This window comes from Leifsonia soli (assembly GCF_013408745.1).
In the GTDB taxonomy this organism is placed as follows: domain Bacteria; phylum Actinomycetota; class Actinomycetes; order Actinomycetales; family Microbacteriaceae; genus Leifsonia; species Leifsonia soli.
The window spans coordinates 2,143,360-2,599,304 of sequence record NZ_JACCBJ010000001.1; the positions used below are offsets into that span (position 1 = coordinate 2,143,360).

Genomic DNA, 455,945 nt, shown 5'->3' on the forward strand with positions numbered 1-455,945 from the left:
AGCCGACGAACCCGGGAGGGGCGCCGAAGAGACGGGAGACGGTGTGCTTCTCGCCGTACTCCGACATGTCGAGGGAGATCATGGCCGACTCGTCGTCGAACAGGAACTCGGCGAGCGCCTTCGCCAGCTCGGTCTTACCGACACCGGTGGGGCCGGCGAAGATGAACGAGCCGGACGGACGCTTCGGGTCCTTCAGGCCGGCGCGGGTGCGGCGGATCGTCTTCGAGAGAGCCGCGATGGCCTCCTCCTGGCCGATGACGCGCTCGTGCAGCGCCTTCTCCATGTAGACGAGCCGGGCCGACTCCTCCTCGGTGAGCTTGAACACCGGGATGCCGGTCGCCTGGGCCAGCACCTCGGCGATGAGACCCTCGTCGACCTCGGCCGTGGTCTTGACCTCACCCGAACGCCACTGCTTCTCGAGGCGCAGCCGCTCGCCGAGGAGGTTCTTCTCCTCGTCGCGGAGGCTGGCCGCCTTCTCGAAGTCCTGGTCCTCGATCGCGCCCTCCTTCTGGGAGCGGACGGCGGCGATCTTGTCGTCGAACTCGCGCAGCTCCGGCGGCGCCGACAGGATCGACAGGCGCAGGCGGGCGCCGGCCTCGTCGATCAGGTCGATGGCCTTGTCCGGCAGGAAGCGGTCCTGGATGTAGCGGTCGGCGAGGTTCGCCGCGGCCACGATCGCGCCGTCGGTGATGGACACCTTGTGGTGCGCCTCGTAGCGGTCGCGCAGCCCCTTGAGGATGTTGATCGCGTGGGGCAGCGACGGCTCGGCCACCTGGATGGGCTGGAAGCGGCGCTCGAGGGCCGCATCCTTCTCGAAGTGCTTGCGGTACTCGTCGAGGGTGGTCGCACCGATGGTCTGCAGCTCGCCACGGGCCAGCAGCGGCTTGAGGATGCTGGCCGCGTCGATCGCGCCCTCCGCGGCACCCGCGCCGACGAGCGTGTGGATCTCGTCGATGAAGGTGATGATGTCGCCGCGGGTGCGGATCTCCTTGGTGACCTTCTTCAGGCGCTCCTCGAAGTCGCCGCGGTAGCGGGAACCGGCGATGAGCGAGCCGAGGTCGAGCGTGTAGAGCTGCTTGTCCTTCAGCGTCTCCGGCACGTCACCGCGGACGATGGCCTGCGCGAGGCCCTCGACGACGGCCGTCTTGCCGACGCCGGGCTCGCCGATCAGCACGGGGTTGTTCTTCGAGCGGCGCGACAGGATCTGCATCACGCGCTCGATCTCCTTCTCGCGCCCGATCACCGGGTCGAGCTTGTTGTCGCGCGCCGCCTGCGTGAGGTTGCGGCCGAACTGGTCGAGGATCTGGCTACCGGCCTGCGCGGTGGTCTGATCGTTGCCCCCGACCTGGACCTGCTCCTTGCCCTGGTAGCCGGAGAGGAGCTGGATGACCTGCTGGCGCACGCGGTTGAGGTCCGCGCCGAGCTTCACGAGCACCTGGGCGGCGACGCCCTCGCCCTCGCGGATCAGGCCGAGCAGGATGTGCTCCGTGCCGATGTAGTTGTGGCCGAGCTGCAGCGCCTCGCGGAGGCTGAGCTCCAGCACCTTCTTGGCGCGCGGCGTGAACGGGATGTGCCCGGTCGGCTGCTGCTGGCCCTGGCCGATGATGTCCTGGACCTGCTCGCGGACCGCGTCCAGCGAGATGCCGAGCGACTCGAGCGCCTTGGCGGCGACGCCCTCACCCTCGTGGATCAGGCCGAGCAGGATGTGCTCCGTCCCGATGTAGTTGTGGTTGAGCATCTTGGCCTCTTCCTGGGCCAGGACGACGACACGGCGGGCGCGGTCGGTGAATCTCTCGAACATGTCTACTCCTCGGCGACACCGTTGCAGGTTCGGCGTCGATACAAAGAGAGTAACCACCGCTCCCCCTGTCCCGTTGCCCTGTTCGCCGTGGGCGTGACGTGCCGTCGGGGACCGAGCGGATTGCGGCCGATCAGCCCCGATCGGCGGGCAGCGTGAGCGTCGAGTCGGGCAGGACGATGCTCACACCGGAGTCCTTCGCGATGCGGTCGGGCGTTGCGAAGACGGTGGTGTGCGGCACGTAGTCGCGCGTGCAGATGCCTCCGGGTGCCGGAGCCAGCGTGGCCGTGATGGTGTCGCCCGCGGTCGCGGTCACGCTGGCGACCTTCGGGGGGCACGTGGAGCTGCCGTAGAGGACGATCGCGAACCGGTCGCCCCCGTCGAGCCAGGCGGCCCAGGACGCGCCGCCCGCGCTGCTCGCCGGAGCATCCACCCCCTTGGGCTCCCCCGAGTAGTCCTCGACCGGCTTGCCCGCCGCCGTGCTGCAGCCGGCGAGCGCCGCGACCACCAGGATCGCCGCGGCGGCGGGGAGGAGTCTGGTCGCGATCCGGGGCACTCCACCATTCTAGGAAGGCCGCCTCCGACCTTCCTGCCCGACGCCTAGGATGCCGCTATGAGCAATCTGGAGCGCGATCCGGCCGAGCTCGTCGCCACATCGGCCGTGCTCACGGACGCGGGCGTCGAGATCCTCGAACCGCGGGATGTCCCGCTCGGCGGCCCGCGCGCGATGACCGTCCGGCGCACCCTCCCCCAGCGTCGCCGTTCGCTGATCGGCGGCTGGTGCTTCATCGACCACTACGGCCCCGACGACGTGTCGGCGACCGGCGGGATGCAGGTCCCGCCGCATCCGCACACCGGCCTGCAGACGGTGAGCTGGCTGTTCGAGGGCGAGATCGACCATCGGGACAGCGTCGGCAGCCATGCGCTCGTCCGGCCGGGCGAGCTGAACCTGATGACGGCCGGTCGCGGGATCAGCCATTCCGAGGTGTCCACACCGGGCACGGAGCGGCTGCACGGCGTCCAGCTCTGGGTGGCGCTACCCGGCGCCTCGCGCGATGTCGCGCCGTTCTTCGAACATCACACGCCCGCCGTGGGCAGCATCGGCCCGGCTACGGTGCGGACGTTCGTCGGCTCGCTGGCCGGGAGCGGGACGACCGCGACCGTGTTCTCCCCGCTGGTCGGGGCGGAGATCGTCGTCCCGGCCGGAAGCCGCATCGAGGTCCCGCTCGACGTGGACTTCGAGCACGGCGTGCTCATCGATGCCGGCGATGTCACGATCGACGGCACCCCGGTTCCGGTCTCGCATCTGGCCTATCTGTCCCCTGGGCGCACGAGCCTCTCGGTGGGCGCCGAGACGGATGCGCGCATCGTGCTCCTCGGCGGGGAACCGCTGGGCGAGCAGATCGTGATGTGGTGGAACTTCATCGGCCGCAGTCACGAGGACATCGTCGCCTCGCGGACCCAGTGGCAGGCCGAGGTGATCGCCGGCGCCGATCCGCACGGCCGTTTCGGCACGGTCGACGGCTATGACGGTATGCCGCTTCCGGCGCCCGAGCTGCCGACGGTCCGCCTACGGCCGCGCGGCTGACGCGGTTCCGTCCCCAGGCTGACGCCGACCCGACTTCTCCACAGTTCGGAGGGCGGCCGGGCGCTCCGACGCACGCCCGGGTCAGAATAGACGTACAGTGCATGCAGATCTCTTGTTTCTGCATGCATCAACGTCTAAACTGAACCCATGGGAGTCACCGTGCAAGTGAGAGATCTGGATCCGGCCGTCAACGATCGCCTGAAGGCGGCGGCAGCGGCGAAAGGGCTGTCGTATTCCGAGTATCTGCGCAGGCAGCTCACCCGCATCGCGGAGAGGCTGCGCATCGAGGAGCGCTGGGCGGAGGTGACGGTCGAGCACCACGCGCTGAGCGAGCGCCAGGGTTCGAACGCGGCTCCGCGTCGTCGACCGCTCGACATCACCACCGAGGAGATCGTCCACGGCATCCGCGACGACCGGCAGAGCCGATGATCGCGGCGGTAATGGACTGCAGCGCACTCGTCGAACTGCTGTCGCGCGACGGTCTCGCCGCGTTCGAGGAGAACGACGAACTGGCGGAGTGCATCCTGGTGGCCCCTCACCTGATCGACCCGGAGTTCGTCAGTGCGATGCGCCGGCACGCGCTCCGGCGACCGGGCGACGCTCAGCTCGCCGAGCAGGTGATCCTCGAGTTCTCGCGGCTCGAGATCATGCGCGTGGAGCACGAGCCGCTGTGGCCGGACGCCTGGCGGTGGCGCGACAATCTGACCGTCTACGACGCGATGTACGTGGCTCTCGCCCGCCTCCTCGAGTTGCCGCTCGTCACGGCCGACGACCGCCTCGCCGCGGCAGCGGAACGCTGGTGCGAGGTCAGGCCGCTGCGCGAGCTCCGGCCGGCGTGACATTCCGGGGTGTGGCTCCGCACGCGCGGCGTCGCCTCACTGCAGCGCGGAGGTCAGCCTGGCCAGGTTGTCCAGAACGGTGGAACGGAGCGGCTGCTTCATCCACTCGTCCAGGGTGAGTTCGCGGCTGTCTTGGCGATAGCCGTCCTCGACCTTGCGCATCTCGTCCACGAACGAACGCCCTCGCACCATCAGGGAGACCTCCATGTTCAGCTGGAAGGAGCGCATGTCCATGTTGCTCGAACCGATGACGGCGACGTCGTCGTCGATGGTGAAGTGCTTCGCATGCAGGATGTAGGGGGCTTTGTACATCCAGATCCGGACTCCGGCCCGCAGCAGCGCCTCGTAGTACGACCGCTGGGCGTGATAGACGAGCGCCTGGTCGCCGATCTCGGAGACGAACAGGTCGACACGGATGCCACGCTGCACCGCCGAGGTGATCGCCATCAGCATCGACTCGTCCGGCACGAAGTACGGAGAGGTGATCACGATGCGCTCCTGCGCGTAGTACAGCAGGGCGAGGAAGAGTCGGAGGTTGTTCTCGCCGGCGAACCCGGGCCCGGAGGGCACGACCTGGGCGTCGAGCTCGTTGGCGTCGATCTCGTCGGTGATGGGCTCGGTCTCACGGCGGAGGAGCTCATCGGTCTCGCTGTACCAGTCGGTGATGAAGATGGCGTTCAGACCGGCGACGATGGGCCCCTCGAGACGGACGATGAGCTCCTTCCACTTCAGCCCGCGCCTGATGTTCGACTTCTTGTTGTAGCTGCGGTCGATGACGTTCTGCGACCCCATGAACGCCACGCGGCCGTCGACCACGAGCAGCTTGCGGTGGTTGCGGAGATCGGGCCGCTGGTACTTCCGTTTGAGCGGCTGGACGGGCAGCATCAGCTGCCATCGCGCTCCCATGGCGGTGAGCCGCTTGAGGGTGCGCTTGTAGTCCGGCGTCCGGAGCGACGCGATGTGGTCGAGGAGCACGCGAACGGTCACCCCGCGCTGGACGGCGGCCTCCAGAGCATCGAAGAACGGGGCCGTCGTCTTGTCGAGCGTCAGGATGTAGAACTCGACGTGGACGTATCGCTTCGCCTTGCCGATCTCCTCGGCCATCGCGTCGAGCGAGCCCTGGTAGTCGCCGTTGAGGGTCGCCCGGTTACCGCCGACGAGCGGCATCGCCCCGAGGTTGCGATTCAGCTCGACCACGCCCTCGAGCCACGGGGGCCACGGATGATCGCGGCGGACGCGCTCGATGCCCTCCGTGCTGTCGATGATGAAGCGGTTGATCTCGTCCTGCTTCTGCCGTCGGCTCTTCGGGAGCTTGTAGCTGCCGATCAGGAGGAAGAACAGGATGCCGATGTACGGGATCAGGAAGATCGCGAGCAGCCAGGCGGTGGCCGAGGTGGGCTTGCGGTTCCGCGGCACGAAGATGATCGCGAGAACGCGGATGACGAAGTCGATGAGAAGTGCCAGGACGATGGAGAACGAGACCCAGAACCCCGTCTCCATGCACGCATCCCTCGGTCGACCGCGGAAAGACGCGAACGCGTCCCCAGGGATACCGTAGCGGGAACGGCATACCGTCGCGGCAACGGCACGGCCACGACACGAGAGGTCCGCCTGGGCGTGCCCGGGATCACCCGCGAGACTGGGGTGCCCCTCTCGGGGTCAGGCTTTGGGGGCGAGGCCCCGGCGGGCGCGCTCCTCGGCTTCCAGCCGCGAGTAGGCCTTGCGCTCGTTGCGGTCGGCGCGCACGATCGCGCGCATGATCGCCCAGAACAGCAGGCCGACCAGCACGGTCGGTGCGAGGGCCCAGACGATACCGCTGATGACGTCGTTCATAGCGCCTTCATCGTACCGCCGGCTCCTGGGAGGCTACTTCACCAGTGGGAAGAGGATCGTCTCGCGGATGCCGAGGCCGGTCAGCGCCATGAGCAGGCGGTCGATTCCCATGCCCATGCCTCCCGTCGGCGGCATACCGAACTCGAGGGCGCGCAGGAACTCCTCATCGAGACGCATCGCCTCGTTGTCGCCCGCGGCCGCCAGCTTCGCCTGCTCGACGAAACGCTCCCGCTGCACGACCGGGTCGACGAGCTCCGAGTAGCCGGTCGCCAGTTCGAAGCCCCGCGTGTACAGGTCCCACTTCTCGACGACGCCATCGCGCGAACGATGCGCGCGCACCAGCGGGCTGGTGTCGACGGGGAAGTCCATGACGAAGGTCGGGCGCACCAGGTCGGTCTTGACGTAGTGCTCCCACAGCTCCTCGACGTACTTGCCGGGCAACGGGTGCTCGATCTCGATGCCGGCGAGGGCCGCGAGCTCGCGCAGGCGCTCGATCGGGGTCTCCGGGGTGATCTCCTCACCGATGGCGTCCGAGAGGCTGTCGTACATGCGGATGCGGTCCCACTGGCCGCCGAGGTCGTACTCCGTGCCGTCTGCCCACGTCACCACGTGCGATCCGGAGACCGCGACGGCGGCATCCTGGATGAGCGTCTGGGTGAGGTCGGCGATGGAGTTGTAGTCGCCGTACGCCTGGTAGGCCTCCAGCATGGCGAACTCCGGCGAGTGCGTGGAGTCGGCGCCCTCGTTGCGGAAGTTGCGGTTGATCTCGAACACGTGGTCGATGCCGCCGACGACGGCGCGCTTCAGATAGAGCTCCGGCGCGATGCGCAGGTACAGCTCCGTGTCGAAGGCGTTGGAGTGGGTCACGAACGGCCGAGCGGAGGCACCACCGTGCATCACCTGCAGCATCGGCGTCTCGACCTCGACGAATCCGCGCTCGCCGAACGTGCGACGGAGGCTCGCCACCGCGGCCGCACGGTCGAGGACGGTCTTGCGGGCCTGATCGCGCGCGATCAGATCGAGGTAGCGGGCGCGGACGCGGGTCTCCTCGCTCAGCTCGCTGTGCAGGTTCGGCAGCGGCAGGAGGGCCTTGGCGGCGATCCGCCACTCCCGCGCCATGACGGAGAGCTCGCCGCGGCGGCTGGAGACGACCTCGCCCGATACGAACACGTGGTCGCCCAGATCGACGAGCTCCTTCCACGCGCTCAGCGACTCCTCGCCCACCTCGGCGAGGGACACCATGACCTGGATGCGCGAGCCGTCGCCGGCCTGCAGCACCGCGAAGCACAGCTTTCCGGTGTTGCGCAGGTGCACCACACGCCCGGCGATGCCGACGATCTCGCCAGAGCCCTCGTCCGGCTGCAGATGATCCCACTTCGCGCGCACGGCCGGGATGGTCGTGGTGACCGGAACGTGCACCGGGTAGGCGCCACCGCCGGGGCCCTCCGCCTCGGCGAGCAGACGGTCGCGCTTGCCGAGCCGGACCGCCTTCTGCTCGCTGATCTCGGCCTCGCTGAGCTGGTCGTCGCCGAGGTCGGCCGCGGTGGTCTGCGCGTCGGTCATCGCTGTCTTTCCGTTCGAGGGGGCGGGCGGTGGTGCGGGGGTCACGTCGTGAGGCGCTGGTTGTCGATCAGCCGGGTCGTTCCGACGCGAGCGGCGATCAGCATCAGGGCGGGACCGTGGTGGTCAGGCGACGCTTCGCGGAAGGTATCCGGGTCGACGATCGCGAGATAGTCAAGCTTAACGGCTGGGTCCGCCTCCACGTGCGCGCGGGCGGCGCGGAGGGACGCCTCCACTCCGTCCCCCGCTCGTTCCGCCCCGGCGCCGAGAGCGCGGGACAGGGTCACGGCGGCGAGCCGCTGGTCGTCATCCAGGTACCGGTTGCGGCTGGAGAGCGCGAGACCGTCCGACTCGCGCACGGTGTCGACGACCGCGATCGAGACCGGGAGGTTGAGGTCGTCGACCATGCGGCCGATGACGTGCACCTGCTGCGCATCCTTCTGACCGAACACGGCGACGTCGGGCTGGACGATGTTGAAGAGCTTGCTGACGACCGTCAGCACCCCATCGAAGTGCCCGGGGCGGGATGCACCCTCGAACAGGAGTCCCGACTCCCCCGCGATCACCCGCGTCTCCGAGGGACCGCTCGGATACATCTCGGACGCGGACGGCGCGAACACGACATCGGCGAGGCCCTCCAGGGCGGTGACGTCCGCATCGAGCGTGCGCGGGTAGCGTTCCAAGTCCTCGCCCGGGCCGAACTGCAACGGGTTCACGAAGATCGACACCACGACGAAGCCCCCGAGGTCACGGGCCTGCGACACCAGCCGCAAGTGCCCCTCGTGCAGCGCACCCATGGTCGGCACGAGCACGACGCGACCGGTGGGCGCGTCGGACGGGCCGTCCTGGTGCGCGACACGGCGCGCATCCGCGACCCGGGCCCGCAGCTCGGCGATGGTGGTGATGATCTCTGGCATGCGCATCCCTCCGGCCGGGTCGGAACCGGCCGGAACCAGGCTACTCGCCGCGCAGGAACCACCCGCGCCCGTCGTCGTCGGGATCGCCCTCGGCGGTGCGGTCGCGAGCACCGCCCGAGCCGCCCGACGAGCCGGGAAGCGGTCCGACCGAGGCATCGTCGTTCAGCGCACCGATCACATCGAGGTCCAGCCGGGTCGGCGCTCCCGCGCGGGTCAGCGCGTTGTCCACCGCCGAGCGGATGAGCGAACTGAGGAAGGAGCCGGGCTTGTCGACGCCGATGCTCTTCAGCAGCCCCGTCGACTGCTCGACGATGGACCGCGAAAAGGCCGTCGCCGTCGCGATCGCCTCGGCGTAGGCGGGCCGATCGCCCTCGTCCACCACCACCGGCTCGCCGCCCATCTCGACCACCAGGGCCTGCGCGATCGGCAGCACCGGCGCGGGGGCGGTCACCGCGAAGTAGCTCTCGCCGAGGCGGGCGAGGTCGAGGCTCGTCCCGGTGAACTCGAGGGCCGGGTGGATGGCGAGCGGGATGGCGCCGGCGGCCGCCGCGGGCTGCAGCACCTCGATCCCGAAGCCCGGCGCGGTATGCATCACGATCTGCCCGGGCTGCCACGTGCCGGTCGCGGCGAGACCGGCGACCAGGCTCGGGAGCTCCGCAGCGGGGACCGCGAGGATCACCAGCTCACTGCGTTCCACCACGGTCGGGATGTCGAGCACCGGAACGCCGGGGAGCATCGCCTCTGCGCGTTCCCGGCTCTGCTCGGAGACCGCGGACACCCCGACGATCGCGTGGCCGGCGCCCGCGAGCGCGAGGCCGAGCACGGGGCCGACGCGTCCGGCGCCGACGATCCCCACGCCGAGCCGGCCGGAACGCTGCGAAGGCGGACGGGCGGATGGCAGCATCAGTGCTCCTTCTCGATCGGAGGTGCAACGTCGACACGCGGCGCAGCATCGACACGCGGCACGGCATCGACACGCGGCGCGGCATCGACACGCGGCGCGGCATCGACACGCGGTGCTGCATCGACACGCCGCGCGGCATCGACACGCGGCCCTGCGTCGGCACGGGAGCCGCCGTCGGGCGCAGCCTGCCCCCAGCGGTGGCTCCGGTCGGCGGCGGCCGCGGCGACGGCGCGGGCCGACACCTCCTCGAACAGCCGGACGCCGGTCGGTGCGTCGATCGCCGCCAGGCGCGGCCGGACCGGGCCGGACACGGTGTGGAAACGGGCCTCGGCGAGCGCGAGCGCCGCATCCAGCGGTCCCTGCTGCAGCTCCAGGCTCTGCAGGCGCGCGAGCGGCACGATCGCGAGACTCCGCCAGACGAAACCGCGGCGCAACAGGATCGCATCGTCCACCACGCGGAAGCCGGTGCGCTGCCACGAGAGCGGACGGATCCACGCCGCCCGGCGGGGACTCCCGACGTAGGCGTCGCGGCCGGCCGACGACATCCCCGACTCGATCAGCTCCCGGTGCTCGTCGGTGGCGAAGCCGGGCAGCGCCAGCGCCAGGACGCGGAAGACGTCGACCGCGTCGCCCACCGGCAGCATCGTCGTGTTCGGCTGCCCGGCCGCCCCCTTCTCGCGGGAATGGCCCGCCGTGTCGATCCGGATCTGCCACCAGCCGAACGGGCGCCACAGCAGCGGCTGCAGCACTTCGACGGCGTGGATGCGGCCGGGCGGCAGGGTCTCGTTGCTCGTGCTCAGCAGGCCGAAGCCGACGCGCACGCCGTCCGGCGTCCCGGCGATCGAGTACCGCAGCGACTTGGTGAACCGGTTGATGTAGAAACTGGCCGAACCGATCAGCCCGGGCAGCACGACGATGAGGAGCCACAGCTCGCCGCTCGACGCTCCCCAGATCAGGAACGCGACGACGACGAGCACGAAGACCGTGAATCCGCTCAAGAGCAGGGACCCCAGCAGCCGGAGCGGCGGGATCTTCACGACCGACTCCGGTGGCGCCGCGTTCGGGTCGAGCTCGGGCGCCAGGAACTCGTTCACGCGGCGCCCGACGAGATCCCCCACCGCGGCGACGCGCGACGGCCCCGCACCGGGTACGTTCTCGCCACCGACGGCCTCCGCAGTCGCCCCCGCACCGTCCGCTGCCGCCGCACCAGCAGCCGCCGCGGCGGCCTCCGCGGCCTCCGCGGCACGCACTCCCGACGCCAGCCGCAGGACGTCCGCACGCAGGCCGTCCGCCAGCGACGACCCCAGGTACGCCAGCTGCACGTTCGCGTCATGGCCGGCGACCGACACATCCAGCTTGGCCGCCCCGAAGATCCGGGCGAGCACCGGGCGCACGACGTTGATGCCCTGGATGCGGTCCAGCCGCGCCTTGCGCTGGGTGCGGAACAGGATGCCGCTGCGCACCTCGACCGCGTCGCCGGTGATCCGGAAGCTGTGCATCCTCCACGACAGATAGAAGGCGCCGAAGCAGAGCAGCAGCACGACCGCCACCCCGAGCAGCGCCCAGCCCTCCCAGCCGTGGTTGTAGATCGCGTCCAGCGGGTCGCCGCCGTAGTCGGGGGCGCCGACGAAGAAGCCGATCAGGCGTTCGCGCAGGTTCGAGAGTACGAACCCGAACAGGGCGATGAACACGATGCCGCCGCGGAGCAGCGGGGTCGCAGGATGCAGCCGATGCCACTCGCCGTCGGTGTACCGCTCGGCGGCCCGCTCCGCACGCGTGAGGGGCGGGCCGAGGGGCGGACCCGTCGGCGCGCCGCCATCCGGGGCGCTCACAGCCCCGCCCGTCTGCTCTCTGCCAGCTCGACGAGCCGGTCGCGAAGCTCGGCGGCTTCCGGCTCCGGGAGGCCGGGGACCATCACCCCGGTGGAGGCTGCGGCCGTCACGAACTTGAGGTCGGCCAGTCCGAGCATCCGGCTGACCGGTCCGCGGTTGATGTCGATCAGCTGCATGCGCCCGTACGGCACCGACACGAAACGCTGGAACATGATGCCTCGGCGGAACAGCAGGTCGTCGTCACGCAGCCGGTAGCCGATCGAGCGGGCGCGCCGCGGGGCGATGATGAGGGCGATCACCGAGATGACGACAACGACGACGAGCGCCAGCCAGCCGAACGGCCAGCCGCCGACCAGCCACAGGAACAGCGAGGCCGCCGCCAGCACTAGGCCGGTGATCACGGTGCTCGCGATGACGACGAGGACGTACTTGGGTGAGACGCGGCGCCAGTCGCCGACGCTCAGGTCAATCCGATCGGGCATTCACGGTCTCCGTGCGGTCGTCGTCGTCGCCCGGGGGCAGGGTGCAGAACAGCTCGGCCACGAGCCCGGCGACGAGCAGGATCACCGCTCCGGCGGTCGCGAGGGCGGTCAGCAGGATGGCGTTCCCGCCGGGCAGGACGTCCCGGCTGAGCAGGTACGCGCCGAGCCCGACGCCGATGCCCGTGAGCAGGGCGCCGCTCAGGCCGCACGCCTTGGCGAGCACCACGATCCTGGTCGCCTGGAACGGGTCGATGCGGCGCACGCTCCTGCCGCGGACGGCACGGCGGATCGGCAGCGCGAACGCGATGACGATGATCGCCACCGCGACCAGCGTGATCGGCAGCGTCAGCGGCGGGATGAAGATCGGCTGTCCCATCCCCGCGGCGGTCAGCTCGGCCAGGAAGCCGATGACGAGCCCGGCGACGCCGAGGCCGATGAGCGAGCTCGGACGGGTGCGCTTCACGAGCGGGCCTCCCAGACACGGACCGGGTCGGTGGCGCGGGCGGCGAGGTCCGCGACCGGCCCGAAGCCGGCGAGCCGGGCGTCCGGGTCGACGTCGAGCCAGGGCACGAGGACGAAGGCCCGCTCGTGGGCACGCGGATGCGGCAGCACGATGCGCGGGTCGTCGTCGGACACGATCCCGTCGTAGTCGACGATGTCGATGTCGATGGTGCGGTCGCCCCAGTGCTCCTCGCGGACGCGGCCCAGCCGGTCCTCGACGCGGTTGACGGCGTCCAGCAGCGCGAGCGGTTCGAGCAGGGTGCGGACGAGCGCGACGGCGTTGAGGTACGCGGGCGCCTCGACATCGATGCCGTCCGGCTTCAGCGCGGGCGTCTCGTACAGGCGCGAGACGGCACGCACGTCGACGCCGGCCTCCTCCCGGAGCGCGTCGACAGCGGCCTGGATGGTGCCGGCACGGTCGCCGAGGTTGCTCCCGAACGCGAGCACGGCGGGAACGCCGACCCGCATGCGGACCGGCTTCCCCAGCGGCGCGGCGTTCACGCGCGCCCCCGGGTGATGCGGACGGCGACATCCCCGAACGGGACGCTGATCGGCGCCTGCGGCTTGTGGACGGTCACCTCGACGGCATCCACCGGCTCATGGGCGAGCACCGTCTCGGCAACGCGCTCGGCGACTGTCTCGATCAGGTCGACCGGGTCGCGCTCCACGGCCGCGACGACCTCCTCGGCCAGCTCGCCGTAGTGCACGGTCGCGGCGAGATCGTCACCGGCGGACGCGACCGAGAGGTCGAGCCACGCCGTGACATCGACGACGAACTCCTGCCCCTCGGCGCGTTCGAAGTCGAACACACCGTGGTTGGCGTGGACGCGCAGACCGGTCAGGATGATCGAGTCGGCGGGCCGAGCCTGGAGGCTACTCATCGCGTCCAGCTTGCCATGCCCGCACGACGTCGAGGGCGATCCGGGTCGACGGAATGTCGTGGACCCGGACGGCCCACGCTCCCGCCTGCGCGGCCAGCGCCGAGATCACGGCCGTCGGGGCATCCCGCGCCTCGGCGGGCGCACCCTCGGGCAGCAGCGCCCCCAGGAACCGCTTGCGGGAGGCGCCGATCAGCACCGGGTACCCGAGCGTCTCGATCTCGTGCAGCCCGGCGAGCACCTGCCAGTTGTGACGCGCGTTCTTCGAGAAGCCGAGCCCGGGGTCGAGGATGAGTTTGGCAGGGTCGACGCCGCGCCGCACGAGGTCGGTGACGCGTGCCGACAGCTCGGCGCGGACCTCGGCCACCGTGTGCTGATAGACCGCCCGCGAGTCGGCCGCGTCGAGGCGTCCGCGCCAGTGCATCGCGACGTACTGCGCGCCGGTCTCGAGGAGCACCTCCGGCATCCGCTCGTCGGCGAGCCCTCCGGAGACGTCGTTGATGATCGCCGCGCCCGCCTCGACGGCGGCCCGCGCGGTGGACGCGTTGAGCGTGTCGACGCTGACGGTCACCCCGCGGGAGGCCAGCTCGCGGATCACCGGGACGACCCGCGCCTGCTCGTCGACCGGGTCGACGCTCGCGGCTCCCGGCCGGGTGGACTCGCCGCCGACGTCGACCAGGTCGGCGCCCTGCGCGACGAGGTCGAGGCCGTGCGCGATGGCGGCGTCCGGCTCCAGCCAGAGCCCGCCGTCGCTGAACGAGTCCGGCGTCACGTTGAGGACGCCCATGATGAGGGTCACTTGACGCCGCGCCCGATCAACGCGATGAGCTCGGCCCGGACCACGGGGTCGGTGTACGCCCCGCGAGCGGCGACGGTCACCGTCGTGCTGCCGGTCTGCCGGGGGCCGCGGGTGGTGACGCAGGAGTGCGCGGCGTCGAGGACGACGAGCACGCCGCGCGCGGCGGCACCCTGCTCGATGGTGTCCGCAATCTGCTCGGTCAGTCGCTCCTGGATCTGCGGGCGCGACGCCAGGGTGTCGATGGCACGCGGGATGCGGCCGAGCCCGATCACGGTGTCCCCCGGCAGGTACGCGACGTGCGCGACGCCGACGAACGGAAGCAGATGGTGCTCGCACACGGAACGGAACTCGATGTCGCGCAGCAATACCGTCTCGGCCTGGCGGCCCTCCTCGAGCGGAACCGGCTGCCCGAGGTCGGCTGCGGCATCCCGCCCGATCCCGGCGAAGAATTCGGCGTAGGAGTCGGCCACGCGCGAGGGCGTGCTCTCCAGGCCCGGACGCGCCGGATCCTCGCCGATGGCGGCGAGGATCTCGGCGACGGCCGCTTCGATGCGCGGACGATCGATTCCGCTCATGCGCGCGACGGCCCTAGGCGGTCGCCGGGCGCGGCTTGATCGCGGGCGAACGCTTCGGCTTCGCCGCCGGCGGCTCGGAGTCGACGCCGCCGTCCACCGCGCCCGCGTCGATCGGGGCCTTGGGGAACGGGATGGGCGGGACATCCGAGATCGGACGCTTGTCGCTGGACAGCCACTGCGGGCGCTCCGGCAGCTTCTTCACGTCGGCGAAGATCTCGGCGATCTGGTTGTGGTCGAGGGTCTCGTGCTCGAGGAGCGACGCGGCCAGACGATCGAGGACTGCGCGGTTCTCGTTGAGCACCTCCCACGCCTCGTCGTGCGCCTTCTCGATGAGGGCGCGCACTTCGGCGTCGACCCGCTCGGCGATCCGCTCGGAGTAGTCGCGCTGGTGGCCCATGTCGCGGCCGAGGAACATCTCGCCGTTCGCCTGGCCGAGCTTGACCGAGCCGATGTCGGCGCTCATGCCGTACTCGGTGACCATCTTGCGGGCGATGGAGGTCGCCTTCTCGATGTCGTTCGAGGCGCCGGTGGTCGGGTCGTGGAACACGATCTCCTCGGCCACGCGACCGCCCATGGCGTAGGCGAGCTGGTCGAGCAGCTCGTTGCGGGTGATGGAGTACTTGTCCTCCAGCGGGAGCACCATCGTGTAGCCGAGGGCACGGCCGCGCGGCAGGATGGTGATCTTCGTCACGGGGTCGGTGTGGCGCATCGCCGCGGCGGCGAGCGCGTGTCCGCCCTCGTGGTACGCCGTGATGAGCTTCTCCTGGTCCTTCATGACCCTGGTGCGCTTCTGCGGACCGGCGATGACGCGGTCGACGGCCTCGTCCAGCGCGCGGTTGTCGATCAGCTGCGCGTTCGACCGGGCGGTGAGCAGGGCGGCCTCGTTGAGGACGTTGGCCAGGTCGGCGCCGGTGAAGCCCGGCGTCTTGCGGGCGAGCACCTCGAGGTCGACCGATGCCGCCAGCGGCTTGCCGCGGCCGTGCACCTCGAGGATCTTCTTCCGACCGAGCAGGTCGGGCGCATCCACGCCGATCTGGCGGTCGAAGCGGCCGGGGCGCAGCAGCGCGGGGTCGAGGATGTCGGGACGGTTGGTCGCCGCGATGAGGATGACGTTGGTCTTGGGGTCGAAGCCGTCCATCTCCACCAGGAGCTGGTTCAGCGTCTGCTCGCGCTCGTCGTGCCCGCCGCCGAGTCCGGCGCCGCGGTGACGGCCGACCGCGTCGATCTCGTCGATGAAGATGATCGCGGGCGAGTTCTCCTTCGCCTGCTGGAACAGGTCGCGGACGCGGCTCGCGCCGACGCCGACGAACATCTCGACGAAGTCGGAACCCGAGATCGAGTAGAAGGGCACACCGGCCTCACCCGCGACGGCGCGGGCGAGCAGGGTCTTGCCCGTTCCGGGAGGGCCGTACAGCAGCACGCCCTTCGGGATACGGGCGCCGACCGCCTGGAACTTGGCCGGCTCCTTCAGGAAGTCCTTGATCTCCTGCAGCTCTTCGATCGCCTCGTCCGACCCGGCGACGTCGTCGAAGGTGACCTTCGGCGTCTCCTTGGTCACGAGCTTCGCCCGCGACTTGCCGAACTGCATGACCTTGTTCCCGCCGCCCTGCATGCCGGAGATCATGATCCAGAAGAACACGCCGATGAGGAGTGCCGGGATGAGGAAGCCGAGGATGTTGACGAACCAGTTCGGCTGCGGGACCTCGTCGTCGTAGCCCTTGGGGAGGTTCGCGTCGTCGACCGCCTTCACGACGTCCTGGCCGCGCGGGGTGACGTAGTAGAACTGCACCTGGTTGCCCAGGTTGCCGTCCGGCTCCTTGAGCGTCAGGTCGACGCGGTTCTCGCCGTCGACGATCTTCGCGCTCGACACCTTGTCCTGGGAGAGGTACTCCAGGCCCTTCTGCGTCGAAACGCTCTTGAAGCCCGACATCGTGATGAGGCTGGAGCCGATCCACACGATGATGATCGCCAGCACGACGTACAGAATCGGGCCGCGGAAGATCTTCTTGACGTTCATGGTGCGACCACAGTACCGCCTGGGCGCTGTGGGTCGCCTGCGTGTTCGCTCTGGGCGGTCTGCGTGCGGCCCGCTGCCTCAGCTGTAGACGGCGGGGGCCAGGATTCCGACCCCGCGCAGGGTGCGGTAGCGCTCGTCGTAGTCGAGGCCGTAGCCCACCACGAACTGGTTGGGGATGTCGAAGCCGACGTACTTCACGTCGATCTCGACGCGCGCGGCATCCGGCTTGCGGAGCAGGGTGAAGATCTCGATGGACTCCGGGCCGCGGCTGCGCAGGTTCGACAGCAGCCAGGAGAGCGTGAGACCCGAGTCGATGATGTCCTCGACGATCAGGACGGTCTTGCCGCTGAGGTCGGTGTCGAGGTCTTTCAGGATGCGGACGACGCCGCTGGACTGCGTCCCGCTGCCGTACGAGCTGACGGCCATCCAGTCCATCGTGACGGGGATGCGCAGCTCACGGGAGAGGTCGGCCATCACCATGACCGCGCCCTTCAGGACGCCGATCAGCAGGACGTCCTTGCCGGCGTAGTCCCGCTCCACCTCCCGGGCCAGCTCGGCGATGCGGGAGCGGATCTGCTCCTCGGTGATCAGAATCTCGGTCAGGTCGTTCTGAACGTCCGTGAGTTCCATGGGGGAGGCGCTGTCCTTACGTGGTGGGGTGAAACGTGAGCAGCCCGTTCTGCCTGACCACTCTAACGCCTGGCAGGTCGACCGGCCCCTGTCCGTGCCAGTCGGTGATGAGCGCCGCGACCGCGAGCGTGTGGGCACGCGTGAGGGACACGCCGAACTCCGCGGAGACCACCAGCCGGATGATGCGCTGGCGGAGCGCCGCGGGGTCGGCCGCCAGACCGCGGACGTCGAGCGCGACCGCGCCGTCGTCGGTCTGGCTGACCAGTTCCAGCGCCCATTCCAGCGCGAGGCCGTCGAGCGCCTCGTCGTCCTCGCGCAGCTGCTCGGCCGTCCGCGCGAGGGCCTCGGCGACCCCGGGCCCGAGCTCACGCTCCAGCACCGGGAGCACCGTCGTGCGCACGCGCACGCGCGTGTAAGAGGGGTCGTCGTTGTGCGGGTCGTCCCAGGGCTCCAGCAGGCTGTCGGCGCAGAAGGCCCGCGTCTGAGTGCGGCGGAGGCCGAGGAAGGGGCGCAGCAGGCGGCCCGTGTCGGGCAGCATCCCCTGCAGGCTCGACGGGCCGGAGCCGCGGGCGAGGCCGAGGAGGACCGTCTCCGCCTGGTCGTCGAGCGTGTGGGCCAGCAGGATGCGCTCGGCGCCGGTGGCTACGCGAGCGCGGTCGAACGCGGCGTGACGGGCCGCACGCGCCGCGCCCTCGGGGCCACCGTCGCCCTCGACGGCGACGCGGTCGACGATCACCGGGTCGAGACCCAGGGTGCTCGCCTGCTCCGCGGCACGGGCGGCCACGGCATCCGAGCCGGGCTGCAGGCCGTGGTCGACGATCACCGCACCGGCACGGAATCCGTTCCTGGGCGCCTCGAAGGCGGTCGCCGCGGCGAGGGCGAGCGAGTCCGCTCCCCCGCTCAGGCCGACCAGGACGAGCGCTCCCGGGTGGAGGGGCGATGGCCGCTCCGGACCGTGGTCGTCGTGCGGGTCGACCTCCGGCAGGGCCGCCGCCGCAGCGAGCGCCGTGCGGACGGCGCGGCGGGCGTCGGCGATCGGCGGGGTCAGGCGCGGGCGGCGCTGCGGGTCGGGCGAGGCCTGCCCGGCCTCCGATCCGTCGAGGTGCATCCAGTAACGTTAGTGCAGGTTTCGCACAGAGCTAAGGAGTACGGAATGGCCGAATACGACGTCGTCATCGAGATCCCGAAGGGGAGCCGCAACAAGTACGAGGTGGACCACGAGACGGGTCGCGTGTACCTCGACCGCGTGCTGTTCACCAGCTTCGTCTACCCGACCGACTACGGCTTCTTCGAGAACACGCTGGGCGACGACGGCGACCCGCTGGACGCCCTGGTGCTGCTCGAGTACCCGGTGTTCCCGGGCGTCGGCGTGAAGGTCCGCCCGGTCGCCGTGCTCAACATGAGCGATGAGGCCGGCGGCGACGCGAAGGTCATCGCGGTGCCCTACAAGGACCCGCGCTGGCAGCACATCCAGGATGTGGACGACATCCCGGAGCAGACCCGCAAGGAGATCGAGCACTTCTTCGCCCGCTACAAGGACCTCGAGCCGGGCAAGTTCGTCAACATCGAGGGCTGGGGCGACGCGGCCGAGGCCGACGGCCTCATCCAGAAGGCGATCGCGAAGCTCGCCGCCGGGGGCCACTGACCCATCCCCCGTCGAGTACGCAAAAACTGCACGTCATCCGGCTGGATGGCGTGCAGTTTTTGCGTACTCGACGGTGGGGTCAGGCGCTGGGACGGGCGACCAGGCGCCAGGGGGAGCCCCAGACGGACTGCACCTTGACGACGTCGCCCTCGGTCGGAGCCGCGATCATCATGCCGCCGCCGATGTAGATGCCGACGTGGTAGAAGTCCCCGGGACCGCTGCCCCAGAAGATCAGGTCGCCGGCCTGCTTGGCGCTGTACGAGACGAGCTGGCCCCGGTTGGCGGCGGTGTAGTACTGGTTGTTCACCGAGTGGGAGCCGATGTAGAGGCCGGCGTAGGCGTACGCCTTCATGGTCAGGCCGGAGCAGTCGTAGCCGACAGGACCCTCGCCGCCGAAGATGTACGGCTTGCCGAGCTGCGCGCGCGCGTACGAGATCGCCGTCTGCACGACGTTGCCGTTCGGGGCGGCCGGCGCCGACCCTCCGCCGCCCCCACCGCCGGACGAGGCCGGCGGCTTGGGCGCCGCGGCCTGCTGCTGTTGCTGCTGCCGGAGCGCCTCCTCCTGCGCCTTGCGCGCGGCCTCCTGCTGCGCCTTCACCTGCTCCCCCTGCAGATACGCGGCCTCGGTCTGGGTCGAGGTGTTCTTCAGCGTGGCGAGCTGGGCGACGAGCTCCGTCGACTTCTGCTGCTGCGTCGCGAGGGCGGACTGCGCGGCCGCCTGCGCGGACTGCGCCGCGGCCAGCGCCTTGTCCGCCTCGGCGGCCAGGGCTTCGCGCTCGGTCTTGGCGGACTTGGCCTGCGCGGTCAGCGCGTCGGCGGTGTTCTTGTCCTTCGTCGCCTGCTCGTAGACCGCCTTCGACTGCTCCGTCAGCTTGCTCATCGTGCCGAGCTGGAACAGCAGTTTGTCCGCCGCGTCGCCGGATCCCCCACCCTTCAACATCAGGTCGGTGGTGACGTCCCCGCCGCCCGACTTCGCCAGGTGGGAGGCGAGGAGCCCGGCGCGCATCTTCGAGGTCTTGGCCTTCTCGGCCGCGGCCCCCGCCTGCTTCTCGAGGTCGGCGGCCTTCGCCGTGGCCGCGTCGAGCGCGTCCTTGGCCTGGAAGTAGGCTTCCGCCGCCTTCTCCGAAGCGATGCGGGCGGCATCCACGCTGGACTGGAGGTTGCCGATCAGCGTGGTGATGTTGTCGATCATCGCCTGCTGGTTGGCCACGTTGTTCTTGGCCTGCTGGACGTCGTTCCACGACGGGTAGTCGACCGCCTGAGCAGGGGTGACGATGCCGATGGATGCCGTGACCGCGCCCATGACACCCGCACCGATGGCGAGGCCCGGACGGACCCGGCTGCTCTTCTCGTTCTGGTTAGCCAAGGGGGGCCTGCCTGTCTCTCATGAAGGGGATGCCGTCGATCTTCTCGCCGCCGACCCGCACCTCGTAGTGGAGGTGGCATCCGGTGGAGGCGCCGGTCGTCCCGACGCGGGCGATGGGCTGGCCGGCTCCGACCTGCTGGCCGATGCCGACCATGATGCCGCCGTTGCGGATGTGCGCGTACCCGGTCTGGATGCCGCCGCCGTTGTCGATCAGGACGAAGTTTCCGTACGACCCGTTGGGTCCTGCGTAGACGACCGTGCCGTCGTGGGCCGCGTAGATCGGCGCGTTGCAGGAAGCGCCGATGTCGATACCCAGGTGGTAGGTGCTGCCGACGCCGCCGGGAGACGGACGGGCGCCGAAGCCGTCGGTGATCGGACCGGCTGCGGGCACCGCCCACCCCTGCGGTCCGACGTAGCCGCCGGGGAGTCCGCCGGAACCGCGGGCTGCTGCCGCTGCGGCAGCAGCCGCGACGCCGGCCTGATAACCGGCGACGGTCTGCGCCGTCGCGTCCTTGAGCGCGGCGAGCTGCGCCTGCATGATGACGATCTGCTTCTGCTGCTCGGCGAGTTTGTCCTGCGCCGCTTTCGCCGCCTCGATCGCCGCCTGCATCGCCGCCTCTGCGACGACGCGCAGACGCTCGCGCTCGGCCTTGGCGACGGTCGCCTGATCGGACAGCGATTTCGCGGTGTTCTGCGCGGCCTTGGCGTCGGAGTACACCTTGTTGGACTGCTCCACCAGCTTCGACATGCTGCCGAGGTCGGAGAGCAGCTGCTCCGGACTCGTGGAGGTCGCGTTGTTGCCGCTGAGGAAGAGGTTGGCCGTGAGGTTCCGGCCGCCGGTGCGGTAGAGCTGGGCGGCGAGCTTGCCCGCCTGCGCGCTCGCGTCGTCCGCCTTCTTCTGGCTCGCGGCTGCCTGGGACTCGAGATTGGACGCCTGGATCGCGGCCTTGTCGAAGTCCGCTTGAGCGGCCTCGAGCTCTTCGCCGCGCTTGACCGCGGCGGCCTGCGTGTCGGCCACCTCCTGCTGGAGCTGGGCGATGAGGCCGTTGATGCGGTTGACCTGAGCGGAGGCGGCCGCTTCATTGGCCTTCGCGGCCTGAACATCCTGCCAGCTCGGATAGTTGTCGGCGTAGGCGGGGGCGGCGACGGCGCCGATCGAGGCGACGACACCCACGACGAGGGCGGCGAGGGCTCGCGTCGCGCGGGCGCCGAGGACCGCCCGGCGGCGTTCGCCGCGGGTGGTCGGGGGAACCGTTCGGCTGGTCGTTTCGCGTCTCATGCTGTTTCTCGGCCCGCTCACTTCTGCGTCGACGTTCGTCACGCGAGTCACACGCGCCTCACCGTCAACATGCGCAACTCTAGCAACATACGCTTTTCCGTCCTGGTCGGAGGCCGGAATGGGGGTGGGATCGGCGTGCGTCCGCACGAGCGGTCGGGGGACCGCCTGGCTCGCAGACTATGGCGCTGCTTCGCCCGACCCGAGGATTTCCGAGTGGCGTTGCGCGAACCGGTGCCGGGCTCCCCACACGCCGACCCGCCCGGGATCCGAACCCGATTCGCATTCTCCTTCGCACTTCCGTATGCTTATGCGTCGGTGGTCATCGGAAAGCGCAAGCAATTCGGGACAATCCGGCCCCATCGTTTAGCGGCCTAGGACGCCGCCCTTTCACGGCGGTAGCACGGGTTCGAATCCCGTTGGGGTCACGCCGAACGGTGTCCACTAGTATGGATGAGCAGTAAAAACTCAGAAGCACCGCACAATTGAAAAAGCACCACAGTAAGGCCCTGTAGCGCAGTTGGTTAGCGTGCCGCCCTGTCACGGCGGAGGTCGCGGGTTCAAGTCCCGTCAGGGTCGCCACGGCGACAAGCCCTTCCCACCGGAAGGGCTTCCGTCTAAGTGGATGCTCACGCATCCCCTGGCTCTGTAGCTCAGTTGGTAGAGCGTTCGACTGAAAATCGAAAGGTCACCGGATCGACGCCGGTCGGAGCCACCGAGAAAACCCCCGGATTCCCAGCGGAATCCGGGGGTTCTCGCGTCTGACGCGGCTGTGCCCGGGGCTGCGGTCGAGCTCGGAGGAGACGCCGCGAGAGATCAGTCGGATCCGCCGAACGACTCGCCACCGTACTTGGCGACCGCTGCGGACATCATCGTGCGCATGACCTTCACCCGGGACGCGGCGGGCGTCATGCCGTGCGACGGCCTGATCACCCGCATGTTCGCATGCCCGCTGACATTGCCGATCCAGTAGGCACCGGCGATCCGCGTGGTGGCCGCCACCAGCCAGATCTGCTCATTGGAATCCGTCGTGCCGGTCTTGGCGAGCATCGGCGACGACGTCCGATTCAGATCGGCAGCGGTCCCCCACCGGGTGACGGCTTGCAGGGCGACGGCCATCTTCTCCGCGACGCGCGCGGACACCGACCGCCGGCAATCTGATTTCGGCGCAGCGACGACGTCCCCTGCGCTGTCGAGGATGCGGTCGATCGCGACCGGCGTGCAGGTGACGCCGCCGTTCGCGATCCCCGCGAAAGCCGTGGCCATCGTCAGCGGCGCGATCGTGTTGGTCCCCAGCACGGAGGAGGGGTTGGTGTTGAGTGGCCCCCCAGTCGCGGTATGGACGTCGAAGCCCTGAGCACGGTGGGCGATGGCACACAGATCGAGCTGATGGGCCATCGCGATGAACGCCGTGTTGATCGAGAGGGCGGTCGCCCGGAGCGCACTCTGCCGCCCGGTTTCTCCCGAAGAGTCGTTCACCGGCCGGTACGTGCCCGTCCACGGGCCTCCGCAGGTGTCCGTGAAGCTCGACTGCCGGTAGGTCCGATAGTCGGCGTTCACGGTCTCGGAGAGCGAGTGCCCCTCGGAGAGCCACTGCGCCAGCGTGAAGACTTTGTAGGTGGAGCCCACCTGGAAGCCGCGCGAGCCTCCGTATCGCTGGTCCGTCGCGAAGTTGACGGCGCTGAATTCGGCTCCCGTATCGGTCGGGCTTTGCGTGTACTCCTTGTTCTGTGCCATGTAGAGCACGCGGCCGGTCCCCGGTTGCACGCCGACGAGGACGGCGCCCAGGTCTGCTCGGTCGTAGGCCTGGGGAACCCAATCGGCCAGGACCGCTTCGGCCGCGTGTTGCAGGTCCAGGTCGAGACTCGTATAGATCGCGTATCCACCGCGGTTGAACCGCGCGATGCGGGTGTCTTCGTCGGCACCGAACGCCGGGTCGTTCAGGAAGATGCGCTGCACGTAGTCGCAGAAGTAGGCGGCACCGCCGGCCACTTGGCATCCGCGGACGGACGGGGTGATGTGCGGCTGGACGGGCGTCGCGACGGCGGCGGCGTACTCGATCCGGGTCAGACGGTGATATTCGAGCATCTTGCCGAGGATGTAGTCCCGGCGCTGCTTGTTGAGCGCATAGCCGTTCGTCGCACCGTTCGTCGTGGACGCAGGCTCGTCGATCCGGAGTGCGCTCGGCTCGTTCACGATGGCGATCAGGCTCGCGGCCTGGGCCGGGGTCAGCGCTGCCGCCGTCGTGCCGAAGTAGTATCTCGCCGCTGCCTCGATCCCGTACACGGTGCCGCCGAAACCCGCGATGTTGAGGTAGCCCTGGAGGATCTGCTTCTTGGTGTACCGCTTCTCCAGTCCGATCGCCAGCCGGATCTCCCGCACCTTCCGGCGCGCACTGACGCCGGTCGCCTCGGCGACGCAGGCGCTCGCCTTCGCCTGCTCATCGGCGGTCTTCGACGGCAACGCCTCGCATTTCTGCAGGAGGACGTTCTTGACATACTGCTGAGTGATCGACGAACCGCCCTGCACGGACCCTCCCATCGCCGTGGCGATGGCACCGCGGACGGTCCCCTGGATGTCCAGACCGCCGTGCCGGAAGAATCGCGGATCCTCGGCGGCGATGGCCGCGTCGCTCACGGCCGCGGACATCTGGTCGAGGCGGACGGGGAGGCGGTTCTGAGCGTAGAACGTCGCGAGAGCGTGATCGACGCCGTCGGAATCCGTGGCGAAGATGGTCGTGGGTTGCGCGAGAGGTCCGATCTCGAGATAGCCGGGAAGGCTCTCGAACGCCGCAACGCCTCCTGCTCCCGTCGTACCCACCATCCATGCTCCCGGCACGACGGCGGCTGTGGCGCAGAGACCGGCCACGGCACTCATGGCGATGAACGCGCAGAACGCGCCGAGTCTCCGAACGATGCCCATAGTGCATCGATGCTATCTGCAAATGTTGCAGATATGCACGAATCACACCCGGCAGGAGCGCCTGGATTCGCCGCCCGTGGCCGCCTGCGATCAGGTCGGGTATCGTGCGCACCGTGGAGGCACTGTCGCTCGAGAACCTGGTGCGGATCGAGTCCGCGGGCTGGGACGCCCTCTGCTCCTCGCAGGGAGGCGCGTTCTACACGGAGCTGATGACACGCGACGCCGTGATGATCCTGGTGGACGGGAGCGTGCTCGATCGGACGACGATCGCAGCGAGCCTGGACGGCGCGCCGCCCTGGAGCTCCTACGAGTTGACGGATGTGCGGCGCCTCCCGCTCGGCGCGGACTCGGCTGCCCTCCTCTACCGGGCGCGAGCGACGCGCGATGGGCAGGCGGCCCCCTTCGTCGCCCACATGACGAGCGTCTACACGGCGATGGACGGCCGTCCCCGCCTGGCCCTCTATCAGCAGACGTTGCTCACGTCGTGAGCTCTGTCACGGCGCCAGCGAGGGCGTCGACGTGATCCCGAACGTGTGCCGGAGAGCACTGAGCGCCGCGTGCCACCCGCCGAGCCCATGGACGCCGGGCCCAGGCGAGGCGGAGGCGGAACACAGGTAGATCCCCGCGGACGGCGTGCGCCACGGATCGAGTGAGACGACAGGCCGACGGACCAGCTGGAGGAGGCCCGCCTTCCCCGTCGCAATGTCGCCGCCGACATAGTTCGGGTTGTACCGTTCGATATCGTCAGCCGTGCGCGAGGCCGTCGCGAGGATGGTGTCCTTGAATCCCGGGGCGAAGCGCTCGATCTGCGCGACGACCGCCTCCGTTCGATCGGCGGGGGAACGCGCCGGGACATGGGTGTACGCCCAGAGCACGTGGCGACCGGCCGGCGCACGCGATGGATCGAAGGCGCTCGGCTGAGAGACGAGCACGTACGGACGATCGTCGAGCCGGCCCCGCGCGACCGCGTTCTCCGATCGAGCCACCGCCGATCGCCGCCCCCCGAGGTGGACCGTCCCCGCCCGGCGGACCTCCGGGTCGGCCCAGGGCACCGGATCGGAGAGCGCGAAGTCGACCTTCGCGATTCCATTGCCGTGGCGGAAGCGCTCGAGCCGGGCACGGTAGCGCCCGGGGAGGGCGTCGCCTGCGATGCGCGCGAGCCCACGGGCGGACACGTCGAACATGTACGCTCGCGCGGACGGGAGGTCACCGAGGCTGCGGATCTCCGCACCGAGCACGATGCGACCGCCATTGGCCTCGAAATCGGCCGCCAGAGCGTCTGCGATGGCCTGGCTTCCCCCCGCAGGGATGGGCCAGCCGCGGGCATGGGCATCGGTGGCGAGGACGAGTCCGGTCGCGGCAGCGGCAAGCCGGGGCAACGAGAGCGTCGAATGTGCGAAGACACCGGTCAGCATCGCGGGGGCCATCTCGTCGCGAAAACCCGCATTCCACGCCGGGCCGCCTTGCCACAGCAGGCGTTCCGCGAGCCGGAACGCCGTCACGGGATGGCGAGGCATCCGCAACGGCGAGGAGCCGCTGATCCTCGCCAGCGCGTCGACCTCCTCGACGAGTGGAGCGAAGAGCGACCTCCACCGACCGCCGTCCACCCCCAAGAGGTCGACCGTCCGGTCCAGGTCGCGGAAGGCCAGTCCGGCGCGCCCACCGTCGAGCGGGTGCGCGTAGGACAGCTCGGGGACATGGAAGCGGACTCGGCGCTCGAGCTGGAACCGGCGGAAGAAGGGCGAGGTGAGTGCCAGCGGGTGCACAGCGGAGCACACGTCGTGGTGGAAGCCGGGGAGGGTCAGCTCGGACGTGCGCATTCCGCCGCCGATCGTTGCGTTGCGTTCGAAGAGCTCGACCGAGAGCCCCGCCCTCGCCAGGGTCACGGCAGCCGCCAGTCCGTTCGGGCCGCTTCCCACGACCACCGCATCGAGCTGAGTCATGGTGGCATGGTCGTCCGATCGGGGCCCGAAGTCCAGGAATCCTGTGCAGTTTTGCAATATTTGCATAAAATCACGCTTCCTGCTTCCGGTGCCCCGAGCGTCGGCGTACCTTCTGCCGCATGAAGCCAGGACTCATCGACCTCAACGACAAGACCGTCGTGGTGACGGGCGCAAGCGGCGGAATAGGACGGGCCGCGGCGATCGCGTTCGCCCAGCACGGAGCTCGCGTTGCGCTGCTCGCCCGGGGCGAGGCTGGTCTCGCCGGAGCGAAGCGAGACGTCGAGCTCGCCGGCGGTTCCTCCATCACGATCCCGGTGGACGTCTCGGACGCTGACGCGGTGGAACGCGCCGCCGATACGGTGGAGAGGGAGCTCGGCCCCATCGACATCTGGGTCAATGTGGCCTTCTCCTCCGTGTTCGCTCGATTCCACGAGATCAGTCCGGAGGAGTACCGCCGGGCCACGGAGGTGAGCTACCTCGGCTACGTGTACGGGACGATGGCAGCGCTCGAACGCATGCGGCGCCGGAACAGAGGCACCATCGTCCAGGTGGGATCCGCTCTCGCCTACCGGGGGATTCCCCTGCAGACCGCCTACTGCGGCGCCAAGCACGCCATCCAGGGCTTCAACGAGTCCCTCCGATGCGAGCTGCTCCACGAGAAGAGCGCGATCAGAACGACGATGGTGCAGATGCCCGCACTCAACACGACGCAGTTCACCTGGGTCTTGTCCCGCCTCCCGGAGCAGGCCCAGCCGGTCCCGCCGATCTACCAGCCGGAGGTCGCCGGCCGCGCGATCGCCTGGGCCGCCGCCCACCCGCGGCGGCGCGAATACTGGGTGGGAGCCAGCACCGTCGCCACCCTGCTGGGCAATGCCGTCGCCCCCGGGCTGCTCGACCGCTACCTGGCGCGCACCGGCTTCGCCTCGCAGCAGACCGGCGAACCGCGGCCGGACGATCAGCCGGTCAACCTGTGGGAGCCGGCCGACCAGCAGATCGATCGCGGCTACCACGGCGAATTCGACGACCGCTCCACGCCCCGGAGCCCCCAGCTCGTGGCGTCGAAACACCACTGGACCATCGCCGCGGCCGGAGCGGCAGTGCTCGTCGCCGCGACAAGCCTCGCGGTCCGTCTCGTCGGAAAGGCCGCACACTGATGTTCCTCGAGATCCTGCGTGCGCTCTACGGGCTGCTCGAGCTGGCCGCTCCGAACGCCGTCTCGGGAGCCATCCTGGGCAGCCGCCCCGACAAGCGGCTGCGTGTGGTGCTGCGTATCCTGGGCGCCCGGCACCTGGTGCAGGCAGCGCTCGCGATGAGGCGTCCCCGAGCAGCGCACCCGATCGGCGGCGTTGTCGACCTGCTGCATTCCGCCACCATGCTGACGCTCGCCCTCCTCGACCACCGCCGGCGGCGAGCGGCGACGCTCAACGCGGCAGTCGCCGCCCTCTTCGCAGCGGGAGAACTGCGCGGGACGTCATCGCGGACCTGAGGCGGACTCCACCGGGATGCGCTCCTCCGTCGTCGAGGCGTCACCGGCGAGGAGCAGGAAGGCGCTGCGCACGAGCGCCAGATGGCTGAAGGCCTGCGGCATGTTGCCCAGCTGCCGGCCGGCGTGCGGGTCCCACTCCTCGCTCAGCAGCCCGACATCGTTGCGGAGGCGGAGCAGGCGCGTGAACAGGTCCTCCGCCTCGTCGCGGCGGCCGGCGCCCAGAAGAGCGTCGACCATCCAGAAGGAGCAAGCGACGAAGACCCCTTCCTCTCCGGGCAGGCCGTCATCGCTGCGTCCCGGTCGGTAGCGCAGGACGAAGCCGTCCTCGGTGAGCTCCCTCTGGATCGCGTCGATCGTGCCGACGACCCGGGGGTCGTCGCCCGGCAGGAAGCCCACCCGCGGGATCAGGAGCAGGGATGCGTCCAGCGCACTCGACCCGTAGGACTGGACGAAGGTGTTGCGGGAGGCGTCGTACCCGTTCGCGAGGATGTCCCGTCGGATCGCCGCCCGCATCCTCTCCCAGCGGCGAACGGGCCCGTCGAGTCGGAAGCGGCGCGCCCCCTTCACCATGCGGTCGGCCGCGACCCAGGCCATCAGCTTGGAGTGGGTGAAGTGGCGGCGTTCGCCGCGCATCTCCCAGAGGCCGTTGTCGGGCTCGCGCCATACCGTCTCCAGGTGCTCCAGCAGCGCCCGCTGCAGATCCCAGGCTTCCTCCCCCGCCCCGATCGTCGCCCGGGTGAGGGCGAGCCCGTCGAGGACTTCGCCCCAGACGTCGAGCTGAAGCTGATCCGCCGCGGCATTGCCGACCCGGACAGGCTGCGATCCTCCGTAGCCGTCCAGCCACTCGAGAGTGTCCTCCGGCAGACGGCGACGGCCATCCAGTCCGTACATGATCCGCAGCTCCGCGGGATTGCCCGCGACGGCGCGCAGGAGCCAGTCCCGCCACTCCCCCGCCTCGTCGGTGTACCCGGCGGTCAGCAGCGATTGGAGGGCCAGCGTCGCGTCGCGCAGCCAGCAGAAGCGGTAGTCCCAGTTGCGCGGCCCTCCGAGCTGCTCCGGGAGCGACGTCGTCGGAGCAGCGACGATGCCTCCGGTCGGCTGATAGGTCAGCGCCTTCAAGGTGATCAGCGAACGCTGGATGGCGTCGCGGTGCGGACCGTACGCCGTGCTGCGGCCGCTCCACTCCTTCCAGAAGCGTTCCGTGTCCACGATGGCACGATCCGGATCAGCCGGGATCGGTTCGCTCTCGTGCGCGGGGAACCAGGTCAGGACGAATCGCACGCGGTCTCCCTCGGACACGGTGAACTCGGCCTCGGTGCGCATGTCCTTTCCGGTAAGCGGGACGTCGGCGTTCGCGAGCACCGCGTCCGGGCCGGCGATCGCGCGGATCCCCCTCTCGCTGTGCGTCACCCAGGGGACGACATGGCCGTAGTCGAAGCGCAGCACCAGCTCCGACCGCATCGCGACCTGACCGGCGAGCCCTTCGACGATCCGCACGACGTCGGCCGCGCGATCGCGGACGGGCATGAAGTCCGTCACCCGGACGGAGCCGTCGGGAGTATCCCATTCGGTCTCCAGGATCAGCGTGTCCTCCCGATACCGTCGACGCGTCGACCTGCTCGCGTCCGCGGGGGCGAGCAGCCAGCGTCCGGCGCTGTCGTCGCCTACGATCGCGGCGAAGCAGGCCGGCGAGTCGAAGCGCGGCAGGCACAGCCAGTCGATCGATCCGTCGATGGAGACCATCGCTGCCGTGTGAAGATCGCCGATGAGCGCATAGTCCTCGATGCGGTTGCCGTCGTCCATGTCACCTCATGTGTCGATGCGGATTGCTGTAGAACGGGATCGGCCGTCTCATCGCGGCGGCCCCTCCTATCCGTACACGCATGACGCTTTGCAACAGTTGTATTCATGCACATTTAACCGTAGACTGAGAGAATTCTCATGGAAGCTCACGCCCTGGACGACGGATTCCCGCTCGACGCGACGCGGCAAGTGCTCCGCGCGTCCCGCGCCCTCCTCGGAATCGTCGCTCGATCGATGACGGACGCGCTCGACGAGGTGACACTGCCGCAGTTCCGCGTGCTCGTCGTCCTCGCCGGTTCCGGCCCCCTGCGCATCGGAGCCCTCGCTGCCCGCGTCGGCGCGCTGCCCTCGACTTTCAGCCGGACCATCGACCGCATGGTGGACGGCGGATGGGTCGAGCGGCAGCAGAGCCCGACCAGTCGCCGCGAGGTCCTCATCGGCCTCTCCACGCAAGGGCGGACCCTGGTGGACCGTGTCAGCGAGCGCAGACGCAAGCAGATCGCCTCCATCCTCTCCACGCTGAACCCCGCAGACCAGACGAGCGTCGTGGAGGCGTTCGAGCTGTTCTCCGAAGCCGCCGGCGAGCCTGCACCCGACGATCTGCTGACACTCGCCATCGACGACCGCACCTGACCGACCCTTTCCCGGAAGCGAGCCATGACCAGCGACGAAGAAGCCCTCCTCACCGACACGCAGCTGAAGGTCCAGCAGCACTTCCACAGCGTCGCCTCCGATCTGCTCGCCCGCGGGGCCGATGAGATCGAGTGGGACGAATGGGTCGCCTCGATCCGCTATTCCTCCGAAGAGACCTGGCTGCGCTGCAACGCCTTCCTCCTTGGCCACACGCTGGCGCGACTCCTGGCGGGAAGAGCCCCCTCCTCTACGACGGAGCGCGACGCCTGGGTCGAGGCGTTCGTCGCCGTCGTCGCCGCGCACGACACCGAGTCCGAGCTCGTCCTCTGGGTCTCGGCGCCCACGCAGAACCCGCGCGCCGATGCGCTGACGCGATCGACCGCCGCGCTCTGGTTGCTCACCGAAGCGCTCCGAGACTCCCGGCCGCTCAACGACGCGCGGCCGGGGCCTTTCCCCCGCGCTGTCTGGCTGGCGGCAGACGACGCCGAACCACGTGACGGCGCGTTCTTCCTGGGCTGAACGCCGCGATCTCGCCCCACGGCCTGCCATCCTCGGGCGGGGTGGCATCCTCCCCGCGCCCGAGATCGGGTTGACGGAATGATTCTCGCTTTCGGTATCACCCTCGTGGCCGCTGTCCTCATCTCCGGCCTGGCGCACCGGACGGTGCTCTCGACCGCCGTGCTGTTCCTGGCGGTCGGGTTCGCACTCGGACCGGAGCTCGGCGGCATCCTGGACATCCACGCCGACGATCCGTGGATCGCCACCACGATGCAACTCGCCCTGTTCGTCGTCCTGTTCACCGATGGTCAGCGGATCGGGGTGCGCGATCTCGTCCACGCCTGGCGACTGCCCGGACGCGCTCTCCTCCTGGGGATGCCGTTGACGTTCGCCATCTCGACCGGCCTCGGGATGGCGCTGCTGGGTCTGCCTCCTGCGCAGGCGATGCTCGTCGCGGCGGTGCTCGCACCCACGGATCCGGTATTCGCGTCCGCCATCGTCGGCCGGGAGGAGATCCCCCGTCGCGTGCGCGGGCTCCTCAGCGTGGAATCCGGGCTGAACGACGGACTCGCACTGCCGATCGTGCTCATACTGACCGCCGTGGTCGGTGGTCCGGACGTCGACTACGGCGTTCTGGGCATCGAGCTGGTCGGCGGCGTCGGGATCGGCATCGTCATCCCGATCGCGGTCGCATTGCTCCTGCGCATCCGGTTCCTCACGACGACCCCGCTCTACGCGGCGCTGAGTCCGGTCGCGGTCGCACTGATCGTGTACGGGTCGTGCACGCTCACCGGCGCCAATCTCTACCTCGCCGCCTTCAGCGCAGGGATCACCATCGCGTCGGTGGCGCCCGAGATCCGGCGTGCGTTCGCGGAGTTCGGGGAATACGTCTCGGAGATCGTCAAGCTCTTCGCCATCTTCGTATTCGGCGCGCTCATCGCGCCGAGCGCCCTCGCCGACGTGCCGCTGCTCGGGTACATCTTCGCCGGGCTGACGCTGCTCGTCGCGCGGCCGGTGGCCGTGGAACTCGCGCTCCTGGGGAGCGGACTGCCGTGGGAGGAGCGCCTCACGGCAGCCTGGTTCGGGCCGAAGGGATTCGCGTCCGTGCTCTACGGATTCCTCGTCCTGGGCAGCGGCAGCCCGGACGCCGTCCATCTCTTCCATCTCGTCGTGGTCGCCATCGCGATCTCGATCATCGCCCACTCGTCCACCGACGTCCCGATCGCGCGGTACTTCGCCCGGCGGGAGAGGGCGGATGCCGTCCCGGACGCCCCGCCCCCTGCTCGTCCGGAGCCCGACTGACGTCGGTGGTCACGACCGATGCCGCACGCGCGGAGACGCGAGCGCCCGCGAACTCGAGGAAGAAAGGAGAGAACGATGACGTATCGCACGGTGCGGTTCCCGAGCGGACGTGAGGTGGGCATGGCCGGTCTCGGCGATCCCGCAGGCGGACGACTGGCGGTGCTGCTGCACCCCACCCCTGGCGCGTCCGGGTTCGACCCGGCCCCGGAGGCGACGGCGCGCTCCGGCATCCACCTGCTCACTTTCGAACGGCCTGGATACGGTGCATCGGAGCCGTCGGATGTCTCGGTCGCCGGCTGGGCGGACGACCTTGCCGGACACCTGCGCGAGGTGGAGGCGACGGCGCGCACGGCCGGGCGAACACGTTTTGGCCGCGTCGGTATCGTGGGTTGGCGCGAAGGCGGCGTCTACGCCGCTGTGCTCGCTGCCCGTCATCCCGACCTGGTCGATGCGCTGGTGCTGGTGGCAGCTCCGTCGCCGTCTCACGCCGCGGGCGCGTCGGAGCAGGCTCGCGGATCGCTGGCCGCCGAATCGCCCTGGCCGGAACCGGCCGGCTTCTCCGATCGCCTCCAGAGGATGCTCGACGCGGCGAAGGAGAATGGCGACGACGGGATCACGCGAGACCGCCGCGCCTTCGAGGAGTCCATCGCACCCCCTCCGCAGAGCGACACCAGGAGCCTGATCCTGTACGGAACCGACGACGACTACGCGACCGTCCGGGATGCCCACTGGTACGCAGCGGGGTTTCCGGATGCCATCGTCGAACGGGTCGAGGGCGGTGCCGACATCATCGGACGAGAATGGGAGCGCGTCCTCAGCTTCCTAAGGCAGCCCGGCTGAGGAACGGCCGGCGCACAGTCGGCGCACCTCGCGGACCAAAGCATCGTGTTGGTTTCGTTCCGCGGCGCCGGCATCCTGTGCGCGCGCGACCTCGGTGATCCGTTCGAGGGAGCCGATGATCGCGTGCATGCGCTCCGGCGGGCTGGTCTGGGCGAGGTCGCGCAGGAGTTCCAGCAGGCGCGAGACGACCATCGGGTCCCCTGCGCCGTAGTGCAGAGGCTGCGCGACGGCAAGCTCCAGATAGTCGCTGAAGTCCGGGTGGAGGAACTCGGCGCGAACGATGCCATCGGCGTCGGACGCGGTGACCGTCCCGAGCCGATAGGCGCCCAGCTCGCAGAGGAGGGCCGACACGTGACCGAGCGCATGGACTGCAGTGGTCGGATCGTTGATGCCGGGCGAAAGCGCCTTGACGGCCACATCCACCAGCTGCCGGAGTCCGAACGCGACATCTTGGGTGCCCGTGCGCTCCGGCCCGATGGAGAGCGCGTGCACGAGCCCCCGACGGAGCGTCGCGAGTTCGTCGTCGGCGAGGGGGCCCGATTCGTCTTTCCAGACGGTTGCGACCGGAGTCCCCGCGACCACGAAGTCGCCCGTCGAGCGCGCCATCGCGATGAAACCGCCCGCCTCGGCGGCGAGGGCGGCGACAGCGGCGGTGTCGACGCTGAGCAGGAAGCCGGACCGGTCCGCGTCCAGCTGCACCGCGTTCGGGCCCGGCTGGAGCGGGACAGCGGGAGGGGATGCGTCCAGCGGAGCGAGGACGGACGAGGCCGTCGCGCTCGTGTCCGCCCGGACCTCCGCGAGCATCGTCTCCACCCGTATCTGCTTCGCCAAGTGGCCGAGGAAGAGGACCAGCGCCACGACGCTGGCGATCGCCAGGACGAACGAGACGGTGATCGCGATGCGCGGGACGAACGGCTCGGCGCTCTCCTGGCTCGACCGGACCGAGCGAAGCACGGTCAGCGAGAACGTGAACGTTCCCAAGAACAGGGCGAGTGTCGTCTGGACGAACAAGTCCTTGGTGAACGTGCGCAACAGCCGGGGCGAGAACTGGCTGCTGGCGAGCTGCAGGGTGACCACCGTGAGCGAGAACGTGAGAGCGGTCACCGTCATCAGCGACGTGGCGATGGCGTCGAGCACCGTCCGGGCGGCGCTCGCGTCGCCGCCGAAGACCAGGGCGTCCAGCCAGCCGGGCAGTCGCCCGTCGACGCGCGCGTCCATCCCCGGGATCAGGAACCCGAGGACGAGTGCGACGGCGACTCCGAGCACCGGGACCGGCCACAAACGGCTGCGGACACCCTCGGCCGCCGCCCGTCCCAGCGTGCGCAGCGGGTTGTGCATCGGCGAGCCCCCCTTTCCCGCCCCAGCCTAGGCCGCCCCCGCAGCGGCCGGACGATCTCCCGCCATCTCAACCGGGCAGGCCGAGGTCGGCGACCGGATCGACCGGGAGGGAGACCACCATCGTCAGGCCGCCGGCCGGGGTGTCCTCCGTCGCCAGCGTCCCGCCCATGCCCTCGACGAAGCCCTTGGTCAGCGCCAGGCCGAGGCCGATGCCCGCGGTGTTGTCGGTATCCCCCATCCGCTGGAACGGATGGAAGATCTCCTCCTTGCGGTCGTCCGGCACCCCGGGGCCGTGGTCGGAGACGCGCAGCTCGATCCAGCCGGCGAAGGTGCTGGCGCTCAGGCGGGGCGGACGTCCCTCCGGCGAGTAGCGCAGCGCGTTGCTGAGGAGGTTGACGATCGCCCTGCGCAGGAGCACGGGGTCGGCGGTGACGGGCGGGAGCGAATCGGGGACGTCGATGGTGACCTCGCCCGGCTTCACCGCGAGCTCGTCGAGGACCAGTGGCAGCAGGTCCTCCAGGTCCACGGCCTGCAACGAGACCCCGAGCACACCCGCCTGGACGCGGCTGACGTCGAGGAGGTTGGTGAGGAGGTCGCCGAGGTCGCGGAGGCTGTCCTCCGCCGTGTCGAGCAGTTCCGTCTCGTCGCGGGCCGAGAGCCGGCTCCCGGCGGACCGGAGACCCGTCACCGCGGCGGTCGCTGCGGCCAGCGGGCGGCGCAGGTCATGGCCGACGGCGGCGAGCAGGGCGGTGCGGACGCGGTCGGTGGCCTCCAGCGGTCCCACCTCGCGGGCGGCCGTGCTGAGGTCCGCGTGCTCGAGAGCTGCCTCCAGCTGCGTGACGATGACCGAGAGCAGCCGCCGGTCCGCCGCCTGGAGGTCGTCGCCGAACAGCTCCAGCGTTCCGCGCTCCCCCACCGGGACGGACGTCGGGAGGGTATCCGCCGGGATGTCGCCATCGGCGGACTGCACGGCGCCGTCGTCGGCCGTGAACCGCACGGCACGGAGTCCGAACGCCTCCCGCGTGCGCGACACCAGCGACTGAACGGCGTCCCCTCCGCGGATGACGCTTCCCGCGATGGTTACGAGAAGCTCGGATTCCGCGGCCGCCCGGGCGGCGCTGCGCGTCCGTCTGGCGGACTGGTCGACGACCACGCTCACCAGGACGGCGATGACGATGTAGAGGGCGAGCGCGATCAGGTGGGTGGGCCGGCCGATGGTGAGGGTGTTGTAGGGGGTGACGAACACGAAGTCGAGGGTCAGCCCGGACAGCACCGCGGCGAACAGCGCCGGCCAGATGCCGCCCACCAGGGCGACGACCACCACGAGGAGCTGATAGCTGAGGGCTTCGGTCGTGAGCAAGTCGTCGCTGCGGATGCGGCTGAGCGCCAGCGTCAGGGCCGGCCCGGCGATCAGGGCGAGAGCGAGTCCGGAGAGCCGCCGCCGAACGCTCAGGGCGCCGGTGCGGCGGAACCGGGGGAGGTTGCGACCGCCCGCGGCGTCGTGCGAGACGATGTGCACATCGATATCGCCGGACTCGCGGATCACGGTGGCGCCGACGCCGGAGCCGGTCAGGAACGCGGTGAGCCGGTTACGGCGCGACACCCCGATGACCAGCTGCGTCGCATTGCTCGCCTTGGCGAAGGCGACCAGAGCCTCCGGGATGTCCGTGCCGACGACCTGGTGGTAGCTTCCGCCGAGCTGTTCGACCAGCTTCCGCTGCGCGGCGAGTGCGGCTGGGTCGGTCTCGCGGAGTCCGTCCTGGCTGGCCACGTGCACGGCGAGGAGCTCGCCGCTCCCCGACCGTGCGGCCACCCGGGCGCCGCGGCGGAGCAAGGTCTCGCCCTCCGGACCGCCCGTGAGGGCGACGACGACGCGTTCCCGCGCCTCCCACTTCTCCTGGATGCCGTGCTCGGCACGGTACCGCTGGAGCGACTGGTCGACCTCATCGGCCAGCCAGACCAGCGTCAGTTCGCGCAGCGCCGTGAGGTTGCCGAGCCGGAAGTAGTTGGACAGGGCGGCGTCGATGCGGGCGGCGGGATACACCTGGCCGTCGGCGAGGCGGTCGCGCAGCGACTGCGGGGTGAGGTCGACGACCTCGATCTGATCCGCGCTGCGGACGATGGCGTCCGGGATGGTCTCGCGCTGCGGCACCCCGGTGATCTGTTCGACCACATCGTTGAGCGACTCGATGTGCTGGACGTTCACGGTGGAGATCACGTCGATCCCGGCCGCCAGGATCGCCTCGACGTCCTGCCAGCGCTTCGCGTTCGCCGAGCCCGGCGCGTTGGTGTGCGCGAGCTCGTCGACCAGGGCGATCGCCGGCCTGCGGTCGATCACGGCGGCGAGGTCCATCTCCGTGAGGGTGATGCCGCGATGCTCGACCGCTCTGCGCGGTATCAGTTCGAGGCCGTCGACGAGTGCTGCGGTGGCCTCGCGCTCGTGCGTCTCGACGACGGCGATGACGACGTCCTTGCCGAGATCGTGGAGTCGATGCCCCTCTTCGAGCATCAGGTAGGTCTTGCCGACCCCGGGTGCTGCACCGAGCAGCACCCGGAGCCGGCCTCGAACCGCCATCCGACCGTGTTCCTACTTGTTCCCGGCGGGGTCCATCGCGGCGAGCGCGATGTTCAGCTGCAGGACGTTGACCGTCGGCTCGCCGAGGTAGCCGAGATCGCGCTGCTGGACGTGGGCGTCCACCAGCGAGCGGACCGTGTCGGCACTGATCCCCCTGGCCGTGGCCACGGCATCCACCTGCAGGTAGGCGTAGGCGGGCGAGATGTGCGGGTCGAGTCCCGATCCGGAGGCCGTGAGCGCGTCTGCGGGGATGCGGCCCGCGTCCACGCCGTCGGTCTTCTCGATGGCCTGCTTGCGCTCCTCCACCGCCTTCAGCAGGTCGGGGTTGTCCGGCCCCAGATTGCTGCCGCTGGAGGCGCCGCCGTCGTAGCCGTCGCCGGCCGCGGACGGCCGGGACTGGAACCACTGCGGCAGGGCTTTGCCCTTCTTGTCGGTGAAGGACTGGCCGATGAGGGCCGACCCGACGACCTTGCCCTGCGACGTGACCGCGGAGCCATTGGACTGGTTCGGGAAGGCGAGCTGGCCGATCCCGGTGACGACAAGCGGGTAGGCGATCCCCAGCACGACAGTGAGGATGAGGAGGGCCCGCAGGCCCACCCAGTACTGGCGACCGGTTCCCCGTGCCGAAGCGTTCATGATGAGTTCCGTTCCTGGTTTCTCAGAGTCCGGGGATCAGGCTGACCAGGAGGTCGATCAGCTTGATTCCGATGAAGGGCGCGATGATGCCGCCGAGTCCGTAGATCAGCAGGTTGCTGCGCAGCAGCATCGACGCCGAGGTCGCCCGGTAGCGGACACCGCGCAGCGCGAGCGGGATCAGGATGACGATGATGATCGCGTTGAAGATCACCGCGGACAGGATCGCCGAGGACGGCGAGTGCAGCTGCATGATGTTGATCGCCTGCAACCCGGGGAAGACGCCGACGAACATCGCGGGGATGATCGCGAAGTACTTCGCCACATCGTTGGCGATCGAGAAGGTGGTCAGAGCGCCGCGGGTGATCAGCAGCTGCTTGCCGATGCGGACGATGTCGATCAGCTTCGTCGGGTCGGAGTCGAGGTCGACCATGTTGCCGGCCTCCTTCGCCGCCGACGTCCCCGTGTTCATGGCCACGCCGACGTCGGCCTGGGCGAGCGCCGGCGCGTCATTGGTTCCATCGCCGGTCATCGCGACGAGGTTGCCGCCCTCCTGCTCCGTGCGGATCAGCGCGAGCTTGTCCTCCGGCGTCGCCTCGGCGAGGAAGTCGTCGACCCCGGCCTCCGCGGCGATCGCCTTCGCGGTGACGGGGTTGTCGCCGGTGATCATGACCGTCCGGATGCCCATCCGACGCATGTCGGCGAACCGCTCGGTCAGGCCGGTCTTGACGATGTCCTTCAGGTAGATGACGCCGAGGATCGTCGCATCGCCCGAGGCCGACTTCCTTGCGACGGCCAGCGGGGTGCCGCCGACCTCGGAGATGCGCAGGACCTTCTCGTCGAGGTCGCTGAGGACGGACGACGGCACGCGGGCCGACTCCTCCGCCCAGGCCACCACCATGGAGGCGGCGCCCTTGCGGATCTGCGATCCGTCGGCGAAGTCGACGCCGCTCATCCGGGTCTGGGCCGTGAACGGCACGACCTCCCCGGCGAGCTCGCCGTCGTGCGTGTAGCCGAGCTGCGCGGCGAGCGCGACCACCGAGGAGCCCTCGGGGGTCGGGTCGCTCAGCGAGGCGAGAGCGGCGGCCTCGACCAGCGCGGCGGAGTCGACGCCCTCCAGCGCGGTGAACTCCGCGGCCTGGCGGTTGCCGTAGGTGATTGTCCCGGTCTTGTCGAGAAGCAGTGTCGTCACGTCTCCTGCGGCCTCGACCGCACGTCCCGACATGGCGAGCACATTGTGCTGCACCAGCCGGTCCATGCCCGCGATGCCGATCGCAGAGAGCAGCGCGCCGATCGTGGTCGGGATCAGGCACACCAGCAGCGCGACGAGCACGGTGACGCTCGGAGCCGCGTTCGCGAAGCCGGCCGTCGGGCCGAGGACGAGCACGACCACCACGAAGATGATCGTCAGGGCCGCGAGCAGGATGTTCAGGGCGATCTCGTTGGGGGTCTTCTGCCGGGCGGCGCCCTCCACCAGTTTGATCATCCGGTCGACGAAGGTCTCACCGGGCTTGCTGGTGATCGCGACCACGATGCGGTCGGAGAGCACCCGGGTGCCGCCGGTGACGGCGCTGCGGTCGCCGCCGGATTCGCGGACCACCGGGGCGGACTCGCCCGTGATGGCCGATTCGTCCACCGAGGCGATGCCCCAGATGATGTCGCCGTCCCCCGGGATGAGCTCCCCGGCGGAGACGATGACGACATCGCCCAGTGTGAGGTCGGCCGAGGCGACCTGGGTGACCGTCGCGTGGGTCGCGGCCGCATCGTTCCTGCCGTCGTAGCCGGTCACCCGGTTGGCGACCGTCGTCGTGCGCGTCTTGCGCAGGCTCGCCGCCTGCGCCTTCCCGCGGCCTTCGGCCACCGACTCGGCGAGGGTGGCGAAGAGCACGGTCAGCCACAGCCAGATGGCGATCGCCCAGGTGAAGGCCACGGTCGTGACCGTTCCGCCGGACTTCTGCGGACCGAGGAACGGCTCGGCGATCGCCAGAACGGTCGTGAGCGCCGCGCCGACCTCGACGATGAACATGACCGGGTTGTGCCACATGTCCCGCGGGTCGAGCTTGCGGAACGCGCCGGGGAGGCCGGCGATGAGCTGGCGGGCGTTGAAGGCGCCCTTCGGGGCCTTGTCGCCCTGATCGTGGTGCTGCTGTCCGCGGGGTTCCGCGGTGTCGGTGAGAGTGGACATGGTCAGTGAAGCCCTTCCGCCAGGGGACCCAGCGCGAGAACGGGGAAGTAGGTGAGCGCGGCGACGATGATCACGACGCCGACGACGAGGGAGACGAACAGCGGGCGGTGCGTCGGCAGGGTTCCCGACGTCGCCGGGACCCTGTCCTGCGACGCGAGCGAGCCGGCCAGCGCGAGCACGAACACGATCGGAAGGAACCGGCCGAGGAACATCGCGGTCCCCAGGGCCGCGTTGAGCCACGGCGTGTTCGCGGTGAGACCGGCGAACGCTGAACCGTTGTTGTTCCCTGCAGACGTGAACGCGTACAGGACCTCGGAGAAGCCGTGCTGCCCGGGATTCAAGATCGAGACCTTCTCGATGTCGTCCCTGATCGCCGGGATCGCGAAGCTGAGCCCCGTCCCGACGAGCACCAGGGTCGGCGTCGTCAGGATGTAGAGGCCGGCGAGCTTGATCTCCCGTGCGCCGATCTTCTTGCCCAGGTACTCGGGGGTCCGGCCGACCATCAGCCCGGCCAGGAACACCGAGACGATCGCGACGACGAGGATCCCGTAGAGACCGGCTCCGATACCGCCCGGCGCGACCTCACCGGTCATCATGTTGAGCATCGGCATCATCCCGCCCAGCGGCGTGTAGCTGTCGTGCATCGAGTCGACGGCGCCGGTCGAGGTGAGGGTGCTGGTCGTCCCGAACAGCGTGGAGCCGAGGATCCCGAACCGCTGCTCCTTTCCTTCGAGCGCACCGCCGGCGGCCTGTGTGGCCGTGCCGCCGCCCTGCAGCTCGAAGAGGGTCAGCGCCACCAGCGACACGACGAAGATCGTCGCCATCGCACCGAGGATCGCGTACCCCTGGCGGTTGTCGCCGACCATCCGGCCGAACGTACGCGGCAGCGAGAACGGGATCAGCAGCATCAGGTAGATCTCGATGAGGTTCGTCCACGCCGTCGGGTTCTCGAACGGATGGGCGGAGTTCACGTTGAAGAACCCGCCGCCGTTGTTGCCGAGGAGCTTGATGGCCTCCTGCGAGGCGACGGGGCCGCCGGGGATGGTCGCCGTGCCGCCCGTGATGGTGCTCACGCTGGTGAAGCCGTTGAAGTTCTGGATCGCTCCGCCGACGATCAGGATGATCGCGAACACGAGCGACAGCGGCAGCAGGATGCGGAACGTGGCGCGGGTCAGGTCGACCCAGAAGTTGCCGATCGTGCCGGAGCGGTGCGCGGCGAACCCGCGCACCAGCGCGACGGCGACGGCGATGCCGACGGCCGCCGACAGAAAGTTCTGCACCGCGAGACCGGCGATCTGCACCGTGTAGCCGAGGGTCGCCTCTGGCGTGTACGACTGCCAGTTCGTGTTGGTCACGAACGAGATCGCCGTGTTGAAGGACAGTCCCTCGGGAACGGGCGGAAGGCCGAGAGAGTACGGCAGCACCGCCTGCGCGCGCTGGAGGACGTAGAGCAGCAGGACGCCGAGGACGGAGAACGCCAGGACGCTGCGCAGGTACACCGGCCAGTTCTGCTCCACCCGGGAGTCGACTCCGATGATCCGGTAGAAGCCGCGCTCGACGCGCAGATCCTTCCGCGACGTGAAGGTCGCGGCCATGTAGTCGCCCAGGGGACGGTAGGACAGCCCGAGCAGGAGGACGAGCGTGGCGAGCATCGCCACGAAGAGCCAGAACGTCATCTCTAGAACTTCTCCGGCTTCAGGAGGGCGTACACCAGGTACGCGATCGAAGCGACGGCCAACGCCGCCGCCAGCAGGTTGAAGAAGATCACAGCTTCTCCACCCCTCTGCCGACCAGGGCGACGATCGCGCCGAGCGCGATGATCCCCACGACGCAAATCAGGTCCAACACGGGAATGTCTCCATCCGGGTATCGGCACCTCGTCCTGACGACGAGGCGTCGGGTTCCGGCGCTCTGCCGGAACCAATCACCCATACAACGTCAGGGGAAGCGCGCGAATCCGGGTCCTAACGCGATCCATACGGGCTCGGCCGAAGTCCTAACGGCTTTCCCCCGGGCGAGCCGCGACGCGCATTCGCGAAGCGTTAGTTTCCCGGGCCGGGGCGTTGAGGTTCCGTTAGGAGCGCCCCGCGACGCGCTCGGGCGGCGTAGAACCGTCGCTTGTGATCATCTTCCGCAGTGCAGGTGCCTCATGACCCTGACCCACATCCTCCCCACCCTCCGCGCCTCCGTGCCCGACCCCTTCGGCCGCGACCTCTGGCCCGAGTTCACCACCGCATCCGTCGACGACGTCACCGTCGCCGGCGTCTCCCTCACCTGCCTGGCCGGATGGTGCGGCACGCCCTGCGTCCACACCGCGGCGGCCGTGATCCCTGGGACCGGAGGGATGCCGTCCCCCACCGACATCGCCTCGGTCGTCGTGACCCGGGTCATCCAGGTCAACACGGCGTCCGACGGAGTGCTCGACGTCTGGATCGATGCGCGCCTCGCCGGCGCCGACATCGAGATCGGCGAACTCCGGGTGATCGGGCGCGTCTCGACCGCGGGCGACGCGCGCGCACGCATCCACCCGGCGGGGGAGGCCGCCGGACCCCGCCCGGTCGAGGCGGTGGTCTGCGATCTCCGTGCCGGAGACCTGCTCGTCCTCCCCTGCCGCGGCGCCGCCCTGCTGCGGGAGGTCGACCCCCGTCGCCGGCATCGCCCGGAGTACCAGGACACCGCCCCCTGGACGTCGGCGGTGTGCGGACGGTGATCGCGACGCAGAACGGAGGACCGATGAAGGAGACGGTTCGGCGCCTGCTCGAAGGCCGTGCCCTGTGGGGGACCCTCGACGTCTCCCCCGCGACGCGGCGCATCTGGCAGCAGGTGCGGCTCACGGTGTACCCGCCCGGGACCACGCCCGGTCAACGTCGCCTGCTCCATCTCGGCCGCAGCTGGCCGTCCGGCGGAGCGGCCCTGTGCCTCGTCGTCCTCGTCTTCCTCGGCGACCAGGGGCCCGTGGTGAGCGTGGCGGCGGCAGCGACGATGTACCTCGCCGGCCTCGTCGTCACCGCGCGGCTCACCCGCGACCTGCGCGCACGCTGCCGCCGGATCGCGGTGGCCTCCGAGCTCGTCGCCGGCGAGGTCCGCGAGTTCGGCGATGTCCCCCTCCTCCGCGCCGCGGCCACGCGTCTCCTGGAGCTCGAAGCGCGACGCCGGTCCGGTCTGGTCGACCCCGTCCGCTACGAGGCGGAGTGGAGCGAGGTGTACGACGCGCTGCCGGCCGCGGACGTATCGTCGCTCGAACGTCGCTGAGGGGCGACGCCAGGGGATGACCGCGGGGACGCGGCCCGCACGCCGTTGCTAGCATCGACGCCATGACTCCCGCGTCGCTGGCGCTCATCGTCGCGGTCGGGCTGCTCGGCCCGCTGCTCTCCGCGCGGAACGTGTGGCACGTCCCCGTGGTGGTCGGCGAACTGGCGGGCGGAATCCTCATCGGCGACACCGGGCTGCGGCTGATCGACCCGCGCGCCCCGGACCTGCAGTTGCTGGCCAACATCGGATTCGGCCTCACGATGGTCGTCGTCGGCTCGCAGATCCCCGTGCGGGACCCGCGGCTCCGGTCGCGCACCGGAGCGCTCGGCGTTGCGGGCGCCGCGGTCGCTGGAGCAGCCTCCGCCGTGCTCGCGGTCGCCCTCGCCGGCGCGTTCGGCACCGGGCACGCCGCGGTCTACGGGATCGTCCTGGCGTCGTCCTCTGCGGCCGTCGTGCTGCCGATGCTCACCTCGCTCGGCCTCGCCATGGGGAATCTGGGCCAGCTGGTCACGCAGATCGCGGTCGCCGACGTCGTCTGCGTGATCGCCCTCCCCTTCGCCGTCGCCCCCGCGCACGCGGGCAGCGCCGCGATCGGCGCGCTCGTCATCGCCGTCGCCTCCGTCGCGCTGGTCGCCGTGCTCACCTGGCTGGGGCGGTCCGGCCTGCGGCGGCGGGCGCACGCCTACTCGGAGCGCCGCAGGTTCGCGCTGGAGCTGCGCCTGAGCCTGCTCGTGCTGTTCGTGTTCGCGGCCATCGCCCAGCTGGCGCAGCTGTCGATCATGCTGGCCGGCTTCGCGCTGGGGCTCGTCCTCGCCGCCGTCGGCGAGCCGCACCGCCTGGCCCGGCAGCTGTTCGGGATGACGGAGGGCTTCTTCGGACCGCTGTTCTTCGTCTGGCTGGGCGCATCCCTCGACATCCGCGGGCTGGGCGGGCACCCCGCCATGGTGCTGCTCGGGCTGGCGCTCGGCGCGGGCGCGGTGATCGCGCACAGCGCCTCCCGAGCGGTCGGCCTGCCGTTGACGCAGGCGGTGGCCTCCGCCGGGCAGCTCGGCGTGCCGGTCGCCGCGGTGGCCCTCGGCGTGCAGACGGCGACCCTCCTCCCCGGCGAGGGGCCGGCGATCCTGGTCGGCGCGCTCCTGACCGTCGCGGCGGCGGCGCTCGCGCTCGGCAGACTCGCCGGGCGCGCGTCCGCCGGAACGGTACGGGCGCCGCGCTGACCCCGGAGGCACGCCTGCAGGACTGGGTGCCGGACTACCAGGAGAACGGCGACCATGCGCCGCCGCGCGCTCCCCCCGTAGCGTCACGCCCATGGACCTGCATCTGACCGACAGACTCGCCGTCGTCACGGGCGCGAGCTCGGGTATCGGCCTGGCGATCACGCGGGCGTTCCTCGACGAGGGGGCGAGGGTGGTCACCGGGTCGCGCACGGTCTCCCCCGAGCTGGCGGCGCTCGTCGACACCGGCCGCGTCGACGCGGTCGTCGTCGACCTGTCCACCCCCGACGGGCCCGCCGAGCTGGTGAGGCGCGCAGAAGCCCAGGGCGGCGCGGACATCCTGGTCAACAACGTCGGTGCGCTGACGCCGCGGACGGAGGGCTTCCTGGCGGTCGGCGACGACGAGTGGATGCGGACCTTCCAGCTCAGCTTCTTCGCCGCCGTGCGCGCGATCCGCGCGGTGATCCCGGGGATGCAGGCGCGCGGCGGCGGCAATGTCGTGACCATCGGATCGGTCAACGCCTTCCTGCCGGATCCCTTCATCGTCGACTACTCCGCAGCGAAGGCCGCCGTCTGGAACCTCTCGAAGGCGCTGTCGAAGGAGTACGGGCCGGACGGCATCCGCTTCAACACCATCAGCCCCGGGCCGGTGTCCACGCCCCTGTGGCTGGGCGAGCACGGGGTCGCCGCGACGGTCGCCGCAGCGCAGGGCACGGACTTCGAGACCGCGAAACGCGACGTGGTCGCCGCGCAGGGCGGCTTCAGCACCGGACGCTTCACCGAGCCGTCCGAGGTGGCGGACCTCGTCCTGCTGCTCTCGAGCGACCGCGCCGGCAACACCACCGGCGCCGACTTCCTGATCGACGGCGGGCTCGTGAAGACGCTCTGACCCCGCCGACCCCGAACGACGAATCGAAGGAGCCGCCATGCCCGCTCAGCCCGTGATGTTCATCCACGGCCTCTGGATCCACTCGTCCGCCTGGCAGCCCTGGCAGGACCTGTTCACCGAGGCCGGATACGAGACGGTCGCCCCCGGCTGGCCGGGCGATCTCGCGACCGTCGAGGAGACCAGGGCCGACCCGTCCGGCCTCGACGACATCGGGATCGAGGCGATCTGCCGACACTATGCCGGCCTCATCGATGCGATGCCGGTGAAGCCCGTCCTGGTCGGGCACTCCTTCGGCGGACTCATCGCGCAGGAGCTGCTGGCCAACGGATACGGCGTCGCCGCGGTCGCGATCGATCCTGCGCCGATCAAGGGCGTCAACATCCTGCCGTTCTCGCAGTTGCGCTCGGCCCTTCCGGTGCTGGGCAACCCGGCGAACAGGAAGCGCACGGTCGCCCTCACCGCCAAGCAGTTCCGCTACGCGTTCGGGAACGCGATCCCCGAAGCCGAATCGGACGCCCTCCATGACGCGTGGACGATCCCCGGGCCGGGTCGCCCGCTGTTCGAGGATGCGACGGCGAACTTCGTGAAGGGGTCGCCCGCCACCGTCGACACCCATGTCGCCGACCGGGGACCGCTGCTCCTGATCACCGGGACGGAGGACCACACCGTTCCGCGGTCGGTGACCGCAGCGGTGGCGAAGCTCTACGCGGGCGGTCCCGCGGTCACGGACTTCCAGGAGTTCGAGGGACGCGGCCATTCCCTCACCATGGACTCCGGGTGGCGCGATGTCGCCGACGCGGCGCTCGCGTGGATGAAGGAGAAAGGCTTCTAGCCCGCGACGCCGGACGCGACGACCTCCAGCCGGGCGAGCGCCTCCTCGGAGGCGCTGCCGCGCTCGGCGTGGTAGACGACGATGACGGGGTGGTCGCTCCCCGCGAAGCACAGACGTTCGAAGGCGAGTTCGATGGGGCCGACCACTGGATGCGACAGCAGGTTCACCCCGCTCGCCGCAGCCCCCACGTCGTGTCTCCCCCAGAGCTCGGCGAACCGGCTGCTCCCCTCCATCAGGCCGGCGACGAGGTCGGGCAGGCGCGGATCCAGCGGGGGCGTCGCCGCCTGCGCCCGCAGGTAGGAGACGAGCCGCACGGTCATCTCCTCCCAGTTGACGTAGAGGGCGCGCACGCGCGGGTCGAGGAACGCCGCCTCGACGAGGTTCACGCCGGGACGGAACGACGGCGACAGCGCTCCCGCCAGGGGATTGGCGCCGATCACGTCGAGGATCCGGTCGTGCACGATGGCGGGAGTCGACAGTGCGGCGATGAATGCGGCCAGGCGGTCTGCGCCCTCCGGCGTCTGCTCCGCTTCGTATCCGCGATCGGGCAGCGGCCGCACCAGCCGGTGGAGGAACTCCTCGGAGGCGGGGGCGAGCAGCAGCGCACGGGCGATGGCGGTGACCACCTGGGTCGACGGGTGACGTTCGCGACCCTGCTCCAGGCGCAGGTAGTACTCCGAGCTGATCCCGGCGAGCGCCGCGACCTCCTCCCGGCGGAGCCCGGAGACAAGGCGCCGGCGGCCGTCCTCGGGCAGGCCGACGTCCTCCGGCCGCACCGATTCGCGCCGAGCACGCAGGTAGTCGCCGAGGGCGTTGTCCGCCATGAGTGGATGCTAGCCGTTCGCCTCCCGGATCACACCTGCGCCGGAGCACCGCCGCCGACGACGGGAGCCCTGGCCGCCCGGGGCGCCCGCGCGGCGCGCAGGGCGGCGAGGATCGTCGCGAGGTCGACGGCCTCCTGGAGGAGCGCTCCGACGATGGCCGGGATGACGCCGAAGGCGGCGATCAGCATCAGGACGACGGAGGCGGCGATGCCGAGCCAGATGCTCTGCAGTGCGATGCGGACGGTGCGGCGGGAGATCGCGACCGCGTCGACCACGCCGGCGATGTCGTCCACGAGGAGCACGACATCCGCCGATTCGCTCGCCGCCGTCGCGCCCTTCGCACCCATCGCGACGCCGACATCGGCGCGGGCGAGCACGGGGGCGTCGTTGACGCCGTCCCCCACCATGACCACGGGACGGTCGGCGATCTCGGCCACCCTGCGCACTTTGTCGGCGGGGAGGCATTCGGAGAGGTACCGGGTGATGCCGAGCGCGGCAGCGGTGTGCGCGGCCGTCTCCTCCGCATCGCCGGTGAGGAGCTCGACGTCCGTCACGCCGAGGTCGCGCAGACCGCGGAGAGTCGCCTCGGCGTCGGGGCGGGGCGGATCGGCTTCGATGATGACCCCGGCGTAGGCGTCGTCGACGGTGACGTACACGGCCAGCTCCCCCGGGCCGATCTCGGCGCGCGGGGTGTCCGGTGCGAACTCCCGCGCGAAGGCGAGCTTCCCGACCGCCACGCGGCGTCCGTCCACCTGGGCGAGCACGCCGTTGGTGGCGTGCTCCTCGGCGGAGGCCACCTCGCGGAGCGCGACGGACCGCTTCTCGGCCGCCTGCACCACCGAGGCGGCGAGGACATGCGAGGAGTACTGCTCGGCGCTCGCCGTCAGCGAGAGCAGCTCGGTCGCGTCGACTCCGGGTGCCGGCCGCACCTCGCGGAGCACGGGGCGGCCGGTCGTCAGCGTCCCGGTCTTGTCGAAGACGACGGTGCGGGCACGCGCGAGCACCTCGAACACCGACCCGGTGCGCACCAGGATGCCGGTGTGCGCCGCCCGGCTCATGCCGCCGATGAACGCCACCGGCGCCGCGATCAGCAGCGGGCACGGCGTCGCCAGGACGAGGACCTCCGCGAACCGCACGGGATCGCCGCTCACCGCCCAGGCGACGGCGCCCAGCAGGAGCGAGAAGACGGTGAACGGCACGGCGAACCGGTCGGCCAGCCGGACCACCCGCGGCCTGCTGCTCGCCGCCTGCGCGACGAGGGCGACGATCTGCTGGTACTGACTGTCGGCGGCGACGGCCGTCGCGCGCAGCCGCACGGCCTCCGAGCCGTTGACGCTGCCGCTGAGGACCTCGTCGCCGGGCGACCGGTCGACGGGAAGGCTCTCGCCGGTGAGCGACGACAGGTCGAACGCGGCGGCATCCAGCAGGGCCCCGTCCACCGGCACCACTTCGGCCGGCCGCACCAGCAGGATGTCGCCGATGCGGACATCGCCGATCGGCACGTCCTCCAGCCGGTCCCCCGCGAAGCGGTGCGCCGACCGCGGCTCGCGCCGCAGCAGCGCATCCAGCTCGTGCCTGGCCCGGCGGTTGGCGTAGTCCTCGAGCGCCTCCCCGCCGCTCAGCATGAGGACGACGACGAGCGACGCCGCCACCTCCCCCACCGCCACGGTCGCCACGATCGCGACGACCGCGAGCAGGTCGACGCCGAGCCCGCCGGTGGCGAGCGTCCGCAGCATCCGGACGGTGTAGCCGACGGCCACCGCGATCGCGTACAGACCGGCGGTCCACTGCGCGGCGGTCACCGCCCCGGCGAAGAACAGCACGAGCGCGACGACGCCCACCAGCAGCGTCAGCGTGATCACGCGGTAGCGGAGGGCCGCCCTCACCAGCCGTCCCCCGACGCGCGGGCGCTCGGGAGCGGTCACTCCCGTGCTGCTGCGCCCGCGTCGGCGGGCGATTCGACCGGGAGCCCGGAGTCGTAGACGAAGACGAGCCGCGCGGGCACCTGCCCGGCGAGCACCTCCGCGACCGCCTCGTTCACGTCGGCGATGTCACGACGGGCGGCGACGACGCGGGTGCGTCCCGCCGCGTGCAGCGCGAACACCTCGACGAGGTCCTGCCGCGTCCCGACGATGGAGCCGATCACCGAGATGCCCTTGAGCACGGTGTCGAACACCGGGATGGTGAGGGTGCCGTCGGCCGGGAGCGAGACGAGCACGAGCCGGCCGCCGCGGTTGAGCGACTGGAAGGCCTGGTCGAACACGGTGGGCGCGACGGCGAGCACGATGGCGACATCCACGCCGCCCAGGTGCCGGATCGCCTGCACCGGGTCGACCTCGGCCGCGTTGACCGCGTGGTCCGCGCCCAGCTCGACCGCCAGCTCGAGCTTCTCCTCGGTGACGTCCACGGCAACCACCTGCGCTCCGACCAGCCGCGCGTACTGCACCGCGAGGTGGCCGAGACCGCCGATGCCGAAGACGGCGACGCGCTCGCCCGGCACCACGCGTGCGGCCTTCACCGCGGCATACGTGGTGACGCCGGCGCAGGTCAGCGGGGCGGCATCCAGCGGGGACACCCCATCGGGGACCGGGACGGCGAACCGCGCCTCGGCGATGGCGTACTCGGCGTACCCGCCGTCGACGGAGTACCCGGTGTTGTGCTGCGACTCGCACAGGTTCTCGCGTCCGTCGATGCAGTAGCGGCACTCGCCGCACGCGTATCCCAGCCACGGGAGCGCGACGCGCTGCCCGACCTCGCGCGTCGTGACGCCGTCGCCGAGGCGCTCCACGATCCCGACGCCCTCGTGCCCGGGGACGAACGGGAGGCCGGGCTGGACCGGCCAGTCGCCGTCGATGGCATGGATGTCGGTGTGACACAGTCCGCACGCCTCCAGGCGGACCAGCACCTGACCCGGGCCGGGGGTCGGAATCGGACGGTCTTCGAGGGTGAGCGGTTCGCGGTACTGGCTCACGACGGCTGCGCGCATGGGCGGCTCCTTTCGGTATGCCGACAGTGTGCTGCGCGCCCGGCGGCGGCCGCCGGGCCGAAGGTCCCGCGGCCCGGTCGTGGGCCTTTGGACCCTGAACGACCGGCAGCGTCCTCGCCATCCTGGGAGCGAGAGTTCGGAGGAGACATGAAACGCTGGACCCGCATCGTCCTGACCGTCCTGACGGCCGCCGTCGGCCTGAGCGCGGTCGCCGGAGGCCTCGCGCTCATCATCGGAGGAGCGACGACGACGACCGGAGCGGGCGTCGTGCCCGACCGCGCCTACCTCGGCGGCAGCCCGTTCACCTCCTATGTCGCGCCCGGGGTCATCCTCGCGGTCATCGTCGGAGGGACGCACCTGCTCGCCTCCGTCATGGTGGGCCGGCAGTCCGACGCCGGTGCGTTCGCCGCAGCGGTCGCCGCCTTCGGTCTGCTGATCTGGATCTTCGTGCAGATGATGTTCATCCCGTTCAGCCCGCTGCAGGCGGTCTACTTCGCCGCGGGTCTCGCCGAGCTCGGGCTCGTCCTCCTCGGCCTCGGCCTGTTCGGGCAGCGCCGGCCGGTCACCCCGTGACCGCATCTCTGCGGTTCCTCGGCGCGACCGACACGGTCACCGGCTCCCGGTACCTGATCGAGGACGACGGCGCGCGCATCCTCGTCGACTGCGGGCTGTTCCAGGGCTACAAGCAGCTGCGGGAGCGCAACTGGCGGCCGTTCCCCGTGGAGCCGGCGAGCGTGGACGCCGTCGTGGTCACGCACGCGCACCTCGATCACACGGGCTACCTTCCGGCCCTCGTGCGGGACGGTTTCCGCGGCCGCATCCACGCGACGATGGGGACCGCGGAGCTGAGCCGCCTCGTCCTGCTCGACAGCGGGAGGCTGCTGCAGGAGCAGGCCGCCTTCGCCGACCGCCACCACACCTCCCGGCACGCGCCGCCCCGCCCGCTCTACACCGAGCAGGACGCCCTCGCCGCGCTGGAGCACGTCGAACCGCACGCGTTCGCGCAGCCGTTCGGCCTCGGAGGGATGACGTTCCGGTTCGTCCCGGCCGGGCACATCCTCGGCGCCGCCCAGGTGCTGGTGACGACCGGCGCGGGACGGCTGCACTTCACCGGCGACCTCGGCCGTGTGGACGACCCGCTGATGCGGCCGCCGTCGCCGCTGGAGGAGACGGACGTGCTCATCTCCGAATCCACCTACGGTGACCGCATCCACTCGCGGGTGGACGCGGAGGACGCCCTCGGCCGCATCGTCACGGACGTGTGCCGCGGCGGCGGCGTCGTGCTGCTGCCCGCGTTCGCCGTCGGCCGCGCAGAGACCCTGCTGCTGCACCTGAGCCGCCTGCGCGCCACCGGCCGCATCCCCGATGTGCCGATCTTCCTCAACAGCCCGATGGCGGTCGACGCCTCCGAGATCTACGCGCGCCACCCGGAGGAGCACCGGATCCCGCGCGACGAGTTCGCCGCGATGTACCGGCTGGCCACCCTCGTGCGCACGGTGGACGACTCCAAGCTGCTCAACCTCCGCGGCGGCCCCGCGATCATCATCTCCGCCAGCGGAATGCTCGAAGGCGGCAGGATCCTGCACCACATCGACGCGTACGGCGGCGACCCGCGTAACGCGATCGTGCTCACCGGCTTCCAGGCCGGCGGAACGCGCGGTGCTGCGCTGCAGCGCGGGGAGCGGGTGCTGCGCATCCACGGCCGCGACATCCCGATCCGGGCGCGCGTGCACACCCTCGACATGCTCTCCGCGCACGCGGACGCGCAGCAGATCGTCGAGTGGATGTCGACGGCGCCGACCGCGCCGGCCGCGGTGTACCTGACCCACGGCGAGCCGGATGCCGCCGACCAGCTGCGGCTGCGCATCCGCCGCTCCCTCGGCTGGTCGGCCCGCGTGCCCGAGTTCGGCGAGACGGTCAGCGTGAGCGCGGCGACCGGGCCGTGAACCGCGACGCCCGCCGCGCGACCCGGTGCGGGTAGGCGCGGACGCGCTGCGGCAGCTCCGGCGGGCGCGACAGCCGTGCGTAGTACCAGATCTTCGCCACCTCGACGAGCACCAGGTAGGCGACCACCATCGCGGCGAGCGCCAGCACGAACACCGCGGGAAGCGGGGTGAAGCCCAGCACGCCGGCGAGCGGCGAGTAGGGCAGCCACGCGCCGATCGCCACGACGGCCAGCACCGAGAGCACGAGCGGACGCGACGGACGGCTGCGCAGGAACGGCACGCGCCGCGTCCGCACGGCGAACACGATCAGCGTCTGCGTCGCGATCGACTCGATGAACCAGCCGGAGCGGAACTCGGGCGGAGCCGCGTTCAGCGCGAACAGCATCAGCGCGAAGGTGGCGAAGTCGAACAGCGAGCTGATCGGGCCGAACAGCAGCATGAAGCGACGGATCGCCGGGATGTCCCAGTGCGCGGGCGCGCGCAGCTGCTCCGCATCCACGTGGTCGGTCGGGATGGCGAGCTGGCTCGAATCGTAGAGCAGGTTGTTCAGCAGGATCTGGCCGGGCAGCATCGGCAGGAACGGCAGGACCACCGACGCGACCGACGCGCTGAACATGTTGCCGAAGTTGCTGGAGGTGCCCATCAGCACGTACTTGATCGTGTTCGCAAAGATGCGGCGGCCCTCGGTCACCCCGTCGGCGAGCACGTCGAGGTCCTTCTCCAGCAGGAGGACGTCCGCGGCGTCCTTCGCGACGTCGACCGCCGAATCGACCGAGATGCCCACGTCCGCGCGGTGCAGGGCGAGCGCGTCGTTGACCCCGTCGCCGAGGAACCCGACGGCGCGGCCCTTCCTGCGCAGGGCCCGCACGATCCTCGCCTTCTGCTCGGGCGAGACGCGCGCGAAGATGGAGGCCGCGCGCGCCGCATCGATCAGGGCGCGGTCGTCGAGCGCATCCACCTCGTCGCCGGTGAGGGTGCCGCGCCGAGCCATGCCGAGCTGGTCGCAGACGCGCTCGGCCACGGTCGCGCTGTCGCCCGTCGCGATCTTCACCTCGACACCCAGCGCGGTGAGGCGCGCCAGGGAGGCGGCGGCGTCGGGACGCACGGCATCGGCGAACACGAGGAAGCCGCGGATCGCGAGGCCCTCCTCTGCGGTGTCATCGAGCTGGGTGAGCCCCGGGGCGGGGCGGGAGGCGACCGCCACCACGCGCGCGCCGGTCGCGTACAGCTCCGCCAGTTCCGCGGCGACGGCGTCCCCGGGGGCGGTGCACAGCGGCAGCACCGACTCCGGCGCGCCCTTGACGACCACGATCGGCTCGGACCCGGCTGCGGCGGCGAGCGCCGTGCACCGGCGCCGCTCGTGGTCGAAGGGACGGACCGCGAGCCGCCGGTAGGCGCCCACCGGCGCCTCCGCAGCCCCGGGCGCCCCGAGCAGGGCGGCGTCGAGCGGGGTCAGCCCGGCGGCGTCCCGACCGGATGCCCGGACGGCGACGGGATCGGCGTCGGTGGCCAGCAGGGCGAGCAGGAGGAGCTCGTCGGACGGGACGCCGCCCACCGGGACGGCACGGTCGAAGGCGATCCTCCCGGTCGTCAGCGTCCCGGTCTTGTCGGTGACGAGGAGGTCGAGGTCGCCGAGGTCCTCGATGCACACCATCCGCTTCACCAGCACCCGCCGGCGGGCGAGAGCGCGCGACCCCGCCGCGAGGCTGGTGCTCACCACCGCGGGAAGCAGCTGCGGGGTGATCCCGACGGCGATGGCGAGCGAGAACAGCAGGGACTCGATGACCGGCCGGCCGAGCAGCAGCGCAGCAACGAAGATCACCGACGAGAGGATGAGCGCGACGACGAGCAGGAACACCGAGAACCTGCCGAGCCCGCGCTGGAACTCGGTCTGCGGGTTCTGGACGCCGAGGCCGACCGCGATCCGGCCGAACTCGGTCTCCCCCGCCGTCGCCACGACGACGCCGGTGCCGCTGCCCGCGTGGACGACGGTCCCCATCAACGCGCACGACGCGAGATCCCCGATGCCCGCACCGTGCTCGACGGGCTCGACGGACTTCGCGACGGAGGCGGCCTCGCCCGTGACGATGCTCTCGTCGCACTCCAGCCCGGACGTCTCGATCAACCGCAGGTCGGCCGGGACGACGGTGCCCACCGCCAGCGCGACGAGGTCGCCGCGGACGAGCTCCGTGACGTCCACGCTGCGGCGCACGCCGTCGCGCACGGCGACGACCGTGTGCCGCAGCCGGTCGTGCAGCGCATCGGCTGCCCGCTCCGCGCGGAACTCGTTGACGAAGCCGAGGCCGATGCTGACCAGCAGGATGACGCCGATGATGAGCGCTTCGGCCCGCTCGCCGACAACGGCGGAGACCGCAGCGGTCGCGAAGAGGAGCACCAGGATGGGGCTGCGCACCTGCCGCCCGAGCACCCGCCACGGGCGGGCACGGTGGCCGCGCACCGCGTTCGGGCCGAAGCGCTCCAGCCGCGACGCGGCCTCGGCGCCGCTCAGCCCGGCGGTGAACGATCCGACCGCGGCGAGCACCGCCTCGACGGACTCTGCTGCGGCTTCGCGCACCGGGCTCACGCCTGGCGGCGGAGTGACCGCCGTGGCGGGGCGGCTCACCGGCGTCCGGCGCCTTCGGCTCCGGAGCCCGACCGGCGCACGACGACGACGGGAGTCCGCACGTTGAGCAGGATGTCGTGGCCGACCGAGCCCAGCATGAGCCGCTGCATCCCGTGGCGGTCGTGCGTGCCGATCACCAGCAGGCGTGCGCCGTCGGCCTCGGCGACGAGGCCGCGGGACGGCGCCGTGTCGAGCACGTCGGTGAAGACGGTCACCCCGGGGTGCCGTTCCTTCGCCCGGTCGGCGGCCTCGGCCGCGATGCGCTCGCGGCGGTCGCCGAGCGAGATCTCCGGCACGAGGCCGGCGAGGAGCGGGTTCGCGACGTAGCCGGCGCAGGCGACCGTCAGCGGCTCGCCGAGGATCTCGGCCTCTGCCGCCGCGAACTCCACCGCGGACTCCGTCTGGAGTTCCCCGTCCACGCCGACCACCACGCCGCGTCCGCCGTCCACCCAGCCGTGCGGGACGGCCGCGACCGGGGACTCCGCCACGGCAGCGACGCGCACGGCGAGCGAGCCGGCGAAAGCACGGCGCCGGTCGGCTTCCGCCGGGGTGCCGATCACGAGCAGGTCGGCGTCGCGCGAGACCGCCGCGAGCTCCGGGCCGATGTGGCCGTAGCAGTAGCGCGTGCCCACGTCGATGTCGTCGCCGGTGTCGGCCGGTGCCGCCGCAGTCCCCGTGGAGCCCGCCGGGACCGGCCCGCGTGCCCGCACCTCGCGCGCATGGTGCAGCGCGATCGTCTTCTCGGCGTCCAGCAGCGATCTCACCGCGAGGACGAGCAGGTGGCTCGGCTCGTCGGCGCTGTCGCCCCAGGAGCGCTCGATCACGTGGACCAGCTCGAGGCGGGCTCCGTCGCGTGCGGCCCGCGCCGCCGCCCAGTCGAGGGCGGCGCGGTGATCCGGCTCCCCGTCGACAGCGACCATGATCGTGTAGGACATCGCGACCTCTCCTCTGCGCCCGGCCGAACCCGGGATGATGACGACACCTCCGACGATGCCCTCACTCCGCCGGACGCCGTAGAGCCGAAGGTCCCGACCGGTCACGTGACTTTCGGCCCTGCGCAGCTGTGCGCGCCATCGTCACACTGACGGGATGAACCAGACACCTCCGGTCGCTCGCGCGACCATCATCTACGAGTCCATGTTCGGCAGCACCCGCGCGGTGGCCGAGGCGATCGCCGACGGGCTGCGCTCCGCGGCGACGGTCACCGTCCTCCCCGTGAAGGATGCGCCGGAGGCCTTCCCCGACGTCGATCTGGTCGTCGTCGGCGCACCGACGCACGCCCACGGCCTGAGCCGGCCGGCCAGCCGCACGGAGGCCGGCGCCTGGGCCGACGATCCCGATCGTCACCTCACGCTCGAACCGGACGCCGAGGGGATCGGCGTCCGCGAGTGGCTGGACAGCTGCGGGAACGCCCCCGCCCGGTTCGCCGCCTTCGACACGCGGGCGGACATGACGGAGCTGTTCACCGGGTCGGCCGCGCACAGCATCGAGAAGAGGCTCCAGAAACTGGGGTCGCGGCGATTCGTGCAGAAGCAGAGCTTCCTGGTCGACAAGAACAGCGTGCTCGAACCGGGCCAGCTGGAGCTCGCACGCGACTGGGGCCGGACGCTCGCGACCGAGCTGCAGACCCCGGCGCTCCGCTGAGCGGAGCGGCACGGACACGGAACCCCTCCGGCCGTTCGGGTCGGCCGGAGGGGGTGCGTGTCCGTGCCGATCGTTCAGCGCCCTCAGTGGCGGGCGGCGCCCTCTGCTCCGTGGATCACCAGGACCGGGCAGTCGGCGTGCTCCACGCACGAGCGGGAGACCGACCCGAGGAGCAGCCCGGTGAAACCGCCCAGGCCGCGGCTGCCCACGATCAGCATCTCGGCATCCTCCGACTCGGCGATCAGCTGGCGTGCGGGCGACCCGTTGCGGATCACCTTCGAATACCACTCCGGAGTCGTCGGCCCGAAGACCTCCGCCGCCGCCTCGTCCGCGATCGTGTGCGCATCCGCCTCCGGCGACCATCCGTCCATCACGTAGCCGGGCCACGACTGCGGGAACTCCCACACCGTCACTCCGGCCAGCGTGCACCCGAGCCGCTCGGCCATCCGCGCCCCGCGCCGGAGCGCGGAGAGCGAGGAGGCCGAGCCGTCGACGCCGACGACGATGCGGCCACCGGGGTGGATGCGGTCCTCCGACTCTGCGGCGGATTCGTTCCGATCGGACATGTGCGTTCCTTTCCGGGGAGGGGTCACCAGCGCTCGGGCTCCGCCGTGCGGCGGAAGCGCCGGCCGCTGAGAGCGGTGACGTCGATGTGGATGTAGCGGTACTTGAGCGTCGGCACCCACGGCTGCAGGGGCGCGCGATCCGCCTCGTCGATCTCGGCCTGCTGCTCGAGCTGGCGCGCGCGGCCGTGGGCGACGACGCTCCAGGCGTCGGTGTCCGTATAGCCGTCGGTCTCGAACGCGACGGCGCTGTGCACGGTCAGCTCGAGCAGCTTGGTGCCCGGTGCGGTGCGGATCAGGATGCTGTCGCCGTCGGAGTAGTAGTTGACGGGAAAGATGTCGACCTCTCCCCCGACGGTGGTGGCGAGCCGGCCGAGCACGCCCTGCTTGAGCAGTTCGCGGCATTCGGCCCTGTCCAGCTCCTGGACGGGATCATCGGACGACATGGGCCTCCCCTTCCGGTTGCGGCTCCGCCGGAACCGCGGGCGGAGCGTGGACGACGATGGTCGGCGACGACACGTTGAGCAGGACGTCGTAGGCGACGGAGCCCAGACCTCCCGGCTGGGCCTCCTCGCGGCGGGAGTCGCCGACGACGAGCACCTCGGCGCTGCGGGCGATGTCGTTGAGCGCGGTCCCGGGAGGCCGCCGCACCACCCGGCTGCGGATCGTGATCCCCGGCTGGCGGTTGCGGACGCGCTCGACGGCCGTCGCGAGCAGGCGCCGCGCATCGTCGTCGTACTGCGCCAGCTGCTCCGGTTCCGTCTCCCGGCGGGCGGCGCCGGTGGCGGACGCTCCTGCCGACCGCACCGCGATGAGCTCGCAGTGGTGGTCGCAGGCCAGGTCGGCCGCCAGGTCGAGGGCCGCGTTGCCCGCCGGGCTGTCGTCCACACCGACGACGACGCCGCGACGCAGGCGCGACTCCGTGTCCGGCACGATCGTGACCGGGCCGACAGCGAGATTCGCGAGCTGCAGGCTGCGGGAGCCGAATGCGCGGCCGTAGTGGAATCCCGTCTTGTGCGTGCCGACGACCAGCATGGTCTCCGCATCCCCGAGGGAGGCGAGGACGGTCATCGGGCTGCCGCTCAGCAGCTCAGCGCGCAGCCCGGCCGTGCCCTCCAGCGAACGCGCGTACGCGACCTCGCCGTCGAGCAGCCGGCGGGCGCCGGCGTCGACCTCGTCGATGAGCTCGGCGCCGACGGCGCCCCACTCGTCGTCGGCGATGTGTGCGAGCGTGACCTCGGCGCCGTGCTCCCTGGCGTGGCCGATGGCCCAGCGGATCGCGGCGCGGGAAGGCAGCGAGCCGTCGACGCCGACGATGTATCTGCGGATCTGCATTCGGGTACCTCCGTTCCCACTGTCGCGCGCGGGAGAACGCGGCGAAGGGTCCTTGGTCCCGCGGGACCTTCGGCCCGGAGCACTCCGCAGCGGACCGCTTGACTCGACCTCGAGGAGGCGGGCTATGACGTCCATGCGAGCGTGGCGGACCACGGGTGAGCCGGGAGGCCTGGAGGCCGTCCGCATCCCGGTGCCGGAGCCCGCGGCGGACGAGGTGCTCGTCCGGGTCGAGGTGTGCGGCATCTGCCGCACCGACCTCCACGTCGTCGACCACGAGATCCCGGTGCACCGCCCGCGTGTCGTGCCCGGGCATCAGGTCGTCGGGCGCGTCGAAACGGTCGGGGACGACGTGCGCGGTCTGGCGCGCGGGGATCGCGTCGGGGTCGCCTGGCTGCGGCGCACCTGCGGCGAGTGCGCCTTCTGCCGCGCGGGCGCAGAGAACCTCTGCCCGCGGTCGGAGTACACCGGCTGGGATGCGGACGGCGGCTTCGCCGAGTACCTCACGGCGCCCGCGGCCTACGTCTACGCGCTTCCGCCGGACGCGGACGCGGAGACGACAGCGCCCCTCCTCTGCGCGGGCATCATCGGCTACCGCGCCCTCGAACGGGCGAACCTCGTCCCGGGCGGCACGCTCGGCATCTACGGTTTCGGGTCGAGCGGTCACGTCACCGCCCAGCTCGCGCTCGCCTCCGGAGCCCGCGTGTTCGCCCTGACCCGCGGCGAGCAGAACCGGGAGCTCGCGCGGGAGGTCGGCGCCGCCTTCGTCGGCGCGGAGGACGACGCGCCGCCGGAGCCGCTCGACGCCGCGATCGTGTTCGCCCCGGCCGGCGAGCTCGTGCCGGTCGCGCTGCGGGCGACGCGCAGCGGCGGCACGGTCGTCCTCGCCGGGATCGAGATGTCCGACATCCCGGCGCTGTCCTACGCCGATGCGCTCTTCCGGGAGCGCGACCTGCGGACGGTCACCGCCAACACCCGGGCCGACGGGATGCGGTTCCTCGCCCTCGCGGCCAACCTCCGGCTCCGCCCGCGGGTCACCGGCATCCCGTTCGAGCAGCTGCACGATGCCATCGACCGGCTCCGCGACGGCCGCGCCCGGGGGTCGATGGTGCTGCACGTCGCAGCGGGCCAGAGCGGGTCCTGACATACGGAGCTCCCGGCACGCGGAGCTCCTGGCGCACACAGAAAGAAGGACAACGGATGCTGAAACGGATCGTCGTCTGCTGGAACGGCTCGGTGGCCTCGGAGGCCGCGCTCGCCTGGGCGCTCCGGCTGTCCCGCGACACCGGGCTCCACATCGAGGTCTTCGATGTCGTCGAGCGCGCGCTCTTCGTCGGCGACGACGGCGCGCTCGAACGCGCCACCGCGCAGGAGGAACAGCGTCTCGCCCTGCGGCTGGAAGAGCTGGCGGCCGATCATCCCGGCGCGGTGACGGCGAGCGCGCTGCTCGTCGGCGATGCGCTCGAGGTGCTGTCCGAGCAGACCACACCCGCGGCGCTGGTCGTCGTCGGCACCGCGCACCGGGTCGGACCGCGCGTCCGCTACGGCTGGTCGCTCGGCGCGCGGCTCGCGACGCAGGCCGCTGGACCGGTCGCGATCGTCCCGGTCGAGGATCCCGCGGTGGCACGGCAGCGGTCCGGCATCGTGGTGGGCGTCGACGGCTCCGCCGTTGCGTCGCGCGCGCTGGAGTTCGCGGCCGAGCAGGCCGTGACCCTCCATCAGCCGCTGCGTGTCGTGCACTGCTGGCAGGAGCCGCTGGCGCAGGAGCCGCTGATCGTGCCGGAGGACGATTTCGTCGACTCGCTGGAGGAGGCGCACCGCCAGCTTCTCGACGCGCTCGTCCGCCAGGCCAGGGAGGCGCATCCCGCTCTCACGGCGGAGCCGGTGCTCCTCCGCCGCACGCCCGTCGCCGGCCTCCGGCTCGAGTCGGAGCACGCGTTCCTGCTCGTCGTCGGCAGCCGCCGCCTCAGCGGGTGGTCGCGCACCTGGCTGGGATCCGTGTCGCACGGGCTCGTGCTCGACCTGGTCGCTCCGACCATCCTGGTCGGTCCGGAGAGCGGAGACGACTGACCCCGAGGCTGCTCACGCCGGGGATGTGACCGGCACCGTCCGCTGGCTAGACTCGCGAGGGAGGCGTCGCCGCGCGTCTCCCGGGATGCCTCCGAAAGCGGGTGAGAGTCATGGCGGGCGACGACCCCATTACGTTCCCCGACGCGCCGCGCGCCGAGCTCGACAGCGCGCTCGCCCAGCTCGTGGACCAGGCGTCGAAGGTGCTGCAGACCCAGGGGCGGCTGCGCGCGCTCGTGCGCGCGAATCGCGCGGTGGTCTCGCATCTGGAGCTGCCGACCGTGCTGCGGACCATCGTCGAGGCCGCCGTCGACCTCGTCGGCGCCCGCTACGGGGCGCTCGGCGTGATCGCGGAGGGCGGCGGCCTGGAGCAGTTCATCCACGTCGGGATGACGCCGGAGGACGTCGACCGCATCGGCCACCTCCCCGAAGGGCACGGGCTGCTCGGGGCGCTCATCGACGACCCGCGGCCCATCCGGCTCGCTGCCATCGCGGACGACTCCCGCTCGGCCGGCTTCCCGAACGGGCACCCGCCGATGACGGCGTTCCTCGGCGTCCCCATCACGGTGCGCGACACGGTCTACGGCAACCTCTACCTGACCGAGCCGGAGTCCGGCGAATTCACCGAGGACGACGAGCAGCTCGTCAAGGCGCTCGCGGCGAACGCCGGGTTCGCCATCGACAACGCGCGCCTGTACGCGGAGTCGCGCTCCCGCCAGGCGTGGGCGGCCGCGACGGCGGAGCTGACGGCGTCGATCCTGGGCGGCGAGTCGGCCGAGACGTTCACCGAGCTGGTCGACCGGGCGAGCCCCCTCCTCGGCGCACGGGCCACTGTCGTCCTCCAGCAGGAGACGGACTCCCTCCCGCACATCGTGGCGGCAGGCGAGGACGACCGGTCGCTCGCCGAAGCCGTGGCGGAGGCGGAGCAGGTGCGCAGCGCGCTCGAGGGGATGCAGCCGACGCGACTCGTCGGTCTTCCGGCCGGTGCGCCCGACGGGGCTCCGGACGCCGGCCCCATCCTCGTCGCACCGTTCGCCCTCCTGGACGGCCGCACGGCCGCACTGGTGGCGATCCGCGACGCCGGCGCCCCCGGCTTCAGCCCCTTCGAGCTGGAGCGCGCCACCGCCTTCGCCCGCCAGGCCGAGCTCGCGCTGGAGCTGGCCGCCGGCCGTGCGGACCGCCAGCGCGCCCTGCTGCTGGAGGAGCGCGCACGCATCGCCCGCGACCTCCACGACCACGTCATCCAGCAGCTGTTCGGCGCGGGCATCGAGCTGCAGAGCGTCGAATCCATCCTGGGGCCAGGGGCCGTCTCCGACCGGATCGACGGAGCGGTCACCTCCATCGATCAGGCCATCGCCGAGATCCGGACGGCGATCTTCGCCCTCTCGCACCACAACGGCTCCAGCGGCAGCCTCCGGCACCGCCTGCTCGACATCGTCCACGAGGTCGGCGGCGGGCTCCCCGTCCCGGCGACCGTCTCCTTCGGCGGACCGGTGGATGTCGTGTCCGAGCCGCAGCTGGCGGACGACATCGCGGCGTTCGTGCGCGAGGGCCTGACGAACGTGGTGCGTCATGCGGGCGCCGAGACGGCATCCGTCACCGTTACGGCATCGGCCGACGCGATCACGATCGCCGTCGCCGACGACGGGAGGGGCCTGGGCGACACGACCCGGCGGAGCGGCCTGCACAACCTGGCGGAGCGGGCGCGCCTGCGCGGCGGCGAGCTCCACATCGAATCCAGCGAACGCGGGACGCTGCTCCGGCTGCGCCTGCCCGTCCCGGAAGGAGCCCGATGACCGCGACGCCGATCCGCGTCTTCCTCGCCGACGACCACGAGATCGTGCGTCGCGGCCTCGCGGCGCTCATCGACGCGCAGGAGGACCTGGAGGTGGTCGGGGAGGCGGCGACGGCCGCGCAGGCGCGCTCCCGCATCCTCGCCGTCCGGCCCGACGTCGCGGTGCTCGACGTCCGCCTCCCGGACGGGAGCGGCATCGACGTCTGCCGGCGGGTCAAGCAGGACGACCCGGCCATCCGCTGCCTCATGCTCACCGCGTACGACGACGAGGACGCCCTGCGCGCCGCATTGATCGCGGGAGCCGACGGGTACGTCATCAAGGACATCCGCGGCAGCTCCCTGCTCGACGACATCCGCGCCGCCGCCCGCGGCAAGAAGCTCATCGACCCGCGCATCGCCTCCCGGGTGGCGTCCCAGTTGCGCGAGCCCGCCGACGACCCGCGGTTCGCCTCCCTCGGCCTCCGCGAGCGACAGGTGCTCGCGCTCATCGCCGACGGCTTCACGAACCGGCAGATCGGCGAGCGGCTGGGCCTCGCCGAGAAGACGGTGAAGAACTACGTGAGCTCGCTGCTGGCGAAGCTGGGCCTCGAACGGCGGACCCAGGCCGCCGTCCTCCAGCTGGAGCACCGCCGGTCAGATCACTGACCAGCCGTTGTCGCTCGGCAGGACGGCGCCGTTGACGTTCGCGGAGTCGTCGCTCAGCAGCCAGGCGATGGCCGCGGCGAGCTCGTCCGCGGTCGCCGGCTGCGGCACGTTGGTCTGCATGTAGGGCGCCATCCGCTCGCCCGCGAAGGCGGAGCGGAACTCTGCCTGGATGTTGGTGATCGTGGCTCCCGGCGCGACGGCGTTGCAGCGGACCCCCTTCCCCGCGTAGAAGAAGGCCGTGCTGCGGGTCAGGCCGATGACCGCGTGCTTCGAGGCGGTGTACGCGGCTCCCGCCGCCGACCCGCGGAGGCCGGCCTCCGAGGAGACGTTGACGATCGTCCCGGCGCCGCGCTCGACCATCGCGGGGAGGACCGCTCGCGTCAACCGCATGACGGCCGTGAGGTTGACCCGGAGGACCCGGTCCCAGACCTCGTCCTCGACCTCGGCCGGCGGGAGGAAGTCGTCCATGATCCCGGCGATGTTCGCCAGCGAGGTGACCGCTCCGTCCGCGGCCTGGACGACCCGGCCGACGACGCTCTCGTCGGACACGTCGCCGGCCACGGCGATCAGCCGCTCCGTGGCCGCCTCCTCCGCGAGGGCGCTCAGCCGCGACTCGCTGATGTCCGTCCCGATCACCGTTGCGCCCTCGGCCAGCAGCCGAAGGGCCGTCGCCCGTCCGATCCCGGAGCCTGCGCCCGTGACGATCACCCTGGCCCCGTCGAAACGTCCGTCATCGATGCGCATGGCGCCTTCCTCTCGTTGCGGCGAGCCCTGGACGGCTCGGCCTCCGGCGACAGGCTAGGGGCCGGCCGCGATCGTCGCCCGGGTCGAAGGTCCCGAGCGTGCGGCCGTGCCGGCGGGACCTTCGACTCAGCCGCGGCCGCCCGCGCGGGGTCACGCTGGAGGGCATGGACACTGCATCGGAATCCCCGGCCCGGCCGGCGAAGGACCACGCCCGGCGTTTCGACGACCTCACGGTCCGCCAAGCGGTGGAGGCCGAGCTCGCCTGGGCTCCGGATGTGGACAGCGCGGCCATCGGCGTGGCCGTCGACGGCGGGGTCGTCACCCTCACCGGGGACGTGGGCTCGCTGCACGAGCGGATCGCCGCCGTGGAGGCCGCCGAGCGCGTCGCCGGCGTGCGCACCGTCGCCGACGAGCTGCGGCTGGTCTCCGGCGACGGCGAACCGCACGGGCACCGGCTCGCCCAGGCCGTCGACGCGATCCTCGCCTGGACCGCCGGGGTCCCGCACCAGGGCATCCGGGCGGAGGTGAACGGCCATCGCGTCGTCCTGCTCGGCACCGTCGACTGGGACCACGAGCGCGTCGCCGCCAAGAAGGCCGTGCAGCGCATCCACGGCGTGCACGAGGTCGAGAGCAGGATCGAGCTGACCCGCCGACCTGATGGCGAGGCGGTCGAGGAGCAGATCCGCAACGCCATCACCCGCAACGCCGTGGTCGACGCCCGGCGCATCCACGTCACCGTGGACGGCTCGGAGGTCACGCTCACCGGGCATGTCGGATCGTGGGCAGAACGGACGCAGGCCGTCCGCACCGCGTGGTCGTCGCCGCACGTGTCGGCGGTGCGCGACCGGCTGGTCGTCGACACCTCGTCGACCGAGATCGGCTGAGGCCGGTCCACGCGGACCGGCCGGCCGACTCCGATCAGGCATTCCCCAGATCAGGCACGCCTCAGATCAGGCATTCCGGGGCGACCACGATCGTGGGCGTCTCGATGTGGAGGATCATCGTGTGGCTCACGGACCCCAGCAGGAAGCGGTCGACACCGCGGGCCTGCTGGGTGCCCAGCACGAGCAGCGAGGCCGACCGTGCGGGCTCTGCCAGCGCGTAGTAGACCTGATCGCGCACGAGCGACGACGAGATCGTGAGATCGGGGTTCGCGCTGCGGAGGCTGTCGACGACCGAGTCCAGCATCCGCCTGTGCTCCTCCTCCAGCTCGCCGAGGAAGGGCCCCTCCATCCGCATGTCCGAGACGGCGATCAGCGGGTCGAGCCAGCCGTGCGCCACGACGAGCTCGTGCCCGAGCCTCCGCGCCTCGCGTGCGGCGTAGCGGGCCGCCTTCAACGACACCTCCGAGCCGTCGATTCCGACGACGACCCTCGAGCGGGCCTCGTCCGGCAGAGCCGGGATGATCGCGACGGCCCCGCGCGCGGTCGCCGCCAGACGCGCCCCGAGCGACCAGTGGTAGCGCGACCGCGGACCGCGGCGCACACCGGTGCCCACGACGACGAGGTTGTCGGGCCGCGAGAAGCTGCGCAGCTCATCCACGCGGTCGCCCGCCATGATGTGGGTGTTCACCCGCAGCCCGGGGTGCTCGTCGGAGAGACGCTGCGCCTGCCGATCCGCGGCCTCGTGCCGCGCCGCCACCATCTGCGGGGTGATCACCTGGCCGGGAACCGGCAGGCCGGCGTCCTCGACATCGACGAGGATGATCCCGTCGTCCAGCTGCTCGGCCCGGCGGACCGCCCACTCCAGGGCGACGTCGGCCTCGAGCGAACCATCCCAGCCGACGATCGTATTGGTGCTCATCGTGACTCCTCTGTTCCGCGCGTCCGCCTCACCGGCGGTGCGCATCCCCACTGTCCGGACGGACGACGAGCACCGGGCACGGCGCCTGCGTCGCGCAGTACAGGCTCACCGAGCCGAGGAACGGCGAGGCGAGACCGCTCAGGCCGCGGCTGCCGATCACCAGCATCGCGGCGTCCCTGGCGGCTTCGACGAGCACGGTGCCCGCGTGGCCCGCCTGGGCGCGGAGGTGGACCCAGTCCGGGACCGTCTGCCCGAACTCCGCCGTGACCAGCTCCTGGAGCGTCGTGTACGCCACCACTTTCGGCGACTGCTCCGGCGCAGGGAAGTAGGCGTCGTACATGGAGGTCGAATGCTGCCAGGCCATGACGACCTCGAGCCGGGTCTCGAGCGCCCGCGCCAGGGTCGCCGCCTCGTGCAGTGCGCGCTTCGACTCGTCCGATCCGTCCACACCGCAGACGATCGGCGGCGACACGCTCGAGTGCGTCTCCATGGTTCTCCCCTCCGTCGTCGTCGGTTCAGATCATGTCGTCGTCCGTGCCGGGGACCACGTACCGGTACTCGGCCGGTGTGACGATGACCGGGCAGGGCAGGTTCAGCAGAACGTCATGGCTGATCGACCCGAGTATCGAAGCGGCCACCGCGCCACGACCGCGGGTGCCGACGACGAGCAGCGCGGCATCCCGCGCCTGGTCGACGAGCGCGGAGGCGGGGTTCCGGCGCACCACGACCGGGCGGATGCGCGCCTCGCGGGCGATCGGGACGTCGGCGACGGCGTCGGGAATGACGCGGGCCTCCGCCGCCTCGAACTCCGGGTCCGCCTTCCTGCCCTCGTCGATGGCCCGCTGGAACGACTCGGGGACGTCCCAGGCATGCACCGCCACCACGTCCGCGTCCAGCCAGCTCGCCTCCTCGACCGCGAGGGCGAGCGCGGAGCGTGCGAACGAGGATCGATCGACGCCGACCACCACGACGTTGCGCTCGACGGGTCGCGTGTCCAGAGGGCCCGGGTCCGGGACGACCGCGACGGCACCGTGCGCCTTGGCCGCCAGCCGGAGCGGCAGCGAGCCGATCCGCGGTCCGGTTCCGTCGGTGCGCCGGTCGGTGCCGACGACGAGCAATGCGGCATCCCGTGCGGCGCGGATCAGTGCGCCGGACGGCGGTCCGTCCACCCAGCGGGCGCTGACCGGGACACCCGGGGCGCGGCTGCCGGCGTGGTTCTCCGCCTCGCGGAGCCCCGACTCGACGGTCTCCGACAGGTCGGTGTGCGGCCCGAACACGGCCGCTCCCAGCCGGGTGTCGAGCGCCGTCACGATCTCCAGCGTCCCGCCGCGCTGCTCCACGCGGTCGAGCGCCCAGTCCAGCGCACGCCAGGCGGCCGTCGTCCCGTCGAACCCGACGACGGTCCTCCCGTCGCTCATCGCCGGCCCTCCGCACGGCCGGTGACCGTGTGCAGGCGCAGCCGGAAGACCGCTGCGGCGGCGTTCGGGCGTCCGAGTTCCGCTTCCGCTTCGGCCAGGCGCGGGATGTCGAGCGTCCGCACCATGCCCATCTCGGCTCCGGGATGCTCGCTGCCCGACGCCTGCGCCGGCGGACGCAGCCGAGCGAGGAGCACATCCAGCCCCTCCCTGGCCTCGGCTCCGAGCAGCTGCTCGAACGTGCCCCAGGCGATCACGCTCCGCCATTCGTCGAGAGAGACCACGTCGTCGACCTCGAAGCACACCTCGGGGTGGCTCCGCAGCGCGTCGAGCTTGCGGCCCTGCGCGCTGTGCGCGTAGATGTCGCCGTCGCGATAGGCGTACGCGATCGGCACCACGTAGGGGACCTCACCGTCCGTCAGGCCCAGACGGCCGACCGGCTGACTCGCCAGCACGTCGTCGATCTCATCGCGGCTCAGTTCCACAGGCATCGGGGGCTCCTCACATCCGTCGGTCCCCCGAGCGTCCCGCGCCGAGGCGGCCCCGCGCCAGGACCTTCGACCCTTCACGGCCGGAGGCGGGGCGGCTTGAGTGGCCGCATGAAGACCAAGCAGCAGAAGACGACGTGGATCAGCGGCCGCGATGTCCCGCCGGGACGCGCCGCGGCATTCGGCGCGATCGTGGCGTGGAGCCTCGCCTGGAAGGGCGTGTCGCTCTGGCGCGCCGCACGGAACCAGAGCAAGCCCTGGTTCGTCACCCTGCTCCTCACGAACACTCTGGGCGTCCTCGACGCGGTGTACCTGTTCGGCATCGACCGCCGGCACCGCACCGACGACCGGGTGGAGCAGGCGATCCTCGCCGCGACGGGCGAACCGCCGCAGCGCGGCCACACCCCCGAGACCTGAGGGACGGCGACGTGATCGACAGCACGGCGCCAGGGACACGACACATGACGGACAGGGGAGGTCCTGAGATGAACGCACGGTCGCACCGCCGCCGGCTCGCCGTGGTGACGGCGATCGCCGGGATCCTGATGCTCGGCATCGGGGGCGCAGCCGCCTATCCGGCCGCGACGGCCGCAGCGGGCGGGGACACCGGCCCGCACTTCTACACCGGCACGGCCATCGACGTCTCCGGTTCCGTCGACGGCGATGTGTACGCCGCAGGCCAGAGCGTGAACATCAGCGGCGACGTCACCGGGGATGTCATCGCCGCCGCCCAGACGATCACCGTCAGCGGAACCGTGGACGGCAACATCCGGCTGGCCGGGCAAGACGTCACCATCTCCGGCGACGTCATGCGCAGCGGCACCATCTTCGCCTCCAGCATCGTGGTCTCGGACGGCGGGTCGGTCCGCAACGACATCGTCGCGGCCGCCGCCACCATCACCGTCGCGGGAGATGTCGGACGGGACATGGAGGTCAGCGTCTCGCGGCTCACCATCGACGGATCGGTCGGCGGTGATGTGACCTACTCCAGCGACACCACCGCACAGATCGCGAGCGGAGCGGTCGCCGGAACGGTGCACCACATCCGGCCGCAGCGGGCGTCGACGGTCGAGATCTCGCCGTGGGCGGTGGCCTTCGGCTGGCTCCTCGGCCTGCTGTACGCCCTCGTCGCCCTCAGCCTCATCACCGTCGCCGCGGGACTGCTCATCCCGCGCTGGCTGGAGCGGGTGACCGATCAGCTCATCCCGTCGCCCTGGCGCGCCCTGCTCGTCGGCTTCATCGCGGCGATCGTCGTTCCCTTCGCCCTGCTCTTCCTGCTGGTGACGATCGTGGGGGCGCCCCTCGCCCTCGCGGGCATCCTGGTCTGGACGGTGCTGACGCTCGCGACGTTCCTGTTCAGCGCCCACTATCTCGGGCGGCTCGTCCTCCGAGGCCGGCACCACCCGGTCCTGACCTCGTTCGTCGGCGGGCTGATCCTGATCGTCGGGCTCCAGATCCCGTGGCTCAACATCCTGGTCTGGCTGGCGATGGTGTTCTTCGGCCTGGGTGCCCAGCTGCTCGAGTTCCGCCGGCAGCGACCGTGGAACACGACGAACCGGCCGGTGGCAGCAGCGCCGTCCCCGGCACCGTATCCGGCGGCCCCGGCCGCACCAGCAGCGGCGCCGGCCGCACCTGCAGCAGCGCCGGCCGCACCCGCAGCAGCGCCCCCGGCCGGGGCGCCGGTGGAGCCGCCCGTCGTCCCGACGACCGGCGAGCCCCCGCAGGGCGGCAGCACCCCGACGACATGAGCGGAACGCCGAGGCGGGCGTTCATCGTCCGCTGGATCGCTGCGGTCACCGTCGGCGAGACGGCCGGGTTCGCCGTCGCCGCGACGGTCGCCGTCGGGGTGACCGTCGCGGGAATGGCCCTCCCCACCTGGGTCGCCTACGCGATCGTCGTCGCCGGAGGAGCGGCCGAGGGCGCGATCCTCGGGGTCGCCCAGCAGTGGGCGGCGGGCAGAGCGCAGGTCGGCCCGGCCTGGGTCGCGGCCACGAGCGGCGGGGCCGCCCTCGCCTGGGCCATCGGGATGCTGCCGAGCACCCTCGGCGTCGACCTCCGCACTCCCGTGGGGATCGGCGCGGCGGTCGTCGGCGGCGCGGTGCTCCTCGGATCCATCCCGACGGCCCAGTGGATGGCGCTCCGCCGGCGCGGCACGGTGCGGTGGATCCCGATCACGATGGGCGCGTGGGCGGTGGCGATCCTGTGGACCGCCGCGCCATCGCCGATCATCGACGAGCACACGCCCGTGCCGCTCATCGTGGTGGCGTACCTGGTCGCCGGGCTGCTGATGGCCGTGACGATCGCGGGGCTGACCGCGCCGACGGCCGCGTCGCTGTTCGTGGCGGACCCGGCACCGCGGGAGGACTTTGGGCCCGCCCGGGCGACGCGCGGAACCCTACGCTCGCATCCAGAGAGAACATGAGCACGAGAGGGCATGAGAAGGGATGGGCACCATGTCGTTCTTCGAGGCGATCGCGACCGCGTTCAAGAAGTATGCGACGTTCACCGGCACGGCGGGACGACCCGAGTTCTGGTGGTTCGCGCTGTTCGTCTACCTCGGCGCCGCCGCGCTCAACGCACTGAATCTCATCACGCCGCAGGGCACCATCTACCTCGGCAGCAGCCTCTCCGCCGTCTTCGGCCTGGCCGTGCTCCTGCCGTACCTGGCGGTGACCGTCCGCCGGCTGCGCGACACCGGGCGCTCGTGGGCCAACCTGTTCTGGCTGCTGCTCCCCATCGCCGGGCTGATCGTGCTGATCGTGCTCCTGGCCCAGCCGGGGACCTCGGCGCAGGCGCAGGGGCGGCTGCCCGACAACACCGTCCGCGCCTGAGCGGCGCCGCAGCACGCAGGAGTCCGACATGACCGGATCCGGGCCGTGGACGCCGCCGGCCGTCCCCCTCTGGGCGCCTTACTACGGCGCGCCGTTCACGGAGGCCGTCGCGCGCTATTGGAGGAAGTACGCGCGGTTCGACGGCCGGGCGAGCCGGAGCGAGTACTGGTGGTGGGCGCTGGCCGACGCGATCATTGTCGTCGTCCTCGTCGCGACCGTTCTGCTCGGCAGCCTGGTCGGATCGACCATCGACGAGGACGGCAGCTTCACCCCGGGACCGGGGATCGCGATCGGCATCCTCCTGCTCGTCGGCTGGCGGTTCGCGACGCTGATCCCGGGCCTCGCCCTCGGAGCCCGCCGGCTCCACGACGCCGACCTCAGCGGACTGCTCCTGCTTCTGCTCCTCATCCCGAGCCTCGGCGGCATCGCCGTCTTCGTGATGACGCTTCTTCCGCCCAACCCGCGCGGCGCCCGCTTCGACCGCCCGGACGGCGGAGCACCGCCTCGCCGTGGGTCGCCGCCGAGGCCGGCCGCCCGAGCGCGTGACTCACGCGCCGAGCAGGACCAGGACGTGATAGACGACGTAGACCGGCCAGACGATCGCCTGGAGCAGCCCGAGCACGACGCCCCAGAAGGAGCCGTCCGACACGGAGATGAAGTAGATGGCCGCGCCGATGTAGGCCAGCAGGAAGAAGAACCCCCAGGGTCCGTCCCGCACGATGGTCCTCGCGTTCGTCCCGTCACCCATGGCGCTCTCCCGTCTCACTGTTCGTCTCGTCGTGGCCACATCCTCGCGGCGGGCGGCGGCCCCGGTGAAGGGACTTTCGCCCCTCGGCCGTCACCCGGTCCGCTCGACCGCGGCGGAACCGTGGGGTGTCGCAGCGACGGGCGCGCGGGCTAGCATGCGGCCACCGGGAGGGGCGCGGGAGGTGCGGCGATGGCGGAACGCTGGGGTGCGGTGACGGTGCTGGGGGCGGCGCAGTTCGTCATGGTGCTCGACAGCACGGTCATGAACGTGTCGATCTCGACCGTCGTCGCCGACCTCCACACGACCATCGCGGCCATGCAGTCGGCGATCACGTTCTACACGCTGACGATGGCCGCGTTCATGCTGCTCGGCGCGAAGCTCGGGGATGTCTGGGGTCGCAAACGCGCACTCGTCATCGGGTCGATCGTCTACGCCATCGGGTCGCTGACGACCGCGCTCAGCCCGAACATCGTCGTGCTCTTCCTCGGCTGGTCCGTCGTCGAAGGGCTCGGCGCCGTGCTGGTCATCCCGGCCATCGCCGCGCTGATCGCCGACAACTACCAGGGCCACGCGCGCGTGACCGCGTTCGCCGTCATCGGGGCGTCGTCGGGAGCGGCGGTCGCCGCGGGCCCGCTCATCGGCGGGTTCCTGACCACGTATGCGAGCTGGCGCTACGTCTTCGCCGGCGAGGTCCTCATCATGGCGGTCGTGTTGCTGTTCAGCTTCCTGGTCGGCGACCACGGCACGCGCTCGCGCACCCGGATCGACGCGCTCTCGGTCCTGCTCTCCGCCGCCGGCCTCGTTCTCATCGTGTACGCGCTGCTGCAGACCAAGAGCTGGGGATGGATCCTCGCCGGGGCGGGGGCGCCCTTCACCGTGCTCGGGCTGTCGCCCGTCCCCTACCTCGTGGCGGCCGGCTGCGTCCTGCTCTGGCTCTTCTTCGTCCGGCAGCGACGGCTCGTGGCGCAGGGCCGGCCACCGCTGCTCGACGTGTCGCTCCTGCGCATCTCGCAGCTGCGCGCGGGCGTCGGGAGCCTGGCGATCCAGTACACGGTGACGGCCGGGCTGTTCTTCATCGTCCCGATCTATCTGCAGCTGACCCTGGGACTGGATGCGCTCGAGACCGGCATCCGTGTGTTCCCGCTCTCCATCTCACTCGTGCTCTTCTCGGTCCTCGGCACCATGCTGTCGAAGCGGTTCTCGCCCCGCCTGATCGCGCGCATCGGCCAGCTGACCCTGGTGGTGGCCAGCCTCGTCCTGCTCGGCTCGGTGGACATCCAGCTCAACAACTGGCTGTTCGCCACCGGGATGTTCGTGGCCGGGGCGGCGCTCGGCCTCCTGGCCTCGCAGCTCGGCAACGTCACGATGTCGGCGGTCGGGCCGACGCAGCTGAGCGAGGCGGGCGGCGTCCAGGGCGTCTTCCAGAACCTCGGCTCGTCGCTCGGAACGGCGCTGATCGGCTCGGTGATGATCGCGTCGCTCTCGAGCGTCTTCGCCGGAGCCGTGGCAGAGAGCACGCTGCCCGCCGAGGTGAAGAGCGCGGTGCAGGTGCGCACCGAGCACGGCATCACCCCGGTGGCCGTCGCCGACGTCCCGAAGATCGCGACCGACGCGGGCGTGAGCGGCGACGACGCGACCACGCTCGCGGGGCTGTACGAGACGTCGCAGCTGCGGTCGCTCGAACTGTCGTTCGGGGCGCTCGCCCTGGTGTCGTGCGGCGCGCTATTCTTCTCGCGCAACCTGCCGAGGGACGTGGTGGGCGGCTCCGCCGAGCCCGTGCCGTCTCGGCCGCAGCGGCGGCGGTCGGCCCGCCGGGCCTGAGCGAGCCGACGCGCCCGACGCGCCCGACGACGTCTACGGCAGCACGATGGAGAAGTCCGGATCGCCGCGCTGCAGCACGGCCGTCAGCTGCTGCAGCACACCGGCGTCACCCTCCAGCACCAGGCTCGGCGGCGCCGGATCGCCGCCGAGCAGCGCGAGGAAGTCCGGCTTGGTGATCGTCACGCGGAGCGGTGCGTCACCCGCGCTCCGCCGTTCGACATGGATGAGCACGCCGTTCGTCAGGGTCAGGTGGAAGGTGCGGCCCAGGTCGCTGAACACGACATCCAGCGCCAGGTCCAGATCCCACGCGCGCGGGCCGTCGACGGTGATGGCGATCGAGTCGAAGATCTGCTCCGGCGTCAGCTCGGCGAGCACGGCCGGAGCGTTGGCGGCGGTCGGGGTGCCGAAGTTCCCGTCGCGGAGCTCGGTGGCGCCCGAGAGGAAGAAGTTGCGCCAGGTGGCGTTCTCCGAACCGTAGGCGAGCTGCTCCAGGGTGTCGGCGTAGAGGGCCTTCGCCGGCGCGCTGCCCGGATCCGCGAACACCGCGTGGTCGAGCAGGGTGGCCGCCCAGCGGAAGTCCCCGTCGTCGTACGCCGTCTGCGCCAGCGCGACCACCCGGTCCACGCCGCCGAGCGCCGAGACGTATCGCGCGGCGAGGGCCTCCGGGGGATGCGGCCAGAGCCGTGCGGGATTCCCGTCGAACCAGCCGAGGTAGCGCTGGGCGATCGCCTTGACGTTGTGCGAGACCGAGCCGTAGTAGCCGCGCGTGCTCCACTCGCGCTCCAGCGCGGGCGGCAGGGTCAGATCCTCCGCGATCTCCGCGCCGGTGAATCCCCGGTTCAGCAGTCGAAGGGTCTGGTCGTGGAGGTAGCCGTACAGGTCGCGCTGGACGCGGAGGAAGGCGACCAGCTCGTCCCGCCCCCACGTCGGCCAGTGGTGCGAGGTGAACAGGATGTCGGCGCGGTCGCCGTACCGTTCGATCGCCTCGGTGAGGTACTGCGACCAGACGTGCGGGTCGCGCACGAGCGCACCGCGCAGCGTCAGCAGGTTGTGGAGGTTGTGGGTCGCGTTCTCCGCCATGCACAGCGCGTTGTAGCGCGGGACGAAGAAGTGCATCTCCGCCGGCGCCTCGGTGTTCGGCGCCAGCTGGAACTCGAACTCCACCCCGTCGAAGGTGAGCGTCTCGCCGGTCGCTGCCACGTCGACCGTGGGGACGAGCAGGGTCGTCTCGCCGGTCGAGAGCGTCAGACCGAGCCCGGCGCCGACCTGGCCGGACGGGCCGCGGTCGAGCGCGGCTCCGTACATGTAGCCGGCCCTCCGCGCCATCGCCGTGCCCGCGAACACGTTCTCCGAGATGGCGTGCTCCATGAACCCGGCCGGAGCGACGATCTCGACCCGGCCCTCGCTCACGTCCTCCGCACCGACGATGCCGAGCACCCCGCCGAAGTGGTCGAGGTGGCTGTGGGTGAAGATCACTGCGACGATCGGCCGGTCGCCGCGGTGCCGGCGGTACAGCCCCAGAGCGGCGGCTCCGGTCTCCTTCGTGAGCAGCGGGTCGACGACGATGACGCCGGAGTCTCCCTCGATGAACGACATCACCGACAGGTCGAGACCCCGCACCTGGTACAGGCCCTCCGTCACCTCGAACAGCCCGTTCTTCAGGACGAGCCGGCCCTGCCGCCACAGGCTGGGATGCACCGTGAGCGGCGCATCCCCGTCGAGGAAGCCGAACGTGGAGGTGTCCCAGACCACCCGGCCGGACTCGTCGCGGATGGCCGGGTGGTCCAGGGTGCCGAGGAAGCCGCGATCGGCTGCCGCGAAATCCGCATCGTCGGAGAACGGCAGCGTCGCGCTCGCGGCGCGGTGGGCCTCCCGGATGCTCGGTGCCGGTTCGTTCTGCTGCATGGTGCTCCCCTCGTGGCGATGATGACGTGCAGATCATCCAGCGCGGCGGGAGTGCGCGGCTAGCCCCCTCGTCCGGCCTCCGCGGGCAGCTGCGCGGGCGTTGCGCCCGGCGGGACGATCGCCCGTTCGAGGCGGCGGACGACCTCGAGGTAGTCGGCGGTCCAGATGATGCGGACGGCCGTCGCGGCTCCGGTCGGCGAGTGGTCGAGCTCGCCCAGCACTGCGGAGGCGAGCGACCGGTCGGAGTGGGGATCCCACGGTGCCGGCGCCGGCAGGTCGTCGCGGGCGGTCAATGCGGTGGCGAGGGCGCGATACCAGTCCTCCAGGCGGTCCACCTGCCCGTCGAGGGTCGCGTGCGCTGCGGCGGCGCCGGGAACGGGATCGAGCGTGCGCGGGGTGCCGTCGGCATCCGGCTGTGCGCTGGCGTCAGCCGGGGCACTCGCGTCGGCCGGTGCACTCGGGTCGGCCGGTCCCTCGCCCTCCGCCGGGTCGGCCGCCTGGCCGCGCCACAGCTCCAGGATCGCGTCGGCCGCGAGACGGATGCCCGCGACGCCCGAGACCGTCGCCGTCACCTCCGCGAGCGGGCGCGACTTCGCTCCCCGTTCCGTCAGATAGGTGCGGAAGGCGTCGTCCAGCCGACGGGATGCCGCCGCCGCGCGCAGCGACGCCTGCCGGGGCTCGGCACTCCGCGGGGTCGCGGGGTCGCAGCGCGCCAGCCCGAACTCGACCGCGGCCCGCAGGTAGGCGATGCCGGTCAGGTAGGCGTCTCCGACGGCCGAGCGGAGCGACGCCGAGGCGCCGCGGGGCCAGAACAGGGCGCCGACGACGAGGCTGACGGCACAGCCGAGGGCGACATCCTCGATCCGGATGAGGCCGACGGTCCACCCGGTCGGCGCCATGACGTTGAACAGCAGGACGAGGACGACGGTGAACGCCGCCTGTCCTGCCGCGAAGGAGATGGTGGCCGGCGCGATGCCCGCGATCAGGATCGCGACGGGGAGCACCAGCCAGAGCGCCACCGGGTTGCCGCCGATGACGAACAGGGCCGCCGCGCCGACGATCACGCCGACGACCGTGCCGAGCACGCCGCGCAGGGCGGTCTGCCCGGTGTTCAGCGCGCTGGAGCGGAGAACGGACAGGGTGCCGAGCACCACCCAGAACGAGTGCTGCACGCCGGTCGCCTTGGCGAGCAGGACGGCGAGGCCGAGACCGATCGCACCGCGGATGCTGTTCCGCAGCCACACCGAGTTCCAGCCGACGAACCCGGTCGCCCGTTCGGTCGCTGCCGCGAGCGGGCCGCTCAGATCGCCGGGCTGGCGGCCCATCATCCGCTGCCACCAGGTTCGTCGCTCCGCCCGCGCCGTCAGGACGATGTTGCCCGCCACGGTCTCGACGGCGTAGGCGAGCTCCTGGGCGCGGAACCCCGGGTCCAGGGCCGCCACGAACCGCTCGGCCTGCGCGTCGGAGACCGCTCCCCCCGGCACAGGCGAGACGGCAAGCGTCGCCTGCTCGACGGCGACGCGTTCGGCGGCGAGGCGATCGAGCGCCGCCTCCAGGGCTGCGGGATCGGCGGCGTGCTGGGCGAGCACGATGGCGCCCTCCTCGAGCACATCCGCGGCCGCCGCTCCGAGCCGCGACGCCGCCGCCCGTGCCGGGCCGATCGCCTCCCCGTCGAGCGCTGCGGTGCGATGGCGGACCATCTGGCCGATCACCGCATTCAGCCAGTTCAGCTCGTCGACCAGGCGGACGACCGTGCGCGCCGGCGCGCTCAGCCCGGTCGGACGGTAGGGCGTTGCGAGGAAGACCTGCTGCAGCGCGCCGACCGCGGCGTCCCCTGCCGCCGCCGTGCGCTCGCGCAGAGCGGCGATGTCCGCGGCGTCCCCCATCGCCGGGAGCTCGGCGCGGATGCGGGCGGCGAGGGCGCGGGACGCCTCGACCGCCGGACGGCGGAGCGGCTCGCGGGCCGGCGCCGGCCAGAGCAGGGTGATCGCGACGAGGGCGACGACCGCGGCGATGCCCCAGCCGAGCAGCCGCGGGCCGATGTCGGCCACCGTGCCGGGCACGGAGACGGGGAGGACGAAGGCGAGGAGCAGGGAGGTTCCGGCCGAGGCGATGACCGAGCTCACCGATCCCGCGAACAGCACCACCAGCGCGAGGACCGCCATGGCGACAGCGGACAGCCACACCGGCGACGACGCGAGCGTGCCCAGGCTCACCAGGATCGCGCCGGTCACGGCGAGCGCGGCGTGCGCCTGGACGCGTTCGCGCAACGGGCCGCCGAAGTCGACGAAGAGCAGCATGGCGAAGGCGCCGAACGCACCGAACAGGGCGACCTCGGGGTTGCCGATCACACGGCTCCCGAGCAGGAACAGCAGCGGCACGACGATGGCCGCGCGCGCCGCTCGACGCAGCGCGCTCAACCCCGGATCGTGTCGTCGGAGCCAGGACGTCACCCGCACGCGGCCTCCTCCCTCGGCCACACCCTACCCGCGCCGCCCACCGTCGAGTCCGCGAACTTTGCACGCCCGCGCGGCGCGTCGCGTGCAAAATTCGCGGACTCGACGGTGGGGGGATGGGGGGATGGGGGCGGGTCAGGTGTCGCCGTCGGAGCGCGCGCTCGCGGCCTTCGACAGCCACGGATCGATGTCGGGGCAGGACTTCTGCGTCGCAGCGAGGGGGCCGAAGGTGATCGACCCCTTCGACTCGCTCCACGTGCCCGTTAGCGTGTTGCAGCCGTCGTCGCCGCTCAACTGGCCGCCGTCCCTCAGCTCGAGGCGGGTGCCGGACGGATGGTCGGACGTCCAGGTGCCGGTGTAGTCGGACGGGCTCGACGGGGCGCACCCGGCGAGCACGGCGGCGGTCAGCAGGAGCGCCGAGACGCCCGCGATGGCGCGTCCGGCGGCGGGTCGAGGAGGATGCACTGCGTTCACGGCCGCAGTATGGGCTCGGCCGGCGTCACCCGGCTAGGCAGTACCGCCGAGGCGTCAGGAGGCGAGGGCGACCTGGCGGAACCGGATGACCGACGAGTCGGCTCCGCGGTCCGCCCGGTCGTACGCGGCGCGGATCGGGTTCACCGTGCGCCCGTTCGGGAGCACCACGGCGAGCCCGGCGTCCTCGCGGACTCCCCGGCGCGGCGCGGCGGTACTCCACCGGCCGCCGTCGGTGCGGACCAGGATCTCGCCGATCAGGCAGCCCAGGCTCTGCAGCGTGAACTCGTCGCCCACGAACCCGTCGTCGGTGCGGAGATCGGTGAACAGCCGCTCGACGTAGACCAGGTCTTCCGGGACGTACGTGACGGTGTGGCCGTAGATGTCACGGATGCCGCCCGCCATCGCCCCCGCGAGCAACGAGCCGACGGCGGGGTCGGGCCGCCGCCGGCGCGTCGCTTCACGAGGGAACCGGAACATGCCGCCAACGGTAGACCTCCGCTCCACGGCGTTGCGCGCCCCAATACGAGTGGCCCGTGTTCGTGGGGCGCGGTCTGATGCGCCGACTCATGCCACAGGCCGGCTCCCGCCGCAAGGCCCGCGGCTCGTCATTGACGGGACGGCCGGACGGGAGTCAGATGTGGGCATGATAGCTCTCATCATCATCCTGCTCGTGGTCTGGGCGATCCTCGCCATCCTCGGGTTCGCCATCAAGGGCCTCATCTGGCTGGCGATCCTCGGACTCGTCCTCTTCGTGATCACCGCCATCATCGGATGGATCCGGCGAGGTGCGAGCCGAACCTGATCCCGGCCCCCGACCGCGAAGCGGCGGCCGTGTCCCTCCGGGCACGGCCGCCGCTTCCGTCTCACCCGAGGGCGCCGGGGGCGCAGGGCCGATCGAGCAGCGCCACCGATGGATCCGATCCGTCCGGGATGTTGGACAGCACCGGCCCGCGTCGGCGACCCTGGACGCATGGCCTACGTTGCGAACCCCTCCCGCTATGACGACATGATCTACCGCCGCACCGGACGCAGCGGGCTCGACCTGCCCGCCCTCTCGCTCGGGCTCTGGCACAACTTCGGAGACGACCGGCCCTTCGAGACCCAGCGCGCCATCGTCCGCCGCGCCTTCGACCTCGGCATCACGCACTTCGACCTGGCGAACAACTACGGACCGCCCTACGGCGCGGCCGAGATCAACTTCGGCCGCATCCTCGCCGAAGACCTCCGGCCGTACCGCGACGAGATCGTCGTGTCGAGCAAGGCCGGCTGGGACATGTGGCCCGGCCCGTACGGCCAGGGCGGCGGCAGCCGGAAGTACGTCCTGGCGAGCCTCGACCAGTCGCTGCAGCGCCTCGGCCTCGACTACGTCGACATCTTCTACTCGCACCGGCCCGACCCCTCCACCCCTCTGGAGGAGACCATGCAGGCGCTCGACACGGCCGTCCGCTCGGGCAAGGCGCTCTACGTCGGCATCTCGTCCTACGGACCGGACGAGACCCGCCGCGCTGCCGAGATCCTGCGCGACCTCGGGACGCCGCTGCTCATCCACCAGCCGTCGTACTCGATGCTGAACCGCTGGATCGAGACCGAGGGCCTGCTCGACACGGTCGAAGACCTCGGCGTCGGCGTCATCGGATTCACCGCACTGGCGCAGGGGATGCTGACCGGCAAATACCTCGACGGCGTCCCGGAGGGGTCGCGCGCGAGCGCAGGGACCTCGTTCGACGCCGACTGGCTCACCGACGAGGCGGTCGCGCGCTTGCGGGCGCTCAACGCCATCGCGGAGCGACGCGGGCAGACCCTCGCGCAGCTCGCGCTGGCCTGGGCGCTGCGCGACGAGCGCGTGACGTCGCTGGTCATCGGCGCCAGCCGCGTCGAGCAGCTGGAGCAGAACGTCGCGGCCCTCGACAACCTCGAGTTCACGCCGGAGGAGCTCGCGGAGATCGACGAGCACGCCACCGACACCGGCGTCGATCTGTGGGCGGGCGCGCGCCGCGGCGAGGTCTGAGCGGCGACGCGACTACCACCGCTTCGCGCGGTCGTCATCCCCTGCCCGTCGGCGTCAGGGCGGCCTAGCGTCGGCCGCGAGCACGCTGGATGTGACGACGGCGCCCCCGTGGCGCCCGAGTGTTCCCGGCGTGTGTGGGGCGGACCCCGGGCGCCCGGCGTGAGCTGCTGGAACGCCCGGGGTCCGGTGACCCCGCTCGGCCGGGCGGTGCCGCTTTGAGTTTCCGAAGTGCTCGCCCGGGGTTCGCCCAGCGTTGTCTGATTGGCTGGGCGTGTACTCACCCGGCGATCAGAAGCTGTGTCCATGACTGTCCTCGTCGAACCGGATCTCCGTGCCGGCCGGCCGCTGCGCGCGGTGCGGCCGTGGACGATCGCGGTCGCCGCCGGGCTCGTCGCGACCATCCTCTGCGCCGCGTTCAGCTGGGTGCCGTCCCTCTGGGGCGACGAGGCGGCGACCCTGCTCTCGGCGAAGCGGCCGCTCGGCAGCCTGTTCGGGATGCTCCTGCACGTCGACGCGGTGCACGGCGTCTACTACCTGTTCATGCACGGCTGGATCCGGCTGGCGGGCGAGAGCGCCTTCGCGCTCCGGCTGCCGAGCGCGCTCGCGGTCGGCGCCGCGGTCGCGGCGGTCACGCTGCTCGCCGGCCGTCGCGGCGGAGCACGGGCTGCGCTGGTCGCCGGCGTCGTCGCCTGCGTTCTCCCCCGGCTGACGTACGCCGGGGAGGAAGCGCGCTCGTATGCGTTCACGGCGGCCGCCGCCGCGTGGCTCACGCTCCTGCTGGTGTGGCTGATCGACGGGGGCGGCCGCCGGCTCGCGCCGGGGGCGCGGCGCGTCGCCTGGCTGCTGTACGGGGCCGGAACGGCGCTCGCGGCCTACCTCTTCCTGTACTCGCTGACGCTGCTCGTCGCCCACGCCGCCATCCTGCTGTTCTCCCGGGCGCCCCGGGCGACACTGCGCCGGTGGGCCGTCTCCGCCGGCGCTGCGGTGCTCTCCGTCGCGCCGCTTGCGGTCCTCGCCTACCTCGAGCGCGGTCAGATCGCCTACCTCAGCAGCGCCCCGGAGGAGGCATCCACCTGGTACTTCTTCCTCTGGTTCGGGATGCCGTGGGTAGCCGTCCTCGCGTGGCCGCTGATCGGTGTGGCCCTCTGGCCCGCCTGGCGCACCTGGCGGCTCCGCGCATCCGGCGCTGCTCCGCCGATGCCGCCGGGCCCCCGCGCGGTCTCGACCCGGCTCGTCGGCGCCGCCTGGCTGTTCCTGCCGACCGGCGCGATGCTGCTGGTGAACCTGGTGCAGCCGATGTACACCGGCCGCTACTCGACCTTCGCCGCGCCCGCGGCGGCTCTGCTGGTGGCCGAGGGCATCCTGGTGCTCGGCCGGACGCTCGGGGGCGACGTGCGGCGAACGGTCGCGGTGACGGCCGCTGCCACGATCGCGTTCGCCGCCGCGTGTGCGCCGGTGTACGCGCTGCAGCGCGGTCCGTACGCCAAGAACGACAGCGACTGGGCGGAGGTCAGCGCGGCGATGGCCGCCAACGCCGGGCGCGGCGACGCCGTGGTGTTCGACGAGTCGGCCAAGCCGTCGCAGCGCCCCCGGCTGGCGATGCGCACCTACCCGGACGGCTTCCGCGGGCTGAAGGATGTGACCATCCACGTGCCGTACAGCCGCAACACCTGGTGGGCGGACCGCGCATACTCGGTCGACCAGGCGGCGCAACGCGGCCGGTTCGACGGCGTCGAGCGGGTGTGGCTGATCGAGCTGGACGTCGATGGCGCGGAGGACACCTGGGGCCTGGGCGAGCTCCAGTCGCTCGGCTTCGCCGAGACCGGGCGCCGGATCGAGACGCACCGGAGCGCGATCATCGAGCTGACCCGCTGAGTCGCTTCGCGGCTCGACCGGGGGCAGCTTGCGCCGGAGGGCCAGTTCGCGCCGGATGGTCGATCGCCGTCAGGCCGCGTCCACCGGCCGGATGAGCTGGGGGCCGTCGTCGGAGGTCTTGAAGGGAGCAACCTGGTCGAAGCGCAGAGTCTCGGCCTCGGCGACGCCCGCGCGGACCGCCTCGTCGACGAGCGCCTGGTCTCCGACGATCGACGGGTCGATCCAGTGCTGCCACATCTCCTCGGGCAGGATGACGGGGTTGCGGTCGTGGATGTCGGCGAGCGTCTGCACGGCGTCCGACGTCAGGATGGTCGCCGTCAGCACCCAGCGGTCGGGGTCGTCGTCGGCTTTGCTGTGGTCGCGCCACCACGAGTACAGCCCGGCGAACCCCATCAGCCGGCCCTCGGGGTAGCGGATGAAGAACGGCGTCTTACTGCCCTTCGGTCCCTGCCACTCGTAGTAGCCCCGCGCCAGGACGATCGCGCGGTGCGATTGCACGGGCTTCTTCCAGGTCGACTTCTCGGCGATCTCCTCCGCCCGGGCGTTGAAGGTCGGGAACTTCAGCTTGAGCGTGTCCGACCATGAGGGCACCAGCGACCAGTGCGCGCGCTCGAACCGCAGCTCCCGGGTCTTCGGGGAATCGATGAGCACCGGGATGTCGTCGGTCGGCGCGATGTTGTAGTCCGCCTCCCAGTTCGCCGTCCACTCCTCTGGCCGGCGCCCCGTCGCCTCGACGAACTCGGTGATCTCGGCGTTGACTCTGTCGTCCATCGCGAACCTGCCGCACATGCCGCCAGCATAGGCGCGACGACCGACAGACGCCCCCCGGGAGGATGTTCGCGGACTGAAGTTGAGGAATTTTCACCCCCAAAAGCGGGTGACGCGAAGCTGGGAAAACGATGTATTCTCACTTTTGTGGATAGGTGAGGAACAGTCACTTAACGGTAGCCGAACTCCGATCGTCCACACCACCCGAAGATGCACCAACCCGACCCGCAGGTGACAAACGTGTACCCGATTTCGCCACGCCGAGCGCTTCCCGCACTCAACCCCATCCGAACGGGGAGCGCTCGGCGCGCGCGATTCCACGACCGTCACCCCCTGAGCGGAGTCGGCGGCGGTGAAGCCGTTCGAGACCACGGTTTCCCCCCAGCCGCCGTCGGCTCCCCGGTGGGCCGCCTCGTGGGGGCGCAGGCATGACTGTCATCCGCCCGCGCCTCCACGCCCCGGTCGCCCCGACCGCGCTGCATGGACTGAGCACCGAGCGCACCTGGGCCCGCCTCTACCGGTACCGCCTGCTCGCGACCGACACGGCCATCATCCTCGCCGCGACGATCGGCGCGGTCTTCGTGCGCTTCGGCTTCGACGACGCGGCGGCCCCGGCGGCGGTGTTCCACATCGACTACCTGTACCTGTCGCTGATCATCGCGACGACCTGGCTGTTCACGCTGTCCGTCTACCACACGCGGGATGCGCGCGTCGTCGGCCTCGGCGTCTCGGAGTACCGCCGCGTCGTCTCGGCGACCGCGACGACCTTCGGCCTGCTGGCCATCCTCTTCCTCGTCGCCAAGGTCGACATCGCGCGCGGCTACTTCGTCGTCGCGCTGCCCGCCGGGCTCGCCGGCGTCCTCTTCTCGCGCTGGCTGTGGCGCCACTGGCTCATCCGGCAGCGCATCTTCGACCACTACCTCTCGCGCGCCCTGGTCGTCGGGCGCTTCGACGACGTCGACTACGTCGTCCGTCAGATCCACCAGAAGTCGGGAGCGGCCTACAACGTCGTGGGTGCCGCTCTCGACACAGGAAAGCGCAAGGGGGCGAAGAAGGACGCAGAGATGCGGCGCCGGATCGCCGGCCCCGAGCGCGAGGTACCGATCGTCTCCGACCTGTCGGGGGTCGCAGACGCTGCGGCGCGGCTGGGCGCGGACACGGTGATCGTGGCCGGCCGCGCCCTCAGCAGCGGGGACTTCGTCCGCAAGCTGGCGTGGAAGCTGGAGGGCACGGCGACCGAGCTGGTGCTCGCCTCGCCGCTCACCGATGTCGCGGGTCCGCGCATCCACTTCCGCCCCGTCGAGGGGCTACCGCTCATCCACGTGGAGATCCCGCAGTTCGAGGGCGGCAAGCACGTGCTCAAGCGCGCCTTCGACTTCTTCGTCTCCGGGATCGCGCTGCTGCTGCTCTCCCCCCTCTTCCTGGCGATCGCCGTGCTGGTGAAGCTCGACGACAACGGTCCGGTCGTGTTCGCGCAGGAGCGCGTCGGCCGCAACGGCGAGCGCTTCACGATGTACAAGTTCCGGTCCATGGTCGTCGATGCGGAGGCGCGCCTCGCCGCCCTGCAGGAGAAGAACGACGGCAACGGCCTGCTGTTCAAGCTGAAGCACGACCCCCGGGTGACCCGCGTCGGCCACTACCTGCGCAAGTTCTCGCTCGACGAGCTCCCGCAGCTGGTCAACGTCTTCCTCGGCGACATGAGCCTGGTGGGCCCACGTCCGCCGCTGCCCTCCGAAGTCGAGGGCTACGAGAACCACGTCCACCGCCGCCTCTACATCAAGCCGGGACTCACCGGGATGTGGCAGGTGAACGGTCGATCCGATCTCTCCTGGGAGGAGAGCGTCCGTCTGGACCTCTACTACGTGGAGAACTGGTCGCTGACCGGCGACCTCGTCATCATGTGGCGCACCGTGAAGGTGCTCACACATCCCGTCGGAGCGTACTGATGCGCCCCGATGCCCAACCTCCTCGCTCCCTCCCCCGACCGAAAGACACCGAGGTTGTCATGAGCACAACACACCGCCCACGCTCTCGCTCACTGGGCATCCTGACCGCCGTCCTCACGGCGATCGGCCTGGTCTTCGGCGGCCTCGCCATCGCGCAGCCCGCCGCAGCGGACACGGCGCCGCCCGACCCGACGAACCCGGCGACGCCGGTCACGGTCAGCGATGACGTGCTCCCGGCGCCGCAGATCAACGGCGTCGTGTGGGCGCAGACGGTCGTGGGCAACACGGTGTACGTCGCGGGCAAGTTCACCACCGCCCGTCCGGCAGGGTCGCCGGCCGGGACGAACGAGGTGGCACGCAACAACATCCTCGCCTACGACATCACCACCGGCGCGCTGCTCCCGTTCGCGCCGAACCTGAACGCGCAGGCGCTGGGCATCACCGCATCGCCCGACGGCAGCCGCATCTACGTGGTGGGCGACTTCACGTCCATCGACGGCAAGGGCTACTACCGCCTGGCCGCGTTCTCGACCGCGACGAACACGATCATCAGCTCGTTCCGCCCGATCATGGAGTCGCAGACGCGCGCCGTCGCGGCATCCAACACGGTCGTCTACACCGGCGGCGACGCCTCCACGATCAACGGCGTCGCCCGCGCGTACGTCGGAGCGGTCAGCGCCGCCGACGGCTCGACCCTCAACTGGCAGGCCAACGCCGACGCCCCGGTGGATGCGCTGACGCTGACCAAGGACGGCTCCAAGCTCATCGTCGGCGGCCGCTTCCAGAACATCGGTGGCGTCGCGAACTACGGCCTCGCCGCGGTGGACGCCAGCACGGCCGCCATCCTCCCCTTCGCCGCGAACCAGACGGTCCGCAACGCGGGCACGCAGGCCAGCATCACAGCCCTCTACGCCACCAGCGACCGCATCTACGGCTCCGGCTACGTCTTCGGCCAGGGCGGCAACCTCGAGGGCAGCTTCTCTGCCGACCCGGACACCGGGTCGATCAACTGGGTCGAGGACTGCCACGGCGACACGTACTCCATCTACCCGCAGGGCGACAACGGACCGCTGTACGTCGCCGGCCACCCGCACTACTGCGGCAACATCGGCGGCTTCCCGCAGACCAGCCCGCAGTGGACGTTCTACAACTCGATCGCGTTCAGCAAGGCCGCGACCGGCACGATCACGGCCGACCCGTACGGCTACTACAACTGGGCAGGCACGCCGTCCCCGTCGCTGCTCGACTGGTTCCCGAAGTGGACCGTCGGCACCTTCACCGGGCAGAGCCAGGCCACCTGGAGCGTCTCGGGCAACAGCAAGTACGTCGTCTACGGCGGCGAGTTCCCGACCGTGAACGGCATCGCGCAGCAGGGTCTCGCCCGTTTCGCCGTCCCGTCGGCCGCACCGAACAAGGTCGGCCCGCAGGGCATCCCGCTCACGCCGACGGCCGCCTCGTTCAACGCCGGCCAGGTGCGCGTCAGCTTCGCCGCCACCTACGACATGGACAACGGCTACCTGACGTACAAGGTCTACCGCGACGCGGGGACGACGCCCGTCTACCAGACGACCGTGCGCTCGAACTTCTACACGCGACCGCTGATCGGCTTCACGGACACCGGCCTCACCCCCGGCAGCCATCCGATCTACCACGTCAGGGTCTACGACCCGTTCGGCAACACCACATCGCGTGACACGAACGCCGTGACCGTCGCGGCCACCAGCTCCGGCGGACCCTACGCCGACGCGGTGACCCAGGCCGGGGCGTCCGCCTACTGGCCGATGGACGAGGCGGGCGGCACGACCGCCCTCGACCACATCGGGTACACCGACCTCACGGAGACCGGCGTGACCCAGGGAGCGGCCGGGCCGATCTCGGGCGTCACCGCGGCGACCTTCGACGGCAGCACCGGGTTCGCCGTCACGCCGACCGCGATCGCCGGACCGGACACGTTCACCGTCTCGGCCTGGTTCCGCACCACCAGCACCAGGGGCGGCAAGATCATCGGCTTCGGCAACGCGAACACCGGCACATCCGGGAGCTACGACCGGCACGTCTACATGGACAACTCCGGCCGCATCATCTACGGCGTGTACACCGGCGCGACGCAGACGCTGAGCTCGGGCACCGGCTACAACGACGGTCAGTGGCACCAGGTCACCGCGTCGCTCGGCGCGAACGGCATGCGCCTGTACCTGGACGGCCGTCCCGCCGGCGCTCGCACCGACGTCACCGCCGGCCAGGCCTACACGGGCTACTGGCGGATCGGCGGAGACAGCCTGAGCGGCTGGCCGAACCAGCCGGCGAGCAACTTCTTCGGCGGTGACATCGGACAGGTGTCGCTCTTCCCGACCGTGCTCGACAAGACCACCGTCACCAACCAGTACATCGCCTCCGGCCGGCCGTCGCCGCTGACGCCCGCCCCCGCGGACGCCTACGGCCAGGCCGTCTACAACGCATCGCCGGACATCTTCTGGCGGCTCGAGGAGACCAGCGGCAGCACCGCCGCCGGCTCCGACCCGTACGGCACCACCGGCGCATACTCCGGAACCGCGACGACGAAGAACCAGACCGGCGTGCTGCCCGGCACCACCGACAAGGCGGTGAAGTTCAACACGAACAACTCCGGCTCGACCGGCGGTCTCGTCACCAGCAACACGCAGATCAGCAACCCCACCACCTACACCGAGGAGATCTGGTTCAAGACCAGCACCACCAAGGGCGGGAAGCTGATCGGGTTCGGAGACGCCAAGACCGGACTGTCGAGCAACTACGACCGACACGTCTACATGCAGAACGACGGACGGATCGTGTTCGGCACCTGGACCGGGCAGGCGAACACCATCACCTCCCCCACTCCGCTGAACAACAACCAGTGGCACCAGGCGGTCGCCTCGCAGGGCGCCGACGGCATGAAGCTGTACGTCGACGGCCAGCTCGTCGGCACCAACCCGCAGACGGGCGCGCAGGCCTACAACGGCTACTGGCGCATCGGCGGCGACAACACCTGGGGTTCCGCCGGCCCGTACTTCAACGGGACGCTGGACGAGGCCGCGGTCTACGGCTCGGTCCTCTCGGATCAGGATGTGGCCAACCACTACAGCCTGGCCACGACGGGCACCCTCCCGAACCAGACGCCGGTCGCCTCGTTCACCCAGAGCACCTCGGTGCTGACGGTGAACGTGGATGCGTCGGCGTCGTCCGACCCGGACGGCACCATCGCCTCCTACGCCTGGGACTTCGGAGACGGCTCGACCGGCACGGGAGCGACCGCGTCGCACACCTACAACGGCACCGGCGTCTACGCCGTGACGCTCACGGTGACGGACAACCAGGGCGCGACGAACGCGACGACGCAGAACGTGGGCGTCACCGCACCGCCGCCGAACCAGCCCCCGGTGGCCGCGTTCACCTCGAACGCGACCTTCCTGGACGCCTCGTTCGACGCATCCGGATCGTCCGACCCGGACGGCACCATCGCCTCCTACGCGTGGGACTTCGGAGACGGAGCGACGGGGACCGGCGCGACCGCGACCCACAGCTACGCCGCCGCGGGCACCTTCACGGTGAAGCTGACGGTGACGGACGACAAGGGAACGCCGACGAGCGTCCTGCACGACATCACCGTGCAGGCTCCGCCGCCGAACCAGCCGCCCGCGGCCGCGTTCACCTCGTCGGTGACCAACCTGTCGGCAGCGTTCGACGGTTCGGGCTCGACCGACGCGGACGGCACCATCGCCTCCTACGCCTGGGACTTCGGAGACGGAGCGACCGGCACCGGCGCGACCACAACCCACGCCTACGCCGCGGCCGGCACGTTCACCGTGACGCTGACCGTGACGGACGACAAGGGCGCGACCGACCAGGTCCAGCACCAGGTCACCACGACCGTCCCGCCGAACCAGCTGCCGACCGCCTCCTTCACGGCGACGGTCAGCAACCTGCAGGTCGCGGTCAACGGCAGCGCATCGGCCGACCCGGACGGCACCATCGCCTCGTACGCCTGGGCGTACGGTGACGGCGCCACCGGGAGCGGAGCCAGCGACGGCCACACCTACGCGGCCGCCGGGACCTACACGATCACGCTCACGGTGACGGACAACCGGGGAGGGACCGCCACGGCCACCAAGACCGTGACGGCCACCGCACCGGCACCCAACGCGATCGCTCAGGACGGCTTCGAGCGGACGACGGCCAACGGCTGGGGCACCGCCGACATCGGCGGCGCGTGGACCCTCTCGGGCGGCGCGACCAGCTTCAACACCGCCAACGGTGTCGGCCAGCAGGTCGCAGGGGCCGGGCTCACCAAGACGGCGACCCTGAACTCGGTCACCTCGACCCGGTCGGATGTCACGGTCACCATCTCCGCCGACAAGGCGGCGACCGGCGGCGGCATCTACTACTCCGCGATCGGCCGCATGGTCGGATCGGCGGACTACGAGGGCCGCGTCTGGGTGAAGTCGGGAGGCGCGGTGCAGCTCCAGCTGCTGCAGGGCTCCACCACCCTCCAGGCCGCCAACATCTCCGGGCTGACCGCTCTCGCGGGCGACCAGCTCAAGGTGCGGGTCCAGGTGTTCGGCACATCGCCGACCACCATCCGCGCCAAGGTGTGGTCCGCGACCGGCACGGAACCCGCGAACTGGATGCTCAGCGCCACCGACACGACCGCCGCCCTCCAGGTGGCCGGCACGACCGGGCTGCGCACCTACATCTCGGGCACCGCGAGCGACATCCCCGTCACCACCCGGTTCGACAACTTCGCGGTGGTTCCGGTCCCGTGAGCGGAGCGGGCAGAGCTCGCCGCACCATCCTCGTGGCGCACCCCGGTTCGGAGCTGTACGGCTCCGACCGGGTGCTCCTCGAGTCCGTGAGCGGGCTGGTCGACGACGGCTGGGACGTCATCGTGGCGATCCCTGGGGACGGCCCCCTCGTCACCGAGCTGCGACGGCGGGGCGCGCGGGTGGAGCTGTGCGCCTCGCCCGTCCTCCGCAAGAGTGTCCTCCGGCCCCGCGGCTTCCTTCGGTTCGCCGCCACCACGGCCCGCGGCATCCGGGCCGGCTCGGCTCTGCTGCGCCGTGAGCGGCCGGCGGCCGTCTATGTGAACACGGTGACCATCCCGCTGTGGATCGGGCTCGCCCGGCTGGCCCGCGTGCCGGTCGTCGCGCACGTCCACGAGGGCGAGGCCACCGCGTCCCGTCTCGTGAAGCGCGTGCTCTCGGCTCCCCTGCTGCTGGCGGAGAGCGTCATCGCGAACAGCCGTTTCAGTGTCGGCGTGCTCGAGAGCGCATTTCCGGCCCTCGGCCGCCGCACCCACATCGTGTACAACGCCGTTCCGGGCCCGGAGACCCGCAGCCCGGCGCGTCCGGAGCTCGACGGCGACCTTCGGGTGACCTACATCGGCCGGCTCTCGCCGCGCAAGGGCGTCGACGTCGCCATCGACGCGATCGCCGAACTCGACGCCCGCGGGATCCCCGCCCGGCTCGATCTCGTCGGCGCCGTCTTCCCCGGCTACGAGTGGTACGAACGCGACCTGCGCGACAAGGTCGAGGCGAAGCGCCTGCAGTCGCGCGTCTCCTTCCGGGGCTTCCAGCCCTCCGTCTGGGACTTCCTGAGCACCGGCGACGTCGTCCTGGTGCCGTCGGTCGCCGACGAGCCGTTCGGCAACACGGCCGTCGAGGGCATCCTCAGCGGCCGGCCGGTCATCGCCAGCGCCACCAGCGGGCTGCTGGAGGCCACGGACGGCTACCGCACCACGGTCACCGTCGAGCCGGGCGACGCGACCTCCCTGGCCGATGCGCTCGAGCGCACCATCGCGGAGTGGGACGCTGCGGCGCCGCTCCTCGACGACGACGCCGAGACCGCGCGGCGCAAGCACAGCCCGGAGTCGTACCGCCGGCGCATCGCGGAGCTCGTCCGGGCCGTCGCGCGGCGCTGACGGTTCAGCCGCCGCGCCGGTCCCGGCTCAGCGGCGTCCTGCGGCGAGCTCATCCCGCGACGCATCCCGCTGCGGCACGCGCGCGGGAAGCCCGAGGACGAGCGGACGGCTGGCGTCCGGCGCGAGCTGCGTCGTCGCCGCGAGGCCCGCGACGAACCAGACGAAGATCGAGTACTGAGTGATCAGGGCGACCGTCGCGAAGGCCGGGATCTGCGCGACGAGCGCGATCGTCGCTGGCGACGCCTTCCCGCGGAGGACCAGCAGGATGCCGAAGGCGAGCGCGACCGCGATCGCGATGAGCACGATGATCCCGTTCGTCAGCCCCGTCAGGATGAGCTGGCTGTCGATCGACCGGAAGTTGCCGAAGTAGAGGGAGCCGGCCGAGTTCTTCTGCGCGGAGCCCGCCACGCCCACCAGGTTCATCGTCCCGAACAGGGAGACGAGATCGCCGCGGTAGTCGGCGCTATTGGACGCCTCCGACCCCGCGTCGTCGAACACGGCGGAGACCAGGGGGAAGACAACGGCGGAGGCCAGGACGACGGCCGTCGTGATGGCGATGCGCGCGCGGCGCGAGATCGCATCCCGCATGAAGAGGACGGAGAGGGCGACGCCGAGCAGGGCGCAGATCATCCCGATCCGGCTGAACGTGAAGACGGTGGCGACGAGCATGGTGAGCACCATCAGACCGCGCAGCCACAGGCGGAACGGTGCTGCCAGCGTGATCGGGACGGCCATGGCGAGGCTCGCGCCCAGAGCGATGCTGTGCCCGAACGCGCCCTCCGCCCGCGGCACGCCCCCGCGCTCCTGGATGGTTCCCCAGATCGAGTAGAGCGAGTTGCCCGACTTGATCAGCACGAAGGGGTTCCAGTGCGTCACCCCTTCGACGATCGCGAGGACGGCGACGATGGTGAAGCACACCGCGATGGCGCCGTGGACCCACGCCGGGTCGACGCGGAGCGGTGCGATGCGGCCGACCACGTAGCCCGCGACGAAGTACGTGACGACGATGATCGCGGCGCCGAGGGCGATGCCCGCGTTCCCCGCCAGGATGGACGTGAGCGCCGCCACCACGACGAGGGTCATCAGCGCGTCCATCCAGCTGAGCCGGAACCGGCGTACCGGGAGCAGCGCCGCGACGACCAGGAGCGCCGCCGCCGTGGCGGGCGGCAGGTAGTAGTTGCCGTTGAAGCCGATGCCGAAGCCCAGCCAGATCGGCACGAAGCACAGCACGACGATCCAGGAGGCGACCGCCAGGCGCGGTGCACGGCGCAGCACCAGGAAGCCCAGCACGGCGACACCGAGCGCGACCGCCAGCAGGAGCAGCCGGTCGACGAGCGCGCCGCTGAGGAAGCCCATGGGTCAGGAGGCGCTGTGACTGCGCGCCGCGTCGGATGCGGACTCGGCGTCCGCTGCGTTCTGAGCCGCTGCGTTCTGAGCCGCTCCGCCCTTCGACGGCCGCTTCGTCGAGCCTGCCCCCGCGTCCGTGTCCGTGCCCGCCTCAGCCGCGGCCCCGGCTCCGCGGCGGCCGGGGAGAGCCAGGCGGCGCGCCGGCTGCTCCGCCATGTAGTACGCGTTGCGCTCCTTGCCCGACGCGACGCGGTTGAGCACGATGCCGAGCACGGCTGCTCCCGACTTCTGCAGCGAGTCGACCGTCTGCGCGAGCTGCTGCTTGCGCACCCGGGTGCGGTCGACGACGACCAGCGCGCCGTCCACCTGGCGCGCGAGGATGGAGGCGTCGGCGACCGAGCCGAGCGGCGCGGTGTCGATGACGATCACGTCGTACCGGACGCGCAGGCGCTCCAGCAGATCGCTCATCGCCCGCGACGAGAGCAGCTCGCTCGGGTTCGGCGGGATGGGGCCGGCGGCCAGCACATCCAGATCGCCTGCGCCCCAGCGCTGCACGACGTCCTCGAAGTCGGCGCGTCCGGCGAGGACGGACGTCAGTCCGGCGTTCCCCGACAGCGAGGTGTACGCGGCGATGGCGGGACGACGCAGGTCGGCGTCGATCAGCAGCACGCGCTGGCCGGTCTCGGAGAGCGCGAGCGCCAGGTTGGAGGAGATCAGGGACTTGCCCTCGGCCGGGATCGACGAGGTGATCACGAACGACCGCGTCGGCGAGCCGAGCGTGACGAACTCGAGGTTCGACCGCAGCTGGCGATAGGCCTCCGCCGCGTTGGAGAGCGGCGCCGACACGAGCACGGGGACGCCGTCCTTGTTCCGCTCGCGCTGGATCGATCCGACGAGGGGGGCCTTCGCGACCTCGGTCGCGGTCTCCGCGTTGTGGACGCCGGTGTCGAAAGTGGCGCGCAGCACGACGATCAGCGCTCCGGCGATGAGCCCGAGCAGCAGACCGGAGAGCACGTTGAGCCGGGTGTTCGGCGAAGAGGCGAACTTCGGGACGGCGGCGTGCTCGATCACGCGGACGGACACCGTCGCCGCGCCCTGCGCGGTCTTCGGTGCTATCTGCTCGACCGTGCTCGACAGGCTGGACGCCACCGCGTTCGCGATGTCCGCCGCCTGACGCGGGCTGGTGTCCGTCACGGCGAGCTCGAGGATGACCGTGTTCTGCGGCGTGCTCACCGAGATGGAATCGGCCAGCTGGCTCGGCGTGATGGCCAGGTCGAGCTGGTCGATCACGGGCGTGAGCACGACGGGCGACTCGGCGAGCTGCGCGAACGACAGCATCTGGTTCTGCGTGTACGTGGACCCCTGGCTGAGGTCGTTGGCGGACCCGCCGAAGTTCAGCGAGAAGTACAGCCCCGAGGTCGCGGTGTAGCTCTTGACCGCCAGCTGCGACAGGCCGAAGCCCAGCAGCGCTCCCGCGATCGTCGCGATGACGACGACGTACCAGAAGCGCCGGAACGCCTGCGCGTACTGCTTGGAGCTCATCGATTCTCCCCCTCGGTCGCCCGGTGCTCGATCCCCCGGCCCTCCGCCGGCCTCACTGGAACACCACGAGCTGGGCGCCCGCCTGGTCGCTGAGGGTCACGGTGACCGCTCCCTCCTCGTCCGCCGGAACCGTGAAGACGTACACCGCCGTCGCGGATGCTCCGGGCTGGAGCGATCCGGTGAACGGCTTGGCGGCGGTGTCGCCCGCGACCGGCGCCGCGGGCGTCGCACCCGAACCGTAGTAGGCATTGACGGTCGCCGTCGAGAGGGGGAATGCCCCGCCGGTCCCGTTGGTCAGCCGCAGCGTCACCTTGACGGCCGGTCCGCTGACCTCGCCGGGGCGGGTGGCGGTCGCCGTGTAGGACTCGACGGAGACCACGTTCGCGGTCAGACCCGACGGCGTCTTCACATCCTGCTTGACCTCGGCCGTCTGGGCGACGACCCCGCCGAAGCGCGCATCCATCTCGCCGGGCTTGGCAGGGGAGGCGGTCGCCGGCGCCCCCGTCGGTGCGTCAGAGGGCGCTGGAGTGGACGTCGCAGCATCGGTGGGCCGCGGCAGCTGCGTCGCCGCCGGCTTGAGGGCGTTCGCCACCGGGCCGCCCGGGGGACGGGCGAAGGAGTACACCGAGGCGATCACGATCGCGGCCACGATGGCGAGGCCGCCGACCGCGGCGAGAGCGACCAGCGCGATGCGCTTGCGCGTCCACCGGCCCCTCTTCTCCTGCGACGGCTCGTCCGGGGTGGGCAGCGGGGTGGTGGTGTCGTCCGACGTCATGGCCGGCCTCCTTCGGAACGGAGCTCGCGGAACCAGGTGACGGCTGCGGCGAACAGGAAGAGCGTCGTCGCGAGGACGATGAGTGTGTAGAGCACGAGGAAGCCCGGGAGCCAGCCCAGCAGGACGAACGAGAGGCAGAGCACCCCGTAGTCCATCGGGAGGACCAGCACCGCGCGCAGCCAGGACGGGCGGCCGGGCGCGTCGGCGGCCAGGGAGACCCGTCCGTGCTGGCGGCGCAGCTGCTCGGTGAGGATCATGCCGAAGAACAGGACGGAGGAGATCACCGCCGAGACGAGGGGGACGACGAGCCAGGCGACCGGTACCGCGTCGTGCAGGTAGAGCCCGAGACCGAGTGCCAGCGGCATGCTGACGACCTTCGTGGCGTCCACCATGTGGTCGAGCCACTCGCCGGCCGGGCTGCTGCGCCCGGTCAGCCGGGACAGCTGGCCGTCCGCGCTGTCGAAGGCGTAGCCGATGAGGAGCATGAGCGCGACACCGATGCCCAGCAGCCAGGACGGCGGGAACACGACCAGCAGGATGAGGGCCGCGAACGTCCACGCGGCGCTGATCGCCGTGACACCGTTCGGGGTGAGCCCGGCCCGGTAGGCCCACGCCGTCAGGTACCGGCCGAGCCGGCGGTTGACGAAGCGGGAGTAAGCGGGCGCGCTGCGGGCGGCCGGCTTCTGCGCGGCGGCGAGCCGGCGGAGGACCGACCCGTACGTCTCGCGTGCGGCCGTGCCGTCCAGCGTTCCGCCGGTCACGACTCGACCGCCTTGCCGGTGAGGCGCGGGGCGGAGCCGACGCGCTGCGCGGTGAGAGGCCGCCTCGCGCGCACCTGCACGCCGTCGGCGAGGTCGCGGCAGAGCAGTTCGTACTTGTCGGCGACGTCGTCCCAGTCGTAGCCGGCCGCGCGGGCGCGGGTGGCCGCGCGGCGGGCGGGATGCCCGGCCGGGTCGGCCTCCGCCGCCTCGACGACGCCGGCGACATCCGCCTCTGTGGTGAAGTAGGCGCCGCTGTCGCCGAGCACCTCGCGGTTGAAGACGACGTCGTAGGCGAGGGTGGGCGCTCCGGCGCCGATCGCTCGGAGGAGCGAGGGGTTCGTCCCGCCGACGGAGTGCCCGTGCAGGTAGCTGAAGGCGTTGGCGTAGAGCTGGTCGAGGAGGCGCTGGTCCCAGACCCCGCCGAGGAAGCGCACCCGGTCGTCCGCGAGGTCGTGGACGCGGGCGGTGTAAGCGTCGGCGTACGGCGCGGAGCCGACGACGATGAGCGGGAGGCGGGCGCCGCTCCGGCGGTATCCGTCGACGATCGTATGGACGTGGTTCTCCGGCTCGAAGCGGGCGACCAGGAGGTGATACCCCTGCGGCTGCAGACCGAGCCCCGCCAGCAGATCGGATTCCTCGGCGACCCGCGGTGCGCCGTAGGCGATCAGCCGGGTCGGCGCGTGGAACTCCTCGCGGTAGTAGTCCGCGATCCCCTGCGCGTCGGCGATGAGCCCGTCGGACCAGCGGACGGCCGCCGATTCGGCGAGCCGGTAGTAGCGGCGGCCGGTCCCCTTCCACTTGTCGCGCTTCCACTCCAGGCCGTCGACGTGGGTGGCGACCGGGATGCGCGCCGCGCGGATCAGCGGCAGGTACGGCGAATTGGCCGCGTTGAAGACCAGGGCGACGTCCGTTCGGTGGCGGAGCAGGTGGGCGACGGACAGGCCCGTGTGGCTCAGTGTCTCGAGCGAGCGGCGGTGCATCGCGCCCTTGTGGACGAGCTCCATCCTGCGGTACTCGGCGGGGCGCTCGCCATCGCCCGGGCGGCAGTAGACGACGACACGGTGGCCGCGCTCGGCCAGGCGCGATCCGACCTCTTCGACGGCGGTCTCGAAGCCGCCGTACCGGGCGGGAACGCCGCGCGTTCCGACCATGGCGATGCTGAGCGGATCCCCTGATCGCCTCGCCTTGCTGTGCATCGGCTTCTCTCGTTCTCGTCGGTCGGTACGGACGAACCCGACGACGGAAGCGATGGCCGTGACGGGCGGGCGAGAATCCGCGTATCTCGGTCTTCGGAGTGCACCAGGGTCGGGTCTCTGTTGCCCTCACAGTCTATGACGAGAAATCCTCAATTGTTGCTCCCCTGTTCGGGGGACTTTCACCGGGAGCGTGTACCCCGAGAGGCCCGCAGACCGTCGCGCACCCCGCGGAACGCCGCCGCGAGCGGGGCCGGAGACCGCAGGAACTGACGCCGTCCGCCCTGCAGCAGCACCTCGTAGGCGATCGGGATGCTGGCCCGCCGCCAGCGCTTCACCGACGCCGCGTCGAGGTTGCGCGCCGCGAACACGAGACGGTTCCGGATGTTGAAGTAGTAGTAGGTCGCCGACTTCGCCTCGCCGCTCGCCGCATGCCCGTCGCCCTGCGTCCCGCCTTCGGCGTGCACCGCGGTCGCCGCATCCACGACCTCGACCCGGCCGCCGGCGCGACGCGCCCGGAAGGACAGCTCCACATCCTCCCAGTACAGGAAGTACCCGTCGCCGAACCCGCCGATCCGCCGCCACAGCTCGGCGGTGACGAGCAGACAGGCCCCACTGAGCCACTGCTCCGCGTCGCGGACGCCGAGACGCTCGCGGTTGCGGGTCGCCGTGATCCTGCCGTCGCCGAGGTGCAGGTCGGAGCCGTCGAACCACACCGATCCGTCGGGCCGGAGCACGCGCGGCGCCAGCAGCACCAGCGGGTCGTCGCCGGCCGCGGCGAGCAGCGCGGACACGTCCGCCGGCTCCATCGTGGCGTCCGGGTTGAGCAGCAGCAGCCGCGTCGCCCCCGCGGCGATGGCGCGCTCCGCAGCGAGGTTCATGCCGAGCCCGAAGCCCAGGTTCTCCGCCGGTTCGAGCAGCTCCCAGCCCTCGGCGGCGGAGAGCCGGCGCATCGCCGCGCGCTCCGCGTCGGTCGTGCGGTTGTCGACGACGAACGTCCGTGCGCCGTCCAGCCTCCTGGTCAGCGGAGCGAGGTTGTCGGCGAGCAGTCCGGAGGAACCGTAGCCGACGACGATCACCGCGAGCCCGTCGAACGACATCCCGCTCCCCTCCTGCCGGCCGCCCCCTCCGGGCGCTGGCGTGAAGCCTATACCTGTGTGAGCATGGTGACTCCGCCACCCGATCCGAGGACCAGAACGCGATGACCGACCAGCGCCTCCCCGTGACCATCGCCGTTCCGACGTTCCACCGGCCCGAGGAGCTGCGCGTCCTGCTGCCGCTGCTGAAGGCGCAGGCCGAGGATCTGGATGCCGCGGGTGCGACGAGAACCGACGTCCTGGTGGTCGACAACGACGCCGGGGCGAGCGGTCGCGCGGCGGCCGAGGAGGCCGGCGTCCGCTACGTCGTCGAGCCGCAGCCCGGCATCGCGGCCGCGCGCAACCGGGCGCTCGACGAGAGCGCCGGTTCGCGGCTACTCGCCTTCATCGACGACGACGAGCATCCCCACGCCGGCTGGCTGCGCGAGCTCGTGCGGGTGTGGCGGATCTCGGAGCCCGCCCTCGTCTCCGGCCGGGTGGTCGCGGAGTTCGAGCGGCCGCCGGGGCGGTGGATCGAGGAGGGCCGGTTCTTCGTGCGGCGGTCCCTGCCGACCGGCACGCCGCTCCAGGTCGCCGCAGCGGGCAACCTCCTGCTCGACCTCGACCAGGTGCGCGAGAGCGGCGTGCGGTTCGCGCTCGACCTCGGCCTGAGCGGCGGGGAGGACACGCTGTTCAGCCGCCGCCTCGCCCGTGCCGGTTACCGGATGGTGTGGTGCAACGAGTCCGTGATCACCGATCTCGTGCCCGCCGCGCGGATCAGCCGCCGGTGGGTGCTCCGACGCGCGTGGAGTCACGGGAACTCGACAGCGGTCGTCAGCGTCCGCCTGGCCGGGGGCCGGGCAGGTCGCGCGGTCGCGCGCATCCGCGCCGTCGTCGGCGGCGCCGCGCGCGTCGTCCTCGGGGTGGCGAGGACGGCACTGGGACTTCTCCTCCGGTCGCCCGGCCACCAGGCGCGCGGCTCACGGGCCGCCTACCGGGGTGCCGGAATGGTGTGGGCGGCGTTCGGCGGCGTCTACCAGGAGTACGCGCGGACCGCCGACGGGGCCGAGAAGTGAGCGTCCGCGACGCGCTGGTCGCCGCCGTCCGCCGCGCCGGGGCTCCGGTCGGATCCGTCATGCGCGTCCGCACCGAGGAGCCGGTGGTCATCGCGACGTTCGACGACGGTCCGTCGTTCCGCACGGCGACCGTACTGAGCGCGCTCGCGGACGCGGGGGCGACGGCGACGTTCTTCGTGCTGCTCAGCCGCACGCGCCGCGATCCCGGCCTGCTCGACGACATCCTGGCCGCCGGCCACGAGCTCGCCCTGCACGGTCCCGATCACCGGCGGCTGACGACGCTCCCGCCGGACTCGCTCGCGGGGCGGATGCGCGACGCGCGCTCCGAGCTGGAGGACCTCGCCGGCCGCCGCATCCGCTGGTTCCGGCCGCCGTACGGCGCGCAGAGCCTGCGCTCCTGGCGCGCGGTGAGGGCGGCGGGCATGGAGCCGGTGCTGTGGGGGCCGACCCTCGCGGACTGGCGCGACGCCCCGCACGACGAACGGCTGCGCCTGGCGCTCTCCGCCGAGCGCGGCGCCATCGTCCTCGGCCACGACGGGCATGCGGACGCCGTCGACGGCGTCGACGACGGACCGGCCCCCACGGTCGACCACCGCACGCTCCTCTCCGAGGTGGCGGCGGGCTATGCGGCGCGCGGCCTGCGCCTCACCTCGCTCGGATCGGCTGCGGCGAACGGCCGGCTGGTGCGGGAGGCGCGGTTCAGGAGCTGACCGCGCGGCCGCGCCGGAGCAGGCCGATCGCCCGACGGTACGCGGTGGCGTGCTGCGGCCCCGCATCCGCCCAGGAGCGCGCGCTCAGGTCGGGCCGCCCCTCGACCTCGCGGGCGTGCTCGGCGGCCTCCCGGATCACCTCGGGCGTCAGGTCCGCGTACCGGCTCACCCACGCCGGGCCCACCTCCTCGGCGAGCGCCGCGGTCGTCGCGTTGTCGGGCACCAGCACCGGGCGATCCAGCGAGAGCGCGGTGAGCACCCCTCCCGAGTTGTGCATGTCGCGGTAGGGCAGCACGATCAGCTCGCTGCGTCCGACCAGGTCGGCCAGCTCGGAGTCCTGCAGGAAGCTGAGCTGCACCCGCACCCGCTCGTCACGGTCGGCCAGCGCGCGGATCGTCTCGGCGAGCTCCTCGGTGGACGGCTTGCCCGCGACGGTCAGCCGCAGGTCGTCGCCCGGCACGCGGGAGAACACCTCCAGCAGCTGCTCGACCCCCTTGTAGCGGCGGATCAGCCCGAAGTACCCCAGCCGTCCGGGCTCGCGCTCCGGCCGCGGGTAGCGGCCGAACCACTCCCGGTAGTCGCCGTGCAGGATCGTCTCGTACGCCGTGCCGTCCGGGAACCGCGTCGTGGGGTTGAGGCGGATGCGCAGCGTCGTCCGCCGGTCGAACCAGCGCAGGATGGCGCGCTCGCGCCGCGAGATGCCCTCCGGGAGGTGGAGGTTGTGGACGGTCCGCACGATCGGGGTGCGGGTGACCCGGAGCTTCAGGAGGAGCACGACCGTGAGGCCCTGCCGGACGAGCGCCTTCGCCGGACTCTGGCCCGCGACGAGGATCTCGGGCCAGTGGGCGTGGAACACGTCGTACCGGCCGAGCAGCGCGCGCCGCCACGAGAACGTGCGCACCTCGAGGCCCGGGGTCGCCGTGAGCGCATCGCGCAGCATCACGATGTACGGGTTGGTGGTGGGCCGGGGGTCCGGGAAGGACTGCTGGACGACGATTCGCTCGGGCTCGGTCATGGTGCGATCCACCCTAGGGGCCGTTCCACGGTCGGAGCCAGCGCCGACCCCCAAGACTGGGTGCATTTTTGAGAATATCTCGTTATTTGGCCTGCGCCTGTCTAGACTCGCTCAGCAGAGGCCCGACACCCGACACGAGGGCCCGACCAGACCCGGAGCTGCCCGTGGCCAGCGAAGCGCCAACTCTTCACCACCAGCACGTCCGCCTGTACGACCAGGTGCGCAGCGTGCACCTGGAGCGCGCCCACGAACTCGACCCCGCCGCGATCGTCTACCGGGTCAAGCGCTACGACTTCGACCCGCAGCTCGCCTCGGGCATCGAGCTCGCGCAGGCCGGCAGCCTCGCTGCGGCGCGGATGGCGCTCCGCAGCAGGATCACGCGGGTGGAGGTCGACGAGCCGCTGTACCTCGACTCCCTCCCCCGGACCGCCGCCGTGCTCGCCGCCCTCGGCCTCAAGCGTCTGTTCGGAGCGCCCCGCGCCGAGGTCGCGACCTACGCGATCGAGAACCTCGACCCCTTCGCCAGCCGGCCGCCCCGGATGCGCAGCCGCCTCCGCCGCGCCCTCGAACGCGTGCTCAGCGGCTACGTCTGGCACCGGCTCGACACCGTCGTGTACGGGACGCCCGGCGCCCGCGACCTCTACGGCGAGACCTTCGCGCGGCGCCCGCGCCGCCAGCTGACGGTCGAGGCCCTCCCGAGCCCGTGCCGCTGCGATGCCGGGCGCACGATCCAGCGCGATCCCGATGGTGTCGTCTTCCTCGGCGCGTTCTCCCCCCGCAAGGGCTTCGGCGACGTGCTCGCCGCCTGGCCGGCCATCTGCTCCCGACGCCCGCAGGCGACGCTCACGCTGATCGGGTCGGGCGGGATGCTCGACCAGGCGCGCGCCGCGGCCGAGGCCGACCCGTCCATCCGGCTCCTCGTCGATCCCCCCAGGGACGTCATCCACACCGAGCTGCTGCGCGCGCACGTGCTCGTGCTGCCGTCGCGGCGGGTCGGGGGCTGGCGCGAGCAGATCGGCCTTCCCCTGCTGGAGGCGCTCGCCCACGGCTGCGAGGTCGTCACCACCTCGGAGACCGGAATCGCCGAGTTCCTCATCGACGCCGGCCACCTCGTGCTCCCCGGCGACGCCGACGCGGCACGGATCGCCGACGGCGTGGATGCCGCACTCGCCCGCCGCCGCACGGCCGCCGACATCCGCTCCGCCCTCCCGGCCGTCGACGGCCGCATCGCCGCCGGCCGAGCTCTCTTCGAGGAGCGGACCCCGGCATGACGGCCCTGAGACCGCAGAGGACCGGGATGGTGCGGGCCGTCGGGTCGACGGCCGTCATCAAGGTCGTCGTGATGGGGATCTCCGGGCTCATCGGCATCGTCAACAGCCGGCTCATCATCCAGAACTTCGGCACGGACGCCTATGCCCAGTACGGCTTGCTCGCTGCGTTGCCCGCTCTGCTCCCGTTCGCCGACCTCGGTATCGCCGCCGTCGTGATCAACGCGGTCGCCGGGTCCGACAAGCCCGCCTCGGACCGCCTGGTCCGCAGCACGATCGTGACGGCGTTCCGCATCCTGCTCTGCTCGGCCGCCGCGATCGTCGGCGTCGGACTCGTGATCTCGCTGCTCGGCTGGTGGCCGGCCATCCTCGGCGGAGCGCTGCTGCCCGACGGTGGGAGCCTCGCCGCCTTCCTGTGCCTCGGCACCTTCGCGCTCGTGCTGCCGCTCACGGTCGGTTCGCGCGTGCTGGTCGGACTCGGCCGCACCAGCACCCAGACCGCCAGTCAGGCCGTCGTGGCGCCCGCGATGTTCCTCGGCCTCGCGACGCTGGTCGCCCTGTCGGCGCCGGCCGGCAGCTTCCTCGCCGTGCTCTCCTACATCGCCAACGGCCTCGCCTCGCTGATCTGCCTGATCGTCGCGGCGCGTCTGATCCGCCCGCAGATCGGGAAGGCACTGCGCGAGGTCCCGTTCCCGCGGCGCTACCCGGGCGTGCCCGCGATGGGCGTCGCCTGGCCGATGCTCGTGCAGATGGTCGCCCTCCCCATCGCCATGCAGACCGACCGCCTGCTGCTCAGCCACCTGACGACAGGCACCGAGCTGGCGCAGTACAACCTCGCCTCCCAGCTGTTCGGGCTGGTGGTGCAGACCATCGCGGCCGCCGGCGTCGCCCTCTGGCCGATCTACGCGAAGGCCCGCTCCGAGTCGCGCATCGAGTCGCCGATGAAGCCGACCCTGTGGTTCCTCGCCGGCGGCCTCGGCCTCGGCCTCGTGCTCGCCGCGCTCTCGCCGCTGCTCACCCACTTCATCGCGGGCGACCGGTTCACCCTCGACCCCTGGCTGGTCGGCGGGTTCGTGGTCTTCGTCGCCCTGCAGGCGGCCAAGTACCCCGCCGGGATGTACATGACCGACAAGCGCGGCCTCACGTTCCAGGTGTGGCCGATCCTCGCCAGCGTCCCCCTCAACCTCGTGCTCTCCTGGTGGCTGATCGGCGTGATCGGAGCGGGCGGCCCGATCGTCGGCTCGGCGATCAGCGTCGCCGTCTGCCAGGTGCTGCCCAACCTCTGGTACGTCACCCACGACCTCGGCCGCCGCCGGGCTGAGGTGCCCGGCGACGGCCGAGAGGACGTGCTCTAGAGATCCCGCGCTGCGGGCGCGCCTGCTACCAGGCGCCGACGTGGACGGTGCCCGCCGGCTTCCCGATCAGCGACGCGATGTCGCCGGGGAGGGCCGTCGCCGTTCCGACCACGGACGCGATCAGCTGGGACGGCGCCAGCGACGGAGCGTTCTCCGCCGTGGTGCTGTGCGCCTCCTGCCCGGTCGCCGACGTGAACGCCGAGAAGGTCGGGTACACGGCGGGGTCACCGGCGCCGCGGGACCAGATCACGGCCCACGACGGGGACGACGCCGAGGCACGGCGGTACACGTTGTAGTCGCTGCTGATCTGCATGCGCTCCGCGGAGAGCTGGTGCGAGTAGTCCTCGACGCACAGCAGGCAGTTGCCCGTGCCGCCCGAGATCACGTTGTTCCGGATGGTGACCGGCCCGGTGACCCAGGTCATGGTCGGGTCCGGGAACGCCTGGCGCGGGTCGTGACCGGCGTCCGACGCGTTGTTCCCGCGACGCGCATCCTGCGTGATGTCGAGGTTGCGCGCGTTGTCGCTCAGCGTGTTGTTCCACACCTTGGCGGAGCTGATGTTGTTCAGCTTGATCCCGGCCGAGCTGTTCCGCGACGCCACGTTGTCCACGAGGGTCGCGGTCGACGAGATCTCCAGCGAGATGCCGTTGCCCGCGTTGCCGATGGCGTCGTTGTGCGCGATCGTCATCCCGTACACCGACTCGTCGAGCCAGAGCCCGGCCGCCTGGTTGCGGAGGAACGCGCTGTTGCGGATGTCGATGATCCGCGATCGCGTGATCTTCACGCCTCCCGACACCGGCGAGGTGTTGAAGTGCTCGGAGTTGTTGTCCGCCGCGAGCACTCCGTCCAGAGTCAGGTGGTCGGAGGAGTTCGCGTGGACGCCGAGCAGGCCGTTGCGCGCCACGGTGACGGAGCGCAGCGTGTTGCCGTCGCCCCCCAGCGAGACGCCGGTGGTGGCGTTGTCGGTGAAGGAGACGTTCTCGAAGAGCGCGCCGCCCTTCCACGCGGTCACCGCACCCATGTCGGGGACGGACGGTGCGTAGCGGCGGACGCCGACGCCCTTCAGGACGAACCCGGCGGACTGCACGCTGATGGCCTTCTGCAGGTCGCTCGCGCGGACCTCCTGGCTGCCCGGGTCGGTGCCGAGCACGAGGGTCCTGCCCGCGGTGTCGTAGTAGAACGTGCCGGGGCGGACCTGCGACCGGCTCGCGACCTGCTGCTGGGCGGCGTTGCCGATCCAGACCTGGTCGGGGTGCGCGGCCATCGGGTACGACGGGTTCAGCCACTGCCAGCCCGGGGTGGAGCCGTCGCCGGCGCCGCGGGTGTAGGTCGGGCTGGAGTCGAAGACGTGGTTCCAGCCGCCGGCGACCCAGGTCGAGCCGCTCTGCGTCCAGCCCTTCACGACGGAGCTGCCGTCGAGGTAGGCGGCCTCCTTCGGATACGACTGGATGGTCAGCTTCTTCGTCGCGGGCACGGTCAGCGACTCGTGGTAGCTGCCGGCGCGCAGGACGATCGTCGCGCCGTTCCCGGCGACGTCGATGGCGTGCTGGACGGTCCGGAACGGAGCGGACGCCGTGCCCGAGCCGGTGTCGGAGCCGTTGGGAGCCACGAGCAGGGCACCGGCGGGAACCGCGTACGCGGTGCTGCCGATGGCGGCCGCTCCCGTCGGGAAGCGCGTGCCGGAGGTGTCGACCGACGGGTCACCGGTCGGAGCGGGCTGCGGCGGGGTCGGCTCGGTGACCGGCGGGGCCGGGTCGACCGGCGGGGCCGGGTCGCTCGGCTTCGGGGTCGGCGTCTGCGTCGGGGTCGGCGTCTGCGTCGGCGTCGGGGCGGGGGTGTCCTGCACCGGCTTCAGGCTCGAGGCCGTCAGCGTGTCGAAGGCGACGGGCTGCGCGGCGGTCGATCCGGAGACGTACGACCAGGCGGCGAGGCTGCCCGCGGAGGTCAGCCGCTTCGCACTGGAGTCGTCGGCGACGGACTGCCAGTCCGGCTTGGCCTGACCGTCGGGCCACGCCCGGGCCTGCAGATGCACGGGGTTCGTCCCCGTGGCCTGGAACTCGAGGTGCACAGAGGCTCCGGCCTTGAGGCCGGTAGCGACGCGGATCTCCTTGCCGACCGTGGTCTGAGCGGCGGTCGAGCCGTTGACGCGGAGGATCGTGAGGGTGAGGGCGCCTGCGGCGTTCACGCGGACGTTGGCCTGGTAGTACGAGCCTGCGGCGACGCGTGTCTGCACACCGGCGAAGATGCCGTTGCCCCCGGAGGGGATGCGCGGGACGTCGATCGTCGCCGAGGTCGTGACGTCGCCGGCGGTGACCGACGGCAGGGAGGCGGTGAGCGAGGAGCCCGGACGCGGCAACGTCATGCTGCCGGCGTCGCCGGTCGCCGAGAAGGGCGTCGTGCCGGTGGTGCGGTAGGCGCCGCCGATCGGCGCGCTGCCCCATCCGCCCGCGGTGACACGGGAGAAGTCGTCGGAGACCAGCTGGCTGCCGACGACGTAGTTGGAGGGCGCAGCCGACGCCGTGATCGCCGGAAGGCCGAAGACGGCGATACCGGCGGTGGCGACCGTCGCCACAGCTGTGACGACGATGTTGCGGGTGAAGATGCGGGGAGCGGGGGACTTTTGGGTGTTGGTGAGGCGGTGTCTGGCCTTGCGGACCATGGACTGTCTTCCAATACTGATAGTTCGCGAACAGAAAAACACAGAGGTGAGACCAGGCCTTCTGCGCGGAGCTGAGAAGAAAGCTAGCACGCACTCCTGCGAGATCGCGAACCAAAACCGTTAAATCTATCGCGCGTCGCTGTCATCACGCCATGCCGGCGCACCCCCCCTTTCGGGTGGCCCAGCCCGGTGCGGCGGAGCGGAGGGACGGCCCGGCCGGCTTTCCGGAAGAATGGCTGCATGCCCGGCTCCGACTCGTTCCGCATCCTCACCGTCTGCACGGGGAACATCTGCCGCTCCCCCGCGATGGAGTTCCTGCTGGCGCAGGAGCTGGCGGCCGACCCTCGATTCCACGTCCACTCCGCCGGGACGCACGCCGAGCGCGGGTGGCCCGTGAACCCTCCCATGGACCGCCTGCTCGAGGACCGCGGGATCGACGTCTCGGGCTTCACGGCCCGCCAGGCGGACACGCGGCTGCTGTCCGGATCGGACCTGGTGCTCACCGCGACGCAGCAGCACCTCGCCTGGGTCACCGAGCACGAGCCGCGGGTCGTGCGGCGTGCGTTCACGCTGACGGAGTTCGCCGACGCGATCGCCGACGTGCCGGACGAGACGGACCTCCCCGGCCTGGTCGCGTGGGCGGCGGCGCATCGCCCGGCACTCCGCGTCCGCTCGCTCGGCTCTCCCACCCGACGGGGATACGACGAGGGCGACATCCTCGATCCCTACGGTCGCGGCGAGGCCGCCTACCGGGCAGCGCTCGGCCAGATCGAGCCCCTCGTGCAGCGCATCGCCCGCGCGCTCCTGGGGGCAGCACAGTCCGCCTGACGCGCGCCACGGGCACACCCGGCGTCTCCCGAGATCACTTGGTGACAAATCCTCACTAATCCGCCAGAATAGGTGAGGAAATCTCAAACCAAGGGGGGAAGCCCGTGACCCGACGCGTCGGCTACGCCGCAGGGGCGTTCGATCTGTTCCACATCGGACACCTGAACATCCTGAAACACGCCAAGAGCCAGTGCGACTACCTCATCGCCGGCGTCGTCTCCGACGAGATGCTCGCGCTCACCAAGGGCATCAGCCCCGTCATCCCCCTCGCGGAACGGCTCGAGATCGTCCAGAGCATCGACTACGTCGACGAAGCCGTCGCCGAGACCGTCCCCGACAAGCTCGACACCTGGCGTGAGCTGCGGTTCGACGTGTTCTTCAAGGGCGACGACTGGCGCGGCACCGAGAAGGGGATGCGGCTGGAGCGCGAGTTCGCCGCGGTCGGCGTCGAGGTCGTGTACTTCCCGTACACGATGACGACGTCCTCCACGCAGCTGCGGAAGGCGCTCGCGGCGCTGGCCGGTTAGCCGGCGAACCGGTCGGTCGCCTCGATCAGCGCATCCAGGATGCCCGGCTCGTCGAAGGCGTGCCCGGCATCCGGAATCAGGTGCAGCTCCGCCTCCGGCAGTGCGCGATGCAGGTCCCACGCGGTCATCGGCGGCGTGCACACGTCGTAGCGGCCCTGCACGATCACGGTGGGGATGCCCTCCAGCTTCGACGCGTCCCGGATCAGCTGGCCCTCCTCGAACCAGCCGCCGTTGACGAAGAAGTGGTTCTCGATGCGCGCGAAAGCGACGGCGTGCCTCGGCTCGGTGAACGCCTCCACGAGCTCCGGGCGCGGCAGCAGGGTGATGGTGGACGACTCCCAGCGCGACCAGGCGACGGCGGCGGGCAGGTGCACGTCCGGGTCGGTGTCGAACAGCAGCCGGTTGTACGCGCGCATCAGGCGCGAGCGCTCGCCCGCCGGGACGGGCTCCAGGAAGCCCTCCCACAGATCCGGGAAGAGCGCGGCGGCGCCGCCCTCGTAGAACCAGTCCAGCTCCTGCGCCCGCAGGGTGAAGATGCCGCGCAGCACGAGCTCGGTGACCCGCTCGGGATGCGTCTCGGCGTACGCGAGCGCGAGCGTGCTGCCCCACGAACCGCCGAACACCTGCCAGCGCTCCACACCGAGGTGCTCGCGGAGCCGCTCGATGTCCTCCACCAGGTGCCAGGTGGTGTTGACGGTGAGGTCGGGCTCCGGCTCGCTGGCGTGCGGGAGGCTGCGGCCGCACATTCGCTGATCGAACAGCAGGATGCGATAGCGCTCCGGATCGAACAGCCGGCGGTGCGCCGGGGTCGTCCCGCCGCCCGGTCCGCCGTGCAGGAAGACGACCGGCTTCCCCTCCGGATTGCCGCTGACCTCCCAGTACAGCTGCTGGCCGTCGCCGACGTCCAGCATTCCGCTGTCGTACGGCTCGATCTCGGGGTACAGGCTCCGCATGGGTCGAGGCTAGCGGCTCAGAGCCGCGACGCGGGGACCGCGAAGGTGTCGCAGGCCGCGGCGCCCTGCCGGAACCCGGTGGTGAACCAGCGCTGCCGCTGCTCGGCCGACCCGTGGGTCCAGCCCTCTGGGTCGACCCGGCCGGTGGAGGCCTGCTGGATGCGGTCGTCCCCCACCGCGGCCGCCGCACTCAGGGCGTCGGCGATCTGCTCGTCCGTGATCGGCTCCAGGAAGGGCCGCCCGCTCGGGTCGTCCGTGGAGGATGCGGCGCCCGCCCAGCTGCCCGCGAAGCAGTCCGCCTGCAGCTCGGTGCGCACGCTGTCCGACGCCGGGCCGGTCTCCCGGCCGCTGTGCTGCTCCATGATGCCGCCGATGTTCTGGATGTGGTGCCCCCACTCGTGCGCCACGACGTACATCTCGGCCAGCGGGCCGCCGCTCGCCCCGAAGCGCGAGCGCAGCTCGTCGAAGAAGCCGGTGTCGACGTACAGCGTCCGGTCGGGCGGGCAGTAGAACGGGCCGACGGCGCTCGTCGCCGAACCGCATCCCGTGCCGGTCTGGCCGTCGAACAGAATGAACTCGGGCGACGAGTACGTGGCGCCGAGCTGCGGCGCCGCGCTCGACCAGTACGCCTCGAGGGACGCGGCGGCGCCCTTCATCCGGCAGTCGACGCTCGCGTTCGCCTCGGCGCCCGTCGTGCAGTCGACCGCCTGGTCGCCCGTGCCGATCTGCTGGGTGCCGCCGCTCGCATCCCCGCCGACCAGCCCGGTGAGGTCGACCCCCAGCAGCTGCGAGACGAGCAGGATGACGACGGCGCCGAGGCCGACACCTCCCGCCGCGATCCCGGCGGTGCGGCCACGGCGCCGCACCCGGCCCCCACTGATGTCGGCATTCGGATCGAACGTCATGCCGCACACCGTACGCCGCGATCCGGGAGTCCCGGGCGCGTCGGGGGCGGTCTAGGCTCGGCAGCGTGAGCGCATCCACACCCCCCGTGAACGTGACCGTCACCGGGGCGGGCGGGCAGATCGGCTACGCGCTGCTGTTCCGCATCGCCTCCGGCCAGCTCCTCGGGCGCGAGACCCCCGTCCGCCTGCGGCTGCTCGAGATCCCGCCCGGTCTGCGGGCCGCCGAGGGCACCGCGCTCGAACTGGAGGACGGCGCGTACCCGCTGCTGCACGGCATCGACGTGACCGACGACGCCCGCGCCGCCTTCGACGGCGTCAACATCGCCCTGCTCGTCGGCGCGCGCCCGCGCGGACCGGGGATGGAGCGCAGCGACCTGCTCGAGGCCAACGGCGCGATCTTCGGGCCGCAGGGCGAGGCGATCAACGCCGGCGCGGCGGACGACGTGCGCGTGCTGGTGGTGGGCAACCCCGCCAACACCAACGCGCTCATCGCCAGTGCGCACGCGCCCGACATTTCGGCGGAGCGCTTCACCGCGATGACGCGGCTCGACCACAACCGCGCCGTGGCGCAGCTGGCCCGCCACCTGCATGTCCCGGTGCGCGCCATCGACGGCGTCGTCATCTGGGGCAACCACTCGGCGAGTCAGTACCCCGACATCACCCACGCGACAGTGGACGGCCGTCCCGTCACCGATCTCGTCGACGAGCGCTGGCTGACCGACGAGTTCATCCCGCGGGTCGCCAAGCGCGGCGCCGAGATCATCGACGTGCGCGGGTCGTCGTCGGCGGCGTCGGCGGCGAGCGCGGCGATCGACCACATCCACGACTGGGTGAACGGCACGGGAGAGCGCTGGACCAGCGCCGCCATCGTCTCCGACGGCTCGTACGGGGTGCCGGAGGGACTGGTGTCGTCGTTCCCGGTCCGCTCGGTCGACGGAGCCTGGCGGATCGTGCCGGGCCTCGCGATCGACGCGTTCTCACGCGAGCGCATCGACGCGTCCGTCGCGGAGCTCGTCGCCGAGCGCGACGCCGTCCGCGCCCTCGGCCTCCTCTGACCCCTCCCTCGCGTCCCAAACCAACAGCTCCTGAGTTTTTCCGCCTTTTCGCGTCGATTCGGCGGAGAAACTCAGGAGCTGATGGCGTGGGAGTGGGAGAGGGGTCAGCGCTTCTTCTGCGACTTCTCGGGGGTGGGGAGCGTGCCCGCGGCGCGGCGCTCGGCGTAGTAGGCGCGGGCCTCCGCCTGGCGCTCCGCCTCGGCGCCCGACGCGATCTTCGCGCGCACCAGCTGGTCGTCGTAGCCGAACGCATCCACCAGGTCGACGGCGTGCGGGCGGATGCGCGTGAGCAGGCGGTCGATGTACGCCGACACCGCCTGCGCCCGCTGGGGCGAGAGGCGTCCGTTCATCAGGTACCAGGCGAGGTGCTTCTCGATCAGCCCGAAGCCGAAGAGGTCGCGCAGCCAGGTGAGCACCTGCTTCGTGCCTGCGTCGGGAGCCTGCTCCAGCGCATCCGTGAACGCCTCCCACTGCAGCAGCTCGCCGTGGGCGCGAGCGGCCTCGATGAGCTCGTTCTGCTGCGAGTTGAACAGCTCCGCCGCGGCCTTCTTGCCGAGCTTGGATGCAGGGCGGAGACGGCCGGCGATCTGGGCGATCATGGTCTCGACGCGGCCCGTCAGCAGCTCCCGCTGGGTGGCCGGCTCCTGGAGCCAGTTCACCGAGCGCGCGGTGGACCCGAAGTCGCGGACGGTCTGGGCGACCGTGCGCAGCCCGGAGCCGTGGTACGCCTTGCCCGCGGCCTGGGTGACCACATACCGCGCGAGCGCGCCCGCATCCGCCTTGGCGAACTTGCGGCTGTAGTCGGTCAGCAGGCGCTTCGCGACGAGCTGGAGCAGGACGTTGTTGTCGCCCTCGAAGGTGACCCAGATGTCGAGGTCCTGCCGAAGCGATGTGAGCCGGTTCTCGGTCAGGAAGCCCGAGCCGCCGCACGCCTCGCGCGCCTCCTGCAGCGTGTCGAGCGCGTGCCAGGTGCTCAGCGGCTTGAGCGCCGCCGCCATCGTCTCGAGGTCCTGCCGGTCGGTGTCCGTGTCGGCCGTGCCGCTGAAGACGTCGTCGAACTTGTGCAGGAAGACCTCGTGGGCGAAGCTCGCCGCGTACGTCGTGGCGAGCAGCGGGAGGAGCCGGCGCTGGTGCCGCTGGTAGTCGAGCAGCACCTCCTCGTCCGTGTCGCTCCCCGCCGTGAACTGGCGGCGCTGGTCGGCGTACGTGAGCGCGATCTTCAGGCCGATCTTGGCGCCGATCGTGGCGGACCCGTCGAGCGAGACGCGGCCCTGCACGAGGGTGCCGAGCATGGTGAAGAAGCGGCGACCGGGGCTCTGGATGGGCGAGGTGTATGTGCCGTCCTCGGCCACATCTCCGTACTTGTTGAGCAGATCGGTGCGCGGGACGCGGACGCCGTCGAAGTGCAGACGGCCGTTGTCGATGCCGTTGAGGCCGCCCTTCTGGCCGTCGTCCTCGCCGCCGATGCCCGGGAGGAAGTCACCGTTCGCGTCGCGGATCGGCACGTAGAAGGCGTGGACGCCGTGGTTCACGTTCTTGGTGATCAGCTGCGCGAACACGACGGCCGCCGTCGCATCCACCGCCGCGTTGCCCAGGTAGTCCTTCCACGCCCCGCGGAACGGGGTGTCGATGACGAACTCCTGCGTCTCCGGGTCGTAGGTCGCCGTCGTGGCGATGCTGGCGACGTCGGAGCCGTGTCCGGTCTCGGTCATCGCGAACGCGCCGGGGACCTCCAGCGACATGATCGCCGGCAGGTACTTCTCGTGGTGCGGCTCGGTGCCGAGGTGCAGGACCGCCGCACCGAACAGGCCCCACTGCACGCCCGACTTGATCTGGAGGGACGGGTCGGCTGCGACGAGCTCCTCGAACGCGGCGATGTTGCCACCGTTGTCCTCGCTGCCGCCGAGCGACTTCGGGAAGGCACGGTGCACCTGCCCGTTCTCGACCAGCAGCTTCAGCTGCCCGAACACACGCCTGCGGTGATCGGCGACGGAGAGCCCCTCCTCCTTCTGCATCTCGGGGCGCCTCGACAGCTCCCGGGACGCCAGCCGGGCCTCGGCCCAGTCGCCCAGCAGCTGACGGCCGAGTGCTTCGACGTCGACGCGCGGGGTGACGGCGGGCGCGGTCGCCGGGGCCGGGGTCGTGGCGGGCGCCTTTCCTGTGGCGGAGGTGGATGCGGGGGTCGCGCTCGGGACGCGTTCGGCAGTGTCGACCATGACCTCTCCTAACGAAAATCGTGGATTCCGTCACGCTACGACCGGTCGTCCGTCAATGGAAAACGTCGGTGCGCCGCCTACAAATGACGAGTCCGACGCCCCTCGGCCCGATTGTGGAAACCTCCAAATCCGACCACGCGCGACGTGACACCCCGCACAACACGTGCCGGACGCGAGAACGCCGCCCCGAGCGATCGGGGCGGCGTCTTCTGTGAGCTCGCGGGTCAGGCCGCGCGACGCGGGGCGCGGGGCGTACGGGCGGCGCGCAGGTCGCGCTGCTGCGGACGCGGCGACCGGAGCGGCGTGGTCAGCGCCGCGCGCGCGGCGGCCGACCCCTTCAGCTCGATGACGGCGCCGGCCGTCACCTGGGTGTCGCGCTCGATGCGCGCGCCGTTGCCGACCATCGCGTTCTCGCCGAGCTTCGCGCCGCTGCCGATCTTCACTCCGCTGCCGACGATGCAGCCAGCGCCGATGTGGACGTTCGCGCCCACGAAGGTGCGGTCGCCCACCGTGGCGCCCTTGTCGATCCAGCTGCCCGCTCCGACGTACGCCTCCATGCCGACGCGCGCGTCGGCCTCCACGTAGGCGGTCGGCTCGATGTAGGCCGACTCGGCCACACGCGCGGACGGCGAGACCAGGCCCCGGCCGTTCACGTGACGCTTGTACTTGATGACGGCGCCGGTCTCGTCCTCGAGCTCTTCGATCATTCGTGCCATCTACTACTTCCTCCTCCGAGATCGCCGCAGTAATCGTTCAATGTCATAACACAGGCGGCCAGGAAAAGATTCCCTGATGACCGCCCGGAACGAAGGACAGTACCCCTCCTTCCGCCGGCGGCACAGGGGCGGCCGCGAATCGGCGCGCGGCCTCCGCGCGCGCCGGCCGCGCGCCGAGTTGCGACATGATGTCGCAACTCAGCCTGAGTTGCGACATCATGTCGCAACTCAACGGTCGCGGGCGCGGGCTTCCGTCGGAGAAAGGCCCCCGAATCCCCGACGCACCGCGGTAGGGATGGAGATCCCGGCCTCGCGGGTGCGGATCTCCGCCGGGCGGCGGAGCGGCGCAGCGGCCAGCCGCCGCGGAGCGGCTACTGCGCGGGCGCGATCAGGCGGAGGCGACGACGGCGAGGAGGGCCTCGCCGTAGGCCTCGCGCTTCTTGGCGCCGATGCCGGTGATCCCGTCCAGGTCGGCGAGGGAGGCCGGGCGCGCGGAGGCGACGGCGCGGAGGGTGGCGTCGCCGAACACGATGTAGGCCGGCACACCCTGCTCGCGGGCCTGGCCGGCCCGCCAGCTGCGCAGCGCCTCGAAGAGGGGCTGGTCGGCCGCGGCGAGGTCGGCGGACGCGGTGCTGCGGGAGGCGCGCGGCGCCCGTTCTGGACGGTCCGGCTCGCGGCGCAGCACCACGGGGCGGCCGCCGGAGAGCACCTCGGCGCTGGCGGGCGTGATGGTGAGCACGCCGTACTCCCCCTCGGGCTTCAGCAGCTCCTTCGCGATCAGCTGGCGGATGACGCCGCGCCACTGGCTCTCGGACAGGTCGTCGCCGATCGCCCACGTCGACAGCCGGTCGTGGCCGTACTGCTCGACCCGTGCGGTGCGCTTGCCACGCAGGATGTCGACCAGGTGCCCGGCGCCGAACCGCTGGTTGCGCTCGCGCTGGAGGCGCACGACCGTCGAGAGCAGCTTCTGCGCCGGGACCGTGCCGTCCCAGCTCTCCGGCGGCGTCAGGCAGGTGTCGCAGTTGCCGCACGGTCCGGACGGCTGCCCGAAGTAGCCGAGCAGGTCGATGCGGCGGCACTGCACCGTCTCGCAGAGGGCGAGCATCGCGTCCAGGTGCTGCGTCATCCTCCGCCGGTGCGCCAGGTCGCCCGGGGAGTCGTCGATCATGCGGCGCTGCTGCACCACGTCTTGCAGGCCGTACGCCAGCCATGCCGTCGACGGGAGGCCGTCGCGCCCGGCACGGCCGGTCTCCTGGTAGTAGCCCTCGACCGACTTGGGCAGGTCGATGTGCGCGACGAACCGCACATCCGGCTTGTCGATGCCCATGCCGAACGCGATCGTCGCGACGACGATCACGCCCTCCTCGCGCAGGAAGCGCGACTGCGTCCTCGCCCGGAGCGACGCATCGAGACCCGCGTGATACGGCAGAGCCGCGAGCCCGTGCGAGGACAGGAACTCGGCCGTCTTCTCGACGGACGCCCGCGACAGGGCGTACACGATGCCCGCATCGCCGGGGTGCTCGCTCGTGATGAAGTCGAGCAGCTGCTTACGCGGCTCGACCTTCGGCACGATGCGGTACTGGATGTTGGGCCGGTCGAAGTCGGAGACGAAATGCTCCGCGCCTTCGAGCTTCAGGCGGGAGGTGAGCTCCCGGTGCGTCGCCTCGGTCGCGGTCGCCGTCAGGGCGATGCGCGGGACGTCCGGCCAGCGCTCGGCGAGCTCGGACAGCGCCAGGTAGTCCGGACGGAAGTCGTGCCCCCACTGGGAGACGCAGTGCGCCTCGTCGATGGCGAACAGCGCGATGCTGCCGCGCTCGAGGAAGCGCTTCGTCGACTCCGACGACAGCCGCTCCGGCGCGACGTAGAGCACGTCGAGCTCGCCGGACAGATAGGCGCGTTCGACCGCCGACCGCGCCGCCGCATCCTGCGTCGAGTTGAGGAACGCGGCCCGCACGCCGACGGCGGTCAGCGCATCGACCTGGTCTTGCATCAGGGCGATGAGCGGCGAGACGACCACCCCCGTCCCCTCCCGGAGGAGCGACGGGATCTGGTAGCAGAGGCTCTTGCCCCCACCGGTCGGCATCAGGACGACGGCGTCTCCACCGGCCGCGACGCGCTCGATGATCGCCTGCTGCTGCCCGCGGAACTCCTCGTACCCGAACACCGTGCGCAGCGCCTCGGCCGCCGAGGCGAACCGCGCGGGCGTCGCGCGCACGACCGGGGCCGTCCGCACCGCGGCACCCCCACCGGCGCCCGGAGCATCGGCCTCCCCCGACGACGGCACGCCCGCGTACGGGTCGCCGAAGTCGGGCATCGGCGGCTCCTCGTCGAGGGGAGGGGCATCCCTGTCGTCGGGGATCCAGCCGTCGGTGAAGCTCATCCCTCGATCGTATCCGGGGCCGCCGACGATCCGCCGGGCTCGGCGGAACTGTGGAGAACTTCCGCATCCACAGGCCGGCCTCGGGTACCATCGCGGACATGCGGCGGCTCATCGTGACCGAGTTCATGACGCTCGACGGAGTCGTCGAGGCTCCCGGCGGCGAACCCACCCACCGGCATTCGGGATGGACGATCCCGTTCAGCTCCGACGACCTCCGCGCCTTCAAGCTGCAGGAGGTGCTCGAGGCCGAGTCGCTGCTGCTCGGCCGACGCACGTACGAGCAGTTCGCGGAGGCCTGGCCCCCGCGCGACGGCGAGTTCGCCGACAAGATGAACGCCATGCCCAAGGCCGTCGCGACGTCCCGGCCGGCGGAGCTGGGCTGGAACGCGACCGCCCTCGAGCCGCCCGTGCGGAGCTCCGTCCAGTCGCTGAAGGACGGCGACGGCGGTCCTCTGCTCGTCGCCGGCAGCGCATCCCTCGTCCGCTCCCTGCTCGTGTGGGGCCTCGTCGACGAGCTGCGGCTGCTGGTCTACCCGGTGATGGTGGGCGGCGGCATCCGGATCTTCCCCGACGACCGCGAGAAGTGGACGTTCGAGCTGACCGAGCTGCGGCGCTTCGAGTCCGGAGCCGTCCTGCACACGTACCGGCTGGCCGGGAGCTGATGCCGGCCGCAGTCCTCGGGCTGCTGAGCGCCGTCGTCTACGGGTCCGCCGACTTCCTCGGCGGCGTGGCGGCACGACGCATCGGCCCGGTGCGCACCACCGCCGTCGGCGCCGTCAGCGGCCTGCTCCTCCTGCTGCTCGCCCTGCCGTTCGCCGGCGGCGCATGGTCGGCCGCCGCCCTCGGCTGGGGCGCGCTGTCCGGTTTGGCCGGGTCGGTCGCCGTCGGCCTGCTGTACGCGTGCCTGGCCATCGGGCCCATGAGCATCCTGTCGCCGCTGACCGCCCTGGTGTCCGCCGTCGTGCCGATGGCGTGGGGCCTCATCGGCGGCGACCGGTTCGGCGCCGTCGGCTACCTGGCGCTCGGGATGGCGCTGGTCGCGGTGGTGCTGGTCGGGTTCGTCCCCGAGAAGGGCGCCGTGCGGCCCTCCGCGCGCGCCCTGCTGATGGCGGTCGGGGCGGGCGCGATGATCGGCGTGTTCCTCATCCTGCTCGACCAGACGCCGGAGGACTCGGGGGTCGTCCCGCTGATCGCCAACCGTGCGGTCAACGGGGCGGTGATGTGGACGCTCGTCGGCGTCCTGGTGCTCCGGGGGCGGCGGCCCGCCCGGCGAGACGGGGATGCGCCCGCCCGGCTCGAACCGCGCGGCACCGGCATCGCCGTGGCGGGCGGCGCCCTCGACGCGTCCGCCAACGTCCTCATCCTGCTCGGCCTGCGACTCGGCGACCTGACCACGATGTCCGTGCTCGTCGCGCTCTATCCGGCCGGGACCATCCTGCTGGCCGCCGTCGTGCTGCGCGAGCGGGTCGCACCCGTCCAATGGGTCGGCCTCGTGCTCGCCGTCGTCGCCGCCGCGCTCCTCTCCCTCACCTGACCCCGTCGCGCCCGCGCCCGCAGGCGACGAGTCGTGAGTCATTGCCGGTATCCGGGTCGAGTTGCGACCTGATGTCGGAACCCGGCGGGTCAGGAGGCGGGCGGGGCGACCTGGGCGGCCTGCTCCAGCGCGGGGAGAGCGGAGCGGACGGCATCCACCTGCTCCGGGGTCAGCTCGGCGAGGATGCCGGCGACGGCGCGGGCGCGGTCCGACCGCGCCTCCAGCAGCAGCGCGGTGCCCGCGTCCGTGCCGGAGACGAACAGCGAGCGGCGGTCCTGCGGGTCCGGCGTCCGCTCCACCAGGCCGCGCGCCTCGAGCTCGGCGACGATGCGCGTGATCGTCGGCGCCGCCGCCACCTCGATGGCCGCGAGCTCGCTCGGGCGCAGCGGCCCGGTGCGGACGATGGTCGACAGGGCGGAGAGCTGGCCGTGGCTGAGCCCGCCGGTGGACGAGCGGATGCGGCGGTTCAGCCGCCCGACGGCCAGGGCGAGTCGGCCGGAGACGTCGTCGTCTCCTCCGGCCGACGGTCGCTCGTCAGCTTCATGCGCGGTGGGCACCGACTTCCTCGCCTTCCTCGGTGGCCTGCCGCTCGGGTGCGACGGCCTCCTCATGAACATACTTGGCTCCGCCCAGGAAGGAGGCGACGGCGCCGATGACGCTCATGACGGCCGCCGCGATGAAGACGACCACGAGGCCGTCGTGGAAGGGCCCGGAGATCAGCTGCGGGAAGAACTCCTTGCCGGTCAGCGTGGCCCCGTCGACGTGCGGCGCGGTGAGGATTCCGGTCGGCCCGAGCAGGCTCTGGATGGGGTTGTAGCCGAGGAAGGCGGCGAACAGGCTGCCGACGGGCGGGGTGTTGCCCACCTGCGCCGCGATATTCGCGGGGACCCCGTGCGATGTCAGCCCGTTGGTCAGCGCCGACGGCAGCGCGACCGACAGCCCGGCGATCATCAGCGAGAAGAAGATGCCGATCGAGAGCGAGCTGCCGGCGTTGAGGGCGACCCCGGCCATCCCCGATGCGGCACCGCGCTCGTTCGCCGGGACGCTGTTCATGATCGCCGTTCGGTTGGGCGACGAGAACAGGCCGGAGCCGATGCCGTTGAGGCCGGTCAGCAGGGCGAACTGCCAGTAGTCGAAGTTCACCGGGATCAGCAGGAGGCCCACGAACGTCGCCGCGACCAGGAGCAGCCCGACGGTGGCGAACGCCCGCGATCCGAACCGGTCGGAGAGGGCGCCCGAGATCGGTCCGGCGACGAGGAAGCCGATGGTGATCGGCAGCATGTAGATGCCGGCCCACAGCGGGGTGGACTCGTAGCTGTACCCGTGCAGCGGCAGCCAGATCCCCTGCAGCCAGATGATGAGCATGAACTGCAGCCCGCCGCGGCCGATCGCGGCGAGGAAGCCGGAGAAGATGCCGGAGGAGAACGCGCGGATGCGGAACAGCCGCATGTCGAACATCGGCGCCGGCACCTTCAGCTCGACGACGACGAACAGCGCGAGCAGCAGGATGCCGCCGATGATCGATCCGAGCACCCACGGGTTGCCCCATCCCTGGCTGGAGCCGCCGTAGGGCTGGATGCCGTAGGTGATGCCGGTGAGCAGGGCGATCAGTCCGATGCCGAACGTCGCGTTGCCCAGCCAGTCGATGCGCCCGGGGTTCTTCTGGCCGACCTCGTGCAGCGACTTGATGGACCAGATGGTGCCGATCACTCCGAAGGGAACGGAGACGAAGAACACGGCGCGCCAGTCGATCTCGGCGAGCACGCCGCCGAGGATGAGGCCGATGAAGCTTCCGGCGATTGCCGCGACCTGGTTGAGGCCGAGGGCGAAACCACGCTTGTTGGCGGGGAACGCGTCGGTGAGGATCGCGGTCGAGTTGGCGAACAGCATCGCACCGCCGATGCCCTGCACGAACCGCCAGACGATCAGCCACATCGCGCCCGGTCCCCCGCTGAACGGGTCGAGGCAGAGCGCGACGGCGGCGAGCGTGAAGATCACGAAGCCGAGGTTGTAGATGCGGACGCGCCCGAACTGGTCGCCCATCCGCCCGAACATGACGACGAGGACGGCCGTGACGAGCATGTAGCCCATCAGCATCCAGAGCAGGTAGGAGACGTTGCCCGGCTCGAGCGGGTTGAGCTTCACGCCGGTGAAGATGGCGGGCAGCGAGATGATGACGATCGACGAGTTGATCGTCGCCATGAGCATGCCGAGCGTGGTGTTGGAGAGCGCCACCCAGCGGTAGTGCGGGTGGTCTTTGGTGAAGATGCCGGTGCGGGCCACGGGAGTCCTTGTCAGAGTGCGCGCGAGTACGTGGGAAGTCGGTTGTTTATATGCGTCAACTATATAACCGCAGAGCGCGGGCCCGAGGGCCCCCTCACTCGTTCCCCCTCCGTTCACCTCCGCTTCCCCGCGCATACCGGCGGCTTCGTTAGCTTCCGTTCCTATGCGACTTCTCAGAACCCGAGCCGTGGCGGTCCTGGCCGCCACCGCGACCGCCGGAACCCTGGCGTTCGCACTCCCGACTGCGGCCCAGGCCGCGGCGACCCCCGACGTCCGGATCACCGAGTGGATGTACAGCCCCGGCACCACCGGCGGCGAGTTCATCGAGCTCACCAACCTGGGCTCGACGCCGGTGAGCCTGACGGGCTGGTCGTTCGATGACGACAGCGAGACGCCCGGGACGGTGCCGCTGGACGCGCTCGGGACGCTGGCGTCCGGGGAATCCGCGATCATCACCGAGTCGGCGGATGCCGCCTTCCGGTCCGAGTGGTCGCTCGGCGCCGACGTGAAGATCCTCGCCGGGAACACCACCGGGCTCGGCCGCGCCGACGAGATCAACCTCTTCGACGGGACGGATGCGGTCGCCGACCTGGTCGACCGGCTCACCTACAACGACCAGGGCACCGGCGCCGCGAAGGGTCCGCGCACCCAGGGGAAGTCCGGCGTGCCCACGACCGCCGCGGCCCTCGGGGCGAACGACGCGTCGCAGTGGCAGCTCTCCGCGGTCGGCGACGCGGAGGCGTCGTGGGCATCGGCCAGCGGCGACATCGGCTCGCCGGGCACGAGCCGCTTCGCACCGGCCCTGCCGGCGTGGAAGAGCATCCACATCAACGAGGTGTCGTCCGACAACACCGCCACCCCGGTCGGCGACGCGATCGAGCTCGCCAACACCGGGTCGGTGGATGTGGACATCACCGGCTGGCTGCAGACCGACAGCAGCGCCGCGACCGCGGCCACGACCTTCTCGGCGTCGCTCGCGGACGGCAGCCCGACCACGGTCGTTCCCGCGCACGGGTTCGCGTACTTCTCGTCCACCAAAGGCCTCGGCAGCGGTGGGGACAGCGTGAAGCTGTACCTTCCGGACGGCGCGGGCGGCACCGCGGGCACTCTGGTCGACTCCGTCGACTACACCGCGGGCGAGGCCGGCACCGACGAGGGCAACGGGTTCGGAGCGGGCGCCTACGCGCGCTGCCCCGACGGCACCGGCTCCTTCGCCTCGGTCGCGACCAAGAGCTTCGGCGCCTCCAACGCCGGCGCGTGCCAGAACGTGCTCACCAACCCGGCCGACGGCGGCAACGGCGGCGGCAGCACGCTGACCTGCCAGCCGGAGGCGCCGTCCGGAACGGGCACCCTCCCCGCGGGCGCGCCGACCCCCTCCACCTGGCCGGGCAGCAGCGCCGTCGCGGTCGCCGATGCGCTCTGCGCGTGGGAGACCACGACCGGCCCAGAGGGCCGCGACGTCAGCGGCCTGGCCTTCGACCCGACGAACGCCAACGTGCTCTACAGCGTGAAGAACAAGAGCTGGGTGTTCCGCATGGTGAAGCAGAACGGCCTCTGGGTGGCCGACACCGCCAACGGCTGGGGCGCCGGGAAGCAGATCTTCTTCCCTGGGAGCACCGACACCGCGACGAACCAGCCGGACTCCGAGGGTCTGACGGTCGGACCGGACGGCGCGCTCTACGTCACCACCGAGCGCAACAACGCGGCCAACACCATCCCGCTCAACTCCATCCTCCGTATCGATCCCACGTCGTCGGCCACGCAGCTCGTCGCGACCGACCAGTGGAACCTGACCGCGGAGTTCCCGGAGCTGCACGCCGGCAATAAGACAGAGGCCAACCTCGGCTTCGAGGGCGTCACGTTCGTGCCGGACAGCTACCTCACGAGCACCGGCTTCGTGGACCAGTCGACCGGGACGACGTACCGGCCCGCCGACTACCCGCTGCACGGCACCGGCCTCTACTTCGCCGCCCTCGAGAACGACGGGAAGCTGTACGCGTACGCGCTCAACAGCGACCACACCTTCCACCGGGTCGCGGTGGTGGACACGAAGATGGGCCACGTGATGGACGTGCAGTTCGACACGGCCACCCAGCGCATCTGGGCCCTCTGCGACAACACCTGCGGCGTCACGTCCACGGTGCTGAAGGTCGACGGGATGGGCGCGATCGTCCCGCAGGTCGCGTACAGCCGGCCCGCCGGCCTGCCGAACGACAACCTGGAGGGCTTCGCGCTGGCGCCCGCATCGACCTGCGCCGGGGGGACGCGCGAAGCCCTCTGGGCGGACGACGGCGTGTACGGCACCGGCCCGGGCAGCGCGACGGAGGGCCACGCGCTCTACAGCGGGCGCATCGCGTGCGATCTCCCGCTGGGCGCCCAGGGGGTCGCGGGCTCGGTGACGAACCCGCCGACGGCGCTCACGCTGTCCGCCGGCTCCGGCGCCGTCGGCGACCGCATCACGGTCAGCGGCACGCATTTCGCTCCGGGCACGCAGGTCGCTCTCGTGTTCAACTCCACCCCGGTGTCGCTGGGCACGGCGACTGCGCAGGCCGACGGCACGCTGACGTTCGCCTTCTCGGTGCCGACCGTCCCCGCGGGCGCGCACACCGTCACCGCGTCGATCGGCGGGACCGTCGTCGCCTCGGCGGCCTTCACGGTGACGGCGGCCGGAACGGCGTCGTCCAGCGGCGATCCGGCGGCCCTCGCCTCGACGGGGTCCGACGTGAGCGGCATGGCAGGCCTGATCGCCCTGGCGCTGCTGATCGCCGGCGCGCTGCTGATGCTGCGGCGCAGGCGCGCTCGAACGCGCACGACCGGGGAATGAGCGCACCGGGGGAGGTCCGGCACGGCCGCGCCCTCCCCCGGAAGCAGTCACGACGAGATCCACGCCCAGGTTGCGCTGCTATGGTTCGCGGGCCGGCACTGCGCCGACTTCAGGGAAGACGCCTCGTTGACAGATGGATCCTCCGGATCCGGCCACGACTCGTCGCCTCCTCTGTGCACACAAGAGGAGCGCCATGCCCGCGTCCGTGAAAGCCGTCGTCTACTGCGAAGGACTGTTCGGAAGGCTCGACGGCAAGACCGCCAACGGTCTCGTCCGCCATTCCGAGAAGTACGAGATCCTGAGCGTCATCGACAGCACCCGTGCGGGCGCCGACGCAGGCGAGGTCCTGGACGGCGCGCCGAACGGGATCCCGGTGCTCGCGAGCCTGGACGCATCCCTCGACCGTGCCGGCTTCACCCCCGACACCCTCATCTTCGGGATGGCGCCGACCGACGGTCTGCTGACCGCCGACCACCGCGCCGTGCTCCTCGACGGCATCGACCGCGGGATGAACCTGGTCAACGGACTGCACGAGTACCTCAACGACGACGCCGAGTTCGTCGCCGCGGCCCTGGTGGCCGGTGTGACGATCGACGACGTGCGGCGACCGAAGGAGATCGCGGAGCTGAAGCTCTTCAGCGGCCGCATCTTCGATGTCACGTGCCCGCGCATCGCGGTGCTCGGCACCGACGGGTCCGTCGGCAAGCGCACGACGGCCACACTGCTCACTCAAGCGCTGAACGCGCAGGGCATCCGCGCTGTGATGGTCGGGACCGGTCAGACGTCGCTGATCCAGGGCGCCCGGTACGCGGTCGCGCTCGATGCGACCATCCCCCAGTTCTGCTCCGGCGAGGTGGAGGCGCAGGTCGTCGCCGCGTTCGAGGAGGAGGACCCGGACGTCATCATCGTCGAAGGCCAGGGCGCGCTGAGCCACCCCGCCTACCTCAGCTCGGGCGCCATCCTGCGCGGCAGCCGGCCGGAGGGCGTCATCCTCCAGCACGCGCCGGCTCGCGTGATGCTGGGCGACTTCCCGATGATGCCGATGCCGACGGCCGCGAGCGAGATCGCCCTGATCCAGGCGTTCAGCGACACCAGCGTCATCGGCGTCACCATCAACCACGAAGGTCTCACCGCCGCCGAGATCGACGACACCATCGCCGAGCACGAAGCCGAGCTCGGCCTCCCCGTCACCGATCCGCTCACCCGCCCGCTGGAGGAGCTCGTCGACATGGTGCTGCTCGCCTTCCCGGAACTGGGTCTCCGCGGCGGGCCGCTCGCCGGTGTCGCGGCCACGGCATCCCGCCGGGCGTAGTCGGCGCGCCTGAGGTCGTCGGTGGGCCGGAATACACTTCCGGCATGGCCGTCGACGTCCTCCCCGCCACCGGTCGTTTCGACGACTTCGCCACCTTCATGGTGCCGCGGAAGCCCGGCGCGGGCGGGTGCGTCTGCATGTCGTACCGGGATGCGCGGCTCGACACCGCCGGGCGGGTGGCGCACATGCGCGCCGAATGCTCCACCGAGCCCGGCCCCGGCGTGCTCGCGTACCTCGACGGCGACGTCGCGGGCTGGTGCTCCGTCGCCCCGAAGGCGACGTACCGCCGGCTGATGAACTCGCGCACCATCCCGCATCTCGACGAGGATCGCGACCCCTGGTCGATCGTCTGCTTCGTCGTCCGCGGCGGCTTCCGGAAGCGCGGGCTGATGCACGACCTCCTGGACGGCGCGGTCGAGCACGCGCGCGCCTCCGGTGCCGCGCTGGTCGAGGGCTACCCGGTCGACACGGGCGGCGAGCGCGTGGATGTGATCAGCGGCTACGTCGGAACGGTCGAGCTCTTCGAGAAGCACGGCTTCTCGCGCGTCCGGGCGACGGACGCCCACTCGGGCGCGCGCGTGCGCTGGCTGATGCGGCGCGAACTCGGCACCTGACGGGCGCCGCGCCCGGCCCCTGTGAGAGTTCACATGTACGCTCTCTCAGGTTCATCCCGGCGTCACCGGCGCCCGGTCGGATGGTCCGGTCACTCGACCGAAAGGACCACCCCGCATGTTCCGTTCCGCTTCGCGCTGGAAGGGCGGCGCCGTGCTCGTCGCCGCCTCCGGCGTGCTCGCCGCCGCGCTGCTCCCCGCGCCCGCGCTGGCCGCGACCTCCGACAACGGCGGCGCCGCCCGCAACCCCGACGACTCCACGACGGCGCTCCGGCAGTCGATCGTCAGCGGGCCGGCCAAGAACGTCATCCTGCTCATCGGCGATGGGATGGGCGACAGTGAGATCACAGTCGCCCGCAACTACCAGTACGGCGCGGGCGGGATGCTGCCCGGCATCGACGCGCTGCCGCTCACCGGCCAGTACACGACCTACTCGCTGTACAAGGACGGCGCGAACAAGGGCAAGCCCGACTACGTCCCGGACTCCGCCGCCACCGGTTCCGCCTGGGCCACGGGCACCAAGACCTACGACAACGCGGTCTCCGTCGACATCGACGGGAAGCCGCAGGCGACGCTGCTGGAGCTGGCGCGCGCCAACGGCCTGCGCACCGGCAACGTCAGCACCGCCGAGATCCAGGACGCGACGCCGGCCGTCGAGGTCGCGCACGTCGGCGCCCGCTCCTGCTACGGCCCGGACAGCGCATCGTGCGGCTCCGACGCCCTGCAGAACGGCGGCCTCGGCTCGATCAGCGAGCAGCTGCTCGACACCCGCGCCGACGTGACCCTGGGCGGCGGCTCGGCCTCCTTCACCCAGACCGCGAAGGCCGGTCCGTGGTCGGGCAAGACGCTGTTCGACCAGGCCGCCGAGCGCGGCTACCAGGTGGTCGGCGACGCCGCCGGCCTGGCCGGGGTGACCGCGGCCGACCAGCAGAAGCCCCTCCTCGGCCTGTTCACCGCGGGCAACTTCCCGACCCGGTACGCCTCGACGACGGCGACCGTCGGCGGCGCGGACCAGGCGCCGGTCACCTGCAGCCCGAACCCCGACCGCCTGGCGACCGACCTGTCCCTTTCGTCGCTGACGAACAAGGCGATCTCGCTGCTCGACGCGCCGGGCGGCGACGGCTTCTTCCTCCAGGTGGAGGGCGCGAGCATCGACAAGCGCGACCACTCGGCCGACGCGTGCGGTCAGATCGGCGAGACCGTCGACCTCGACGAGGCCGTGCAGGCGGCGCTCGCGTTCGCGAAGAAGGATGGCAACACCCTGGTCATCGTCACCGCCGACCACGCCCACACCAGCCAGATCGTGGACAGCACCCCGCCGGCGACCCTGTCGACCGCGCTGACGACCGCCGACGGCACCGTGATGAAGGTGGCATACGGCACGGCGGCCGCCGGCGGCTCGCAGCAGCACACCGGTTCCCAGCTCCGCATCGCCGGCTACGGGCCGGGCGCCGCGGACGTGGTCGGCCTGACCGACCAGTCCGACACCTTCTTCACCATCGCCCGCGCTCTGGAGCTGAACCGCGACTATGCAGCACTCAGCGCCGGAGCCTCCGTGGCTCTCAGCGCGACCACGGTGAAGCCGGGCGACCCGATCACCGCGACGCTGGCGGGCTTCCGCGGCGACCGGCAGGTCGCCGGCGTCATGCAGTCCGACCCGGTCGCCCTGCCCCGTACCGATGTGCTCGGCGGATCGGCGGCCATCACGGCGACCGCGCCGACGGAGCTCGGCGCCCACACCATCACCGTGACCGGAGCGCAGAGCGGGAAGGCGGTGACGGTGAACTTCGAGGTCACCGCCGACGGCCAGCCGTCTGGCGCCCTCCCCGGCGGGTCGACGGGCGGCGGTAACGGAGCGGTGAACGGCGGATCGGCCTCGACGGCCGGCTCGCTCGCCTCGACCGGTTCGGTCGTCGCGCCGCTCATCGCGGTGATCGCACTGGCCCTGCTGATCGCGGGCTACCTGTTCGTCACCCGGGGCCGTCGCCGCCCGGGCGGCGCCCCGCAGGTCTGACGCACTGCGCATCGTGAGGGGAGGGATCCGACGCGATCCCTCCCCTCACTGCGTTCGCCCTGATTGCGGCCATGCCCGGATCGCTACCTCGTCGCCGATGCTAACCTCGTCCAAAATATCCATTGATATACCTGGAGCATAGATGGCGAGGATCGGGGTCGACGCAGAGCGATTGCGCGAGGGCTCGAAGGCGTTGAAGCGCACCTCCGCCGGACGCCGTCCGGCAGCGGACGGAGCGGATGGCTTCGGATCGTCGGCGGCGCGTGGCGCGGTGGACCGTTTCGAACGGTATTGGGCTTCCGGGCAGTCGGCCGTCGATGAGTTGGTGGTGGGGCTGTCCGGTGCTCTCGAGCAGGTGGCGGCCGCCCACGAACGGCGGGATGCGGAAGACGCCTCCCGGTTCCGCATCGACGGGGGTGAAGTCATTGGGTTCTAGATGGGCGGATTGGTCGCCGGCCGGGTTGGACACCGACCCGACCCCGGGCGACACCGGAACGGTGGATGCCCTGGCCTCTCACCTCAGGAAGTGGGCCGAGCGACTGGACGGGCAGGCCACGGCGGCGGACGACCTGGTGAACACCGGGCTCGAGGCCGCCGCATGGTCCGGGCTGGCCGCCGACGTGTTCCGGGACCGGTTGCGGACGCTCGCAGACGCGGCGCGCATCGCATCCTCGAGGCACTCAGCGGGCGCCGCCGCCGCGACGACCTGGCTGACGTCGATGACGACATCGCAGAACACGGCGGACGCGGCGCTGCAGGATGCGGAGGAGGCCCAGGCCGACCTGGAGGAGGCAGAGGCGAAGGTCGCCGCACTCGGCGTCGAGCATGCGGCCCTGCTGCTGGCCGCGGATGCGCTGCAGAGGGCCTATGCGTCCGGGAAGGAGTCCTCGCGCCGGACGATGCTCGACGCCCGGCGCGCGGAGCAGGACACCGAGGACACGCTGATCCGGGCCCGGTTCGCGATCGAGGACGCCCAGGAGCGTCTGGACGACGCCCGGAAGCGCGCCAGGCAGGCCGGGCACGAGTATGACGCTGCCGAGAAGACCTTCGCGAGCGCACTGGACGAGGCTCTGCAGGGCGCCATGCCCGTCATCCCGGCCCCACAGGTGGCCGCGTTCGCGACAGCGGTGAGCAAACTGTCCGCGATCGCGGGGTCGGCGAGTGCGAACGCGGCGCTGATGGAGAGTCTGACCCGGCTGACCCCGGAAGAACTGCGCATCTTGATCGCCCAGGACCCGGAGATCGTGCAACGGTTCTGGGAGCATCCCCCGCCTCCGGACCGGGTCGCGACATGGTGGAAGCGGCTGCTCCCCGAGCAGAGGGCCGCGTTCCAGACCGCCGCGCCCGAGATCCTCGGCAACCTCGCCGGGTTGCCCTACGGCGTGCGGAACACCTGCAACCTGACCATCTACGAACGTGCGAAGAAAAGGCCCGATCTAACCCCGGAGCAACGGAAGGTGCTCAGCGCACTGAAGGACGTGCTCGCGAGAGGGTCCGCCTCGCTGGTGTCCTTCAACCTGGATGCGTCGGTGCCGATGGTCGCTATCGGCTACGGCGACCTCGACACCGCCCACACCGTCACCTGGGCCGCACCCGGCATGAACTCCGACGCCACGGACGCCACCCGGAACTGGTCACAGGCCGCGTGGAACCTGTACGAAGAACAGAGAAAGCGTGATGGTCGGCACACACATGGTGTGATCGGCTGGCTGGGCTACGACACCCCAGACCTCGTGACGGTGAACAATCCCGCACTGGCGCAGGACGGCGCCTGGCGGTTCGCCATCGAACTGGACGGCACCCGCGCCAGCCGCGCCGGCAACCTGCCCTCCGTGGCCGTGCTTGCCCACTCGTACGGGACGACCATGGCCGCGAACGCTCTGACCCACACGAAGTATCCGGTGGACTCGTTCACGATGCTCGGCTCCGCGGGCATCGACACCGACACGGTGACCTCGCTCGCCGACCTGCACGTGAAGAAGACCGGCGGGCTCCCCTCGATCTACACGACCGCCGCCTCGCAGGACCAACTCGCCCCGTTCGGCTCGACCGTCGGGGGCCGGGCCGAACCCAACCCGGAGGCCGCCTTCTCACCCGCCGGCACCCTGGCCCCGGCCGCGGTCATCCGCGGGGCCCAATCGTTCTCCTCCGAGGGCACAACCCTCCCCAACGGCGACCGGCTGAAGCAGACCAGGGGCCATAGCGCCCTCGGAGAAAACCACGACGGGTTCAACTTCCTCAACGGGTACGCCCCCGAAGGTCACGGCTACCTCGACCCCAAAACCGAGGCGCTCTACAACGCCGCGCTCACCACGACCGGCCACCTCGGCGAAGTCGTCGGCGGATTGAGGCCCACCCGATGACTCACGAATCCAGCGCGATGAGTCGAATCGCGAGAATCTGCGGTGCCACGGCGATCGCCGCGGCAACCGTGTCATTGATAGGAGGATGCATGCCCATACCCGCGCTCAGCGGCCCGGCCCCACAAACCCCGGGCGCCCCGCAGAAGACGATCACCCAACTGCTCAGCCAATGGGCCGACCTCACCGACGCCGCCATCGCCGCCACCGGCGACACCCAGAACTGGAAGGAGGACGTCCCACTGGACAAGAGCCGCACCTGGGACCCCGCCGCCGAGAACGTGGGTCTCGCTCCATGCCACACCCGGGGATCGGACGACGCATCTCAAGTACAGGCGGTCGTCTACCACGCACCGTTCGAGCCTGACCCGCACCCGGTCGCGGACACCCTCACCGCCTACTGGGAAAGCCAGGGCTTCACCGTCACCAGAACCGTTGACTGGACCAACCCCAGCGGCGAGCAGTCCGTCCTCCTCCGTGCCGAACGACCTGACGGCGTCTTCTACGGACTCGACGCCTCCACCGGCCTCGTCGCCATCGACGTCTACACCGAATGCTCCGCCCACCCCTCGATCGATGCCTGGGCGGAGAAGCGGCTGCAGAAGCGGTTCGACCAACTGCACGACACGCCGACGCCCACCCCGTCGGCGTCGTCCCTCGGGCAGGGCTCAGCCGACAGGGGAAACCAGACGGCCGCCGCAACGATCAGCGACCCCTCAGACCTGTTCCGCGAACACCGCGACGACCCAGATAGAGACAGCTCTCCCCCGGCGACAGGCCGCACCGCGAACGACTACGGCCGCAGGTGGTGACCGCCTTCACTACCGTCGGTCGCCGGGGAAGTCATCGGCGGCCTGAGGCCCACCCGATGACTCACGAAGCCAGCGCGATGAGTCGAATCGGGAGAATCTGCGCTGCCACGGTGATCGCCGTGGCAAGCGTGTCATTGATAGGAGGATGCATGCCCATACCCGCACTCGGTGGCCCCGCCCCGCAAACGCCGGGCGCCCCGCAGAAGACCATGACCCAGCTGCTCAGCCAATGGGCAGACCTCACCAACGCCGCCGTCGCCGCCACCGGCCACACCGAAGGCTGGTACCGTGGCGCGATCATCGAACAGAAGCCCTGGGACCCCGCCGCAGAGGACGTGGGCCTCGCACCGTGCGGAACTGTGGGATCGAGAACTGCTCACCAGGTGTCCGCCACCGTCCAGCACGACCCGTTCGACCCTGACCCGCACCCCATCGCGGACAAACTCACCGCCTACTGGGAAGGCCAGGGCTTCACCATTGCCAGAACCGTCGACTGGACCAACCCGACCTCTGGGGACATGGATATCTCAATTCGCGCCGAACGACCCGACGGCGTCTACTACGGACTCACCGCCACCAAAGACATCGTCGCCATCGACGTCTACACCGAATGCTCCGCCCACCCCTCCATTCAGGCGTGGGCACGCGAGCGGTCACTGCGCGACCTGAACGCGCCGACCGAACCGGCTTAGGGGGAGGGATAGCGGGCCCCTCCCCCGTCGTTGCTACCGTCGGGATGTGAATGACGTCGCTCTCGACGGCCTCAGCGCCTTCCCTCTCACCCCCCTCAGCGAGGACCGCTTCGATGAGGGCGCGTTCCGAGCGAACGTGCGTCGGCTGGCAGCCGCGCCCGTCGACTCGATCACCGCTCTCGGCTCCACCGGATCGTACGCCTACCTCTCCCGTGAGGAGCGTCGCGCCGTCGTGTCCGCGGCGGTCGCCGAGGCCGGCGACATCCCGGTCTTCGCGGGCATCGGAGGCCTACGGACGAGTCATGTGCAGCAGTACGCGGAAGACGCGCAGGCCGCCGGCGCCGCGGCCGTCCTGCTGGCGCCGATGACCTACCAGGCGCTGACCGATGACGACGTCCACGGTCTGTACGCGGACGTGGATGCCGAGCTCTCCGTGCCGTTGATCGTGTACGACAACCCCGGCACCACCCACGTCACGTTCTCCGATGACCTCTACGCGCGCATCGCGACGCTCCGCAATGTGGCCTCAATCAAGATCCCGGGGGTGCCGGCGGATCCTGTCTCAGCACGCGCCCGGATCGACCGGCTCCGTTCGATCCTCCCGAGCGGTGTGACCATCGGGGTCTCGGGCGACGCGTCCGGCGCGGCCGGTCTGAACGCCGGCTGCGACGCGTGGTACTCGGTGATCGCCGGGACGCTGCCCGATCACCCGGCGAGGATCACCGCCGCCGCCCACGCCGGCGATGCGGAACGCGCGAGCGCCCTGTCGCGGGAATGGCAGGGCTTGTGGACCCTCTTCGCTGCGCACGGCAGCCTCCGCGTGACGGCAGCGATCGCCGAACAGCTCGGATGGGCGTCGCGCTCGTGCCTTCCGCGGCCGATCCTCGGCCTGGGCGACGAGGACCGCGAACGCGTGGCCGGTGTCCTGCGCACGCTCGGCATCGACGGCCGGGCGCGCTGACCGTCAGGGCAGCAGGCGCGTGAAGTGGTGGGGGACGCCCTGCCAGACGGTCGTGATCTCGACCGGGCGGCCCTCCTCCGGCGCCTGGATGAGCACCCCGTCGCCGAGATAGATCGCGATGTGCTCCTCATCGTCGAACACCACGAGGTCGCCCGGCTGCGCGTCGCTCTCGCTGATCGGGCGGCCCGCGTCGTCCTGCAGATGGACCAGGTGTCCGAGGGGGATGCCGACCGCCGCGTACGAGACCATGACGAGGCCCGAGCAGTCGATGCCCGAGTGGTCCGCCCCGTCGAGCACGTACGGGTCGCCCAGATAGCTGAGCGCCGTCGCGACGATCTTCTCGCGCACGCCGCCGACGGCGAGCGCCGACACGATCGCTCCCGCCGCACGCTCGCCCGCCGCACCGCCGTGCCCGGCGATGACGCCGGCGACCGCCGAAGCGACCGGGTCGTCGCGGTCGACGCGGGCGGAGGCGACGATCGCCGAGACGGTCATCGTCTGGTGGGACGCGCGACCGGAGGCCGCCGCCGTCACGATGTCGATGGGCTCCGCCATGGCCGGCGGCGCCATGGCGATGCCGGCGAGGAGCGCGATGGTCGCACCGGAGGCGCCGAGCGCGACGCCGCGGCGCGAGGCTCCGCGGGAGGGCCGGGCGCCGACCGGCCGTCGGCGGCGTGACCGCCCGGCGGTGCGCTCCGCGCGTTCCTGCTCCAGAGCCCGCCGTCGTTCGCCGCCCGTCATCCAGACCTCGCCCGTGTCACGACCCGCACCCCATCGCCCGATGTCCGCGCGACCGGGATCGAGCCTAGATGGGCGAGCGGCGCATCCGCCGGGAGTCCTCTGAGTCGGGCTGATGTTCCTCTCAGACGGAGCACACCGCGCGAGCCGCCGGGCACGGCGGGGATGAGAATGGGCACGCCCGTCACCGATCGGAGCCGCTCACGCCCCCCGTCGCCGTCTTCCTCACCACCTGGTCGTTCGACCCTGCCGCAGCAGGCCTGCTCGCCGCTGCCGCTCTCCTCTACCTCGGCGGGGTCCTCCGACTCCGCCGGAACGGCCGCCGGTGGCCGCTCCGGCTGACGGCGGCGTTCCTCGTCCTCGGCCTCGGGTCGTACGCGGTCATCTCGTTCGGGTTCCTCGGCGCCGAGAGCACCGACCTGCGCTGGGCGTTCACGACCAGGATCGCGCTGCTGCTCTTCGTCGTGCCTGCGTTCCTCACGCTCGGCCGGCCCGTCGCCCTCGCGCGCGTGGCGCTCGGGCCGGCCGGGCGCCGGCGCACCGACCGGGTCATGCGCTCCTGGCCGGTGCGCACGTTCGGCAACGCCATCGCCGCCCCGGTGTTCGCGTGCGCGGTGTTCCTCGTGTTCCTCACGCCCCTCGCCGCCGTCCTGCGCGACTCGGTCTGGTCCGAGTGGACCATCTCGGTCCTGACCCCGCTCGTCGGCCTGCTGCTGGTGCTGCCGATCGTCGCGCACTCCGTCGTCCGCACCGGTTTCTTCATCACCGTGGAGTTCCTGCTCGCTTTCGTCGAGCTGGTGCTGGACGCGATCCCCGGCCTGCTGCTGCGTCTCAACGACGGCATCCTGGACCACGCGCCGGCGATCGTCGCGCGGACGCCGTTCTGGTTCCCCTCCCCGCTCCACGACCAGCACCTCTCCGGCGACCTGCTCTGGTTCATCGCCGAGGTCGCCGACGTGCCCGTGCTCGTCCTGCTGTTCGTCCGGTGGATGCGCCTGGAGCGCTCCGAGGGCAAGCGTTACGACGACCTCAGCGACGACGAGCTCGCGGAGCTGACCCGGCAGCACCTCCGCCAGAGGGGTTGAGCCGAGCCAGCGTTACGCCCGATGACGGACCGCGTGCGGACCCGGCGCGGTTCGCTCATCCTGGACCCATGACCAGGCAGATCCGCTTCAACGCGTTCGACATGAACTGCGTCGCCCACCAGTCGTCCGGCATGTGGCGGCATCCCGAGGACCAGGCGTGGCGCTACAAGGACCTCACCTATTGGACCGAGCTCGCGAAGCTGCTGGAGCGCGGGAACTTCGACGGCATCTTCATCGCGGACGTGCTGGGCACCTACGACGTGTACGGCGGCAGCAACGAAGCCGCCATCCGCCACGGCGCGCAGGTGCCGGTGAACGACCCGATCCTGCTGGTCTCCGCGATGGCGCTGGTGACCGAGAACCTGGGCTTCGGCATCACGGCGGGCACGGCCTACGAGCACCCCTACCCGTTCGCCCGGCGCATGTCGACGCTCGACCACCTGACCAATGGCCGCGTCGGCTGGAACGTGGTCACCGGCTACCTGCCCTCGGCCGCCCGCAACATGGGCCACGACGACCAGCTGCAGCACGACGACCGCTACGACCACGCCGACGAGTACCTCGAGGTGCTCTACAAGCTGTGGGAGGGGTCGTGGGAGGACGACGCGGTCATCCGCGATCGGGAGTCCGGCGTCTTCACCGACCCGTCGAAGGTGCACGAGATCGGCCACCGCGGCACGCACTTCACGGTGCCGGGCATCCACCTCTCCGAGCCGAGCCCGCAGCGCACGCCGGTCATCTACCAGGCCGGAGCGTCCAAGCGCGGGATCGCGTTCGCCGCAGAGAACGCGGAGGCGATCTTCGTCGCCGCCTCCACCAAGGAGGGCCTGAAGGCGACGGTCGGCAAGCTGCGCGACGCCCTGGAGGCGGCCGGCCGCGACCGCTACTCCGCCCGCATCTACACGCTGCTGACGATCATCACCGACGAGACCAGCGAGAAGGCGCAGGCGAAGTTCCAGGACTTCCTGCAGTACACCAGCGACGAGGGCGCGCTCGTCTTCATGTCCGGCTGGATGGGCGTCGACCTGTCGCAGTACGACCTGGACGAGCCGATCGGCAACGTCGACAGCAACGCCATCCAGTCGGCTGTGGCGAACTTCCAGCGGCCGAACGAGGACGGCGGCGAGTGGACGGTGCGCGACATCGGCCGCAACGGCGCCATCGGCGGGCTCGGGCCGTTCATCGTGGGGTCGGCCGTCGAGATCGCCGACCAGCTGCAGGAGTGGGTCGAGGAGACCGACGTCGACGGCTTCAACCTGGCGTACGCCATCACGCCGGGCACGTTCGAGGACATCGTCGAGTTCGTCATCCCGGAGCTGCGGAAGCGCGGCGCCTACCCGGAGGGGTACGCACCGGGCACGCTGCGCAACAAGCTTCACGGCGCGGGCGACCGGCTGCCGGAGACGCATCGCGGAGCCCGGTACAAGGTGACCCCGTCGGTCCCCGCCTCCCCGGTCGTCTGAAGGTCAGGAGACCGTCGCTCCTCTAGCCTGGCTAGCGATAAGCTGAGATGGACACGCGGTCCCCCACCGCGCGCACGGCGGCGACCGAAAGGCGGGCCATGACGGATACGGCTGCGATCCAGGACCAGCTGCGCGAGCTGCTCGACGGCGAGCGCGGGCTGAAGGAGCTGCTCGGCGCGAACCCCGACTGGCTTCCTGTGCTGATCCGCCAGCTGGAGCTCGCCGTCGGCGATCACCGGATCATCTACCTGGGCGCCGCCATCGCGTCGGGTCTGTCCACCGTCACCCTGCGCGTCGGGATCTTCACCGATCACACGGTCGTCGCCGCCGAGGTCGTCGATGACAGCACACCGGGAGCGCAGGTCGTGACCCGCGTCGAGAGCCGCGCCGGGCTGCTCCGCTTCGAGCTGTCCGGCGGGACGGAGAACGACAACAGCAACGAGTCGTCGTGGCAGGGCGGCTTCCGCGTCCGGGCGTTCTACCGCTCCGGTCTGGTCGTCACCGTTCCCGCCAACATCGTCGACACCGAGGCGAAGCGCGTCTCCGTGCACGCCGTGCTCGACGGCATCCGCGCCGACCTGCAGGCGCACCCGCCGTCGTCCGTGCAGGACGACTGAGCATCCCGGGCCGGGAGGAACCATGATCTCGTCAGCGGTCGCCCTCAGCTATCGCGACGCCCCGGCTGCGATCGCCTGGCTCGAAGCGCTCGGATTCGATGTCCTGCAACTGCAGTCCGGCGAGAACGGCTTCGTGCTGCACAGCGAACTGCGCTGGGCCGACACGGTCGTGATGGTGGCATCGAACGATGCGGCCTACCAGGTCGCCCCGCTCGTCGGGGTCTCCACCGGGATCGGCCTGTACCTCGTCACCCAGGACGTCGACGGGATGTTCGCGCGCGCCGTCGACGCCGGCGCGAGGGTGGTCTTCCCGCCCGAGGACACGGAGTGGGGCAGCCGCCGCGCACGCGTGCTCGACCCCGGCGGCCGGGAGTGGAGCTTCGGGTCGTATCGCCCCGGCGAGCAGTGGAGCGCCTCCGCCTGAACGCGGTCGCCCCCAGTGGGCGTCACCCCTGCGCGAGGTCGCGGAAGAACCGGGTCAGCAGCGCCCGCGAGCGGTGATCGAGCCGGGAGGCCACCGCGCGGGCGCGGTTCAGGTCGGGGTCCGCCTCCAGGGCGTCCGCGAGCTGCTGCACCATGAGGGCGATGTCGTCGGCGGTGTGCTCCGCCGGTGCCTCCGCATCGGCCGCCTCATCCTCCTCGGCCGCCTCCGTCCCGTCGCCCGGCCGCCGGGCGCCGCCGCCCAGGGACACCGTCGCCAGCAGGCCGACGACCAGGAACCCGGCCGCGGCGAATGCCGCCCATCGCGTGCCGTCGCTGAACGCCTCCTTCGCGTCCGCGGCGACGGGAGCCGTCCGCGGGTCCTGCTCCAGCCCGGCGATGGCGGCCCCGGAGCTGTCGACCACCGCCGACACGAGCTGGTCGCGCTGCGCGGCCGGAACCCCACGGTCGTCGAGCCGGGCATCGAACACCGCCGTCGCCGTGGCGAACAGCACGGTCCCGAGCACGGCGATGCCCAGGGCGGAGCCGATCTGGCGCGCGGTGCTCGTGGTGCCGGAGCCCTGCCCGCTCTGCTCGACCGGCACATCCCGCAGCACCACGCCCGTGAGCTGCGCGGTCGCGAGCCCGACGCCGAAGCCGTAGACGAAGAGGAAGGGGATGAGCGCACCCCACGGGGTGGTGGACGAGATGACGAACCCGAGGCCGGCGACCCCGACGATCTCGGCGACCAGGCCGACGCGGACGATCGTCACGGGGGCGATCCTGTTGCCGAACGCGCCGGCGAAGCCGCTCGCGAGGAAGGACCCGATCGCGAGCGCGAGCAGGATGAGGCCGGTGTCGAGCGCGCTGTAGCCGAGCACGTTCTGCAACCAGATCGGGAGCGCCAGGATGATGCCGAACTCGCCGAGCGACACGATCGTCGCGGCGATGTTGCCGTTGCGGAACGAGGGGATGCGGAAGAGGTCGAGCGCCAGCATGGTGCTGCGGCCCGCCCGGATGCGCGAGCGTCCCCGCAGGACGAACAGCACTCCCCCGAGGACCGCCACGGCGAAGGCGATCGGCACAGGCGAGAGGTCGAACGGCCAGCGCCAGTCGCCGATCTCCGGTCGCGTGTCCACGAGCCACCAGCCGTAGGTCCGCCCCTCGATGAGCCCGAAGACGAGGCTCGCGGAGGTGACGACCGAGAGCAGCGCGCCCACCCAGTCCACGCTGCGCGCCGCCCGGGTGTCGCGGGACTCCGGCACCGTCGCGAGCACGCCGACGACGATGAGGATCCCGAGCGGGATGTTGATGCCGAACGCCCAGCGCCACGAGAACGCCGTCGTCAGCCAGCCGCCGAGCAACGGGCCGAGCGCCGTCATGCCGCCGATGGTCGACCCCCAGACCGCGAAGGCGATCGCGCGCTCCTTCCCGCGGAAGTTCGCGTTGATGAGGGAGAGGGTGGTCGGCAGGACCATCGCACCGCCGACGCCCTGCAGCAGCCGTGCCCCGATCAGGAAGGCGCCCGTCGGAGAGAGTGCGGCCGCCACCGAGGCCAGCGTGAAGATCGTCACGCCGAGGAGCAGCATGCGGCGGCGTCCGAACCGGTCGGCCAGCGTCCCGAACACGAGCAGGAGGGCGGCGAACACGAGCGTGTACGACTCCTGCACCCACTGGACGCCGGTCGACCCGATATGCAGTTCGTCGACGATGGAGGGGATGGCGACGTTGACGATCGTCGAGTCGACGATGATGAGCGCGACGCCGATGCTGATGAAGACCAGCCCGGCCCAGCGGGTACGTGGGGACATCAAAACTCCCTTGCCTGGAGATTAGTCAGCAAGCTTATGGTCAGGTTACGCTGGATTCGTGAGCCGGTCCAGCAGAACCCGTCACCGCGTCCGGAACGCCGTCGTCGCGGTGCTCGGCGTCGTCCTCCTCGTGGTGATCGGCTTCCTCGCCTGGGCGTCGACGCCGATGATGGGTGAGCGCTCGGCCGCCCTGATGGCCTGGCGCGACCCGGCCGTCCGCATCCATGACGCCGGCGACGCCGTCGTGATGGAGCCGACCGGAACGGCCTCCGGCGACGGCCTGGTCTTCGTCCCCGGCGCGCTCGTCGACCCGTACGCCTACCTGAACAAGCTCTCCGGCGCCGTCGCCGCGACGGGCCTCACCGTCGTCATCACCAAACCGACACTCAACCTGGCGTTCTTCGACCAGCGCCCGCTCTCGACGTTCACCCGGCACGCCCCGCAGGTAACCGACTGGTACGTGGGCGGCCACTCCCTCGGCGGGGTGCGCGCCTGCCAGCTGGCCGAGCAGCCGGGCGTGACCGGCCTCATCCTGTTCGGCTCATATTGCGCGAACGACCTCAGCGGCACCGACCTGCGGGTGCTGTCGATCGGAGGCACCCGGGACGGTCTGAGCACTCCCGCCAAGATCGCGGCCGGTCGCCCGCTGCTGCCCGACGACGCCAGGATGGTGCAGATCGCGGGCATGGACCACGCCCAGTTCGGCGACTACGGCGAGCAACCCGGCGACCGGCCGGCCACGATCGACGACGAGACGGCCCGCACCCGGCTGACGCAGGCGCTCAGCGCCTTCCTGCGGGACGACGGATCGGGCGGCCGCTGACAGCGCACGGGGCACGACAGACGACGCGGCCGTGCAGCGGGATGCTGCACGGCCGCGTCGGGACGGGCTGATGCCGGGACTTACTTGGCCGGGGGCATCAGGACCGAGTCGATCAGGTAGACGGTCGCGTTGGCCGTCTTGACGCCACCGCAGATGACGTTGGCGTCGTTGACCTTCATCGAGTCGCCGGAGCCGCTGACAGTCACGTCAGAGCCCTCGACGGTCTTGTGGGTGCCGTCGATCTCGGAGGGCGAGAGCTGCCCGGGCACCACGTGGTACGTGAGGATCGAGGTCAGCGTGGCCGTGCCGGCATCGGTCTTCAGCGTGTCGATCGTCGCGGGGTCGATCTTCTTGAACGCGTCGTCGACCGGGGCGAAGACGGTGAAGTCGCCGCCGTTCAGGGTGTCGACCAGGTTGACCTGCGGGTTGAGCTTGCCTGAGACGGCTGCGACGAGCGTCGTCAGCAGCGGGTTGTTGCTCGCCGCGGTCGCCACCGGGTCCTCGGCCATGCCGGAGACGGAGCCGGCGCCCGACGGGACCTGCTTGGCGTAGGCCGCGCAGCCGGGGCCGACGAGGTCGGCGGCCGGGTCCATCTTCGAGGCGGACGGGGTGGACGAGCTCATGGAGCCCGAGTCGCTCGAGCCGGAGCTGGAGCTGCCCGAACCCGAGGAACAGGCGGTGAGGGTGAGGGCGGCTGCGGCCAGGATGGCTGCCGCTGCGAGACGAGCTGTGGATCGCATGGTTCTTCTCCTTCGAGGGATGGTGACGATCGTTGCGGCCGCCGCGGGGCGGTCATCAGGGGTTCGGCCCCGGCGGCGAATCGGATTGGAAGCAATCCGCGGAGCCTCTCCGCCACGAACTCCAGGCATGTCAGCGAAGAAGAGAATCGGCACCATCGCCCTGGCCGCACTCGCCGGGGCGGTGAGCGGTGGCGTGTTCCTCGGGGCGGCCGAACTGGTGGCCCTGCTGACGGTGCGCGACGCGAGCCCGATCGTCGCCGTCGGCTCGTTCGTGATCGACATCGTCCCCCGTTGGGCGAAGGAGCTGGCGATCGAGCTGTTCGGGTCGAACGACAAGCTGTTCCTGCTGGCGAGCCTCGGCGTCGCGGTGTTCGTCGCCGCCGCCGTCGCCGGAGTGCTGGAGCTGTGGCGGCGCGGGGTGGGTGTCGCCCTGTTCGCGGTCGCCGGCGTCGCGGCCGTCGTCGCGACGCTGACGCGCGCGGGCGCCAGCCCGTTCGGCTTTCTGCCGTCAGCGGTGGGGGCGGTGGCGGGAGCCATCGTGCTGCGACTGCTGATCGGCCGGCTGCGCGCCTGGCGCGGCGACACCGCCGGGTCGGACGCGGCGGGTGTCGACCGCCGCCGATTCCTGGTGCTCACCTCGGTCGCAGCGGCGGGAGCGCTGGTGGCCGGGGTCGGCTCGCGCCTGGGGTCCGCTGCCACGTCATCCATCGCCGCGGTGCGCTCGGCGCTGCGGCTGCCGGCCCCGGCCTCCCGGCTGACGGTGCCCGCCGGGGCGGAGCTCGACGTCCCGGGGATCAGCCCGCTGTTCACCCCGAACACGGACTTCTACCGGGTGGACACGGCCCTCACGGTCCCGTCGGTCGACCCGGCGACCTGGCGTCTCACCATCGACGGGATGGTCGAGAAGCGCGTCGAACTGAGCTTCCAGGACCTCGTCGACATGCGCCCGTCGGAGTACGGCGTCACCCTCACCTGCGTGTCGAACGAGGTCGGCGGCAATCTCGTGGGCAACGCGCGCTGGCTGGGCGTCCCGGTGCGCGACATCCTCGCCCTCGCCCGGCCACGGCGGGGAGCCGACATGGTGCTGTCGCGCAGCGTCGACGGCTTCACCGCCAGCACGCCCCTCGACGCCCTCACCGATGACGGCCGCGATGCGATCCTCGCGATCGGCATGAACGGAGAGCCGCTGCCCCTCGAGCACGGCTTCCCGGTGCGGATGGTGGTCCCCGGTCTGTACGGCTACGTGTCGGCGACCAAGTGGCTCACCGAGCTGAAGGTGACGACGTTCGCCGCCGACCAGGCGTACTGGACCCCGCGCGGCTACAGCGCGAAGGCCCCGATCAAGCTCTCCAGCCGCATCGACACCCCGCGCGTGGACAAGCCCCTCTCCGCCGGCCCGACGAAGATCGCCGGTGTCGCCTGGGCGCAGACGGTCGGCATCCGCAGCGTCGAGGTGCGGATCGACGGCGGCGACTGGCAGCAGGCGAAGCTCTCGACGCCGATCAACGCCGACACGTGGGTCCAGTGGTCGCTCGACTGGAATGCCACGGCGGGCAGCCACACGCTCGCCGTCCGCGCAACCGACCGGGCGGGCCGCGTGCAGGAGCAGAAGCGCACCCCGATCGCGCCGGACGGATCAACGGGCTGGCAGCAGACGCTGGTGCGGGTGGCGTGAGCCCCGCCGGCCGCCGCCATTCCGCCGGGCACCCGCGCGCGGCCTAGGAGCGCCCGGTCTCCGGCGGCGACGACGACGGGATCAGCTGCGCAGGATCGTCGGAGGCGGCCATGGCGCGGTAGCGGGCCCACGACGCGAGTTGGTGGGCGGTCGGGGTCCGTCCTTCGTGGACGGCCGCAGCGATCTCGTTCGCGTAGAGATCCCGCATCTCCTCTGCCTGCCGGCGAAGTGGCACTGTGTCCTCCCTGAGGTTCAGCCCGTCCGGGCCCGTCCGGTCGTGCCGTCGCACGAACCGCCTCCCCCTATCATCGCCGACGTGCGTGATCACCCCGTCCGGCTGCGCCGCGCGACGTCGAGGAGCGCGCGCAGCTCAGGGGCCGGCGGCTCGGCGCCGGCGTACACGGCCCGCAGCTCGCGGATGAAGCGCTGATCGCGGACGCGCACCCGGGCGAGACGTCCCGCCGCGATGTCGTCTCGGACGGCCAGGATGCTCACGACCGCAGGACCGGCCCCGGAGGCGACCGCTGTGCGGACCGCCGAGGTGGTCGGGAGCTCGAGGAGCGGTGGGGCCGGCGGATGACCGCTCGCCTCCAGGGTCTGCTCGACGCTGAGCCGGGTGCCCGAGCCGCGCTCACGCGTCACCAGCGGCGTCCGCGCGAGCTGCGACAGTGGGATGGAGGCCCTGCGCGCCCACGGGTGGGCCGGCGGGACGACGACCACGAGCTCGTCCCGGGCCACGGGAACCGCGGTGAGGGCGCCGACGTCCTGAGGGGATTCGATGAACCCGAGGGTATGCGTTCCCGCCGCGACCAGCTCGAGCACCTGCCGGCTGTTCGTGGCCGTGATCGAGATCGCCGGCAGCCCGGGCACCGCGGACCGGCTCGTCAGGAGCCAGCCGGGCAGGAGATACTCGGCCACCGTGAGGCTCGCCGCGACGGAGACCGGCTCGTGGCGCCCGCGCAGGGCGGTGACGCCGGCGGAGAACCGCTCTGCGGCTTCCACGACCTCCGCCGCCCATTCCGCGGCCACGGCGCCCGCGGGCGTCAGCGTCGACCCGCGGGCCATCCGCTGGAGCAGAGGAAGGCCGATCCGGACTTCGAGCTGACGCATCCTGGCCGAGGCCGCCTGCTGCGTCAGGCCTGCCGCCCTCCCGGCCGCGGCGATCGAACCGGTCTCCGCGACGGCGGAGAGCACCTTCAGCGAGACGATGTCGATGTCACCCACAATCGCTGCTTGTGCATCCACCATGAGGTGACGCTACTCCACCCGGGTGCGCGAAACCAGACTGGCGTCATGGCCCGCTTCACCCTCTCGAACGTCACCCCGAACTGGTTCGCCTCCGTCATGGGGACCGGGATCGTCGCGAACGCCGCGGCGGTGCTCCCCCTCCAGTTCCCCGGCCTCCGCCAGGCGGCCCTGGCGGTGTGGCTCCTGGCGTCCCTCCTCCTCGTGTTCCTCGTCACGGCGAGCGCCGTCCATTGGGCCCGCCACCGCGCAGTCGCGCGCACCCATCACCTCGACCCGGTCATGGCGCACTTCTACGGCGCACCCCCGATGGCGTTCCTCACGGTCGGCGCCGGGGCCATCCTCGTCGGCAAGGACCTCATCGGTACGCCCGCCGCTGTCGCCGTCGACGCGGCGCTCTGGACCATCGGCACCATCGGCGGACTGCTCAGCGCCGTCATCGTGCCCTACCTGGCGTTCACCCGGCACGAGAACACGGCGGACTCGGCGTTCGGGGGGTGGCTCATGCCCGTCGTTCCCCCGATGGTCTCCGCTGCCACTGGTGCGCTCCTCCTCCCGGCGCTTCCCGCCGGGCAGGCGCGAGAGGGGATGCTCTTCGGCTGCTACGCGCTGTTCGGGCTCAGTCTCTTCGCATCCCTCATCATCATCGTCCAGCTCTGGCAGCGGCTGGCCGTCCACGCGGTCGGCCCGCGCGGCATGGTCCCGACGCTCTGGATCGTGCTCGGTCCCCTCGGTCAGAGCATCACCGCGGTCAACCTCCTGGCCGCGAACGCGGGCGGCGCGGTGTCACCCTCCACGGGACGGGCGCTGATGGACTTCGCCGTCGTTTACGGCGTCTCCACCCTCGGGTTCGCCCTGCTGTGGCTCGCCGTGGCCGCCGCCATCACCATCAGAACCGCGCGGGCCGGGCTCCCGTTCTCCCTGACCTGGTGGTCCTTCACCTTCCCGGTGGGCACCTGCGTGACCGGCACCGCCGGGCTGGCCGCCCACACGGGCCTGGTCGCGATCGGCGCGATCTCGGTCGCCCTCTTCGCCCTCCTCGTGGTCGCGTGGATCACGGTCGGCATCCGGACCGTCGGAGAGAACCTGGGCCGCCGCACGACCGCGAGAGGTGCCGTCCGCGCCGCGTGAGGTTCCGCGCGCATTCTTCGGACCGCTGGGGCACGTTCCGAAGCAGTGCCCTACCGGCGACGTGGCTCGTCGTCCCAGGGCACGGGGGTCGTCGTGCCCTCCCGCCAGTCGTGACGGAGGATCGCGTAGGCGACGGAGGCGACGGGCCGCCCACCGGCCACCGGCCAGGCCTCGCGGTAGTGCGCTTCTTTGACCCACCCGCAGCGGAGGAACACCCGCCGCATCGCGACGTTGTCCTCCCTCGTCTGGCCCTCAAGACGGTCCACGTCCGCCCTGGTGCCGAAGACGTGGTCCGTCGTCGCGCGCAGGGCGAGCGTGCCGAGCCCCCGGCCGCGTGCCCGCCCGTCGATCCGGAGATCGACCAGCGGCGTCGGGTCGCTCAGATCCTCCAAGCGGACGGTCCCGATCCGCTCGCCGCCCGGTCCTTCGAGCCAGAACGCCTCGTGGTCGTCATCGCCGTACGCGCCCGCATCGATCGCAGCGAGCACCGCCGCGCGATCGGGCCGCGTCACGACATGGAAGGGGAAGTCGTTGCCCGTCAAGAAGCTGACGAGGGCCTCGCGATCCGGCCCGTACGGATCGAGCGGACGCAGCGAGACGATCATGCGCGCACTCTATCGTCCGCGGCGGGAGGCCGCGTGACATGCGGACAGGGCTGGGAGGCCGCCGCGCATCCACCCTTCTCCCACCGCCCCGCAGGTAGCCTCGTCGCCATGACAGGACAACTCATCGCCCTGCCCGTCGGCGCGTCGCCGCTGCAGACGCAGACCGACCCCTCCGAGCTCGGCGGCATCGCCGGACTCGCCGCCCGGATCATGACCGCCCTCGGCGAGATCGGGGTCGGACTCTGCTCCCTGGCGGAGGTGGTGTTCCCGCCGATCCCGAGCGAGGTGATCCTGCCGTTCGCCGGGTTCCTCGCGTACCAGGGATCGCTGAACGTAGTGCTGGTGCTGCTCGCGGCGACACTGGGCAGCTTCGCAGGGGCCGCCCTCCTCTACGTCCTCGGGCGGCGGCTGGGCGAAGAGCGCGCCGTCCGGCTGCTGTCGCGGCTGCCCCTCGTCGAGGGGGAGGACTTCCGGAAGGCCGCCGACTGGCTCACCCGGCACGGACGCGGGGCCGTCTTCTTCGGCCGGCTCGTCCCGCTGGTCCGGAGCCTGATCTCGCTCCCGGCGGGTGCGACGCGGATGCCGTTCGGCCGGTTCGCCGCGTTCACCCTCGCGGGGACGCTGCTGTGGAACGCGCTCCTCGTGGGCGCCGGGTTCGCGCTCGGCACCCAGTACCACCTGGTCGAGCGCTACACCGAGTACATCGACATCGTGGTGTACGCCGCGGCCGGCCTGGTGCTCGGCTGGCTGGTGCTGCGCCGCATCCTGCGTCACCGCGGAACGCGACGGGATGTCGGCCCGTCGCGCGCAGACTCACGCCTCGCGAGTGATGGAGACCGAGACGAACAGTTCTGACCCGCTGCCGCCCGCATAGACGCCTCGCAGGGGTGTGACGTCGGTGTAGTCCCGGCCGTGGCCGACGCGCACGTGACGGTCGCCGATGGGGATGCTGTTCGTCGGGTCGTAGCCGTGCCACCCGCCGCAGAACCACTCCACCCACGCGTGCGACTCCCCGACGACGGTCTGCCCGACGGCGGCGTCAGCCTGGGGATGCAGATAGCCCGAGACGTAGCGTGCGGGGATCCCCACCGAGCGGAGCGCCCCGACCGCGACGTGCGCGATGTCCTGGCAGACCCCGCTCCGCGCGTCCCACGCCTCGGCGGCAGCGGTTCGAACGCCGGTCACTCCGCTCACGTACTCCATCTCGGACGACACGGCTGCGACGATCGCCTGGGCGGCGGCGCAGGGCCCGTCGACATCGGGTCCCAGGCCTGCCACGACGGATCCGGCGAGCTCGGCGAGGGAGGGCGGCGGAGCGGTGAGCGCCGTCTGACGGAGCTGCTCGACGCACGCGGCGGACCTCGGGACGACGGCGGCGAGCTCCTCCCAGCCGACAGCCGAGGTGGGGTGCTCCGCCTCGAGCACCTCGACGAGACTGCTCGCCGTGATCGTGAGTTCGCTGTGCGGGGCGAGCACATCGAATGCCAGGACCCTGGTGCCCCAGTAGTCCGTGTACTGGTGGTGGGAGGAGACCGGCTGCACATCGAGGGACGAGTGGAGCACGAGCTGCCGGGAGCCGGAGACGGGGAGCATGCGCGCCTCGTTGTACGAGGCGGTCACGTCGCCGTCGTAGCGGTAGCCCGTCGAATGCACGATCCTGAGCCGTTTCACGCCCTGTCCCCCGTCCAGCTCGGCGCAACGCTCTCGGGGAAGTAGCGCATGGCGACCGCCGTCGTCGCCGCGCTCGTCGCGTCCTGGATGGCGGACATGAAGGCCGGGAGGTCGTCGAGCACGTCGGCCACCGGCCGGAACTCGAGCTCGCTGCGCACCTGCCCGAGCATCCGTGCCGCCTGATCGGAGACCCCGACCCGCTCGAGTCTCGGCTCGATCTCGCGCAGACTGTCCACCGCGCGCGCCACCGAGTAGAGGATCGATCGCGGGAAGAGCCTGTCGTGGAGGAGGAACTCCGCCGCGTTCCTCGCGGACGGCACTCCGCGGTACGTCCGCAGGTACGCCTCGTAGGCGCCGCAGGAGCGCAGGAGGGTCGTCCAGCTCGGCCCGCTCGCCTCGGTCAGCGACCGGGTCGCGAGCAGGCGTGCCGTCATGTCTGCCCGCTCCAGGCTGCGGCCGAGGGTGAAGAAGTGCCAGGCCTCGTCGCGGCTCGCCCCGGACTCCATCAGCCCGACGGCGAGGGCCGCCCGCTCTCGCACCCAGCTGAAGAACTCGTGCACCTTGTCGCTGGTCACCCGTCGCGGCATCCGTGCGGTCGTGGTGTTGAGGCACTCCCAGAGTTCGGTCGAGATGATCTCGCGGGCGCGCCGGGCGTTCTCGCGCGCAGAGGCGAGCGAATAGACGATGGATGCGGGCGCCGCGCGGTCGACCGCCAGGATGCGGAGCACGTCCTCCCGGACGATCGCGGACTCCGGCGCTGGGCTGCCCATGACGCTGAGGAGCGATCGGCACGCGGTGTCCTCGTCGATCCACGGGTCTTCGAGGAGGAGTTGCAGGTGAACGTCGAGGATGCGGGCCGTGCCATCGCTCCGCTCGATGTAGCGGCCGATCCAGAACAGCGAGGAGGCGATGCGACTCAGCACGAGGCGACCTCCTCCGGGACGCCCTGCTGCTGCTGTTGCTGTTGTTGCTGCTGCTGATCGGAGCGCGGCGCGTCCTCCGCGGAGTGGTCGGGCACGTGCTGAGCGGAGACACCCGGCCCCGCCGCCTGCTCGGCGACGATTCCCGCCACCCGGGAGGCCCCCTCCGCCGCATCGCCGGGGCGCGGCTGACCCGAACGGTCGGCCGTCCCGTCGGTCGCCGGGGCGCCGACCACCCAGGTGTCCTTCGATCCGCCGCCCTGGCTGCTGTTGACGACCAGCTGGCCTTCGGCGAGGGCGACACGGGTGAGACCTCCCGGGAGGACCCAGATGTCTCGGCCGTCGTTGACCGCGAACGGGCGGAGGTCGACGTGCCGCGGACGCATCCCGTCGTCGACCAGAGTGGGGATGGTCGACAACTGCACGACCGGCTGAGCGATCCACCCGCGCGGGTCGGCGGCGAGACGTGCGCGGAGGTCGGCGAGCTCTGCGCGGGAGGCGTCCGGCCCGATCACGAGGCCCTTGCCGCCGGAGCCGTCGACCGGCTTGACGACCAGCTCGTCGAGCCGGTCGAGCACCTCGGCGAGCGACTCCGGTTCTTCCAGGCGCCAGGTGTCGACATTGGGGAGCACCGGCTCCTCGGCGAGGTAGTAGCGGATGAGGTCGGGCAGGTACGTGTAGACGAGCTTGTCGTCGGCGACGCCGTTGCCGACGGCGTTGGCGATCGTCACATTCCCGAGGCGCGCGGCCAGCATCAGGCCCGGCGTGCCGAGGACGGAGTCGACGCGGAACTGGAGCGGATCGATGAAGTCGTCGTCGATCCGCCGGTAGATCACGTCGACCTTCTGGGGTCCCGACGTGGTGCGCATCCACACGTGACCCCCCGAGCAGAACAGGTCGCGCCCCTCGACCAGCTCGACCCCCATCAGCCGGGCGAGGAGGGTGTGCTCGAAGTAGGCGGAGTTGTAGACGCCGGGAGTCAGCACGACGACGTTCGGGTTCTCCATCCCGTCGGGGGCGCTCGCCCGGAGCGCCTGAAGCAGCCGATACGGATAGTCGCCGACCGGGCGCACCCTCATCGAGGTGAACAACTCGGGGAGCGTCTGGGCCATCACGCGCCGGTTCGAGATGACATAGCTGACGCCGCTCGGGATGCGGACGTTGTCCTCGAGAACGCGCCACGCTCCGACCTCGTCACGGATCAGGTCGATGCCCGACACCTGGATCCGGACGCCGTTGGCCGTCGAGATCCCGGCCGCCGCCCGATGGAAATGCGCCGACGAGGTGATCAGCCCCGCCGGGATGACGCCGTCACGGACAGCGTTCTGGTCGCCGTACACGTCGCTCAGGAATGCCTCGAGCGTGCGGACGCGTTGCCTGACTCCCGCCTCGACGTGGGCCCACTCGTCCTGCTCGATCACCCGCGGGACGGCATCCAGCGGGAACGGGCGCTCCTCGCCGGCGAAGTCGAAGGTCACGCCCTGCGCGAGGTACGACCTGGCGAGCGCCTCCGTCCGCCCCCGCAATTCCTCCTGGGTGAGCGAGGCGAGGGCCGCGAACAGCTCGCGATAGGCCGGGCGAATGCCGCCCTCGGCTGCTGCCGTGTCCGCGAACATCTCGTCGAAGGGGGCGCTGCCGCCCTGACGCCTGCCGGACGCCGCGGTCGTGTATCCGCCGAACAGCTCGCCCATGGCCAGACGCTATCGGCGGCGCGTTTCGCCCGCGTTTCGGCGGTGTTGCGAGTGTTTCGACTCCGTCCGCGGCCGGTCAGACCTCGTCGGCGAGCTCGCGCAGCTCGGCCGTCCGCTCGCCGGGCCGGTCCCCGGTGTTGACCGTGCCCTGCGGCTCCACCATCACGACGAGCGCGTCCTCGTCGGCCTTCGGGCAGTGCTCGACGCCGCGCGGCACCACGAACACGTCCCGTGGGCCGAGCTCCACATCCCCGTCGCGCAGCTGGATCGTGAGCCGTCCCTCGATCACGAGGAACAGCTCGTCCGTCTCGGGATGCGCGTGCCAGACGAACTCGCCGCGCAGCCGGGCGACCTTCACGTCGTAGTCGTTGACGCTCGCGAGGCGGTGCGGCTGCCACGGCTCCGGGATGAGGGCGAAGGCGGCGTCGAGGTTGTGGACCTGGTTCATGTCGTCAGCCTAGATCCCACCCGCTGGCGGCGTCGGAGGCGGGTGGTTGGATGGGGGCGTGCTCCTCGACACGCTCGTCACGACGGCCGAGACCGTCGCATCCACGCGGTCCCGGCTGGCGAAGGTGGATGCGCTCGCGGCGCTGCTCACCCGCCTCGAACCGGACGAGATCGCACCGGCCGTCGGGTTCCTCGTCGGCAAGGCGCGGCAGGGGCGTGTCGGCGTCGGCTGGCGCGGGCTCGCCGGCGCGATGGGCGAACCCGCGGCGGAGGCCTCGCTGACCGTCGACGATCTGGATGCGCTGCTCGACCGGCTCGCCGCCCTGTCGGGATCCGGTTCGGCCGGGGAGCGCAACCGCATCCTGCGCGACTTCACCGCGCGGGCGACCGCGCGTGAGCAGGACTTCATCGCCCGCGTGCTCCTCGGCGAGATGCGGACCGGCGCGCTCGAGGGCGTGCTGACCGACGCGATCGCCCGCGCCGCCGACCGCCCCGGCGACAGCGTGCGCCGCGCGGCGATGCTGTCCGGAAACCTGGGCGAGACCGCGCGGCTCGCGCTCACCGGCACCGCGGAGGAGCTCGACGCCGTCGGCCTCCTCGTGGGGCGCCCGGTGCTCCCGATGCTGGCAGCCTCCGCGCCCAGCGCCGCGGACGCCCTCGCCACCACCGGAGAGGCCTCGGTCGAGTACAAGCTGGACGGCGCGCGCATCCAGGTGCACCGGCACGGGGACGAGGTGCGCGTCTTCACCCGCAACCTGGCCGACATCACCCACCGCCTGCCCGACGTGGTCGAGGTGGCGCGCCGGCTGCCGGTCCGTGACGTGATCCTCGACGGCGAGACGCTGTCGCTGGATGAGGACGGTGCGCCCCGGCCCTTCCAGGAGACCATGTCGAGATTCGGCGCGGATGCCCTGCGGGAGACGGTGCTGCGCCCCTGGTTCTTCGACATCCTGCACGTCGATGGGCGCGACTTGCTCGACGAGCCGCTCTCGACGCGCCTGGCGGAACTGGAGCGCGTTGCCGGAGAGCACCGCATCCCCGGCGAGGTCACGGCCGACCCCGAGGAGGCGGAACGCGTGTCGCGCGAGGCCATCGCCGCCGGGCAGGAGGGCGTGGTCGTCAAGGCGATCGACTCCCTCTACGCGGCGGGTCGGCGCGGCTCCAGCTGGGTGAAGGTGAAGCCGGTGCACACGTACGACCTGGTCGTCCTCGCCGTGGAGTGGGGGTCGGGCCGGCGGCAGGGGCTGCTGTCGAACATCCACCTCGGCGCTCGCGATCCGGAGGGCGCGTTCGGCGAGCCGGGCGGCTTCGTGATGGTCGGGAAGACCTTCAAGGGCCTCACCGACAAGCTGCTCGCCTGGCAGACGGAGCACTTCCAGGAGATCGAGGTGCGCCGCACCGCCGGCACCGTGTGGGTCGCGCCGACGACTGTCGTCGAGATCGCGATCGACGGTGTGCAGCGCTCCAGCCGCTACCCCGGCGGCATCGCCCTGCGCTTCGCCCGGGTCAAGCGCTATCGCGACGACAAGGACGCCGCCGAGGCCGACACGATCGAGACGCTGCGGGGCCTGCTGCGGGAGTGACCGCCCCGCACGCGCCTCATCCTCGGCCCGAAACGGAGGAGTTCCGGGTCCGATCGGCTCGGGAACTCCTCCGTTTCGTGGATTCCGCCGGAGTGTCGGACGGAAACTCCTCCGTTTCCCGCCACCTCGCGGACGGCCGTGGAAAGGGAGGAACTCCCACGGCGACGCGCGGCGTTTCGTCACGAACGGAGGATGCGCGGAGCCGGACGCGCGGGATGTCCTCCGTTTCAGCAGCACCGACGGAGCCGAGCGCGCTGGACGCAGCCGCGAGCGTCACGCCCGCAGGCGCTCCGCCTCCCGGCGCTCCGCCTCGTCGGCGTAGCCCACCTGCGCCCGCCACCACGGCGTCTCGATGAATCCGCGCTTGAGGTACAGCAGCTCCATCGCCCCCGTCCATCCCTCGACCCCGTCGAGCACCGACAGCGTGTGCGAGATGAACTGGTTCAGCTCCGCCACGGAGGGCGTGATGAGCTCGCAGAACAGGGAGTTGTCGTCGAGCAGCGAGGCCAGGTAGCGCACGGCGGGATAACCGGACAGCTCCTGGGCGACCGCCTCCAGCCGGGACGGCGCGACCTTCACCAGCAGCAGCGTCTCCGCGCCCATCCCGAGCGCGGCAGCGGGCACGAGGGTCAGGATGTCGAGGCAGTGGTTCGCGCGCATGCGGTCGAAGCGGCGCCGCACGCTCGACTCGTTCATGCCCGTCCGGTCGCCGATGGCCTGGAAGGTGACGCGCCCGTCGTCCCGGAGGGCGGCGAGGATGCGGCGGTCGGCCTCGTCCAGGTGGTCCGGCTCGCACATCTCGGCGTCGACCAGCGACGCCTTCTCGTCCTCCTGCGGCAGCTTCATCGTCTCGGCGAACAACTGCCGGCTCCAGTCGTGCCGCACCTTGTGGACGTGCATGATCAGGTCGCTGCGCCAGCGCTTGATGCCCGCGATGGACTGCAGCTGCTGGATGAGCTGCGGATAGTGCGCGGCGCCTCCGGTCACCACGACCTCGGCCATGATGTCATACTGCCCGGTCACCAGCGTCAGGAAGCGGACGTCCGCGTGCTCCACGAGCGCCGCAGCGACCTCGAGCTGCGTGCCCGGACGGCAGTTCAGGCGAACCAGGAAGGTGTCCACCTGGCCGGAGCTGCCCAGCGCCGGGACCACGGCGATCCGCACGACGCCGTCCTGCACCAGCTGCTGACCGCGGCGGGCGACGGTGGCGGAGGAGCTGCCCACCATGTCCGCGATCGCCGTCCAGCTGGCGCGGCCGTCGTGCTGCAGCGCGACGATGATCCGGCGGTCGAGGTCGTCGAGGGTGTCGAGCGCCTTCACTCGGACGCCGCGCTCCGCACCGGCGGCACCACTTCGTGCAGGAATCCCCGCACCGTGTCCGTCCATGCCTCCGCCTCCTCGATCTGGGGGGAGTGACCCGATTTCTCGAAGATCGCCAGCCGCGCATCCGGGATGAGCGACGCGATCGTCTCCGAGCACGAGACCGGCGTGATCCAGTCGGTCCGCCCGACGGTCACCAGCGTGGGTGCGGTGATCCCCGGGAGCGCCCCCTTGAGATCATAGGTCGGAAGGTTCTTCGAGAAGGCGTAATTGTGCGCTTCGTACCGGTACGGGGTCGCCGCGACCTTCCGCTCGACGGCCTCCGGATCGTAGACGAAGTCGTACAGCGGGAGGATCTCGCGCCAGCAGTCGCGGAGGTCGTCGTTGTCGCGCACGCGGCCCTCGTCGATGCGGTCGAACTTCTCCATGTCGACGGTCACGCGGTCGGAGGCGAGCGCGTTCTTCCGCGACAGCTCCGAGTGGGAGTTGTCGGCGGCGGTGTCGCGGAGCACCAGGGCGAGCACGCGGTCCGGGTAGCGCGTTGCGTACTCGAGCGACATGAAGCCGCCGTAGGAGCCGCCGGCCATGACGATCCGCTCCGCGCCGATCCACTCGCGCAGCGCGTCGATGTCGGCCGCCCACTGCTCGTGGCTGAACTCGCCGTTGCCCTCGCTCTCGCCCGACCCCCGCGCGTCGAACACGACGACGCGGTACTCGTCCGCCAGGCGTCCGAAGCTGGCGCGCGGCTCGGCGCGCGAGCCGAGGCCCGGCGCCCCGTGGTGAGTGATGATCACCGGCGCGCCCTCCGGTCCGAGCACCTCGACGGCGAGGCGATTGCCGTTGATCTCGACGAACTGCGCGGTGGTGGTCGCTGCGGCGAACTCGGGGGAGACGTCTGTTGTCACGGTGTTCCTTTCGATGGCGGTGCTGTCGTGCTGCGGTTCAGAGATCGATGGTGCAGTGGTCGAGGTCGCGGGGGAACGAGGTCAGCGGCCTCGCGCCGTCCTCCGTGACCAGCATGGAGTCCGAGATGCGGTAACCGGCGTGACCGGGGATGTAGATGCCCGGTTCGTTGGAGACGATCATGCCCGCCTCCAGCAGTGTCGGGTCGCCGTCCTCCAGCCATGGCGGCTCGTGCATCCCCAGCCCGATGCCGTGCCCCTGCCGGTGGCGGAGGAACTCGCCGAGTCCCGCCTCGCGGATGACGTCGAGGCAGTCCGCGTTCGCCTGCCGGCATTCGCGGCCGGGCCGGATGGCGGAGGCACCGGTGGCCTGCGCGAGCCGGACGGCGTCGTGGTAGCGGCGCTGGTCGGCGGTCGGCTCGCCGAGGACGAAGGTGCGCTCCCCCTCGACGAAGCGGCCGCCGACCGCGCAGCCGAGCGACAGCATGAAGGTGTCGCCGGGCTGCAAGCGGTAGCCGGACGGCAGACCGTGCGGGTACGCCGAGTTGGCTCCGGCATAGACCAGGCCGCCCGCCAGCGGCGACACCACGACGACGTCGTCGTGCCCGGCGTACATCGTCGCGACGCCGACACCGCCGACGTGCGAGGCCAGCTCGGCCTCGCTCGGCAGTTCGCCGCCGGCCGCGACGCGTTCGCGGATGAGCGCGACGCCGGATTCGAGCATCCGGTCGGTGATGCGGGCGGCCTCGGCGTGGAGGGCGATCTCCTCGGGCAGCTTGACGTAGCGCGCCACCGTGACCAGCGCCGTCGGAACGGCCTCGGCCGCGTCGAGCTCGGCGAAGGCGGCGGACTGCCGCTCCCACGTCATCCCGGTCGAGAATCCGACCCGGCCGGCGCGGCCCACCCGGTCGGCGAGCGCGCGGAACGGCGGAACGACACCGGGGAACTCGGGGAACGACACGACATCGGCCCGGGCGGACTCGCGTTCCGCGTTCTCCCGCTCCAGCTCGGGGACGAGGAGGACGGTGTCGCCGTCGGCGTCCATCCACACGGCGACGGGCCGTTCGCTCGGGTGGTGGAAGAAGCCGGTCAGATACGCCACGTCCTCCGGCGAGTCGGTCAGCAGCGCGTCGAGCCCCTCGGCGGCGAGCCGCGAGCGGACGCGGTCCTGGATGCGGTCGAGCGCCTCGGCGGTCAGGCGGGTGCGGAACACGGGTCTCCTTCCGGTCAGCGACGTCGCGACTTGGGGTTGCGCGCGTCGTTGTAGGCGATCGACAGCAGCGTCGCCGAGAGCACGAGCAGCAGGATCGCGATGGACGGGAACAGAGTCAGCCACCAGGCGGACGACATCGCGCCCGACTGCTGCGCCTCGTAGAGGATGCGTCCCCACGACCAGACGTTGGGGTCGCCGAGCCCGAGGAACGCGAGCCCCGCCGCCGAGAGCACGGCGCGCGATGCGGTGACGACGACCGAGACGACGATGACGGGGGTGACCGCCGGGACCACGTGCCGCACGATGATCCAGAGCGGGGACGAGGTCATCAGCCGGGCGGCGTCGACATACGGCAGGCGCACGACGGTCAGCGCCTGCGACCGCACGAGGCGGGTGACCTCCGGCCAGGAGAAGGCGGCGACGACGAGGATGATCGTGGTGGTGCTCGGGCCGACCAGCGCGGCGATCAGGATCATCAGCGGGAGGACGGGGAGCGAGAGCGTCAGGTCGACGACGACGCTGATGAAGCCGTCCAGCCGCCGGAAGTAGGCGCCCGCGACCGCGACGATCGTCCCGACGACGATCGCGATCGCGGACGCGGCCACCGCGACCAGGATGCTCTGCTGCGACCCCCAGACCACCTCGCCGAACACATCCCGGCCGAGGCTGTCGGTTCCGAACCAGTGGGCGCCGCTCGGCGGCGCGAGCACGGGGTCGCCGTAGCTCGGCGGGTAGGGCGCGATGAGCGGTGCCGCGATCGCGACGATGGTGAGCAGGATGAGCACGCCGAGCGCGAGCATCCCGAGCGGCTCGCGGCGGAACGCCCGCCAGGTCTGCGCGGCCGCACGGCCGTTCTCCAGCGCGACCGGCTCGATGCCGACCGCGGCCTCGGTGACTGCTGCCTGGGTCATGCCTTCTTCACTCTCGGGTCGAGGAATCCGTAGACGGTGTCGGTGATCATGTTCGCCACGACGACGGTGATGGCGAGCATCAGGAACGCGCCCTGCAGCACCGGGAAGTCGAGCTGCGTGACCGCCTCGTAGATCCCGCGGCCGATGCCCGGGTAGGCGAACACGGTCTCGGTGAGCACGGCGCCGCCGACCAGGAACCCGAGCTGGAGCCCGATCAGCGTCGTGGTGGGGAGCAGGGCGTTCCGCAGGGCGTGCTTCCAGAGCACGCGGCGGTACGGCAGCCCGTTGGCGCGGGCGAGGGTCGTGTAGTCCTCCCCCAGCGCGTCGATCAGGGTGGAGCGCATGGTCAGCACGTAGGAGCCGAGCTGCACCAGCATGAGCGAGACGGCGGGCAGGATGAGGTGGCTGGCGACCGAGCCGTACCAGGCCATCCCGTAGGCGTCCTGGTCGTACGCTCCGCCGATCGGCAGCCAGTGCAGCATCAGCCCGAACACGAACAGCAGCAGGACGCCGATGCTCGGCACGAAGATGGACTGCCCGGTCACCCCGACGATCTGCACGACCTTGTCGAGGAAGCGGCCGCGGTGGGAGGCCGCCAGCACCCCGAGCGGGATGCCGACGGCCACCGTGAGCACCAGTGCGGTGCCGGTGAGCAGCAGCGTCCACGGGAGTCGCTGCATCAGCACGTCGAGCACAGGAATCGACTGCGTGAACGAGACCCCCAGGTTTCCCTGGACGAGCTGCCACAGATAGATGCCGTACTGCACGATCAGGGGTTGATCGAGCCCGTACTGCTGGAGCAGGGCCGCCCGCGTGTCCTCGGTCATGTTCGGGCTGGCGACCGCCAGCGCCGGGTCTCCGGGCAGCAGACGCAGCAGGAGGAACGTCACGGTCACGGCGAACCAGATCGTGAGCACACCCCTCCCGAGCCTCGGGAGCAGGAACAGGAACCGGGACACGCGGGTCGGCCTCGCTTTCGTTACTTGCCGGTCGGGTGCGCGCTGGCGACCGAGACCGGGTTGACGATGGACAGCAGCTCGCTGGGCTTCGAGACGAACCCGGTCCACTTGGAGCTGGACGCGAAGTACAGGTTCTGCGTGTACATGATGTTGTCGTACACGTTGTCCCGCACGATCTTCGCGGCCTCCCGCATCAGCTTCACCTTCTCCTTCTTGTCGGTGGTCGCGGCGCCCTGGGCGATCAGATCGTTGAGCTTCGCGTCGTCGACGTAGGTGTAGTTGATGGCGCCTCCGGGGAGGTAGGCGAGCGTCATGTTCGTCACCGGGTCGTCCATGATGGCGAAGTTGCCGGCGTAGATGTCGAAGTCGCCCTTGTTGGTCATCGCCAGGTAGGTGTTCCGCTCGGTGCCCTGGAGCTCGATCGGGATGCCCGCCTTCGCCGCGCTGTCCTTGACGAGGGTCGCCCACTGCGAGGTGACGCTGTCCTGGAGGGAGTAGATCAGCCGGAACTTCACCGGGAACATCCCGTCGGAGCCGGCGGTGTAGCCCGCCTTCTCCATCAGCGAGCGCGCCTCGTCGGTGTCGAAGGAGTACTCCTTGATCGACTTGTCGTAGTAGTCCTTCAGCACCGGCATCAGCGGGCTCGACCCGGTCGAGACGGCCTGCCCCTGCAGCACGACCTTGCGGATCGCGTCGTAGTCGACCGCGTGGGCGAGCGCCTGACGCACCTCGAGCTTCGCGAGCGCCGGGTTCTTCATGTTGTAGGTCATGTGGGCGTAGCCCAGGCCGACCGCCTCGGTGACCGTGATGCCGCTCGTCGACTTGAGCTTCGCGACCTGCGCCGGGGGCAGCGCGTTGGCGATCGCATCCACCTCGCCGCTCTGCAGCGCCAGGATCTCGGTGTTGACGTCCGGGAAGACCCGGTAGACGACCTTGGCGGAGAGCGGCGTTCCGCCCTCGACCAGCGGGTAGTCGTCGACGCGGTCGAGCGTGTAGCTCTGCCCCACCTGGACGGCCGACAGCTTGTACGGACCGGCGCTGACCCAGCCGCCGTCCTTGCCGTCGTTCGGGAAGGTGGCGACCGATTCGGCCTTCTCGAAGACGTGCTTCGGGACGATGTTGCCCCAGAAGCCGATCTCGTCGACGATCGAGGAGTCCGGCTTGGTCAGGGTGAACTCGACCCGCGTCTTCGAGACGGCCTTCGCCGTGTCGAGGTTCGCGAGCTGGCCGTAGAAGGTGCCGGAGGGCTTGTCCTTCTTCACCGCGTTCATCGTCCACGCCACGTCCTCGGCGGTCAGCGGCTGGCCGTCGCTCCACTTCATGTCGTCGCGGATCTCGTAGTACCCGGTGGTGTCGTTGACGTAGCCCCACTTGGTGGCGAGCTGCGGCTTCTTCGAGCCGTCGTTCGCGATCTCCAGCAGGTGCGGGTACATCAGGTTGGTGATCCAGTAGTCGCTCCGGCTGTTGCCGACGAGCGGGTTGTAGTTGACGACATCGGTCGTCGTGGCGATCGTGAGCGTCGCCGAGCCGGCCGTGGCGGTGCTCGCCGCGGGCGGTGCGCTCGGCGCGCACGCGCTGAGCGTCAGGGCTGCGACGGCGAGAGTGGCCGCCGCGACCGCGATCTTCCGTGGGCGCATCAGACCCACACCTCCTTCAGGACCCGAAGAGTGTTGCCACCCACGACGGCGCGGATCTCGTCGTCGGAGTAGTCGTGCTTCACCAGCCAGCCGATGATGTTGTAGAACTCCTCGGCCGGGTTCTCGATCCCGTCGACGTACTCGACCTTCTCGTACTCGACGTGGCCGTGCGCCTGCCCGAGGGACAGGTTGGACGAGAAGGCGTCGTGCAGTCCGACGTGGTCGCCGAACAGGGTGTCCGGTCCGAAGCTGACGTGCTCCAGGCCGACGAGGTCGACGCAGTACTGGAAGTGGTCCATCACCGACTCCAGGGAGTGGCGCGGGTGCTCCGGCGACAGCGTCGTGTGCGGGGCCGCCTCGATGCCGATGACGCCGCCGCGCTTCGCGCACTCGACGATCGTCTCGTCGGTCTTCATGCGGTTGGTCGGCCAGACGCTGCGGGCGCCCGCGTGGGTGATGAAGACGGGCTTCGTGGAGGCCTTGATGGCATCCACCGCCGTCCGGTCGCCCGAGTGGGAGACGTCGATCGCGATGCCGAGCTTGTTCATCCGCTCGACCGCGCGCTCGCCGAAGTACGTGAGCCCGCCGTCGCCGCGCTCCTTGAGGCCGGAGCCGAGGGTGTTCGCCTCCGAGTAGGCGATGCCCATCTGGCGGACGCCGAAGCCGTACAGCACGTCGAGCCGGTCGACCTCGTTCTCGATCATGGTCGACGCCTCGAGCGCGAAGATGTGGGCGATCCGCCCGGTCTCGGCGGCGTACTCGATGTCCTTGATCGTCTCGCCCTTGGTGACGAAGTCCTGGTGGGCCAGGTCGGCCATGCGGACGCCGAGGTCGAAGAGCACGTCCTGGTACTTCCAGCCGGCGTCGCTCGAGATGCAGCAGGTGCCGTCCATCCCGTTGTCGAACACGGCGGTGAGACCGGAGCGCGAGAGGCCCTGGTAGCCGGTTGGTTCGCGGCCCTGGCGGATGTGGTCGCGGAGCTGCGTCATGTCTTCGGGGAAGACCTGCACGTGGTCGTGCAGCGAGATGACCGTCGACTCGGCGAGGAGGCGCGTGGTGCGCTCCTTCTGCGCGTCGCTGAGGTCGAGGCCGGCGTACTCGGGCACCCGGTTGATCTGCTTGGCGTAGCGGAACTCGCGGTAGTCCTTGCCGGCCTCCAGGTAGTCGTAGGCCGTATAGCCGGTGTAGCGCGGGGAGGGGTCGAGCACGCTGTCTCCTTCGTCCTGGTGAGGGTTGGCCGCTGCGCAATCAGGCGCAACAGCAGCCAATCTCGCGGATATCCGGCAGCTGTGTCAACATTGATTTGAAAATTCGGCACGGATGTTTCCTGATTGAAACATTCCGGAAACGACTCACATGCGAGGATGTCGACGTGGACACATCGAACGCGCACAGCACCGACGTGCTGCAGGTACGCAATCTCTCCGTGGCCTTCACCGGCGGCGGCCCCGACATCCCCGCGGTCCGCGAGGTCGACCTCCGCGTCGGCCGGGGCGAGTTCGTCGCACTCCTGGGCGAGTCCGGCTCCGGCAAGTCCGTCACGGCGCGCGCGATCATGGGGCTGGGCGAGGAGAACACCCGCGTCACGGCCGACGTGCTTCGGCTCGGGGACGTCGACCTGCTCTCCATCGGCGAGGAGGCCCGCAGGCGGCTCCGCGGCGAGCGCATCTCGCTCGTCCTGCAGGACGCCCTGTCGGCGCTCAACCCGGTGATGACGATCGGCGACCAGATCGGCGAGCTCTTCCGCGTGCACCGCGGCGCCGGCCGCAAGGAGGCGCGTGCCCGCGCAGCGGAACTCCTCGCGCTCGTCGGGATCCCCGCCCCGGAACGCCGGGTCGACGACTACCCGCACCAGTTCTCCGGCGGCATGCGCCAGCGCATCCTGATCGCCATGGCCATCGCCCTGGAGCCGGAGCTGCTCATCGCGGACGAGCCGACGACCGCGCTGGACGTGACGGTGCAGGCGCAGATCCTCGACCTGCTGGGATCGCTGCGCGACCGGCTCGGGATGGGCGTGCTTCTGATCACGCACGACCTGGGCGTCGTGATGGAGGTCGCCGACCGGGTGGCCGTGATGTACGCCGGGCGGATCGTGGAGTCCGGCGACGCCGACACCGTGTTCGCGCGCCCCGCGCACCCGTACACGGAGGCGCTGCTGCGGTCGGTTCCGCAGGCGGCGCAGCGCGGGTCGGATCTGCTCACCATCCCGGGGTCGCCGCCCAGCCCCGCCCGCGTCCCCTCGGGCTGCTCGTTCCATCCCCGCTGCCATCTCGCCGTCGAGGCCTGCCGCAGCGTCCGTCCCCCGCTCGAAGAGGTCGCCCCCGGTCGGCGTGCGGCCTGCATCCGATCCGAGGAGCTCATCGGTGAACTCGTCCGCTGACACCCGTTCCGTCATCGACCCGCTCGCCGAGCGCGGGGACGCCCCGGACGCCGAGGTCGTCCTCAGCGCGCAGGGCCTGGTGCGCCGCTTCGCGACAGGGTCGGCTCTGCGGCCCGCGACCGTCTCGGCGGTCGACGGCATCTCGCTCGACCTCCACGCCGGCGAGATCCTCGGCATCGTCGGGGAGTCGGGATGCGGCAAGTCGACGCTCGCGCGCATGCTCGTCGGCCTCGAGCGCCCCGACGGCGGCACCCTCTCGTACCGGGGCACCGACGTGAGCCGCGGACGCCGGCGCGACCGCAAGCGCCTCCGCGAGGGGGTGCAGATGATCTTCCAGGACCCGTACGCCTCCCTCGACCCGCGCATGACCGTGCTCGACATCGTCACGGAGCCGATCGCCGCGGCCCACGCGATGGGCCGTTCGGCGCGGCGGGCCCGGGCGGTGGAGCTGCTGGAGCTGGTCGGGCTCGGCGAGGACATGCTCACCCGGTTCCCGCACCAGTTCTCCGGCGGCCAGCGCCAGCGCATCGGCATCGCGCGCGCCCTGGCACTCGACCCGGACGTGCTGGTCTGCGACGAACCGGTGTCCGCGCTGGATGTGTCGGTGCAGGCGCAGGTGATCAACCTGCTCGGCGACATCCGCCGCCGGCTCGGAGTGTCGATCGTGTTCATCGCGCACGACCTGTCCGTCGTCCGTCACATCGCCGACCGCGTCGCCGTGATGTACCTCGGCCGCATCGCCGAGCTCGGCGAGACCGACGTGCTCTACGAGAGCCCGTCGCACCCGTACACGCAGGCCCTGCTGTCGGCAACGCCGACCGCCACCCGCGAGGGCCGCGGCCGGCTGGCGCAGCGCCGCATCCTCGCCGGCGAGCCGCCGTCGCCGGTGGACCCGCCCTCCGGCTGCCGGTTCAACCCGCGCTGCTGGATGGCGACCGATGAGTGCCGGACGGCGGTCCCCCCGCTGCGTCCGCTGCACGGACCGGGCATCCCGCTGCGCGAGGTGGCGTGCCACCACGCCGAGGACGCGGTCGGCATCCCGGTCGCGTGACGCCGCACCACGTCTCGCCCGCCCCGTCACCCTCCGTCCCCAGCCGTGCGCGAAACGGAGGACTTCCGACCCGCCGCGGCCAGAAACTCCTCCGATTCCGGCTCCTTGATGGCGCGCCGGGGCGTTTCTCCTCCCTTTCCGACGACGGCAGCGGCCGACCGACCGACCGACCCGTCGGTACGATGACCGCATGACGACCTCCTCCCCCACGTGGGGCATCCTCGGAACGGGCGGCATCGCGGCCGCCATGACCCGCGACCTGCAGCTGGACGGCCACACCGTCGCCGCGGTCGGCTCCCGAACCCCGGAGGCTGCCGCACAGTTCGCCGCCGCGCACGCCGTCCCGCGCTCCCACGGCAGTTACGAAGACCTGGTCGCCGATCCGGACGTCGACATCGTCTACATCGCGACGCCGCATCCGCAGCACGCCCCCAATGCCCTGCTCGCGCTGGCGGCCGGCAAGCACGTGCTCGTCGAGAAGCCGTTCACGATGAACCAAGCCGAGGCGCAGCAGATCGCGGACGCCGCGCACGCGGGCGGCCTCATTGCGCTCGAGGCGATGTGGACGCGGTGGCTGCCCCACATGGAGCGCCTCCAGGAGATCATCAGCGACGGCACCCTCGGCGACCTGCGCTCAGTCGTCGCCCACCACGTCCAGCTCACGAACCCCGACCCGGCCGCCCGGATGCTCAACCCCGCTCTCGGCGGCGGCGCACTGCTCGACCTCGGCATCTACCCGGTGTCGTTCGCCTGGGATGTGCTGGGCGCGCCGAACCAGGTGCTCGCACTGTCGACGCCGACCGCGACCGGCGTCGACCGCCAGACGTCCATCCTGCTCGGTTACGAGAGCGGCGCTCAGGCGGCCCTCACCACCGAGCTGGACGCCGCGGGCGACAACAGCGCCACCGTGATCGGGACGGACGCCCGCGTCGAACTCGCCGCGACCTTCTTCGCCCCCACCTCCTTCCGGGTCGTCGACGCGAAGGGCCACGTCATCGAGACGTACGAGTCGCGCATCGACGGACGCGGGATGCAGTACCAGGCGCGCGCGATCGAACGGCTGATCGCGGCGGGCGGCGGAGAGGATGTGCGCCTGCCGCTCTCGCAGTCGGTCGCGATCATGGGCACGCTCGACACCATCCGGGAGCGCATCTGCCTCGTCTACGGCTGAGGCGCGGCCGAGCCGACCGCCGCTCTTCCCCGTTCCCGACGCGCAGCGTTAGAGTGCGCGTGGAGCGCACGGCGATCCGCGGCCCGCAAGCCGCTGGCCCGGCGGGAAGGAGCGTCGACGATGACCGATCTCACGGGGAGGCGCGCGCTGGTCACCGGCGGCGCCAGCGGCATCGGGCTGGCCTGCGCCGAGGCGTTCGCAGCCGCCGGCGCCCGGGTGACGATCGCCGACCTGAACGGCGACGCGGCGCGCGCGGTCGCGCAGCGGCTCGGCGGCGACGCGTGGGAGGTCGACCTGTCGAAGACCGGCGAGCTGGCCGGAGCGGCGGTGGATGTCGACATCCTCGTGAACAACGCCGGCATCCAGCACGTCCGCCCGATCCCCGAGTTCGAGCCGGAGACGTTCGCCCTGATGCTGCGGATCATGGTGGAGGCGCCGTTCCTCCTCATTCGTGCGGCGCTGCCCGGAATGTACGAACGGGGTTTCGGCCGGATCGTCAACATCTCCAGCGTGCACGGACTGCGGGCGTCCGAGTTCAAGTCGGCGTACGTCACGGCCAAGCACGCCCTGGAGGGGCTCTCGAAGACGACCGCGCTCGAAGGCGGGGCGCACGGCGTCACCTCCAACTGCATCAACCCCGGTTACGTCCGCACCCCGCTCGTGGAGAAGCAGATCGCCGATCAGGCGCGTCTCCACGGCATCCCGGAGGACGAGGTGGTCGAGAAGGTGATGCTGACGGAGGCGTCGATCAAGCGCCTGGTGGAGCCGACCGAGGTGGCCGGTCTGGCGCTGTGGCTCGCGGGAGACGACGCGGGGATGGTCACCGGCGCGAGCTACACGATGGACGGCGGGTGGAGCGCGCGGTGAGCACACGGGCGGGCTACGCGCCGTTCACGGTCCCGGTGGCCGGCGGCGACCTCGCCGGCGGTGTGTGGCACCCGGACGCCGAGGGGATGCCGATCCTCGCCGTCCACGGGATCACCGCCAGCCACCGCGCCTGGCTGCTGGCCGCCGACCGCCTGCCGCGCCGGCGCCTGATCGCGCCCGATCTGCGCGGGCGCGGGCGCAGCTCCGGCCTCCCCGGACCGTTCGGGCTCGTCCAGCACGCCGACGACCTGGCCCGGGTGCTGGATGCGCTCTCCCTCGACCGCGTCGTCGTCGCCGGCCACTCCATGGGCGCCTTCGTCGCGGTCCGCTTCGCCGAACGCCACCCGGACCGGGTCGAGCGGCTGGTGCTGATCGACGGCGGCCTGCCCCTCCCGCCTCCGGAGGGCGTCGCGCCCGAGGACGTGCCCGCCGTCGTGCTGGGCCCCGCGATCGAGCGCCTGCGGATGCGGTTCGCGTCGCCGGAGGAGTATGAGGCGTTCTGGCGGCGGCATCCGGCGATCGGTCCGTGGTGGAACCCCGCGATCGCCGACTACGTCGCCTACGACCTCGTCGGGGACGCCCCGGAGCTCCGGTCGAGCGCCGACGCCGAGGCCGTCTCCGTGAACGCGCTCGAACTCGACGGGTCCGCCGGCTACGCCGAGGCGCTCGCCTCCCTCCTGCTTCCGATCGACCTCGTGCGCGCTCCCCGCGGCCTGCTGGACGGACCGCCCCTCTACGACCCCGCCGTCGTCGCCGAGTGGCACGAGCGGCTGCCCGGGATGCGCATCCACGAGGCCGACGACGTGAACCACTACACGATCCTGATGACCGATGCCGGACTTCGGCAGGTCCTCCCCGTGCTCGACCCGAAGGAGACACCCCGATGAGTGGAACGCTGCTGCCCGGCATCGACGCCCGCGCCGTCCGCACCTCCCGCTACACCGCCAACGTGCTGGAACGCCCGGCCACGGGCGACCCTCTCCGCACCGTGCTGTTCGTGCACGGCAACGTCTCGTCGTCGCTGTTCTGGCAGCCGCTCATGCTGTCGCTGCCGGAGGGCGTGCGCGCCATCGCGGTCGATCTCCGCGGGTTCGGCGACAGCGAGACCCTCCCGGTGGATGCGACCCGCGGCGTCCGCGACTTCTCCGACGATGTCGCGGCCGTCGCCGACGAGCTCGGCCTCGGCGCCGTGCACGTGGTCGGCTGGAGCCTCGGCGGCGGCGTGGTCATGCAGCTGCTGCTCGACCGGCCGGACCTCGTCGCGAGCCTGACCCTGGTCTCCCCCGTCTCGCCGTACGGCTTCGGAGGGACGGCCGCCGACGGCAGCCTGCTGAATGCGGATGCCTCGGGCACGGGCGGCGGCGGGGCCAACCCGGACTTCGTGGCGCGGCTCGCCGCGGGCGACACCGGCGAGGAGGCGCCCACGTCGCCGCGCGCCGTGTACCGCTCCTCGTACGTCGCGCCCGGCTTCGTCTCCGAGCATGAGGACCTCTGGGTGGAGTCGATGCTCTCCACGGCGACCGGGCCCGACAACTACCCGGGGGATTCGACGCCGTCCGAGCACTGGCCGGGGTTCGCGCCGGGCACCCGCGGCATCCTGAACACGCTGGCCCCGACGTACTTCGACACCTCGGGCATCGTGGATGCGCCGGCCAAGCCGCCCATCCTGTGGATCCACGGCGCGGTCGACGCGATCGTCGGCGACGCGTCGTTCTTCGACCTCAACCAGCTGGGCGCCGCGGGCATCATCCCGGGATGGCCGGGCGACCAGGTCGCTCCGCCGCAGCCGATGCTCGCGCAGACGCGGGCCGTGCTCGACCGCTACGCCGCGGCCGGGGGCACCACGCGCGAGGTCGTGTTCGAGGACTGCGGGCACTCCGCCCACATCGAGAAACCGGACGAGTTCCGCGCCGAGCTGCTGGCCTGGATCGGCTGACGCCCCATCCCTCCCCCAACCGCTCGACCCGAGTTCCGACATCATGTCACCGCTCGGGGCGGATTCAGGCAACGAGTCACGACTCGCCTGAGCAGGGGATTCGGCGGAGCGGATTCAGGCGGCGAGCGTGCCGCGGCGCAGGCCGAGGAGGCCCTCGACGGCGTGCGCCAGGACGGGCCCGCGATCGCCGCCCGCTCCCCAACGCACCAGGGCCTGCGCGTTGAGGCCGTCGATCATCCCGAGCAACTGCCACGCGGCCTGCGCCGGGTCGTCCGTGTGGAAGACGCCGGCGGCGACCCCGCGCTCGACGACGTCGAGGAGGAGCGCCTGCCAGGCGTCCATCTGGTCGCGCACCGCCGCGGCGAGCGCCTCGTTGCGCCGGCCGAGCGCCCACGCCTCGACCCAGACGAGCGTGACGTCGTCGCGCGTGCCGTCCAGCAGCGTGCGCAGCAGCGCGGCGAGCCGGGCCGTCGGGTCGTCCTCGCGGCCGAGGAGGGCGCGCACCTCATCCAGCTCGGCGGCGACGACCGCGGTGAAGGCGGATGCGACCAGCTCGTCCATCACCGGGTGGTAGTGCGCGACCAGGGCGGGAGCGACCCCGGCGCGGCCGGCGACGCCCCGCATGGTCACCGCGGTGAGCCCGTCGGCGAGCGCGAGGTCGCGCGCGGCAGCCGAGAGCTCTGCGCGGCGCTCCGCGGGCGGGCGGCGGGGTGCTCTTGACATGGTCCGCCCAGTATAGGTACGGTCGCCTCAGATATTGATCATTCGATCAACAATCGTCGCCGACCGCGGAGGACACCGATGACCTGGCGCATGCCCGCAGAGACCGCACCGCACGAGCGCACCTGGATGGCCTTCCCCCGCACCGGCCTCACGCTCGGCGACGACGCCGCATCGGCCGAGGAGGCGTACGCCGCGTGGACGGCCGTCGCCCACGCCGTCGCCGAGTTCGAGCCGGTCACGATGGTCGTCGACCCGAGCGAGCGCGACCGCGCCCGCCGGATGCTCGGAAGCCACATCGAGCAGGTCGAAGCTCCCCTCGACGAGTTCTGGATGCGCGACTTCGGCCCCACCTTCGTGGTCGACGACGACCGCCCCGGCGTGCTCGGAGCCGTCGACTGGACGTTCAACGGCTGGGGCGACCCCGAGTGGGCGGAGTGGCACACGTCGGCCGAGATCGCCCGGTTCGTCGCCGAGCGCACCGGCGCCGAGCTGATCAGCTCGCTCCTCGTCAACGAGGGCGGCGGCATCCACGTCGACGGCGAGGGCACTGTGCTGCTGACCGAGACGGTCCAGCTCGACCCGCGGCGCAACCGCTACGCCGACAAGGAGCGTGTTGAGGCCGAGCTCGCCCGCACGATCGGCGCGACGCACGCGATCTGGCTGCCGCGCGGCCTCACCCGCGACTACGACGACTTCGGGACGAACGGCCACGTCGACATCGTGGCCACCATCCCCGCCCCCGGGCGGCTGCTGCTGCACACCCAGCGCGACCCGGAGCACCCCGACCACCAGGTCTCGCGCGAGCTGCACGCCCTGCTCTCCGGCACGACCGACGTCGCCGGCCGCAGCTGGGACATCATCGACCTGCCCGCCCCCGCCACCCTCCGCGACGAGGAGGGCTTCGTCGACTGGAGCTACGTCAACCACCTCGTCGTCAACGACGGCATCGTCGCGTGCGGCTTCGGCGAGGAGCGCGCGGACGCCGAGGCGACGGAGATCCTCGAGGCGGCGTATCCCGGCCGCCGGGTAACGATGGTCGACTCGCGCCCGATCTTCGCGCGCGGCGGCGGCATCCACTGCATCACCCAGCAGCAGCCCGCGGTGAGCGCATGACGTTCGATGTCGTGGAGGCGCCCATCGCGGATCTGCGGCGGGCGCTGGAGGCCGGGGCGACCACCAGCGAGGAGCTGGTCACGGCGTACCTCGCACGGATCGATGCGTACGACGCGGCCGGCCCGCGCCTCAACGCGGTCGTGGTCCGCAACCCGGACGCCATCGCGGAGGCCCGCGCCTCCGATCTGCGGCGCTCGCGCGGCGAGACGCTCGGACCGCTCGACGGCATCCCGTACACGGCGAAGGACAGCTACCTGGCGCGCGGGCTCACCGCGGCGGCGGGCTCACCGGCCTTCGCGCAGCTGATCGCCCAGCGGGACGCGTTCACGATCGAGCGCCTGCGCGCCGGGGGCGCCATCCTGCTCGGGCTCACCAACATGCCGCCGATGGCGAACGGCGGCATGCAGCGCGGCGTGTACGGCCGCGCGGAATCTCCGTACAACGCCGACTACCTCACCGCCGCGTTCGGCTCGGGGTCGTCGAACGGCTCCGGCACGGCCACGGCGGCGAGCTTCGCGGCGTTCGGCCTCGGCGAGGAGACCTGGTCGTCGGGCCGGGCCCCTGCATCCAACAACGCCCTGTGCGCCTACACGCCGTCCCGTGGCGTGATCTCGGTGCGCGGCAACTGGCCGCTGGTGCCGACGATGGATGTGGTGGTGCCGCACACGCGCACGATGGCCGACCTGCTCGAGGTGCTCGACGTGATCGTGGCCGACGACCCGGAGACCCGCGGCGACTTCTGGCGCGCGCAGCCGTGGGTTCCGATCCCGCGCGCGTCGGAGCTGCGGCCCGCGTCGTACCCCGCTCTCGCCGGTAGCGTCCCGCTGGCGGGGCGGCGGTTCGGGGTGCCCCGGATGTACATCAACGCCGACCCGGAGGCCGGCACAGGCGAGGGCGGACCGGGCGGCCGCGGCGGCATCGGCGGCGCGACGGGCCGCCCGATCGAGACCCGCGCATCCGTCATCGCGCTGTGGGAGCGCGCCCGCCGCGACCTGGAGGCGGACGGGGCGACGGTCGTCGAGGTCGACTTCCCGGCGGTGACGAACTACGAGGGCGACCGGGCCGGCGCGCCGTCCATCGCGACCCGCGGCCTGGTGACCCCCGCGTTCCTCCGGCGCGAGATCGTGGACCTCTCCGCGTGGGCGTGGGACGACTTCCTCGCCGCCAACGGCGATCCGGCCCTCCGCACCCTGGCCGACGTCGACGGCGCACGCATCTTCCCGCACCCCGACGGCGCTCTGCCCGATCGGTACGACGGGTTCGAGGACGACATCGCCGACTACCCCGCCTGGGTGCGGGCGCATCCCGGAATAGCGCTGTCCGACATCCCGGAGCTCGCCGACGGCCTGCGCGGACTCGAGCAGACCCGGCGCGTCGACCTGGAGGAGTGGATGGACGGCCTCGGTCTCGACGCCGTCGTCTTCCCCGCCGTCGCGGATGTGGGGCCGGCCGACATGGACGTGAACCCGGCGTCCGCCGACCTCGGCTGGCGGAACGGCGTCTGGGTCGCGAACGGCAACCTCGTCCCGCGTCATCTCGGCATCCCCACCGTCACCGTGCCGATGGGGACGATGGACGACATCGGGATGCCCGTCGGCCTCACCTTCGCCGGCCGCGCGTACGACGATTCGGCGTTGCTCGCGCTGGCGTCCGCCTTCGAGCGCCTCGCGCCGTGCCGCACCGCTCCCCCGCGCACGCCCCGCCTCCCTTAGCCGGATACCCTCGCGCGAGCCACTGCGCGAAACCCCGCGCCAGCCCGAGCGTCCTCCACCGCGCACATTCGTCACGAATGGTCGCCATTCGCGCCGAATGACGACCATTCGTGACGAATGCGGACGGGATCGGCGGGGGCGCGAGGTCGTCCGCTGGGGGGACCCGGATGCGCCCCGAGACGGACGCGAGCGACCGCCCGGCACTGCGAGCGTTGAGGCATGCACCCAACAAAGCGCCTCGTCGGCGTCGCCTCCGCCCTCCTCCTCGCCGTCGCCCTCGCCGGATGCTCGACGACCGGCTCCGGCGCTCTGGCGCAGACGGTGGGCGCTCCGGCGACCGTGCCCGGAGGCGGATCCGCGGGGAGCGGCGGGAGCGGCGGTCCGGGAGCCGTCGGCCTCACCGACGCCGACGGCTACATCCCCGACGGAACCTCCCTCCCCCTCGAGAGCGACCGCCCCGCCGTCGCCCATCTCGACCCGGACCTGCTGGCGGCGCTCCGTCATGCGCAGTCCGCGATGCGGCAGGAGGGCGCCGGCTCCGCCATCACCATCGCCGACGGCTGGCGCTCCGAGCGCTACCAGGAGCACCTGTTCGCCCAGGCGGTGAAGCAGTACGGCAGCGAGGAGGAGGCCGAGAAGTGGGTGAAGCGCGGCAGCGACTCCGCCCACGTCCGCGGCGAGGCGGTCGACATCGCCGACGCCGGGGCGATGGACTACCTCAACCGCTTCGGGGCCGAGTGGGGACTCTGCCAGGTCTACGCGAACGAGGCCTGGCACTTCGAGCTGCGCACGGCGCCCGGCGGAACCTGCCCAGCGCAATCCCTCGACGGCCGCGGCTGACCGCTCTTTTCAGGATGTGCGCCAAGTAAGCTGGATGCCGTGTCCAAGGTTCTGAGCAGTCTGCCCGTCGGTGAACGAGTCGGCATCGCGTTCTCGGGAGGGCTCGACACCTCCTGCGCGGTCGCCTGGATGCGCGAGAAGGGGGCCGTGCCCTGCACGTACACGGCCGACATCGGCCAGTACGACGAGCCCGACATCGACGCCGTCCCCGGCCGCGCGAAGGAGTACGGCGCCGAGATCGCCCGCCTGGTCGACGCCAAGCGCGCCCTGGTCGAGGAGGGCCTGATCGCGCTGCAGTGCGGCGCCTTCCACATCCGCTCGGCAGGCAAGACATACTTCAACACCACCCCGCTCGGCCGCGCGGTCACCGGCGTCCTGCTGGTGCGCGCGATGATGGAGGACGGGGTCGAGATCTGGGGCGACGGCTCCACCTACAAGGGCAACGACATCGAGCGGTTCTACCGCTACGGCCTCATCGCCAACCCGCGCCTGCGCATCTACAAGCCGTGGCTCGACGCCGCGTTCGTCGAGGAGCTCGGCGGCCGCACCGAGATGAGCGAGTGGCTGGTCGCGCGCGGCTTCCCGTACCGCGACCCGAGCGAGAAGGCGTACTCGACCGACGCGAACATCTGGGGAGCCACCCACGAGGCGAAGCGCCTCGAGGAGCTGGATGCCGGCCTCGACATCGTCGACCCGATCATGGGCGTCGCCGCGTGGCGCGACGACGTCGAGGTCGTCCCCGAGACGGTGTCCGTCCGCTTCGAGGCCGGCCGTCCGGTCGCCATCAACGGCGTCGAGTTCGACGACCCGGTGGCCCTGGTGCTGGAGGCGAACGCGATCGGCGGCCGCCACGGCCTCGGCGCGTCCGACCAGATCGAGAACCGCATCATCGAGGCCAAGAGCCGCGGCATCTACGAGGCGCCGGGCATGGCTCTGCTGCACATCGTCTACGAGCGGCTGCTCAACGCCATCCACAACGAGGACACGGTCGCGAACTACCACAACGAGGGCCGCCGCCTCGGCCGCCTGATGTACGAGGGCCGCTGGCTCGACCCGCAGTCCCTCATGCTGCGCGAGTCGCTGCAGCGCTGGGTCGGCTCGGCGATCACCGGCGAGGTCACCGTGCGCCTCCGCCGCGGCGACGACTACACGATCCTCGACACCACCGGGCCCGCGCTCAGCTACCACCCGGAGAAGCTGTCGATGGAGCGCGTCGGCAACTCCGCCTTCGGCCCGGGCGACCGCATCGGCCAGCTGACCATGCGCAACCTCGACATCGCCGACTCCCGCTCGCGGCTCGAGCAGTACGCGGCGGCCGGGCTCATCGGGGGCCCGACCGGCGCGCTGGTCGGCGAGCTTCAGGAGGGCAGCGCCCGCGCGATCCTCGAGGGCGTCGAGCCGGTGGATGCGGAGCTCTCGCGCGAGATCGACCTCAGCTCCGAGGGCGCAGCGTTCGACTCCGGCACCGACTGAGCGGCGGGCGCCGCGGTGGGCGCCCGACATCCGTACGATGAGGGTATGGATGCCAACCCGGCGGAAGCGGAGGAGCACCGCCCCGAGAACTGGCCGCTCGGCCGGCTGCTCGGCGCCGCCTCCCGTGCCGTCGAGCGCGCCTGGGCGGATGCCCTCGAGCAACGCGGCCTCACCCATGCGGGCCTGATCGTGCTGCATCTGCTCGAACTCGGCTTCGACTCGCAGTCGGACCTTGCCCGGATGGCGCACGTCGAGCCGCAGACGATGTCGCGCACCGTCGACCGCCTGGAGCGCGAGGGCCTCGTCACCCGCGCTCCCGACCCGGGCGACCGGCGCCGCCACGTCCTCGCCATCACCGACGCCGGACGCTCGGCGTTCGAGGGCGTGCGCGGGCTCGAGGACGAGGTGTTCCCGGCGGTCGACGACCCGGCTGCATTCCGCGCGGCCCTGTTGCAGATCGTCACCGCGCGGCCGTGAGCGCCAACCACGTCGTCGCGGTGCTCGTGCTGGAGGGCGCGAAGCCGCTCGACGTCGGCATCCCGGCGCAGGTGTTCTCGAACCGGCCGAGCATGCCGTACGAGGTGCGGGTGTGCGGACCGGCACCGGGGCTGATCGCCGGCGGCGACGGGCTCTCGTATCACGTGGCGGAGGGCCTGGAGGCGCTGGAGCAGGCCGATACCGTCTTCGTCCCCGGCTATCGCACCCCGGCGACGACCGACCCTCCGGCCGCGGTGGTGGATGCGCTGCTCGCCGCCCACGAGCGCGGTGCACGCCTGGCGGCGATCTCGACCGGCGCGTTCGCCCTGGCGGCGACCGGCCTGCTCGACGGGAAGCGGGCCACGACGCACTGGCACTACACGCGCCGGCTGGCCGCGCGCTATCCGCTGGTGCGGGTGGACGAGAACGTCCTGTTCGTGGACGAGGGCGACATCCTCACCTCGGCCGGGGCCGCCTCCGGCATCGACCTCTGCCTGCATCTCGTCCGGCGCGATCACGGCGTCGGACTCTCCAACCGCGTCGCGCGCCGTCTGGTCGCCGCGCCGTATCGCAGCGGCGGCCAGGCGCAGTTCGTTCCGCGGAGCGTGCCGGAGCCGCTCGGCGACCTGTTCGCGGAGACGCGGGAGTGGGCGCTGGCGCACCTGGCCGAGCCGCTGACGCTGGAGGCGCTGGCCCGGAACGCGCGCGTGTCCGCCCGCACGTTCTCGCGGCGGTTCGTCGAGGACACCGGCTACACACCCATGCAGTGGGTCCTCCGCGCCCGCGTCGATCTGGCGCGCGAGCTGCTGGAGCGGTCGGATCTGGGCGTCGACCAGATCGCGGCGCAGGTCGGTCTGGGCACGGCCGCCAACCTCCGGCTGCACTTCCACCGGATCCTGGGGACATCGCCGACCGAGTACCGGCGCACCTTCTCGGCCTGAGGCCGCGTCGCCTCTGCGGCGTGGCGCGATCCTTGCGCATGCTGGCATTCCTTCTGGCGGGATGCTTGCGCACCATGTCGTGCCAGCCACTTTCGACCGGCGCGACGAGCCCGGAACATGGATGCGGTCCCACGAAAGGAACAGCATGACCCGCATCGCCATCAACGGTTTCGGCCGCATCGGCCGCAACACCCTCCGCGCCCTCCTGGAGCGCGACTCCGACCTCGAGGTCGTCGCCATCAACGACCTGACCGCTCCGGCCGCCCTCGCGCATCTCCTGAAGTACGACAGCTCCCTCGGACGCCTGGGCCGCAGCGTCGAGGTCGACGGCGACGCCCTCGTCGTCGACGGCCGCCGCATCCGCGTGCTGGCCGAGCGCGAGCCCGCCGACCTGCCGTGGGGCGAGCTCGGCGTGGATGTCGTCCTCGAGTCCACCGGCCGCTTCACCTCGGCCGACGCCGCCCGTGCGCACATCACCGCCGGTGCGAAGCGCGTGCTGGTGAGCGCGCCCTCCGACGGGGCGGACGTGACCCTGGCCTACGGCGTCAACACCGACGCCTTCGACCCCGCGCAGCACGTCATCGTCTCCAACGCCTCCTGCACGACGAACGCGCTCGCACCGCTGGCGGCCGTCCTGGACGACCTCGCCGGCATCGAGCACGGCTTCATGACCACCGTCCACGCGTACACGCAGGAGCAGAACCTGCAGGACGGCCCGCACCGCGACCTGCGCCGCGCCCGTGCCGCCGCGGTCAACATCGTCCCGACCACGACCGGCGCCGCCAAGGCGATCGGCCTGGTGCTCCCGCAGCTCGACGGAAAGCTGTCGGGCGACTCCATCCGCGTGCCGGTCCCGGTCGGCTCCATCGTCGAGCTGAACACGACCGTCGAGCGCGACGTCACGCGAGACGAGGTGCTCGCCGCCTACCGTGCGGCCGCCGACGGACCGCTGCGCGGCATCCTCGACTACGCGGACGAGCCGCTGGTCTCCAGCGACATCACCGGGCAGCCGGCGTCGTCGATCTTCGACGCGGCGCTCACCCGCGTCGACGGGCGGCACGTCAAGGTCGTCGCCTGGTACGACAACGAGTGGGGCTTCTCCAACCGCGTCGTCGACACCCTGGAGCTCCTGGCCCGTTCCTGATCCCGGTGACGGTGCCGCCGGTCACGTGCCGCGCGGCACCTTCACCGTCAGGCTGGACGGGTCGATCCAGGTGCGGAGAGCCGAGGCGCGCCCGAACAGGTCGCCGTCCAGCTCCACCTCCTCGGCGCGGCTCAGCCGCATCACGAACTCGCGGCCCTTCAGGTAGTTCATCGCACGCACCTCGCGGTCCGCGCCCATGAACCGGCGTCCCACCGTCGTCCGCCGGAGCACGCCGTTCTCCCAGAAGACCTTGACGACGATCTGCAGCCAGCCGATGAACCCCTCCGGCCGCAGAATGACGATGTCGAACTCGCCGTCGTCGACCGCGGCGTCCGGGAGCAGCAGGATGTTCGCGGGCAACGATCCGCAGTTGCCGATGAGGACGGTGTGGGCCCGGGCTGAGTGCACGCCGGCGCCGTCGAGCCGGTAGCGGATGCGCAGCTCGTTCTTGTCGCGCAGCACCTTCCCCATCGCCTTCACATAGGCGAGCCAGCCGTGGCGCGCCTTGAGGTCGTCGTCGGTGGCGGCGATCATGCGCGCGTCGATGCCGACGCCGGCCATGACGAGGTAGGAATGCCGGCGGATCGGCTCGTCTCCGTTGCGCAGCTCGGCCACACCCACGTCGATGGAGCGGTCGTCGCCGTCGAACGCCGAGTCGAGCGCGTTCTCGACGTCGTCGAGCGTGAGATCGAGGTTGCGGGCCAGCAGGTTCCCCGTGCCGGAGGGCAGGAGCGCCAGCGGCACGCCGGTGCCTTGCAGGGTCTCCGCGACCGTGCGCACCGTGCCGTCGCCCCCGGCGGCGATCACCACGTCGACGCCGCGTTCCAGCGCTTCTCGCGCCTGACCGGTGCCCGGGTCGTCCTCCGTCGTCTCGAGCCAGAGCGTCTCGGCCCAGCCCCAGCGCTTCTCAGCGGCGGCGAGCGCCTCGCGCAGGGCGGGCGCGTCCACCTTCACCGGGTTCACGACGATCGCGGCGGTCCTCGTTTGCTCCGGCATCCCCCGACAGTACCGGCGGATGGGGGGCGGGGGAAGCGGGTCGGAGGGTCAGCCTTTGCCCTTTCCGTTTCCGCTGTTCTTGCCCGGGCCGCCGCCGGGGGTGTCCTTGCCCGGTCCCTTGTCCTTGCCCGGTCCTTTGTCGTTGCCCGGGCCCGCGTCCTCGCTCGGCGACGGCGTCGCGACCGGCTCGGTCGTCTCCGTCGTCGTGGCGGGCGCGACCGTCGTCGGCGGCGCGGTCACGCTGGGCGTCGGACGCGGTGTCGTGTCCGTCTCGGGCTGAGCCGCCGGCGCCATCATCGTGCCGAGCGCGAGCGCCGACGCGGTCACCAGCACGGCGGCCGCCGCCACTCCGCCGGCGAGCAGCCCGCGCCGTCGCGTGCGGGAGGGGGTCGGCGCGCCTGCGCCCCGGGTCGGGAGGATGCGCGTCGGCGCGAGTCCCGCGTCAGCATCGCCTGCGGACGATGCGGCGGCGGGGACGGCCGCAGCGGGCGCGGCCGCAACGGTCGCATCCCCGCCGATCGCCGCCGCCACGGTGGGCTCGTCCGGCTGCCAGTCCGCCAGCTGCGGGCCCAGCTCGCGCGCCATCACCGCGACCTCCCAGGCGGTGGGGCGGATCGCCGGATCCCGCGCGGTCATGGCGGCGAGGAACCCGCGCCAGTCCTCCGGAAGCGACGCCGGGATGCGCGGGTCGCGCGCCGAGCGGGCTGCCACCGCCTCCACGGGAGTGCCCGGGAACTCGCGGACGCCGGTCAGCGCCTCGAGCACCACGAGGCCGAGCGAGTAGATGTCGGCGGCCGGTCCCGGCTCCCCGCCGAAGATCTGCTCGGGGCTGAGATACCCGGCCGTGCCGATGACGGTGCCGACCGTGGTGATGCGCTCCGCGCCGATCAGGTGCGCGATGCCGAAGTCGGCGAGCTTCACGACGGAACGACCGCCCGGGACGCTGGCGTCGGACAGCAGGATGTTGCCCGGCTTGAGGTCGCGGTGGACCATGCCCGCTTCGTGGACGACCACGAGCGCCTCCGCGATGCCCACCGCGATCTCGACCGCCTCCTCCGGGGCGAGCGGTCCGCGTTCCAGCCGGCTGCGGAGGTCCTCTCCGTCGACGAGCTCCATCACCAGGAAGCTGGGGGTCGTGTCGCCGTCCGCCGCCAAGTGCGCGTCGTGCAGCGCCACCAGGTGCGGGTGACTCAGCCGCGCGAGCATCGTCGCCTCGGTGCGCCGCCGCGCATCGTCGACGGCTGCGCCGGAGGTGAAGACCTTCACGGCGACCTCGCGGCCCAGGCGCCGGTCGTGCGCGCGGAACACGGTCGCCATGCCGCCGCGGCCGAGCCTGTCCTCCAGCTCGTACCGGTCGAGAAGTACTCGTTCGTCCACTGCGCGAGCATACGCGCCCGATCCGTGGCCGTGAATCCGCCGACAGTCGGGTCCACCCCCATTGCGCGGAAGCGCGTGAAAGGCATGACTGGAGAAGGTGAAGCACGAACCGGAAACGCCGCGGCCGGACACGGCCGTGCTCGAGGCGTTGCAGGTCTACCGTGCGGCCGAGGCGGCCATGCGCCGCCGTACGGGGGCGGCCATGGGGATCGGCGAGAACGACCTGCTCGCTCTCCGGCTCATCCTCGACAACACGTCCGCCGGCCGTCCGACCTTCGCCAAGGACCTCAGCGCGTACCTGGGCGTCTCGAGCGCATCCACCACCCTGCTCATCGACCGCCTGGTCCGCGGCGGCTTCGTGGAGCGACGGCCGAGCACGGTCGACAAACGCTCCGTCGAACTCGTCCCGACGCTCGCCGCGCAGGGCGACACCGGCCCGCTGCTGGCGGCAGCGCAGGAGCAGCTCGCGGCCGCGACCGCCGAGCTCAGCCCGGACGAAGCGGAGACGGTCACCCGGTTCCTCACCAAGATGCGGCAGACCGTGGATCGGATCACAGCCGAGCGCGCCGCTAGGCCGAAACGAACCTGAAGTCAAGGGGATTGCTAGGCAAGTGAAGCAGTTGTTGTGTGGAGCGCGTCAAGGAAAGGACACTTCTCCATGAACATCCTGCTCATCATCATCGCCATCATCGCGATCATCCTGCTGCTCACCGGAGGGTTCGTGCAGTCGCTGAACTTCCTCCTGTGGGTGGGAATCATCCTGCTCGTGCTGGCCGTGATCGTCTGGCTGGTGCGACTGCTCACCGGGAGCCGACGGGTCTAGGCCCGGAGGAAGCCGGATGAGCCTCGGCGCTGGCATCTTCCTGGTCGTGGTGGGCGCGATCCTCGCGTTCGCGCTCAACCTCCAGGTCGCCTGGATCGATCTCCACCTGGTGGGCTACATCCTGATGGTTGCCGGCGTCATCGGCATCATCATCGGGATCGTGCTGATCACCCGGCGTCGCACCTCCGTCGCCACCACCCGCACGGCCGTCGATCCTGCGACGGGCGAGCGCGTGACGCGCCGGACGGGCGAGTCGGACGACATCGTCTGACACCCTCCCTTCTGGAAACGACGAAGACCCCGTGCCACCCGGCACGGGGTCTTTCGTCGTGTGCTGTGGGCGCTCACTCCATCGTGTCGAGGATGCCCACCAGGTTCTCGAAGGTGGTGAGCGGGTTCAGGATGGCGAACCGCGTGTTCGGGCGGCCGGCGTGCGAGCTCGGTGTGACGAATGCGCGCTGCTCCTCCAGCAGACGTGCCGACCAGAGGGAGTAGTCCTCCTTGGTCCAGCCGTCGCGCTCGAACACCACGACCGAGAGCTGTGGCTGCCGCACCAGGCGGAAGCCGTCGCGGCGCTCGATCTCCTCGGCCACCCGCTCGGCCAGCCGGATGGATGCGGTCACCGCGTCCCGGTAGGCCGCCGCTCCGTGCGAGGCCAGCGAGAACCAGAACGGCAGCCCGCGGGCACGGCGGGTGAGGTGCGCGGCGTAGTCGGAGGGGCTCCACTCGGTCGTCTCAGTGAGGGTGTCCAGGTACTCGGCATGCTGCGTGTGAGCGCGCCGTCCCGCCTCCGGGTCGCGGTAGATGAGCGCGCACGCGTCGAACGGCGCGAACAGCCACTTGTGCGGGTCGACGATCACCGAGTCCGCCTGCTCCACCCCGGCGAAGCGATCGCGCGCCAGCGGGGACAGCATCCCGGCGAGGCCGTACGCGCCGTCGACGTGCAGCCAGAACGAGAAGTCGGACTTCAGGGCGGCGATCGACGCGATGTCGTCGACGATGCCGAAGTTGGTCGAGCCCCCGGTGGCCACCACCGCGAACACCGCGTCCCCGTACTCCTCGAGCGCTGGGCGCACCGCATCCCCGGTCAGCACGCCGCTCTCCCCCGGTGAGACCGCGACGACGTCGACGTCCATCACACGCGCGGCGGACGAGACGGACGAGTGCGCCTCGGAGCTGCAGACGATCACCCAGCGGCCGGCCGGGTTGCCGCGCTCGGTGCGGGCCGCGTCCCGTGCCGCGACGAGGGCGGAGAGGTTGCCGAGCGTCCCGCCCTGCACGAAGACGCCGCCGGCCGTCGCGGGCAGCCCGAACTCGGCCGCCAGCCAGGCCAGCACCTGGTTCTCGGCGTAGACCGCGCCGGATCCCTCCAGCCAGGATCCGCCGTAGACCGCGCTGGCCGAGACGACGAGGTCGAACGCCGTCGCCGCCTTCGTCGGGGCCGTCGGGATGAACGACAGGTAGCTCGGGTGGTCGGTGGTGATGCAGGCGGGCGCGAGCACGTGCTCGAACAGCGCGAGGGCGCGCTCCGCACCGATGCCGTTCTCCGAGACGGTCTGGCCGGCCAGGCGGCGCAGCTCGTACTCCGGCAGCGGCTTGTCGAGCGGGGTGTCCTCGCTGAGGATGCGCCGACGGGAGTAGTCGAGCACCAGGTCGACGAGCTCACGGGTCTCCGGCGTCACCGCGTGCATGCGGTCGTGGGGCTGAGCGGGCTGCTGAGTCATGAAACCTCCGGTGGCCATGCTTTCACAAAGAACCCGCATGAGTTTGGCGCTGAACGCAACGTCCGTGCGCTTCGCCCTCACTGACGACGATATCTGGCGTCCCGGCTCGCCGAGACGGACGGACTGCTACGGTCGAGCGGGTGAGTGACACGCCCGCCGCCGACATCCCCACCGACGCGCAGCTCGTCGCCCGGCTGCTCGCGGAGCGGCATCCCGATCTCGACGGCGAACTCCGGCTCGTCAGCGACGGGTGGGACAACCAGTTGTACCGGCTCGGCGACCGGCTCGCGGTCCGCGTTCCACGGCGCGAGGCCGCCGCGCACCTCATCGAGCACGAGCAGCTCATGCTCCCCGGGATCGCGGAGCGGGTGAGCGTCCGCGTGCCGGTCCCGGTCCGCGTCGGCGTCCCGTCCGCGTCCTTCCCGTGGCCGTGGAGCGTCGTGGAGTGGTTCGAGGGCATCGACGGCGCCTCCGTCGGCGCCGCCGGCCGCGTCGGCCTGGCCGAGCCGCTCGCCCGCTTCATCGGCGAGCTCGCCGTGCCGGCACCCGAAGCGCCGCGCAACCCGGTCCGCGGCGTCCCGCTCGCCTCCCGCCGGGAGGTCGTGGCCACGCGCCTGCGCTCGCTGTCGGGCCGCATGGAGGTGGCCGACCTCGAGCAGGCCTGGCGCGAGGCGCTCGACGCTCCCGCCTGGGACGGGCCTCCCCTGCTGCTCCACGGCGACCTGCACCCCGGGAACCTGCTGCTCGGCCCGGACGGCGAGCTGACGGCCGTCGTGGACTTCGGCGACGTCACCTCCGGCGATCCCGCGACGGACCTCGCCACCGCGTGGCTGACCTTCGACCGGGAGGCGCGCGAGCGGTTCCGCCGGGCGCTCCCGACCACCCCGGACGCGGCGACCTGGGCGCGGGCGCGCGGCTGGGCGGTGGCGATGGCGTCCGCTCTGGCCACCGCCTCCGACGACAACCCGCGCATGGCCGCGCTCGCCCGGCACGCGCTCGCCCAGATCCCCGAGTGAGTGCGGCTCCTGGAGTGCGCACGGCTCCCGGAGTGCGCACGGCTTCCGGAGTGAGCGCCGAGAGGGCCCTCCGGATCAGCCGGCAGGCTCATCGTCGACCGTGAGCCCGAGCATCCTGAGCTCCTCCTGCGATCGTCCAGAGAGCTTCCGGCCGAGCAGCGGACGTCGGTCCGGGTGGACCTTGAGGCCCTTCGGCCCGCGCGCGAGCGGCTCCTCCCATCCCCGATAGAGCGCCAGCACCCGGAACGTGAACCCGACCAGGAACGCGGCCGCGACGCTCAGCCAGTACGGGACGCCCACCTCCGAGAGCACGATCCAGACGAGGCCGGTGCCGACCGCCGTGGCGACGAACCACTCCCCACGCACGAACTGCTTGGGGGTGACGCCACTGGTCACGTCGATCAGGTAGCGGCCGGCGGTCGGCGCGATCACGGCGATCGCGAGCGCACCGACGATCGGGTAGCCCGCCCCCGTGGCCTTCTGCGCGCCGATGATGGCGTACCACGGCAGCGAGAACGAGGTCATGAACTGGAAGAGGCCCTCGCGGAACAGCTGGCCGTGCGCGTAGGCGAGGAGGTAGCCGACCACGCCCGCGGTGACGCTGAAGACGAGATAGGCCGGGTTGACGAAGGCGGACGGCGTCTCCCCGAGGATCACATCCCGGGTGACGCCGCCTGCGATCCCGCCGATGACCGCCATCAGCACGATGCCGACGAAGGTGTAGTTGCGGAAGTGGTCGGGCCGCCGCGCGAGCAGCGCGCCGTTCAGGGCGTTGGTGGTCGCCGCGATCAGGTCGATGAGCGTCCCGCCGCCGTACAGCGACCACGTGCCGAAAGAGAGCTCCGTCGGATGCATCCTCGTCCCCTGCCCGCGGCACCGTGTGGCCGCAGGCACACGGTAGCGACGCGGGACGGTCGAGCGAGAGACAGCATCCCCCGAGGCGTGGCCGGGGCTACAGCCCTCGCTCGTGCGTGGACCCGACGACCGGCTGGCCGTCCTCGTCCACCGCGATCAGGCCGGAGGAGCTCGCGGCGGCCGCCGCGAGGCGCTCGACCCAGTCGCGGTCGAGGGCGGGCGGCCGCGAACCGCTGAACCGGAAGCGCAGGGGGATGGACGGGTCGATCCACACGGTCGAGCGGCCGTCGCCGTTCTCGGGGGTCTCACGCCAGCTCAGCGCGAACGACTCCTTGCGGCGCAGCTTCGACACGATCACCACTTCGAGATGTGCGAGCACGCGATCCTCGAACGTGATCATCGTGCTGCTGTCGTACATCATGTATCCCATCGGGCACCTCCAGCCAACACCGTACGCCACGACGCCCGGCGGATGGACGCGCGATGCCCGACGGCACGCCGCGCCGGGCGGTCAGGCCCGGCGGTCAGGCCCGGCGGTACGCGCCTGCGGCAGGGCAGTCGAACGGGTCGCGGGCCGAGAGGCCGACGCGGTTCAGGTACTGGATGACGATCGTGTACGACCGGACGAGCGACGTCTCGGTGTACGGCACCTCGTTCGCCGCGCAGTGGGCGATGGTGAGCTCGCGAGCTCGCGCCAGGTGCGGGCGGGGCATGCTCGGGAAGAGGTGGTGCTCGACCTGGTGGTTGAGCCCGCCCATGAGGATGTTCATCCACCAGCCGCCGCGGATGTTGCGGGAGGTGCGCACCTGCTTGTCGAGGAAGCTGACGCGCGAGCCCTCGGGCAGCTGCGGCATGCCCTTGTGGTTGGGGGCGAACGAGGCGCCCATGTAGAGGCCGAAGACGGCGAGCTGCACGCCGAGGAACGCGAAGGCGACCCCGACCGGCATCAGCACGAAGACGGCGCTCAGGTAGATGCCGAAGCGGATGAAGATGGCGGAGAGCTCGCGGCCACGGCCCGGGACGGGCGCCTTGCCGAAGAGGGTCCGCAGGGACGTGAAGTGAAGGTTGACACCCTCGAGCAGCAGCAGCGGGAAGAAGAGGTAGCCCTGACGGCGCGTCACCGCGCGCAGGATGCCGGTGGCCCTGGCGGCGTCCGCCTCGGTGAACGAGATGGTGTCGCGGGCGATGTCGGGGTCTTTCCCGATGGTGTTGGGGTTGGCGTGGTGACGCGTGTGCTTCGTCATCCACCAGTGGTAGCTCATGCCGACCATCCAGGTGGCGAGGAACCGCCCGGCGCGGTCGTTGGCCGGGCCGGATTCGAACACCTGACGGTGCGAGGCCTCATGCGCGACGAAGGCGAGCTGGGTGAAGATGATGCCGAGTGCTCCGGCGATCAGCAGGACGAACCACGAGTCGCCCAGGAGGACGATCCCGGCGAACGCTCCGGCGAGAGCGAGGATGAGGACCGCGAAGGTGGTGATGTAGAAGCCCCGGCGACGCTCGAGGAGACCCTCGCCGCGAACCTCCGTGAGGAGTTCGCTGTATGTGCTGGTCACTGACGGCCGGCCGGAACGGGGCTTGGTGGTCCGGATCGGACCGAGAAGGGTTGCGGTCACGCGTGACCTCCGCTGTGTCAGACGACTTCCCAGCCGAGGTGTTGGACGTTTCGCCCTAGATTCTCGAAGCATATGCGCCGTTCCTGGGCGCCAGCACCGAGATATGCCCGAAGGGGCTTGGGATCGATGCGGGGCCGGAGAACCGGCCCCGCATCGAGGACCGGTCAGACCGGTCGGATGTTGGATGCCTGGAGGCCCTTGGGGCCGCGGGTCACCTCGTACTCGACCTTCTGATTCTCGGCCAGGTTGCGGAACTCGCCCTGCGACGCGATCTCGCTGAAGTGGGCGAAGACGTCGGCCGTGCCGTCATCCGGGGCGATGAACCCGTAGCCCTTCTCCGTGCTGAACCATTTGACGGTACCTGTGGCCATCGTTTCTTCCTTCTTATTTGGTGTTGGGGACCATGACGGTCCCATTCGCCGCGCAGAGAGCGCGGACGGCTGAGAGAGCCACGACGGAGTAGACCGGTCGCGGCGATTCGACGGAGAGGGAGTGGCCCTCGCCGGAGAGGTGAACGGCTGATGCAGCCGGACGGAGGGTGAGATACTTTTCCTTTTTCGCGGCCGTGGCCGCGGGTACACATGCGCACACTCTCGCGGAGAGGTGCGCTCAATCGGCCCGGTGCGAGACGTCGTCGGCTGACCGGGTTCCCGCAAGACTACAGGACATCGGGCCGGAGTGCGCCAATCCCCCTATTCCGGTCAACGGAGGACTGGATAGTCGGCCGGAAACTGATATTCTTGAAAAGTTTCTGATCGATGCCCATGTCTGAAGCGGCATCCGATCGTCATCACATCATCGAGGGGGAATATTGAGCGACCCGACTGTGCCCGCGGACGACAACCACAAGGCTGCCGAGGGGGCACCGGCAACGCCTGAGCCGACGGCAGCGGAGCAGCCCGCACCGCCCGCATCCGAGCAGCCCGCGCCGGAGCAGCCCGCGCCGGAGCAGCCCGCACCGCCCGCCCCGCAGCAGCCTGTACCGCCGGTTGCGCCGGAGCAGCCTCCCGCGTACGCCGCAGCGCCCGCCCCGCAGCAGCCGTACGCCGGCCAGCCGAATCCGTACGCACCGCCGACGGGCGAGAAGAAGAAGCCGGCCGTCCCGCACTGGGTCTGGTGGGTCATCGGCGGCGCCTTCGCCTTCGCCGCCGTCGCGATCGTGGCGATCGTCGTGATCGCGAACCTTCTCGGCGGCGGCGGCGCGAAGGCCGTCGCGCAGGACTACCTGAACGACATCGCCAAGGGGAACGCGTCCGCCGCCAACAAGCTGGCGCGCGTCGACGCCTCCGAGGGGGAGAACTTCCTGCTCACCAACGCCGTTCTCGGCAAGGCGCAGCACATCACGGCGCCCGTCGTGAGCCGCACGCTGTCGAGCCGCAGCTCGGATCTCACCCAGGCGAGCGTGACCTACAAGCTCGCCGGCAAGACGTACCGGGGAACGATCGAGCTCGACAAGGACGACAAGGGCTGGTACGTCAGCCGCGGGCTGACCTACAACCTGCCGTTCGTCTCCTCGAGCATCCCGGGCTACTCGGTGCCCGGGGCCGAGCACTCGCTGACGTCGAAGGACTCCGAGGTCGTCGCCTACCCGGGCGTGTACAGCATCCAGGCGCCGAACAAGTACTACGAGCTGGCCGGCTCCCCGAAGCTGACCGTCGCCGCCGACTCCTACCAGGTGAAGGACCTCAAGCTGACCCCGTCGCAGGCCTACCTCGACGAGGTGCAGAAGCAGGTCGACGCCCACTACGCGGAGTGCGCCACCAAGACGGCTTACTACGACGTGGAGGACTGCGGGATCGACCTCAGCTACCCGAGCAACATGTCCGTGTCGAAGTCCACGGTCGCTGTGACGGTCGACGAGTCGCCGAAGGTCGAGATCAGCGACGATTCGGACTCGTACTACCAGTTCAAGATCGGCCCGGGAAAGTTCTCGGCGGTGATGACCGGCTCCGACTACAGCGGGAACCCGGCGAGCGAGAACCTCACCGGCCAGGCCGGTTACATCAGCGCCGACATCAAGATCGACGACGACAAGGTCGTGGTCACCTTCAACTGACCACGGACGACGAAGGGCCGGGCGTCTCGGACGCCCGGCCCTTTCTCGTTGGCTCTCGCCAGTCGCCTCACCGACCTCGGCCGCAGGCTCCTTCGGTGCCCGGTGGCGTGTCGCTCCGCGCCGCCCTCAGCTCCACTGGGCGCGGATCAGCTTCTTGTTGACGAACTCGTCGGCGCCGAACCGGCCCAACTCGCGGCCGGACCCCGAGCGCTTCACACCGCCGAAGGGCAGCTCGGCCCCGTCGGCCAGGACCACGTTGACGAACACCATCCCGGCCTCGATGCGGTCGGCGACGCGCGACGCCTGCTCCTTGTCGGTCGTGTAAAGGTAGGAGCCGAGGCCGAACGGGGTGTCGTTGGCGATGCGCACGGCGTCGTCCTCGTCCTTCGCGCGGTAGACCTGCGCGACCGGGCCGAAGAACTCCTCCTTGGAGGCCGGATTGTCCGGCGTCACGTCGGTGAGCACCGTCGTCTCGAAGAAGGCGCCGTTGCGGCCTCCGCCGCGCACGAGCTTGGCGCCGTTGTCGACGGCGCGCTTCACCTGCTCGTCGAGGTTCTCCGCCGCCTTCAGCGACGACAGCGGGCCGAGGGCCGAGTCCTCGCTGGTCGGGTCGCTCGCCTCGACCTCGGAGAGCTTCGCGGTGAACTTCTCCAGGAACGGCTCGTAGAGCTCGTCGATGACGACGAACCGCTTCGCCGCGTTGCACGACTGGCCGCTGTTGTCGAGGCGCGCGTCCACCGCGTTCTGCACGGCGGCATCCAGGTCGTCGGTCGAGAGCAGGATGAACGGGTCGGACCCGCCCAGCTCCAGCACGACCTTCTTGAGATTGCGTCCGGCGATCTCGGCGACCTTCGCGCCGGCCCGCTCGGATCCGGTGAGCGAGACGCCCTGCACGCGCGGGTCTGCGATGACCGTCTCGATCTGCGCGTGGCTCGCGTAGATGTTGACGTACGCACCCTCGGGGAACCCGGCGTCGAGGAAGATCTGCTGGATGGCGGCGGCCGACTCCGGGCACTGCTCCGCGTGCTTCAGCAGGATGGTGTTGCCGATGACGAGGTTCGGTCCCGCGAAGCGGGCCACCTGGTAGTACGGGAAGTTCCACGGCATGATCCCGAGGAGCACCCCGAGCGGCGAGCGGCGGACCACGGCAGACCCGTCTCCGTCGAGCAGCTGGATCGGCTCGTCCTTCAGGAACTCGTCCGCGTGGTCCGCGTAGTACTCGTAGATGGCGCCGGCGAAGTCGACCTCGCCCAGCGCCTGCTCGACCGGCTTCCCCATCTCGAGCACGATGATGTCGGCGAGCTGCTGCCGGCGCTCGACGTGGAGTTCGCCGACGCGGCGGATCAGCGCGGCCCGCTCCTGCACGGTCGTCGACCGCGACCAGGTGCGGAACGTGGTGTCGGCGGCGGCGATCGCCGCCTCCAGGTCGGCGTCGCTGATGGTGTCGAAGGTCTTGACCGTCTCCCCGGTGGCGGGATTGGTCACGGCGTAGCTCATGGCGCTCCTCTTCTTCGCTGAAACGGGTCTGGCCCATCATGACAATACGGCTTCCGAATGGCCTGTGACCCGCCACATCGTCTAGGCGCGAGGACGCAGGTGGACACGGCGTACAGCGGGTCTGGACGTACCGGTCACCAGTTCTCTGGTCGCCGCGGGTCGTCCGGGTCGACCGGGGCGCACCGGCTGTTGCCCACGAAGTCGGCATAGTCCTTCCCGATCGTGAACTCGATCCCGAAACCGTCCTCGCGAACTCCCGTCAGATACGGCGGATAGGACACCACCTTCCGCGGCGGGTAGATGCGGTTGTCCTCCACCACTTTTGTCGGGAACCCGTAGTCCGTCCACATCTTCGCCACCCGCTCCGCCGTCTCCTCTGGACTGGACTTGGTCGGACCCTTGTACTGATTGAAAATGTTCCAACTCTCCGACTCGGTGCCATCGGCATAATCACCACACCCATAGCCCCACTCCTTCTCTGGTGCGGTCGGCCAGGTGTCGGCGACCAACGCGGTGGCCTCGTCATAGAGACGCTGGATCTCGTGTTCGACCGCGGCACGGTCGGCTCTGTCGCTGTCTTCCACCTGTTGGATCTCCTCCACGGTCTTCGGCTGCGGCGCACACCCGCTTACCGCACCTACGGCTAGTAGCACAGCCAGCCCCACAAAGCGCATCACCATGCGACGATGGCCACGGGCGGTCGCGGGGTCATCGGTGCCCTCCGCACGGCTTCGGCGACAGCAGCGGCTCCTTCTCATGGCCCAGCGAGGCGCCGAACTGACCACCGGTCACCAGTTCTTGGGCAGGACCGGGTCGTCCGGGTCGATCGGGGCACACCGGCTGTTGCCGTCGAAGTCGGCGTAGTTCTCCCCGATCGTGAACAGAAGCCCGAAGCCGTCCTCGCGAACTCCCGTCAGATAGGGCGGATACGACACCACCTTCCGCGGCGGGTAGATGCGATTGTCCTCAACCACCTTCGTCGGGAACCCATAGTCCGTCCACAACTTCGCCACCCGCTCCGCCGTCTCCTCCGCACTGAACTTCGTGGGACCCTTGTACTGATTGAAAATGTCCCAGCTCTCCGACTCGGTTCCATCGGCATAGTCACCACACCCGTAGCCCCACCCCATCTCTGGTGCGTTCGGCCACGTATCGGCGACTAGCGCAGTCGCCTCGTCATACAGGCGCTGTACCTCCTCCTGCGCCGCGGCTCGGTCGGCTCTATCTTGGTCTTCCACCTGCTGGATCTCCTTCGCGGTCATCGGCTGCGGCGCGCACCCGACCAGAGCCCCCATGGCCAGCAGCGCAGCCAGCCCCGCCACGCGCAGCACCATTCGATGGCCATTAGCGGTCGCGGGGGTCATCGGCGCCCTCCGGGCGGAATCGGGGACGGTAGCGGCTCCGGGTGCGGCACCTTCTCCCGGTCTAGCGGGGTTCCGCCCGAGGGGATTTCTTGCCCCCGCCCCATCGTCGCCATCGCCGTCCCGTACTGGGCAGAGGTCCGGTTGTCGAGATAGCTGTAGGAATCAGGGGTTTCCGGACTGTTGCCGAACGGACCGTGCTGAGTGATCCCCTTCAGCTCGACCCCATCGAGGACAGTGTCTTCGGCTGTGAAGGTGTGTGCCCCGAAGCCAGGGCTGGTGGGGTCGACGCGCCCGGGATTGGCCCGGCCCCACTTCGCCCACTCGTCCTGGACTCCCTCGGCCGCGTAGACCTCACCGCCCGGCACATGCAGCGCGGCCGCTGACGGAATGGTTCCGGCAATGCCCGCAGAGCCCAGGAGGACGACGTGTCCTGCTGTCACAGCATTCTGGGTGAGTGCCTGGGTGGCGACGTTGGTCCCGTAGGAGTGCGCGATGACCGAGAGCCCGATCGCGTTCGCCGGCCACTGTTTCACCGCGGTCAGCCCCCGCAGCGTGTTCCCCAGCCGTTGCGCTCCCGCTTTGGCGAGGTCGTCGTTCAAGACGCCCCACACGTCCGCCTGCCCGGGCGGGTCGTAATCCAGCCACGACAGTACGGCTATCTCGCTTGGATCGACGCCGGACGCCCTCGACTGTTGCTTTCGCATGTCTTTTGCAGCGTTGGCGTACTGGACAATGTCCCTTGCGGTGGTTCCCATTCCAGGCACCACGACGCTGATGTGGTCGGCGGTTTCGAGCAGCCCGGTGCTGATGGCGACTTTGGTGCGTTCGCCGGGCTGGTACACATACAGCTCGCGCGGCGGATCTCCCGTCGGCCCCTTCCCGTAGGCCTTGTTGATCCGGGACAGCGTTTCGGTCAGCTGCTGCGCCTCAGCGAGACGACTCAGCGCGAGCTGGCGAATCCCGCCGATCGAGGATGTGAGTCCCGGGTCCGCCTTCGCATCGCTCAGGCGCTTCTTCGCGTCCTTGAGGTCGGCGACCAGGCAGGTCCGGTTGGCGTCGGACCGTACCCGCGGCGGGACGCCATCCAGGTTGCCGATCAAGCGCGGAACCGCCTTCGCCCATTCGGTCCGCTGTTTCGCGTCGAGCTTCTTCCACCACGCGGCCGTCTTCTCCGGCGCCGGCGGGTTGTCCCAGAACCGCTGCAACAGCTCCGGGTGCGCCGCCAGCACCGTCTTCATCTGCGACGGGGACAGATCCTTCAACAGCGATGACAGCTCCTCGGGCGTCGCGGATGTCCAGTCCTTCGATGACAGCGCCGACAGGTAGCCGAGCAGCCTCCTCCTGGCCGCCAGCCCCGCTCCGGCACCCACGCCGCCGATCGCGAAGCCGCCGGTGCCGTCGAGCTGGTGCAGGAGGGCGACGGTGTCTCCGATGGCGCACGCGAGCCTCGCGGCGCTGTTCTGGAACAGGCCCCTGGTCGCGGAGGCGAAGGTCTGCAGTGCGGTCAGCCGCTCTTCGATTTCGCGAATATCCTTCTCGAGCTGGCCGAGCACCAGCTCCAGCTGACGGCTCTTCACCTCCATCGCATCGCTCCATCCGGGCACCGCGATCGGCAACGTCGCCGCCCGGTCGGTGATCTCGATCAAGCGCTCGGTCGCGTCCCGCTGCTTCGTGGCCGCGGTGAGCTGCGTGGTGAGTTCGGCCTCTTTCAGCACGCCGTACCGGCTGACCTTCGAGTCCTCCCAGGTGTACCGGTCGAGGTCTCCCCGAATGGCATCGATCTCGGTCGCCGCCGCGGCGATGCAGGGTGCGATGATCTCGGCGAACAACGCGCCGACCGCCGAGTAGCCCTTTCCGGACAGCTCTCCGGTATTCAGTCCGGCGAGCAGACGGTCGGACGCCGTCTCCATCGTGTCCAGCACGGATGAAGCGGCCGCGAGATTCGCCGACAGCGCGGTCTTCACGCTGTTCGAGTCGTCCGAACGGTAGATCACGCCCACGGTGCACCCGCTTTCTCGCGTCTCAGGCGTTCCGACTCCGCCTCCGCGACCAAACGGATCACCCGGGCGGCCGCTTCTACGAACTCCGATTGCTCCTGGGCGAGTTGTCCGACATAGCGATCGAGCTCGCGATGCGCCGCCAGGCGTTTCTGCACGTCGGGGAGATCAACGCCCAGAGCGACGCCGGCGTCTTCGAACACGAGAGCGTTCTGCCGGATCAGCTGCCGATACTCGTCCCAGTGCTCGTCCACCCGGCTCACCGCCGCCACGTCGTCTCCCGTCGTGGCTTCGTGAGCCATGATCTTCTGCTCCACCTCGATCTGGTGCGGACTCGGGTCCGGCGTCACGCTTCGCCCCACCCTGTTGCGTCTCGCCTGTCGCGATTCTCGATCTCGGCTGCCAGCGCAGTCACGTTGCCGCCCTGCCTTCTCACCAGGGATGCCAGGTCGGAGATGCTCGTCAGAACGGCGTTCGCGATGCGCGCTCCGTCGTGCATGCTCGAGACCGTGCTCGATCCGACGATCGCGTGCTGCCCTCTCGCGCTCGTCTCGATGTCAGCGAACGAGGAGACGGCTGCGTGCGCGGCACCGATGTTCGACGCGACCTTCACGAGTCCTCCTCTCCGTGATGCTCCGGGACCGGCCCGCGAAGTTCGACGAATCGCCATTGGCCCTGCCGAGAAATTCTGCATCGACCGCATCAGTGTAGCGATGATGAACACCAGTATGAATGTCAGTGGCCGGAATCGAGGACGTCCCCGACGAGACCGTCACGTCACACCCTCACGGCCGGTCGGGTGAACCAAGGCACGGAGTTCGTGGAATGGATCCGCGCGAGACCGTGCCGCTGCGTCACTTTCCTCGACGGCCGAGGCCTCGGGGATGGTCGTGAGCCCTTCGGCGAAGTGACGGGCGCGCGTGATCGGACGTCGGCCGTTCTCCATCTGATCCAAGAGATCTGCGAGAAATCCGGCATCGGCAGCATCGGTGTAGCCATGATGAACGACGCCCTGGATGTCAGTGGCCAGAACAGGGAAGGTCTCCCGGTCGGGTGCCTCCCCGTACGGATGCGGACCCACCAGATACCTGGGCACGACCTCGTTCCTGGCGTTGTCCGGCCGGAATGCTCCTCGCGCGAGCACCACGTGCAGACCCGTTCCGGTGTCGTCGCCCAATCGGACGATGGAGCCCAAACCGAGGAACTCCTCTGTCATCTCGAGGGTCATCGTCACCCTTCCCCGCGCTGCGCGGTCGGGATGACCACCTGGAACAGTTCGTCGTCGGTGAGCGAATACAGCACATTCTTGCCCAGCGACTGCTTTCGCACCGCGAGGGGCAGATTCTCCACGAACCGCTGCGTGGCCAGGTCGCCGCCGAAGAGGATCCGGTCCACGTTCTCCTTCAGAGGCGCTATCAGGGAGAAGCTCCCACTCACCTTCGAGACGTGGTCCAACAGGATCAACTGGACGGTGTCGCTGCCGGTGCCGAGAAGCTCTCTGACCTGATCGGGCGAGAGCATGAGCCTGTCCAGGACATCGATCGCACCGCTGAGCACGATGCACCGACGCTTCTGTGTTCCATGCTCCACCAGATCCGTGATGGCTCTCTTCACCGCCTCGGCATGCCTTCTCACTTCGGCCTTGCCGACATAGAGACACTCCGCGACGGCGAGAAGCGGCTTCAGCGCGTCATGGGTGTCGAGGATCACGAGGTCTGAGGGATCGACAGCATTCACGAGACTGTCGATCACGAATGGGTAGATCAGGGCGGCCTGCTTGGCGGTCCCCGGGAAGACAGCCAGGCTCTTGCCCTCGAACAGCCCGAAGCTCTCCGGCTCGGCCGTGCTCTTGTTCAACCCCAAGAACAGCGTGTCCCGCGACGCTCGCTCCGAGACCGTCCCGAACGCCTCCACCGTCAACTCCGCCGGCACCATCGGGATCCGCTCCGGCCGGACACCCGTCCACGCCGCGCCGATGGCGCCGACCTCGCGCTCGAGGGCGTCCAGCACCGCCGCGTCGTCGCCGCCCTCGCACGGCAGGAAGAACTGGATCGCAGTGGGGATCTCCCGCTGCAGCTGGCCGCGGCCGAGGATCTCGCTCTGCACGACGCGGTCGCGGCCGAACAGCGTCGCGACCTCGTTCTCGTCGTTCAGGTAGAGCGCGATCGTGTTCGGGATGGTGCTGCTCATGTTCATCCGGATCGAGTTGGGCCGATTCGCGGTGAGCACCAGGTAGACGCCCAACGCCGCCCCCTCCCGGAGCACCTGAAGGAGCTGCGTGTCGATGGCCTCCTTGCGCTTGTCCTGCGCCAGCGCGTCGTACCCGTCGACAACGTTCAGGATGGTCGGGAGCGACTCGCCCGTCTTGACCTCGTACTGGGCCTGGGTCGCGACCCCGGCCGCGCGCAGGCGACGCCTGCGGTCGGCGAGCTCGGCGGCGATCCGGTCCATCGCCTTCTGCAGCTTCTCCTCTTCCTCCAGCGTCACGATGTCCGCGACGTGCGGGAGCGGCGCCAGCGGGAGCAATCCGTTGGTGCCGATATCCAGCAGCAGGAACTGCATCTGCTCCGGGGTCTTCTGCCGCGCCAGGTTCAGCACCATCGTCTGCAGCAGCGTCGACGCACCGTAACCCGGGCTGCCGAAGACCGCGGTATGCCCGGCGTCGTCGAGCGCGAACCGGTAGACCTCCTGCGACTGCCGGCTCGGGATGTCGAGCAGACCGAGCGGGATGCCCGGGCCGGCATCGACCGGCGGGGTCGCGATCCGGCTCCCGAGCTGAGGCAGCCACGGTCTGTCCGGGAGAACGGCACCGGCCTCCCGCGCGACCCCGGCGATGTGGTCGACCACCGCCTCGAGCTCGCTCACCGTCTCGGGGCGGGACTCCAGAGCGGCCTCGTCGCCCGAAAGGTCCTGCGTCCACAGGTCGTACTGGCCGAAGCCGTTGATCAGGTAGATGCGCTCATCCACCGTCTCCACGTCGGTCCTCTCCGGCTCGTAGGCCGCCCCCGACCACGCCGATTGGAAGAGCTCGTAGATCTCGTTGTTCCCGACCTGGAGGTAGGCGCGGCCCGGCTCGACGATGCTCGCCGCGTCCGGGGTCTTGATGATCTCGTTCGAATCGGAGACGTCGGCGACCTTGAGAGCGAGCTTGAAGCGGCTGTTCGACCAGATCTGGTCGTTGACCACCCCGCTCGGCTTCTGGGTCGCCAGGATGAGGTGCACCCCGAGTGAGCGGCCGATGCGGGCGGTCGACACCAGCTCGTCCATGAACTCCGGCTGGTTGGCCTTCAGCTCTGCGAACTCGTCGGAGACCAGGAACAGGTGCGGGAGCGGCTTCGAGGGGTACGCGCGGCCGTCCGCACGCACTCCCCCGGCCTTCCCCTGCTTGTACAGCCGGGTATAGCCGTTGATGTGGTTCACCTCGAACTGCGCGAAGAGCCGCTGACGCTTCTGGAGTTCCGCCTGGATCGATGCGAGAGCCCTGGCGGACGCGGCGCCGTCGAGGTTCGTGATCGAGCCGAGGAGGTGCGGGAGGCCGGCGAGCAGGTTCGCCATGCCGCCGCCCTTGAAGTCGATCGGGAGGAACCCGACGTCCTCTGGCGCGAAGTTCACCGCCAGCGACAGCAGGAACGACTGGACGATCTCCGACTTGCCCGAACCCGTGGTGCCGGCGACCAGTCCGTGCGGGCCGTGCGCGCGCTCGTGCAGGTTGAGTTCGACGATGTCGTCCTTCCCCCGGAGCCCGAGCGGCACCGCGAGGGTCTTCGAGGTGTCCGCGGCCGCCCAGCGCTCCCCCACGCCGAGGTCGCCGACGTCCGTCACGCCGTACAGCTCGAGGAAGGTGACGGCGGTGGGCACGGCGTTCTTCTGCACCTCGACGTGCCGGAGGTTGGAGAGCCGACGCAGCGCACGCTCCAGTCCGTCCGGCGTCTCATAGGGCACGAACTCCCGGTCGACGTAGTCCCCCTCGTCATTGACGAGCGTCCCGGCGCTCCGGTTCGCGTAGTCGACCAGGGCGGTCACCGTCTCCGGAAGGAGCTTTCGGTCCTCCGTGCCCCAGATGACGGTCACGCCGAGCTCGCTCAGGTCTTCTGCCAGGTACTCGTTGATCCCGTGTCCGCTGAGGTGCGAGCCATCGAGCACCGTGAACACGTAGTGCGGGAAGAACGCCGGCGTCTCCCGGCCCGCCTGCCGAAGGGACTGCCTCCGCTGCGCGAGGATCTGGGCGAAGCTGTTCAGGACCAGGTCGCGGGTCCTCGCGTCGTGAACGAGCCCGCGGATGTTCAGGCCGTGAAGCGTGACGTGGGGGAGGAACCGCCAGCGCCGCCAGTCGGTGCGATAGGACTCCTCGGTGACCAGCGCGATCAGGTTCACCTCGCGGTAGGAGTGGAACACGGCGGCCTGGAACAGCAGATTCTGCACCGCGGCGGTCACCGTGTCGCCGGACCCGACCAGGCCGACGGTCTGGGCCCGCAGGTTCACCGGCACCGGCACTCCCCGCTGCGTGGCGAACCGTTCGGCCAGCGCGATGACCCGCCGGGCGTCCTCCCCGTCGGCACGTTCGTCCACGTCGGCCGTGACCGCGACCGCGGAGGGGGCGTCGCCCGTGCCGAGGGAGACCCGCAGGAAGTCTTTGTTGTGCGGCAGCCTCTCGTAGATGCGCGGGTCGTATCGATCGGCCAGCTCCACCAGCGCTGCCGGACTCGGCGCCGCGTAGTCGAGCACCTCCCGCTCCCGCGACGTGTTCCGAGAGAGCGAGGCCGCGACGTTCAGCAGGTAGCGCTCGTACTCGTCGCGCCTCGCCCCGTCGCGCTTGCGACGTTCGCGCCGCTCGCCGATGAACTGGGACAGGGTGAAGCTCGCGGTCAGGAGGCTCAGGATGCCCATCCCCATCATGAGCAGCGGGTTGCGGCCGGAGACCACGCTCGTCACGACGCCCACCGCGACCATGCCGAGCGGCGGGAGGAGCGCTTTCAGGATGCTGTTCTTGTCCGGCTTCTCCGGCGGGTCGATCTTCCGGATGCGGACGGTGCCCGACGGCGGCTCCATCGTGATCCGGGGACTCCGGCGGTAGTCGGGGAAGTCGGGCGGGAACTCCGCCGCCTGCTCCTGGAGGAGGAAAGCCGCTTGATCGAACTCGACCCGATCCGCGAAGGAGGTCAGCCTCCACTGATCCGGGCGCTTCTCGAGCAGGTACTCCGACGTGAGGACGGCGTCGCCGACACTCGCCCGCCGCACGGCGCCGGCCGCGGGGACGCGTCGGGCGCCGAAGTACATCAGGTCGTCGGCGGGCACGAGGGTGAGCTCGTCGCCACGGACCACGACGGTACCGGCGTTCTTCACTCGGGCACCCGCCGAGCCGCTGTCCCCGATCAGGAAGGACGCCCCGCGGTCGAAGACGAGATGCCTGGTCGTGGCACTGTGCGCATCCACCACCAGAAGGCGGCGGCCGTCGATCTCCGTGACTCCCGCCGGGACGGTACCGCCGTTGACGAACAGCCGGTCGCCGACCACACCGAGCGTCAGGTCGTCGCAGACGGCGGACGGACGGTCGGTCGTGAGCGTGATCCGGCCGAACTCCTCGTCGAGCAGGTACACCGTGAAGAGCACGGTCCTCGGGTCGAGCCGGTCGTCGACCGGACGCAGCTCCTCATCTTCCTCGACGTCCTCGCCGAACGGCACGGTCGTCCCAGCGCTCACGGAGTGCCACCCAGCTGTGCGCTCAGCTCTGCGATCTTCTTCGCGTACTCGGCAAGCAGCTTCTGCTTCTGCGCACCGTCCATCGCGGTGTCGAGCTTCGTGGCCTGGTAGAGGTCCGTGTACGCGAGGAGGGTGAGCTGGTCGTCGCCGACGTTCTGGGCGAGGTTCAGCGCCCGTTCGAGGTCGCCGCGCTCCAGGGAGATCCAGTAGTCGAGGGTGTTGTCGTCGGTCTTGGTCGAGATGTTGTTGAGGACCGCCTCCTTCTGGGCGGCGGACAGGTCGGCGAGCTTGACCGAGCTCACAGCCAGGACATACCGCGCGGACTTCGGCAGCTCGCCGGCGGGGTAGTCCCTCAGGTCGGTCAGGGCCTGGCCGTAGTCGCCCACCACGAAGCTGGACTGGGCCGCGATGACGGCCTCGTGCTTCGGGATCGCGACGGCGTACGACGACCAGGTGAACCCCGCGAGGACGACGGCCGTGAGGACGGCGGCCGCCCCCAGCATCGTCGTCACCTGGTACCGCCGCCGCGGGAGGCTCAGTGTCCGGCGCGCGGACTCGGCGGCCTCCGCTTCGGCCTCCGCGTCCACCAGGGCGACCACCTCGCCCACGGTCCCGCACGCGACGATCCGCTCACTGAGCGGGTCGCGGAGGGTCGAGGAGCCGTCCACGAGCTTCTCATAGGGCAGCCGCGGATGGAGGACGCTCAGCACGAGGGCCTTGTAGCCGCGCAGGAAGAGGTCGTCGTCAAAACCCATCGGAGCGAGGATGCCGACGAGCCCGGAGTGGACGGACACCGCTCCCGCTCCGGTCAGTACGACGTTCTCCGGGTGCAGGAACGGCACCGCGAAGCGGTCCGCCGCGGTGCTCAGCGCGGCGAGCCGCTGCGCCGCCTGCAGCTTCGCGAGCCGGGTCTTCGCTTCGCTCGCGACCCGTCGCATGGTACGTGCGCCGGCAGGAACGGTGTAGCTGAGGGCGGCCTGATACTCCTCGGGGCAGTCGTCGGACACCGCCACGTGCTGTCGCACGACATCGACCGCGGCCGTCCGGATCTGCGCACCGGTCAGCAAGACCGTCACCTGGTCGCCTGCGCGCTCGAACACCAGGCTGTCCCGCCCGTCGAAAAGTATCATCCGCCACTCCTCAGGATTGGTCGGTATCCTAGTATAGGGACTGACATACAGCGCTCTGCATGGTTGTTCCAGGCGGTCTCCTCGCTCGATTCCGGAGGTACGGTGCTCAAGAAGATCCTGATCGGACTGGCGACGCTTGGCGTCGCCGGCCTCCTGATCGCCTCCTCCAGCTCGGTCGGTGCGCCCGGCACGAGCGCGGGCCGGAGCGCGCCCGTGATCGCGCTCGTCAACGAGGATGAGCCGGCATCCTTCAACGGCACCGACTACCTGTTCGGCACGGAGTTCGTCGGTCTCGTCTCGAACGACAGCCGCTACAACTGGCAGGTGGTGTCGCGCGGAGTCGCCGAGAGAGCGTACTCCGACGGGGCGGTGAGCGCGGTCATCGTCCTGCCTCGGTCGTTCACCCACGACATCCTCACCCTGCAGGACATCGACCCCACCCGGGCCGTCATCGACTACCGGGTCTCCCCCGGCGACCAGTTGGCCCGGCAGCGCCTGCAGAACGAGGTCTCCACGATCCTGCACGACTTCAACACCCGGGTGGTGGAGATGTACTTCGCCAGCGTCGCCGCCAATGTCTCTGGGGCCCAGGCCGGCATGGAATCGGTCGTCGGACGCTACTCCACGCTCGTCGAGACGCTGGGGAACGACGTCCGACCGCAGCTCACCACGACGGGCGAAGGCCACAAGCGGAGCGAGAGTCTCGCCCAGATCCTGCGCTCGATGAACTCGGCGTGGATCCAGGCGCAGAACGGCTTCACCACATCGACGACCGGCACGCTCACCTCGATCAGCGGGTCGCTCGCCGCCCGGCAGCCCGAGCTCTCGGACTACTTCTCGCTCCAGGAGCAGATCGCGAAGACGAACGTGCTCAACGGCACCACGGCGATCGGCGACCAGGCGACGTCGGACCGGGACTACTACGACCAGGCGTTCGCAGAGCACATCCGGGTGCTGCGATCCGGCGACGGGACCTGGTCGGGTCTCGACGGCCTGTCCTCGGCGGACGCCGGCGGCACACGGACCGGCGCCCTCGCCGAGCTGCAGAAGGCGGTTGCGGGGTACGACGCACTCGCGGTCGCCTACAACGCGGACGTCGCAGAAATCGCCGGATCGCTCGAGCAACAGAAGCAGGCCCTCGAGGCGTCCTCCACCCGACTGGCCGAGCTGACGACGCGCCTGTTCGTCGAGTACTTCGGCATCACGGTCGCCATCGACGGCGGGAACCACACGGGGATCGACCCCTCGGCCCTCTCGACCGACGCACTCGCGCGGACGGCACTCGCCGAAAGAATCAGCAGGTCCTTCGCGGCGGAATCGTCGACCGCGAGCACCCGGGGTACGTACGAGCAGGAGATCGCAGCACTCGTCTCCCACATCTCCACCGACCAGGCCGCGTACACGCAACTGTTCGAAACGCTGGGGTCAGCCACCGACCTCGATCCGACACTGTACGAGAACCGGCTGGAGCTGATCGAGAGGTACGCATCCGCCAACGGCATCGCCGGCCCGGCGCTCACCGTCCTCCGCACCGCCCCGTCCGAGACCGAGCAGATCGTGACCAAGACCCTTCCCGTCACCGTCCCGGCGGGCCAGAGCGAGCAGGTGGAGATCCAGCTGCCGAACACACTTACGCCGTCGAATGTCACGGTGAGGGTCGCCTTGCCGGGCGCCTCGGAGCCGGGCGCCGATCGGACGACGATCGACCCGACGACGAACATCGTCACCATCGACAACACGCAGAGGTCGGAGCCGGTCACCGTCGAGCTCGGCTACACCATCGACCTCCACGACCTCGAGGGGGACACGCTCCTGGAGTACACGGCGAAGAACACCGAGACCCGGCCCTCCCCCGAGGTCCGCAGCCTCGGAAGCGATCGCTACCTCCTCATGCCCGCGAGCGCCGCAGCCGGCGCTGTCGCCGCCGACTACCAGGCCACCACGTCGTACCTCTCCGACATCACGGCGGCGGCGAACCTCCTGCGTTTCCTCTACGGGGCACCCGGCGAGAGCGAGACGGCCTTCGGCGCCGCCGTGCTCGCCGACGGGGAGTTCCGCGACCACAGCGCCGATTCGGTGTACAAGCGCTACGGGGTCGTCCCGGCCGCGACGATCGAGGACCGGCTCGACGACCGGGACGTGTCGGATTACCGGACCCTCGGAATCGACAACATCAACGCCGTCCTGAAAGAACTCGGCACCGTCGCGACGGCACGTGCGGCGATCGACCAGGACATCACGCGCCTCTCGCAGCTGAACGTGACGCCGTCGTACTTCACCAGCGCCCTCCAGCAGCTCGAGGCCTGGTACGCGGCGGCTCGCACGAGCGTCGACGCCGCCCCGGATCTCTGGGCGCAGAAGTCGAACACCGTCATCCAGCTCACCACCGCCGCATGGGACGGCCAGGAGCCCGGCCTGTCGGAGCTGTACCTCGACGAGAAGACCGGTCCGGCGCTCTACCAGACCCTCACCCAGCTCGTCGAGACGTCGAGTCGCAACGCGGAGGCCGTCGCCGCCAGCGCCCGCGCCATCGACGACAACTCGGCGCAGTTCGACGACCTCATCGCCGGGGTGCAGCGCACGCAGGCGGAGACGAACACGCTGCTCGGCACCATGGACGGCACCATCGCCGCCGACAACGACGGTGTCGCGCAGAGCAGTGCGTTCAGCAGCCGCTTCTCCACTGTGCTCGCCAACACCCGGGCGAGCGGCGCGGATCCGGCGAAGATCTACGAGACCTTCGCCAACCCGGTCGCGGTCAAAGACAGCACGCCCGCTGCCCAGGCCGATCGCGGAGAGGCGTTCGACTACCGGTGGATCGCGATCTTCCTGGCCGGGTCCTTGATCGGCGGCCTCGTCGCGGCGCTCGTGGCGCGGCGGAAGCGCAACCCGATGAGATCGGAGAACGCCGGGCCGTGAGGGTTGCGGCGCGCGCGGTCATAGAACGCAGCGCGCTGCTCCCGTCAGTGGAGGCCGGCTGCCGCGGTGACGACCACTTCGAACACGTCGCCGTCGCCGACCGGGAAGTCGCCGATGACGTCGTGCTCACCGAGCGCGATCGGCTTGTCCGTGAGGCGCAGGCGCCACTCCGGGGGCATACGGATGCCGCGCTCGGTGAGCACGGCGTCGATGAGGTCGGACAGGCGCGCGAGGGTCACCGCGGTCGGAACACGCAGGTCGAGCTGCTGCCCGGTGAACTCGAGGCTGATGTCGATGTGCCGGTCAGGCATGCCTGCTCGCTCTCCGTGACGACCGTCTGAGGCCGAGAAAGGCCGCGAGCCCCGTGAGGGGAATGGCCGCCGCGACGAGAACGACGAGCCAGACGTCCGCACCCTGAGGTGCGCTGCGACGTTCGGCGCCAGGAATGGCCTGGTGGGAGTAGTCCTGAAACAGCCGTCCACGCGTTTCGGCGAACTGCTCGGTCGTCGCGGGGCCGGTCGTGCGGTCGAAGGCGACCTTCTCGGCGGCGCGCGCCAGTGCGTCCTTCGACTGCTCCGCCTGACGGGCTCGGTCATCCACTTCGGGGAGGAACAGCCGCCCCGTGACGGGGAAGTCCGCGTGTCCCCCCGCACTGATCCCTTCGTTGGAGATGACCTCCGGAATGAGGCGGAGGCTTCCATCGCCTGTGCCGCCGGCACCGGAGCCCGTGTCGGCGCCGGCGCCCGTGGCCGTGCAGGCGAACAGGCCGAGGCCCCCAGCGACGCTGAGGGCCACGGCCGCCACCCGCATCCGACGGGGCGGACGCTCAGAAGCCGAAACTCTGCGCATCCTGGGCATCGCGCTCCGCAACCGTGTCCGCGTACGAGTTGAGCTGCGTGTGGATGCTCTCGAGGAGCTGCTCGAACTGCTGCACGTTCGTGTAGAGCTGGTCGTACTGGTTCAGGTACGCCTCGAACGCCGCACCCTTCCACTCCTCGGCGATGGTGCTGTTCATGCTGTTGACCTTCTGAAGCGCGGACTCGATCTCATCCTTCGCAGCGAGATACACCTGCGCCTGACTCTTCAGCTGCTCGGGAGTGACACTGATAATCGCCATGATGGTACCTTTCCTCTGGAACTCATGTTCCGATGCAGAATATCAAGGCAGTACCGTAACCCCACGGCCGCGTGACCGCAATGAGAAGGACAGAGCTCCTGAGTTCTTCGACCGAATCGGTGGGAGACGATCGAGAAACTCAGGAGCTCTGAGCGGGGAGCGTCGCTTACTGCGCGAGGGTGAGGAGCACGTCGTCGCCGGGGGCGGCCGGCACGAACTCGGCCTCGATCTCGGCGCGGCCGAGGAGGTCGTTCATGCGGCGCTGGCGCTGCTTCGGGATGAGGGTGACGACGGTGCCCTGCTTGCCGGCGCGGCCGGTGCGGCCGGAGCGGTGCAGGTACGTCTTGTACTCGTCCGGAGCATCGGCCTGGATGACCAGGTCGATGTCGTCGACGTGGATGCCGCGGGCAGCCACATCCGTCGCGACCAGAACATTCACGCGGCCGCTGGTGAGCTGCGCGAGGTTGCGGGTGCGGCGGGACTGGTTCAGGTCGCCGTGGAGGCTGACAGCGGGGATGCCGGCATCCTCCAGCTGGTCGGCCAGCATCTCGGCGAAGGCGCGGGTGCGGGCGAAGACCAAGGTCTTGCCGTCGCGGTCGGCCAGCTGCTCGATGATGGCGCCCTTGTCGCGGTGCTCGATCACGAGCACGCGGTGGTCGATGGTCGAGGACGCCTGGTCCTCGCCCGCGACCTCGTGGACGGCCGGGTCGACGAGGAACTCGTCCACCAGCTTCGCGACGCCCGAGTCGAGGGTCGCCGAGAAGAGCAGCTTCTGGCCGCCCTCGGCCGTGTGGCGCAGGATGCGCTGGACCGGCTCCAGGAAGCCGAGGTCGCACATGTGGTCGGCCTCGTCGAGGACGGTGATCTGCACCTCGCTGAGGTCCAGACGTCCCTGCTCGACCAGGTCCTCGATGCGGCCGGGGGTGCCGATCACGATGTCGACGCCGCGCTGCAGCGCACCCACCTGACGACCCTGCGGCACGCCGCCGTAGATCTGGGTGGTGAACAGGCCCACGCTGCGGGCGATGGGCTGGACGGTGCGGTCGATCTGCAGGGCGAGCTCGCGCGTCGGCGCCAGGATGAGGGCGCGGGGCGCGCGGCCGAGCTGACGCTTGCCGCCGGACTTGCCGGACTCGGCCCACAGCTGCATGAGGCGCTCCGCGAGCGGCGCGCCGAACGCGATGGTCTTGCCGGAGCCGGTTCGGCCGCGGCCGAGCACATCCTTGCCTGCGAGCACGTCGGGAAGGGTCGCCGCCTGGATCGGGAACGGCTTGTCGGCGCCGAGCTCGGCAAGGGCACGCACGATGTTGCCGCCGAGGCCCAGGTCGCCGAAGGTCACGCCGTCGACGTCCTCCGCCTGGATGGCGTCCGCCTCGAGGCGCTCGAGAACGACGTCGTCGGTCGGCACGAAGGCCGGCTTCTCGTCGCGCGACGGGTAGAAGTCCGAATCGCGGCGCGGACGCTCGGCCCGGTCGTCGAACTGACGACGCGGGCGGTCGGAACGGTCGCCGAAGTCGCGGCGCGGACGGTCGTCGTACTCACGACGCGGACGCTCGGCCCGGTCGCCGAAGTCACGGCGTGGACGCTCCGTGCGGTCGCCGAAGTCGCGGCGCGGACGGTCGTCGTACTCACGACGCGGACGCTCGGCCCGGTCGCCGAAGTCACGGCGCGGACGGTCGTCGTACTCACGACGCGGACGCTCGGCCCGGTCGCCGAAGTCGCGACGCGGACGCTCGGTCCGGTCGCCGAAATCACTGCGCGGACGGTCGGTGCGCTCCGTGCGCTCCGTGCGGTCGCCGAAGTCCCGACGCGGACGGTCGTCGTACTCACGACGCGGACGCTCGGCACGGTCACCGAAATCCCGACGCGGACGGTCGGCACGGTCGTCGAAGGAGCGGCGCGGGCGGTCGTCGCCGTCGCGGCGGGGACGGTCCTGACGCGGAGCGCGCTCCTCCCACACCCGCTCGGTGCGGCGCGCATCCTTGCCGCGGGGCTCCCAGTTGGGTCGCTCGCCGCGGCCGCGGCCTGCGCTGTCGTCACGGGTGCCGTAAGTGGAGCGGCCGCGTGCGGCGCGCTCGTCGGCGCTCCAGCGGGGCTTCTTGCCCGCGGCGGGCTCCTCGGCGCGGTAGCCGCGGTGCTTGGGGCTGGGGTTGCTGCTCTTGGGCGCAGCGCCGCGGGACGGCTTCTGCGATCGTCGGTCGTTGTTGTATCCGGGCATGGATGTTCTTCCTGGGTTCATGTCGAGTGCGCGGCGGCACGCCGCAGCGCACCGGATGAATCCCGGGCGAACTGTGTCCGGGGCCGTTCACGATTGTGTGATCCCTGCCACTGATCGGGGAGGGAACCGGCCCGCTTGACTTACAAACCCATCTGCGCAGATCGCGCAGTGTCAAGAGCCGACTTGTCAACGATAGTGCATGGATGCTGAGAACGGGCTGCCGATCGCCCTCCGTGCGCGTCGAGGGGCGGGGTATACAGGGAGGTATGACAGCCCCCTCCGCGACAAGGCCCTCCGCGAACAGCCTCGACGCCGTCGTGATCGGGTCGGGCCCGAACGGTCTGTCCGCTGCTGTGACGCTCGCCCGCGCCGGCCTCTCCGTGCGCGTCTACGAGCGCAACGCGACCGTGGGCGGCGGCCTGCGCACGGAGGAGCTGACGCTCCCCGGCTTCCGCCACGATGTCTGTTCCGCCGTGCATCCCCTCGCTCTCGCCTCCGGCTTCTTCCGTCGGTTCGGGCTGGAGAAGCGCGTGCCCTTCATCGTGCCGACGGCGTCGTACGGCAACCCGCTGGCGGGCGGCCGCGTCGCGATGGCGTACCGGGACCTGGAGCGAACCGCCGATGCCCTGGGGGTCGACGGTCCGGCCTGGCGTGCGCTGCTCGGACCGCTGGTCGCCGACGCGGACGCCGTCGCCCAGTTCACCGGATCGCAGTTGCTCCAGCTGCCTCGGCATCCGTTCGTGGCCGCTCGGTTCGGGCTGACCGCCATCGCCCAGGGCGGCCCGTGGTGGGACCTTCCGTTCCGGACCGAGGCGCCCGGCGCTCTGCTCTCGGGCGTCTTCGCCCACACGACCGTGCCCCTGCCGAGCGTCGCCGGCGCGGCCGCCGGGCTCACCCTCGCGACCTACGCGCACGCCCGCGGCTGGCCCGTCCCGGTCGGCGGCAGCCAGGCGATCGCCGACGCGATGGTCGCCGACATCGTGGCCAACGGCGGCGAGATCGTCACCGACACCCCGGTCGCGTCGCTCGCCGAGCTCCCGGACTCGCGGATCGTCGTCTTCGACACCCACGTGAAGTCCGCAGTCGACCTGGCCGCCGACCGGCTGCCCGGCAGCTACCTGCGGCGCATCTCCCGGTTCCGCGACGGCAACGGCGTCTTCAAAGCCGACTTCGCACTCTCCGGCCCGGTACCGTGGGCGAACCCGGAGCTGAACGAGACGGCCACCGTGCACCTGGGCGGATCGCGTCGCGAGGTCGCTCGCGCGGAGAACGCCGTCGCGTCGGGCCGGACCAGCGACGCTCCGTACGTGCTCGTCTCCCAGCCGTCGCTCTTCGACGGGACGCGGGCGCCCGCGGGGAAGCACGTGCTGTGGACGTACACGCACGTCCCGCGCGGTTCGACCGAGGACCAGACCGAGGCGATCATCCGCCGCATCGAGGAGTTCGCTCCCGGCTTCCGCGATCTCATCATCGGGACGGCGACCAAGAACGCGGTGCAGATGGAGCAGCACGACCCCAACTACATCGGCGGGGACATCTCCGCGGGCGCACCGGACTTCGGTCAGCTGGTGGCCCGTCCCGTCCTGTCGGCGGATCCCTGGCGGATGCCGGGTCGCGGGCTGTACCTGGCCTCCTCCTCCGCGGCTCCCGGACCGGGCGTCCACGGTCTCGGCGGGTACTACGCCGCGCGCAGCGCCCTGCGCCACGAGTTCGGCTTCACCCGGATGCCGGACCTCGCCCCCGGGCCCGGCCAGACCATCGCACGGCCCGTCGACGCCCTGCCCGACCCCGCCCATCCCCACGAGCTTCCGGAGCAGTGAACATGTCTGTCAACGTCCGCCGCATGGCCTGCACGCCGGACGAGGTCTTCGCCGTCCTCGCCGACCCCTGGGTGTACCCGACGTGGGTCGTCGGAGCGTCGCGCCTGCGCGCGACCGACAGCCGGTATCCGGCCGTCGGATCGCGCCTCCACCACTCCATCGGGGTCTGGCCGCTCGTGCTCAACGACGAGACGCGCGTCGACGAGTGGGATCCGCCGCGACGGATGGTGCTCGAGGCGAAGACGCGCCCGTTCGGCTCCGAGCGCGTGATCATCGACGTGAAGCCGCGCGGCGTTGGCTGCGTCGTGCGGATGGAGGAGTTCCCGGAGTCGGGGCCGGTGACCCTCATCCCGGACGCCGTGGCCGATGCCATCCTCCACGTGCGCAACGCGGAGGCTCTGCGCCGCCTGGAGTGGGCGGCGCGAGGGCGCGCCGTGCAGTGACGGCGCGCCCTCCTCTCCGACGCTGACACCGGCCGGATCAGCCGGCCGACACCGCCTTCGTCTCGCTGGAGCCCGACGACTCCACGGCGATCTTGCGCGGCTTCGCCCGCTCGGCCACCGGGATGATGACGCTGAGCACTCCGTTGTCGTACGACGCGGTGATGCCGTCGGGATCGACGTCGTCGCCGATCGTGAACTGCCGCATGTAGGCGCCGTACGGGCGCTCCTGGGCGAGCCAGCGGGCGCCGTCGCGGTCGGCCGCGCTGCGCACCGCCCGGATGGTGAGCAGGTGCCCGTCGACGTCGACGTCGACCGACGCCGGATCGGCGCCGGGGAGGTCGGCGTTCAGGATGTAACGCTCACCCTCGCGGAACAGATCGACCGGCATGATGCGCGGCTGACGGCTGGTGTCGAAGATGCTCTGCGCGATCCGGTCCAGCTGGGAGAAAGGATCGAACGACATGGCCATTGGATGTACCCCTTTCTTCTGGATCACCTGGTGAGAGGCCCTTTGCACTCTCTTTTCGACCACAGATTTTAGCACTCTCCCCCAGGGAGTGCCAGGGCGCTCCGACCCTGTCAACCCGCTTCCGCAGGCTCCGGCATGGGCCTACCGTCGGGGACGTCCGATCGAATGGAAGGGACCCCATCGTGGCCGTCAGCCAGTCCAAGACGAGCACTAAGAGCACCGCGAGCACTAAGAGCACCGCGAAGAAGAGCACCCAGAAGACAGCGCCCGTACGCCGGACCGCCGCCGTCGGCGTCGCCCCGACCCGCCGTGAGCACGCCGAGCACGGCTTCGTCGCCTCCGCGGAGCTGGCGCGGCACCTCCAGCGCGTGCACGTCGACCTGATCGAGTTGCACCTGCAGGGCAAGCAGGCGCACTGGAACGTGGTCGGACGCAACTTCCGCGACCTGCACCTCCAGCTCGACGAGATCGTCGAAGCGGCGCGAGAGTTCAGCGATGTCATCGCCGAGCGACTGCGCGCCCTCCACGCGACCCCGGACGGGCGGAGCGCGACGGTGGCGGAGCAGACCAGCCTCCCCGAGTTCCCCAACGGAGAGGTCGACACGACCGAGACCGTCGACCTGATCACCGAGCGCCTCGAAGCGGTCGTCCGCACCATGCGCGACGTGCACGACGACGTGGACGAGGAGGACCCGACCTCCGCGGACCTCCTCCACGCGATCATCGAGCGCCTCGAGCAGTACGCCTGGATGGTGAGCGCCGAGAACCGGACGCCCAGCCGGGTCTGATCGCCGCGCCAGGGCGGGTCGCCGGCCGGGGCGGGTCGCCGGCCGGCCCGCCCTGCGGACACCGGAAACACCGGCGACACACGCCGCCGCTAGCATCGACGCATGCCGATCGAGATCCGCCCAGAGCCGGCGCGCCAGCCGGAGGTCGAGGAGCTGCTGCGGCTGAGCGACGAGTTCGCCTTCGCGCTGTACCCGGCCGAGAGCTGCCACCTGCTGGATGTGTCCGAGCTCGAGCGTCCGGGCGTCACGGTCTTCGTCGCGCGCGTCGACGGGCTTGCGCTGGGGATCGCCGCGCTGGTCGCCGGCGCCCGGCCCGACGCCCTCACCGATGCCGACGCCCTCGCCGATGCCGGTGCCCGCGCCGAGCTGAAGCGGATGTTCGTGCACGAGGACGCGCGGGGTCAGGGGCTCGCGCGCAGCCTCCTCGGCGCGGTCGAGGCCGCGGCCGCCGATGCGGGGATCGCCGAGCTGCGCCTGGAGACCGGTCCGCTGCAGCACGCCGCGATCGCGCTGTACGAGCGCTCGGGCTATGCGCGCATCCCCAACTTCGGGGCCTACGTCGACGATCCGTGGTCGGTCTGCTACGCCAAATCGCTCGCGGTTCCCACCCGCTAGCGGCCGTCAGGTGCCGCGGATGCGGCGCGACAGCTCGGCCGCGGCCTCGCGCACCCGGGCGGCGAGCGCATCCCATCCCTCCTCCGGGACGTTCTCCCGCGGGAAGGTGACCGCGATGCCCGCAGCGGGCCAGCCGGCGTGGTCGCGCACCGACACCGCCACGGAGGCGAAGCCCGGCGTGACGTCGCCGTCCTCCGTCGCGTATCCCCGCTCGCGGGCCTCGGCCACGACGCGTCGCAGCTCGGCGTAGGAGTGCGGGCCGGCGCCCGTGCGGTCCTCGAACGCGTCGGAGTCCGGGTACAGGGCGCGCAACTGTTCGCGCGGAAGGGTCGCCAGCAGCGCCCGCCCGCTCGCCGTGAGGTGGGCGGGAAGCCGCACGCCGACATCCGTCACCAGCCGCGGCCGACGCGGCGCCCGCTCCTCCACGATGTAGACGACGTCGCGGCCGTGGAGCACGGCGACATGACCGGACTCGCCGATCGCATCCACCAGCGCGGCCACGATGGGCCGGCCGAGCCTGCTGAGCGGCTGCTGCCGCGAGAACGCGCTCGACAACTCGTACGCGGCCACGCCCAGCCCGTACCGCCGCGCCTCGGGGAAGTGCAGCACGAAGCCGTGCTCGGACAGCACGGCGAGCAGGTGGTAGACCGTCGAGCGCGGCAGCCCCAGTGCGGCGGCGATGGCGGCGGCCGGGGCCGGACCGCGCTGGGCTCCGAGGTAGGCGAGCACACGCAGGGTGTTTTCCGCGGCGGGGACCTTGCTCACCGCATCCACCCCCGCTCGCGGTCGTCGTATGTCTGGGATACCGGACACCGAGCAGCCTACAGCCGGAGCGCGGACGCCCGGCCCGGAGCGAGGATCGGACCATGCTCCAGACCCAGACCGCAGTCACCGTCGGCGCCGGACCGCTCACCATCGACGACGTGGTCGCCGTCGCCCGTCACGACGCCCGCGTCGAGCTCGACGGCGACGCCCTCTCCGGGGTCGCCGCCTCCCGCGCCATCGTCGACGCCCTCGCCGACGACACCGAGCCGCACTACGGCATCTCGACCGGCTTCGGCGCGCTCGCGACAACGTTCATCCCCGCCGACCGCCGTGCCCAGCTGCAGGCGAGCCTGGTGCGCTCCCATGCGGCAGGCTCCGGTCCGGAGGTCGAGCGCGAGGTGGTCCGCGCCCTCATGCTGCTGCGCCTGTCCACGCTGATGACGGCGCGGACGGGCGCGCGCCCGCAGACCGTGCAGACCTACGCGGCGCTGCTCAACGCCGGGATCACGCCCGTCGTCCACGAGTACGGCTCGCTCGGCTGCTCCGGCGACCTCGCGCCGCTCGCTCACTGCGCGCTGGCCGCGATGGGCGAGGGGCGCGTTCGGGTCGACGGCGAGCTGGTCGATGCGGCCGACGCCCTCGCCGCCGCGGGGATCGAGCCGGTGGTCCTGGCCGAGAAGGAAGGGCTCGCGCTCATCAACGGCACCGACGGGATGCTCGGGATGCTCGCGCTCGCCATCCACGACCTCCACGGTCTGCTGACCGACGCGGACATCGCTGCGGCGATGAGCGTCGAGGCCCTGCTCGGCACCGACGCGGTGTTCGCCGCCGACCTGCAGCGGCTGCGACCGCAGGCGGGCCAGGCGGTCAGCGCCGCCAACCTGCGCGCCCTGCTCGCCGGCTCCCCGATCGTCGCGAGCCACAAGGGGCCGGAGTGCACGCGGGTGCAGGACGCGTACTCGCTCCGCTGCTCGCCGCAGGTGCACGGCGCGGCACGCGACACGGTCGCGCACGCCGAGCTGGTCGCCGGGCGCGAGCTGGCGTCCGCCGTCGACAACCCGGTGCTCACGCTCGACGGGCGGGTCGAATCGAACGGCAACTTCCACGGAGCGCCGGTCGCGTACGTGCTCGACTTCCTGGCGATCGCCGTCGCCGACGTCGCGAGCATGTCCGAACGCCGTACCGACCGCTTCCTCGATCCCGCGCGCAACCAGGGCCTCCCGCCGTTCCTGGCCCACGAGGTCGGCGTCGACTCCGGTCTGATGATCGCGCAGTACACGGCCGCGGGCATCGTCTCCGAGCTGAAGCGGCTGGCCGCGCCCGCATCGGTGGACAGCATCCCCTCGTCGGCCATGCAGGAGGACCACGTGTCGATGGGCTGGGCGGCCGCTCGCAAGCTGCGGCGGGCCATCGACGGGCTCGCGCGCGTGATCGCCATCGAGGTGATGACGGCAGCGCGCGGAGCCGACCTGCGCGCTCCGCTGCAGCCCGGCCCCGCGACGGGAGCAGTGATCGCCGCGCTGCGGACCGCCGTCCCCGGCCCCGGCCCCGACCGCCACCTCTCCCCCGAGATCGAGGCCGCCTACGCCCTCGTGACCTCCGGCGCCCTCCGCGCCGCCGCCCACCTCCCGTAACCCCCGCCGTCGAGTACGCACAAACTGCACGAAATCAGCGCCGAAACCGTCAGTCTTTGCGGACTCGACGGGGCAACGAAAGGAACGAGAACCATGGATGGAGCCCGACCGGTGCGCGCGGCGCGCGGAGCAGAGCTCAGCGCGAAGGGCTGGCAGACCGAGGCGCCGCTGCGGATGCTGATGAACAACCTCGACCCTGAGGTCGCCGAGCGCCCGGACGACCTGGTCGTCTACGGTGGCACCGGGCGCGCCGCCCGCAGCTGGGAGGCGTTCGACGCGATCGTCCGCACCCTCCGCGACCTCGAGGCCGACGAGACGCTGCTGGTGCAGTCCGGGAAGCCGGTCGGCGTGTTCCGCACGCACGAGTGGGCTCCGCGCGTCCTCATCGCCAACTCGAACCTCGTCGGAGACTGGGCGACGTGGCCCGAGTTCCGCCGACTGGAGGCGCTCGGCCTGACCATGTACGGCCAGATGACCGCCGGCTCGTGGATCTACATCGGCTCGCAGGGCATCCTGCAGGGCACATACGAGACCTTCGGCGCGGTGGCCAGGAAGCGCTTCGGCGGCTCGCTGGCCGGAACGCTCACCCTGACCGGCGGATGCGGCGGGATGGGCGGCGCGCAGCCGCTCGCCGTCACCATGAACGGCGGCGCCGTGCTCATCGTGGATGTCGACAAGACCCGTCTTCAACGCCGCGTCGACCACGGCTACCTCGACGTGCTGGCGGACGACCTCGATGACGCGGTCGCGCAGGCGCTGGCCGCGAAGGACGAGCGCCGGGCGCTCTCCGTCGGGGTGGTCGGCAATGCCGCAGAGGTCTTCCCCGAGCTGCTCCGCCGTGGCGTGCCGATCGACATCGTGACCGACCAGACCAGCGCCCACGACCCGCTCAGCTACCTCCCGATCGGCTACACCGTCGACGAGTGGCACGAGCGCGCCGCCGCCGACCCCGAACGCTTCACCGACGACGCACGCCGTTCGATGGCCGCGCAGGTGGAGGCGATGGTCGGCTTCCAGGACGCCGGCTCCGAGGTCTTCGACTACGGCAACTCGATCCGTACGGAGGCGCAGCTGGGCGGCTACGACCGGGCGTTCGACTTCCCCGGGTTCGTGCCTGCGTACATCCGCCCGCTCTTCGCCGAGGGCAAGGGCCCGTTCCGCTGGGCGGCGCTCTCCGGCGATCCGGCCGACATCGCCGCCACCGACCGTGCCGTGCTCGACCTGTTCCCCGACGACGAGCATCTGCGCCGCTGGATCACCCAGGCGGGAGAGAAGGTGCATTTCGAGGGGCTCCCCGCGCGGATCTGCTGGCTGGGATACAAGGAGCGCCACCTGGCCGGACTCCGGTTCAACGAGATGGTGGCGTCGGGCGAGCTGTCCGCCCCGGTCGTGATCGGGCGCGACCACCTCGACTCCGGCTCGGTCGCCTCCCCGTACCGGGAGACCGAGTCGATGGCGGACGGATCGGACGCCATCGCGGACTGGCCCCTCCTCAACGCCCTGCTGAACACGGCGTCCGGTGCGACCTGGGTGTCGATCCACCACGGCGGCGGCGTGGGGATCGGCCGCAGCATCCACGCCGGTCAGGTCGTCGTCGCCGACGGGACACCGCTCGCCGCGGAGAAGATCGAGCGGGTCTTGACGAACGATCCGGGGACGGGCGTCATGCGGCACGTGGATGCCGGCTACGAGCGCGCCGTCGAGGTCGCGGAGGAGCGCGGGTTGCGCATCCCGATGCGCGAGGGTGCGGCCGAGCAGGCGGCGCCGGGCCGATGACCGCGACGCTGGTCACCGGCATCGGCGAGCTGACGACGTTCGACCCGGCGCATCCCGGTCCTCTCGGCCTGGTCCGGGACGCGGCCGTTCTCGCCGTCGACGGCCGGATCGCGTGGACGGGTGCGTCCTCTGCGGCGCCCCGATCGGATGCGGACGCGGTGGTCGACGTCGCGGGTGCTGCCGTGATCCCGGGGTTCGTGGACGCGCACACGCACCTCGTGTTCGCGGGCGACCGAGCGCACGAGTTCGAGGCGCGCATGGCCGGGCGGCCGTATACCGCCGGCGGCATACGGTCCACCGTGGCGGCGACCAGGGAGGCGACCGAGGATGCGTTGCGCACGCGACTGGCCTGGCTCGTGGCGGAGCTGCACGCGCAGGGTACGACGACATTCGAGGTGAAGAGCGGGTACGGGCTCACGGTCGCCGACGAGGAGCGGCTGCTCCGCCTCGCGCGCGAGGTGACCGACGAGACCACGTTCCTGGGTGCGCACGTCGTGCCGGCGGAGTACGCAGACGATGCCGACGCGTACGTGGATCTCGTCACCGGTCCTATGCTCGATGCCTGCGCACCGCACGCCCGCTGGATCGACGTGTTCTGCGAGACCGGAGCGTTCAGCGTCGAGCAGTCGGAGCGCATTCTGCGGGCGGGAGCGGAGTGTGGGCTGGGCGTCCGCGTGCACGCAGCGCAACTCGGCCCCGGAGGCGGCGTCGCCCTGGCGGTGGAGCTGGATGCGGCGAGCGTCGACCACTGCACCTACCTCACCGACGAGGACGTGGAGCGGCTGGCCGCCTCCCGGACCGTCGCGACGCTGCTGCCGGGCGTCGAGTTCTCGACGCGGCATGCCTACCCGTCCGGACGGCGGCTGCTCGACGCCGGAGCGACCGTCGCGCTGGCCAGCGACTGCAACCCGGGATCGTCGTTCACGTCATCGATGCCGTTCTGCATCGCCCTCGCCGTGCGCGAGCTGGGTCTGACTCCGGCCGAGGCGCTGCGGGCGGCGACACTGGGAGGGGCCGCAGCGCTCCGGCGTGACGACGTCGGCCACCTCCGGCCCGGCGCGCGCGCCGACCTCGCGGTCCTCCGTGCCCCCAGCCATATCCACCTCGCCTACCGCCCCGGCGTCCCGCTCATCGAGCGCACCCTCCGCCTCTGACCCCCGCCCCCACCGTCGAGTCCGCAAACTTTGCACACGACACGCCGCGCCGGCGTCCAAAGATTGCGGACTCGACGGTGGGGGTGCGGGGGTGGGGTCAGCGAGCGGCGAGGCCGGCGGCGGCCTCGAGGACGAGGAGCGCGGCGAGACGAACGGTGCGCTGGTCGGGGGTGTCGGCGGTCGCATCCACCTCGGCGATGTCGAGCGAGCGGACCAGCGGGGATGCGGCGGCCAGCCGCGCGAAGCGGCGCAACTCCCACGCCGAGAGTCCCCCGGGAACGGACGCCGGGCACCCCGGCGCCACCGACCGGTCGCAGACGTCCACGTCCAGATCGACGTGGATCGGACCTCCGGCGGCCCCGGCGATCTCCAGCGCCTCCGCTATGACGTCGTCCAGCGGGCGGGTGTGGAGCTCGTCGCGCAGGATCACGGTGATGCCGTAGTCCGCGGCGCGGCGGGCGTACGCGGCCGAGTTGGCGAAGTCGGCGATGCCGATCTGCACGATCCGCCGGCCGTCCAGCCCGGCCTCGATGAGCTCCCGGACCGGGGAGCCGTTCGAGGTGCCGTCCCGCAGGTCGTGATGGGCATCGAGCGTGATCAGTCCCGCCCGGCCCAGGTCGCCACCGACGGACCCGAGCGCGGCCGGAACGGTCAGCGCGTTGTCTCCGCCGACCGCGACCGTCAGTCGCGACCGGGCCGCCGCCTCCGCCATCGCCGCTGTGGCGCGCGCGCGTCCCTCCGGGCCGTCGGGAGAGGGCACATCGCCCGCGTCCGCGAAGCGGAGCCCCTCGACCGGCGCGCCCGGCGCGAACGTCGAGTAGCGGCGCAGGGCGTCGCGCACGGCCGCGGGGGTCGCGCCGGCGCCGGTCGCAGAAAGCGAGGTCTCCTGCGTCGGGATGCCGATCAGCGTCAGGTCCGCACCGTCCGCGCCGAGCGGAGGCCAGTCGCCGGCGCGCGGCCACAGCGGGTCGACGGAGAGTCCGAGTGCGCTCATACCCGCGACCCTAGCGACGACCGACACGGATGCCGTGGCCGCCTCCGGCATCCCCGTCTGGGATCCCGGACGGGTACCCCAGACGCGCGTGCCGGACGCGAGCGGCGGTCAGACCTGCGAGCCCCCGGCCGGCCGGGTGAAGACAGGCGGCTGCGGAGCGGACGGCGCATCGGTGCCGCCGGAGCGATCCGGCCCGGCGGGCGCGGGAGTCACAGGCGCGCCACCGCCCCCACCACCCTCGCCGTCGCCCGGGCCGCCTCCTGCCGCGGGCTTCGCCGCCTTCCGCGCCGCCTTCCGCTCGCGCCGCCCCTCGACCAGGTTGTAGAGGGTCGGCAGCACGACCAGCGTCAGCACAGTGGACGAGATCAGTCCGCCGATGACGACGATCGCGAGCGGCTGCGAGATGAACCCGCCGTGCCCGGTGAGTCCGATCGCCATCGGGGTCAGGGCCGCGATCGTGGCCAGCGCCGTCATCAGGATGGGCCGGAGCCGTCGCGACGCGCCATGCGCCACGGCGTCCGCCACCGCGAGACCGCGGCGTCGGTACTGGTTCACCAGATCGATGAGCACGATCGCGTTGGTGACGACGATACCGACGAGCATCAGCAGGCCGATCAGCGACGCGACGCCGAGCGGGATGCCCGAGGCCAGTTGCAGCAGGATGGCGCCCGTCGCCGCGAACGGCACCGACACGAGCAGCAGCAGCGGCTGCCGAAGCGAGCGGAACGTCGCCACCATGACGATGTACACGATGAGGATCGCCGCGAGGAGCGCGAGGCCCAGCTGCTGGAACGCGTCGGACTGACTCGACGAGACACCGCCGATCTTCGCGCTCGCCCCGGTGGGGAGCTTCGCGGCCTTCAGCGCGGCGGTGACGTCGGCGTTCGCCGTGGTCAGGTTGTCCGTGGCCGGCGTCGCCGTCACCGATGCGGTCCGGAGTCCGCGCTGGGTGGTGACCGTCGCCGGGCCCTTGACCTCCTTCACGCTGGCGAGCGTGTCGAGCGGCACGACACCGGCCGCCGTCGGGATGGACAGCTGCGCGAGCCCGGCGACGGTGGTCGGCGGGTTGTCGCTCTGCAGGTAGATCTTCAGGGTCGTGTCGTCGATCGCGACGGACCCCGCCTGCGTCGGCTGGACCGCCTGCGAGACGATCGTGCCGACGGCCACCTCGCTGAGTCCTGCGGCTGCGGCCTTGGAACGGTCGACATCCACCGAGACGTAGGGCAGGGAAGCGCTGAGGTTGTCGGTCACCTGCTTCAGCGACGACTTCTTGCGCAGCTGGGCGACCACCGCATCCGTCGCCTTCTGCAGGTCGGCGTTGCTGCTGGCCGAGATGTCCACCTGGATGTCGGTCGATCCGCCGAAGCCGCTCGACGCCGAGAGGGTGATCTCGCCCTGGTCCTTGATGGCGGCCAGCTCGTCCTCGATGGTGTTCTGCAGCTTCTCCTGATCGGCATCCGGGTCGGTCGTGATCGAGAATGTCGTCCCGCCTCCGCCGCCGGTGAAGGCATCGCGCAGCGAGGAGCCGCTGGAGCCGATGGAGACCTGGACCGTCTGCACACCCGTGGTGTCGAGCAGCTTCTTCTCGACGACCTTCGCCGCGTCGTCCTTGGACTGGAGGCTCGCGCCCGGGTCCAGGGTCTGCGTCACGGTGAGGGAGTTCTGGCCGCTCGACCCGAGGAAGTTCGTCTTCAGGAACGGCACGGACAGGAACGTCAGCACCAGCACGACGACCGCAGCGATGATGGTCAGTCCCGAGTGCTTCAGCGTCCACCGGATGATGGGCAGGTAGCCGGCCTGCAGCCGCGATGGATGCTCGAGCTCGTCGACCCCGGACGCGGCCGCCTCCTCCACCGACAGGCCGGCGGTCTCGACGTCCTGACCGCCCTCGTGCTTGTGCGCCTTCGGAGCGCGGAGGAACCAGTAGGCGAGCACCGGCACGATCGTCAGGGCGACGAGCAGCGACGACAGCAGGGCGATCGTGACGGTCAGCGCGAACGGCCGGAACAGCTCACCGGTCACATCCCCCACGAACGCGAGCGGGAGGAAGACGGCGACCGTCGTGATCGTGGATGCGGTGATCGCGCCGGCGACCTCGCGCACGGCCCGGACGATGGTCACCGCCCGGTCCGCACCGGGCACGAGCTGACGTTTGATGTTCTCGATCACCACGATGGAGTCGTCCACCACGCGTCCGATCGCGATCGTCAGAGCACCCAGCGTGATGATGTTGAGGGTGTAGCCGGTCGCCCACATGACGATGAAGGTGATCAGCACGCTGGTGGGGATGGAGATCGCGGTGACGAGCGTCGACCGCACCGACAGCAGGAACACCAGGATGACGATGACCGCCATCGCGAGGCCGAGCAGGCCCTCCTCGGTGAGCGAGTTGATCGACTGCGTGATGAACGGCGCCTGGTCGAAGACGACGGTGATCTTCGTGCCGGAGCCGAGCTTCTTCTCCAGGCTCGGGATGAGGTCGTTGACCGCGTGCGAGACCTCGACCGTGTTGGCGGACGGAAGCTTGGTGACGGCGATCGTCAGGGCGGGCTTGCCGTCGACGCGGGAGAGCGTGGTGGTGGGGTCGTCCGTCTCGGCGACGGTGGCGACGTCGCCGATCGTCGGCGGGGTCGCGGTGGCCGTCGCCGCTGCGGCCGCTGCGCCCGTGGCGCCCGCCGCTCCGGCCGCTCCCGCAGCACCGGAGGCGCCCGCCGCGCCGGCAGCGCCGCCCGCACCCGCCGCGGCGCCGCCGCTCGACCCTGCCCCGGCCGCACCGGCCGAACGGATCAGCGGCAGCGCGGCGATGTCCTCCACGGACGACAGCTGCGTCCCGGACTGCACGGACAGCGTCTGCCCGTTCTCGGTGATGTCGCCGCCCGGGATGAGCACGCCGTTCTGCTGCAGTGCATCCTTGATCGCGGACGACGAGACGCCGGCCGCGGCGAGCTTCGCCGGGTCCGGCGTGATGGCGATGCGGCGGCCGAGCTCGCCCACCAGCTGCGCGTCGTTGACGCCCTTCACATCCTTCACGTCGGGGAGGACGAGCTTGGTGATGTCGTCGCCGAGGGCGCGCTGGTCCGACTTCCCGGTGACGGCGAGCTGGATGACGGGAAGGTCGTCGATGCTGCCGGAGAGCACCTGCGGCTCGACGCCCGACGGCAGCGTCGACTTGATGCGGTTGACCGCCTGGTCGATCTTCTGCTCCGCCGTGGCGAGGTCGGTCCCGTAGGTGAACTTCGCGGTGATGATGGACTGGTTGGTGCTGCTGACCGCGCTCGTGCTGTCGAGGTCCGGGACGCCCTGGATGGCGGCCTCGACCGGCGTGCTGACGTCGTTGTTCACGACCTCCGGCGACGCGCCGGGGTAGCTGGAGAGCACCACCAGCTGCGGGAACGAGATCGACGGCGCGAGCTCCTGCTTGAGGTTGGTCAGGGCGAGTCCGCCGAAGACCGCGGCGACGATCGTGACGAGCGCGATCAGGGCACGGTTCTTCATGCTCAGGACAGCGAGGAAGTGCACAGGGTTCCCCTCGGGGACGACGGTTTCAGGACCGCGCCGACGCTGGCGCAGAGGAAGTATGACATCGCGGGGTGGGCGGTTTCTTCATGCCTGGGTACGACATCCCGCTACTCCGCCGGGAGTCCCCGGGCGGAGGGCCCTCGGCCGCGCTCAGACGACGCTGGGGAGCGCCCCGGAGTCGAAGTAGGGCACCGGCTCGTTGGCGGCGACCGCCCAGGCCCGGGCGAGTGCCGTGAACGCGCGCGCGTACTCGTCGGCGGTGTATGTGATCGGGATGCGGAGGAAGCGCTCGAACGCCCCGTCGATGCCGAACCGCGGCCCCGCCGCGATGAGCAGACCGTGGCTGCGCGCTGCCAGGGCGAGCGCCGAGCTGACCGGAGCGCCTATCCCGACCCAGGCCGTGAGACCGCCGTGCTGCACGGGCATCGTCCAGTCGGGGAACGTCTCCGCGACCAGCCGCCGGACGGTGTCGCGGCCCTGGCGGAGCTGCTCGCGCCGCTCCTCCATGATCTCGGGCAGCTGCGGAATCATCCGCGCGACGACCAGCTGCTCGAGCACCGGCGTGCCGAGGTCGGTGGACGGCTTCGCGGCGATGAGGCGCTGGATGTGCGAGCGCTCGGCGCGGATCCAGCCGATGCGCAGTCCGCCCCAGAGGGTCTTGCTGGCCGAGCCGATCATGATCACCGGGGCCCCGGTCGCGGCGGAGTCGGCGTAGGCCGGCATCGGCAGGAACTCGCCGATCCGGTCGATGTCGAGCTCAGCGGTCGTCTCGTCGGCGACCACGATCGCACCGTGGCCGGCCGCTGCCGCGAGCACCCGCTCCCGCGTCTCCGGCGACATCGTCGCGCCGGTCGGGTTGTGGAAGTCGGGAATGAGGTACGCCAGCGCCGGATTCGCGCGGCGGAAGGTCTGCTCGATGGCCTCGACATCCCAGCCGTCGGGCTGGTCGTCGATGCGGTGCGGGCCGGACTCCGGCGTGGAGACCGTGATCGGGACGAGGCGTGCGCCCGCCAGGCGGATCGCCTCGATGGCGTGCGGATACGTGGGCACCTCGATGACGACGCGGTCTCCGCGCCCGAGGAAGGTGCGGGCGATCAGAGCGATGGCCTGCTGGGCTCCGACCGTCACCAGGATCTGGTCGGCGGTCGTCGGCAGACCGCGCGCGGTGTACCGCTCCGCGATCTCGGCGCGCAGGTGCGGGAGCCCCACCGGGTCGTAGCCCGGGTCCGGCAGGAAGCGCGGCAGCTCCTCGGCGGCCGCACGCGCCGCCGCCGCCAGCGGTGATGCGGCCGGGAGCGACGCCTTGGTGAAGTCCAGCATCCCCTCGCCGCCCACCGCGGGCAGCGGAAGCGCCGGGCCGGGGAGGCGGGCGACACTGCCGGAGCCCCGGACGCTGTCGATGAAGCCGGCCTCGCGCAGCTGCCGGTAGGCGGCCGCGACGGTCGTGCGGCTCAGCTCGAGCTTGCCGGCCAGGTCGCGCTCGGCGGGCAGCCGCGTGCCGATCGGGATGCGGCCGTCCAGCACGAGGAGGCGGATGCGGTCGGCGAGCGCCTGGTAGCCGGCTGCTCCCGTCCGCCAGGTTCCGAGAAGGTGCTCCAGCGAGCGGGCGGTGAGTTGGGCATCCGACATGCAGGCCACTTTAGTCGGATTGGCATCTTGTTGCGAGTCCAATCACTGCGATTGGATTGTGCCCATGGCCGCCCGACTTCTCCTCACCCGCCGCCTCGTGCAGCTGCTGATCGGACTCTTCCTCTATGGGATCGCGATCGCGCTCATGGTGCGCGCCGGCATCGGGCTGTCGCCGTGGGACGTGCTCGCCCAGGGGCTCTCCCTCAAGACCGGGATCCCGTTCGGCTTCGTGACCAACCTCGTCGGTCTCGTCGTCCTGGCGTTCTGGATCCCGCTGCGCCAGCGACCGGGACTCGGCACCGTCCTCAACGTCCTGCTGGTGGGTCCGAGCGCGCAGCTGGGTCTCGACCTGCTGCCGCAGCAGACGGAACTGTGGGCGCAGGTGCTGTTCTTCGTGGCCGGCCTCGCGATGCTCGCGGTCGCCACCGGCCTGTACATCGGCCCGCGCCTGGGCCCCGGCCCGCGCGACGGCCTGATGACCGGGTTGCACGCCCGCACCGGCCGGCCGATCTGGATGGTGCGCACCGCCATCGAGGTGACCGTGCTGATCGTCGGGTGGGTGCTCGGCGGGAACGTCGGGATCGGGACGCTCGCGTTCGCGCTCCTGGTCGGCCCGCTGTGCAGTGTCACCCTCCCCTTCTTCGCGATCCGCCTGCCGCAGGACGCTGCAACGACTGCGGCACGGCTGGAGAGCGAGCTCGAGGGAACGGCCGAGCAGTCGGCCGGCCTCGAGGACGAGCAGGATGCCGTCCGTTTCGACGTGCGCGACGGCATCCTGCTCGAATCCGACCGGTCGGCCCACGACCGCTTCGCGCGGGCCGACTCGCCGTTCGTCCAAGGCCCGCAGCCCGACCGCGCACCGCGCCCGCCGCGCACGCCGGACGCATCCCGTCCGTCGCGCATCGTCGCCGCCCACTGGCTCGACGACCGCATCACGCGCCGCCCCCGCCACCCCTGACCCCCACCATCGAGTCCGCACAAACTGCACGCCGAAGGGGCGCAAAGCGGTAAGTCTTCGCGGACTCGATGGTGGGGCTCAGGCGAGGTGGGCGGCGGCGTAGAGGCGGAGGGCGTCGCGCACGAAGGTCGCGTTGTCGGCGCCGCCATAGTTCGCGGCGAAGCGCTCGTCGGCGACGTACATCTCGCCCAGACCGGTCAGGTAGGCGGCTGTCGGCGCGCCCGTGCCGTACCCCGGGGTTCCCGGGATGTCAGCCAGCCACTCGGCGTGACGCTTGGCGAGCGCCTGCGCCTCGTCCGATCCGGGCTCGACGCCGGAGGACGCGGCGGCCTGCCAGTCGGCCGCGAGCCGCGCCTGCCGGGCCTGCCAGTCGGCGCGCTCTTCGGCGGTCTTGCTGCGCCACCAGCGGTCCGACGCCGCGTAGGCGTCCTTCCCCCAGCGCTGCTCCACCTCGTCCTTGTATTGCGTGTGATCGAATCCGTCGAACATCTGCTCGGCCACGATCTCCTCTCCTTCCTCCACAGCGTGGATCGTCGACTCGACCGACGCGATCTGCCGCGCCAGCCGTTCCCGCTCCGCCTGCAACCACGCCAGGTGGTCGCGCAGGGCGGGCACCGCATCCGTGCGGTCGTCGAGCACCCGGCCGACGGCGTCGAGGCCGAGGCCGAGCTCCCGGAGAAGCAGGATGCGCTGCAGCCGCACGAGGGAGTCGCGGTCGTAGTACCGGTAGCCGTTGCCGCCGACGCGGCTCGGCTTCAGCAGCCCGATGGCGTCGTAGTGGCGCAGCGTGCGGCTGGTGGTGCCGGCGATCCGCGCGATGTCCTGGATGGACCAGTCCATGTCTTCCTCCTTTCGTGCGGGGCGTCATCCACGCTAGGAGTTGACGTTACGTCAAGGTCAAGCGGCCCGGCTAGGGTGATCGGGTGCACAGCATCCGTTCGACCACACGGGTGGCTCCCGGCATCCTGTTCGTCGAGGGACCGCTCTCGAACTGGACCGTCTTCCACGGCGGCGGGGCGGTCGAGCTGGTCGACTGCGGCTACCCGGTCGACCGCCCGCTCGTCGAGGAGTCCATCCGTCTCGCGGGGGCCGACCCGGCCGACCTGAAGCGCATCCTGATCACGCACGGTCACTCGGACCACCTCGGGGCGAGCGCGCAGTTCGCCGGCGAGCGCGGCGTGGTCGTCGCGGCCGCGCCGGCCGAGCTCCCGAACGTGCGTCGCGACGTCACAGAGCAGGTGACCGTCGCCGACCTGCTGCCCTCTGCACTGAAGCGCGGCACCGTGCGCTGGGCGATCGCGGCCGTGCGTGCCGGTGGCCTCGGCGACGTCGGAGTGCGCGATGCGGTCGCGCTGGAGGGCGATGCCGTCGCCCTGAGCACGGGGCACACGCTCCGGCTCGTCCCGTCTCCCGGTCACACGTCGGGCAGCGTCTGCTTCTTCGAGCCGGAGTCTCGCGCCCTGCTGACCGGCGATGCCATCGTGACGGGACACCCGCTGCTGCGCGAGAGCGGCGAGCTGCAGCAGCTGCCCGCGTTCTTCCAGCACGACGCCGACGAGGCCGCACTCAGCGCCCGGCGCCTCGTGCTGTGCGACGCGGCCGTGGTGCTGCCCGGTCACGGACCGGTGATCGCGTTCCCGGCGGACGCCCGGCCCTGAGGCAGAGGCGGTCGCGCACTCGGCGCCGCAGGCTCAGCGCTTGGCGCGCGCCGGCACCTTCTTCTGCGCGGGAGCCGCCGCTCCCGCCGCGCCCGTCCCGGCCGGCTGCTGGCCATCGGGCCGCGGCTCCGGGATCGTCCCGGCGACCGTCTCCGCGCTCTCCTGCGGCTCCCCGATCGTGATCGGCACCGAGTGGATGTGGATGCGCGTGTGCGCCTTCGACGCCGGGACGAGGGGCCGGCGGGCGACGGGCCGCACCGGCTCGCCGCGGCGGTCCTGACCGGGAAGCGGACGCGAGCGACGGCCGTAGATGAGTGAGGACGAGTCGAGCAGCCACGGGACGAGGGCGACGGTCACGCCGTGGCAGAGCATGAGCTGCTTGCTGATGCGGCGGGCGCGGTGGTTGTGCAGCAGCGCCTCCCACCAGTGCCCGACGATGTACTGCGGCAGGTACACGGTCACGACTTCGGAGCCGTGCTCCTCGCGTCGGTGCTTCAGGTACTTGATGAGCGGAACGCCGAACTCGCGGTAGGGCGACTCGATGATCGTCAGCGGCACATGGATGTTCTGGTCCACCCACTGGCGCTGCAGCTTCTGCGTCGCCTCCTCGTCGATCGAGACGTGCACCGCCTCGATCGAGTCGTGCCGCGCGGCGATCGCGTAGTCGAGGGCCTTCAGCGCCGGCTTCTGCATCTTGCCGATGAGGACGATGGCGTGGTCGCCGACGCTTCCGAACGTCGTCACCGGGTCGACTTCGACCTCTTTCTCGACGTCGCGGTAGTAACGGTTCACGCCGAGCATCAGGAACCACAGGATCGGCATGAAGATGAAGACGAGGTAGGCGCCGTGCGTGAACTTCGTGATCGTGACGACGATGAGCACGATCGCGGTGAGGCAGGCGCCGAACGCGTTGATGCAGAGAGACCGGATGATGCCGGTGCGTTCTCGGCCGGTCTGCCCGCCGGACCGCAGCAGCGTGATCCAGTGCTTGACCATCCCGGACTGCCCGAGCGTGAACGAGACGAAGACGCCGATGATGTACAGCTGGATGAGCTGGGTCAGGTTCGCCTGGTAGACGACCAGCAGGACCGTGGCGGCCAGCGCCAGGATGATCATGCCGTTCGAGTAGACCAGGCGGTCGCCGCGGGTGTTGAGCGCCTTCGGGGCGTACGAGTCGCGGGCGAGCACCGAGCCGAGCAGCGGGAAACCGTTGAAGGCGGTGTTGGCCGCGAGCAGCAGCACGACCGCGGTCGCGGCCTGCACCAGGAAGAAGAAGAACGTGTTGTTGCCGAAGGTCGCCGCGGCGATCTGGGCGATGAGGCTGCGCTGCGGCTGGGTGGCGCACTGCGCCCATCCCTGCAGGTCGCAGGGGTTCTCGGCGTAGTGGACGCCGCTGATCAGCGCGGTGGCGGTCAGGCCGGCGAACAGCGTGATCGCGATGCCGCCCATGAGGCCGAGGGTGATGCGGGCGTTGCGGATCTTGGGGGTGCGGAATGCGGGCACGCCGTTCGCGACGGCCTCGACACCCGTCAGGGCCGAACATCCACTCGAGAAGGCGCGCAGCAGGAGCAGCACGACGGCGGCCTGGGTGAGCGAGTCGGCGTGCACCTGGTAGCCGGCGGACTCCGCGACCGGGGCGTTGCCGAGCACGGTGCGGACGAGGGCCGTCACGACCATCAGGGCGATGCTCCCGATGAAGATGTAGGTCGGCAGCGCGAACGCCTTCGACGACTCCCGCACGCCGCGCAGGTTGATGGCCGCGATGATGATGACGCAGAGGATGGCCAGCTCGACGCGCCAGGGTGCCAGGAACGGCAGCGCGGAGATGACGTTGTCGACGCCGGACGCGACGGACACCGCCACGGTGAGCACGTAGTCGACGAGGAGCGCGGAGGCGACGATCAGCCCCGCCTTCTCGCCGAGGTTCTTGTGAGCGACCTCATAGTCGCCGCCACCGGAGGGATACGCCTTCACCAGCTGGCGGTAGCTGAGGACGACCGTGATGAGGAGCACGACGACGGCCGCTGCGACCCACGGAGCGAAGGTCAGGAACGCGAGCCCGCCGAGCAGCAGGATCATCAGGAGTTCCTGGGGAGCGTACGCGACACTCGACAGCGCATCGGAGGCGAAGATGGGTAGCGCGAGGTGCTTCGGGAGCAGCTGCCCTTCGAGCTTTTCACTCGGAAGCGGGTCGCCGATCAACCAGCGCTTCGGGGATCTCCCCTCATTTGTCACGAGTGGCGAGCATACTCGCTGGCAATCCACTGTCAAGTCGGCGCGTCGGCGCCTCCGAACCCTGTCGTTCTGCAAAGACTGGGGCCTGCTCCTCCCGGGCGCGCTCCCCCGCGGATTGCCGCGGCGGAACGACCCGAAGAGGTCTCACTGGGAGCTGGATGAGCATTTACTGACTCTTTCCCCAAGTGGACGAATCGCGGTCAGCGTCGGCCGATCGCCTCGATGAGCACGCGCCGGACACGGTTCAGCTCGTCCGTGAGAAGCGGGACGATGTCCGCTGGGAGCGCGCCGCGAGCGGCCTGGTAGCGGAGGTCCGTCCGGAGCTGCTGACGGAACTCGTTCAGCACCGCCTCCGCCTCGCGGGCGGCCGCGTTGCCGGCGGCGCGCGCATCCCGCCCGGCGTCCCGAGCCTCCTGACGGGGATCGACCCGGGAGCCGTTGCGCTTCGCCTCGCGAGCGGCGGAGGCGAGCTCGGCCCGCAGCGTCCGCATGGCGTCGTTCACTCCGGCGCGCACCTCGTCGGCCAGGCGGCGCACCGAGTCGGTGACCTCGTCCTCGATCGCGTCGAGCTCGGGTCTGCGGGCCTCCAGCTCGGCGCGGCCGGCATCGGTGATCTGGTACACCGTCTTCCGGCCGTCGACCGCCTTGGTGACGAGGCCCTCCTCCTCCAGCTTCGCCAGCCGGGGGTAGATGGTCCCTGCGCTCGGGCTGTAGGTGCCGCCGAACCGCTCGGTGAGGGCCTGGATGAGTTCGTAGCCGTGGCGCGGCGCCTCGTCCAGCAGGCTCAGCAGGTAGAGCCGGAGGCTCCCGTGCGAGAACACGGGAGTCACGCCGATGCCTCCGCACCGTGCGCGGCGCCTGCGCTGCGGAGCACCGCGGCGTCGCCGGAGACCGAGTTGATGCTGATCTCGACCCAGGTGCCGTCGAGCGTGCCTGCTGTGCCGGTGTATCCCTTGCCCATCCCGCCGACGACGGTCATGTTGTCGAGCTGCACCTTTCCGGAGACGGTGTTGACGCGGTAGCGGGCGCCGACGGCCTCCGGGATGCGGATGGTCGTGTCGCCGGAGACCGTGTTGACGGCGATCTCGTCGGGCGTTCCCGTGACGTCGATCATGACATCCCCCGAGACCCCGTCGGCCGAGAACCGGCGGATGGCCCCGGTCGCCGTCACGTCGCCCGAGACGGTGTGGGCGACGATGCGCCCGGAGTGATCGCGGACCGACAACTCGCCGCTGACCGAGTTGAGCTCGATGTCACCGGTGAGGCCGTCGGCGACCACGTCGCCGGAGACGGTGCTGAGGCGCGCGTCCGTGTGGAGGCCGGAGACAAGCGCGGTCGCCGACACCACGCCGAACGTGAGCGCGACGTCCCGCGGCACGAGGATGCTGACGTCGGCCCGCGCGCTGGAGCGCATGGATTTGAAGACCTCGATGAAGTTGTCCCAGCGCAGCTGCGGATGGTCGATCTCGAGACGGTCGCCGTCCACCACGATCTTGAGGTCGCGCCCGGTGACGGAGTGCACCTCGATGCGCGCGCCGGGGTCGTCGTGACCGACGATGTCGATCTGGCCGCCGAGGAACCCGACCTTGAGGGCGCGGACGACCTCCACGTCGATCGTGCGGCTCTCGCCCGGCTGGATCAGCCACTTCTCCTGTGCCATGCTTCCTGCTCCTTGCTTCTCCGGCCCGTGCCGGGGCCGTCGGTGACTCGCGTTATATCGCGACTGTTGACGGGATCACGATATATCGCGAGTGGAGAGGATGCAAGGGTTCGATGCCCTGAATCCGCGGATTCAGGGGAGGGTCAGGGAGAACCCTGAGCCGGCCCGCCGGTCAGCGTCGCAGCCACGGCTGCAGCAACCGCGTGACGAACGGCAGGAGCAGGTACGTCATCGTCGGCGTCAGGCACAGCGTGGTGATCAGCACCGTCGCGATCGGCCACAGCTCGTGCCAGCCCGGGACGACGGAGGTGACGAGGGTCGTGAACAGGAGCGACAGCGGGAAGAAGCCCAGCCAGATGGTCACGGCCTGCTTCCAGCGCGGCGGAGCGGAAGGGACGCCCGGCTGCGGCGCATCGAACCAGCCCTCGATGCCCGTGCGGCGCTCCACTCGGGCCACTTCCACCAGCTCGCGGCCCTCGTACAGCCAGTCGGCGCGGTCGTCGGAGGCCTCCCAGGCCTCCAGCGTGTCGGCGTCCGCGAAGCGGTAGAGCATGTGCCACTCGTCCGAGTCGGCGTGGGCGCGCACCCAGCCGGACCCGAGGAACCCGTCGTAGCCGTTCGCGAGGTTGACCCCGGACTGGACCCACCTGGTCACTTCGGCGAGGCGGTTGCCGTCGACACGGCGGGTGATGGAGACGGTGACGGGAAGGCGACGCGCTCGTGACGCATCCAGAAGCGGCTCTTGTGGAGACATGCCTCCATTGTCTCCACGGCGCGTTACGCGCGGATTTCGGGCCGCTCAGTGCCCGAAGGTCGATGCCGCCGGGTCAGCGTCGGCCGGTCAGCGCGGCCCGATCAGCGGCGGGCCGTCGCGGACCACCAGCCGCGGCGCGACCAGCCGGTGGCGCGGGTCGGCGACCTCCTCGTCCGGGCGGACGCGGCCGCCGTGCGCGCCGGTGAGCAGCTCCAGCACGCCGGCCGCCACCTCGTCGAGCGGCTGGGCCACGCTGGAGAAGCCGAGGGAGGCCGCGACAGGCGTGTCGTCGTAGCCCACGACGGGGATGCGTCCGCCGGCGACCGTGAGCACCCCGAGGGCCAGGGAGTCGGAGGTGCACACCACGCCGTCGACCGGCCCGCCCTGTGCCTCCAGCCGGCGGATCGCGTCGGCGCCGAACGGCACGCGGTCCTCGGCCGCGACCTCGAGCAGGCGCAGCTCGTCGTCCGTCAGCCCGCTGCGCTCGCGCATCGCCTCGAGCCAGCCCTCCCGGCGGTCGTCGCCGGTGCCGGATCCCGCGGGCCAGCCGATGAACCCGATGCGCCTGCGGCCCTGGGAGAGCAGGTGCGCGGTGGCGTCGCGGAGCCCGGAGCGGCCGTCCACGTCGACCCAGAGGTGCTCCGGATCGGTCATGTCGTCGATCCCCCACGGCCGGCCGAAGGTCACGAAGGACTGCCCGTGCTCGATCAGCCACTCCGTCCGAGGGTCGCCGTGGAAGGTGGAGGTGAGGACGAACGCGTCCACGTCCGCGGCGTCCGAGAGCCGGCGGAACTGCTCGATCTCGTCGTCCGGCCCTGCGGCCGTGAACAGCAGCATCCGCAGGCCCTGGCGGTCGGCGCGCTCGGTGAGCGCGTGCAGGAAGCGGTCGAGGATGCTGCCCGAGATGCCGTCCTGTGTGATCGGGTCGAGCCGGATGCCGATGGTCGAGCTCTTCTGGGTGCGCAGGCGGCGGGCGGAGGCGTGGGGGCGGTAGCCGAGCGAGTGGATGGCGGCCTGGACGCGCTCGCGCGTCTCGGGGCGGACGAGTTCCGGGGCGTTGAGGACGTTCGATACCGTCTGGCGCGACACCCCCGCGACCCCGGCGACATCGCTGACGGTCGGCTGCGAACCCATCGCGACTCCCTCCTCCGGCGGCTGGATATGACCCTACTGGTCTGCTTGACACCCCGTGAACGTCGTGATTAGTGTGACAAGCATCCCGCTTTGATCGTTCAAAGTCACCGTAGCAGGTGAAAATTTGATCGATCAAACCGCGGGAGGGACGGGCCAGGCACGGACGAGGAGGTCACAATGCACGCATTGCTGCGTCGCATCAGCGCCTCCGCCGTCCGCCGAGTCGTCCACAACCAGCACCATCCTCGGGTTGTCCACGACCTCCCCCACCCTGCACGCGTGCGCCCCCTCCGGCGGGCACACTCACATCAAGGAGAGACACGAATGCGCAAGATCACCCATCGCTGGCTCGCGGGCGGCGCCGTCGCCGCCGCGGCTGCGCTCACCCTCACGGCCTGCGGCTCCGGCTTCAGCGGCGGAAGCACCGGCGGCGACACCGGAAAGCTGACGTCGTCCGACAAGGCGCTCAGCGTCATGATCGGCTCGTCCGGCGACGCGGAGACGGCCGCGGTCAAGTCCGCTGTCGCCGACTGGTCGAAGAGCTCCGGCACCAAGGCGTCCGTCGTCGCCGCGAGCGATCTCAACCAGCAGCTCTCGCAGGGCTTCGCGGCGAAGAAGCCGGCCGATGTCTTCTACCTCTCCACCGACGCTCTGGCCGGGTACGCCTCCAACGGCTCGCTGCTCGCCTACGGCGACCAGCTGAGCAACAAGAGCGACTTCTACCCGAGCCTGGTGAAGTCGTTCACCTACGACGGCAAGTTCTACTGCGCCCCGAAGGACTTCTCGACGCTGCAGCTCATCATCAACACCGACGCGTGGAAGGCCGCGGGCCTCACCGACGCCGACATCCCCACGACATGGGACCAGCTGGAGTCGGTCTCCAAGAAGCTCACCACCGGCAGCCAGGTCGGCCTCGGCATCTCGGGCGAGTACGCCCGTGTCGGGTCGTTCATGGTCCAGGCCGGCGGCAACCTGATGAACGACGACAGCACGAAGGCCACCGCGAACAGCGACGCCAACGTGCAGGCGCTCGACTTCGTGAAGAAGATGCTCGACGGCGGCGAGCTCAAGTACGCGAAGGACCTCGGCGCCGGCTGGGGCGGCGAGGCGTTCGGCAAGGGCCTCGCGGCCATGACGATCGAGGGCAACTGGATCACCGGAGCCCTGAAGTCCGACTTCCCGAACATCAAGTACAAGGTCGCGGAGCTCCCGAAGGGCCCGGCCGGGCAGGGCACCCTCCAGTTCACCAACTGCTGGGGCATCGCTGCCGACAGCCCCAACCAGGCCGCAGCGCTGAAGCTCGTCGAGAAGCTCACCAGCAAGGACGACCAGCTCGCCTTCTCGAAGGCCTTCGGGCCGATGCCGTCGATCAAGTCGGCCGCCGACGAGTGGAAGTCCGCCAACCCGGACCTCGTGCCCTTCCTGAACGCAGCCGACTACGCCAAGGGCGTTCCGACCGCGAAGGGGTCCGCCGACGTCGTGACCGACTTCAACAGCAAGCTCGAGTCGCTGGCGACCGGTGACCCGAAGGCGATCCTCGACGCCACGCAGAAGAACCTCGAAGCTCTGCTGAAGTAAGGAACCCACCCGTCATGTCCACAACCACGAGTCGGTCTCGTCGCACCGGTCTGCGGCGCGGCGAGGCCGCCTCGGGGTGGTTGTTCACCGCCCCGGTCATCCTGCTGCTCGGCGTCTTCCTGGTCATCCCTGTGCTCATGGCGCTCTGGGTCAGCTTCTCCGACTGGGGCGGCCGGGGCAGCCCGTTCTCTTCGAACGTGAACTTCGTCGGCTTCGACAACTACGCGAAGCTCCTCTCCGGCGGCGGCCTCGCCGAGCAGGACTTCGGCATGTCGCTGAAGAACAACGCCTGGTACGTGGTGCTCGTCGTGCCGATCCAGACCGCGGTGTCACTCGGGCTGGCCGTGCTCGTGAACCGGGCGATCCTCCGCGGCCGCGGGTTCTTCCGGACGGCGTTCTACTTCCCGTCCGTGACGAGCTCCGTCGCCATCACCGTGCTGTGGCTCTTCCTGTTCAGCACCAGCGGCGCGGTCAACAAGGTGCTGTCGTGGGTCGGCATCCACGGCCCGAACTGGTTCAACGACCCGTCGGGCATCATCCACGACCTGCTCGCCGTCTTCGGCGTGACGCAGGGGCCGGCAGCGCTCACGCAGAACACGGCACTCGGCGTCTCCTGGTGGGACTGGCTGGGCGGGCCGTCGGTGGCCATGACGGCGTACATCATCATGGCCGTCTTCACCACGAGCGGCACGTTCATGCTGCTCTTCCTGGCCGCGCTGCAGAACCTCGGCGGCGACATCACGGAGGCGGCGATGATGGACGGCGCGAACGGCTGGCAGCGGTTCTGGCGCATCACCCTCCCGCAGCTGCGCCCGACTTTGTTCACCGTCCTCACGCTCGGCCTCATCGGCTGCTGGCAGGTGTTCGACCAGATCTACACCGGCACCCGGGGCGCGCCAGGCAAGACGACGCTGACCCCTGCGTTCCTCTCCTACCAGACCTCGTTCGTCAACCAGGAGTGGGGTCAGGGCGCCGCAATCGCCTTCATCCTGTTCGTCATCATCGTCGTGTTCACCCTGCTGCAGCGGTGGATCCTGCGCGAGCGCTCGGTCTCCAAGAGGCGGATGCGGCTGTACCAGCCGGCGCTCGCGGCCGGCACGGGTGCGGCGGGTGCGCCGAGCAGTGTGCCGTCCTCGAGCAGCGACGACTCCGAGCGGAAGGGAGCGAACCGATGAGCTCCACCACGATCCCGACGGAACAGCGGTCCACCGCTCCCGCCCCGACACCTCCTCCGGCGCGGCAGCGACGCCGGCGCTCGACGGCGACGATCGTCGCGACCTCCGTCACCTACGCGGTCCTGATCGCGCTGGCGGCGGTGTACATCATGCCGTTCCTCATCCAGGTGGCCACGTCGTTCAAGACGGACGCCGAGGCGACGGCCAACCCGGTGGCGCTCATCCCGCAAACCTTCACCACGGCGGCGTACACGAAGCTCTTCGTCAACTCCGACTTCCCGGTGTGGTTCGCCAACTCCGCCGTGGTGACCGTCTTCGTCACCCTGGGCAGGGTCTTCTTCGACTCGCTCGCAGGCTACGCGCTCGCCCGGCTGCACTTCCGCGGCCGGACGATCGTGTTCGCCGCACTGGTCGCCGTGATGTCCGTGCCGATGGTCGTGCTCCTCATCCCCAAGTTCCTCGTCATCAACCAGTTGGGCATCTACGACTCCTACACGGGCATGATCCTGCCGCTGCTGACCGACGCCGCCGGGGTCTTCATCATGAAGAACTTCTTCGAGTCCATCCCGGCGAGCGTCGAGGAGCAGGCACGCATCGACGGAGCCGGCACCTTCCGGGTGTTCTGGTCGATCGTGCTCCCGATGGCGCGTCCGGCCCTCATCACGATCATCATCCTGTCGTTCCAGGGATCGTGGAACGAGCTCGCGCACTTCATCGTCTCGACGCAGAGCCCCTCGCTCACGACGCTGACCAAGGGCGTCGCCGGGCTGGCCAGCGGCCAGCTGAGCCAGGGCAGTCAGTACCCGCTGAAACTGGCGGCGGCCGCGATCATGACCATCCCCGTCGCCGTGCTGTTCTTCATCTTCCAGCGACGGATCATGAACTCGAGCGAGGGGGCGGTGAAGGAATGACCGCGACGGAACCGACCATTCTCGCCACGTGCGGCGGGCTGACCGGCGGCGAGTGGACCGACTCGGTGTACGGTCCGCTGCTGCACCACGCCATCGACCTGGCGCAGGTGCACGGACGCGCGCCGCGCGTCACCCACATCAACACGGCAGGTGGTGACCAGCGCCACGTCGAGGGCGCCGAACTCGAGGCGGCCCGCGCCGCCGGGGTCGAGGCGACGCACCTCCGGCTGTTCCCGCATCCCAACATCGCCGACGTGCGCACGCACCTCCTGACGCAGGACGTCGTCTGGGTGAGCGGCGGCAGTCTCGTGAACCTGCTGGCCGTCTGGCGAGCTCACGGCCTCGACCGGCTGCTGGCCGAGGCGTGGCGGAGCGGTGTCGTGCTCGCCGGGGGATCGGCGGGCGCCCTGTGCTGGCACGAGGGCGGCACCACCTCCTCCTTCGGCCCCGGGATCTCGGCTGTCCGCGACGGGCTCGGTCTGGTGCCCGGCTCGCTCGCCGTGCACTACGACTCCGACCCGAAGCGACGTCCGGCGCACCAGCGTGCCGTGGCTGACGGAACCTTGCCCGACGGGTACGCCCTCGACGAAGGGGCCGGCCTCGTCTACCGGGGCAGCTCGCTGGTCGACATCGTCGCCGAGCGACCGGGCGTGTCCGCCTGGCGCGTCACCCGCGTGGGCGACGGCGTGCGCGAGGAGCGCCTCGAGCCCCGCCTGCTCACCGAGGAGGCCGCCGCATGACCCGCGCCACCGGGACGGACCGCGAGCCGGCCGGAACTCCCCGGGCGGGAACCGCAGCCGCTCCCGTTCCCGCATCCACCCCCGCTTCCCCGTCCACCTCGGCTTCCCCATCCACCCCCGCTTCGCCATCCACCCCCTCCGACGAACGAACGACCGAACAGCACGCCGGCTCCACGCGAGCGCCCGGCGACGAACACGAAGGCACGACCCTGACGATGACCCAGCCCCTCCAGCCGCTCCTCCACGACAGCGTCGTGGTGCTGACCGCCCCCTCCCAGGCCTGGTCGGCCGCCGACGGGCGGATCGACGGGCACGGCATCCACGGCTTCTACCACTCCGACATCCGGGTGCTCGATCGCGCCCTTCTCGCGGTCGGCGGTGCAACGCCCGAGCACATCGCCACGGCATCGCCCGCCGCCGCGTCGACGGTCTTCACCGCACTCGCGCGCGGCATCGACGACGCCACGGCGGACCCCCGCGTGCGCATCGACCAGCGACGGACCGTGGACGCCGGAGCGCTCGGCGAGCGCATCGTCGTTCGCAACGCGCTGGGCGACGACCTCCGCACCACCGTCGAGGTGGACCTGCGCGCCGACTTCACCCCCATGCAGAAGGTCAAGGCCGGGCTGACCGGGAGCGAGCATCCCGTGACCCTCGAGCGTTCCGAGAACGACACGGTCGTGATCGGCAGCGGCCCGGTCACGGCCCGCGTGTCGGCCGCCGGCGCCGCCATCGCCATCGACGGACCGCGCGTGACCCTGCGCTGGGAGATCGAGGTGCCCGCGCACGGAGACGCCGTCGTGGAGTGGAGCACCACCGTCGACGACCCATCGGCCGTCGTGGCCGGCGCGGAGCCGTCGCAGGAATGGTCCGCCTTCCGGGCGTCGACCGGCGACTCCCGGCTGTCGTCCTGGCTCGATCGCGCGATCGCCGACCTGCAGGCGCTGCGGATGTCGACCGTCGAGCACCCGGACGACGTCTTCCTCGCCGCGGGGGCCCCGTGGTTCTTCACGCTGTTCGGGCGCGATTCGATCTGGGCGGCACGCATGCTGCTGCCGCTCGGCCACGAGATCGCGGCGTCGACGCTGCGGGTGCTCGCCCAGTACCAGGGCACGGAGACGGTCGCCGAGACCGCGGAGCAGCCCGGCAAGATCATGCACGAGCTGCGGCCGGGGGCACTGGTGATCCCCGGCGAAGGCGTCGTCCTGCCGCCCCTGTACTACGGCACCGTCGACGCGACGGCCCTGTGGGTCTGCCTCCTGCACGACGCGTGGCGCTGGGGCATGCCCCGCGACGAGGTCGAGGCGCTGCTCCCCCACCTGGAGGCGGCCCTCGCCTGGATGCGCGACGACGGGGACAGCGACGGCGACGGCTTCCTCGAGTACATCGACACGACCGGGCACGGCCTCGCGAACCAGGGCTGGAAGGACTCGGGCGACTCCATCCAGTGGCGGGACGGAACGCTGGCGGACGGCCCCATCGCCCTGTGCGAGGTGCAGGGATACGCCTACGAGGCCGCTGTCGGCGGCGCGGCGCTGCTCGACGCCTTCGGCCGCCCGGGCGGCGACGACTGGCGCCTCTGGGCCGCCGAGCTGAAGCAGCGATTCGCGGACGAGTTCTGGATCGCCGACCCCGCGGGCGCCTACCCCGCGGTCGCACTCGACGCGGCCAAGCGCAAGGTCGACACCGTCACGAGCAACATCGGTCACCTCCTCGGCACCGGCATCCTCGACGAGGAGCAGGCGGCCCTGGTGGCGCGCCGCCTCGTCTCGCCGGAGCTCTCCTCCGGCTACGGTCTGCGCACCATGTCGACGGACTCGGGCGGCTACTGGCCGCTCAGCTACCACGGCGGCTCGGTCTGGGCCCACGACACGGCCATCGCGATCACCGGGCTCGCGCGCGACGGATTCCGCACGGAGGCCGCCCAGCTCTCAGACGGGCTCCTCGCCGCGGCGGCCGGCTTCGGATACCGGATGCCGGAGCTGCACTCGGGCGACAGCGCCGCGGAGAGCAGCGCGCCCATCCCCTACCCGGCGGCGTGCCGGCCGCAGGCGTGGTCGGCGGCGGCAGCCGTGGCCGTGCTGAGCGCCCGGCTCGGGCTGCGCGCGGACGCCCCCGAAGGACACTTCGACGTGCGTCCGGACGCCTCGGCGGGCGGCATCCGTGTGGACGGCCTCCGTTTCAACGGCGAGTCCCGGTCCGTCACCGTCTGACGCACGATCGAGTCGTGAGTCGTCGCCGGTATCGGCGCCGAGTGGCGACATGATGTCGCACCTCGGCGCCGGTCGGTCAGAGCTGCGCCATGATCTGGCGCGCGATGATCCGGCCGGCGCGGTTCGCGCCGATCGTCGACGCCTGCGGCCCATACCCGGCGAGGAATATGCGGGAGTCCTGCCAGGATGCTCCCGACGCGACGGTCAGGCCGCCGGTCTTCTCCCGCAGGTGCAACGGGGCGAGATGACGCAGCTCGGGACGGAAGCCGGTCGCCCAGATGATGGCGTCGGCGCGGGTGAACGAGCCGTCCGGCCAGCGCACGCCGTCCTTCTCGATGCGGGTGAACATGGGCCGCTCCGTCAGGACGCCGCGCTCGACGCCCGCGGCGATCCGGCGCGTCCGCGGCACGCCCGTGCCGCTCACGATGGACGGGAGCGCCTGCCCGGCGCGCGCCGCAGCGTCCTGCATGGCCACGGCCGCGACCCCGCCCTCGATGGTGAGCTCCGACTCGTCGCGGAAGTCGACCGGCCGCCGGGTGGCCCACGCCAGCGACTCCGCGACGCCCTCCAGCTCCAGCAGGAAGCCGATCGCGCTCGTGCCGCCGCCCACGACGACCACCGACTGGCCGGCGAACTCATCGGCCGACCGGTACGTGGAGGTGTGGACGTGACGCCCGGCGAAGTCGTTCATCCCCGGGTAGTACGGCACGAACGGCGAGCCCCAGGTTCCGGAGGCGTTCACCACGATGCGCGTCGCCGTCTCGCCTGCGCTGTGCTCGACGACGAGGTCGGCGCCCCGGTCGGACACGCTGTGCACGGAGACCGGTCGCTGCACCTGCAGCCCGAAGTGGTCCTCGTAGCGGCGGTAGTAGCCGGCGACGATGTCGCGCGCCGGGAGCGATCGGTCGGCCGTCTCGAAGCTGAGACCGAGCTCCGACATCCCGGGCAGATCGTTCACGTGATGGGCGCTGCCGAGCTTGAGCGCATCCCATCGGTGCTGCCAGGCTCCGCCGGTCAGGGGACCGCGGTCGTAGACGATGAAATCGACGCCGGGGGTCAGCTCGAACCGCCGCAGATAGTAGGCGACTGCGAGGCCTGCCTGGCCCGCGCCGATGACCACCACCTGGGTCTCGGTCCTGGTCGTGCTCACACGCTCATCCCATCACCTCTCGCTGTGCGGGAACTCGGGGGTCCGTGATGTCCGCATGCTAAACTCCATGCTAGTTTTCACTGTTTCTATTCGATCCCCGGGGAGCCTCTCTCGCCCGGGCTGGGACCAAAAGGGGGTCACGCATGGGGCGCGGCCGTCAGAAGGCAAAACACACCAAGATCGCACGGCAGTTGAAGTCGTTCAGTCCCAATGTGAACTACGACGCTTTGGAGCGTGAGCTGACCGGCCACGCCCACGGCGACGACGAGCAGTATGCGAAGTGGGCCGAGTACGAGGCGGAGGATGAGACCGAGTCCGAGGACGCCTACGCGTACGAAGACGAGGACGAGGAGACGGGCACTCCGAAGCGCGCCTGAGCGCTGACCGGCCGCACCGACCCCAAGTACGGAGCCTCAGAGCCATCCCTGGCGCGTCGCGATCGAGACGGCCTCCGAACGATTGCGGGCGCCCGTCTTGCCGATCGCGCTGGAGAGGTGGTTGCGCACGGTCCCGTCGCTGAGGTGCAGCCGCCGGGCGATGTCCGAGATCGTCCCGCCCTCCGCGGCCACCTCGAGCACCTCGGCCTCCCGCAGCGTCAACGGCGATGCGCCCGAGGCGAGCGATTCCGCCGCGAGCGCGGGGTCGACCACCCGCAGCCCGGAGGCGACCCGGCGCACCGCGTCCGCCAGCTGGCCCGACGGGGTGTCCTTGACCACGAACCCGGAGGCGCCGGCCTCCATCGCCCGCCGGAGGTATCCCGGCCGGCCGAACGTGGTGACGATCAGCGACCGGCAGGCGGGGACCGCGGCTCGCAGCAGCGCAGCCGCCTGGATGCCGTCCGCGCCGGGCATCTCGACATCCAGCAGCGCGACCTGCGCCCCTGACGCGCGCGCCGCATCCACCACCTCGTCGCCCCTCCCCACCTGCGCGACGACCTCGAGGTCCGGTTCGAGGTCGAGCAGGGCGGCGAGCGCGCCGCGCACCAGGGCTTGATCGTCGGCCAGCAACAGCCGGATGGTGTCGGTCACGTCGCCCTCCGCACGCTCAGCAGCGTGCCTCCGCGCGGCCCGGCTCCGACCGCGATCCTGGCGCCGACCAGGGCGGCGCGGGCACTCAGCCCGGCAAGCCCGGAGCCCCCGTCGGCGACGCGCGAGACGTCCGCCCCCACCGGCGCCGGTTCCTGGGCGCTCCCCTGCGGGCCACGCCCGTCGTCTTCGATGTCGAGACTCTCCGGCCCGACGGTCACCCAGCAGTTGCGTGAGCCGGAGTGACGGATGACATTGGTGACGCCCTCCCGGAGCACCCAGCCGAACAGCTCGCGCAGTTCTGGCGCGACCTCCTCGCCGTTGCGGGGAAGGTGCGCCTGGATGTCGGCGGCGGCGAGGCCGGCCTGCGCCGCGGCGAGCTCGGTCGACAGACTCATCTCGCGGTACCCGGCGACGGCGGCGCGCAGGTCGGCCAGTGCCGAGCGGCTGAGGCGCTCGATGTCGGCGATCTCCTCCACGGCGCGGTCCGGGTCGGTGGGGATGAGTCTGCGCGCCAGCTCCGACTTCACCGTCACGACGGTGAGCGAGTGGCCGAGCACGTCGTGCATGTCGCGCGAGAACCGGGCCCGCTCTTCGATGACGGCGAGCCGAGCGATCTCGCCCTGGGCGTTGCGCAGACGCCGGAGGGCGTCGAGCTGCCGGGCGAACGCGCTCATCATCACACCGATGGACACGGTGACCAGCGCGATGAACCAGTCGTCCTCCACGGTGCCGACGACCGTGAAGACGATGAGCTGCAGAGCGCCGAGGGAGCCGATGATCGTCAGGGCGATCGGGGTGCGAGCGATCACCATCCCGACCGCGCACGCCACGTAGACCCAGGTCCAGCAGGCGACGACCCCGATCAGCGGGAAGAGCGTCAGCGTCAGCGCGAAGTAGAGCCCGACGCCGATGTACCGCCTCGGCTCGCTCTCCCACCAGAGGAGCGGCGGGAGCACGAGGAAGGCGACGTAGACGACGGCGAGCAGGGCCGTGGTGCCCAGCTTCTCGCCGACCGTTCCCGACGAGTTCCACAGGGCGATGAGGACGGAGACCTGGTAGAGGAGGCCGATCATCGCTCCGGGGTACCAGCGGTACGCCGCCGGGTGGGTGAGCCGGGCGCGCCATCCGACCGGACGGACCTCCAGCATCTCGCGCGAGAACACGTTGCTACCTTAGCCAGCGGCCCAGCGCCGCTCAGCCCCGGGCCGCATCCCGCCGGTAGCGCCACACGATGAGCGCGCCGAGCGCGAGCGCCCACGCGGTGAGCACGATCGCCGGCGTGAGCGCGTCGCCGCTCTGCAGCGCGCCGAGCTGACCGACGCGGTTGAGCCAGTACGACGGGACCGCCTTCGCCACATCCGCCACCCAGGCCGGGAAGAGCTGGAGGGGGATCCACAGGCCGCCAAGGACGGCCATGCCCATGAACACCGCCATGAACAGCGGCTGAGCGAACTCCGGCTTGGCGAGCTGCCCGATCAGGATGCCGAGCAGCGCGAACGGGATGACGCCGCACCAGATCCCCAGCGCCGCGAGAATCCAGCTGCCCGCGGAGAGGTGGGGATGGTAGAGCGCGATGGAGACGCCGATGATGACGACGATGCTGAACAGGGCGAGCGCCAGCGCGGCAACAAGCTTCGACACCAGGTAGCCCGTGCCGGTCAGCGGGGTGATGCGCAGCTGGCGGTTCCACCCGATCGAACGTTCGGTGACGATCTGGAACGCCTGTGAGAGGGCGGACATCATCCCGCCGTACGCAGCGACCTGGATGGTCGTGACCGCGATCCAGGGGAGGTGCGTCGCCGCATCCACCTGCCCCGCGCCGCCGAAGGTGCCGCCGAAGGCGAAGAGCATCACCAGCGGCACGGCGAGGGTGAAGATCATCGCGCGCATGTTCTTCAGCTGACGGAGGGACTCGCGCCCCAGGTAGGCGATGCTCATGAGAGGGCTCCTTCCGTGTCGCGCGCCTCGGTGAGAGCGAGGAAGGCCTCGTCCATGGTGTGCGCGGTCACTTCGATGTCGTGGATGTCGTCGTGCGTGGGGATCAGGGCCCGCAGGGTGGCGTCGGAGTCGTCGCTGATGAGGGTCAGCACGTCCCCGTGCCGGTCGGCGCTTCGGACCCCGGGGAGCGCGGCGAGCGCGGCGGTGCTCGCCGGGGTCTCCGGGAAGGCGGCGGTGGCACGGATGCGACGGCCGGAGACGACCGCCTTGACCTCGGCGGGCGTGCCGTCGGCGACGATCCGTCCGCGCGCCATCATCACGATGCGGTCGGCATACTCGTCCGCCTCGTCGAGGTAGTGGGTGGCGAACACGACGGTGCGCCCGGCGGCCGTGAACGCGCGCATCGACTGCCAGAAGGTGCGGCGCGCCTCCACGTCCATCGCCGCCGTCGGCTCGTCGAGGAACAGCAGGTCCGGATCGGAGACCACGGCGACCGCGAACCGGGCGCGCTGCAACTGCCCGCCGGACAGCTTCGAGACCCGCTGGCGGGCGATCTCGGTGCACCGCGCCCGGTCGAGAGCCTCGGCGACGCTGAGCGGGTGCCGGTGCGCGGCGGCGACGAGCGCCACCGACTCGGCCACCGTCAACGTCGGCAGCAGGGCGCCGCCCTGGAGCATGGCGCCGACCCGGCCGGCGGCGACGGCGTCGCGCGGAGGAGCGCCGAACAGCTCGACGCCGCCCGCGGTCGGTCGCGCGAGCCCGAGTGCCAGGTCGATGGTCGTGGACTTGCCGGCACCGTTGGGGCCCAGCAGGGCGACGACCTCACCCGGGCGGATGCTCAGGTCGACGCCGTCGACGGCCGTGAGCGCGCCGAAGGTCTTGCGCAGGCCGGACAGATGGATGGCGGGTGTCTCGTTCACCTCTCCAGGCTGCCGCTGACCGCCCGGCGACGAGCAGAGCGGGTGTCAGGATCTGCGGGTGACGTTTGTCATGTCCGCGCTTCGCGCATCCCCGCGGCACGGACGAGCCCGAGGACGCCGAGGATGCCGCCGGCGGTCAGCAGGATTCCGCCGAACAGCAGGGCGAGGTCCTGTCCGGTCGCCGCCGTCGCGCCGGGCCCCGCCGTCGGGTCGTCCGGCGGGAGCACCGAGGAGACCGCGGCCGCAGCGTCCGCGTGCGTCTTCCCCGCTGCGGACGCGGGGGTCGCGGCGGGGACGGCGGGCAGCGCCACCGTCGCGGAGGCGGTGGTCACCGCGGTGGATGCGCGCTGCAGGAGCACGAAGAAGGTCACGGCGGCCGAACCGGCCGGCCGGGAGGCGAGCGGCACCCGGACGGTCGCCGACGTCTGACCGTCGGCCAGTGCGACCATCGTGGCGACGGCCGTATAGTCGGCACCCGCGCGCGCGGTGCCGTCAGCGGTCATGACGTCCACCGTGGCGTCGCCGACCGTGGAGGAGCGGGCGACGGTGACGAGCACGCTGGTGCTCCCGGCGACGACGGAGTCGGTGGCGACGGTCAGGGGAGCACTCGGCGCCGTCGCCGTGAACGCGGCCGTTCCCACTGCGGCGAGGAGGCCGGATCCCTGCTCGGGCTGGAAAGCCGCCGTGACGGTGTGCGCGCCCGCGGCCGAGACCGGGAGGTCGGCGCGGGCGACCCCGCCGGCGGAGACCGCCGCCACGACCGGCGCGCCGCCGTCGAGGGCGAACGCGACGGTCCCGGAGCCCGGGGCGGCGAGCAGCATCCGCGTGACGGTGGCCGAGACCGAGACGGTGGCGCCGGCCGTCACGCGCGTCGGCGTGCTGATGGTGACGGCGGTCGCCGCCGTGCACGCGGGCGCGGAGGTGAAGTCGGTCGTCGTCGCGCCCAGCAGCCAGGCGAGCGCGGGCTCGGCTGCGGCATCCAGGGTCAGCAGCCAGACGCCGTGGTGCTCACCCGGGTCGAAGCTGGACGGCTGCCCGCGGTCGGCTGCGCCCGAGGTGAGGTCGTTGGCTCCGCTCCCCGCCGGGACCGAGACGGGCGCGGAGGCGGTCGAACGGTAGCCGAGCACGACCGTGCGGGCGGCGACCGCGCCGAGCGGCGCATCCTGCACGCAGTCGACGAGCGGCGTGAGGGCATCGGACGGCGCCGGCTGTGCGGCGACCGATTGCGCCGCCAGGGCCGGAGAGGCCGCCGCGATCCCGAGGCCGGAGAAGACCGCCAGGGTGAGCGCCGACGCCAGGCGGAAGCGGGCGTGCGGTCGGCTCACACGCGTCACTCTAGCGGGAGGACGCCCGGTCGCGCTCCGACCAAAAAGGGTGACGTGCGGTCAGCCGGCGTAGGAGCCGACGAGGCGGACGGCGCCGCCGTCGACGCCCTTGGCGCCCTGCTCGAAGCCGGTCAGGTCACGTGCGGCGGTCGAGACGGTGCCAGCGCGCCAGGTCGGGATGCCGTCGGCCGTGATCGCCGCGGCCACCGCGTCCGCCGCATCCGGTGCGACGACCGCGAACATCCCGATGCCGAGGTTCCAGGTGCCCTCGCTCGACTCGAGCGTGTTGCCCGCCAGGTCGCTCAGGATGCGGAAGACCGGCGTCGGCGACCAGGTGGAGCGGTCGATCTCGACCCACGAGCCGACCGGGAGCACCCGGGCGAGGTTCGCGGCGATGCCGCCGCCGGTGACATGGCTGAGGGAGTGGACGGCGCCGGTCAGGGCCGGGTCCTGCAGCACGCGCAGCAGCGGCGCGGTGTAGAGACGCGTGGGCTCCAGCAGGGTCTCGCCGACCACGCCGCCGAACTCGGCCGACCGGTCGGTGAACCCGATGCCGCGGGCCGCGAGGATGTGGCGGACGAGCGAGAAGCCGTTGGAGTGGAGACCGGACGACGCCATCGCGAGCACGACGTCGCCGTCGCGGACGCGGTCGGCACCGAGCACCGCATCCGCCTCGACCGCGCCGACCGCGGCGCCCGCGACGTCGTAGTCGTCCGGGCCAAGCAGCCCGGGGTGCTCGGCGGTCTCACCGCCGACGAGGGCGGTGCCGGTCTCCGCGCATGCGGTCGCGATGCCCGCGACGATCGCGGCGATCCGCTCCGGGACCACCTTGCCGCACGCGATGTAGTCCGTCATGAAGAGCGGACGGGCTCCCACGACGACGATGTCGTCGACGACCATCCCGACCAGGTCCTGTCCGATCGTGTCGTGCTTGTCGAGCGCCTGCGCGATGGCGACCTTCGTGCCGACGCCGTCGGTCGAGGTGGCCAGCAGCGGGCGGTCGAAGTCCTTGAGGAACGAGACATCGAACAGCCCGGCGAACCCGCCGACCCCGCCCAGCACCTCGGGACCGTGGGTGCGGCCGACGGCGGCCTTCATCAGCTCGACGGCCCGGTCGCCCGCTGCAGTGTCGACGCCGGCGGCGGCGTAGGAGGCGGACGAGGAGGCGGAGGAGTCGGTCACCGCTCCATCGTATCCGTGGCCCGCCGGCACCGGAAAAGCGGTCCTACTCCTGGCGTCCGGGGTCGCCGAAGCTCAGCAGCGGCTCCAATTCGGAGTCAGGGCCGGGCTCGCAGCCGTCGGACGTCGCGTCGGAGCCGTCGTCCGTGTCGGCGACGTCCGGGCGCTCCAGCAGGTTCTTGCCGAGGTGGTGTGCATCCGGCAGCTCGATCGGGTACTTGCCGGTGAAGCAGGCGGTGCACAGCAGCTCGCGCGGCTGCTCGGTCGCGTCGATCATGCCGTCCTCGGAGAGGTAACCGAGGCTGTCGGCGCCGATCGACTGGCGCACCTCGTCCACCCCGAGGCCGGTGGCGATGAGCTCGGCGCGGGAGGCGAAGTCGATGCCGTAGAAGCACGGCCAGGTGATGGGCGGGCTCGAGATGCGCACGTGCACCTCGGCCGCGCCGGCCTCGCGGAGCATCGACACCAGGGCGCGCTGCGTGTTGCCGCGCACGATGGAGTCGTCGACCACGATCAGGCGCTTGCCCTTGATGACCTCCTTCAGCGGGTTCAGCTTCAGCTTGATTCCGCGCTGGCGGATGGTCTGCGACGGCTGGATGAACGTGCGGCCGACGTACGAGTTCTTGACGAGGCCCTGACCGAACGGGATGCCGGACGCCTGCGCGTAGCCGATCGCCGCGGGGGTGCCGGACTCGGGGGTCGGGATGACCAGGTCGGCCTCGACCGCGTGCTCGCGCGCGAGCTGGCGGCCCATCTCGACGCGGGCCTCGTAGACGCCGCGGCCGGAGATCGTGGTGTCGGGGCGCGCCAGGTAGACGTACTCGAAAACGCATCCCGCGCGCTTCTCGCTGGCGAAGCGCTTGCTGCGGAGGCCGTTCTCGTCGATGGCGATCAGCTCGCCCGGCTCGACCTCGCGGACGAAGCTCGCGCCGACGATGTCGAGGGCCGCGGTCTCCGAGGCGACGACCCAGCCGCGCTCCAGACGACCGAGCACGAGCGGGCGGACGCCCTGCGGGTCGCGCGCCGCGTAGAGGGTGTGCTCGTCCATGAAGACCAGGCAGAAGGCGCCGCGCAGCCGCGGCAGCACCTCCAGGGCGGTCGACTCGAGCGTGTGGTCCAGGTCGCCCGTGAGCAGCGCGGTGACCACCGCGGTGTCGGTCGTGTTGCCCCGGCTGAGCTCTCCGTCGTGCTGCGGGTACCGCTCGTGGACCAGCTGCATCAGCTCGGCCGTGTTGGTCAGGTTGCCGTTGTGGCCGAGGGCGACGGTGCCGCTCGCCGTCGAGCCGAGCGTCGGCTGCGCGTTCTGCCAGCTGGATGCGCCGGTGGTGGAGTAGCGCGTGTGGCCGACGGCGATGTGGCCGGGCAGCGAGTTCAGCGCGTTCTCGTTGAACACCTGCGAGACGAGGCCCATGTCCTTGTAGATCAGGATCTTGTCGCCGTCGCTCGTCGCGATGCCTGCCGACTCCTGCCCGCGGTGCTGGAGCGCGTAGAGCCCGAAGTAGCTGAGCTTGGCGACCTCCTCGCCGGGGGCCCAGACGCCGAAGACGCCGCAGGCGTCCTGCGGTCCCTTCTCGCCGGGTAGCAGATCGTGACTGAGAAGACCGTCGCCTCCGGCCACAGCGGACCCCTTTCAGGATGTCGGGATGTTCAGCTCTGGGTGTCGCTCGTGCTGGTGTCGTTCGTGCCGGGCTCCGGCTGCGAGCCCTCACGCCGCGCGGGCGACGACCCGGGCTCGGGGACGCGCACGTCGATTCTATCCGCCTGGACGCTGCGCGCTCGACGGGCGGTCACCCGGTCGAGCACCAGGGCGACGATCGCGCCGACGGCGACCCCCACGGCCACGCCGATCGCGAGCAGGAAGCCGAAGACGGAACCGCGGTCGTAGGTCGGGTTCTCGGGGAACGAGAAGGTGAGGATGAGCGCCACGATCGCGAACAGGACGGCGCCGGTGATCATGAACCGGAAGTAGCGCGGCGACCGGCGCACGCGGACCTCGGCGGGCGTGACGGTCTCCTCGATCCCGTCCGGCTCCGGCGTCTGCTCCGGGTCGGCCGGACTGTCATTCATGCATCCATTTTCACAGATCGAAACTGAACGACCGTCGGGCGTCATGGATGCGGGGATGGTGCGTCTCTAGGTGTGAGAGGCGTTGGAAGGGGGTGCGGGCGTGGCGAGGTATCGACAGGTCGTCGTCGCGCTTGCCACGGGTGTCACGACGGGACTGGGCGGGTGCTCGGTCTTTCGCGGAGTGGTGAACCAGCAGCTGACCACGGAGGAGAACTTGGCGAATCAGCGGACGGTGGCGCTCCAGACCATGCGCGACTACCCGAATCCGGCGCTTGAGTCGATCCGGTTCACATCCGAGGGACACGTCAATGGTGCGGGCGACTGGAACGCCAACGCCATCGTCACTATTGAGGGGAAGGAATACAGAGAGCTTCTTGGAATTCACCTCTCCGGGGGCGACATCTTTCCGACACTCCCACCGGGATCAGTGGCAGGTCCGGTCACCATCTCCTACAGCAACGGGACGTCGGAGGTGCTGACGTGACGTACTGCCGTCGACGCGTGCGGATAGTCGCGGCAGCGCTCGCCGTGACCATCGCCGCAGGAACAACCGCAGGCCTGAGCGGCTGCTCGATCTTTGGAGGAATCGTGAACCAACAGCTCTACACCGAGGACAACCTCGCGAACCAGCGGAAGGTCGCCAAGCAGACCATCCGCGACTACCCCCACCCGGCGTTGGAGTCCATCAGATTTACGTCCGAGGGCCATGTCAACGGGGCGGGCGACTGGAACGCCGATGCCGTCCTCATGATTGACGGAGAGGAATACCAGGAGCTCCTCGGAATCCTTCTCTCTGGGGGCGATGAAGTTCCTTCCGTGCCACCGGGATCATCCTCACCGCACGGTCCGGTCAAGGTCATCTACAGCGATGGAACAAGTGAGGTGCTGAAATGACGCTGCACCCCCGATTGCATAGACCAGTGGCCAGGGCAGCGCTCGTCACGGTGATTGCGGCAGCAATCACGACCGGCTTGGGTGGCTGTTCAATCGATGGAGGAAAAATGAATCACCAGCATTCGACGAATCTGGCGAATCAACGCAAAGCTGCGATCGAGTTCATTGGCTCTCACCCTGAAGTCGAGGCAATCGCCTTCACCCGGGAGGGCAGCGTCAGCGGCAGCGGGACATGGGCTGCCAATGCTCTCGTGTCCGTGGGTCAGGTCGAATACCAAGCGATTCTGGGCATCGGAATCGGTTCGACCTCTTGGGAGCCCTGGCCAACCGGGGTTCCTGCTCCTACCCCGATGCGCGTAGCTCTCACGTACAGCGATGGCACGTCCGAGATCGTCAAATGACTTCTGACTCCGACGACGCAGCAATCGCGAACGAGGTGTATTCCGCGGACCCCGGCTGGACAAATCCGCCCATAGCTAAGGGCAGACATTTCACCGACGGCCAAGGCGGCACCACATTCGAAGTCATCGACGAGCCCGTGAACGACCCCGTAACGGGGTTTCAGGCGATCACGGTGGCGCCCCTGGTCAACGGCACGCCGGACCTCTCCCGCCTGTACGTCTCGTACGCCGGGACGAACCCCGCCCACCACGGCGACCTGAACACGGATGCGCAGACGGTCATCGCGGGCAGAGTGATGGCGACACAGACCGAGCAGGCTGTGAAGTACGCCACGGAGATGCAGGCCAAGCACCCCGGCGCGAGCTTCACCACCGTCGGCCACTCGCTGGGCGGGTACCTGGCGATGTATGTCGCGGCGGAGAAGCACTGGTCGTGCACCAGCTTCAACGGCCCCGACCCGTGGGAGCACCTGTCCCCGCAGGCACGGAAATGGGTCGAGCAGCAGCACGCTGCCGGAGAGAATCCGCTCCGCAACTTCCTGAACGAGTGGGATGCCATCGGCAACGCGCACGGCAACGGCACCGGCGCAGCCATCTACGTCACAGGCAAACCGTTCCAGGACCTCCTCACCAACCACAACCTCTCCACCGGCTTCCGCTTCGACGGCAGCGGTCGGATAGAAGGCGCCGGAGTTCCCGCCCGCAACTCGTACCAGATCACGGAGAACCTCCTCCACGCGGTCCCGCCGATGCTGCGGGAGCCGCTGGCCGTGCTGGTAGCCGGCGCCCTGACCGCCCTCCAAGTACCCGTGATCGGGGAATCCGCGGGCCGGTCCGCCTCCACGGTCATGGTCATGATGGACACGCTGGCGGCCACCTCTCTGGCCTCCAACATTTTCAGCGCCGCCGACATCCTGACCACCATCAAATCCGTGAACGAAGGGCTCACCGCGCGGATGCACCTGGACCTGCTCGAGGCCAAGAACAGCGCCTTCACGATCCCCTTCCTCACCCAGGCGGACATCGAGGACTGCGTGGTCACCGAACGGCTGCGGGTGGAGGACAACATCGACGAGCACGCCGTCCAGGCGGTCAACCGCCGCATCGACGACCACGTCGACACCATCCACTCGCTCTACAACGGCATCAGCAACGCCGTCGTCCATGCCGGCGAACAAGACGCCCGCTGGGCGTCGGCGTTCGCCGGCCGGTAAGCGGACGAAGGAGCGAGCCGTGTCCGAATACTTCTCGAACCAGACCGGTCAGAACCTCGAGGATCTGATCGCGGGGATCGGCGAGGGCCTGGAAGGCACCGCCGAGGCCGTACAGGCGGCGATCGACGACATGATCCACTCCGCCGCCGTCGGGCTCCTGCACTCGATGCTGCCGCCGATGGTGCACGTCAAGAACGCGACGACGAGAGCCACCGCCTGGACGACGGTGCAGGGGCTCTCCGCGGAGGTCTTCCTCACCGTGACCGGTGCCCGCGTGGACACCGCCGTCCTCGCCGGTCAGGTCGCCCAGAAGGTGGAGCACGGAGTCGGCCGCATCACCGCGAACCTCGACTACACGGGCGGGGTGAACAGCATCACATGACCGAATTCCACAGCATCGGGGAGCTCGAAGACGCCCACGAGCGCGAGGCGTCGGCCGCACGCGACCGGATCGAGCAGGCGGAAGAGCACATCCACTACTACCGCTCCCAGATGATCCGCATGCAGGAGCACTTCTACGGGGTCGCCCGTTCGGCGGGTGTTCAGGACGACCCCGGCTTCCAGTACGAACTTCGGCGGGTCACCGCTCGCATCGACGAGGACGTATCCGCGGCGACCCGGGTGGTCATCCGCTTCGACGACGAACTCACGGACCTGGCCGCGCGCCAGCGCCGGGAGCGCGAGGACCTCCAGCAGCGTCTGCGCCGGACCGGCGCGGGTCAGTAGCGCAGCGGGACGAGTCCCTCCAGCGACGCGCGCTGGCCGGAGGCGTGGACGGCGCCGGAGGCGAGCCCTTCGTCCCACGTCATCGACCCGGAGGCGAGGGCCAGCCAGGTGGCGGCATCCGTCTCGATCACGTTCGGCGGCGTCCCGCGGGTGTGCCGCGGACCGGGGATGCACTGCACCGCGCCGAACGGAGGCACCCGCACCTCGACCGTGTTGCCCGGGGCGCGCTCCGCCAGGAGCTGCAGCAGGTACCGCACGGCCGTCGCCGTGGTGTTGCGGTCGGCGCCCCCCGCGACGGCCGCGCGGACGGCCGGGCCGCCGACCTCGTCCGCGATCTTCGCTCTCGCCATGGCATCCATCCTTCCACCGCAGCGACACGAGGCCGGAGTGCCGCATCCACTCCCTCTAGCATGGTGGCGTGAAGATTCTCGTCCTCGGTTCCGGTGCCCGTGAGCACGCCATCATCACCGCACTGCTCGCGGAGGAGGCGCGCCACGACATCGTGGCCGCGCCCGGCAACGCCGGCATCGCGCAGGACGTGCGCGTGGAGCCGTCGCTCGATCCGCTGGACGGGGTCGCGGTCACCGAGTACGCGCTCGAGCACGGCATCGAACTGGTCGTCATCGGCCCGGAGGCTCCGCTCGTCGCCGGCGTCGCCGACCCGCTGCGCACCCGCGGCATCCCGGTCTTCGGCCCGGGAAAGGCGGCGGCCCAGCTGGAGGGGTCGAAGGCGTACGCGAAGCGGATCATGGATGCGGCCGGCGTTCCGACAGGCCGTGCCGTCCGCGCGGAGACGCTCGCCGAGGCCGAGCGGGCGCTCGACGAGTTCGGCGCGCCCTACGTCGTCAAGGCCGACGGCCTCGCCGCGGGCAAGGGCGTGCTCGTCACCGAGGAGCGCGAAGCGGCCGCCGAGCACGCGACGCACTGGCTCCGGCACGGCGGAGTGCTGATCGAGGAGTTCCTCGACGGGCAGGAGGTCTCGCTGTTCCTGCTCAGCGACGGCCACGACGTGCTCCCGCTCTCACCCGCGCAGGACTACAAGCGGCTGCTCGACGGCGACGCCGGCCCGAACACCGGCGGGATGGGCGCGTACTCGCCGCTGCCCTGGCTGCCGGAGGGCTTCGTGGACGAGGTCATCGACACGATCGCGCTGCCGACCGTGCGCACGATGGCGCGCGAGCAGACGCCGTTCATCGGCCTGCTCTACTGCGGGCTGATCCTGACCGACCGCGGCATCCGCGTGATCGAGTTCAACGCGCGGTTCGGCGACCCGGAGACGCAGGTCGTGCTCCCCCGGCTCGTCACGCCGCTGTCCACGCTGCTGCACGCGGCGGCGACGGGCGGCCTCGGCGGTCTGCCCCGGCCCGAGTTCGCCCTGGACACGGCCGTGACCGTCGTGCTGGCCAGCGAGGGGTACCCCGAGGCGCCGCAGACCGGTCGGCCGATCACCGGTCTCGGCGAGGCGGCCGCCGTGCCCGAGGTGACGATCGCGCACGCGGCGACCGTTCTCGACGAGGCGACCGGGGAGCTGCTCGCGACCGGCGGACGCGTGCTGTCGGTCGTCGCGCGCGGCACCGGCTTCGCCGAGGCGCGCTCGCGGGCCTACGCGGCGCTCGACCGCATCCACCTCGAGGGCGCCCAGTACCGCACCGACATCGCCGCCCGCGTCTCCTGACCCCGCCCCACCGTCGAGTACGCAAAAACTGCACGCCCCAGCGGCGTTTCGTGTGCAATTTGTGCGGACTCGACGGTGGGGGTCAGGGGAGGAGGCGGGTGAGGAAGGGGTTGCGGAAGCGCGCGGCGGGGTCGAAGCGGGCTGCGAGGGCCGCGAAGTCGGCGAGGCGCGGGTAGAGGGACGGGACGACGCGGTCGCGATCGACGTAGAGCTTGCCCCAGTGCGGACGCGCGCCGAGCGGCAGCAGCGCGGCCTCGAGCTGCGGGAGCACGGCCTCGACGCCGGCCTGATCGCGGAACCACGTGAAGTGCAGACCCACCACATCCGTCCCGTACGCGCTGGACAGCCAGAGGTCGTCGGCCGCGACGGTGCGGATCTCCGAGATCTGCAGCAGCGGGGCCACCACCGGCGCGAGCGCGCGGACGGCCTCGATCGCCTCGACGGCGCGAGCCCGCGGCACCAGGTACTCCGACTGGATCTCCTCGCCGTTCGACGGGGTGAACTCGAAGCGGAAGTGCGCAAGGCGCTCGCTCCACGGGCCGACGACACCGAGCTGCTCGGTGGTGTTGCGCACATCCATCGTCTGGATCATGTGCCGCGGCTCGGTCAGCGCGGGCGCTCCGAAGAAGTCGTCCTCGATCAGCGAGTCGACCCCGTCCAGCTCCTTCAGCCAGGCGAGTGAGACGGCCTCCTCGTCCCACGTCGTGAAGAGGCTCACGCTGTAGGCGGAGGAGGTGACCTCGTCGAACCGGTCGATCACGGCCTCCCACGGCACGCCGCCGAACAGCCGCTGACGCGCATCGTACGTCGGCCGGATGTCGAGGGTCACCTCCGTCACAACGCCGAGCGCCCCGAGGCCGACGACGGCGCCATCGAATCCCTCGTCGCCGCGCCGCACGTCGACGAGCTCGCCCGTCCCCGTCAGGATGCGCAGGCCCGCGACGGCCGTGGCCAGGTTGCCGTTGCGGTCGCCCGAGCCGTGCGTCGCCGTGGCGACGGCGCCGGCGACCGAGATGTGCGGGAGGGACGCGAGGTTGTGCAGCGCCCATCCCGCGTCCTGCAGCACGCGCGCGAGGTCGCCGTAGCGGACGCCGCCGCCGACCGTGACCGTCCGTGCGGCCTCGTCGATGCGGACATCGCCGGGCAGGCCGGCGGTGCTGATGAGCAGCCCCGGGGTGTCGGCGAGGTCGTTGAAGGAGTGCCTGCTGCCGAGGGCGCGCACCGCGGGGGCGCTCAGCACCAGCTCCCGGAGTTCGTCGATCGTGTCCGGCCGGGCGATCCGCTCCGCCTGGTACTCGTAGTTGCCCGCCCAGTTCTTCTCGGCCATCGAGGTCCTCCCGGTTGGTCGTCGGGCGGCCATCCGCTTCGATCGACATCCCCATTCTAGGAATGTGACCGGGCACATGACGCCGCTCCCCGATCCGCAGAACTGCTGCATTGCCGGGCCGCTCACCGCCGCAGTATGGTGCGCGTGACAGCGGGGTGGGCCGCGGAGAAGAGGATGAAATGGCCGAATTCGAGTACGGTCCGGCGGAGTTCATGGTCGCTCAGTTCGACACCGACCGGCCGTCTCCCGGCGTCGTCGAGGCGATCCTCGACCTGGTCGAGAACGGCACGGTGCGACTGCTCGACCTGGTGTTCGTCGAACGCCACGACGACGGGAGCGTCGACATCATCGAGCTCGAGGAGATCGGGGACGAGATCGGGTTGACCGACATCACGCTCGACGCCACCGGGCTCGCCGGGGACGAGGACGTGCAGCAGATCGCGGAGCTCCTGGAGCCCGGATCGACGGGGGCGATCCTCGTGATCGAGCACCTCTGGGCGAAGGATCTGGCGAACCGGTTCTTCCAGTCGGGCGGCGTCGTGCTGCACAGCGAGCGCATCCCGGCGCCCGTGCTCAACGCGGTCGCCGCGGACGCCTTCGACGAGCTCGAGACCACGGAAGGCTGAGGAGGACACCATGCCATTGAGACGATTCGGACGCCCGGGACTGATCGGGATGGCGGCGCGCACAGCGGTCGTCGCCGGAACCGCCACGGCGGTCGCCGGCGGTGTGCAGCACCACCAGCAGCAGAAGTACCAGAACCAGTACGAGCAGGAGCAGTACGAGCAGCAGCAGGCGGCACTGCAGGCCCAGGAGGCCCAAGCGCAGCAGCAGGCGGCCGCGCAGCAGGCCGCGGCACAGCAGGCGGCAGCACAGCAGCAGGCGGCTCCAGAGGACGACATGATGACCCGGCTGCAGCAGCTGGCGACGCTCCACACGCAGGGAGTGCTCACCGACGAGGAGTTCTCGGCCGCCAAGGCCAAACTGCTCACCTAGCGGCCCCGCCCGGGAGGTTCGCTGCTCGCCCTACGATGGACGGGTGAGCGAACTTCCGGGATGGGTCCACGTCTACTCAGGCAAGGTCCGCGACCTGTACGTGCCAGTAGGCGCGTCCGGCCTCCACGACGCGGACAGCGTGCTCGTGGTCGCCAGCGACCGGGTGAGCGCGTTCGACCACGTGCTGGAGCCGGGCATCCCCGCCAAGGGCGAGCTGCTCACGACGCTGAGCCTGTGGTGGTTCGACCAGCTGGACGACGTGCCGAACCACCTGATCCCCGATCACACGCTGGTGGGCGACACCGTCGTCGAGCGCATCCCCGCCGCGGTCGCCGGGCGGTCGATGCTGGTGAAGCCGCTCGACATGTTCCCGGTCGAGTGCGTCGTCCGCGGCTACCTGACGGGCAGCGGCTGGGCCGAGTACCGCGCATCGCAGAGCGTATGCGGCATCCCGCTGCCGGCCGGCCTGCAGAACGGCGACCGGCTTCCCGAGCCGCTGTACACGCCCGCGTGGAAGGCTCCGCTCGGGCAGCACGACGAGAACATCAGCTTCGAGCGCACGGTCGAGCTGGTCGGGGCGGATGTGGCGGAGGAGCTGCGGCGCCTCTCGCTGCACGTCTACGAGCGCGGCTCCGCGATCGCCGAGGCGCGGGGCATCATCATCGCCGACACCAAGTTCGAGTTCGGCGCCGACCGGACCACGGGCGAGATCACGCTCGCCGACGAGGTGCTGACCAGCGACTCCAGCCGGTACTGGGATGCGGCCGTCTACGCGTCGGCGCCGACGCCGGAGGAGCGCATGGCCAGCTTCGACAAGCAGATCGTCCGCGACTGGCTGGCCGCGAACTGGGACAAGACCGGGACGCCGCCCGCGCTCCCCGCCGACATCGTCGAGCGCACGGCGGCGCGCTATCGCGAGCTGCTGGAGCGGCTCACCGGGGCGTAACGTCCGCCGTGGGCCCCGGCGCGGCACGCATGCCGCAGCGCGCATGCCGCGCGGTATAGCGTCGCGTCATGGACGCTGCAGCCACCTCCGCTCCGCCTCCCGCGACAGCCGCCGTCGCCGACGCCGCCGTGCGTCTGAGAGTCGCTGTCGGGACCGCTCCGGTCGACCTGGTCGCCCTCCTTCCCGGCCGGCCCTTCCAGGGTCCGGCCGCTCCGGTCACCCACCTCGGCAGCGTGGACGTGCTGCTGGAGACGATCGACGACGCTCCCCCGGGAGCCGTGCTCGTCGTCGACAACGGCGGTCGCGACGATGAGGCGTGCGTCGGCGACCTGATGCTGCTGGAGGCGGCGACAGCCGGGATGTCGGGCGCGGTCATCTGGGGACGCCATCGTGACACCGCGCAGCTGCGCGAGATCGGGCTGCCCCTGTTCAGCCGCGGGTCGCATCCCTTCGGGCCCCGCCGTGTGCCGCCCGCGGGAACGGCGATGCGGTCGGCGTTCCTCGACGGCGTCGCCGTCTCCGCTGAGCACTGGATCGTCGCCGACGACGACGGCGTGCTCGTGATCCGCGCCGACGACCGGGAGGTGCTGTTCGCCGAGGCGGCGCGCATCCAGTCGGTCGAGGGCGCTCAGGCGGAGCGGATGCGGTCGGGCGCCTCCCTGCGCAGCCAGCTCGACTTCGCCCGCTACCGGCGGATGCAGTCCGCCGACCCCACCCTCACGCTGCGCCGCTACCTGGCCGAGACCGGCGGCGCGATCGAGACCTGACGCCGAGGGGCGCGCTCCGCCCGGGGCTTGAGAAATACCGCGGTGACCTGGGGTGTTGTGTCTGGCATGACAGACCTCCTCCCCGCAGACTCCGCGATGGGCGCGGTGACCCTCCGCGTCGCCGACCTCGACCGGATGACCGCGTACTACCGCGACGCCGTCACCCTGAGCGTCCTCGCCGCCGAGGGCGGACGGGTGGTGCTGGGCCGCGGAGCGACACCGGCGGTCGTGCTGGAGCACGCGCCGGAGCTGAAGCACGCGGGCCCGGGTGAGGCGGGGCTGTTCCACACCGCGATCGTGTTCGACACCCCCGAGACGCTGGCGGCCGCCGTCTACTCGGTCGCGCGCCGCGCGCCAGGGACCTTCACCGGAAGCGCCGACCACCTGGTCAGCACGACGTTCTACTTCACCGACCCGGAGGGCAACGGCGTCGAGCTGTACTGGGACCGCGACCGCTCGCTGTGGAGCTGGACGCACGGCCAGGTCGAGATGGACACGCTGTACCTCGACCCCAACGCCTTCCTGTCGGAGCACCTGACGGAGCGCGGGGTCGCGCTCGCGGAGGCGACGCAGGCCGCGACGACCCTGTTCGGCGACGCCTCCGTCGGGCACGTCCACCTCTCGGTCGGAGACGTCGCAACGGCCCGCGAGTTCTACGTCGACCGGCTCGGCTTCGAGGCCACCGCATCCCTCGGCGGTTCGGCCCTGTTCGTCAGCGCCGGGGGCTACCACCACCACATGGCCATGAACACGTGGAACAGCCGCGGCGCCGGCCGCCGCCGCCTGGCCCTCGGCCTCGGCGAGGTGCAGCTGAAATTGCCGTCGTCCGACGATGTCGGTGCTCTGGCCGAGCGGATGCGGCACTACGGCGTGCAGACCCGTGAGGACGGCCGGTCGCTCGGCTTCGACGATCCGTGGTCCAACGCGGTGCGCGTGGTGACGGAAGCGGAGGAGTTCTCGGCCTGAGCCGCGGCGAGGAACGCGAAAGGGAGGAGGTCGCAGCCGGGGTGGCTGCGACCTCCTCCCTTTTCCGTGTCGGTCGGCGTCAGTCGGTGACGGGCGCGGCGTGAAGGCCGTGCGGCGGCTCGTCGCCGGGCGCGAGGTCGGTCGCGGGCGGCACCGGAGCGGCATGAGCACCGTGGGTGGTCGCATCCACCGGGACCGGGGCGGCGTGGGCGCCGTGCGTGGCGGCCTCGGAGGACTCAGCCGTCGCACCCGCGGCGACCGGAGCATCGGCCGGCGCACCCTCGGCGGCCGGGGCGCCCGCAGCTGCGGCACCCGCACCGGCCCCGGCTCCACCGGCCTGGCGCGCCCACGCGGGCGGCTTCGGCCGCTCCCACCAGACGACGACGAGCGCGCCCAGGAAGGCGACGGCCGCCGGAAGCAGGAGGGACTCCGCCATCGCCTGGGTGAAGCCGGCGTGCAGGATCTGCGGCAGCTCGGTGCCCGCGGCGGCCTCGCTGGCGTTCGCAGCTCCGCCGGGGACCTTCGGCAGGTCGACGGCGAGACGCCCCTCGATCAGGGCGGCGATGGACGCGCTGCCCAGCACCGCGCCGATCTGACGGGTGGTGTTGAACACGCCCGATCCCGCTCCCGCCTGGTTCATCGGCAGGTTGCGCGTCGCCGTGGTGGAGATCGGCCCCCACACGCCCGACATCGCGATGCCCATCAGGGCGCTCGGGATGAGCAGCAGGAAGATGTTCACGTCCGGGGACAGCATCCGCGAGTAGAGGAACAGCGCGAAGGCGAACAGCACCAGCGCGGGGGTGGCGATGTTGCGCGGGTTCACCTTGTCGATCAGCCGGCCGACGAACGGCGCGAGCACTCCCGAGAAGATGGCGGTCGGCGCGAGCATCAGAGCGGACTCGGTCGGCGTGAGGCCGCGCACGGTCTGGAAGTAGAACACCAGCGGCAGCGCCATACAGGTCACGGCGAAGCCGACCGTGGTGATCGCGCCGTTCGACAGCGAGAAGTTGCGGTCGCGGAACAGCGGAAGGGGAAGCAGCGGCTCCTTCTTGTTGAACGCCTGCCAGACGACGAACGCGGCGAGCACGACGATCCCGGCGATGATGAGACCCCAGACCGAGATCGGGCCCCAGATGACGCCCCAGTCGTAGGTGCTGCCCTCCTGGATGCCGAACACCAGCAGGAACATGCCGACGCCGGACAGGATGACGCCGAGAATGTCGAAGCTGTGCGAGTGCGTGGGGAGCTTCGGGACGAGACGCATCGCGAGGATGAACGCCACGACGCCGACGGGGACGTTGATGAAGAAGATCCACTCCCATCCCAGGCTGTCGACGAGCACGCCGCCGAGCAGCGGGCCGATCAGCGTGGCGACGCCGGCGACGGCGCCCCAGAGGCCCATGGCCGCGCCGCGGCGCTCCGGCGGGAAGATGCGGGTGATGACGGCCATGGTCTGCGGCGTCATCAGGGCGGCGCCGAGTCCCTGCACGACGCGCGCGGCGATCAGGAAGCCGATGGACCCGGCGAACCCGCACCAGGCGGAGGCCAGGGTGAACACCACCAGGCCGATGAGGTAGAGGTTCTTCGGGCCGAACCGGTCGCCGAGGCGGCCGGTGATGAGCAGCGGCACCGCGTAGGCGAGCAGGTATGCGCTCGTCACCCAGATGACGGCGTTGTAGTCGGTGCCGAGGTTCAGCCCCTTCATGATCGACGGGTTGGCGACCGACACGATAGTGGTGTCGATCAGGATCATGAAGAACCCGATGACGAGCGCCCAGAGGGCGGGCCACGGCTTCAGTTGACGTTCCATTGGTCTTCTCTCAATGCTTTTCTTCGGACCACGACACGGCGCCCGATTGGAGGTCTGCGATCAGGGTCTCGAGCACGTCCGCCTCGGTGGCGGCGATGGCTCGCTGGTAGCGCACGTCCAGCCAGTACTTCGCGGGCACCCCGCGCAGCGTCAGGTCGGCGATGGCGCCATCCAGCACCCCGGTGTCGGCGCGGATCAAGCCCACGCGCTTGCGGAGCAGCGCGATCACGGTGTCGACGGGGAGGTTGTGCGCCTCGCCGAGGCCGAGTGGGAACTCCGGGTACTCGTTGGTGGGCGTTCCGATGATCTCGGTGATGCGCTCGCCGAGTGCTCGGGTGCCCGCGTCGGTGATCTCGTAGGTGGTGCGCTCCGGCCGGTTGCCTTCGCGCTCGGTGCCGGTGGCGCGCACGAAGCCGTGCGCCTCCATCCGGTCGACGGTGTGGTACAGCGAGCCCGGGCGCACCTTGACCAGCCGGTCCTCCGAGCGCTGCATGAGCGTCTGGTACATCTCGTAGGGATGCGACGGGCCCTCGGCGAGCAGCGCGAGCGCGGCGACGGCGAGGGGGGTGAGGGTGCGAGGTTCGGACATGCTCTCAATGTTTTCGAGTTGATTATTCCATGAGGAATATACGGCATGGGTGAATGGCCGTCAAGTACCGTGGGGAACACGGCCGGAAGGAGATCCCATGCTCTTCGCCCTCCCCGACGGAGGCTCACCACAGGTCGCCGACGACGCCTGGGTGGCGCCCGGCGCGACCGTCGTCGGCGACGTCACGCTGCAGCCCGGCGCGAGCGTCTGGTACGGAGCGGTCGTCCGCGCCGACAACGCGCCGATCGTCATCGGCCGCGACTCCAACCTGCAGGACAACGTCTCGGCCCACGTCGACCCCGCCTACCCGCTGACGGTGGGCGACCGCGTCTCCGTCGGCCACAACGCCGTGCTCCACGGCTGCACGATCGAGGACGACGTGCTCATCGGGATGAACGCCACCATCCTCAACGGCGCCCGGATCGGCGCGGGTTCCCTCGTCGCAGCGGGCGCCGTGGTCACCCAGGGCGCCGAGATCCCTCCGCGCTCGCTCGTCGCCGGCGTTCCCGCCACGGTGCGCCGCGAGCTGACCGACGACGAGGTCCGCGGCATCGCCGAGAACGCGGCCGGGTATCTCGACAAGACCCGGCAGCACCGCGGGGCGGTCGCGCTCGACTGAGCGGGCGGATGCCCTCAGCCGGCGTCGAGCATCGCGCGGTTGAGCGCGATCAGCTGCTCGGAGAACATCCGCGCCCCGCCCTGCGCGGGATGCCGGACGGCGGGCGCCTCGATGCCCGCCTCCGCGAGCGCGCCCTGCGCTTTGCGGCCGACCGCGACGATCGTCTCGACGCCGAGCTCCTGGATCAGCTCCAGCGCAACGGGCGCCCCCTCCCGCACCTCCGACGAACGCGGAGTGCGGTTCGTCTGCGGGCGGCCGGCGACGAACGGATGGTGCGGGTAGATCGGCCACGACAAGGGAAGCGGGCCCCGCCATTCGCGCATCGTCTCCCAGACGACGCGGCTGGATGTCTCCCACGGCGCCTGCGGCTCCGGCGGGAGCTCGAGGCCGGGAAGCACGCCCGCCTCCACCTCGCGGACGGAGGTGAAGGGCACACCGGTCACCGTCATCCCCCGCCAGCCCGGAGCCTCGCCGAGCAGCAGGACGGGCGCGTGCGGAACGGCGAGGTAGCGGCGCAGATTGCGCTCGCGGAGCCGGCCCAGCTCGTCGTCGCCGTACAGCAGCTCGGCGTCGTCCGGCACGGGAACCGCGCGGATCAGGTCGAAGAAGCGGTCGAACACCACCCCAGGCTACGGCCGGACCGCGACCCGCGGGTGCGTGCGTGCGGCGAGCGCCGCATCCACGTCGGCCAGGGCGAACGTCTCGCCGACCTGCTCGGCGAACGGGTAGCGCTGCCACGCGTCGCTCAGGAACCGCACGGCCTGCTCCAGGTGCCGGGCGGCGTAGTTGTGGACGCCGCGGATGGTGATCAGCCGGCGGATCAGGGCCTCCGGCGCGATGCCGAGGTCCGGCCCGGGGGCCGACTGGCCGACCAGCACCAGCACCCCGCCGACGTCGACGGCGTCGAGCAGCGAGCGGGCCGCTGCCGGGCTCCCGGAGAGTTCCAGCGCGACGGTCGGGGCCGGAGCACGACCGCCCGTCTTCGCGAGCACCGCGGCCAGCCCGGTCGAAGAGCCGGTGGGAGCGGCAGGGTCGGCGGCTCCCGCTGCGCCGAAGGCCAGCGCGGACTCGCGGCGCTCCGGGATCGGCTCGCTCACGACGACGCGGGCGCCCGCCTCGACCGCCATCGCCGTCGCCGTCACCCCGAGCATCCCCGCGCCCGCGATCAGCACGAAGGCGCCGTCCAGCGGGACGAGCTCGGCCGCCGCCTCGATCGCCGCCGCCACCGACGCGGTCGCGCACGACGCGGGCGCGAGCACGGCGGCCGGGATGTCCTCCGGGACGCGCACCAGCGGCGTGCCGTCGAGGATGTGCGTGTGCGTCGCGAAGCCGCCCGACAGCTCCCAGCCGCGCCGCATCCGCTCGTGGCCGTACTTCTGGAGGCTCAGGCACTGCTGCTGCAGCCCGCGGCGGCAGCGCACGCAGCGCCCGCACGGGACGGCGGCGGACCACACGATCCGCTCCCCCAGCGAGACGCGATGACCGTCCGTCGTCTTGGCGCCGCCGCGGCCGAGCGCGACGACGCGGCCGACCTGCTCGTGGCCGAGCACCAGGGGCGCCTGCGTGCGGCGATGGCCGAGCACCGCCTCCACGTCCGTTCCGCACACCGTCGCCAGCTCGACCTCGACCAGGACGTCGCCCGGAGCCAGACGGACCCCGGGCACCGCCACCGCCTCATGCGTGTGCGCGTCGCCCGGCCACACCATGGCCGTGGCCGACGGGTACACGCTGACCCCCATCCCCAGGCGCGCCGGCGGCTCGACGACGCGCGGGGTCACCGCCTTGACCGTCACCGGATGCCGTGTCCCGCAGCGGCGCCGCCGTCGGCCTCGTAGCCCAGCAGATCCGGCAGGTCGGCGACGCTCGGGAGCACCGCGTCCGCTCCGGCGTCGAGCAGAGTCTGCTCGTCGTGCGCGCCCGTCAGCACGCCGACGACCAGGCCGGCGCCCGCCGCGATGCCGGAGGCGATGTCGCTCGCCGTGTCGCCGACCACGACCATGCCCTCGACGCTGGATGCGCCCGTGCGCAGCAGCGCGGTGAGGGGCAGATCGGGGAACGGACGGCCGCGGCCCGCCTCCTCCGGTGTCAGCGTGACGTCCGCCAGGTCGTGCCAGCCCAGGGCGTCGAGGACGATGTCGCACGTCCTCCGCGAGAAGCCGGTGGTCAGTGCGACGGTGACGCCCGTCGCCCGCAGCCGGCGGATGAGGTCCTCGGCGCCGGGGACCGGTCGAAGGCCCCCATCGGCCACGAGCTCGGCGTACGTCGACTCGAAGACGGCGTCCGCGTGCTGCGCCTGGTCCTCGTCGGCGCTCAGCGAGCGGAACACGGCCAGCTTCGCCTGTCCCATCGTCTCGTGAACGAAAGCCAGGACGGCAGCGCGCCCGTCCGCGGAGGACGCGAGACCCGCAGCGTCTACGGCGCGCTCGAACGCGCGCTGCACCAGGCCGTCGTCGAGGACGGTCGTCCCCGCCAGGTCGAGCACGACGAGTTCGAGATCGGCGAGGTCGTCCTCGTCGCGGTCGTCGGCGTCGCCCTCGTCGAGCGCGTCCTCCCGTTCGTCCAGGTCGTCGACGTCGTCCCACTCGTCGTCGGTGAGCCCCGCCGCCGACGGGATGCCGCCCCGGACCGGCCCGACGCCGACGGTGACATCGTCGACGGTGACATCGTCGAACTCGCTGGTGATGCGTCCGTCTGGGGTCACGATGGTGCCTTTCGTTGCGGTGGTGCTAGCGCACGCGGGCGGCGCCCGCGGGGATCAGGGCGCCGGGGGCGTCGGAGAACAGCTCGTCGACGACGCGGTCGGCGAGGCCGAGCCCGGTGGTCATCCCGATGCCGGTGGTGACGGAGACGACGCGGACGCCGGGGGCCGGCGCGGCGACCAGGAACTCGTCCGGCGCGGCCGCGTAGACGCCCTGCCAGCGCTCCCGGACGCGCAGGTCGGCGACGCCGAACAGCTCGCGCGTCTGCTCCAGCAGCAGGGCGAACGCCTCCTCGTGCTGGAACGGGGACGCGTCCGCGCCCCGGGCGTGGGTGTCGCCGACGATCAGGGTGCCGTCGGGACGCTGGGTGAACATGAGGTTCACGTCCAGCGCCGCCAGGGCCGGCTGCTCGGCCGCGAGGCGTTCGCGCAGCGCCGCCGCGCTGGGGGTGCGGGCGAAGCCGGAGTAGCGGACGAGGGACCAGCCGGTCAGCACCGGCGTCGCCAGCGGCAGCTCGAGGGCGGCCTCCACGAGCATCATGTCCAGCCCGCAGCGCTCGATGCCGTGCGCCTCGGCGATCCCGGGGAACAGGTGGTCGACGTCGTGCCCGACGGCGACGACGACCGCGTCGGCCGCGACCCGTCCGCGGGGCGTGCGCACCAGTCCGGGCTCCACACCCGAGACCGCGGTCTGCCAGAAGAAGTCGACGCCGTGGGCGTCCAGCCAGCGGGCGATCGCCGCGGCGGCCTCGCGCGGGTCGATCTGCAGGTCGGAGGGCAGCAGGGCGCCGCCCACTGCGACGCCGTCGGCGACCGGGACACTCTCGCGCACCTCGGCGGGGGTGAGGAGCCGGACGTCGTGGCCTCCGCGCCGCTCGCGGAACTCCTCCAGCACGGCGAGTTCGTCGTCCGCCCGCGCGACGACGATGCTCCCCGACTCGCGCAGCCAGAAGCCGGCCTCGGGAGCCAGGGTCAGCCACAGCTCGCGGGCGAGCTCGGCGTACGCGCGCGCCTCGCCCTCCTGCCCGGTGATGCCGAGGTGGCCGAAATTGCGGACCGACGCCCCCTGCACGCCGGAGGCGCGGTCGATCACGGCCACCGTCAGTCCTCGCCGGAGGGCTGCGACGGCATGCCCGAGCCCGACGATCCCGGCGCCGACCACCGCGAGGTCGTAGTGCCTGCCCATCCGGAGCCTCCCTGCGTCCCCGCTCACCGCGTGCCTTGTTCGTGGGTCAGTGCGCCACGCTAGGAGCCCGGTGCGACGGTGGTCGCAACTGGAGGTAACGCCCGGGTGAACGGAGCGAGGACGGCGGGTGCCGCCATCGTCGGGGAACAGTGCCCGGACCGGCTGTTGCAGTATTGCGGCGGTCGGCGCAGAATTGCAGCATGGCCGACGGCGACAACACCCGCGAGTTCGATCCCGACATCGTCACCGACTTCCGGGAGCGGATGTCGTACGGCTCTTACCTGGAACTCGACACGCTGCTCAGCGCTCAGCGCCCGGTGAGCCGCCCGGAGCACCACGACGAACTGCTGTTCATCATCCAGCACCAGACGACGGAGCTCTGGCTGAAGCTCGTCCTCCACGAGCTGGAGTCCGCCCGCGACCTCCTGCGCGCCGACGACCTCTCGCCCGCACTCAAGCGCATCGCCCGCGTGAAGCACATCCAGCGCACCCTCACCGAGCAGTGGTCGGTGCTCGCCACGCTCACGCCGACGGAGTACGCGGAGTTCCGCGGCTTCCTGGGAAACTCGTCCGGCTTCCAGTCGTACCAGTACCGCGCCGTCGAGTTCGTGCTCGGCAATAAGAACCGCCGCATGCTCAGCGTGTTCGAGAGCGACCCGGCCGCCCACGCGCTCCTCGCCGCCCTGCTGGATGCGCCCAGCATCTACGACGAGTTCCTGCGGTACCTGGCGCGGGCCGGTTTCGCCGTTCCGGCCTCGCTGCTGGAGCGGGACGTCACGCAGGCGCACGTCTTCACCCCGGAACTGGTGCCGGTCTTCCGCGAGATCTACGAGCACGCCACGGACCACTGGCGCGAGTACGAGGCCTGCGAGGAGTTCGTCGACCTGGAGGACAACTTCCAGCTCTGGCGGTTCCGTCACCTGAAGACGGTGCAGCGCACCATCGGGATGAAGACCGGTACCGGCGGATCCACCGGCGCCGCGTTCCTGCAGAAGGCGCTCGAGCTGACCTTCTTCCCCGAGCTGTACGCCGTCCGCACCGAGATCGGAGCACCCGCATGAGCGACGACGCCTACCTCACCGTCGATGCCGTGTGGAACGGCCATCGATTCCTCAGCACGACGACGTTCCGCAGCGACGGCGAGCGCCTCCACGCGGTGGACGACATCCCTTCGCACGCCCGGCACGAGCACCTCGGCGGCACGATCTTCCCGCGCCTCACCGACCACCACACCCACGTCGGGCTGACCGACCAGCACGCCGTCTTCTCGGGCGGCATCACGCACGCGATCGACCTCGGCTGGGTGCCGGCCGTGGCGGCCGGATGGCTGACCGACGACCTCACGCGTCCGTCCGTCGCGATCGTCGGCTCGCTCATCACCTGCGAGGGCGGCTACCCGGTCAACGCCGGATGGGGACCTCCCGGCTCCTCGACGGAGGTCGGCGGCGAGCGGGAGGCGCGGCTGGCGGTGCGGGCGAACATCATGATGGGAGCCTCCCTCATCAAGGTCACGCTCAACATCGAAGCCGGCGAAACTGTGGACGATCACGTTCTCCACAGCATCGTCGCGGAATCCCACGCGCAGGGTGCACCGGTCACCGTCCACGTCCAGGGCGCCGGGCAGACCGCCCGCGCCGTCCGCGCGGGGGCCGACCAGCTCGCCCACACCCCGTTCACCGAGCGGGTCGACGACGACCTCATCGCCGAGTGCGTCCGCCGCGGCATGAGCTGGGTCAGCACCCTCGACATCCACGGCTGGGGAGACCCCACCGAGCAGCACGCCGTCGCGTCGGAGAACCTGGGCCGCTTCGCCCGCGCCGGCGGCCGGGTGCTCTACGGAACGGATCTGGGGAACGGGCCGCTCGCGGTGGGCGTCAACGAGCGCGAGCTGCGCGGGATGCTCGAGGCGGGCGTCCACCCGGACCACCTGATCCGCTCGATCGCCGGCCTGCGCCGCCCGGACGACGACCAGGCGCCGACCGTCGGCCCCCGCCTGGCCTGGGCACCGGCCGCACCGCCGACCGACCCCGACGCGCTGCCCGCCTGGCTCGCCACCGCGCGCGGACTCACCGCTCGCGCCCTCACCGCTCGTGCCCTCACCGCATCCGACCGTCCGACCGCCCCGGAGGACCCCGCATGACCGACTTCGACACAGCACCTCCCGCCGCCCTGTCCCCCGACCCGCTCAGTGCGGCACGCGCCCTCGACGCCGCCGACCCGCTCGCCGCCTTCCGCAGCCGGTTCGCCGGGATCGACGACGGCAGCAGCGCCGTGACCGCCTACTTCGACGGCAACTCGCTCGGCCGACCGACGCGGGCGAGCATCGACCGCATCCAGCGGTTCCTCGTCGAGGGGTGGGGCGATCGGCTGATCCGCGGCTGGGACGAGGAGTGGATGGAGCTGCCGTTCGCGATCGGCGACGACCTGGGCCGCGCGGCCCTCGGCGCGGCTGCCGGGCAGACCTTCATCGGCGACTCGACCACGGTCCTCCTCTACAAGCTGGCGCGCGCGGCCGTCGACAGCCTCCCCGAGCGCAGCGAGATCGTGCTCGACACGGACAACTTCCCGACCGACCGCTACCTGCTCGACGGCATCGCCCGCGAGCGCGGCCTGCGCCTGGTGTGGATCGAGGCGGACACCGAGGCGGGTGTGACGGCGGAGCAGGTGGCCGCGGTCGTCGGGCCGCAGACGGCCCTCGTCGTGCTCAGCCACGTCGCCTACCGCTCCGGCTTCCTGGCCGACCTGCACACCATCACGCGCATCGTCCACGACGCGGGCGCCCTCGTGCTGTGGGATCTCTGCCACTCGGCAGGGTCGGTGCCCGTGGAGCTGGACGCCGCGGACGTCGACCTCGCCGTCGGCTGCACCTACAAGTACCTGAACGGCGGTCCGGGGTCGCCCGCCTTCGGCTACGTGAACGCGCGGCTCATCCCGCACATCTCGCAGCCGATCCAGGGCTGGATGGGTGCGCGCGACGTCTTCCTGATGGGCCCGGAGTACGTGCCGGCCGACAGCATCCGGCGCTTCCTCAGCGGAACGCCTCCCATCGTCGGGATGCTGGCGATGCGCGACACCATCGCGATGATCGAGGAGGCCGGCATCGCGGCGGTGCGGGCCAAGTCGGTCGCGCTGACCGAGTTCGCCGTCGCTCTCGCCGACGAGTGGCTGACCCCGCTCGGCGTCACCCTCGCCTCCCCGCGCGACCCCGAGCGCCGCGGCGGCCACATCACGCTCAGCCACCCGGCCATGCGCGAGGTCACGGCGCTGCTGTGGCAGCGCGACGTCATCCCCGACTACCGCGACCCGGACGGCCTGCGCGTCGGACTGTCGCCGCTCAGCACCGGCTTCGAGGAGGTCTGCACCGGGATGGCCGCGGTGCGCGACGCCCTCGGCGAGCTCACGCATGACTGAGGCCGGCGTCGCCTCGCGCACCGACGCACGCGTCGTGCGCGACGATCCCGAGGCCGCCAGCGGTAGCGCGACCGCGCTGCTGCGCACCGTGGTGGGCAGCGTCCTCCGACCGATCGGCGGGTGGATGAGCGCCGCGGGCGCCGTCCGCCTCATGGATGCGCTCGGCGTGCCCGCGGCGACCGCGCGTTCCAGCCTGGCGCGGCTGTGCGCGCGGGGCGTCCTTCGGCGAGGGCCCCGCGACGGGGTCGCCGGCTACGCGCTCGACCCGGCAGCGGTGCCGATGCTGGAGCGCGGGGACGCGCGCATCTTCGGCGAGCGGGTGGAGGCGTCCCGCTGGCTGCTGCTGTCCCTCTCGTTCCCGGAGCATGCCCGCGGGTCGCGCGACCGGTTGCGTCGCCGCCTCGCCGCGCTCGGCTGCGGAACGGTGGCCGACGGCCTGTGGATCGCGCCGTCGGCGCTGGAGGCGGAGCTGGCCGCCGCCGTCACGGAGAGCGCGTCGGACGACCACCGCGCCGGCCGCCCGGTCGTCGCGATGTTCGCGGACGCGTCCCCGCGCGGCGACCTCTCCGCCGGGCTCGCCCGCTGGTACGACCTCGCCGTCATCCGCACGGCGCACGAGTCCTTCCTCTCCCGGTTCGGCGAGCTGCCGCATCCCCTGGACGACGCCCGGGCCTTCGCCACGTGGATCCGCGCCCTCGACGAGTGGCGGGTGATCCCGTACCGCGACCCCGGGCTCCCCGCCGCTGCCTTGCCCGCCGACTGGCCGGGGACCGCGTCCGCTCGGCTGTTCCAGCAGTTGCGGGCACAGCTGGAGGAGCGCGCGATCTCCCACGCCGCCGCCGTGGCGGCGCCGGACCGCATCCCCGCGCCCGCACGGTAGAATCGACGCGAAACCCCCACCCTTTGCGCCCGAGTGAGCGGAGTGTCCCCGTGCCGACGATCGTTGTTGAAGTGATGCCCAAGGCCGAGCTGCTCGACCCGCAGGGGAAGGCGGTCGCCGGTGCGCTCGCCCGCACCGGTCGCGGCGTCGTCACCGGAGTGCGCGTCGGGAAGCGCTTCGAGCTGACCGTGGACGGCCCCATCGACGACGAGGTGCGCGCGACGGTCGCGGAGATCGCAGGCGAGATCCTCTCCAACTCCGTGATCGAGGACGTGGTGGGCATCCACTACCCGGCCGAGGTCGACGCCTGATGCGCATCGGCGTCATCACCTTCCCCGGTTCCCTGGACGACCGCGACGCCCTGCGCGCGGTGCGCATGGCGGGCGCCGAGCCCGTCGCGCTGTGGCACGGCGAGCACGACCTGCAGGGCGTCGACGCCCTCGTGCTGCCCGGCGGATTCTCGTACGGCGACTATCTGCGCTGCGGCGCCATCGCCTCCCTCTCGCCGATCATGACCGAGGTCGTGGATGCGGCGCAGAAGGGGATGCCCGTCCTCGGCATCTGCAACGGGTTCCAGATGCTGGCGGAGGCGCACCTGGTCGCCGGCGGCCTGATCCGCAACGACCACGGCACCTTCATCCGCCGCGACCAGCACCTGACGGTCGAGAACACGCAGACGCCGTGGACGAACGGCTTCGAGCAGGGCCAGGAGATCGTCATCCCGCTGAAGAACGGCGAGGGCGGCTTCATCGCGTCGGCCGAGGAGCTGGCGCGGCTCGAAGGCGAGGGCCTCGTCGTCTTCCGCTACGCGGGCGTCAACCCGAATGGCTCGCTCGACGACATCGCGGGCGTCCGCAACGAGCGCGGCAACGTGGTCGGCCTCATGCCGCACCCGGAGCACGCGGTCGAGCCCGGCTTCGGCCCGGACACCCCGGACGCGATGCGCTCGGGGACGGACGGCCTCACGTTCTTCACCTCCGTCATCCGCTCGGCGCTCGTCGAGGCGTAGGAGCTGCGCCGCCACGGCGACTGCGACGCTGCGGAACGACTGCGGGTGCGCGCCCAGGCGCAGACGTTACGGGCGGGCGCAGTCGCGGGCGGGGTCGCCCGGTCTGACCTCTCTCCGCGCCCGGTAGACTGGAGCCCATCCCCCGCCTGCCCCGCCCAGCCTGGAGTGCCCGCGTGACCGACACCGCCACCGCCCACGTCGTCGACACCGTCGCGAACGCGATCGAGACCCCGGAGCGGGAGCAGCCGTTCGCGGCGCTCGGGCTCAAGGAGGACGAGTACGCGAAGATCCGCGAGATCCTCGGCCGCCGCCCCACCAGCGGCGAGCTGGCGATGTACTCGGTGATGTGGTCGGAGCACTGCTCCTACAAGTCGTCGAAGATCTACCTGCGGCAGTTCGGGCAGAAGGTCAGCCCGGCCATGAAGAAGAACCTCATGGTCGGCATGGGCGAGAACGCCGGCGTCGTGGATGTCGGCGAGGGCTGGGCGGTCACCTTCAAGGTGGAGTCGCACAACCACCCCTCCTACATCGAGCCGTTCCAGGGCGCCGCGACCGGCGTCGGCGGCATCGTCCGCGACATCATCTCGATGGGCGCGCGCCCGGTCGCGGTCATGGACCAACTGCGCTTCGGCGCCATCGACAGCCCGGACACCGCACGCGTCGTGCACGGCGTCGTCTCGGGCATCTCGTTCTACGGCAACTGCCTCGGCCTGCCGAACATCGGCGGCGAGACCTACTTCGACCCGGTGTACCAGGGCAACCCGCTGGTGAACGCCCTCTCGGTCGGCGTCCTGCGCCACGAAGACCTGCACCTGGCGAACGCGTCCGGGGCCGGCAACAAGGTCGTGCTGTTCGGTGCGCGCACCGGCGGCGACGGGATCGGCGGCGCCAGCATCCTCGCGTCCGACACGTTCTCCGCGGGCGGCCCGACCAAGCGTCCGGCCGTGCAGGTGGGCGACCCGTTCGCCGAGAAGGTGCTCATCGAGTGCTGCCTGGAGCTGTTCCGCGACAAGCTGGTCGAGGGCATCCAGGATCTGGGCGCCGCCGGCATCTCGTGCGCGACCAGCGAGCTGGCCTCCAACGGCGACGGCGGGATGTTCATCGAGCTCGACAAGGTCCTCCTGCGCGACCCGAGCCTCACGGCGGAGGAGATCCTCATGTCGGAGAGCCAGGAGCGCATGATGGCGGTCGTCAAGCCGGAGCTGCTCGACGCCTTCCTCGCCGTCACCGCCAAGTGGGATGTCGAGACCAGCGTGCTCGGCGAGGTCACCGAGACCGGCCGCCTCGTCATCAACTGGAACGGCGAGGAGATCGTCAACGTCGACCCACGCACGGTCGCGGTCGACGGCCCGGTGTACGAGCGCCCCGTCGCCTACCCGGCCTGGATCGACGCCCTGCAGGACGACTCGGCCTCCGTGCTCGCCCGCCCGACCACCGGCGACGAGCTGCGCGAGCAGACGCTCGCCCTGCTCGGCAGCGCCAACCTCGCCGACAAGGGCTGGATCACCGACCAGTACGACTACTTCGTCGGCGGCAACACCGCGCTCGCTTTCCCCGACGACGCCGGCATGATCCGCGTCGACGAGGAGTCCGGCCTCGGCTTCGCCATCGCCACCGACGCCAACGGCCGCTACTGCCAGCTCGACCCGAAGCAGGGCGCGAAGCTCGCGCTGGCCGAGGCGTACCGCAACGTCGCCGCGTCCGGCGCCGTCCCGGTCGCGGTCACCGACTGCCTCAACTTCGGCAGCCCGGAGAATCCCGAGGTCATGTGGCAGTTCTCGCAGGCCGTCGAGGGCCTGTCGGACGCCTGCCTGGAGCTTGAGATCCCGGTCACCGGCGGCAACGTCTCCTTCTACAACCAGACCGGCGACACCCCGATCTTCCCGACCCCGGTGGTCGGCGTCCTCGGTGTGATCGACGACGTCGCCCGGCGCATCCCGAGCGGCTGGCAGGACGAGGGCGAGAACATCTACCTCCTCGGTATCACCCGCGAGGAGCTGGACGGCTCGGCGTGGGCCGGCACCATCCACGGCCACCTCGGCGGCCACCCGCCGGCGGTCGACCTCGACGCCGAGCGCTCGCTCGCCCAGACGCTGCACGCGGCCTCCCTCGAGGGGCTGGTGTCCTCGGCCCACGACCTCGCCGACGGCGGCCTCGCGCAGGCCCTCGCCGAGAGCGTCATCCGCTTCGGCGTCGGCGCCCGCGTCTGGCTCACCGAGATCGAGGAGCGCGACGGCGTGGATGCGGCGACCGCGCTGTTCTCGGAGTCGACGGCCCGCGTCCTGGTCACCGTCCCGCGCGAGGACGACGTCAAGTTCCGCGGCCTGTGCGCGGGGCGCAACATCCCGGCCCTCCGCATCGGCGTGACCGACGCCGAGGTCGGCGCCCAGCCGGTACTCGAGGTACAGGACCTCTTCACCATCGGCCTCGAGGAGCTCCGCGGCGTCCACCGCTCCACTCTCCCCGAGCACTTCGGCCCGACGGTCGCGTAACTCCCCCACCGTCCGCTCCGGAGTTTTTCGCCCCCGACACGCGGTCGGAGGGCGAAAAACTCCGGAGCCGGTGGTCGGTGTCGCTACGGTGAGGGCATGACCCGTGCCCGCGCCGACGAGCTGCCGACGCCTCCACTTCTCTCGCGGCGGGCCCGCCGCGTCGTGTCCGTCACCGCGATCGTGCTGCTCTGCCTGCTCATCCTGGGCAGTCTGGCGTCGTCGTCACCGTGGCCGTCCGCCCTGACGATCCGCAGCGTCTTCGCGAAGGGCGCGGCCGAGACCGTCGCCGAGATGCAGCCGTTCGTGCCGACCAGCGGAGTGACGGCGCAGACCGGCCTCCGCTATGCGCCGGGCTCGCCGGACACGACCTTCGACATCTTCCGCCCGGAGAGCGCCACCGACCCACTGCCGACCGTGGTGTGGATCCACGGCGGCGCGTGGATCTCGGGCGTCAGCTCCGACGTCGACCCCTACCTGCGCATCCTGGCCGATCAGGGCTTCACGACCGTCGGGCTCAACTACACCGTCGGGCCGGAGGCGACCTACCCGACCGCGGTCCGGCAGCTCAACGACGCCCTCGCCTACCTCGACGCGCACGCGGAGACGCTCGGCATCGACCCGAGCCGCATCATCCTGGCCGGGGACTCCGCCGGATCGCAGCTCGCCAGCCAGCTGGCCGTGATGACCACCAGCCCCGAGTACGCGAACCTGCTCGGCATCGCGCCGGCGCTCCAGCCCGACCAGCTGTCGGCCGTCGTGCTCAACTGCGGGGTCTACGACCTCACCGCCCTCGCCAGCCTCACCGGCGTCGACGGCTGGGGCTTCAAGACGGCGCTCTGGTCGTACAGCGGCACGAAGGACTGGTCGCAGACCTACGTCGGGTCGACCATGTCGACCATCCAGCACGTCACCGCCGCCTTCCCACCGACCTACATCTCCGGCGGAAACGGCGACGGCCTCACCTGGACCCAGTCCGTGCCGATGGCGGCAGCGCTGCGCGCGAAGGGCGTCGACGTGACCGAGCTGTTCTGGCCCGCCGACCACGAGCCCGCACTGCCGCACGAGTACCAGTTCCACCTCAAGTTCGCTGACGCGCACACGGCACTGGATGCGACCATCGCCTTCCTCCGCGCGCACAGCTAGCGCGTCGCGGCGTCACAGCCCCCGGACGGTCGCCTCGTCCACGAACGACCAGGCACTGCTTGCGGGGGTGACGGTGAATCGGATGTAACGCCCCGAGCCGGAGAGCCCGTATGCCGCGTAGGTGTACCGCTGGTCGGCATCACTCACATTCGGTGCGGGCATGGTCACCAGAGGCGTGAAGGTCGAGCCGCTGGTCGACACCGAGACCTGGATGCTGGACGGCAGGAAGATGTAAACGGATTTCGTCTGCAGCCACGACGTCCCCACCTGTGTGATGGTCTTGGTCGAGCCGAGGTCGATCGTGAAGCTGTAGGCGCTTCCCGTATTCCGGCCCTGCCACGCTGCGTCGGAATAGCTCGTCGTGCCCGTGACCCCGTTCGTCAGCTCCGCTGCGCCCGTGTCCGGATAGCCCGGGTCCGCGCCCACGGACGTCGTGTACGAACGGCCCGAGGAGATCAGAGGGCTCGCTGCGGGTGCCGAGGACGTCGTCGCCGTCGCTGTCGTGCTCTGGGCGGACACGTTGCCGGCGGCATCGAAAGCGGCCAGCTTGTAGCTGTAGGTCGTCGCGGGGCTGAGACCGGCATCCGTGAAGCCGGTCACTGCGCCCTGGATCACTTTCACGAGCGCCCCTCCGCGATAGACGCGGTATCCGGCGATACCGATGTTGTCGGTGGACGCCGTCCAGGCCAGATTCACCGAAGTGACGCCGCCCGCCGTCGCTGTCAGACCTGTCGGCGTGGTCGGGGCCGACGACTCCACAGCACCGGTGGACAGGTAGTTCCGGTAGGTGGTGTCGTACACGGCGGGGACCGTCAGCGGGCTGTCGTAGTGGTCGTACGAGAACGACAGGGTCTTGGTCACGTACGGCGCAACGGCATTCAGGTCGGCGATCAGCTGGGAGATCGACATCGGCGTGAAGTCCGGGTTGAAGGTCTCGCTGTCCGCCCAGAGCTGGGTGGCCGGGCGGGAGCTGGTGATCGCGCTCTTGGTGGCCGAGAACCACGTGGCCAACTGCGCGGTCGTCGCATGACCGGCACCGACCCCGTCCTGCAGGGCGATCACATCGATCGGAGCGGAGGCGAGGATGCTCGACCACATGCTCGTCCACTGGGTGCTGGTCTGACCTCCGGACGTGTTGTAGAACGGGCTGATGATCACGGGCTTGCCCGGGGTGAGCGCATGCAGATGGTTCGCGATCGTCGTATAGAACGTCGCCATGGCGGTCCAGGACGAGGTCGAGGTGAAGTTCCAGTTGTCGACCTCGAACGGAAGGTACCAGCCGGCGAAGGACGTGTGCGTCCCATACCGGGCATAGAGATCGTCGGCCAGGGCGTTCGCCGCCGTCGCCTGGCCGTTCAGCCAGGTGGTGTCGTTGGCATAGGTGTTCCACCAGTCGTCGTTCGTCTGCAACCCCAGGTACTCGGCGACCCCGGCGCTGTCCGCCGCCGTGAGAACACGGGAGACCACATCCGTCGACGTGCTCTGCGTGTACCCGCTGAGCCCACTCGGGTAGACGGTGGTCGACGCTTTCGTGTCCGCCGTCCACTGGATCACCTGGCTGGTGATGCACGCATTGGTCAAGGTACCGAGCTCGGAGGAGAGCTGGGTGGCGCTCCAGCCGTCGACGAGTGCCGGCTGGATGAAGCTGCCGTCGATGCGTGGGGACGTGGTGCAGGTCGGTGTGGCGGCGGCCGGCGTCGCTGGAACGACCAGGGCCGCGGCCAGGGCGGCCCCGGCGATCAGGGACGCGAGACGCGACCCGGTGCGGTGACTCATACCTACTCCTTCGAGTGAGCGGTCCCGACGCCAGTGCCGAGACTCGTAAATGGTATAGCCCATTTAGGATCGTCTCGGCAACAATTTCCTTTAATTATCAGTAGTCATCACCCAATGGATGACACCATTACCCTTGCCGAAGGGCGATTTCGATCTCGAAGCTCCTCGCCCACGGCAGGGTCACCCGGTCGATCCGCCAAGCCTCACCCTCCGGGAGGATGCTGCTCAGATAGTCGCCGAGCTCACGGGCGATCCTGGCTACGGCCACCCGCTGCCGATCGGCGTCGACCGGGCTGATGCTGCCCCCGAACTCGGCCGCATGCATCGCGAGACGTGTTCCGCTCTGGTAGGCCCGATCGTCCAGGACGCGGGTGAGCAGCGCCTCCCTCGCCGCGGTCTCATCTGCGTTACCGGTTGCACGCCCGGCCCACAGAGCGGTCGCCTGCGCCACGGCTCCCCCGATCGAGTTGCCCGCGGTGTTCCAGCCTCCGTAGGACGCGAGCTGGAGCAGGAGGCCTTCGGCCGCCAGCCGATCGACCAGGTCGGGATCGCCTCCGTTGCTGAACCGCACATCGGCGAGCGCGACGATAGAGCCTCCCGCCAGAGCCGTTCGCACGGCAGCCACGGTGGCCTCGGTGGCGGCAGGGTCGGAAGCCGGCCGTGTTCCGAAGAAGTCCCCCCGGGAGGGATCCGGCGCGTGCGCCACCACGACCAGATCGGCGGACTCCTCCGGCTCGGCGAGGCGCCCTCCTGCGGCGACGATCTGCCGGGCCAGGCTCTCGCGCAGTGCCGCATTCTCGAAGTTCGGAACCCGGTCGAGACCGTCCGGCTCACCACAGACGATCCGCCACGACGGGACGCCGACGTCGGAGGTGAGGGCACGAGCGACCAGAACCGCTCCCACCTCGTCGGCACCCGGATACATCAGGACATCGCCGCCGCCGGGCAACGCGCGCGCCCAATGCCGGAGCCACACCTGTTCGGCCGAGCCGGCCGAGTACGGAGCGGTGTCGTCCGCCGTCAGCGTCAGCGTGTCGATCGTGCCTTCCTCATGGAGCGCGAGGGCCGCGAGATTGATCGTGTGGTTACGGAGGCGGCGAAGCTCGAAATCGCTGCGGACGCCGTCGGGGACAGTCGTGGCGAGCGGCTCGACGGCACCTTCGCCCTCCACGATGTCCGCTTCCAGCGCTCGATGGAGGTCTCCGCCCAGAGCGTGCAGCTCGCGGCCCCAGTTCCCCCAATACGCAGGCTCCTCGACCGACGAGTAGGAGTCGCTCGCCCGCATGATCAGGGAGGCTGCCGTGATGCGCAGAGCCGGGGCGACAGCTTTGAGTTCGCGGAGCAGATCGAGGCGTGCCAACGCCGTGGTCGTCGTATCGGAGGTGATGCGCGCCGGGATGATGCCGCCATGCACGAGCGTGTCGACGCACACCACGAGACTGTCGACCCCCTTCAACCGCACGAGCCCGCGCAGCCAGTCGTGGAGCGTCGCGATATCGGCCGGCCTCCGGAAGTCGGGCATCGCGTCCGCCGGCGGCAGGATCAGATCGGCGCCCGCGATCGCCGCGACCTGGCGCGGGAGCTGGACGTTCACGGGGCGTTCATCCAACGGGACGAGTGCGATGCGCATGGGTCTCCTCGGTTCAGCGCGTGCGGTGGATCTGGAGCTCGTAGTGATAGCGGTCGCCCCGATACGTCGATTCGGCGTATTCGACCGGTCGGTCCTGGGCATCGAAACTGGTGCGGGTCACGTAGAAGGCCGGAGAGAAGGGCGGAGCGCTCAGCAGCTGCGCCTCCTCCGGCTCGAGCACACTGGCATGGATGCTCTGCTCGGCCCATTCGATCTTCATCCCGTACTCGGTTTCGAGGATCTGGTAGAGCGATTCGCTGCCGATGTTGTCGATCAGGCCGGGAAAAAGCCGCGGATTGAGGTACGTGTCCTCGAGAGCCATCGGCTCACCGTCCGCGGTGCGCGCCCGCCGGATGTGGAACACGTCGTCCGACGGGCTGACCCTCAGCTTGGCGCCGAGCCGGGCGCCGGCGGAGATGGTCTCGGTGACCAGCACCGAGGAGCCGGGGACGAGACCGCGGGCGCGCATGTCCTCGCTGAACGAGGTCAGCTCGACGGACTTGGTGATCCGCGGGGCGGCGACGAACGTGCCGGCGCCTTGCACCCGGTAGACGAGACCCTCGTGCTCGAGACGGTCGAGCGCCCGCCGCACGGTCAGTCGGCTGACGTCGAACTCAGAAGCGAGATCGCGCTCGGTCGGCAGCTTGGAGTGCGGTTCGAGCCCCTGGTCGATGACGTCGACGAGGTGCTGACGCAGCCGCTCGGACTTCGTGTGCTGCTCCGCCATGATCTCCTCCGCGATGCATCCGGCCCGGTGTCGGATTGGTGAGAACCATTTTAGGGAGATCGGGACCATCCATCGCAACTATTCCGCAATTTCCGCGAATCTGTTGACACCGTTCGAGCGAATGGAGTACACCAATTGACAAGCACTCCCATCCGACCCCTGACACCCGTAAGGAAGCCCATGGAAACCAGGATCACGAGACGGCGGCCCCTGCTGCGCACCGTCGCGCTCACCGGCGTCGCCGCCGTCGCCGTCGCCTTGAGCGGATGCTCCGGGGCCGCGTCCTCCGGCCCCACCACCATCACCTTCTCCTACCTCTGGGGAGGAGAAGAGGCGAAGGCGCTCGAGAAGGTCATCGCCGACTTCAACAAGAGCCAGTCCGAGATCAAGGTGGTCGGCGTCTCCAGCCCTGACGCGCAGAAGCAGCTCACCTCGATGTCGTCCAGCAACGGCAGCTTCGACATCTCCGACAACTTCGGGAACACCGTCGGCTCGTGGGCGTCGAAGGGAATCCTGGCGCCGCTCGACGACTACCTGAAGACCGAGAAGGTCGACCTCGACGGGTTCGCCCCCGCCGCGCTGGACCAGATGAAGTACGAGGGGAAGACGTACGCACTGCCGATCGCCGTGCACACCCAGCAGCTCATGTACAACAAGGACCTGCTCGACAAGGCGGGCGTGCAGCCGCCGACGACCATGGACGAGCTGGCGGACGCGGTCAAGAAGCTCACCGTCACCGACGCGAACGGCGCGATCACGCAGATCGGCCTCGGCAACCCCTCGACGTCGACGCTCTTCACCACCCTCGGCTATGCGTTCGGCGGCACCTGGGACGGCAAGAACGGGAAGACCCCGACGCCGGACGACCCCAAGAACGTCGAGGCGCTCGACTGGTACGCCAAGACCCTCACCGATACGTACGGCGCGGACAAGATCGCGACCTTCACCTCGGGTCTCGGGCAGTACATGTCGGCGCAGGACCCGTTCTACACCGGGAAGGAGGCCATGGTGATCGACGGCGAGTGGCAGGCCATCAACATCCCGAAGGTGGCGCCGAACCTCAACTGGGGCGTCGTGGACATCCCCGCGGCGAGCCCGGAGCTCGCCGGCACGACCCAGGTGACGACGAGCACGCTGTTCATCCCCAGCAACTCGAAGCACAAGGCCGAGGCGGCGAAGTTCCTGGCCTACATCGTCGGGGACAAGCCGATGACGGACTTCACTCTGGCGCTGGGCAACCTGCCGTCCAAGACGTCCCTGCTGACGGCTTCCGCGTACGGCGACATTCCGCACTTCGACTCCTGGCTGAAGGCTCTGACAAGCAAGAACGCGAAGTCGCTGGCGTCCCAGCCCTACAGCGCGCAGTACTCGACCGACCTCGCCACAGCCTTCGACGACGTCGTGCGCGGGGTCGCCTCGCCCGAGAAGGCGCTCTCCTCGGTCGCGGACAAGGCGCGCTCCTACTGATGTCCCTGATGACTGCCAAGCGCGGTGCGCGACGCCAGACCCTGCTGGGTCTGGCGTTCGCGTCGCCGTTCATCATCGGGGCGGCGGTGTTCATCGTCTGGCCGGTGCTCGCCTCGGCCGGCTACAGCTTCACGGACTTCAACCTGTTCCAGGCGCCGTCCTGGGTCGGGCTCGACAACTACGCCCACATGCTTCAGGACTCCACATTCTGGAAGGCATTGGCGAACACGCTGTTCCTCACCGTCACCGGGGTGCCTCTGACGATCGCCATCTCGATCCTCGGAGCTCACTTCCTCAATCTCCCGGTGCGCGGTCAACCGCTCTACCGGGCCCTGGTGTACCTCCCGACCATCGTCCCGATCGTCGTCGGAGGCTATCTCTGGCGGTGGCTGCTGAACACCCAGTACGGCTTCGTGAACTACTTCCTCGGCCTCCTCCACCTCCCCCAGCCGGAGTGGCTCGAGCAGCCCGCGTGGGGCAAGCCGGCCATCCTGCTCATGTGCCTCTGGACCATCGGCGGCACCATGATCATCTATCTGGCCGCGATCAAGGACGTCCCGACGGAGCTCTACGAGGCAGCCGAGCTCGACGGCGCCGGCTGGTGGGGCCGCTTCCGGTTCATCACCTGGCCGACGATCTCGCCCGTAACCCTGTTCCAGGTGATCGTGACGGTGATCGCCTATCTGCAGATCTTCACCCAGCCCTATCTGCTCACCCAGACACGACTCAATGAGGCGAGCGGAGGGCCGGGGCAATCGATGATCAGCTACGCGATGTACCTGTACCAGAACGCGTTCGTCTTCCTGAAGATGGGCTACGCCTCGGCGATGGCCTGGGTGCTCTTCCTGATCACGCTGGTGATCACTCTGCTGCTGCTCTGGTCGTCCAAGAAATGGGTTCACTATGGTTCTGAACGCAATTGAGAAGCCGCAGGCTCCGAGCCGAGCCCCGTGGACCAACAGCGAGGGCGAACCGCGCCGGCGCCGGCGGCGGCCAGCGCGAACCGCGGGCCGCTACGCACTCGTCTGGGGGCTGACCCTCCTCTTCGTCTTTCCGTTCCTTGCGATGCTCAGCACCGCATTCAAGCTCCCGGCGGACATCTTCAGCTCGCCGCCGGCACTCTGGCCGAAGGAGTGGACACTCGACAACTTCGTGGCGGTGTTCGAGGAGATCCCGTTCTGGCAGTACCTGTGGAACACCGTCGTCATCGCAGCCCTCTCGGTGCTCGGGATGCTGATCGCGTCGCCGCTCGTCGCGTACTCCCTCTCGAAGATCGGGTGGCGGGGGCAGCGTCCGCTCCTCGTGATCGTGATGGCGACCATGATGTTGCCGCCACAGGTGACGATGATCCCGCTCTTCCTGATGTGGAACGGACTGCAAGCGACGAACACGATCATCCCGCTCGTGGCCCCGGCTTTCTTCGGAACCCCGTTCCTGATCTTCATGCTGCGCCAGTTCCTGATGTCGGTGCCCGATGAGCTGATCCAGGCCGCTCGGATCGACGGCGCTTCGGAATTCCGCATCTACTGGTCGATCGTGCTCCCGCAAGCGCGGCCCGCCCTGATCACCGCGGTGATCTTCCAGTTCGTCTGGGCGTGGACCGACTTCCTGAATCCGTTGATCTACCTCAACGACGCCTCCAAATACACGTTGTCCATCGGCCTGTACTCCTTCTTCGGGGAGCACAACGTCGAATGGGGTCCGCTGATGGCGGCATCCGTCTTGTTCACCATTCCAGCGCTGGCGCTCTTCGTCGTCTTCCAGCGCTACTTCGTAGGGGGTATCAGTGCAGGCGCACTCAAGTAGCAGCGAGGGAGCCCTCGCCCGCACCGCGGACGGTCGGCTCGGCGCTCTCGCGGCGATCGAAGGAGGGCTCGTCGTCTCGTGCCAGGCCCAGCAGGGCTCGCCGATGCGCGACACGGCGACGATCGCACGGCTCGCGGCGAGCGCGCTGCAGGGCGGTGCGGTCGCCCTGCGCGTCAACGGGCCGGACGATGTGTCGGCCGTCCGGCCGTTGACGGATGTCCCGGTCATCGGGCTCGACAAGCGGATGGGCCCCCGGCGCAACATCATCACCCACACCGACGAGCAGGTCATCGCGCTCGCCGCGGCAGGGGCCGACGTCGTCGCGGTCGACGCCACCGCCGAGGTCGCCGGGGATGTCGCCTCGCGGGTCCGTTCCGCCGTCCTGGCGGTGCCGGTGCCGATCATGGCCGACGTGTCGACCCTCGACGAGGGGCTGACGGCCTGGGACGCGGGTGCGGCGTTCGTGGGGACCACCCTCTCGGGTTACACGCCGTACTCGCGGATGGACCCCGGCCCGGACATCGAACTCGTGGCGGAGCTCGCCTCGCGCGGGGTTCGCGTACTGGCGGAAGGACGCTTCCAGACCCCGGAGCAGGTCGCTCGCGCCTTCGACGCCGGCGCGTTCGCCGTGGTCGTCGGCGGAGCCATCACCGACCCCATCGCCATCACCCGGCGATTCGCGGCCGCGACGCCGCGCAGCACCTGATGCCGGCACGTGGACCCGTCGTCGTCGGCATCGACATCGGCGGGACGAAGACGGCCGCCGCTGTGGTTCGGCCGGATGGGAGCCTGGCACACCGCGCCGAGACGCCCACGCCGGCGCAGGCGGGACCGCAGATCGTGCTGGACACCGCCGCCGCCCTGGTCGCGACCATCGCCGAACGAACGGGGATCACGCCGGATGCTTTCGGCGTCGGCAGCGCGGGGGCGTTCGACGAGCACGGTGTCGTCGTCCATTCCACCGACCATCTGGCGGGCTGGAGCGGAACCGACGTGGCCGGCGGCCTACGCTCGCGACTCGGGGCGCCCGTGGTGGTCGTGAACGATGTCCATGCGGCGGCGACGGGCGAGCGGACGACGTCGGGCCTGGAGCGTTTCCTGTTCGTCGCCGTCGGGACGGGCATCGGCGGCGCCGTGGTCGCCGATGGCATGGTGCTGCTCGGAGCGTCGGGCATGGCGGGCTCGGTAGGACACGTCCGCATCCCCTCGGCACGGCACCGCGTGTGCTCGTGCGGGGGAGCCGATCACGTCGAGGCCTTCGCCAGCGGCCCGGGCATCGAGCTCACCTACGCCGAGTTCACCGGCCGCGCGCGCGATCTGCGTTCGATCGGACGGCTGGCGGCGGAAGGCGACGTCATCGCAGCGCAGGTGATCCGGGTCGCGGCCGAGGACCTGGGCGAATCGCTCGCCTCCGCAGTCGTGACGGTCGACCCCGGCACCGTGCTGCTCGGAGGAGGAGTGTCGGGCCTTGGTGCCCTGTTCATCGATCCGCTCGCTGAGCGGCTCCGCGCGTCGTTGCGGCCGCCCTTCGCGGATGTGCGGGTCGCGGCTGCCCGATCGGGACCCGACGCCGCACTCATCGGTGCAGGCCGGCTCGCGTTCGAGTCCCTTCCGGCGACGGAGGCAGACGGGTCTCCGGCGCGCAGCTAGCGCGCCGCGGCCTCCTGGGCGGCGAGCTCGGCCTGCCGCCGGGTGAACAGCCGGACGCGCTGCTGGGTGAGCAGGATGCCCGCGAGCACGATCACGGCGCCCACCGGTTCGTTCCAGGTCAGGTGCTCACCGAGCACGAGGATGCCGAGGGCGACCCCGACAACGGGCGTGACGTAGGTGACCCCGGATGTCGCGGTCGGCCCCCACGCGCGCAGCACGTTCATGTTCCAGATGTAGACGACACCGGTGCCGAGGGCGCCGAGCGCCAGGAGCGACAGCAGCACCGGCCAACTGAAGGTGATCGGGTGCCACGCGACCACGGGCGTCAGGAGGATCATGATGACCGCCGCCAAGCCGATGTTGAGGAACGCGCTCGTGGTCGCAGACACCGCCCGCGGGCTGATGAACTTTCGGATGTAGCCGAAGCTGAACCCGTAGCAGGTGACGGCTCCGAGGCAGGCGAGCTGGCCCCACAGGCTGCCGCCCAGCGCATCCACCGCCCACGGCCCGACCACCACGACCACGCCGACGACGCCGATCAGCACGCCGAGCACCTGGTCGCGGTTCAGCTTCTCGACCCGGAACGCGGCCGTGACGAGGATCGCCGTCGTGATCGGGGTGACGGCGTTGTAGATGCTCGCGAGGCTGGACGACACGTACTGCTCGGCCCAGGCGAACAGCAGGAACGGGATGACGCAGTAGGTCACAGCGACGACCGCGAAGTGCAGCCAGACGATCGGCTCGCGCGGCAGCCGCACCCGCATGACGAGGGCGATGATGCCGAGGGTCAGAGCTCCGAACACCAGTCGCGCCCAGGCGACCTGCCCGAAGCTCACACCGCCGAGAGCCACCTTCATGAACAGGAAGCTGGCGCCCCAGACGAGACCCATGGCGACGAACTGCACAGCGACCTTCACCCCTCGACGCTAGCGGGTGGCGTCGGGCGAGCGCGTGCGGAAATCGGACACGGATGGATGAGATCCGGCCACCCGGTATTTGATAGCGTTCCCCCGGGGGGGACCATGTATCGAACCAACAGGCGCGTCCGCGCCGCTGCGGCCGCGGGGATGCTCGTCGCGCTCGTCATCGCACTGTCCGGCTGCGCGCTCTTCGACGGAGGGGCGCAGGCGAAGCCGGTCGCGCGGCACACGACGGCGAAGCCGAAGCCGACGCACTCCGCGCCGCCGTCGACGACGCCCAGCGCCACGCCGACGCCGACGACTCCCCCGGGTCCGCCGCCGACCCTCGCCCCCGTCCCGTCCGGCACCACCGTCGCCGAGGCGAGTGTCGCGTCGCCCAAGGGCAGCATCCACTTCCACTACCGGATCGTGTCGAACGGCGACAACACGTACTCGATTCAGTACACCGGCTTCACCTCCAGCGTCCCGGTGCCCATCTCGGTCACGCTGATCGACGTTCCGCCACAGGTCGGGGACGGCCTCACCTGGCACGGCGTCGCCGACCACGCCCTCGGCGGCCCCACGGGCGACGCGGCCGCCGCCTCGACCGTCCAGCTGGGTTACATCGGCAACCCGTCCTACCTCGGCACCCTGGTGACCTACTCGTCCGTCGCGTCGCCCGACGGCGTGCCCGTGGAGCTCGGCCCGGACAAGGTGCTCGCGGTGAACACGGTCCGCTGGTCGATCCCCGAGCGGGCGACCAACGTCCATCCTGTCGACGGCGGTGCGCGTGCGGGCGCGGCAGGGAGTGTTTCGAAGACGACCCCCTCCGGCGCTCCCGCGCGGTATGTCGTGGCGGCCGGGGACACGTTCGACGGCGTTGCGCAGCGGTTCGGCATCAGCTCGCAGGATCTGCTCTGGCTGAACCCGAGCGGTCGCGCGTACGACGGCGGCCTCAACCTGCTGGAGAATCAGTCGCTGAACCTCGATCCGCAAGCCCTCTGACCGGCGGTTTCGCGCAGCCGCCCTACCCTGACGGACCCGGGCGGACCAGGATGGGAATACCTCGTCGCCTTTCGCGTTGTATGCGTTTGCATAGAAACGGCGAGAACAACAAGAGGAGCCAGTCATGCAGTACGGAATCTTCTCCGTCAGCGACATCACCCGCGACCCCGTGTCCGGTGAGACGCCGAGCGAGGCGGAGCGCATCGATGCGATCGTGAAGATCGCGAAGCACGCAGAGGAGGTCGGGCTGGACGTCTTCGCCATCGGCGAGCACCACAACCCGCCGTTCTTCTCGTCGTCCCCCACGACGCTGCTGGCCCACATCGCCGCCCTCACCGAGCGGCTGACGGTCACCACATCCACCACCCTGATCACCACGAACGACCCGGTGCGCATCGCCGAGGAGTACGCGATGCTGCAGCACCTGTCCAAGGGCCGCATGGACCTGATGGTCGGGCGCGGCAACACCGGCCCGGTGTACCCGTGGTTCGGCCAGGACATCCGCCAGAGCCTGCCGCTCGCGCTCGAGAACTACAACCTCCTGCACCGGCTGTGGCGCGAGGACGTCGTCGACTGGGAGGGACGCTTCCGCACCCCGCTGCAGGGCTTCACCTCCACGCCGCGCCCCCTCGACGACGTTCCGCCGTTCGTCTGGCACGCCAGCATCCGCACCCCGGAGATCGCCGAGCAGGCCGCCTTCTACGGCAACGGATTCTTCGCCAACAACATCTTCTGGCCGAAGGAGCACTTCCAGCGCTTGATCGCGTTCTACCGTGAGCGCTTCGAGCACTACGGCCACGGCACCGCGAAGGAGGCGATCGTCGGACTCGGCGGCCAGGCCTTCATCGCGAAGAACTCGCAGGACGCGAAGAACCAGTTCCGTCCCTACTTCAACGAGGCCCCGGTCTACGGCAACGGCCCGACGATGGAGGAGTTCACGGACGCCACCCCGCTGACCGTCGGCAGCCCGCAGGAGGTCATCGACAAGACGCTGACCTTCCGCGAGTGGGCGGGCGACTACCAGCGCCAGCTGTTCCTGATGGACCACGCCGGCCTGCCGCTCAAGACCGTGCTGGAGCAGCTCGACCTCCTGGGTGAGCACGTCATCCCCGTCCTCCGCAAGGAGACCGAGGCGCGCAAGGACCCGGAGACCCCGGACGCCCCCACCCACGCGTCGCTGGTGAAGGCCAAGTACGGAGACGCCGACCCGCGCCAGCCGCGCCCGAACGCGAACCGCGGCGACAACGTCACCGGCGCATCGCCCTACCAGGACACCGACGAGCAGGTCGAGGTGAGCTACCCGGCGCTCTGACGCCGGGCAGCATCCACCGATCACCGACCCATCGATCGAGACAAGGACAGACCATGAACACATCAGACCTGCGGCCGTTCCGCGTGGTCGTGGTGAATGCGGGCGTCAGCGACCCGTCGTCCACCAAGATGCTCGCCGACCGCCTCGCCCTCCGCGTGGAGGCCGCCGCCCAGCGCGACGGCCGCACGGTCGAGACGCTCAACCTCGACCTGCGTGAGCTCCTCCCGGAGCTGGGCGCCGCCCTGGCGTCCGGCCACCTGGGCCCGAAGTTCACCAAGGCCATCGAGGCGCTGAAGTCGGCCGACGGCATGATCGCCACCGCCCCGGTCTACAAGGCGGGACCGAGCGGGCTGTTCACCTCGTTCTTCCAGGTGCTCGACAACGACCTGCTGATCGCGAAGCCGGTCGTGCTCGGGGCGACCGCGGGCACGGCCCGCCACGCGCTGGTCGTCGACGGCGAGATGCGGTCGCTGTTCGCCTTCCTGCGGACCATGACGACGCCGACCTCCGTCTTCGCCTCCACCGAGGACTGGCAGGACAAGGCCCTCGGCAAGCGCATCGACCGCGCGGCGCGCGAGCTGGTGGTGCTGATGGAGTCCGAGGTCGAGGCCAAGATCACGGACACCTCCTGGGACAGCTACCAGCACGAGTTCGGCTCGGCCGGCGGCAACGAGCTCGGCATCGACCTCGGCTCCGACCTGATGCGCCTCGCGGCGGGCGGGACGCTGCCGGGCGGCCGCCGGTAGGGCACTGCAGACGCAACGACGGGCCCCGGTCTCCCGGGGCCCGTCGTCCTGTCCAGCTGTGCCTACTTCGTGAGCGAGTCGGCGAAGTCCTTGTTGTCCGCCAGCCAGTCCTTCACGATCCGGGGATACTCGGACTCGTCGGCCCCGCTGTTGAACATCTTGTTCTCGAGGTCGAACAGCTTGTCGTCGGGGAACGAGAAGCTGCCGAACCACTTCGCCAGCGCCGGGTAGTCGTCCGTGAAGCCCTTCCGGACGATCGTGTTGATGCTGTCCGGCTCTCCGAGGGCGCCCTTCGGGTCCTTCAGATCCTTCAGCGGGAACTCGTTGTAGGCCCAGTGGGGCTTCCAGAGGGTCACCACGACATTGTCGCCGTTGGAGATGTCCTTCTTGAGCTCGGCCAGCATCGCCGCAGTCGACGACGTGACGAAGTCCATCTTCGTCAGACCGTACTGGGGGATGACGGAATCCTTGACGATCGCCGTCTCGCCCGCGCCGGGCTCGATGCCGATGATCTTGTTGCCGAACGCGTCGGCGTTCGCAGCGAGCTGGTCGATGGAGTCGATCGGCGCATCCTTATTGACGGCCAGAGTGAGGGGCGCCTTGTCGTACCAGGCCCCGAGATTCTCCAGCTTGTCGCCGTACTTGTCCCAGTAGGACTTGTGGGTGCTGGGGAGCCAGGCGTCGAAGTTGACGTCGTAGTTCCCCTGGCTCAGCCCGGTGAAGCCGGGGCCCGCCGTGGTGGTCGTGAGCGTGACGTCATAGCCCTTGCTCTCGAGGACCTCCTTCCACACGTTGGAGACGGCGACATCCTCGGCCCACCCGCTGAACACGTTGATCGTGAGGTCGGTCTTGTCACCGTTGCCGGGTCCGGCGCCGTCGGCCTCGGCTCCCGCCGAACAACCGGCGAGGGCGAGTGCCGCGGCAGCCCCGGCGGCGATGGTGGTGATGAGACGCTTCTTCATTCTGTCCTTTCGGCCCGTCTGGTCCGGGCGGTCTGTGACGATGCGGCGACGGGCGGAGTGCACGCGCGCCGCACCACGGGCGGCGGGTGCCGCCCGAGGTCGGGAGGTGGGAGCGTTACGCGCGGACCGGCGCCGCAGCGAGCGGTTCCTCGTCGGTGGTGGCCGGAGCCTCGATCTGCGACGCGCGACGCGAAGGCAGCAGGCGATGCTTTCGCGGTCCGCCGAGCGATCCGGTGAGGCGGTCGAGCAGGATGGCCACGATCACGACGGACAATCCCGCTTCGAAGCCCAGCCCGACATCGATCGTCTGGAACGACGCGACGATCGGACTGCCGAGCCCGGGCGCGCCGACCATCCCGGCGATCACGACCATGGAGAGGGAGAGCATGATCACCTGGTTGACGCCGGCCATGATGCTCGGCCGGGCCAGAGGGAGCTGGATCTGGCGCAGGATGCGAGTCGGAGACGCGCCGAAGGCCTGCCCCGCCTCGACCACCTCGGGGTCGACTTCGCGGATGCCCAACTCGGTCAGCCTCACTCCTGGGGCGATCGCGAACAAGATGGTCGCGACGATGCCGGGGACGACGCCGACGCTGAACAGGATGATCGCCGGGATGAGATAGACGAAAGCGGGCATCGTCTGGAGGAAGTCGAGGATGGGCCGGACCACCGCAGAAGCGGCGGAGGAGCGCGCCATCCAGATGCCGAGCGGGAGGCTGATGGCGATGGCGATGATCGTCGAGACCAGAGTGAGTGAGATCGTGTGCATCGTGTTCTCCCACTGGTCAACGCCCAGGATCAGGACGAGGCCGATCAGCGTGCCGATGCCGAAGATCCAGCCGCGTCTCCACACTCCGAGCGCAACGAGGGCCACCATCACGACCCAGAAGGGCGGCGTGGCGAAGATCCAGTCCACACCCTCGTAGAACGATCCGAGGACGGTGCTGATGACGTCGAACACACCCTTGAGGGCCGACGTCAAGAAGTCGACGAACTGCTCGACACCGTGCCCGAGTGGAATCCGGAATCCATTCATCGCGCTTCTCCTTCCGTCGCGATTCCCTCGAGGGCGGCGGAGGTCGCCGTCATCCGGAGAGTCTCGGTCACCACGTCGACGGGGATGGTCGCCGGCGGATCGACCACGGTCAGTTCGGCGGTGTTCGACGGGACGTTGCCGAGCGCGGCGAGCAGCGTGACGCGCGGGATGGCGCCGAGCAGTCGGCGCGAGCCGTCGACCACCGCGACCGGGAGGTCGCTTCCGACGGCCGGTTCGAGCACGTCGGCGAGCGTCGCCTCACGCTCGACGGTCGACAGGTCGTGCAGGAGGACCGAATCCAGGTCGGCGTCTCCTTCCCGCACCAGGCGCATGACGTCGCGGTCGCGGACGACGCCGCGGAGGACACGGTTGTTGCCGACGACGAACGCCGCGGAGGTCTGCAGGTCGCGCATCGTGCGGAGCGCTGCGCGTGGACCCGCCGACCGGCTCACCACCGAGCGGACGGGCTCCATGACCGCCTCGGCGGTGAGGACGCGGGCCCGGTCGACATCCTGGACGAATTGCGCGACGTAGTCGTTCGCCGGGTCCGTCAGGATGTCGTCCGGAGTCCCGACCTGGACGATGCGCCCGTCGCGCATGACCGCGATGCGGTCGCCGAGGTACATCGCCTCGTTGAGGTCGTGGGTGATGAAGACGATCGTCTTGCCGAGCTCGCTCTGCAGCTCGAGCAGCTGCTCCTGCATCTCGCGGCGGATCAGCGGGTCGAGCGCCGAGAAGGCTTCGTCCATCAGCAGGATGTCGGTGTCGGCCGCCAGCGCCCTGCCGAGGCCGACGCGCTGCTGCATGCCGCCGGAGAGCTCGTGAGGAAGCTTGCCCTCCCAGCCGCTGAGGCCGACGCGGTCGATGACCTTCTGCGCCCGCTCACGCCGCTCGGCCGGGGCGATGCCCTGGATCTCGAGGGCGTAGGCGACGTTGTCGATCACCGTGCGATGCGGGAGCAGCGCGAAATGCTGGAACACCATCGAGACGCTCTTCGTGCGGACGTCCCTCAGCTTCGCGGCGGGCAGGCCCGCGATCTCGGTTCCCTGGATACGCACGCTTCCGCTCGTCGGCTCCAGGAGCCCGTTGAGCATTCGGATCAGCGTGGACTTGCCCGAGCCGGACAGGCCCATCACCACGAAGATCTCGCCAGCGTTCACCTGGAAGGAGGCGTCGATCACCGCCGCGGTGCCCGCCGAGGAGACCGCACGGCGGCTCTCGCCCTCGGCCAGGCGGCGGACGGCATCATTCGGGTTGCGCCCGAACACCTTGTACACATTCTTCGCCTCGACGGCGTAAGTCTCGGTCACATCGTCTCCGTAAGCATGCGGCGACGCTTCGTCCGTCTCCGCGGCTTTCGAGTTCTCGGGCCGGGTCGCGATGGGAGCGGCGAGCTCACGGATCCGTGGGGCTTCACACGCCACCACGGCCGGCTCGCTGCCAGTGCGGTATTCGGGACCGCACCCGCCATCGTCGGACCATACGCTCGCGTGAGGTTCGAACTGGTCGCTCACACGCTCGCGGACTGGTTGGAAAAACACCTCGTTTGGGGTACGAGGCCGTCAAGCACCGTATCAAATGCGCGACGCCCGCGCAGGTGACGAGTCATCTTTCAGGCAGTATGTGGGGCGACTGACCCCCGCACATCCGCACCAGCATGCGGATGCGCGGTGTTACCGATTCGTTACCACATAACGATCGATATGAACTGATCCTTGTCATTGATAACCCTCGTGATGCTCGTGGCGCCTCGCGCGACGAGCCGGACCACTACTTCCCCGTCAGCATCCACCCGCGGTACGAGGGATCTCCCGCGAACGGGCGGTCAGTCGAGACGCCGGTATCGCCCAACCCTGTATTTCTTATCGTGAGTGGCGATGAGGATAAAGATCACACCGAACAGGCAGGCCAACCCCGCGAAAACATACGAAGCGGTGTTGTTGGACGTGATAGCAAAGACGGTCACGCATGCTGCAAGACCAAGCCAAGCGAATCCGGTCCAGAGCCGCGGCAAACCAAACGACCACCTCATCCAACGGGGAAGGTCATGCGACTTACTCATTTCTCATCCTCGACAAGCAGTGATATTGGGCAGTCCCTGGGTAGCGACGTATCCGATCGCACCGGAGAGGAAGCGGACCAACCAGCCGGGACCATAGAGCGTTCCCAGCCCAACACCGATCGCAATGTAACAGTCGGGGGTGCCGAACGCCTTGGGGTTGGCGGGAGTTCCGTAGCCGGTAAGCGCGATGGTCTGGACCTTTGCGCCGTTGATGTACTTCTGCAGATACGAACCTTTGCATGTGTTGAGCGCGGTCCCCGGCTGAAGGAAGTAGCTGCTGCCATTTCTGAAGCACGCAGTTGTACGAGTACACACCGGTCGACGGGTCAGCGACGACGGGGAACGCGGTGTGCTCGGTGAACTCGATCACCTGGGTGACGGTACTCCCGTGCACCTCGTAGTTGGTCGGCACGGCCTGACCATTAGCGTCCTTCGCCCAGGCTTCACCGAAAACCCGCAGCGGCGACCCGTCCGCTGCGACAACCGCAACAGTACCGTTCGCATCCTGCGTGAGGGTCGCCCCCTGGGGAACGCCGATCGGGTAGTCGTACCGTCTCGGAGCGTTGGCATTGTCGATCACCGTATTGATCTGCAGGGTTCCGTCAGCCTTGATGAGCGGGACGGTGGTCGAGCCGTTCTTGTTGTCGTACGCCACGACGCCCGGAAGCTGCGAGTCCGTCGCGTCGGACGCGTGCTGGGCAAACGGCAAACCGATCTGAACCGAGTCCCCGAGCGAGAGGCCGTCGGTCGGGTCAGCCGGGACCACAACCCTGCCGCCCTCGACGGTGGCGGCCGCGGCGGTGAAGCTGTCCCTACTCGTCGCGGCAAGGCCGGAAAGCGACTCAGGCGCGACACCTTGGATCGCGGCCACCGCATCCACTGCGTTGACCTCCTCCGCGTCCAGCGCGGCGAACCCGGTCAGGCTTGCCGCGATAACGCAGACCCCGGCCAGCGTTGCGGCTGACATCAGTACACGAAACTTCTTCATTGAGTCGTTCGTTCCCTTCGTTCAACACCGAACGAAATGAACTGGGGTTGTCCGTCACCCGGCAAACCGGAACGGTCGGCAGTTCACTACTCCCGGTCGGTTAGGCCTGTTACTCCTTGAGACACAGCCAGCCTCAGTTCATGACGCAGAGCCGTGAACTTTTTCAGCAACGCTCGACGCTGCGCCTGCTCGGCGGGGACTCGCCGGTCGAAGGGGTGTTCAGGTCTCGACGAGGGCGCGGTGCACGCGGTCGGTCCATTCGACCAGCCCCGGGAGCAGTTCCGGTGCCCGACGGTAGCGCGGAGCGCATGGCGGCTCGTCTGTCTTGGGAGTGATTGCGCCGGCCCGCGGTAGTCTGCTGGGTAGAACAGGGAGGTCTCGGGGTTGGACATTCTCAGCGTGCTGCACGCGATCGGGGTGGTCGTCTGCCTCGTCCTCGCGCTCACCGGGCTCATCCCGGTCGTCGCGGCCGCCGCGACGTTCGTGGTCATCCCGTTCCACGCGTGGGTCAACCACTACGGGAAGGCGGCACCCTACCTCCCGCGCGTGGCTATCATCGTCCCGGCCTGGAACGAGGGCGCGGTCATCGGCGCCTCCATCGACCGGCTGATGATGCTCGACTATCCCCGCGAATCGCTGCGCATCTACGTGGTCGACGACGCGAGCACCGACGACACCCCGGATGTGGTTCGCGACCGGGCGGAGCAGTACCCCGGCAACGTCCACCTGCTCCGACGCGAGCAGGGCGGCCAGGGCAAGGCGCACACGCTCAACCACGGCATCGCGAAGGTGCTCGAGGACGACTGGATGGAAGCGCTCCTGATCATGGACGCCGACGTCATCTACACCCCCGAGTCGCTGCGCCGGATGACCCGCCACCTGGCCGACCCCGACGTCGGCGCCGTGTCGGCGTACATCAGCGAGGGCAGCCGCGACCGCAACTACCTCACCAAGTTCGTCAGCGTCGAGTATGTACTGTCGCAGCCCGCCGCTCGCCGAGCGCAGAACGTCCTCGGGGCGCAGGCCTGCCTCGCGGGCGGTGCGCAGCTCCACACCCGCGAGAACCTCCTCGCGATCGGCGCCCGCATCGACACCTCCTCGCTGGCGGAGGACACGATCACCACGTTCGAGACGCAGCTGCTGGGCAAGAAGGTCGTCTTCGAGCCGCACGCGCGCGTGCTCGCCGAGGAGCCCCGCACGGTGGATGCGCTGTGGAAGCAGCGGCTGCGCTGGGCGCGCGGCAACGTCACGGTGACGGCGCGCTACTCGAAGGTGTGGTTCCGCCCGTCCCGCCTCCACCACCTGGGCGACATCAGCTTCGGCATCGTCTGGTTCAGCCTGTGGCTGCTCCCGCTCATCATGATCCTGTCGTCGGTCGGCCTCGCCGGCCTGCTGTTCCTGCAGGATGAGATCGCCACAACGGTCTTCCGGGTGCTCTGGATCACCGCGGCGCTCGCCTACCTGTTCGTCCTCATCCTCGGCTCGCAGACCGACGGCAAGACCACGAGGCACGAGCTGGGCAACGTCCTGCTGTTCCCCGGCATCGTCAACATGCTGGTCATGCTCACCGCCCTCTTCCCGCCGGTGATGCTGGTGTGGCTGCCCGGGTTGTTCGGCGTGACCCTCAGCGAACCGGCCCTGTTCGCGATCACGCTGGCGATCTACATCTGGATCCCGTTCTCGATGGTGGTCGCCTGGCTGGCACGGAAAGCGGAGAAGGTGCGCGCCGGACGCTGGCTGTCACCCGCTTTGATCTACCTCGCCGGGTACGGCTCCCTGCTCTGCGCGATCACTTTCGACTCCTACCTGAAGGAGCTCGCCGGCGCCGAGGCGCGCTGGGACAAGACGGAGAAGGTCGGCCGGGTCGCCGCCGGCTGAGGTGGTACCGCGGGATGACATCCTGCGGATGACGCGCCCGCCCGGCGATGAGCCTCCCGGCCGATGCCCGCGCGCCGCCACGCGGGCAGGGTGGGATCATGACCTCAGCTCCCACGGCAGCGCCCCCGGCCATCGTCGCCAGCGCGCTCACCAAGACCTATGGCCCCTCCGTCGCCCTCGCCGGCATCGACTTCCGCGTCGCACCCGGCGAGTCGGTCGCCATCATGGGCGCCTCCGGCTCGGGCAAGACCACCCTGCTGCACTGCCTGGCCGGCATCGTCGCCCCGGACAGCGGGTCGGTGTCGCTGGCGACCGCGACCGGCCCGCTCGAGATCACCGCACTCGATGAGGCGGGCCGTTCCCGTCTGCGGCGCGAGGCGTTCGGGTTCGTGTTCCAGCAAGGGCTGCTGCTGCCCGAGCTGACGGCCGTGGAGAACGTCGCGCTCCCGCTCATGCTGACCGGGGTGGACCGTCGCGCCGCAGAGCAGACCGCGGCCATGTGGCTCGCCGCGCTCGGTCTCGCCGGCTACGAGACCCGCCGCATCGGCCAGCTCTCCGGGGGCCAGGCGCAGCGCGTGGCGATCGCCCGTGCCCAGACCACCGGCGCCGCCGTCGTGTTCGCCGATGAGCCGACCGGCGCCCTCGACTCGCAGACGTCGGCGGAGGTGATGGATGCGCTGATCCGGTCGACGACGGAACGCGGGCGGTCGCTGGTCGTGGTCACGCACGATGAGACGGTCGCCGCCCGGTGCTCGCGCGTTCTGCGCCTCGCGGACGGACGCATCGTGGACGAGGTGAGCACGCGATGACCACCCTGCGACTCGCCTGGCTGTTCGGCCGGCGCAGTGTCTCCGCCCGCTCCACCGTCGTGCTGCCGGTCGTCGCGTTCGCGGTCGTGACGGCGCTGCTTCTCATCGTGGCGGGCGGAGCACAGGCGTTCTTCTCGTGGACCGACGACATCGCCGGCCTCTACCAGGTGCTCGCGGTCATCGCGCTGTCGCTGCTGGTGGTTCCGCTGGTCGCGCTCGGCGGCTCGGCGGCCCGGCTGTCGGCGCGACGGAGAGACGACCGGCTCGCCAGTCTCCGTCTGCTCGGCGCGACCCCCGCCCTGGTGACCGCACTGACGGTCATCGAGTCGACCGTGCTGGCCGTGGCCGGCGCGATCGCCGGCGTCGTGCTGGCCCTCCTGGCATCTCCGCTGGTCGCGCTCATCCCGTTCCGCGGTGAGCCGCTCGGAATGTCCATCCTGCTGTCGCCGCTGTGGATGGCGGTCACCGTCGCTGCGGTCGGGGCACTGGCGGCCCTGAGCGCTGTCGTCGGGCTGCGCGGTGTCATCCTGTCGCCGCTCGGCGTCCGGACGCGTCAGCAGGCGCCACGCGTGCACTGGGTCCGCGCCCTGATCGCGATCGGAGTCGTGGTGCTCGTCGCCGTCGCCATGACCGCACTGCGTGCCGCGGCCGACATCGGGATCGTCATGGTCGTCCTCGCGGTCGGATTCGGCGGGAGCATCGCCGTCCTGAACCTCGTGGGGCCGTGGGTGCTTCGGGTGGTCGCCACCGGGCAGGCCCGCCGGGCGCGGACCGCCCGCCGGCTCCTGGCCGCCCGGGCGGTGCTCGAATCGCCGAAGGCCGCCTGGCGGCAGGTGTCCGGCGTCGCGATGACGAGCTTCATGGCCGTCTTCGCCGGGGTCGGGGTCGCACTCATGGATGCGGCGGGCGACTCGGGCGACCCCCAGTCGCGGCTGCTGGTCGGCGACATCCGCACCGGCGTGCTCATCACGGTCATCGCGTCGTTCCTGATGGTCGCCTGCTCGGCGGGCGTGAACCAGGCGGCCGCTATCCTCGACCGCCGCGACCTCTACGTGAGCCTCGACCGGATCGGCATGCCCGTCGGCGAGATGAACGCCGCGAGGAGCCGCGCCGTGATGTCCCCGCTGCGGGTGACCGCGATCGGGTCGGCGGTGACGGCGGCCGTCGTGGTGTTCCCGCTGACCGGGGCGAGCCTCCTGCTGTCTCCCCTCACCCTGGTGAGCGTCGCGGCGTGTCTCGCCGCGGGCGTGCTCCTCGTGTGGGCGGCGCTGCGCGCGACGCGGCCCGTGCTGAGACGGGTGCTCGCGGAGCCGTCGCCGAGCCTCTGAGGACGGAGGTCACCTCGGTACTACTCAGCGCGCCGGGCTGGACCGCGGAACGGTCGGGCGTTTCTACTCAAGTGCACGATCTTCGCTACGGCACTGAGGAGAGACCCGATCGCTCCGGGAAAGTCGGTACCTAGAGTACGCAAGTGTCGAACATCGCCGCCGCCCAACCGACCCCCGAGCCCTCCGAGCCGCCGGACATGATGGCGACCCCGGGCATGGTGGCCGAGACCCGCCGCCCGCGCGACCGTCGGTCTCGAAGCGGGCGGCGCGATCGCAGCCGGCGCGACGGAGTCCCGGGCGGCGACCGCAGCCGCAACCCCTTCCGCAGCCCGGCGCTGGGCAGCCTTCTCATCGGTGTGATCGCCTGGCTGCTCACCGTGCTCCGCACGCTCTGGCCCACGGTGACCGGCCTGGCGGACAACGGCGACGGCCAGCGTTACGTGTGCCAGTTGGGCCTGGTGCCCACCGACGCGTCCCTGCCGCGGGCGTGGTCGTTCGCCATCCTCGATTGGATGCCGGGCGCGGTGAAGGACTGCGTCGCCTATCCGTCCAGCCAGGTGTGGCTCCTGCGGGCGAATCGCTGGCTGACGGAGGCGCTCGGCGGTGCGCCGGGGCATGTCGACCTGCGCTGGACCATCCTCGGCTACACGGTGGTGATGGGTGCTCTCGTCGGGGCGTTCGCCTTCGCGGTACGCCGCGGCGCGCTGTCCCGCGTCCTGCTCGCCGGCGCTTTCTGGCTGGTGCTCACCGACCCGGCCTGGGCGAACTACGCCGGAAGCAACTTCGGCGAGTTCCCGGGCATCCTCGGGGTCGGCATCATCTCCGTCGGTGCGGTGCTCGTCGGCACGAGCGGTCTGAAGCAGTATGTCGGGCTGGCGATGGTCGGGGTCGGGTCGCTCCTCGCGGTCACCTCCAAGACGCAGGGGGTCACGCTGCTCGTCCCCCTCGCCGTCTTCCTGTTGTGCGTCACCCTGCGCTGGCGACCGTCGAACGGCGGGGTGCGCTGGTGGCGTCCGGCGCGGCTGGCCGGCGCCGGCGCGGGGCGAGTCCTCGGCATCGCGCTGGCGGCAGCGCTCCTCGCTCCTGTCGGGTGGATGCTGGCCGACAACCCGAAGGAGTTCCAGGCCATCAATCCGTGGGAGGTCATCTCCGTCGGGATCCTGGGCGCCAGCGACGATCCCGCGAAGGATCTCCGCGAGATGGGTCTCCCCGAGGAGCTCTCGAAATTCGCCGGCGACTCCGTGTGGGTGAAGGACAGCATCATGCAGTCTCCGGAGTGGGAGAAGTACAAGCACCTCATGACCTACGAGGTGGCGGCACGATTCCTGCTGGCGCATCCCGATCGTGCGTATGCGATCGCGCAGAAGGCGGCTGTCGACTTCTGGAAGGCGCGACCCGGCTACCTCGGCAGCTACACCGCCGACAGCGGTCATGCGGCGCAGTCCATGGACGTCTCGCCGGTCGCGGAATTCTCGCGGGCGTTGTCGTGGGGCGGGCTCCCGCTGCTCGCCCTGGTCTGGATCGCGCTCGCCGTGATCGGCGTCCGGCTCATCGTCCGGAGTACGCCGGGGTCACCACGTCGCGCCTTCGCCTCCGCCGCCGTCCTCATGGTGTCCTTCGCGATCGTGCAGTTCTTCACGGCCGCGTTCGGCGAGGCGATCGAGAACACCAAGCACATGGTCTACGGAGTCCAAGCGCAGTCGATCGCGACGGTCTTCCTCGTCGCGAGCGCCCTGCATCTGCCCGACATCCCTCTGCCTGTCGGCCGTAGACGCGCCGCTTTAGACTCCCCGCATGGAGGAGACGCACCCCCGCCCGAGTGACTCGGGGGTGGCGGACGCCTCACGGAGAGACGCGCCGATCTCCTCCTTCGCAGCGCCCGCGGACCGGTCCGCGATCATCCGTCGCGGGCGCCCTCCGATGTCCGCCGTGTCGGTGGTGGCGCCCGCGGGCTACGGCAAGACGGTGCTGCTGGAGCAGTGGGCCGGACGGGATGGCCGGCTCGGCATCCCGGTGCCGCTCTCGGCCGCCGATGCCGACCCCGCGACCCTGACCGCGTCCGTCGCGGCCGCGTTCGCGCGGGCGCTCGTGAACGAGGCCGGGACCGCTGACGGGCTCGGCGTGCACGTCGAGTTCGCGTCGATCGCCGCGCATCCGGGGTCGGGGCGGAGCGTCCTCGCCCGCACCGCTGTCCGGCTGCAGGCGCTGATCGTCGCCATCGATCGCCCTTTCGTGGTCCTCGTCGACGACGCGGACCACGCGGCGGCCGACGCCTGCCAGGACGTCTTGGAGGTGGCTTTCGCGCGCATCCCGCCGGGGTCACTGCTCGTGGTGGCCGGTCGCATCCGGCAGCCCTTCCTGTCCCGCCTCCGCGTCGCCGGTCGCGTCGCGGATGTGGGGGCTGCCGATCTCGCGCTCGACGCGGTCGAGATGCGGCGCGTCTTCGACGGCGTCGGCGCGCCGACGCTCTCGGAGGCCGACGCGGTGCGCCTCCGGGAGCGTACGGAGGGGTGGGCCGCCGGCATCGCGCTCGCCGCCATCATCGCTCGGGACGGTGGCGACCCGCTGGGGGTTCTGGGGGATGACGGCCCGGTCGCCGAGTTCCTGCAGCGCGCGGTCGTCGCGTCGCTGAGTGCCGACGAGTTGTCGTTCGCGCGCGAGTCCGCCGTCTTCGACCCGATCGTCCCGGCCGAGTGCGACGCCGTGCTCGGCCGGACGGATTCGGCCGAGCGGTTGCGTGCCCTGGAGTCGCGGGGGCTTCTGCTCGCGCCGCTGGACGTCCGCCGCACGGCGTACCGCTACCATCCGCTGTTCCGCGAGTTCCTGCTCGGCGGGCTGGCACGCTCCGAGCCGTCGCGCGAACGCGAGCTGCACCGGGCGGCCGCCCGCCGGTGCGAGGACGGTGGCCGTCTTCCTCCGGCGATCGATCACCTGCTCGCGGCAGGCGATCGCGAGCATGCGGCGCGTCTGGTGGCCGAGTGCGCATTCCGTTCAGGCGAATCGGGCGATCGCGCGGCTGTCGACCGCTGGCTGGGCGACCTGGGCGACGCGGCCATCGCGGCGTTCCCTCCGTTGATGGTGGTCGCCGGCTGGTGGGCCGCTCTCGATGGCCGCCCGCGTGAGGCCGACCGGTGGGACGATCTGCTGGGGAGCCGGACCTTCGCGGGGCCGGCGGTTCCCGGGTTTCCGCCGTTCGCGTCGGCGCGCGCGCTGCTGCGGGTCCTGCTCTGGCGGCACGGTCTCGGTGGCGCCGTGCACGACGCCACGTGCGCTCTGCAACGTGAGCCGATGTCGGGCGAGTGGCGGGATCATGCGCTGCTGCTGCACGGTTGGACGCTTCGCCTCGGCGGCGACCCGGCCGGGGCGCTCGCCGAGTTCGAGGAGGCGTGCCGGCTGGCGGCGGTTGCCGGACACGCGACGACGCTCGTGCTGAGTGCTTCGGAGTTGGCGCGGTTCGCGTTCGACGCCGGTGCTCGCGCCGACGCCGACCGCCACCTCGACCGGGCTCTGGGCGCGGTGGACGCGGCCGGCCTGGACGGCACCGCTGCCGCGTGCTTGGCGCGGGCGGTTGCGGCGCGCCGCGCGCTGCGCAGGTACGACCGCTCTGCCGCCGAACGGCTGGTGACGGCCGCCATGCGGGACCGCGGGGCGTGCACCTACGCGGTGCCGGTGCTCGCGGTGGAGGTGCGCATCGAGCTGTGCCGCGCGCACCTGGCGCTGGGGGATCCCGCAGCCGCCGCGCATCTGCTGCACGAGATCGACGACGTGCTGTGGCTCCGGCCGGGGCTGGGTGCGCTGGAGGGCGCTGTCGACGATCTGCGTGAGGACGTGCGACGCAATTCCGCGGTGCTCGGCCCATCGCCGCTGACCCCGGCGGAGTTGCGGCTGCTCCCGCTCCTGCAGACGCACCTGACGATCGCGGAGATCGCTGCGCGCCTGTTCGTCAGCCGCAATACGGCAGGGACCCAGATCGGTGCGATCTACCGGAAGCTCGGCGTGACGACGCGCAGCGCGGCCGTGGAGCGGGCCGCGGAGGTCGGTCTGCTCGGCTGAGCTCCGGCCGGGGCGCCGGAAGGTCCTAGGCGTCGGCGGGAGCGCCGAGGTCGTCGTCGGGGTCGAGGGCGACGAGGAGGTGCTGGGCCGCGGACACGGCTCTGGGCAGGCCCACGGTCGGTGTGATGGCCAACAGGGCGTCCGCGAGCTCGGGCACCGTGAGCTGCGCGCTGATGGCCTCGTCGACGGTGGCGGAGAAGGACGCGCTGCTTGCTCCGGTGGCGACGGTGGCGGCGAAGCGGACGAGCGCGGCGTCCCGTTGCGAGAGTGGTGTCTCGGCCGGGTCTCGTGTGAATGCGACGCTCAAGACACCCGGGTCGTGGATGGCCAGCCGCCGCAGGATGTCGCTGTGTTCCACGGAGTCGCTCCTCACGATCTGCGGGCGGCGGGGCCGCCTGTCGCCTTTCATTCCACCGCGGACCCGGCGGGGGCGCATCACGAGGATCGGATGACGTCGGGTTCGGCCGCGGGTGCATCTTACGGTCGGTGGTGGACCACCGGCCAGGGCTGCCCGAAGCCTGGCCGGTGGGGTCGGTGGGGTCGGTGGGGTCGGTGGGTCAGCCGGCGGCGAGGCGGCGCGCGAGTTCGGCGATCCGCCGGCCCGCTGCGCCGTCGCCGTAGGGTGACGGCGTCTCCTGCAACCGGGTGAGCAGGTCCGGGTTGCCGAGCATCCGGTGTGCCGCGGCTTCGATCGACTCGTCCGGTTTCACGAGCACCGCGAAGCCGGCGTGGATGGATTCGGGCCGCTCTGTCGAGTTGCGGACCACCAGCAGCGGTTTCTTGAGCACAGTGACCTCCTCCTGGATGCCACCCGAGTCGGAGACGATCAGGGATGCGCGCTGGGCCAGGTGCAGGAATTGAGTGTGGCTGACCGACTCGAGCAGGTCGATTCCGTTCAGCCAGTCGCTCAGTTCGAAGCGGAGGGCCGCCGCGATCGTCCGCGGGTGCGCGACGAAGACCGCGGGGAGCGGCAGCTGGGTGAGGGCGCGCAGGATGCGGAGCAGGGCGGCCGGATCGTCCGTGTTCTCCGGACGGTGGATGGTGGCCAGGATGAACGGCCCGTCGGTCTGCAGGTCGATCTGCGGGGCCGACTGCTGCAGCGCTCGGTGGGTGGCCTCGACGACGGTGTTGCCGGTGATCTCGATACGGTCGGCGTCGACGCCTTCGGAGAGCAGGTTGGCCGCGTTGTGCGGGGTCGCCGCGCAGTGGATGTCGGCGACCGCTCCGACGACGAGCCGGTTGATCTCCTCCGGCATGTCGCGGTCGCGCGAGCGGAGGCCCGCCTCCACATGGATCACCGGGATCCCGAGGTAGTTGCCGGTCTGCGCGCCGATCGAGGTGCTGTTGGTGTCGCCCTGCACGATTATGGCGCGGGGCCGGCGCTCCTGGAACGCCATCGCCAGCTGGCCGATCCCCGCGGCGATCTGGACGACGCGCGGGTCGCCCCCGATGCCGGTGAGGTGCTCGATGCGTTCCGGAAGACCCTGCTCGCGCAGGTGCTGGCCGGACATCGTGTCGTCCCAGTGCTGCCCGGTGTGGATGACGCGGGCGCGGCGTCCCAGCTCGCGGACCACCGGACCCAGCTTGATGATCTCGGGTCGGGTGCCGAGCACGACGGCGATGTCGTCGCTCATCGCGCCCTCCGATCGTGGTAGACGGTGCCGCCCGTGAGGACGTCGGGGCCGGCGACGAGGAAGATCATCGTGAAGAATCGGCCGCAGACCACGAATCCGACCTCGAACAGGAGCAGGCCGACCAGCAGCCCGTTGCTCAGCCAGAGCTCGTTGGTGATGACGAAGCCGGCCATCCCGGCGGCGGTGGGGATGAGGTGGAGGATCCACCGGCCGGTGCTCGCCATGAGGATGCCGATGATCGCGGACACCACGGACGACGCCGCGACGAACAGCGAAGCGAAGGCCGCCACCCACCCCGAGAAGTAGAGCCCGGTCAGCAGATAGAAGGCGACCAGCAGTGCGACTCCCGCACTGAGCGCGATGACGGCGACGAGCGTCGCCGTCATCTCGGACGCCCGCGACAGCCGGTGCAGGAGCACCGTCGCGAGGGCGTGGAGGAGCGCGCAGCAGAAGAAGATCACGGTGAGCTGCGTGCCGTCCCCCGTGATCACCGTGGTCCCGGCGGTCAGCCACAGCATGGTCGCGCCGAGCGCGACCACCGCCGCGTTGGCGAGGGTGCTGCCGACGGCCAGCGCCGTCTTCGTCGCGTGGTGCGCGAGACGGTGTGCGCCGCGGGTCGCCGGTCGCAACGTTGTCACGTCTGTCACCTCCGCAGTGGTTCTCATCGGCTGTCGTGGGTACTGCCGGGCTGTGGGATCAGGGATGGTGCGCCCCCTGCGAGACGCACCATCCCCGTGCCCGATCCTGGGGACGGATCAGGCCGTCACACGGGACCGGCGGAAGAGGCGGACGCCTCCGAAGCCGAGACCCGCGAGCGCGATCGCACCCGCAGCGACCACACCGTTCATGACCGGCAGCGGGGCCGTGTTGAACTCGATCGGCGCGCTGACGTCGTTACCGACCTTCTGCGTGATCGACAGCGGCGGGGTGACGCCGCTGGGGATGGTCGCCGACCAGTTGCCGTTGGCGTCAGCCGTAGTCGTGCCGACGGTCGAACCCGTCGAGTCCTTCACCGTGATCTCAGCACCCGGCTGGGCGGTGCCCGTCAGGGTGTAGTCACCGTTCGCGTCCGGACCCGTCGCACCGGTCGCCGTGAACCCGGAGCCCGCTCCCGGAATCTGCGACTGCGGCAGGGTCGCCGAGCCGGCAGCGGTCGTCAGGCCGGTGTACGGCGTGAATGTGGCGGTCACGTTGCCCGAGATGATTCCCGTCGACTGGATCGGCAAGTCACGAGTAGTTGCGGAATAGTCTGTGGTGTCGATGAGGGCAGGATCCGTGGGACCAATCACGATGGAGTTGGACGTGGTCTGGGTGCGTCCATCCGCAGAGATGGTGCACGTGTAGGTGGCCGTGTTTGGAGCACAGGCCGCCGGGAGGAACTTGAGCCCTGCCGGGAGCGTGAACGAGCGGCCGGCGGTCGAGGTCGTTCCGGGAGCGAAGGTCGCCGTCTTGGTCGCCGTCCCATCGCCCGTGTTGAATCGAAGCACCCCGTTGGTTCCCGGAGTGGCGAAGGAGGTTGCGGGTGACGTCGGAATCACCTGGAGGTTCGTCACGCCCGCGTTCATGCCGCCGGTTGCGGCATTCGCGGCCGTGGCGGCACCCAGGACCATGGCGATCGACGCGACGCCGATGGCCGCGCCGGCCAGGACCTTGCGGCCCGTCTTCTTCTTTGAGTTATGCATGAGTCTTTTCTCCTGTTGTTGCGGAATGAGCGGGCAGAATTCGGGTCTGCCCGTGCGGGTGAGCACTATGGGCCCCCCTCCCCGGAGTCGCGTTGGGCGAGCTCCCGAAGGCTGTGTGGCGCCCGCGCCGGGTTCGCGTCTCTGCGAGGCGGGGTGCACGATGGTGTTCTCCGTTGCGGCGGGTCTTGGCCCACCCGGAGCGGTTCATGGCCACCCGGGCGAAGGCTCGCGTCGAGCTGGCCCAGGTGTAGAAGCTGTAGATCCAGGAGCCGAGCCCCCAGCCGATGGCCTGCGCCCACGATGCGTCGGGCTCGCAGAACTTGCGGTACACCGGTCCCCAGACACCGAACGGCGCGACGCCGACGACGAGGTAGACGCCGACGAGCCACCAGTTGTCGGCCAGCCAGAGCCCGGGGCCACCCGGGTAGCCCGCGATGCCGCTGATGATCGCGATGCCGAGCAGCACCCAGGTGACGAAGCCGAGCAGCTGCAGGAACGGGAGCAGCAGGTAGTACGCCGACTCGATCGCACCGCCCGGCCCGAAATGCGGCGAGCGGAGGATATCCCTCAGATACCGGGAGCACTGGATGTTTCCCTGCGCCCACCGCGTGCGCTGGGTCAGGAAGCGCCGGAGGTCGACCAAGCCCTCCTGCTCGACGTACGTGTCGTGGATGTGCCGGATCTCATAACCGGCGAGCAGCACATGCACGCCGAGCTCGTAATCCTCGAGCAGGGAGCCGTGCCACGGCTGTCCCTTCTCGCGGTCGATCGCGTCGAGCGTGGCCAGCCGGGTGAACTGCCCGTTGCCGCCGAGACCCACCGTGCGGGTCTGACCGCGGAGCGTCTGCATCGCCGCGATGATCGTGCGGAATTCGAGGTCTTGCATGCGGACGAGGAAGCGGGACAGCCGCGGCAGCGGTGTACCGTCGGCGGCCTTCGTGTCGTTGCGGTTCTTCATCCGGACCGTCACCTGCGCCGCACCCACCTGCGGATCCCCGAACACGGTGTTCCCGGCGGCCTGCGCCAGGGCGTTCTCGGCGAGCTCCCCGTCGGCGTCGATCACGCACACGATGGTGCGATCCATATCGGCACTCGAGGGCAGCCAGTCGCGGAAGACGCGGTAGGCGGAGTTGAGCGCCGGTCCCTTGCCCGTCCTCGCGTCCGGACGGACGCGTCGCACGAGGTGCACCATGTCGTCGCGGGTCGCACGAGACTCGACGATGGACGCTGTCGCGTCGTCGCTGTCGTCATCGATCACCCAGACATGCGCATCCGGGAAGCGGCTGCGGAGGCGGTCGATCGTGGCCTCGACGACCGCTTCCTCGTCGCGGCAGGGCACGAAGAAGTGCCAGTCGTACCGATCCGGATCGCCAGGTTCTTCCGGCGTGCGCTTGATGAACGGCACCAGGATGAGCGTGACGTAGCTGAGGAAGGAGATCACCAGAGCGGTCGACGCGACACTGAGGAACAGGGTCATGGCGACACCTGCTCGGCGCCGGGACCGCTGGTCTTCTTCTTCCCGGCCTTCGGAGACCGGCGTCGGGGGCCGTTCATGATGCGCAGCATCAGGAGGGCTGCTCCGACCAGACCGAGGAGAGCGACGAGTGTGCCGATGAGGATGTGCGACCACTCGTAGCCCGCTTCGTCCCACCACAGGGTCGAGAAGGCGATGAGAGCGATCCGGATCGCGTTGACCACCGCAACGATCGCGAAGCCGATGACCGTCGCGAGCACCCAGCGCGGCCAGGTGACCCGGGTGAACATGAGCACCGCGGCCGAGAACAGCAGCATCGGGGTGAGAAGGACGAGCGTCGTGCACTCGACGGTGATCTGGAGACCCAGGTAGTGCAGCGGGTCCAGCTTGATCACGAACTGGTCGGCGAACTGGAAGACGCCGGCACCCAGGAACGGCTTGAGCAGCGCGGTGATCACCGCGGCCTCCAGGGAGCGGAACTGCTCCTGGATGATGATGAAGTAGGCGCCGGCGGCGAGCAGCCCCAGGCCCACCAGGTAGCGGAACACGCGGTTCAGCGTGCCGAGCGGGCGCAGGCTGTTCTGCCGCACCCGCGCAGCGCGCCGGGTGACGGACGCGCCTCCTACGGTGGCACCGGTCATCAGCGTGCCTCTCGCTGGGCGCGGCGCCTCTGGGCGATGCGGAGCAGGAGGATGCCTCCGAGGGCGGCGCTCAGGGCGATGATGGCGAGACCCACCACCTGGAACGGCGGAACGCCGGTCGAGGCGAGCACTCCGCCTGCACCCAGTCCACTGGGGGGCAACGTGTTGTACATGAGCAGGGAAACCTTTCTCACCGGCCGGCCTGATTCGGGTGTTTGCGGGTGGTGCTCTGGATCGGGTGTGGCCAGCCGGGATGAACGAGTGAAACCCTAGGCAGGCGGTTTCGCGGCGCCCGGCGGGTTGATCGGCAGTTCAGTAGGGGGTGCCGGGCAATGGAGTGGGTGTCGATGCGCGTTCAGTAACGAGGTGCGGGCGTCTGCGTGGAAGTGGCGCTCGACACCGAGGTCGTGGCGGGCGAACGCCAGGGCGCGTCCCGTTTTGGCCGCCGACGCGCAATGGTGATGTGGGACTACCTAACCTCTGCCCATCCGATACGTAAAACTGCCGAGTATCAGCGTGAGCGCCTCGTGCGCGCGCTAACGTCTCACTCCAGCGGCCTCTTACCAGACCGCCTTGTACACCCTTGGGGAGGGCCATCCGTGTCGCTACGTCGAGCCGAGACCGAGATCGCCATCGCCGCAATCGGCGATGGCATTTCGCTCGAGATCGTCGGCGGCCACGGCAGCGGCCGCACGACATTCCTGAACTCGCTGGGCATGCAGCTCGCAAGCCGGTCCTTCCACGTGGTCTCCCTGCATGGCGTGCGCCCCCTCTCGTCCCGGCCGCTCGCCGCCCTCAACGTCGCGGGCTACGCGGCCAGGGCCGACGGCCGCCCCTCCGGCATCGACACCGTGCTCGCAGAGCTCGTCGACCGGCTTCCGCAAGGCTCCTCGCTCATCACGGTCGACGACGGCGACTACCTCGACGAGATGAGCTGGGGCGTCCTGGCCGCCCTGCACGCCCGGCACCGGGTGCCCATCGCGTTCACGCGCCTCGCCCGGCCGGCCTGCTCGGCCATCACCAGCTCGTTCGGCCTCGGCGAGGTGTCGACGCTCGAGCTGCGTCCCCTGCGCTTCGACGAGCTCGCCACAGCGCTCGAGAGCCAGCACGGCGGCCCGCTCGACGCGAGCACCCTGTCCCAGCTCTATGCCCGATCGGCCGGCAACATCGGCCTGGCGTGCGCGATGCTCGAGTCGGGCCTGCGCGAAGGCCGCATCGAGACCCGCAACGGGGTCATCACCACGGATCAGTCGCTGTGGGCGCCATCGCTGGTCCAGGCGGTGGAGCGCCTGATCGACCCGCTGACGCCCGAGCAGCGCGGACTCCTCGAACTGCTCGCCTTCGTCGGGGTGCTCGACGTCGAGACCGCCGACCTGCTCGGCACGTCGCGCGACCTGGAGCAGCTGGAGGACCTCGATCTGGTCAAGCTGCTCCCCTCGGGCGACCGGCAGCTGGTCAGCGTCAGCCCGCCGCTCGTCGTCGACTACTTCCGTCACTTCGTCCGACCGGCACGCCGGCTGCGCCTCATCAGGACGCTGCGGCAGACACTCGACCCGGCAGGGCGCGTCGTGCTGCCGGCGGCACGCGTCCAGGCGGGTGAGTCGGCCGCACAGCTCGTGCACCTCATCCACGAGCGCCAGGAGACGCGGGCGGTCATCGCCCGCAGCGAGTGGGATCGCAGCCGGACACTCCGGTCGGCGATCCCGTACATCGAGGCCCTGTCGGAGGCGACGCGCGCGACCGCCGACATCGACGCCGCCTTCGAGGAGTCGGCGCCGCTGGTGGATGCCGAGGCGCCGGATCGCGCGCCCGACGACCTGCGCGCCGCCTGGCACGCACTGCGCGCGGTCCACGATGCCTACAACCACCACAAGCCGGAGGAGGCGGTGCGCCGACTGCGTGCGGACGCCGCGACGGCCGGCGCCTACGCGGGAATCATGCTCGCGTGCGCGGTCGAGATCGAGCTGGAGCTCATCGGGCCGGTCGACGACTCCGGGCTGCCTGATCCGGATGGGGACGACGAGATGCGCTCGGCCGTGCGGATCGCCATCCACCGCGCCCGGGCGCTCGTCGCGCTCGTCCGCGGCGAGCTGGCGGCATCGGAGCGGCACCTGGCGGCGATCCGCGAGATCAGCGGAGAGGAACTCGACCTGGTGTGCTCCGCACTCGTCGCGATGATCCTCGCGCTCCGCAGCCGCACGACGGAGGCACTTGCCCTCGCCCGCGCCGGGATCGAGTCGAGTCGCCTCCGCTTCGACGCCGTCGGGATGCAGACCTTCGCGGCCATCGCGAGCTTCTGCCGGATGGCCGACGGCAACTACGGCGAGGTGGAGGAGATCCTCGACGAGATGATGAGCCTCGGCGACTCCTCCGGCCGGGCGCCGCTCACTCCCTTCGCCCACCTCTCCCTCACGATCATGTCCAGCGTCACCTCGTCACGGCGTGGACGCCGAGCGGTCGCGGACCAGCGCGATGCCGAACTGTTGCGGATGCGGACGCCCGACGGGCCGTATCCGACGACCCAGCGCTCGTGGGCCTTCGGGCAGAGTCTGGCCAGCCGCGGCGAGTTCCCGGAGGCCGCGGACGAGTTCTCCCGCTGCGGAGACCTGCTCTGGGCGCGCGGAGCCCGCCTCTCCGCGGCACTCGCCTACAACTCGGCCCTCGAGATCGACCCCTCCACGGAGCGGCTGGCGCGGCACGCCTCCCGCATCGAGCCGGTGGAGGGGGCTCTCGTGCAGGACACGTTCGAGCACGTGACCGCCGTCGTCCACTCGGACGGACCGGCCCTGCTGGCCAACGCCGACCGGTTCGCCGACGGGGGCAGGTACGGCCTGGCCCTGGCATCCCTCTCCGCGGCGGCGAAGAGCTTCGCGGAGGCGGGCGACGACGCGTCGGCGGCGCGCGCCCGCGACCGGCACCGCCGCCTCCGCGACACACTGCAGCCGGACACGTTCGACGCGGACCGGTTCCGCACCACCTACGTGGAGCTCACGGCGCGGGAGCTCGAGGTCGCCCGCTACGCTGCGGCCGGGCTGACGAACCAGCAGATCGCCGACGAGCTCGTCCTCTCGGTGCGGACGGTCGAGAGCCACCTGCACCGCGTGATGCGGAAGACCGGCGTCGAACGCCGACACCACCTCAAGAAGGTGATCGGGTCTGCCGGAGCCGGAACCTAGCCGAATGTCCGATGTCATGCAGATGAGGTGATGCCCGGCGGGGAGGCGCCCGCCATCCTGAGAGTGCAGCGGGGAAAGCGGGGGAACATGCACGCCTCGGGCACAGCCGCGGTCGGCGGCGGCGTCCGCGTCGATCTCGGCCAGGAAGCACGCGCGCAGCAGGTGGCGCACGCGGTCGACGCGGTCGAACACGGGACGTCGGTGGAGGTCAGCGGGCCGGCGGGAAGCGGGCGCACCGCCTTTCTCCATGCCGTGGGAAGCCGGCTGGAGGGGCACGGCTGGACGGTGCTCGCGGTCGCCGGAATCCCGGCGCTGCTCGCACGGCCGCTCGGCGCACTCGGCGCCCTCGGCGCGATCTCGGCCGCGACGGCTCACTCGGGCGATGTGCACGCTGCCGTGGACGAGCTCGCCGACCGCCTGCCTTCCCGGCGGGCCGTCGTCGTCGTGGACGACGGCGACGATCTCGACGACGATTCGTGGGGAGCATTGTGTGCGCTGCGATCGGCACGGCGGACCCCCGTTCTCTGGGCGCGGCGGATCGGGGCGGAGGACGCGGTGAGCTCCGGCGGCCCCTGGAGCGCTTCGACCGGTTCGCTCGAGGCGGCAGCGCTGCCCGGCGCTGGAGCGAGACCGACGGGCAGCGCAAGCGGACTCCACGGCGTCACCAGCATCCAGCTCGGCGGCCTGCGCTACGACGAGTTCGTCACGCTGCTGAACACGCGGTTGGAGCATCCCGTCGACTCGTCCACCGCGGCACGCGTGTTCGCCCAGACGGCCGGCCGGCCAGGACTCGCCCTCGCCGCGGTCGAGACGGCGCTGCGGGAGCGTCGGCTCCTCGCCGACGGGCAGGGGGTCAGCGGAGTCGGCAGCCTGTGGTCGCCGGCACTCGCCCGCCCGCTGCGTGCACTCGTCGAACCGCTCGACCGGCGGCAGCACGATGTCGTCGCGCTGCTCGCGCTGCTCGGCGAGACGGGCATCGAGACCGCTGAGGCGCTGGCGACGGACGACGAACTCGACGGACTCGAGGCGCGGGCGCTCATCCGCATTCGTGAATCCGGCGGCGAGATGCTCGTCAGCGTCGACCCGCCCCTGCTCGCCGACTACCTGCGCGGCACGACGAGGCCGGCACGACGTCGCCGGCTTCTCCAACGGGCCCGGGATGCGGCATCGGTCGCCACGACCGACGCACCGGACCCCGGATACGCCGAGAGCGCCGCCCAGCTCGTGCAGAGTCTGCACGACGCGGAGAAGGCGCGGGTCGCCCAGGCGGCTCGCGCCTGGGAGACCGGGCGGACGATGGAGGCGGCCATCGCGTACGTGCGCACCCTGGCGCGCTCCGCCGGCGCCGTCGACCCGCGGATCGACGACGTGCTGCACGCCTCGTCGACGCTGCCGGTCGGCGACGAGGGTCGTGCCGCCTGGGCGATCGAGAACGCGTACAACACGGCGTACCGGCACGGCGAGCCGGAGCGGGCCGTGGCAGACCTGCGCTCGGCCGCGGACGGATTCGGACGGCACGCCGGGCTGGTGCACGCCCGCGCGGCGGAGATCGAAATCGAACTCGTCGGCGAACCGGACCTCTCCCTGCTCCTGGATCCGGACGACGTCGGACTCCGTCCGGAGGTCGCAGCGGCCACCCACCGCGCACTCGGCTACGGCCTGCTCGTCGGCGGCCGGGTGGGCGAAGCGGTGCACCATCTCAACGCCGCACGCGCGGTCGGCGCAGAAGATCCGGTGGTCGATCACCTGGAGGCCTTCGCCCGGCTGGTCCGAGGCGATGTCGGGGCGGCCACCGGCGAGGCGAGGGCCCGATTCCTGGAGTCCCGGGCTGCGCTCGATCCGGTCGGGATGCGGCTGCACGGCAGCATCCTGACCTTCGGCTCCCTGGCATCCGGGGTGCACGGCGACCTCGACGAGGTGCTCGCCGAGGTCGCGATGCTCGGTGGTCCCGCCGGGCCCCCGCCGGTGGGGCCATCGACGGCGCTGTCGAACACGGTCATGGCGCTCGTCGTGGCCTCTCGAACGGGACGCCGCGCCGGCGCCGGCCATCACGACGCCGACCTGCAGGCGAGCATCCTGCCCGACGGTCCGCTGCCCGGGATGCAGCGCGCGTGGGCGCAGGCCCAGGCTGAGCTGTGCGCGGGCGAGACGGGTACTGCGGCGCGGACCATGGGAGAGGCAGCGGATGCCCTGTGGAAACGAGGCGCCCGACTGGCGGCCGCGTTCGCGTACCTCATCGCGATCGAGATCGAGCCGACGCGCGAGCGGTACGACGGCGCCGCCCCGCGCATCCGGTCGGTCGACGGTGAGCTGATCGGCTCGAGCCTGCGCTATGCGGCCGGACTGGTGGAGGGGTCGCCGGAGACGCTGGTCGCACTCGGCGACGCCTTCATCGGCGAGCGGCGGTACTCCCTCGCCCTGGCGGCCTACGCCCGCGCGGCCGACCTCCACACCGACGCGCAGCGCCCGGCGGACGCGGCCGCTGCCCGCGCCCGCGGCGACGAGCTGGAGCGGACCGTCGGGATCGGGCGGTTCGACCCCCACCGGTTCATCAGCACCCGGGCCGAACTCACCGCGCGGGAGCTGGAGGTCGCGCGGCTCGCGAGCACCGGGCTGACCAATCGGCAGATCGCGGAAGAGCTGGTGCTGTCGACGCGGACCGTCGAGAGCCACCTGCACCGGGTCATGCGCAAGCTGCGCGTCGAGCGGCGATCCCAGTTGAAGGAGCGGATGGAGGGCGCGCCGGACGAGTGGCGCTGACCCGATAGGGTCGGAGCATGCCCGAGAACAGTGACGTGGCGGCGGCACTCCAGCAGCTGCACAGCATCCGTCAGAGCATCGACAACATCGATGCGGCGGTCATTCACATGCTCGCGGAACGGTTCAAGTTCACGCAGCAGGTCGGTGCGCTGAAAGCCGAGCACGGCCTCCCGCCCGCGGATCCGGAGCGCGAGAGGGAGCAGATCCTGCGCCTGCGCGCGCTGGCCGAGGAGAGCCACCTCGACCCGGCGTTTGCGGAGAAGTTCCTGACCTTCATCGTCGCCGAGGTCATCCACCACCACGAGCGCATCGCCGGCGAGAACGGCAGATAGCGGGATGGGCTGGGATGCGTCGGCGCTGCCGGACGCGCACGGGCGCACGGTCGTCGTCACGGGAGCGAACGCGGGCGTCGGCTACTTCACTTCGGAGCAGTTGGCACGCGCCGGTGCGCGGGTGGTGCTCGGCTGCCGCGATCCGGAGCGCGCGGAGGCCGCGGTGTCGGCGATCCGCCGACGGGTGCCCGGCGCCAACGTGGAGGCGCTGCCGCTGGATGTGACGGACCGGAGGTCGATCGACGCGGCCGCGGACGCCCTCCTCGCCGTCGAGCGGGTGGATGCGCTGGTGCTGAACGCGGGCATCGTGCACCCGCCGCGCACCCGGCACACGGACGAGTACGGCAACGAGCTCGTGCTGGCCACCAACGTGCTCGGCCACTTCCGGCTGGTCGCGCGCAGCATCCCGGCGCTGCAGCGAACGCCCGGGTCGCGGATCGTGACGTTGGGGTCGATGGCGTCGCGCCTCGGGCGCGTGCGCGCCGACGACCTCCAGCTGGAGCGCTCGTACACTGCGTGGCGGGCGTATGCGGCTTCGAAGATCGCGGCGCAGGTGTTCGGGTTCGAGCTCGACCGCCGGCTACGCGCAGCGGGATCGGACGTGCAGAGCATCGTCGTGCACCCCGGCTACTCGACCTCCGGACGCACCCCGGGCATCCGCGGCGTCAACCAGCCGTCCAGGCTCAAGCGGTTCGCCGACAATCTGCAGGCCGCGTGGACGCAGGGCAAGGACGAGGGAGCGCACGTTCCGGTGCGCGCGGTGCTCGACCCGGCGATCGAGGGCGGCGACTACCTCGGCCCGGCCGCGTGGACGAAGGGCGCCCCCGTGCACACGCCGGCGACCCGCGCATCCCGCTCACCGCGCCTCGGCGCCGCCCTGTGGCCGCTGTTCGAGCGCGCCGCCGACCAGCCGTTCCCCGTCTGACGCACGAACAGCTCCTGAGTTTTTCGCACGAATCGTCGCGGTTCGTGCGAAGAACTCAGGAGCTGTCGGTGTGTCAGGGCAGGACGACGGTGGAGAGCAGGAGGTGCGTCGAGGGCACCTGGGAGCGCAGGGCGTCCCGGGCGGCGGCGTAGTCCGAGCCTTCGGCCTCGATCTCCTCGACGGCGGACGGCCGGATGACGGCCGTGGCGATGACCCGGCCTCCGCGGGGCATCGCGTTGTGCACCTGCACCAGATCGAACCCGTCGGGCACCTGCTCCTCGATGAGCGCGCGGGCCGACGCCGCATCGTCCGCCTCTGCGGTGAGCTCCCGCGTCTCGCTGCTCTGGATGAGACCGCGCACCTTCATGCTTCAACGCTACCCGACCGCTGACCGGATCCTGTCCGCATCGAGGGGGCGGCCCCTCCCGTGCCGCCGGGCCGCCCGATACGGTGAAGGGATGGACTTCCTCACTCAGCCCATCGATCCGACCTCCGAGCGCGACCTGGCCGCGGGAGGCCTCCGCCTGACCCTCGTGGACACGAGCGACGCCGCCGCCTTCGACGGGTGGATCCGCGCCGACTTCCGCGGGTTCCACAGCGGCCGGCCGAAGGACGACGTGCTGGAGGAGGCCCGCGGCTACCTGGCCGGCCGACGCACCACCGGCGTGTACGACGACGCCATCCCGTCTGGGGAGCCCGTCGGCACCGTCAACTCGTGGGTCGCCCCGCTGACCGTTCCCGGCGGTGGCCGGGTGGACGCCTGGGCCATCAGCTCGGTCACCGTCGCGCCGACCCACCGCCGGCGCCGGATCGCCACGGCGCTGCTCGGCGGCGAGCTGCGCACCGCCCACGCGCTCGGTGTTCCCCTCGCCATCCTGACCGTCTCCGAGTCGGTCATCTACGGCCGCTGGGGATTCGGACCGGCGACCTTCGCGACCGCGTGGAGCATCGACACCAAGCGCGTGCGCTGGGCCGGCGCGGAGACCACCGGCCGACTGTCGTTCACCGACGCGGAGGAGTACCGCGAGACCGGCGGGCGCGTGCTCGACCGGGTAATGGCGGCCCGCGCCGGCGAGATCGCGCTCGAGCCCTACCTCGCCCACCGGCTGATCGGTCCGCTCAAGGGCGACCCGGATGCGGAGAAGTACCGGCTGGTGCGCTACGACTCCCCGGAAGGCGAGCCGGAGGGCTTCGTCTCGTACACGGTCAAGGACGACGAGGCGGACGACTTCACGCGCCACACGGTGGAGGTGAACTACCTGGCGGCGGCGACCGACGAGGCCCTCACCGCACTCTGGCGGTATCTCTTCGAGCTCGACCTGGTCGCCCGCGTGAAGATCTGGACCCGCGGCGTCGACGAGCCGCTCCCGGCCCTCGTCTCGGACATCCGCGGTGCGACCGTCACAGACGTCGAGGACCACCTGTGGGTGCGCATCCTGGATGTCCCTGCGGCTCTGCAGGCGCGATCGTACGAGCGAGACGGGTCGCTGGTGCTCGACGTCGCCGACGACCTCGGGATCGCCGCCGGACGCTACCGGATCACGGTGGCGGACGGCCGCGCGGAGGTGGTGACGACGGGCGACGCGGCGGACGTGAGCCTGCCGGTCAGCGCGCTGGGCAGCGTGTACCTCGGGCACGACACCGCGCGCGGGCTGGCGGTGGCGGGACGGATCCACGGCGACGTCGCGGCGCTCGACCGGATCTTCCGCACGGCGGTGCCCCCGCGGCTCAGCACCTGGTTCTGAGCACGCAGCGGACTGAGCGAATGACCGCCCCAGGCCGGCCGAGGTTCGGCCGGCCCGAGGCGGGGTCTCAGCGGGCGACCAGGTCGGGCTCGCTCGTCGTGCTCTCCGGCTGGTCGAGCATCGTCGAGGCACGGTTGCTGAGAGCGAAGACGTAGACGATCAGGCTCGCCGCGATGACGACCGTCACGTAGCCGATGAACAGGGTCAGTTCACCCGCCTCCTTCGCGGCGCTGAACAGCAGGGGCGCCGTTCCGCCGAAGACCGAGTTGGCGACGGCGTAGCCGAAGCCTACGCCGAGGGCGCGGATGTTCGACGGGAAGAGCTCCGCCTTCACGATCGCGTTGATCGAGGTGTAGCCCGTGAGGATGATGAACCCGCCGAACAGGATCGCGAACGCGGTGAACGGGGTCGTCGCCGACGGGAGCGCGGTGTAGAGGAACCAGGTGTACGCGACACCTCCGATGCCGAAGAACACCAGCAGCGGCTTGCGGCCGATGCGGTCGCTCAGCCAGCCGCCGAGCGGCTGCAGCAGCATGAGCCCGACGAGGGCGGCCAGGTTGACCAGCGTGCTCTGGACGACACTCGAGGTGCCGAGGCCCGCCTGGATGATCTTCGGCCCGTTGACCGTGTACGCGTAGAAGGCGAGCGTGCCGCCCATGGTGATCAGGAAGCACAGGATCAGCGGCTTGGTGTTGTTCCGGAACAGCTCGCGCAGCGTGCCGGCGGAGCTGCGCTGCCCGGTGCGGACCGCGGCGATCGCGACCGTGCTGAGCGACTCGTCCATCGACCTGCGCAGCCAGAACACCACCACGGCCGCGACGCCGCCGATCGCGAACGCCACACGCCAGCCCCACGACTCGATCGCCGGGGTCGGCAGCGTCACCACCATGACAAGCAGAGTGGCCTGCGCGAGGACATGCCCGCCCACCAGAGTGACGTACTGGAACGACGAGAAGAATCCGCGCCGGCCCGCCGGGGCAGCCTCGGACATGTACGTCGCGCTCGCGCCGTACTCGCCGCCGGTCGCCATGCCCTGCGCGAGCCGGAAGACCACAAGCGCCACCGCCGCCCAGACGCCGATCACGTCGTGCGTGGGGATGAGCGCCACCCCGAGCGAACAGCACGCCATCAGGGTGATGGATGCGGTGAGCGCCGTCCGGCGCCCGTAGCGGTCGGCGATCCGACCGAAGACGAGCGAGCCGACCGGACGCATCAGGAAGGTGACGGCGAAGATCGCCCACACGTAGAGCTGGGAGCCGGACTGCTCCGGCGAGAAGAACTGCTTCTCGAAGTAGACCGCGAACACCGAGTAGACGTAGACGTCGTACCACTCGACGAGGTTGCCGGCCGAGCCTTTCAGGGTGTTCGAGATCGCCCGCCGAAGCGTCTGCGGTCGGATGACAGGGGCATTACTGGACATTGCGTCTCCATCGGCACAAATAGAACGGTTGTACCTACGAAGACGGACGGCCGGCACGCATCATGACGCGCCGACGGGAAATCAGTCGATCAGGTCGTGACGCACCACGATCTGATCGCGCGCAGGCCCGACGCCGATCGCGGAGATCCGGGCGCCGGACAGGCTCTCCAGAGCCAGCACGTAATCCTGCGCGTTCTTCGGGAGATCCTCGAACGTGCGGGCGCCGCTGATGTCCTCGGTCCAGCCGGGGAACTCCTCGTAGATGGGCGTCGCGTGGTGGAAGTCGCTCTGCGAGGCGGGAACCTCGTCGTGGCGGACGCCGTCGACGTCGTAGGCGACCGCGACCGGGATGCGCTCGATGCCGGTGAGGGTGTCCAGCTTGGTGAGCACGAAGTCCGTCACGCCGTTCACACGCGCGGTGTAGCGGGCGACGGGAGCGTCGTACCAGCCGGTGCGTCGTGGGCGGCCCGTCGTGGTGCCGAATTCGAAACCGCGCTCGCGCAGGAACTCGCCCCACTCGTCGAACAGCTCGGTCGGGAACGGGCCGGCCCCGACCCTCGTCGTGTACGCCTTGACGATGCCGATGACGCGGTCGATCCGGTTGGGGCCGATGCCCGAGCCGGTCGCGGCGCCGCCGGCGGTGGAGTTGGAGGAGGTGACGAACGGGTAGGTACCGTGGTCCACATCCAGCATCGTCGCCTGGCCGCCCTCGAAGAGCACGTACTTGCCCTCCTCGAGCGCCTGGTTCAGCAGGAGGGAGCTGTCGACGACCATCGGGCGCAGGCGCTCGGAGTACTCGAGCAGCTGCTCGACGACCTCGTCGACCGTGATCGCCCGGCGGTTGTAGACCTTCACCAGCAGGTGGTTCTTCTGGTCGAGGGCTCCCTCGACCTTCTGCCGGAGGATGTTCTCGTCGAAGAGGTCCTGGATGCGGATGCCGACGCGGTTGATCTTGTCGGCGTACGTCGGCCCGATCCCGCGGCCGGTGGTGCCGATCTGGCGCTTGCCGAGGAAGCGCTCCGTCACCTTGTCGATCGTGCGGTGGTACGAGGTGATGACGTGGGCGTTCGAGCTGACCTTGAGGCGCGAGACGTCGACGCCGCGCGCGATCAGGGCGTCGAGCTCCTCGAAGAGCACCTCGATGTCGACGACGACGCCGTTCGCGATGACGGGCGTGACGCCCTCGGTGAGGATGCCGGAGGGCAGCAGGTGCAGGGCGTACTTCTCGTCGCCGACGACGACGGTGTGGCCGGCGTTGTTGCCGCCGTTGAACTTGACGACGTAGTCGATGCGGCTTCCCAGGACGTCGGTCGCCTTGCCTTTGCCTTCGTCACCCCACTGGGCGCCGATGATCACGATCGCGGGCACGTTTCACGTCCTCTCGGTGGTTGGAACACGTCGGCGCCACGCGGACGACCGTCGCACTCGATCCTATCGCGAGCCACGAAGTTGCACACAACTGTGCAAGAAGGGCGTACACTGGATGCATGCCCACCCCATCCACCCGCGCACCGCGCCGCGACGCCACGGCCAACCGCGAGGCCATCCTCGGTGCGGCCGCCATCGCCCTCAACGAGGACATCGACGCGTCGCTCGAGAACATCGCCGCCCGCGCCGGCCTGAGTCGCCGCGCCGTCTACGGGCACTTCGCCACGCGCGACGAGCTGCTCGTCGAGGTGTTCACGCGCGGCGCCCGCCGCCTCGCCGCCCTGCTCGACCCGGTGTCGCATCCCGACCCGCTCGTCGAGATCGCGCTGTTCGGCGCGACGCTCTGGGCCGAGGTCGAGCACGTCCGCGTCAGTGCGGCCCTCGCGGTGCGCGGCCCGCACCGCGAGATGGTCGGCACCGCGCTCGACCCTGCGCGGGAGCGCCTGCGCGACACCGTGCGTCGCGGGATGGAGTCCGGCCGTATCCGCACCGACCTCGACCGCGAGACCACGACACGGCTCATCGAGAACGCCGCCGTCTCGGTGCTCGACGAGGCCACCCGCGCCCGTCTCAGCCCCGAGGCCGGCCACCGCCTGGTGATGCTCGCCGGGCTCGGCGCCGCCGGGATGGGCTGGCGCGAGGCCGGCGAGCTGATCGCATCCACCCCCGAACTGGCGTTCACGGCCCCCGCGGACACGACAGAGGACGAGGCGGAGCGATGAAGGTCGTCCTGGACCAGGTCGCCAAGGGCGCGGCGCTCCCGCCGACGTCGGCGACGTTCGAGAGCGGACGCGCATCCCTCGCCCGCGCCGAGACGGAGCAGCGGCCGACCGTCCTCGGGCTGATCGCCTCCGGGCGGATGCGCCCCGACGCGGGCGGCGTCACCATCGACGGCAGCACCGACTACGCGGCGATGCGCCGCCGGATCGCCCTCGTCGACGCCCCCGACGTCTCCGAGCCCGCGTCGGACGTGACCGTCGCCGGCATCGTCGCAGAAGAGCTGATGTTCGCTGGGCGCGCGTCGCATCCCGTCGCCGTCGGGCGCTGCCTGCGCGACCTCGGCGCCTCCGAATGGGCCCGCTCCGCGATCGGCACCGTGCCGCCCACCGTGCGCATCCGGCTGCTGGCCGAGCTCGCGCTCCTCCGGAAAGGGGTGGATGCGCTCGTCATCGTCTCCCCCGACCGGCACGGCGGCGACCCCGTCGAATGGTGGCGGTTCGCCCGCGAGCTGGCCGGCCGCGACACGGCGGTGCTGGTCGTCGCCGGCGACGCGTCCGCCGCGGCCATCGCCGCCGCGTCCCTGGTCGAGCGTTTCGACGAGACCGCTCAGAACACCTTCGACGAAGACCCCGGCCGGGACGACACCGACGAGCTCCCCGACCTGATCATGACCCAGCCGAACGAAGAAGGCGCATGAAGATCCCGCAGATGATCGCGGCGGAGTTCCGCCGTCTCACCGCCAGCCCGATGTCCATCGTGGCGCTCATCGCCCTGATGTGCGTCCCCGTGCTCTACGGAGGCCTCTACCTGTGGGCCAACCAGAACCCGTACGCGAACCTGGACCGCATCCCCGCGGCCATCGTGGTCGATGACGCGGGCACGACCGTCGACGGGAAGACCGTGAACTACGGCGACGACGTGGCCGACCAGCTGATCACCGACGGCTCGTTCCAGTGGCACCGGGTGGAGAAGAGCTCGGCGGCGAGCGGGGTCGACGACTCGAAGTACGACTTCAGCATCACGTTCCCGAAGGACTTCTCCTCGGCCCTGGCCTCCGCCTCCGGCACCGCGCCGCACCGCGCCGTCGTCACGCTGACGACGAACGACACCAACAGCTACCTCGCCTCCACCATCGGAACGCAGGCGGCGGAGAAGATCCGCACCTCGATCGTGAAGCAGGTGAACGAGCAGGCGGCGAAGCAGTTCCTCGTCGGACTCGCCGACATCCGCTCCAACCTGGTCACCGCCGTCGACGGCGCGAACCAGCTGGTCGACGGCAGTGCGACCGCGCAGTCCGGCGCATCGCAGCTCGCCGACGGCACCGCGCAGCTCTCCTCGGGCTCGCAGGAGCTCGCGGGCAAGCTCGGCGAGCTGGCCTCCGGTGCCCAGCAGGTGAGCGACGGAGCTGCGCAGGTGGCCTCGGGCAACCAGCAGCTGGCGGCGAAGGTGGATGAGGCCGCGGCCGCGGCATCGCAGATCGCCGCGGCCGCGCCCGCCGCGCAGCAGGACCTGCTGAACCGGCTCGCGGCCGCCGGGGCGACCGAGGCCCAGCTGGCCCAGGTGAAGGCGGTGCTCGGCGACCTCGACACGAAGGTGCAGTCGGGCAACACGCAGATCCAGAGCGCTGTCGGGCAGATCAACCAGCTCTCCGCAGGCGCGGGCCAGGTCGCGAGTGGGGCATCCCAGGTCGCCTCCGGGTCGCAGCAGGCCGCCGCCGGCGCGTCGCAGCTTGCGTCCGGTGCGTCGACCGCCGCGAGCGGCGCCGCCCAGCTGCGCGACGGCCTGACCACCCTGCACGACGGCACGACCCAGCTGCGCGACGGGCTGAAGTCGGGGGTCGACCGCATCCCGGACAACTCCCCCAGCCTGCAGAAGAAGCAGGCGTCCACGATCGCCGACCCGGTGAACCTGAAGAACGACTCGATCACCTCCGCCGGCACGTACGGCGCCGGCCTCGCGCCCTTCTTCGTCGCCCTGGCCGCGTGGATCGGCATCTACGCGCTCTTCCTCATCGTCAAGCCGGTCTCGCGCCGGGCGATCACGGCCCTGCACTCGCCCATCAAGATCACGCTCGCGGGCTGGCTCACCCCCGGCCTGCTCGGTGCCATCCAGATGATCGGGCTGTTCGCGATCGTCTCCGGCGCCCTCGGCTTCCGCATCGACAACCCGGTCGGGATGTACGGGCTGATGGGGCTGGCGTCCGTCACGTTCGCGGCGATCATCCTCGCGCTCAACGTGTGGCTCGGCAGCGTCGGGCAGTTCCTCGGACTCGTCCTGATGGTGCTGCAGCTCGTCACCGCGGGGGGCACGTTCCCGTGGCAGACCCTCCCCGGCCCGCTCGCGTCGCTGCACCATGTGCTGCCGATGTCGTACGCGGTGGACGGCATCCGCCAGCTGATGTACGGCGGCAACCCGGCCACGGCCTGGGCGGATGCGGGAGTGCTGGCGCTGTGGATGCTGATCGCCCTGCTCATCGCGGCGATCGGAGTGACGCGGATGACGCACTTCCGGACCCTGCGCGACCTCCGCCCGTCGCTCATCGGGTAGGCGGAGCGCGAAGGCCACACGGCTCTGGTGGTCGGGCCGCCGCCCGCACTAGGGTGGCGGCAGACAGCACCCGCAACCGAGGAGGACGACATGGCCGATCTCGAAGTCCAGGCAGCGCTCGCGCAGGCCCGGCAGTCGGCGAGCGCCGCCAGCTACGACATCCAGAAGCTGCCGGAGGACTCGATCGAGCGCCAGGCGCTGCACAACCTCATCACGGCGGTCGACTCCCTCATCCAGGCGCTCGACACCGAGTGACCGGCGGTCCCGCGCGGCGGGACGGGCGACGACCTCCGGCGACGGTGGCCGGCGCTAGGGTGGCGGCGTGACCGATACGCTGCGCATCCTCCACCTCTCCGACACGCATCTGTACGGCGACGGTCGGCTGCACTACGGGATCGTGGACACGCTGGCCGCGCTCGATCGGGTGCTCGCCCGGGCGGCGTCCCTGGCGGAGGTCGACCTCATCGTCGCCTCCGGCGACCTCTCGGACGACGGGACGGCGGCCTCCTACCGGAAACTGAAGGCGACGCTCGAGCCGTGGGCGGCCGAGCGCGGGGCGGCGGTGGTCTACGCGATGGGCAACCACGACCTCCCCGACGGGTTCGAGGGGGTGCTCGGCGCCCGCGAGACCGAGACGACCGTTCGCGGCTTCCGGGTGGTGACCGTGGACACGAGCGTGCCGCTCGCCGGCTACGGCCGGGTGGAGGAGGCGCAGCTCGACCGGCTGCGCGATCTGCTCGCCACGCCATCCGAGAGCGGGACGGTCGTGGTCCTCCACCATCCGCCGGTCGCGCCCACCACGGTGCTGTTCGAGTCCCTCCGCCTCATCGACTCCCAGCCGCTGCTCGACACGCTCAGCGAAGGGGATGTGCGCCTCGTCCTCGCCGGGCACTACCACCACGGTCTGGTGACGGAGGCGGGCCCGGCCGGCATCCCCGTCGTCGTCGCGCCCGCGGTCGCGAACACCACCGATGTGCTGTGGCCGGCGCCACGGGAACGCGCGGTGCGCGGTGCGGGCTTCGCCTGGGTGCAGCTGCCCGACGACGGTCCGGCCCGGGCCCACCTCGTGTCCGCACCGGCGCCCGACGACGGCGAGACCGTCTACGACCTGGATGCCGCGGGCGTCCAGCGCATCGCCGACGACGCCGGCTGGCGCGGATGACGCCCGCCGGGTACTCGGGCACCCCGCTCTGGAAGAAGCTGGGGCTGAAGCCCGGCATGCGCGTGAGCGTGCTCCACGCCGACCGCGGGTGGAGCATCCCCCTCGACGGCGCGCCCGAGGTCGAGTGGACCGACAGCGGCCCGAGCGGACTCATCCTCGCGTTCTACCGCGAGGCGGCGGCGTTCCTCGCCGAACTCGACGAGCTGGGGCAGCGCATCCGCCCCGACGGGATGGTGTGGGCGGCCTGGCCGCGCAAGGCGGCAGGGCACGTGAGCGACCTCACCGAGAACCTGATCCGCGATGCGGCGCTCGAACGCGGGCTCGTCGATGTGAAGGTGGCTGCCGTGGACGAGGACTGGTCGGGGCTCAAGCTCGTCTGGCGGCGGGAGAACCGCTAGCCGAAGGCGACGTGCTGGCGGATCCACCCGTGCATGGCGACGGCCGCCGCCGCGGAGGCATTGATCGAGCGCGTCGAACCGAACTGCGAGATCTCGACAACGGCATCCGCCGCGGCCAGTGCCTCCGGCGACAGGCCGGGTCCCTCCTGGCCGAACAGCAGGACGCACGAGCGCGGGAATGAGAAGGTCTCGATCCTGACCGAGCCTGGGACGTTGTCGATCGCGATGAGGGGAAGGCCTTCGCTGCGCGCCCAGGCCACGAACCCGGCGACGTCGTCGTGGTGCACCACGTGCTGGTAGCGGTCGGTGACCATGGCGCCGCGCTTGTTCCAGCGACGCCGGCCGATGATGTGGACGGTGTCGGCCGCGAACGCGTTGGCGCTGCGCACGATCGACCCGATGTTCATGTCGTGCTGCCAGTTCTCGATGGCGACGTGGAACGGGTGGCGGTGCTGGTCCAGGTCGGCGACGATCGCCTCCATCGTCCAGTAGCGGTAGCGGTCGATCACATTGCGCGTGTCGCCCTGGCGCAGGAGGTCGGGATCGAAGCGCGGGTCGTCCGGCCATTCGCCCGGCCACGGCCCGACCCCGTTGGTCGTCAGCTCGTGCGTCGGGTTCGCCGTCTCATCCACAGCTTCAGCGTATCCACCGCCGGTGTCCGCCTCACCGCGCGCGGGGTGCGGCCCCTAAGCTGGAAGCATCCGCCTCCCGGTGAAAGGGGTCCCACGTGACGCGTCGCGACGAGATCGAATGCTGGCTCACCGACATGGACGGCGTCCTCGTCCACGAGAACCAGGCCCTCCCCGGCGCGTCCGACCTCATCCAGCAGTGGCGCGACCAGGGCACGCCGTTCCTGGTGCTCACCAACAACTCCATCTTCACGCCGCGCGACCTGGCGGCCCGGCTGCGCACCTCCGGCCTCGACGTGCCCGAGGAGTCCATCTGGACCTCGGCGCTGGCGACCGCCGACTTCCTCAAGTCGCAGATGCCCGGCGGCACCGCCTACGTGATCGGCGAGGCAGGGCTCACCACCGCGCTGCACGAGGCCGGCTTCATCATGACCGACACCAACCCGGACTACGTCGTCGTCGGCGAGACGCGCAGCTACTCCTTCGATGCGATCACCAAGGCCATCCGCCTCATCGGCAAGGGCGCGCGGTTCATCTCCACGAACCCCGACGCGACCGGCCCGAGCGCGGAAGGCCCCCTGCCGGCGACGGGCGCGGTGACGGCGATGATCACCAAGGCGACCGGCCGCGACCCGTACGTGGTCGGCAAGCCGAACCCGATGATGTTCCGTTCGGCCATGAACCGCATCGGCGCTCACTCGGAGAACACGGCCATGATCGGCGACCGGATGGACACGGACGTCGTGGCCGGCATCGAGGCGGGGCTGCACACCATCCTCGTGCTCACCGGTATCAGCGACCGCAGCGAGATCGAGCGGTACCCGTTCCGCCCGGACGAGGTGCTCCGCGGCGTCGATGAGCTGGTCGTGCGGGAGCCCATCGAGACCGAGCTCTGAAGCGCCGGGCACGGACCCGGGCCGCACGGTGGACGACGTCGCGCAGATCCGCTCGGCGCTCCGCTCTGCGGCCCGTTCGGCGTGGACCGCTCTCCGCGCTGAGCGTCCCGACGAGACCTTCTACTACTTCGGTCTCTGGACGACGCCGCTCGCCCACCGCCCGGCCCCGACGGCCTGCTCGTTCGAGGGGCTGGAGCGGGCGGTCGAGCACTGCCGCGCCGAGGGCGTCGAGGTGGCTGCCGACGAGCTGCGCTGGGCCGTGAACGACTCCCCCTACGACCTCTACGGCGACTCCCTGTTCGCGGAGGTCGAGCCGCTGTTCGACGCGCTCGATGGTCCGTACGATCGCACGCCCGAACTCACGGCCGCCCTGCTGGATGCCATGCTCGGAGCGCTCGCCGACCTGGACGCGGAGGGGTTCTTCGGCGGCGGGGCCGCCCGCGACGCCGTCGTGCTGAACGTCACGACGCCGGGTCACGACACAGATGTCGACCTGCTCGCGTCGGCGCGACGGATCAACCCGCCGACCGCCCTCGCCCGTTACGAGAGCGACGTGGCGCCGGACGGCGGTGTCGGCTGACGGACGACGCGCGCCGACGCATCGACGCCATCGATCGGTCAGGCGGCGGGGCCGGGGCCGGCGACCGACGAGGTGAGCGGCTGGCCGCTCGCGCGGGATGCGAAGCAGTAGTACGACCGCTGGCCGGACTTCCACTGTGCCTCCGTCGCGGGGAAGGAGCCGACGACCTGAAGGTCGGGGTAGGCGGCCGCCGCGCCCAGGTCGATGACGCCCCCTGCGGTGCAGAGGCCCGGAATCTGCTGCGCCAGGGCGTCCGCGCCCGGGTACGGCGCCGCGGGGTCGGCGGAGAGCAGGTTCGTGTAGACGAGCTGCGCGGTGTGCGGAGCGGTGCAGTCGACGACCGTGAACTCCTCCGCCCACACCGTGGTGAACGGCTGGACGCACTCGCCGCCGCCCAGTGCATCCCAGGGATGCGTCCCCGGCCCGACTGCGGCGGCCGGTTTGGGCGTCACCGTCGGAACGGGAGTGGGCGTCGGGGTGGGAGTGGCGCTCGCCCGTGCGGAGGCCGGTGCGGACGCCGCAGGGGCGGGCGCGCCTGCGCCGAGCCACGACGGGATGCGCGTGCCGATGGCGAAGAGCCCGATGAGGACGAGCAGGATCGCGACGGCACCGGCGACGGTGAAGAGGATGCGGTTGTTGCGCGAACCCCAGAGACCGCCTCCGGTCGGGGCGGCGGGGGGCGCCGTGGGCGCCGTGCCTTCGCCCGTCGCCGCGGCTGCGGTCACGGCGGAAGGCTCGTCCTGCGCGAACGTGAACGGAGTGGTCGCGGCCAGCTGCGGCCCTTCGACAGCGGCTGCGGGTTCGGGCGCTTCGTCGAACGACTCGCGCGGGTTCTCGTCCGCGGGCATTTCCGATCCGAGATCCGCGGGCCTGCCGGCGTCGCTCTGAGGCTCAGCGTCGCTCGCGGGCTCGGCGTCAGCATCCGGCTCTACCGCCACGTCGCCGAGCAGCTCGGCCAGCCCGTTCGACTCCTCCGCCTCGACGTCGTCGGGCTCGAGTGCCGGCGGCTCAGGATCGAAGAGCTCCGGCTCCGAGGCGCTCGCGATGCTCTCCGCGTCGATGGGGCTCGTCGCCGGCGACGGCAGGCCGCCCATCGCCAGCTCGGCCTCCGCGGCCGGAAAGGCGGGAGAAGGCGGGAGCGGCGCAACAGGCTCGTCGCGCAGCAGCGCGGCGATCTCGGAGGTGTCGAGCTGCTGCGTCGGAACATCGACCGCGTCCGGACGGTCGGTCGGGGTCGCAGCGACCGACGGCTCAACCTCTGGCTCTTCGATCGGCGGCCAAGCGGGCGAAGTGGTGAGCGCGGGCTCCTCGTGGGGCGCGCGCAGCAGGTCGGCGATCTCGGCCGCGTCCTGCCGTCGCGCCGGCGTCTCGATGGGCGGCTCGAAGAGCGCGGCGGCATCGATCGGCGGAAGGACCGGCTGGTGGAAGGGCGCGGGCGAGTCCCCGGGGGACTCGTCCGCGGGGGACGGGGCCGGAGGCAGGATGGCGTCGCCGATGGGGGTCGCGGGCGGCTCGGCGGGCGCGGGGGGCCGCGTGAACGCGGACGGGTCAATCGGGATGACGCTCGTCGTGTCGCCGATGACGGACCGACCGGACGGAGCATCCGATTCCGGTGCGCCGAAGCCCAGCAGAGCGGCCAGGCCGTGGCCCTCCTGCTCGTCCGCATCCACGTCGTCGTCGGCGGGGATCTCGGGCGCGTCGAAGATGGTCCGCGGCTTCTCCGGCTCGGGGGCCGGTGCCGGTGCCGGGAGCGCCGGCTCGATCACCCAGGACCGGACCGCCGCAGGCGGCTCCTCGTCCTCGATCGGCTCGGGCGTCGACGGCTCCTCGGGGGTGACGGACGGCGCGAAGATGCCTGCCGAGCGGGGGGTCGCCGGCTCGACGAACGTGGACCGGAAGACGGGAGGGATGAGCGGCGGCTCGGCGTCGGGCTCCGGCTCCGGCTCCACCGAGGGAGCGGCTGCGACGGGCGCCGTGGGCCCCTCGGCCGACGGCTCGACACCGGTCGGCGCGATGGGCGACGGCGCGATGGGCGACGGCGCGACATCCACCGGCTCCCCGCCGACCGGCTCGAAGAGAGCGGTGGGCGTGGGATCGGCCGGGGTCGAATCGGTCGGCTCGGCGTCCGCTGCCGCGGGCGGCGGCGGGCCGGCGGGCTCCTCCTCGACCAGGGGATCGGCGCCGACACCGGGCGTGAGGTTCCAGCTGAAGGCGACCGGGAACTCGGTCGGCGACTCCTCCGCGGCCTCCGGCTCCTCGATCGCGCTCCCCAGCAGCTCGTCGAACGGCGCCGGCTGGTCCGGCCGAGCCGGCTCGGAGGGTGCTGGCGCGCCGGGTGCGGCGTCCAACGGCGCGACGGGCGGAGCGAACGGCCATGCGGCCTGCTCCGCAGCCGAAGACGCGGGTGCGGGCTCGGCCGCTGCGGGTTCTACCTCGACCTCATGTCCCGTGTGGTCGCTCGGAGCGCCGTCCACGGGGGCGTCGCCCGCGTCGCCCGTGTCGCCGGCGTCGTCTGTGTCGCCGACGTCATCCGGGCGATCGACGTGACGACCGCCGGTCAGCTGCTGCAGCAGCCAGTCGGCGCTGCCGAACTCGGGCTCCGCCGCATCCGGCTGTTCCGGCGGGACGGGGGTATCCCGTCCTTCGCGCGGACGTCCGTCGTCCGCAGCGCCCCTCCCGCGCTCGTCGGACACTACGCCAGCCCCAGGTCCTTCAGGCCGATGGCGGCGTAGTACGGGTAGCCGGCGGCCTCGATGGCCTCGCGGGCCCCGGTGTCGCGGTCGACCACGACGGCGACGGCCGCGATCTCGGCGCCGACCGCGCGCAGCGCCTCGGCCGCCTTGAGCGGCGAGCCACCGGTGGTGGAGGTGTCTTCGAGCACGATCACGCGCTTGCCCTCGAGGTCCGGGCCCTCGACCTGCTTGCCGCGCCCGTGGTCCTTCGGCTCTTTGCGCACCACGAAGGCGTCGTAGCCGAGACCCTGGGCCGCTCCCTGGTGCAGGATGGCCGCGGCAACGGGGTCGGCGCCCATCGTCATGCCGCCGACGGCGAAGACGTCGGGGATGTCACGGATGAGGTCGATCATCACCTGGCCGATGAGGGGGGCAACGCGGTGGTCGAGGCTGACCTTGCGCAGGTCGACGTAGTAGCTCGCCTTCTTGCCGCTGGTGAGCGTGAAGTCGCCGTGGAAGACGGCCTCGGCGGCGATGTAGTCGATGAGCTGCTGTCGTGCGTCGGTCACATCCATGATTCTAGAGGGGAACCCACCGACCCCCGGGAGTTCTCCACAGGCTGTCGGCGTTCCCACCGACACCCGAGCGGCTCCGGGGACGTCGGCGGCGGCCGATACGATCGGAGCATGCGCGTCGCGACCTGGAATGTGAACTCGATCCGCACCCGCGTGGGCCGCGTCGTCGACTGGATGGTCCGCGAAGACGTGGATGTGCTCGCCATGCAGGAGATCAAGTGCAAGCCGGAGCAGTTCCCGTACCAGCCGTTCGAGGACGCGGGCTACGAAGTCGTCCTGCACGGCCTGAACCAGTGGAACGGCGTCGCCATCGCCAGTCGCCTGCCGCTGGAGGACGTCGCCATCGGGTTCCCCGACATGCCGGGGTTCCTCAAAGACCACGACGGTCCCGACCTCCCGAAGGAGGCGCGCGCGATCGGGGCGACAGTGCAGGGCATCCGCCTCTGGAGCCTCTACGTACCCAACGGCCGGTCGCTCGCCGATCCGCACTACGTCTACAAGCTCGACTGGCTCGCCACCCTCGCCGCCGACACTCAGCGCTGGCTCGCCGACGACCCCGGTCTGCAGCTCGCACTCATGGGCGACTGGAACGTCGCGCCCCTCGACTCCGATGTCGGCGACCCCAGCCTGGTGCCCGGCGTCTCGACCCACATCTCGCCGCCCGAGCGCACGGCGTTCGCCGCGTTCGAGAAAGTCGGGCTGACCGACGTCGTCCGCCCCATCGTGCCGGACGGCTACACCTACTGGGACTACAAGCAGCTGCGGTTCCCGCGCAACGAAGGCCTGCGCATCGACTTCATCCTCGGCTCCCGCGCCTTCGCCGACCGCGTGGTGGATGCGAGCATCCACCGCAACGAGCGGAAGGGAGACGCCCCCAGCGACCACGTCCCCGTCCTCGTCGAGCTGGCGCCCATCGCGGCGGCGGACGACGACGACGACCGACCGATGATCTTCGGCTGACAGGCAGGAACCGATGAGCACGCCGCCTCCCCCGCCCGGATACCCCAGCCACGCCGGTCACCCCGGCTCCCCGGCGCCGCAGCCGGGCTTCCCGCAGCCGGGCTTCCCGCAGCCACGCGCACGCCGGCCGGTGATCGTCTGGGATCTGGTGACGTCGATCATCCTGCTCGTCATCGCCATCGTGATCGCCGCCATCCTCACCTTCGCCGCGTTCTTCCTCGCGTTCGCGAGCGACCCGTGCGGGGCGTCGACGGTGTGCGACACCGAACGCATGGGGGCCGGCTTCTTCATCGCGCTCTTCGGACCCGCCGTGGTCACGCTGATCGCCGTCGTCGCGACCGTCGTGCTGCTGATCGTGCGCCGCATCAGCTTCTGGGTTCCCATCGCCGGCATCCTGCTCGCGGTGGGCGTCTGGGTCGGCGGCGCGGCACTGGTCATCTCGGGCGTGCCGGGGTCGTCCCTCTAGCCTGTCGCCTCCCGGACGACGCTGCATCAACTTTCGTTACGAAGCGTTGCGCCGGGCCAGCGGGCGCGGCGCACTCGTCGGTAGCGTCGGAGCACCATGACCGACTCGTCCTCCGCCTACCCCGTCGAGTTCTCGGACGTCGCGCGTTCGTTCCCGGCGCCGGACCGGCCTTCCGGACGGCGTCGCTCAGCGGACCGGGAGCAGGAGGCCTCCGCTGCGGGCGAGCGCGCCGTGCTGCGGGATGTGTCCCTTCAGATCCGCGCGGGCGAGGTCGTCGCGATCCTGGGCCCGAGCGGATGCGGCAAGTCGACCCTCCTGCGCATCGCCGGCGGCCTGGACACCCCCACCGGCGGAGCCGCCCTCATCGACGGGAGCGCCGTCACCCGATTCGATGCCCGCTGCGCCGTTGGGTTCCAGGAGCCGCGGCTGCTGCCGTGGCGCTCGATCGCCGACAACGTCGCGCTCGGTCTTCCCCGCGGCCTCGACCGCGCCGACGGACGGCAGCGGGTGGCCCAGCTGCTCGACCTCGTCGGGCTGACGGCGTCCGCGACGCTGCGACCCCGCGAGGTCTCGGGCGGCATGGCGCAGCGCGCGTCGCTGGCCCGCGCTCTCGCCCGCAACCCCGGAGTGCTGCTGCTCGACGAGCCGTTCGGCGCTCTCGACGCCCTGACACGGCTGAAGATGCAGGACCTCCTCCTCGACATCCACGCCGCCGCGCCCGCCACCATCCTGCTGGTCACGCACGACGTCGACGAGGCCCTGCAGCTCGCGGACCGTGTGGTCCTCCTGGGCGGTGAGGACGGCCGGCCGGGCTCGACCATCCGCAGCGTCACGACCGTCCCCGGAACCCGTCCACGGGACCGCGGGTCGGCCGAACTCGCGGAGCTGCGAGCCGACCTGCTCGACGGCCTCGGCATCGACCGCCACGGCCGCGCGCGCGACGAGCAGCGGACAGCCGTCCCCGTCTTCCCGTACTGAACAGCGCCACCTGCACCGCCGCACCACCCGCACCGCCGCACCACCCGCACAGCCGCACCCCCGCACAGACATCCGAAAGAGGCATCATGCGCCGCAGACCCACCATCCTGACCGCCGCCGCCGGCATCGTCGCGGCCGCCAGCCTGCTGCTCACCGGCTGCGTCGCCGGCGAGGGCTCCGCCTCCGGCGCCACCAACTCGGCCGGAGTGACGAAGGGCGGGACCCTCACCATCGACTTCGCGACCTACAACCCGCTCAGCCTGGTCATCAAGAAGGAGGGCTGGCTGGAGAAGGCGCTGAAGAAGCAGGACATCACCGTCACCTGGGTGCAGTCCGCCGGCTCCAACAAGGCGAACGAGGCACTCCGCTCCGGCGCGATCGACGTCGGCTCGACCGCCGGCTCCGCCGCGCTGCTCGCCCGCTCGAACGGATCGCCGATCAAGACGATCGACATCTACTCGCAGCCCGAGTGGTCGGCCATCGTCGTCGGCCCGAACTCGACCATCACCTCGGTCAAGGACCTCAAGGGCAAGCAGATCGCCGCCACCAAGGGAACGGACCCGTACTTCTTCCTGCTGCAGGCGCTCGAGGCCAACGGGCTCTCGGCGAACGACGTGACCATCCAGAACCTCCAGCACGCCGACGGCTGGGCTGCCCTGCAGAACGGCTCGGTCGACGCCTGGAGCGGACTCGACCCGATCATGGCGAACGCCGAGAAGTCGGGCGCCAAGCTCATCTACCGCAACGTGAAGTTCAACACCTACGGCTTCCTGAACGCCACCGAGTCGTTCATCGACTCGAAGCCGGATGTCGCGCAGACCGTCGTGAACACCTACGAGTACGCGCGCGCCTGGGCCGAGAAGCACCCCGACGAGACGGCGAAGATCCTCTCCGACGTCGCCGGGATCGACCCCGCCGTCGCCACCACGGTGATCACCGAGCGCACCAACCTCGACGTCTCGAACATTCCGGGGGCCGCGCAGCTCGCCGTGCTCAAGAAGGTGGGCCCGATCTTCGTCGCCTCGAGCGACGTGAAGTCGCAGTCGGACATCGACAAGGCGCTCGACTCCCTGCTCGACCCGTCCTTCGCGAAGAAGGCCGACCCGAGCGCCATCGGCGGCTGACGCATCCCGATGACGGTTCACAACGCACCGGAGGTCGTCGCGACGACGGTCGCACGCACGCCGGTCCTGTCGCGTCGCGGGGTGAGGATCGCCGCCGGCTTCGTCCTCCCCATCGTCCTGCTCGCGGTCTGGCAGCTCGCGTCGACCTCCGGTGCGTTCACGTCGTCGCAGCTGCCGTCGCCCGCGATGGTGTGGGAGGCCGCGGTCGACCTCGCCCAGCGGGGGCTCCTGGGTCAGTACGTCGCCATCTCGACGCAGCGCGTGCTCATCGGGTTCGCGTTCGGCGCGGGCCTCGGGCTCCTGCTCGGAGCCCTCGTCGGGCTGTCGCGCTGGTCGGATGTGCTGTTCAGCCCGACGCTCGCGGCCATCCGGGCCGTGCCCTCCCTCGCCTGGGTGCCGCTGCTGATCCTGTGGTTCAAGATCGGCGAGGACTCGAAGATCATCCTGATCGCGATCGGGGCCTTCTTCCCCGTCTACACCACCGTCGCCGCTGCGCTGAAACACGTCGACCGCCACCTGGTGGAGGCGGGACGCGCCTTCGGGCTGAACGGCGTCCGGCTCTTGACGACGGTGCAGCTGCCCGCTGTGCTGCCGTCGGTGATCTCCGGGCTCCGCCTCGCGATGGCGCAGGCGTGGCTGTTCCTGGTCGCCGCCGAGCTGATCGCCTCGTCGATGGGGCTCGGCTTCCTGCTCAACGACTCGCAGAACAACGGACGGACGGACCGCCTCTTCCTGGCGATCATCCTGCTGGCGATCCTGGGCATCATCACCGACTCGCTGCTCGGGCTGTTCGAGCGGTGGTCGGCCCGGCGCTGGGGCTGAACCGCCTCCGGCTGCCGCACGATCCGCCTGGGAAGTCCAGGCCCTATACCCGCCCTGCGCCCGGCCTACCGTCGACTGCGAAACCAGAAGGCAGTGAAAGGAGCCGTAATGGCTGCAGTGACCAAGTCCATCGACGTGACCGTGCCGGTCTCGACGGCGTACAACCAGTGGACCCAGTTCGAGTCCTTCCCGCACTTCCTCGACGAGGTCGAGGAGATCCGCCAGGTCGACGACACCACCAACCACTGGCGCGTCAAGATCGGCGGCGCGGAGCGTCAGTTCGACACCGTGATCACCGAGCAGCTCCCGGACGAGCGCGTCGCGTGGAAGTCCGTCGCGGGAGACACCGAGCACGCCGGTGTCGTCACGTTCCACCGCCTGTCCGACACCGAGACGAAGGTGACGGTGCAGCTGGAATGGGCCCCGTCCGACGCGCTCGAGAAGATCGGCGCCGCATTCGGCCTGGACGACCACGCCGTCAAGAAGGACCTCGAGAACTTCAAGAAGTTCATCGAGTCGCAGGGCGCCGAGACGGGTGCCTGGCGCGGCGAGGTCGACCGCGGAGACACGGTCTGATCCTCCTCGACCCAGAACCACGAGAACAGCGCCGGTGCGGTTCGCACCGGCGCCGTTCTCGTGTGTCACACACCGTCGGAGATCACACGCACTCTCGGGAGGAACTCCATCCGCACCGCGGCGCGTCGGAGAGGTGAACGTTTCGTACCGACGATGCCTCGCGTCAGCGAGTCGAGTCGACCTTCTCGGGGGTGGACCGCCGGCGTGCGGCCGCGGAGTAGATCCGCTCGACGATCCACAGCAGGATGCCGATGCCCAGCAGCCCGAGCGCGATCGTGTACTGGCCGACCGGGCGACCGGACGTCCACGGGAACACCAGGTACAGGCACGTGATGGCGCCGACGATGGGCAGCACGGTGGGCGAGCGGAAGTGCTTGTGGTCCACCGGCTGCTTGCGCAGCACCAGCACCGCCACGTTGACCACCGCGAACACGGCCAGCAGGAGCAGGGAGGTCGTACCTCCGAGCAGCGCGACGATCGACCCCTTGGGGTCGAGTGAGACGTAGATGATGAGGGCGACGGCGAGGGCCGTCGTGAACAGGATGGCCGTCCACGGCGTCCGGCGCTTCGGCGACACCTTCGCCAGGAAGGGCGGCAGCACGCTCTGGCGGCTCATGCCGTAGAGCAGCCGGCTCGCCATCATCATGTTGATGAGGGCCGTGTTGGCAACCGCGAACATCGAGATGAACGGCAGCAGGTCGTTGATCGGGAAGCCCGGAGCTGCCGCCTCCACCGCCGCGACCAGGGGCGTCTCACTGCCGGCCAGCTCCCCGATCGGGACGAGGGCGACGACGGTGATCGAGACCAGCACGTAGATCACCGCGGCGATGCCGAGGCCGCTCAGCATCATCTTCGGGAAGATGCGACTCGGGTTCTTGGTCTCCTCCGCCATGTTGACCGAGTCCTCGAACCCCACCATCGCGAAGAACGCGAGCGACGTCGCCGTGCTCACCGCCAGCAGCACGCCCTTGTCCTCCGGCGTCTCGAACGCCACCACCTGTGACCAGTTCGCGTTGCCGCCGCCGATCGCCCACAGGCCGATGAAGATCACGAGCAGCAGACCGGAGAGCTCCACGAGGGTCAGCACCACGTTCAGCCATACGCTCTCGGAGACCCCGCGCAGATTCACCAGCATGATGAGCACGATGAAGCCGAGGGCGATGAGCAGTGTCGTGAGATTGTCATCCGGGATGCCGAAGCCGACCGTCAGGTTCACCGCGAACGCGCGCGACGCCGTCGATGCCGACGTGATGCCGGAGGTCATGACGATGAAGCACACGATGAACGTGAAGAAGTGGATGCCGAACGCCTTGTGCGTGTACAGCGCGGCCCCGGCCGCCTGAGGATACTTGGTCACCAGCTCCAGGTAGGAGAAGGCGGTCACGGTCGCCACCGCGAACGCCAGCAGGAACGGCAGCCACGCCGCCCCGCCGACCTCGGCCGCGACCTGACCGGTGAGGGCGTAGACGCCCGTCCCCAGGATGTCGCCGACGATGAAGAGGAGCAGGAGCCCCGGCCCGAGGGCCCGTTTCAGCTCCGGCTGCTCGGACTTGTCCGGATCGACGGTCTTGACCACCTGGGTCCAGGACGGATCGCTCACGTTGGGCTCCCTTCGACGTTCGCTCGGGGAGCCACTGTATGTGAGTTCGTACAGAAAAGGGAGTCCCGGCGGCCGCTATTGCCGCCCGGTGAACCCCTCCATCGAGTCGTACACGCCGAAAACGCGGCCCGCGACGACGTCCCAGGCGCGCGTCGGGAGGACACCGCGGAGCGTCCGGGCCAGCCCGACCGTCCACGGCAGCATCAGCATCGGACGTCCGGCGAGCATCGCGCGCCAGACCCGGTCGACCACGTACTCGGGGCGCATCACCGGGGTCAGGAGCGGCCCGCGGGCGCCCTCGAACATCCCGGTGTCGATGTAGCTCGGGGCGACCGTCGTCACCTTCACGTGGCCGAAGCCCTGCTGCTGCAGTTCGAGGCGGACGCTGTCGCTCCAGCCGATCACCGCCCACTTGCTGGCGGCGTAGACGCTCATCCGCGGGTTCGCGATCGTCCCGGCCGCGGAGGCGATGTTGACGATGCGGGCCTCGCGGGGGCTGCGCTGCATCCCGGGCAGGAACTCGCGCGTGACGTACATCGGGGCGAGAGCGTTGACCTGCATCGTGGGACGGGTGTCGTCGCCGTTGTCATGCTCCCAGAAGTACTTGCCCCGGACGATGCCCGCGTTGTTGATGAGCACGTCGACGCCGCCGATCTCCTTGCGGACCGCCTGCGCGGTCTGCGCGATCGCGCCGAGCTCGGCGAGGTCGACGACGTACGGCAGCACGCTCGTCGCCGCTCGTCCGGCCGCGGAACTCGGCGAGCGCAGGGGCGCGCCCCAGGCCGCCGCGGTGCGTCCGGCGAGCACCTCGCGGCGCAGTCGATGGGTCAACTCGGCGAGCGCCGCTTCGTCCCGGTCCCAGAGCACGACCGCTCGCGCGCCCTCGAGCACGGCGCGCTCGGCGTACAGCCGCCCCATGCCGGAGGCCGCCCCGGTGATGAGCACGCGCGCACCGCGAACCGTTCTCGCCATGCCCCCCATCATCGCAGCGTCCACACCCCTCCGGCCTCCCCACGCTCTCCACCCACCGTCGAGTACGCGAACTTTGCACGCCCCGACGGCGTTTCGTGTGCAATCTGTGCGGACTCGACGGCGGCGAAGAGCGGAAGACGCGGGAGGGTTTGTTGCGCTCTGAGCGCGGAGGGCGCAGTTTTCCGCCGGGATGGGCAACAAAACGCTCGCGATCCCCGGATAGGCTCGATTCATCCACACGACTGCCGCGTGCGAGCGGCCGACCAGCGACGGGAGGTTCGTCATGTCTCAATTCGTCCAGCACTTCACCGCAGACGCCATTGTCGGGGAGCCCGAGGTCGTCGAGGACGCCCGCCCGGTCCGCGAGGTCGCGAACGACCCCGCCTGGCTGCGCCTCAAGGACGCCGCCGTCGCACTGCAGGCGCTTCAGGTGAAGGACGGCTCGGTCGAGCAGGTGTCCGACCGCCCGGCCGCCGCAGAGCACGTCCGCACCATCGTCGACTCGATCGCCGCACTCGCACCGGCGTTCCCGCACGACGCGTCCTACCTGGCCGCACTGCAGCGCGACTTCACGCGCTGGGCGGACGAAGGCTTCGGTGTGCCCGACTTCCTCGACGCGCTCAACGAGTTCCAGCCGCAGCAGCACCGCGTGGATGGACTGGGTCACCTGGTCGCGTTCCCGATGTACACGCAGAACGGCAGCGCCGACCGTCACGTCGAGGCGCTGCTGGTCGAGGTGATCTGGCCGGAGTTCGTGGCGGAGCTGGAGGCGGGCGACTACGGCAACAAGCTGTTCGTCGCCCTGCGCTTCGTCGACTTCACGCCGGGCTACGACACCAACTCGGCCGTGCTCTTCCCCGAGACCGTCGCCATGCGCGAGATCCCGGCCTTCACCTGGGGCGCGATCTTCCAGGACCGCGAGGCCGCACGGTACCGCCGGGTCGTGCGCGCGGCCGCGGAGATCACGAAGCTGGAGCTCCCGGACGACGCGGCCGCGATGCTGGACGACCAGCACCTCACGGAGGAGACCTTCGTGATGTGGGACATCATCCACGACCGCAGCCACATGCGCGGCGACCTGCCGTTCGACCCCTTCATGATCAAGCAGCGGATGCCGTTCTTCCTCTACTCGCTGGAGGAGCTGCGCTGCGACCTGACCGCGTTCCGCGAGTCGGTGAAGCTGGAGCGCGAGCTCAGCGCCCTGCCCGACGCCGAGCTCTCGGAGGCGCAGCGCGCCATCCGCGACCACGCGCACCTCGTGCAGTACGCCGTGATCTTCGACCGCATCTTCCGGTTCGCGATCACCGGCAGCCGCGTCCGCAACTACGACGGACTCGGCGGCCAGCTGCTGTTCGCATGGATGCACCAGCACGACGTCCTGCACTGGACGGACACCCAGCTCACCATCGACTGGGAGAACGTGCCGGACGTGGTCGTCGCCCTGAGCGACCGGATCAACGATCTGTACTGGCGTTCGATCGACCGCCCGAAGGTGGCGCACTGGCTGGCCGCCTACGAGATGCTCACCGAGACGCTCACCCCGCATCCCGCCTCCAACTGGGCGCGTGGACTGCCGGACGAGGTGCTGGCCGGGCCGCCGAAGGGCTACACCGACCAGGTGCTGGACGACGAGTTCCCGCTTTCGATGTTCTATGAGGCGCTGAACAAGAAGATGGCCGCCGTCATCGAGTCGACGGCCGGCATCACCGGGACGACGGACGCCGCATGACGGACGCCCCCTCGGCTGACCAGGCGGCCCGGCCCTCTTCGGAGGCCGGGCCGCTGGGCGCGGACTCCGCGCGCGGGCGTCTCGTGCTGATCGCCGGCGCCACCAGCGCCTCGGGCGAAGCGGTCGCCCGTGCGCTGGTCGCGGCCGGCGCGACCGTTCTCGCCGTCGGAACGCGGCAGGAGGCGCTGGATGCGCTGGCCGCGGCCGTCCCGGGCGTCGAGACCCGCGCGTGCGACCTCGCCGACTGGCACGCCGTCACCGAACTGGCCATGCGCATCCACCTGAAGTTCGGTCGCATCGACGGCCTCATCCACCTCGTCGGCGGCTGGCGCGGCGGCGGAGGGATCGAGGGCCAGAGCGACGAGGACTGGGAGTTCCTGGAGCGGAGCTTCCGCACCCTCCGGAACACCAGCCGCATCTTCTTCGACGACCTCACCGCCTCCCCCGCCGGCCGGCTGGCGATCGTCTCGTCGACCGCGGTCGAGAAGCCGTACCCGGGCGGCGCGAACTACGCTGCGGCGAAGGCGGCGGCGGATGCGTGGGTGCGCGCGATCGCGCAGGGCTTCGCCAAGCAGGCGCCGCAGTCGGCGGCAACCGTCTTCGTGGTGAAGACGCTCGAGGGCCTCGAGTCGCGGCTCGGTGACGAGGTCGTGCGCCTGTGGGAGCAGGACGCGGCGGCGGTCAACGGCCAGCGGATCCCGTTGGAACCGCGCTGAGCAGCAGTCAGGGAACCCGGCAACGGTCGTTCTGCGCTCGGGCCTGGGCATGCAATGACCAGGCATAGCGCATGACGATGGCCGCCCCAATCAGCGCGCATCCGAGTGGGACGGCAACGAACCTGATCGCGTCCAGCAGGACGTTGATGAGGCCGAGGGGAGCCTGCCCCCGAGGTTCCGTGAAGAACAGCAGGTTTGGGATCACGTTGCTCGTGAGGGCGAGGACCGCCACGCCGACAGAGGTGACGATGACGCCCGCTCGCAACGTCGCGCGAGGACGCAGAGTGTTCGCGCGTTCTTCGTTCATTTTCCACCGTAAGCGCCGGCACAGTACGCGCGGACGAGCGTTGCGTGAAACGTGACAGCGGAGTCGAAGTCCCTCTCATTCACACCCTTGTCTCGAAGGCGTTGACTCACCTTCTGGGCGATCTCGACGAGACCGGGATCCATGAGAACGAACATGTGGATGCATGTTATCAGTTGACATACACATTGTCATATTAATGCGGGCAGTGCATGCAGTCCCGCGACGTGCGCCACAACCATCGCGGTCCTCCCCGCGAGCGAATCTAGGATGGAGTCGTGACGCTTCAACTCCACGACCTCACCCTCCGCGGCTTCGCCTCCGACAACTACGCGGGTGTCCACCCCGAGGTCCTCGACGCCATCGCGGCCGCGAACAACGGCCACCAGATCGCCTACGGCGAGGACGTCTACACGGCCCGCCTGCACGAGGTGTTCGCCGAGCACTTCGGCGAGGGCGTCGAGGTGTACCCGGTGTTCAACGGCACCGGGGCAAACGTCGTCGGCCTGCAGTCGATGCTGCCCCGCTGGGGCGCCGTGGTCTGCGCGAAGACCGCCCACATCAACACCGACGAGGCCGGTGCGCCCGAGAAGGTGGGCGGCATCAAGCTGCTCCCGGTGGAGACGACCGACGGCAAGCTGACCCCGGAGCTCATCGACCGCGAGGCGTGGGGCTGGGGCGACGAGCACCGCGCCCAGCCGCTGGTGGTGTCGATCACGCAGACGACCGAGCTGGGCACGGCCTACACCGTGGAGGAGGTGCGGGCGATCGCCGAGCACGTCCACGCGCGCGGCATGAAGCTGCACATGGACGGCTCCCGGATCTCGAATGCAGCCGCGACCCTCGGCGTGCCGCTGCGGACGTTCACCACGGACGCCGGCGTCGACGTCCTCAGCTTCGGCGGGACCAAGAACGGCATGCTCTACGGCGAGGCCGTCGTCGTGCTGAACCCGCAGGCGTCGGAGGGGATGGTCTACCTCCGCAAGCTGAACATGCAGCTGGCGTCGAAGATGCGCTTCATCTCCGCGCAGCTCATCGCCCTGCTGACCGACGACCTGTACCTGCGCTCCGCCGCGCACGCGAACGCGATGGCGACGCGGTTGCGCACGGCGCTCGAGGCGGGCATCGCCGATGGCAGCATCCAGGGTGTCGGATTCAGCCAGAAGACGGAGGCCAACGGCGTCTTCGCGACCCTGCCGACCGGTGTCGCCGACCGCCTGCGCCAGCACTTCCGGTTCTACGACTGGGATGCGGCCAACAACGAGGTCCGCTGGATGTGCGCGTTCGACACCACGGAGGAGGACATCGACGCCTTCGTGGCGGCCCTGGTCCAGGAGCTCGGGGCCTGAGAGGGCTCACCCTCGCACTGGGGGCAGACCGGGGTACAAAATTGTCCTCCATTTGGCCCACATAAATGCGACTTTTGTTGTAGTCTCAAAGAGCGGCGGAGGAACCCGAATATCCATCCGGCGTAACCCCGAAACGTATGCCGGGCCGTGTGAAGAACCCTAGTCTTCCCACAGCCCGGCATCGTGGGTTAACGGCGGATGCTCGGCTCCACGCGGACATCGTGCTCCACCCGCAGTGCGCCCAGGTGCAGCTGGCGCGCCGTCGCACTCTCGTTCCAGGAGTGGAAGGCGATCACGTCCGTGCCGTCCGGTGCGACAGTGAGCGAGTTGTGGCCGGGACCGCGCAGGTCGCCGCCGCTCGCCAGCAGTGCCGGCTGGTGGACGTGTTTCCACGGGCCGAGGGGATGCGCGGAGCTCGCGACGCCGACGGCGTAGCCGGGGCCGGTCCACGCACCGCCGGAGTACGTCAGCCAGTACCGTTCGCCGCGACGCAGCACCGCCGGCCCTTCGAGCGTGTGCCAGTCGAAGCGGCGGCCGTGAATGAGGCGGTCGCGCTCGTACAGCTGCCAGTCGGCATCCGGGGCGAGCACCGGGACGGGCGGGCCGGCCAGGGACGTCATCCCCTCGGCCAGGGGCGCGACGGCGAGGTGGGTGCCCGGGCGCTCGTGGTCGAGCACATCGCGCGCGAAGAAGAGGTACCAGCGCCCGTCGTCGTCCTGGAACGGGTGCGCGTCGATGGCGAACAGCTCGTCCGGCGTCAGGTCGACGCCGAGGTCGCGGAACGGCCCGACCGGCGACTCCGCGTGCGCCACCCGCAGGTGGTGGCCGTCGATCCCGCGTCCGACGGAGTAGTACATCCAGTAGGCGCCGTGCGCGTAGGCGACTTCGGGGGCCCAGTAGTCGGCCCCGAGCCGATCGTCGACACGGTCCAGCACGGCCCCCGCGCTCTCCCACCGGACCAGGTCGGGCGAGCGCAGCGCTTCGAACACGCGGTCGGCCTCGCTGCCCGGGTGGGTGCCGTACGCGACATACCCGCCGTCGGGGAGGCGCAGCACGAACGGGTCGGCGAAGTACCCCTCCCAGACCGGACCCCAGTGCCGGGTCACGCGGAGACCGTCACCGGTCACGGGGCGAGCTCCGGCAGGCCGTCCTTCCACGTCACCGGGACGGCGTGCATGCCGCGATAGGCGAACGCTTCGTCCCACGAGTGGAACAGCATCCAGTCGCGGCCGCGGAAGGTCACGAGATCCTCGCCCCCGGGGCCGAGGTAGCGGCCCTTCGACCCGGGAGTGGAGAGCAACGGCTCCTTCTGCTTCGCGTACGGACCGAGCAGGCTCTTCGCCGTGGCGACGCCCGTGACGTACGAGGAGCCGGCGTAGTCGTTGGCCGAATAGAGCAGCACATACTCGTCGTCGTGCCGCACGATCACGGGGGCTTCGACGAGCGTGCCCTCCCACGATTCGGTCTGCTTGATCAGCCGCGTCGGCTGTCCGGTCAGAGCGGCGCCGTCGGCCGACAGCGGCTGAGCGGAGATCCACGTGTCGTAGCCGCAGCAGTTGCCGTCGTTCTTCCACACGAGGTACCGCTGACCGGTCCCGTCGGCGGCCACACTGGCGTCGATCGCGCCGCCCTCGTCCACCGGGCAGACGAGGGGCTTGTCGGCCGTGGAGGCGAACGGGCCCTCCGGGCGGTCGGCGAAGGCGACGCCGATGCACTGGAACCTGCTGGCCGCATCCGATGCGGTGAAGTAGAGGGCGAAGCGCCCGTCGGCGAGCTGCGCGGGGCCGGGAGCCCAGGTCTTGCCCTTCACGGCCCACGACGGCAGCTGGGGCAGCGCATCCTGCTCGCTCAGCGTCCAGGTCTTCATGTCGGAGGAGGTGGCGACCTGGACGTTCACGGCCGCGGTGTTCGTCGCGTACGCGTACACGCGATCCCCCACGACGAGCGCGCCGGGATCGGGGAAGTCGCTGTCGATCTGGAACGGAGCGATCTCCGTCGACGGCGACGCGCTCGGCCCGGATCCCGCCGAACATCCGGCGAGCGCCGCCGCGAGAGCGATGACCGCGGTCGCGGCGGCGGCCATTCGGCACATCCTCACCCCTTGACCCCGCTGGTGGCGACGCTCTCGACGATCTGCTTCTGCGCGAAGAAGAACAGGATGAGCACCGGCACCGACGCGATCACCGCGCCCGCCATGACGATGGCGTAGTGGGTGGAGTACGCGCCCTGCAGCTGCGACAGTCCGGGCTGCAGCGTCAGGTTCTCGGGGCTCAGCAGCACGTAGACGGGCCACAGGAAGTCGTTCCAGTTCGCGAGGAAGCTCAGCACCGCGAGCGTCGCGAGCGCCGGCCGCGCCAGCGGCAGGACGATCTGCAGGAAGATGCGGAAGTCCCCTGCTCCGTCGATCCGCGCCGCCTCCTCGATCTCCGCCGGAAGGCCCACGAAGAACTGCCGGAGGAAGAACACGCCGAACGCGCTGGCCGCACCCGGGATGGTGATCGCCCAGATCGTGTCGAGCCAGCCGAGGTTCTGCACGATCAGGTAGTTCGGGATGAGGAAGATGACCGGCGGCACGAGCAGCGTCGCGACGATCAGGCCGAAGACGATCCGCTTGCCCCAGAACTCGAGCCGGGCCAGCGCGTACGCGGCCATGGAGGCGGTCACCAGGATGATGATCGTCTGCAGCGCCGCCGCCGCGAGGCTGTTGAGGAACCAGCGGAACACCGGCTGCTGCCCGCTGGACAGCGTGGTGTACGCGTCGAACGAGAACGGGTTCGGCAGAGCCGAGTACGGGTTCCGGATCGCGTCGCCGTCCGTCTTGAACGACGTGAGCAGGATCCACAGCAGCGGGAGGATCACGACGAGCGCGAGCACGATCAGGACGGCGTAGAGCACGCTCTTGCGGAGCGCGACCTGCGGGGTCTGCTTGCGCCGGGCGCGCACCGGGGCCGGTCGCTGCTCGGTCTGCTTCTCGGGGGCGGTCGTCGTCATGAGGCGCTCTTCTCTGCCCGCTCCCGCTGAAGCCGGAAGTTGACGATGCTGATGATCGCCAGGAACGCGAAGAGCACGTAGCTCATCGCCGAGGCGGCGGCCATGTTGTTCTGCGAGAGACCCTGGTCTGCGATGTACATGATCGCCGTGCGCGTCTCGTTGCCCGGGCCGCCCTTCGTGATGATGAACGACTGACCGAACATGTTGGCGCTTGCCAGGATGGTGATCGTGATGACGAAGGTCATCACCGGGCGGAGGCCGGGGAGCGTCACGCTGAAGAACTGGCGGACGGCACCCGCGCCGTCGAGCGCTGCGGCCTCGTAGAGGTCGGGGCTGATGCCTTTGAGCCCCGCCAGGATGATGACGGTGTTGAAGCCCATCGTCCACCAGACCGTCACGCCGGCCAGCGTGACCCAGACCCAGGGCGTGTCGACCGTCCACGGCAGGTTGTCGGGCAGGCCGATCATCCCGAGCAGGTGGTTGATGATGCCGGACTGGGTGTCGAGGAGGTACTTCCAGATCACGCCGATGACGGCGACGCCGAGCACGTACGGCGCGAAGAAGACGCCGCGGAAGAACGCACCGGCACGGATGCGCTGGTTGAGCAGCACGGCGACCAGCAGCGGGATGACGAGCAGGAACGGCACGCTCGCCAGCGTGAAGATGCCGGTGGCCGACATCGACTGCCAGAAATCGCCGGAGGTGGCGCTGCCGGGGGTGAAGAGGTCGAGGTAGTTCTTCAGCCCGACGAAGGACTGGGTGACCCGGAACGGGCTCCAGTTGGTGAGGCTGATCCACAGGCCGAAGACGGCGGGCGCCAGAACGAAGACGACGAACAGGATGAGGAACGGCGCCAGGAACAGGTAGGCGACACCCGTGCGGCGCGGGGCGCCGGGGCGACGGGCGCGGCCCGAGCGGAGCGGGCGTGGCGCCCCGGTCTCCCGGGGCGCCACGATCGAAGCGGTGTCAGTCACCGTACTTCTCTTTGTTCTGCTTCAGCAGCGTGTCGGCCTTCGCCACAGCGTCGTCCAGCGCCTGCTTCGGGTCCTTCTTGCCGGTGATGGCTTGGTTCACCGCGGTGGTGATGGTCGCCTCGACCGTGGTGATGCCGGGGGCGATCGGCTCGTAGTGCGCGTACTTCAGCTCGTCCAGGAACGGCTTCAGGTTCGGGTAGTCCTGCACCAGCTTCGGGTCATCGCGGACCGAGTTCTTGGCGGGGAGCTCACCGGTCTGCGGCCAGTCGGCGGAGTTGTCGTTCATCCACTTGACGAACGTCGCGGCGGCCGCGGTCTTGTTCTTGTCCTGCCCCTTGTTGTTCATGAACATCCAGTGGGTCGAGCTCGACCAGACGGCCTTCTCGTCGCCGATCTGCGGCACCGCGACGGCCTGCCACTTCAGCTTGTCGAACGCGGTGTTCGTGGTCTGCCAGACCCCGTTCCAGTTGAACGCGGTCTTGCCGGCGATGAGGGCGTTGATGTTGCCGTCCTGCGCGACGTCGGCCGGGCTGTAGCCCTGCTTGATGAGGTCGGTCATCCAGGTCAGGGCCTTGACTCCGGCCTCGGAGTTGAACGTCGCCTTGGTGACGTCCTTGTCGAAGAGGTCGCCGCCGAACTGCCACAGCAGGCTCTCGAACTCGAACGTGCCGGTGAAGACGTAGCCGTCGACCCATTCGCCCTGGACGCCCGCCGCCTTCAGCTTCTCGAGCGCCGCCAGGTAGGAGTCCTTGTCCTGCGGGATCGTGTTCGGGTCGACGCCTGCCGCCGACAGCACGTCCTTGTTGACGTAGAGGCCGAGAGGGGTGACGCTCCACGGAACGGCGTACTGACCGCCGTTGTACTTGCCCGCGTCGAGGAGGCCCTCCGGGAAGTCGCTCGCCTGGTAGCCGAGGGACTTCACGATCGAGTCGGCCTTGAGGACGAGACCCTGAGCCGCGTAGGTGGCGATGTCGTCGCCGTGTCCGACCGCGACGTCCGGGCCCTTCCCGGCCTTGACCGCGAGCGGCATCTTGCGGGCGATGTCCGCCCACTCCATCGGGACGTCCTTGACGACGATGTTCTTGTGCTCGGAGTTGAACTTGTCGATGAGCTTCGGCACCAGCACGGGGGCTGCGCCGCCCGTCCAGCCGTTCCAGAAGCTGATGGTGACCTTCGGCCCGTCGTAGGTGCCGGAGGAGACTTCCGCTCCCCCTGACCCGGCGCTGCTTCCGCAGGCCGTCAGCGCGAGCCCGAGGCCCGCGGTGACCGCCACCGCGATCGCGCGTGCGGCGAATCGCTTCTTCATGTGATCTCTCCCTTGAGTGAGCCTTTCACGCAGCCCTTCCGTCGGGGCGGCGGCGTGATCGGTGGTGCTGGAGCCGGTACTCTCGGCGTGCTTGGCGAATTTACAGCGCTAAACACGGCGTGTCAACCTCACGATGCCTGCATTGGGTGGGTCCCTGTAGAGTGACCCCGCGAGGAACCGATCGCCGACGCGGAGGGAGAGGTGCCATGGCCGTCAGGCTGCAGGATGTGGCGGAGCACGCGGGCGTGTCCATGAAGACCGTCTCCAACGTCGTCCGCAACTACGCGCACGTCAGCCCGGCCATGCGGGAGCGCGTTCAGCGCGCGATCGACGAGCTCGGCTACCGCCCCAACATCATGGGACGACGGCTCGCCACCGGCCGCACCGGCCTGCTCGCGCTGGCCTTCGCCGACGTGACGCTGCCGTACTTCGCCGAACTCGCCCGCGTGGTCGCCGACGAGGCGGAGCGACGCGGCTACCGCGTCCTGCTCGAGCAGACCGAGGGGACGATCGAGGGCGAGCGCGCGGTCGTCTCGGCCGGCGAGTCCGGGCTGGTCGACGGCATGATCTTCCAGCCGAGCGTCATGAACTCCGCCGAGCTGGCCCAGTCGCGGACCGACATCCCGCTGGTGGTGCTGGGCGAGAACGCCGCACCATTGACCGTCGACCGCATCATGATCGACAACGTGGAGGCCGCCAAGGCGGCGACGGAGCACCTCCTGGCGCTCGGGCGGCGGCGCATCGCGTTCGCCGGGCACGAGAGCGCACGGCCGACGCGGACCTCGAAGCTCCGCATCGCCGGCTATCAGCAGGCCCTGGAGGACGCGGGCATCACCGCGGAGCCGGAGCTGCTGATCTCGAGCATCTCGGTCTCGGCGGGCAACGCCGTGCGCGCGGTGGGCGCGGCCCTCGACGCCGGGCTGCGGTTCGACGGCCTGGTCTGCCGCGACGACCTCGCCGCGATCGGCGCCCTGCGCGCCCTGCAGGAGCGCGGCATCCGCGTGCCCGACGACGTCGCGGTGACGGGATGGGACAACACGCCGATGACGGCCGTCACCTACCCGTCGATCACCTCGGTCGCGCCTGACATGCGGGGCCTGGCGTCGCGTGCGGTGGAGATGCTGCTCGAGCGCGTCGGCGGTTTCGACGGCATGGGCCGCCACGAGCTCGCGCCCTTCTCGCTCGTCACGCGCGAGAGCGCGCCCGCCCTTCCCTGACGGTCGGTTTTCCGACTTTACAGCGCTGCACGAATCGTGCATGCTAATGGGATGCTCACCGAGGAACGCCGCACGGACGCGGCCACCGCCCAGGACGGCCGCTACCCGCGGCCGCAGCTCGTCCGGGCCGACTGGCTCGACCTCTCCGGCCCGTGGACGTTCGCGTTCGACGACGACGACCGCGGCCGGCGCGAGCACTGGGAGTCGTCCCGCTCGCTGCCCGGTGTCATCCAGGTGCCGTTCCCGTTCGAGTCCGAGGCGTCCGGCGTGGGCGACACCGGCTTCCATCCGGTGGTCTGGTACCAGCGCACCGTGCTGCGCGACGAGATCCCGGCCGGCGAACGGCTGCTGCTCAACCTCGGCGCGGTCGACCACGCGTGCGAGGTCTGGGTCGACGGGCGCTCCGCCGGAAGCCACGAGGGCGGCTCGACCCCTTTCGTCCTCGACATCACCGACCTCGCCGGAGACGGCGACGTCTCGATCACGGTCCGCGCCCAGGACGACCCGGCCGATGTGGCGCAACCGCGCGGCAAGCAGGATTGGCGGCACCACCCGCACTCCATCTGGTACCACCGCACGACCGGGATCTGGCAGCCCGTCTGGCTGGAGGCGGCGCCCGAGCTGCGGATCGAGCAGCTGCACTGGCTGACCGACGTGCCGGCGGGAGAGGTCACCGCACAGCTCCGTCTGAGCCGCCCCGCCCCGACGGGCACGACCGCGACGATCACGGTGGAGCTGGGAGGAGAACGGCTCGCGAGCATCCGGACCGCGATCGACGGACGCGAGGTGGAGATCCCGTTCCGCATCCACCGCCAGACCAACGGGCAGGCCTACGAGGAGCTGCTCTGGTCGCCATCCCATCCCACGCTCATCGATGCGACGGTGACGCTGAGCGGCCCTGCGGGCGCCGACGATGTCGTCGCGTCGTACTTCGGGCTGCGGTCGACCGCCGTCGAGGGCGGGCGCTTCCTGCTCAACGATCGTCCCCTCTACCTGCGCTCTGTGCTGAACCAGGGGTACTGGCCCGCGTCGCACTCGGCGGCGCCGAGCGCGGACGCCCTGCGCGCCGAGGCCCAGCTCATCCTCGACCTGGGGTTCAACGCCACCCGCCTGCACCAGAAGTACGAAGACCCGCGGTTCCTGTTCTGGGCCGACAAGCTGGGCCTGCTCGTCTGGGGCGAGGCGCCCGCGGCGTACGCGTTCAGCCCGGAGGCCGTTCGGCGCAGCGTCGCGGAGTGGTCGGCGATCCTCGACCGCGACCGGTCGCATCCCTCGATCGTCACCTGGGTGCCGCTCAACGAGAGCTGGGGCGTGCAGCACCTCGCCCACGACCCGCGGATGGTGTCCTACGCCAAGGCGCTCGTGCACCTGACCAAGACGGTCGATCCGAGCCGGCCGGTCATCTCCAACGACGGCTGGGAGCACGCGGCGTCCGACATCCTGTCGATCCACGACTACGACCACGACCCGGAGCGGGTCCGCGAGCGGTACGCGACGCGGGACGGCATCCTCGCCGCACCCTTCACGCTTCCCGGACGCCGGCTGGTCGTCGACGCGGAACAGCGGCTCGACGTCCCCATCATGCTGACCGAGTTCGGCGGCATCTCCTACACCGAAGACGGTCCGGAGGATGCCTGGGGCTACTCCACTGCGAGCAGCGCGACGGAGCTCGTGGAGCGGCTGCGCGCCCTCGTCGGCGCCGTGCGCTCGTCCACCGCTCTGGCGGGCTACTGCTACACGCAGCTGGCCGACACCGGCCAGGAGACCAACGGGCTCGTCTTCGAGGACCGCCGCCCGAAGGCGCCGATCGAGGAGCTGCGGGCTATCTTCGGAGCGTGAGCACCCTGGTGCGGCGGGGCGATGGGAGAGCAGAATGACGCCGTCGCCGTATCCGTCTCTCCTCGAGGAGCGCCCATGTCTGCATCCGCCGCCGCGGTGAGCCCCGCCGCGCACCTCCGTCGTCGCTCCCGGGAGGCGCTGGCGGCTCTGGCCGTCCAGTACCTGCTCGGCATGGCGGCCAACCTCATCGGCGAGCCGGACAGCACGTTCGTCCGCGTCGTCGACGCGATCATCATCATCCTGCACGTGCTGATCGCGATCGGCCTGGTGGTCGTCAGCGTCCGCGTGCTGCTAGCCGCCCGGGCGGCCGGAGTCGGTGAGCGGCTGGCCGTGTGGGGCCTGGTGGTGATGGTGATCAGCTTGCTGGCGGGCGTCCTCACGATCTCGATCGGCAGCGACTGGGCGTCCTACGTGATGGCCGCGGGCTTCCTCGTCGCCGCCGCGCTGTACGCCGGGACGTTCCTGGCGTCGTACCGGCTGGACCGCGCGGCGTCCGCGTAGCCGCGCACATTCGTGCCGAATGTGCGGTCAGCCGGCCCCGAAGCGCACATTCGTGCCGAATGTGCGAGTCAGGACCAGTAGGCGTAGCGCGATGCCGGCCGGAAGCCGAGCGACGCGTAGAGGGCGTGCGCCGCCGTGTTGCCGGCGAGCACCTGGAGCCACAGTCCGTCGACGCCGTGCTCGGCGGATGCGGTGGCCAGCGCCAGGACGAGCGCGCGGGCCAGCCCGCGGCGCCGGGCCGAGGGGCGCGTCGCGACGGCGAACAGGCCTCCCCATCCGTCGACGATGGCCAGCCGGGCGACCGCGTCCGGTGCGGCGGGGTCGCCGTGGGCGGCGTAGAGCGCGGGACCACCGCGGAGGATGCGCGCGGCGACGGCGCGCTCGGCGGCTCCGCCGCGGCCGTCGACGGACCACCAGGTGTCGAGCCACGCGTCGTCGGGGTGGTCGGCGATGCGCACTGGCGCGGCGGCTGCCGGGGCGGCGGCAGCCGGGCCGCCGGCGACCGTCTCCCGGTCGGCGACCAGGATGTCGGTCTGCGAGTGCTCGCGGTATCCGCGCGCGGCGAGGACACCGCGCAGTTCGGGCGACGATGCAGGACTCACCTGGAACACCGCGGGCAGCGACCGTGCCGCGTACCACCGCTCGGCGGCATCCACCGCGGCGCCCAGGTCGTCGACGGGACCGGAGGTGAGCACCGAGTTCGCGCGGTTGGTGACACCGGTCGATGCCCGGAGCGTCCAGGCGCCGAGCGGTTCGCGCTCCAGCGCGGGCCAGCCGCGGTCGGCGAGGCGGTCCAGGGCGGCGGCATCAGGCAGGTGCACCTGTCGACGCTAGCGCAGGCGGCGTACCGTGCCTGCCATGACCGATACCCGAGCCGCCGCAACGGAAGCGCTGACCGAGAGCGAGATCGCCGGACTGAGCGCCAAGACCGTCGCCCATGTCATCCACTACCGGCGCAAGACCTACGTCACCAAGCCGTCCGAGGGCTACGCCCTGCTCAAACGCGTCCGCACGCTACTGCGCGACGGGACGACGGATCTTGTCCCGCTGGTCCACCGCGACGGCTTCGTCTGGCTGGCGATCGGCCCCAGCATCCCGATCTCGATCGACGAGATCGAGACCGACCCGGGTCACAGCGAGAAGCACACGCTCAAGCGGCTCGGCCTCGACTAGCGCGAGTTGCGACACCATGTCACCACTCGGCCCGAGTCGTGACATCATGTCGCGACTCGGGCCGGAGGCCGGGCGGGGGCCGGATGGGGTGAGCGGCGTCAGGCGCCGGCGGCGGGGACGAGCTCGCGGGGCGGAGCCACCGTGTCGGCCGCGGGGGCGACCTTCGCGGCGGCGGCCTTCGCCCGGGGCTTGGCAGGCGTCGAGGCGGCGGCCGGCGCAGGCGCCGGGACGGCGACCGGGAGTGCCGGGAACGTCGGGATGGGCGCGGTCTCGGCCGGGCCGGCGTTCGTGGCGAACTCCTTCAGCCACGGCAGGAGCTCCGGACCGAGATCCTCCCGGGCGACCGCCATCTGCACGATCGCCTTCAGGTAGTCGAGCCGATCGCCGGTGTCGTACCGGCGCCCGCGGAAGATGACGCCGTGCACGCCGCCCGTCCACGCGGGAGCGGTCGCGAGGCCCTCGAGCGCATCCGTCAGCTGGATCTCGCCGCCCTTGCCCGGCTCCGTCTTCTCCAGGATGTCGAAGATCTCCGGCCGCAGGACGTACCGCCCGATGACCGCGTAGTTCGACGGCGCGTTCTCACGGCTGGGCTTCTCGACCAGTCCGGTGATGCGCACCACGTCCTCGTCATCGGTCTCCACCACCGCGGCGGCGCCGTAGAGGTGGATGGACTCCGGCGGCACCTCCATCAGCGCGACGACCGTCGTGTTGAGCGCGTGCTGCACCTCCAGCATGCGGGAGAGCAGCGGGTCGCGGGCGTCGATGATGTCGTCGCCGAGGAGCACGGCGAACGGCTCGTGCCCGATATGCATCTTGGCGCGGAGCACCGCGTGGCCGAGGCCCTTCGGGTCGCCCTGGCGCACGTAGTGCATGTCGGCGAGGGAGGTGGAGTAGCTGACCTTGAGGAGCTTGTCGCGGTCGCCCTTCTTCTCGAGGGCGTCCTCCAGCTCGGCATTGCGGTCGAAGTGGTTCTCAAGCGCGTTCTTGTTGCGTCCGGTGATGAGGAGCACGTCGTTGAGGCCGGAGGTGACGGCCTCCTCGACGACGTACTGGATGGCCGGCTTGTCGACCACCGGGAGCATCTCCTTCGGCATGGCCTTGGTCGCGGGCAGGAAGCGGGTCCCCAATCCCGCCGCGGGGATGACGGCCTTCGTCACGTAACTGGTCACGGTCTTCTCCTTGCAGTGGGGTGCCGAGGTGCTCGTAGGTGTCGCCGACACGCGGTGCGGGAGCGCACCTGCGAGCACCTCGGCGAAGAGGGATGGGTCAGCGGACGGGGGCGAGAGCGGCGAGGTCGTCGGCCAGCGGGGCCAGCTCGGGAACGGTGCCCATCGCGAGGACGCTCCAGCCGGCGCGGTTCCACGCGGCGGCGTCGAGGCAGTTGCGACCGTCGATGACTGTCCGGCCCCGGACCAGCTCACGCAGACCCGCCGGGTCGGCGGTCGTGAACTCGTCCCACTCTGTCAGCACGACCGTCAGGTCGGCTCCGGTCAGCGCCTCCTCCATCGAGTCGGCGTAGCCGAGGGTCGGATAGAGCCGCTGGGCGGTCTCGCGGGCCTGCGGGTCGTAGACGACGACCTGCGCACCGCGCAGGTGCAGCGCCGCCGCCACGTTGAGCGCCGGCGAGTCGCGGACGTCGTCCGTGTGCGGCTTGAATGCGGCGCCCAGCACGCCGATGCGGCGGTTGAGCACCGAACCGCCGAGCGCCTTCAGCGCGAGGTCGATCACGCGCTGGCGGCGGCCCATGTTGATCTCGTCCACCTGCTGGAGCAGGCCGACCGCCGCGTGGGCGCCCAGCTCGTTCGAGCGGTACATGAGAGCACGGATGTCCTTCGGCAAGCAGCCTCCGCCGAAGCCGAGGCCGGCGTTGAGGAACTGGCGGCCGATCCGCACATCGTGGCCGAGGGCGTCCGCGAGCAGCGAGACGTCCGCCCCGGCTGCGTCGCACACCTCGGCGATCGCGTTGATGAACGAGATCTTCGTGGCGAGGAAGGCATTGGCGCTGACCTTGACGAGCTCGGCCGTCGGCAGGTCGGCCACGAGGACCGGGCAGCCCTCGGAGATCGGCTTCTCGTAGATGCGTCGGAGGGTGGCCTCCGCCTTCGCGGAGGTTCCGCCGAACACGAGGCGATCGGGCGAGAGGGTGTCGTCCACCGCCTTGCCTTCGCGCAGGAACTCGGGGTTCCAGACGAGCTCGACATCGATCCCTGCGGGTACGGCGTCCGCGACGATCGCACGGAGCCGCGCGCCCGTCCCGACCGGAACCGTCGACTTGCCCACGATGAGCCCGTCGTGCGTCAGGTTCTCTGCGATCCCGCGAGCTGCGGCCTCCACGTAGGAGAGGTTCGCCGCGAAGGAGCCGGACTGCTGAGGCGTCCCGACGCAGATGAAGTGCACGTCGGAGACGGCGACGGCCTCGGCGAGGTCGGTCGTGAACGTGAGGCGTCCGGCGGCGACGTTCCGGCGGATGAGCTCGGGCAGGCCGGGCTCGAAGAACGGCGCGCGTCCCTCCTTGAGCTCCTCGACCTTGCGCGGGTCGGTGTCGACGCCGACGACGTCGAAGCCGAGCTCGGCCATGGCGGCCGCGTGGGTGGCGCCGAGGTAGCCGGTGCCGATCACGCTGATGCGGGGAGCGGGCTGGTCCTTGGACTTCTTGGGAGCGGTCATGACGATCGTCCTTTCTGGTGGTCAGGGAGCGGGAGTGAGGGCGAAGTCGTCCTCGGGTCTGGTGAGGCCGGTGATGAAGGCGGAGAGAGAGTCCGCCCGGGAGTCGATGCGCCAGTCGTTGGTGGCGCGGACGCCTTCGACGTAGCTGGTCACCGCGAGGTTGAACCACGAGAAGCCGATGATGTCGTCGTTCTCCGGTTTGGCGAGGGCCTCGAAGAAGGATGTGATCCAGGTGGCCTTGTGTCCTTCCGTCTCCGACGCACCGACCTCGGCGAGCATGATCGGCTTGCTCGTGATCGAGCGCAGCTTGTCGAGGCTCGCCTTGAACGTGTAGTCGAAGCTGAAGTCGTTGTCGGCCTTGTAGGGCGGCCGAAGGTAGCCGGAGAGCCCCACCCAGTCGACGTACCCGTCACCGGGGTACAGCGACTCGAGGTAGCCGGGAACCTTGTGGGAGGCGGGGAGGTTGTTGACGATGTTCGGCGCCCAGACCCACACGACCAGGTTGTTGGCGCCCTCCTGCTGGAAGATGTCGTGGACGTGCCGCCACATCTTCACGTAGTCGCCCGCGCTGTTGCCGTTGATCGAATTGCCCTGGCCGTCTGTCTCCGCCCACGGGTACCAGATGCCGTTCATCTCGTGGTCGAGGCGGATCCCCAGCGGGAGGCCGGTGGCGACGATGTCCTTGGCGTACTGGTGCAGGTAGGCGTCGAAGTCCCCGCGGATGATGTTCGGCAGCGAGTACGCCGGCTCGTCGACGGTGTCGTTGCCTGCATCGATCGGACGCGACTCCCAGGTCATCATCGGCATCCGGCCCTGCTGCCAGGAGCGCGTGACGGCGTTGGCGCGGAAGGTCTCATCCCAGCCGCTGAAGTAGCCGACCAGGTTGGGCGAGACGCCGACCTTCGCGCTCGTGGAGTCGAAGGTCGCCCAGTTGAACGGCGCCTGCTCGGTGTACATGCCGTAGAAGCGCTTGGCGGGGTTCACCAGGTCGGCGCGGGCGGGAGCGGTGATCGGCGCAGCGGCGTTCCCGCCGGACGAACCGGAGCCATGGTTTCCCGCGGCCGTCGAGCCCGACGTCGAGCCGGAGGTGCCCTTGGCCTGGGCGGCGGACAGCTGCGCCTTCACGCTCGCGAGCTGGCTCTCGGCCGCCGCGGCCTTCTGCTGGGCGGTCGCGAGCTGCTTGGCCGCGGCCGCCTGGGCGGCGAGGGTCGCCTTCTGCAGCGCAGTCAGCTTGCCCTTCTGGGAGGCGATCGTCTCGGTCGCCCTGTCGAGGTTGCGCTTCAGCTCGGCGTTCTGGGCGGCGAAGGGCGTGACCACTTCGGCGGCCTGGTCGACGGCCTTGCGGAGGGGGGCGCCGGTCGGCGACACCCAGACGTAGGCCGAGATCCCGACCAGCACGGCAGTGAGGACGATGGCCGCGGCGGCGGTCGCCTGCGAGCGGGACTTGGACTGGGACCACCAGGCGGCGGTCCGGGTGGGGGCGGTCTGGTCAGACAAGGAAGAGAGCCTCCAGGGTCAGGATCGCGATTCCGATCAGGTACGGGATGGCGGCGAGCGGGTTGAGCCGGCGGCGGACGGCCTTCCGCGGGGCAGGGGCCTGGGTGGCGGCCTTGACCTCGGCCCGCGTCGCGAGCTGGGTGCGGGTGGCCAAGGCCGTCGCGGTGGTCATGCCGCCGACGGCGTCGGGCAGCCCGTGGGATGCAGGGGTGCCCGTCGGGCCGGCTCCGGAGGAGTGCTGCGCGATCTCCTCCTCGGAGCTGATCTCGGCGGGACCGCCGGCGTAGGCACCGGCGCGGGTGCCCCATCCACTGGCGTGCGCCATCCGGAAGAACCCGATCAGGCGGATCGGCATGAGGAAGAACGTCGACACGATGATGAAGACCGGCAGGCGGAAGAAGTCGCTGGGCTTCTCGGAGAGGTGGCGGATCTGCCGGATGGACATGCTGATCACCGAGGAGGCGACCATCAAGGCCACGACGGTGAGGATGCCGCCCTCGATCCCGTAGGACTTCAGGAAGCCCTCGTAGAAGTTGTAGCCGCCGCCGGTGATCGAGCGGTAGATCCAGCCGCCGATGACGCCGGCCAGCATGAACGGAAGGATGATGTCCATCACGAAGAAGAACGCCAGCACCGGAGCGTGCCCGAGCATCCACGGGAGCATGCGGAGGGTGTTGTACTGGCTGCCGCGCGCCCAGCGGAGCTGTTGCTTGAAGAGCTTCTTCACCTTCAGCGGGGCGTCGGTGTAGACGAGGCTGGTGTGCTGGTAGACGGTGCGGTAGCCCTCCTTCAGCGTCAGGTTCGTCAGCGTCCGGTCGTCGGAGACTTCGAGGAAGACGCCGAGGAACTTCTCGGTCATGAACTTGTCCATGACCCGCATCAGGATCGAGCGGCGGAAGGCGATGGTCCGGCCGGGGAGGCAGCCGATCTGGCCGACGGCGCTCTGCGCGGGCATCGAGTAGAGGGCCCGCGAGTTCTCCAGCCAGTCCGCCCAGCGGGTGATCCAGCTGCGGGTGGGCTCCAGGATGCGCTGCTTGGTGGTCACGCCGCCGACGCGGTCGTCCGCGAACGGCTTGACGAGCTCCGACAGCGTGCCCTCTGTCCAGATCGTGTCCGAGTCGACGAGGACGGTGATCTCGCCTGTCGACATCTTGGTGCCGATCATTACGGCGTTCCGCTTGCCGGGGATGGGCGTGTGGACCCAGCGCACCAGCGGTGCAAACTCCTCGCACACCTCGGCGAGCTCGGGGTTGGGGGCGCCGTTGATGACGACGATGATCTCGCCCGGCTTCTGCTCGACCATGCGGCCGAGGACGTCGCGGAAGAGGTCGAGGGGCTCGTCGACGACGGGCACGACGACACTGGTCGTGCCGTGGAACTCGCCGGTGTAGCCCCGGTAGCGACGGGACATGAGCACTTTGACGATCCAGATGACCCAGATCAGCGCCGAATAGATCGCGAAGAGGTAGAACTCGGGATGCCCGCCCAGCATGTGGCGGAGCTGCAACAGGAAGATGAACACGGACGGGACCTCTCACGGTGGGGTGGGGGTGCGGCATCCACAGCACTGGGGATCTGGTCGGGTTCGGGTGTGCTCAGTTCTACGTGGGGTCACGGGGCCCCCGCAAGTGGGGGTGGAACGGGCATCCTCAGCGTGTCGCGGCGTCCCCCTCCCTGCGGTGTCCGCAGACACGCGGACACCCGGAGAGGCGCCTGGAACGCGGCTGATACCGCTGGGGGTGCGGAGGAGACGGGCCGGTCAGGGCGGAGAAATGCCTTGCCATCGGCTTCACCCCAGGGTGAAGCGCGGCACGCCCGGGATGCTCGAATCTTGTACCCCGGAAGAGGGTCCTTGGGGGACTCTGTGAATGTTACGAACTTTTACACGTGCGACATGTGCCGTTCACACGGAACGCCCGTCGGCACATCTGCGCCGACGGGCGTTCGCCCCCTGTCTTCCCCGATTCAGTCGCGCCGCAGCTCCCTGCCGTGGACGGTCACCGCGTAGATGATGAGGAGGTCGATCGTCACCATCGCGATCGACCACCAGGGCTGCGCCGGGAACGCGATCAGCTGCCCGATGGCGTGCAGAGCCGCAATGAAGACGGCGAAGATACGGGCCCACAGCGCTCCGCGCATGAGGGAGAGGCCGGCGATCAGCATCAGCAGCCCGAGCACGATCGACCACCAGCCCCACGCCGTGAGACTGAAGGTCTGGATGCCCGACGACGAGACGAAGTAGCCGGTCGACGGGCCGAACAGGGCGACGATCCCGTAGAACACATCGAGGATCGCGGCGATGAGCAGGAGCACGGCCGCGAACAGCGCCCACCCCACCCATCCGGAACGGACTTGCATCTCGGACATCGCATCCACCTCTCGGTCTGGACCACCCAACCTGCGGTCGAGCACAGCATCCCGTGCACGGAGTCGTCGCGGATAGACAGCGGGAATTTCCCCGAATCCGATGCGTTTACATGCGTATAGCCAGGCAATGGAGCCGGTAGACCCCCACGCAACCACCCCGGAGGAGTTCCATGTCCATCGCCGAAGCAGCCGCCCGCGCCGCCGACACGTCCGCGCCCCTGCTCCCCACGCTCGCCGAGCGCTGGAGCCCCCGGGCATTCGACCCGACCATCGAGGTCGACGACGTCACACTCCGTTCCGCCCTCGAGGCGGCACGCTGGTCGCCGTCGGCGGCCAACACCCAGCCGTGGCGCTTCATCGTCGCCCGGCGCGGCACCGCCGCCTTCGACACGATCGTCGCCAACCTGGCCGGCTTCAACACCGTCTGGGCCGGCTCAGCAGCCGTGCTGATCGTCGCCGCCGCCGAGGTGGTCGACGAACAGGGCGCCGAGCGTCGCTGGGCGACCTACGACCTCGGTCAGGCCGTCGCGCACCTGACCATCCAGGCGCACCACGACGGACTCCACGCCCACCAGATGGGCGGATTCGACGCCGCCGCGCTGCAGGAGGCCTTCGGTCTGGGCGAGCGCTTCGTCCCCGTCTCCGTCACCGCGCTGGGCGTCCTCGGAGACGCCGAGTCGCTCCCCGAGCCGCTGCGGACCCGCGAGGCCGCGCCGCGCACCCGCCGGCCGCTCGACGAGATCGCCGAGCTGCACGGCTGATCCGCACAGGACACCGACACGGCGCCCGCCGGGATGCTCATCCCCGGCGGGCGCCGTCGTGTTTCTTGGGAACGCCGCCGCTACGGGCGCACGAGCGTCTTGATCGCGCGGCGCTCGTCCATCGCCGCGTACGCCTCGGCGATGTCGGTCAGCGGGACCTCGAGGTCGAACACCCGACCGGGCTCGATGGCCCCCGACCAGACGTCCTGCAGCAGATCCTCCACGTAGTTCCGCACGGGGGCGACGCCGCCGTTGACGCCGATGTTGCTCTGGAACAGCGGGCGGACGGGCAGCTCCGGGCCGCCGTTCGGCACGCCGACGTAGCCGACCATGCCGCCGGGACGGGCCGACCGGATGGCCTGGTCCATCGACTCCTTCGTTCCGACGGCCTCGAGCACGCAGTCCGCGCCGATCCCGTCGAACAGCTCCTTCACCGCCGCGACCCCGGCGTCTCCGCGCTCGGCGACGATGTCGGTCGCGCCGAACTCGCGCGCCAGCGCCTGACGGGTCTCGTGCCGCGACATCGCCACGATCCGCGACGCGCCCAGGCGGGCGGAGGCGAGGACGGCGCACAGCCCGACCGCTCCGTCGCCGACGACGACGACCGTGCTTCCCTCGGTGACCCCGGCCGAGACCGCGGCGTGGTGGCCGGTGCCCATCACATCCGACAGGGTCAGCAGGCTCGGGATGAGCTCGGCGCGCGGGTACTCGGGGGTGGCGACCAGCGAGCCGTCGGCGTGCGGCACGCGGACGTACTCGCCCTGGCCGCCGTCCGCGAAGCCGCCGATGCGGTCCTCCGAACCCCACCAGCCGCCGTGCAGACACGAGGTGCTGACGCCGTTGCGGCAGTTCACGCAGGTCATGTCGCAGTCGTAGAAGGGCGCGATGACGAAGTCGCCCGGACGGATGGTGCGGACGTTCTCACCCACCTCCTCGACGACTCCGACGAACTCGTGGCCGATCCGGCGCGGTTCGTTCGTGGGGGTCACACCGCGATACGGCCACAGGTCGCTGCCGCAGACGCAGGCGGCGACGACGCGGACAACGGCGTCGAGGCCGTCGGAACCGGAGCCGGTGTAGAGGGTGGGGGTGGGGACGTCTTCGAGGCGCACATCGCGCTCTCCGTGGATGACAGCAGCACGCATGCTTCGAGCCTACGCGCACGAAGGCCCCCTCCCGATCGCCCGATCGGGAGGGGGCCTTCGTCGCGCCGGACTACTCGCGGACGGCCTCGACCGTCAGGTGGTCGGCCTCGCGATCCAGATCCACCCGGACCAGGTCGCCGTCGCGCACCTCCCCGGCCAGCAGCGCCGTGGCGAGACGGTCCTCGATCTCGCGCTGCATCAGCCGGCGGAGCGGACGGGCGCCGTAGATGGGGTCGTACCCGCGCTCGGCGAGCCAGGCCCGCGCATCCGGGGTGACCGCGAGCTCCAGCCGCCGCTCGGTGAGGCGCTGCATCAGGTGGTCGATGCCCAGCTCGACGATCTCGCCCAGCTCCTCCTGCGTGAGCGCGGAGAACACGACGATGTCGTCGAGGCGGTTCACGAACTCCGGCTTGAACGCCTGCCGCACCATCTGCAGCACGGCCTCCTCGCGCTCGGTCGGGGTCAGCGTCGGGTCGACGAGGTACTGGCTGCCGAGGTTCGAGGTGAGCACCAGGATGGTGTTGCGGAAGTCGACCGTGCGGCCCTGGCCGTCGGTCAGCCGGCCGTCGTCGAGCACCTGCAGCAGAACGTCGAAGACCTCGGGATGCGCCTTCTCGACCTCGTCGAGCAGGATCACCGAGTACGGACGCCGGCGAACGGCCTCCGTCAGCTGACCGCCCTGCTCGTAGCCGACGTACCCGGGAGGCGCACCGACCAGACGCGAGACGGAGAACTTCTCGCCGTACTCGCTCATGTCGATGCGGACCATGGCCTTCTCGTCGTCGAACAGGAACGCGGCGAGCGCCTTCGCCAGCTCCGTCTTGCCGACACCGGTCGGCCCGAGGAACAGGAAGGAGCCGGTCGGCCGGCTGGGGTCGGAGATGCCGGCGCGCGTGCGGCGCACCGCATCCGCCACCGCCTGCACGGCCTTCTTCTGGCCGATGATGCGGCGGCCCAGCTCGTGCTCGAGGTTGAGCAGCTTCTCGGTCTCGCCCTGGGTGAGGCGGTCGACCGGGATGCCGGTCCACGCCGCGACCACGGCGGCGATGTCGTCGGCCGTGACCTGCTCGTTCACCATGCGCGGGTGCTCGTGCTCGGCCTGCTCGGCCTCCGCGAGCTCCCGCTCGATGCCCGGGATGGTCTCGTACTCGATGCGCGAGGCCTCCTGGTAGCGGCCGTCGCGCAGCGCGACGTCACGCCGGGTCTTGGCCTCCTCCAGCTGCGACCGGAGCTCGCCGACGCGGTTCAGGGACGCCTTCTCGGCACGCCACCTGGCCTGCAGCTCCTCCAGCTCGTCCTCCTGCTGGCGCAGACGCTCGCGGAGCTGGGCGAGGCGCTCCTTGCTGGCGTCGTCCTTCTCCTTCTTGAGGGCGAACTCCTCCAGCTTCATGCGCTCGACCTGGCGCTGCAGGGTGTCGATCTCGACCGGGGCCGAGTCGATCTCCATCTTCAGGCGGGACGCGGCCTCGTCGATCAGGTCGATCGCCTTGTCCGGCAGCTGCCGGGCGGTGATGTACCGGTTCGAGAGGGATGCCGCGGCCACCAGGGCGGAGTCCTCGATGGTCACGCCGTGGTGCGCCTCGTAGCGGCCCTTCAGCCCGCGAAGGATCGCGACGGTGTCCTCCACCGACGGCTCGCCGACGTAGACCTGCTGGAACCGGCGCTCGAGGGCCGCATCCTTCTCGATGAACTCGCGGTACTCGTTGAGCGTCGTCGCACCGATCAGCCGCAGCTCACCGCGGGCGAGCATGGGCTTCAGCATGTTGGAGGCCGCGACGGACCCCTCCCCGCCGCCGGCGCCCATCAGGATGTGCAGCTCGTCGACGAAGGTGATGATCTGGCCCTCGGCGTCGTTGATCTCCTTGAGGACGGCCTTCAGCCGCTCCTCGAATTGGCCGCGGTACATCGCGCCCGCGACGAGCGCCGACAGGTCGAGCGCGACCAGCTGCTTCCCCTTGAGGGAGTCGGCCACATCCCCCGCGACGATGCGCTGGGCGAGGCCTTCGACGACCGCGGTCTTTCCGACGCCGGGCTCGCCGATGAGCACGGGGTTGTTCTTGGTGCGCCGGGTCAGCACCTGGCTGACGCGACGGATCTCGGCATCCCGCCCGATGACCGGGTCGAGCTTGCCGCTCTTGGCGATCTCCGTGAGGTTCACGCCGTACTGTTCGAGAGCGCTCTTCGCCTCCTCCTGAGTGGAGGGCGCACCCTGCATGTTCGCCATGTGGTTCCTTTCCCATTTCTCTGTGGGCAAACTTGAGTCTACTAGGCTCAACTTTATTCCGGGAGGGGTAATTCCCGGATCCGCGGGCGAATTCGGCCGACGTGGAACTCCATCCAGGGGCTTGCTTCGACGGAGACGTACTCTATTGGTATGTCGGATGCAATGACCTACGACTTCACGCTCCTTCACGGAGATACGGCTGCGGCACTGTCGCAGATCCTTCCGCTGCTGCTCCTCGCCCTCATCGTCGAGGTGCGGAGAGCGCGGCCCGGTTGGTGCCGCCGCACCCGGACGCGGGCGATGATCACGTGCTTCCTGCTCTGCTTCGGCGTGATCGAGACCCTGTTCGTCGTCTCGATCGACGGGTCGCTCCTGCCCTACCGGTGGAGCGACCTGCTCGCAGCGCTCAGCATCTTCGTGCTCCTCGCCATCCTCTGCGTGTTCGCGCTCTCGAACCCGTGGAGCGAGACCCGGGCCGAACCGCCTCCGCGCGGCTCCCACGAGGAGCGGTAGCCTGTCGCCATGGTGGATCCGGCCGACCTGCGCGTGGTGCTGATGGACAGCCAGACGGCCGCGACACTCGCGCAGGTGCTGCCGCTGCTGCTGCTGACGCTGATGGTGGAGCTGCGACGGGTGGAGGTGCACCGCCGCGGGCACAACATCCGGACCACCCGCGTGCTGCTCGGACTCTTCTTCATCGCGTTCGGCGTCGTCGAGACGGTGTTCGTGCTCTCGATCGACGGTGCGCTCATCCCGTTCACCTGGAGCGATCTCATCTCGGCCCTCAGCATCTTCGCCCTTCTGGCGCTGCTGTTCGTGCTGTCGCTGCTCGACTCGCCGTCGCGCCGCAAGCACGACGAGGCCTGAGAGCGGTGCGCACCCGGGCGTCAGCGCGCGCTCAGCGGCGCACCCGGTAGCGCAGGTGCAGCACGCCGTCCCCCTGGATGACCTCCTCCGGTCCCTCCAGCAGCTGCGGCCCGCGGACGGACCCGAAGTACCGCTTGCCTGACCCGAGCACAACCGGCGCGACCTCCATCCGCACCTCGTCGATCAGCCCGGCGGCCAGCGCCTGACCGCCGACGTCCCCGGCGGCGACCTCGACGACACGGTCGCCCGCGAGCTCCTGGGCGGCACGCATGGCGGCTTCGATGCCGTCGACGAACGAGAATGGCGCTTCGGGGAACCAGCCTTCCGGCCGGCCGCGGTGGGTCACCACGACCACGTGCTCGACGCCGGCGGGCGGCGTCCCCTCCCAGCCGTCCGTCGTGTCGAAGACGTGGCGCCCGACGATCGTCACGCCGATCTCATCCCAGTACGGGCGGACGTAGTCATAGGACTCCCGCGACACCTTCAGCACGCCTCCGTCGTCCAGCGGAACATCGCCGTTCAGCAGCCAGTCGAACAGCGGGCCGGGCTGGTCGTCCTCGTCGGCGATGAAGCCGTCGAGCGACACCGACCCGTACAACACCGTCCTCCCCACAGGACCACCTCCTCGTTTGGTGCCCCACGCTAGCGGGTCGGCACGATCCGTACTGGTAGTGGCGCTACCGGTAGTGCTACTATCACCAACGTGCTCATCACCGAACTCGCCGAACGCTCCGCCACTCCCGCCGCCACGATCAAGTACTACGTGCGGGAAGGGCTCCTGCCCGCTGGGGAACGAGTGGGAGGCAACCGCACCCTCTACGGCGAGGAGCACGAGCGCCGGCTACGCCTGATCCGCGCCATGCTCGAGGTCGGCAAGCTCTCGATCGCCTCGGTCAAGAGCATCCTCGCCGTACTGGATGAGCCGGGCGCCCCCATCGCCCACACCTTCGACGTCGCCCAGCAGGCGCTCTCGCGGTCCGCCGTCCCCGACGTCGCCGACCCCACCCCCGAGGCTCTCGCGCGGGTGGATGCGGTGGCCGCCCGCGCCGGGTGGGCCGACTGCGACGACAACATCGGCCGCGAGATCGCCGCGCGCGTCATCGACGCGTTCGCCGGCGCGGGGTATCCGCTGCCGGACGACTACCTCGACCGCTACGCGGCGGCGGCGCGCATCCACGCCGAGGCCGATCTGGGCGCGGTCGCCGTCCTGCCGGACCCGTCGCGCATGACCGAGCTCATGGTGATCGGCACCGTGCTCGGCGACACCCTCTCCCTCGGCCTGCGTCGCATGGCCCAAGCCGTCGTCACCGAAGAAAGAAGAAGAAGCTCATGAAGGCCGTCTTCGCCTGGCACCGTCCGCTGATGACGGTGGCCGCCCTGATGATCGTCAGCACGATCGTCTGCCTCGTCGGGCTGCTGGTCGACCCGCGCCAGATCACCGGAGTGGACGCGTGGGCCAAGCCGCTCAAGTTCTCGCTGTCCATCCTGCTGTACAGCGTGACCTGGGCCTGGCTGATCGCCAACCTGCCGCGATGGCGCCGGATCACCCACGCCGCGGGGACGGTCGTCGCCGTCGCCCTCATCGTCGAGCAGGTGCTGATCGTCGGCGCCGCTGCCGCGGGGACGACCAGCCACTTCAACGTCTCGAGCCCGCTCGCGAGCGCGATCTGGGGAGTCATGGCGATCTCCATCACCACGCTCTACGTGTGCACGTTCGTCACGACGATCGCGGTGTTCTTCCTCCGGCTGAGCACCCGGTCGACGACGATCGCCGTGCGCGTCGGCGCGGTGATCGCGCTGGCCGGGCTGGGGCTCGCGTACCTGATGACCGGGCCGACCGCGGCGCAGCTGGCCGGCTTCCGCGGCATCGTCGGGGCGCACACGGTCGGCCTGGCCGACGGAGGGCCCGGCCTCCCCGTGCTCGGCTGGAGCACGGTCGGCGGCGACCTCCGCATCCCGCACTTCATCGGGATGCAGGCGCTGCAGCTGCTCCCGCTGTTCGCCGTGCTGCTCGGGTGGGCGGGACGTCGCTGGCGTCCACTGGCCGACGACCGCGTGCGCACGCGCCTCGTGGTCGTGGCGACCGTCGCCTACGCGGCAGGGCTCGCGCTCGTCACCGTGCAGGCGCTCGCGGGTCAGTCGATCGTCCGCCCCGATGGCGTCTTCCTCGCCGCGGGCTGGGCCGTCGTCCTCGCGGCGCTCGTGGCCGCCGCCGCCATCCTCACCTTCCGCCCGCGTCCCATCCCGTCCCCCTCCCTCGCCCACGCCTAACCCCCCACCGTCGAGTACGCACAAATTGCACGCTCCCGGCTCCGGGGACGTGCAATTTGTGCGTACTCGACGGGGGCGGGTCGGGGGTCAGCGGGCGGCGGGGTCGCGGTCGTCGATGTTCGGGGGTGCCGCGGCGTCGAGCTCCTCGGGGAGCTCGAGCGGACGACGCGTGTAGTACTCCCGCGCCTTGCGGTAGAAGATCGCGATCGGCACGACGCCGAGGACGATCAGCCCGAGCCCGAGGATGTTGACGACGATCGCGTCGCCCTGGAAGTTCTGCACGATCCCGACCACGAAGATCACGCCCATGAACACCGCGCCGACCGCCGGCCAGAGCCCGATGAGGATGAAGTTCTTCACCGACTTCAGCAGCACCCGACGGTACGCGACCACGACGGCCACCCCGGCGAGCGTGTAGTAGAACGCGATCTGGATGCCGATCGAGGCGATGGCACTGCCCATGATGTCGCCCACGTTGCCGATGAAGTTCGACCCGACGAACAGGACGATCGAGACGCCGACGACGACCAGCGTCGCGAAGGCGGGCGTGCGCCACTTCGGATGGATGCGGCCGAACGCCTTCGGGATGGTGTGGTCGCGTCCCATCGAGAACAGCGTGCGCGTCACCTGGATCAGCGTCGTCTCCAGCGTCGCGATGGTCGACAGCGCGACGGCGATCACGAGGAGCTTTCCGCCGATGCCGGGCCACACGGCGTCGCCGAGCACGGAGAGCACGTTGGCGCTGTTCGCCTCGATCGTCTTGGCCGGGAGGATGACGAGGGTGGCGATGGTGAAGATCTCGAACAGCAGGAAGACGATGATCACGCCGATGATGCCGGCCGAGCCGGCGCTCCGGTGGCCGTCCTTCGTCTCCTCGTTGAGGTTGGCGGCCACATCCCAGCCCCAGAAGTAGAACGCGGCGATCAGCGCGGCCGAGACGAAGACGCCCTGCCCGGTGAGGTGCTGGAAGCCCAGCCAGTCCCAGGAGAACGACGGGCCGGCGTGGGCGGAGGTCGCCGCACGCACGATCATCAGCACCGCGAAGAGCACGAGGATGCCGACCTCGATGACCGACATGATCCACTGCGCCCGAGCGGTGACGTGCACGCCGAACAGAACGCACGCCGCCATGACGAGGAACCAGAGCGCCCCGATCCCGGTGATCAGCGGAACGTTGCCGGCCTGCTCCGGCGCGAACAGCGTGACGGTCATCGCGCCGGCCGGCAGGGCCCCAGCGACCATGAAGATCGTCGCCGAGATCACCAGCGCCCAGCCGGAGAGGAAGCCGAGGATGGGGTGCAGCGCCCGCGCGACCCACGAGTACGCGGCGCCGGCGTTGACGTCGAGCCGCCCGAGGTAGAGGAATGCCCACGCGATGCCGAGCATCGGGATGCCGCACCACAGCAGGGCGGCGGGGGCCCCGAGCGCGGCGGCGCCGACGAGCGTCGCGGTGGTGGCGGCGATCGAGTAGGCGGGCGCGCTGCCCGCGACGGCCATCACGATGGAGCCGGCGGCGCTCACGCCGTCGGCGGCGAGGGCGTGATGGTGCTCTCCCCGGCTCTGTTCGGCGCCGCCTCCGTGCGGGGCGTCCGGCCGGGAACTGGTCTGCGTCATTGCTCTCCCTGGCTTCGAGGGTCGCGTGCCGGCGGCACGAGGCGCGACGTCGGTGTGCGACAGGGGGACGTTAGCAACATCCGGCCGGGAGGACAAGACTACTTCGACGGATTCCGTTGCCGATTCGCTGATTGCCTCCTGAAAACGTTGTGAATATCCATATCGACGACGGAACGGGTGGCGGGTCGCCTGCGGCCCGGCGCTCCACCCCCGAGCGGGTCGCTTGATCGGCGACCCGAGAGATGCCTAGGGTTGCGCATGCCCGACGACGCGGAGACCGCCGCCCCGCCGCCCCGCCGACGCATCTCGCGGCGCACCCTCATCGGCGGCGTCGTCGGCGGTGTGATCGGCGCTGCGGCGCTCGCCGGCGGCGGCGCGTACCTCCTGCCCCGGCTGCTGGACGGGCCGGAGGACGGGCTCCACGTCGACCGCCTCCTGAAGCGCCCTGGCTTCACCGTCGCCCATCGCGGCGGCTCGCTCGACTGGCCGGAGATGTCGATGGAGGCGTACCGCAACGCGGTGTCGGCCGGGGTCAACGCCCTCGAGATCTCGCTGGCCCGCACGTCGGACGGCGTCTGGTTCGGGCTGCACGACGAGACGCTCGACCGCACCTCGGGAACCTCCGGCTTCGTCGCCGCTGAGCACACCTGGAAGGAGGTCGGGCAGCATCGCATCTCGGCCGCCGAGACGAACGATCCGCGCCAGGCGCCGCAGCCGTACCTCCGCTTCGAGGAGCTCGTCGCCGCCTACGGATCGACGCACACCATCTTCGTCGATCCGAAGGTGGTGCCGCCCGAGCACTTCGGCGAGCTCTTCGCTCTGATGGCGACGGTCGACCATCCGACGAACACGTTCGTCGCCAAGGGCTACTGCACCGCTCGCGAATGGCCGGTGGATGCGCGGGGCCGCGGATACCGCACCTGGGGCTACTACTACGGCGCCGAGCTGGCCTCCGACCCGGCCCTGTTCGCCTCCACGCGGGATCGCTGGAGCTGGCTGGGACTCGACTACAACGGCGGCGAGGAGGCGTGGCGCACCTTCACCGCGAGCGGCAGTCCGGTGCTCGCCCACATCGTCCCGTCCCGCGCGGCTGCGGATCAGGCACTCCGACTGGGCGCGGACGGGATGGTCGTCTCCGGCGTGCGCGAGGTCCTGCACCCCTGACGCAGGCGGCGCCTCAGACCGGCTTGCGCGACGCCGTGACCGTGAACTTCGAGTTGCGGGCGATCTGCCGGGTCGGCCCGACCGCGCGCTCGAGCGCCGCGCGGTAGCCGAGGTGCGAGTTCCACACCGTCCACAGCTCGCCGCCCGGCACGAGCACCCGCCCGGCGTCCGCGAAGAGGCGGTGCGCGATCCCGGTGTGGACGGCTCCGCCGATGTGGAAGGGCGGATTGAGCACCACCAGCTCGGCGGAGGCGTCCGGCTGCGACGACAGCCCGTCGTCCCGGACCACCGTGACCCGCTCCGAGACGCCGTTCGCCGTCGCGGTCGCCGCGGCCGATGCGACGGCGGCGGCGGACTGGTCGGTGGCGATGACTTGGACGCCGGGGCGGGAAGCGGCGAGGGCCGAGGCGATCACGCCTGTCCCGCAGCCGAGGTCGATCGCCGCGCGCGCATCCGGCACCGCCTGGTCGAGCACGCCGAGCAGGAAGCGGGTGCCGATGTCGATCGAGGTCCCCGCGAACGCCGCGCCGTGCGCGCACACCCACAAGCCCGTCTCGGCGTCCCGGGATCGCTCCGGCCAGCGGTCCAGCACCGTCGCGGCGGCGGGATGCGGCTCCCGTGCGGTCAGGACGCGCGCCTTCTGGCGGGCGAGCGACGCCTCCACGGAGCCGAACACCTCGCCGAGCACGCCGTTCATGGCCGTGGTCATGTGCTTGAGCATCCCGCCCGCGTGCACGACGACGTCGGCGCGGGCGTGCTCGGCGATCAGCGTCGCGATCTCGGCGAGGGCGTCGAGACTGCGCGGGAGGCGGAGCAGCACGGTGCGCGCTCCGCGGACGAGCGCCTCGTCGAGCGGCCGGTGCTCGAACGCTCCGACGAGCCCCAGCTCGGCGGCATTGGCGTCGAGCGCGCGCTCGCCGGTCAGCGCATCCTGGTGGACGCGGATGTCACGGGCGCCGCGCGCGGCGGCGGCCAACGTCAGCGCACCGTATGCGTCTCCGATGACCACCAGACCCGGCTGCAGAACAGCATCGCCGGCGATCTCGGCCAGGAGGCGGTCCGCCGCGTCGGCCGCGAACAGGTTCGGCGCCTCGACGTCCGGCCGCCGCCGGAGGCGGTCGTAGGGGAAGCCGGGCGCAGCAGGGGTCACGCCCCCAGTCAACCAGAGGGCGACAGGAGGGCGTGACCCGCACGGATGCGGCGCCGGGGCGGTCAGGAGGCCCGGGCGGCCTCCTCCTCCAGTTCCTCTTTCTCGGAGAAGTCCATCGTCGGCGGCCTGCGGCGGAACCCGCGGGTCAGCACGGCGAGGTAGATCACGCCGACGAGCATCCACGACAGACCGACGATGAACGTCGTGGCGGTGAGCGACGTCCACAGCCAGACCGTGAGGACGAAGCCGATCGCGGGGAGCACGCCGTAGCGCACCCACTCGCCGGCCGACGGCGCGGCACGGCCGCCCTTCGGGAACAGGTGGTGCTTGATGACAGAGAGGTTGACCATCGAGAACGCCGCCAGCGCACCGAAGGAGATCATGGTCGCCGCCTGGTCGAGCGTCAGCACGAGAGCGAGCAGCGACACCACCGAGACCGCGAGCGCGGCCACCCACGGGGTGCGGAACCGCGTGTGGAGGGTGCCGAAGATGCGCGGCAGGACGCCGTCCCGGCCCATCGAGTAGATGATGCGCGAGACGCTGACCTGGGTCGTCATCCCCGATCCGAAGGCGCCGACGACATAGACGGCGACGAAGAACGACGTCAGGAACGTGCCGCCGACCTTGGCCATGAGGTCGACGCCGGCCGAGTCGACCTCGGCGAAGTCGCGCCAGTCCGGGTACACCAGGGCGCCGAGCCAGGAGACGACGATGAAGATCGCGCCGCCGATGAGCGTGGTCAGCACGATGGCCCGAGGGATGTCCCGCTTCGGGTTCTTCGCCTCCTCCGAGAGCGTGGAGACCGCGTCGAAGCCCAGGAACGAGAGGGCGAGGACGGCCGCGCCCGCGAAGACCGGCCCGAGACCTCCCTTTCCAGGGAGGAACGGCTCGATCAGGCTCGGCGTCTCGGACGACGGGTTCGTCAGCAGCTCCTTGATCGCGAGCACCGCGAACACGACCACGAGCAGCACCGACAGGGCGACGATCGCGACGTTGAGCCGGTTGACCAGCGTGATGCCGAGAACGTTGAAGACCAGCACCAGGAGTAGCGAGGCCAGGGCGAACACCCACCCCGGGATGTCCGGGAACTGCGTGTTCAGGTACAGCCCGATCAGCAGGAAGTTGATCATCGGCAGGAACAGGTAGTCGAGCATCAACGTCCACCCGGTCAGGAAGCCGACGTGGCCGCCGAACGTCTGCTGGGTGTACGTGTAGGCCGAACCGGACACCGGGAACGCGCGCGCCATCGCGCCGTAGCTCAGCGCCGTGAACAGCATCGCGACGAGCGCGACGACGTACGCGGACGGGAGGTGGTTGTCGGTCGACTGGGTCACGATCCCGTAGGTCGTGAAGACGGTGACGGGCGCGAGGTAGGTGAGCCCGAACAGCACGAGGGCCGTCGGGCCGAGCGCCCTCTTGAGCCGCGGCTGGGGCGGCAGATCGGTCGTGGTCATGTGGTGCTGCCTCTCTGATTCGAGTGGTGCAGGGGTCGAGTGGTGCAGGGGCTAGTGGTGCAGGGGTGCGGGCGCCCGGCGGACGCCGGCGACCCAGGTTCCGAGCACGCGGACGGATCGCAGATCGTGCGGGTCCACGTGGCGCGGGTCGGTGTCGAGCCAGACCAGGTCGGGGGCGGACCCCGGCCGCAGTTCGCCGCGCGCGGCGGCGAAGGCCTGGTGGGCGACGCCGGAGGAGTAGGCCTCCAGCGCATCGGTGAGCGGGATGCGCTCGGCGGGGGTCCATCCGGCCTCCGGCACGCGGTCGTCCGTCTGGCGGGTGACCGCCGTCGCGACGCCGGGGCGCCAGTCGGGGCTGCTGACCGGCCAGTCGCTCCCGAAGGAGACGCGCGCCGACGCGAGCAGTGTGCGGATGGGGTACTGCAGTCGTTCGCGCTCCGGTCCGAGGCGCGGGAGGGTGAGGGCGACCATCATCGGGTCGAGCTGGGCCCACAGCGGCTCGAAGTTGGCGATCACGCCGAGGGCGGCGAAGCGGGGCAGGTCGACCGGGTCGACGACCTGGACGTGCGCGATCACCGGGCGCCGGTCGCGCACGCCGTTGGCGCTCTCGACCGCCTCGAAAACGTCGAGCGCGGTCCGCGCCGCGGCGTCGCCGATCGCGTGCAGGTGCAGCTGGAAGCCGAGCTTGTCGAAGGTGACGGCAGCCGCGGTGAGTTCGGCCGCATCCCAGTTGGGGAGTCCGCGGTCGCCGGGGGTGTCGGTGTAGTCCGCGAGCATGGCGGCGGTGTGGTTCTCGATCACGCCGTCCACGAAGACCTTCACGGTGCCGGCCGTCAGCAGCGGGTCGCCGAGCTCCTCCACGCGGCGGCGCGCCTCGACGAAGCCGGGGACCTGGTCGCGCCACCGCACCGGGTCGGCGCGCAGGGCCAGATTCACGCGCGTCGACAGCAGTCCGCGCGTCGACGCCTCCAGGTACGCCTCCACCTCCGCCGGCTCGACCCAGGCGTCCTGCACCCAGGCGATCCCGAGCTCGGCGTACTCCGCGGTCGCGCGTCGCAGGGCCTCGACGCGCTCCTCGTGCGTGCGTCCCGGCTCGTGTGGGAGCAGCAGGTCGACCGCTCCCGGCTCCTGGAGGATGCCGAGCGGCGACCCGTCGTGCCGGCGCGGGATGCGGCCGAGCGCCGGCTCCGGGGTGCTCGCGTCGATCCCGGCCCGGCGAAGCGCTTCGGAGTTCACCCACACCGTGTGGTAGTCCCACGCCCGCAGCACGACCGGCCGATCGGGCACGGCGGCGTCGAGCCAGCGCGCGTCGAACATCCCGTCGGGGGCGAGGGTCGCGTCGTAGCTGGCGCCGTAGATCCACTCCTGCTCGGGATGCGCGTCCGCCCACTCCTTGACGCACGCGACGATCTCGTCCACCGACGCGCAGGACCGCACCTGCGGTCCGAGCCTCTCCATCCCGGCCTGCAGGGGGTGAGCATGCCCGTCGCCGAACGCGGGTGCGAGCACGCCGCCGAGGAGGTCGACCGTCTCGGCCGCCGCGGCGCGCAGGGCCAGCGCGTCGGCTCCTGTGGCGATCACCCGCCCGTCCTCGACGGCGACGGCGGTGTGCTCGTCGGCGTCTGCGCGATAACTGCTCAGGATGGTGCCACCGGTGAAGACGGTCGTGCTCATGCAGCCTCCGTGTTACAGATAAATGAACGACGTTCTTTTATTTCGTCAGATACTAGGGTGTGATCGAGCCGGAGGGGAAGAGCATGGCCGAGATCGATCGCCCGGCGCGTCGGGTCGGGCGTCCCCGGACCGCCGTGCTGACGCGGGAGCTGATCGCCGAGGCGGCGCTCCGGCTCCTCGACGAGTCCGGCGCGGACGGGTTCACCATGGCGCGGCTCGCGCAGGCGCTCCGCGTGCGGCCCAGCGCCCTCTACAACCACGTCGACGGCAAGGAGGACGTGATCGCGGGCGTCCGCGAGCTCGTCTCCGACCGCATCGACGTCAGCGCGTTCGAGACGCAACCCTGGGATGCGGCGATGCGGGTGTGGGCGCACTCCTATCGCGTCGCGTTCGCCGCGCATCCGCCGACGGTCGCGCTGCTCGCCACCCTTCCGCTCACCGGCGCGCTCCGCACGATGCAGATGTACGACACGGTCGTCGCGGCGATGGTCCGCGCCGGATGGCCCGAGCCGGAGGTGCTTCCGACGATCGTCGCCGTCGAGTCGTTCATCCTCGGCTCGGCTCTCGACGCCATCGCCCCCGCCGACATGTTCGACCCGTCCGGAGCGGAGGACGCGGTGCCGGCCTTCGCGTCGGCGTACGAAGCCCGCATCGCCTCCCTCGGTGCGGTGCCGCCCGCCGACGCCGCGTTCGAGACCGGGCTCGCCGCGCTCCTCGACGGCCTGCGCGTGCGCCACGAGCGGGTGCGGGTGGCGGCGTCGTGACGCGCGGCTAGATCCAGCCCTTGCGCTTGAACACCACGGAGAGCCCGACGCCCATCGCGAGCATCAGCAGGAGCGCGAACGAGGGTCGGGGTGAACAGGATGGCGGCCCAGCCCGAGATCTTCTTCACCTCGTCGTTCTGCTGCTGGCCCACCAGCGTCGCGCAGACCCTCGTCCTCCTCACGGCCGATCGGGCCATCGCGCAGGCCGCGCAGCACATCCTTCACCGGGTCCACTGCCCGCTGGAAGCGCATCACCTCGGTGGACAGCTCGACGATGCGCCGCGACACCCCGCGGTCGCCGCAGAACAGGAGGTCCTCGATCGCGTCGATCGTCTCGGACCGGCGACGACGGGCGCGTACTCGTCGACGATCCCGCCGCGCGGATGCCGACCCCTAGACTGGCGGGGATGTCCGCGTTCGCCTGGCTCGCCGCCGCCCTCGTCCTGGTCGGCGCGTACCCCGCCTACCGGTTCGCACGCCGGGCCTGGCGGTTCCGGGCGACCGCGACCGTGATCGCGGTGATCGCCGGGCAGATCGTCGCCCTCGTCCTGGTCGGACTCGGCGTCGCCCTGCTCCCCCGGCCGGACCTCGTCGGAGCGGGATGGTTCGTCCTCGTCCTGGCGGCCACCGTCCTTCCGCTGGCGATCGGCGACCTCATCCAGTCGGCGGGCGCGCGCGCCGTCCGTGCGGTCGTCGCGGGCGTCGCCGGAGTGCTCACGATCGTGGCCGTCGGCGTGGCGGCGGCACCGGCCTTCGCCCAGCCGACCATCGCGGGGCGCAGCATCCCGGTCACCGCGAAGACGCTCGCAGACGGATACCAGCTGGCGGTCCGCATCCCGGAGGCCGCCTCGGGATTCGTCGCCCGCGACGCCCACCTGTTCGTGCCCCCGGGCTGGCTGCGCGACCCGTCCGGCACGCGCCCCGTCGTCGAGATGATGATGGGCCAGCCGGGCAATCCGACCCTCGGGGCGACCCTCGATGCGCTGCACAGCCTGGGCGACGACCGGCTCAACCAGGCCCCGTTCGTGCTCGTGGTCGACCAGCTCGGCGCGGTGGACAAGAACCCGCCATGCGCGGACACGTCGGCGGGCAACCTCGACACCTACCTGTCGCAGGATGTTCCGGCCTGGATCGACGCGAACCTCGCGGTGTCGAAGGACCGCGCCGACCGGGTGATCGCCGGGTTCTCGCACGGAGGCGAATGCGCGGCGTACCTCGGCGCGAAGCATCCCGAGACGTGGGGTGCCGTCATCGACATCTCCGGGCCCGACAAGCCGGGCGAGTACCGGCCGACGGTGACACGCGACAAGTACTTCGGCGGCGACCAGGTCGCATACGAGAAGACCTGGCCCGCCAACATCCTCGCGGCGAACGACTACCCCCATCCCCTGGTCGGGATCTTCGTCGCCGGCGCGGAGGACCCGCACTTCCGCCAGCAGGTCGAGGACACGGCGACCGCCGCCGAGAAGGCCGGCTGGAAGGTCACCTACTGGGCCGTCCCCGGCGAGGGCCACTCCGGGCCGACGCTGGTCAAGGGCCTGGCCACCGGCTACAACCAGCTGATCGGATCGTGGCTGAAGACGGGTGCGACGGGCGCCGGGGACCGTTTCCTCTGCGCAGCGGACCAGACGGCGCAGGCGTGCGGGCTGACGCAGGCCGCCGCCGTCGCCGGAACCGTCGCGATCGTCGATCTCTCGGCCCTCGCGGTGTTCCTCGTCATCGCGCTCGGGCTGTTCTTCGCCCGCCAGGGCGTGACGCTGCGCCGGGCGCGCGCCTCGGCCGACGACTGATCCGGCGTCGCTCGGGACGCGCCCACCCCCTGGTGGAGGCGCTATGCGGCCACCGCGGCGCGCGACGCGATGAACGCATCGACGCAGCGGCGGATCTCCTCCTCCGTGTGCGCCGCCGACAGCTGCACGCGGATGCGCGCGCGACCCTTCGGGACGACGGGGTACGAGAAGGCGGTCACGTAGACGCCCTGGCGCTGCATCTCGTCGGCCATCCGGGCGGTGAGCGCCGCGTCCCCGAACATGACCGGGACGATGGGATGCGCTCCCGGCAGCAGGTCGAAGCCGGCCTCGGTCATGTGCCGCCGGAACAGCTCCGCGTTGGTCACGAGCTGCTCGCGCAGGTGGTCGGACTGCTCCAGCAGATCGAGCGCCGCGAGGGTGCCGGCGACGATGGACGGCGCGAGCGTGTTCGAGAACAGGTACGGTCGCGAGCGCTGGCGCAGCAGGTCGACGATCTCGCGGCGGCTCGAGACGTAGCCGCCGGAGGCGCCGCCGAGCGCCTTGCCGAAGGTCCCCGTGTAGATGTCGACGCGGTCGGACACCCCGCAGAACTCGGGTGTTCCGCGGCCGTGCTCTCCGACGAAACCGACCGCGTGCGAGTCGTCGACGAACACCAGCGCGCCGAACTCGTCCGCCAGATCGCAGATCTCGGCGAGCGGGGCGATGTAGCCGTCCATCGAGAAGACGCCGTCGGTGACGATGACCGTGAAGCGCGCCCCCGCATCCCGCGCCGCCTCCAGCTGCGCGCGCAGGTCGGCCAGGTCGCGGTTCTTGTAGCGGTACCGCTGCGCCTTCGAGAGACGGATGCCATCGATGATGGATGCGTGGTTCAGCTCGTCCGAGACGATGGCGTCCTCCGCGCCGAACAGCGTCTCGAAGACGCCGCCGTTCGCGTCGAAGCACGAGGAGAACAGGATGGTCGCCTCGGTGCCGAGGAACCGCGACACCCGCCGCTCCAGCTCGAGGTGCTGCTCCTGCGTCCCGCAGATGAAGCGCACGGACGCCATGCCGTAGCCCCAGTCGTCCAGGGCGGTCTTGGCGGCATCCCGGAGTGCGGGGTGGTCGGCGAGGCCGAGGTAGTTGTTGGCGCAGAAGTTGAGCACCTCCTGGCCGTCGGCGGTGATCAGCGCCGACTGCGGACCGTGGATGCTGCGCTCCCGTTTGGTGAGCCCGGCCTCCTCGATCTCCTGCAGCTGCGTCGCGATGTGCTCCCGGAAGCTCCCGTACACGTTCAGACCTCCGTCCAGTCGAGGATGACCTTGCCTCCGCCTGCGGACGCCGCGGCGGCGAACCCCTTCTCCCACTCGCGGGCGGGGAAGCGGTCCGAGACGATCGACGCGATCGCGTCGTGCAGCTCGGCCGAGGTCTGCAGCATGGCGCCCATGGCGTTCCAGGTCTCGAACATCTCGCGGCCGTAGATGCCCTTCAGCGTCAGCATGTGCGTCACGACGATGCCCCAGTCGACCGCGATTGGCTGAGCAGGGAGGCCGAGCATGGCGATCCGGCCGCCGTGGTTCATGTTCTCGATCATCGAGGGCAGCGCCGTCGGGGCGCCGCTCATCTCGAAGCCGACATCGAAGCCCTCGCGCATCCCGAGCGCCTTCTGCGCCTCGTGGATGTCGTGCTGCGACACGTCGACGGTGAAGTCGGCGCCCATCCCGCGTGCGAGCTCGAGCCGCTGCGCGCTGATGTCGGTGCCGACGATGAAGCGCGCGCCGACGTGACGGGCGACGGCGATGGCCATCAGGCCGATGGGACCGCATCCCGTGACCAGCACGTCCTCGCCGACGACGGGAAAGGCGAGCGCGGTGTGGACGGCGTTGCCCAGCGGGTCGAACAGCGCGCCGACCTCGGGCTCGATGGCGCTGTGGTGCACCCACACGTTGGTCGCGGGGAGGACGAGCTGCTCGGCGAATGCGCCGTCGCGCTGCACGCCGACGCCCTGAGTGCGGATGCACATCTGGCGGCGTCCGGCTCGGCAGTTGCGGCACGTTCCGCAGACGATGTGCCCTTCGCCCGACACCAGGTCGCCCACCTCGACGTCGCGGACCAGCTCCCCCGTCTCGACGACCTCGCCGAAGAACTCGTGGCCGGGGATGAGCGGGGCCTTCACGGCCGATGCCGCCCAGTCGTCCCAGCGCTGGATGTGCAGGTCGGTGCCGCAGATGCCGGTGCGCAGGACGCGGATCCGGACATCCTCCGGCCCCATCGCGGGCTCGGGGACGTCGACCAGCTGGAGGCCGGGCCCGGCCTCGCTCTTGAACAGGGCTCTCATCGTCGCTTCCTCGTGGGAGTCGGTGTGCTTCGTCGCGCGGGTGCCCCGCCTTGTGGGCAGACGCATCCTCGAGCACCAGCCTAGGAGATCCGGGGCGGATCTGGTGCTCCGTGACGGCGCACCGGCCGGGGTCAGGAGGCTCAGCTCACGCGGATGAGCCTGACGTTGCCGGAGAGCCAGAATCCGTGCAGCACGTTGACGACGCTGTACACGCCGGGCATCGCACGCGCACTGCCTCGAAACCGCTGACCGCAATTCACTAGAGTTCACGCATGAAGCGCGCGCTGATCGTCATCGACCTGCAGAACGAGTACGTCACCGGCAAGCTGAAGATCTGCCATCCGGACCTCATGACCTCGATCCCCAACATCGAGGTGGCCTGGGACGCCGCAGACGACCACGGCGTTCCTGTCGTCGCGGTGCAGCACATCGAGGACGAGGACTCGCCGGTGTTCGCCCGCGGCTCGGACGGCGCAGCTCTGCACGAGACGATCATCGATAGGAAGCCGGCGCACCTGGTCACGAAGGGGAGCGTCTCGGCGTTCCCCGGCACCGACCTGGAGCAGTGGCTGCGCGCCAACGACATCGACACGGTCACCATCGCCGGATACATGACGCAGCACTGCTGCGCGGGGACGGCCCGGGATGCGGCGGAGCTCGGGTTCACGGTCGAGTTCCTGTCGGATGCCACGGGGACGCTCGACCTCGTCAACGAGGCCGGCGCGATCTCGGCGGACGCCCTCCACCGGAGCGTGCTGGTGACGATGCAGTCCGAGTTCGCCGCCGTCGCGACGACGGAGGAGTGGACGCTCGCGGTGGAGGCCGGGGACACGCTGCCGGTCTCGAACCTGTGGGACAGCACCGGTCACGCGCGGCTGCCGGAGAAGCACGCCGAACTGCACAAGCTCATGCGCGAGGTGCGGGCCGGCATCGACGGCGACATCGCGGCGACCGAGGCGCACAACATCGAACACACCCTGTACGTCGGCCAGGGCGTCTCCTCCCTCTAGCTCGCTAGCCCCCTCTGGCTCCGATCGAGTCGTGAGTCGATGCCCCTATTCGGGGCGGATTGCGACCAGATGTCGCGACTCGGGGAGGGGAAGAGTCAGCGCTCGAGGGGGCGCCAGACGACGAGCTGGTTGCTGCGGCGGACGCGCGTGCCTGCGCGCATCGAGACGACCTCGCCCTCGGAGCCTGCCGCGAAGACGCGGCGGCCGGGGCGGTTCAGGAGCTCGTCCGCGAGGGCGCTCTCCAGCTCCCGCACGCGACCGCGCAGTTCGCCCACCTGATCCTCCAGTTCGAGGATGCGGCGGATGCCCTCCAGGCTGACGCCCTCGGAGCCGAGGCGGGCGATCTCCTGCAGCTTCTCGATGTCGCGCATCGAGTAGCGGCGCGACTTGCCGGCCGTCCGGCTGGGGCTGACGAGTCCGAGCCGGTCGTACTGGCGAAGCGTCTGCGGGTGCATGCCCGCGAGCTCCGCCGCGATCGAGATCACGAAGACCTGGCTGTGCTCGTCCATCGTCAGCTCCGGGCCTTGGCCAGGATGTCCTCGCGCGGGTTCTCGTCGGGGAGCTTCGCGGCGAACGCCTCGAGCGCCTCCTTCGCCTCACCGGACAGGTGCGACGGGACGGCGACCTGGACGACCGCGAGCAGGTCGCCGGTGCCCTTGCTGGTCTCGACGCCGCGACCCTTCACGCGCAGCACACGGCCGCTCGGGGTCCCCGGCGCGACGCGCAGCTTGACGGGATCGCCGCCGAGGGTCGGCACCTCGATGGTCGCGCCGAGCGCGGCCTCCGCGAAGGTGACGGGCACGTTCACGCGCAGGTTGAGGCCGTCGCGCTCGAAGACGGGGTGCTTGCGCACGGAGACGGTGAGCACGATGTCGCCCGCCTCTCCGCCATCCGGGCTGGGCTGGCCCTTGCCGCGCAGCTTGATCTTCTGCCCGTCGGCGACGCCTGCGGGGATCTTGACCTTGATGGGCTTGCCGTCGGACGCCTGCAGCGTGATGGTCTCGCCGCGCGTCGCGGTCACGAAGTCGATGGTGGTGTGGGCGGTCACATCGCGGCCGCGGGTCGGGCCGCCGTAACCGCGGAAGCCGCCGGTCGTCGTCCCGAACCGGCCGTTGCCGAAGAGCCCGCCGAAGACGTCGTCGAAGTCGCCGCCGCCCTGCTGGAACGTGTAGCGCTGGCCGCCCGCTCCGCCCTGGCCGAACATCCCGCCGAAGACGTCGTCGAAGCCGCCCTGGGCTCCCGAGCCGGGAGCGGTGAAGCGGGCGCCGGTCCCCATGGCGCGGATCTGGTCGTACTCCTTGCGCTCCTCGGGATCGCTGAGCACCGAGTAGGCCTCGCTGATCTCCTTGAACTTCGCCTCCGCGGCGGCGTCGCCGGGGTTGGAGTCGGGGTGGTACTTGCGGGCGAGCTTGCGGTAGGTCTTCTTGAGGTCCGCTTCGCTGACGTCCTTGGAGACGCCAAGGACCTTGTAGAAGTCCTTGTCGAACCAGTCTTGGCTAGCCACGGGCGCCTCCTCTCAAGTCGTTGTTGTTCGTGGATGAAGTCTGCATGAATCGAGCGCGCACGGGCCGAGCGGAGCGGCGGGAACAATTCCCCGCCGCTCCGCCATGCCGTGCGCCGTTCCGCCGGGTCAGGCCGGCACCGCGACGACGACCTTCGCCACCCGGACGGTGGTGGAGCCCAGCCGGTAGCCGGTCTCGACCACCTCGGCGACGGTGTCCGCCGTCACGCCGGGGGTGGGCTGCTGGAAGATCGCCTCGTGGATCTGCGGGTCGAAGGGCTCGCCCTTCTCGCCGTACGGGGTGAGGCCGAGGCGTTCGACCGCGGTCCGGAGCTTCGCGGCGATGGTGAAGAACGCGCTGCCCTCTCCCAGATCGCCGTGCTTCTCCGCGCGCTCGAGGTCGTCGAGCACGGGGATGAGCCCCTTCACGGCGTCGCCGACCGCGCGCTCACGCTCGATCTCGCGGTTGGCCTCGGTGCGCTTGCGGTAGTTCGCGTACTCCGCGGTCACCCGCTGGAGGTCGGCGAGACGCTCCGCCGCGAGCTGCTCTGCCGTCGTCTGGCCGGACAGGATGTCGAGGTCGTCATCGCTCAGGATGGGCCCCTCCTCCTGCGTCTCGGCCGGTCCGACGTCGACGAGCTCCTCGTGCGCGAGGTCGTGCTCGCCGGCGTCGGTACCCTCGTCGGCCTGCTGCTCACCCTCGGGCTGCCGGACCTTCCCGGTCTCGGGGTCGATCCTCCGCTTGTCGCGGATGACCGGCTCCTCGTGTTCTGGCTCCGGGGAGCCGCCGTTCTGGTCCGACATGATTACTTCTTCTCCTCGTCCTCGACGACCTCGGCGTCGATGACGTCCTCATCGTCGGAGGAGGACGCGCCGGCCTGCTGGCCGTCGCCCGCCTCACCGGCCGGGGTCTCGGTCGGCTGCGCCGAGGAGTAGATCGCCTCGCCGAGCTTCTGCTGGCTGGAGCTGAGCTTCTCGTGGGCGGTCTTCACCGCCTCGTCGTCGTCGCCGGCCAGAGCGGCCTTCAGGCTGTCCACGTCGCCCTGGACCTCGTTCTTGACGTCCTCGGGGAGCTTGTCCTCGTTGTCCTTGATCAGCTTCTCGATCGAGTAGACGAGCTGCTCGGCCTGGTTGCGGGTCTCGGCGGACTCGCGGCGCTTCTTGTCCTCCGCCGCGTGCTCCTCGGCCTCGCGCACCATGCGGTCGATGTCCTCCTTCGGCAGGCTGGACCCGCCGGTGATCGTCATCGACTGCTCCTTGCCGGTGCCCTTGTCCTTGGCGGACACGTGCACGATGCCGTTGGCGTCGATGTCGAAGGTGACCTCGATCTGCGGGATGCCGCGGGGGGCCGGAGCGATGCCGGTCAGCTCGAAGGTGCCGAGCGGCTTGTTGTCGCGGGTGAACTCGCGCTCGCCCTGGAAGACCTGGATCGCGACGGACGGCTGGTTGTCGTCGGCCGTGGTGAAGGTCTCGCTGCGCTTGGTCGGGATGGCCGTGTTGCGCTCGATGAGCTTGGTCATGATCCCGCCCTTGGTCTCGATGCCGAGGGACAGCGGGGTGACGTCGATGAGCAGGACGTCCTTGCGCTCGCCCTTCAGGACGCCGGCCTGCAGGGCGGCGCCGACGGCGACGACCTCGTCCGGGTTCACGCCCTTGTTGGGCTCCTTGCCGGTCTCCTGCTTCACGAGCTCGGAGACGGCGGGCATACGGGTCGATCCGCCGACGAGCACGACGTGCGCGATGTCGCCGACCTTGATGCCGGCCTCACGGATGACGTCCTGGAACGGCTTCTTGGTGCGGTCGAGGAGGTCGCTGGTCATCTGCTCGAACTGGGCGCGGGTGAGCGTCTCGTCGAGGTTGGCCGGGCCGTTCTCGGTGAGCGACAGGTAGGGCAGCTGGATGCTGGTCGACATGCTCGACGACAGCTCCTTCTTGGCCTGCTCCGCCGCCTCCTTCAGGCGCTGCAGCGCGATCTTGTCCTTGGAGACGTCGACACCGGTGGAGTCCTTGAAGCGCTTGATCAGCCACTCCACGATCCGCTGGTCCCAGTCGTCGCCGCCGAGCCGGTTGTCACCGGCGGTGGAGCGCACCTGGATGGTCGAGAAGTCGTCGTCCTTGCCCACCTCGAGGAGCGAGACGTCGAAGGTGCCGCCACCGAGGTCGAAGACGAGGATGAGCTCGTCCTCCTTGCCCTTGTCGAGGCCGTACGCGAGTGCGGCAGCGGTGGGCTCGTTGATGATGCGGAGCACGTTGAGGCCCGCGATCTCACCGGCCTCCTTGGTGGCCTGACGCTCGGCGTCGTTGAAGTACGCCGGGACCGTGATGACCGCGTCGGTCACCGTGTCGCCCAGGTACTGCTCCGCGTCGCGCTTGAGCTTCTGCAGGATGCGCGCCGAGATCTCCTGAGCGGTGTACTTCTTGCCGTCGATCTCGGTGGTCCACGTGGTGCCCATGTGGCGCTTGACGGACGAGATCGTGCGGTCGACATTGGTGACCGCCTGGCGCTTGGCGGTCTCGCCGACGAGGACCTCGCCGTCCTTGGTGAAGGCGACCACCGACGGGGTGGTGCGGAAGCCCTCCGCGTTCGCGATGACCGTGGGCTCGCCGCCCTCGAGCACCGAGACGACGGAGTTGGTGGTTCCGAGGTCGATTCCTACTGCACGTGACATGTGTGCTTCTCTCCTTTGTTGCTGGCTTGTGGCCGTGAAAGTCTGGGGTCAAGACTTGAGCCTCGACGACTCAAGACTGTCACCCGCGAGGGGATGCTGTCAAGACGTCGGACCCGAAACTTGAGTACACCAGACTCAACTTTGGAGAAGAGGCGGGTATTCCCCGTCAGTGCCGCGATTTCCAGTACCCGCAGAACACGATGTCGGCCTTCGCCGTGCCGGTGGAGACCCAGTGCCTGCGCATCCCGACCGCCAGCTCCGACTCGCCCACCACCCAGCCGTACGAGCGCACCGCCGGCACCGCGAGCGACCGCGCGGCATCGGCGGCGAGCGCGCCCGGCACACCACCGCGCCCGCGCCGGACAGCCCAGCGCACGTCCATCCCCGCCGGTGCGATGAGCTCCTGCACGTCGTCCGGATTCGGGACCTCGATGACGGCAGTGCCCTCGACGCCGGACGAGCCGCTCGATCGCTCGGCGAGAGAGGCCAGGATTCCGGCCGCAGCGGGAAGCCCGGTCTCGTCGGCCACGATCCGCAGGTGCGCGATCTCCGCCGCCGGAGCGAAGGTGCGGCCCTCGTCGATGATGGCGACCGCGTCGCCTCGCGCACATCCCTCCGCCCAGGCCGCAGCGGGACCGCTGGAGCCGTCGGCCGCCCGATGCAGGACGAAGTCGACGTCGAGCTCTGGACCTTCCGGACCATCGGGCCGGTAAGCACGGACGGTGTAGTTGCGCAGCACCGGGCGCACGGCCTTCGAGATGGCGAGGTAGCGGGCGTAGGCCAGGGCGTCGAGCTTCGTGGGGAGCCGATCGAGGCTCGAGTCGTCGCCCACCGGGATGAAGAGCCGGAACCACTGGTCGTACCCCTGGGGCACGAACCGCTCGACATCTCCGCCGCCGAGCGTCACGCGGACGAATCCGGACGAGATCCGCTCGCGGCGGAGCACATGCAGAACGAGCAACTCGGAGCGCTCCGGCTTCACGCGTGTCGCCTGCATGTTCGTCCGTGCCATCGGAGCTCCCGTCGCAAGATTAGGTAAGGCTTACCTTACCGGGCGGGGCGATCACGATCCACCCGTGTGCACGATGCAACGGTCGAACAGCGCGAGTTCCGCGGCATCGGGAGCCTCGAACCTCTGCACCGACTCATCGAGCAGCTCTCGCGTGATCGGCACCTCACCACGGCCGGGACGCTCGTTGCGCCTTTCGAGTCGTCGCCACAGCTCCTCGACGGGGATGTCGAAGACGTGCAGCTCGGTGATCGCCCCGGAACGCCGCGCGAGGCGCCGGAGCTCGTCGCGTTCGGCCCGCGTCCACGACCCGTCCTCGAGGATCACGCTCTGCCCGCGTTCGAGCAGCTGCCGCCACAACCGGTCGAGCCGCGCCTGCACGCGATCGCGCAGCGGATCGAAGTAGTCGAGGCCCAGCTCGGCCATCCACTCGTCGGTGCTGAACCGGATGGGGCTGAACCGGATGGCGCCGGTCTCGCGTTCCCGCTCGCGCGCTGCTGTCGTTTTGCCGGCTCCCGGCAGCGCGCAGTACAGGATGAGGACCGGCCGGGCCGTCGCATCCACCGCTTCGTCCCCGTCCACCGCTTCGTCCCCGACCACTACGGCTGCACGCGGGAGACCGACCACGCGCCCCCGTCGCCCCGCACGTAGCGGAGGCGGCGGTGCAGGCGGTCCGGGCTGCCGTGCCAGAACTCGATCAGCTCGGGAACCACGCGGTACGCGTACCAGCGCTCCGGGCGGCCGATCGGGCCGTCGGCGGCCAGGACGTCGCGCGCGGCGTCGCGCAGCCGGTCGAGGTCGTCGAGCGGGGCATCCTGCTCGCTCACCAGCGTGGCGGCCTGCGCCTCGCGCGTGCGGCGCGAGAACAGGTCGTCCGACTCCGCCTCGCCGAGCCGCTCGACGCGTCCGGTCACCCGCAGCTGCTGCAGGAGCTCGCGCCAGTACAGCACGACGGCCGCGCGCGGGTCGGCGGCGAGCTGGCGTCCCTTCCGGCTGTCCGACGATGTGCCGAACTCGACGCCGTCGCCCGTGAGCCGCCTCAGTGCGACGGTGCGCGCGTCCGGCGCGCCGTCCTCGTCGATGGTCGCGAGGGTCGCGGCGAGCGCCTCGCGCACGCCGCGATCCTTCGCGCGGCGGAGCCACTCGTCGAGCAGGCCGCCCGGCTCGGCGGGCGGGTCGTCGAACTCCGGCAGGAACAGGTCGGCGTCTCCCGTGAGCGTGTTGGCCATAGCGTCACCCTAGGCCCGGCACCGCGTGGCCCGCAGCGATTCACACCGGCCGCACAAGCACCGTCGCTATCTCGCCTTGAAATAGGCGAAGAGGTGCGCTTCCCTGATGGTCGCTGCGCGAGCGAATGCCCCGAGGGCAGGCGCCATCAGAGTGACGATCAGCACACGGGCCGCTACACCACACAGGACATCGGGCGACGAGGAGCCGCCGGTCGCTATGACCAGCGAGAGGAGAGACAGCGCGACGAGTGCACCCATGGCCGCCCACACCAGCGTCTCTAGGACCAGCTGGAGACTAGAGGCCGTGGCACTCACACCGGCGTGACGACCGCTGGCTAGTTCCAGCTTCCGACGGCCGACAGACACTGCTCCCAGCACGAAGCCCACGAGACCGAGCACTGCGGTGCTCATTCGTGTAACACGTGTCTCGAAAGCGACGGCGCCGTCGAATGTGCTTCCGTGGGAGGCGTTCAGCTGCTGAAGCTGGGGGCCCCGCGTGTCGTCGCTGGAAGCGGTTGGAGCGCTTCCAGCGCCAACCAGGGCAGTAGGCATCACAGCGAGGAGCCGGTCTGAAACGGGCCACGCTTCGACCCAGCACTCGTCGTAGGGCGCGAGCACATCCGACGGGACGAAGATCGCATAGCCGTAGCCTGGCCTTCGGCCATCATTCGGATACGAGAAGACCCCCGTGACCCGCGGGCGGCCATCTGTGAGATGCAGCACGGTGCCGACGCTCGCGCCCGTCGTTTCGGCCACGTCCTCCGAGATGAGTACCCCGGCGCCCGAGGCCTCATCGCGGAGAGCCGTGAAGCCGCCGAATGCCGGGGAGACGTCGAACGTGGGGATCGGCTCACGCGGCAGCGCAGCTGGAGTGTACCCGCGCTCGCGCTGCCGAACGGCTCCAGCGGCGGCCACACCGTCGACAGAGCGCAGACCATCGCATGCCGCCCCGTCGATGCCCTGCGGGAACCGGTAGATGATCGTCGACCCGCCATCCTTGCGGAATCGGTCTGCTTCGTGCTCAATCGATGCGATGGCCACCAGATCGCTTCCACCTAGTACTGCGGCCACCGCACCGAGCACCAGCGCGAAGAGCCCCGCTCGCGCCGTCCCCGATCGGACATTGAGAAGGGCCTCACGCACGATCGTGGGAAGCCGCATCGTCATCCGAGCCGTATAACGCTCGTACACGCGTCACGCGTCCGTTGATCGTGCGTCGCGACGACGACGATCGCGCCCTGATCGGCCAAGGAATGGATTGCGGTATTCACGGTATCGGCCGTCACCGGATCGAGCTGCGCCGTCGGCTCATCGACGAGCAGAAGGTGAGGGTTCGAGGCCAATCCGCGTGCGAGCATCAAGCGCTGTGCCTCGCCGCCTGACAGCTCACTGAACCGCGCCAACGCTCGTCCGGCCAGCCCGACCGCCGCCAACCTCTCGCGGGCCTCGCATCGTGCGTCGCCGTGCGCGCGACCCCGCGCCAGGAGAGGGAGCGCGACGTGATCCTCCGCCGTCCGAGCGGCGACACCGTGGGGATTCTGAAATACCCAGGCGATCGATTCGATGTTCACCCGCGCTATGTCTCCCGATGTCGGTTGGGTCCAGCCCGCGAGGATGCTGAGGAGGGTGCTCTTACCCGAACCCGATGGTCCCGTCAGCGCATAGACCTCATTCGGCTGCAACCGGAAGCTCAGCGAGGAGAACAGAGGCGGTGATGTCCCGAACGCATGCGATAGCCCGGTCGCGGTGATATTCCGCGGAACCATGTCGCGCGATCTCACCGGCACGGCGGCGCCTGCGACGTCTTCAAGGACACCTCCGCTATCGATTGGGACGCCTCAGGCTGGATCAGCGTTTGGCCGAACTGGGACGAAGCTATGGTCACAGCGGCCGGCTTGCCATCGGCGACAACGCAGGCGCTTCGACCTCGAGCAGCGTAGACCGCGGCCGCCGGAACGGAGTAGACACTCAGCCCCCGCGCCAGACGGAAGGTCACAGGAACCCCTCCGGCCGCACCGTTTCGCTGAAGGTCGGACCCGCCCTGCGAGGCCTGCGGCGCGGTGGCGCCCGCCGCGTACGCCGCATATGCCGGCGATGCCGCAAGTCTTGCGAGATCGTCTGGGGACGCTACGTTGCCCGAGTCATCGACGGGCAGGACGAGGTCACCGACGACCACGACTCGTTCGCCTGGCACGACATCGCGCGGCTCGGGCGAAAGCCGCGCGCTCTCGATGCCGGGCGGCAGTACCGCCACCGCGTCACCGGCGACGACCTGGTCGCCGACTTGGAGGGAGCACGTCATGGTTTCGACTGTCGGAGCCGGCAACCACGCGAATCGTGACACGGGAAAGCTTGTCCAGGTGCGCACATCCGCGACTCCCGCATTCTTGGCCAATGCGATGACGGATCTCAGCGTGTCTGGTCCGAAACGTCCGTCCGCGCGAACGCCGTGACCCAGTCGACGGAGTTCATCCTGAAGAGATTGGACGTCAGGACCGTGATCCCCTGCCATCAGGTCGCGCCAGAGCGGAGTCGGCGTCGAAAGATAGATGATGGGAACATCGTTCACCGCCAGACCTGACTGCCCGGACTCGGCCCGCCCACCCGCTGTGCACGAGGTGGCCGTCAAGGTCCCCGATACGTTCACCACGAGTTTCCGCTCTGGGCCCGCGGTGATGGCGAGGGTCGCAGCCTGGTCGTCGGTGATGTCAAGCTGCTTCGCCGACGCAGATGACACATTCGCGGTTGCGACGATTCCCTGTGGAGGCGAGAGAGGAAGGACGAATGCACCGGCAAGTGCTCCCGCCGCGAGGAGGAGGAAGGCTAGAAGACCCCCCACCGGCCCTGAGATCCGAATCACGATGTCCTAGTCACCCGAGAGGCCCAGCGGATCCCTGGCGCATCGTGTGAACTCCGCGTCGTCGATCGAGAACGGAAACGTCTGCGACTCCAGATTCGACTCGTACTCCTTCGCCGTGTAGCTCTGGGGCACCACACCATTGGCGACAAGGCAGGCCACGACGATCTCGTTCTCGTCGAGATTCTGAGGATTGCGGAGGATGCTTCCACGTAGCGAAGCGATAATCGCGAAGTCGCCATTGCATGCCTCGTCTGCCTTCAGACTGTCCTCTCCGCCATCAATCTCAGCCTCGCCCCCAGGCCCCGTAACACGCGTGGGAAACCCCTTGTTGGCCATGCACCGCTCATATTCAGCGCTGACTTCGGCGTAATCCCGATCCGTGATCGAGCCTTTGGCGAGAATCTCATGGACAGCGTCGCTGTTCGTCGAGCGGTAAGCCTGTTCGAATTCAGACGCCCACGGCCCGGTGAATGACGGAACCGGCCCTTGGAAGGCCGGGGACGACGCTCCGGAGGACGGGTGTCCGGCCGAAGCGCACCCCCCGAGCGCGGCGACCACGATTGTGGCCGCCGCGCCGACGATGACGAAGACCCGCATGCGGACGTTCCTTATCGTCCAGTGACCCCGTACGACGTGACACCGGCGTAGCTCAGACCCTGGTCCGACCACGCGCCAGGCCTGGCCCAATTCGCAACGATGGTCTTCCCTTGTGCGCACACATAGTGCCGGATCTCACCGAACGAGTCAGCGTAGTGATAGATCTTGCTCGAGTACAGCACGCCTACGTGCTGGTAGGGCAACGGAGCCGCGCTGGCCGGAGCCACCGATGTCGCGACCCCGCAGGTCAGAGCCATAGTCGCCCCAGCGACCATGAGCGCGCGGGTCTTTCGGCCGGTCTTCTTCGAAGCTTCGCTCCCGTACGTGCGTGCATCCATCCGCATGACCTCCCTATTGATCACCCCGCCGGCGAGCGCCGACGATTCGTACGCACAATGTAGCAGAAATTGGAACTGAAGTACGAATTAATACAACAATATCAATAAATGCCGGCCCGCAGTGATTCACACCGGCCGCACAAGCACCGTCGCTAGCGTCGAGATCATGGAAACGGATCCCGCCGCCGCCCCGCTTCTCTCCACGCGCGCCATCGAGGCGCTGCAGAACATCGACCCCGCCACCCTCAGCGAGGTGCAGGCGTTCCGGGACGATTTCGCGCGGTTCATCATGCCGTACAAGTTCGGCATCGACGAGATCTCGACCAAGGTGAGCATCCTCCGCGAGGAGTTCGCCGAGCTCCACGACTACAACCCGATCGAGCACATCTCGAGCCGCCTCAAATCGCCGGAGAGCATCGAGCAGAAGGTGATCCGCAAGAACTGCGAGCCCAGCTTCGACGCGATCCGCGAGGCGATCACCGACATCGCCGGCATCCGCATCGTCTGCAGCTTCGTCTCCGACGTCTACCGGGTGTTCGACCTGCTCACCGCGCAGGACGACGTGCGCGTCCTGCGGGTGAAGGACTACATCGCGCACCCGAAGCCGAACGGCTACAAGAGCCTGCACGTGATCGTCGAGGTGCCCGTCTTCCTCAGCGAAGGGCCGGTGCTGGTGCCGGTCGAAGTGCAGCTGCGGACGGTCGCGATGGACTTCTGGGCCAGCCTCGAGCACAAGATCTACTACAAGTACGACGGCGAGGTCCCGGCCGGCCTGCTGCGCGACCTGACCGCCGCGGCGGGCACGGCGAGCCAGCTCGACCTGACGATGGAGGACCTGCACCGGCAGGTGCGCGGCGACGACCGCGGAACCGTCTACAGCCTCCCGGCGTCGCGCTGAGCGATCAGTAGCCGACGACCCCGGTGAAGTCGGGGGTGCCGTCCGGCCGTGCGGGAAGCGGCTGGCCGTTGATGTAGCGCGGCCATTCCAGCCGGAGGCCGCCGGAGGCGTCCAGGCGCGGGTAGGCAGACGCGGGTGCTGCGGCCGTCCCGGGCGCTCCGGCAGGCGTCGGAGGTGGGGCCGGCGTCCAGCCGGGAGCACCGGCCGGCGCCGCGGGCGGCGCGACCGCCGGGCCCTGCGTGGGAGCCTGCATCGGCGGCTGCGCGTACGGCATCGCGCCCGGACCGGCAGAGGGCGCCGGCGCCGCATACGCGGACGGGGCGGGACGCACCGCCTTCGGCCCGAACAGCGAGTAGGTGAGCGGGATGAGCACGGTGCCGAGCGCATCCAGGATCGCCACCACCGCCACCAGCCGCCAGTAGGTCTCGCCGAAGTCGACCCGCGTCCAGATCAGCGGAAGCGAGAGTCCGGCGGTCAGCAGCCCGACCAGCACGAGGGTGGCGACCGTGACCTTGCTCATGATCGGCCCGGTGAACCGGCGCTGCGTGTTGAGCACCAGGTGGATGTGGAGCAGGCCGATGCGCGTCACCAGCACCAGCAGGAACCAGGAGAACGGCTGCCACCACGGGTCGTAGGCGTCGGAGCCGTACAGGCCGTCGACCGGCTGCACGTCCGGGACCCACACCTTCCACAGCCCGATCCCGAACAGGTACACCGAGGTGACGACGCTGACCGCGCCGAACCATGGCGCCCTGCGGGCCGAGACGTCGGCGTCGTACCAGGAGACCAGGGCGAAGAAGACGAACAGGGCGATGGTGCCGATCAGCCGCCAGCAGGTGTCGTCGAACCGCCCGAGGATGACGGCGTACACGCCGACGAGGGCGGCGGCGATCAGCGCGCCGATCACGACGCGGGGGAGCAGATGCCGCACCCAGGCGTACGGGTTCGGAGCGGACGAGACGGTGCTCACGATGGAACCTCCACGGGTCGGATGCTCGTCACGATACCGGTGGGCCGCTGCGCCCCTGAATCCGTGCGGCCACCCAAAAGCGCACCGTGCGGTCGCGGAGCCGTGCCGTTCACCGGCCGTTCCCCGCCACCCCCTACGCTGTGGCTATGACAGGTGCCGACCCCCGCGGCGTCGACGACGACGCCCTGGTGACGACCGCGAGCCCGCTCTTCGCCGACAGCGCGACCGACCGCCGCATCCCGCGCGGGTGGGTGGTGGCGTGGGCCGCCTGGGACTGGGGCGGCGCCGCCTTCAACGCGGTCATCACGACGTTCGTCTTCACGGTCTATCTGACCAGCAGCCTCTTCGTCTCGCCCTCGATCGTGGCCGCCCGGGATGCCGAGACGAGCGGCTCGGGGCCGGCGCACGCCGCCTACGACGCCGCTGTCGCCGTGTTGTCGAGCGGGCTCGCGTGGGGCGTCGGGCTGGCGGGTGCCGTCGTCGCGCTGCTCGCGCCCGTGCTCGGCCAGCGGACGGACGGCTCCGGACGCCGCAAGCTGTGGCTGGGCGTCAACACCGGCGTCGTCGTGCTGGTCACCGCCTCCATGTTCTTCGTGGTCGGCGAGCCGTCGTACTTCCTGCTGGGCGTCGCCCTCGTCGCGATCGGGACGGTGTTCTACGAGATCGCGACCGTCAATTACAACGCCATGCTCGTGCAGGTGTCGACGCCGAAGACGGTCGGCCGCGTCAGCGGGTTCGGCTGGGGCGCCGGCTACCTGGGCGGGATCGTCCTGCTCCTCATCGTCTACTTCGGGATGGTGACCGGGTCGGGCGGTCTGCTGCACGTCCCCACCGAGGACGGCCTCAACATCCGCATCATCGCGCTGATCGCGGCGGCCTGGACGCTGATCTTCTCGCTCCCCGTGCTGTTCGTCGTTCCCGAGATCCCGCCGAACGCCCGCACCCCGCGCGTCGGCTTCTTCCGCTCGTACGCGGTGCTGGTGCGCGACATCGGCCGGCTCTGGAAGGAGAGCCGCAACACGGTCCTGTTCCTGATCGCGTCGGCCCTGTTCCGCGACGGCCTGGTCGGCGTCTTCACGTTCGGCGGCATCCTCGCCCAGGGCACCTTCGGGTTCACCAGCGGACAGGTCATCATCTTCGCCATCGCGGCGAACGTCGTCGCGGGGGTCAGCACGCTGCTGTCCGGCCGGCTGGACGACCGTTTCGGGCCGAAGTCGGTCATCGTGACCTCGCTCATCGGGCTCATCGTCGCCGGCCTCGCAGTGTTCTTCACGCACGACCTCGGCGCCGCCGCCTTCTGGGTGGGCGGCCTGGTGCTCTGCCTCTTCGTCGGGCCGGCGCAGTCGGCCAGCCGTACATTCCTGGCCCGGGTCACGCCGGCCGGACGCGAAGGCGAGGTGTTCGGGCTGTACGCGACGACCGGGCGCGCGGTGTCGTTCCTGGCGCCGACCCTGTTCGCGGTGTTCGTGGCGGTCGGCGGAGCGCAGTACTGGGGCATCCTGGCGATCGTGCTCGTGCTGGCGGCGGGGCTCGCGCTGCTGCTGCCGGTGCAGGCTCCGCGCCGCTCGGCTGCCTGATGCGGGTCGCGCGGCGTGCGGCGCGCGGCTCAGCCGGTGACCGGGTCGCCCTCGTCGACGAAGACGGCGAGCGGCTCCCCCACCTCGACGATGTAGGTCGAGAGCATCTCGCCCGTGCCGGGCCCGACATCCCGCGCATTGTGCGGGGTGCCGGGCGGGATGAGGAACCCGTCGCCCGCTTTCAGGTGCAGGGTCGGGCGATCGTGGATGCGCATCTCGACCGCACCGGCGACGATGTAGCCCACCTCTTCGCCGGGGTGGATGTGCCATCCCGACTCCACCCCCTCCGGGATCTCGGTCAGCACCTGCACGATCTCGCGCCCGGGGATCGACGACGGCTCGTGCTGCACCTCCGTCCGCCGGAGCCGGCCGGCCAGCGCATCCGACATCAGGAGACCGCTCTGAGCGCCTTGAGGATGTGGTCGGTCACCGCCCGCGGCTGCGAGATCATGATCACGTGCGAGCCTTCGAGCTCGATCGCGTCGGCGCCCGCCCGTTCGGCCATGGAGCGGATCACGTCGGCTCCGGCGGCCTTGTCGCCGGAGGCGACGACCGCCCACGACGGCAGGCCCTTCCACGCAGGAGACCCGGTCTTCTCGGCGAAGGCCGCCGCGGCGACCGGCCGCTGCGACGCTCCGAGCACGGCCGACTGATCCGGGGGCAGATCGCTGGCGAACGCCTCGTGGAACCGCGCGGGGTCGACGTAGAGCTCGGGGGCCTGTCCTCCGTCGGTCGGATACATCGCCGGTTTGAGCGCCGAGTTCAGCACGCTGTCGGTCGAGCCGGCCTCCACATCCCCCAGCGCCTCGCCCTCGTCCGGCGCGAACGCGGCCACGTAGACGAGGCCGCGCACATTTGCGAGACCCGTCGCTGCGTTGGTGATCACGGCGCCGCCATAGGAGTGGCCGACGGCCAGCACCGGCCCGTCGATCTGCTCGATCACGCTGCGGATGTAGGCGGCGTCGGCGGTCAGCCCGCGCAGCGGATTCGCGGGCGCCAGCACCTTCGCGCCCTCGGCGAGCAGGAGTTCGACCACCCCCGCCCAGCTGCCCGCGTCGGCGAAGGCGCCGTGCACGAGCACGACGGTGGGGGTGGATGCGGCGTCATCGGTCATCGGAGGTCTCGTTCCTGAGCACCCCGGCCACTCGACGACCTTCGTCAGCGAAGCGAGGTGAGGCGGTTCCTGCGACCGGGTGCGCCGTCGCCCGCGAGCCGGGAGGGCCCCAGGATAGGGAGCGGCCGGGGTCGCGGCAAGAGGGGCCGGTCAGCTCTCAGACTCGGTCTCGCCGGGGCGCGGCCAGGCCCGGACGAAGCGGTCGAACAGCTCCGCGAAGGTGCGCGCCTCCTCCGGGGTGAACGCCGACAGTGCAGCCTCCACGGCGGAGCGGCGGTGCGACCGCAGCTCGCTCAGCTGTGCCCGGCCAGAGCTCGTCAGCTGGATGAGCGCACGGCGCGCGTCGGACGGGTCAGGGACCCGGCGCACCAGACCGCGCTCTACGCCCTCCTGCACCAGGCGGCTCGCGCGCGGCTGGTCCACACCGATCGCGGCGGCCACCCCGCTCACGGACAGATTGCGGTCGTCGGCCTCCGCCGCCTCCAGCGCCTCGAGCATCCGCACCCGGGCGATGCGGCCGAGCGAGCCGTCGCGCCCCCGGCGACCGGGGCCCGGACGAGCGGAGTCTCCGAACGGCGCGCCGCCGGGCGCACCGGGACCACCCGGGGTCGCGCCCGACCCGCCGGACCCGGGGACGAAGGGACCTGCGCCGAACGGACCGGCGCCGAAGGGACCGCCCCAGTGACCGCCGCGGCCCTCGTGGTGGCCGTGCCCGTGCGGCATCCCCTCTCCCCACGGCGGTCGCCGGCGCGACTGATCGCGCCGCACCGCCAGGAGGGCGTTCTCGACCAGGGCCACGATGTCCGCTTCCGGCGGAATCGGCGCATCCTCTTGACGTCCATCGCTCATGCATGTAACTATACATTTACTTGTAACAGTACATACATCGAAAGGAGAGTCAGCGATGACGAAGATCGACGACTCCACACAGACGCCGCCCGGATACTGGTTCGGCGTGATCGAAGGCCGGCAGCACGAACGCATGCGCGAGGCGCTGGCCGACCTCGGGCTGCGCCGCGGAAGCTGGCGCATCCTCCACACCCTCGCCGACGGGCCGGCGACACCCGACGAGCTCGCCGAGCGGCTGCCCCACGGCGGCCGGCGTGATCGACGGGAGAACGCCGGAGGCCGCGGATTCGCCCACGGCCACGGGTACCACCCGGGCTGGCGCGGCCAGGAGCCGCGGGACGAGCGGCCGACCTCCCCCGACGATGGCGACGAGCGCCGGCCCCACGGCGACCGGCACCACGACGAGCACGCCCACCATGGCGAGCACGAGCACCACGAGCACGAGCGCCACGAGCACGAGCGCCACGAGCACAACGGCCTCCCGAGCGCCTTCGAGCGCGGCTACGAGCGCGGTTTCGACCGCGGCTTCGCCTTCGGCGCCGTCCGCGCCGGCCACCCGTTCGGCCCGTACGCGGCCCACGCCGGCGGGCCCTTCCCCGGCGGATACGCGTTCCCCGGCCCCGCTCGAGGGTTCGGCGGACCGTGGGGCCACCGTCACCACCCGTTCGACCGCGACGGTCGCGCCGAGCGCCGTGCGGCGCACCGCGTCCGCCGGGTCCTCGCCGAGTTCGTCGAGCGCGGCTGGGTCTGGTTCGACGGCGACCGCGCCACGCTGACCGACGAGGGACGCGCTGCGCACGACGAGGCGTTCGCCCGCGTCCAGGCCGTCCGGGTCGAACTGGCGAACGGCATCTCTGAGCAGGACTACGCGACCACGATGAGCACGCTGGAGACCATGGCGCGCAACCTCGGCTGGCAGCCGGGACGCCCGGCGGGGTCGCAGGATGGCGCGCCTAGTATGGACGCATGACCCCACCCCGCGAAGAGGTCGTACTGCTCGCCGAGGACGGCACGCCCATCGGCACGGCGGACAAGGCGACGGTGCACACGGAGTCCACTCCCCTGCACCTCGCCTTCTCCTGCCACCTCTTCGACGGAGAGGGCCGCATCCTCGTCACCCGCCGCGCTTTGAGTAAGGCGACGTGGCCGGGAGTGTGGACCAACTCGTTCTGCGGGCACCCCGGCCCCGGCGAGGCGATCGAGGAGGCCGTCCGCCGCCGCGCGCAGGACGAGCTCGGCGCCCGCATCGACAACCTGACGATCGCGCTCCCCGACTTCCGGTACCGCGCGGTCGACGCCGCCGGCATCGTCGAGTACGAGGTGTGCCCGGTCTACACGGCCACCGTCGTCGGCGAACTGGCGCCCGCCGCGAGCGAGGTCGCCGAATGGGCATGGGCCGACCCGCGCTCGCTGCTCTCCGCGGTCGACGCGACGCCGTGGGCCTTCAGCCCCTGGCTGACCCTCCAGCTCCCCGCCCTCTACGCCGACCGGAGCCTCGAAGCTTCGGGTCAGCTGTGAGTCGTGCTCATTATTTTCCACCTGTGAAATTGACTGTGGATAACTAGGTTCCCGTCATGCCCGGAGGGGCATCCGTGCGGGCACGAATCAGTTCGCCCACACCCGGTCGACCGACAGGGTCGGCACGAACGCGCTCCCGCCGGAGCGCTCGTCCGGCCAGTCCGGGAAGTCGAAGACCGCGAGCATCAGCTGCAGCGGGTACTGCGGCGGCGCGTCCAGCAGCCGGACCACCCGGCCGTCGACCCGGAAGCTCGCCTCGTCCCCATCCCACCGGGCTTCGTAGGCATGCGGCTCGGTGACGTCGATCGGAAGCCGGACGCGCTCGAAGTCCTCGGCGAGGCGCGGGTCGCGGAAGGCATGGAACCCCATCCCGACCAGCGCCGCGTCCTCCTCGACGTCGCGGCCGAACACCTCCATCACGCACAGCTCGCCGCTTCGCTCCGGTTCGTCTTCGAACCCGACCAGCCAGAGCGACGCCATCGATCGCGGGCCGAGGTAGAGGGAGGCGCGCATCCCGACCGTGCCGCGCTCGACCAGGCAGCCGCGGAACTCCTCCTGCGCCTCGCGCACCCGCAGCCCCTCGCGGAACGGCTGCTGTCCGATCGTCGAGCCGGCCGGCCCGGAGAAATTGCCGGTCTGCAGCCCGGAGACCCGCAGCGGAGGCTGGTGCTCCTCGGCGCACCACAGCCCCTGATCGGGCGGGATGCTCAGCTCCAGGCGGGAGTCGTGGATCAGGTAGTTGGCGCGCGTCTCGGCGAGCGAGCTCCAGGCGGGCAGGTAGTGCGGCAGCCAGACCGCGCGGTCGAGCTGCGGTTCGTCGAAGTCGTCGAACACCGCGCGCCCCTCATCCGGTGCGGGTGGCGTCGATGTGCTGCTCGAGCCACCAGGTGCGGCCCTCGTCGTCGGAGACCCAGCCGTCCCACTCGAACGACTCGTCGGTGATGCTGGAGAAGTTCCAGCGGATGGGGCGGCCGTCGGTCTGCGTGCCGTCCTGCCGGATGCCGTCACGGCGGTGCGGGGTCGCGACGAGCGTGCAGAAGTCCCCCGTCGCCGCCCCGAACCAGCTGACCCGCCAGGCACCGAGGGCGGTGTCGTACACGCGGACGGTCGACCCGCGCCCGCGGGTGCCCTCCGGGTCGGTCTCGTCGCGGATGACGAGGACGTCCTGCACCGCGCGACCGCCGAGCGTATAGGCGAAGATCCACTCCTCGGCGGACTCGGTCCACATCCCGGTCCGCTCGTCCAGGCGCCGGACATCGGCGCTCCAGCTGCCGACCAGCCGGCCGAACAGGTGCATCCGCTGCGGGTTCTCCGCCATCGGCCCCGAACTGATCAGAGCCCGTGCGAAGGCCGCGTCGGTGGTCTCGCTCATGGTGCCCCTCTCGGTCGGCGTGCGGGTCAGGCGGGTCGCCCCGCCTCGGTGGTGGAGACGTCGGTGCGGTGGAAGTTGAGATACGACCGGGACGCCGTCGGCCCGCGCTGCCCCTGATACCGGGACGAGTACTCCGCCGATCCGTACGGCCGCTCGGCCGCCGACGACAGACGGAAGAAGCACATCTGGCCGATCTTCATGCCCGGCCACAGCTTGATCGGGAGCGTCGCCACGTTGCTCAGCTCGAGGGTCACGTGACCCGAGAACCCCGGGTCGATGAACCCGGCGGTGGAGTGGGTCAGCAGTCCGAGCCGACCGAGCGAGCTCTTGCCCTCCAGGCGCGCCGCGACGTCGTCGGGCAGGCTCACCAGCTCGAACGTGGAGCCCAGGACGAACTCGCCGGGGTGCAGGATGAACGGCTGATCCGCATCCACTTCGACGAAGCGGGTCAGCTCGGGCTGGTCCTCGGCCGGGTCGATGAACGGGTACTTGTGGTTGTCGAAGAGCCGGAAGAACCGGTCGAGCCGCACGTCGATGCTCGACGGCTGGACCATCTCCGCCTCGAACGGCTCCAGAGAGATCCGCCCGGCACCCAGCTCGGCCTTGATGTCGCGATCGGAGAGAAGCACGGGGCCAGCCTATCGGGTGGGAATCGTCGCGCACCCGTCGTCGTCCGCAGGCCGTGCTCGCGCGCGTCAGTCGCGGCGGAATCCCTGCGTCGCGTCGTCGTAGGTGGTGTGAGGCCGGGTGATCGGGCCGGCCACGGGCGGCGGCGCGGCGGCACGCGAGAGGGCGTGGAGCACGAGGTCCTCCACCATCCGCGCCGCCGTCGTCCGCCGGTGCTGGGCGATGCGCACCAGGGCGGCGTACGCCGGTTCGTCGAGATGGATCTTCAACGGCATCCCGCCGGGCACCCGGCCCGGGCCGAGCGTGGTGGGCGCCGTGATGTCGGCTTCACTCATGGCGGAAGTGTGCCCGGGCGAGCCCGTCACGGCTAGACACCATGTGCGCGGCCGGATCCGCAGAAGTGGTGCATAGCCAGGAGCCCCCTCAGGGGCGCACCATTCCGCCAACAGGATCTGGGAGGTGCGAGATGTCGGATGCCAGAACCACCGGCTGGGTCGGGTGGGCCTATTTCGCGGCGGTCATGCTGTTCATCGGGGCGGCGATCGACCTGTTCTACGGGATCATGGCGATCATCGGCCCGAATACGGCCTACTTCGTCGGCTCCGGCGGCGGGGTGGCGTCGTTCGACGTCGCGGCGTGGGGGTGGTGGTCGGTGATCGTGGGCGTGCTCCTGCTGCTGGCCGGCCTCTTCCTGCTCCGGGGGGCGATGTGGGCGCGCGTCGTGGCCGTGGTGATCGCCGCGGTCAGCGCCGTCTCCCACGTGATGTCGCTTCCGGCGCAACCGTGGTGGTCGGCCATCGCGATCACGCTCGACGTGCTGGTGATCTACGCCGTCACCGTGCACGGACGAGAACTTCGCCGCTAGCCGCCAGGAGATGTCGCGTGAGCACCGGGACGTACCGGGCCCTCTTCCTGCACCCGGATGAGGACGAGGACGACTTCAGCGCCCAGCTGCCGGTGCTGAGCGAGACGCCGCCCGCACTGATCCGCGCCGCGACGACGTTCGAGGGCGCGCAGGCGGTGGCGGTGTACCGGCTGGCGGAGGCGAGTTCGTGGCCCGAGGCGGCCGCCTTCCTCTACGAGAAGACCGTCCCTGGCACGGTGCCGGGCGGCGCCCGGCTCGAGCAGGTCGCGACTCCGGACGACTGACCGTCGGCCGGCGGCTCCCCGGGAGCAGCAATCGTCGGCGCACCAGCGCCGACTTCCAGAAAGGTGAAGGAAAAATGACCGATCAACCCTATGTGGCGATCGCCGCACAGTACGCGAGCGAGGACGAGGCGGTGGCGGACTTCGACCGCCTCCACGCCCGCTACAAGGAGCGCGGCCACCATGCGGCGTTCGACGCGGCGGTGGTGGTCCGCGACACGGAGGGGAAGGTCTCGATCCCGAAGCGGGACGACGGCGGCAAGCACCACGGCGGCCGCAAAGGGCTCGCCATCGGGCTCGCCGGCGGACTGGTCGTCGCGCTGTTCCCGGCCGTCGCGCTCGGAGGCGCTCTCCTGGCCGGCGGCGCCGGCGGGGCGGGCATCGGCGCGCTCGCGGGCCACATCTCCAAGAAGTCGTCCGCCGAGGACCTCAAGGCGATCAGCGAGACCCTGCACGCGGGGAGCTCGGGCATCGTGGTGGTCGTCGACCCCAGCGAGGCGGACGAGATCGAACGGCTGCTGACCAACGCGACCGGCATCACCAAGAAGCAGATCGCCGTCGACGAGGAGAAGCTGGAGAACGAGGTTCAGGACGCGGCGGACTGACGTCGTCCCACGGCGCCGCGGGGGAGGGCGACCGCCCTCCCCCGCCGCTTCGCCAGCCCTGTTGTGCGCGCGCGTAGCATGAAGACGTGACGGCGGCCTCCGATTCGACGCCCGCGCGCCTGACTGCGCGCGGAGCGAAGACGCGCGAACGGATCGTCAGCGCTGCAGCGGATCTGATGTACACGCGCGGCGTCGGTGCCACGACGCTCGACGACATCATGACGGCGAGCGGGGTCAGCAAGTCGCAGCTCTACCGGCACTTCGCGAACAAGGACGAGATCGTCCGGGCGGCCATCGAGCTCATGGGCGAGCGCGTCATCCAGCGGGAGCAGAGCAGTCTCGGTGGCGTCACGAGCCTCGCCGATCTGCGACGGTGGCGCGACGCCCTCGTGCAGAACAATGCGGTGCGTCACGGCGCGTACGGGTGCGCTCTCGGATCGTTCGCCTCCGAGGTGTCCGACCATGACGACGTCGCCCGGCGGAGCCTGATGGCGCTGTTCGCCGAGTGGCAGGATCTCCTCTCGGGAGCGATGGAGCGCCTGCGCGCGAACGGCGCCCTCCCTCCCGACGCGCCCGTCGAGGGTCTCGCGGTCGGCCTCCTGGCCGCACTGCAGGGAGGATACGTGCTCGCCCAGACCGCGCGGGACGTCACGCCGATGGCGACATCGCTCGATATGGCCATCAGCCACATCGAGAGCCTCGCGACGTAGGGGCACCCTCTTCGCTCAACCGCCAGCATGTGACCAGAGCCATCACAAAACTGGACTTTTTAGTCCTGTTTGTGTTTAGCATGTTCCCGGATTCGGCCAGAGGGTCGAACCTGGAGATAGGCACGGCCGCTTCGCGGTCGTCCACGCAAGGAGGTATCCGATGAAGGCCGTAGTCGTGACAGATCGGACGGCGGGAGCTGCCGGGATGACCCTGGTGGATCGTCCGGAGCCGAAGCCGGCCATCAACGACGTCGTCGTCGAGGTGCACGCCGCCGCCTACGTTCCCACCGAGCTGGAATGGCCGTCCACCTGGGTCGACCGCGCCGGCCGGGACAGGTCGCCGTCCATCCTCGGACACGACGTGGCCGGCGTCGTCACCGCACTCGGCTACGGCACGACCGGGCTCACGATCGGACAACGGGTCTTCGGCATCACCGATTGGCACCGCGACGGGACCCTGGCCGAGTACGTCACGGTCGAGTCCCGCAATCTCGCGGCTCTTCCCGGAGACGTGGAGTTCACCGTCGGGGCGAGCCTGCCGATCTCCGGCCTCACCGCGTGGCAGGGCCTGTTCCAGCACGGCCGCCTGCGGTCGGGGCAGACGGTCCTCGCTCACGGAGCGGCTGGCGCGGTCGGAACGATGGTCAGCCAGCTCGCGCGGGAGGCGGGCGCCCATGTCATCGGTTCCGGGCGCGCCGCCGACCGGGGCAAAGCCCTCGACTACGGAGCCCATGAATTCATCGACCTCGAGAACGACGACCTCGCCGACATCGGACGAGTGGACCTGGTCTTCGACGTCATCGGCGGTGAGATCCAGGAGAAGTCCGCACTCCTCATCCGCCCCGGAGGGACACTCGTGACAGTCACCGGGCTAGGCGGCGTGCGGCCAGAGGAGGGCCTGTCGATCGACTTCGTCGTCGAGTCGGTGCCGTCGCACCTGACGGAGATCGTCCAGCGCGTCCGGGACGGCCGCCTCCGCAGCAACATCGACGAGATCGCGCCGCTCGACGACGCCGTCGCGGCGCTGAATCCGACCCAGCGCCGCCGGGGCAAGACCGTCATCGACGTCCGTTCCTGACCACCACCTCCCGAAGAGAGGATCACCACATGCCTGACGCAGAATTCGAGTACCCGGATGAAGCCGGGTATCCCGACGGAGTCGGAACCCTCACCCAGGATCAGCTGGTGCTCATCGATGAGGTGAGGGAGGACCACTCCTCCGCGATCGACTTCTTCGTCGTGGACAACCACGAGGATTCGACCTACGAGGCGATCGCCGGAGACACCGTCATCGGCGGTCTGACCTACTCCATCGCCGACGAGAAGCGGTTCGTCCTCGTCGCCGCCGCAGTGTTCCCGGAGTACCGGGGCCAGGGCGTCGCCACCGAACTCATCCGCCGGGTTCTTGACGACCTCCGCGCGCGCGGCATCACCGTCACCGTCCTCTGCCCGATCGTGCGGGAGTTCATCGACCGCACCCCCTCGTACGAGGACCTCGTCGACACGGAGCTCCCGGGTGTGCGGACGCGGCGGCACGACGACGGCAGCCCCGTGTGAGCGCAGGAGACCGGGAATCCGACGAACGACGGGAGACGAACCCATGAACGCCGAACACTACAAGCGCACGCACTTCCCGGTGATGGACGGTGCGGAAGCCGCGCCCCGGGAGGATCAGATCGCCGGGATCGTCCAGCGCGTCTGGGCGGACTCGCGCGTCTATCACCAGGACGTGGAGACCCTGCTCCGGGAATGGCTCGAAGCGGACCATTGCACGGTCACGGACGACGAGTTCACGCGGTTGCTGGAGAAGGCGCGCGGAGAATTCCGCCGCGTCGCGACCCCGGACGACTCCGGGGTCCCCGCATGCCCGGCGCATTCGCTCGTCGCCTGCGTCTACTGGGACGTGCAGCAGCTCGAACGCAGGACCTGACGGACGCGCACGCGGCGTGACGATCAGCTGACGGTGATGGCGACCAATCCGCCGATCCCGAGCAGATACAGACCGACCACGGCGACCGAGTCGACCCCCATTCCGAGGACGCGCCTGCGTGGGCGGAAGATCAGGCCGACGGCGTACACGAGGGTCAGCACGATGGCGAGCGCCGTCAGGAACACGTCCGCGGCGTTCGCCTGCGGAAGGACCGCTGTGCCGGAGATCAGGGTCGCGACGAGGAAGAGGACCGGGAGGAACGCGTTCCCGCCGAAGATGTCCGAGATCGCCAGACCGTCGTCGCCCTGCCTGACCGCCTGCAGGCCGGTGGAGATCTCCGGCAGAGAGGTGGCCAGCGCGAGGACGGTCGCACCGAAGAGCACACCCGAGAGACCCAGCCGACCGAAGGCGGCATCTCCGGCGGTCTCCACGAGCACGCCGGCGCCCAGGGTCGCCAGGGCGCACACGCCGAAGATGATCGCGATCTTCGCGGTGCTCATCCGTGCGATCCGGTCCTGATTCTGCGTCCCGCTGCCGGACGGATGCGCCCGGCTGGTGTCGGGGGCAGCGCCGTCCTCATGCCAGGGAAGATGGTGGCCGGCGCGGCGGACCAGGAACAGCCCCACCAGCCAGATGATCGCGATCAGGACGACGTCCGGGCTCAACCGGGCGAGGACGAGGCCGGGCGGCAACTGACTGCCGCCGATCACCACGGCCAGCACGGCGACGACGACGATGGCCTCCAGCACCAGTCCGAGCGAGGCCGCCCGATAGGTCAGCGGCGCAACCCCGCGCCCACGCCTGCCGAACAGGTCGAGAACAGCGATGACCACCGTCTGAAGGGCGATGCCTCCCAGGATGTTGCCCACGGCCACGTCCACCGATCCGGACGCTGCGGCGCTGACGGTGATCGCGATCTCGGGGAGGTTCGTCGCGACCGCGAGAACGATGAGACCGCCGAGCGCACTGCCGAGGTGCAAGCGGTCGTCCAGCGCGTCCGTGGTCTTGGACAGGTACACGCCGGCGACCCAGATCACCGCCGCGCCGATCACGAACAACGCCAGCAGCAGCCACAGGGGCAGACCGGACATCACGCTCCTCTCATCGCGGCGGACTCACATCCGCTCTTTGATCCCGGTGCGGATCAGCACCCAGTTGACCGGATAGCTGGTGGCGAACCCGGCGAGCATGGCCCATTGCATGGCGAACCAGAACTCGGGGGAATCGACCGCAGCACGGCCGCCCCACAGAACCGGGAAGACCAGCAGCTGCATGAGCGCCATCACGCCGAACATCCCGACCTGCCACGCCGTGATCGAGGCAGCGTCGGCCTTGACGGCGTCTCGCAGGGTGCGTCCGGCGCTCTGCTCGCGCATCGGGGCGATCGCGAAATACTGAAAGCCGATGCCGATGACGAAGGCGAGCACGAAGTCGATCACCCAGACCGCGAACATCGGGTCGTCGAACAGCCAGCCCCAGCCGCCGAGCACGGCGACGGCGGGGAGGGCGAACGCCAGCCATTCCGCGATCAGGTCCCCGATCGCACAACCGGCGCCGCAGTGACTGGTGCCCGTGCCGACCGAGGCGGCCAGGGACGTCTGCCGGCCGGACGGCTCCTGCCCCGCTCTCGGAGCCCGCCCCTGCGCCCGGTAGAACCACAGGCCCAGCAGGCCGCCGAAGAGCATGGTCACCGGCCAGACCACCGCCATCACCCGCATCGGCTGCGGACGGCGGACCACGTCCAGGGCCACCCAGACCGCACACGCGGCTCCGAGGAGTAACGAGGTCGTGGCCACGACCGCGAACCAGCCGGGGAAGTGAGCGAGCGGAGGCGTGATCGGATCCTTTCGTGGCGCGGCGAGAGTCCTGTAGAGTTGCAACAGTTGCATGAATGCATCAGTCACCGTACCCCCGTTCCTCACCGGGTCAACGCCTCCCGTCGACCCGCCATCGGCGCACGCCATGACCGGACCGATGTGGATGCCGATGGCACCGCCCACCCTGACCCGGATGGTCGCGCTGCATCCACAGCCGATCCCGGTGATCCCCGTGCTGATGCTCGTGCTCGCCGGGCTGTATGTGACCGGCGTCATCCTGCTCCGCCGGCGCGGCGACCGCTGGCCGGTGAGCCGGCTCGTCTTCTGGGTGCTCGGGATCGTGACGGTGCTCGCGATGACGGCCACCGGCATCGACGGGTACGGGATGGAGCTGTTCAGCGTGCACATGGTCCAGCACATGGTGCTGACGATGCTCGCCCCGATCTTCCTCGTGCTCGGCGCCCCGATCACGCTGGCGCTGCGAGCTCTCCCGGCACGGCCGTCGGGGAGGCCCTCGGCACGCTCCCTGCTCCTGGCCGTGCTGCACAGCGCGCCGGCGCGCTTCGTCGCCCACCCCGTCACAGCGCTGGTGCTCTTCCTGTCGAGCCTCTACGGCCTGTACTTCACGCCCGTCTTCGATGCGCTGATGGGCACGATGTGGGGCCACAACCTGATGCTGCTGCACTTCATCGCGATCGGGTTCCTCTACTTCTGGTGCGTGCTCGGGGTCGACCCGACGCCCCGGCGCGCCTCCCGCGGGCTGCGCAAGTACGCGGCGCCGACCGTTCGGATCCTGGAGCTGGCGGTCACCGCGCCGTTCCACGCGTTCTTCGGCGTGATGCTCATGATGTCGGTCGCACTGGTCGTGGGCTTCTACCGCACTCCGATCCCCGGCTGGGGGATCGCGCCGCTGTCCGACCAGGCCGTGGGAGGGGGGATCGCCTGGGGCTTCACGGAACTGCCGACCCTGTTCGTGCTCGGCGTGCTCTTCCTGCAGTGGCAGCGGTCGGATGAGCGCGCCGCGCGCCGCCAGGAGCGGTCGGCGGGCCGCGGCGAGGCCGAACGGCTGGCATACAACGCCTACCTCCAGCGGTTGGCCGCGCACGACCGGGGTGGCGCACGGTGATCGGCGCGACGGTCGTCTACGCCTTCACCCTCGGGCTCGCCGCGACGGTCAACCCCTGCGGGTTCCCTCTGCTGCCTGCCTACCTCGCCGTGTTCCTCGGCGCGGAGCCCGCGCCGGTGGGCGTGCGACTCCTGCGGGCATTCCGAGCGTCACTGGCGATGACGGCCGGTTTCGTGACGGTGTTCGCCATCGTCGGGATCGCGGTCGCGACCGGGCTCCGGCTCGCGGTGGCCTGGGTTCCCTGGTTCACCGCGGCACTCGGCCTGACCCTCCTCGTCGCCGGCGTCTTCGGGGTCGCAGGCCGGCAGCTGCGCGCGCCCGCGATCGCGCTCCCTTTCCGGTCCGGGCGCGGGATGCTCGCGATGGCCGGTTATGGCGCAGCGTTCGCGACCACCTCTCTCGGCTGCGCCTTCCCGCTCTTCGCCGCCGCCGTCGCGCCTTCCGCCGCGACCGGTTCCGTTCTCGACTCTGCGGCGGCCGCCCTCTCCTACGCGCTGGGGATGGGGCTGTTCGTCGCGGCCTGCAGCATCCTTGCGGCCCTTGTCGGCGCCGAAGCGGTCCGGGTCGCCGGGAGATACGCGCGACGCCTCCCGAAAGCCGCCTCCGCGCTCCTGCTGATCGTGGGAATCTACCTGCTCGCCTACGGAACGCGGCTGATCCTCGAGCCGGGCACTGAGCCCTCTCTCGCGGTCTTCGTCTCGCAGGCCAGCGGCTGGCTCACCTCGGCGTTGTCCGCGCATCCCCTGGCGGTCGGCGCCGCGGCCGCCCTCGTCGTCCTCGCCGCTCTGGCCGCCGCCACCGCCGCCGTCCGATCCCACCGCCACCCTCCGGAGGAGTCATGAACCGTCGCACACCGCGCACCTGGCCGATCGTCGCCGCCGCGACGGTCGTCCTGGTGGGCTTCGGCGCCGTCCTCGTCGCCGCGGCCCAGCCGTCCTCCAGCACCGCGGCCGCTCCTTCCGCGGCGCCCACCGCCCCCGGGATCTCGGCGGCTGCCGCGAATCTGCTGCAGCTCGACCCGCTCGGGAACGCCGCGACCAACGCGCCCGCCTACTCGCTGACCGACCAGCGCGGAGACCGGATCAGCCCGGACACCTTCCACGGGCGGAGCGTCGTGCTCACCTTCAACGACGACGAGTGCGAGGACCTCTGCACTCTTCTGGCCCAGGACGTGGCCCTGGCCGACCGGGACCTGGGCTCGGCGGCCTCCCGGGTCGCGTTCGTCTCCGTCAACGCGAACCCCTACCATCCCGCGGTCGGCGACGTGGCAGCGTGGAGCGAGTCCCACGGTCTCGGCCGCGCGTCGAACTGGTACTTCGGCACGGCCGACCCGAAGACCCTGGCCTCCGTGGCCGCCGCGTACGGCGTGCCGATCGAGCTGGATGCCGCCCAGCAGACCGTGGTCCACGGCACGGAGATCTTCTTCATCGACCCGGATGGCAGGGAACGTGCCCTCGGTCAGTTCGGCACCGACTCCGCCAGCACCGCACCGTTCGCGCACACGATGGCCCAGGAGGCCGTCGACCTCCTGCCCGCCGCGCACCGCCCCACGGTGGCGGGCTCGGCAGCGGTCGACCTCTCGACGGACGGCACCGGGGTGGGCGCGATCCCGAAACCCTTCTCGCTTCCCGCGCTGAACGGCGCCGGGCGCATCACCGGGAGCGCGAACGACGGCCGTTACCGGGTGCTGAACTTCTGGGCGAGCACCTGCACCGCCTGCGTCGGCGAACTCGCCGACCTCCAGAGGGTGTCCGCCGAGTTCGCCGGCAGGGCGGACCTGATCGGCATCGACGTCTCCGACGACACGGACGCGGCCCGCACGGTCGCACGACAGGCGGGGATCGACTACCCGCTCGCCATCGACGCGAACGGGTCCGTCTCCGGACGCTACCGGATCTCCGGCCTGCCCTACACGGTGATCCTCGACCCCTCGGGCCGGGTCGTGATCCGCCATCCTGGCGCATTCACCGCCGAGCAGCTGGAGTACGTGCTCGATTCGCTCGTCCCGCCGTCGAAATAGGGCCGTGGCCGCAGCGGCGGCGCCATCGGCGCGCCCTCGGCGCGCCCTCGGCGCGCCCTCGGCGTTCACGGCCGGAAGTCGGGCAGCTCGATCCGGTCGTACAGGCTCCGGCCGATGGCGATATCGGACACTGCGGGCACCGTCATCAGCCGCATCACCGTCGTGCGCATCCAGAGCCCCCGCCGGGTGCGCGGAGCGAACGCGCCGCCGAGACGGGTCGCGCCGCGCTGCTTGGCGTGAAGGAAGTCGCGGAGCCTGTCGTGGTACGCCGAGAAGGCCGCGACGTGATCGCCCGCGGCGGCATGCAGCTCGGCGGCGAGCACGTACGCCTCGATCATCGCCAGCGCCGTACCCTGGCCCGCGAGCAACGAGGGCGCAGCGGCGGCATCGCCGACCAGACCGACGCGTCCGGTGCTCCAGGACGGCATCCGGATCTGGCTCGCGGAGTCGAGGTAGAACGTCCGGGCACGCGGCAACGCCGCCAGGATGGACGGCACCTCCCAGCCGAGACCGCTCAGCCGGTCGCGGAGGAGGGACTTCTGGGCTTCGACGTCGTCGAGGGGGATCCGGCCGTCGAAGCGGAACGTGAACACGAACATCGATACGTCGTCGTCCAGGCTCAACCGCAGGGCCTGTGCGCCGACCTGGGTGTGCATGACGGCGACCAGCTCGTCCCGCGGCCGGTAGCCGACGACATCGAAGACGGCGACGGCGACGCCCAGGGAGCGCTCGAACCCGGACTCGGGACCGAACGCCAACCGCCGGACGGCGGAGTGCAGACCGTCCGCTCCGACCACGAGGTCGAATCGGCGGTCGCCGCCGCGCGCCAGACGCACTGCGACGTGATCGCCCTCATCGTGCAGCTCCTCGACGGTGTCGCCGAACACCCGCTCCACGTCATCCGGAAGCGCTTCGACGATGATCCTGGACAGATCGGAGCGCCCGACGCTCACGTAGCGTGCCCCGTTGCGGCCGATCAGCGCGACCGGGTCCAAGGACAGGATCCGGCGCCCATCGCCGTCGACCTCCCGCACCTCCCTCATCCGGTAGCCCGCGTCCTGCACGCGATCGGCGATGCCCATCCTGTCGGCGACCTCGAAGCCGGCGCCCCAGAAGTCGACCAGGTATCCGCCTTGCCGCAACTCGGGCGCGGCCTCCAGCAGCACCGGCTCGTGACCGCTGCGCCGCAGCCAGTACGCAAGAGTCGGACCGGCGATGCCGGCTCCGACGATCAACACCTTCATGACGACCTCCTCGCCCCCGTGACTCCGATCCCGTCGTCCGCTCGTCACCACACGAACGGGATGTATCGCGGCGTCGTCGCGGCCCACGCGACGAACTCCTCGCCGTAGTGCTCCTTCAGCCGGCGATCCAGCGCCGGGATCGCCGCGAAAACGAACCCGGCGACCATGATCGCCGGGATCACCAGGGCGACCCACGAACCGGTCGCCGCCGCGAAACCGGTGAACAGCAGCGTGTCGCCCAGATAGTTGGGGTGGCGGCACCAGCGGAACAGCCCGCGCGTGTACAGATGGCCCGCATTCTCGGGGCGCGCCTTCCATGCGCGGCGCTGCAGCTCGGAGAACGTGTTCACCCAGGAACCGAAGAGATACAGGACGACTCCCAGCACCGTCCAGGCGTCCAGCGCCGCGCTCACGTGGGCGCTCACGAGCCCCATCGTCGCGTGGATGATGAACATCCAACCGCCGACCAATGCGGCCTCCGCGTAGGTCACCGGGCGCTGCACCGTCACGTACGTGGTGATGAGCACTCGGAACACGTAGACCAGCGACAGGGCGAGCACCAGCCAGGCGCGGGCCGGGGTCGCGACCGAGATCGGGCCGAAGACCAGGAACGCCGCGGCCCCCGCGCCCAGGACGTTCGCGCCCGTCAGCACTGCGCGCGGACCGGTGCTCGCGGTCGCCGCAGTCCCTGCGGTCGCCTCCGGATCCGTCATCGCATCTCTCTTCCGGTGGGGGTGGAGGCCGCGCCCCCCGGCACGGCCCTGGTCAGAGTCCGAGCGTCAGCAGGTCCTCCGGTGTCGGCTCGCCCGCAGCCGTCGAGAACAGCTCCAGGGCGTCGATGATCTGCTGCTGCTCCTGCGCGGGCAGAGAGGTGAGGACCGAGGCGACCTGACGACGCCGGCGCTCGGTGACCTGATCCACCAGGAGCCTGCCCTCCGGCGCGAGGTCGACCAGGATCTCGCGGCGGCTCTGCGGGCTCTCCTGCCGGGCCACCCACCCTCCGTCGACCATGCGGTCGATCGTCCGGCTGAACGTCGAGGGAACCGCCCCGACGCGAGCGGCCAACGCGCCCATCCTCATCGGCCCGGACCCGGCCAGCACGACCAGCACCCGGAACTGCGGCAGTGTCACCTGCTCCAACGCGTCCGCCACGGAGCGCGCCACGATCCCGAGCAGCGCCCGCGACGCCCGGAGCGTCGCCTCGGTCGCTTCGTGCGGGAAGCCGTGATTCTGCATGGTTCCTCCAGTGTTACTCTTTTGATGCATTTCTGCAACAGTTGCATGTCTACATGATTGGAGAGCCGTGTCGGCCATCCCGGCGAGCATCCGCGGAATCCTGACCGGATCCACAGCACGCATGACGCACTGGTGGCGCCGCGCGCTGGCCGGACCCGCCCCCCTCATCGCTGCGGCCCTCGCCGTAGGAGCCGGCGCAGGGCTCGCGGCGGTGGTGTTCCGTTGGCTGGTGACGTCCGCCACTCTCATCTTCACAGGCACGAGCGACTACGCCGGAACGACCGGCCATCCGGCGAACCCGTGGGTGCCGTGGCTCGGCGGCGCGTTCGTCATCCTCGCCCCGGCTGTCGGCGGCCTCGTCTACGGGCCGCTCGTTCACCGCTTCGCCCGGGAGGCCCGCGGCCACGGGGTGCCAGAGGTCATGTACGCCGTCGCTCGCCGCGGCGGACACATCCCCGGACGCGTCGCCGTGGTCAAAGCGCTCGCCTCCGCCATCACCATCGGGTCCGGCGGGTCGGTCGGCCGCGAGGGGCCCATCGTCCAGATCGGCTCGGCGCTCGGCTCCACGCTCGGCAGGATCACGCGCATGTCCGAGTCCCAGCTCCGCACTCTCGTCGCCTGCGGCGCGGCCGGCGGCATCGCGGCGACCTTCAACGCACCCATCGCCGGTGTCTTCTTCGCGCTCGAGCTGATCCTCCGCGACTTCGCCACACGCTCCTTCGCCGCCGTGATGCTCTCGTCCATCACCGCCTCGGTCGTCGGCCGGTCCGTCCTCGGCGACCAGCCCTTCCTCGCGCTTCCGGCCTTCACCGTCAGCCAGCCCGGGGAGTATCTGCTCTTCGCCGCGCTCGGCCTGCTCGCCGGCGCGGTCGGCGTGCTGTTCAGCACGATCCTCTACGCGATCGAGGACCTGTGCGACTGGGCCTGGCGCGGACCGGAGTGGCTGCGTCCCGCCGCCGGCGGCCTCCTTCTCGGCCTGCTGCTGTTCGCGATGCCCCAGCTGTACGGGGTCGGCTACCCCGTTCTCGAGGGCAGCGTCGCCGGGAAGTACACGATCGGTTTCCTCCTGCTGCTCGTCGTGGCGAAGATGGCCGCCACCAGCCTGACGATCGGCATCGGCGGCTCCGGAGGCGTCTTCGCACCCAGCCTCGTCATCGGCGCCGCCTTCGGCGCCGCAGCCGGTGAGACCGTCGGGCTCGTCATCCCCGGCTTGTCCGGCCAGGCGGGCACGTTCGCCCTCGTCGGCATGGCGGCGGTCTTCGCCGGGGCCACCCGCGCCCCGATCACCGCCGGCATCATCCTCTTCGAGCTCACCGGCGAGTACACGATCATTCTGCCGCTCCTGCTCGCTGTCATCGTCGCCACGGGGATCTCCCGCCTCCTCAGCCGCGACACCATCTACACGCGCAAGCTCAGCCGCCGGGGGGTCGACCTGTCCGCTCCCGCGCTGCCCGGCCTCCGGGATGTCTCCGTCGCCGCGGTGATGTCCCCGGCCCCACCCACCATCCACGCGTCCGCGGGCGCACACGAAGCGATCAGCTGGCTGGCCGACTCCCGCAGGCAGACCGCCCCGGTCGTGAACGACGACGGCGAGTTCGTCGGGATCCTCACGGCCGCGGATGCGACCGAGGCCGTCCGCACCGACGACGACGCGAACGCACGGCGCGTGTCCGAGCTGATGGAGAGCGTGCAGATCGTGTCTCCCGGCGACCCCGTCGCCGACGTGCTCGGACACGTCATCGAAGCGGCCGGCACGGACGGTGCCCCGGTCGTCACGGACGGCATCCTCGTCGGCTGGCTGGCACCCACCGACGTCCTCCGCGCCACCGCCGGCTGACGAGGCGATCGCACGCGAGTACTCGTGGCGGGTTCGCAGCGGTGGGCCCAAAGACGAGTCGACTGCGGGGATCGATGCTCACGCGGGCGTCACCCCGAGACTCTTCAGCAGCTCGCGCACGCGCTGCTCCACCTCAGCGCGGATCTCGCGCACGATCTCGACGGACCGCCCCTGCGGGTCCTGCAGTTCCCAGTCCTGGTAGCGCTTACCCGGGTAGATCGGGCAAGCGTCGCCGCATCCCATCGTGACCACGACGTCGGCGGCCTGGACGACATCGTCGGTCAGCGGCTTCGGGAACTCGCGGCTGATGTCGAGGCCGATCTCGGTCATCGCCTCGACCACGGCGGGGTTCAGCTCGCCGGCAGGCATCAACCCCGCGGAGCGGACGTGGACGCGACCTGCGGAGAGAGACTCCGTGAGGACTGCGGCCATCTGGGAGCGGCCGGAGTTCTGTTCGCAGACGAACAGCACCTCCGGCCAGATCACCGGAAGCGCGCCCGTCGCCTGCGCGAGCGCGGTCAGCCGTTCGGTGGCGAAGTGGATGGTGCGGGTCGCCAGGTGCGCCTTCACCGTCGCGGTGCGCAACAGCGCCGTGTAGGACTCCAGCACGTACCGTTCGACGGTCTCCCGGTTGAAGACGCCCTCGAATTTCGCCGCCAGTTCGTCCGCCAAGCGGCGCAGATATGGCTCGGGGTAGGCCAGCCCCGGCTGGGCTCGGCGCCCCGTCGCGTCGATGGTCATGATCGTCACGCCGCAGCGGGGAGGAGCTCGGCGAGCAGGTCCTCGACGCGCAGCTTGATGTCATCCCGGATCGGGCGGACCTCGTCGACCGGGCGGCCGGCCGGGTCGGTGAGGTCCCAGTCCTCGTAGCGCTTGCCGGGGAAGATCGGGCAGGTGTCGCCGCAGCCCATCGTGATCACCACATCGGACTCCTTCACGGCGTCCGTGGTGAGAATCTTCGGCTGCTCCCCCGCGATGTCGATGCCCTCCTCAGCCATGACCTGCACAGCCACCGGGTTGATCCGGTCCTTCGGCTCCGAGCCCGCGGAGAGGACCTCGACGCGGCCTCCGGAGAGCTCGCGCATGTACCCGGCGGCCATCTGGGAGCGGCCGGCGTTGTGGATGCAGACGAACAGGACGGTGGGCTTGCTATCGGACATGACGGGGTCTCCCTCTCTCTGCTACGAGAAAGCATAGATGTTTGTCTATGGTTTTGTCAGGAGGCCGGAGCGATGTTCACGAGCTGTTCAGAATCGATCCGAGTCAGGAGGCCACGAACGCGTTCCTCGATGTCGTCCCGGATCGCGCGAACCTCTGCGATGGGCCGGCCGACAGGGTCGGGGACGTCCCAGTCGAGATATTCGCGACCGGGGTAGACGGGGCAGGCGTCGCCACAGCCCATCGTGACCACGTAGTCCGCGGCGCGGACGGCTTCGTCGGTCAGGGGCTTGGGGAACTCCCCGCCGAGTGGCATGCCGACCTCATCCAGAACGGCGACGATGGTGGAGCGGACCGCGGCCGCGGGTTCGGATCCGGCGGTGCGGACGACGACGCGGTCGCCGGCGAGTTGGCGCAGGATCGCCGAGGCGAGCTGGGAGCGGCCGGCGTTCTGAACGCAGACGAACAGCACCTCCGGTACCCCGGCACGTGCGCCGGTCGCACGGAGCAGGGCGTCGAGGCGGGAGACGGCGAACGCGCTGGTCAGGGACGCCCGGTGCGCGCGCCCCTCGAGGCGGTCGTAGCTGTCGCGCACATACTGCTCGATACTCTCGCGGGCAAGGACCCCGCGAAAGCGCGAGGAGAGGTCCTCGACGACCCGATCCAGCGCCGCATCGTCGTCCGTGGGTCGTCTATCGCGGACGACTTCTGCGACCAGGTCGAGCTGATCCGCCGTGATCGCGTACCAGGCGGTGCGACCCTCCTGGGTCCGATCGAGCAGCCCCTCGTCGCGCAGCAGCTTGAGGTGATGCGAGACGGTCGGCTGCCGCAAACCCAGGGTCTCCGCCAGCCGGGTGACCGAGCCGCGCCCATCAGGGGCGTCGAGGAGGAGGCGCAGGATCTGGGCGCGGGTGGGATCGCTGATGCGCTTCAAGCTCCGCAGCACATCCGGTTCCGGCACCCCGACCATAGACGCGAGTCTATGCGAGCGGTGGCGAACTCGGACCACCGAGGCGTGAATACCCGTGCGATGGTCATTCCGTGCGATGAGCCTCGGCGACAAGGCTTCCGTGCACGTCGCAGACCGCTGCGAGCGTGTTGTATACCGTTCCATATTTCTGGAGGTTGCGGTGGACCAGTTCACATCGGCGGGCCGGCTCATCGGTCGCCACTCGCAACTCGTAGACGATCTCGACGAATCGGGGCGGGTCGTCTTGCCGCCGGGCGGTGACTTCGACCTCGGCGGACCCGTAGTGAAAGTCGAGCAGCCGGCCCGCACGCTCGAGGTTCTTGAGCAGGCAGGCCGCGAACGAACTGGCGAGCAGTTCTGCTGGGCCCGGCAAGCCTGTGGCACCCGACGCCCAGCTCGAGTCGAACCGGATCGTCTCGGAGCCCGCGTCGACCTGGGCCGCTCCGTGAGCGGTCGAACGCGCGCGAACGCTGTACGTGAGGGTGGGCGCGCTCACGCTCCCTCTGCGATCATCTGCGGACTGCGCCGAAGACACCCCGGCGCCGTCCTCTCTCGTTGGGCGCATGCCAGGAACGTACGCCGAGCTGCGTTTGTGTGGCGAGAGCCTTTCGACCCCCGGATGAACGACATCCGCATCATGATCATGAGCAGCAGGAGGTCGACCCGGACGAGCACAGTCCCTTCGCTGGAAGCACCAACCGGATCGTGTGCGCTGCGGCAGAGCGGGGGTGGCCAGATCGACGCTGACCGCCAGCCGGAGCCGGCAGCGGCTGGGACCGATGCTGTAGCCGAGGGGCCTCATCCGCCGGATCACGAGGATGCGCTTAGAGTTGAGTCGGCGCCCCGACGGCGCCGCCTCCCTTCCTTCATTCTCGCCCGTCCCCCGTGTGCGAAACCCGAGAGGGCGGGGCCCCATTCGCTGAACGGCGTGGATATGCGTGCCGGTGAGGAGTCGGACCATGCCTGCGAGCCTGAGACAGCTTGTTCTGGCCGCCACGGTCGGCGTACCGACCGATGACGGCAACGTGCGCGTGCTCGACGCGGTACGCCGCCCGCGGGTGCTGACCCGGGAGCTGCTGGCCGGCCTCGTCGTCGGGCTGGCCCTGATCCCAGAAGCGATCTCGTTCTCGATCGTCGCCGGGGTGAGCCCGAGCGTCGGCCTCTACTCCTCGGTGATCATGGCGATCGTCATCTCGATCACCGGCGGACGCCGGGCGATGATCAGCGCCGCCACCGGTTCGATCGCCCTCGTCGTCGCGCCCGTCGCCCGGGAGCACGGCCTCGACTACCTGGTCGCCACGATCATGCTCGCCGGGCTCCTGCAGATCGCGCTGGGCGCGGTCGGGTTCGCGAAGCTCATGCGCTTCCTGCCCCGCAGCGTGATGGTCGGCTTCGTGAACGCGCTGGCGATCCTGATCTTCATCGCCCAGCTGCCGCATCTGATCCACGTGACTTGGCTGGTGTATCCGCTGGTCGCACTGGGGATCCTGATCATCGTCTTCTTCCCGCGCGTCACGAAGGCGGTCCCTGCTCCGCTGATCGCGGTGGTCGCGATCACCGCGATCACCATGCTCGGCAACCTCGCGGTGCCCACCGTGGGCGACGACGGGATGGTTCCGGCAGGGTTGCCGAACCTGTTCTTCCCGCACGTGCCATTCACGCTGCACACGCTGACGATCATCGGTCCCTTCGCAGTGGCTGCCGCCCTGGTGGGTCTGGTCGAGTCGCTCATGACCGCGAAGCTCGTCGACGACATCACCGAGACCGGCTCGAACAAGACCCGCGAGTCCATCGGGCAGGGCATCGCGCAGATCACCTCCGGCTTCTTCGGAGGCATGGGCGGCTGCGGCATGATCGGCCAGACCATGATCAACGTGCGCGAGTCGGGCGCACGCACGCGCCTGTCCACGTTCTCGGCCGGCGTGTTCCTGCTGATCCTCATGGCCGTCTTCCACGACCTGGTCAATCAGATCCCCATGGCCGCGCTCGTCGCAGTCATGGTCATGGTGTGCGTCGGCACGTTCGACTGGCATTCGATCCGGCCCGCGACACTCAAGCGAATGCCCGTCGGCGAGACCACCGTCATGGTCCTCACCGTCGCCGTCGTGGTCGCCACCAACGACCTCTCCATCGGCGTCGTCGTCGGAGTGATCGCCGCGACGATCATCTTCGCCCGCCGCGTCGCAGCCGTCACGACGGTCGAGCGCACCCTGCCGGCCGACGGCACCGCGCGCTACCAGGTGGACGGCGAACTGTTCTTCGCCACCAGCAACGACCTCACCCACCGCTTCGACTACGCGGGCGACCCGCAGCATGTCATCATCGATCTGAGCGGGTCGCACGTCTGGGACGCCTCGACCGTGGCCGCGCTCGACGCCATCGAAACGCGCTACGCCCGGCACGGCAAGACCGTGGCCGTCGAGGGCATGAACCAGGCCAGCACGCGCTTCCATGCGCGGCTCACCGGGCGGCTGGGCGGCGAAGGCTGACCGACGATCGCCTGGCCGACGATCGCCTGGCCGCGGGAGCCGTCGTGGCCGACCGCCGCGGCGCCTGGCGGCGCTGAGCTCTGCTCGGGCATGAGGACCACCCGCCTTCCAGGAGTGGCCCGACGCCTGTCGACTCAACCGCAGGTCAGGGGAGGACCTTTGCCTCTCCCCCGCCGCCCAGCGGGCCACAACACTCGAGAGCATGACCGACACGAGGCGCGAAGATCGTGACCGGCCCGGTTGGCTTCCGTGGGCTCGTCCCGGTGCCCTGGACGAGCCCGACGGGGCGGAAGCCGAGACGGCTCCGAGCTGGCATGCGATGGGCGCCGATGCCGTGCTCCGGCGGCTGGGCACGTCACCGTTGGGGCTGCCCCTGACGGAGGTCACGACTCGGCAGCAGCGGTACGGGTCCAATTCGCTCCCGGTGGCCCCGCCCACTCGATGGTGGGTGGTGCTGTTGCGGCAATTCGTCAGCCCGCTGATCGGCATCATGGTCGTCGCCAACCTGATCACGATCATCCAGCAGCACTGGGTGGACGCCGCCGCCATCGGCGTCGTGCTGGTGCTGACCGTGACGTTGGGGTACTGGCAGGAGCGCAAAGCGGAACGGGAGGTCCACGCTCTCCGATCCCTCTCCTCCTCCGTCGCCCACGTGCGTCGCGACGGGACCATCCGCGTCATCCCGGCCACCGAGGTGGTACCGGGTGACATCGTGGCTGTGGTCGGAGGGGAGCGGGTTCCCGCCGATCTGCGGATCGTGGAGGCGAACCGCCTGCGCGTCGACGAGTCGATGCTGACCGGCGAATCCCTCCCCGTGAGCAAGACCACCACGCCTGTGCACAAGAGTGCGCCGGTCGCGGAACGCAACGACATGGTCTTCAGCGGCGCTCTCGTCGCCAGCGGCCGCGGGCTCGGGGTCGTCGTCGCCACCGGACAGGACACCGAGCTCGGCGCGATCGAGAAGCTCATGACGGCTCCGCCTCCGCCCACCCCGCTGCAGGTGATGACCCGGACGCTGGAATGGCGGATCGGCGGTGCCATCCTCGTGGCCGTCCTCTTCCTCTTCATCGCGGGACTGGTCAGCGGCTTCACCGTCGCCGACATGTTCCAGACCGCGGTCGCACTGACCGTGGCGGCCATCCCGGAGTCGATGCCCGTCATCCTCACCATCGCCCTGAGCGTGGGGATCTCCCGGATGGCCCGCCGCAACGCGATCGTGCGCAGACTCCCCGCCGTGGAGACCCTCGGATCGACCACCGTGATCGCCTCGGACAAGACCGGGACCCTCACGCAGAACCGGCTGACCGTCGAGCAGATCTGGACCGTCGGCGGGTACTGGGAGCCGGGCATGCCGGCAGACTCCGGCACGGTCGCCGTGCTCCGGGCCGGAGCCCTCACGAACGAGGCCGCGCGCCTGAGCGCGGGCGAGCTCCACGGCGACCCCGTCGATGTCGCGATGAGCAGGGTCGCCCTGGAAGCATCCGCCGTCCAAGTGGCGGAGACGACAACGACCCCGGAGCGTCACACCCCTTACGAGCCGGCCCTGGGCTACTCGCAGTCCGTCCGGGTGCGCCCGGACGGGCGACGCGTCCTCTACGTCAAGGGCGCGCCGGAAACGCTGCTCGCAGCGAGCACCACCCTGCGGACATCGCACGGACCCCGGCCTCTGCGGCCGAGTGTGGTCAGCGAGGCCAACGCCCTCCTCGCCCGGGGCGGGCTGCGCGTGGTGGCGACCGCTTCCCGGCCACTGGGGCCGGACGAGCTCACCACCGACCCGCTGCCTCCCCCCGAGCGGCTCGAGTTCCTCGGACTGGAAGGGATGACGGATCCCCCGCGCGAGGGCGTCGCGGACGCCATCGCCGCGTGTGCGGGCGCCGGCATCGCCGTGAAAATGGTCACCGGCGACCAGCCGACCACGGCGGAAGCCATCGCCGCCCGACTCGGCCTGGCCTCCGAGGGGCCGCCGCTGACCGGTGCCGAGATCGCCGCCCTCGACGACAACATGCTCGCCGCGAGACTCGAAGAGACCAGCGTCGCCGCCCGAATGGTCCCTCAGGACAAACTCCGCATCGTCCGCGCGCTGCAGAGCCGCGGCGAGGTCGTCGCGGTCACCGGCGACGGCGTGAACGACGCCCCGGCGCTCCAGGCCGCGCAGATCGGCGTCGCGATGGGACGCTCCGGCACCGATGTCGCCCGCGAAGCGGCCGGCCTGGTGCTGACCGACGATGACTTCGTCACCATCGTCCACGCGGTCGAGCAGGGGCGGGTCACGTTCGCCGCGATCAGAAACGCGACCTTCTTCCTTCTTTCCACAGCCGTAGCCGCCGTCCTGGCGCTCTCGATCAACGTCCTCCTCGACCAGCCGCTGCTGTTCCTGCCGGTGCAGATCCTGTTCATCAACGTCGTCACCAGCAGCATCCAGGACATCGCCCTCGCGTTCGAACCGGCCCGCGGAGACGAACTCTCCCGGCCACCCCGCTCACCCCAGGAAGGCATCCTGTCACGACGCCTCTGGTATCGCACCTTCATCACCGGCGCGTGGATGGGACTGATCGTGCTCCTGGTCTTCGGCTGGGCCCTCCACGTCGGCGACACCGTCGAGCACGCGAGAACTCTCGCGCTCGTGCTGTTCGTGATCTTCAACGTCTTCCAGGTGGGAAACGCCCGCGCCGAGACGGTGTCGCTGCTCCGCATGAACCCCTTCAGCAACCCACTGCTGTTCGCCACTGCGTTCGGGTCCGCCCTCGTCGTCGCAGCGCTGCTCGCCTGGCCCGCAGCGACGACCCTTCTCGGGCTCGCTCCGCTCACCCTCGCGGAATGGGCGATGATGGCGGCCCTTGCCCTCACGATCCTCGCCATCGTCGAAGCCGACAAGCTCATCTGGGCGGCCATCGACCGCCGGCACAAGCCGATCGTGTGAGCTCTCGCAGGTGTCGGGCACCCTCGCCGCACGGGTTGCCGGGCGCTGGTCAGGACACGTCCGTAGGTTCGGAGACGTGACCGGGGACGACGACGTGCTGCATGGTCGGCGGGCCCGTCCGTGCCGTCGGCCGAACAGGAGACCATGATGCTCGCCCTCAGCATCCCCAGCCCGCCCCCGCAGTGGGCGCAGTTCCAGCTCGGACCCCTCACCGTGCACACGTACGCGCTCTGCATCCTCAGCGGCATCATCGCCGCTTCCCTCATCACGTCCTACCGGTTGGGGCGGCGCGGCGTCGACCGCGGCATCGTCCTCGACGTCGTCCTCTGGGCCGTCCCGCTCGGCATCGTCTGCGCCCGCTTCTACCACGTGTTCACTCACGTGGGCGACTACTTCTTTCCCGGCGCGAACCTCTGGAACGTCTTCGCCATCTGGGACGGCGGCAACGCCCTCTACGGCTCCCTCCTCGGCGGGGCGCTCGGCGTCTCCATCGCCTGCCGGCGCGCGGGCCTCCGCTTCTGGGCGTTCGCCGACGCGCTCGCACCCGCCCTGCTCGTCGCCCAGTCCCTCGGCCGGTTCGGCAACTACTTCAACCACGAACTCTTCGGACTTCCCACCACCCTCCCCTGGGGGCTGCAGATCGAAGCCACCAACCCCAAGTTCCCCGCCGGGATGCCCCCGGGAACACTGTTCCACCCGCTGTTCCTCTACGAGATCATCTGGAACCTCGCCGGCGTCGCCGTGATTCTGCTCGTCGAGCGACGCTTTCAGCTGCAGTGGGGCCGAGTCCTCGCGCTCTACCTGATCTGGTACGGGCTCGGCCGCAGCTGGCTCGAGGCCATCCGCATCGATCCGACCAGCGACGGATGGCTGGGAATCCCCGCCAACGTGTGGGCCTCGTTCGTCGCCGTCGCCATCGGCTTCACCCTGTTCGTCGTTCAGACCCGGCGGCACCCGGGTGCCGAACCCTCCCCGTACCTGCGCCCTCGGCCGGAGGTGGCCGCCTTCGAACCCCGGTCGCCCGAGCCGGTTGCGGCCGAAGCTTCATCGGAGAGCTGAACGGAGGCGGTCCGTGGAGGGACGTTCGGCCCCGTCCCTCGCACGCGACTCCGGTTAGCGTTCGAGGACCACCACCGTTCGGGGGCCCTGATGAAGACCAACACGAAAGCGCTCGCAACCCTGCTCGGCGTGCTGACGCTGGCCGCTTCGACCGGATGCACCGGTTCGCCGGAGGGCGCCGCCACTCCGTCCGGCACCAGCGCAGCGCCCGCCCCATCCGCGACATCGACCGCCGCACCCGCGGATGCAGCAGCCAGTCTGCAGTACCTCGTCGAAGAGGAGAAGCTCGCCCACGACGTCTACCAGCGCTTCACGGACCTGTGGGGTGCACAAGTCTTCGGCAACATTCGGGACAGTGAGGTGATGCACCAGCAGCTTCTCGTCCCGCTGCTCGACGCGAAGGGAATCGTCGATCCGCGGACCGGCACTGTCGGCACTTTCACGGATCCAGACATCCAGCGCCTCTACGACCAGCTCATCCAGCAAGGGACCGCAAGCATCACCGAGGCCTACAAAGCCGGCGTCGCCATCGAGGAGAAGGACATCGCCGATCTCAACGCCGACCTCGCCTCCACCACCGACCCCGCAACGATCGCCGTGCTGCAACGGCTGCTCGCGGGCTCGCGAGCACACCTCCAAGCATTCGAATCGCATCTCGGCTGACGAGCGTCAGCGCCCTCCCGGATCACCGGGGCCGGAGAGGCTGCGGCGGCGACCGGTGCGACTTTGCTATACCCTCCCCCGTATCGTACTATACGGAGGGGGGTATAAAGATCACCCCAGCGCCGACCCGAAGGAGTTCCCACCCATGTGCTACCCCGCCACCTGCAAAGTCTGCGGCAAGACCACCTGGAGCGGCTGCGGCCAGCACATCGCCGACGTCCGCCGCCGCGTCCCCGCGAACCAGTGGTGCAACGGAAACCACACCGACGCCGAGAAAGCCGCAGCCTCCGGCGGCGGATTCTTCGGCCGGCTCTTCGGACGCGGCTGACCGTGAGCACCGTCACCGTCACCGCCGACACGCTCAAGAGCCGGATCGAGCAGAACGACATCGTCCTGCTCGACTTCTGGGCGGCCTGGTGCGGCCCCTGCCGCATGTTCGCCCCCGTGTTCGAGGCGGCATCCGAGAAGCACCCCGACATCGTGTTCGGCAAAGTCGACACCGAGGCCGAGCAGGAGCTCGCCATCGCCGCGGGGATCACCTCGATCCCCACGCTCATGGCATTCCGCGACGGCGTCCTCGTGTTCTCGCAGCCCGGAGCGCTCGCCGCGCGCGACCTCGAGAACCTGATCGGTCAGATCCGCGCCATCGATCCGGCCGAACTGATCACGGCCAAGGCACGCGCCTGACCCGAGGGATACCCTGGCGGGTACCCCGATACGCCGCCCGTGCGGCACCACCGAGAGAGAAGACCACCGTGGCCACCACCACCGCCGACATCAAACCCGTCCTCAACCGCCTCCGCCGCGCCCAGGGCCAGCTGGGCGCCGTCATCGCCGCCGTCGAGAACGGCGGCTCGTGCCGCGACGTCGTCATCCAGCTCGCCGCCGTCTCGAGCGCGCTCGACAAAGCGGGCTTCCAGATCATCTCCACCGCCATGCAGAAGTGCATCACCGACCCCGACGACACCTCCGATCCGATGACCATGGAGGAGCTCCAGAAGCTCTTCATGACGCTCGCGTGAACGACGTGCCCGGAGCCACCTCATCCTCGGGCGTCGTCGTCCACCTCAACGACTCCGACCCGGCGAAGCACGCTGCCGTTCTCCGCAATGTCAGCAATCTGATCGATGCGCTCGAACCGGAGACAAAGATCGAACTCGTCGTCCACGGGCCCGCCATCAGCCTCCTCCTCCCGGGAAGCCCGCACAGCGAAACCGTTCGTGCGCTCCAGCATCGCGGCCTCGCTGTCGACGCTTGTCAGAACACTCTCCGCGGCGAACACATCCTGCCGGATCGACTCATCCCGGACACGGTGGTGGTTCCATCAGGCATCGCACACCTCGTCATTCGACAGCGCGAAGGCTGGGCATACCTGCACCCCTGATGTCGACGTCGAAGTTTGGCCAAAAAGCATCGACCGGGTAGTGTGGACGGCAGCCTGAGTTCCCAATGTTTTACTGGGATTCCGGGCCGCGCGAGTGTAGTTCAATGGTAGAACCTCAGCTTCTCCCACTCTGGATATCAGAGAGTCACACTCGGTCTCGTAAGCCCCATTGATCGGGGCTTTTCCCACTATTGGGGTACTCGTGTGATCTCCGCGACACGCCGTGGATCACGCCCAAAGCGGTGAGTAAACGGTGAGCTACGCGAGTCCGGGGCCGGAATCGCCGCGCACGTTGAACCGTTCGAGGATTGCTGTCGAGTCGGGCACCTGAACCACCCGCGGCAGGTAGGACTGCTCCGTCGTGGCGTATGTCGAGTGGCCCAATTGGTGCTGAGCCCGCTCCAGGCCAATGGCATCGCGTAGCGCGGTTGCGACAGTGGACCTGAACTCCTTTGGCACGCGCCCCTCGAATCTTGTCCCCTTCAACGCCATGTGCCACTGAAGTCGGAAGTTGTCGGGGATTCGCGGGGTGAGCGTCGAGGAGGGGAAGACGAGCTCTGAAAAGGATTCCACCCGTCGACGGAGGAGCATCTTTCCCACGAACGTGGGCAGGAAGAGCCGTCGCCCGCCGCCGGTCTTCGTCTTGTTCTGCACGGTCCAGCGACCTTCGCGGTTCTTCGCCATGGTCCGGTGGATGTCGACTGTGAACGGCTGGATGGTGAAGTTTACGTCCTCCCACATCAGCGCGAACACCTCGCCTGGCCGACACCCTGTGCCAAGGAAGAAGTCCACGGGATCCGCTAGATCGGTGCCGCGACGCCGACCGGATGCGTCCAATCCGGCGTCCCAGCGAGCGAGGATCTCCCGCAGCTCGGCGACATCTTCGAGGGAGAACGTGGCGACTTGATGGTCCGGTTCCTCCACCGGCGCGACCGATTTCATCGGGTTGGCCTCGATCGCGTCATGCCGAGCAGCCATGGCAAACATCCCCGTGAGCAAGACGACGGCGATGCTCGCGTTGGAGTAACCATTCAGCCGGGCGGTTTGCTTGACGAACCGATCCAACTTCGAGACTGAAGCCTCGCGGATCATCCAACCGCCGAGATTGGGCACGATGTACTTGTCTAGCACCGTCTCGTAACGACGCAGTGTCCCGTTCGAGCGTGAGGTGTGGCTGAACTCATCCCACCAAACGATCGCCAGGTCGGCGAGCCGCGTCTCAGGGTTGAGCTCGCCGTCGCCAAGCGGCTTGATGCGATCCCGCATCGCCTCGCGGAGAAGCGCTTCGGCCTTCTGTTTGGTGCGCCCGATGCGTTCGATCTGTCGTGTGCGACCGTCGACGTCGCGATAGCGGGCGCGCGCGGCCCAGCGGTCTTGCGCAAGCATGCGCGTCGTGACCGTGCCCCACGTCTCGGAGACCAGCGGAGGACGGGACATGATCACCGACCCCCGTTCTCGATACGCGAGCCAGTCAGCCCGACTCCGCTGTAGCGGATCTCGGGTGTCGGCGCGGGAAACGGCGATCCGTTGAGGTCAGCGGAATCCCGCTCGGGACTACGCGTGGTCTCCATGCTACGCGCGCCCCGCTGGGGCCGGCGGGCGTCATTGAGGCGAACGAAGGGAACGCACGCCGGCTCTGCCGTCAGCGCCGCCAATCGTCCGATTGGCGTGAACGGGTCGGCTGCGATCGCCCATCCATCCATCGCATAGCGGCTTACGGTCTCAACGCATTCGCTCTTCTCCTCCGAGCTCGGGTTGGTCGAGCCAACCACGCCGACCAGACCACCCTGCAGTTCCGGACCCGTGTTTCTGGTGTCGATGACGAATACCCGCATCTCAATCACTCCCCTGTCTCTCGTTCTTGTTTGCCTTCCGGCGGGGAGATCGAGAGCGAGTGGGAGGTGCGCAGTGCCGGGATCGTGGAATACCGGAACGGAGCGCAGCGGAGCGAGGATATGCCGCGAAAGCCCGGCACGGAGCACCGGGAACGAGCTACGATCGGCCGGCGGAAAGACAAACAAGTCGACAGGTGCAGTGCCGCCGCAGGCGGCTCCTCGACAGTTCACCGGAGCAGGGGCGCACGGTGCGCCGTCCAGTCGATCTCAGACGCCAGCGACCGGATTATCTCGTGCGAGATCGGCTGGGCCCTCGGACTCCGAGGCGACCGCGACGCGGTTTTCGCATGGAGACTCAGTCGTCGTCGAAGTCGACGTCCTTGCCCTGCAATACTGCGAGGGCTTTGATGACGAGCTGGATGGCGGCGACCGCGATGAGAACGGAGACTCCCAGCGCGAGGACGGGGTCGAGCCAGTAGAGGTCGTTGGTGATCAGAATGATGACGCCGGCGACGGCGATCGCCGCTGCAGCGGCTGCATCAGCGTGGGCATCGATCAGGACCGAGCGCATATGCAGGTCCTCCCCGGCTGCCGAGCGGCCGAGGACGAACGCGCCCGCAAGCATCACGAGCATCGTGATCACGCTGACGATCACCATCGGCAGTCCCTCCACCGGTGGCGAGCCCTCCTGTAGCCGGGAGATCGCCTCGATGGTCACCGTCACGGTCACGGCGAGCAGTAGCAGGGCGTTCACCAACGCGGCGATCGCGATCGGTCGTTGCGCGTGCGGATGGTCGGGGTCGCGGTCGCGGAGCGCGATCGCTATCAGGCCGAGGGCGAGGGCGAAGCAGTCGGCCACAGTGTCGCCGGCGGCGGCGAGCACACTGACCGAATGCGCAACAAGACCCGCGATCACCAGACCGACGATCAGGGCCAAATTCAGGCATAGGACGATCAGGATCCGTCGCCGCTGACTCCACCTGGGCGCGCTTACTCCCGCCGGGTTGGGCTGGGAGCGGTCCGTCTGATCGGGCACTCGGGCATTCTTTCATCCTGCCAAGTCGAGGTGGACGGGAATACCCTTAAGGGGTATATTGCTGAGACGAGTGAGCATACCCAATGGGGGTATGCCCGGGAAGGGACCGAGAATGTCCACCACCGAATTCCAGGTGACCGGAATGACCTGCGGCCACTGCGAGATCTCCGTCCGCGAAGAAGTCGAGCAGGTGGCGGGCGTGACCGCCCTCACCGTGAGCGCGCAGACCGGGAAGCTGGTCGTGACTTCGGCCGAGCCGATCGACGACTCTGCAGTGCTGGCCGCCGTCGAAGAGGCCGGGTACTCCGCAGTACGCGCCTAAAGACCCAGCACAGCGACCCGCGCGCACCGCACTCTGATCGAGGAGGTTCAATGAGCATCACGACCCCGGCCGATGAGCCGAACACCGCCGTAGAGCTGGAGATCGGCGGGATGACGTGTGCTTCCTGCGCGATGCGGGTCGAGAAGAAGCTGAACAAACTCGATGGCGTCACCGCGACGGTCAACTACGCCACAGAGAAGGCAAAGGTGACCGCTCCTCGTGGATACGAGGTAACCGCGCTGATCGCGGAAGTGGAGAAAGCGGGCTACACCGCCGCCGTGCCCGCGCGCCCGGCTCCTCCTGCCGAGCAGCCTGCTGCGGAACCGGTCGACGCGGAGCTCGGTTCTTTGCGCACGCGGCTGCTGATCTCCGTGGCGCTGACCGTGCCGGTGGTCGCCCTGGCGATGGTCCCCGTGCTCCAGTTCACATACTGGCAGTGGGCCTCCCTGACGCTCGCCGCACCGGTCGTCGTCTGGGGTGCGTGGCCGTTCCACAAAGCCGCATGGACGAACCTCCGGCACGGTGCGGCGACGATGGACACACTCATCTCCTTGGGGGTGACATCGGCCTTCCTCTGGTCGCTCTACGCCCTGTTCCTCGGCACGGCGGGGATGCCTGGCATGACGCACGCCTTCGAGCTGACCCTCGCACCCTCGAACGGCACGTCGAACATCTACCTGGAGGTGGCCTCCGGCGTGACGGTGTTCATCCTCGCCGGACGCTTCTTCGAGAAGCGGGCGAAGCGGCGGGCGGGAGCGGCCCTGCGCGCGCTGCTGGAGCTGGGAGCGAAAGAGGTCGTGGTACTCCGCGGCGGGGTGGAGTCGCGGATCCCCGTCGAGCAGATGCGGGTGGACGACGAGTTCGTGGTCCGCCCCGGGGAGAAGATCGCCACCGACGGTGTCGTCGTCTCCGGAAGCTCTGCGGTCGACACCTCGATGCTTACCGGCGAGTCCGTCCCCGTCGAGGTGGTCGCGGGCGACGCCGTCGCCGGCGCCACCGTCAACGCGGGCGGGCGGTTGGTCGTCCGGGCGACCCGCGTTGGGTCCGAGACGCAGCTGGCGCAGATGGCTCGGCTCGTGGAGGACGCGCAGACCGGCAAGGCGGAGGTGCAGCGCCTGGCTGACCGGGTCTCGGCCGTGTTCGTGCCGATCGTGATCGGGATCGCTGTCGTGACCCTCGCCCTCTGGCTGATCGCCGGGTTCCCGATCGCGGCAGGCTTCACAGCTGCGGTGGCCGTCCTCGTGATCGCCTGCCCGTGCGCGCTCGGGCTGGCCACGCCGACCGCCCTGCTCGTCGGCACCGGACGGGGAGCCCAGCTGGGAGTCCTCATCACCGGACCCGAAGTCCTCGAGTCCACCCGCACTGTCAACACCGTCGTGCTCGACAAGACCGGCACGGTGACCACCGGCCGGATGACACTGGTCGAGACGATCCCGGAGGACGGCACCGACCGCGATGACCTGCTGCGCCTGGCCGGCGCGCTTGAGCACGCCTCCGAGCACCCGATCGCGCAGGCAATCGCGAAGGCCGCCACCGAGCAGGCGAGACGCGCTCTCCCTCCTGTCGAGGAGTTCCAGAACATCGAAGGCCGGGGCGTACAGGGCGTTGTCGAGGGACACGCCGTCCTCGTCGGCCGCGACTCGCTCTTGGCCGACTGGTCGCTCGCACTCAGCCCGGCGCTGGCCGCCCGCAAGTCGACTGCCGAAGCCGGAGGCAAGACGGTCGTGACGGTCGCCTGGGACGGCCAGGCCCGCGGCATCCTCATCGTGGCCGACACGCTCAAACCGACCAGCGCCGAGGCTGTCGCCGGCCTCCGGAAACTGGGTCTGACGCCTATCCTCCTCACTGGAGACAACCAGGCCGTCGCCGAGCGGATCGCCGCCGAGGCGGGCATCGACCGGGTCATCGCCGACGTCCTCCCGCAGGACAAGGTGGCTGTGATCGCCGGGCTGCAGCGGGAGGGACGGATCGTCGCGATGGTCGGCGACGGCGTCAACGACGCACCCGCCCTCGCGCAGGCCGACCTCGGTCTGGCGATGGGGACCGGCACCGACGCGGCCATCCAGGCCTCGGACATCACCCTGGTGCGCGGCGACCTGCGCGGCGCGGTCGACGCCATCCGGCTCTCCCGGACGACCCTCCGGACGATCAAGTCGAACCTGTTCTGGGCCTTCGCTTACAACGTCGCCGCCATCCCGATCGCTGCCCTCGGGCTGCTGAACCCGATGCTCGCCGGAGCGGCCATGGCCGCCTCGAGCGTGTTCGTCGTCGGGAACAGCCTGCGCCTGCGCAGCTTCACCAGCATCGTGCCGAGCACGGTGTAACACTCGAACCCGAGCATTCGCACAACGGAAGTGACCTCATGACCGACCCGCACGCTCACCACCAGCACACCGAGACCGCCGAACCCGCGGTCCACGACGCGCACACCGCCGCTGATCACGCCGCCATGGACCATGGCGGCATGGACCACTCCGCAATGGACCACGACGGCCATGCGAGTCACTCGGGGCACACCGGCCATGGCGACCACGTCGGTCAGTTCCGGCGGCTGTTCTGGATCAACCTGATCATCGCCGTCCCGGTCGTCGCGACCTCGCAGATGTTCGCGATGATCCTCGGCTACACCGTGCCGACGTGGGCGCTCTGGATCGCGCCTGTGCTCGGCACCGTCATGTACGTGTGGGGCGGCTGGCCGTTCCTCAGCGGCGCCTACAGCGAGCTGAAGAGCCGCACACCGGGCATGATGCTACTGATCGGCCTGGCGATCACCGTCGCGTTCTTCGCCTCCTGGGGGGCCACGCTCGGCCTGCTCGACCACGAACTCGAGTTCTGGTGGGAACTGGCGCTGCTGATCGTGATCATGCTGCTCGGGCACTGGATCGAGATGCGGTCCCTGGCCCAGACCAGTTCGGCGCTCGATTCCCTCGCCGCGCTCCTCCCCGACGAGGCGGAACGGATCGAGGGCGACACCACCGTCAAGGTCGCCCCTGCCGATCTCCACGTGGGGGACGTGGTACTCATCCGGCCCGGCGGGAGCGTCCCCGCAGACGGCCGGATCGTCGACGGCCGCGCGGAAATGGACGAGTCGATGGTGACCGGCGAATCCCGCCCGGTCTCCCGCGGCGACGGCGACGCTGTGACCGCCGGAACCGTCGCGGTCGACTCCGGGCTCCGGGTCGAGGTCACCGCCGTCGGTGACGACACGGCCCTCGCCGGCATCCAACGGCTGGTCACCGAGGCGCAGAACTCCTCCTCTCGCGCCCAGCGCATCGCCGACCGTGCCGCCGCACTGCTGTTCTGGTTCGCCCTCGGCGCCGCCATCATCACCGCCATCGTCTGGACCCTCGTCGGCAGCCCCGACGACGCCGTCGTGCGCACCATCACGGTTCTCGTGATCGCCTGCCCGCACGCGCTCGGCCTCGCCATCCCGCTGGTCGTCTCCATCGCGACCGAGCGCGCCGCCCGCGGCGGCGTCCTCGTCAAGGACCGGCTCGCGCTGGAGAGCATGCGGACCGTCGACACCGTCTTGTTCGACAAGACCGGCACTCTCACCAAGGGCGAGCCGACCGTCACTGGGATCGCACTCGTCGGCACGTTGACCGAGGACGAGGTGCTCGCTCTCGCCGCGGCGGCCGAGGCGGACAGCGAGCACCCGCTTGCCACGGCCATTGTCCGCGCCGCACGCGGACGGGAACTGACCATTCCCCCGGCCGCGGGATTCTCTTCCTCACCGGCCGTCGGCGTGACCGCGACCGTCGATGGAGCAGAGATCCGCGTCGGAGGCCCCCGGCTGCTCGACGAAGCGGGAGCCACGGAGGTAGAGGAGGCCGGCTCGTGGCGCAGCGAGGGAGCGATCATTCTCCACGTCCTCCGCAACGGCACCCTCATTGGCGGCCTGAAGCTCGCCGACGAGGTGCGCCCGGAATCCCGGGAGGCGGTCGACGCGCTCCACAAGCTGGGCGTGCAAGTCGTCATGATCACGGGCGACGCCGAAGCGGTCGCAAACGCGGTCGCCGCCGAACTCGGCATCGACCGCACCTATGCGCACGTGCGACCGGAGGACAAGTCCAGCACAGTGGCCGAACTGCAGACGGAGGGCCGGAAGGTGGCGATGGTCGGCGACGGCGTCAACGACGCCCCCGCACTCGCCCAGGCCGACGTCGGCATCGCGATCGCCTCCGCCGGTGTCATCCTGGCCAGCTCCGACCCGCGCAGCGTGCTCTCGGTCATCGAGCTCTCCCGCGCCAGCTACCGCAAGATGAAGCAGAACCTCTGGTGGGCCGCCGGCTACAACCTGATCTCCGTCCCCCTTGCCGCCGGCGTGCTCGCCCCGATCGGCTTCGTGCTGCCCATGTCCGTCGGCGCCATACTGATGTCGCTGTCGACTGTCGTGGTCGCCCTCAACGCCCAACTGCTCCGCCGCCTGGACCTCGCCCCCGAGGTCAGCACCCGCACCATCCTCACCCCCTGACGAAAGACTCCCGATGACCCAGCACGACCACACCGAATACGGCTACATCACCGACAAAGACAAGTACCTCAACCGGCTCAAGCGCATCGAAGGCCAGACGCGGGGGATTTCCCGCATGGTCGACGAAGAGCAGTACTGCATCGACATCCTCACCCAGATCAGCGCCCTCACCAGCGCCCTACAAGCGGTCGCCGTCGGGCTGCTCGACGACCACCTCAAGCACTGCGTCCTGGACGCCGCACGAGCCGGCGGCGACGAGGCCGACATCAAAATCAAAGAGGCGAGCGACGCCATCGCCCGCCTCGTGCGCTCCTAAGCCCCGACCCTGCCGGCACTAACCGCCTGAGCGCCCGAGCTCGTCTCGCCGCCGGATGTACTCCTCGTGATCGATCTCACCCCGGGCATACCGCTCATCGAGGATTACCCTCGCCGAGGAGTTCGACGGTGGAACAGTGCCGGCGCCACCGGACGGGGCGCGCCGGGTCAGCGTGACGACCATCACGACGACCACCACGATGATCAGCAACGGTACGAGCAGCCACACGATCCACCACGCCCCCGCGCCGCCCATCATCCACCCGTACATGACCGCCTCCTCAGCTGACTTCTTCAACCAGGTTGGGGCTGAATCGCGCACCGCTAGTGGGCACAAAGTCCCGTACTGATCAAACCCCCGGCGGGTATCCAGGCTGCGACGCTAACTTGTTACTCGGAAGGAGGACACATGCTCGCCGACTGCATATCGACACACACCCGCACCTGGCGCTGCCTGATCGTCCTCCTCGTCGCCGTCGCGGGAATCCTCACCGGGATGCTGGCCATGCACGTGGTCAGCACACCGATGAGCCAACCGCATGAGCTCACCATGTCTCACGCCGCGCTCGCAGCGGCCGCCCCCGGGCAGTCGAACGGGGCCGGCGCGCACTCGGCGGCGATCGCCCCGGCGAGCGCTGGCATGGGGACGACTAGCGGATGCGCTGCCGACGGCTGCGACCCGATGCACGATATGACGGCAATGGTGTGCACCCTTGCCCTACTGGCCGCAACCATCCTGCTGATCGCTCCCGGCCTGACCCGTGCACTGCTCGGCATGGGGATGCTCGCCGCAGCCGCCACCTTGATCCGGTCGGTCGCCGGCACCATCGGGTCGTCCCCACCGTCTCTTCTGGCTCTCTCCGTCGATCGCAGATGACGCGCGTCGCACCCCGCGCACGCGCGGTGGTGCTTCAGCCTGCCCAGCATCAGCACATCCACACGACGAAAGAGACCAATCCAGATGAACACCAGACTGATCGCGCTCACCTCCGGCGCCCTCCTGACCGCCGCCGCATTAGTCGGCTGCACCGCCGGCTCTCCGGGGAGCGACTCCGGTATGGGAAACATGCCCGGAATGGACCACAGTAGCGCGAGCACCGACACGGCGACCTCGGACCACAACCAGGCCGACGTCACCTTCGCCATGGCCATGGTCCCCCACCACCAGCAGGCGATCGAAATGTCCGACACCCTCCTGACCAAGCAGGGTGTGGACGCCCGGGTCACTGACCTCGCCCAGAAGATCAAGGCAGCGCAGCAGCCGGAGATCGACACCATGAACGGCTGGCTCTCCGCCTGGGGGCAGAAGTCCGACATGAGCGGAATGGACATGGGTGGTGACGGGATGATGTCGCAGCAGGACATGAACGCGCTCACCAAAGCGTCCGGCGCCGACGCGTCCAAGCTGTTTCTCACCCAGATGATCCAGCACCACCAAGGCGCCATCACCATGGCCACGACCGAGACCGAAAAGGGCAAGGCAACGGACGCCGTCGCGCTGGCGAAGACGATCGCCGCCACACAGACCGCCGAGATCGCCACCATGAAGCAGCTTCTCGCCAGCCTCTGACCCCTTCCCGGTCGCACCAGACGTGGGCGCCGTCACCCTCCCCCTCGTGGCGGCGCCCGCCCTCCTCTTCGATCTCGACCCTTCCGGTCGATTGCTCTCTTTGGACATCCGATGAACACTCCGGACCTCACCCGTCGCAGCGTCCTCCTCGGCGGCGCCGGGCTCGCCACCGCCTTCGCTCTCGCCGCCTGCACCGGCGGCCCGAACCTTCTCACCGCAACAAGCGCCCCCGTCACCGCGGCCGAGAGGGCCCGACGACGCACCGGACGAACAACCCGCGTCCAGCTCACCGCGGGCAAGACGAACATCGACCTCGCCGCGCGCACGGCCTCCACCTGGGCCTACAACGGTCAGGTCCCCGGCCCCACCATCCGGGCGACCGCGGGTGACGCTATCCGAGCGCACGTGACCAACCATCTCCCGGATGACACCACCGTGCACTGGCACGGCATCGCCCTGCGGAATGACATGGACGGCGTGCCCCCGATCACTCAACACGCAATCGCGCCCGGGAGCTCGTTCGACTACGAGTTCACCGCGGACGCACCTGGCACCTACTGGTACCACCCACACGTCGGCCCGCAACTCGACCGCGGCCTCCAAGGCCCGCTCATCGTCGAAGACCCGCACGAGCCACTCGGCTACGACCACGACTGGGTGCTCGTGCTCGACGACTGGCTCGACGGCGTCACCGCCACCCCTGACCAAGTGCTCGCCGAGCTTAAGAAGGGAATGAGCATGGGCGGAATGGGCGGGATGGGCGGCGGGATGGGCGGCGGCGCTCCCTCCCGCAACGGCAAGCTGCTCACCGGCACCACCTCCAGCCTGCTCGGCGGCGACTCCGGAGACGTCTACTACCCCTACTACCTCATCAACGGACGCCCAGCAGAAGACCCCGCCACCTTCACCGCGAAACCCGGGCAACGCGTGCGGCTGCGCATCATCAACGCCGGCGGCGACACCGCGTTCCGGTTCTCCGTCGGAGGGCACCGGCTCACCGTCACCCACACCGACGGATACCCGGTGAACCCGGTCACGGGCGACAGCATCCTCCTCGGCATGGGCGAACGCTACGACGCGATCATCACCGTCGCCGACGGCGCCTTCCCCATCGTCGCCGACGCCGTCGGCAAAGCCGCCCGCGCCTTCGCCGTCCTCCGATCCAACCCCGGAAGCCCTGCACCCACCGTGAACGGGTACACCGCCTCTGACACGTCACCGGTCACAGCGGCCGTGCTCAGCGCCCCGCCCGCCGCTGCCCTCCGACGGCGCGGAATCGACCGCCGCATCGACATTGCCCTCACCGGCGGAATGATGAAGTACGACTGGGGCATCAACGGCAAAGCCTTCGACATGAACAACCCTCTCGACGGCGCCTACGCGGTGCGGGAAGGGGAACGAGTCCAGGTCACCATCGCCAACCAGACCATGATGTGGCACCCCTTCCACATCCACGGCCACACCTTCCAGCTCGATGGCGGCCCGCGAAAGGACACCGCCATCGTGCTCCCACACCAGTCGCTCACCGTCCTCTTCGATGCAGACAACCCCGGACTCTGGATGACCCATTGCCACAACATCTACCACGCCGAATCCGGGATGATGGCCGTCCTTGGCTACGAACAGAGCTGAGTCAACGGGGAACAGAACGCGCGGTTCCGCATAGCTGTGGACTCATGGCCGATGGCTTGATACACATCGTTTGGTTTGAGTCAAAGTGTCTCAGCGAGGAGTATTCTGACCTCATGCCCAGGTTGTGGAGCGAGACAGTGACCGAGCACCGGTCCGCGGTGTTGGAGGCGATCCTGGATGCGACCGCGCAACTGGTGCATCGAGATGGTGTCGCCGGCCTGACCATGACAGCGCTGGCGGAGGCGAGCGGCGTGGGGCGGGCGACTTTGTATCGGTACGTTCCGGACGTCGGGTCGGCTCTGACCGCCTGGCAACAGCGCGAGGTGGCGAACCACCTCCAGCGCTTGCGAACGATCGCCGCAGACAGCGCTCCGGCCGACCGACTCGAGAACGTGTTGATGGGGTATGCGCGCTTACGCGGTCATCGACACGGGGATCACGGGGCCCTCCACGACGCCGCTCGCCTGGCTCCCGCCGAAGGCGAAGTTCGCGAACTACTGGCCGACATCATCGAAGAGGCTGCCCACGACGGCCGTGCCCGCACCGACCTTCAGGCGGCCATGCTCGCCGCATACGCAACCGGAGCCTTGGGGGCGGCAGCGATGCTCCCCGAGCCCTCCGCCGCGACGCGACTGACCGCCCTCGTCCTCGAAAGCATCCGGGGAGTCGATGGACATCCACACGGCGCGGACTCATCTGGCGCCCTTCCCGGACCGGTAGGCGGCCACCAGTGGAATCACTGACGCGCGCGAGCACCTAGGACAGCAGCGTCCAGCGGACTCCGCCTCGGACAGCAGTCGAGCGGGGCCGAACCTGCGCCAAGCTCGTCACGTGCTGACCTCCACCGACGTTTCACGAAAGATCTCGACGGCTTCTCGGATCGCGTAGTACACGATCACCAGAGTCGCTAGCGAGTCGGCCCACCACCACCCCAGCACGGTGTTCAGGAAGACGCCGACAAGGACGGCGCAGGCCAGTAGACCGTCGATCATGGTCACCCTGCCCTCCTTCTGCAGCACCGGATTACCCAGAGCTCGACCGGTACGCGCTTTGAGTGCGGCGAGGATGAACATTGTGGCGGCGGTGATCCCGGTCCATATGATGCCCCCGACGCTGCCGTCCGGTCGATGACCGCCGGCGAGGGCCACGACCGTTTGCACAAGGAGGTAGCCGGCGACGGCTACGAAGGCAGCGCCGATAAGCCGCAGGGCGATCCTCTGCCGGTGCTCCCCCGTCCCCGAAAGCTCCCAAATTACGACCGTGCTCGCCCCGATCTCGACCAACGAGTCGAGCCCGAAGCCGGCGAGAGCGACGGAGGCGGACGACAAGGCGAGGACCGCGAGCACCATGACGCCTACGACGTTCCACTCCAGCGTGAATCCGGCACGCAACAGCGCACGCCGATCGGGAGCGAGATCGGTCATCGTCAGCGTCCTTCCGCGCGAGAATGCATGGTCGAGCGAAGTCGACTCAGAGGTCGACCACCTCGAACTCGAGCAGGTCGGCCCCAGTGGCGACCGGGTTGGATCCGCCGTGAGTCATCCCGGCCTGTCCCTCCCGCCACGCCTGGTACGCCTCCTCTGTCGCCCAGGTACTGACGACGAAGTAGCGATCCTCCCCCTTGACCGGGCGAAGCAGCTGGAAGCTCTCGAAGCCGATGTGCTGGTCGACGTCGTGTGCGCGGCCGGCGAAGCGGGCCTCGAGGTCAGCTCCCCGGCCGGCAGGGACGTGAATGGCGTTGATCTTGACGATGGACATGCGTGTTGTTCCTTTCAGTGGAGCGGGGGCTGATCAGTGGTCGGCCGCGATCGGTGTCACGACGAAGTCGTCGAGGTTGCGCAGCTCACTGCGCACGTGCTCGGTCGCGCGATCGGCCACATGGGTGGCGTCGTGGAGGGTTGTGGCGCCGGTGGTGATCACTGCGGAGCCCAGGAGGCGGTGCCCGGACCAACGCAGCTTCACGTTCCGGACACCCGTAACACCGTCCGTTGTCCCGAGTATGCGCTCGACTCGGTCGAGAAGATCGGGATCGACGGCATCCATCAGTCGTGCGCCGACCGATTTCACGGTGCCCCACAGCAGCACCAGGATCGAGATGGAGATCAGCAGGCCGATGATCGGGTCGGCCAGCGGGAACCCGAGCATCACGCCGATCGCACCGAGCACGACCGACAGCGACGTGACCCCGTCCAGCCGGGCATGCACACCGTCAGCCACCAAAGCAGCCGAGCCGATCTTCCGCCCCACCCGGATGCGGTAGATCGCGACCAGTTCGTTTCCGGCGAAGCCGATCACACCGGCGACGACCAGCCACCACGCATTCTCCACTGGCCGCGGATGCACAAACCGGTCGATCGCCTCCCACCCGGCCACCACCGCCGAGAGGGCGACCACGAAGACGATGAACAGGCCGGCGAGGTCCTCGGCGCGGCCATAGCCGAAGGTGTAGCGACGAGTGGCCGCTCGACGGCCAAGGACGAACGCGATCCACAACGGCACCGCCGTAAGCGCATCCGCGAAGTTATGGATCGTGTCCGCCAGCAACGCCACAGAGCCGGTGACCCACACCAGGATCAACTGAAGCAGCGTCGTGCCCAGCAGGATGAACATCGACACCTTGACGGCGGTCACACCGGCCTTGCTCGCCTCCAGCGCGTCATCCACCGCATCAGCGGAATCGTGGGTGTGCGGAACGAAAAGGTCGTAGAGGAACCCCTTCACCCCACCGTGAGGGTGCGAATGCTCGCCGTGATCATGCGAGTGACCGTGATCGTGCGACTGGCCGTGACCCTGGTCATGCTCGTGGTCCTCGTTGTGAGGATGAGCATGATTTGTGCCGTCGTGAACGTGGGAGTGATCGTGATCGTCGTGAGAGTGCGTGTGGGTTCCGCTCATGCTGACGCCCCCTCCGTGGCCGCCGCCACAGCATGGTGATGCCGGGGAGTTCCTCCAAGGGAGTGCTCGGCCTGCAAGATCGCATCGGACACCAGCCGGCTCGCGTGCTCGTTCTCCAGCCGATAGAACACGCGCTGCCCGTCCTGCCGGGTCGCCACGATACGCGCCAGCCGCAGCTTCGCCAGATGCTGAGACACCGCCGACGGCTGCTTGTCGAGAATGTCGGCCAAGTGGTTCACCGACAGCTCGCCCGCATCCTTCAACGCCAGGACGATCCGCACCCGCGTCGCATCCGCCAGCATCGCGAAGACCTCCACCGCCAGCTCGACGAACTGGCTATCGGGAAGGCGCCCACATATCGGCTTGTCTGCATCCATACGCAGATAATACGCGCGCGGCCAACGGCAACGAGGAGAGCACGGGGCGCGCACTCATGCGCTCGTGTCGCTATTGCGGGTGTCGGTCGCCACGCCACCACAGGGCAACCCAGAAGCCGCACCGTCTGCAGATGCGAGCGCTGCCGCCTTCCAGCGAGTGAACTCTGCTTCTGGGCAGCTCGCGTCCACAGCAAGAGCACACCACCAAGGCGTCATCATTCATGGGTCGAGATCGCCTGCACCAGCTGATCGACCGTCGGGAGCCCTGCGACGCCCTCCGGGGTGAAATAGATCCGGCACGCGAGATCGGTTGTTCGCGCTCCGTTCGGAAACAGATCCGCCCCGTCCGCGGTAATCGTCGGTGAACCCGCGAATGCGACCGCCGCCGCCTCCAGCGGAGTCTGAAGAAGCCGAAAAGCAACGGCCGTCGTCGTGTCACCGAGTCGATCGAGGGCGTCGCGGACGCGCTCACCCGCCTGCTCCCAGTTCGGGCACTCCTCGATATGCAGTACCTCGATCCTCATGCAACCATCCTCCGTCATTCAGGGCGCTCGAGCATCGTTGATTCATTGCAGGATGGCCCGAATCGGGCTAGATCGAGCCGGTTGTGGCGTCACAAGCAGCGCTCGTGACGCCACCTCATCACGCCGATTTGACCGGTACCGGCACCGCCACTGACGTGCCGGCCACCCAGGTGCGGTAGCCCCCGTCGAGGTTGACGACGTCGAAACCGTGCTGGTCGAGGATGCGCGCGGCGGTGTGACCGCGCTGGCCCACCTGGCAGTGCACCACGATCGGGCCGGCCGGCAGCTCGCCCAGCATCCTTCTGCCCGACAGCCCGCACCACGAAACCGTCCGCACGCTCCAACACCGCGGACTCACCGTCGACGCCTGCCGGAACACTCTCCGAAGCGAACACATCGACGCCGAGCAACTTGTGGCCGACACCGTCATTGTTCCCTCCGGCATCGCTCACCTCGTGATCCGTCAACGCGAAGGCTGGGCGTACCTACGGCCGTGATGGCGGCGGGCATGCGCCCTCGGGTCATCTCGTAAGGTAAGTCCGATGGAGAACACGACAGCGCGTCTATTCCGCGCCCTGATGGGGCTTGTCATCTGCGTAGTGGGCGCTGGAATCGCTGTCATCGCGATCATCCTCACCGTCGAGTACGCCTGGGGATGGATCTTCCTCATTGGGCCAGTCGCGCTTGTTCTTGCGGCACTCTCCACTCGGTGGGGAACTCGCCTGATTTCCCACTAGGGCGAAGCACACCGAACCGAACCAGAGCAGGAGGCCGAGCGGCTCTGCGAATCCGACATCGTGAGCACAATGCGCTGCGCTGCACGCACAGCCGCCCAATCTTCCCTGGCCAGCGATACGAGAACGTCGAAGTCGAATAACCCTGCCGGCCAAGACATTGACACCGTCCACCGACCATGACCTCATCCGAGGAGGAGTCAGCGGCCTGATCAACTCGTTCACCATCCAGATTGGACAGGGCTCGATCGGACGCCTTCGGCGTGCTGACTTCCTTACTCTTCTCTCCGATCCGGCAGCCGACCATAGCAAGCTCCGGCAGCTCCAGGCCCGGTCGTCGCTATTTGCAGACTCCGCTCGCTGCGCTCACTCCGCTTAGCAACCGCTGCCTCCGGGCATTCCGCTGCCTCCACCCGCTATCGATCTTTGTGCCGGAACGGCCAGAAGAACGATGAGGGAGTTCGAGATCATGAGCGGCAAAGTCATCATCCGGAGCGCGAAGGCGCGACAGGTAGAAGCGGAGGCACTTCACGCGTCGATCGTGGAGCAGGTCCAACAACTCGCCGACAGCGGCCAGTGGCGGGCGTTCCTCGAGTTCGCCCGCTCCTTCCACAACTACAGCCTGAACAACCTCCTGCTGATCCTCTCCCAGAACCCCAAGGCGACCATCGTCGCCGGCTTCCGACAGTGGCAGACCAAGGGACGACAAGTTCGTAAAGGCGAGAAGGCGATCAAGATCTTCGGCTACCGCGAGAGGAAGGCCAGCCGCGACGACGACACAGACGAGACCGAAGGCGAACAACGAGTGGTGCGCTACTTCCCCACCCTTTCCGTGTTCGACATTGCACAGACTGACCCAATCGAAGAAGCCGAACCCCTCCCCCAGAACCCAACCCGCCGCCTAACCGGCCACGACGACCACGGCGTCATCGCTCCCCTGACCACGCACCTCCAAGCCAACGGATGGAGTGTCCAACGCGCACCGCTCATGAACGCGAGCGGGTACACGGATCCCGGACTGCACCGGGTGACCATGGCGGAAAACCTGGCGATGGAGCACGCGGCCAAGACACTCATTCACGAGACCGCGCATATCGAGCTGCGCCACGTCGAGGATCTCGACGAGTACCGCGCCCACCGGGGGCGGATGGAGGTGGAAGCCGAATCGGTCGCCTACATCGTCGCGGGCCTGTCCGGGTTCGATACCAGCGCGTACAGCATCGGCTACCTAACGGGCTGGGCCGGCGAGGACACGGCCCTCGTTCGAGACACGGCCGCGCGAGTACTAGAGGCAGCGCACACGATTTCGGCGGTCGTGGAAAAGCCTCACTAGGCCGTCAGCCGCACCGCGAAGAGAGCCCCGATCCACTCGGATCGGGGCTCTTCGCCGTCGGGGAACGGAACCGCGTTGAAGCGGCTCGAAGAACAGATCGGGCGAGACGTGGTGAAAAAGACGCCAAGCGAAGAAACGGGAACAACAAGAGGAGGACGCAGATCGGGAGAACCCAAATACAACGGCCAAGGCTAGAACCGACGGAGCAAGAAGCGAATGGCCGGCAAAGAGCGAATGCACGCAGGCACTTAAGTGAAACGGCCTGCGCCAGGCCCGGTTTCAGAGGGCTCCCGCGTCAACACGACTTGCCCCATCCTCCCGGGCGTTCGACGCAGAGCGGTCCGCATCGCGCAACTCTGATCCCCGTGGACAACGGTCTCTACTTGCGGCTGTGCAACTTGGCGACGCCGGGTGTCTGAGTACTGGCCCCGCGTCGTAACCCGAGACGATGACGAGGCCACATTCATAGCAGCATGCCGACGGTCGAGGACGCCGCAGGCGGCGCGGTACTCATGAGGTTTGAGGGCCTTTCCGCCGATCGATCGTAGCTCCCTCCCGGTGCTCCGTGCCGGGCTTTCGCGGCATATGCTCACTCCGCTCCGCTATTCCACAGACCCGGCACTGCGCACCTCCCACTCGCTTTCGATCACTCGCCGGAAAGGCGCTCAAAACGATCGACCGTGGGAGTGAGTGGGATGCGGGTTTTCATCATCGACACCAGCAACATGGCACCGGAACTTCAGGGCGGACTCATCGGCGTGGAAGGGTCCTCGAACCCGACCGCGGCGGAGAAGCAGGAATGCGTTGAGACCGTCAGTATGTACGCGGTGGACGGATGGGCGATCGCCGCCGACCCGCACACTGCGATCGGCTGGCTCGCCGCCCTCACCGCGGAGACGGCGTGCGTGCCCTTCGTTAACCTCACCCGGCTCGCTCTGGGTCAACCCGCGCGGCAGCCCGCTCATCTCTGACCTACCGGCTGTCGACTCTGTCACGCGGCCGGGATACTTGGCGTGTTGGGAAGCCGGAATGCCCGGCCGCGGGATGTGGTCGGGCGGTGACCGGATTGCACGAATTTCAGATTTGCGCGTCAAAACCGGCTGGCAAACACAACGTGTAGGTATGAGGGCACCCGTTTCGGGAACCGCACCGCGGCGCAGTTCGCCGTCGGCTGCGCTGGCAAGCTCGCCGGATTCACCGCAGAAGCGCCCTGCACGCCCCTCGTCCACCTCTGCCACCGCAGGATCGAACAAGCTGGGGCGCAGTCGTCTCAAGCCCGCGTCGGTGGTTGGACGGACGATGATCGCGTGGCCTCCCGACGCGGATCACGACCGGGAGAAACGGCCCGATTTCAATACTTTTCTAGCGGGTTTCGGACTTTCGGGCCATATGCGCGCCAAAACCACCTTGGAACCGGAAGTTCTAAGTAGAAGGACATTTATTCGAAAGGACAGAACTGTCCAGTTTCGGAAAGCCCAGGACGCGGAACGCGGGAGGTGAGTGCAGGTGCGAGGTGGAGTAGCCAGGTGGAAGCGAGGGCAGCAGTCCCACGGGGTCAAGCAAGCGGTCAACTACGCCTTCAGCGGCGTTTGTGATGCCACAATCACCGCCAAGACCGCCGATGGCGTCATCGCCGTCGCCGGCTACGCCGACGCCGACGCCGTGATGACCCGATACATCGTCGAGAACGGTGCCATCCGCGACGACCTCCTCACCCGCGACCAGCTCAAAACCTGGGTCGACGGACTCGACCCGCTCACCGGCGAGCGTCGTGGCCGCGATCTCGAGTCCCCGGTCGCGGACCTGATTCTGGATGCGACGATCAACGCGCCCAAGTCGTTCTCGATCGCCGCCATGCTCGACCCGGACCTGGCCGCCGCGTACGAAGACCTCCAAGACCGCCTCCGGGATCGGATTGTGAAGCTATGGCAGTCCGAGCTCAACGCCCGCCGCGGCAAAGGCGGCGCCATCCGCGAAGACCTGCTCCGGATCGAGGTCGTCGAACTCCGGCACGAGCGATCCCGATCGTTGGATCCGCACAAGCACCGCCACCTATGGTTGAACGTCAAAGTCCAAGGGGTGGACGGTAAGTGGTCGAATATCGACACCCGGGTGGCATTGCGGTTCCAGAACGTGATCAACGCCGAAGGCGACCTCTCCTCCCGCACCGACCCTGCCTGGATCCACGCTCTCGCCGCCAAAGGGTTCACCCTCAACGAGGACGGGGAGATCACCCAACTGCAGCACCTGGTGCGACCGTTGTCGAAGCGGTCCGCGCAGATCGAAGCCAACAAGGTCACCCGCACGGCCTGGTGGAAGCAACAGCACCCAGGCCAGGAACCCTCGCATGATGTGCTCAACCAGATCGACCGGTGGGCGTGGGCCACCGGTCGGCCGAACAAGCCGAGCGACTTGAACGAGGACGACTGGGCAGAGGTCATCCAACAAGAACTCCTGACGACGGACCCCGCTCTCCGACAGGAGCGCGCCCCAATCGATGTTGCCTCAGCGTCGCTCGCGGATCTCGACCTCGAACTACTCGCCGCGAAAGCCATCGTCGACGCCGACGCCCGATCGACCGGCACCGGTGGACGCTTCAGCATGATGGACCTGCAGGCAGGGACTATCCGCGCCATCGCCGCCACCGGCGTCATCGCCGAGCACACCGAGCTGGCAGCGCTAGCCGGCCAGGTCGTCGCCTCGACACGTGCGCTCACCGTCACGCTGCTCGACGAACCCGATGTCCCCGCACACATCAAGTCGCGAATGGCGACCTCCACCGCAGCGCTGAAGGCCACGATCGCCACCCGAATCGAAGCTCTATCAGCGCCTGGCGTCGCGGCCCCCACCGAGGAGATCACTGCGATCGCTCACGCGCTCGACCCCGGGCGACTCCTGGACAGCGATCAAACAGACGGCGCATCCGCCATCGCAGGGACTGCGACTGTCGTGGCCATCACTGGAGCCGCCGGCACCGGCAAAACCACCATGCTGAACGTCGCCGGAGCCACTCTGCGCCGGCATGGACGGAACATGATCATCGTCGCCCCCACCAAGAAGGCCTCCACGGTCGCAGGACGCGAAACAAGCAGCGCTGCCTCTAGCCTCCATCAGCTCCTGCATGATCAGGGCTGGCGATGGAACACCGGCAGCGCCGGAAACACCGAATGGACTCGCCTCCTGCTTGGTGAGATCGACCCTACGACTGGCCAGCAATACCGGGGGCCGCGCCTCCGGATTCGGCCTGGCGACCGGATCGTCGTCGACGAGGCCGGCATGCTCGAGCTCCAGGCCGCCAACGCCCTCATCGACGTCATCCACCGCACCGGCGCCAGCGTCGCGGTCGTCGGGGACGACTGCCAAGCACTCCCAGTAGGACACTCTGGGGCCATGGCGCTCTTTCGCCGATCTGCGTTCGAGAAGGTACAGCTCACCCAGATCCACCGATTCCGTGACCCCGACTGGGCCGACGTGTCGGCGCGCCTGCGCGATTCCAACGGGCCCGTTGAGTCGCGAGGGATCGCGGAGCAACTGGAGCATAGCGGGCATCTCACGCACGTGACCAGCGAAGCAGAAGCACACCAAGCGATGGTGGCCGCTTGGCTCGACTCATCGCGGAGGGCGGAGTCGATCGCGCTTGTCACTGCAACACACGCCGAAGCTCAACACATCAGCGAGGCAATTCAGGCTCAGCGCATCGCCTCTGGCGCGATCGATTCCCGCCGTTTCGTTCTAGGACAATCGGAACAGCCAGTCTTCGTCGGAGACGTGGTTCAGACCCGACGAAACGACACGCGCACTGGCGTAGAGAACAGGCAGAACTGGGTCGTGAGAAGCATTTCGGACGAGCACCTCACGCTGGCATCAGTCAGCGACTCGTCTGTCCTTCGACGGATCACCCACGACTATGCGAGTTCCCACCTCCACCTGGGCTACGCCAGCACCGTCTACGGGGTTCAAGGCGAAACTACCGATCGGGCCCTAGTGGGACCGGGCGTAGATGCTGCGGGGCTATACGTCGGACTCACCCGCGGTCGCTTGCAGAATGACGTCATCGTTATCGCTGCCACCGTTGAAGCAGCCAAGACGGAGCTCGCCGCCACGATGCAACGCCAGTCGACTGAGGTCACGATCGAGGAGTCCCGCGCGGCGGCGAAGCTCGAGCTCTGGCGTGCGGCGCAAGACGATCGAGCTCGTCCTAGAGCAGTGGCGCAAGTCTCGTCGCCGACTCTGGCTCGCTAGCCGTTTGGAGACGCGCTATGGGGCGGCCAAGCCATTTGCGACAATGGCTCGACCGCGCTCGTTCCAGCCATCTAGCGCACTGTCCCGGGCTCGAAAATTGAGAAGTGCAACGCCAAGCTCGTCCGCGCGTTTCTGAGCCAGAGGGCGCACGCCGCCTCGTAGGAAGACCAACGGAATGCGCCCATCCTCTGCTGCCAAGCTTGCCGCTCTCTCGATGGCTGCAACCTCGACATTTCCGCGACCGTTATCGACCCAACCCAAGTAACGCGTGCTGTACAAATCGCAGCTCTGCTTGGCGCTACCTTGAGCCACGAGCGCGTCGGAAGCACCCAGATAGACCATCCAGTCTCGGCAGAGACCAATAGCGTCCTCGTCCGATACTCCGAACGGCCTTGGCAGTGGTGGATCTGTGGTCACAACCCAAGTGTCTATCGAACGTCCGGGGATGCGCACCGCCTGGTACAGCAACTACACAGTCACTAATGCTCGTAGGTCGCCGAACAGGAGGAGCTGCTGCTCGCCGACTCTTCGCCTCTTTCGAAGCGGGCGTATCTCTGCCACCGAGAACGCCGCCTAAGCATGAGTAGGAGAGTTAGCCAAATCGCCAAGCATGTCATCGACGATGTCGATAACGGACTGGGCATCCTCCCCAGCGATTGAGCGAATAGTCGATTCGTATGATGCCCGCAGTGTCGCGCGTGAATTCGCGGGCAGGTCGATCAAGTAAAGAAAGGCACCGGCCCCGCCGAGAGCGTCGGCAACGCCGAACACGCTTCGAATACTCGCCTGAGTCCGCGCCGCAGATTCTGGCATCTGCCGTGTTGCTTGCATAACGCCGTCTAGCGCCAGCAGGACCGTGTAGGCAAGAACTACCCCGGCCGCACGCGGGCGGCCCTCGTCGAGCCAAGTCCTTGCCGAGAGATACAGTTTGTTGGAAAACGACTTTTGAAGACCTGACTTCTGGGCGGCACGAGCGAACCGGTCTAACTCCCGTTTGAACGGTCGCCATTCACCGAGGCGCGCTAAGGAGTCGAGCGCGAAAGCTTGATACTCGCCCGCGTCGCGCTCTTCAACAAGCCCGACACACTCCACCCACAACCGATGCGATTCTTCGTACTTTCCCCGGGCGTAGCTGATGCTGGCCGCCGAGCTCTTTGCTCGAGCAAGTGCATCCCTTGAACTACTACGCTCGGCCCGAATAAGCGCTTGTCCTGATGCCTTTTCTGCGGTTTCCAGGTCGCCTTCATCCACCCAGGAGTTGGCGACAGATGACCAAGCGCTAGCGGCCGAGGCATCATCACCCAACTCGACAGAAAGCCGCGCGGACCGTTCCAGGTATTCACGAGCGAGCGTGTTCGCGTCTTGGCGAACGTGGATCTCCCCCAAATTGCCCGTCGCCAGTGCGGCCAACACTCGGTTCTTAGAGAAGTCCGCGATATCGAGAACCTCGCTAAGCCGGCGTATGGCGTCCTCGTTGTCACCATTGTCCGACGCTGCCAGAGCCGCATCGTTCTGCAGGCTCCCAAATGCTGCCGAATCAGCTTGAGGATCGAGCTGCATTAGTGCCGCGTCAAACAGAGGGACTACCTCCCGGATCCCGTATCGATCCGAAAGCTCAGCCGCGTCGTCGGCCAATATCCAAGCCCGCTGCTGAGGAGTTGCGGCCTGCAACTCGGCAGCGAGAACTAGCCGGCTGATCGCGAGCTCCTGGTCCATCCCCGCCGCGAGCGCGAGATAACCTGCGGACCGGAGCAGCTCTCCAGAGTAAGGAGGTGCCACCTGCTGATAACGCTGTGCTGCGATTGCAAACCGGTCGACTTCTGCAGCACCATACGACCGTCGCTCAAACACCTGCCTCAGAGTTCGGACGCCTCGAGACGCCCATTCGAAATCTCCTAGCTGCTCCAGTTGGGAGATTGCCGACTCTGCCTCGCTCTCGGCGCGTCCGAGCTTCTCGTCGGGATCTCCCTCATTTTCCGATTCATAATGCGCCCAGGCCAAGTAAACTGCCGCAATGTCGGCCCTTGTGCGAGACCGTTCGTGCGGGTCTCCCGGATCGACTTCGACAGCGCGTTGCAGCGCATTGATTGCCTCTGTGTAATTCTGGCTCTGCGCTAGTGCGATGCCCCGGCGGTGCTCAAAGCCTTGTAGCTGGAACCAATCACCGCTCTCTACGGCTGCGTCTCGCGCCTTAAGCAGCCAGTCAACGCTCCGCTTCAGGTCACCAAGCGCAGCATCGATCCAGGCAAGATTTCCGAGCGCCAGAACCATTTGGGGATACTCATGTCGTTGTCTCGCGCTTCTCAGTGCTTTGACGACGAGAACCCGCGCGCGATCAAGGCGGCCTTGCTCGACATCAATGGAGGACTCGGCTAGGTCGAGGCTCGCACTAAAGTGACCGTTTCGCAGGCCCCGGATGTATGGGCGAAGTTCCTTCGCTTGATCCTTGGCAGAGTCAACGTCGCCTCGAGAAAGCTCATATTGCAGAATGTTGAGCCTGACGGCCGCCACATTAAACGGATCCTCCAAGTGGTCGACAAGTTCGAGCACTCGCCTAGCGGTTCCATCCGCCCCATCAACGTCCCCAACCCTGAACTGCGCGGCGCCAAGGCTCACTAGTGCCGACACGAGCGCGGAGGTGTCCTCGCCAGATTCACTAATTCTCGCGACTGCTTGCCTTGCAGCCAACGCATCGTGCAGCAGATTTTCTGCATCAAGCACTCGAGCGGCGAGGGACAGTGCTGCAGAGGTGAGGGTGCTCGGGTCGTCCTTCGATATGAGCAAACGCGTCAGCGTCGGTAGGTCAGGTCGCCTCCCTCCTGCGCCTCTGTCTGCGCCAACTAGATACGACAGCACACTTTCGACCACGAGCTTGGCCACGACAACCGACCCCGCGCCTAGAAATCGGTCTCCAAGCTCGAGAAACGCATAGAGCGCATCATCATTTTGATTCTTGATTGCGTCGACCAGGGCTATGCCGAAGAGGTCGGCGGCGTCAGGGCGCTCCGCCCAGTCGTCTGGGAGCCCGGGGATAATCGTGCGAGGGCTCATCGTTCGTTCCGCTTCCGTCGGCGCTCCAGCTGAACCTCGCGGTGAGCGCGGATAGCAGAGCTCGTGAGTGACCGGTAAACGTGCGCCTCTAGTTCGTCAGCATTCTGAAAGTTTCTGGTGACCACCGAGGCACGCTCCGCATTGATGAACGTTTCCACCTCGTCAGGAAGTTCGTCTGGCGTTCGGATGAAGATGTAGCGCTCAGCTTCAGCCTCTTTGGCTGCCGAGTATTCGGCCTTGATGATCTCACTCAGGGGACCCGCGACCAACAGGATCAACCCGTCGCTGGTCGCAGCAATCTGTACGCACTCGCGCACTGAGTGGAGTACGCCTGCCGGCGCGTCTCGCTCCCACCACCACGCTTGATGTGCCGCGAGACTTTCTACTGCCTTGGCAGTGAGCTTTCTCTCGTCATCGAGCGAGCCATCCATCTTTGAGCTGACAAAGATACGAAGGTGCGCCTGGTCGCGGCCGTACCTGATCTCATCCGACAACTCATCCGGCAAGAGCAACACCCCAAATCTGCCGGCTCCAGCCTCAATATGAACCGAGCACGTGTGATGTTAGCGCGATCTTTGATACAGCCGAGCCCAGGGTCGAGCGTCACCCATGGGACCATCAGTGCGCGAAACCACACGGGCCGGCCGGAGGACGGGAAACCGAAAGCGGTGAGTAAACGGTGAGTTTGGCCAAAAACCATTGAGCGGGTAGTCTGGGCCACAGCCTTACTTCCCAGTGTTTTACTGGGATTCCGGGCCGCGCGAGTGTAGTTCAATGGTAGAACCTCAGCTTCCCAAGCTGATAGCGCGGGTTCGATTCCCGTCACTCGCTCCAGGTGTCGCTTCTCAAGCCAGGCGGGCTTCTCTCGTTCTATTTGGGCATGGGCGCGCTGCCTTGCCAGGATCGAGACGCCAGCGGAACGCCGACGACGCGTCCACATCATCAAGCATCCGGACAACGCACCCGGATGTCGTCGCAGAATTCCACCCCAGCGAGCTCGCCAGAACATCACCAACGAAGCTCTCCTCCAACAGCGAGATGCTCGTCGACTTCGTCTGCGCCAACGAGCACACCTACCGCGCCACAATCTACGACCGCGTTCGCGGCAAGCTGCCCGGAGTGCATCCGCAACGCCAACGCTGAGTCTGAGAAGAACCTCGTCGCGACGCACCCCACCGTCGCCGCCGAATGGCACCCTACCGCCAACGGCGACCTGCGTCCGGAGCACTTCACCCACGGTTCCAACGAAGTGGTCTTCTGGCTCTGCCCGAAGGGCCACGACTACGAGCAGCGCATCGACCGGCGCGCCGCTGGCTACCAGTGCTCCATCTGCTCACGACGACGCCTCGTCAGCGGTACCAACGACGTTGCCACCGAACACCCGAATCTCGTCAAGGAGTGGCACCCGTACCTCAACTACCCGAAGAAACCGAACGAGATCTTCCCTGGGACAGAGAAGTACTACTGGAAGTGCAAGGCGGCGGGCCACAAGACGCACCAGTCGATCCCGCACCGGCTGAAGTCCAAGGGGTGCACAGAGTGCCGGCCGGAGGAGCGGATCCTCGCACGCTGATTGCCGACGACGCGGACTCAATCCCAGTCAGTGGAGGTTGCCTCATCCCAGTGTCGCAGGACGTACGAGCCCACTTGGCGTAGGGATACATCGTCGATGTCGACGGACGCTGGATCAGCATCCCAGGCTGCCGGGTAGGACCCAGGATCCGACTCCCTCAGCATCGACACCATCGACTGGTCATTTGACAGCAAGCCTGCGACCCGAACGCGGTCCAGCGTTGGGTTCGGTCGCCGTGAAGTGATGCTCCACGTCACATTCGCTCCGGCGATCTCGTCAGCAGACCATCTGTCGGACGCGAGCGCGTCGGCTTCGATGCGTAGCAATCTTTCCGGGTTGAGCCTGCGGAGACGATCGAACCATTCGTCGACACCTTCGTCCGACAGAGGAGACACCGCGTTCTGGAGCTCGCTCGCCGCTCGCTCCTCTAAGAGTGAGCGCTGGGCTTCGATCCAATCCACATAGTGGCGCGCCCCCGACGGGTGAGCCTCATCGAGCAAGACCCCAACGTTCAGCGGGTTCAATGCCTGGGCTCTCGCGAAATCGAGGCCGTCCAGAAATGTCTGGCTGCCAAGCCTCAATACCTCCTCAGCGAACGAAAGTAATTGGCTCTCGCCCCTAACGCCGAAAGGACCCGTCCTGTAGCTGAGCTCGGGCGCATCTGCCAACTCGGAGAGGAAAGGGTAGAGAGCTTCGGCGGAAACCGCAGTTACCCAGCGACGGCGCATGGTGTTCATCGTCGCCTCTGGGGCCGCTGAGAAAAGTGCCCGCAGTTCGCCAGCCGCACGCCTAGCCTCCTCTGCCAGGTCCAGCCGGGCCAACAATCCATGAACTACAACGTCCGATACCTCTCCTGGCGGAAGGGCGTACGCGAAATATCGGTCGAAGAACGCGGGATCTCCGACTCGTTGTCTCGTTGCACTGGAGTAGCTGCGTGCCGACGGCGCCTCCTTCCGATCAGCTGCAAAGTTCGGAAACAGGTAGTCGAGGATCTCCATAACGTCTTCGCGCTGGTACGTGGCTCCGACGACAGACTCGATCGTTCCTGCCACCTGGCGGGCTACCACCTTGTTGCCGTCGTTGAGAGTCCGCAACCGGAAGCCGACGGAGACACCTGCGAACACATCCGGGTGGTCCACCACCAACTGCCAGACGCCCGGATAAGAAACGCGAAGAAGACAGATTAGGCACCAGTCAAGGAAGTTCACTTCGCCATGCAGCCGTTGCGGCAGCACCATAACGCTGTCTACAAACCTGGCGGCGATCCGCGGCGTGGGCAGCATCTGCCAGCCGAATGACTCCATTCGCCAAACGAATTCCTCCTGCGCATCTTCGTCGGCGGCGTACATCGGGTGAGTAGCGATTCCAAACTCAACGAGCGGCACCAGCACCTCGTTGCTCCACTGCGAGTGACTCATTCGTGGAACAGAGATCTTGCGTTCGACGATCTTCTCGAGATATTGCCTCGCTCGCTCTCGGCTACCGGCAATGGGCGTCTTGGCGAGCAGCTCTAGCAACGCCTCTTCGTCGTAAGCAAGGACATACACGAGGCCCGGGACGTCCCCGATCAATCGGATCAGCTTGAAGAACAGCAGAAGCTCTTCGGGAGTCAGCCGATCAAGGTCGTCCACAAGCACATACGCCGGCCCGGCGTTCTTCGAGAAGCTCTTCCTTAACTCCTCGCGAATTGAGCTTGGAGAATCCAGCCCACGAAGCGCGGAGGCCGCCTTCATGGCCGTTCCGCTCACATCGAACCCCAGCCCCTTCATAGAGGGACCGAGATAGTCGAGCGCGGTCGCTATGCGTTTGCGCGCATGCCTATCTTGTATCCGCTCCAAAAGGAAGGCTGCGAAGCCCCGGTACAAGCTCAGCTCGTCGGAGAAAAGCCATGGATTGAATTCGCGGGTATGCCCACCAAGTTCGCCACGCACGCGATCGAGGATCCATGTCTTGCCGCTTCCCCAAGAGCCCACGATGGCAAGGAAGCGGGCGCGATCATCTGTTGCGGCGTCGCCCACCACTTGCTTCACTAGCTCACCGAGTAATGCGCCGCGATCGAAACGATCCTCTTCCTCCACACTGCTAATACTGCACGCTCCTTTCCTAGTAGACCCGACGGTTACATACCCATGGAGCGATCGGCGGCCGAGCCATGCCGCGGTCCGCATGTGCGGGCTGCAGCACCGATCGGTTCTTCCCGGAGCACCGGATCGTTCATGGAACGCGGGGCGCGAACGCGGCCAACTGACCTCTCAAGCTCCAGCCATCATGACGCCGACGAACCGCCTTCCGGTGGCGCGATAGCGCGAAGGTCTAAGTGTCGTGCCGTGAAAACCATGTGAAGGTCGTAGCTGACCAGGGTGACACTCTTGGCAAACGGTCGAAGAGACAGCGCGGTGTCGATGATCTCTGAGTCGTTCTTAGGCAGAGGTCGATGGTGGAGTGACTCGAACATCAAGACCGCATAGAGGGCAGAAGATGGCCCGGATTCGCCCTGCGAGAACGGGCGGACCTCCACTCGCTGGAAGTCACTCATGAACGTGCGTTGAAGCCATCCCAATGCGAGCGTGGCGAGCCACCGGCGATCGTGCGACTCGCCGTCTATGTCCATCTTGCCGTTCGCGTGCTTCAACGTGTCTAGTTCCTCAACGACGACCGCCGGAATAGCGATAGCAATGGGCTGACCTCTACGAGTGTCCGTGAGGGCAGACCAGTCAAGGTCGGGCATCGTGCCCTTACTCCGCATCAACACGTTCGTGTCCACCACCGCCGCGTGCAGATGCTCCGGAAACGAGGAGTCCAGACTGGGTACGTTCCAAATGGCGACCTCACGCTTGAGCATCTCCTCAGCGATTTGGAGTCCGCCGATTCGCTCGTTCAACTCCAAGGCAATCAGGTCCGTCAGCGTCGCTCCATAGGCGACCGGGTCCATGACCTGAATGGTCCAATAACGTTGCGACGTCAGGAGTCGTCGAACCTCGGACGTGGGAAACGCGTTCGTGAGTAGTCGCTCCTGTGCAGCGGCCCACCCAAGGTAGTCGTTGAAAAGCGCTACAGCGGCGCTACCTCTACCCAGAACGTTGCCTGCTTCGCGGGATGCGTCCGCTATGAGCTTGATAGCGGCATTCGGGTCCACCCCCTCGTTAATGCGCACTTGCTCATCGAGTCGGGAAATGGTCATGTCTGATGGTCTTATGGACTCCGACACACAAGCAAGACCCGTTGACAGCCTGCGAAAAGGAGTCATGGCCAGCTGCCGTCGGCAATTTCCATAGGCAGCCGTCAGTGCCGACCGAAGGTTGGGTGATTTCCCCAAGGCCCCACACTTCTCATGGCGACCCTCACTCAAAGCCCAACTAGCTTGAGAATGCCCAACTAGGGCGAGACGTGACACCAGGTGTCGCTTCGTGAGCACGGTCGGCTCTTCTCGTTCTCCGCGGGCTCGGGTGTCGAGCCCTACGGTCCAGCAGGCGCCGTGCGGAACCGCGGCAGGTGCACATCGAACCGGCAGCCGGCCTCGGTGTTGCGGACCGAGATGTCCCCGTCGTGCGCGGTGACGATGCCGTGCACTATGGCCAGGCCCAGGCCCGCGCCTCCCGACACCACCCCGGCGCGCGGGGACCGCGCGGCGCTTCCCCGCCAGCCGGCGTCGAACACCTTCGCCAGGTGCTCCTCCGGGATGCCGCCGCCCTCGTCCACCACGCTGAGCACGACCGACGAGTCCGCCGCCTCGCGCACCGACACGTGGATGCCGGATCCTTCCGGGGAGTGCTCGATGGCGTTGAGGAGCAGGTTGTGGATGACGCGGGACAGTTCCCGCGCGTCCCCCCACACCGTGAGGTCGCCGTCCTGCGATTCGTTCAGCGAGACCGAGCGGGTGGCGGCGAGAGGCGAGAGATCAGCCACCGCGTCGCTGACGATGTCGTACAGCGACAGGGGGCCGAAGTCGAGCTGCAGGCTCCCGGATTGGATCTTGGACAGCTCGAACAGGTCGTCCACCATGTGACCAAGGGTCGCGCACTGGCTGCGCAGCTGGCGGTAATACCGCTCGGGATCGGCGGCGATGCCATCCTCGAGCGACTCCGCCATCGCCTGCATCGCAGCGAGCGGGGTGCGAAGGTCGTGCGAGATCCAGGCGACGAGTTCCCGTCGCGACTGGTCGAGCATCCTGACCTCTTCCCGGGACTCGGCGAGACGACGCGACATCTCGGCGAGTTCACGGGAGAGGGCGCTGAATTCGCCGCTGTCCTGCGGCTGCGCGACGACGACCTCGCCGTCGCCGACCGCTCGAGCGGCATCGCGGAGTGTGCGGCTGGTGCGCACGAGGCCCATCCCGAGCACTCCCGCCACCCCGAGACTCACGACGGCGGCCACCGCGATGACCCAGACGAGCACCACGAAGTCGTGCGGCGAGATGTACATGGCCCGGGCGATGGCCACCGTGCCGCCGACGATCGAGGCGACGGCCGCCAGCACGACGACACCGAGGCGCACCAGGATGGACGCGCGGCGCACCAGTTGCAGCACCGCCACGGCCAACGCTGAGATCACCAGCGCCACGACCAGGCTGGTGCCGACGATCACGGCGAGATCCGCGAGAGAGAGCATGTCCGCCGCCTCCTCAGGCGCTCATCCGGTAGCCCACCGCCCAGACGGTGGTGAGGTGCCGGGGTTTCGTCGGGTCGTCCTCGATCTTCTCCCGCAGCCGGCGAACGTGGACGGTGACGGTGGAGAGGTCGCCGAAATCCCATCGCCAGACCTCCTTGAGCAGCTGCTCCCGGCTGAAGACCTGGTTGGGATGCTTGAGGAAGAAGGCGAGCAGGTCGAACTCGCGTGCGGTCAAGGTCAGCGACCGGCCGGCCTTCCTGACCGTGCGGTTGGAGGGGTCGATCGCGAAGGCCCCGAGGACGAACGGCGCCTCGGGGGCGAGTTCGCCGACGCTGCGGCGCAGGATGGACTGGACGCGCAGCACCAGCTCGCGCGGTGAGAACGGCTTGGCCAGATAGTCGTCGGCACCTGCCTCGAGCCCCTCGATCCGGTCGTCGGTGGAGCCGAGCGCGGTCAGCATGATGATCGGAACGGGCCGACGGCTCCGCAGCCTCCTGGCGACTTCGAGCCCGTCGACGCCGGGAAGCATCCGGTCGAGCACGACGAGGTCGGGCGGGGTGCGCTCCGCGAGAGCGAGCGCATCGAAGCCATCGACCGCCTCGTCCACGATGAGCCCTGCGGAGCGGAGATAGCCGCTGGCCACCTCGCGCACGGTGGGGTCGTCCTCCACGACGAGCACCCGCCGGTCGCGCACGTCGCGCACCGACGGCGAGCCGGTGGGAAGGGTGGTCATGCGCTCAGCATAGGTCGGCAGCTCGAGCGTCGGGCCGCCGGGAATCCCGACGGTCGCCACCGTCCGCGTTTCGTAAGATTCTGCCGGCGCCGGCCGACCACGCCGGTGCGTAGCGTCGAACCGTGACCATACCGATCGACGTCGTGTTCCCCTGTCTGAACGAAGCGGAGGCGCTCCCGGTGCTCCTGGCCGCCCTTCCTCCGGGATACCGGGCGATCGTCGTCGACAACGGGTCGACCGACGGCAGCGCCGACGTCGCCCTCCTCGGGGGTGCTGTCGTGGTGAGCGAGCCGCGCAGGGGCTACGGGGCCGCCGTCCATGCAGGCCTCACGGCTGCGACCTCGGACCTCGTGATCGTGTGCGATGCGGACGGCACCATCGACCCGGCCGAGTTCGATGCGCTGGTCGCCCCTGTGCGGGCGGGAACGGCTGATCTCGCCGTGGGACGCCGTCGCCCCACCTCCCGGCAGGCGTGGCCGGTGCCGGCCCGGGTCGCCAACGTGGTGCTCGCGTGGATGCTGCGCTCCCGGACCGGCCTTCCTCTCCGCGATCTCGGCCCCGTGCGCGCTACGCGCCGGGCCGCCCTCCTCGAACTGGAGGTGAGGGACAAGCGGAGCGGCTACCCCGTCGAGCTGGTACTCCGCGCGCACCGCGCGGGGTGGCGGCTGAGCCACGTGGATATGGCCTATCGCCCCCGCATCGGCCGGTCGAAGGTGACCGGGTCACTGCGCGGCTACCTCACCGCGGTCCGCGACACGCGGCGACGCCTGGCCGAGGCAGCCCGATGACCGCCGTCGTCGTGATCGCCAAGGAATGCCTCCCTGGGCGCGTCAAGACGCGGCTGCAGCCGGAGTTCACCGCGGTCGAGGCCGCGGCCATCGCGACCGCAGCGCTCACCGACACGCTGCGGGTCGCGGGTGCGCTTCCGGCGTCCCGCCGCATCCTGTACTTCGATGGCGCCGTGCCTCCGGCGGCCGCCGCAGGCTGGGAGGTGCTGCCCCAGCGCTCGGGCGGTCTCGATGCGCGGATCGCGGCGCTGTTCGACATGCTGCACGAACCGGTCCTGCTGCTCGGCATGGACACACCCCACGTCGACCCCGACACGCTCACCGCCGTCTTCGCGGACGATCCGGACGTGGATGCGTGGTTCGGTCCCGCGACGGACGGCGGCTTCTGGGCGCTGGCGCTACGTCGGCCGGATGGTGCGCTGGTACGCGGCGTTCCGATGTCGACCGAGGCGACCGGCTTCCACCAGCTGGAGCGGCTGCGCAGCGCGGGACTCCGCGTGCGGCTTCTTCCGCCGCTCACCGACATCGACACTGCGGCGGATGTGCCCGCCGCGGCACTGCGCTCGCCGGCGTTGGCCCGGACGCTCGACCAGCTCCGGCCGGCCGGAGTACCCGCATGAACGCCGGACGGATCTCGAGCGTCCTGCTCCGCGCCGAGCACGTCGGCACCGGTCCGTCGGCCGAGTTCGGACGCGGTGGCGCCGAGCCCTATGAGCTGGCCATCCGCGCCGGACGCGGTCTGCTCGCCCTGGTCGCCCGCGATGGGAGCATCGAGGATGCCGTGCCGCTCGACGTGTCCGCCTACCTGGCGGCGGCGACGGACGGCGAGCGCGACGTGCTGGGGCTCACGGTCGGCCCCGTGCTCGACATCGGGTGCGGGCCTGCCCGGCTGGTGCGCGCCGCGATCGAGTCGGGGAGGATCGCGCTCGGGATCGACGTCTCCCCGGCAGCCATCCAGCATGCGCGGTCGGCGGGCCTCCCGGTGCTGCACCGCTCCGTGTTCGACCCGCTGCCCGCAGAGGGCACCTGGGGCGCGGTCGCCCTGTTCGACGGCAACGTCGGGATCGGCGGCGACCCGATCGCCCTCCTCACCCGCGGGTCGGAGCTCCTGCGCCCGGGCGGCCGGATGATCGTGGAGACGCACACCGATCCGGAGCGCGACGCGGTCTTCCTGGCTCAACTGGTCCATCCTGCCGGTGCCCGCAGCGCGTGGTTCCCCTGGGCCGAAGTGGGTGCGCGCGTCGCAAGCGAGATCGCAGGGGACCTCGGGATGGAAGCGACCACGGTCACGGTCGCCGGGCGGACCTTCGTGCTCGCCACACGATGACGGTGGACGTCACGGCGACCGCGACCACGATCACCAGCCAGAGCACGGCCAGCCGCACGCCGTAGTCGCCGGGGAGCACCGTGGGATTACGCGGCCCCCGCGCTTGCGCGACCAGTTCGGGCACCACCAGGGCCGTGAGAAGGGCGCCGACGGCCAGACCCGCCTCCACGACGGTCGTGACGGCACGCGGCAGGCGCCGGCCGACGCGACGCAGAAGCAGGTCGATGGCTGTCTCGATCGGCACCAGCACCGCGTCGTGCAGCACGACCGCCGCCGCCAGCCAGACCATGAGCCCGACGATCTGCGCGATCCGCAGGTCGGTGACGAGAAAGACGATGCCCGTGCCGATCAGGGCGAGGCCGAGGGCACCGATGATCCGGCGGATGCGCGTCATCCGGGTATCACCTCGATGGAGGCCAGCCACTTGGTCTGCAGCACACCTGGCCGGCCGGGCGCGATCACGCGGGCCGGATAGCCGTGGTCGAGATCGAGCGTCTGCCCGCCGAGCGTCAGGGCGACCAGAGTGGTCGGGTCCTCGGCGAACTCCGGCCCCATCGTCGTCCGGCGATAGGCGCCCCGCGGTTGCAGGCTGCTGATCAGCAGAGTGGCGCCTGACGGTGCCCCGACGAGAGCCAGCAGATCCCGCATCCGTACGCCACCCCACTGCGCTGTCGTGCTCCACCCCTCGACGCAGGCGATCGGGAGGGTGGCGCGCGCCTGCGGCAGGCCGCTCAGGCTGGCGCGATCGAGGGTCTCCGTGCGGTCGCCGTTGCGGACCGTCAGCGCCCAGTCGGCAGCCCGCGCCGACGACAGCACACCGGCCGCCTTCGCGGTCATGTTGACAGGCACCCCCTGCGGTCCGTCGCCCTGCACGCGCGGCGCGAAGACATTCAGCGGCGCCAGCACGCCGAAGGACTGGCCGGCCGTGAGGGCCACCGTCGCAACGCCGGCCGCTGCGATCGTGCCGAGAAGCGCCCGGCGGCTGATGCCCTGGCCGTCAGTCATCGGTCACGCTCCGGTCCTCGGCGGCGCTGCGCCGCGACCAATAGCGCACGATGATCGGGAGCTTCACGGCCACGTGGAGCGCGATCGATCCGACGATGACCCAGGCGAGCGCGTAGTGCGTCTGCCGGAACGGGAACGGCCACGGATACCACTGGTATGTGTTGACCAGGCCGATGGCCGGTTCGAGCAACGCGGTGGACACCAGCAGCGCGACGGAGGCGCGCTCCAGCACCTGCCGCGCGGAACCGAGGGGCGGCCACAGGAGCAGCCGCGGGTACACGGTCCACAGCTTGCCGAGCAGGAGGGGGAAGATCGCGACGCCGACGGTGACGTGCAGACCCTGGGTGAACGCGTAGAGACCCGGCCAGGGAGGGAAGCGCATGCCCGGCAGCGGCTCCTGCAGGAGGTGGCTGTACAGGCCGGTGAGGAAGCAGACGACGAAGGCGGTACCCAGCAGGCGGCCGATCACGACCGTCGTCCGCGCCGTTCGTGCCGGGGCCCCGAGCACCCTCCTGGCTCGGGCCATCCGCGGCTCGAGGGCGCGGGAGACACGGTCGGTGACGGACATGTTCCGATTGTGATCGGAGGCGGCGCGCGGGAGACGCGGCAAATCTTACGATCCCCGAACGGGAGGGCGGATCCGGCTCCACTGCCCGCGATGAACGGCCACACTCGAGGACGTGAAGGTCGTCATCGTCTGCGTGCTGCTCGCTGCCCTGACGGCTGTCACCGCCGTGACCACGGCGAGCATCGCGGGGTTCGTGCCCGGCGACAAGCTCGCGCTCGGGATCGCTTCCGGGGTGGCCTGGCTGCTGGCCGCCGCAGCGTTCGTGGTGCTGCTGCGCGTGCGAGGGCGCGCGGCGATCGTCCTCGTGCTGGCCGGTTCGGCGGCGCTGGGGTGCGCGGCGCTGGCCGGCCCCCCGAATCTCAGCACCGACTCGGCACGGTATGCCTGGGACGGCATCGTGCAGGATGCGGGCATCTCGCCATACGCGCATGTCCCCGCCGCCGAGGCGCTCGACCCGTACCGCGTGCCGTGGCTGTTCCCGGCGCCGGTGCCCGCCGCCGACGGCTCGCTCCACTGCGCCGGTCGCCGCATCACGTCGACGACGAGCGTGCCGGGCAGAGACCTGCTCTGCACGGCGCTCAACCGGCCCCACGTTCCGACGATCTATCCGCCGGCGGCCGAGGCGTATTTCGCGGCCGTCCGCGCGGTGGTGCCCGTCGAGGCCCAGTACGCGCCGCTCCAGGTGAGCGGCCTGCTGCTGAGCCTGGGCACCACGGTGCTGCTGGTATTCGGGATGCGCGCTCGCGGCCTCGACGCGCGCTGGGCCGCGATCTGGGGCTGGTCGCCGTTCGTGGCGACGGAGGCGGTGACCAACTCCCATGTCGACGCGCTCGGAGTGCTGTTCATGGTCGCCGCCACCTTCGCCGCCGTCCCGGCGCTGGCCGGACGCCTCAGCGGCCCGGGCTCACGGTTGCGCGCATGGTTCGGGCCGGGCGGGAGCCGGCGGCGCGCCGCGCTCGTCGGGGTGCTGATGGGCCTGGCCGCCGCGGCGAAGTTCGTGCCGGCCATCGCGGCCCCAGCGCTCGCCCGGCGACGGCCGGTCACCACGCTGCTCGCCGCGGTCAGCACGTTCGCCGTCTGCTACATCCCCTATGTGGCGGTGACCGGCTGGGCCGTCATCGGCTACCTCCCCGGGTACCTCACCGAAGAGGGGTACGAGAGCGGGAGACGCTTCGCCCTGCTGTCCCCGTTCCTTCCCGGGCTGTGGGCGACCGCGCTCGCGGGCGCGCTCGTCCTCGCGGCGCTGGTGCTCGGGTGGCGCGCTGCCGACCCGCGGGCGCCCTGGCACGCCCAGGCAGTCTCGGTGGGTGCGGTACTGCTCATCACGACTCCGAGCTACCCCTGGTACGCGCTCATCCTCATCCCCTTCATCGCGCTGAGCCGACGCTGGGAGTGGCTGGTGGTACCGATCGCTCTGACGGTGAAATCGCTCGTCCCTTCGCACACGACCGCGACGCTCGTCCTGGCGGCGGCCGTCGTTGTGGCGGCGACCGTGACGGTCGTGCGCTGGAGGCGATCCGTTCCGCTGACCGGCGCCCCACACATCGCGGACGCCGCCGCGGCACCCCGGCCGGCGGCCACTCGAGAGGAGACATCATGACCGGAGCCGAGATCGCCGTCATCGGAGGGTCCGGCCTCTACCGGCTGTTCGACGACGGCGCCGACATCGAGACCGTCACGGTCGACACGCCCTACGGACCGCCGTCGGGCCCGATCCGCATCGGCACGGCGGCGGGCCGCCGGGTGGCGTTCCTCGCCCGGCACGGCGAAGACCACGCCCTCGCGCCGCACCGCATCCCGTACCGCGCGAACATCTGGGCGCTCGCGGCGCTCGGCGTCCGCGCCGTCATCACCTCCTCGGCCGTCGGTGGGCTGTCCGAGCGCGCCCGGCCCGGCCTGTTCGTCGTGCCGGACCAGCTCATCGACCGCACCAGCGGCCGTCCTGACACCTACTTCGATGAGGGCGACGTGCAGCACCTCGCCGCGGCCGATCCGTTCGACCCGGTCCTCCGGAATGCGGCGACCCGGGCGCTCGCGGGCCTCGGCGAGGAGGTCGTCTCGGAGGGCACGACGGTCGTCATCCAGGGACCGCGGTTCTCGACGAGGGCCGAGTCGGCCTGGTACCGCTCGGTCGGTGCCGACATCGTGAATATGACGCAATACCCGGAGGCGGTGCTCGCGGCCGAGCTCGGGCTCGGGCTCGTGACCCTCTGCTTCGTGACGGACACCGACGCCGGCACCGCCGCGGGCGACACCGCGGATGCGGCCGACGCGGCACTGGTGCTGGAGCGGATGGCTCAGGCCGGCCCCCGCATCCGGGCGGCCATCGCGGCCACCGTCACCGCCGTGCCGACCGGCTACCGGCCGCGGACACTGATCCCTGCCGACGCCGTGCGCCGTGTGCTCGACGCCCCCGTCTCCGCCGGGGGTGCCGGGTGACGCATCTCGTCGTGACCGGCGGCCTCGGCTTCATCGGGTCGCATGTGGTGGAGGCCGCCGTCGGCCGCGGCTGGCGGGTGACGGTGGTCGACTCGCTGCGCCCGGACGTTCACGCGAGCGCCGAGGTGCCCGACTGGTTCAGCAGCCTCCACGGCGACCTCGACCTCCTCGTCGCGGATGCCGGCGCGATCCCCGAGGCGCTGCTGCGGTCTGCGGATGCGGTGTGCCACCAGGCGGCCAAGGTCGGGCTCGGCGTCGACTTCGGCGACGCACCCGACTATGTCGATTCGAACGTCGGGGTGACGGCGCGGCTGCTTGCCCGGATGGCTGCGGCCGGGACGACGCGCCTGGTCCTCGCCTCCTCGATGGTGGTGTACGGGGAGGGCCTGTACCGTGACGGCCACGCCGTGGTCCAGCCACCCGTGCGTGCCGTCGCTGACCTGCGCGCCGGCCGCTTCGACCCGCTCGACCGGGAGGGTCGCCCGCTGCAGCCGCTGCTGATCCGCGAGGACGACCCGACCGAGCCCCGCAACGTGTACGCCGTCACCAAGCTCGCCCAGGAGCAGCTGGCCCGCTCGTGGGCGCGCTCGACCGGCGGCCGCGTGGTCGCGCTTCGCTACCACAACGTCTTCGGCGCCCGGATGCCGAGCGGCACGCCGTACGCGGGCGTCGCGTCCTTGTTCCGTTCCCGGCTGGACCAGGGCCTCGCCCCCCTCGTGTTCGAGGACGGCCGGCAGCGCCGCGACTTCGTCGACGCGATCGATGTGGCCGCCGCGAACGTCCGAGCCATCGAGTGGCTGGAGACCCGACCGGAGGGCGCCGTGCACGCGTACAACGTCGGCAGCGGCACGGTGCGAACGATCGGCGAGTTCGCCTCGGCGATCGCCGACGCCCTCGGGGGCCCGGCCCCTGTGGTGACGGGCGACTTCCGCCTGGGCGACGTTCGCCACATCACGGCCTCGTCCGAACGCATCGCCGTTGAGATCGGATGGAGGGCGCAGCGCCCCTGGCGGGACGCCGTCCGGGCCTTCACGGCGGCGCCGATGCGGCGTCGAGTGACGGCCTCCCCGCTGCCGCTCCGGCAGACGGCCGGCTGACGGCCACGGGTCAGCGGTCCAGCTCCATCCGTCTCCACGAGAGCAGCGTGAGAACCGCGAACACTCCGCCGACCGCGAGAGCCCCCGCGAGGGGGACGGCCGTTGTCGGGGTGGGGTCGAGTGCCCACAGTGCCGGTGCTGATGGCGGGTACCATGCGCCACCGCCGGAGAACACGACGACCTGCGCGCTCGCCAGCAGGACGACCGTGGCGGCGATGCCACCCAGCAGTCCCCTGGTCAGCGTCGCCACCCACGCGGCTGCGAGCGTCACCCCGGCGGTCGCGAGGACGAGCACCAGCAGACGCACCGCGATCTCACCGCCGTTGCGCGGCAACGGTCCGAAGCCCGCGAGCACTCCGGCGATGAAGAGCGCGGAGATGAGGGCGAGCGCGACGGTCGTGGACCAGGCGGCGAAAGCGATGAGTTTGGCAGCCGCAATGACCGTGCGCGACACGGGCAGAGCGAAGAGACCGGAGACCGTACCCTCGGCGAACTCCCGCCCGACGCTCCAGCTGACCAGGATGCCGCACGCGCCGGCCGCGGCTGCGGCGGTGACCTGAAGGGCCGCATTCAAGTACCCGTTCCATCCGCCCTCGCCGACCACGGGTCCGAGCTTGGCGACGATGGCCGGATCGCCGCCGGCCACGGCAACGGTGACGGAGAGGCAGATGGCGACGACCCCGCCCACCAGCAGGATGGCGGCGACGACCGGTACGCGCGCCCTCAGGGACTTCTGCAGTTCCACGCCGAGGGCGGCTGCGAACAGGGAGGCGGTCACCGGGCACCACCCTCGCCGTTCCGACTCTCATCGTCGCGCAGGACCATGGCGAAGAACGCACGCTCGAGCTCCGGCGCCGCCGGATCGAGTTCCCCGATGAGCCGGCCGGCGTTCATGACGCTGATCCGCTGCGCCAGCCGTGAGACCTCGTCGAGGTGATGGCTGGAGATCAGCACGGCGCTTCCTTCCCCCGCACGACGCCGGAGGCTCTCGCGGAGCAGCAGGGTTCCGGAAGGGTCCAGGCCGGTCGTCGGCTCGTCCAGCACGATGAACGACGGGTCGTGCTGGAGCGCCGCCGCGAGACCGAGCCGTTGCCTGTTGCCGAAGGACAGCACCCGCGCGCCCCGCCCCCGATACGGCTCCAGGCCGAACTCGGCGATCGCGCCGTCGACGACACGCGCGCGACGTCGTGGCGGGACGGCGTGGAGAGCGGCAGCCATGGCGAGGTTCCGGGCGACCGTGAACTCCGCATAGGCGAGCGGCGCCTCCACCAGATGTCCGACCTGCGCCCAGACCTCCACGCCCGCCCGGCCCACGTCGACCCCTCCGATGGAGGCTGTGCCGGCCTGCGGCCGCAGCATCCCCAGCATCACTTTCATCAGCGTGGACTTGCCCGCGCCGTTCAGACCGACCAGAGCGTGAACCGTTCCCGGCGCGACCGCGAGATCGACCGAGTGGATGCCCGCTCCCCCGGCGAACGATCGGCTGACTCCCGCAAGCACCATTCCCGGGGGGAGAGGAGTCGCGGAGGCACCGGACGCCATGTGTCACTCCTCCTGTTCGGATTCCGCTGCGATGTTGCGGATGCCAGGAGGACGCCCGTTGCGAACCCACAGCACGAACAGCCCGGCGGCGATCAGCAGTGCGACCACCAGGCTGACGATGGGTGTGCCGCGGGACAGGTTGGCGACCAGGGTGAACGCCACCACGAGTGCGCCGAGTGCATTGAGCAGCAGGGAGCCGATACGCCGCTCGCGCCACGAGAACCGCGCCATCGCCAGGAGGCCGGCGAGGAAGCTGAGGAAGACCGACACGGCATAGAAGAGCACGAGCTCCTGGTCGTTGCCGCCTGCCACGGCCGTCACGGCACCGGCCAGCAGCAGGAAGACCAGAACGCCCCAGTACGGCGTGTGGTGACGGTTCGTCCGGCCGAGCGCTGTCGGAAGGATGCCCACTCTCTCCCCACCGGAGCCCCGCTCTCCGGCAAGCGCTTTGAGGAGACCGGGTCCGGCCTGGAAGGAGGAGCTCGCGGCGGACAGCAGCAGCAGCGCCGTGACCAGCTGGAAGGCGGCGAACAGCGGCGCCGGCGCTGCGACCCGCGCCAGCTCGGCGATCTGAGTGGATTCGGCGGGCGGAATGCCGATCCGCAGGCGCGTCGCCTCCGCCGCGAGTCCCAACGTGATCGTTCCGACGACGATCAGGGTCAACACCAGCGTGACCTGACCGAATCGGCGACGCCCGGCGTCGTCCAGCTGCCCGAGCTGCGCGATGGCCGACGAGGGAGCCTCCACGCCGGTCGCCAACGCCATGGCGACCGGGAACGCGAGGACGATCGCCAACGGGGCGCTGCGACCTGCGGACTCGGTGATCGTTCCCGTCGGGTCCGGCTGCGCCCAGAGCCCGAACACGAGGACGGCGACCGCCACCACGATGAACGCGATCGTCAGGACCGCGAACAGCAGCCGTCCGAGATGTCCGAACCACGTCAGGCCCCCCACCACGACCACCAGACCGAGCGCGAGGGGCAGGCGGTACGCCGCCAGGGCCGGGGCGTAGGCGATCACAGCCGATGCGCCCGCTGACGCACTGATGGCGATGGTCAGCACGAAGTCGACCACCAGCGCCCCCACCGGCACGAACGACCATCCGTCGCCGAACGCTTCGCCGACCGCTGCCGACGCCCCGCCGCCCTGCGGGTAGCGGGCCACCAGCTGGCGGTAGTTGACGATGACCAGCGCGATGATCGCGACGACCAGAGCCATCGTCGGCAGCAGCAGTGCCAGGTCGCCGTTCAACGCACGCAGGGCCGCCTCGACCGCGTACGCCACCGACGACACCGGATCGGCCATCACAGCGAACGCGAACGCCACGAGCAGCAGAGGGCCGGAAGCCAAACGGCCGGACGACGCTCGAACGGCAGTGCTCTGCGCCGTGTCGCGAGTGGGCATGGTGTGTTCTCCATCCGATCGGATTCCGGAAGAGCCCGAGGGTCGCGGGATCATCCGCCGACCAGACTTCCCGGCACACCATCGCACAGCATATGCCTCCTTCGAGGTGCTGACCGCAATCGTGAAGAGGTGCGGCGTGACGATCGCGGGACGTGACACTCGGTGTCGGACGATGTTCACCCGAGCACCGGGCGCCGCCATTCGTCAGGATCGGGCGGACGGTCGCCGCCATTCCGATGCGAGCAGCGACCACACCTGCTTGTCGTGGAAGACGTCGCCGACCGGCCACGCCTCACGGAGCACGCCGTCCAGCGTCATCCCGAGGCGGCGAGCAACGGCGGAGCTGCGGTCGTTGTCGCTGCGGCACCGCCATTCCGCCCGGTGCATGCCTCGGATATCGAACGCGTACGCGAGGAGTTCCCGCACGGCACTGGTGATGTGGCCCCTTCCCTCCGCGCCCGGCTCCAGCCAGCATCCGACCTCGAACGAGCCCGTCGCGGCCGAGAACTCGACGAACATGACGCCGCCGACCAGGATGCCGTCGGCCCAGATCCCGTAGATGCCCGCGCCGTCGCGCGCCGCCCGCTCGGCGTACCGGTCGAGCGTCGCGCGCGCACCGGGGACGTCGACGGTGACGAACGACGGACCCACCCACGGGCGGATGTGCTCGCGGGCGCGGTCCAGGTGCGCAGCGAACTCCTCGGCACGCCAGGGTTCCAGCGGGCGGAGCTCGCCGCCCGAGGCCAGGGTCTTCGAGAACATGGGCACACGCTACCGATACCCGCCGGTCACTGCAGGCAGAACTCGTTCCAGTGTCGGACGCCGTGACAGGATGGGAGCGTGGGAGTCCGGGTTCGGCGAATGACCGCGGCCGCGGTCGCCGTGGCCCTGTCCTCGCTGTTCGTGACGGCGGGGGTGCTGAGCGCATCCACCCCGCCCGCGCAGGCGCACGTGCCGGCCCCGGCACCGGTCGCCGCGCCCGCCGGCGTCGACGACTTCACCTTCGCGAGCTTCGACGCGGACTACCGGCTCGGCCGCGATGCGGAGGGGCACTCGACGCTTACCACCGTCGAGACGCTCGTGGCGCGCTTCCCCGAGATCGACCAGAACCACGGCATCCGGCGCGAGCTGGTCGAGGACTACGACGGGCACCCGACCGACCTGAAGGTCGTGTCGGTGACCGACCAGAACGGCACACCGCGCCCGTACAGCAGCGACTCCTCCGACGGGATCCTGTCGCTGACGATCGCGGCGAAGGACTACGTCCACGGCGACCAGACCTACGTCATCACGTACCGGCAGACGAACGTCACCCGCCACTTCGCCGACACCGACGACGACGAGTTCTACTGGGACACCAACGGGACCGCGTGGGCGCAGCCCTTCGACCGCGTGACGGCGACGGTTCACCTGGGCTCCGGCCTGGCCGGAGCCCTCAAGGGCACCACGTCCGCGTACCGCGGCGCGCAGGGCTCCTCTGAGCCCGCGACTGTCGAACGCACCGCCGACGGGTTCCGCTTCAGCGCCGACCAGCTCGGCCCGCGCGAGAATCTGACGTTCGCGATCGGGTTCGCGCCCGGCACGTTCGTGGCGCGCGCCGACGGGCTGTTCGACACCGGCTGGGGATACGTGGCCGTGGCCGGGCTGCTGCTCGGCATCCTCGCCCTGATCGGCGCGATCGTGGTGCGCATCCGCCTGCTGCGCGACGCCCCGGGACGCGGCACGATCATCCCGGAGTACGTCCCGCCGAAGGAGGGACTCCTGCTCACGGCGGACCTGACGAGACGCACCAGCAAGGCGGTCGCGGCGCAGACCCTCGATCTGGCGGTGTCCGGACGGGTGCGCGTGCTGCAGACCACGGGATTTCTCGGCCGGCCCTCCTACACGCTGGAGCTGGTCTCCACCGAGGCGACCGGTCGCCAGGCACTGCGCGACCCGCGCCCGACCACCGACGAGCTGGAGACCCTGCGCGCCCTGTTCGGCGACGCGCTCGCTCCGGGCACGACGCTGACGCTGGGGAAGTCCAACCCGCGCGTCGCCCGGGCGGTCTCCGCGGTGCAGAAGCGGGTGCACAAGGATGCGACCAGCTACGGCTACCGCACGACCGGACCGCGCGGACCGGTCCGCGCGGTGTTCTTCACGGCGCTGGGCGCGACCCTGCTCGCCGTGGTCGGCTCTGTGGTCAGCATGGCCGGCGAGTACGGCGGGGCGGCGCCGTTCGGCATCCTGTTCGGCTCGGTCGTGCTCTTCGTCGCCGCCGCCGTCCTGGTGGCGCGGTCGCCGCTGACCAGCGCGGGCACGACCCTCCGCGAGTACGCCGATGGCCTGCGGATGTATGTGGAGCTCGCCGAAGCCGACCGCATCCGGTACCTGCAGTCGCCCCAGGGCGCGGAGCGGGTGCCGGTCGCCGTGAACGATCCGCGCGAGATGCTGAAGCTCACCGAGCGCCTCCTGCCCTGGGCCGTCCTGTTCGGCGAGGAGAAGAAGTGGCTGGCCGAGCTGGGCCGGTTCTACGAGGAGACCGGGCAGACACCCACCTGGTACGCGGGCCAGACGGCCTTCAACGCCGCCGTGCTCTCTCAGATGGTCAGCGGGATCTCGTCCAGCACGACGATCGCGAGCAGCTCGTCGTCCGGCGGCACCGGGGGCGGAGGGTTCTCCGGCGGCGGGGGCGGCGGCGGAGGCGGCGGAGGCGTCTAGGACCGCATCCCGATGCGTCAGTCCTTCATGGTGCGCGGCGGCAACGTCGGCAGCGCGAGCGCGTTGTTCCCGCGGTCGTCGGCGCGGACGGTGCGGTGCGGACCCGACGTGAGCACGGTCGCCGTGGCACGGCCGACCTCCGCCAACGACTGGGTGCCCGCATCGAGGTAGCCGTGCTCGCTCAGGTGCCTGCGGTACGCCGCCTCGCGCGCCGCGAGTGACGGGATGGCCGTCCACACCGGTGAGGCGATGTCGTCGTTGTACGACGAGTGCAGGATCGGCGCATGCCCGGTCACGGGCAGGAGGCCCTGCGCGGGGTCGCCGTCCACCGGCATGACCCGGGCGCCGAACGCGGGCTCACGCGGGTCCGTCCGGCTCACGCGGCCGAGGTCCGCCTCGTCATCGGTCACGGCCTCGCCGGCGTAGACGGCCTTCGCGTGGAGTGCTGCGGCGGTCGGGATGGTCTCCTCGATCCCGGCGGACCCGAGCATCACGAACGCGTTGATGCCCAACGGGGTGTCGGCCAGGGCATCCGCCGACATCGTCGTGCCGTAGGAGTGGGCGACGACGTTCAGGGTCGGGATGTGCGCCCGGCGGACCGCCCGGACCCCCTGGATCGCCTCCGTGAGCAGCGGGGCTCCCGCGGCGGCGTACTCGCCGAGCGCGGCATCCACCCCGACCGGGGGGACGACGTAGCCCATCCAGGCGATCACCGCGTGGTTCGCCGGGGCGCCCGCGGCGCGCTGCGCATCCCACACGTTCTGGGCCGCCAGCGTCCACAGCTGCATGTCGGTGGTGTACGTGCCCATCCCGGGGACGAGCCAGGTGACCATCGCGGCCGTGCCGACATCGCCCACGGAGATCGCCGCGGTCGGGCGGGCGCCCGCGACGAACTCGACGAGATGCCGCGCCGGGCGGCTCTTCGGCGAGAGCGCCGCATGGATGGCGGTGTACGCCGCCAGAGAGAGCCGGTCGGCCGTGCCATCGGCAGCGGACGCCGCGCGGGCCCGCGCGGAGGTCAGGCTCTGCTGCAGCGCATGCCGATTGGCCCTGTCGCGCGTGGAGTAAGGGACCCCATCGAGGTTGCCGATGAACGCGGGGAGGAGCCGTTCCAGCTGTGCCCGCTGGTCCCTGGGGAGCGCCGGCCACTCCCGGGCCGTCTCCCCCGCGGCCGCATTCGCCAGCTCGAACAGCCGCTCGGGCTGCGCCCGGACCATCGCCTCCATCCCCGCGGCGTCGAGCCGGGCGAACGCGCGGAGTTCGGCAGCGGTCGAGGAGCGCACGGCAGCAGGCGCGACGAGGGCGGCGAACACCGCGGCGAGCGCCAGCACGACGGCCAGGACCGCCCGACGACGGGGGTGCGCGCGGCGCGCCGGTTCGGGCCGCTGGCGAGGCGTCGCCATCAGGCGGCGCCGCGCCGACGTCGGGGGCCGGGTGCCGTGCCGCGGAAGAACCGTGCCGTGCGGCCGGTCCACAGCACGAGGATGACGGCCAGGCTGACGGCGAGGTCGACGAGCCGGAACACGGTCACGCTACCGTCCGTGATGATGACG

The 455,945-nt window shown here is 70.2% G+C and carries 433 protein-coding genes, 4 tRNA genes and 2 pseudogenes (2 of these 439 only partly in view); 213 read left to right on the plus strand and 226 right to left on the minus strand.

The window, feature by feature from the left end; genetic code table 11:
• Positions 1–1,801 carry the 5' portion of an ATP-dependent Clp protease ATP-binding subunit gene (locus BJ963_RS10415; protein ID WP_089908325.1) on the minus strand. 722 nt of this gene lie to the left of the window's left edge, so the window shows 1,801 of its 2,523 coding nt (coding positions 1–1,801); the start codon lies at positions 1,799–1,801; its stop codon lies off the left edge, out of view.
• Positions 1,802–1,931: 130 nt separating this feature from the next.
• A complete protein-coding gene (locus BJ963_RS10420; protein ID WP_179456438.1) occupies positions 1,932–2,354 on the minus strand; it encodes a hypothetical protein in 423 nt (140 codons plus the stop codon).
• A 57-nt stretch (positions 2,355–2,411) separates the two neighbouring features.
• Between BJ963_RS10420 and BJ963_RS10425 the strand changes: the two genes are divergently transcribed.
• The 3 genes from BJ963_RS10425 (at position 2,412) to BJ963_RS10435 (ending at position 4,225) form a co-directional block, all read left to right on the plus strand.
• Positions 2,412–3,386, plus strand: a complete 975-nt coding sequence (locus BJ963_RS10425) for a pirin family protein (protein WP_179456440.1) — start codon at positions 2,412–2,414, stop codon at positions 3,384–3,386.
• 147 nt (positions 3,387–3,533) lie between these two features.
• Entirely contained in the window at positions 3,534–3,815 is a 282-nt protein-coding gene (locus tag BJ963_RS10430) for a FitA-like ribbon-helix-helix domain-containing protein (RefSeq protein WP_089908317.1), read from the plus strand.
• 11 nt (positions 3,816–3,826) lie between these two features.
• Positions 3,827–4,225, plus strand: a complete 399-nt coding sequence (locus BJ963_RS10435) for a type II toxin-antitoxin system VapC family toxin (RefSeq protein ID WP_246298027.1) — start codon at positions 3,827–3,829, stop codon at positions 4,223–4,225.
• A 36-nt stretch (positions 4,226–4,261) separates the two neighbouring features.
• Here BJ963_RS10435 and cls read toward each other — a convergent pair whose 3' ends face one another.
• The 15 genes from cls to tilS form a co-directional block, all read right to left on the minus strand.
• Positions 4,262–5,725: a cardiolipin synthase gene (gene cls, locus BJ963_RS10440; RefSeq protein WP_179456444.1), complete on the minus strand. Its 1,464-nt coding sequence runs from the start codon at positions 5,723–5,725 to the stop codon at positions 4,262–4,264.
• A 159-nt stretch (positions 5,726–5,884) separates the two neighbouring features.
• The gene (locus BJ963_RS10445) at positions 5,885–6,058 is read right to left on the minus strand and encodes a hypothetical protein (RefSeq protein WP_018192119.1); all 174 of its coding nucleotides are present in this window, start codon (positions 6,056–6,058) and stop codon (positions 5,885–5,887) included.
• A gap of 33 nt (positions 6,059–6,091) precedes the next feature.
• Positions 6,092–7,621: a lysine--tRNA ligase gene (gene lysS, locus BJ963_RS10450; protein WP_179456445.1), complete on the minus strand. Its 1,530-nt coding sequence runs from the start codon at positions 7,619–7,621 to the stop codon at positions 6,092–6,094.
• A gap of 41 nt (positions 7,622–7,662) precedes the next feature.
• Positions 7,663–8,541, minus strand: coding sequence for a pantoate--beta-alanine ligase (gene panC / locus BJ963_RS10455; RefSeq protein ID WP_179456446.1), 879 nt, complete (start codon positions 8,539–8,541; stop codon positions 7,663–7,665).
• Between the two features lie 34 nt (positions 8,542–8,575).
• Positions 8,576–9,439, minus strand: coding sequence for a Rossmann-like and DUF2520 domain-containing protein (locus BJ963_RS10460; protein ID WP_179456447.1), 864 nt, complete (start codon positions 9,437–9,439; stop codon positions 8,576–8,578).
• Positions 9,439–11,271 (minus strand): PH domain-containing protein, encoded by a 1,833-nt coding sequence (locus BJ963_RS10465; protein WP_343037257.1) that lies wholly within the window; start codon positions 11,269–11,271, stop codon positions 9,439–9,441. Before BJ963_RS10465 ends, BJ963_RS10460 begins: the two co-directional genes overlap by 1 nt.
• Positions 11,268–11,753, minus strand: a complete 486-nt coding sequence (locus tag BJ963_RS10470; RefSeq protein WP_179456448.1) for a PH domain-containing protein — start codon at positions 11,751–11,753, stop codon at positions 11,268–11,270. Before BJ963_RS10470 ends, BJ963_RS10465 begins: the two co-directional genes overlap by 4 nt.
• Positions 11,737–12,216: a DUF3180 domain-containing protein gene (locus BJ963_RS10475; protein ID WP_089908299.1), complete on the minus strand. Its 480-nt coding sequence runs from the start codon at positions 12,214–12,216 to the stop codon at positions 11,737–11,739. Before BJ963_RS10475 ends, BJ963_RS10470 begins: the two co-directional genes overlap by 17 nt.
• A complete protein-coding gene (gene folK, locus BJ963_RS10480) occupies positions 12,213–12,755 on the minus strand; it encodes a 2-amino-4-hydroxy-6-hydroxymethyldihydropteridine diphosphokinase (RefSeq protein ID WP_179456449.1) in 543 nt (180 codons plus the stop codon). Before folK ends, BJ963_RS10475 begins: the two co-directional genes overlap by 4 nt.
• Positions 12,752–13,135, minus strand: a complete 384-nt coding sequence (folB, locus tag BJ963_RS10485; RefSeq protein ID WP_179456450.1) for a dihydroneopterin aldolase — start codon at positions 13,133–13,135, stop codon at positions 12,752–12,754. Before folB ends, folK begins: the two co-directional genes overlap by 4 nt.
• Positions 13,128–13,931: a dihydropteroate synthase gene (gene folP, locus BJ963_RS10490; protein ID WP_179456451.1), complete on the minus strand. Its 804-nt coding sequence runs from the start codon at positions 13,929–13,931 to the stop codon at positions 13,128–13,130. Before folP ends, folB begins: the two co-directional genes overlap by 8 nt.
• A complete protein-coding gene (gene folE / locus BJ963_RS10495; RefSeq protein WP_179456452.1) occupies positions 13,928–14,506 on the minus strand; it encodes a GTP cyclohydrolase I in 579 nt (192 codons plus the stop codon). The genes folP and folE overlap by 4 nt, the downstream gene beginning before the upstream one ends.
• 13 nt (positions 14,507–14,519) lie before the next feature.
• Positions 14,520–16,523, minus strand: coding sequence for an ATP-dependent zinc metalloprotease FtsH (gene ftsH / locus BJ963_RS10500; protein WP_089908283.1), 2,004 nt, complete (start codon positions 16,521–16,523; stop codon positions 14,520–14,522).
• A gap of 78 nt (positions 16,524–16,601) precedes the next feature.
• The gene (gene hpt / locus BJ963_RS10505; RefSeq protein ID WP_089908281.1) at positions 16,602–17,153 is read right to left on the minus strand and encodes a hypoxanthine phosphoribosyltransferase; all 552 of its coding nucleotides are present in this window, start codon (positions 17,151–17,153) and stop codon (positions 16,602–16,604) included.
• A 16-nt stretch (positions 17,154–17,169) separates the two neighbouring features.
• Positions 17,170–18,261 carry a tRNA lysidine(34) synthetase TilS gene (gene tilS, locus BJ963_RS10510; protein ID WP_179456453.1) on the minus strand — a complete coding sequence of 364 codons (1,092 nt, stop codon included), beginning with the start codon at positions 18,259–18,261 and terminating at the stop codon, positions 17,170–17,172.
• A gap of 45 nt (positions 18,262–18,306) precedes the next feature.
• Here tilS and BJ963_RS10515 point away from each other — a divergent pair, with 45 nt between their 5' ends.
• On the plus strand, positions 18,307–18,798 hold the full coding sequence (locus BJ963_RS10515; protein ID WP_179456454.1) for an inorganic diphosphatase: 492 nt from the start codon (positions 18,307–18,309) through the stop codon (positions 18,796–18,798).
• A 79-nt stretch (positions 18,799–18,877) separates the two neighbouring features.
• Here BJ963_RS10515 and BJ963_RS10520 read toward each other — a convergent pair whose 3' ends face one another.
• Together BJ963_RS10520 and BJ963_RS10525 are read right to left on the minus strand one after the other, a co-directional pair.
• A complete protein-coding gene (locus tag BJ963_RS10520) occupies positions 18,878–20,164 on the minus strand; it encodes a C40 family peptidase (RefSeq protein ID WP_179456455.1) in 1,287 nt (428 codons plus the stop codon).
• Positions 20,157–21,443 (minus strand): peptidoglycan DD-metalloendopeptidase family protein, encoded by a 1,287-nt coding sequence (locus BJ963_RS10525; protein ID WP_179456456.1) that lies wholly within the window; start codon positions 21,441–21,443, stop codon positions 20,157–20,159. The genes BJ963_RS10520 and BJ963_RS10525 overlap by 8 nt, the downstream gene beginning before the upstream one ends.
• A gap of 352 nt (positions 21,444–21,795) precedes the next feature.
• Here BJ963_RS10525 and BJ963_RS10530 point away from each other — a divergent pair.
• From BJ963_RS10530 to BJ963_RS10540, 3 genes are all read left to right on the plus strand, one after another.
• Positions 21,796–21,868, plus strand: a tRNA-Glu gene (locus BJ963_RS10530).
• A gap of 77 nt (positions 21,869–21,945) precedes the next feature.
• Positions 21,946–22,022, plus strand: a tRNA-Asp gene (locus tag BJ963_RS10535).
• Positions 22,023–22,082: 60 nt separating this feature from the next.
• Positions 22,083–22,155 (plus strand) — tRNA-Phe (locus tag BJ963_RS10540).
• Between the two features lie 101 nt (positions 22,156–22,256).
• On the opposite strand, the gene BJ963_RS10545 is transcribed toward BJ963_RS10540, so the two are convergent.
• On the minus strand, positions 22,257–24,362 hold the full coding sequence (locus tag BJ963_RS10545) for a transglycosylase domain-containing protein (protein WP_179456458.1): 2,106 nt from the start codon (positions 24,360–24,362) through the stop codon (positions 22,257–22,259).
• 113 nt (positions 24,363–24,475) lie between these two features.
• Between BJ963_RS10545 and BJ963_RS10550 the strand changes: the two genes are divergently transcribed.
• Complete coding sequence (locus BJ963_RS10550; protein WP_179456460.1) at positions 24,476–24,850, plus strand: DUF4440 domain-containing protein; 375 nt, start codon at positions 24,476–24,478, stop codon at positions 24,848–24,850.
• A gap of 6 nt (positions 24,851–24,856) precedes the next feature.
• Here the strand turns inward: BJ963_RS10550 and BJ963_RS10555 are convergent, their stop codons facing one another.
• Positions 24,857–26,305 (minus strand): phytoene desaturase family protein, encoded by a 1,449-nt coding sequence (locus BJ963_RS10555; protein ID WP_179456462.1) that lies wholly within the window; start codon positions 26,303–26,305, stop codon positions 24,857–24,859.
• Positions 26,306–26,424: 119 nt separating this feature from the next.
• Here BJ963_RS10555 and BJ963_RS10560 point away from each other — a divergent pair, with 119 nt between their 5' ends.
• Positions 26,425–27,459 carry an SDR family oxidoreductase gene (locus tag BJ963_RS10560; protein ID WP_179456464.1) on the plus strand — a complete coding sequence of 345 codons (1,035 nt, stop codon included), beginning with the start codon at positions 26,425–26,427 and terminating at the stop codon, positions 27,457–27,459.
• On the plus strand, positions 27,459–27,791 hold the full coding sequence (locus BJ963_RS10565) for a hypothetical protein (protein ID WP_179456466.1): 333 nt from the start codon (positions 27,459–27,461) through the stop codon (positions 27,789–27,791). The genes BJ963_RS10560 and BJ963_RS10565 overlap by 1 nt, the downstream gene beginning before the upstream one ends.
• Here BJ963_RS10565 and BJ963_RS10570 read toward each other — a convergent pair.
• On the minus strand, positions 27,777–29,594 hold the full coding sequence (locus tag BJ963_RS10570; protein ID WP_179456468.1) for a glycoside hydrolase family 15 protein: 1,818 nt from the start codon (positions 29,592–29,594) through the stop codon (positions 27,777–27,779). The genes BJ963_RS10565 and BJ963_RS10570 overlap by 15 nt on opposite strands.
• A 138-nt stretch (positions 29,595–29,732) precedes the next feature.
• Here BJ963_RS10570 and BJ963_RS10575 point away from each other — a divergent pair, with 138 nt between their 5' ends.
• The 4 genes from BJ963_RS10575 to BJ963_RS10590 all read left to right on the plus strand — a co-directional run bounded on the left by BJ963_RS10575 (position 29,733) and on the right by BJ963_RS10590 (position 32,867).
• Complete coding sequence (locus BJ963_RS10575; protein ID WP_179456470.1) at positions 29,733–30,227, plus strand: MarR family winged helix-turn-helix transcriptional regulator; 495 nt, start codon at positions 29,733–29,735, stop codon at positions 30,225–30,227.
• 24 nt (positions 30,228–30,251) lie between these two features.
• Complete coding sequence (locus BJ963_RS10580; protein WP_179456471.1) at positions 30,252–30,746, plus strand: hypothetical protein; 495 nt, start codon at positions 30,252–30,254, stop codon at positions 30,744–30,746.
• A 78-nt stretch (positions 30,747–30,824) separates the two neighbouring features.
• Positions 30,825–32,027, plus strand: coding sequence for a cation:proton antiporter (locus tag BJ963_RS10585; RefSeq protein WP_179456473.1), 1,203 nt, complete (start codon positions 30,825–30,827; stop codon positions 32,025–32,027).
• Between the two features lie 75 nt (positions 32,028–32,102).
• Positions 32,103–32,867, plus strand: coding sequence for an alpha/beta fold hydrolase (locus BJ963_RS10590; protein WP_179456475.1), 765 nt, complete (start codon positions 32,103–32,105; stop codon positions 32,865–32,867).
• Here BJ963_RS10590 and BJ963_RS10595 read toward each other — a convergent pair.
• The 6 genes from BJ963_RS10595 to kdpF all read right to left on the minus strand — a co-directional run bounded on the left by BJ963_RS10595 (position 32,850) and on the right by kdpF (position 41,366).
• Positions 32,850–34,205 (minus strand): DUF2254 domain-containing protein, encoded by a 1,356-nt coding sequence (locus BJ963_RS10595; RefSeq protein WP_179456477.1) that lies wholly within the window; start codon positions 34,203–34,205, stop codon positions 32,850–32,852. The genes BJ963_RS10590 and BJ963_RS10595 overlap by 18 nt on opposite strands.
• A gap of 67 nt (positions 34,206–34,272) precedes the next feature.
• The gene (locus BJ963_RS10600; protein WP_179456479.1) at positions 34,273–36,780 is read right to left on the minus strand and encodes a DUF4118 domain-containing protein; all 2,508 of its coding nucleotides are present in this window, start codon (positions 36,778–36,780) and stop codon (positions 34,273–34,275) included.
• Positions 36,781–36,792: 12 nt separating this feature from the next.
• Complete coding sequence (kdpC, locus tag BJ963_RS10605) at positions 36,793–37,416, minus strand: K(+)-transporting ATPase subunit C (protein ID WP_179456481.1); 624 nt, start codon at positions 37,414–37,416, stop codon at positions 36,793–36,795.
• A gap of 22 nt (positions 37,417–37,438) precedes the next feature.
• The gene (gene kdpB, locus BJ963_RS10610; RefSeq protein WP_179456483.1) at positions 37,439–39,598 is read right to left on the minus strand and encodes a potassium-transporting ATPase subunit KdpB; all 2,160 of its coding nucleotides are present in this window, start codon (positions 39,596–39,598) and stop codon (positions 37,439–37,441) included.
• Positions 39,599–39,600: 2 nt separating this feature from the next.
• On the minus strand, positions 39,601–41,274 hold the full coding sequence (gene kdpA / locus BJ963_RS10615; RefSeq protein ID WP_179456485.1) for a potassium-transporting ATPase subunit KdpA: 1,674 nt from the start codon (positions 41,272–41,274) through the stop codon (positions 39,601–39,603).
• Positions 41,275–41,276: 2 nt separating this feature from the next.
• The gene (gene kdpF / locus BJ963_RS10620) at positions 41,277–41,366 is read right to left on the minus strand and encodes a K(+)-transporting ATPase subunit F (RefSeq protein ID WP_081815236.1); all 90 of its coding nucleotides are present in this window, start codon (positions 41,364–41,366) and stop codon (positions 41,277–41,279) included.
• A gap of 381 nt (positions 41,367–41,747) precedes the next feature.
• Here kdpF and BJ963_RS10625 point away from each other — a divergent pair, with 381 nt between their 5' ends.
• The 5 genes from BJ963_RS10625 (at position 41,748) to BJ963_RS10645 (ending at position 45,785) form a co-directional block, all read left to right on the plus strand.
• The gene (locus BJ963_RS10625; protein ID WP_179456487.1) at positions 41,748–42,308 is read left to right on the plus strand and encodes a hypothetical protein; all 561 of its coding nucleotides are present in this window, start codon (positions 41,748–41,750) and stop codon (positions 42,306–42,308) included.
• A 23-nt stretch (positions 42,309–42,331) separates the two neighbouring features.
• Complete coding sequence (locus tag BJ963_RS10630) at positions 42,332–42,850, plus strand: DUF6611 family protein (RefSeq protein WP_179456489.1); 519 nt, start codon at positions 42,332–42,334, stop codon at positions 42,848–42,850.
• A gap of 62 nt (positions 42,851–42,912) precedes the next feature.
• The gene (locus tag BJ963_RS10635; RefSeq protein ID WP_179456491.1) at positions 42,913–44,067 is read left to right on the plus strand and encodes a cation:proton antiporter; all 1,155 of its coding nucleotides are present in this window, start codon (positions 42,913–42,915) and stop codon (positions 44,065–44,067) included.
• A gap of 91 nt (positions 44,068–44,158) precedes the next feature.
• Positions 44,159–44,953: an oxidoreductase gene (locus BJ963_RS10640; protein WP_089908246.1), complete on the plus strand. Its 795-nt coding sequence runs from the start codon at positions 44,159–44,161 to the stop codon at positions 44,951–44,953.
• A gap of 37 nt (positions 44,954–44,990) precedes the next feature.
• Positions 44,991–45,785 carry an alpha/beta hydrolase gene (locus BJ963_RS10645; RefSeq protein WP_246298028.1) on the plus strand — a complete coding sequence of 265 codons (795 nt, stop codon included), beginning with the start codon at positions 44,991–44,993 and terminating at the stop codon, positions 45,783–45,785.
• On the opposite strand, the gene BJ963_RS10650 is transcribed toward BJ963_RS10645, so the two are convergent.
• Genes BJ963_RS10650 through BJ963_RS10660 form a run of 3 tightly spaced genes read right to left on the minus strand, consistent with a single transcriptional unit; the run spans position 45,782 to position 49,595 of the window.
• Complete coding sequence (locus tag BJ963_RS10650) at positions 45,782–46,609, minus strand: helix-turn-helix domain-containing protein (protein WP_179456493.1); 828 nt, start codon at positions 46,607–46,609, stop codon at positions 45,782–45,784. The two genes, BJ963_RS10645 and BJ963_RS10650, sit on opposite strands and share 4 nt — an antisense overlap.
• Positions 46,610–46,638: 29 nt before the next feature.
• The gene (locus BJ963_RS10655) at positions 46,639–48,534 is read right to left on the minus strand and encodes a heavy metal translocating P-type ATPase (RefSeq protein ID WP_343037258.1); all 1,896 of its coding nucleotides are present in this window, start codon (positions 48,532–48,534) and stop codon (positions 46,639–46,641) included.
• The gene (locus BJ963_RS10660; protein WP_179456495.1) at positions 48,531–49,595 is read right to left on the minus strand and encodes an alcohol dehydrogenase catalytic domain-containing protein; all 1,065 of its coding nucleotides are present in this window, start codon (positions 49,593–49,595) and stop codon (positions 48,531–48,533) included. Before BJ963_RS10660 ends, BJ963_RS10655 begins: the two co-directional genes overlap by 4 nt.
• 147 nt (positions 49,596–49,742) lie before the next feature.
• Here BJ963_RS10660 and BJ963_RS10665 point away from each other — a divergent pair, with 147 nt between their 5' ends.
• A complete protein-coding gene (locus BJ963_RS10665) occupies positions 49,743–50,168 on the plus strand; it encodes a hypothetical protein (protein WP_179456497.1) in 426 nt (141 codons plus the stop codon).
• A complete protein-coding gene (locus BJ963_RS10670) occupies positions 50,165–51,541 on the plus strand; it encodes an MBL fold metallo-hydrolase RNA specificity domain-containing protein (protein WP_179456499.1) in 1,377 nt (458 codons plus the stop codon). Before BJ963_RS10665 ends, BJ963_RS10670 begins: the two co-directional genes overlap by 4 nt.
• Here the strand turns inward: BJ963_RS10670 and mgtA are convergent.
• Positions 51,513–54,164: a magnesium-translocating P-type ATPase gene (gene mgtA, locus BJ963_RS10675; RefSeq protein WP_179456501.1), complete on the minus strand. Its 2,652-nt coding sequence runs from the start codon at positions 54,162–54,164 to the stop codon at positions 51,513–51,515. The two genes, BJ963_RS10670 and mgtA, sit on opposite strands and share 29 nt — an antisense overlap.
• Complete coding sequence (locus BJ963_RS10680) at positions 54,161–55,204, minus strand: universal stress protein (RefSeq protein WP_343037259.1); 1,044 nt, start codon at positions 55,202–55,204, stop codon at positions 54,161–54,163. The genes mgtA and BJ963_RS10680 overlap by 4 nt, the downstream gene beginning before the upstream one ends.
• A gap of 49 nt (positions 55,205–55,253) precedes the next feature.
• On the opposite strand from BJ963_RS10680, the gene BJ963_RS10685 reads away from it, so the two are divergent.
• Positions 55,254–55,808 (plus strand): flavodoxin family protein, encoded by a 555-nt coding sequence (locus BJ963_RS10685; RefSeq protein ID WP_089908234.1) that lies wholly within the window; start codon positions 55,254–55,256, stop codon positions 55,806–55,808.
• Positions 55,809–55,891: 83 nt separating this feature from the next.
• On the opposite strand, the gene BJ963_RS10690 is transcribed toward BJ963_RS10685, so the two are convergent.
• From BJ963_RS10690 to BJ963_RS10700, 3 genes are read right to left on the minus strand one after another with little or no spacing between them, the layout of a single operon-like run.
• Entirely contained in the window at positions 55,892–56,374 is a 483-nt protein-coding gene (locus BJ963_RS10690) for a universal stress protein (RefSeq protein ID WP_089908231.1), read from the minus strand.
• A 23-nt stretch (positions 56,375–56,397) separates the two neighbouring features.
• Positions 56,398–56,817, minus strand: a complete 420-nt coding sequence (locus BJ963_RS10695) for a pyridoxamine 5'-phosphate oxidase family protein (protein ID WP_089908230.1) — start codon at positions 56,815–56,817, stop codon at positions 56,398–56,400.
• Positions 56,804–57,706, minus strand: coding sequence for a universal stress protein (locus tag BJ963_RS10700; RefSeq protein ID WP_179456503.1), 903 nt, complete (start codon positions 57,704–57,706; stop codon positions 56,804–56,806). The genes BJ963_RS10695 and BJ963_RS10700 overlap by 14 nt, the downstream gene beginning before the upstream one ends.
• A gap of 124 nt (positions 57,707–57,830) precedes the next feature.
• On the opposite strand from BJ963_RS10700, the gene BJ963_RS10705 reads away from it, so the two are divergent.
• From BJ963_RS10705 to BJ963_RS10720, 4 genes are all read left to right on the plus strand, one after another.
• The gene (locus tag BJ963_RS10705) at positions 57,831–58,847 is read left to right on the plus strand and encodes a zinc-dependent alcohol dehydrogenase family protein (RefSeq protein WP_246298029.1); all 1,017 of its coding nucleotides are present in this window, start codon (positions 57,831–57,833) and stop codon (positions 58,845–58,847) included.
• 56 nt (positions 58,848–58,903) lie between these two features.
• The gene (locus tag BJ963_RS10710; protein WP_179456505.1) at positions 58,904–59,773 is read left to right on the plus strand and encodes a universal stress protein; all 870 of its coding nucleotides are present in this window, start codon (positions 58,904–58,906) and stop codon (positions 59,771–59,773) included.
• Between the two features lie 110 nt (positions 59,774–59,883).
• A complete protein-coding gene (locus tag BJ963_RS10715; protein WP_179456507.1) occupies positions 59,884–61,566 on the plus strand; it encodes a GAF domain-containing sensor histidine kinase in 1,683 nt (560 codons plus the stop codon).
• The gene (locus BJ963_RS10720; RefSeq protein WP_089908218.1) at positions 61,563–62,210 is read left to right on the plus strand and encodes a response regulator; all 648 of its coding nucleotides are present in this window, start codon (positions 61,563–61,565) and stop codon (positions 62,208–62,210) included. The genes BJ963_RS10715 and BJ963_RS10720 overlap by 4 nt, the downstream gene beginning before the upstream one ends.
• Here BJ963_RS10720 and BJ963_RS10725 read toward each other — a convergent pair.
• Entirely contained in the window at positions 62,199–62,954 is a 756-nt protein-coding gene (locus tag BJ963_RS10725; protein ID WP_179456509.1) for an SDR family NAD(P)-dependent oxidoreductase, read from the minus strand. The two genes, BJ963_RS10720 and BJ963_RS10725, sit on opposite strands and share 12 nt — an antisense overlap.
• A 164-nt stretch (positions 62,955–63,118) precedes the next feature.
• On the opposite strand from BJ963_RS10725, the gene BJ963_RS10730 reads away from it, so the two are divergent.
• The gene (locus tag BJ963_RS10730; RefSeq protein WP_179456511.1) at positions 63,119–63,838 is read left to right on the plus strand and encodes a BON domain-containing protein; all 720 of its coding nucleotides are present in this window, start codon (positions 63,119–63,121) and stop codon (positions 63,836–63,838) included.
• A gap of 61 nt (positions 63,839–63,899) precedes the next feature.
• On the opposite strand, the gene BJ963_RS10735 is transcribed toward BJ963_RS10730, so the two are convergent.
• The 4 genes from BJ963_RS10735 to BJ963_RS10750 are packed head-to-tail and all read right to left on the minus strand — an operon-like array spanning position 63,900 to position 66,663.
• Positions 63,900–64,757 (minus strand): universal stress protein, encoded by an 858-nt coding sequence (locus BJ963_RS10735; RefSeq protein ID WP_179456513.1) that lies wholly within the window; start codon positions 64,755–64,757, stop codon positions 63,900–63,902.
• Positions 64,758–64,785: 28 nt separating this feature from the next.
• Positions 64,786–65,247: a universal stress protein gene (locus BJ963_RS10740; protein ID WP_089908207.1), complete on the minus strand. Its 462-nt coding sequence runs from the start codon at positions 65,245–65,247 to the stop codon at positions 64,786–64,788.
• Between the two features lie 25 nt (positions 65,248–65,272).
• The gene (locus BJ963_RS10745) at positions 65,273–66,175 is read right to left on the minus strand and encodes a universal stress protein (protein WP_179456515.1); all 903 of its coding nucleotides are present in this window, start codon (positions 66,173–66,175) and stop codon (positions 65,273–65,275) included.
• Positions 66,172–66,663 (minus strand): pyridoxamine 5'-phosphate oxidase family protein, encoded by a 492-nt coding sequence (locus BJ963_RS10750; protein WP_089908201.1) that lies wholly within the window; start codon positions 66,661–66,663, stop codon positions 66,172–66,174. The genes BJ963_RS10745 and BJ963_RS10750 overlap by 4 nt, the downstream gene beginning before the upstream one ends.
• A gap of 108 nt (positions 66,664–66,771) precedes the next feature.
• Here BJ963_RS10750 and BJ963_RS10755 point away from each other — a divergent pair, with 108 nt between their 5' ends.
• The 5 genes and pseudogenes from BJ963_RS10755 to BJ963_RS10775 all read left to right on the plus strand — a co-directional run.
• Positions 66,772–67,077 carry a DUF5652 family protein gene (locus tag BJ963_RS10755; protein ID WP_089908198.1) on the plus strand — a complete coding sequence of 102 codons (306 nt, stop codon included), beginning with the start codon at positions 66,772–66,774 and terminating at the stop codon, positions 67,075–67,077.
• Between the two features lie 68 nt (positions 67,078–67,145).
• Positions 67,146–68,408, plus strand: a complete 1,263-nt coding sequence (locus BJ963_RS10760; RefSeq protein WP_179456517.1) for a DUF8173 domain-containing protein — start codon at positions 67,146–67,148, stop codon at positions 68,406–68,408.
• Positions 68,405–69,082, plus strand: coding sequence for a hypothetical protein (locus BJ963_RS10765; RefSeq protein WP_179456519.1), 678 nt, complete (start codon positions 68,405–68,407; stop codon positions 69,080–69,082). Before BJ963_RS10760 ends, BJ963_RS10765 begins: the two co-directional genes overlap by 4 nt.
• Positions 69,083–69,113: 31 nt before the next feature.
• Positions 69,114–69,491, plus strand: coding sequence for a DUF805 domain-containing protein (locus BJ963_RS10770; RefSeq protein ID WP_089916557.1), 378 nt, complete (start codon positions 69,114–69,116; stop codon positions 69,489–69,491).
• A 28-nt stretch (positions 69,492–69,519) separates the two neighbouring features.
• A pseudogene (locus BJ963_RS10775) lies at positions 69,520–69,912 on the plus strand (DUF805 domain-containing protein); the annotation flags it as partial.
• A gap of 126 nt (positions 69,913–70,038) precedes the next feature.
• Here the strand turns inward: BJ963_RS10775 and BJ963_RS10780 are convergent.
• A complete protein-coding gene (locus tag BJ963_RS10780; RefSeq protein WP_343037260.1) occupies positions 70,039–70,257 on the minus strand; it encodes a hypothetical protein in 219 nt (72 codons plus the stop codon).
• Between the two features lie 171 nt (positions 70,258–70,428).
• On the opposite strand from BJ963_RS10780, the gene BJ963_RS10785 reads away from it, so the two are divergent.
• A complete protein-coding gene (locus tag BJ963_RS10785; RefSeq protein ID WP_179456521.1) occupies positions 70,429–72,060 on the plus strand; it encodes an MFS transporter in 1,632 nt (543 codons plus the stop codon).
• 33 nt (positions 72,061–72,093) lie between these two features.
• Here BJ963_RS10785 and BJ963_RS10790 read toward each other — a convergent pair whose 3' ends face one another.
• From BJ963_RS10790 to BJ963_RS10805, 4 genes are all read right to left on the minus strand, one after another.
• Positions 72,094–73,965: an alkyl/aryl-sulfatase gene (locus BJ963_RS10790; protein WP_179456523.1), complete on the minus strand. Its 1,872-nt coding sequence runs from the start codon at positions 73,963–73,965 to the stop codon at positions 72,094–72,096.
• A gap of 59 nt (positions 73,966–74,024) precedes the next feature.
• Complete coding sequence (locus tag BJ963_RS10795) at positions 74,025–76,385, minus strand: FUSC family protein (RefSeq protein WP_218857057.1); 2,361 nt, start codon at positions 76,383–76,385, stop codon at positions 74,025–74,027.
• Positions 76,386–76,556: 171 nt separating this feature from the next.
• On the minus strand, positions 76,557–76,895 hold the full coding sequence (locus BJ963_RS19405) for an META domain-containing protein (protein ID WP_179456527.1): 339 nt from the start codon (positions 76,893–76,895) through the stop codon (positions 76,557–76,559).
• A gap of 54 nt (positions 76,896–76,949) precedes the next feature.
• Positions 76,950–77,372 (minus strand): hypothetical protein, encoded by a 423-nt coding sequence (locus tag BJ963_RS10805; RefSeq protein ID WP_231947024.1) that lies wholly within the window; start codon positions 77,370–77,372, stop codon positions 76,950–76,952.
• Positions 77,373–77,538: 166 nt separating this feature from the next.
• On the opposite strand from BJ963_RS10805, the gene BJ963_RS10810 reads away from it, so the two are divergent.
• The 3 genes from BJ963_RS10810 (at position 77,539) to BJ963_RS10820 (ending at position 80,778) form a co-directional block, all read left to right on the plus strand.
• Entirely contained in the window at positions 77,539–77,697 is a 159-nt protein-coding gene (locus BJ963_RS10810; protein ID WP_172824165.1) for a hypothetical protein, read from the plus strand.
• A gap of 168 nt (positions 77,698–77,865) precedes the next feature.
• The gene (mgrA, locus tag BJ963_RS10815; protein WP_179456529.1) at positions 77,866–78,903 is read left to right on the plus strand and encodes an L-glyceraldehyde 3-phosphate reductase; all 1,038 of its coding nucleotides are present in this window, start codon (positions 77,866–77,868) and stop codon (positions 78,901–78,903) included.
• 303 nt (positions 78,904–79,206) lie between these two features.
• Positions 79,207–80,778 (plus strand): glycosyltransferase family 39 protein, encoded by a 1,572-nt coding sequence (locus BJ963_RS10820; RefSeq protein WP_179456531.1) that lies wholly within the window; start codon positions 79,207–79,209, stop codon positions 80,776–80,778.
• 69 nt (positions 80,779–80,847) lie between these two features.
• Here the strand turns inward: BJ963_RS10820 and BJ963_RS10825 are convergent, their stop codons facing one another.
• Positions 80,848–81,567 (minus strand): SOS response-associated peptidase, encoded by a 720-nt coding sequence (locus tag BJ963_RS10825; protein ID WP_089908166.1) that lies wholly within the window; start codon positions 81,565–81,567, stop codon positions 80,848–80,850.
• A 407-nt stretch (positions 81,568–81,974) separates the two neighbouring features.
• On the opposite strand from BJ963_RS10825, the gene BJ963_RS10830 reads away from it, so the two are divergent.
• Genes BJ963_RS10830 through BJ963_RS10840 form a run of 3 tightly spaced genes read left to right on the plus strand, consistent with a single transcriptional unit; the run spans position 81,975 to position 89,427 of the window.
• On the plus strand, positions 81,975–83,492 hold the full coding sequence (locus BJ963_RS10830) for a sugar transferase (RefSeq protein ID WP_179456533.1): 1,518 nt from the start codon (positions 81,975–81,977) through the stop codon (positions 83,490–83,492).
• Positions 83,493–83,551: 59 nt separating this feature from the next.
• Positions 83,552–88,273, plus strand: a complete 4,722-nt coding sequence (locus BJ963_RS10835; protein WP_179456535.1) for a PKD domain-containing protein — start codon at positions 83,552–83,554, stop codon at positions 88,271–88,273.
• A complete protein-coding gene (locus BJ963_RS10840) occupies positions 88,270–89,427 on the plus strand; it encodes a glycosyltransferase (RefSeq protein WP_179456537.1) in 1,158 nt (385 codons plus the stop codon). Before BJ963_RS10835 ends, BJ963_RS10840 begins: the two co-directional genes overlap by 4 nt.
• A 27-nt stretch (positions 89,428–89,454) precedes the next feature.
• Here BJ963_RS10840 and BJ963_RS10845 read toward each other — a convergent pair whose 3' ends face one another.
• From BJ963_RS10845 to BJ963_RS10870, 6 genes are all read right to left on the minus strand, one after another.
• Positions 89,455–90,783: a hypothetical protein gene (locus tag BJ963_RS10845; protein ID WP_179456539.1), complete on the minus strand. Its 1,329-nt coding sequence runs from the start codon at positions 90,781–90,783 to the stop codon at positions 89,455–89,457.
• A gap of 3 nt (positions 90,784–90,786) precedes the next feature.
• A complete protein-coding gene (locus tag BJ963_RS10850) occupies positions 90,787–92,316 on the minus strand; it encodes a tyrosine-protein kinase domain-containing protein (protein WP_179456541.1) in 1,530 nt (509 codons plus the stop codon).
• 52 nt (positions 92,317–92,368) lie between these two features.
• Entirely contained in the window at positions 92,369–93,091 is a 723-nt protein-coding gene (locus BJ963_RS10855) for a hypothetical protein (RefSeq protein WP_179456543.1), read from the minus strand.
• Positions 93,088–93,852 carry a CDP-alcohol phosphatidyltransferase family protein gene (locus tag BJ963_RS10860; RefSeq protein ID WP_089908144.1) on the minus strand — a complete coding sequence of 255 codons (765 nt, stop codon included), beginning with the start codon at positions 93,850–93,852 and terminating at the stop codon, positions 93,088–93,090. Before BJ963_RS10860 ends, BJ963_RS10855 begins: the two co-directional genes overlap by 4 nt.
• Positions 93,849–95,048, minus strand: a complete 1,200-nt coding sequence (locus tag BJ963_RS10865; RefSeq protein WP_179456545.1) for a DUF1972 domain-containing protein — start codon at positions 95,046–95,048, stop codon at positions 93,849–93,851. The genes BJ963_RS10860 and BJ963_RS10865 overlap by 4 nt, the downstream gene beginning before the upstream one ends.
• Positions 95,049–95,227: 179 nt before the next feature.
• Entirely contained in the window at positions 95,228–96,145 is a 918-nt protein-coding gene (locus tag BJ963_RS10870; protein ID WP_179456547.1) for a glycosyltransferase family protein, read from the minus strand.
• Between the two features lie 101 nt (positions 96,146–96,246).
• On the opposite strand from BJ963_RS10870, the gene BJ963_RS10875 reads away from it, so the two are divergent.
• Positions 96,247–97,197 (plus strand): glycosyltransferase family 2 protein, encoded by a 951-nt coding sequence (locus BJ963_RS10875; RefSeq protein ID WP_179456549.1) that lies wholly within the window; start codon positions 96,247–96,249, stop codon positions 97,195–97,197.
• Complete coding sequence (locus BJ963_RS10880; RefSeq protein ID WP_179456551.1) at positions 97,194–97,907, plus strand: polysaccharide deacetylase family protein; 714 nt, start codon at positions 97,194–97,196, stop codon at positions 97,905–97,907. Before BJ963_RS10875 ends, BJ963_RS10880 begins: the two co-directional genes overlap by 4 nt.
• On the opposite strand, the gene BJ963_RS10885 is transcribed toward BJ963_RS10880, so the two are convergent.
• Positions 97,897–98,922: a glycosyltransferase gene (locus BJ963_RS10885; RefSeq protein WP_179456553.1), complete on the minus strand. Its 1,026-nt coding sequence runs from the start codon at positions 98,920–98,922 to the stop codon at positions 97,897–97,899. The genes BJ963_RS10880 and BJ963_RS10885 overlap by 11 nt on opposite strands.
• Before the next feature lie 164 nt (positions 98,923–99,086).
• Here BJ963_RS10885 and BJ963_RS10890 point away from each other — a divergent pair, with 164 nt between their 5' ends.
• Both BJ963_RS10890 and BJ963_RS10895 read left to right on the plus strand, forming a co-directional pair.
• Positions 99,087–100,193 (plus strand): glycosyltransferase family 4 protein, encoded by a 1,107-nt coding sequence (locus BJ963_RS10890; RefSeq protein ID WP_343037261.1) that lies wholly within the window; start codon positions 99,087–99,089, stop codon positions 100,191–100,193.
• Complete coding sequence (locus BJ963_RS10895) at positions 100,190–101,545, plus strand: lipopolysaccharide biosynthesis protein (RefSeq protein WP_089908122.1); 1,356 nt, start codon at positions 100,190–100,192, stop codon at positions 101,543–101,545. The genes BJ963_RS10890 and BJ963_RS10895 overlap by 4 nt, the downstream gene beginning before the upstream one ends.
• A 25-nt stretch (positions 101,546–101,570) precedes the next feature.
• Here BJ963_RS10895 and BJ963_RS10900 read toward each other — a convergent pair whose 3' ends face one another.
• Positions 101,571–104,204, minus strand: a complete 2,634-nt coding sequence (locus BJ963_RS10900) for a right-handed parallel beta-helix repeat-containing protein (RefSeq protein WP_179456555.1) — start codon at positions 104,202–104,204, stop codon at positions 101,571–101,573.
• A 240-nt stretch (positions 104,205–104,444) separates the two neighbouring features.
• Between BJ963_RS10900 and BJ963_RS10905 the strand changes: the two genes are divergently transcribed.
• Positions 104,445–105,032, plus strand: coding sequence for an arsenate reductase/protein-tyrosine-phosphatase family protein (locus BJ963_RS10905; protein ID WP_179456557.1), 588 nt, complete (start codon positions 104,445–104,447; stop codon positions 105,030–105,032).
• Between the two features lie 104 nt (positions 105,033–105,136).
• Positions 105,137–105,559, plus strand: coding sequence for an FAD synthase family protein (locus tag BJ963_RS10910; RefSeq protein WP_089908112.1), 423 nt, complete (start codon positions 105,137–105,139; stop codon positions 105,557–105,559).
• On the opposite strand, the gene pip is transcribed toward BJ963_RS10910, so the two are convergent.
• Both pip and ypfJ read right to left on the minus strand, forming a co-directional pair.
• The gene (gene pip, locus BJ963_RS10915; RefSeq protein WP_179456559.1) at positions 105,556–106,512 is read right to left on the minus strand and encodes a prolyl aminopeptidase; all 957 of its coding nucleotides are present in this window, start codon (positions 106,510–106,512) and stop codon (positions 105,556–105,558) included. The genes BJ963_RS10910 and pip overlap by 4 nt on opposite strands.
• A gap of 17 nt (positions 106,513–106,529) precedes the next feature.
• The gene (ypfJ, locus tag BJ963_RS10920) at positions 106,530–107,417 is read right to left on the minus strand and encodes a KPN_02809 family neutral zinc metallopeptidase (protein ID WP_179456561.1); all 888 of its coding nucleotides are present in this window, start codon (positions 107,415–107,417) and stop codon (positions 106,530–106,532) included.
• Between the two features lie 65 nt (positions 107,418–107,482).
• Here ypfJ and BJ963_RS10925 point away from each other — a divergent pair, with 65 nt between their 5' ends.
• A complete protein-coding gene (locus tag BJ963_RS10925) occupies positions 107,483–108,472 on the plus strand; it encodes a malate dehydrogenase (RefSeq protein ID WP_179456563.1) in 990 nt (329 codons plus the stop codon).
• 104 nt (positions 108,473–108,576) lie between these two features.
• On the opposite strand, the gene BJ963_RS10930 is transcribed toward BJ963_RS10925, so the two are convergent.
• From BJ963_RS10930 to recQ, 3 genes are all read right to left on the minus strand, one after another.
• Positions 108,577–110,688, minus strand: a complete 2,112-nt coding sequence (locus tag BJ963_RS10930; protein ID WP_179456565.1) for an acyl-CoA dehydrogenase family protein — start codon at positions 110,686–110,688, stop codon at positions 108,577–108,579.
• A 224-nt stretch (positions 110,689–110,912) separates the two neighbouring features.
• Positions 110,913–111,404 (minus strand): DapH/DapD/GlmU-related protein, encoded by a 492-nt coding sequence (locus BJ963_RS10935; protein WP_246298030.1) that lies wholly within the window; start codon positions 111,402–111,404, stop codon positions 110,913–110,915.
• A 388-nt stretch (positions 111,405–111,792) separates the two neighbouring features.
• Positions 111,793–113,784, minus strand: coding sequence for a DNA helicase RecQ (gene recQ / locus BJ963_RS10940; RefSeq protein WP_179456567.1), 1,992 nt, complete (start codon positions 113,782–113,784; stop codon positions 111,793–111,795).
• Between the two features lie 98 nt (positions 113,785–113,882).
• Here recQ and BJ963_RS10945 point away from each other — a divergent pair, with 98 nt between their 5' ends.
• Both BJ963_RS10945 and BJ963_RS10950 read left to right on the plus strand, forming a co-directional pair.
• Complete coding sequence (locus BJ963_RS10945) at positions 113,883–114,446, plus strand: dihydrofolate reductase family protein (RefSeq protein WP_218857058.1); 564 nt, start codon at positions 113,883–113,885, stop codon at positions 114,444–114,446.
• Positions 114,446–115,318 (plus strand): EamA family transporter, encoded by an 873-nt coding sequence (locus tag BJ963_RS10950; RefSeq protein ID WP_179456569.1) that lies wholly within the window; start codon positions 114,446–114,448, stop codon positions 115,316–115,318. Before BJ963_RS10945 ends, BJ963_RS10950 begins: the two co-directional genes overlap by 1 nt.
• An 89-nt stretch (positions 115,319–115,407) precedes the next feature.
• Here BJ963_RS10950 and BJ963_RS10955 read toward each other — a convergent pair whose 3' ends face one another.
• Both BJ963_RS10955 and BJ963_RS10960 read right to left on the minus strand, forming a co-directional pair.
• A complete protein-coding gene (locus BJ963_RS10955; RefSeq protein ID WP_179456571.1) occupies positions 115,408–115,875 on the minus strand; it encodes a MarR family transcriptional regulator in 468 nt (155 codons plus the stop codon).
• Complete coding sequence (locus BJ963_RS10960) at positions 115,859–117,601, minus strand: MFS transporter (RefSeq protein ID WP_089908082.1); 1,743 nt, start codon at positions 117,599–117,601, stop codon at positions 115,859–115,861. The genes BJ963_RS10955 and BJ963_RS10960 overlap by 17 nt, the downstream gene beginning before the upstream one ends.
• 163 nt (positions 117,602–117,764) lie before the next feature.
• Between BJ963_RS10960 and BJ963_RS10965 the strand changes: the two genes are divergently transcribed.
• The 9 genes from BJ963_RS10965 to BJ963_RS11005 all read left to right on the plus strand — a co-directional run bounded on the left by BJ963_RS10965 (position 117,765) and on the right by BJ963_RS11005 (position 129,187).
• On the plus strand, positions 117,765–120,425 hold the full coding sequence (locus BJ963_RS10965; RefSeq protein ID WP_218857060.1) for a lamin tail domain-containing protein: 2,661 nt from the start codon (positions 117,765–117,767) through the stop codon (positions 120,423–120,425).
• Between the two features lie 193 nt (positions 120,426–120,618).
• On the plus strand, positions 120,619–121,737 hold the full coding sequence (locus BJ963_RS10970) for an N-acetyltransferase DgcN family protein (protein WP_179456573.1): 1,119 nt from the start codon (positions 120,619–120,621) through the stop codon (positions 121,735–121,737).
• A gap of 44 nt (positions 121,738–121,781) precedes the next feature.
• Positions 121,782–122,351, plus strand: coding sequence for a GNAT family N-acetyltransferase (locus BJ963_RS10975; protein ID WP_179456575.1), 570 nt, complete (start codon positions 121,782–121,784; stop codon positions 122,349–122,351).
• A 115-nt stretch (positions 122,352–122,466) separates the two neighbouring features.
• Positions 122,467–124,362 carry an alkaline phosphatase gene (gene phoA / locus BJ963_RS10980; RefSeq protein WP_179456577.1) on the plus strand — a complete coding sequence of 632 codons (1,896 nt, stop codon included), beginning with the start codon at positions 122,467–122,469 and terminating at the stop codon, positions 124,360–124,362.
• 142 nt (positions 124,363–124,504) lie between these two features.
• Positions 124,505–124,798 (plus strand): hypothetical protein, encoded by a 294-nt coding sequence (locus BJ963_RS10985; protein ID WP_179456579.1) that lies wholly within the window; start codon positions 124,505–124,507, stop codon positions 124,796–124,798.
• A gap of 25 nt (positions 124,799–124,823) precedes the next feature.
• Positions 124,824–126,725 (plus strand): alpha/beta hydrolase, encoded by a 1,902-nt coding sequence (locus BJ963_RS10990; protein WP_246298031.1) that lies wholly within the window; start codon positions 124,824–124,826, stop codon positions 126,723–126,725.
• A gap of 89 nt (positions 126,726–126,814) precedes the next feature.
• Complete coding sequence (locus BJ963_RS10995) at positions 126,815–127,534, plus strand: hypothetical protein (protein WP_246298032.1); 720 nt, start codon at positions 126,815–126,817, stop codon at positions 127,532–127,534.
• Positions 127,535–127,743: 209 nt separating this feature from the next.
• Positions 127,744–128,226, plus strand: a complete 483-nt coding sequence (locus BJ963_RS11000; protein WP_179456581.1) for a hypothetical protein — start codon at positions 127,744–127,746, stop codon at positions 128,224–128,226.
• A gap of 46 nt (positions 128,227–128,272) precedes the next feature.
• Complete coding sequence (locus tag BJ963_RS11005) at positions 128,273–129,187, plus strand: dihydrodipicolinate synthase family protein (protein ID WP_179456583.1); 915 nt, start codon at positions 128,273–128,275, stop codon at positions 129,185–129,187.
• A 3-nt stretch (positions 129,188–129,190) separates the two neighbouring features.
• On the opposite strand, the gene BJ963_RS11010 is transcribed toward BJ963_RS11005, so the two are convergent.
• Complete coding sequence (locus BJ963_RS11010) at positions 129,191–129,928, minus strand: C40 family peptidase (protein ID WP_246298033.1); 738 nt, start codon at positions 129,926–129,928, stop codon at positions 129,191–129,193.
• Positions 129,929–130,185: 257 nt separating this feature from the next.
• Between BJ963_RS11010 and BJ963_RS11015 the strand changes: the two genes are divergently transcribed.
• From BJ963_RS11015 to BJ963_RS11030, 4 genes are all read left to right on the plus strand, one after another.
• Entirely contained in the window at positions 130,186–131,010 is an 825-nt protein-coding gene (locus tag BJ963_RS11015; RefSeq protein WP_179458109.1) for a cytochrome c oxidase assembly protein, read from the plus strand.
• A gap of 68 nt (positions 131,011–131,078) precedes the next feature.
• The gene (locus BJ963_RS11020; protein WP_179456585.1) at positions 131,079–132,473 is read left to right on the plus strand and encodes an LLM class flavin-dependent oxidoreductase; all 1,395 of its coding nucleotides are present in this window, start codon (positions 131,079–131,081) and stop codon (positions 132,471–132,473) included.
• 98 nt (positions 132,474–132,571) lie between these two features.
• Positions 132,572–133,090 carry a hypothetical protein gene (locus BJ963_RS11025; RefSeq protein ID WP_089908056.1) on the plus strand — a complete coding sequence of 173 codons (519 nt, stop codon included), beginning with the start codon at positions 132,572–132,574 and terminating at the stop codon, positions 133,088–133,090.
• 22 nt (positions 133,091–133,112) lie between these two features.
• Complete coding sequence (locus BJ963_RS11030; RefSeq protein WP_179456587.1) at positions 133,113–133,514, plus strand: VOC family protein; 402 nt, start codon at positions 133,113–133,115, stop codon at positions 133,512–133,514.
• Between the two features lie 22 nt (positions 133,515–133,536).
• On the opposite strand, the gene BJ963_RS11035 is transcribed toward BJ963_RS11030, so the two are convergent.
• Positions 133,537–135,321, minus strand: coding sequence for a DHA2 family efflux MFS transporter permease subunit (locus BJ963_RS11035; protein WP_179456589.1), 1,785 nt, complete (start codon positions 135,319–135,321; stop codon positions 133,537–133,539).
• 58 nt (positions 135,322–135,379) lie between these two features.
• On the opposite strand from BJ963_RS11035, the gene BJ963_RS11040 reads away from it, so the two are divergent.
• A complete protein-coding gene (locus tag BJ963_RS11040) occupies positions 135,380–136,144 on the plus strand; it encodes an alpha/beta hydrolase (RefSeq protein WP_179456591.1) in 765 nt (254 codons plus the stop codon).
• Positions 136,145–136,224: 80 nt separating this feature from the next.
• On the opposite strand, the gene BJ963_RS11045 is transcribed toward BJ963_RS11040, so the two are convergent.
• Positions 136,225–136,884, minus strand: a complete 660-nt coding sequence (locus BJ963_RS11045; protein ID WP_179456593.1) for a fasciclin domain-containing protein — start codon at positions 136,882–136,884, stop codon at positions 136,225–136,227.
• A 127-nt stretch (positions 136,885–137,011) separates the two neighbouring features.
• Here BJ963_RS11045 and BJ963_RS11050 point away from each other — a divergent pair, with 127 nt between their 5' ends.
• Positions 137,012–138,559, plus strand: coding sequence for a molybdopterin-dependent oxidoreductase (locus tag BJ963_RS11050; protein WP_179456595.1), 1,548 nt, complete (start codon positions 137,012–137,014; stop codon positions 138,557–138,559).
• A gap of 43 nt (positions 138,560–138,602) precedes the next feature.
• Here BJ963_RS11050 and BJ963_RS11055 read toward each other — a convergent pair whose 3' ends face one another.
• Both BJ963_RS11055 and BJ963_RS11060 read right to left on the minus strand, forming a co-directional pair.
• A complete protein-coding gene (locus BJ963_RS11055) occupies positions 138,603–138,794 on the minus strand; it encodes a hypothetical protein (RefSeq protein WP_179456597.1) in 192 nt (63 codons plus the stop codon).
• Positions 138,795–138,883: 89 nt separating this feature from the next.
• Positions 138,884–139,783: a LysR family transcriptional regulator gene (locus tag BJ963_RS11060; RefSeq protein WP_343037262.1), complete on the minus strand. Its 900-nt coding sequence runs from the start codon at positions 139,781–139,783 to the stop codon at positions 138,884–138,886.
• A 69-nt stretch (positions 139,784–139,852) separates the two neighbouring features.
• Here BJ963_RS11060 and BJ963_RS11065 point away from each other — a divergent pair, with 69 nt between their 5' ends.
• Positions 139,853–140,935, plus strand: coding sequence for a TDT family transporter (locus tag BJ963_RS11065; RefSeq protein ID WP_179456601.1), 1,083 nt, complete (start codon positions 139,853–139,855; stop codon positions 140,933–140,935).
• 50 nt (positions 140,936–140,985) lie between these two features.
• On the opposite strand, the gene BJ963_RS11070 is transcribed toward BJ963_RS11065, so the two are convergent.
• A complete protein-coding gene (locus BJ963_RS11070; RefSeq protein WP_179456603.1) occupies positions 140,986–141,540 on the minus strand; it encodes a GNAT family N-acetyltransferase in 555 nt (184 codons plus the stop codon).
• 108 nt (positions 141,541–141,648) lie between these two features.
• Here BJ963_RS11070 and BJ963_RS11075 point away from each other — a divergent pair, with 108 nt between their 5' ends.
• Entirely contained in the window at positions 141,649–142,395 is a 747-nt protein-coding gene (locus BJ963_RS11075; protein WP_246298034.1) for a DedA family protein, read from the plus strand.
• On the opposite strand, the gene BJ963_RS11080 is transcribed toward BJ963_RS11075, so the two are convergent.
• The 4 genes from BJ963_RS11080 to BJ963_RS11095 all read right to left on the minus strand — a co-directional run bounded on the left by BJ963_RS11080 (position 142,354) and on the right by BJ963_RS11095 (position 146,270).
• A complete protein-coding gene (locus BJ963_RS11080) occupies positions 142,354–143,211 on the minus strand; it encodes a transglutaminase N-terminal domain-containing protein (protein ID WP_179456605.1) in 858 nt (285 codons plus the stop codon). The genes BJ963_RS11075 and BJ963_RS11080 overlap by 42 nt on opposite strands.
• Positions 143,208–144,134 (minus strand): alpha-E domain-containing protein, encoded by a 927-nt coding sequence (locus tag BJ963_RS11085; protein WP_018192252.1) that lies wholly within the window; start codon positions 144,132–144,134, stop codon positions 143,208–143,210. The genes BJ963_RS11080 and BJ963_RS11085 overlap by 4 nt, the downstream gene beginning before the upstream one ends.
• Positions 144,128–145,822 carry a circularly permuted type 2 ATP-grasp protein gene (locus tag BJ963_RS11090; protein WP_179456607.1) on the minus strand — a complete coding sequence of 565 codons (1,695 nt, stop codon included), beginning with the start codon at positions 145,820–145,822 and terminating at the stop codon, positions 144,128–144,130. Before BJ963_RS11090 ends, BJ963_RS11085 begins: the two co-directional genes overlap by 7 nt.
• Before the next feature lie 76 nt (positions 145,823–145,898).
• Positions 145,899–146,270: a cupin domain-containing protein gene (locus tag BJ963_RS11095; protein ID WP_179456609.1), complete on the minus strand. Its 372-nt coding sequence runs from the start codon at positions 146,268–146,270 to the stop codon at positions 145,899–145,901.
• A gap of 58 nt (positions 146,271–146,328) precedes the next feature.
• Here BJ963_RS11095 and BJ963_RS11100 point away from each other — a divergent pair, with 58 nt between their 5' ends.
• On the plus strand, positions 146,329–147,852 hold the full coding sequence (locus BJ963_RS11100; protein ID WP_179456610.1) for an ATP-dependent DNA ligase: 1,524 nt from the start codon (positions 146,329–146,331) through the stop codon (positions 147,850–147,852).
• A 273-nt stretch (positions 147,853–148,125) separates the two neighbouring features.
• Here BJ963_RS11100 and BJ963_RS11105 read toward each other — a convergent pair whose 3' ends face one another.
• Genes BJ963_RS11105 through BJ963_RS11135 form a run of 7 tightly spaced genes read right to left on the minus strand, consistent with a single transcriptional unit; the run spans position 148,126 to position 156,002 of the window.
• On the minus strand, positions 148,126–149,238 hold the full coding sequence (locus BJ963_RS11105; protein WP_246298035.1) for an Lrp/AsnC family transcriptional regulator: 1,113 nt from the start codon (positions 149,236–149,238) through the stop codon (positions 148,126–148,128).
• Positions 149,169–150,077 (minus strand): alpha/beta fold hydrolase, encoded by a 909-nt coding sequence (locus BJ963_RS11110; protein WP_179456612.1) that lies wholly within the window; start codon positions 150,075–150,077, stop codon positions 149,169–149,171. Before BJ963_RS11110 ends, BJ963_RS11105 begins: the two co-directional genes overlap by 70 nt.
• Positions 150,078–150,114: 37 nt before the next feature.
• Positions 150,115–151,287, minus strand: a complete 1,173-nt coding sequence (locus BJ963_RS11115; protein WP_179456614.1) for a M24 family metallopeptidase — start codon at positions 151,285–151,287, stop codon at positions 150,115–150,117.
• A gap of 14 nt (positions 151,288–151,301) precedes the next feature.
• Positions 151,302–152,198, minus strand: a complete 897-nt coding sequence (locus BJ963_RS11120) for an ABC transporter permease (protein ID WP_179456616.1) — start codon at positions 152,196–152,198, stop codon at positions 151,302–151,304.
• Positions 152,195–153,157 carry an ABC transporter permease gene (locus tag BJ963_RS11125; protein ID WP_018192260.1) on the minus strand — a complete coding sequence of 321 codons (963 nt, stop codon included), beginning with the start codon at positions 153,155–153,157 and terminating at the stop codon, positions 152,195–152,197. Before BJ963_RS11125 ends, BJ963_RS11120 begins: the two co-directional genes overlap by 4 nt.
• A gap of 20 nt (positions 153,158–153,177) precedes the next feature.
• Positions 153,178–154,794 carry an ABC transporter substrate-binding protein gene (locus BJ963_RS11130; RefSeq protein WP_179456618.1) on the minus strand — a complete coding sequence of 539 codons (1,617 nt, stop codon included), beginning with the start codon at positions 154,792–154,794 and terminating at the stop codon, positions 153,178–153,180.
• A complete protein-coding gene (locus BJ963_RS11135) occupies positions 154,794–156,002 on the minus strand; it encodes a membrane dipeptidase (protein WP_179456620.1) in 1,209 nt (402 codons plus the stop codon). Before BJ963_RS11135 ends, BJ963_RS11130 begins: the two co-directional genes overlap by 1 nt.
• A gap of 164 nt (positions 156,003–156,166) precedes the next feature.
• Here BJ963_RS11135 and BJ963_RS11140 point away from each other — a divergent pair, with 164 nt between their 5' ends.
• The 6 genes from BJ963_RS11140 (at position 156,167) to BJ963_RS11165 (ending at position 162,199) form a co-directional block, all read left to right on the plus strand.
• On the plus strand, positions 156,167–157,174 hold the full coding sequence (locus BJ963_RS11140) for an oligopeptide/dipeptide ABC transporter ATP-binding protein (RefSeq protein ID WP_179456622.1): 1,008 nt from the start codon (positions 156,167–156,169) through the stop codon (positions 157,172–157,174).
• Positions 157,158–158,225 (plus strand): oligopeptide/dipeptide ABC transporter ATP-binding protein, encoded by a 1,068-nt coding sequence (locus BJ963_RS11145; RefSeq protein WP_179456624.1) that lies wholly within the window; start codon positions 157,158–157,160, stop codon positions 158,223–158,225. Before BJ963_RS11140 ends, BJ963_RS11145 begins: the two co-directional genes overlap by 17 nt.
• A gap of 190 nt (positions 158,226–158,415) precedes the next feature.
• Complete coding sequence (locus tag BJ963_RS11150; RefSeq protein ID WP_179456626.1) at positions 158,416–159,396, plus strand: Gfo/Idh/MocA family protein; 981 nt, start codon at positions 158,416–158,418, stop codon at positions 159,394–159,396.
• 120 nt (positions 159,397–159,516) lie between these two features.
• Positions 159,517–160,263: a 3-hydroxybutyrate dehydrogenase gene (locus tag BJ963_RS11155; RefSeq protein WP_179456628.1), complete on the plus strand. Its 747-nt coding sequence runs from the start codon at positions 159,517–159,519 to the stop codon at positions 160,261–160,263.
• Positions 160,260–161,150, plus strand: coding sequence for an alpha/beta hydrolase (locus tag BJ963_RS11160; RefSeq protein ID WP_343037263.1), 891 nt, complete (start codon positions 160,260–160,262; stop codon positions 161,148–161,150). The genes BJ963_RS11155 and BJ963_RS11160 overlap by 4 nt, the downstream gene beginning before the upstream one ends.
• The gene (locus BJ963_RS11165; protein WP_179456632.1) at positions 161,147–162,199 is read left to right on the plus strand and encodes an alpha/beta hydrolase; all 1,053 of its coding nucleotides are present in this window, start codon (positions 161,147–161,149) and stop codon (positions 162,197–162,199) included. The genes BJ963_RS11160 and BJ963_RS11165 overlap by 4 nt, the downstream gene beginning before the upstream one ends.
• 114 nt (positions 162,200–162,313) lie before the next feature.
• Here BJ963_RS11165 and BJ963_RS11170 read toward each other — a convergent pair whose 3' ends face one another.
• Entirely contained in the window at positions 162,314–162,922 is a 609-nt protein-coding gene (locus BJ963_RS11170) for a TetR/AcrR family transcriptional regulator (protein ID WP_179456634.1), read from the minus strand.
• Between the two features lie 78 nt (positions 162,923–163,000).
• Here BJ963_RS11170 and BJ963_RS11175 point away from each other — a divergent pair, with 78 nt between their 5' ends.
• The 7 genes from BJ963_RS11175 to gap all read left to right on the plus strand — a co-directional run bounded on the left by BJ963_RS11175 (position 163,001) and on the right by gap (position 170,622).
• Positions 163,001–164,035 carry an agmatine deiminase family protein gene (locus BJ963_RS11175; RefSeq protein WP_179456636.1) on the plus strand — a complete coding sequence of 345 codons (1,035 nt, stop codon included), beginning with the start codon at positions 163,001–163,003 and terminating at the stop codon, positions 164,033–164,035.
• Complete coding sequence (locus BJ963_RS11180) at positions 164,032–165,747, plus strand: amidase (protein WP_179456638.1); 1,716 nt, start codon at positions 164,032–164,034, stop codon at positions 165,745–165,747. The genes BJ963_RS11175 and BJ963_RS11180 overlap by 4 nt, the downstream gene beginning before the upstream one ends.
• A 219-nt stretch (positions 165,748–165,966) precedes the next feature.
• Positions 165,967–166,587, plus strand: coding sequence for a M15 family metallopeptidase (locus BJ963_RS11185; RefSeq protein ID WP_089907964.1), 621 nt, complete (start codon positions 165,967–165,969; stop codon positions 166,585–166,587).
• Between the two features lie 39 nt (positions 166,588–166,626).
• Positions 166,627–168,060: an argininosuccinate synthase gene (gene argG, locus BJ963_RS11190; RefSeq protein ID WP_089907962.1), complete on the plus strand. Its 1,434-nt coding sequence runs from the start codon at positions 166,627–166,629 to the stop codon at positions 168,058–168,060.
• A gap of 45 nt (positions 168,061–168,105) precedes the next feature.
• On the plus strand, positions 168,106–168,537 hold the full coding sequence (locus BJ963_RS11195) for a MarR family winged helix-turn-helix transcriptional regulator (protein WP_089907959.1): 432 nt from the start codon (positions 168,106–168,108) through the stop codon (positions 168,535–168,537).
• The gene (locus tag BJ963_RS11200; protein ID WP_179456640.1) at positions 168,534–169,478 is read left to right on the plus strand and encodes a helix-turn-helix domain-containing protein; all 945 of its coding nucleotides are present in this window, start codon (positions 168,534–168,536) and stop codon (positions 169,476–169,478) included. Before BJ963_RS11195 ends, BJ963_RS11200 begins: the two co-directional genes overlap by 4 nt.
• Positions 169,479–169,623: 145 nt before the next feature.
• A complete protein-coding gene (gap, locus tag BJ963_RS11205; RefSeq protein ID WP_179456642.1) occupies positions 169,624–170,622 on the plus strand; it encodes a type I glyceraldehyde-3-phosphate dehydrogenase in 999 nt (332 codons plus the stop codon).
• Between the two features lie 21 nt (positions 170,623–170,643).
• Here the strand turns inward: gap and BJ963_RS11210 are convergent, their stop codons facing one another.
• A complete protein-coding gene (locus tag BJ963_RS11210; RefSeq protein WP_218857063.1) occupies positions 170,644–171,618 on the minus strand; it encodes a diacylglycerol/lipid kinase family protein in 975 nt (324 codons plus the stop codon).
• A gap of 48 nt (positions 171,619–171,666) precedes the next feature.
• Entirely contained in the window at positions 171,667–172,995 is a 1,329-nt protein-coding gene (locus tag BJ963_RS11215; RefSeq protein WP_179456644.1) for a protein kinase domain-containing protein, read from the minus strand.
• 97 nt (positions 172,996–173,092) lie between these two features.
• Here BJ963_RS11215 and BJ963_RS11220 point away from each other — a divergent pair, with 97 nt between their 5' ends.
• The 3 genes from BJ963_RS11220 to BJ963_RS11230 all read left to right on the plus strand — a co-directional run bounded on the left by BJ963_RS11220 (position 173,093) and on the right by BJ963_RS11230 (position 174,089).
• On the plus strand, positions 173,093–173,584 hold the full coding sequence (locus BJ963_RS11220) for a MarR family winged helix-turn-helix transcriptional regulator (protein ID WP_089907945.1): 492 nt from the start codon (positions 173,093–173,095) through the stop codon (positions 173,582–173,584).
• 69 nt (positions 173,585–173,653) lie between these two features.
• Positions 173,654–173,818: a hypothetical protein gene (locus BJ963_RS11225; RefSeq protein ID WP_167552371.1), complete on the plus strand. Its 165-nt coding sequence runs from the start codon at positions 173,654–173,656 to the stop codon at positions 173,816–173,818.
• A gap of 16 nt (positions 173,819–173,834) precedes the next feature.
• Positions 173,835–174,089, plus strand: a complete 255-nt coding sequence (locus BJ963_RS11230; protein WP_089907943.1) for a DUF6458 family protein — start codon at positions 173,835–173,837, stop codon at positions 174,087–174,089.
• 73 nt (positions 174,090–174,162) lie between these two features.
• On the opposite strand, the gene BJ963_RS11235 is transcribed toward BJ963_RS11230, so the two are convergent.
• Positions 174,163–175,560 carry a pyridoxal phosphate-dependent decarboxylase family protein gene (locus BJ963_RS11235; protein ID WP_179456646.1) on the minus strand — a complete coding sequence of 466 codons (1,398 nt, stop codon included), beginning with the start codon at positions 175,558–175,560 and terminating at the stop codon, positions 174,163–174,165.
• 122 nt (positions 175,561–175,682) lie between these two features.
• Between BJ963_RS11235 and BJ963_RS11240 the strand changes: the two genes are divergently transcribed.
• Positions 175,683–176,558, plus strand: a complete 876-nt coding sequence (locus BJ963_RS11240) for a phosphotransferase (protein WP_179456648.1) — start codon at positions 175,683–175,685, stop codon at positions 176,556–176,558.
• Positions 176,559–176,633: 75 nt separating this feature from the next.
• Here BJ963_RS11240 and BJ963_RS11245 read toward each other — a convergent pair whose 3' ends face one another.
• From BJ963_RS11245 to BJ963_RS11260, 4 genes are all read right to left on the minus strand, one after another.
• Positions 176,634–177,413, minus strand: coding sequence for a TRIC cation channel family protein (locus BJ963_RS11245; RefSeq protein ID WP_179456650.1), 780 nt, complete (start codon positions 177,411–177,413; stop codon positions 176,634–176,636).
• A gap of 97 nt (positions 177,414–177,510) precedes the next feature.
• Entirely contained in the window at positions 177,511–177,843 is a 333-nt protein-coding gene (locus BJ963_RS11250; RefSeq protein WP_089907930.1) for a DUF7882 family protein, read from the minus strand.
• Positions 177,844–177,937: 94 nt separating this feature from the next.
• Positions 177,938–179,029, minus strand: coding sequence for a fatty acid desaturase (locus BJ963_RS11255; RefSeq protein WP_179456652.1), 1,092 nt, complete (start codon positions 179,027–179,029; stop codon positions 177,938–177,940).
• Between the two features lie 164 nt (positions 179,030–179,193).
• Positions 179,194–179,400 carry a cold-shock protein gene (locus BJ963_RS11260; protein ID WP_018192289.1) on the minus strand — a complete coding sequence of 69 codons (207 nt, stop codon included), beginning with the start codon at positions 179,398–179,400 and terminating at the stop codon, positions 179,194–179,196.
• 440 nt (positions 179,401–179,840) lie between these two features.
• Here BJ963_RS11260 and BJ963_RS11265 point away from each other — a divergent pair, with 440 nt between their 5' ends.
• Positions 179,841–181,085, plus strand: coding sequence for a hypothetical protein (locus tag BJ963_RS11265; protein WP_179456654.1), 1,245 nt, complete (start codon positions 179,841–179,843; stop codon positions 181,083–181,085).
• A gap of 126 nt (positions 181,086–181,211) precedes the next feature.
• Here BJ963_RS11265 and BJ963_RS11270 read toward each other — a convergent pair whose 3' ends face one another.
• The 9 genes from BJ963_RS11270 to essB all read right to left on the minus strand — a co-directional run bounded on the left by BJ963_RS11270 (position 181,212) and on the right by essB (position 192,773).
• Positions 181,212–182,582, minus strand: a complete 1,371-nt coding sequence (locus BJ963_RS11270; protein ID WP_089907919.1) for an NAD-dependent succinate-semialdehyde dehydrogenase — start codon at positions 182,580–182,582, stop codon at positions 181,212–181,214.
• 134 nt (positions 182,583–182,716) lie between these two features.
• Complete coding sequence (locus tag BJ963_RS11275; protein WP_179456656.1) at positions 182,717–183,166, minus strand: hypothetical protein; 450 nt, start codon at positions 183,164–183,166, stop codon at positions 182,717–182,719.
• Between the two features lie 204 nt (positions 183,167–183,370).
• Positions 183,371–183,946, minus strand: a complete 576-nt coding sequence (locus BJ963_RS11280; RefSeq protein WP_246298038.1) for a hypothetical protein — start codon at positions 183,944–183,946, stop codon at positions 183,371–183,373.
• Positions 183,943–185,946 (minus strand): alpha/beta hydrolase, encoded by a 2,004-nt coding sequence (locus BJ963_RS19525; RefSeq protein WP_179456658.1) that lies wholly within the window; start codon positions 185,944–185,946, stop codon positions 183,943–183,945. Before BJ963_RS19525 ends, BJ963_RS11280 begins: the two co-directional genes overlap by 4 nt.
• Complete coding sequence (locus tag BJ963_RS11290) at positions 185,937–186,293, minus strand: hypothetical protein (RefSeq protein WP_343037264.1); 357 nt, start codon at positions 186,291–186,293, stop codon at positions 185,937–185,939. Before BJ963_RS11290 ends, BJ963_RS19525 begins: the two co-directional genes overlap by 10 nt.
• Positions 186,290–186,556 (minus strand): hypothetical protein, encoded by a 267-nt coding sequence (locus tag BJ963_RS11295; protein WP_179456660.1) that lies wholly within the window; start codon positions 186,554–186,556, stop codon positions 186,290–186,292. Before BJ963_RS11295 ends, BJ963_RS11290 begins: the two co-directional genes overlap by 4 nt.
• A gap of 159 nt (positions 186,557–186,715) precedes the next feature.
• A complete protein-coding gene (locus BJ963_RS11300) occupies positions 186,716–187,171 on the minus strand; it encodes a DUF4176 domain-containing protein (RefSeq protein ID WP_218857064.1) in 456 nt (151 codons plus the stop codon).
• A gap of 2 nt (positions 187,172–187,173) precedes the next feature.
• A complete protein-coding gene (gene essC, locus BJ963_RS11305; RefSeq protein WP_179456663.1) occupies positions 187,174–191,643 on the minus strand; it encodes a type VII secretion protein EssC in 4,470 nt (1,489 codons plus the stop codon).
• Positions 191,640–192,773 (minus strand): type VII secretion protein EssB, encoded by a 1,134-nt coding sequence (gene essB / locus BJ963_RS11310; RefSeq protein ID WP_179456665.1) that lies wholly within the window; start codon positions 192,771–192,773, stop codon positions 191,640–191,642. The genes essC and essB overlap by 4 nt, the downstream gene beginning before the upstream one ends.
• A gap of 102 nt (positions 192,774–192,875) precedes the next feature.
• Between essB and BJ963_RS11315 the strand changes: the two genes are divergently transcribed.
• A complete protein-coding gene (locus BJ963_RS11315) occupies positions 192,876–195,692 on the plus strand; it encodes a YhgE/Pip domain-containing protein (RefSeq protein ID WP_179456667.1) in 2,817 nt (938 codons plus the stop codon).
• A 44-nt stretch (positions 195,693–195,736) separates the two neighbouring features.
• Here the strand turns inward: BJ963_RS11315 and BJ963_RS11320 are convergent, their stop codons facing one another.
• The 4 genes from BJ963_RS11320 to BJ963_RS11335 all read right to left on the minus strand — a co-directional run bounded on the left by BJ963_RS11320 (position 195,737) and on the right by BJ963_RS11335 (position 199,027).
• Positions 195,737–196,003 (minus strand): EsaB/YukD family protein, encoded by a 267-nt coding sequence (locus tag BJ963_RS11320; RefSeq protein ID WP_179456669.1) that lies wholly within the window; start codon positions 196,001–196,003, stop codon positions 195,737–195,739.
• Positions 195,996–196,487, minus strand: a complete 492-nt coding sequence (locus BJ963_RS11325) for a hypothetical protein (RefSeq protein ID WP_179456671.1) — start codon at positions 196,485–196,487, stop codon at positions 195,996–195,998. Before BJ963_RS11325 ends, BJ963_RS11320 begins: the two co-directional genes overlap by 8 nt.
• Positions 196,488–196,518: 31 nt before the next feature.
• On the minus strand, positions 196,519–196,809 hold the full coding sequence (locus tag BJ963_RS11330; RefSeq protein WP_179456673.1) for a WXG100 family type VII secretion target: 291 nt from the start codon (positions 196,807–196,809) through the stop codon (positions 196,519–196,521).
• A 166-nt stretch (positions 196,810–196,975) separates the two neighbouring features.
• Positions 196,976–199,027 (minus strand): DEAD/DEAH box helicase, encoded by a 2,052-nt coding sequence (locus tag BJ963_RS11335; RefSeq protein ID WP_179456675.1) that lies wholly within the window; start codon positions 199,025–199,027, stop codon positions 196,976–196,978.
• Between the two features lie 266 nt (positions 199,028–199,293).
• Between BJ963_RS11335 and BJ963_RS11340 the strand changes: the two genes are divergently transcribed.
• Both BJ963_RS11340 and BJ963_RS11345 read left to right on the plus strand, forming a co-directional pair.
• Positions 199,294–200,847 carry a phytoene desaturase family protein gene (locus BJ963_RS11340; RefSeq protein WP_179456677.1) on the plus strand — a complete coding sequence of 518 codons (1,554 nt, stop codon included), beginning with the start codon at positions 199,294–199,296 and terminating at the stop codon, positions 200,845–200,847.
• Positions 200,848–200,849: 2 nt separating this feature from the next.
• Entirely contained in the window at positions 200,850–201,290 is a 441-nt protein-coding gene (locus BJ963_RS11345; protein WP_218857066.1) for an SRPBCC family protein, read from the plus strand.
• Positions 201,291–201,327: 37 nt separating this feature from the next.
• Here the strand turns inward: BJ963_RS11345 and BJ963_RS11350 are convergent, their stop codons facing one another.
• The gene (locus BJ963_RS11350) at positions 201,328–201,759 is read right to left on the minus strand and encodes an Hsp20/alpha crystallin family protein (RefSeq protein WP_018192313.1); all 432 of its coding nucleotides are present in this window, start codon (positions 201,757–201,759) and stop codon (positions 201,328–201,330) included.
• A gap of 182 nt (positions 201,760–201,941) precedes the next feature.
• On the opposite strand from BJ963_RS11350, the gene BJ963_RS11355 reads away from it, so the two are divergent.
• Together BJ963_RS11355 and BJ963_RS11360 are read left to right on the plus strand one after the other, a co-directional pair.
• Entirely contained in the window at positions 201,942–202,547 is a 606-nt protein-coding gene (locus BJ963_RS11355; RefSeq protein WP_179456681.1) for a ferritin-like domain-containing protein, read from the plus strand.
• Positions 202,548–202,649: 102 nt separating this feature from the next.
• Positions 202,650–203,162, plus strand: a complete 513-nt coding sequence (locus BJ963_RS11360) for a GNAT family N-acetyltransferase (RefSeq protein ID WP_179456683.1) — start codon at positions 202,650–202,652, stop codon at positions 203,160–203,162.
• Positions 203,163–203,168: 6 nt separating this feature from the next.
• On the opposite strand, the gene BJ963_RS11365 is transcribed toward BJ963_RS11360, so the two are convergent.
• Complete coding sequence (locus BJ963_RS11365; RefSeq protein ID WP_179456685.1) at positions 203,169–203,927, minus strand: IclR family transcriptional regulator domain-containing protein; 759 nt, start codon at positions 203,925–203,927, stop codon at positions 203,169–203,171.
• Positions 203,928–204,028: 101 nt separating this feature from the next.
• On the opposite strand from BJ963_RS11365, the gene hutH reads away from it, so the two are divergent.
• From hutH to hutI, 3 genes are all read left to right on the plus strand, one after another.
• A complete protein-coding gene (gene hutH / locus BJ963_RS11370) occupies positions 204,029–205,561 on the plus strand; it encodes a histidine ammonia-lyase (protein ID WP_179456687.1) in 1,533 nt (510 codons plus the stop codon).
• A 93-nt stretch (positions 205,562–205,654) separates the two neighbouring features.
• Positions 205,655–207,337 (plus strand): urocanate hydratase, encoded by a 1,683-nt coding sequence (gene hutU / locus BJ963_RS11375; RefSeq protein ID WP_179456689.1) that lies wholly within the window; start codon positions 205,655–205,657, stop codon positions 207,335–207,337.
• Entirely contained in the window at positions 207,334–208,491 is a 1,158-nt protein-coding gene (hutI, locus tag BJ963_RS11380) for an imidazolonepropionase (protein WP_179456691.1), read from the plus strand. The genes hutU and hutI overlap by 4 nt, the downstream gene beginning before the upstream one ends.
• 97 nt (positions 208,492–208,588) lie before the next feature.
• Here hutI and BJ963_RS11385 read toward each other — a convergent pair whose 3' ends face one another.
• The 3 genes from BJ963_RS11385 to yczR form a co-directional block, all read right to left on the minus strand.
• Positions 208,589–209,485, minus strand: a complete 897-nt coding sequence (locus BJ963_RS11385; RefSeq protein ID WP_179456693.1) for an arginase family protein — start codon at positions 209,483–209,485, stop codon at positions 208,589–208,591.
• A 108-nt stretch (positions 209,486–209,593) separates the two neighbouring features.
• Positions 209,594–213,004 (minus strand): efflux RND transporter permease subunit, encoded by a 3,411-nt coding sequence (locus tag BJ963_RS11390; RefSeq protein WP_179456695.1) that lies wholly within the window; start codon positions 213,002–213,004, stop codon positions 209,594–209,596.
• A gap of 150 nt (positions 213,005–213,154) precedes the next feature.
• Positions 213,155–214,633, minus strand: a complete 1,479-nt coding sequence (gene yczR, locus BJ963_RS11395) for a MocR-like transcription factor YczR (protein WP_179456697.1) — start codon at positions 214,631–214,633, stop codon at positions 213,155–213,157.
• Between the two features lie 64 nt (positions 214,634–214,697).
• Between yczR and yczE the strand changes: the two genes are divergently transcribed.
• Positions 214,698–215,591, plus strand: coding sequence for a membrane protein YczE (gene yczE / locus BJ963_RS11400; protein WP_179456699.1), 894 nt, complete (start codon positions 214,698–214,700; stop codon positions 215,589–215,591).
• 78 nt (positions 215,592–215,669) lie between these two features.
• Here yczE and BJ963_RS11405 read toward each other — a convergent pair whose 3' ends face one another.
• The gene (locus BJ963_RS11405; RefSeq protein WP_179456701.1) at positions 215,670–216,431 is read right to left on the minus strand and encodes a MerR family transcriptional regulator; all 762 of its coding nucleotides are present in this window, start codon (positions 216,429–216,431) and stop codon (positions 215,670–215,672) included.
• An 83-nt stretch (positions 216,432–216,514) separates the two neighbouring features.
• Here BJ963_RS11405 and BJ963_RS11410 point away from each other — a divergent pair, with 83 nt between their 5' ends.
• The gene (locus tag BJ963_RS11410; protein ID WP_179456703.1) at positions 216,515–217,249 is read left to right on the plus strand and encodes an MBL fold metallo-hydrolase; all 735 of its coding nucleotides are present in this window, start codon (positions 216,515–216,517) and stop codon (positions 217,247–217,249) included.
• Between the two features lie 33 nt (positions 217,250–217,282).
• Here BJ963_RS11410 and BJ963_RS11415 read toward each other — a convergent pair whose 3' ends face one another.
• The 5 genes from BJ963_RS11415 to BJ963_RS11435 form a co-directional block, all read right to left on the minus strand.
• Positions 217,283–219,451, minus strand: a complete 2,169-nt coding sequence (locus BJ963_RS11415; RefSeq protein ID WP_179458115.1) for an APC family permease — start codon at positions 219,449–219,451, stop codon at positions 217,283–217,285.
• A gap of 233 nt (positions 219,452–219,684) precedes the next feature.
• Positions 219,685–220,314: a PadR family transcriptional regulator gene (locus BJ963_RS11420; protein WP_089907836.1), complete on the minus strand. Its 630-nt coding sequence runs from the start codon at positions 220,312–220,314 to the stop codon at positions 219,685–219,687.
• Positions 220,311–221,144: a DUF4097 family beta strand repeat-containing protein gene (locus tag BJ963_RS11425; RefSeq protein ID WP_089907832.1), complete on the minus strand. Its 834-nt coding sequence runs from the start codon at positions 221,142–221,144 to the stop codon at positions 220,311–220,313. The genes BJ963_RS11420 and BJ963_RS11425 overlap by 4 nt, the downstream gene beginning before the upstream one ends.
• Positions 221,145–221,316: 172 nt before the next feature.
• Positions 221,317–221,898 (minus strand): antibiotic biosynthesis monooxygenase, encoded by a 582-nt coding sequence (locus BJ963_RS11430; RefSeq protein ID WP_179456705.1) that lies wholly within the window; start codon positions 221,896–221,898, stop codon positions 221,317–221,319.
• Between the two features lie 87 nt (positions 221,899–221,985).
• Positions 221,986–223,032, minus strand: a complete 1,047-nt coding sequence (locus BJ963_RS11435) for a LacI family DNA-binding transcriptional regulator (protein ID WP_179456707.1) — start codon at positions 223,030–223,032, stop codon at positions 221,986–221,988.
• A gap of 324 nt (positions 223,033–223,356) precedes the next feature.
• Between BJ963_RS11435 and BJ963_RS11440 the strand changes: the two genes are divergently transcribed.
• The 5 genes from BJ963_RS11440 (at position 223,357) to BJ963_RS11460 (ending at position 229,649) form a co-directional block, all read left to right on the plus strand.
• Positions 223,357–224,610, plus strand: a complete 1,254-nt coding sequence (locus BJ963_RS11440) for a sugar ABC transporter substrate-binding protein (protein ID WP_179456709.1) — start codon at positions 223,357–223,359, stop codon at positions 224,608–224,610.
• Positions 224,611–224,624: 14 nt separating this feature from the next.
• Positions 224,625–225,785, plus strand: a complete 1,161-nt coding sequence (locus tag BJ963_RS11445) for a carbohydrate ABC transporter permease (protein WP_179456711.1) — start codon at positions 224,625–224,627, stop codon at positions 225,783–225,785.
• The gene (locus tag BJ963_RS11450) at positions 225,782–226,696 is read left to right on the plus strand and encodes a carbohydrate ABC transporter permease (RefSeq protein WP_179456713.1); all 915 of its coding nucleotides are present in this window, start codon (positions 225,782–225,784) and stop codon (positions 226,694–226,696) included. Before BJ963_RS11445 ends, BJ963_RS11450 begins: the two co-directional genes overlap by 4 nt.
• Positions 226,693–227,436, plus strand: coding sequence for a Type 1 glutamine amidotransferase-like domain-containing protein (locus tag BJ963_RS11455; protein ID WP_179456715.1), 744 nt, complete (start codon positions 226,693–226,695; stop codon positions 227,434–227,436). Before BJ963_RS11450 ends, BJ963_RS11455 begins: the two co-directional genes overlap by 4 nt.
• Positions 227,437–227,651: 215 nt before the next feature.
• Positions 227,652–229,649: a glycogen debranching N-terminal domain-containing protein gene (locus BJ963_RS11460; RefSeq protein WP_246298039.1), complete on the plus strand. Its 1,998-nt coding sequence runs from the start codon at positions 227,652–227,654 to the stop codon at positions 229,647–229,649.
• Between the two features lie 76 nt (positions 229,650–229,725).
• Here BJ963_RS11460 and BJ963_RS11465 read toward each other — a convergent pair whose 3' ends face one another.
• Positions 229,726–230,799, minus strand: coding sequence for an NAD(P)-binding domain-containing protein (locus BJ963_RS11465; protein ID WP_179456719.1), 1,074 nt, complete (start codon positions 230,797–230,799; stop codon positions 229,726–229,728).
• Positions 230,800–230,942: 143 nt separating this feature from the next.
• Here BJ963_RS11465 and BJ963_RS11470 point away from each other — a divergent pair, with 143 nt between their 5' ends.
• Complete coding sequence (locus BJ963_RS11470; protein WP_089907789.1) at positions 230,943–231,176, plus strand: DUF3073 domain-containing protein; 234 nt, start codon at positions 230,943–230,945, stop codon at positions 231,174–231,176.
• A gap of 36 nt (positions 231,177–231,212) precedes the next feature.
• Here BJ963_RS11470 and BJ963_RS11475 read toward each other — a convergent pair whose 3' ends face one another.
• From BJ963_RS11475 to BJ963_RS11510, 8 genes are all read right to left on the minus strand, one after another.
• Positions 231,213–231,827 carry a response regulator transcription factor gene (locus tag BJ963_RS11475; RefSeq protein ID WP_089907786.1) on the minus strand — a complete coding sequence of 205 codons (615 nt, stop codon included), beginning with the start codon at positions 231,825–231,827 and terminating at the stop codon, positions 231,213–231,215.
• Positions 231,824–232,990 (minus strand): histidine kinase, encoded by a 1,167-nt coding sequence (locus BJ963_RS11480; protein WP_179456721.1) that lies wholly within the window; start codon positions 232,988–232,990, stop codon positions 231,824–231,826. Before BJ963_RS11480 ends, BJ963_RS11475 begins: the two co-directional genes overlap by 4 nt.
• A 31-nt stretch (positions 232,991–233,021) precedes the next feature.
• Positions 233,022–233,765 (minus strand): ABC transporter permease, encoded by a 744-nt coding sequence (locus BJ963_RS11485; protein ID WP_179456723.1) that lies wholly within the window; start codon positions 233,763–233,765, stop codon positions 233,022–233,024.
• Positions 233,762–234,685, minus strand: coding sequence for an ATP-binding cassette domain-containing protein (locus tag BJ963_RS11490; RefSeq protein WP_179456725.1), 924 nt, complete (start codon positions 234,683–234,685; stop codon positions 233,762–233,764). The genes BJ963_RS11485 and BJ963_RS11490 overlap by 4 nt, the downstream gene beginning before the upstream one ends.
• 68 nt (positions 234,686–234,753) lie before the next feature.
• Positions 234,754–236,010: a Calx-beta domain-containing protein gene (locus BJ963_RS19530; protein WP_179456727.1), complete on the minus strand. Its 1,257-nt coding sequence runs from the start codon at positions 236,008–236,010 to the stop codon at positions 234,754–234,756.
• A 60-nt stretch (positions 236,011–236,070) separates the two neighbouring features.
• Positions 236,071–237,192: a phosphoribosylformylglycinamidine cyclo-ligase gene (gene purM / locus BJ963_RS11500; protein ID WP_179456729.1), complete on the minus strand. Its 1,122-nt coding sequence runs from the start codon at positions 237,190–237,192 to the stop codon at positions 236,071–236,073.
• Positions 237,193–237,235: 43 nt separating this feature from the next.
• A complete protein-coding gene (gene purF, locus BJ963_RS11505; RefSeq protein WP_179456731.1) occupies positions 237,236–238,807 on the minus strand; it encodes an amidophosphoribosyltransferase in 1,572 nt (523 codons plus the stop codon).
• A gap of 29 nt (positions 238,808–238,836) precedes the next feature.
• A complete protein-coding gene (locus BJ963_RS11510; protein ID WP_089907766.1) occupies positions 238,837–239,256 on the minus strand; it encodes a hypothetical protein in 420 nt (139 codons plus the stop codon).
• A gap of 100 nt (positions 239,257–239,356) precedes the next feature.
• Here BJ963_RS11510 and BJ963_RS11515 point away from each other — a divergent pair, with 100 nt between their 5' ends.
• The 6 genes from BJ963_RS11515 to BJ963_RS11540 all read left to right on the plus strand — a co-directional run bounded on the left by BJ963_RS11515 (position 239,357) and on the right by BJ963_RS11540 (position 242,491).
• Positions 239,357–239,740: a hypothetical protein gene (locus BJ963_RS11515; protein WP_343037265.1), complete on the plus strand. Its 384-nt coding sequence runs from the start codon at positions 239,357–239,359 to the stop codon at positions 239,738–239,740.
• A 44-nt stretch (positions 239,741–239,784) separates the two neighbouring features.
• Positions 239,785–240,150 carry a hypothetical protein gene (locus BJ963_RS11520; RefSeq protein ID WP_343037266.1) on the plus strand — a complete coding sequence of 122 codons (366 nt, stop codon included), beginning with the start codon at positions 239,785–239,787 and terminating at the stop codon, positions 240,148–240,150.
• A 26-nt stretch (positions 240,151–240,176) separates the two neighbouring features.
• Entirely contained in the window at positions 240,177–240,551 is a 375-nt protein-coding gene (locus BJ963_RS11525) for a hypothetical protein (RefSeq protein WP_231946995.1), read from the plus strand.
• A 137-nt stretch (positions 240,552–240,688) separates the two neighbouring features.
• The gene (locus BJ963_RS11530; RefSeq protein ID WP_179456733.1) at positions 240,689–241,765 is read left to right on the plus strand and encodes a Tle-like phospholipase domain-containing protein; all 1,077 of its coding nucleotides are present in this window, start codon (positions 240,689–240,691) and stop codon (positions 241,763–241,765) included.
• Positions 241,766–241,784: 19 nt separating this feature from the next.
• Positions 241,785–242,147 (plus strand): hypothetical protein, encoded by a 363-nt coding sequence (locus BJ963_RS11535; protein WP_179456735.1) that lies wholly within the window; start codon positions 241,785–241,787, stop codon positions 242,145–242,147.
• Entirely contained in the window at positions 242,144–242,491 is a 348-nt protein-coding gene (locus tag BJ963_RS11540) for a hypothetical protein (RefSeq protein ID WP_179456737.1), read from the plus strand. Before BJ963_RS11535 ends, BJ963_RS11540 begins: the two co-directional genes overlap by 4 nt.
• Here BJ963_RS11540 and BJ963_RS11545 read toward each other — a convergent pair.
• Positions 242,485–242,841: a sterol carrier family protein gene (locus BJ963_RS11545; RefSeq protein WP_179456739.1), complete on the minus strand. Its 357-nt coding sequence runs from the start codon at positions 242,839–242,841 to the stop codon at positions 242,485–242,487. The two genes, BJ963_RS11540 and BJ963_RS11545, sit on opposite strands and share 7 nt — an antisense overlap.
• Positions 242,842–242,909: 68 nt before the next feature.
• Here BJ963_RS11545 and purD point away from each other — a divergent pair, with 68 nt between their 5' ends.
• Entirely contained in the window at positions 242,910–244,166 is a 1,257-nt protein-coding gene (gene purD / locus BJ963_RS11550; protein WP_179456741.1) for a phosphoribosylamine--glycine ligase, read from the plus strand.
• A gap of 82 nt (positions 244,167–244,248) precedes the next feature.
• On the opposite strand, the gene BJ963_RS11555 is transcribed toward purD, so the two are convergent.
• Positions 244,249–245,493, minus strand: coding sequence for an FAD-binding protein (locus BJ963_RS11555; protein WP_179456743.1), 1,245 nt, complete (start codon positions 245,491–245,493; stop codon positions 244,249–244,251).
• A gap of 179 nt (positions 245,494–245,672) precedes the next feature.
• Between BJ963_RS11555 and BJ963_RS11560 the strand changes: the two genes are divergently transcribed.
• The 5 genes from BJ963_RS11560 to BJ963_RS11580 all read left to right on the plus strand — a co-directional run bounded on the left by BJ963_RS11560 (position 245,673) and on the right by BJ963_RS11580 (position 249,168).
• Positions 245,673–246,119 carry a DUF6325 family protein gene (locus BJ963_RS11560; protein ID WP_179456745.1) on the plus strand — a complete coding sequence of 149 codons (447 nt, stop codon included), beginning with the start codon at positions 245,673–245,675 and terminating at the stop codon, positions 246,117–246,119.
• A 10-nt stretch (positions 246,120–246,129) separates the two neighbouring features.
• Complete coding sequence (locus BJ963_RS11565) at positions 246,130–246,489, plus strand: SHOCT domain-containing protein (RefSeq protein ID WP_179456747.1); 360 nt, start codon at positions 246,130–246,132, stop codon at positions 246,487–246,489.
• A 43-nt stretch (positions 246,490–246,532) separates the two neighbouring features.
• Positions 246,533–247,435 (plus strand): phosphoribosylaminoimidazolesuccinocarboxamide synthase, encoded by a 903-nt coding sequence (locus BJ963_RS11570; protein ID WP_179456749.1) that lies wholly within the window; start codon positions 246,533–246,535, stop codon positions 247,433–247,435.
• A gap of 68 nt (positions 247,436–247,503) precedes the next feature.
• Complete coding sequence (locus tag BJ963_RS11575; protein ID WP_179456751.1) at positions 247,504–248,202, plus strand: RraA family protein; 699 nt, start codon at positions 247,504–247,506, stop codon at positions 248,200–248,202.
• Positions 248,203–248,268: 66 nt separating this feature from the next.
• Positions 248,269–249,168 carry a VOC family protein gene (locus BJ963_RS11580; RefSeq protein WP_218857068.1) on the plus strand — a complete coding sequence of 300 codons (900 nt, stop codon included), beginning with the start codon at positions 248,269–248,271 and terminating at the stop codon, positions 249,166–249,168.
• 79 nt (positions 249,169–249,247) lie between these two features.
• Here the strand turns inward: BJ963_RS11580 and BJ963_RS11585 are convergent, their stop codons facing one another.
• On the minus strand, positions 249,248–250,978 hold the full coding sequence (locus BJ963_RS11585) for a DHA2 family efflux MFS transporter permease subunit (protein WP_179456753.1): 1,731 nt from the start codon (positions 250,976–250,978) through the stop codon (positions 249,248–249,250).
• 10 nt (positions 250,979–250,988) lie between these two features.
• Positions 250,989–251,567 (minus strand): PadR family transcriptional regulator, encoded by a 579-nt coding sequence (locus tag BJ963_RS11590; protein WP_089907726.1) that lies wholly within the window; start codon positions 251,565–251,567, stop codon positions 250,989–250,991.
• A 97-nt stretch (positions 251,568–251,664) separates the two neighbouring features.
• Here BJ963_RS11590 and BJ963_RS11595 point away from each other — a divergent pair, with 97 nt between their 5' ends.
• Positions 251,665–252,186 carry a gamma carbonic anhydrase family protein gene (locus BJ963_RS11595; RefSeq protein ID WP_179456755.1) on the plus strand — a complete coding sequence of 174 codons (522 nt, stop codon included), beginning with the start codon at positions 251,665–251,667 and terminating at the stop codon, positions 252,184–252,186.
• Positions 252,187–252,200: 14 nt separating this feature from the next.
• Here BJ963_RS11595 and BJ963_RS11600 read toward each other — a convergent pair whose 3' ends face one another.
• Genes BJ963_RS11600 through BJ963_RS11615 form a run of 4 tightly spaced genes read right to left on the minus strand, consistent with a single transcriptional unit; the run spans position 252,201 to position 256,070 of the window.
• On the minus strand, positions 252,201–252,806 hold the full coding sequence (locus BJ963_RS11600; RefSeq protein ID WP_343037267.1) for a uracil-DNA glycosylase: 606 nt from the start codon (positions 252,804–252,806) through the stop codon (positions 252,201–252,203).
• Between the two features lie 9 nt (positions 252,807–252,815).
• A complete protein-coding gene (locus tag BJ963_RS11605; RefSeq protein ID WP_179456759.1) occupies positions 252,816–253,979 on the minus strand; it encodes an alcohol dehydrogenase catalytic domain-containing protein in 1,164 nt (387 codons plus the stop codon).
• On the minus strand, positions 253,976–254,887 hold the full coding sequence (locus BJ963_RS11610; protein WP_179456761.1) for a phosphonatase-like hydrolase: 912 nt from the start codon (positions 254,885–254,887) through the stop codon (positions 253,976–253,978). The genes BJ963_RS11605 and BJ963_RS11610 overlap by 4 nt, the downstream gene beginning before the upstream one ends.
• A 25-nt stretch (positions 254,888–254,912) precedes the next feature.
• On the minus strand, positions 254,913–256,070 hold the full coding sequence (locus BJ963_RS11615; protein ID WP_179456763.1) for a TIGR03364 family FAD-dependent oxidoreductase: 1,158 nt from the start codon (positions 256,068–256,070) through the stop codon (positions 254,913–254,915).
• Positions 256,071–256,270: 200 nt separating this feature from the next.
• Between BJ963_RS11615 and kynA the strand changes: the two genes are divergently transcribed.
• From kynA to BJ963_RS11655, 8 genes are all read left to right on the plus strand, one after another.
• On the plus strand, positions 256,271–257,131 hold the full coding sequence (gene kynA / locus BJ963_RS11620; RefSeq protein WP_179456765.1) for a tryptophan 2,3-dioxygenase: 861 nt from the start codon (positions 256,271–256,273) through the stop codon (positions 257,129–257,131).
• The gene (locus BJ963_RS11625; RefSeq protein ID WP_179456767.1) at positions 257,128–258,210 is read left to right on the plus strand and encodes an amidohydrolase family protein; all 1,083 of its coding nucleotides are present in this window, start codon (positions 257,128–257,130) and stop codon (positions 258,208–258,210) included. Before kynA ends, BJ963_RS11625 begins: the two co-directional genes overlap by 4 nt.
• On the plus strand, positions 258,207–259,481 hold the full coding sequence (locus BJ963_RS11630; RefSeq protein WP_179456769.1) for a kynureninase: 1,275 nt from the start codon (positions 258,207–258,209) through the stop codon (positions 259,479–259,481). The genes BJ963_RS11625 and BJ963_RS11630 overlap by 4 nt, the downstream gene beginning before the upstream one ends.
• Complete coding sequence (locus BJ963_RS11635) at positions 259,474–260,361, plus strand: PaaX family transcriptional regulator (protein WP_179456770.1); 888 nt, start codon at positions 259,474–259,476, stop codon at positions 260,359–260,361. The genes BJ963_RS11630 and BJ963_RS11635 overlap by 8 nt, the downstream gene beginning before the upstream one ends.
• A gap of 50 nt (positions 260,362–260,411) precedes the next feature.
• A complete protein-coding gene (gene purS / locus BJ963_RS11640) occupies positions 260,412–260,672 on the plus strand; it encodes a phosphoribosylformylglycinamidine synthase subunit PurS (protein WP_172824161.1) in 261 nt (86 codons plus the stop codon).
• A complete protein-coding gene (gene purQ / locus BJ963_RS11645; RefSeq protein ID WP_179456772.1) occupies positions 260,672–261,370 on the plus strand; it encodes a phosphoribosylformylglycinamidine synthase subunit PurQ in 699 nt (232 codons plus the stop codon). Before purS ends, purQ begins: the two co-directional genes overlap by 1 nt.
• Positions 261,371–261,543: 173 nt before the next feature.
• Positions 261,544–263,862 (plus strand): phosphoribosylformylglycinamidine synthase subunit PurL, encoded by a 2,319-nt coding sequence (gene purL, locus BJ963_RS11650; protein WP_179456774.1) that lies wholly within the window; start codon positions 261,544–261,546, stop codon positions 263,860–263,862.
• A 96-nt stretch (positions 263,863–263,958) separates the two neighbouring features.
• Positions 263,959–265,005, plus strand: a complete 1,047-nt coding sequence (locus tag BJ963_RS11655) for an alpha/beta hydrolase (RefSeq protein ID WP_179456776.1) — start codon at positions 263,959–263,961, stop codon at positions 265,003–265,005.
• A gap of 12 nt (positions 265,006–265,017) precedes the next feature.
• On the opposite strand, the gene BJ963_RS11660 is transcribed toward BJ963_RS11655, so the two are convergent.
• The 3 genes from BJ963_RS11660 to BJ963_RS11670 all read right to left on the minus strand — a co-directional run bounded on the left by BJ963_RS11660 (position 265,018) and on the right by BJ963_RS11670 (position 269,138).
• The gene (locus BJ963_RS11660) at positions 265,018–266,781 is read right to left on the minus strand and encodes a DUF4434 domain-containing protein (RefSeq protein WP_179456778.1); all 1,764 of its coding nucleotides are present in this window, start codon (positions 266,779–266,781) and stop codon (positions 265,018–265,020) included.
• Between the two features lie 127 nt (positions 266,782–266,908).
• Positions 266,909–268,411, minus strand: coding sequence for a DUF4127 family protein (locus tag BJ963_RS11665; RefSeq protein WP_179456780.1), 1,503 nt, complete (start codon positions 268,409–268,411; stop codon positions 266,909–266,911).
• 13 nt (positions 268,412–268,424) lie between these two features.
• Complete coding sequence (locus BJ963_RS11670; protein WP_020076607.1) at positions 268,425–269,138, minus strand: GntR family transcriptional regulator; 714 nt, start codon at positions 269,136–269,138, stop codon at positions 268,425–268,427.
• A 180-nt stretch (positions 269,139–269,318) separates the two neighbouring features.
• Between BJ963_RS11670 and BJ963_RS11675 the strand changes: the two genes are divergently transcribed.
• The 5 genes from BJ963_RS11675 to BJ963_RS11695 all read left to right on the plus strand — a co-directional run bounded on the left by BJ963_RS11675 (position 269,319) and on the right by BJ963_RS11695 (position 274,061).
• The gene (locus BJ963_RS11675; protein ID WP_089907647.1) at positions 269,319–270,605 is read left to right on the plus strand and encodes an ABC transporter substrate-binding protein; all 1,287 of its coding nucleotides are present in this window, start codon (positions 269,319–269,321) and stop codon (positions 270,603–270,605) included.
• Positions 270,605–271,528, plus strand: a complete 924-nt coding sequence (locus tag BJ963_RS11680) for a carbohydrate ABC transporter permease (protein ID WP_089907644.1) — start codon at positions 270,605–270,607, stop codon at positions 271,526–271,528. The genes BJ963_RS11675 and BJ963_RS11680 overlap by 1 nt, the downstream gene beginning before the upstream one ends.
• A gap of 142 nt (positions 271,529–271,670) precedes the next feature.
• The gene (locus BJ963_RS11685) at positions 271,671–272,411 is read left to right on the plus strand and encodes a carbohydrate ABC transporter permease (RefSeq protein ID WP_246298040.1); all 741 of its coding nucleotides are present in this window, start codon (positions 271,671–271,673) and stop codon (positions 272,409–272,411) included.
• Positions 272,392–273,117 carry an N-acetylmannosamine-6-phosphate 2-epimerase gene (locus BJ963_RS11690; protein ID WP_343037268.1) on the plus strand — a complete coding sequence of 242 codons (726 nt, stop codon included), beginning with the start codon at positions 272,392–272,394 and terminating at the stop codon, positions 273,115–273,117. The genes BJ963_RS11685 and BJ963_RS11690 overlap by 20 nt, the downstream gene beginning before the upstream one ends.
• Positions 273,117–274,061 (plus strand): ROK family protein, encoded by a 945-nt coding sequence (locus BJ963_RS11695; RefSeq protein WP_179456784.1) that lies wholly within the window; start codon positions 273,117–273,119, stop codon positions 274,059–274,061. The genes BJ963_RS11690 and BJ963_RS11695 overlap by 1 nt, the downstream gene beginning before the upstream one ends.
• On the opposite strand, the gene BJ963_RS11700 is transcribed toward BJ963_RS11695, so the two are convergent.
• Positions 274,058–274,978 carry an EamA family transporter gene (locus BJ963_RS11700; RefSeq protein WP_179456786.1) on the minus strand — a complete coding sequence of 307 codons (921 nt, stop codon included), beginning with the start codon at positions 274,976–274,978 and terminating at the stop codon, positions 274,058–274,060. The two genes, BJ963_RS11695 and BJ963_RS11700, sit on opposite strands and share 4 nt — an antisense overlap.
• A 105-nt stretch (positions 274,979–275,083) precedes the next feature.
• Between BJ963_RS11700 and BJ963_RS11705 the strand changes: the two genes are divergently transcribed.
• The 3 genes from BJ963_RS11705 (at position 275,084) to BJ963_RS11715 (ending at position 278,023) form a co-directional block, all read left to right on the plus strand.
• Positions 275,084–275,965: a LysM peptidoglycan-binding domain-containing protein gene (locus BJ963_RS11705; RefSeq protein ID WP_246298041.1), complete on the plus strand. Its 882-nt coding sequence runs from the start codon at positions 275,084–275,086 to the stop codon at positions 275,963–275,965.
• 124 nt (positions 275,966–276,089) lie between these two features.
• Positions 276,090–277,277, plus strand: coding sequence for an LLM class flavin-dependent oxidoreductase (locus BJ963_RS11710; RefSeq protein ID WP_018192380.1), 1,188 nt, complete (start codon positions 276,090–276,092; stop codon positions 277,275–277,277).
• Between the two features lie 53 nt (positions 277,278–277,330).
• Positions 277,331–278,023 (plus strand): CE1759 family FMN reductase, encoded by a 693-nt coding sequence (locus BJ963_RS11715; protein ID WP_179456788.1) that lies wholly within the window; start codon positions 277,331–277,333, stop codon positions 278,021–278,023.
• A 62-nt stretch (positions 278,024–278,085) separates the two neighbouring features.
• Here the strand turns inward: BJ963_RS11715 and BJ963_RS11720 are convergent, their stop codons facing one another.
• The 4 genes from BJ963_RS11720 to BJ963_RS11735 form a co-directional block, all read right to left on the minus strand.
• Entirely contained in the window at positions 278,086–278,985 is a 900-nt protein-coding gene (locus BJ963_RS11720; protein ID WP_179456791.1) for a glycine betaine ABC transporter substrate-binding protein, read from the minus strand.
• A gap of 115 nt (positions 278,986–279,100) precedes the next feature.
• Positions 279,101–280,021 carry an ABC transporter permease gene (locus tag BJ963_RS11725; protein ID WP_179456792.1) on the minus strand — a complete coding sequence of 307 codons (921 nt, stop codon included), beginning with the start codon at positions 280,019–280,021 and terminating at the stop codon, positions 279,101–279,103.
• Complete coding sequence (locus BJ963_RS11730) at positions 280,018–281,331, minus strand: betaine/proline/choline family ABC transporter ATP-binding protein (RefSeq protein ID WP_179456794.1); 1,314 nt, start codon at positions 281,329–281,331, stop codon at positions 280,018–280,020. The genes BJ963_RS11725 and BJ963_RS11730 overlap by 4 nt, the downstream gene beginning before the upstream one ends.
• A gap of 744 nt (positions 281,332–282,075) precedes the next feature.
• Positions 282,076–283,071 (minus strand): hypothetical protein, encoded by a 996-nt coding sequence (locus tag BJ963_RS11735; RefSeq protein WP_246298042.1) that lies wholly within the window; start codon positions 283,069–283,071, stop codon positions 282,076–282,078.
• 399 nt (positions 283,072–283,470) lie between these two features.
• Between BJ963_RS11735 and BJ963_RS11740 the strand changes: the two genes are divergently transcribed.
• The 5 genes from BJ963_RS11740 (at position 283,471) to BJ963_RS11760 (ending at position 291,139) form a co-directional block, all read left to right on the plus strand.
• A complete protein-coding gene (locus BJ963_RS11740; protein ID WP_179458121.1) occupies positions 283,471–284,949 on the plus strand; it encodes a glycosyltransferase in 1,479 nt (492 codons plus the stop codon).
• A 98-nt stretch (positions 284,950–285,047) separates the two neighbouring features.
• A complete protein-coding gene (locus BJ963_RS11745; RefSeq protein WP_179456796.1) occupies positions 285,048–285,758 on the plus strand; it encodes an ABC transporter ATP-binding protein in 711 nt (236 codons plus the stop codon).
• On the plus strand, positions 285,755–287,086 hold the full coding sequence (locus BJ963_RS11750; protein WP_179456798.1) for an ABC transporter permease family protein: 1,332 nt from the start codon (positions 285,755–285,757) through the stop codon (positions 287,084–287,086). The genes BJ963_RS11745 and BJ963_RS11750 overlap by 4 nt, the downstream gene beginning before the upstream one ends.
• A 143-nt stretch (positions 287,087–287,229) precedes the next feature.
• Positions 287,230–288,909 (plus strand): glycan biosynthesis hexose transferase WsfD, encoded by a 1,680-nt coding sequence (gene wsfD / locus BJ963_RS11755; RefSeq protein ID WP_179456800.1) that lies wholly within the window; start codon positions 287,230–287,232, stop codon positions 288,907–288,909.
• Positions 288,881–291,139, plus strand: a complete 2,259-nt coding sequence (locus BJ963_RS11760; RefSeq protein ID WP_179456802.1) for a LuxR family transcriptional regulator — start codon at positions 288,881–288,883, stop codon at positions 291,137–291,139. The genes wsfD and BJ963_RS11760 overlap by 29 nt, the downstream gene beginning before the upstream one ends.
• A 25-nt stretch (positions 291,140–291,164) precedes the next feature.
• On the opposite strand, the gene BJ963_RS11765 is transcribed toward BJ963_RS11760, so the two are convergent.
• The 7 genes from BJ963_RS11765 to BJ963_RS11795 form a co-directional block, all read right to left on the minus strand.
• On the minus strand, positions 291,165–291,497 hold the full coding sequence (locus BJ963_RS11765; RefSeq protein WP_179456804.1) for a hypothetical protein: 333 nt from the start codon (positions 291,495–291,497) through the stop codon (positions 291,165–291,167).
• A gap of 199 nt (positions 291,498–291,696) precedes the next feature.
• The gene (wecB, locus tag BJ963_RS11770; RefSeq protein ID WP_179456806.1) at positions 291,697–292,773 is read right to left on the minus strand and encodes a non-hydrolyzing UDP-N-acetylglucosamine 2-epimerase; all 1,077 of its coding nucleotides are present in this window, start codon (positions 292,771–292,773) and stop codon (positions 291,697–291,699) included.
• Positions 292,770–293,411: a hypothetical protein gene (locus BJ963_RS11775; protein WP_179456808.1), complete on the minus strand. Its 642-nt coding sequence runs from the start codon at positions 293,409–293,411 to the stop codon at positions 292,770–292,772. Before BJ963_RS11775 ends, wecB begins: the two co-directional genes overlap by 4 nt.
• 117 nt (positions 293,412–293,528) lie before the next feature.
• Positions 293,529–294,455 carry an Ig-like domain-containing protein gene (locus tag BJ963_RS11780; protein WP_179456810.1) on the minus strand — a complete coding sequence of 309 codons (927 nt, stop codon included), beginning with the start codon at positions 294,453–294,455 and terminating at the stop codon, positions 293,529–293,531.
• Positions 294,448–295,932, minus strand: a complete 1,485-nt coding sequence (locus BJ963_RS11785; protein ID WP_179456812.1) for an XrtP-associated glycosyltransferase — start codon at positions 295,930–295,932, stop codon at positions 294,448–294,450. Before BJ963_RS11785 ends, BJ963_RS11780 begins: the two co-directional genes overlap by 8 nt.
• Positions 295,929–296,570 (minus strand): exosortase/archaeosortase family protein, encoded by a 642-nt coding sequence (locus tag BJ963_RS11790; protein ID WP_179456814.1) that lies wholly within the window; start codon positions 296,568–296,570, stop codon positions 295,929–295,931. Before BJ963_RS11790 ends, BJ963_RS11785 begins: the two co-directional genes overlap by 4 nt.
• Positions 296,570–296,743 carry a hypothetical protein gene (locus BJ963_RS11795; RefSeq protein WP_157696883.1) on the minus strand — a complete coding sequence of 58 codons (174 nt, stop codon included), beginning with the start codon at positions 296,741–296,743 and terminating at the stop codon, positions 296,570–296,572. Before BJ963_RS11795 ends, BJ963_RS11790 begins: the two co-directional genes overlap by 1 nt.
• A gap of 426 nt (positions 296,744–297,169) precedes the next feature.
• Here BJ963_RS11795 and BJ963_RS19535 point away from each other — a divergent pair, with 426 nt between their 5' ends.
• From BJ963_RS19535 to BJ963_RS11815, 4 genes are all read left to right on the plus strand, one after another.
• Positions 297,170–299,746 carry a LuxR C-terminal-related transcriptional regulator gene (locus tag BJ963_RS19535; protein ID WP_179456816.1) on the plus strand — a complete coding sequence of 859 codons (2,577 nt, stop codon included), beginning with the start codon at positions 297,170–297,172 and terminating at the stop codon, positions 299,744–299,746.
• Positions 299,747–299,833: 87 nt separating this feature from the next.
• Positions 299,834–302,506: a helix-turn-helix transcriptional regulator gene (locus BJ963_RS11805; RefSeq protein WP_179456818.1), complete on the plus strand. Its 2,673-nt coding sequence runs from the start codon at positions 299,834–299,836 to the stop codon at positions 302,504–302,506.
• 17 nt (positions 302,507–302,523) lie between these two features.
• A complete protein-coding gene (locus tag BJ963_RS11810) occupies positions 302,524–302,838 on the plus strand; it encodes a chorismate mutase (protein WP_179456820.1) in 315 nt (104 codons plus the stop codon).
• 4 nt (positions 302,839–302,842) lie between these two features.
• Positions 302,843–303,763: an SDR family NAD(P)-dependent oxidoreductase gene (locus BJ963_RS11815; RefSeq protein WP_089907596.1), complete on the plus strand. Its 921-nt coding sequence runs from the start codon at positions 302,843–302,845 to the stop codon at positions 303,761–303,763.
• 73 nt (positions 303,764–303,836) lie between these two features.
• Here the strand turns inward: BJ963_RS11815 and BJ963_RS11820 are convergent, their stop codons facing one another.
• The gene (locus BJ963_RS11820; protein ID WP_089907593.1) at positions 303,837–304,130 is read right to left on the minus strand and encodes a hypothetical protein; all 294 of its coding nucleotides are present in this window, start codon (positions 304,128–304,130) and stop codon (positions 303,837–303,839) included.
• 91 nt (positions 304,131–304,221) lie between these two features.
• On the opposite strand from BJ963_RS11820, the gene BJ963_RS11825 reads away from it, so the two are divergent.
• On the plus strand, positions 304,222–305,508 hold the full coding sequence (locus tag BJ963_RS11825) for a GNAT family N-acetyltransferase (RefSeq protein WP_179456822.1): 1,287 nt from the start codon (positions 304,222–304,224) through the stop codon (positions 305,506–305,508).
• A gap of 67 nt (positions 305,509–305,575) precedes the next feature.
• Here the strand turns inward: BJ963_RS11825 and BJ963_RS11830 are convergent, their stop codons facing one another.
• Together BJ963_RS11830 and BJ963_RS11835 are read right to left on the minus strand one after the other, a co-directional pair.
• Positions 305,576–306,928, minus strand: coding sequence for an MFS transporter (locus BJ963_RS11830; protein WP_179456824.1), 1,353 nt, complete (start codon positions 306,926–306,928; stop codon positions 305,576–305,578).
• Positions 306,929–307,009: 81 nt separating this feature from the next.
• Positions 307,010–308,296 (minus strand): adenylosuccinate synthase, encoded by a 1,287-nt coding sequence (locus tag BJ963_RS11835; RefSeq protein WP_179456826.1) that lies wholly within the window; start codon positions 308,294–308,296, stop codon positions 307,010–307,012.
• A gap of 119 nt (positions 308,297–308,415) precedes the next feature.
• On the opposite strand from BJ963_RS11835, the gene BJ963_RS11840 reads away from it, so the two are divergent.
• From BJ963_RS11840 to BJ963_RS11865, 6 genes are all read left to right on the plus strand, one after another.
• Complete coding sequence (locus BJ963_RS11840; protein ID WP_089907580.1) at positions 308,416–309,078, plus strand: TetR/AcrR family transcriptional regulator; 663 nt, start codon at positions 308,416–308,418, stop codon at positions 309,076–309,078.
• Positions 309,075–309,773, plus strand: coding sequence for a hypothetical protein (locus tag BJ963_RS11845; RefSeq protein WP_089907577.1), 699 nt, complete (start codon positions 309,075–309,077; stop codon positions 309,771–309,773). The genes BJ963_RS11840 and BJ963_RS11845 overlap by 4 nt, the downstream gene beginning before the upstream one ends.
• Positions 309,770–311,623 carry a YhgE/Pip domain-containing protein gene (locus BJ963_RS11850; RefSeq protein WP_179456828.1) on the plus strand — a complete coding sequence of 618 codons (1,854 nt, stop codon included), beginning with the start codon at positions 309,770–309,772 and terminating at the stop codon, positions 311,621–311,623. The genes BJ963_RS11845 and BJ963_RS11850 overlap by 4 nt, the downstream gene beginning before the upstream one ends.
• Positions 311,624–311,713: 90 nt before the next feature.
• Positions 311,714–311,878: a hypothetical protein gene (locus tag BJ963_RS11855; RefSeq protein ID WP_172824158.1), complete on the plus strand. Its 165-nt coding sequence runs from the start codon at positions 311,714–311,716 to the stop codon at positions 311,876–311,878.
• A gap of 67 nt (positions 311,879–311,945) precedes the next feature.
• Entirely contained in the window at positions 311,946–312,785 is an 840-nt protein-coding gene (locus tag BJ963_RS11860) for a metallophosphoesterase (protein ID WP_179456830.1), read from the plus strand.
• Entirely contained in the window at positions 312,782–313,183 is a 402-nt protein-coding gene (locus BJ963_RS11865; RefSeq protein WP_179456832.1) for a DUF3052 family protein, read from the plus strand. The genes BJ963_RS11860 and BJ963_RS11865 overlap by 4 nt, the downstream gene beginning before the upstream one ends.
• On the opposite strand, the gene BJ963_RS11870 is transcribed toward BJ963_RS11865, so the two are convergent.
• On the minus strand, positions 313,180–313,815 hold the full coding sequence (locus BJ963_RS11870) for a TrmH family RNA methyltransferase (RefSeq protein ID WP_179456834.1): 636 nt from the start codon (positions 313,813–313,815) through the stop codon (positions 313,180–313,182). The genes BJ963_RS11865 and BJ963_RS11870 overlap by 4 nt on opposite strands.
• Positions 313,816–313,910: 95 nt before the next feature.
• On the opposite strand from BJ963_RS11870, the gene BJ963_RS11875 reads away from it, so the two are divergent.
• Together BJ963_RS11875 and BJ963_RS11880 are read left to right on the plus strand one after the other, a co-directional pair.
• Positions 313,911–314,708 carry an HAD-IIA family hydrolase gene (locus BJ963_RS11875; RefSeq protein WP_018192399.1) on the plus strand — a complete coding sequence of 266 codons (798 nt, stop codon included), beginning with the start codon at positions 313,911–313,913 and terminating at the stop codon, positions 314,706–314,708.
• A 28-nt stretch (positions 314,709–314,736) separates the two neighbouring features.
• Complete coding sequence (locus tag BJ963_RS11880; RefSeq protein WP_179456836.1) at positions 314,737–315,288, plus strand: DUF4303 domain-containing protein; 552 nt, start codon at positions 314,737–314,739, stop codon at positions 315,286–315,288.
• A gap of 38 nt (positions 315,289–315,326) precedes the next feature.
• On the opposite strand, the gene BJ963_RS11885 is transcribed toward BJ963_RS11880, so the two are convergent.
• A complete protein-coding gene (locus BJ963_RS11885) occupies positions 315,327–317,981 on the minus strand; it encodes a hypothetical protein (protein ID WP_179456838.1) in 2,655 nt (884 codons plus the stop codon).
• Positions 317,981–318,535 carry an orotate phosphoribosyltransferase gene (gene pyrE, locus BJ963_RS11890; protein WP_089907552.1) on the minus strand — a complete coding sequence of 185 codons (555 nt, stop codon included), beginning with the start codon at positions 318,533–318,535 and terminating at the stop codon, positions 317,981–317,983. Before pyrE ends, BJ963_RS11885 begins: the two co-directional genes overlap by 1 nt.
• Before the next feature lie 111 nt (positions 318,536–318,646).
• Between pyrE and BJ963_RS11895 the strand changes: the two genes are divergently transcribed.
• From BJ963_RS11895 to BJ963_RS11920, 6 genes are all read left to right on the plus strand, one after another.
• Complete coding sequence (locus tag BJ963_RS11895) at positions 318,647–319,495, plus strand: exodeoxyribonuclease III (RefSeq protein ID WP_179456840.1); 849 nt, start codon at positions 318,647–318,649, stop codon at positions 319,493–319,495.
• Positions 319,496–319,508: 13 nt separating this feature from the next.
• A complete protein-coding gene (locus BJ963_RS11900; protein ID WP_246298043.1) occupies positions 319,509–319,961 on the plus strand; it encodes a DUF6264 family protein in 453 nt (150 codons plus the stop codon).
• 96 nt (positions 319,962–320,057) lie between these two features.
• Positions 320,058–320,939 (plus strand): ABC transporter ATP-binding protein, encoded by an 882-nt coding sequence (locus tag BJ963_RS11905; RefSeq protein ID WP_179456842.1) that lies wholly within the window; start codon positions 320,058–320,060, stop codon positions 320,937–320,939.
• An 86-nt stretch (positions 320,940–321,025) separates the two neighbouring features.
• Positions 321,026–322,063: an aliphatic sulfonate ABC transporter substrate-binding protein gene (locus BJ963_RS11910; RefSeq protein ID WP_179456844.1), complete on the plus strand. Its 1,038-nt coding sequence runs from the start codon at positions 321,026–321,028 to the stop codon at positions 322,061–322,063.
• Positions 322,064–322,072: 9 nt separating this feature from the next.
• Positions 322,073–322,885: an ABC transporter permease gene (locus tag BJ963_RS11915; RefSeq protein ID WP_179456846.1), complete on the plus strand. Its 813-nt coding sequence runs from the start codon at positions 322,073–322,075 to the stop codon at positions 322,883–322,885.
• Positions 322,886–322,993: 108 nt separating this feature from the next.
• Positions 322,994–323,461: an SRPBCC family protein gene (locus BJ963_RS11920; RefSeq protein ID WP_179456848.1), complete on the plus strand. Its 468-nt coding sequence runs from the start codon at positions 322,994–322,996 to the stop codon at positions 323,459–323,461.
• 163 nt (positions 323,462–323,624) lie between these two features.
• Here BJ963_RS11920 and BJ963_RS11925 read toward each other — a convergent pair whose 3' ends face one another.
• Both BJ963_RS11925 and BJ963_RS11930 read right to left on the minus strand, forming a co-directional pair.
• Complete coding sequence (locus BJ963_RS11925; protein ID WP_179456850.1) at positions 323,625–325,061, minus strand: amino acid permease; 1,437 nt, start codon at positions 325,059–325,061, stop codon at positions 323,625–323,627.
• Between the two features lie 75 nt (positions 325,062–325,136).
• Positions 325,137–326,033: an SDR family NAD(P)-dependent oxidoreductase gene (locus BJ963_RS11930; protein WP_179456852.1), complete on the minus strand. Its 897-nt coding sequence runs from the start codon at positions 326,031–326,033 to the stop codon at positions 325,137–325,139.
• A gap of 283 nt (positions 326,034–326,316) precedes the next feature.
• Between BJ963_RS11930 and BJ963_RS11935 the strand changes: the two genes are divergently transcribed.
• Together BJ963_RS11935 and BJ963_RS11940 are read left to right on the plus strand one after the other, a co-directional pair.
• On the plus strand, positions 326,317–327,762 hold the full coding sequence (locus tag BJ963_RS11935) for a DUF6421 family protein (protein ID WP_179456854.1): 1,446 nt from the start codon (positions 326,317–326,319) through the stop codon (positions 327,760–327,762).
• A complete protein-coding gene (locus BJ963_RS11940; RefSeq protein ID WP_179456856.1) occupies positions 327,759–328,478 on the plus strand; it encodes an SDR family oxidoreductase in 720 nt (239 codons plus the stop codon). Before BJ963_RS11935 ends, BJ963_RS11940 begins: the two co-directional genes overlap by 4 nt.
• 7 nt (positions 328,479–328,485) lie before the next feature.
• Here the strand turns inward: BJ963_RS11940 and BJ963_RS11945 are convergent, their stop codons facing one another.
• Complete coding sequence (locus BJ963_RS11945; protein ID WP_179456858.1) at positions 328,486–328,785, minus strand: hypothetical protein; 300 nt, start codon at positions 328,783–328,785, stop codon at positions 328,486–328,488.
• 275 nt (positions 328,786–329,060) lie between these two features.
• Here BJ963_RS11945 and BJ963_RS11950 point away from each other — a divergent pair, with 275 nt between their 5' ends.
• Positions 329,061–330,131 carry a beta-eliminating lyase-related protein gene (locus BJ963_RS11950; RefSeq protein WP_179456860.1) on the plus strand — a complete coding sequence of 357 codons (1,071 nt, stop codon included), beginning with the start codon at positions 329,061–329,063 and terminating at the stop codon, positions 330,129–330,131.
• A gap of 188 nt (positions 330,132–330,319) precedes the next feature.
• On the opposite strand, the gene BJ963_RS11955 is transcribed toward BJ963_RS11950, so the two are convergent.
• From BJ963_RS11955 to BJ963_RS11975, 5 genes are read right to left on the minus strand one after another with little or no spacing between them, the layout of a single operon-like run.
• Positions 330,320–331,237: a glycoside hydrolase family 43 protein gene (locus tag BJ963_RS11955; RefSeq protein ID WP_343037269.1), complete on the minus strand. Its 918-nt coding sequence runs from the start codon at positions 331,235–331,237 to the stop codon at positions 330,320–330,322.
• Between the two features lie 17 nt (positions 331,238–331,254).
• Positions 331,255–332,214 carry a glycoside hydrolase family 43 protein gene (locus BJ963_RS11960; RefSeq protein ID WP_246298044.1) on the minus strand — a complete coding sequence of 320 codons (960 nt, stop codon included), beginning with the start codon at positions 332,212–332,214 and terminating at the stop codon, positions 331,255–331,257.
• A gap of 11 nt (positions 332,215–332,225) precedes the next feature.
• A complete protein-coding gene (locus tag BJ963_RS11965; RefSeq protein WP_089907516.1) occupies positions 332,226–333,122 on the minus strand; it encodes a carbohydrate ABC transporter permease in 897 nt (298 codons plus the stop codon).
• Positions 333,119–334,096 carry a carbohydrate ABC transporter permease gene (locus tag BJ963_RS11970; RefSeq protein WP_089907513.1) on the minus strand — a complete coding sequence of 326 codons (978 nt, stop codon included), beginning with the start codon at positions 334,094–334,096 and terminating at the stop codon, positions 333,119–333,121. The genes BJ963_RS11965 and BJ963_RS11970 overlap by 4 nt, the downstream gene beginning before the upstream one ends.
• Positions 334,089–335,402: an ABC transporter substrate-binding protein gene (locus tag BJ963_RS11975; RefSeq protein WP_179456864.1), complete on the minus strand. Its 1,314-nt coding sequence runs from the start codon at positions 335,400–335,402 to the stop codon at positions 334,089–334,091. The genes BJ963_RS11970 and BJ963_RS11975 overlap by 8 nt, the downstream gene beginning before the upstream one ends.
• Before the next feature lie 206 nt (positions 335,403–335,608).
• Here BJ963_RS11975 and BJ963_RS11980 point away from each other — a divergent pair, with 206 nt between their 5' ends.
• The 3 genes from BJ963_RS11980 (at position 335,609) to BJ963_RS11990 (ending at position 338,959) form a co-directional block, all read left to right on the plus strand.
• A complete protein-coding gene (locus tag BJ963_RS11980) occupies positions 335,609–336,619 on the plus strand; it encodes a LacI family DNA-binding transcriptional regulator (RefSeq protein ID WP_089907505.1) in 1,011 nt (336 codons plus the stop codon).
• Positions 336,620–336,670: 51 nt separating this feature from the next.
• Positions 336,671–338,458: a glycoside hydrolase family 2 protein gene (locus tag BJ963_RS11985; protein ID WP_089907502.1), complete on the plus strand. Its 1,788-nt coding sequence runs from the start codon at positions 336,671–336,673 to the stop codon at positions 338,456–338,458.
• Positions 338,459–338,533: 75 nt separating this feature from the next.
• The gene (locus BJ963_RS11990; protein ID WP_179456866.1) at positions 338,534–338,959 is read left to right on the plus strand and encodes a hypothetical protein; all 426 of its coding nucleotides are present in this window, start codon (positions 338,534–338,536) and stop codon (positions 338,957–338,959) included.
• A gap of 68 nt (positions 338,960–339,027) precedes the next feature.
• Here the strand turns inward: BJ963_RS11990 and BJ963_RS11995 are convergent, their stop codons facing one another.
• Entirely contained in the window at positions 339,028–339,780 is a 753-nt protein-coding gene (locus BJ963_RS11995; RefSeq protein WP_179456868.1) for a GNAT family N-acetyltransferase, read from the minus strand.
• A 37-nt stretch (positions 339,781–339,817) separates the two neighbouring features.
• Between BJ963_RS11995 and BJ963_RS12000 the strand changes: the two genes are divergently transcribed.
• Positions 339,818–340,132: a hypothetical protein gene (locus BJ963_RS12000; protein ID WP_179456871.1), complete on the plus strand. Its 315-nt coding sequence runs from the start codon at positions 339,818–339,820 to the stop codon at positions 340,130–340,132.
• Positions 340,133–340,230: 98 nt separating this feature from the next.
• On the opposite strand, the gene galU is transcribed toward BJ963_RS12000, so the two are convergent.
• The 5 genes from galU to BJ963_RS12025 form a co-directional block, all read right to left on the minus strand.
• Positions 340,231–341,301 carry a UTP--glucose-1-phosphate uridylyltransferase GalU gene (gene galU / locus BJ963_RS12005; RefSeq protein ID WP_089907478.1) on the minus strand — a complete coding sequence of 357 codons (1,071 nt, stop codon included), beginning with the start codon at positions 341,299–341,301 and terminating at the stop codon, positions 340,231–340,233.
• A gap of 97 nt (positions 341,302–341,398) precedes the next feature.
• On the minus strand, positions 341,399–342,799 hold the full coding sequence (locus BJ963_RS12010) for a UDP-glucose dehydrogenase family protein (protein WP_179456873.1): 1,401 nt from the start codon (positions 342,797–342,799) through the stop codon (positions 341,399–341,401).
• A 21-nt stretch (positions 342,800–342,820) separates the two neighbouring features.
• Positions 342,821–344,296 carry a glycoside hydrolase family 26 protein gene (locus BJ963_RS12015; protein ID WP_179456874.1) on the minus strand — a complete coding sequence of 492 codons (1,476 nt, stop codon included), beginning with the start codon at positions 344,294–344,296 and terminating at the stop codon, positions 342,821–342,823.
• On the minus strand, positions 344,289–345,818 hold the full coding sequence (locus BJ963_RS12020) for a glycosyltransferase (RefSeq protein ID WP_179456876.1): 1,530 nt from the start codon (positions 345,816–345,818) through the stop codon (positions 344,289–344,291). The genes BJ963_RS12015 and BJ963_RS12020 overlap by 8 nt, the downstream gene beginning before the upstream one ends.
• A gap of 443 nt (positions 345,819–346,261) precedes the next feature.
• Complete coding sequence (locus BJ963_RS12025; protein ID WP_179456878.1) at positions 346,262–346,663, minus strand: DUF7144 family membrane protein; 402 nt, start codon at positions 346,661–346,663, stop codon at positions 346,262–346,264.
• 170 nt (positions 346,664–346,833) lie between these two features.
• Here BJ963_RS12025 and BJ963_RS12030 point away from each other — a divergent pair, with 170 nt between their 5' ends.
• Positions 346,834–347,424 (plus strand): nitroreductase family protein, encoded by a 591-nt coding sequence (locus BJ963_RS12030; RefSeq protein WP_179456879.1) that lies wholly within the window; start codon positions 346,834–346,836, stop codon positions 347,422–347,424.
• 80 nt (positions 347,425–347,504) lie between these two features.
• On the opposite strand, the gene BJ963_RS12035 is transcribed toward BJ963_RS12030, so the two are convergent.
• Entirely contained in the window at positions 347,505–348,569 is a 1,065-nt protein-coding gene (locus tag BJ963_RS12035) for a zinc-dependent alcohol dehydrogenase family protein (RefSeq protein ID WP_179456881.1), read from the minus strand.
• A 70-nt stretch (positions 348,570–348,639) separates the two neighbouring features.
• On the minus strand, positions 348,640–350,793 hold the full coding sequence (locus BJ963_RS12040) for an ATP-dependent Clp protease ATP-binding subunit (protein ID WP_179456883.1): 2,154 nt from the start codon (positions 350,791–350,793) through the stop codon (positions 348,640–348,642).
• Positions 350,794–350,943: 150 nt separating this feature from the next.
• Here BJ963_RS12040 and BJ963_RS12045 point away from each other — a divergent pair, with 150 nt between their 5' ends.
• Both BJ963_RS12045 and BJ963_RS12050 read left to right on the plus strand, forming a co-directional pair.
• Entirely contained in the window at positions 350,944–351,306 is a 363-nt protein-coding gene (locus BJ963_RS12045) for a hypothetical protein (protein ID WP_218857071.1), read from the plus strand.
• Between the two features lie 9 nt (positions 351,307–351,315).
• Positions 351,316–351,660, plus strand: a complete 345-nt coding sequence (locus BJ963_RS12050; RefSeq protein ID WP_179456885.1) for a hypothetical protein — start codon at positions 351,316–351,318, stop codon at positions 351,658–351,660.
• A 31-nt stretch (positions 351,661–351,691) separates the two neighbouring features.
• Here BJ963_RS12050 and BJ963_RS12055 read toward each other — a convergent pair whose 3' ends face one another.
• Positions 351,692–352,273 carry a dihydrofolate reductase family protein gene (locus BJ963_RS12055; RefSeq protein WP_179456887.1) on the minus strand — a complete coding sequence of 194 codons (582 nt, stop codon included), beginning with the start codon at positions 352,271–352,273 and terminating at the stop codon, positions 351,692–351,694.
• A 90-nt stretch (positions 352,274–352,363) separates the two neighbouring features.
• On the opposite strand from BJ963_RS12055, the gene BJ963_RS12060 reads away from it, so the two are divergent.
• Both BJ963_RS12060 and BJ963_RS12065 read left to right on the plus strand, forming a co-directional pair.
• Positions 352,364–352,993, plus strand: a complete 630-nt coding sequence (locus BJ963_RS12060; RefSeq protein ID WP_179456889.1) for a MerR family transcriptional regulator — start codon at positions 352,364–352,366, stop codon at positions 352,991–352,993.
• A complete protein-coding gene (locus BJ963_RS12065) occupies positions 352,990–353,931 on the plus strand; it encodes a hypothetical protein (protein WP_179456891.1) in 942 nt (313 codons plus the stop codon). Before BJ963_RS12060 ends, BJ963_RS12065 begins: the two co-directional genes overlap by 4 nt.
• A gap of 87 nt (positions 353,932–354,018) precedes the next feature.
• Here the strand turns inward: BJ963_RS12065 and BJ963_RS12070 are convergent, their stop codons facing one another.
• Positions 354,019–355,545, minus strand: a complete 1,527-nt coding sequence (locus BJ963_RS12070; protein ID WP_089907456.1) for an APC family permease — start codon at positions 355,543–355,545, stop codon at positions 354,019–354,021.
• Between the two features lie 258 nt (positions 355,546–355,803).
• Between BJ963_RS12070 and BJ963_RS12075 the strand changes: the two genes are divergently transcribed.
• A complete protein-coding gene (locus BJ963_RS12075) occupies positions 355,804–356,709 on the plus strand; it encodes a glycerophosphodiester phosphodiesterase (RefSeq protein ID WP_179456893.1) in 906 nt (301 codons plus the stop codon).
• Between the two features lie 13 nt (positions 356,710–356,722).
• Here BJ963_RS12075 and BJ963_RS12080 read toward each other — a convergent pair whose 3' ends face one another.
• The 3 genes from BJ963_RS12080 to BJ963_RS12090 form a co-directional block, all read right to left on the minus strand.
• The gene (locus tag BJ963_RS12080; RefSeq protein WP_179456895.1) at positions 356,723–357,859 is read right to left on the minus strand and encodes a methyltransferase; all 1,137 of its coding nucleotides are present in this window, start codon (positions 357,857–357,859) and stop codon (positions 356,723–356,725) included.
• A 62-nt stretch (positions 357,860–357,921) separates the two neighbouring features.
• On the minus strand, positions 357,922–359,313 hold the full coding sequence (locus tag BJ963_RS12085) for an APC family permease (protein ID WP_179456897.1): 1,392 nt from the start codon (positions 359,311–359,313) through the stop codon (positions 357,922–357,924).
• A gap of 51 nt (positions 359,314–359,364) precedes the next feature.
• Entirely contained in the window at positions 359,365–360,987 is a 1,623-nt protein-coding gene (locus tag BJ963_RS12090; protein ID WP_179456899.1) for an amidohydrolase, read from the minus strand.
• An 83-nt stretch (positions 360,988–361,070) separates the two neighbouring features.
• On the opposite strand from BJ963_RS12090, the gene BJ963_RS12095 reads away from it, so the two are divergent.
• Positions 361,071–361,751 carry a TetR/AcrR family transcriptional regulator C-terminal domain-containing protein gene (locus tag BJ963_RS12095; RefSeq protein WP_179456901.1) on the plus strand — a complete coding sequence of 227 codons (681 nt, stop codon included), beginning with the start codon at positions 361,071–361,073 and terminating at the stop codon, positions 361,749–361,751.
• A 63-nt stretch (positions 361,752–361,814) separates the two neighbouring features.
• Here BJ963_RS12095 and BJ963_RS19165 read toward each other — a convergent pair whose 3' ends face one another.
• Entirely contained in the window at positions 361,815–362,039 is a 225-nt protein-coding gene (locus tag BJ963_RS19165) for a hypothetical protein (protein WP_246298045.1), read from the minus strand.
• A gap of 119 nt (positions 362,040–362,158) precedes the next feature.
• Between BJ963_RS19165 and BJ963_RS12105 the strand changes: the two genes are divergently transcribed.
• On the plus strand, positions 362,159–363,541 hold the full coding sequence (locus BJ963_RS12105) for an alpha/beta hydrolase (protein WP_179456903.1): 1,383 nt from the start codon (positions 362,159–362,161) through the stop codon (positions 363,539–363,541).
• A gap of 41 nt (positions 363,542–363,582) precedes the next feature.
• Here BJ963_RS12105 and BJ963_RS12110 read toward each other — a convergent pair whose 3' ends face one another.
• Both BJ963_RS12110 and tdh read right to left on the minus strand, forming a co-directional pair.
• Positions 363,583–364,770 (minus strand): glycine C-acetyltransferase, encoded by a 1,188-nt coding sequence (locus tag BJ963_RS12110; RefSeq protein ID WP_179456905.1) that lies wholly within the window; start codon positions 364,768–364,770, stop codon positions 363,583–363,585.
• Between the two features lie 2 nt (positions 364,771–364,772).
• Positions 364,773–365,816 (minus strand): L-threonine 3-dehydrogenase, encoded by a 1,044-nt coding sequence (tdh, locus tag BJ963_RS12115; RefSeq protein ID WP_179456907.1) that lies wholly within the window; start codon positions 365,814–365,816, stop codon positions 364,773–364,775.
• A 272-nt stretch (positions 365,817–366,088) separates the two neighbouring features.
• On the opposite strand from tdh, the gene BJ963_RS12120 reads away from it, so the two are divergent.
• The gene (locus BJ963_RS12120; RefSeq protein ID WP_179456909.1) at positions 366,089–366,826 is read left to right on the plus strand and encodes a cysteine hydrolase family protein; all 738 of its coding nucleotides are present in this window, start codon (positions 366,089–366,091) and stop codon (positions 366,824–366,826) included.
• A 95-nt stretch (positions 366,827–366,921) separates the two neighbouring features.
• On the opposite strand, the gene BJ963_RS12125 is transcribed toward BJ963_RS12120, so the two are convergent.
• From BJ963_RS12125 to BJ963_RS12175, 11 genes are all read right to left on the minus strand, one after another.
• Complete coding sequence (locus tag BJ963_RS12125; RefSeq protein ID WP_018192448.1) at positions 366,922–367,335, minus strand: heat shock protein transcriptional repressor HspR; 414 nt, start codon at positions 367,333–367,335, stop codon at positions 366,922–366,924.
• 2 nt (positions 367,336–367,337) lie between these two features.
• The gene (locus BJ963_RS12130) at positions 367,338–368,330 is read right to left on the minus strand and encodes a DnaJ C-terminal domain-containing protein (RefSeq protein ID WP_179456911.1); all 993 of its coding nucleotides are present in this window, start codon (positions 368,328–368,330) and stop codon (positions 367,338–367,340) included.
• Between the two features lie 126 nt (positions 368,331–368,456).
• Positions 368,457–369,131, minus strand: a complete 675-nt coding sequence (locus BJ963_RS12135; RefSeq protein ID WP_179456913.1) for a nucleotide exchange factor GrpE — start codon at positions 369,129–369,131, stop codon at positions 368,457–368,459.
• Positions 369,132–369,133: 2 nt separating this feature from the next.
• Positions 369,134–370,996, minus strand: a complete 1,863-nt coding sequence (gene dnaK, locus BJ963_RS12140) for a molecular chaperone DnaK (protein WP_179456915.1) — start codon at positions 370,994–370,996, stop codon at positions 369,134–369,136.
• A gap of 166 nt (positions 370,997–371,162) precedes the next feature.
• Positions 371,163–372,008 carry a siderophore-interacting protein gene (locus BJ963_RS12145; RefSeq protein ID WP_246298046.1) on the minus strand — a complete coding sequence of 282 codons (846 nt, stop codon included), beginning with the start codon at positions 372,006–372,008 and terminating at the stop codon, positions 371,163–371,165.
• A gap of 51 nt (positions 372,009–372,059) precedes the next feature.
• Entirely contained in the window at positions 372,060–372,587 is a 528-nt protein-coding gene (locus BJ963_RS12150; RefSeq protein ID WP_343037271.1) for a P-loop nucleotide/nucleoside kinase family protein, read from the minus strand.
• A gap of 17 nt (positions 372,588–372,604) precedes the next feature.
• Complete coding sequence (locus BJ963_RS12155; protein ID WP_179456919.1) at positions 372,605–373,234, minus strand: pyridoxal 5'-phosphate synthase; 630 nt, start codon at positions 373,232–373,234, stop codon at positions 372,605–372,607.
• 66 nt (positions 373,235–373,300) lie between these two features.
• The gene (locus BJ963_RS12160) at positions 373,301–374,401 is read right to left on the minus strand and encodes a hypothetical protein (protein WP_179456921.1); all 1,101 of its coding nucleotides are present in this window, start codon (positions 374,399–374,401) and stop codon (positions 373,301–373,303) included.
• Complete coding sequence (locus BJ963_RS12165; RefSeq protein WP_179458123.1) at positions 374,398–375,000, minus strand: ABC transporter ATP-binding protein; 603 nt, start codon at positions 374,998–375,000, stop codon at positions 374,398–374,400. Before BJ963_RS12165 ends, BJ963_RS12160 begins: the two co-directional genes overlap by 4 nt.
• 11 nt (positions 375,001–375,011) lie before the next feature.
• Positions 375,012–375,803, minus strand: coding sequence for a peptidoglycan-binding domain-containing protein (locus BJ963_RS12170; protein WP_179456923.1), 792 nt, complete (start codon positions 375,801–375,803; stop codon positions 375,012–375,014).
• A 297-nt stretch (positions 375,804–376,100) separates the two neighbouring features.
• Positions 376,101–376,691 carry a hypothetical protein gene (locus BJ963_RS12175; RefSeq protein ID WP_179456925.1) on the minus strand — a complete coding sequence of 197 codons (591 nt, stop codon included), beginning with the start codon at positions 376,689–376,691 and terminating at the stop codon, positions 376,101–376,103.
• Between the two features lie 504 nt (positions 376,692–377,195).
• Between BJ963_RS12175 and BJ963_RS12180 the strand changes: the two genes are divergently transcribed.
• A complete protein-coding gene (locus BJ963_RS12180; protein ID WP_089907420.1) occupies positions 377,196–377,927 on the plus strand; it encodes a GTP pyrophosphokinase in 732 nt (243 codons plus the stop codon).
• Positions 377,928–377,931: 4 nt separating this feature from the next.
• Here the strand turns inward: BJ963_RS12180 and BJ963_RS12185 are convergent, their stop codons facing one another.
• Complete coding sequence (locus BJ963_RS12185; protein WP_179456927.1) at positions 377,932–378,897, minus strand: hypothetical protein; 966 nt, start codon at positions 378,895–378,897, stop codon at positions 377,932–377,934.
• A 146-nt stretch (positions 378,898–379,043) separates the two neighbouring features.
• Between BJ963_RS12185 and BJ963_RS12190 the strand changes: the two genes are divergently transcribed.
• Positions 379,044–380,474, plus strand: a complete 1,431-nt coding sequence (locus BJ963_RS12190; RefSeq protein ID WP_179456929.1) for an MFS transporter — start codon at positions 379,044–379,046, stop codon at positions 380,472–380,474.
• 29 nt (positions 380,475–380,503) lie between these two features.
• On the opposite strand, the gene BJ963_RS12195 is transcribed toward BJ963_RS12190, so the two are convergent.
• The 3 genes from BJ963_RS12195 to BJ963_RS12205 all read right to left on the minus strand — a co-directional run bounded on the left by BJ963_RS12195 (position 380,504) and on the right by BJ963_RS12205 (position 382,437).
• The gene (locus tag BJ963_RS12195) at positions 380,504–380,863 is read right to left on the minus strand and encodes a cupin domain-containing protein (protein WP_179456931.1); all 360 of its coding nucleotides are present in this window, start codon (positions 380,861–380,863) and stop codon (positions 380,504–380,506) included.
• Positions 380,863–381,588, minus strand: coding sequence for an alpha/beta fold hydrolase (locus BJ963_RS12200; protein ID WP_179456933.1), 726 nt, complete (start codon positions 381,586–381,588; stop codon positions 380,863–380,865). Before BJ963_RS12200 ends, BJ963_RS12195 begins: the two co-directional genes overlap by 1 nt.
• A gap of 150 nt (positions 381,589–381,738) precedes the next feature.
• Entirely contained in the window at positions 381,739–382,437 is a 699-nt protein-coding gene (locus BJ963_RS12205; protein ID WP_246298047.1) for a MarR family winged helix-turn-helix transcriptional regulator, read from the minus strand.
• Between the two features lie 55 nt (positions 382,438–382,492).
• Here BJ963_RS12205 and BJ963_RS12210 point away from each other — a divergent pair, with 55 nt between their 5' ends.
• Positions 382,493–383,407 (plus strand): hypothetical protein, encoded by a 915-nt coding sequence (locus tag BJ963_RS12210; protein WP_179456935.1) that lies wholly within the window; start codon positions 382,493–382,495, stop codon positions 383,405–383,407.
• Complete coding sequence (gene idi / locus BJ963_RS12215; RefSeq protein ID WP_089907409.1) at positions 383,404–383,955, plus strand: isopentenyl-diphosphate Delta-isomerase; 552 nt, start codon at positions 383,404–383,406, stop codon at positions 383,953–383,955. Before BJ963_RS12210 ends, idi begins: the two co-directional genes overlap by 4 nt.
• 87 nt (positions 383,956–384,042) lie before the next feature.
• On the opposite strand, the gene BJ963_RS12220 is transcribed toward idi, so the two are convergent.
• The 4 genes from BJ963_RS12220 to BJ963_RS12235 all read right to left on the minus strand — a co-directional run bounded on the left by BJ963_RS12220 (position 384,043) and on the right by BJ963_RS12235 (position 386,289).
• Entirely contained in the window at positions 384,043–384,789 is a 747-nt protein-coding gene (locus tag BJ963_RS12220; RefSeq protein WP_179456937.1) for a LamG domain-containing protein, read from the minus strand.
• Positions 384,790–384,799: 10 nt separating this feature from the next.
• The gene (locus tag BJ963_RS12225; RefSeq protein WP_179456939.1) at positions 384,800–385,327 is read right to left on the minus strand and encodes a hypothetical protein; all 528 of its coding nucleotides are present in this window, start codon (positions 385,325–385,327) and stop codon (positions 384,800–384,802) included.
• A gap of 26 nt (positions 385,328–385,353) precedes the next feature.
• Positions 385,354–385,956, minus strand: a complete 603-nt coding sequence (dcd, locus tag BJ963_RS12230; RefSeq protein WP_018192463.1) for a dCTP deaminase — start codon at positions 385,954–385,956, stop codon at positions 385,354–385,356.
• Between the two features lie 66 nt (positions 385,957–386,022).
• Positions 386,023–386,289, minus strand: coding sequence for a hypothetical protein (locus BJ963_RS12235; protein ID WP_179456941.1), 267 nt, complete (start codon positions 386,287–386,289; stop codon positions 386,023–386,025).
• Between the two features lie 131 nt (positions 386,290–386,420).
• On the opposite strand from BJ963_RS12235, the gene BJ963_RS12240 reads away from it, so the two are divergent.
• From BJ963_RS12240 to BJ963_RS12270, 7 genes are all read left to right on the plus strand, one after another.
• Positions 386,421–386,819 (plus strand): DUF7144 family membrane protein, encoded by a 399-nt coding sequence (locus BJ963_RS12240; protein ID WP_179456943.1) that lies wholly within the window; start codon positions 386,421–386,423, stop codon positions 386,817–386,819.
• A 17-nt stretch (positions 386,820–386,836) separates the two neighbouring features.
• Complete coding sequence (locus tag BJ963_RS12245; RefSeq protein WP_179456945.1) at positions 386,837–387,103, plus strand: hypothetical protein; 267 nt, start codon at positions 386,837–386,839, stop codon at positions 387,101–387,103.
• 74 nt (positions 387,104–387,177) lie between these two features.
• Complete coding sequence (locus tag BJ963_RS12250) at positions 387,178–387,705, plus strand: DUF1269 domain-containing protein (protein ID WP_179456947.1); 528 nt, start codon at positions 387,178–387,180, stop codon at positions 387,703–387,705.
• A gap of 86 nt (positions 387,706–387,791) precedes the next feature.
• A complete protein-coding gene (locus BJ963_RS12255; RefSeq protein WP_179456949.1) occupies positions 387,792–388,415 on the plus strand; it encodes a TetR family transcriptional regulator in 624 nt (207 codons plus the stop codon).
• A 175-nt stretch (positions 388,416–388,590) separates the two neighbouring features.
• Positions 388,591–389,493, plus strand: coding sequence for an NADP-dependent oxidoreductase (locus tag BJ963_RS12260; RefSeq protein ID WP_343037272.1), 903 nt, complete (start codon positions 388,591–388,593; stop codon positions 389,491–389,493).
• A 29-nt stretch (positions 389,494–389,522) separates the two neighbouring features.
• Positions 389,523–389,972: a GNAT family N-acetyltransferase gene (locus tag BJ963_RS12265; RefSeq protein ID WP_179456953.1), complete on the plus strand. Its 450-nt coding sequence runs from the start codon at positions 389,523–389,525 to the stop codon at positions 389,970–389,972.
• A 43-nt stretch (positions 389,973–390,015) separates the two neighbouring features.
• Entirely contained in the window at positions 390,016–390,345 is a 330-nt protein-coding gene (locus tag BJ963_RS12270) for a hypothetical protein (protein ID WP_179456955.1), read from the plus strand.
• A gap of 23 nt (positions 390,346–390,368) precedes the next feature.
• Here BJ963_RS12270 and BJ963_RS12275 read toward each other — a convergent pair whose 3' ends face one another.
• Both BJ963_RS12275 and BJ963_RS12280 read right to left on the minus strand, forming a co-directional pair.
• Complete coding sequence (locus tag BJ963_RS12275) at positions 390,369–391,436, minus strand: sodium:calcium antiporter (RefSeq protein WP_179456957.1); 1,068 nt, start codon at positions 391,434–391,436, stop codon at positions 390,369–390,371.
• 24 nt (positions 391,437–391,460) lie between these two features.
• On the minus strand, positions 391,461–392,234 hold the full coding sequence (locus tag BJ963_RS12280; RefSeq protein WP_179456959.1) for a DUF4396 domain-containing protein: 774 nt from the start codon (positions 392,232–392,234) through the stop codon (positions 391,461–391,463).
• Here BJ963_RS12280 and BJ963_RS12285 point away from each other — a divergent pair.
• Genes BJ963_RS12285 through BJ963_RS12295 form a run of 3 tightly spaced genes read left to right on the plus strand, consistent with a single transcriptional unit; the run spans position 392,233 to position 395,308 of the window.
• A complete protein-coding gene (locus tag BJ963_RS12285; RefSeq protein WP_218857073.1) occupies positions 392,233–393,288 on the plus strand; it encodes a cytochrome c oxidase assembly protein in 1,056 nt (351 codons plus the stop codon). The two genes, BJ963_RS12280 and BJ963_RS12285, sit on opposite strands and share 2 nt — an antisense overlap.
• The gene (locus BJ963_RS12290) at positions 393,285–394,130 is read left to right on the plus strand and encodes a cytochrome c biogenesis protein CcdA (RefSeq protein WP_179456961.1); all 846 of its coding nucleotides are present in this window, start codon (positions 393,285–393,287) and stop codon (positions 394,128–394,130) included. Before BJ963_RS12285 ends, BJ963_RS12290 begins: the two co-directional genes overlap by 4 nt.
• Entirely contained in the window at positions 394,127–395,308 is a 1,182-nt protein-coding gene (locus tag BJ963_RS12295) for a redoxin domain-containing protein (RefSeq protein WP_179456963.1), read from the plus strand. Before BJ963_RS12290 ends, BJ963_RS12295 begins: the two co-directional genes overlap by 4 nt.
• A gap of 65 nt (positions 395,309–395,373) precedes the next feature.
• Here the strand turns inward: BJ963_RS12295 and BJ963_RS12300 are convergent, their stop codons facing one another.
• From BJ963_RS12300 to BJ963_RS12310, 3 genes are read right to left on the minus strand one after another with little or no spacing between them, the layout of a single operon-like run.
• Entirely contained in the window at positions 395,374–396,552 is a 1,179-nt protein-coding gene (locus BJ963_RS12300; protein ID WP_179456965.1) for an FAD-binding domain, read from the minus strand.
• 44 nt (positions 396,553–396,596) lie between these two features.
• Complete coding sequence (locus BJ963_RS12305) at positions 396,597–397,265, minus strand: methyltransferase family protein (RefSeq protein ID WP_179456967.1); 669 nt, start codon at positions 397,263–397,265, stop codon at positions 396,597–396,599.
• A gap of 52 nt (positions 397,266–397,317) precedes the next feature.
• Positions 397,318–397,788 (minus strand): MarR family winged helix-turn-helix transcriptional regulator, encoded by a 471-nt coding sequence (locus BJ963_RS12310; protein ID WP_179456969.1) that lies wholly within the window; start codon positions 397,786–397,788, stop codon positions 397,318–397,320.
• A 67-nt stretch (positions 397,789–397,855) separates the two neighbouring features.
• Between BJ963_RS12310 and BJ963_RS12315 the strand changes: the two genes are divergently transcribed.
• Positions 397,856–399,625 carry a chloride channel protein gene (locus BJ963_RS12315; RefSeq protein ID WP_218857074.1) on the plus strand — a complete coding sequence of 590 codons (1,770 nt, stop codon included), beginning with the start codon at positions 397,856–397,858 and terminating at the stop codon, positions 399,623–399,625.
• 78 nt (positions 399,626–399,703) lie between these two features.
• On the opposite strand, the gene BJ963_RS12320 is transcribed toward BJ963_RS12315, so the two are convergent.
• The 4 genes from BJ963_RS12320 to BJ963_RS12335 all read right to left on the minus strand — a co-directional run bounded on the left by BJ963_RS12320 (position 399,704) and on the right by BJ963_RS12335 (position 402,249).
• Positions 399,704–400,366, minus strand: a complete 663-nt coding sequence (locus tag BJ963_RS12320; protein ID WP_179458127.1) for an arsenate reductase/protein-tyrosine-phosphatase family protein — start codon at positions 400,364–400,366, stop codon at positions 399,704–399,706.
• 5 nt (positions 400,367–400,371) lie between these two features.
• A complete protein-coding gene (locus BJ963_RS12325) occupies positions 400,372–400,785 on the minus strand; it encodes an arsenate reductase ArsC (RefSeq protein WP_179456972.1) in 414 nt (137 codons plus the stop codon).
• Between the two features lie 56 nt (positions 400,786–400,841).
• A complete protein-coding gene (locus BJ963_RS12330) occupies positions 400,842–401,753 on the minus strand; it encodes a metalloregulator ArsR/SmtB family transcription factor (RefSeq protein ID WP_179456974.1) in 912 nt (303 codons plus the stop codon).
• A 64-nt stretch (positions 401,754–401,817) separates the two neighbouring features.
• Positions 401,818–402,249 carry an OsmC family protein gene (locus BJ963_RS12335; RefSeq protein ID WP_179456976.1) on the minus strand — a complete coding sequence of 144 codons (432 nt, stop codon included), beginning with the start codon at positions 402,247–402,249 and terminating at the stop codon, positions 401,818–401,820.
• Positions 402,250–402,712: 463 nt separating this feature from the next.
• On the opposite strand from BJ963_RS12335, the gene BJ963_RS12340 reads away from it, so the two are divergent.
• The 8 genes from BJ963_RS12340 to BJ963_RS12375 all read left to right on the plus strand — a co-directional run bounded on the left by BJ963_RS12340 (position 402,713) and on the right by BJ963_RS12375 (position 410,268).
• Positions 402,713–404,242: a SulP family inorganic anion transporter gene (locus BJ963_RS12340; RefSeq protein WP_179456978.1), complete on the plus strand. Its 1,530-nt coding sequence runs from the start codon at positions 402,713–402,715 to the stop codon at positions 404,240–404,242.
• Positions 404,243–404,444: 202 nt separating this feature from the next.
• Positions 404,445–407,162 carry a cation-translocating P-type ATPase gene (locus BJ963_RS12345; RefSeq protein ID WP_179456979.1) on the plus strand — a complete coding sequence of 906 codons (2,718 nt, stop codon included), beginning with the start codon at positions 404,445–404,447 and terminating at the stop codon, positions 407,160–407,162.
• A 144-nt stretch (positions 407,163–407,306) separates the two neighbouring features.
• Positions 407,307–408,221 (plus strand): prolipoprotein diacylglyceryl transferase, encoded by a 915-nt coding sequence (gene lgt / locus BJ963_RS12350; RefSeq protein WP_425484727.1) that lies wholly within the window; start codon positions 407,307–407,309, stop codon positions 408,219–408,221.
• Positions 408,222–408,311: 90 nt separating this feature from the next.
• Positions 408,312–408,884 carry a ferritin-like domain-containing protein gene (locus BJ963_RS12355; protein ID WP_179456981.1) on the plus strand — a complete coding sequence of 191 codons (573 nt, stop codon included), beginning with the start codon at positions 408,312–408,314 and terminating at the stop codon, positions 408,882–408,884.
• A gap of 145 nt (positions 408,885–409,029) precedes the next feature.
• On the plus strand, positions 409,030–409,212 hold the full coding sequence (locus tag BJ963_RS12360) for a hypothetical protein (protein WP_115696871.1): 183 nt from the start codon (positions 409,030–409,032) through the stop codon (positions 409,210–409,212).
• Between the two features lie 2 nt (positions 409,213–409,214).
• Complete coding sequence (trxA, locus tag BJ963_RS12365) at positions 409,215–409,571, plus strand: thioredoxin (RefSeq protein ID WP_179456983.1); 357 nt, start codon at positions 409,215–409,217, stop codon at positions 409,569–409,571.
• A 68-nt stretch (positions 409,572–409,639) separates the two neighbouring features.
• The gene (locus BJ963_RS19170; RefSeq protein ID WP_179456985.1) at positions 409,640–409,906 is read left to right on the plus strand and encodes a metal-sensing transcriptional repressor; all 267 of its coding nucleotides are present in this window, start codon (positions 409,640–409,642) and stop codon (positions 409,904–409,906) included.
• Complete coding sequence (locus tag BJ963_RS12375) at positions 409,903–410,268, plus strand: DsrE family protein (RefSeq protein WP_179456987.1); 366 nt, start codon at positions 409,903–409,905, stop codon at positions 410,266–410,268. The genes BJ963_RS19170 and BJ963_RS12375 overlap by 4 nt, the downstream gene beginning before the upstream one ends.
• Positions 410,269–410,526: 258 nt before the next feature.
• Here the strand turns inward: BJ963_RS12375 and BJ963_RS12380 are convergent, their stop codons facing one another.
• From BJ963_RS12380 to BJ963_RS12390, 3 genes are all read right to left on the minus strand, one after another.
• Positions 410,527–411,705, minus strand: a complete 1,179-nt coding sequence (locus BJ963_RS12380) for a tyrosine-type recombinase/integrase (protein ID WP_246298281.1) — start codon at positions 411,703–411,705, stop codon at positions 410,527–410,529.
• Positions 411,706–411,707: 2 nt separating this feature from the next.
• Positions 411,708–412,112 (minus strand): hypothetical protein, encoded by a 405-nt coding sequence (locus BJ963_RS12385; protein WP_218857075.1) that lies wholly within the window; start codon positions 412,110–412,112, stop codon positions 411,708–411,710.
• A 346-nt stretch (positions 412,113–412,458) separates the two neighbouring features.
• Entirely contained in the window at positions 412,459–413,139 is a 681-nt protein-coding gene (locus tag BJ963_RS12390; RefSeq protein ID WP_179456991.1) for a cation diffusion facilitator family transporter, read from the minus strand.
• Between the two features lie 112 nt (positions 413,140–413,251).
• Between BJ963_RS12390 and BJ963_RS12395 the strand changes: the two genes are divergently transcribed.
• The 4 genes from BJ963_RS12395 to BJ963_RS12410 are packed head-to-tail and all read left to right on the plus strand — an operon-like array spanning position 413,252 to position 418,251.
• Positions 413,252–413,461, plus strand: a complete 210-nt coding sequence (locus tag BJ963_RS12395) for a heavy-metal-associated domain-containing protein (RefSeq protein ID WP_064110148.1) — start codon at positions 413,252–413,254, stop codon at positions 413,459–413,461.
• A 50-nt stretch (positions 413,462–413,511) separates the two neighbouring features.
• On the plus strand, positions 413,512–415,785 hold the full coding sequence (locus BJ963_RS12400) for a heavy metal translocating P-type ATPase (RefSeq protein ID WP_179456993.1): 2,274 nt from the start codon (positions 413,512–413,514) through the stop codon (positions 415,783–415,785).
• Positions 415,786–415,823: 38 nt separating this feature from the next.
• The gene (locus tag BJ963_RS12405) at positions 415,824–417,935 is read left to right on the plus strand and encodes a heavy metal translocating P-type ATPase (protein ID WP_179456995.1); all 2,112 of its coding nucleotides are present in this window, start codon (positions 415,824–415,826) and stop codon (positions 417,933–417,935) included.
• A 13-nt stretch (positions 417,936–417,948) separates the two neighbouring features.
• Positions 417,949–418,251 (plus strand): metal-sensitive transcriptional regulator, encoded by a 303-nt coding sequence (locus BJ963_RS12410; RefSeq protein WP_064110150.1) that lies wholly within the window; start codon positions 417,949–417,951, stop codon positions 418,249–418,251.
• Between the two features lie 18 nt (positions 418,252–418,269).
• On the opposite strand, the gene BJ963_RS12415 is transcribed toward BJ963_RS12410, so the two are convergent.
• Positions 418,270–418,521, minus strand: coding sequence for an SHOCT domain-containing protein (locus BJ963_RS12415; RefSeq protein ID WP_064110151.1), 252 nt, complete (start codon positions 418,519–418,521; stop codon positions 418,270–418,272).
• Positions 418,522–418,659: 138 nt separating this feature from the next.
• Between BJ963_RS12415 and BJ963_RS12420 the strand changes: the two genes are divergently transcribed.
• The 4 genes from BJ963_RS12420 to BJ963_RS12435 all read left to right on the plus strand — a co-directional run bounded on the left by BJ963_RS12420 (position 418,660) and on the right by BJ963_RS12435 (position 422,195).
• Positions 418,660–419,127: a hypothetical protein gene (locus tag BJ963_RS12420; RefSeq protein ID WP_064110152.1), complete on the plus strand. Its 468-nt coding sequence runs from the start codon at positions 418,660–418,662 to the stop codon at positions 419,125–419,127.
• An 84-nt stretch (positions 419,128–419,211) separates the two neighbouring features.
• Entirely contained in the window at positions 419,212–419,820 is a 609-nt protein-coding gene (locus tag BJ963_RS12425; RefSeq protein ID WP_179456997.1) for a DUF305 domain-containing protein, read from the plus strand.
• A gap of 111 nt (positions 419,821–419,931) precedes the next feature.
• A complete protein-coding gene (locus BJ963_RS12430) occupies positions 419,932–421,452 on the plus strand; it encodes a multicopper oxidase family protein (RefSeq protein WP_064110154.1) in 1,521 nt (506 codons plus the stop codon).
• 113 nt (positions 421,453–421,565) lie between these two features.
• Positions 421,566–422,195, plus strand: a complete 630-nt coding sequence (locus BJ963_RS12435; protein WP_179456999.1) for a TetR/AcrR family transcriptional regulator — start codon at positions 421,566–421,568, stop codon at positions 422,193–422,195.
• Between the two features lie 84 nt (positions 422,196–422,279).
• On the opposite strand, the gene BJ963_RS12440 is transcribed toward BJ963_RS12435, so the two are convergent.
• The 6 genes and pseudogenes from BJ963_RS12440 to BJ963_RS19175 form a co-directional block, all read right to left on the minus strand.
• Positions 422,280–422,876, minus strand: coding sequence for a cation efflux transmembrane domain-containing protein (locus BJ963_RS12440; protein WP_179457001.1), 597 nt, complete (start codon positions 422,874–422,876; stop codon positions 422,280–422,282).
• 46 nt (positions 422,877–422,922) lie between these two features.
• Positions 422,923–423,210, minus strand: coding sequence for an antibiotic biosynthesis monooxygenase family protein (locus BJ963_RS12445; protein WP_064110157.1), 288 nt, complete (start codon positions 423,208–423,210; stop codon positions 422,923–422,925).
• Positions 423,211–423,243: 33 nt separating this feature from the next.
• Positions 423,244–424,347 (minus strand): cation diffusion facilitator family transporter, encoded by a 1,104-nt coding sequence (locus tag BJ963_RS12450; protein ID WP_179457003.1) that lies wholly within the window; start codon positions 424,345–424,347, stop codon positions 423,244–423,246.
• Positions 424,344–424,724, minus strand: coding sequence for an ArsR/SmtB family transcription factor (locus BJ963_RS12455; RefSeq protein ID WP_064110159.1), 381 nt, complete (start codon positions 424,722–424,724; stop codon positions 424,344–424,346). The genes BJ963_RS12450 and BJ963_RS12455 overlap by 4 nt, the downstream gene beginning before the upstream one ends.
• A gap of 215 nt (positions 424,725–424,939) precedes the next feature.
• A complete protein-coding gene (locus tag BJ963_RS12460; RefSeq protein WP_064110160.1) occupies positions 424,940–425,248 on the minus strand; it encodes a hypothetical protein in 309 nt (102 codons plus the stop codon).
• A 118-nt stretch (positions 425,249–425,366) separates the two neighbouring features.
• Positions 425,367–425,537: pseudogene (locus BJ963_RS19175) on the minus strand (rhodanese-like domain-containing protein); the annotation flags it as partial.
• 896 nt (positions 425,538–426,433) lie between these two features.
• Between BJ963_RS19175 and BJ963_RS12475 the strand changes: the two are divergent.
• The 3 genes from BJ963_RS12475 to BJ963_RS12485 all read left to right on the plus strand — a co-directional run bounded on the left by BJ963_RS12475 (position 426,434) and on the right by BJ963_RS12485 (position 431,557).
• Complete coding sequence (locus BJ963_RS12475) at positions 426,434–427,315, plus strand: ArdC-like ssDNA-binding domain-containing protein (protein WP_246298049.1); 882 nt, start codon at positions 426,434–426,436, stop codon at positions 427,313–427,315.
• A gap of 695 nt (positions 427,316–428,010) precedes the next feature.
• Complete coding sequence (locus BJ963_RS12480; RefSeq protein ID WP_179457005.1) at positions 428,011–428,286, plus strand: hypothetical protein; 276 nt, start codon at positions 428,011–428,013, stop codon at positions 428,284–428,286.
• 529 nt (positions 428,287–428,815) lie between these two features.
• Positions 428,816–431,557 (plus strand): AAA family ATPase, encoded by a 2,742-nt coding sequence (locus BJ963_RS12485; RefSeq protein WP_343037273.1) that lies wholly within the window; start codon positions 428,816–428,818, stop codon positions 431,555–431,557.
• 573 nt (positions 431,558–432,130) lie between these two features.
• Here the strand turns inward: BJ963_RS12485 and BJ963_RS12490 are convergent.
• Positions 432,131–434,608, minus strand: a complete 2,478-nt coding sequence (locus BJ963_RS12490) for an ATP-binding protein (protein ID WP_179457009.1) — start codon at positions 434,606–434,608, stop codon at positions 432,131–432,133.
• Positions 434,605–435,123, minus strand: coding sequence for a hypothetical protein (locus BJ963_RS12495; protein WP_179457011.1), 519 nt, complete (start codon positions 435,121–435,123; stop codon positions 434,605–434,607). The genes BJ963_RS12490 and BJ963_RS12495 overlap by 4 nt, the downstream gene beginning before the upstream one ends.
• A 245-nt stretch (positions 435,124–435,368) precedes the next feature.
• On the opposite strand from BJ963_RS12495, the gene BJ963_RS12500 reads away from it, so the two are divergent.
• The 3 genes from BJ963_RS12500 to BJ963_RS12505 all read left to right on the plus strand — a co-directional run bounded on the left by BJ963_RS12500 (position 435,369) and on the right by BJ963_RS12505 (position 436,181).
• A tRNA-Gly gene (locus BJ963_RS12500) sits at positions 435,369–435,442 on the plus strand.
• Between the two features lie 60 nt (positions 435,443–435,502).
• On the plus strand, positions 435,503–435,751 hold the full coding sequence (locus tag BJ963_RS19600; protein WP_425484723.1) for a zinc-ribbon domain-containing protein: 249 nt from the start codon (positions 435,503–435,505) through the stop codon (positions 435,749–435,751).
• Positions 435,732–436,181 carry a zinc-ribbon domain-containing protein gene (locus tag BJ963_RS12505; protein WP_425484728.1) on the plus strand — a complete coding sequence of 150 codons (450 nt, stop codon included), beginning with the start codon at positions 435,732–435,734 and terminating at the stop codon, positions 436,179–436,181. Before BJ963_RS19600 ends, BJ963_RS12505 begins: the two co-directional genes overlap by 20 nt.
• Positions 436,182–436,198: 17 nt before the next feature.
• On the opposite strand, the gene BJ963_RS12510 is transcribed toward BJ963_RS12505, so the two are convergent.
• The 4 genes from BJ963_RS12510 to BJ963_RS12525 all read right to left on the minus strand — a co-directional run bounded on the left by BJ963_RS12510 (position 436,199) and on the right by BJ963_RS12525 (position 441,522).
• Positions 436,199–438,259: a P-loop NTPase fold protein gene (locus BJ963_RS12510; protein WP_179457015.1), complete on the minus strand. Its 2,061-nt coding sequence runs from the start codon at positions 438,257–438,259 to the stop codon at positions 436,199–436,201.
• A gap of 188 nt (positions 438,260–438,447) precedes the next feature.
• On the minus strand, positions 438,448–439,362 hold the full coding sequence (locus BJ963_RS12515) for a PIN domain-containing protein (protein ID WP_179457017.1): 915 nt from the start codon (positions 439,360–439,362) through the stop codon (positions 438,448–438,450).
• 275 nt (positions 439,363–439,637) lie between these two features.
• Entirely contained in the window at positions 439,638–440,789 is a 1,152-nt protein-coding gene (locus tag BJ963_RS12520) for a sensor histidine kinase (RefSeq protein ID WP_179457019.1), read from the minus strand.
• 13 nt (positions 440,790–440,802) lie between these two features.
• Positions 440,803–441,522 carry a response regulator transcription factor gene (locus BJ963_RS12525; protein WP_179457021.1) on the minus strand — a complete coding sequence of 240 codons (720 nt, stop codon included), beginning with the start codon at positions 441,520–441,522 and terminating at the stop codon, positions 440,803–440,805.
• A 122-nt stretch (positions 441,523–441,644) separates the two neighbouring features.
• On the opposite strand from BJ963_RS12525, the gene BJ963_RS12530 reads away from it, so the two are divergent.
• Genes BJ963_RS12530 through BJ963_RS12540 form a run of 3 tightly spaced genes read left to right on the plus strand, consistent with a single transcriptional unit; the run spans position 441,645 to position 443,637 of the window.
• Positions 441,645–442,310 (plus strand): glycosyltransferase, encoded by a 666-nt coding sequence (locus BJ963_RS12530; RefSeq protein WP_179457023.1) that lies wholly within the window; start codon positions 441,645–441,647, stop codon positions 442,308–442,310.
• Complete coding sequence (locus BJ963_RS12535; RefSeq protein ID WP_179457025.1) at positions 442,307–442,930, plus strand: TIGR04282 family arsenosugar biosynthesis glycosyltransferase; 624 nt, start codon at positions 442,307–442,309, stop codon at positions 442,928–442,930. The genes BJ963_RS12530 and BJ963_RS12535 overlap by 4 nt, the downstream gene beginning before the upstream one ends.
• Positions 442,927–443,637 (plus strand): class I SAM-dependent methyltransferase, encoded by a 711-nt coding sequence (locus BJ963_RS12540; protein ID WP_246298051.1) that lies wholly within the window; start codon positions 442,927–442,929, stop codon positions 443,635–443,637. The genes BJ963_RS12535 and BJ963_RS12540 overlap by 4 nt, the downstream gene beginning before the upstream one ends.
• On the opposite strand, the gene BJ963_RS12545 is transcribed toward BJ963_RS12540, so the two are convergent.
• Genes BJ963_RS12545 through BJ963_RS19185 form a run of 3 tightly spaced genes read right to left on the minus strand, consistent with a single transcriptional unit; the run spans position 443,597 to position 445,210 of the window.
• Positions 443,597–444,031, minus strand: coding sequence for a hypothetical protein (locus BJ963_RS12545; RefSeq protein WP_179457027.1), 435 nt, complete (start codon positions 444,029–444,031; stop codon positions 443,597–443,599). The genes BJ963_RS12540 and BJ963_RS12545 overlap by 41 nt on opposite strands.
• The gene (locus BJ963_RS19180; RefSeq protein WP_246298052.1) at positions 444,028–444,642 is read right to left on the minus strand and encodes a molybdopterin-dependent oxidoreductase; all 615 of its coding nucleotides are present in this window, start codon (positions 444,640–444,642) and stop codon (positions 444,028–444,030) included. The genes BJ963_RS12545 and BJ963_RS19180 overlap by 4 nt, the downstream gene beginning before the upstream one ends.
• Complete coding sequence (locus BJ963_RS19185) at positions 444,635–445,210, minus strand: hypothetical protein (protein WP_246298053.1); 576 nt, start codon at positions 445,208–445,210, stop codon at positions 444,635–444,637. The genes BJ963_RS19180 and BJ963_RS19185 overlap by 8 nt, the downstream gene beginning before the upstream one ends.
• Positions 445,211–445,322: 112 nt before the next feature.
• Between BJ963_RS19185 and BJ963_RS12555 the strand changes: the two genes are divergently transcribed.
• Genes BJ963_RS12555 through BJ963_RS12565 form a run of 3 tightly spaced genes read left to right on the plus strand, consistent with a single transcriptional unit; the run spans position 445,323 to position 448,746 of the window.
• A complete protein-coding gene (locus BJ963_RS12555; RefSeq protein ID WP_179457029.1) occupies positions 445,323–446,810 on the plus strand; it encodes a glycosyltransferase 87 family protein in 1,488 nt (495 codons plus the stop codon).
• A complete protein-coding gene (locus BJ963_RS12560; protein ID WP_179457030.1) occupies positions 446,807–447,649 on the plus strand; it encodes an S-methyl-5'-thioadenosine phosphorylase in 843 nt (280 codons plus the stop codon). The genes BJ963_RS12555 and BJ963_RS12560 overlap by 4 nt, the downstream gene beginning before the upstream one ends.
• Entirely contained in the window at positions 447,646–448,746 is a 1,101-nt protein-coding gene (locus BJ963_RS12565; RefSeq protein WP_179457031.1) for an NAD-dependent epimerase/dehydratase family protein, read from the plus strand. Before BJ963_RS12560 ends, BJ963_RS12565 begins: the two co-directional genes overlap by 4 nt.
• 10 nt (positions 448,747–448,756) lie before the next feature.
• Here the strand turns inward: BJ963_RS12565 and BJ963_RS12570 are convergent, their stop codons facing one another.
• The 4 genes from BJ963_RS12570 to BJ963_RS12585 all read right to left on the minus strand — a co-directional run bounded on the left by BJ963_RS12570 (position 448,757) and on the right by BJ963_RS12585 (position 452,454).
• Positions 448,757–449,524, minus strand: a complete 768-nt coding sequence (locus tag BJ963_RS12570; protein ID WP_179457032.1) for an ABC transporter permease — start codon at positions 449,522–449,524, stop codon at positions 448,757–448,759.
• Positions 449,521–450,288, minus strand: coding sequence for an ABC transporter ATP-binding protein (locus tag BJ963_RS12575; protein ID WP_179457033.1), 768 nt, complete (start codon positions 450,286–450,288; stop codon positions 449,521–449,523). Before BJ963_RS12575 ends, BJ963_RS12570 begins: the two co-directional genes overlap by 4 nt.
• Positions 450,289–450,291: 3 nt before the next feature.
• Entirely contained in the window at positions 450,292–451,692 is a 1,401-nt protein-coding gene (locus BJ963_RS12580; RefSeq protein ID WP_179457034.1) for an APC family permease, read from the minus strand.
• Positions 451,693–451,896: 204 nt separating this feature from the next.
• The gene (locus tag BJ963_RS12585; RefSeq protein ID WP_179457035.1) at positions 451,897–452,454 is read right to left on the minus strand and encodes a GNAT family N-acetyltransferase; all 558 of its coding nucleotides are present in this window, start codon (positions 452,452–452,454) and stop codon (positions 451,897–451,899) included.
• A gap of 99 nt (positions 452,455–452,553) precedes the next feature.
• Here BJ963_RS12585 and BJ963_RS12590 point away from each other — a divergent pair, with 99 nt between their 5' ends.
• A complete protein-coding gene (locus tag BJ963_RS12590; RefSeq protein ID WP_179457036.1) occupies positions 452,554–454,392 on the plus strand; it encodes a DUF2207 domain-containing protein in 1,839 nt (612 codons plus the stop codon).
• 17 nt (positions 454,393–454,409) lie between these two features.
• Here the strand turns inward: BJ963_RS12590 and BJ963_RS12595 are convergent, their stop codons facing one another.
• Positions 454,410–455,795, minus strand: coding sequence for an alpha/beta hydrolase (locus tag BJ963_RS12595; RefSeq protein ID WP_179457037.1), 1,386 nt, complete (start codon positions 455,793–455,795; stop codon positions 454,410–454,412).
• Positions 455,795–455,945 carry the 3' portion of an HAD-IC family P-type ATPase gene (locus tag BJ963_RS12600; protein WP_179457038.1) on the minus strand. The gene runs 2,690 nt beyond the window's last position, so the window shows 151 of its 2,841 coding nt (coding positions 2,691–2,841); its start codon lies beyond the right edge, outside the window; it ends in the stop codon at positions 455,795–455,797. The genes BJ963_RS12595 and BJ963_RS12600 overlap by 1 nt, the downstream gene beginning before the upstream one ends.

Bases quoted from the DNA above. Each gene is read 5' to 3' on its own strand.
- BJ963_RS12400 (WP_179456993.1), top strand. From the start codon at position 413,512: ATGAGCATCACGACCCCGGCCGATGAGCCGAACACCGCCGTAGAGCTG.
- BJ963_RS11095 (WP_179456609.1), bottom strand. From the start codon at position 146,270: ATGAACCAGGTCCACAACCTCGACGCCGCCTTCGCCCTCATCCCGGAG.
- BJ963_RS10695 (WP_089908230.1), bottom strand. From the start codon at position 56,817: ATGTCGTCCGATGATCCCGTCCAGGAGCTGGACAGGGCCGAATGCCGC.
- BJ963_RS10770 (WP_089916557.1), top strand. From the start codon at position 69,114: ATGTCGTTCTTCGAGGCGATCGCGACCGCGTTCAAGAAGTATGCGACG.
- BJ963_RS11845 (WP_089907577.1), top strand. From the start codon at position 309,075: ATGAAGGTCGTCCTGGACCAGGTCGCCAAGGGCGCGGCGCTCCCGCCG.
- tilS (WP_179456453.1), bottom strand. From the start codon at position 18,261: ATGCACCTCGACGGATCGGAGGCCGGGCAGGCCTCGCCCGACCCGCAG.
- BJ963_RS10750 (WP_089908201.1), bottom strand. From the start codon at position 66,663: ATGCCTGTGGAACTGAGCCGCGATGAGATCGACGACGTGCTGGCGAGT.
- yczE (WP_179456699.1), top strand. From the start codon at position 214,698: ATGGCCGCCCGACTTCTCCTCACCCGCCGCCTCGTGCAGCTGCTGATC.
- BJ963_RS11245 (WP_179456650.1), bottom strand. From the start codon at position 177,413: ATGCATCCGACGGAGCTCTCTTTCGGCACGTGGTCGCTGTACGGCGGC.
- BJ963_RS12430 (WP_064110154.1), top strand. From the start codon at position 419,932: ATGAACACTCCGGACCTCACCCGTCGCAGCGTCCTCCTCGGCGGCGCC.
- BJ963_RS11830 (WP_179456824.1), bottom strand. From the start codon at position 306,928: ATGTCCAGTAATGCCCCTGTCATCCGACCGCAGACGCTTCGGCGGGCG.
- BJ963_RS11850 (WP_179456828.1), top strand. From the start codon at position 309,770: ATGAAGATCCCGCAGATGATCGCGGCGGAGTTCCGCCGTCTCACCGCC.
- BJ963_RS12395 (WP_064110148.1), top strand. From the start codon at position 413,252: ATGTCCACCACCGAATTCCAGGTGACCGGAATGACCTGCGGCCACTGC.
- BJ963_RS11655 (WP_179456776.1), top strand. From the start codon at position 263,959: ATGACCCGTGCCCGCGCCGACGAGCTGCCGACGCCTCCACTTCTCTCG.
- BJ963_RS11000 (WP_179456581.1), top strand. From the start codon at position 127,744: ATGACCCAGCTGCTCAGCCAATGGGCAGACCTCACCAACGCCGCCGTC.
- BJ963_RS10935 (WP_246298030.1), bottom strand. From the start codon at position 111,404: ATGGCACGAATGATCGAAGAGCTCGAGGACGAGACCGGCGCCGTCATC.
- BJ963_RS10945 (WP_218857058.1), top strand. From the start codon at position 113,883: ATGCGGCGGCTCATCGTGACCGAGTTCATGACGCTCGACGGAGTCGTC.
- BJ963_RS11510 (WP_089907766.1), bottom strand. From the start codon at position 239,256: ATGAATGACAGTCCGGCCGACCCGGAGCAGACGCCGGAGCCGGACGGG.
- BJ963_RS11960 (WP_246298044.1), bottom strand. From the start codon at position 332,214: ATGGCCGCCGCCGCGACCGCGGTCATCGCTCTCGCGGCGGCGCTCGCC.
- BJ963_RS10575 (WP_179456470.1), top strand. From the start codon at position 29,733: ATGGAAGCTCACGCCCTGGACGACGGATTCCCGCTCGACGCGACGCGG.
- BJ963_RS10590 (WP_179456475.1), top strand. From the start codon at position 32,103: ATGACGTATCGCACGGTGCGGTTCCCGAGCGGACGTGAGGTGGGCATG.
- BJ963_RS11665 (WP_179456780.1), bottom strand. From the start codon at position 268,411: ATGCGCATCGCACTCGTCCCGTTGGATGAACGCCCCGTGAACGTCCAG.
- BJ963_RS12585 (WP_179457035.1), bottom strand. From the start codon at position 452,454: ATGTTCTCGAAGACCCTGGCCTCGGGCGGCGAGCTCCGCCCGCTGGAA.
- BJ963_RS11760 (WP_179456802.1), top strand. From the start codon at position 288,881: ATGGAGGAGACGCACCCCCGCCCGAGTGACTCGGGGGTGGCGGACGCC.
- BJ963_RS10740 (WP_089908207.1), bottom strand. From the start codon at position 65,247: ATGGAGACGCACTCGAGCGTGTCGCCGCCGATCGTCTGCGGTGTGGAC.
- BJ963_RS12380 (WP_246298281.1), bottom strand. From the start codon at position 411,705: ATGTCCCGTCCTCCGCTGGTCTCCGAGACGTGGGGCACGGTCACGACG.
- BJ963_RS12360 (WP_115696871.1), top strand. From the start codon at position 409,030: ATGTGCTACCCCGCCACCTGCAAAGTCTGCGGCAAGACCACCTGGAGC.
- BJ963_RS11635 (WP_179456770.1), top strand. From the start codon at position 259,474: ATGACTGAGGCCGGCGTCGCCTCGCGCACCGACGCACGCGTCGTGCGC.
- BJ963_RS10665 (WP_179456497.1), top strand. From the start codon at position 49,743: ATGAAACGCTGGACCCGCATCGTCCTGACCGTCCTGACGGCCGCCGTC.
- folB (WP_179456450.1), bottom strand. From the start codon at position 13,135: ATGAGTAGCCTCCAGGCTCGGCCCGCCGACTCGATCATCCTGACCGGT.
- BJ963_RS12450 (WP_179457003.1), bottom strand. From the start codon at position 424,347: ATGAGCGGAACCCACACGCACTCTCACGACGATCACGATCACTCCCAC.
- BJ963_RS12095 (WP_179456901.1), top strand. From the start codon at position 361,071: ATGGCCGAGATCGATCGCCCGGCGCGTCGGGTCGGGCGTCCCCGGACC.
- BJ963_RS10830 (WP_179456533.1), top strand. From the start codon at position 81,975: ATGACTGTCATCCGCCCGCGCCTCCACGCCCCGGTCGCCCCGACCGCG.
- BJ963_RS11555 (WP_179456743.1), bottom strand. From the start codon at position 245,493: ATGGCCGAGAAGAACTGGGCGGGCAACTACGAGTACCAGGCGGAGCGG.
- BJ963_RS12040 (WP_179456883.1), bottom strand. From the start codon at position 350,793: ATGGCGAACATGCAGGGTGCGCCCTCCACTCAGGAGGAGGCGAAGAGC.
- BJ963_RS11975 (WP_179456864.1), bottom strand. From the start codon at position 335,402: ATGAAGAAGCGATTCGCCGCACGCGCGATCGCGGTGGCGGTCACCGCG.
- BJ963_RS11565 (WP_179456747.1), top strand. From the start codon at position 246,130: ATGCCATTGAGACGATTCGGACGCCCGGGACTGATCGGGATGGCGGCG.
- BJ963_RS11670 (WP_020076607.1), bottom strand. From the start codon at position 269,138: ATGGCGGAGCAGCACACGAAGTCCGAGCGGCTGCGTCAGCACCTCGTC.
- BJ963_RS11695 (WP_179456784.1), top strand. From the start codon at position 273,117: ATGCCGGCACGTGGACCCGTCGTCGTCGGCATCGACATCGGCGGGACG.
- BJ963_RS11930 (WP_179456852.1), bottom strand. From the start codon at position 326,033: ATGGCGAGAACGGTTCGCGGTGCGCGCGTGCTCATCACCGGGGCGGCC.
- BJ963_RS10785 (WP_179456521.1), top strand. From the start codon at position 70,429: ATGGCGGAACGCTGGGGTGCGGTGACGGTGCTGGGGGCGGCGCAGTTC.
- BJ963_RS10460 (WP_179456447.1), bottom strand. From the start codon at position 9,439: ATGCTGCCATCCGCCCGTCCGCCTTCGCAGCGTTCCGGCCGGCTCGGC.
- BJ963_RS12590 (WP_179457036.1), top strand. From the start codon at position 452,554: ATGACCGCGGCCGCGGTCGCCGTGGCCCTGTCCTCGCTGTTCGTGACG.
- BJ963_RS12525 (WP_179457021.1), bottom strand. From the start codon at position 441,522: ATGACCACCCTTCCCACCGGCTCGCCGTCGGTGCGCGACGTGCGCGAC.
- BJ963_RS11340 (WP_179456677.1), top strand. From the start codon at position 199,294: ATGACAGCCCCCTCCGCGACAAGGCCCTCCGCGAACAGCCTCGACGCC.
- BJ963_RS12545 (WP_179457027.1), bottom strand. From the start codon at position 444,031: ATGACGCGCATCCGCCGGATCATCGGTGCCCTCGGCCTCGCCCTGATC.
- BJ963_RS12445 (WP_064110157.1), bottom strand. From the start codon at position 423,210: ATGTCCATCGTCAAGATCAACGCCATTCACGTCCCTGCCGGCCGGGGA.
- BJ963_RS19180 (WP_246298052.1), bottom strand. From the start codon at position 444,642: ATGACTGACGGCCAGGGCATCAGCCGCCGGGCGCTTCTCGGCACGATC.
- BJ963_RS12345 (WP_179456979.1), top strand. From the start codon at position 404,445: ATGACCGACACGAGGCGCGAAGATCGTGACCGGCCCGGTTGGCTTCCG.
- BJ963_RS11280 (WP_246298038.1), bottom strand. From the start codon at position 183,946: ATGACCCCCGCGACCGCTAATGGCCATCGAATGGTGCTGCGCGTGGCG.
- yczR (WP_179456697.1), bottom strand. From the start codon at position 214,633: ATGTCGGATGCCCAACTCACCGCCCGCTCGCTGGAGCACCTTCTCGGA.
- BJ963_RS11615 (WP_179456763.1), bottom strand. From the start codon at position 256,070: ATGGGCAGGCACTACGACCTCGCGGTGGTCGGCGCCGGGATCGTCGGG.
- BJ963_RS10435 (WP_246298027.1), top strand. From the start codon at position 3,827: ATGGACTGCAGCGCACTCGTCGAACTGCTGTCGCGCGACGGTCTCGCC.
- BJ963_RS11430 (WP_179456705.1), bottom strand. From the start codon at position 221,898: ATGTCTCCACAAGAGCCGCTTCTGGATGCGTCACGAGCGCGTCGCCTT.
- BJ963_RS11270 (WP_089907919.1), bottom strand. From the start codon at position 182,582: ATGAGCTACGCCGTGACCAATCCCGCCACCGGGGAGACGGTCAAGACC.
- BJ963_RS11625 (WP_179456767.1), top strand. From the start codon at position 257,128: ATGAGCGACGACGCCTACCTCACCGTCGATGCCGTGTGGAACGGCCAT.
- BJ963_RS12165 (WP_179458123.1), bottom strand. From the start codon at position 375,000: ATGGTTCCGCGGAATATCACCGCGACCGGGCTATCGCATGCGTTCGGG.
- BJ963_RS10760 (WP_179456517.1), top strand. From the start codon at position 67,146: ATGAACGCACGGTCGCACCGCCGCCGGCTCGCCGTGGTGACGGCGATC.
- BJ963_RS10685 (WP_089908234.1), top strand. From the start codon at position 55,254: ATGAACCAGACACCTCCGGTCGCTCGCGCGACCATCATCTACGAGTCC.
- BJ963_RS11105 (WP_246298035.1), bottom strand. From the start codon at position 149,238: ATGGACGGACACGGTGCGGGGATTCCTGCACGAAGTGGTGCCGCCGGT.
- BJ963_RS11840 (WP_089907580.1), top strand. From the start codon at position 308,416: ATGCCCACCCCATCCACCCGCGCACCGCGCCGCGACGCCACGGCCAAC.
- BJ963_RS11385 (WP_179456693.1), bottom strand. From the start codon at position 209,485: ATGAGCGCACTCGGACTCTCCGTCGACCCGCTGTGGCCGCGCGCCGGC.
- BJ963_RS12440 (WP_179457001.1), bottom strand. From the start codon at position 422,876: ATGACCGATCTCGCTCCCGATCGGCGTGCGCTGTTGCGTGCCGGATTC.
- BJ963_RS12415 (WP_064110151.1), bottom strand. From the start codon at position 418,521: ATGTACGGGTGGATGATGGGCGGCGCGGGGGCGTGGTGGATCGTGTGG.
- BJ963_RS12085 (WP_179456897.1), bottom strand. From the start codon at position 359,313: ATGACCACGACCGATCTGCCGCCCCAGCCGCGGCTCAAGAGGGCGCTC.
- folE (WP_179456452.1), bottom strand. From the start codon at position 14,506: ATGAGCGGAATCGATCGTCCGCGCATCGAAGCGGCCGTCGCCGAGATC.
- BJ963_RS11990 (WP_179456866.1), top strand. From the start codon at position 338,534: ATGTCTGCATCCGCCGCCGCGGTGAGCCCCGCCGCGCACCTCCGTCGT.
- BJ963_RS10885 (WP_179456553.1), bottom strand. From the start codon at position 98,922: ATGACCGAGCCCGAGCGAATCGTCGTCCAGCAGTCCTTCCCGGACCCC.
- BJ963_RS12225 (WP_179456939.1), bottom strand. From the start codon at position 385,327: ATGAGCGAGACCACCGACGCGGCCTTCGCACGGGCTCTGATCAGTTCG.
- hutI (WP_179456691.1), top strand. From the start codon at position 207,334: ATGACCGCGACGCTGGTCACCGGCATCGGCGAGCTGACGACGTTCGAC.
- BJ963_RS10645 (WP_246298028.1), top strand. From the start codon at position 44,991: ATGCCCGCTCAGCCCGTGATGTTCATCCACGGCCTCTGGATCCACTCG.
- BJ963_RS11030 (WP_179456587.1), top strand. From the start codon at position 133,113: ATGATCTCGTCAGCGGTCGCCCTCAGCTATCGCGACGCCCCGGCTGCG.
- BJ963_RS10765 (WP_179456519.1), top strand. From the start codon at position 68,405: ATGAGCGGAACGCCGAGGCGGGCGTTCATCGTCCGCTGGATCGCTGCG.
- BJ963_RS11985 (WP_089907502.1), top strand. From the start codon at position 336,671: ATGCTCACCGAGGAACGCCGCACGGACGCGGCCACCGCCCAGGACGGC.
- BJ963_RS10660 (WP_179456495.1), bottom strand. From the start codon at position 49,595: ATGCGCGCAGCCGTCGTGAGCCAGTACCGCGAACCGCTCACCCTCGAA.
- BJ963_RS11545 (WP_179456739.1), bottom strand. From the start codon at position 242,841: ATGGCGAGAGCGAAGATCGCGGACGAGGTCGGCGGCCCGGCCGTCCGC.
- lysS (WP_179456445.1), bottom strand. From the start codon at position 7,621: ATGACCGACGCGCAGACCACCGCGGCCGACCTCGGCGACGACCAGCTC.
- BJ963_RS11685 (WP_246298040.1), top strand. From the start codon at position 271,671: ATGCTCAGCACCGCATTCAAGCTCCCGGCGGACATCTTCAGCTCGCCG.
- BJ963_RS10470 (WP_179456448.1), bottom strand. From the start codon at position 11,753: ATGCCCGATCGGATTGACCTGAGCGTCGGCGACTGGCGCCGCGTCTCA.
- kynA (WP_179456765.1), top strand. From the start codon at position 256,271: ATGGCCGACGGCGACAACACCCGCGAGTTCGATCCCGACATCGTCACC.
- BJ963_RS11865 (WP_179456832.1), top strand. From the start codon at position 312,782: ATGACGCCCGCCGGGTACTCGGGCACCCCGCTCTGGAAGAAGCTGGGG.
- BJ963_RS11680 (WP_089907644.1), top strand. From the start codon at position 270,605: ATGTCCCTGATGACTGCCAAGCGCGGTGCGCGACGCCAGACCCTGCTG.
- BJ963_RS12180 (WP_089907420.1), top strand. From the start codon at position 377,196: ATGGAAACGGATCCCGCCGCCGCCCCGCTTCTCTCCACGCGCGCCATC.
- BJ963_RS10565 (WP_179456466.1), top strand. From the start codon at position 27,459: ATGTTCCTCGAGATCCTGCGTGCGCTCTACGGGCTGCTCGAGCTGGCC.
- BJ963_RS10705 (WP_246298029.1), top strand. From the start codon at position 57,831: ATGACGTCCATGCGAGCGTGGCGGACCACGGGTGAGCCGGGAGGCCTG.
- BJ963_RS11935 (WP_179456854.1), top strand. From the start codon at position 326,317: ATGTCTCAATTCGTCCAGCACTTCACCGCAGACGCCATTGTCGGGGAG.
- BJ963_RS11820 (WP_089907593.1), bottom strand. From the start codon at position 304,130: ATGAAGGTGCGCGGTCTCATCCAGAGCAGCGAGACGCGGGAGCTCACC.
- essB (WP_179456665.1), bottom strand. From the start codon at position 192,773: ATGATACTTTTCGACGGGCGGGACAGCCTGGTGTTCGAGCGCGCAGGC.
- BJ963_RS12235 (WP_179456941.1), bottom strand. From the start codon at position 386,289: ATGAGTGAAGCCGACATCACGGCGCCCACCACGCTCGGCCCGGGCCGG.
- BJ963_RS12120 (WP_179456909.1), top strand. From the start codon at position 366,089: ATGAAGCGCGCGCTGATCGTCATCGACCTGCAGAACGAGTACGTCACC.
- phoA (WP_179456577.1), top strand. From the start codon at position 122,467: ATGTTCCGTTCCGCTTCGCGCTGGAAGGGCGGCGCCGTGCTCGTCGCC.
- BJ963_RS12300 (WP_179456965.1), bottom strand. From the start codon at position 396,552: ATGAAGGTGTTGATCGTCGGAGCCGGCATCGCCGGTCCGACTCTTGCG.
- BJ963_RS11575 (WP_179456751.1), top strand. From the start codon at position 247,504: ATGGACGCTGCAGCCACCTCCGCTCCGCCTCCCGCGACAGCCGCCGTC.
- dnaK (WP_179456915.1), bottom strand. From the start codon at position 370,996: ATGTCACGTGCAGTAGGAATCGACCTCGGAACCACCAACTCCGTCGTC.
- BJ963_RS11560 (WP_179456745.1), top strand. From the start codon at position 245,673: ATGGCCGAATTCGAGTACGGTCCGGCGGAGTTCATGGTCGCTCAGTTC.
- BJ963_RS10585 (WP_179456473.1), top strand. From the start codon at position 30,825: ATGATTCTCGCTTTCGGTATCACCCTCGTGGCCGCTGTCCTCATCTCC.
- BJ963_RS10870 (WP_179456547.1), bottom strand. From the start codon at position 96,145: ATGTCGTTCGACGGGCTCGCGGTGATCGTCGTCGGCTACGGTTCCTCC.
- BJ963_RS12355 (WP_179456981.1), top strand. From the start codon at position 408,312: ATGAAGACCAACACGAAAGCGCTCGCAACCCTGCTCGGCGTGCTGACG.
- BJ963_RS12050 (WP_179456885.1), top strand. From the start codon at position 351,316: ATGGTGGATCCGGCCGACCTGCGCGTGGTGCTGATGGACAGCCAGACG.
- BJ963_RS10700 (WP_179456503.1), bottom strand. From the start codon at position 57,706: ATGCAGATCCGCAGATACATCGTCGGCGTCGACGGCTCGCTGCCTTCC.
- hutH (WP_179456687.1), top strand. From the start codon at position 204,029: ATGCTCCAGACCCAGACCGCAGTCACCGTCGGCGCCGGACCGCTCACC.
- BJ963_RS11435 (WP_179456707.1), bottom strand. From the start codon at position 223,032: ATGGGTTCGCAGCCGACCGTCAGCGATGTCGCCGGGGTCGCGGGGGTG.
- BJ963_RS11815 (WP_089907596.1), top strand. From the start codon at position 302,843: ATGGGCTGGGATGCGTCGGCGCTGCCGGACGCGCACGGGCGCACGGTC.
- BJ963_RS12320 (WP_179458127.1), bottom strand. From the start codon at position 400,366: ATGACCATCGACGCGACGGGGCGCCGAGCCCAGCCGGGGCTGGCCTAC.
- BJ963_RS10850 (WP_179456541.1), bottom strand. From the start codon at position 92,316: ATGAGCTCCAAGCAGTACGCGCAGGCGTTCCGGCGCTTCTGGTACGTC.
- BJ963_RS11360 (WP_179456683.1), top strand. From the start codon at position 202,650: ATGCCGATCGAGATCCGCCCAGAGCCGGCGCGCCAGCCGGAGGTCGAG.
- kdpC (WP_179456481.1), bottom strand. From the start codon at position 37,416: ATGAACGCTTCGGCACGGGGAACCGGTCGCCAGTACTGGGTGGGCCTG.
- BJ963_RS12145 (WP_246298046.1), bottom strand. From the start codon at position 372,008: ATGGCACGGACGAACATGCAGGCGACACGCGTGAAGCCGGAGCGCTCC.
- BJ963_RS10525 (WP_179456456.1), bottom strand. From the start codon at position 21,443: ATGAGACGCGAAACGACCAGCCGAACGGTTCCCCCGACCACCCGCGGC.
- BJ963_RS12065 (WP_179456891.1), top strand. From the start codon at position 352,990: ATGAAGGCCGTCTTCGCCTGGCACCGTCCGCTGATGACGGTGGCCGCC.
- BJ963_RS11010 (WP_246298033.1), bottom strand. From the start codon at position 129,928: ATGACGGGCGGCGAACGACGGCGGGCTCTGGAGCAGGAACGCGCGGAG.
- BJ963_RS11805 (WP_179456818.1), top strand. From the start codon at position 299,834: ATGCACGCCTCGGGCACAGCCGCGGTCGGCGGCGGCGTCCGCGTCGAT.
- BJ963_RS11150 (WP_179456626.1), top strand. From the start codon at position 158,416: ATGACGACCTCCTCCCCCACGTGGGGCATCCTCGGAACGGGCGGCATC.
- BJ963_RS11945 (WP_179456858.1), bottom strand. From the start codon at position 328,785: ATGAACGAAGAACGCGCGAACACTCTGCGTCCTCGCGCGACGTTGCGA.
- BJ963_RS12135 (WP_179456913.1), bottom strand. From the start codon at position 369,131: ATGTCGGACCAGAACGGCGGCTCCCCGGAGCCAGAACACGAGGAGCCG.
- BJ963_RS11210 (WP_218857063.1), bottom strand. From the start codon at position 171,618: ATGCCGGAGCAAACGAGGACCGCCGCGATCGTCGTGAACCCGGTGAAG.
- BJ963_RS11045 (WP_179456593.1), bottom strand. From the start codon at position 136,884: ATGCGATCCACAGCTCGTCTCGCAGCGGCAGCCATCCTGGCCGCAGCC.
- BJ963_RS12425 (WP_179456997.1), top strand. From the start codon at position 419,212: ATGAACACCAGACTGATCGCGCTCACCTCCGGCGCCCTCCTGACCGCC.
- BJ963_RS10790 (WP_179456523.1), bottom strand. From the start codon at position 73,965: ATGCAGCAGAACGAACCGGCACCGAGCATCCGGGAGGCCCACCGCGCC.
- BJ963_RS10515 (WP_179456454.1), top strand. From the start codon at position 18,307: ATGGCCGAATACGACGTCGTCATCGAGATCCCGAAGGGGAGCCGCAAC.
- BJ963_RS10905 (WP_179456557.1), top strand. From the start codon at position 104,445: ATGCCCGGCTCCGACTCGTTCCGCATCCTCACCGTCTGCACGGGGAAC.
- BJ963_RS12105 (WP_179456903.1), top strand. From the start codon at position 362,159: ATGTCCGCGTTCGCCTGGCTCGCCGCCGCCCTCGTCCTGGTCGGCGCG.
- BJ963_RS11090 (WP_179456607.1), bottom strand. From the start codon at position 145,822: ATGGGCGAGCTGTTCGGCGGATACACGACCGCGGCGTCCGGCAGGCGT.
- BJ963_RS11485 (WP_179456723.1), bottom strand. From the start codon at position 233,765: ATGAGCATCGCCTACCTGGGGCGCGAGTCCCTCCGTCAGCTGAAGAAC.
- BJ963_RS10970 (WP_179456573.1), top strand. From the start codon at position 120,619: ATGCCCGCGTCCGTGAAAGCCGTCGTCTACTGCGAAGGACTGTTCGGA.
- BJ963_RS10710 (WP_179456505.1), top strand. From the start codon at position 58,904: ATGCTGAAACGGATCGTCGTCTGCTGGAACGGCTCGGTGGCCTCGGAG.
- BJ963_RS10975 (WP_179456575.1), top strand. From the start codon at position 121,782: ATGGCCGTCGACGTCCTCCCCGCCACCGGTCGTTTCGACGACTTCGCC.
- BJ963_RS11965 (WP_089907516.1), bottom strand. From the start codon at position 333,122: ATGACGACGACCGCCCCCGAGAAGCAGACCGAGCAGCGACCGGCCCCG.
- BJ963_RS10965 (WP_218857060.1), top strand. From the start codon at position 117,765: ATGCGACTTCTCAGAACCCGAGCCGTGGCGGTCCTGGCCGCCACCGCG.
- BJ963_RS12270 (WP_179456955.1), top strand. From the start codon at position 390,016: ATGAACGCCGAACACTACAAGCGCACGCACTTCCCGGTGATGGACGGT.
- BJ963_RS12275 (WP_179456957.1), bottom strand. From the start codon at position 391,436: ATGTCCGGTCTGCCCCTGTGGCTGCTGCTGGCGTTGTTCGTGATCGGC.
- BJ963_RS12560 (WP_179457030.1), top strand. From the start codon at position 446,807: ATGACCGGAGCCGAGATCGCCGTCATCGGAGGGTCCGGCCTCTACCGG.
- BJ963_RS12205 (WP_246298047.1), bottom strand. From the start codon at position 382,437: ATGAGCGATGGACGTCAAGAGGATGCGCCGATTCCGCCGGAAGCGGAC.
- BJ963_RS11335 (WP_179456675.1), bottom strand. From the start codon at position 199,027: ATGCCCGGATACAACAACGACCGACGATCGCAGAAGCCGTCCCGCGGC.
- BJ963_RS10625 (WP_179456487.1), top strand. From the start codon at position 41,748: ATGACCCTGACCCACATCCTCCCCACCCTCCGCGCCTCCGTGCCCGAC.
- BJ963_RS12175 (WP_179456925.1), bottom strand. From the start codon at position 376,691: ATGCGGGTCTTCGTCATCGTCGGCGCGGCGGCCACAATCGTGGTCGCC.
- BJ963_RS12595 (WP_179457037.1), bottom strand. From the start codon at position 455,795: ATGGCGACGCCTCGCCAGCGGCCCGAACCGGCGCGCCGCGCGCACCCC.
- BJ963_RS11195 (WP_089907959.1), top strand. From the start codon at position 168,106: ATGGATGCCAACCCGGCGGAAGCGGAGGAGCACCGCCCCGAGAACTGG.
- BJ963_RS12285 (WP_218857073.1), top strand. From the start codon at position 392,233: ATGAATGCATCAGTCACCGTACCCCCGTTCCTCACCGGGTCAACGCCT.
- BJ963_RS11905 (WP_179456842.1), top strand. From the start codon at position 320,058: ATGACCGACTCGTCCTCCGCCTACCCCGTCGAGTTCTCGGACGTCGCG.
- BJ963_RS10995 (WP_246298032.1), top strand. From the start codon at position 126,815: ATGCCCATACCCGCGCTCAGCGGCCCGGCCCCACAAACCCCGGGCGCC.
- BJ963_RS11750 (WP_179456798.1), top strand. From the start codon at position 285,755: ATGACCACCCTGCGACTCGCCTGGCTGTTCGGCCGGCGCAGTGTCTCC.
- BJ963_RS12310 (WP_179456969.1), bottom strand. From the start codon at position 397,788: ATGCAGAATCACGGCTTCCCGCACGAAGCGACCGAGGCGACGCTCCGG.
- BJ963_RS10835 (WP_179456535.1), top strand. From the start codon at position 83,552: ATGAGCACAACACACCGCCCACGCTCTCGCTCACTGGGCATCCTGACC.
- BJ963_RS10630 (WP_179456489.1), top strand. From the start codon at position 42,332: ATGAAGGAGACGGTTCGGCGCCTGCTCGAAGGCCGTGCCCTGTGGGGG.
- BJ963_RS10650 (WP_179456493.1), bottom strand. From the start codon at position 46,609: ATGGCGGACAACGCCCTCGGCGACTACCTGCGTGCTCGGCGCGAATCG.
- lgt (WP_425484727.1), top strand. From the start codon at position 407,307: ATGATGCTCGCCCTCAGCATCCCCAGCCCGCCCCCGCAGTGGGCGCAG.
- BJ963_RS12280 (WP_179456959.1), bottom strand. From the start codon at position 392,234: ATGCAACTGTTGCAACTCTACAGGACTCTCGCCGCGCCACGAAAGGAT.
- BJ963_RS11440 (WP_179456709.1), top strand. From the start codon at position 223,357: ATGCGCAAGATCACCCATCGCTGGCTCGCGGGCGGCGCCGTCGCCGCC.
- BJ963_RS11300 (WP_218857064.1), bottom strand. From the start codon at position 187,171: ATGACCCTCGAGATGACAGAGGAGTTCCTCGGTTTGGGCTCCATCGTC.
- BJ963_RS12475 (WP_246298049.1), top strand. From the start codon at position 426,434: ATGAGGGAGTTCGAGATCATGAGCGGCAAAGTCATCATCCGGAGCGCG.
- BJ963_RS10820 (WP_179456531.1), top strand. From the start codon at position 79,207: ATGACTGTCCTCGTCGAACCGGATCTCCGTGCCGGCCGGCCGCTGCGC.
- BJ963_RS11715 (WP_179456788.1), top strand. From the start codon at position 277,331: ATGAACACATCAGACCTGCGGCCGTTCCGCGTGGTCGTGGTGAATGCG.
- BJ963_RS12520 (WP_179457019.1), bottom strand. From the start codon at position 440,789: ATGCTCTCTCTCGCGGATCTCGCCGTGATCGTCGGCACCAGCCTGGTC.
- BJ963_RS11225 (WP_167552371.1), top strand. From the start codon at position 173,654: ATGAACATCCTGCTCATCATCATCGCCATCATCGCGATCATCCTGCTG.
- BJ963_RS12435 (WP_179456999.1), top strand. From the start codon at position 421,566: ATGCCCAGGTTGTGGAGCGAGACAGTGACCGAGCACCGGTCCGCGGTG.
- BJ963_RS12035 (WP_179456881.1), bottom strand. From the start codon at position 348,569: ATGCGTGCTGCTGTCATCCACGGAGAGCGCGATGTGCGCCTCGAAGAC.
- BJ963_RS10715 (WP_179456507.1), top strand. From the start codon at position 59,884: ATGGCGGGCGACGACCCCATTACGTTCCCCGACGCGCCGCGCGCCGAG.
- BJ963_RS11235 (WP_179456646.1), bottom strand. From the start codon at position 175,560: ATGGCCACCGGAGGTTTCATGACTCAGCAGCCCGCTCAGCCCCACGAC.
- BJ963_RS11425 (WP_089907832.1), bottom strand. From the start codon at position 221,144: ATGGCACAGGAGAAGTGGCTGATCCAGCCGGGCGAGAGCCGCACGATC.
- BJ963_RS10745 (WP_179456515.1), bottom strand. From the start codon at position 66,175: ATGAGCGACGGGAGGACCGTCGTCGGGTTCGACGGGACGACGGCCGCC.
- BJ963_RS12240 (WP_179456943.1), top strand. From the start codon at position 386,421: ATGTCGGATGCCAGAACCACCGGCTGGGTCGGGTGGGCCTATTTCGCG.
- BJ963_RS11035 (WP_179456589.1), bottom strand. From the start codon at position 135,321: ATGTCCCCACGTACCCGCTGGGCCGGGCTGGTCTTCATCAGCATCGGC.
- BJ963_RS10600 (WP_179456479.1), bottom strand. From the start codon at position 36,780: ATGGCGGTTCGAGGCCGGCTCCGGGTGCTGCTCGGTGCAGCACCCGGG.
- recQ (WP_179456567.1), bottom strand. From the start codon at position 113,784: ATGAGCTTCACCGACGGCTGGATCCCCGACGACAGGGATGCCCCTCCC.
- BJ963_RS12540 (WP_246298051.1), top strand. From the start codon at position 442,927: ATGAACGCCGGACGGATCTCGAGCGTCCTGCTCCGCGCCGAGCACGTC.
- BJ963_RS11895 (WP_179456840.1), top strand. From the start codon at position 318,647: ATGCGCGTCGCGACCTGGAATGTGAACTCGATCCGCACCCGCGTGGGC.
- BJ963_RS11980 (WP_089907505.1), top strand. From the start codon at position 335,609: ATGGCCGTCAGGCTGCAGGATGTGGCGGAGCACGCGGGCGTGTCCATG.
- BJ963_RS11260 (WP_018192289.1), bottom strand. From the start codon at position 179,400: ATGGCCACAGGTACCGTCAAATGGTTCAGCACGGAGAAGGGCTACGGG.
- BJ963_RS11920 (WP_179456848.1), top strand. From the start codon at position 322,994: ATGGCTGCAGTGACCAAGTCCATCGACGTGACCGTGCCGGTCTCGACG.
- BJ963_RS12125 (WP_018192448.1), bottom strand. From the start codon at position 367,335: ATGGACGAGCACAGCCAGGTCTTCGTGATCTCGATCGCGGCGGAGCTC.
- BJ963_RS12190 (WP_179456929.1), top strand. From the start codon at position 379,044: ATGACAGGTGCCGACCCCCGCGGCGTCGACGACGACGCCCTGGTGACG.
- pyrE (WP_089907552.1), bottom strand. From the start codon at position 318,535: ATGGATGTGACCGACGCACGACAGCAGCTCATCGACTACATCGCCGCC.
- BJ963_RS11705 (WP_246298041.1), top strand. From the start codon at position 275,084: ATGTATCGAACCAACAGGCGCGTCCGCGCCGCTGCGGCCGCGGGGATG.
- BJ963_RS12045 (WP_218857071.1), top strand. From the start codon at position 350,944: ATGTCGGATGCAATGACCTACGACTTCACGCTCCTTCACGGAGATACG.
- BJ963_RS11075 (WP_246298034.1), top strand. From the start codon at position 141,649: ATGACAGGACAACTCATCGCCCTGCCCGTCGGCGCGTCGCCGCTGCAG.
- BJ963_RS12490 (WP_179457009.1), bottom strand. From the start codon at position 434,608: ATGAGCCCTCGCACGATTATCCCCGGGCTCCCAGACGACTGGGCGGAG.
- BJ963_RS10895 (WP_089908122.1), top strand. From the start codon at position 100,190: ATGACGGCCCTGAGACCGCAGAGGACCGGGATGGTGCGGGCCGTCGGG.
- ftsH (WP_089908283.1), bottom strand. From the start codon at position 16,523: ATGAACGTCAAGAAGATCTTCCGCGGCCCGATTCTGTACGTCGTGCTG.
- kdpA (WP_179456485.1), bottom strand. From the start codon at position 41,274: ATGACGTTCTGGCTCTTCGTGGCGATGCTCGCCACGCTCGTCCTCCTG.
- hpt (WP_089908281.1), bottom strand. From the start codon at position 17,153: ATGGAACTCACGGACGTTCAGAACGACCTGACCGAGATTCTGATCACC.
- BJ963_RS12250 (WP_179456947.1), top strand. From the start codon at position 387,178: ATGACCGATCAACCCTATGTGGCGATCGCCGCACAGTACGCGAGCGAG.
- BJ963_RS11595 (WP_179456755.1), top strand. From the start codon at position 251,665: ATGCTCTTCGCCCTCCCCGACGGAGGCTCACCACAGGTCGCCGACGAC.
- BJ963_RS11065 (WP_179456601.1), top strand. From the start codon at position 139,853: ATGGCCCGCTTCACCCTCTCGAACGTCACCCCGAACTGGTTCGCCTCC.
- BJ963_RS11725 (WP_179456792.1), bottom strand. From the start codon at position 280,021: ATGAATGGATTCCGGATTCCACTCGGGCACGGTGTCGAGCAGTTCGTC.
- BJ963_RS12075 (WP_179456893.1), top strand. From the start codon at position 355,804: ATGCCCGACGACGCGGAGACCGCCGCCCCGCCGCCCCGCCGACGCATC.
- BJ963_RS11165 (WP_179456632.1), top strand. From the start codon at position 161,147: ATGAGTGGAACGCTGCTGCCCGGCATCGACGCCCGCGCCGTCCGCACC.
- BJ963_RS10810 (WP_172824165.1), top strand. From the start codon at position 77,539: ATGATAGCTCTCATCATCATCCTGCTCGTGGTCTGGGCGATCCTCGCC.
- BJ963_RS11795 (WP_157696883.1), bottom strand. From the start codon at position 296,743: ATGTACAACACGTTGCCCCCCAGTGGACTGGGTGCAGGCGGAGTGCTC.
- wecB (WP_179456806.1), bottom strand. From the start codon at position 292,773: ATGAGCGACGACATCGCCGTCGTGCTCGGCACCCGACCCGAGATCATC.
- BJ963_RS11540 (WP_179456737.1), top strand. From the start codon at position 242,144: ATGACCGAATTCCACAGCATCGGGGAGCTCGAAGACGCCCACGAGCGC.
- BJ963_RS11720 (WP_179456791.1), bottom strand. From the start codon at position 278,985: ATGAAGAAGCGTCTCATCACCACCATCGCCGCCGGGGCTGCCGCGGCA.
- BJ963_RS10570 (WP_179456468.1), bottom strand. From the start codon at position 29,594: ATGGACGACGGCAACCGCATCGAGGACTATGCGCTCATCGGCGATCTT.
- BJ963_RS12325 (WP_179456972.1), bottom strand. From the start codon at position 400,785: ATGTCCGATAGCAAGCCCACCGTCCTGTTCGTCTGCATCCACAACGCC.
- BJ963_RS12070 (WP_089907456.1), bottom strand. From the start codon at position 355,545: ATGACGCAGACCAGTTCCCGGCCGGACGCCCCGCACGGAGGCGGCGCC.
- BJ963_RS12575 (WP_179457033.1), bottom strand. From the start codon at position 450,288: ATGGCGTCCGGTGCCTCCGCGACTCCTCTCCCCCCGGGAATGGTGCTT.
- BJ963_RS12010 (WP_179456873.1), bottom strand. From the start codon at position 342,799: ATGACCGCTCCCAAGAAGTCCAAGGACCAGCCCGCTCCCCGCATCAGC.
- kdpB (WP_179456483.1), bottom strand. From the start codon at position 39,598: ATGTCCACTCTCACCGACACCGCGGAACCCCGCGGACAGCAGCACCAC.
- BJ963_RS12455 (WP_064110159.1), bottom strand. From the start codon at position 424,724: ATGGATGCAGACAAGCCGATATGTGGGCGCCTTCCCGATAGCCAGTTC.
- BJ963_RS11445 (WP_179456711.1), top strand. From the start codon at position 224,625: ATGTCCACAACCACGAGTCGGTCTCGTCGCACCGGTCTGCGGCGCGGC.
- BJ963_RS11330 (WP_179456673.1), bottom strand. From the start codon at position 196,809: ATGGCGATTATCAGTGTCACTCCCGAGCAGCTGAAGAGTCAGGCGCAG.
- BJ963_RS10900 (WP_179456555.1), bottom strand. From the start codon at position 104,204: ATGGTCCGCAAGGCCAGACACCGCCTCACCAACACCCAAAAGTCCCCC.
- BJ963_RS11470 (WP_089907789.1), top strand. From the start codon at position 230,943: ATGGGGCGCGGCCGTCAGAAGGCAAAACACACCAAGATCGCACGGCAG.
- BJ963_RS12295 (WP_179456963.1), top strand. From the start codon at position 394,127: ATGAACCGTCGCACACCGCGCACCTGGCCGATCGTCGCCGCCGCGACG.
- BJ963_RS11405 (WP_179456701.1), bottom strand. From the start codon at position 216,431: ATGGACTGGTCCATCCAGGACATCGCGCGGATCGCCGGCACCACCAGC.
- BJ963_RS11785 (WP_179456812.1), bottom strand. From the start codon at position 295,932: ATGACCCTGTTCCTCAGTGTCGCGTCGACCGCTCTGGTGATCTCCTTC.
- BJ963_RS12340 (WP_179456978.1), top strand. From the start codon at position 402,713: ATGCCTGCGAGCCTGAGACAGCTTGTTCTGGCCGCCACGGTCGGCGTA.
- BJ963_RS10845 (WP_179456539.1), bottom strand. From the start codon at position 90,783: ATGGGCTTCCTCAGCGGCGCGCTCGTCGACCGGCTGCTCCTGCTGGCG.
- BJ963_RS11450 (WP_179456713.1), top strand. From the start codon at position 225,782: ATGAGCTCCACCACGATCCCGACGGAACAGCGGTCCACCGCTCCCGCC.
- BJ963_RS10425 (WP_179456440.1), top strand. From the start codon at position 2,412: ATGAGCAATCTGGAGCGCGATCCGGCCGAGCTCGTCGCCACATCGGCC.
- BJ963_RS11020 (WP_179456585.1), top strand. From the start codon at position 131,079: ATGACCAGGCAGATCCGCTTCAACGCGTTCGACATGAACTGCGTCGCC.
- BJ963_RS12000 (WP_179456871.1), top strand. From the start codon at position 339,818: ATGACCGATACCCGAGCCGCCGCAACGGAAGCGCTGACCGAGAGCGAG.
- BJ963_RS10580 (WP_179456471.1), top strand. From the start codon at position 30,252: ATGACCAGCGACGAAGAAGCCCTCCTCACCGACACGCAGCTGAAGGTC.
- BJ963_RS12030 (WP_179456879.1), top strand. From the start codon at position 346,834: ATGTCCATCGCCGAAGCAGCCGCCCGCGCCGCCGACACGTCCGCGCCC.
- BJ963_RS11825 (WP_179456822.1), top strand. From the start codon at position 304,222: ATGGACTTCCTCACTCAGCCCATCGATCCGACCTCCGAGCGCGACCTG.
- BJ963_RS11455 (WP_179456715.1), top strand. From the start codon at position 226,693: ATGACCGCGACGGAACCGACCATTCTCGCCACGTGCGGCGGGCTGACC.
- BJ963_RS10755 (WP_089908198.1), top strand. From the start codon at position 66,772: ATGAAGACCAAGCAGCAGAAGACGACGTGGATCAGCGGCCGCGATGTC.
- BJ963_RS12460 (WP_064110160.1), bottom strand. From the start codon at position 425,248: ATGAGGATCGAGGTACTGCATATCGAGGAGTGCCCGAACTGGGAGCAG.
- BJ963_RS11350 (WP_018192313.1), bottom strand. From the start codon at position 201,759: ATGGCCATGTCGTTCGATCCTTTCTCCCAGCTGGACCGGATCGCGCAG.
- purQ (WP_179456772.1), top strand. From the start codon at position 260,672: ATGCGCATCGGCGTCATCACCTTCCCCGGTTCCCTGGACGACCGCGAC.
- BJ963_RS10640 (WP_089908246.1), top strand. From the start codon at position 44,159: ATGGACCTGCATCTGACCGACAGACTCGCCGTCGTCACGGGCGCGAGC.
- BJ963_RS10430 (WP_089908317.1), top strand. From the start codon at position 3,534: ATGGGAGTCACCGTGCAAGTGAGAGATCTGGATCCGGCCGTCAACGAT.
- BJ963_RS12160 (WP_179456921.1), bottom strand. From the start codon at position 374,401: ATGACGATGCGGCTTCCCACGATCGTGCGTGAGGCCCTTCTCAATGTC.
- BJ963_RS11710 (WP_018192380.1), top strand. From the start codon at position 276,090: ATGCAGTACGGAATCTTCTCCGTCAGCGACATCACCCGCGACCCCGTG.
- BJ963_RS11185 (WP_089907964.1), top strand. From the start codon at position 165,967: ATGCACCCAACAAAGCGCCTCGTCGGCGTCGCCTCCGCCCTCCTCCTC.
- BJ963_RS19185 (WP_246298053.1), bottom strand. From the start codon at position 445,210: ATGTCCGTCACCGACCGTGTCTCCCGCGCCCTCGAGCCGCGGATGGCC.
- BJ963_RS12200 (WP_179456933.1), bottom strand. From the start codon at position 381,588: ATGACCGATGACGCCGCATCCACCCCCACCGTCGTGCTCGTGCACGGC.
- tdh (WP_179456907.1), bottom strand. From the start codon at position 365,816: ATGAGAGCCCTGTTCAAGAGCGAGGCCGGGCCCGGCCTCCAGCTGGTC.
- BJ963_RS10690 (WP_089908231.1), bottom strand. From the start codon at position 56,374: ATGTCCGATCGGAACGAATCCGCCGCAGAGTCGGAGGACCGCATCCAC.
- BJ963_RS10855 (WP_179456543.1), bottom strand. From the start codon at position 93,091: ATGACGTCGGACGACACCACCACCCCGCTGCCCACCCCGGACGAGCCG.
- mgrA (WP_179456529.1), top strand. From the start codon at position 77,866: ATGGCCTACGTTGCGAACCCCTCCCGCTATGACGACATGATCTACCGC.
- BJ963_RS11590 (WP_089907726.1), bottom strand. From the start codon at position 251,567: ATGTCCGAACCTCGCACCCTCACCCCCCTCGCCGTCGCCGCGCTCGCG.
- BJ963_RS11940 (WP_179456856.1), top strand. From the start codon at position 327,759: ATGACGGACGCCCCCTCGGCTGACCAGGCGGCCCGGCCCTCTTCGGAG.
- BJ963_RS11580 (WP_218857068.1), top strand. From the start codon at position 248,269: ATGACAGACCTCCTCCCCGCAGACTCCGCGATGGGCGCGGTGACCCTC.
- BJ963_RS12480 (WP_179457005.1), top strand. From the start codon at position 428,011: ATGCGGGTTTTCATCATCGACACCAGCAACATGGCACCGGAACTTCAG.
- BJ963_RS10875 (WP_179456549.1), top strand. From the start codon at position 96,247: ATGACCGACCAGCGCCTCCCCGTGACCATCGCCGTTCCGACGTTCCAC.
- BJ963_RS10950 (WP_179456569.1), top strand. From the start codon at position 114,446: ATGCCGGCCGCAGTCCTCGGGCTGCTGAGCGCCGTCGTCTACGGGTCC.
- BJ963_RS10720 (WP_089908218.1), top strand. From the start codon at position 61,563: ATGACCGCGACGCCGATCCGCGTCTTCCTCGCCGACGACCACGAGATC.
- BJ963_RS11130 (WP_179456618.1), bottom strand. From the start codon at position 154,794: ATGCGCCCACGGAAGATCGCGGTCGCGGCGGCCACTCTCGCCGTCGCA.
- pip (WP_179456559.1), bottom strand. From the start codon at position 106,512: ATGCGGAGCCTGTACCCCGAGATCGAGCCGTACGACAGCGGAATGCTG.
- BJ963_RS11900 (WP_246298043.1), top strand. From the start codon at position 319,509: ATGAGCACGCCGCCTCCCCCGCCCGGATACCCCAGCCACGCCGGTCAC.
- BJ963_RS11910 (WP_179456844.1), top strand. From the start codon at position 321,026: ATGCGCCGCAGACCCACCATCCTGACCGCCGCCGCCGGCATCGTCGCG.
- BJ963_RS10555 (WP_179456462.1), bottom strand. From the start codon at position 26,305: ATGACTCAGCTCGATGCGGTGGTCGTGGGAAGCGGCCCGAACGGACTG.
- cls (WP_179456444.1), bottom strand. From the start codon at position 5,725: ATGGAGACGGGGTTCTGGGTCTCGTTCTCCATCGTCCTGGCACTTCTC.
- BJ963_RS11230 (WP_089907943.1), top strand. From the start codon at position 173,835: ATGAGCCTCGGCGCTGGCATCTTCCTGGTCGTGGTGGGCGCGATCCTC.
- BJ963_RS10730 (WP_179456511.1), top strand. From the start codon at position 63,119: ATGGACACTGCATCGGAATCCCCGGCCCGGCCGGCGAAGGACCACGCC.
- BJ963_RS10560 (WP_179456464.1), top strand. From the start codon at position 26,425: ATGAAGCCAGGACTCATCGACCTCAACGACAAGACCGTCGTGGTGACG.
- BJ963_RS11070 (WP_179456603.1), bottom strand. From the start codon at position 141,540: ATGATCGTCTCGCTGCGTCCGCTCGATCCGTACGGGCCGGATCGCGAG.
- BJ963_RS11250 (WP_089907930.1), bottom strand. From the start codon at position 177,843: ATGGGATACATGATGTACGACAGCAGCACGATGATCACGTTCGAGGAT.
- BJ963_RS12195 (WP_179456931.1), bottom strand. From the start codon at position 380,863: ATGTCGGATGCGCTGGCCGGCCGGCTCCGGCGGACGGAGGTGCAGCAC.
- BJ963_RS11915 (WP_179456846.1), top strand. From the start codon at position 322,073: ATGACGGTTCACAACGCACCGGAGGTCGTCGCGACGACGGTCGCACGC.
- BJ963_RS12305 (WP_179456967.1), bottom strand. From the start codon at position 397,265: ATGACGGATCCGGAGGCGACCGCAGGGACTGCGGCGACCGCGAGCACC.
- idi (WP_089907409.1), top strand. From the start codon at position 383,404: ATGACCCCACCCCGCGAAGAGGTCGTACTGCTCGCCGAGGACGGCACG.
- BJ963_RS11120 (WP_179456616.1), bottom strand. From the start codon at position 152,198: ATGACCCAGGCAGCAGTCACCGAGGCCGCGGTCGGCATCGAGCCGGTC.
- BJ963_RS11780 (WP_179456810.1), bottom strand. From the start codon at position 294,455: ATGCATAACTCAAAGAAGAAGACGGGCCGCAAGGTCCTGGCCGGCGCG.
- BJ963_RS12090 (WP_179456899.1), bottom strand. From the start codon at position 360,987: ATGAGCACGACCGTCTTCACCGGTGGCACCATCCTGAGCAGTTATCGC.
- BJ963_RS11180 (WP_179456638.1), top strand. From the start codon at position 164,032: ATGACGTTCGATGTCGTGGAGGCGCCCATCGCGGATCTGCGGCGGGCG.
- BJ963_RS11630 (WP_179456769.1), top strand. From the start codon at position 258,207: ATGACCGACTTCGACACAGCACCTCCCGCCGCCCTGTCCCCCGACCCG.
- BJ963_RS10635 (WP_179456491.1), top strand. From the start codon at position 42,913: ATGACTCCCGCGTCGCTGGCGCTCATCGTCGCGGTCGGGCTGCTCGGC.
- ypfJ (WP_179456561.1), bottom strand. From the start codon at position 107,417: ATGACGTTCGATCCGAATGCCGACATCAGTGGGGGCCGGGTGCGGCGC.
- BJ963_RS12410 (WP_064110150.1), top strand. From the start codon at position 417,949: ATGACCCAGCACGACCACACCGAATACGGCTACATCACCGACAAAGAC.
- BJ963_RS11745 (WP_179456796.1), top strand. From the start codon at position 285,048: ATGACCTCAGCTCCCACGGCAGCGCCCCCGGCCATCGTCGCCAGCGCG.
- BJ963_RS11175 (WP_179456636.1), top strand. From the start codon at position 163,001: ATGACCTGGCGCATGCCCGCAGAGACCGCACCGCACGAGCGCACCTGG.
- BJ963_RS12155 (WP_179456919.1), bottom strand. From the start codon at position 373,234: ATGGCCAACACGCTCACGGGAGACGCCGACCTGTTCCTGCCGGAGTTC.
- BJ963_RS11025 (WP_089908056.1), top strand. From the start codon at position 132,572: ATGACGGATACGGCTGCGATCCAGGACCAGCTGCGCGAGCTGCTCGAC.
- BJ963_RS10865 (WP_179456545.1), bottom strand. From the start codon at position 95,048: ATGCACAGCAAGGCGAGGCGATCAGGGGATCCGCTCAGCATCGCCATG.
- BJ963_RS11320 (WP_179456669.1), bottom strand. From the start codon at position 196,003: ATGCCTGACCGGCACATCGACATCAGCCTCGAGTTCACCGGGCAGCAG.
- BJ963_RS12405 (WP_179456995.1), top strand. From the start codon at position 415,824: ATGACCGACCCGCACGCTCACCACCAGCACACCGAGACCGCCGAACCC.
- BJ963_RS11660 (WP_179456778.1), bottom strand. From the start codon at position 266,781: ATGAGTCACCGCACCGGGTCGCGTCTCGCGTCCCTGATCGCCGGGGCC.
- BJ963_RS10930 (WP_179456565.1), bottom strand. From the start codon at position 110,688: ATGGTCGACACTGCCGAACGCGTCCCGAGCGCGACCCCCGCATCCACC.
- BJ963_RS12330 (WP_179456974.1), bottom strand. From the start codon at position 401,753: ATGGTCGGGGTGCCGGAACCGGATGTGCTGCGGAGCTTGAAGCGCATC.
- BJ963_RS11050 (WP_179456595.1), top strand. From the start codon at position 137,012: ATGTCAGCGAAGAAGAGAATCGGCACCATCGCCCTGGCCGCACTCGCC.
- BJ963_RS10445 (WP_018192119.1), bottom strand. From the start codon at position 6,058: ATGAACGACGTCATCAGCGGTATCGTCTGGGCCCTCGCACCGACCGTG.
- BJ963_RS11585 (WP_179456753.1), bottom strand. From the start codon at position 250,978: ATGGAACGTCAACTGAAGCCGTGGCCCGCCCTCTGGGCGCTCGTCATC.
- BJ963_RS11460 (WP_246298039.1), top strand. From the start codon at position 227,652: ATGACCCAGCCCCTCCAGCCGCTCCTCCACGACAGCGTCGTGGTGCTG.
- BJ963_RS10825 (WP_089908166.1), bottom strand. From the start codon at position 81,567: ATGTGCGGCAGGTTCGCGATGGACGACAGAGTCAACGCCGAGATCACC.
- BJ963_RS12535 (WP_179457025.1), top strand. From the start codon at position 442,307: ATGACCGCCGTCGTCGTGATCGCCAAGGAATGCCTCCCTGGGCGCGTC.
- BJ963_RS11735 (WP_246298042.1), bottom strand. From the start codon at position 283,071: ATGAAGAAGTTTCGTGTACTGATGTCAGCCGCAACGCTGGCCGGGGTC.
- BJ963_RS10545 (WP_179456458.1), bottom strand. From the start codon at position 24,362: ATGGGCATCGTTCGGAGACTCGGCGCGTTCTGCGCGTTCATCGCCATG.
- BJ963_RS10725 (WP_179456509.1), bottom strand. From the start codon at position 62,954: ATGCGCATCGATGACGGACGTTTCGACGGGGCCAGGGTGATCGTCACG.
- BJ963_RS12025 (WP_179456878.1), bottom strand. From the start codon at position 346,663: ATGTCCGAGATGCAAGTCCGTTCCGGATGGGTGGGGTGGGCGCTGTTC.
- BJ963_RS11155 (WP_179456628.1), top strand. From the start codon at position 159,517: ATGACCGATCTCACGGGGAGGCGCGCGCTGGTCACCGGCGGCGCCAGC.
- BJ963_RS12210 (WP_179456935.1), top strand. From the start codon at position 382,493: ATGACGAAGATCGACGACTCCACACAGACGCCGCCCGGATACTGGTTC.
- BJ963_RS10595 (WP_179456477.1), bottom strand. From the start codon at position 34,205: ATGCACAACCCGCTGCGCACGCTGGGACGGGCGGCGGCCGAGGGTGTC.
- BJ963_RS12580 (WP_179457034.1), bottom strand. From the start codon at position 451,692: ATGCCCACTCGCGACACGGCGCAGAGCACTGCCGTTCGAGCGTCGTCC.
- BJ963_RS12420 (WP_064110152.1), top strand. From the start codon at position 418,660: ATGCTCGCCGACTGCATATCGACACACACCCGCACCTGGCGCTGCCTG.
- BJ963_RS10985 (WP_179456579.1), top strand. From the start codon at position 124,505: ATGGCGAGGATCGGGGTCGACGCAGAGCGATTGCGCGAGGGCTCGAAG.
- BJ963_RS10805 (WP_231947024.1), bottom strand. From the start codon at position 77,372: ATGTTCCGGTTCCCTCGTGAAGCGACGCGCCGGCGGCGGCCCGACCCC.
- BJ963_RS11855 (WP_172824158.1), top strand. From the start codon at position 311,714: ATGGCCGATCTCGAAGTCCAGGCAGCGCTCGCGCAGGCCCGGCAGTCG.
- BJ963_RS11790 (WP_179456814.1), bottom strand. From the start codon at position 296,570: ATGACCGGTGCCACCGTAGGAGGCGCGTCCGTCACCCGGCGCGCTGCG.
- BJ963_RS12265 (WP_179456953.1), top strand. From the start codon at position 389,523: ATGCCTGACGCAGAATTCGAGTACCCGGATGAAGCCGGGTATCCCGAC.
- BJ963_RS11345 (WP_218857066.1), top strand. From the start codon at position 200,850: ATGTCTGTCAACGTCCGCCGCATGGCCTGCACGCCGGACGAGGTCTTC.
- BJ963_RS11170 (WP_179456634.1), bottom strand. From the start codon at position 162,922: ATGTCAAGAGCACCCCGCCGCCCGCCCGCGGAGCGCCGCGCAGAGCTC.
- BJ963_RS11675 (WP_089907647.1), top strand. From the start codon at position 269,319: ATGGAAACCAGGATCACGAGACGGCGGCCCCTGCTGCGCACCGTCGCG.
- gap (WP_179456642.1), top strand. From the start codon at position 169,624: ATGACCCGCATCGCCATCAACGGTTTCGGCCGCATCGGCCGCAACACC.
- BJ963_RS10735 (WP_179456513.1), bottom strand. From the start codon at position 64,757: ATGAGCACCAATACGATCGTCGGCTGGGATGGTTCGCTCGAGGCCGAC.
- BJ963_RS11810 (WP_179456820.1), top strand. From the start codon at position 302,524: ATGCCCGAGAACAGTGACGTGGCGGCGGCACTCCAGCAGCTGCACAGC.
- panC (WP_179456446.1), bottom strand. From the start codon at position 8,541: ATGCGCATGCCAGAGATCATCACCACCATCGCCGAGCTGCGGGCCCGG.
- BJ963_RS12515 (WP_179457017.1), bottom strand. From the start codon at position 439,362: ATGACCATTTCCCGACTCGATGAGCAAGTGCGCATTAACGAGGGGGTG.
- hutU (WP_179456689.1), top strand. From the start codon at position 205,655: ATGGATGGAGCCCGACCGGTGCGCGCGGCGCGCGGAGCAGAGCTCAGC.